Annotated in this window: 392 protein-coding genes, 3 tRNA genes, 1 other RNA gene and 1 pseudogene (2 of these 397 cut by a window edge); 207 read left to right on the forward strand and 190 right to left on the reverse strand. The window is 68.7% G+C overall.

Going from position 1 to position 451,205, the window contains the following annotated elements:
* Nucleotides 1-486 carry the end of a tRNA 2-selenouridine(34) synthase MnmH gene (gene mnmH, locus BKK81_RS04050; protein ID WP_071010877.1) on the forward strand. Its footprint begins 618 nt before the window's first position, so the window shows 486 of its 1,104 coding nt (coding positions 619-1,104); the start codon falls outside the window, past its left edge; it ends in the stop codon at nt 484-486.
* A 77-nt stretch (nt 487-563) separates the two neighbouring features.
* Here mnmH and BKK81_RS04055 read toward each other — a convergent pair whose 3' ends face one another.
* The 3 genes from BKK81_RS04055 to gpmA all read right to left on the reverse strand — a co-directional run bounded on the left by BKK81_RS04055 (nt 564) and on the right by gpmA (nt 3,910).
* Nucleotides 564-1,313, reverse strand: a complete 750-nt coding sequence (locus BKK81_RS04055) for a HesA/MoeB/ThiF family protein (RefSeq protein ID WP_071016021.1) — start codon at nt 1,311-1,313, stop codon at nt 564-566.
* 97 nt (nt 1,314-1,410) lie between these two features.
* Nucleotides 1,411-3,006, reverse strand: coding sequence for a S41 family peptidase (locus BKK81_RS04060; protein WP_071010878.1), 1,596 nt, complete (start codon nt 3,004-3,006; stop codon nt 1,411-1,413).
* A gap of 157 nt (nt 3,007-3,163) precedes the next feature.
* A complete protein-coding gene (gene gpmA / locus BKK81_RS04065; RefSeq protein ID WP_071010879.1) occupies nt 3,164-3,910 on the reverse strand; it encodes a 2,3-diphosphoglycerate-dependent phosphoglycerate mutase in 747 nt (248 codons plus the stop codon).
* Between the two features lie 153 nt (nt 3,911-4,063).
* Between gpmA and BKK81_RS04070 the strand changes: the two genes are divergently transcribed.
* The 5 genes from BKK81_RS04070 to BKK81_RS04090 all read left to right on the forward strand — a co-directional run bounded on the left by BKK81_RS04070 (nt 4,064) and on the right by BKK81_RS04090 (nt 7,746).
* A complete protein-coding gene (locus BKK81_RS04070) occupies nt 4,064-4,477 on the forward strand; it encodes a rhodanese-like domain-containing protein (protein WP_071010880.1) in 414 nt (137 codons plus the stop codon).
* Nucleotides 4,478-4,606: 129 nt separating this feature from the next.
* Entirely contained in the window at nt 4,607-4,864 is a 258-nt protein-coding gene (grxC, locus tag BKK81_RS04075) for a glutaredoxin 3 (RefSeq protein WP_071010881.1), read from the forward strand.
* A 141-nt stretch (nt 4,865-5,005) separates the two neighbouring features.
* Entirely contained in the window at nt 5,006-5,524 is a 519-nt protein-coding gene (gene secB / locus BKK81_RS04080) for a protein-export chaperone SecB (protein WP_071010882.1), read from the forward strand.
* A gap of 130 nt (nt 5,525-5,654) precedes the next feature.
* The gene (locus BKK81_RS04085; RefSeq protein ID WP_071010883.1) at nt 5,655-6,674 is read left to right on the forward strand and encodes an NAD(P)H-dependent glycerol-3-phosphate dehydrogenase; all 1,020 of its coding nucleotides are present in this window, start codon (nt 5,655-5,657) and stop codon (nt 6,672-6,674) included.
* 76 nt (nt 6,675-6,750) lie between these two features.
* Nucleotides 6,751-7,746, forward strand: coding sequence for a Bug family tripartite tricarboxylate transporter substrate binding protein (locus tag BKK81_RS04090; RefSeq protein ID WP_071010884.1), 996 nt, complete (start codon nt 6,751-6,753; stop codon nt 7,744-7,746).
* A 38-nt stretch (nt 7,747-7,784) separates the two neighbouring features.
* On the opposite strand, the gene trmL is transcribed toward BKK81_RS04090, so the two are convergent.
* Nucleotides 7,785-8,255, reverse strand: a complete 471-nt coding sequence (gene trmL / locus BKK81_RS04095; RefSeq protein ID WP_071010885.1) for a tRNA (uridine(34)/cytosine(34)/5-carboxymethylaminomethyluridine(34)-2'-O)-methyltransferase TrmL — start codon at nt 8,253-8,255, stop codon at nt 7,785-7,787.
* 161 nt (nt 8,256-8,416) lie between these two features.
* A complete protein-coding gene (locus BKK81_RS04100; protein WP_231907972.1) occupies nt 8,417-9,259 on the reverse strand; it encodes a ComF family protein in 843 nt (280 codons plus the stop codon).
* Between the two features lie 18 nt (nt 9,260-9,277).
* Here BKK81_RS04100 and BKK81_RS04105 point away from each other — a divergent pair, with 18 nt between their 5' ends.
* From BKK81_RS04105 to BKK81_RS04135, 8 genes are all read left to right on the forward strand, one after another.
* On the forward strand, nt 9,278-10,213 hold the full coding sequence (locus BKK81_RS04105; RefSeq protein WP_156811107.1) for a methyltransferase domain-containing protein: 936 nt from the start codon (nt 9,278-9,280) through the stop codon (nt 10,211-10,213).
* Between the two features lie 221 nt (nt 10,214-10,434).
* Complete coding sequence (locus BKK81_RS04110) at nt 10,435-10,983, forward strand: DUF2244 domain-containing protein (protein ID WP_071010887.1); 549 nt, start codon at nt 10,435-10,437, stop codon at nt 10,981-10,983.
* Between the two features lie 25 nt (nt 10,984-11,008).
* Complete coding sequence (coxB, locus tag BKK81_RS04115) at nt 11,009-12,262, forward strand: cytochrome c oxidase subunit II (RefSeq protein WP_071010888.1); 1,254 nt, start codon at nt 11,009-11,011, stop codon at nt 12,260-12,262.
* A 41-nt stretch (nt 12,263-12,303) separates the two neighbouring features.
* Nucleotides 12,304-13,911 (forward strand): cytochrome c oxidase subunit I, encoded by a 1,608-nt coding sequence (ctaD, locus tag BKK81_RS04120; protein ID WP_071010889.1) that lies wholly within the window; start codon nt 12,304-12,306, stop codon nt 13,909-13,911.
* An 89-nt stretch (nt 13,912-14,000) separates the two neighbouring features.
* Nucleotides 14,001-14,132 (forward strand): cytochrome oxidase small assembly protein, encoded by a 132-nt coding sequence (locus BKK81_RS35110; protein ID WP_231908020.1) that lies wholly within the window; start codon nt 14,001-14,003, stop codon nt 14,130-14,132.
* An 18-nt stretch (nt 14,133-14,150) separates the two neighbouring features.
* Nucleotides 14,151-14,774: a cytochrome c oxidase assembly protein gene (locus BKK81_RS04125; RefSeq protein WP_071016025.1), complete on the forward strand. Its 624-nt coding sequence runs from the start codon at nt 14,151-14,153 to the stop codon at nt 14,772-14,774.
* A gap of 89 nt (nt 14,775-14,863) precedes the next feature.
* Nucleotides 14,864-15,076: a DUF2970 domain-containing protein gene (locus tag BKK81_RS04130; protein ID WP_071010890.1), complete on the forward strand. Its 213-nt coding sequence runs from the start codon at nt 14,864-14,866 to the stop codon at nt 15,074-15,076.
* Nucleotides 15,077-15,192: 116 nt separating this feature from the next.
* Entirely contained in the window at nt 15,193-16,053 is an 861-nt protein-coding gene (locus BKK81_RS04135) for a cytochrome c oxidase subunit 3 (RefSeq protein WP_071010891.1), read from the forward strand.
* A gap of 171 nt (nt 16,054-16,224) precedes the next feature.
* Here the strand turns inward: BKK81_RS04135 and BKK81_RS04140 are convergent, their stop codons facing one another.
* Nucleotides 16,225-16,434, reverse strand: coding sequence for a twin transmembrane helix small protein (locus BKK81_RS04140; RefSeq protein WP_071010892.1), 210 nt, complete (start codon nt 16,432-16,434; stop codon nt 16,225-16,227).
* Nucleotides 16,435-16,515: 81 nt separating this feature from the next.
* On the opposite strand from BKK81_RS04140, the gene BKK81_RS04145 reads away from it, so the two are divergent.
* The 5 genes from BKK81_RS04145 to BKK81_RS04165 all read left to right on the forward strand — a co-directional run bounded on the left by BKK81_RS04145 (nt 16,516) and on the right by BKK81_RS04165 (nt 20,828).
* Nucleotides 16,516-17,298, forward strand: a complete 783-nt coding sequence (locus BKK81_RS04145) for an SURF1 family protein (RefSeq protein WP_071010893.1) — start codon at nt 16,516-16,518, stop codon at nt 17,296-17,298.
* 7 nt (nt 17,299-17,305) lie between these two features.
* Nucleotides 17,306-17,980, forward strand: coding sequence for an SCO family protein (locus tag BKK81_RS04150; RefSeq protein ID WP_071010894.1), 675 nt, complete (start codon nt 17,306-17,308; stop codon nt 17,978-17,980).
* 37 nt (nt 17,981-18,017) lie between these two features.
* Nucleotides 18,018-19,121, forward strand: coding sequence for a COX15/CtaA family protein (locus BKK81_RS04155; RefSeq protein ID WP_071010895.1), 1,104 nt, complete (start codon nt 18,018-18,020; stop codon nt 19,119-19,121).
* The gene (locus tag BKK81_RS04160; RefSeq protein WP_071010896.1) at nt 19,118-20,053 is read left to right on the forward strand and encodes a heme o synthase; all 936 of its coding nucleotides are present in this window, start codon (nt 19,118-19,120) and stop codon (nt 20,051-20,053) included. The genes BKK81_RS04155 and BKK81_RS04160 overlap by 4 nt, the downstream gene beginning before the upstream one ends.
* A gap of 211 nt (nt 20,054-20,264) precedes the next feature.
* Nucleotides 20,265-20,828: an SCO family protein gene (locus BKK81_RS04165; RefSeq protein WP_231908021.1), complete on the forward strand. Its 564-nt coding sequence runs from the start codon at nt 20,265-20,267 to the stop codon at nt 20,826-20,828.
* Between the two features lie 128 nt (nt 20,829-20,956).
* Here the strand turns inward: BKK81_RS04165 and rpoH are convergent, their stop codons facing one another.
* A complete protein-coding gene (gene rpoH, locus BKK81_RS04170) occupies nt 20,957-21,835 on the reverse strand; it encodes an RNA polymerase sigma factor RpoH (protein WP_231908022.1) in 879 nt (292 codons plus the stop codon).
* A gap of 411 nt (nt 21,836-22,246) precedes the next feature.
* On the opposite strand from rpoH, the gene BKK81_RS04175 reads away from it, so the two are divergent.
* On the forward strand, nt 22,247-23,125 hold the full coding sequence (locus BKK81_RS04175) for a pirin family protein (RefSeq protein WP_071010899.1): 879 nt from the start codon (nt 22,247-22,249) through the stop codon (nt 23,123-23,125).
* A gap of 52 nt (nt 23,126-23,177) precedes the next feature.
* Here the strand turns inward: BKK81_RS04175 and ybiB are convergent, their stop codons facing one another.
* Nucleotides 23,178-24,188: a DNA-binding protein YbiB gene (gene ybiB / locus BKK81_RS04180; protein WP_071016027.1), complete on the reverse strand. Its 1,011-nt coding sequence runs from the start codon at nt 24,186-24,188 to the stop codon at nt 23,178-23,180.
* Between the two features lie 344 nt (nt 24,189-24,532).
* On the opposite strand from ybiB, the gene BKK81_RS04185 reads away from it, so the two are divergent.
* Nucleotides 24,533-25,234 (forward strand): fumarylacetoacetate hydrolase family protein, encoded by a 702-nt coding sequence (locus BKK81_RS04185; protein ID WP_071010900.1) that lies wholly within the window; start codon nt 24,533-24,535, stop codon nt 25,232-25,234.
* A 6-nt stretch (nt 25,235-25,240) separates the two neighbouring features.
* Nucleotides 25,241-25,885, forward strand: coding sequence for a maleylacetoacetate isomerase (gene maiA / locus BKK81_RS04190; RefSeq protein ID WP_071016029.1), 645 nt, complete (start codon nt 25,241-25,243; stop codon nt 25,883-25,885).
* A 113-nt stretch (nt 25,886-25,998) separates the two neighbouring features.
* Here maiA and ftsY read toward each other — a convergent pair whose 3' ends face one another.
* Nucleotides 25,999-27,093: a signal recognition particle-docking protein FtsY gene (gene ftsY, locus BKK81_RS04195; RefSeq protein WP_071010901.1), complete on the reverse strand. Its 1,095-nt coding sequence runs from the start codon at nt 27,091-27,093 to the stop codon at nt 25,999-26,001.
* 60 nt (nt 27,094-27,153) lie between these two features.
* On the opposite strand from ftsY, the gene BKK81_RS04200 reads away from it, so the two are divergent.
* From BKK81_RS04200 to BKK81_RS04220, 5 genes are all read left to right on the forward strand, one after another.
* A complete protein-coding gene (locus BKK81_RS04200; RefSeq protein WP_071010902.1) occupies nt 27,154-28,671 on the forward strand; it encodes a M16 family metallopeptidase in 1,518 nt (505 codons plus the stop codon).
* A gap of 45 nt (nt 28,672-28,716) precedes the next feature.
* Complete coding sequence (locus BKK81_RS04205) at nt 28,717-30,051, forward strand: M16 family metallopeptidase (protein ID WP_442873248.1); 1,335 nt, start codon at nt 28,717-28,719, stop codon at nt 30,049-30,051.
* 49 nt (nt 30,052-30,100) lie between these two features.
* A complete protein-coding gene (rsmD, locus tag BKK81_RS04210; RefSeq protein ID WP_083383926.1) occupies nt 30,101-30,760 on the forward strand; it encodes a 16S rRNA (guanine(966)-N(2))-methyltransferase RsmD in 660 nt (219 codons plus the stop codon).
* 224 nt (nt 30,761-30,984) lie between these two features.
* Nucleotides 30,985-31,470: a pantetheine-phosphate adenylyltransferase gene (gene coaD, locus BKK81_RS04215; protein WP_071010904.1), complete on the forward strand. Its 486-nt coding sequence runs from the start codon at nt 30,985-30,987 to the stop codon at nt 31,468-31,470.
* A 61-nt stretch (nt 31,471-31,531) separates the two neighbouring features.
* The gene (locus BKK81_RS04220; RefSeq protein WP_071010905.1) at nt 31,532-31,792 is read left to right on the forward strand and encodes a YfhL family 4Fe-4S dicluster ferredoxin; all 261 of its coding nucleotides are present in this window, start codon (nt 31,532-31,534) and stop codon (nt 31,790-31,792) included.
* A gap of 101 nt (nt 31,793-31,893) precedes the next feature.
* Here BKK81_RS04220 and pth read toward each other — a convergent pair whose 3' ends face one another.
* The 8 genes from pth to BKK81_RS04260 form a co-directional block, all read right to left on the reverse strand.
* Nucleotides 31,894-32,484 (reverse strand): aminoacyl-tRNA hydrolase, encoded by a 591-nt coding sequence (gene pth / locus BKK81_RS04225; protein WP_071016033.1) that lies wholly within the window; start codon nt 32,482-32,484, stop codon nt 31,894-31,896.
* Between the two features lie 168 nt (nt 32,485-32,652).
* A complete protein-coding gene (locus BKK81_RS04230; protein ID WP_071010906.1) occupies nt 32,653-33,261 on the reverse strand; it encodes a 50S ribosomal protein L25/general stress protein Ctc in 609 nt (202 codons plus the stop codon).
* A gap of 168 nt (nt 33,262-33,429) precedes the next feature.
* The gene (locus BKK81_RS04235; protein ID WP_071010907.1) at nt 33,430-34,383 is read right to left on the reverse strand and encodes a ribose-phosphate pyrophosphokinase; all 954 of its coding nucleotides are present in this window, start codon (nt 34,381-34,383) and stop codon (nt 33,430-33,432) included.
* 96 nt (nt 34,384-34,479) lie between these two features.
* Nucleotides 34,480-34,556: transfer RNA gene (locus BKK81_RS04240), tRNA-Gln, on the reverse strand.
* Nucleotides 34,557-34,593: 37 nt separating this feature from the next.
* A tRNA-Gln gene (locus BKK81_RS04245) sits at nt 34,594-34,670 on the reverse strand.
* 55 nt (nt 34,671-34,725) lie between these two features.
* The gene (gene ispE, locus BKK81_RS04250) at nt 34,726-35,601 is read right to left on the reverse strand and encodes a 4-(cytidine 5'-diphospho)-2-C-methyl-D-erythritol kinase (RefSeq protein ID WP_071010908.1); all 876 of its coding nucleotides are present in this window, start codon (nt 35,599-35,601) and stop codon (nt 34,726-34,728) included.
* Entirely contained in the window at nt 35,598-36,197 is a 600-nt protein-coding gene (gene lolB, locus BKK81_RS04255; protein ID WP_071010909.1) for a lipoprotein insertase outer membrane protein LolB, read from the reverse strand. Before lolB ends, ispE begins: the two co-directional genes overlap by 4 nt.
* An 85-nt stretch (nt 36,198-36,282) precedes the next feature.
* On the reverse strand, nt 36,283-38,157 hold the full coding sequence (locus BKK81_RS04260) for a tetratricopeptide repeat protein (RefSeq protein ID WP_071010910.1): 1,875 nt from the start codon (nt 38,155-38,157) through the stop codon (nt 36,283-36,285).
* Between the two features lie 175 nt (nt 38,158-38,332).
* On the opposite strand from BKK81_RS04260, the gene mutM reads away from it, so the two are divergent.
* From mutM to mutY, 3 genes are all read left to right on the forward strand, one after another.
* The gene (mutM, locus tag BKK81_RS04265; protein WP_071010911.1) at nt 38,333-39,220 is read left to right on the forward strand and encodes a bifunctional DNA-formamidopyrimidine glycosylase/DNA-(apurinic or apyrimidinic site) lyase; all 888 of its coding nucleotides are present in this window, start codon (nt 38,333-38,335) and stop codon (nt 39,218-39,220) included.
* Nucleotides 39,221-39,451: 231 nt separating this feature from the next.
* Complete coding sequence (locus BKK81_RS04270) at nt 39,452-41,404, forward strand: dynamin family protein (protein WP_071010912.1); 1,953 nt, start codon at nt 39,452-39,454, stop codon at nt 41,402-41,404.
* Nucleotides 41,405-41,576: 172 nt separating this feature from the next.
* Entirely contained in the window at nt 41,577-42,755 is a 1,179-nt protein-coding gene (mutY, locus tag BKK81_RS04275) for an A/G-specific adenine glycosylase (protein ID WP_071010913.1), read from the forward strand.
* A gap of 54 nt (nt 42,756-42,809) precedes the next feature.
* Here mutY and BKK81_RS04280 read toward each other — a convergent pair whose 3' ends face one another.
* The 11 genes from BKK81_RS04280 to BKK81_RS04330 all read right to left on the reverse strand — a co-directional run bounded on the left by BKK81_RS04280 (nt 42,810) and on the right by BKK81_RS04330 (nt 52,061).
* Nucleotides 42,810-43,484: an LON peptidase substrate-binding domain-containing protein gene (locus BKK81_RS04280; RefSeq protein WP_083383927.1), complete on the reverse strand. Its 675-nt coding sequence runs from the start codon at nt 43,482-43,484 to the stop codon at nt 42,810-42,812.
* Nucleotides 43,485-43,550: 66 nt separating this feature from the next.
* Nucleotides 43,551-44,438 carry an RNase adapter RapZ gene (gene rapZ / locus BKK81_RS04285; protein WP_071010914.1) on the reverse strand — a complete coding sequence of 296 codons (888 nt, stop codon included), beginning with the start codon at nt 44,436-44,438 and terminating at the stop codon, nt 43,551-43,553.
* Between the two features lie 110 nt (nt 44,439-44,548).
* Entirely contained in the window at nt 44,549-44,854 is a 306-nt protein-coding gene (locus BKK81_RS04290; RefSeq protein WP_071016037.1) for a PsiF family protein, read from the reverse strand.
* 176 nt (nt 44,855-45,030) lie between these two features.
* Nucleotides 45,031-46,002, reverse strand: a complete 972-nt coding sequence (gene hprK, locus BKK81_RS04295; protein ID WP_071010915.1) for an HPr(Ser) kinase/phosphatase — start codon at nt 46,000-46,002, stop codon at nt 45,031-45,033.
* Between the two features lie 79 nt (nt 46,003-46,081).
* Complete coding sequence (gene ptsN / locus BKK81_RS04300) at nt 46,082-46,537, reverse strand: PTS IIA-like nitrogen regulatory protein PtsN (protein ID WP_071010916.1); 456 nt, start codon at nt 46,535-46,537, stop codon at nt 46,082-46,084.
* A 384-nt stretch (nt 46,538-46,921) separates the two neighbouring features.
* Entirely contained in the window at nt 46,922-47,272 is a 351-nt protein-coding gene (hpf, locus tag BKK81_RS04305) for a ribosome hibernation-promoting factor, HPF/YfiA family (RefSeq protein WP_071010917.1), read from the reverse strand.
* Nucleotides 47,273-47,321: 49 nt separating this feature from the next.
* Nucleotides 47,322-48,797 (reverse strand): RNA polymerase factor sigma-54, encoded by a 1,476-nt coding sequence (locus BKK81_RS04310; protein WP_071010918.1) that lies wholly within the window; start codon nt 48,795-48,797, stop codon nt 47,322-47,324.
* A 100-nt stretch (nt 48,798-48,897) separates the two neighbouring features.
* Nucleotides 48,898-49,692: an LPS export ABC transporter ATP-binding protein gene (lptB, locus tag BKK81_RS04315; RefSeq protein WP_071010919.1), complete on the reverse strand. Its 795-nt coding sequence runs from the start codon at nt 49,690-49,692 to the stop codon at nt 48,898-48,900.
* Nucleotides 49,693-49,747: 55 nt separating this feature from the next.
* Nucleotides 49,748-50,374 carry a lipopolysaccharide transport periplasmic protein LptA gene (gene lptA, locus BKK81_RS04320; protein ID WP_071016040.1) on the reverse strand — a complete coding sequence of 209 codons (627 nt, stop codon included), beginning with the start codon at nt 50,372-50,374 and terminating at the stop codon, nt 49,748-49,750.
* A 57-nt stretch (nt 50,375-50,431) separates the two neighbouring features.
* On the reverse strand, nt 50,432-51,061 hold the full coding sequence (gene lptC, locus BKK81_RS04325; RefSeq protein WP_071010920.1) for an LPS export ABC transporter periplasmic protein LptC: 630 nt from the start codon (nt 51,059-51,061) through the stop codon (nt 50,432-50,434).
* Between the two features lie 16 nt (nt 51,062-51,077).
* A complete protein-coding gene (locus BKK81_RS04330) occupies nt 51,078-52,061 on the reverse strand; it encodes a KpsF/GutQ family sugar-phosphate isomerase (protein ID WP_071016041.1) in 984 nt (327 codons plus the stop codon).
* A 151-nt stretch (nt 52,062-52,212) separates the two neighbouring features.
* On the opposite strand from BKK81_RS04330, the gene BKK81_RS04335 reads away from it, so the two are divergent.
* Complete coding sequence (locus BKK81_RS04335; RefSeq protein ID WP_071010921.1) at nt 52,213-54,192, forward strand: monovalent cation:proton antiporter family protein; 1,980 nt, start codon at nt 52,213-52,215, stop codon at nt 54,190-54,192.
* A gap of 41 nt (nt 54,193-54,233) precedes the next feature.
* Here BKK81_RS04335 and BKK81_RS04340 read toward each other — a convergent pair whose 3' ends face one another.
* Nucleotides 54,234-54,683, reverse strand: a complete 450-nt coding sequence (locus BKK81_RS04340) for a ribbon-helix-helix domain-containing protein (RefSeq protein ID WP_083383928.1) — start codon at nt 54,681-54,683, stop codon at nt 54,234-54,236.
* A 55-nt stretch (nt 54,684-54,738) separates the two neighbouring features.
* Nucleotides 54,739-55,317, reverse strand: a complete 579-nt coding sequence (locus BKK81_RS04345; RefSeq protein WP_071010922.1) for a DJ-1/PfpI family protein — start codon at nt 55,315-55,317, stop codon at nt 54,739-54,741.
* Between the two features lie 233 nt (nt 55,318-55,550).
* Between BKK81_RS04345 and BKK81_RS04350 the strand changes: the two genes are divergently transcribed.
* The 3 genes from BKK81_RS04350 to BKK81_RS04360 all read left to right on the forward strand — a co-directional run bounded on the left by BKK81_RS04350 (nt 55,551) and on the right by BKK81_RS04360 (nt 58,714).
* Nucleotides 55,551-56,123, forward strand: coding sequence for an adenine phosphoribosyltransferase (locus BKK81_RS04350; protein ID WP_071010923.1), 573 nt, complete (start codon nt 55,551-55,553; stop codon nt 56,121-56,123).
* Nucleotides 56,124-56,214: 91 nt separating this feature from the next.
* Nucleotides 56,215-56,826 (forward strand): LysE family translocator, encoded by a 612-nt coding sequence (locus BKK81_RS04355; RefSeq protein WP_071010924.1) that lies wholly within the window; start codon nt 56,215-56,217, stop codon nt 56,824-56,826.
* Nucleotides 56,827-57,037: 211 nt separating this feature from the next.
* On the forward strand, nt 57,038-58,714 hold the full coding sequence (locus tag BKK81_RS04360; protein WP_071010925.1) for a Na/Pi cotransporter family protein: 1,677 nt from the start codon (nt 57,038-57,040) through the stop codon (nt 58,712-58,714).
* 27 nt (nt 58,715-58,741) lie between these two features.
* Here BKK81_RS04360 and BKK81_RS04365 read toward each other — a convergent pair whose 3' ends face one another.
* On the reverse strand, nt 58,742-59,239 hold the full coding sequence (locus BKK81_RS04365; protein WP_071010926.1) for an adenosine-specific kinase: 498 nt from the start codon (nt 59,237-59,239) through the stop codon (nt 58,742-58,744).
* 102 nt (nt 59,240-59,341) lie between these two features.
* The gene (uvrA, locus tag BKK81_RS04370) at nt 59,342-62,206 is read right to left on the reverse strand and encodes an excinuclease ABC subunit UvrA (RefSeq protein WP_071010927.1); all 2,865 of its coding nucleotides are present in this window, start codon (nt 62,204-62,206) and stop codon (nt 59,342-59,344) included.
* A gap of 421 nt (nt 62,207-62,627) precedes the next feature.
* On the opposite strand from uvrA, the gene BKK81_RS04375 reads away from it, so the two are divergent.
* Both BKK81_RS04375 and BKK81_RS04380 read left to right on the forward strand, forming a co-directional pair.
* Nucleotides 62,628-63,875: an MFS transporter gene (locus tag BKK81_RS04375; protein WP_071010928.1), complete on the forward strand. Its 1,248-nt coding sequence runs from the start codon at nt 62,628-62,630 to the stop codon at nt 63,873-63,875.
* A gap of 289 nt (nt 63,876-64,164) precedes the next feature.
* A complete protein-coding gene (locus BKK81_RS04380) occupies nt 64,165-64,716 on the forward strand; it encodes a single-stranded DNA-binding protein (RefSeq protein WP_071010929.1) in 552 nt (183 codons plus the stop codon).
* Nucleotides 64,717-64,888: 172 nt separating this feature from the next.
* Here BKK81_RS04380 and copD read toward each other — a convergent pair whose 3' ends face one another.
* Genes copD through BKK81_RS04400 form a run of 4 tightly spaced genes read right to left on the reverse strand, consistent with a single transcriptional unit; the run spans nt 64,889 to nt 69,143 of the window.
* Entirely contained in the window at nt 64,889-65,812 is a 924-nt protein-coding gene (gene copD / locus BKK81_RS04385) for a copper homeostasis membrane protein CopD (protein WP_071010930.1), read from the reverse strand.
* A gap of 4 nt (nt 65,813-65,816) precedes the next feature.
* Nucleotides 65,817-66,203 carry a copper homeostasis periplasmic binding protein CopC gene (copC, locus tag BKK81_RS04390; protein WP_071010931.1) on the reverse strand — a complete coding sequence of 129 codons (387 nt, stop codon included), beginning with the start codon at nt 66,201-66,203 and terminating at the stop codon, nt 65,817-65,819.
* A 31-nt stretch (nt 66,204-66,234) separates the two neighbouring features.
* The gene (locus BKK81_RS04395) at nt 66,235-67,299 is read right to left on the reverse strand and encodes a copper resistance protein B (protein WP_442873391.1); all 1,065 of its coding nucleotides are present in this window, start codon (nt 67,297-67,299) and stop codon (nt 66,235-66,237) included.
* Complete coding sequence (locus tag BKK81_RS04400; RefSeq protein ID WP_071010932.1) at nt 67,299-69,143, reverse strand: copper resistance system multicopper oxidase; 1,845 nt, start codon at nt 69,141-69,143, stop codon at nt 67,299-67,301. The genes BKK81_RS04395 and BKK81_RS04400 overlap by 1 nt, the downstream gene beginning before the upstream one ends.
* Nucleotides 69,144-69,337: 194 nt before the next feature.
* Here BKK81_RS04400 and BKK81_RS04405 point away from each other — a divergent pair, with 194 nt between their 5' ends.
* The gene (locus BKK81_RS04405) at nt 69,338-70,024 is read left to right on the forward strand and encodes a heavy metal response regulator transcription factor (protein WP_071010933.1); all 687 of its coding nucleotides are present in this window, start codon (nt 69,338-69,340) and stop codon (nt 70,022-70,024) included.
* Nucleotides 70,024-71,415 (forward strand): heavy metal sensor histidine kinase, encoded by a 1,392-nt coding sequence (locus BKK81_RS04410; protein WP_071010934.1) that lies wholly within the window; start codon nt 70,024-70,026, stop codon nt 71,413-71,415. Before BKK81_RS04405 ends, BKK81_RS04410 begins: the two co-directional genes overlap by 1 nt.
* An 85-nt stretch (nt 71,416-71,500) precedes the next feature.
* On the opposite strand, the gene BKK81_RS04415 is transcribed toward BKK81_RS04410, so the two are convergent.
* Nucleotides 71,501-72,058: a hypothetical protein gene (locus tag BKK81_RS04415; RefSeq protein WP_071010935.1), complete on the reverse strand. Its 558-nt coding sequence runs from the start codon at nt 72,056-72,058 to the stop codon at nt 71,501-71,503.
* A 96-nt stretch (nt 72,059-72,154) separates the two neighbouring features.
* On the opposite strand from BKK81_RS04415, the gene BKK81_RS04420 reads away from it, so the two are divergent.
* Entirely contained in the window at nt 72,155-72,505 is a 351-nt protein-coding gene (locus BKK81_RS04420) for a MarR family transcriptional regulator (RefSeq protein WP_071010936.1), read from the forward strand.
* 365 nt (nt 72,506-72,870) lie between these two features.
* Here the strand turns inward: BKK81_RS04420 and BKK81_RS04425 are convergent, their stop codons facing one another.
* Entirely contained in the window at nt 72,871-73,539 is a 669-nt protein-coding gene (locus tag BKK81_RS04425) for an alpha/beta hydrolase (RefSeq protein WP_071010937.1), read from the reverse strand.
* 269 nt (nt 73,540-73,808) lie between these two features.
* On the opposite strand from BKK81_RS04425, the gene BKK81_RS04430 reads away from it, so the two are divergent.
* Nucleotides 73,809-74,720: a glutamate/aspartate ABC transporter substrate-binding protein gene (locus tag BKK81_RS04430; RefSeq protein ID WP_071010938.1), complete on the forward strand. Its 912-nt coding sequence runs from the start codon at nt 73,809-73,811 to the stop codon at nt 74,718-74,720.
* Nucleotides 74,721-74,853: 133 nt separating this feature from the next.
* Here the strand turns inward: BKK81_RS04430 and BKK81_RS04435 are convergent, their stop codons facing one another.
* Nucleotides 74,854-75,747, reverse strand: a complete 894-nt coding sequence (locus tag BKK81_RS04435; RefSeq protein ID WP_071010939.1) for a MurR/RpiR family transcriptional regulator — start codon at nt 75,745-75,747, stop codon at nt 74,854-74,856.
* Nucleotides 75,748-75,956: 209 nt separating this feature from the next.
* Between BKK81_RS04435 and BKK81_RS04440 the strand changes: the two genes are divergently transcribed.
* Nucleotides 75,957-77,294, forward strand: coding sequence for an aspartate aminotransferase family protein (locus BKK81_RS04440; protein ID WP_071016044.1), 1,338 nt, complete (start codon nt 75,957-75,959; stop codon nt 77,292-77,294).
* 11 nt (nt 77,295-77,305) lie between these two features.
* Nucleotides 77,306-78,157 (forward strand): 3-keto-5-aminohexanoate cleavage protein, encoded by an 852-nt coding sequence (locus tag BKK81_RS04445; protein WP_071010940.1) that lies wholly within the window; start codon nt 77,306-77,308, stop codon nt 78,155-78,157.
* A 132-nt stretch (nt 78,158-78,289) separates the two neighbouring features.
* Here BKK81_RS04445 and BKK81_RS04450 read toward each other — a convergent pair whose 3' ends face one another.
* Nucleotides 78,290-78,535 (reverse strand): hypothetical protein, encoded by a 246-nt coding sequence (locus BKK81_RS04450; RefSeq protein ID WP_071010941.1) that lies wholly within the window; start codon nt 78,533-78,535, stop codon nt 78,290-78,292.
* Between the two features lie 106 nt (nt 78,536-78,641).
* Here BKK81_RS04450 and BKK81_RS04455 point away from each other — a divergent pair, with 106 nt between their 5' ends.
* Nucleotides 78,642-79,844 (forward strand): pyridoxal phosphate-dependent aminotransferase, encoded by a 1,203-nt coding sequence (locus BKK81_RS04455; protein WP_071010942.1) that lies wholly within the window; start codon nt 78,642-78,644, stop codon nt 79,842-79,844.
* On the opposite strand, the gene BKK81_RS04460 is transcribed toward BKK81_RS04455, so the two are convergent.
* The 5 genes from BKK81_RS04460 to BKK81_RS04480 are packed head-to-tail and all read right to left on the reverse strand — an operon-like array spanning nt 79,829 to nt 85,390.
* On the reverse strand, nt 79,829-81,478 hold the full coding sequence (locus BKK81_RS04460) for an efflux transporter outer membrane subunit (RefSeq protein ID WP_083383929.1): 1,650 nt from the start codon (nt 81,476-81,478) through the stop codon (nt 79,829-79,831). The genes BKK81_RS04455 and BKK81_RS04460 overlap by 16 nt on opposite strands.
* A gap of 9 nt (nt 81,479-81,487) precedes the next feature.
* Complete coding sequence (locus BKK81_RS04465; protein ID WP_071010943.1) at nt 81,488-82,639, reverse strand: ABC transporter permease; 1,152 nt, start codon at nt 82,637-82,639, stop codon at nt 81,488-81,490.
* Nucleotides 82,636-83,625 carry an ABC transporter ATP-binding protein gene (locus tag BKK81_RS04470; protein ID WP_071010944.1) on the reverse strand — a complete coding sequence of 330 codons (990 nt, stop codon included), beginning with the start codon at nt 83,623-83,625 and terminating at the stop codon, nt 82,636-82,638. The genes BKK81_RS04465 and BKK81_RS04470 overlap by 4 nt, the downstream gene beginning before the upstream one ends.
* Entirely contained in the window at nt 83,622-84,626 is a 1,005-nt protein-coding gene (locus BKK81_RS04475; RefSeq protein WP_083383930.1) for an HlyD family secretion protein, read from the reverse strand. Before BKK81_RS04475 ends, BKK81_RS04470 begins: the two co-directional genes overlap by 4 nt.
* Before the next feature lie 20 nt (nt 84,627-84,646).
* Complete coding sequence (locus tag BKK81_RS04480) at nt 84,647-85,390, reverse strand: TetR/AcrR family transcriptional regulator (RefSeq protein WP_071010945.1); 744 nt, start codon at nt 85,388-85,390, stop codon at nt 84,647-84,649.
* A gap of 232 nt (nt 85,391-85,622) precedes the next feature.
* On the opposite strand from BKK81_RS04480, the gene BKK81_RS04485 reads away from it, so the two are divergent.
* Nucleotides 85,623-87,047, forward strand: a complete 1,425-nt coding sequence (locus BKK81_RS04485; RefSeq protein ID WP_083383931.1) for a carbohydrate porin — start codon at nt 85,623-85,625, stop codon at nt 87,045-87,047.
* A gap of 21 nt (nt 87,048-87,068) precedes the next feature.
* Here BKK81_RS04485 and BKK81_RS04490 read toward each other — a convergent pair whose 3' ends face one another.
* Complete coding sequence (locus tag BKK81_RS04490) at nt 87,069-87,524, reverse strand: MarR family winged helix-turn-helix transcriptional regulator (RefSeq protein WP_071010946.1); 456 nt, start codon at nt 87,522-87,524, stop codon at nt 87,069-87,071.
* 86 nt (nt 87,525-87,610) lie between these two features.
* Between BKK81_RS04490 and BKK81_RS04495 the strand changes: the two genes are divergently transcribed.
* Together BKK81_RS04495 and BKK81_RS04500 are read left to right on the forward strand one after the other, a co-directional pair.
* Complete coding sequence (locus BKK81_RS04495) at nt 87,611-88,756, forward strand: substrate-binding domain-containing protein (RefSeq protein WP_231907973.1); 1,146 nt, start codon at nt 87,611-87,613, stop codon at nt 88,754-88,756.
* A gap of 284 nt (nt 88,757-89,040) precedes the next feature.
* Entirely contained in the window at nt 89,041-90,555 is a 1,515-nt protein-coding gene (locus BKK81_RS04500; protein WP_071010947.1) for an amidase, read from the forward strand.
* Nucleotides 90,556-90,610: 55 nt separating this feature from the next.
* On the opposite strand, the gene queF is transcribed toward BKK81_RS04500, so the two are convergent.
* Together queF and ilvA are read right to left on the reverse strand one after the other, a co-directional pair.
* A complete protein-coding gene (gene queF, locus BKK81_RS04505; RefSeq protein WP_071010948.1) occupies nt 90,611-91,444 on the reverse strand; it encodes an NADPH-dependent 7-cyano-7-deazaguanine reductase QueF in 834 nt (277 codons plus the stop codon).
* Nucleotides 91,445-91,537: 93 nt separating this feature from the next.
* Nucleotides 91,538-93,064, reverse strand: a complete 1,527-nt coding sequence (gene ilvA / locus BKK81_RS04510; RefSeq protein ID WP_071010949.1) for a threonine ammonia-lyase, biosynthetic — start codon at nt 93,062-93,064, stop codon at nt 91,538-91,540.
* 206 nt (nt 93,065-93,270) lie between these two features.
* Between ilvA and otsB the strand changes: the two genes are divergently transcribed.
* The 3 genes from otsB (at nt 93,271) to BKK81_RS04525 (ending at nt 97,368) form a co-directional block, all read left to right on the forward strand.
* Entirely contained in the window at nt 93,271-94,035 is a 765-nt protein-coding gene (gene otsB / locus BKK81_RS04515; protein WP_071010950.1) for a trehalose-phosphatase, read from the forward strand.
* A gap of 106 nt (nt 94,036-94,141) precedes the next feature.
* Nucleotides 94,142-95,899 carry a glycoside hydrolase family 15 protein gene (locus tag BKK81_RS04520; RefSeq protein ID WP_156811344.1) on the forward strand — a complete coding sequence of 586 codons (1,758 nt, stop codon included), beginning with the start codon at nt 94,142-94,144 and terminating at the stop codon, nt 95,897-95,899.
* 74 nt (nt 95,900-95,973) lie between these two features.
* Complete coding sequence (locus BKK81_RS04525; protein ID WP_071010952.1) at nt 95,974-97,368, forward strand: alpha,alpha-trehalose-phosphate synthase (UDP-forming); 1,395 nt, start codon at nt 95,974-95,976, stop codon at nt 97,366-97,368.
* Nucleotides 97,369-97,412: 44 nt separating this feature from the next.
* Here the strand turns inward: BKK81_RS04525 and BKK81_RS04530 are convergent, their stop codons facing one another.
* From BKK81_RS04530 to BKK81_RS04565, 8 genes are all read right to left on the reverse strand, one after another.
* On the reverse strand, nt 97,413-98,009 hold the full coding sequence (locus BKK81_RS04530; RefSeq protein ID WP_071010953.1) for a nucleotidyltransferase family protein: 597 nt from the start codon (nt 98,007-98,009) through the stop codon (nt 97,413-97,415).
* Complete coding sequence (locus tag BKK81_RS04535; RefSeq protein ID WP_071010954.1) at nt 98,006-99,055, reverse strand: XdhC family protein; 1,050 nt, start codon at nt 99,053-99,055, stop codon at nt 98,006-98,008. The genes BKK81_RS04530 and BKK81_RS04535 overlap by 4 nt, the downstream gene beginning before the upstream one ends.
* Entirely contained in the window at nt 99,028-99,615 is a 588-nt protein-coding gene (locus BKK81_RS04540; protein ID WP_071010955.1) for a CoxG family protein, read from the reverse strand. The genes BKK81_RS04535 and BKK81_RS04540 overlap by 28 nt, the downstream gene beginning before the upstream one ends.
* On the reverse strand, nt 99,606-100,874 hold the full coding sequence (locus BKK81_RS04545; protein WP_071010956.1) for a vWA domain-containing protein: 1,269 nt from the start codon (nt 100,872-100,874) through the stop codon (nt 99,606-99,608). Before BKK81_RS04545 ends, BKK81_RS04540 begins: the two co-directional genes overlap by 10 nt.
* A gap of 4 nt (nt 100,875-100,878) precedes the next feature.
* Nucleotides 100,879-101,775, reverse strand: a complete 897-nt coding sequence (locus BKK81_RS04550; RefSeq protein WP_071010958.1) for an AAA family ATPase — start codon at nt 101,773-101,775, stop codon at nt 100,879-100,881.
* Between the two features lie 202 nt (nt 101,776-101,977).
* Nucleotides 101,978-102,778, reverse strand: coding sequence for an FAD binding domain-containing protein (locus BKK81_RS04555; RefSeq protein WP_071010959.1), 801 nt, complete (start codon nt 102,776-102,778; stop codon nt 101,978-101,980).
* A gap of 22 nt (nt 102,779-102,800) precedes the next feature.
* Nucleotides 102,801-105,179 carry a xanthine dehydrogenase family protein molybdopterin-binding subunit gene (locus tag BKK81_RS04560; RefSeq protein ID WP_071016053.1) on the reverse strand — a complete coding sequence of 793 codons (2,379 nt, stop codon included), beginning with the start codon at nt 105,177-105,179 and terminating at the stop codon, nt 102,801-102,803.
* Between the two features lie 16 nt (nt 105,180-105,195).
* Nucleotides 105,196-105,693, reverse strand: coding sequence for a (2Fe-2S)-binding protein (locus BKK81_RS04565; protein ID WP_071010961.1), 498 nt, complete (start codon nt 105,691-105,693; stop codon nt 105,196-105,198).
* 317 nt (nt 105,694-106,010) lie between these two features.
* Here BKK81_RS04565 and BKK81_RS04570 point away from each other — a divergent pair, with 317 nt between their 5' ends.
* From BKK81_RS04570 to BKK81_RS04645, 16 genes are all read left to right on the forward strand, one after another.
* Entirely contained in the window at nt 106,011-106,589 is a 579-nt protein-coding gene (locus tag BKK81_RS04570) for a YqaA family protein (protein ID WP_071010962.1), read from the forward strand.
* Between the two features lie 186 nt (nt 106,590-106,775).
* Complete coding sequence (locus tag BKK81_RS04575; protein ID WP_071010963.1) at nt 106,776-110,750, forward strand: DUF3683 domain-containing protein; 3,975 nt, start codon at nt 106,776-106,778, stop codon at nt 110,748-110,750.
* Nucleotides 110,751-111,041: 291 nt separating this feature from the next.
* Nucleotides 111,042-111,476 carry an HIT family protein gene (locus BKK81_RS04580; protein WP_071010965.1) on the forward strand — a complete coding sequence of 145 codons (435 nt, stop codon included), beginning with the start codon at nt 111,042-111,044 and terminating at the stop codon, nt 111,474-111,476.
* Between the two features lie 175 nt (nt 111,477-111,651).
* The gene (locus BKK81_RS04585; RefSeq protein ID WP_071010967.1) at nt 111,652-113,493 is read left to right on the forward strand and encodes an ABC transporter ATP-binding protein/permease; all 1,842 of its coding nucleotides are present in this window, start codon (nt 111,652-111,654) and stop codon (nt 113,491-113,493) included.
* A gap of 62 nt (nt 113,494-113,555) precedes the next feature.
* Nucleotides 113,556-113,972 carry a gamma-butyrobetaine hydroxylase-like domain-containing protein gene (locus BKK81_RS04590; RefSeq protein ID WP_071010969.1) on the forward strand — a complete coding sequence of 139 codons (417 nt, stop codon included), beginning with the start codon at nt 113,556-113,558 and terminating at the stop codon, nt 113,970-113,972.
* A 31-nt stretch (nt 113,973-114,003) separates the two neighbouring features.
* Nucleotides 114,004-114,735, forward strand: coding sequence for a bifunctional demethylmenaquinone methyltransferase/2-methoxy-6-polyprenyl-1,4-benzoquinol methylase UbiE (ubiE, locus tag BKK81_RS04595; protein ID WP_071010971.1), 732 nt, complete (start codon nt 114,004-114,006; stop codon nt 114,733-114,735).
* Nucleotides 114,736-114,779: 44 nt separating this feature from the next.
* The gene (locus BKK81_RS04600) at nt 114,780-115,775 is read left to right on the forward strand and encodes a Tim44 domain-containing protein (RefSeq protein WP_197523947.1); all 996 of its coding nucleotides are present in this window, start codon (nt 114,780-114,782) and stop codon (nt 115,773-115,775) included.
* 207 nt (nt 115,776-115,982) lie between these two features.
* Nucleotides 115,983-116,657 (forward strand): ubiquinone biosynthesis accessory factor UbiJ, encoded by a 675-nt coding sequence (locus BKK81_RS04605; protein ID WP_071010972.1) that lies wholly within the window; start codon nt 115,983-115,985, stop codon nt 116,655-116,657.
* A gap of 67 nt (nt 116,658-116,724) precedes the next feature.
* A complete protein-coding gene (gene ubiB / locus BKK81_RS04610) occupies nt 116,725-118,302 on the forward strand; it encodes a ubiquinone biosynthesis regulatory protein kinase UbiB (protein ID WP_071010974.1) in 1,578 nt (525 codons plus the stop codon).
* A 290-nt stretch (nt 118,303-118,592) separates the two neighbouring features.
* Nucleotides 118,593-120,029: a sodium:solute symporter family protein gene (locus BKK81_RS04615; RefSeq protein WP_071010975.1), complete on the forward strand. Its 1,437-nt coding sequence runs from the start codon at nt 118,593-118,595 to the stop codon at nt 120,027-120,029.
* Between the two features lie 228 nt (nt 120,030-120,257).
* Nucleotides 120,258-120,599: an FmdB family zinc ribbon protein gene (locus BKK81_RS04620; protein WP_071010977.1), complete on the forward strand. Its 342-nt coding sequence runs from the start codon at nt 120,258-120,260 to the stop codon at nt 120,597-120,599.
* 13 nt (nt 120,600-120,612) lie between these two features.
* Nucleotides 120,613-121,326, forward strand: coding sequence for a DUF502 domain-containing protein (locus BKK81_RS04625; RefSeq protein WP_071010979.1), 714 nt, complete (start codon nt 120,613-120,615; stop codon nt 121,324-121,326).
* A 43-nt stretch (nt 121,327-121,369) separates the two neighbouring features.
* Nucleotides 121,370-123,175 carry an aspartate--tRNA ligase gene (gene aspS, locus BKK81_RS04630; protein ID WP_071010980.1) on the forward strand — a complete coding sequence of 602 codons (1,806 nt, stop codon included), beginning with the start codon at nt 121,370-121,372 and terminating at the stop codon, nt 123,173-123,175.
* 200 nt (nt 123,176-123,375) lie between these two features.
* A complete protein-coding gene (locus BKK81_RS04635; protein WP_071010982.1) occupies nt 123,376-124,302 on the forward strand; it encodes a hypothetical protein in 927 nt (308 codons plus the stop codon).
* A 118-nt stretch (nt 124,303-124,420) separates the two neighbouring features.
* Nucleotides 124,421-124,879 (forward strand): dihydroneopterin triphosphate diphosphatase, encoded by a 459-nt coding sequence (nudB, locus tag BKK81_RS04640; protein ID WP_071010983.1) that lies wholly within the window; start codon nt 124,421-124,423, stop codon nt 124,877-124,879.
* A complete protein-coding gene (locus BKK81_RS04645) occupies nt 124,879-125,643 on the forward strand; it encodes an endonuclease/exonuclease/phosphatase family protein (RefSeq protein ID WP_071010985.1) in 765 nt (254 codons plus the stop codon). Before nudB ends, BKK81_RS04645 begins: the two co-directional genes overlap by 1 nt.
* Nucleotides 125,644-125,688: 45 nt before the next feature.
* Here the strand turns inward: BKK81_RS04645 and mobB are convergent, their stop codons facing one another.
* On the reverse strand, nt 125,689-126,213 hold the full coding sequence (gene mobB / locus BKK81_RS04650; protein WP_071010987.1) for a molybdopterin-guanine dinucleotide biosynthesis protein B: 525 nt from the start codon (nt 126,211-126,213) through the stop codon (nt 125,689-125,691).
* A 109-nt stretch (nt 126,214-126,322) separates the two neighbouring features.
* On the opposite strand from mobB, the gene clsB reads away from it, so the two are divergent.
* The 7 genes from clsB (at nt 126,323) to BKK81_RS04685 (ending at nt 137,275) form a co-directional block, all read left to right on the forward strand.
* Complete coding sequence (gene clsB / locus BKK81_RS04655; protein ID WP_071016057.1) at nt 126,323-127,633, forward strand: cardiolipin synthase ClsB; 1,311 nt, start codon at nt 126,323-126,325, stop codon at nt 127,631-127,633.
* 321 nt (nt 127,634-127,954) lie between these two features.
* On the forward strand, nt 127,955-128,545 hold the full coding sequence (locus BKK81_RS04660; protein WP_071010988.1) for a TetR/AcrR family transcriptional regulator: 591 nt from the start codon (nt 127,955-127,957) through the stop codon (nt 128,543-128,545).
* 73 nt (nt 128,546-128,618) lie between these two features.
* Nucleotides 128,619-130,406, forward strand: a complete 1,788-nt coding sequence (locus tag BKK81_RS04665) for an acyl-CoA dehydrogenase C-terminal domain-containing protein (RefSeq protein ID WP_071010990.1) — start codon at nt 128,619-128,621, stop codon at nt 130,404-130,406.
* A 248-nt stretch (nt 130,407-130,654) separates the two neighbouring features.
* On the forward strand, nt 130,655-133,081 hold the full coding sequence (locus BKK81_RS04670; protein WP_071010991.1) for a 3-hydroxyacyl-CoA dehydrogenase/enoyl-CoA hydratase family protein: 2,427 nt from the start codon (nt 130,655-130,657) through the stop codon (nt 133,079-133,081).
* A 20-nt stretch (nt 133,082-133,101) separates the two neighbouring features.
* On the forward strand, nt 133,102-134,301 hold the full coding sequence (locus tag BKK81_RS04675) for an acetyl-CoA C-acyltransferase (protein WP_071016059.1): 1,200 nt from the start codon (nt 133,102-133,104) through the stop codon (nt 134,299-134,301).
* 329 nt (nt 134,302-134,630) lie between these two features.
* Nucleotides 134,631-135,407 (forward strand): enoyl-CoA hydratase, encoded by a 777-nt coding sequence (locus BKK81_RS04680; protein ID WP_071010993.1) that lies wholly within the window; start codon nt 134,631-134,633, stop codon nt 135,405-135,407.
* A 299-nt stretch (nt 135,408-135,706) separates the two neighbouring features.
* Nucleotides 135,707-137,275 (forward strand): class I adenylate-forming enzyme family protein, encoded by a 1,569-nt coding sequence (locus BKK81_RS04685; protein WP_071010994.1) that lies wholly within the window; start codon nt 135,707-135,709, stop codon nt 137,273-137,275.
* Between the two features lie 102 nt (nt 137,276-137,377).
* On the opposite strand, the gene BKK81_RS04690 is transcribed toward BKK81_RS04685, so the two are convergent.
* The gene (locus BKK81_RS04690; protein ID WP_071010996.1) at nt 137,378-137,782 is read right to left on the reverse strand and encodes an acyl-CoA thioesterase; all 405 of its coding nucleotides are present in this window, start codon (nt 137,780-137,782) and stop codon (nt 137,378-137,380) included.
* Between the two features lie 135 nt (nt 137,783-137,917).
* Here BKK81_RS04690 and BKK81_RS04695 point away from each other — a divergent pair, with 135 nt between their 5' ends.
* The 4 genes from BKK81_RS04695 (at nt 137,918) to BKK81_RS04710 (ending at nt 142,772) form a co-directional block, all read left to right on the forward strand.
* Nucleotides 137,918-139,819, forward strand: a complete 1,902-nt coding sequence (locus BKK81_RS04695; RefSeq protein WP_071010998.1) for an ABCB family ABC transporter ATP-binding protein/permease — start codon at nt 137,918-137,920, stop codon at nt 139,817-139,819.
* A gap of 255 nt (nt 139,820-140,074) precedes the next feature.
* Nucleotides 140,075-141,142 carry an ABC transporter substrate-binding protein gene (locus BKK81_RS04700; protein WP_071016060.1) on the forward strand — a complete coding sequence of 356 codons (1,068 nt, stop codon included), beginning with the start codon at nt 140,075-140,077 and terminating at the stop codon, nt 141,140-141,142.
* A gap of 14 nt (nt 141,143-141,156) precedes the next feature.
* The gene (locus BKK81_RS04705) at nt 141,157-141,999 is read left to right on the forward strand and encodes an ABC transporter ATP-binding protein (protein WP_156811345.1); all 843 of its coding nucleotides are present in this window, start codon (nt 141,157-141,159) and stop codon (nt 141,997-141,999) included.
* On the forward strand, nt 141,999-142,772 hold the full coding sequence (locus tag BKK81_RS04710) for an ABC transporter permease (RefSeq protein ID WP_071011002.1): 774 nt from the start codon (nt 141,999-142,001) through the stop codon (nt 142,770-142,772). The genes BKK81_RS04705 and BKK81_RS04710 overlap by 1 nt, the downstream gene beginning before the upstream one ends.
* A 175-nt stretch (nt 142,773-142,947) precedes the next feature.
* Here the strand turns inward: BKK81_RS04710 and BKK81_RS04715 are convergent, their stop codons facing one another.
* Nucleotides 142,948-143,406 carry an Lrp/AsnC family transcriptional regulator gene (locus BKK81_RS04715; RefSeq protein WP_071011003.1) on the reverse strand — a complete coding sequence of 153 codons (459 nt, stop codon included), beginning with the start codon at nt 143,404-143,406 and terminating at the stop codon, nt 142,948-142,950.
* A gap of 169 nt (nt 143,407-143,575) precedes the next feature.
* Here BKK81_RS04715 and BKK81_RS04720 point away from each other — a divergent pair, with 169 nt between their 5' ends.
* From BKK81_RS04720 to BKK81_RS04745, 6 genes are all read left to right on the forward strand, one after another.
* Nucleotides 143,576-144,523, forward strand: a complete 948-nt coding sequence (locus BKK81_RS04720; protein ID WP_071011005.1) for a LysR family transcriptional regulator — start codon at nt 143,576-143,578, stop codon at nt 144,521-144,523.
* 164 nt (nt 144,524-144,687) lie between these two features.
* On the forward strand, nt 144,688-145,995 hold the full coding sequence (locus BKK81_RS04725; RefSeq protein WP_071011007.1) for a Glu/Leu/Phe/Val family dehydrogenase: 1,308 nt from the start codon (nt 144,688-144,690) through the stop codon (nt 145,993-145,995).
* 258 nt (nt 145,996-146,253) lie between these two features.
* Nucleotides 146,254-147,153: a glutamate/aspartate ABC transporter substrate-binding protein gene (locus BKK81_RS04730; RefSeq protein ID WP_071011009.1), complete on the forward strand. Its 900-nt coding sequence runs from the start codon at nt 146,254-146,256 to the stop codon at nt 147,151-147,153.
* 63 nt (nt 147,154-147,216) lie between these two features.
* Nucleotides 147,217-147,945 carry an amino acid ABC transporter permease gene (locus tag BKK81_RS04735; RefSeq protein WP_071011011.1) on the forward strand — a complete coding sequence of 243 codons (729 nt, stop codon included), beginning with the start codon at nt 147,217-147,219 and terminating at the stop codon, nt 147,943-147,945.
* Between the two features lie 9 nt (nt 147,946-147,954).
* Nucleotides 147,955-148,638 carry a glutamate/aspartate ABC transporter permease GltK gene (gltK, locus tag BKK81_RS04740; RefSeq protein ID WP_071011012.1) on the forward strand — a complete coding sequence of 228 codons (684 nt, stop codon included), beginning with the start codon at nt 147,955-147,957 and terminating at the stop codon, nt 148,636-148,638.
* On the forward strand, nt 148,635-149,369 hold the full coding sequence (locus BKK81_RS04745) for an amino acid ABC transporter ATP-binding protein (protein WP_071011014.1): 735 nt from the start codon (nt 148,635-148,637) through the stop codon (nt 149,367-149,369). The genes gltK and BKK81_RS04745 overlap by 4 nt, the downstream gene beginning before the upstream one ends.
* Nucleotides 149,370-149,444: 75 nt before the next feature.
* Here BKK81_RS04745 and BKK81_RS04750 read toward each other — a convergent pair whose 3' ends face one another.
* On the reverse strand, nt 149,445-150,275 hold the full coding sequence (locus BKK81_RS04750; protein ID WP_071011015.1) for a class II glutamine amidotransferase: 831 nt from the start codon (nt 150,273-150,275) through the stop codon (nt 149,445-149,447).
* A 153-nt stretch (nt 150,276-150,428) separates the two neighbouring features.
* Between BKK81_RS04750 and BKK81_RS04755 the strand changes: the two genes are divergently transcribed.
* The 4 genes from BKK81_RS04755 to BKK81_RS04770 all read left to right on the forward strand — a co-directional run bounded on the left by BKK81_RS04755 (nt 150,429) and on the right by BKK81_RS04770 (nt 154,823).
* Entirely contained in the window at nt 150,429-151,502 is a 1,074-nt protein-coding gene (locus BKK81_RS04755; protein ID WP_071011016.1) for a tartrate dehydrogenase, read from the forward strand.
* A complete protein-coding gene (locus BKK81_RS04760) occupies nt 151,499-152,818 on the forward strand; it encodes a glycerate kinase type-2 family protein (RefSeq protein WP_083383932.1) in 1,320 nt (439 codons plus the stop codon). The genes BKK81_RS04755 and BKK81_RS04760 overlap by 4 nt, the downstream gene beginning before the upstream one ends.
* Nucleotides 152,819-152,898: 80 nt before the next feature.
* Entirely contained in the window at nt 152,899-153,933 is a 1,035-nt protein-coding gene (gene pyrC, locus BKK81_RS04765) for a dihydroorotase (RefSeq protein WP_071011017.1), read from the forward strand.
* Between the two features lie 17 nt (nt 153,934-153,950).
* Nucleotides 153,951-154,823, forward strand: a complete 873-nt coding sequence (locus tag BKK81_RS04770) for a DUF3025 domain-containing protein (RefSeq protein ID WP_071011018.1) — start codon at nt 153,951-153,953, stop codon at nt 154,821-154,823.
* A 34-nt stretch (nt 154,824-154,857) separates the two neighbouring features.
* On the opposite strand, the gene BKK81_RS04775 is transcribed toward BKK81_RS04770, so the two are convergent.
* A complete protein-coding gene (locus BKK81_RS04775) occupies nt 154,858-157,665 on the reverse strand; it encodes a M16 family metallopeptidase (protein ID WP_071011020.1) in 2,808 nt (935 codons plus the stop codon).
* A 232-nt stretch (nt 157,666-157,897) separates the two neighbouring features.
* Between BKK81_RS04775 and rnpB the strand changes: the two genes are divergently transcribed.
* Nucleotides 157,898-158,240, forward strand: an RNA gene (rnpB, locus tag BKK81_RS04780) — RNase P RNA component class A.
* 49 nt (nt 158,241-158,289) lie between these two features.
* Here the strand turns inward: rnpB and BKK81_RS04785 are convergent.
* Nucleotides 158,290-158,712, reverse strand: a complete 423-nt coding sequence (locus BKK81_RS04785) for an OsmC family protein (RefSeq protein ID WP_071011022.1) — start codon at nt 158,710-158,712, stop codon at nt 158,290-158,292.
* A gap of 740 nt (nt 158,713-159,452) precedes the next feature.
* Between BKK81_RS04785 and rplM the strand changes: the two genes are divergently transcribed.
* From rplM to erpA, 4 genes are all read left to right on the forward strand, one after another.
* On the forward strand, nt 159,453-159,881 hold the full coding sequence (rplM, locus tag BKK81_RS04790; RefSeq protein ID WP_071011023.1) for a 50S ribosomal protein L13: 429 nt from the start codon (nt 159,453-159,455) through the stop codon (nt 159,879-159,881).
* Between the two features lie 11 nt (nt 159,882-159,892).
* A complete protein-coding gene (gene rpsI, locus BKK81_RS04795) occupies nt 159,893-160,285 on the forward strand; it encodes a 30S ribosomal protein S9 (protein ID WP_071011024.1) in 393 nt (130 codons plus the stop codon).
* Nucleotides 160,286-160,508: 223 nt separating this feature from the next.
* Nucleotides 160,509-161,111, forward strand: coding sequence for a bactofilin family protein (locus BKK81_RS04800; RefSeq protein ID WP_071011025.1), 603 nt, complete (start codon nt 160,509-160,511; stop codon nt 161,109-161,111).
* A gap of 106 nt (nt 161,112-161,217) precedes the next feature.
* The gene (gene erpA / locus BKK81_RS04805; protein WP_071011027.1) at nt 161,218-161,586 is read left to right on the forward strand and encodes an iron-sulfur cluster insertion protein ErpA; all 369 of its coding nucleotides are present in this window, start codon (nt 161,218-161,220) and stop codon (nt 161,584-161,586) included.
* A gap of 114 nt (nt 161,587-161,700) precedes the next feature.
* On the opposite strand, the gene BKK81_RS04810 is transcribed toward erpA, so the two are convergent.
* A complete protein-coding gene (locus tag BKK81_RS04810) occupies nt 161,701-162,507 on the reverse strand; it encodes a phytanoyl-CoA dioxygenase family protein (protein ID WP_071011029.1) in 807 nt (268 codons plus the stop codon).
* 143 nt (nt 162,508-162,650) lie between these two features.
* Between BKK81_RS04810 and BKK81_RS04815 the strand changes: the two genes are divergently transcribed.
* Nucleotides 162,651-163,568, forward strand: coding sequence for a LysR family transcriptional regulator (locus BKK81_RS04815; protein WP_071011030.1), 918 nt, complete (start codon nt 162,651-162,653; stop codon nt 163,566-163,568).
* 19 nt (nt 163,569-163,587) lie between these two features.
* Here the strand turns inward: BKK81_RS04815 and BKK81_RS04820 are convergent, their stop codons facing one another.
* Together BKK81_RS04820 and BKK81_RS04825 are read right to left on the reverse strand one after the other, a co-directional pair.
* Entirely contained in the window at nt 163,588-164,712 is a 1,125-nt protein-coding gene (locus BKK81_RS04820) for an anhydro-N-acetylmuramic acid kinase (RefSeq protein WP_071011032.1), read from the reverse strand.
* Nucleotides 164,713-164,752: 40 nt separating this feature from the next.
* The gene (locus BKK81_RS04825) at nt 164,753-166,135 is read right to left on the reverse strand and encodes a M23 family metallopeptidase (protein WP_071011034.1); all 1,383 of its coding nucleotides are present in this window, start codon (nt 166,133-166,135) and stop codon (nt 164,753-164,755) included.
* Nucleotides 166,136-166,346: 211 nt separating this feature from the next.
* Here BKK81_RS04825 and tyrS point away from each other — a divergent pair, with 211 nt between their 5' ends.
* The 4 genes from tyrS (at nt 166,347) to BKK81_RS04845 (ending at nt 169,492) form a co-directional block, all read left to right on the forward strand.
* On the forward strand, nt 166,347-167,588 hold the full coding sequence (tyrS, locus tag BKK81_RS04830) for a tyrosine--tRNA ligase (protein ID WP_071011035.1): 1,242 nt from the start codon (nt 166,347-166,349) through the stop codon (nt 167,586-167,588).
* Between the two features lie 17 nt (nt 167,589-167,605).
* Entirely contained in the window at nt 167,606-168,070 is a 465-nt protein-coding gene (gene dtd / locus BKK81_RS04835; protein ID WP_071011037.1) for a D-aminoacyl-tRNA deacylase, read from the forward strand.
* 34 nt (nt 168,071-168,104) lie between these two features.
* On the forward strand, nt 168,105-168,752 hold the full coding sequence (locus BKK81_RS04840) for a YbhB/YbcL family Raf kinase inhibitor-like protein (protein ID WP_071011039.1): 648 nt from the start codon (nt 168,105-168,107) through the stop codon (nt 168,750-168,752).
* Nucleotides 168,753-168,817: 65 nt separating this feature from the next.
* Nucleotides 168,818-169,492, forward strand: a complete 675-nt coding sequence (locus BKK81_RS04845) for a histidine phosphatase family protein (RefSeq protein WP_071011041.1) — start codon at nt 168,818-168,820, stop codon at nt 169,490-169,492.
* A gap of 40 nt (nt 169,493-169,532) precedes the next feature.
* Here BKK81_RS04845 and BKK81_RS04850 read toward each other — a convergent pair whose 3' ends face one another.
* The 15 genes from BKK81_RS04850 to BKK81_RS04920 all read right to left on the reverse strand — a co-directional run bounded on the left by BKK81_RS04850 (nt 169,533) and on the right by BKK81_RS04920 (nt 183,188).
* The gene (locus BKK81_RS04850) at nt 169,533-170,270 is read right to left on the reverse strand and encodes a queuosine precursor transporter (RefSeq protein WP_071011042.1); all 738 of its coding nucleotides are present in this window, start codon (nt 170,268-170,270) and stop codon (nt 169,533-169,535) included.
* A 135-nt stretch (nt 170,271-170,405) separates the two neighbouring features.
* Nucleotides 170,406-170,993: a BPSL1445 family SYLF domain-containing lipoprotein gene (locus BKK81_RS04855; RefSeq protein WP_071011044.1), complete on the reverse strand. Its 588-nt coding sequence runs from the start codon at nt 170,991-170,993 to the stop codon at nt 170,406-170,408.
* 314 nt (nt 170,994-171,307) lie between these two features.
* Nucleotides 171,308-172,372 (reverse strand): Holliday junction branch migration DNA helicase RuvB, encoded by a 1,065-nt coding sequence (gene ruvB, locus BKK81_RS04860; protein ID WP_071011046.1) that lies wholly within the window; start codon nt 172,370-172,372, stop codon nt 171,308-171,310.
* An 81-nt stretch (nt 172,373-172,453) separates the two neighbouring features.
* Nucleotides 172,454-173,035, reverse strand: coding sequence for a Holliday junction branch migration protein RuvA (gene ruvA, locus BKK81_RS04865; RefSeq protein ID WP_071011048.1), 582 nt, complete (start codon nt 173,033-173,035; stop codon nt 172,454-172,456).
* A 166-nt stretch (nt 173,036-173,201) separates the two neighbouring features.
* On the reverse strand, nt 173,202-173,747 hold the full coding sequence (ruvC, locus tag BKK81_RS04870; RefSeq protein WP_071011050.1) for a crossover junction endodeoxyribonuclease RuvC: 546 nt from the start codon (nt 173,745-173,747) through the stop codon (nt 173,202-173,204).
* Between the two features lie 165 nt (nt 173,748-173,912).
* Nucleotides 173,913-175,487 (reverse strand): bifunctional phosphoribosylaminoimidazolecarboxamide formyltransferase/IMP cyclohydrolase, encoded by a 1,575-nt coding sequence (gene purH / locus BKK81_RS04875; protein ID WP_071011052.1) that lies wholly within the window; start codon nt 175,485-175,487, stop codon nt 173,913-173,915.
* 16 nt (nt 175,488-175,503) lie between these two features.
* Nucleotides 175,504-175,737 carry a Fis family transcriptional regulator gene (locus BKK81_RS04880; protein WP_071011054.1) on the reverse strand — a complete coding sequence of 78 codons (234 nt, stop codon included), beginning with the start codon at nt 175,735-175,737 and terminating at the stop codon, nt 175,504-175,506.
* The gene (gene dusB / locus BKK81_RS04885; RefSeq protein WP_071011056.1) at nt 175,734-176,816 is read right to left on the reverse strand and encodes a tRNA dihydrouridine synthase DusB; all 1,083 of its coding nucleotides are present in this window, start codon (nt 176,814-176,816) and stop codon (nt 175,734-175,736) included. Before dusB ends, BKK81_RS04880 begins: the two co-directional genes overlap by 4 nt.
* Nucleotides 176,817-177,049: 233 nt before the next feature.
* Nucleotides 177,050-178,333 carry a UbiH/UbiF/VisC/COQ6 family ubiquinone biosynthesis hydroxylase gene (locus tag BKK81_RS04890; protein ID WP_083383933.1) on the reverse strand — a complete coding sequence of 428 codons (1,284 nt, stop codon included), beginning with the start codon at nt 178,331-178,333 and terminating at the stop codon, nt 177,050-177,052.
* The gene (locus BKK81_RS04895) at nt 178,311-178,775 is read right to left on the reverse strand and encodes a hypothetical protein (protein ID WP_071011060.1); all 465 of its coding nucleotides are present in this window, start codon (nt 178,773-178,775) and stop codon (nt 178,311-178,313) included. The genes BKK81_RS04890 and BKK81_RS04895 overlap by 23 nt, the downstream gene beginning before the upstream one ends.
* Entirely contained in the window at nt 178,772-180,154 is a 1,383-nt protein-coding gene (locus BKK81_RS04900) for an aminopeptidase P N-terminal domain-containing protein (RefSeq protein ID WP_071011062.1), read from the reverse strand. Before BKK81_RS04900 ends, BKK81_RS04895 begins: the two co-directional genes overlap by 4 nt.
* Before the next feature lie 98 nt (nt 180,155-180,252).
* The gene (gene murU / locus BKK81_RS04905; protein ID WP_071011064.1) at nt 180,253-181,014 is read right to left on the reverse strand and encodes an N-acetylmuramate alpha-1-phosphate uridylyltransferase MurU; all 762 of its coding nucleotides are present in this window, start codon (nt 181,012-181,014) and stop codon (nt 180,253-180,255) included.
* The gene (locus BKK81_RS04910; protein ID WP_071011066.1) at nt 181,011-181,334 is read right to left on the reverse strand and encodes an AzlD domain-containing protein; all 324 of its coding nucleotides are present in this window, start codon (nt 181,332-181,334) and stop codon (nt 181,011-181,013) included. The genes murU and BKK81_RS04910 overlap by 4 nt, the downstream gene beginning before the upstream one ends.
* Nucleotides 181,331-182,059, reverse strand: a complete 729-nt coding sequence (locus BKK81_RS04915) for an AzlC family ABC transporter permease (RefSeq protein WP_231908024.1) — start codon at nt 182,057-182,059, stop codon at nt 181,331-181,333. Before BKK81_RS04915 ends, BKK81_RS04910 begins: the two co-directional genes overlap by 4 nt.
* A gap of 94 nt (nt 182,060-182,153) precedes the next feature.
* The gene (locus tag BKK81_RS04920; RefSeq protein WP_071011069.1) at nt 182,154-183,188 is read right to left on the reverse strand and encodes an aminoglycoside phosphotransferase family protein; all 1,035 of its coding nucleotides are present in this window, start codon (nt 183,186-183,188) and stop codon (nt 182,154-182,156) included.
* A 153-nt stretch (nt 183,189-183,341) separates the two neighbouring features.
* Between BKK81_RS04920 and BKK81_RS04925 the strand changes: the two genes are divergently transcribed.
* The 4 genes from BKK81_RS04925 to rsmA are packed head-to-tail and all read left to right on the forward strand — an operon-like array spanning nt 183,342 to nt 189,148.
* Entirely contained in the window at nt 183,342-185,759 is a 2,418-nt protein-coding gene (locus tag BKK81_RS04925; RefSeq protein ID WP_071011071.1) for an LPS-assembly protein LptD, read from the forward strand.
* A 9-nt stretch (nt 185,760-185,768) separates the two neighbouring features.
* The gene (locus BKK81_RS04930; protein WP_071016064.1) at nt 185,769-187,241 is read left to right on the forward strand and encodes a peptidylprolyl isomerase; all 1,473 of its coding nucleotides are present in this window, start codon (nt 185,769-185,771) and stop codon (nt 187,239-187,241) included.
* Nucleotides 187,242-187,285: 44 nt separating this feature from the next.
* Nucleotides 187,286-188,320, forward strand: coding sequence for a 4-hydroxythreonine-4-phosphate dehydrogenase PdxA (pdxA, locus tag BKK81_RS04935; protein ID WP_071011072.1), 1,035 nt, complete (start codon nt 187,286-187,288; stop codon nt 188,318-188,320).
* 9 nt (nt 188,321-188,329) lie between these two features.
* Complete coding sequence (gene rsmA / locus BKK81_RS04940; protein ID WP_071011074.1) at nt 188,330-189,148, forward strand: 16S rRNA (adenine(1518)-N(6)/adenine(1519)-N(6))-dimethyltransferase RsmA; 819 nt, start codon at nt 188,330-188,332, stop codon at nt 189,146-189,148.
* 30 nt (nt 189,149-189,178) lie between these two features.
* Here rsmA and BKK81_RS04945 read toward each other — a convergent pair whose 3' ends face one another.
* The 15 genes from BKK81_RS04945 to BKK81_RS05015 form a co-directional block, all read right to left on the reverse strand.
* Complete coding sequence (locus BKK81_RS04945) at nt 189,179-190,084, reverse strand: DMT family transporter (RefSeq protein WP_071016066.1); 906 nt, start codon at nt 190,082-190,084, stop codon at nt 189,179-189,181.
* An 8-nt stretch (nt 190,085-190,092) separates the two neighbouring features.
* Complete coding sequence (gene gloA, locus BKK81_RS04950) at nt 190,093-190,500, reverse strand: lactoylglutathione lyase (RefSeq protein WP_071011076.1); 408 nt, start codon at nt 190,498-190,500, stop codon at nt 190,093-190,095.
* A gap of 124 nt (nt 190,501-190,624) precedes the next feature.
* A complete protein-coding gene (locus tag BKK81_RS04955) occupies nt 190,625-191,458 on the reverse strand; it encodes a M48 family metallopeptidase (RefSeq protein ID WP_071011078.1) in 834 nt (277 codons plus the stop codon).
* Complete coding sequence (locus tag BKK81_RS04960; RefSeq protein WP_071011079.1) at nt 191,455-192,204, reverse strand: lysophospholipid acyltransferase family protein; 750 nt, start codon at nt 192,202-192,204, stop codon at nt 191,455-191,457. Before BKK81_RS04960 ends, BKK81_RS04955 begins: the two co-directional genes overlap by 4 nt.
* Before the next feature lie 16 nt (nt 192,205-192,220).
* Nucleotides 192,221-192,796, reverse strand: a complete 576-nt coding sequence (gene gmhB, locus BKK81_RS04965) for a D-glycero-beta-D-manno-heptose 1,7-bisphosphate 7-phosphatase (RefSeq protein ID WP_071011081.1) — start codon at nt 192,794-192,796, stop codon at nt 192,221-192,223.
* A 40-nt stretch (nt 192,797-192,836) separates the two neighbouring features.
* Nucleotides 192,837-194,960 (reverse strand): glycine--tRNA ligase subunit beta, encoded by a 2,124-nt coding sequence (gene glyS / locus BKK81_RS04970; RefSeq protein WP_071011083.1) that lies wholly within the window; start codon nt 194,958-194,960, stop codon nt 192,837-192,839.
* Between the two features lie 35 nt (nt 194,961-194,995).
* Entirely contained in the window at nt 194,996-195,604 is a 609-nt protein-coding gene (locus BKK81_RS04975) for a hypothetical protein (protein WP_071011085.1), read from the reverse strand.
* The gene (glyQ, locus tag BKK81_RS04980; protein ID WP_071011086.1) at nt 195,601-196,527 is read right to left on the reverse strand and encodes a glycine--tRNA ligase subunit alpha; all 927 of its coding nucleotides are present in this window, start codon (nt 196,525-196,527) and stop codon (nt 195,601-195,603) included. The genes BKK81_RS04975 and glyQ overlap by 4 nt, the downstream gene beginning before the upstream one ends.
* A 460-nt stretch (nt 196,528-196,987) precedes the next feature.
* On the reverse strand, nt 196,988-198,595 hold the full coding sequence (gene lnt / locus BKK81_RS04985) for an apolipoprotein N-acyltransferase (protein ID WP_071011088.1): 1,608 nt from the start codon (nt 198,593-198,595) through the stop codon (nt 196,988-196,990).
* The gene (locus BKK81_RS04990; protein ID WP_071011090.1) at nt 198,592-199,464 is read right to left on the reverse strand and encodes an HlyC/CorC family transporter; all 873 of its coding nucleotides are present in this window, start codon (nt 199,462-199,464) and stop codon (nt 198,592-198,594) included. The genes lnt and BKK81_RS04990 overlap by 4 nt, the downstream gene beginning before the upstream one ends.
* 152 nt (nt 199,465-199,616) lie before the next feature.
* A complete protein-coding gene (ybeY, locus tag BKK81_RS04995; protein ID WP_071011091.1) occupies nt 199,617-200,363 on the reverse strand; it encodes an rRNA maturation RNase YbeY in 747 nt (248 codons plus the stop codon).
* Nucleotide 200,364: 1 nt separating this feature from the next.
* Complete coding sequence (locus tag BKK81_RS05000) at nt 200,365-201,366, reverse strand: PhoH family protein (protein WP_071011093.1); 1,002 nt, start codon at nt 201,364-201,366, stop codon at nt 200,365-200,367.
* A 69-nt stretch (nt 201,367-201,435) separates the two neighbouring features.
* Complete coding sequence (miaB, locus tag BKK81_RS05005) at nt 201,436-202,788, reverse strand: tRNA (N6-isopentenyl adenosine(37)-C2)-methylthiotransferase MiaB (protein WP_071011094.1); 1,353 nt, start codon at nt 202,786-202,788, stop codon at nt 201,436-201,438.
* Nucleotides 202,789-202,918: 130 nt separating this feature from the next.
* Nucleotides 202,919-203,332 (reverse strand): hypothetical protein, encoded by a 414-nt coding sequence (locus tag BKK81_RS05010; RefSeq protein ID WP_071011095.1) that lies wholly within the window; start codon nt 203,330-203,332, stop codon nt 202,919-202,921.
* A gap of 108 nt (nt 203,333-203,440) precedes the next feature.
* Nucleotides 203,441-205,108 carry a ClcB-like voltage-gated chloride channel protein gene (locus BKK81_RS05015; protein WP_071011097.1) on the reverse strand — a complete coding sequence of 556 codons (1,668 nt, stop codon included), beginning with the start codon at nt 205,106-205,108 and terminating at the stop codon, nt 203,441-203,443.
* A gap of 304 nt (nt 205,109-205,412) precedes the next feature.
* On the opposite strand from BKK81_RS05015, the gene BKK81_RS05020 reads away from it, so the two are divergent.
* Nucleotides 205,413-207,065 (forward strand): DEAD/DEAH box helicase, encoded by a 1,653-nt coding sequence (locus tag BKK81_RS05020; protein WP_071011099.1) that lies wholly within the window; start codon nt 205,413-205,415, stop codon nt 207,063-207,065.
* 35 nt (nt 207,066-207,100) lie between these two features.
* Nucleotides 207,101-208,153 carry a serine/threonine protein kinase gene (locus tag BKK81_RS05025; RefSeq protein WP_071011101.1) on the forward strand — a complete coding sequence of 351 codons (1,053 nt, stop codon included), beginning with the start codon at nt 207,101-207,103 and terminating at the stop codon, nt 208,151-208,153.
* 189 nt (nt 208,154-208,342) lie between these two features.
* On the opposite strand, the gene BKK81_RS05030 is transcribed toward BKK81_RS05025, so the two are convergent.
* Entirely contained in the window at nt 208,343-208,780 is a 438-nt protein-coding gene (locus BKK81_RS05030; RefSeq protein WP_071011102.1) for a universal stress protein, read from the reverse strand.
* A 271-nt stretch (nt 208,781-209,051) separates the two neighbouring features.
* Between BKK81_RS05030 and BKK81_RS05035 the strand changes: the two genes are divergently transcribed.
* The 3 genes from BKK81_RS05035 to BKK81_RS05045 all read left to right on the forward strand — a co-directional run bounded on the left by BKK81_RS05035 (nt 209,052) and on the right by BKK81_RS05045 (nt 211,652).
* Nucleotides 209,052-210,119 (forward strand): CaiB/BaiF CoA transferase family protein, encoded by a 1,068-nt coding sequence (locus BKK81_RS05035; protein WP_071011103.1) that lies wholly within the window; start codon nt 209,052-209,054, stop codon nt 210,117-210,119.
* A 123-nt stretch (nt 210,120-210,242) separates the two neighbouring features.
* A complete protein-coding gene (locus tag BKK81_RS05040; RefSeq protein WP_071011105.1) occupies nt 210,243-210,695 on the forward strand; it encodes a carboxymuconolactone decarboxylase family protein in 453 nt (150 codons plus the stop codon).
* A 327-nt stretch (nt 210,696-211,022) separates the two neighbouring features.
* Nucleotides 211,023-211,652 (forward strand): response regulator transcription factor, encoded by a 630-nt coding sequence (locus BKK81_RS05045; RefSeq protein WP_071011106.1) that lies wholly within the window; start codon nt 211,023-211,025, stop codon nt 211,650-211,652.
* Between the two features lie 108 nt (nt 211,653-211,760).
* On the opposite strand, the gene BKK81_RS35115 is transcribed toward BKK81_RS05045, so the two are convergent.
* Genes BKK81_RS35115 through BKK81_RS05065 form a run of 4 tightly spaced genes read right to left on the reverse strand, consistent with a single transcriptional unit; the run spans nt 211,761 to nt 214,478 of the window.
* Nucleotides 211,761-211,994 (reverse strand): hypothetical protein, encoded by a 234-nt coding sequence (locus tag BKK81_RS35115; RefSeq protein ID WP_156811111.1) that lies wholly within the window; start codon nt 211,992-211,994, stop codon nt 211,761-211,763.
* Between the two features lie 59 nt (nt 211,995-212,053).
* On the reverse strand, nt 212,054-212,710 hold the full coding sequence (locus BKK81_RS05055) for a methionine ABC transporter permease (RefSeq protein ID WP_071011110.1): 657 nt from the start codon (nt 212,708-212,710) through the stop codon (nt 212,054-212,056).
* A complete protein-coding gene (locus BKK81_RS05060) occupies nt 212,691-213,608 on the reverse strand; it encodes a methionine ABC transporter ATP-binding protein (RefSeq protein ID WP_269466459.1) in 918 nt (305 codons plus the stop codon). Before BKK81_RS05060 ends, BKK81_RS05055 begins: the two co-directional genes overlap by 20 nt.
* Before the next feature lie 51 nt (nt 213,609-213,659).
* Entirely contained in the window at nt 213,660-214,478 is an 819-nt protein-coding gene (locus BKK81_RS05065; protein ID WP_071011111.1) for a MetQ/NlpA family ABC transporter substrate-binding protein, read from the reverse strand.
* Nucleotides 214,479-214,910: 432 nt separating this feature from the next.
* Here BKK81_RS05065 and BKK81_RS05070 point away from each other — a divergent pair, with 432 nt between their 5' ends.
* Complete coding sequence (locus tag BKK81_RS05070; protein WP_071011112.1) at nt 214,911-216,251, forward strand: LLM class flavin-dependent oxidoreductase; 1,341 nt, start codon at nt 214,911-214,913, stop codon at nt 216,249-216,251.
* Between the two features lie 66 nt (nt 216,252-216,317).
* Here the strand turns inward: BKK81_RS05070 and BKK81_RS05075 are convergent, their stop codons facing one another.
* The 6 genes from BKK81_RS05075 to BKK81_RS05100 form a co-directional block, all read right to left on the reverse strand.
* Nucleotides 216,318-217,808 (reverse strand): MFS transporter, encoded by a 1,491-nt coding sequence (locus BKK81_RS05075; RefSeq protein WP_083384197.1) that lies wholly within the window; start codon nt 217,806-217,808, stop codon nt 216,318-216,320.
* A 114-nt stretch (nt 217,809-217,922) separates the two neighbouring features.
* Nucleotides 217,923-219,344, reverse strand: coding sequence for an MFS transporter (locus tag BKK81_RS05080; RefSeq protein ID WP_083383937.1), 1,422 nt, complete (start codon nt 219,342-219,344; stop codon nt 217,923-217,925).
* Nucleotides 219,341-220,132 carry an SDR family oxidoreductase gene (locus BKK81_RS05085; protein WP_071011113.1) on the reverse strand — a complete coding sequence of 264 codons (792 nt, stop codon included), beginning with the start codon at nt 220,130-220,132 and terminating at the stop codon, nt 219,341-219,343. The genes BKK81_RS05080 and BKK81_RS05085 overlap by 4 nt, the downstream gene beginning before the upstream one ends.
* The gene (locus tag BKK81_RS05090; RefSeq protein ID WP_071011114.1) at nt 220,129-221,928 is read right to left on the reverse strand and encodes a flavin-containing monooxygenase; all 1,800 of its coding nucleotides are present in this window, start codon (nt 221,926-221,928) and stop codon (nt 220,129-220,131) included. Before BKK81_RS05090 ends, BKK81_RS05085 begins: the two co-directional genes overlap by 4 nt.
* A gap of 416 nt (nt 221,929-222,344) precedes the next feature.
* Nucleotides 222,345-223,295: a LysR family transcriptional regulator gene (locus tag BKK81_RS05095; protein WP_071011116.1), complete on the reverse strand. Its 951-nt coding sequence runs from the start codon at nt 223,293-223,295 to the stop codon at nt 222,345-222,347.
* 93 nt (nt 223,296-223,388) lie between these two features.
* Nucleotides 223,389-225,074, reverse strand: coding sequence for an MBL fold metallo-hydrolase (locus BKK81_RS05100; RefSeq protein ID WP_071011118.1), 1,686 nt, complete (start codon nt 225,072-225,074; stop codon nt 223,389-223,391).
* Between the two features lie 360 nt (nt 225,075-225,434).
* Here BKK81_RS05100 and BKK81_RS05105 point away from each other — a divergent pair, with 360 nt between their 5' ends.
* Complete coding sequence (locus BKK81_RS05105) at nt 225,435-226,409, forward strand: NAD(P)H-dependent flavin oxidoreductase (protein ID WP_071011119.1); 975 nt, start codon at nt 225,435-225,437, stop codon at nt 226,407-226,409.
* A 34-nt stretch (nt 226,410-226,443) separates the two neighbouring features.
* Here the strand turns inward: BKK81_RS05105 and BKK81_RS05110 are convergent, their stop codons facing one another.
* Nucleotides 226,444-227,298: a LysR substrate-binding domain-containing protein gene (locus BKK81_RS05110; RefSeq protein WP_071011121.1), complete on the reverse strand. Its 855-nt coding sequence runs from the start codon at nt 227,296-227,298 to the stop codon at nt 226,444-226,446.
* Nucleotides 227,299-227,472: 174 nt separating this feature from the next.
* Here BKK81_RS05110 and BKK81_RS05115 point away from each other — a divergent pair, with 174 nt between their 5' ends.
* On the forward strand, nt 227,473-227,931 hold the full coding sequence (locus tag BKK81_RS05115; protein ID WP_071011122.1) for a nucleoside deaminase: 459 nt from the start codon (nt 227,473-227,475) through the stop codon (nt 227,929-227,931).
* Nucleotides 227,879-229,198 carry a cyanate transporter gene (locus BKK81_RS05120; protein WP_083383938.1) on the forward strand — a complete coding sequence of 440 codons (1,320 nt, stop codon included), beginning with the start codon at nt 227,879-227,881 and terminating at the stop codon, nt 229,196-229,198. The genes BKK81_RS05115 and BKK81_RS05120 overlap by 53 nt, the downstream gene beginning before the upstream one ends.
* Nucleotides 229,199-229,256: 58 nt before the next feature.
* Here the strand turns inward: BKK81_RS05120 and BKK81_RS05125 are convergent, their stop codons facing one another.
* The gene (locus BKK81_RS05125; RefSeq protein ID WP_071011125.1) at nt 229,257-229,709 is read right to left on the reverse strand and encodes a PA2169 family four-helix-bundle protein; all 453 of its coding nucleotides are present in this window, start codon (nt 229,707-229,709) and stop codon (nt 229,257-229,259) included.
* Nucleotides 229,710-229,945: 236 nt separating this feature from the next.
* Here BKK81_RS05125 and BKK81_RS05130 point away from each other — a divergent pair, with 236 nt between their 5' ends.
* From BKK81_RS05130 to BKK81_RS05140, 3 genes are all read left to right on the forward strand, one after another.
* Entirely contained in the window at nt 229,946-230,542 is a 597-nt protein-coding gene (locus BKK81_RS05130) for a ParB-like protein (protein WP_071011127.1), read from the forward strand.
* A 249-nt stretch (nt 230,543-230,791) separates the two neighbouring features.
* Nucleotides 230,792-231,058: a hypothetical protein gene (locus tag BKK81_RS05135; protein ID WP_231908026.1), complete on the forward strand. Its 267-nt coding sequence runs from the start codon at nt 230,792-230,794 to the stop codon at nt 231,056-231,058.
* Nucleotides 231,059-231,356: 298 nt separating this feature from the next.
* Nucleotides 231,357-232,505: a GGDEF domain-containing protein gene (locus BKK81_RS05140; RefSeq protein WP_071011130.1), complete on the forward strand. Its 1,149-nt coding sequence runs from the start codon at nt 231,357-231,359 to the stop codon at nt 232,503-232,505.
* A gap of 156 nt (nt 232,506-232,661) precedes the next feature.
* Here BKK81_RS05140 and BKK81_RS35120 read toward each other — a convergent pair whose 3' ends face one another.
* Nucleotides 232,662-233,570 (reverse strand): hypothetical protein, encoded by a 909-nt coding sequence (locus BKK81_RS35120; protein ID WP_156811113.1) that lies wholly within the window; start codon nt 233,568-233,570, stop codon nt 232,662-232,664.
* 330 nt (nt 233,571-233,900) lie between these two features.
* Here BKK81_RS35120 and BKK81_RS05145 point away from each other — a divergent pair, with 330 nt between their 5' ends.
* The 21 genes from BKK81_RS05145 (at nt 233,901) to BKK81_RS05245 (ending at nt 271,384) form a co-directional block, all read left to right on the forward strand.
* On the forward strand, nt 233,901-236,231 hold the full coding sequence (locus tag BKK81_RS05145; protein ID WP_083383939.1) for an IPT/TIG domain-containing protein: 2,331 nt from the start codon (nt 233,901-233,903) through the stop codon (nt 236,229-236,231).
* A 482-nt stretch (nt 236,232-236,713) separates the two neighbouring features.
* Nucleotides 236,714-237,010 carry a Flp family type IVb pilin gene (locus tag BKK81_RS05150; protein ID WP_156811115.1) on the forward strand — a complete coding sequence of 99 codons (297 nt, stop codon included), beginning with the start codon at nt 236,714-236,716 and terminating at the stop codon, nt 237,008-237,010.
* A gap of 18 nt (nt 237,011-237,028) precedes the next feature.
* Nucleotides 237,029-238,648, forward strand: a complete 1,620-nt coding sequence (locus BKK81_RS05155; RefSeq protein ID WP_071011135.1) for a hypothetical protein — start codon at nt 237,029-237,031, stop codon at nt 238,646-238,648.
* A complete protein-coding gene (locus BKK81_RS05160) occupies nt 238,645-239,535 on the forward strand; it encodes a hypothetical protein (RefSeq protein WP_071011136.1) in 891 nt (296 codons plus the stop codon). Before BKK81_RS05155 ends, BKK81_RS05160 begins: the two co-directional genes overlap by 4 nt.
* Complete coding sequence (locus BKK81_RS05165) at nt 239,532-240,299, forward strand: hypothetical protein (RefSeq protein ID WP_083383941.1); 768 nt, start codon at nt 239,532-239,534, stop codon at nt 240,297-240,299. Before BKK81_RS05160 ends, BKK81_RS05165 begins: the two co-directional genes overlap by 4 nt.
* A complete protein-coding gene (locus BKK81_RS05170; protein WP_071011137.1) occupies nt 240,300-240,530 on the forward strand; it encodes a hypothetical protein in 231 nt (76 codons plus the stop codon). It abuts the gene before it with no gap.
* Nucleotides 240,531-240,548: 18 nt separating this feature from the next.
* Complete coding sequence (cpaB, locus tag BKK81_RS05175; RefSeq protein ID WP_071011139.1) at nt 240,549-241,583, forward strand: Flp pilus assembly protein CpaB; 1,035 nt, start codon at nt 240,549-240,551, stop codon at nt 241,581-241,583.
* 12 nt (nt 241,584-241,595) lie between these two features.
* Nucleotides 241,596-243,368 carry a type II and III secretion system protein family protein gene (locus tag BKK81_RS05180; RefSeq protein ID WP_071011141.1) on the forward strand — a complete coding sequence of 591 codons (1,773 nt, stop codon included), beginning with the start codon at nt 241,596-241,598 and terminating at the stop codon, nt 243,366-243,368.
* 20 nt (nt 243,369-243,388) lie between these two features.
* Nucleotides 243,389-245,257, forward strand: a complete 1,869-nt coding sequence (locus tag BKK81_RS05185) for an ATPase, T2SS/T4P/T4SS family (RefSeq protein ID WP_071011142.1) — start codon at nt 243,389-243,391, stop codon at nt 245,255-245,257.
* A gap of 9 nt (nt 245,258-245,266) precedes the next feature.
* Nucleotides 245,267-246,115 carry a type II secretion system F family protein gene (locus BKK81_RS05190; RefSeq protein WP_071011144.1) on the forward strand — a complete coding sequence of 283 codons (849 nt, stop codon included), beginning with the start codon at nt 245,267-245,269 and terminating at the stop codon, nt 246,113-246,115.
* Between the two features lie 3 nt (nt 246,116-246,118).
* The gene (locus BKK81_RS05195) at nt 246,119-247,000 is read left to right on the forward strand and encodes a type II secretion system F family protein (RefSeq protein WP_071011146.1); all 882 of its coding nucleotides are present in this window, start codon (nt 246,119-246,121) and stop codon (nt 246,998-247,000) included.
* Nucleotides 246,997-247,359 (forward strand): DUF192 domain-containing protein, encoded by a 363-nt coding sequence (locus tag BKK81_RS05200; RefSeq protein ID WP_071011148.1) that lies wholly within the window; start codon nt 246,997-246,999, stop codon nt 247,357-247,359. The genes BKK81_RS05195 and BKK81_RS05200 overlap by 4 nt, the downstream gene beginning before the upstream one ends.
* Nucleotides 247,344-248,087, forward strand: a complete 744-nt coding sequence (locus tag BKK81_RS05205; protein ID WP_071011149.1) for a TadE family protein — start codon at nt 247,344-247,346, stop codon at nt 248,085-248,087. The genes BKK81_RS05200 and BKK81_RS05205 overlap by 16 nt, the downstream gene beginning before the upstream one ends.
* A gap of 206 nt (nt 248,088-248,293) precedes the next feature.
* Nucleotides 248,294-248,806: a lytic transglycosylase domain-containing protein gene (locus BKK81_RS05210; protein ID WP_071011150.1), complete on the forward strand. Its 513-nt coding sequence runs from the start codon at nt 248,294-248,296 to the stop codon at nt 248,804-248,806.
* A gap of 499 nt (nt 248,807-249,305) precedes the next feature.
* On the forward strand, nt 249,306-257,294 hold the full coding sequence (locus BKK81_RS05215; protein ID WP_071011152.1) for an ESPR-type extended signal peptide-containing protein: 7,989 nt from the start codon (nt 249,306-249,308) through the stop codon (nt 257,292-257,294).
* 244 nt (nt 257,295-257,538) lie between these two features.
* Nucleotides 257,539-258,588, forward strand: coding sequence for an OmpA family protein (locus BKK81_RS36820; protein ID WP_071011154.1), 1,050 nt, complete (start codon nt 257,539-257,541; stop codon nt 258,586-258,588).
* Nucleotides 258,589-258,767: 179 nt separating this feature from the next.
* On the forward strand, nt 258,768-258,959 hold the full coding sequence (locus BKK81_RS05225) for a hypothetical protein (RefSeq protein WP_071011155.1): 192 nt from the start codon (nt 258,768-258,770) through the stop codon (nt 258,957-258,959).
* Nucleotides 258,960-259,209: 250 nt separating this feature from the next.
* Entirely contained in the window at nt 259,210-261,171 is a 1,962-nt protein-coding gene (locus BKK81_RS05230) for a putative Ig domain-containing protein (RefSeq protein WP_083383942.1), read from the forward strand.
* Between the two features lie 2,300 nt (nt 261,172-263,471).
* The gene (locus tag BKK81_RS36825; RefSeq protein WP_071011157.1) at nt 263,472-267,671 is read left to right on the forward strand and encodes a calcium-binding protein; all 4,200 of its coding nucleotides are present in this window, start codon (nt 263,472-263,474) and stop codon (nt 267,669-267,671) included.
* Between the two features lie 120 nt (nt 267,672-267,791).
* Nucleotides 267,792-269,969, forward strand: coding sequence for a type I secretion system permease/ATPase (locus BKK81_RS05240; RefSeq protein WP_071011159.1), 2,178 nt, complete (start codon nt 267,792-267,794; stop codon nt 269,967-269,969).
* On the forward strand, nt 269,966-271,384 hold the full coding sequence (locus BKK81_RS05245; RefSeq protein ID WP_071011160.1) for an HlyD family type I secretion periplasmic adaptor subunit: 1,419 nt from the start codon (nt 269,966-269,968) through the stop codon (nt 271,382-271,384). The genes BKK81_RS05240 and BKK81_RS05245 overlap by 4 nt, the downstream gene beginning before the upstream one ends.
* Before the next feature lie 118 nt (nt 271,385-271,502).
* Here the strand turns inward: BKK81_RS05245 and BKK81_RS05250 are convergent, their stop codons facing one another.
* The 12 genes from BKK81_RS05250 to BKK81_RS05305 form a co-directional block, all read right to left on the reverse strand.
* On the reverse strand, nt 271,503-272,207 hold the full coding sequence (locus BKK81_RS05250) for a dienelactone hydrolase family protein (protein WP_071011162.1): 705 nt from the start codon (nt 272,205-272,207) through the stop codon (nt 271,503-271,505).
* A gap of 229 nt (nt 272,208-272,436) precedes the next feature.
* Nucleotides 272,437-275,676, reverse strand: coding sequence for a pilus assembly protein (locus tag BKK81_RS05255; RefSeq protein ID WP_071016078.1), 3,240 nt, complete (start codon nt 275,674-275,676; stop codon nt 272,437-272,439).
* 65 nt (nt 275,677-275,741) lie between these two features.
* Complete coding sequence (locus BKK81_RS05260; RefSeq protein WP_071011164.1) at nt 275,742-276,293, reverse strand: pilus assembly PilX family protein; 552 nt, start codon at nt 276,291-276,293, stop codon at nt 275,742-275,744.
* A gap of 3 nt (nt 276,294-276,296) precedes the next feature.
* Nucleotides 276,297-277,337 (reverse strand): PilW family protein, encoded by a 1,041-nt coding sequence (locus tag BKK81_RS05265; RefSeq protein ID WP_071011166.1) that lies wholly within the window; start codon nt 277,335-277,337, stop codon nt 276,297-276,299.
* Nucleotides 277,334-277,924 (reverse strand): type IV pilus modification PilV family protein, encoded by a 591-nt coding sequence (locus tag BKK81_RS05270; RefSeq protein WP_071011167.1) that lies wholly within the window; start codon nt 277,922-277,924, stop codon nt 277,334-277,336. The genes BKK81_RS05265 and BKK81_RS05270 overlap by 4 nt, the downstream gene beginning before the upstream one ends.
* Complete coding sequence (locus BKK81_RS05275) at nt 277,921-278,418, reverse strand: GspH/FimT family pseudopilin (protein WP_071011169.1); 498 nt, start codon at nt 278,416-278,418, stop codon at nt 277,921-277,923. Before BKK81_RS05275 ends, BKK81_RS05270 begins: the two co-directional genes overlap by 4 nt.
* A 3-nt stretch (nt 278,419-278,421) precedes the next feature.
* Nucleotides 278,422-278,796 (reverse strand): type IV pilin protein, encoded by a 375-nt coding sequence (locus tag BKK81_RS05280; protein ID WP_071011171.1) that lies wholly within the window; start codon nt 278,794-278,796, stop codon nt 278,422-278,424.
* Between the two features lie 514 nt (nt 278,797-279,310).
* Nucleotides 279,311-279,387, reverse strand: a tRNA-Met gene (locus tag BKK81_RS05285).
* A 153-nt stretch (nt 279,388-279,540) separates the two neighbouring features.
* A complete protein-coding gene (locus tag BKK81_RS05290; RefSeq protein WP_071011173.1) occupies nt 279,541-281,241 on the reverse strand; it encodes an MFS transporter in 1,701 nt (566 codons plus the stop codon).
* A gap of 274 nt (nt 281,242-281,515) precedes the next feature.
* Nucleotides 281,516-281,818, reverse strand: coding sequence for a DUF4212 domain-containing protein (locus BKK81_RS05295; protein WP_071011175.1), 303 nt, complete (start codon nt 281,816-281,818; stop codon nt 281,516-281,518).
* A gap of 2 nt (nt 281,819-281,820) precedes the next feature.
* Nucleotides 281,821-283,398 carry a sensor histidine kinase gene (locus BKK81_RS05300; protein ID WP_071011176.1) on the reverse strand — a complete coding sequence of 526 codons (1,578 nt, stop codon included), beginning with the start codon at nt 283,396-283,398 and terminating at the stop codon, nt 281,821-281,823.
* Nucleotides 283,399-283,447: 49 nt separating this feature from the next.
* Entirely contained in the window at nt 283,448-284,176 is a 729-nt protein-coding gene (locus BKK81_RS05305; protein ID WP_071011178.1) for a response regulator, read from the reverse strand.
* A 315-nt stretch (nt 284,177-284,491) separates the two neighbouring features.
* On the opposite strand from BKK81_RS05305, the gene recA reads away from it, so the two are divergent.
* From recA to BKK81_RS05345, 8 genes are all read left to right on the forward strand, one after another.
* Nucleotides 284,492-285,547 (forward strand): recombinase RecA, encoded by a 1,056-nt coding sequence (gene recA / locus BKK81_RS05310; RefSeq protein ID WP_071011180.1) that lies wholly within the window; start codon nt 284,492-284,494, stop codon nt 285,545-285,547.
* 322 nt (nt 285,548-285,869) lie between these two features.
* On the forward strand, nt 285,870-286,349 hold the full coding sequence (recX, locus tag BKK81_RS05315) for a recombination regulator RecX (protein WP_071011182.1): 480 nt from the start codon (nt 285,870-285,872) through the stop codon (nt 286,347-286,349).
* 397 nt (nt 286,350-286,746) lie between these two features.
* On the forward strand, nt 286,747-287,418 hold the full coding sequence (locus tag BKK81_RS05320; RefSeq protein WP_231907977.1) for a DUF2889 domain-containing protein: 672 nt from the start codon (nt 286,747-286,749) through the stop codon (nt 287,416-287,418).
* Nucleotides 287,419-287,480: 62 nt separating this feature from the next.
* Nucleotides 287,481-288,647, forward strand: a complete 1,167-nt coding sequence (gene sucC, locus BKK81_RS05325) for an ADP-forming succinate--CoA ligase subunit beta (protein ID WP_071011183.1) — start codon at nt 287,481-287,483, stop codon at nt 288,645-288,647.
* 94 nt (nt 288,648-288,741) lie between these two features.
* Nucleotides 288,742-289,623, forward strand: a complete 882-nt coding sequence (gene sucD / locus BKK81_RS05330) for a succinate--CoA ligase subunit alpha (protein WP_071011185.1) — start codon at nt 288,742-288,744, stop codon at nt 289,621-289,623.
* Nucleotides 289,624-289,999: 376 nt separating this feature from the next.
* Complete coding sequence (locus tag BKK81_RS05335; RefSeq protein ID WP_071011186.1) at nt 290,000-290,695, forward strand: TerC family protein; 696 nt, start codon at nt 290,000-290,002, stop codon at nt 290,693-290,695.
* Between the two features lie 368 nt (nt 290,696-291,063).
* On the forward strand, nt 291,064-291,525 hold the full coding sequence (locus BKK81_RS05340) for a pilin (RefSeq protein ID WP_071016080.1): 462 nt from the start codon (nt 291,064-291,066) through the stop codon (nt 291,523-291,525).
* A 99-nt stretch (nt 291,526-291,624) separates the two neighbouring features.
* The gene (locus BKK81_RS05345; protein ID WP_071011188.1) at nt 291,625-293,463 is read left to right on the forward strand and encodes a PglL family O-oligosaccharyltransferase; all 1,839 of its coding nucleotides are present in this window, start codon (nt 291,625-291,627) and stop codon (nt 293,461-293,463) included.
* Nucleotides 293,464-293,550: 87 nt separating this feature from the next.
* Here the strand turns inward: BKK81_RS05345 and BKK81_RS05350 are convergent, their stop codons facing one another.
* The 4 genes and pseudogenes from BKK81_RS05350 to BKK81_RS05360 form a co-directional block, all read right to left on the reverse strand.
* Nucleotides 293,551-294,075, reverse strand: coding sequence for a YMGG-like glycine zipper-containing protein (locus tag BKK81_RS05350; protein WP_071011190.1), 525 nt, complete (start codon nt 294,073-294,075; stop codon nt 293,551-293,553).
* A gap of 58 nt (nt 294,076-294,133) precedes the next feature.
* Nucleotides 294,134-294,559, reverse strand: coding sequence for a hypothetical protein (locus BKK81_RS05355; RefSeq protein ID WP_071011192.1), 426 nt, complete (start codon nt 294,557-294,559; stop codon nt 294,134-294,136).
* Between the two features lie 304 nt (nt 294,560-294,863).
* Nucleotides 294,864-294,983 (reverse strand): annotated as a pseudogene (locus tag BKK81_RS34050) (cyclic pyranopterin monophosphate synthase MoaC); the annotation flags it as partial.
* 193 nt (nt 294,984-295,176) lie between these two features.
* Nucleotides 295,177-295,443: a hypothetical protein gene (locus BKK81_RS05360; protein ID WP_071011194.1), complete on the reverse strand. Its 267-nt coding sequence runs from the start codon at nt 295,441-295,443 to the stop codon at nt 295,177-295,179.
* Nucleotides 295,444-296,078: 635 nt separating this feature from the next.
* Here BKK81_RS05360 and BKK81_RS35160 point away from each other — a divergent pair.
* From BKK81_RS35160 to BKK81_RS35170, 7 genes are all read left to right on the forward strand, one after another.
* A complete protein-coding gene (locus BKK81_RS35160) occupies nt 296,079-296,369 on the forward strand; it encodes a hypothetical protein (RefSeq protein ID WP_156811117.1) in 291 nt (96 codons plus the stop codon).
* A gap of 870 nt (nt 296,370-297,239) precedes the next feature.
* Nucleotides 297,240-298,613, forward strand: coding sequence for an HK97 family phage prohead protease (locus BKK81_RS36305; RefSeq protein ID WP_083383946.1), 1,374 nt, complete (start codon nt 297,240-297,242; stop codon nt 298,611-298,613).
* Nucleotides 298,614-298,629: 16 nt separating this feature from the next.
* On the forward strand, nt 298,630-299,079 hold the full coding sequence (locus tag BKK81_RS05370; protein ID WP_156811119.1) for a hypothetical protein: 450 nt from the start codon (nt 298,630-298,632) through the stop codon (nt 299,077-299,079).
* Nucleotides 299,080-299,161: 82 nt separating this feature from the next.
* Complete coding sequence (locus tag BKK81_RS05375) at nt 299,162-301,828, forward strand: phage tail tape measure C-terminal domain-containing protein (protein ID WP_071011200.1); 2,667 nt, start codon at nt 299,162-299,164, stop codon at nt 301,826-301,828.
* A 9-nt stretch (nt 301,829-301,837) separates the two neighbouring features.
* Complete coding sequence (locus BKK81_RS05380) at nt 301,838-302,050, forward strand: hypothetical protein (RefSeq protein WP_071011202.1); 213 nt, start codon at nt 301,838-301,840, stop codon at nt 302,048-302,050.
* Nucleotides 302,051-303,342: 1,292 nt separating this feature from the next.
* Entirely contained in the window at nt 303,343-303,960 is a 618-nt protein-coding gene (locus tag BKK81_RS34060) for an HNH endonuclease (protein ID WP_083383947.1), read from the forward strand.
* A gap of 84 nt (nt 303,961-304,044) precedes the next feature.
* The gene (locus BKK81_RS35170; protein ID WP_231907978.1) at nt 304,045-304,914 is read left to right on the forward strand and encodes a hypothetical protein; all 870 of its coding nucleotides are present in this window, start codon (nt 304,045-304,047) and stop codon (nt 304,912-304,914) included.
* A gap of 496 nt (nt 304,915-305,410) precedes the next feature.
* Here BKK81_RS35170 and BKK81_RS34065 read toward each other — a convergent pair whose 3' ends face one another.
* Together BKK81_RS34065 and moaC are read right to left on the reverse strand one after the other, a co-directional pair.
* The gene (locus BKK81_RS34065; RefSeq protein WP_083383948.1) at nt 305,411-306,394 is read right to left on the reverse strand and encodes a tyrosine-type recombinase/integrase; all 984 of its coding nucleotides are present in this window, start codon (nt 306,392-306,394) and stop codon (nt 305,411-305,413) included.
* 138 nt (nt 306,395-306,532) lie between these two features.
* Complete coding sequence (gene moaC, locus BKK81_RS05405) at nt 306,533-307,009, reverse strand: cyclic pyranopterin monophosphate synthase MoaC (RefSeq protein ID WP_071011209.1); 477 nt, start codon at nt 307,007-307,009, stop codon at nt 306,533-306,535.
* Between the two features lie 120 nt (nt 307,010-307,129).
* Here moaC and BKK81_RS05410 point away from each other — a divergent pair, with 120 nt between their 5' ends.
* Nucleotides 307,130-308,884, forward strand: a complete 1,755-nt coding sequence (locus BKK81_RS05410; protein WP_083383949.1) for a M48 family metalloprotease — start codon at nt 307,130-307,132, stop codon at nt 308,882-308,884.
* Nucleotides 308,885-308,975: 91 nt separating this feature from the next.
* On the opposite strand, the gene BKK81_RS05415 is transcribed toward BKK81_RS05410, so the two are convergent.
* The 5 genes from BKK81_RS05415 to BKK81_RS05435 form a co-directional block, all read right to left on the reverse strand.
* Nucleotides 308,976-309,566 carry a DUF2946 family protein gene (locus BKK81_RS05415; protein ID WP_071011210.1) on the reverse strand — a complete coding sequence of 197 codons (591 nt, stop codon included), beginning with the start codon at nt 309,564-309,566 and terminating at the stop codon, nt 308,976-308,978.
* Between the two features lie 89 nt (nt 309,567-309,655).
* The gene (locus BKK81_RS05420; protein WP_071016084.1) at nt 309,656-310,642 is read right to left on the reverse strand and encodes a YheT family hydrolase; all 987 of its coding nucleotides are present in this window, start codon (nt 310,640-310,642) and stop codon (nt 309,656-309,658) included.
* Between the two features lie 125 nt (nt 310,643-310,767).
* Nucleotides 310,768-311,211, reverse strand: a complete 444-nt coding sequence (locus tag BKK81_RS05425; protein WP_071011211.1) for a YybH family protein — start codon at nt 311,209-311,211, stop codon at nt 310,768-310,770.
* A 41-nt stretch (nt 311,212-311,252) separates the two neighbouring features.
* Entirely contained in the window at nt 311,253-312,275 is a 1,023-nt protein-coding gene (waaF, locus tag BKK81_RS05430) for a lipopolysaccharide heptosyltransferase II (RefSeq protein WP_071011213.1), read from the reverse strand.
* A gap of 124 nt (nt 312,276-312,399) precedes the next feature.
* A complete protein-coding gene (locus BKK81_RS05435; RefSeq protein ID WP_071011215.1) occupies nt 312,400-312,594 on the reverse strand; it encodes a zinc-finger domain-containing protein in 195 nt (64 codons plus the stop codon).
* 505 nt (nt 312,595-313,099) lie between these two features.
* Here BKK81_RS05435 and BKK81_RS05440 point away from each other — a divergent pair.
* The 4 genes from BKK81_RS05440 (at nt 313,100) to BKK81_RS05455 (ending at nt 318,956) form a co-directional block, all read left to right on the forward strand.
* Nucleotides 313,100-316,105, forward strand: coding sequence for a DEAD/DEAH box helicase (locus BKK81_RS05440; protein WP_083383951.1), 3,006 nt, complete (start codon nt 313,100-313,102; stop codon nt 316,103-316,105).
* A 428-nt stretch (nt 316,106-316,533) separates the two neighbouring features.
* Nucleotides 316,534-317,547, forward strand: coding sequence for a Bug family tripartite tricarboxylate transporter substrate binding protein (locus tag BKK81_RS05445; protein WP_418235890.1), 1,014 nt, complete (start codon nt 316,534-316,536; stop codon nt 317,545-317,547).
* Nucleotides 317,548-317,841: 294 nt separating this feature from the next.
* Nucleotides 317,842-318,636 (forward strand): AzlC family ABC transporter permease, encoded by a 795-nt coding sequence (locus tag BKK81_RS05450; protein WP_071011218.1) that lies wholly within the window; start codon nt 317,842-317,844, stop codon nt 318,634-318,636.
* On the forward strand, nt 318,633-318,956 hold the full coding sequence (locus tag BKK81_RS05455; protein ID WP_071011220.1) for an AzlD domain-containing protein: 324 nt from the start codon (nt 318,633-318,635) through the stop codon (nt 318,954-318,956). Before BKK81_RS05450 ends, BKK81_RS05455 begins: the two co-directional genes overlap by 4 nt.
* A gap of 62 nt (nt 318,957-319,018) precedes the next feature.
* Here the strand turns inward: BKK81_RS05455 and BKK81_RS05460 are convergent, their stop codons facing one another.
* On the reverse strand, nt 319,019-320,146 hold the full coding sequence (locus BKK81_RS05460) for a helix-turn-helix transcriptional regulator (RefSeq protein WP_071011222.1): 1,128 nt from the start codon (nt 320,144-320,146) through the stop codon (nt 319,019-319,021).
* A gap of 52 nt (nt 320,147-320,198) precedes the next feature.
* Complete coding sequence (locus BKK81_RS05465) at nt 320,199-321,305, reverse strand: helix-turn-helix transcriptional regulator (protein ID WP_071016088.1); 1,107 nt, start codon at nt 321,303-321,305, stop codon at nt 320,199-320,201.
* A gap of 362 nt (nt 321,306-321,667) precedes the next feature.
* On the opposite strand from BKK81_RS05465, the gene BKK81_RS05470 reads away from it, so the two are divergent.
* The 7 genes from BKK81_RS05470 (at nt 321,668) to BKK81_RS05500 (ending at nt 329,903) form a co-directional block, all read left to right on the forward strand.
* Nucleotides 321,668-322,864 carry a phosphoglycerate kinase gene (locus tag BKK81_RS05470; protein WP_071011224.1) on the forward strand — a complete coding sequence of 399 codons (1,197 nt, stop codon included), beginning with the start codon at nt 321,668-321,670 and terminating at the stop codon, nt 322,862-322,864.
* Between the two features lie 99 nt (nt 322,865-322,963).
* Complete coding sequence (gene pyk / locus BKK81_RS05475) at nt 322,964-324,400, forward strand: pyruvate kinase (RefSeq protein WP_071011225.1); 1,437 nt, start codon at nt 322,964-322,966, stop codon at nt 324,398-324,400.
* 104 nt (nt 324,401-324,504) lie between these two features.
* Nucleotides 324,505-325,569 carry a class II fructose-bisphosphate aldolase gene (gene fba, locus BKK81_RS05480; protein WP_071011227.1) on the forward strand — a complete coding sequence of 355 codons (1,065 nt, stop codon included), beginning with the start codon at nt 324,505-324,507 and terminating at the stop codon, nt 325,567-325,569.
* Between the two features lie 140 nt (nt 325,570-325,709).
* Entirely contained in the window at nt 325,710-326,618 is a 909-nt protein-coding gene (locus BKK81_RS05485) for a phosphoribosylaminoimidazolesuccinocarboxamide synthase (RefSeq protein ID WP_071011229.1), read from the forward strand.
* A gap of 431 nt (nt 326,619-327,049) precedes the next feature.
* Nucleotides 327,050-327,547, forward strand: a complete 498-nt coding sequence (gene purE, locus BKK81_RS05490; RefSeq protein WP_071011231.1) for a 5-(carboxyamino)imidazole ribonucleotide mutase — start codon at nt 327,050-327,052, stop codon at nt 327,545-327,547.
* A 38-nt stretch (nt 327,548-327,585) separates the two neighbouring features.
* Nucleotides 327,586-328,830: a 5-(carboxyamino)imidazole ribonucleotide synthase gene (locus tag BKK81_RS05495; protein WP_071011233.1), complete on the forward strand. Its 1,245-nt coding sequence runs from the start codon at nt 327,586-327,588 to the stop codon at nt 328,828-328,830.
* Nucleotides 328,831-328,910: 80 nt separating this feature from the next.
* A complete protein-coding gene (locus BKK81_RS05500; RefSeq protein ID WP_071011235.1) occupies nt 328,911-329,903 on the forward strand; it encodes an L-threonylcarbamoyladenylate synthase in 993 nt (330 codons plus the stop codon).
* 97 nt (nt 329,904-330,000) lie between these two features.
* On the opposite strand, the gene dacB is transcribed toward BKK81_RS05500, so the two are convergent.
* From dacB to BKK81_RS05530, 6 genes are all read right to left on the reverse strand, one after another.
* A complete protein-coding gene (gene dacB, locus BKK81_RS05505; protein ID WP_071011237.1) occupies nt 330,001-331,548 on the reverse strand; it encodes a D-alanyl-D-alanine carboxypeptidase/D-alanyl-D-alanine endopeptidase in 1,548 nt (515 codons plus the stop codon).
* A 170-nt stretch (nt 331,549-331,718) separates the two neighbouring features.
* Nucleotides 331,719-332,249 (reverse strand): MarR family winged helix-turn-helix transcriptional regulator, encoded by a 531-nt coding sequence (locus BKK81_RS05510; protein ID WP_071011239.1) that lies wholly within the window; start codon nt 332,247-332,249, stop codon nt 331,719-331,721.
* A 48-nt stretch (nt 332,250-332,297) separates the two neighbouring features.
* The gene (locus BKK81_RS05515; protein ID WP_071011241.1) at nt 332,298-332,822 is read right to left on the reverse strand and encodes a DUF3237 domain-containing protein; all 525 of its coding nucleotides are present in this window, start codon (nt 332,820-332,822) and stop codon (nt 332,298-332,300) included.
* The gene (locus BKK81_RS05520) at nt 332,819-333,961 is read right to left on the reverse strand and encodes an ABC transporter substrate-binding protein (protein WP_156811123.1); all 1,143 of its coding nucleotides are present in this window, start codon (nt 333,959-333,961) and stop codon (nt 332,819-332,821) included. Before BKK81_RS05520 ends, BKK81_RS05515 begins: the two co-directional genes overlap by 4 nt.
* 116 nt (nt 333,962-334,077) lie before the next feature.
* The gene (locus BKK81_RS05525) at nt 334,078-335,349 is read right to left on the reverse strand and encodes a flavin-dependent oxidoreductase (RefSeq protein ID WP_071011245.1); all 1,272 of its coding nucleotides are present in this window, start codon (nt 335,347-335,349) and stop codon (nt 334,078-334,080) included.
* A gap of 139 nt (nt 335,350-335,488) precedes the next feature.
* Entirely contained in the window at nt 335,489-335,962 is a 474-nt protein-coding gene (locus tag BKK81_RS05530) for a PACE efflux transporter (protein WP_071016090.1), read from the reverse strand.
* Between the two features lie 106 nt (nt 335,963-336,068).
* Between BKK81_RS05530 and BKK81_RS05535 the strand changes: the two genes are divergently transcribed.
* Nucleotides 336,069-336,983 carry a LysR family transcriptional regulator gene (locus tag BKK81_RS05535; RefSeq protein ID WP_071011246.1) on the forward strand — a complete coding sequence of 305 codons (915 nt, stop codon included), beginning with the start codon at nt 336,069-336,071 and terminating at the stop codon, nt 336,981-336,983.
* A gap of 12 nt (nt 336,984-336,995) precedes the next feature.
* Here the strand turns inward: BKK81_RS05535 and BKK81_RS35175 are convergent, their stop codons facing one another.
* Nucleotides 336,996-337,877, reverse strand: coding sequence for a hypothetical protein (locus BKK81_RS35175; protein ID WP_156811125.1), 882 nt, complete (start codon nt 337,875-337,877; stop codon nt 336,996-336,998).
* A 576-nt stretch (nt 337,878-338,453) separates the two neighbouring features.
* Complete coding sequence (locus tag BKK81_RS05545) at nt 338,454-339,455, reverse strand: Bug family tripartite tricarboxylate transporter substrate binding protein (RefSeq protein WP_071011248.1); 1,002 nt, start codon at nt 339,453-339,455, stop codon at nt 338,454-338,456.
* Between the two features lie 177 nt (nt 339,456-339,632).
* On the opposite strand from BKK81_RS05545, the gene BKK81_RS05550 reads away from it, so the two are divergent.
* Entirely contained in the window at nt 339,633-340,343 is a 711-nt protein-coding gene (locus BKK81_RS05550) for a response regulator (RefSeq protein WP_071011250.1), read from the forward strand.
* Entirely contained in the window at nt 340,336-341,814 is a 1,479-nt protein-coding gene (locus BKK81_RS05555) for a sensor histidine kinase (protein WP_083383952.1), read from the forward strand. Before BKK81_RS05550 ends, BKK81_RS05555 begins: the two co-directional genes overlap by 8 nt.
* Before the next feature lie 99 nt (nt 341,815-341,913).
* Here the strand turns inward: BKK81_RS05555 and BKK81_RS05560 are convergent, their stop codons facing one another.
* Genes BKK81_RS05560 through BKK81_RS05575 form a run of 4 tightly spaced genes read right to left on the reverse strand, consistent with a single transcriptional unit; the run spans nt 341,914 to nt 351,440 of the window.
* Nucleotides 341,914-343,521, reverse strand: coding sequence for an efflux transporter outer membrane subunit (locus tag BKK81_RS05560; protein ID WP_083383953.1), 1,608 nt, complete (start codon nt 343,519-343,521; stop codon nt 341,914-341,916).
* Nucleotides 343,522-346,821: an efflux RND transporter permease subunit gene (locus BKK81_RS05565; RefSeq protein WP_071011252.1), complete on the reverse strand. Its 3,300-nt coding sequence runs from the start codon at nt 346,819-346,821 to the stop codon at nt 343,522-343,524.
* Nucleotides 346,818-349,979, reverse strand: a complete 3,162-nt coding sequence (locus BKK81_RS05570; protein WP_071011253.1) for an MdtB/MuxB family multidrug efflux RND transporter permease subunit — start codon at nt 349,977-349,979, stop codon at nt 346,818-346,820. Before BKK81_RS05570 ends, BKK81_RS05565 begins: the two co-directional genes overlap by 4 nt.
* 9 nt (nt 349,980-349,988) lie before the next feature.
* Entirely contained in the window at nt 349,989-351,440 is a 1,452-nt protein-coding gene (locus BKK81_RS05575) for an MdtA/MuxA family multidrug efflux RND transporter periplasmic adaptor subunit (protein WP_071011255.1), read from the reverse strand.
* 345 nt (nt 351,441-351,785) lie between these two features.
* Between BKK81_RS05575 and BKK81_RS05580 the strand changes: the two genes are divergently transcribed.
* Nucleotides 351,786-352,517: a response regulator gene (locus BKK81_RS05580; RefSeq protein ID WP_071011256.1), complete on the forward strand. Its 732-nt coding sequence runs from the start codon at nt 351,786-351,788 to the stop codon at nt 352,515-352,517.
* A complete protein-coding gene (locus BKK81_RS05585) occupies nt 352,514-353,797 on the forward strand; it encodes an ATP-binding protein (RefSeq protein WP_071011258.1) in 1,284 nt (427 codons plus the stop codon). Before BKK81_RS05580 ends, BKK81_RS05585 begins: the two co-directional genes overlap by 4 nt.
* A 156-nt stretch (nt 353,798-353,953) precedes the next feature.
* On the opposite strand, the gene plsY is transcribed toward BKK81_RS05585, so the two are convergent.
* The 4 genes from plsY to BKK81_RS05605 all read right to left on the reverse strand — a co-directional run bounded on the left by plsY (nt 353,954) and on the right by BKK81_RS05605 (nt 357,830).
* Nucleotides 353,954-354,565, reverse strand: a complete 612-nt coding sequence (plsY, locus tag BKK81_RS05590) for a glycerol-3-phosphate 1-O-acyltransferase PlsY (protein WP_071011260.1) — start codon at nt 354,563-354,565, stop codon at nt 353,954-353,956.
* A gap of 164 nt (nt 354,566-354,729) precedes the next feature.
* Entirely contained in the window at nt 354,730-355,224 is a 495-nt protein-coding gene (locus BKK81_RS05595) for an aminoacyl-tRNA deacylase (protein WP_071011261.1), read from the reverse strand.
* A 97-nt stretch (nt 355,225-355,321) separates the two neighbouring features.
* Nucleotides 355,322-356,344: a tripartite tricarboxylate transporter substrate-binding protein gene (locus BKK81_RS05600; protein WP_083383954.1), complete on the reverse strand. Its 1,023-nt coding sequence runs from the start codon at nt 356,342-356,344 to the stop codon at nt 355,322-355,324.
* 64 nt (nt 356,345-356,408) lie between these two features.
* Entirely contained in the window at nt 356,409-357,830 is a 1,422-nt protein-coding gene (locus BKK81_RS05605) for an amidase (protein WP_071011263.1), read from the reverse strand.
* Between the two features lie 287 nt (nt 357,831-358,117).
* Here BKK81_RS05605 and BKK81_RS05610 point away from each other — a divergent pair, with 287 nt between their 5' ends.
* Nucleotides 358,118-358,816 carry a GntR family transcriptional regulator gene (locus BKK81_RS05610; RefSeq protein ID WP_071011264.1) on the forward strand — a complete coding sequence of 233 codons (699 nt, stop codon included), beginning with the start codon at nt 358,118-358,120 and terminating at the stop codon, nt 358,814-358,816.
* Here BKK81_RS05610 and xerD read toward each other — a convergent pair.
* The 4 genes from xerD to BKK81_RS05630 form a co-directional block, all read right to left on the reverse strand.
* Nucleotides 358,813-359,757: a site-specific tyrosine recombinase XerD gene (xerD, locus tag BKK81_RS05615; RefSeq protein WP_071011266.1), complete on the reverse strand. Its 945-nt coding sequence runs from the start codon at nt 359,755-359,757 to the stop codon at nt 358,813-358,815. The genes BKK81_RS05610 and xerD overlap by 4 nt on opposite strands.
* Nucleotides 359,754-360,230 carry a methylated-DNA--[protein]-cysteine S-methyltransferase gene (locus BKK81_RS05620; RefSeq protein ID WP_071016096.1) on the reverse strand — a complete coding sequence of 159 codons (477 nt, stop codon included), beginning with the start codon at nt 360,228-360,230 and terminating at the stop codon, nt 359,754-359,756. Before BKK81_RS05620 ends, xerD begins: the two co-directional genes overlap by 4 nt.
* Nucleotides 360,231-360,570: 340 nt before the next feature.
* Nucleotides 360,571-361,542: a tripartite tricarboxylate transporter substrate binding protein BugE gene (locus BKK81_RS05625; protein ID WP_071011268.1), complete on the reverse strand. Its 972-nt coding sequence runs from the start codon at nt 361,540-361,542 to the stop codon at nt 360,571-360,573.
* A 287-nt stretch (nt 361,543-361,829) separates the two neighbouring features.
* Nucleotides 361,830-362,450, reverse strand: coding sequence for a chalcone isomerase family protein (locus BKK81_RS05630; protein ID WP_071011269.1), 621 nt, complete (start codon nt 362,448-362,450; stop codon nt 361,830-361,832).
* Between the two features lie 181 nt (nt 362,451-362,631).
* Between BKK81_RS05630 and BKK81_RS05635 the strand changes: the two genes are divergently transcribed.
* Complete coding sequence (locus BKK81_RS05635) at nt 362,632-363,525, forward strand: AEC family transporter (RefSeq protein ID WP_071011271.1); 894 nt, start codon at nt 362,632-362,634, stop codon at nt 363,523-363,525.
* Here the strand turns inward: BKK81_RS05635 and queG are convergent.
* Nucleotides 363,522-364,748, reverse strand: coding sequence for a tRNA epoxyqueuosine(34) reductase QueG (queG, locus tag BKK81_RS05640; protein ID WP_071011273.1), 1,227 nt, complete (start codon nt 364,746-364,748; stop codon nt 363,522-363,524). The two genes, BKK81_RS05635 and queG, sit on opposite strands and share 4 nt — an antisense overlap.
* Nucleotides 364,749-364,764: 16 nt before the next feature.
* Between queG and tsaE the strand changes: the two genes are divergently transcribed.
* Both tsaE and BKK81_RS05650 read left to right on the forward strand, forming a co-directional pair.
* A complete protein-coding gene (tsaE, locus tag BKK81_RS05645) occupies nt 364,765-365,277 on the forward strand; it encodes a tRNA (adenosine(37)-N6)-threonylcarbamoyltransferase complex ATPase subunit type 1 TsaE (RefSeq protein ID WP_071011274.1) in 513 nt (170 codons plus the stop codon).
* On the forward strand, nt 365,271-366,818 hold the full coding sequence (locus BKK81_RS05650; RefSeq protein ID WP_071011276.1) for an N-acetylmuramoyl-L-alanine amidase: 1,548 nt from the start codon (nt 365,271-365,273) through the stop codon (nt 366,816-366,818). Before tsaE ends, BKK81_RS05650 begins: the two co-directional genes overlap by 7 nt.
* 131 nt (nt 366,819-366,949) lie before the next feature.
* Here the strand turns inward: BKK81_RS05650 and BKK81_RS05655 are convergent, their stop codons facing one another.
* Nucleotides 366,950-367,978: a bile acid:sodium symporter family protein gene (locus BKK81_RS05655; RefSeq protein WP_071011277.1), complete on the reverse strand. Its 1,029-nt coding sequence runs from the start codon at nt 367,976-367,978 to the stop codon at nt 366,950-366,952.
* Between the two features lie 136 nt (nt 367,979-368,114).
* Here BKK81_RS05655 and BKK81_RS05660 point away from each other — a divergent pair, with 136 nt between their 5' ends.
* Nucleotides 368,115-369,020 carry a LysR family transcriptional regulator gene (locus BKK81_RS05660; RefSeq protein WP_071011278.1) on the forward strand — a complete coding sequence of 302 codons (906 nt, stop codon included), beginning with the start codon at nt 368,115-368,117 and terminating at the stop codon, nt 369,018-369,020.
* 71 nt (nt 369,021-369,091) lie between these two features.
* On the opposite strand, the gene BKK81_RS05665 is transcribed toward BKK81_RS05660, so the two are convergent.
* Nucleotides 369,092-369,850: a class I SAM-dependent methyltransferase gene (locus BKK81_RS05665; RefSeq protein WP_071011279.1), complete on the reverse strand. Its 759-nt coding sequence runs from the start codon at nt 369,848-369,850 to the stop codon at nt 369,092-369,094.
* Nucleotides 369,851-369,995: 145 nt separating this feature from the next.
* Between BKK81_RS05665 and BKK81_RS05670 the strand changes: the two genes are divergently transcribed.
* A complete protein-coding gene (locus BKK81_RS05670; protein ID WP_083383955.1) occupies nt 369,996-370,916 on the forward strand; it encodes an MmyB family transcriptional regulator in 921 nt (306 codons plus the stop codon).
* A gap of 64 nt (nt 370,917-370,980) precedes the next feature.
* Here the strand turns inward: BKK81_RS05670 and BKK81_RS05675 are convergent, their stop codons facing one another.
* The 7 genes from BKK81_RS05675 to BKK81_RS05705 all read right to left on the reverse strand — a co-directional run bounded on the left by BKK81_RS05675 (nt 370,981) and on the right by BKK81_RS05705 (nt 376,356).
* Nucleotides 370,981-371,739: a 3-hydroxyacyl-CoA dehydrogenase gene (locus BKK81_RS05675; protein ID WP_071011280.1), complete on the reverse strand. Its 759-nt coding sequence runs from the start codon at nt 371,737-371,739 to the stop codon at nt 370,981-370,983.
* Nucleotides 371,740-371,977: 238 nt separating this feature from the next.
* Complete coding sequence (gene adk / locus BKK81_RS05680) at nt 371,978-372,643, reverse strand: adenylate kinase (protein WP_071011281.1); 666 nt, start codon at nt 372,641-372,643, stop codon at nt 371,978-371,980.
* Nucleotides 372,644-373,011: 368 nt separating this feature from the next.
* Entirely contained in the window at nt 373,012-373,821 is an 810-nt protein-coding gene (gene kdsB / locus BKK81_RS05685) for a 3-deoxy-manno-octulosonate cytidylyltransferase (protein ID WP_071011282.1), read from the reverse strand.
* A 10-nt stretch (nt 373,822-373,831) separates the two neighbouring features.
* Nucleotides 373,832-374,020: a Trm112 family protein gene (locus BKK81_RS05690; RefSeq protein ID WP_071011283.1), complete on the reverse strand. Its 189-nt coding sequence runs from the start codon at nt 374,018-374,020 to the stop codon at nt 373,832-373,834.
* Complete coding sequence (gene lpxK, locus BKK81_RS05695; RefSeq protein WP_071011284.1) at nt 374,001-375,107, reverse strand: tetraacyldisaccharide 4'-kinase; 1,107 nt, start codon at nt 375,105-375,107, stop codon at nt 374,001-374,003. Before lpxK ends, BKK81_RS05690 begins: the two co-directional genes overlap by 20 nt.
* Nucleotides 375,108-375,261: 154 nt before the next feature.
* Nucleotides 375,262-375,693, reverse strand: coding sequence for an ExbD/TolR family protein (locus BKK81_RS05700; RefSeq protein WP_071011285.1), 432 nt, complete (start codon nt 375,691-375,693; stop codon nt 375,262-375,264).
* Nucleotides 375,694-375,735: 42 nt separating this feature from the next.
* Nucleotides 375,736-376,356: a MotA/TolQ/ExbB proton channel family protein gene (locus BKK81_RS05705; protein WP_071016100.1), complete on the reverse strand. Its 621-nt coding sequence runs from the start codon at nt 376,354-376,356 to the stop codon at nt 375,736-375,738.
* Between the two features lie 1,010 nt (nt 376,357-377,366).
* Between BKK81_RS05705 and xseA the strand changes: the two genes are divergently transcribed.
* The 4 genes from xseA to acdA all read left to right on the forward strand — a co-directional run bounded on the left by xseA (nt 377,367) and on the right by acdA (nt 382,570).
* Nucleotides 377,367-378,752: an exodeoxyribonuclease VII large subunit gene (gene xseA / locus BKK81_RS05710; protein WP_071011286.1), complete on the forward strand. Its 1,386-nt coding sequence runs from the start codon at nt 377,367-377,369 to the stop codon at nt 378,750-378,752.
* Between the two features lie 126 nt (nt 378,753-378,878).
* Nucleotides 378,879-379,460 (forward strand): superoxide dismutase [Fe], encoded by a 582-nt coding sequence (gene sodB / locus BKK81_RS05715; protein ID WP_071011287.1) that lies wholly within the window; start codon nt 378,879-378,881, stop codon nt 379,458-379,460.
* Nucleotides 379,461-380,104: 644 nt separating this feature from the next.
* The gene (locus BKK81_RS05720) at nt 380,105-381,295 is read left to right on the forward strand and encodes a CaiB/BaiF CoA transferase family protein (protein WP_071011289.1); all 1,191 of its coding nucleotides are present in this window, start codon (nt 380,105-380,107) and stop codon (nt 381,293-381,295) included.
* A gap of 87 nt (nt 381,296-381,382) precedes the next feature.
* On the forward strand, nt 381,383-382,570 hold the full coding sequence (gene acdA / locus BKK81_RS05725) for a 3-sulfinopropanoyl-CoA desulfinase (RefSeq protein WP_071011290.1): 1,188 nt from the start codon (nt 381,383-381,385) through the stop codon (nt 382,568-382,570).
* A gap of 39 nt (nt 382,571-382,609) precedes the next feature.
* On the opposite strand, the gene BKK81_RS05730 is transcribed toward acdA, so the two are convergent.
* Nucleotides 382,610-383,512, reverse strand: a complete 903-nt coding sequence (locus BKK81_RS05730) for a LysR family transcriptional regulator (protein WP_071011291.1) — start codon at nt 383,510-383,512, stop codon at nt 382,610-382,612.
* A 126-nt stretch (nt 383,513-383,638) separates the two neighbouring features.
* Between BKK81_RS05730 and BKK81_RS05735 the strand changes: the two genes are divergently transcribed.
* The 6 genes from BKK81_RS05735 to BKK81_RS05760 all read left to right on the forward strand — a co-directional run bounded on the left by BKK81_RS05735 (nt 383,639) and on the right by BKK81_RS05760 (nt 389,865).
* Nucleotides 383,639-384,838 carry a pyridoxal phosphate-dependent aminotransferase gene (locus BKK81_RS05735; protein WP_071016102.1) on the forward strand — a complete coding sequence of 400 codons (1,200 nt, stop codon included), beginning with the start codon at nt 383,639-383,641 and terminating at the stop codon, nt 384,836-384,838.
* A gap of 111 nt (nt 384,839-384,949) precedes the next feature.
* Entirely contained in the window at nt 384,950-386,557 is a 1,608-nt protein-coding gene (locus BKK81_RS05740; RefSeq protein WP_071011293.1) for a thiamine pyrophosphate-binding protein, read from the forward strand.
* Between the two features lie 77 nt (nt 386,558-386,634).
* Nucleotides 386,635-387,816 (forward strand): acetylornithine deacetylase, encoded by a 1,182-nt coding sequence (argE, locus tag BKK81_RS05745; RefSeq protein ID WP_071011294.1) that lies wholly within the window; start codon nt 386,635-386,637, stop codon nt 387,814-387,816.
* A 784-nt stretch (nt 387,817-388,600) separates the two neighbouring features.
* On the forward strand, nt 388,601-388,924 hold the full coding sequence (locus BKK81_RS05750) for a hypothetical protein (RefSeq protein WP_071016104.1): 324 nt from the start codon (nt 388,601-388,603) through the stop codon (nt 388,922-388,924).
* 14 nt (nt 388,925-388,938) lie between these two features.
* The gene (locus BKK81_RS05755) at nt 388,939-389,298 is read left to right on the forward strand and encodes a hypothetical protein (protein WP_071011296.1); all 360 of its coding nucleotides are present in this window, start codon (nt 388,939-388,941) and stop codon (nt 389,296-389,298) included.
* Nucleotides 389,299-389,373: 75 nt separating this feature from the next.
* Nucleotides 389,374-389,865, forward strand: coding sequence for a lytic transglycosylase domain-containing protein (locus BKK81_RS05760; RefSeq protein ID WP_083383956.1), 492 nt, complete (start codon nt 389,374-389,376; stop codon nt 389,863-389,865).
* A 53-nt stretch (nt 389,866-389,918) separates the two neighbouring features.
* On the opposite strand, the gene BKK81_RS05765 is transcribed toward BKK81_RS05760, so the two are convergent.
* Nucleotides 389,919-390,815 carry a LysR family transcriptional regulator gene (locus BKK81_RS05765; RefSeq protein ID WP_071011297.1) on the reverse strand — a complete coding sequence of 299 codons (897 nt, stop codon included), beginning with the start codon at nt 390,813-390,815 and terminating at the stop codon, nt 389,919-389,921.
* Nucleotides 390,816-390,949: 134 nt separating this feature from the next.
* On the opposite strand from BKK81_RS05765, the gene BKK81_RS05770 reads away from it, so the two are divergent.
* The 3 genes from BKK81_RS05770 (at nt 390,950) to ppk2 (ending at nt 394,807) form a co-directional block, all read left to right on the forward strand.
* Nucleotides 390,950-392,659: a hypothetical protein gene (locus BKK81_RS05770; RefSeq protein WP_071011299.1), complete on the forward strand. Its 1,710-nt coding sequence runs from the start codon at nt 390,950-390,952 to the stop codon at nt 392,657-392,659.
* Nucleotides 392,660-392,743: 84 nt separating this feature from the next.
* Nucleotides 392,744-393,805, forward strand: coding sequence for a transporter (locus tag BKK81_RS05775; RefSeq protein WP_071011301.1), 1,062 nt, complete (start codon nt 392,744-392,746; stop codon nt 393,803-393,805).
* Nucleotides 393,806-393,892: 87 nt separating this feature from the next.
* A complete protein-coding gene (gene ppk2 / locus BKK81_RS05780) occupies nt 393,893-394,807 on the forward strand; it encodes a polyphosphate kinase 2 (RefSeq protein ID WP_071011303.1) in 915 nt (304 codons plus the stop codon).
* Between the two features lie 285 nt (nt 394,808-395,092).
* Here ppk2 and BKK81_RS05785 read toward each other — a convergent pair whose 3' ends face one another.
* A complete protein-coding gene (locus tag BKK81_RS05785) occupies nt 395,093-396,190 on the reverse strand; it encodes a substrate-binding domain-containing protein (protein WP_071011304.1) in 1,098 nt (365 codons plus the stop codon).
* 213 nt (nt 396,191-396,403) lie between these two features.
* Here BKK81_RS05785 and BKK81_RS05790 point away from each other — a divergent pair, with 213 nt between their 5' ends.
* The 4 genes from BKK81_RS05790 to BKK81_RS05805 all read left to right on the forward strand — a co-directional run bounded on the left by BKK81_RS05790 (nt 396,404) and on the right by BKK81_RS05805 (nt 401,709).
* Nucleotides 396,404-396,946 carry a formate dehydrogenase subunit gamma gene (locus BKK81_RS05790; protein ID WP_071016108.1) on the forward strand — a complete coding sequence of 181 codons (543 nt, stop codon included), beginning with the start codon at nt 396,404-396,406 and terminating at the stop codon, nt 396,944-396,946.
* Nucleotides 396,943-398,526 carry a formate dehydrogenase beta subunit gene (locus tag BKK81_RS05795; protein ID WP_071011306.1) on the forward strand — a complete coding sequence of 528 codons (1,584 nt, stop codon included), beginning with the start codon at nt 396,943-396,945 and terminating at the stop codon, nt 398,524-398,526. Before BKK81_RS05790 ends, BKK81_RS05795 begins: the two co-directional genes overlap by 4 nt.
* Nucleotides 398,527-398,565: 39 nt before the next feature.
* Nucleotides 398,566-401,415: a formate dehydrogenase subunit alpha gene (fdhF, locus tag BKK81_RS05800; protein ID WP_071011307.1), complete on the forward strand. Its 2,850-nt coding sequence runs from the start codon at nt 398,566-398,568 to the stop codon at nt 401,413-401,415.
* Between the two features lie 72 nt (nt 401,416-401,487).
* Nucleotides 401,488-401,709, forward strand: a complete 222-nt coding sequence (locus BKK81_RS05805; protein ID WP_071011309.1) for a formate dehydrogenase subunit delta — start codon at nt 401,488-401,490, stop codon at nt 401,707-401,709.
* A 73-nt stretch (nt 401,710-401,782) separates the two neighbouring features.
* On the opposite strand, the gene BKK81_RS05810 is transcribed toward BKK81_RS05805, so the two are convergent.
* A complete protein-coding gene (locus BKK81_RS05810; protein WP_071011310.1) occupies nt 401,783-402,475 on the reverse strand; it encodes a transglycosylase domain-containing protein in 693 nt (230 codons plus the stop codon).
* A 68-nt stretch (nt 402,476-402,543) separates the two neighbouring features.
* Nucleotides 402,544-404,067 (reverse strand): DASS family sodium-coupled anion symporter, encoded by a 1,524-nt coding sequence (locus BKK81_RS05815; RefSeq protein ID WP_083383957.1) that lies wholly within the window; start codon nt 404,065-404,067, stop codon nt 402,544-402,546.
* 294 nt (nt 404,068-404,361) lie between these two features.
* Between BKK81_RS05815 and BKK81_RS05820 the strand changes: the two genes are divergently transcribed.
* The gene (locus tag BKK81_RS05820) at nt 404,362-405,183 is read left to right on the forward strand and encodes a tyrosine-protein phosphatase (protein ID WP_083383958.1); all 822 of its coding nucleotides are present in this window, start codon (nt 404,362-404,364) and stop codon (nt 405,181-405,183) included.
* A gap of 291 nt (nt 405,184-405,474) precedes the next feature.
* Here the strand turns inward: BKK81_RS05820 and BKK81_RS05825 are convergent, their stop codons facing one another.
* Together BKK81_RS05825 and BKK81_RS05830 are read right to left on the reverse strand one after the other, a co-directional pair.
* Nucleotides 405,475-406,710, reverse strand: coding sequence for an acetate/propionate family kinase (locus tag BKK81_RS05825; RefSeq protein ID WP_071016113.1), 1,236 nt, complete (start codon nt 406,708-406,710; stop codon nt 405,475-405,477).
* Nucleotides 406,711-406,768: 58 nt separating this feature from the next.
* Entirely contained in the window at nt 406,769-407,710 is a 942-nt protein-coding gene (locus tag BKK81_RS05830) for a phosphate acetyltransferase (RefSeq protein WP_071011313.1), read from the reverse strand.
* Nucleotides 407,711-408,029: 319 nt separating this feature from the next.
* Here BKK81_RS05830 and BKK81_RS05835 point away from each other — a divergent pair, with 319 nt between their 5' ends.
* The 5 genes from BKK81_RS05835 to BKK81_RS05855 all read left to right on the forward strand — a co-directional run bounded on the left by BKK81_RS05835 (nt 408,030) and on the right by BKK81_RS05855 (nt 413,410).
* Entirely contained in the window at nt 408,030-410,582 is a 2,553-nt protein-coding gene (locus tag BKK81_RS05835; RefSeq protein ID WP_442873393.1) for a DUF3141 domain-containing protein, read from the forward strand.
* An 88-nt stretch (nt 410,583-410,670) separates the two neighbouring features.
* On the forward strand, nt 410,671-411,450 hold the full coding sequence (gene fabI, locus BKK81_RS05840; RefSeq protein ID WP_071011315.1) for an enoyl-ACP reductase FabI: 780 nt from the start codon (nt 410,671-410,673) through the stop codon (nt 411,448-411,450).
* 100 nt (nt 411,451-411,550) lie between these two features.
* The gene (locus tag BKK81_RS05845; protein ID WP_071011316.1) at nt 411,551-411,793 is read left to right on the forward strand and encodes an RNA recognition motif domain-containing protein; all 243 of its coding nucleotides are present in this window, start codon (nt 411,551-411,553) and stop codon (nt 411,791-411,793) included.
* Between the two features lie 111 nt (nt 411,794-411,904).
* Nucleotides 411,905-412,699 (forward strand): TOBE domain-containing protein, encoded by a 795-nt coding sequence (locus tag BKK81_RS05850; RefSeq protein ID WP_071016114.1) that lies wholly within the window; start codon nt 411,905-411,907, stop codon nt 412,697-412,699.
* Nucleotides 412,700-412,897: 198 nt separating this feature from the next.
* The gene (locus BKK81_RS05855; RefSeq protein ID WP_071011318.1) at nt 412,898-413,410 is read left to right on the forward strand and encodes a class IV adenylate cyclase; all 513 of its coding nucleotides are present in this window, start codon (nt 412,898-412,900) and stop codon (nt 413,408-413,410) included.
* Nucleotides 413,411-413,433: 23 nt separating this feature from the next.
* Here BKK81_RS05855 and BKK81_RS05860 read toward each other — a convergent pair whose 3' ends face one another.
* From BKK81_RS05860 to modA, 3 genes are read right to left on the reverse strand one after another with little or no spacing between them, the layout of a single operon-like run.
* Nucleotides 413,434-414,153 (reverse strand): sulfate/molybdate ABC transporter ATP-binding protein, encoded by a 720-nt coding sequence (locus tag BKK81_RS05860; protein ID WP_071011319.1) that lies wholly within the window; start codon nt 414,151-414,153, stop codon nt 413,434-413,436.
* Nucleotides 414,154-414,160: 7 nt separating this feature from the next.
* Nucleotides 414,161-414,835, reverse strand: a complete 675-nt coding sequence (modB, locus tag BKK81_RS05865) for a molybdate ABC transporter permease subunit (protein WP_071016116.1) — start codon at nt 414,833-414,835, stop codon at nt 414,161-414,163.
* Between the two features lie 57 nt (nt 414,836-414,892).
* Nucleotides 414,893-415,687 carry a molybdate ABC transporter substrate-binding protein gene (modA, locus tag BKK81_RS05870; RefSeq protein WP_071011320.1) on the reverse strand — a complete coding sequence of 265 codons (795 nt, stop codon included), beginning with the start codon at nt 415,685-415,687 and terminating at the stop codon, nt 414,893-414,895.
* A gap of 341 nt (nt 415,688-416,028) precedes the next feature.
* Here modA and BKK81_RS05875 point away from each other — a divergent pair, with 341 nt between their 5' ends.
* Both BKK81_RS05875 and BKK81_RS05880 read left to right on the forward strand, forming a co-directional pair.
* Nucleotides 416,029-418,113, forward strand: coding sequence for a bifunctional 2',3'-cyclic-nucleotide 2'-phosphodiesterase/3'-nucleotidase (locus BKK81_RS05875; RefSeq protein ID WP_071011321.1), 2,085 nt, complete (start codon nt 416,029-416,031; stop codon nt 418,111-418,113).
* A 7-nt stretch (nt 418,114-418,120) separates the two neighbouring features.
* Nucleotides 418,121-418,969 (forward strand): tetratricopeptide repeat protein, encoded by an 849-nt coding sequence (locus tag BKK81_RS05880; RefSeq protein ID WP_083383960.1) that lies wholly within the window; start codon nt 418,121-418,123, stop codon nt 418,967-418,969.
* Between the two features lie 52 nt (nt 418,970-419,021).
* Here the strand turns inward: BKK81_RS05880 and BKK81_RS05885 are convergent, their stop codons facing one another.
* Nucleotides 419,022-419,216, reverse strand: a complete 195-nt coding sequence (locus BKK81_RS05885; protein WP_071011323.1) for a DUF1059 domain-containing protein — start codon at nt 419,214-419,216, stop codon at nt 419,022-419,024.
* A 108-nt stretch (nt 419,217-419,324) separates the two neighbouring features.
* Nucleotides 419,325-420,266, reverse strand: coding sequence for a 2-hydroxyacid dehydrogenase (locus tag BKK81_RS05890; RefSeq protein WP_071011324.1), 942 nt, complete (start codon nt 420,264-420,266; stop codon nt 419,325-419,327).
* Between the two features lie 421 nt (nt 420,267-420,687).
* Here BKK81_RS05890 and BKK81_RS05895 point away from each other — a divergent pair, with 421 nt between their 5' ends.
* Nucleotides 420,688-421,845, forward strand: a complete 1,158-nt coding sequence (locus BKK81_RS05895) for a porin (protein WP_071011326.1) — start codon at nt 420,688-420,690, stop codon at nt 421,843-421,845.
* 533 nt (nt 421,846-422,378) lie between these two features.
* Here BKK81_RS05895 and BKK81_RS05900 read toward each other — a convergent pair.
* From BKK81_RS05900 to BKK81_RS05915, 4 genes are all read right to left on the reverse strand, one after another.
* Nucleotides 422,379-423,680 carry a DUF1254 domain-containing protein gene (locus BKK81_RS05900; RefSeq protein ID WP_071011329.1) on the reverse strand — a complete coding sequence of 434 codons (1,302 nt, stop codon included), beginning with the start codon at nt 423,678-423,680 and terminating at the stop codon, nt 422,379-422,381.
* A 72-nt stretch (nt 423,681-423,752) separates the two neighbouring features.
* Entirely contained in the window at nt 423,753-424,799 is a 1,047-nt protein-coding gene (locus BKK81_RS05905; RefSeq protein WP_071011330.1) for a Bug family tripartite tricarboxylate transporter substrate binding protein, read from the reverse strand.
* A gap of 131 nt (nt 424,800-424,930) precedes the next feature.
* Nucleotides 424,931-427,084 carry an acetate--CoA ligase family protein gene (locus BKK81_RS05910; protein ID WP_071011331.1) on the reverse strand — a complete coding sequence of 718 codons (2,154 nt, stop codon included), beginning with the start codon at nt 427,082-427,084 and terminating at the stop codon, nt 424,931-424,933.
* Between the two features lie 104 nt (nt 427,085-427,188).
* Nucleotides 427,189-428,466, reverse strand: a complete 1,278-nt coding sequence (locus BKK81_RS05915; RefSeq protein WP_071011332.1) for an alkyl sulfatase dimerization domain-containing protein — start codon at nt 428,464-428,466, stop codon at nt 427,189-427,191.
* A gap of 366 nt (nt 428,467-428,832) precedes the next feature.
* Between BKK81_RS05915 and BKK81_RS05920 the strand changes: the two genes are divergently transcribed.
* The 3 genes from BKK81_RS05920 to BKK81_RS05930 all read left to right on the forward strand — a co-directional run bounded on the left by BKK81_RS05920 (nt 428,833) and on the right by BKK81_RS05930 (nt 431,651).
* The gene (locus BKK81_RS05920) at nt 428,833-430,176 is read left to right on the forward strand and encodes an MFS transporter (RefSeq protein ID WP_071011334.1); all 1,344 of its coding nucleotides are present in this window, start codon (nt 428,833-428,835) and stop codon (nt 430,174-430,176) included.
* Between the two features lie 112 nt (nt 430,177-430,288).
* Nucleotides 430,289-431,071, forward strand: coding sequence for a TetR/AcrR family transcriptional regulator (locus tag BKK81_RS05925; RefSeq protein ID WP_071011335.1), 783 nt, complete (start codon nt 430,289-430,291; stop codon nt 431,069-431,071).
* Between the two features lie 79 nt (nt 431,072-431,150).
* Complete coding sequence (locus BKK81_RS05930) at nt 431,151-431,651, forward strand: nucleoside 2-deoxyribosyltransferase (RefSeq protein ID WP_071016121.1); 501 nt, start codon at nt 431,151-431,153, stop codon at nt 431,649-431,651.
* 184 nt (nt 431,652-431,835) lie between these two features.
* On the opposite strand, the gene BKK81_RS05935 is transcribed toward BKK81_RS05930, so the two are convergent.
* The 5 genes from BKK81_RS05935 to BKK81_RS05955 are packed head-to-tail and all read right to left on the reverse strand — an operon-like array spanning nt 431,836 to nt 436,750.
* A complete protein-coding gene (locus tag BKK81_RS05935) occupies nt 431,836-432,519 on the reverse strand; it encodes a PqiC family protein (protein WP_083383961.1) in 684 nt (227 codons plus the stop codon).
* The gene (locus BKK81_RS05940) at nt 432,519-434,180 is read right to left on the reverse strand and encodes a PqiB family protein (protein ID WP_071011336.1); all 1,662 of its coding nucleotides are present in this window, start codon (nt 434,178-434,180) and stop codon (nt 432,519-432,521) included. Before BKK81_RS05940 ends, BKK81_RS05935 begins: the two co-directional genes overlap by 1 nt.
* Nucleotides 434,173-434,928, reverse strand: a complete 756-nt coding sequence (locus tag BKK81_RS05945) for a paraquat-inducible protein A (RefSeq protein ID WP_071011338.1) — start codon at nt 434,926-434,928, stop codon at nt 434,173-434,175. Before BKK81_RS05945 ends, BKK81_RS05940 begins: the two co-directional genes overlap by 8 nt.
* Nucleotides 434,925-435,644, reverse strand: a complete 720-nt coding sequence (locus BKK81_RS05950; RefSeq protein WP_083383962.1) for a paraquat-inducible protein A — start codon at nt 435,642-435,644, stop codon at nt 434,925-434,927. The genes BKK81_RS05945 and BKK81_RS05950 overlap by 4 nt, the downstream gene beginning before the upstream one ends.
* A gap of 8 nt (nt 435,645-435,652) precedes the next feature.
* A complete protein-coding gene (locus tag BKK81_RS05955) occupies nt 435,653-436,750 on the reverse strand; it encodes an AI-2E family transporter (protein ID WP_083383963.1) in 1,098 nt (365 codons plus the stop codon).
* A 454-nt stretch (nt 436,751-437,204) separates the two neighbouring features.
* On the opposite strand from BKK81_RS05955, the gene BKK81_RS05960 reads away from it, so the two are divergent.
* Together BKK81_RS05960 and dmpG are read left to right on the forward strand one after the other, a co-directional pair.
* Complete coding sequence (locus tag BKK81_RS05960) at nt 437,205-438,146, forward strand: acetaldehyde dehydrogenase (acetylating) (protein WP_071011340.1); 942 nt, start codon at nt 437,205-437,207, stop codon at nt 438,144-438,146.
* Nucleotides 438,147-438,157: 11 nt separating this feature from the next.
* Nucleotides 438,158-439,165, forward strand: coding sequence for a 4-hydroxy-2-oxovalerate aldolase (dmpG, locus tag BKK81_RS05965; protein WP_071011341.1), 1,008 nt, complete (start codon nt 438,158-438,160; stop codon nt 439,163-439,165).
* A gap of 2,229 nt (nt 439,166-441,394) precedes the next feature.
* Here dmpG and BKK81_RS05970 read toward each other — a convergent pair.
* Nucleotides 441,395-442,180, reverse strand: coding sequence for an IclR family transcriptional regulator (locus BKK81_RS05970; protein ID WP_071011343.1), 786 nt, complete (start codon nt 442,178-442,180; stop codon nt 441,395-441,397).
* A 209-nt stretch (nt 442,181-442,389) separates the two neighbouring features.
* Here BKK81_RS05970 and BKK81_RS05975 point away from each other — a divergent pair, with 209 nt between their 5' ends.
* A complete protein-coding gene (locus BKK81_RS05975; protein ID WP_231907980.1) occupies nt 442,390-443,757 on the forward strand; it encodes an FAD-binding oxidoreductase in 1,368 nt (455 codons plus the stop codon).
* Between the two features lie 21 nt (nt 443,758-443,778).
* On the opposite strand, the gene BKK81_RS05980 is transcribed toward BKK81_RS05975, so the two are convergent.
* Together BKK81_RS05980 and BKK81_RS05985 are read right to left on the reverse strand one after the other, a co-directional pair.
* On the reverse strand, nt 443,779-444,858 hold the full coding sequence (locus BKK81_RS05980) for a helix-turn-helix transcriptional regulator (RefSeq protein ID WP_071011344.1): 1,080 nt from the start codon (nt 444,856-444,858) through the stop codon (nt 443,779-443,781).
* Between the two features lie 232 nt (nt 444,859-445,090).
* The gene (locus BKK81_RS05985) at nt 445,091-445,489 is read right to left on the reverse strand and encodes a hypothetical protein (protein WP_071068673.1); all 399 of its coding nucleotides are present in this window, start codon (nt 445,487-445,489) and stop codon (nt 445,091-445,093) included.
* 305 nt (nt 445,490-445,794) lie between these two features.
* On the opposite strand from BKK81_RS05985, the gene BKK81_RS05990 reads away from it, so the two are divergent.
* From BKK81_RS05990 to BKK81_RS06005, 4 genes are all read left to right on the forward strand, one after another.
* Nucleotides 445,795-446,808 carry a sigma-54 interaction domain-containing protein gene (locus tag BKK81_RS05990; protein ID WP_156811127.1) on the forward strand — a complete coding sequence of 338 codons (1,014 nt, stop codon included), beginning with the start codon at nt 445,795-445,797 and terminating at the stop codon, nt 446,806-446,808.
* 166 nt (nt 446,809-446,974) lie between these two features.
* Nucleotides 446,975-448,336 (forward strand): acyclic terpene utilization AtuA family protein, encoded by a 1,362-nt coding sequence (locus tag BKK81_RS05995; protein ID WP_071011348.1) that lies wholly within the window; start codon nt 446,975-446,977, stop codon nt 448,334-448,336.
* 19 nt (nt 448,337-448,355) lie between these two features.
* Nucleotides 448,356-448,676: a DUF4387 domain-containing protein gene (locus BKK81_RS06000; protein WP_071011350.1), complete on the forward strand. Its 321-nt coding sequence runs from the start codon at nt 448,356-448,358 to the stop codon at nt 448,674-448,676.
* A 38-nt stretch (nt 448,677-448,714) separates the two neighbouring features.
* Complete coding sequence (locus BKK81_RS06005) at nt 448,715-449,719, forward strand: tripartite tricarboxylate transporter substrate binding protein (protein ID WP_071011352.1); 1,005 nt, start codon at nt 448,715-448,717, stop codon at nt 449,717-449,719.
* A 142-nt stretch (nt 449,720-449,861) separates the two neighbouring features.
* Here BKK81_RS06005 and BKK81_RS06010 read toward each other — a convergent pair whose 3' ends face one another.
* Nucleotides 449,862-450,923: an HPP family protein gene (locus tag BKK81_RS06010; protein ID WP_083384202.1), complete on the reverse strand. Its 1,062-nt coding sequence runs from the start codon at nt 450,921-450,923 to the stop codon at nt 449,862-449,864.
* A 217-nt stretch (nt 450,924-451,140) separates the two neighbouring features.
* Nucleotides 451,141-451,205, reverse strand: the final stretch of a protein-coding gene (locus tag BKK81_RS06015) for a S53 family peptidase (protein ID WP_071011355.1). Its footprint extends 2,260 nt past the window's final position; 65 of the gene's 2,325 nt are visible here — the last part of the coding sequence; its start codon lies off the right edge, out of view; it ends in the stop codon at nt 451,141-451,143.

Genomic DNA, 451,205 nt, shown 5'->3' on the forward strand with positions numbered 1-451,205 from the left:
TGGCGGGCCATCGTGCTGGAGGATGAGGGGCGCTTCGTCGGCAGCCGGGTGTTGCCGCTCGGGCTCTACGATCGCATGCAGCAGAGCCCGCTGGTCTGGGTGGAAGTTTCTTTCGAGGAGCGCGTGCAGCGCGTGCTGCGCGACTATGTGCAGGGCCTGTGCGCTGATTTCATCGCCGCGCGCGGGCCGGAGGCCGGCTTTGCGGCATACGCGGAGCGCTTGCGCGAGGCCATGGCCGGCATCGCGCGCAGGCTGGGCGGGGCGCGCTACGGGCGGCTGTCGGCGCTGCTCGAACAGGCGCTGGCGCACCAGGCCAGCACGGGGGACGTGGAGCTGCACCATGGCTGGATCATGGTGCTGCTGCAGCACTACTACGATCCCATGTATGCCTACCAGCGCGAGTCGCGCGAGGCCCGTATCATCTTCCGCGGCGATCGCGCCGCGGTGACCGACTACCTGCGGGCGCGCAGCGCGCCGGCAGCCTGAGTAGTCGGGCCTCAGTCGGGCCTCAGTCGGGCCTCAGCCGGGCCTCAGCCGGGCCTCAGGCGGGCCTCAGCCGGGCCTCAGGCGCCGCCGCATACCTCGCAGCCCGGCACGCGCATCAGTTTCATCGTGGTCCATTCCATGCGCAGCGCATCGACCATCAGCAGGCGGCCGGCCAGGCTGTCGCCGATACCGGCCAGCAGCTTCAGCGCTTCAGCCGCCTGTACCGTTCCCACCATGCCGACCAGCGGCGCGAACACGCCCATGGTGGCGCATGCCACCTCCGGTGCAGGTTCCGACGGCGGGAACAGGCAGGCGTAGCAGGGCGCATCGTCGAGGCGGCGGTCGAACACACTGACCTGGCCATCGAAGCGCAGGGCGGCACCGGACACCAGCGGGACGCGGTGGCGCACGCAGGCGCGGTTGACCGCCTGCCGCGTGGTGAAGTTGTCGCAACAGTCGAGCACCACGTCGGCCTCGGCGGCCAGCGCCGCCAGTTCGGCCTCTCCCACGCGTGCCGCGACGGTGCGGACCGCGATGCCGGGGTTGATGCGCAGCATGCCCTCGCGCGCCGATTCCACCTTGGCGCGGCCGATGCTGGCCGTCGTATGCAGGATCTGCCGCTGCAGGTTGGTCAGGTCGACCGCGTCGTCGTCCACCACCGTGATGGTGCCGACGCCGGCCGAGGCCAGGTAGGGCAGGGCGGCCGTACCAAGGCCGCCGGCGCCGATCACCAGTGCATGCCCGCCCAGCAGGCGCTCCTGGCCCTCGATGCCGAGTTCGTCCAGCAGGATATGGCGCGAGTAGCGCAGCAGTTGGTCGTCGTTCATGGCGGCGGACATGATTTCCCCAAGGTTCGCTGAGGCTCCCGGCCGGGCCGGGAGCCAAAGAAAAAGCGGCCCCGCAGGGCCGCTCGCTCGGTGCGCCTCAGGGCGCCTTGCCGGTCGGCGTGCCCAGCGGCTCGCCGAGCGGGGAGCTGGCCGGCGGCGCGCCGTTGGCGGGGGCGGCCGGCGCCGGGGCCGGCTTGGCCGCGGGAGATTTCCCGGGCTTCTTGTCCACCGGCTTGGCCGCCTTCTCGTCAGCCAGTTCCAGGCGCGACTTGGAGCGCAGGACCGGCTTGCCGGTGAGCTGGTTGATGGCCTGCTGCAGCATGAAGTCGTCGGCCGAACCGAACTCGATCGGCTTCTTCTTGCGTTCCTTCTCGCGTTCTTCCGGCGTCTTCTTCGCGTTCTCTTCTTCCAGGCGGCGCAGTTCCTCGACACGGCGCTGCTCGCGTCCCTGCATTTCCGGCAGCTCGGACTCCTGCTTGTTGTGCAGGTGGTGCTCGGTGTCGATCTCGCGCGTGACCAGCGCGTCGTCCGGGTCGCCATCCGGGTTCTGGTCGACCGGGATGTCCGGACGGATGCCCCAGGCCTGGATCGACTTGCCGCTCGGCGTGTAGTAGTACGCGATGGTCAGCTTGATGCCGGTATCGTTGGGCAGCGGGCGCACGGTCTGCACCGAGCCCTTGCCGAACGTGGTCTTGCCCATGATCAGGGCGCGGTGATGGTCCTTGAGCGCACCGGCGACGATTTCCGAGGCGGAGGCCGAATAGGCGTTGGTCAGCACCACCATCGGCACCGTCTTGTACAGGGCCGGCAGGTCCTTGAGCGGATCGTCGTCCAGCGAGGACAGGCGGTAGTTGCTGAAGGAGGCCTTGTAGACGCGCTTGGCATCCGGTACCTGGCCGTTGGTCGAGACCACCACCGCATCGTTGCCCAGGAAGGCCGCGGCCACGCCGACCGCACCCTGCAGCACGCCGCCGCCGTTGTTGCGCAGATCGAGGATCACGCCCTTGAGGTTCGGGTCCTTCTGCGCCAGCTCGCTCAGCTTGCGGCCCAGGTCGGCCACGGTGCGTTCCTGGAAGCTGGTCAGGCGCACCCAGGCGATGTCATGGTCGAGCAGCTTGGTCTTGACCGATTGCACCTGGATTTCCGCGCGGGTGATCGTCACCGGGAAGGTGCGCTCGTCGCTCTTGCGGTAGATCGTCAGCGTGACCTTGGTGCCCGGCTCGCCGCGCATGCGCTTGACGGCCTGCTCGAGCGGCAGGCCACGCACCGGCTTGTCGTCGATGCGGGTGATCAGGTCGCCCGGCTGGATGCCGGCGCGGAAGGCGGGCGTGTCCTCGATCGGATTGATCACCTTGACCAGGCCGTCTTCCTGCGAGATCTCGATGCCGAGCCCGGCAAAGCGGCCGCGCGTGCCCTCCTGGAGTTCCTTGAAGTCCTTTTCGTCCAGGTAGGCGGAGTGCGGGTCGAGGCTGGATACCATGCCCTTGATGGCGGCAGTCAGCAACTGCTTGTCATCGACCGGTTCCACGTACTCGCGCTTGATCTGGCCGAAGATGTCGGCCATCAGCCGCAGCTGGTCGAGCGGCAGCGGCCCGGACGCGTTCTGCGCGGTGGCGGAGATCTGCAGCGTCGCCAGTACGCCGGCGACGAGGCCGACAGAAACCAGACTGATGTTCTTTAGCGTCTTACGCATGAGGGCTGCCTGAACGAGTAAGGAGTGGGGTTGCGGATCGGGCCGGCCTCAGTGGCTGGCCGGGCGCCGCAATGTCCGACAGTATAAGAGGGTGGCGGGGAAACGGTCGGCGCGCGCCCGCCGGCCGGTGGGCCGGCGCACGCACGCCGTCAGGGGTTCAGCGCGACTTGCCCTGGCTGGCGACAGCGGCCAGCGAAGCGGCGATCGCTTCCTGGTCGCCGAGATAGTAGTGGCGCAGCGGCCGCAGGTCGGCGTCGAGCTCATACACCAGGGGCGTGCCATTGGGGATGTTGAGGCCAACGATGTCGTCATCCGAGATCTGGTCGAGGTATTTCACCAGGGCGCGGATGCTGTTGCCATGGGCGGCGATCACCACGCGCTTGCCCGCTTTGATATCCGGAGCGATGGATTCGTTCCACAGAGGCAGCACCCGCGCCACGGTGTCCTTCAGGCATTCGGTCAGCGGAATCTGTTCGCGCGGCACGCCGGCGTAGCGCGGGTCGGCGTACGAGGCGCGCGGGTCTGCCGGCTCCAGCGCGGGCGGCGGGGTGTCGTAGCTGCGGCGCCAGACCAGCACCTGTTCGTCGCCGAACTTGGCGGCGGTCTCGGACTTGTTCAGGCCGGCCAGGGCGCCATAGTGGCGCTCGTTCAGGCGCCATTCGTTGCGCACCGGGATCCACATCTCGTCCATCTCGTCCTGCACGTGCCACAGGGTGCGGATGGCCCGCTTGAGCACCGAGGTGTAGGCGATGTCGAAGGCAAAACCGGCTTCCTTCAGCAGCTTGCCGGCCTGGCGGGCCTGGGCGGCGCCGGTTTCGGTCAGGTCGACGTCGACCCAGCCGGTGAAGCGGTTTTCGAGGTTCCACGTCGATTCGCCGTGGCGGATGAGGACGAGCTTGTACATGCTGCTTTCCGAGAGAGTGGGTGATCTGGCGCAGCGGCCGCGGCGGCAGGGCTCCATGTGTCAAATAAGAGACAATGGCGGCAGGCCCGTTCGCCGCGGGCGCGAAACTGCGTATTTTATAATGCCGCCGACCCAACCCACCGGAATGCCAACGTGAATTTCTTTGCCGACTACAACAACCTCGCCCTGATCGCCGTCGCCGTGGTGTCGGGCGGCCTGCTGGCCTGGCCGACGATCTCCCGGGGCGCGGGTGGCAAGCGCGTCAACACGACCATTGCCACGCAGATGATCAACAAGCGCAATGCGGTGGTGGTGGACATCCGCGAAGCCGCGGAGTTCGCCAAGGGTCACCTGCCGCAGGCCAAGAGCGCGCCGCTGAGCGACCTGGCGGCCCGTGCCGCCGGCCTTGCAAAGGACAAGTCCGTACCCATCATCGTGGTGTGCCAGACCGGGCAGAGCTCGGGCAAGGCGCATGCAGCCCTGAAGGAAGCCGGTTACAGTGAGGTCTATTCGCTGGACGGCGGCCTGGCCGCCTGGCAGCAGGCCGGTCTTCCGGTGGTGAAGTAATCACCCCGGGGCGCGGATGCCCCCAGCCGCTCAGGCGTCCGCGTCCGGGTCAGGATTTGTTGTGGATCGAGGATCCCGAGTCACAAATCGCAAGCTGAAAACTCGTAAAGTCGTATAGGAGAATGCCGCATGGCACGAGTCGTCATGTACAGCACCGTGGTGTGTCCCTATTGCCAGATGGCTGAGCGCCTGCTCAAGTCCAAGGGTGTCGAGTCGATCGAAAAGATCCTGATCGACCGCGAACCGGGCAAACGCGAGGAAATGATGGCGCGCACCGGCCGTCGTACCGTGCCGCAGATCTACATCGACGACACCCACGTCGGCGGCTTCGACGACCTGTCCGCGCTCGACCGCCAGGGCGGCCTGGTACCGCTGCTGGCTGCCTGAGCGCCGCCGAGCGGGTGAAATCGCCACCCGCGTCATGTACCATATGCCTTTTCCAACCGGGCGCAGGCCCGGCCCGGCCGGCCGCCCGAAGGCGTGCCGGCGGCCGGCCCTGGCGCTCCACGCCAATCCCGGAAGCCTTTCATGAGCGATCAGCAAAACCAGCAGCAAGACGACCAGCCGTTCTTCAACATCCAGCGCGTGTACCTGAAGGACATGTCGCTCGAGCAGCCGAACTCGCCCGCCATCTTCCTGGAAACCGAGGCGCCTTCGGTCGAAGTCCAGGTGAACGTCGGCGCCGCGCAACTGCAGGAAGGCATCTTCGAAGTGGTCGTGACCGGCACCGTGACGACCAAGGTGCAGGACAAGGTGGCATTCCTGGTGGAAGCTCACCAGGCCGGCATCTTCGACATCCGCAACGTGCCGATGGAGCAGCTCGACCCGCTGCTGGGCATCGCCTGCCCGACCATCCTCTATCCGTACCTGCGCGGCAATATCGCTGACGTGATCACGCGCGCCGGCTTCCAGGCCATCCACCTGTCGGAAATCAACTTCCAGGCGCTCTACGAGCAGCGCCTGCAGGCCGCCATGGCCGAGGCGGAAGGTGCCCAGGAAGGCAACAGCGGCATCGTGATGCCCGACGGCAGCCAGGCCCGCCACTGATCGGGGCCACCGGCAGACGCTGTCAGGACGGGGCTGCGGCCCCGTTTTTCATTGCGGCGGCGGCGCGCGGATTCCGCCCGCCGCCATCCCGCGCTACCATCGAACGCGCAGATCTTCCGTTCCGACTGACATGAACATCGCCTTCCTTGGCGCCGGTGCCTGGGGTACCGCGCTCGCCAGCCATGCCGCCGCCGCGCACGAGGTGGTGCTGTGGGGGCGCGACGCCGCGCAGCTCGCCGCCATCGCCTCGACGCGGAGCAATGACGCCTACCTGCCCGGTGTGGCTTTGTCGGCACGATTGGCGGTGGAGCCGGACTTCGAGCGCGCCGCTGCCCATGGTATGGATACGCCCGACAGCCTGGTGATCGTGGCCACGCCGGTAGCCGGGCTGCGCGAGATGACGCGGCGACTGGCCGCGCGCCGCGGCGGGCGCCTGCGCATGCTGTGGCTGTGCAAGGGTTTCGAGGCCGGCACGCAGGCCTTGCCCCACCAGATGGTGCGGGCCGAACTGGCCGCGGCCGGCGTGGCGGACGGCTCGGTCGACTATGGCGTGCTGAGCGGTCCCAGCTTCGCACGGGAGGTGGCCGCGGGGCTGCCTTGCGCACTGACCGTCGCGGGCCGCTCGCCCGGGCTGGCCGACCTGGCACAGGCTGCCTTCCACCACCATGCGATGCGCATCTACGGCAGCGATGACCTGATCGGCGTCGAGGTCGGCGGGGCGGTCAAGAACGTGCTGGCCATCGCGACCGGGGCCAGCGACGGCCTGGGGCTGGGGCTCAACGCGCGGGCGGCGCTGATCACGCGCGGCCTGGCCGAGATGACCCGCCTCGGCCTGGCGCTGGGCGGACGCGCCGAGACTTTCATGGGCCTGGCCGGCGTGGGCGACCTGATCCTGACCGCCACCGGTGACCTGTCGCGCAACCGCAAGGTGGGACGCGAGCTCGCCGCGGGCAAGACACTCGACCAGATCCTGGCCGAACTGGGCCATGTGGCCGAAGGCGTGCGCTGCGCCCAGGCGGTGGCGGCCCTGGCCGAAGCCAGCGGCGTGGAGATGCCGATCACGCGCGCGGTCTGCGCGGTACTGTTCGAAGGGCTGGCCGTGTCTGACGCGGTTTCGCGCCTGCTCCAGCGCGACGCGCGCGACGAGTGACGCCGCGCGCGGCCCGCACGGTCTGGCGTCTTGGCCGGACCGTGCGCAACCTGCTTCCATTTCCTTGAAGGATTTCATGTCCCGCAGCATTGCCCAGATGAACCGCCGCCGCATCCTGCTGGCATTGGCGGCGGCAGGCGTCTGCGCGGCCGCGCCGTTCGCGCGGGCCGAATCCTGGCCCGCCCGTCCCTTGCGCATGGTCGTGCCGTTTCCCCCGGGCTCTTCGCCCGACCTGAACGCCCGCCTGCTGGCCGAGAAGCTGGCGGGCGCACTGGGTCAGCCGGTGGTGGTGGAGAACCGTCCGGGTGCCGGCGGCAATATCGGCACCGGCATGGTGGCGCGCGCGGCGCCGGATGGCTACACGCTGCTGTTCACCATCAACGGTCCGCTCGTGACCGCGCCGATGCTGTGGCGCCACCTGGGCTACGATCCGGTGCGCCAGCTCGCACCCGTCAGCCTGGTGGCCACCTCGCCCAACGTGCTGGTCATCGATGCCCGCCTGCCGGCCAGGAACCTGCGCGAGTTCGTGGCCCTGGCCAAGGCGAAGCCCGGTGCCCTCAACTACGGGTCCGTTGGCAGCGGCAGTGCCGCCCACCTGGCCATGGAGCAGCTCAAGGCGATGGCCGGCATCGAACTGCAGCACGTGCCCTATCCTGGCTTTCCGCAAGTGACGACGGCGATCGCCAGCGGGCAGGTGCAGGCCGGCTTCATGGTGCCGGCGATCGCCATGCCGCTGGTCAGCGCGGGCAAGCTGCGGCTGCTGGCGGTGACCAGCAGCGGGCGGACCGCGCTGTTGCCCGGAGTACCGACGGTGGCCGAGTCGGGCTACCCCGGATTCGAGGCGATCTCGTGGCAGGCGGTGCTGGTGCCAGCCGGTACGCCGGCGCCCATCGTCGAACGGCTTTACCGCGAGGTGGTCGCCATCCTCCAGAGCGAGGACGTGCGCGACAAGCTGCGCGCGCAGTACTTCGCGCCGTCCGGCACGGCGCCGGATTCCCTGCGCCGGACCATGGAAAGCGAGAAGCTGCGCTGGGCCAAGGTGATCCGCGCGGCCGGCGTGCAGCCCGAATAGCCTCCCCGGTATTGCCGCCCGGAGCGGCGCGGAAAAACTCAGGCGCCGCCGGCGAAACCGTTCTGCCGCCAGGCCTCGAACACCACCACGGCGACGGTGTTGGACAGGTTCAGGCTGCGGTTGTCGGGGCGCATCGGCAGCCGGATGCGCTGCGCGGGCGGAAACCACTCGCGCCGCTCCGGCGCCAGGCCGCGCGTCTCCGAACCGAACACGAACCAGTCGCCCGGCGCGAACGCCACCTGGCCGAAGGGCGTCGAGCCCTTGGTGGTCAGCGCGAACATGCGGGCCGGGTCCGGCCGTTCGTCGGTGAGCAGGGCTTCCCAGTTCTCGTGCACACGCATCGCGGCGTACTCGTGGTAGTCCAGCCCGGCGCGCCGCATGCGGGCATCGTCGAGCGGGAAGCCGAGCGGCTTGACCAGGTGCAGGCGCGCACCGGTATTGGCGCACAGGCGGATGACATTGCCGGTATTGGGGGGGATCTCCGGTTCGACCAGGACGACGTTGAACATGGCAGGTGGCCGGGGCTGTGCCCGGCGCGGCAAGGCGGTGATGAGACGAGGCGCAGCTTACCGCGTGCCGGCGGCCGCTGTCACGCCGGCGGCGTGCTCCGGGCGGGGGCTTGCGCGCGCAGCCCGGCCTGCGACATTTTGCCGCACCATGCGCCGTTCGTTCACGGCGTGCGCAGTGCCACCAGCACCGTGACGCGCGCGGCGCCATGGGCCTTGAGCGTGCGTGCCGCCGCCGCCAGCGTGGCTCCCGATGTCATCACATCGTCCACCAGGCCGACATGCAGGCCGTCCAGCCGTGCCGGCACGGACAAGGCGAACGCATCCTGCACATTGCGCCCGCGGGCGGCCAGATCCAGTGCGCTCTGCGCCGATGTCTCGCGCCGGCGCCTCAGCAGCACCGGGTCGGCCCGGACGCCGAGCTGCCGTGCCAGCGGCCTGGCGATTTCCCAGGCTTGGTTGAAGCCGCGCGTGGCGAGACGGCGCGGCGCCAGCGGCACGGGCGCCAGCAGTGCCGGCGCTGGAAACCCTGAGCGGACCATCCGCCCGGCGAGCTGCGCGGCGAGCCAGCCGGCCAGCGGCAGGACGCCGCCGAACTTGAGTGCCAGCACCAGGCTGTCCTGCGGCGGCGCGTAGTCGCCAAGGGTCAGTGCCGCGTCGAAGGACGGCGCTGCCTGGCGGCAGCCGGCGCAGGGCAGGGAAGCGCCGCCGGCGGACCGGCCGGCAGGCAGGCCGCACACGGGACAGCGCGGCACCACGGGCAGCAGGTCCTGCGCGCAGCCGGCGCAGACGACCTCCCGCTGGACCTGCCCGCACAGGGCGCAGGCGCACGGCAGCAAGGCATCCAGGCAGGCCCGCCACGCCGCCCGGCCGAGGGCCAGGGCGCGGCCGGCTGCGCGGCCGCCGGCCCGCCCGGCGCATCGCGCGTATACTTGCGCTTCGTCCTCCCGCACCGCGGCCGGCGCCCTGGCGTCGACGGGTGCGCGCGGTGCCTTGTCGTCTTCCATCCGCTGCCTGGTTTGTCCGTGTCCCTGCATGCCGCTGCTTCTCCCGATGCCTTCCTGCCGTCCACGCGGCTGACCCGCCTCGCCTTCGACAGGCGCAGCGCTGCCTTCGACCAGCTCGATTTCCTCTTCGGCGAGATCGGCCAGCGCATGCAGGAGCGCATGCAACTGATCCGGCTGACGCCCGGCCGGGCGCTCGATATCGGCTGCGGCCATGGCCAGGGCCTGGCCGCGCTGCGTGCGCAGTATCCGGATGCGCAGATCGCGGGCCTCGATGTGTCGGCGGCCATGCTGCGCGAGGCCGGCCAGCGCGACCCCCAGCGCCGGCCGGGCTGGATCGGGCGCATGCTGGGCAAGCGCCCGCTGTTCGAACTGGTGCAGGGCGATCTTGCCACGCTGCCTTTCGCCGCCGACAGCTTTGACATGCTTTGGTCCAATCTGGCCCTGCACTGGCACCCGGAACCGCATCTGGTATTTCCCGAGTGGCACCGCGTGACGCGCACGGACGGGCTGGTGCTGTTCTCGCTGTTCGGGCCGGACACGCTGAAGGAATTGCGCGAGGCCTTCGCCGAGGTCGACGGCGATGTCCACACGCTGCGCTTCGTCGACATGCACGATATCGGCGACATGCTGGTGCATAGCGGCTGGTCCACCCCGGTGATGGACATGGAGACGCTGACGATCACCTACGAGAATCCGCAGACGCTGCTGCGCGAGGTCCATGCCATGGGCGGGCTGCGCCGCCCCGGCGGAGGCCTGCGCGGACGCCGCTGGCATGCGGCGCTGCTGGCCGCGCTGGAGCGCCGGCGCAATGCCCAGGGCGAGATCGCGCTCACCTTCGAGGTCGTCTACGGGCATGCCTGGAAGCTGCCGCCGCGTGCCGGCCAGCCACTCGATGCGCAGGGCAATGCGGTGGTCCCGCTCGATCGCATCGGCCGCGGGCGGCCCCGCGCATAGCTCCGCGCGTTCGTCAAGATACGCAAAGTACAAGCACAATTTCACGCCGGACGCCAGCCCGGAACGCAAGTCGCGGCTTGTTCGAGCCTGGGAAGCGCCCTATAATGCGCCAGTTTGTCGCAGTGGTCCCCTGGCACAATCCACCCGCAGATAACAGCGCTCCGGCGCCTTGAAATTGGGTGACATCGTCCGGGCACGCATCCGATGCAGAGTGGTGGGCGATGCAAGACTTGGGTATCGCATTCCAGATGGCACGAGATGAGTCCGTTGCAGGTCTGAACGGACTTCGACCGGCGCTGTGCACCGACTGGCTGATGAAGCGCAACTGTTCGCTTTCTCCACGCCAGGTCGGCTGGTTCTACCTTTCCATCGTATGCATTTCGTTCGCCATCGCGCTGCTCATTGCGTGGTGGGGGTACTGGCTCGTGCTGCCTTTTGCCGGCCTGGACCTGATCGGGCTGGGGATTGCCCTGCTGGTATATGCGCGGCACGCAGTGGATTATGAGCGTGTCAGCCTTGCAGGCGGAAAACTGGTAGTGGAGACAGCCAGTGCCGGCAAGGTGTCGCGGCAGGAGTTCAACCCGCATTGGGTGCGGGTCGAGTCGGGTGAATCTTCCCGGGCGCTGGTCACATTGCGCTCGGGCGGGCGTGTCGTGCGGGTCGGGAAGTTCCTGGTCCCGAGCGCGCGCCGGAAGTTCGCGCAGGAACTCGCGACTGCCCTGCGCCGCTCCGAGGAGCGGCCGCCGGACCTAGGCGTGGGACAGATTTGAATCTGTAAATTGGGTAGATAACAAAATGAAAATGTGGAAGAAGGCATCCGCAGCATGTCTGGCCGGCGCATCCCTGCTCGTCAGCCAGGCGGCGCCGGCAGTCACCGACATGCCAGGCGGTCCCGCCGTGCGTCAGCTCAATCTCGCAGAGCCGGTCACCAAGATCGCCGAGCAGATCCATTGGTTGAACTGGATGATGCTGATCATCTGCACCGTGATCTTCGTGTGCGTGTTCGGCGTGATGTTCTACTCCGTGTTCAAGCACCGCAAGTCCAAGGGGGCCAAGCCTGCCTCCTTCCACGAGAGCATCACGGTCGAAGTGGTCTGGACCGTGGTCCCCTTCCTGATCGTGATCGCCATGGCCCTGCCGGCGACCAAGACGGTGGTGGCGATGAAGGACACCACCAACTCCGATATCACCATCAAGGCCACCGGCTACCAGTGGAAGTGGGGCTATGACTACCTGAAGGGCGAAGGCGAGGGCATCTCCTTCGTCTCCACCCTGACCACCCCGCGCGAGCAGATCAACAACGAGGCACCCAAGGGCAACACCTACCTGATGGAGGTGGACAACGAAATGGTGGTGCCGGTCAACAAGAAGATCCGCGTCGTCACCACGGCCAACGACGTGATCCACGCCTGGATGATCCCCGCCTTCGGCGTCAAGCAGGATGCGATTCCCGGCTTCGTGCGCGACACCTGGTTCAAGGCGGAGAAGATCGGTGTCTACCGCGGCCAGTGCGCCGAGCTGTGCGGCAAGGAACATGCCTTCATGCCCATCGTCGTGCGCGTGGTCTCGGACGCCGACTACACCAAGTGGGTCGACGGCAAGAAGAAGGAGATGGCGGCCAAGGCGGACGATCCCAACAAGACCTGGACGCTGGATGAAATGAAGGCGCGCGGCGAGAAGGTCTACCTGGCCAACTGCGCGGTCTGCCACCAGCCCAACGGCAAGGGCGGCGGACCGTTCCCGGCACTGGACGGCTCCAAGATCGTCAATGGCCCGGATGCCGGCCAGATGCACATCCTGCTCGAGGGCAAGGGCGCGATGCCCGTGTGGAAGCACCTGTCGGACACGGAGCTGGCGGCGGTGATGACCTTCACCCGCAACAACTGGGGCAACCATACCGGCGAGGTGATCCAGCCGCGCGACTTCGCCGGTGCCCGCACCGGCAAGTTCCCCGAGGGCGGCGGCGCCGCGGGGGCAGGCGAGCCCAAGGCGGACGACAAAGCCGCAGGCAAGCAGGCCAGCCTCGCGGGCAACCGCGTCGCAGGCTGATCGTGGACGCAAGGAAAGAACAGGATTTCAGGAGTTCCGGAATGAGTACTGCTAGCCCTGACGCACTGGCCCATCCGCACGAGCACGGCCACGACGATCACGCCCACGACCACCCGCACGGCTGGCGCCGCTGGCTGTTCGCCACCAACCACAAGGACATCGGCACGCTGTACCTGCTGTTCTCCTTCACCATGCTGCTGTCCGGCGGCGTGCTGGCGCTGCTGATCCGCCTCGAGCTGTTCGAGCCGGGCCTGCAGTTCTTCCGCCCCGAACTGTTCAACCAGTTCACCACCATGCACGGCCTGGTCATGGTGTTCGGCGCCATCATGCCGGCCTTCGTGGGGTTCGCGAACTGGATGATCCCGCTGCAGATCGGCGCCTCCGACATGGCCTTCGCGCGGATGAACAACTTCAGCTTCTGGCTGATGCCGCCGGCCGCGCTGCTGCTGGTGCTGTCGTTCTTCGTGCCGGGCGGCGCCACCGCCGCGGGCTGGACCCTCTACGCACCGCTGTCGGTGCAGATGGGCCCGGGCATGGACATGGCCATCTTCGCCATGCACATCATGGGCGCCTCGTCCATCATGGGCTCGATCAACATCATCGTGACCATCCTCAACATGCGTGCCCCGGGCATGACGCTGATGAAGATGCCGATGTTCTGCTGGACCTGGCTGATCACGGCCTACCTGCTGATCGCCGTCATGCCCGTGCTGGCCGGCGCCATCACCATGGTGCTGACCGACCGCCATTTCGGCACCAGCTTCTTCTCCGCCGCGGGCGGCGGCGACCCGGTCATGTACCAGCACATCTTCTGGTTCTTCGGCCACCCCGAGGTCTACATCATGATCCTGCCGGCATTCGGGATCATCTCGCAGGTCGTGCCGGCCTTCTCGCGCAAGCGCCTGTTCGGCTACAGCTCGATGGTGTACGCGACCGCCTCGATCGCCATCCTGTCGTTCATCGTGTGGGCGCACCACATGTTCACCACCGGCATGCCGGTGACCGGCCAGCTGTTCTTCATGTACGCGACCATGCTGATCGCGGTGCCGACGGCGGTGAAGATCTTCAACTGGATCGCCACCATGTGGCGCGGCTCGATGACTTTCGAGACCCCGATGCTGTTCGCGATCGGCTTCATCTTCGTGTTCACCATCGGCGGCTTCACCGGGCTGATGCCGGCCGTCGCGCCGATCGACATCCAGCTGCAGGACACCTACTTCATCGTGGCCCACTTCCACTACGTGCTGGTGGCCGGCTCGCTGTTCGCGCTGTTCTCCGGCTTCTACTACTGGGGCCCGAAGTGGAGCGGCTTCATGTACAACGAGACGCGCGGCCAGATCCACTTCTGGGGCTCGATCATCTTCTTCAACGTCACCTTCTTCCCGATGCACTTCCTCGGCCTGGCCGGCATGCCGCGCCGCTATGCCGACTACCCGGTGCAGTTCGCGGACTTCAACGCGATCGCCTCGATCGGGGCACTGGGCTTCGGCCTGATGCAGGTGTACTTCTTCTTCTTCGTGGTGCTGCCGTCCTACCGTGGCGGCGAGAAGGCAGCCGACAAGCCCTGGGAAGGGGCGGAAGGCCTGGAGTGGACGGTGCCCTCGCCGGCGCCTTTCCACACCTTCGAAGTCCCGCCGCAAGTGAAGTGAGTCCCGCCGCGGGCACCGGGCCGGAATTCGCCGGCGTGGTGCCCGCCCGCGCAACGGAAGTGGTAGAGGCAGTCGGAATGGCAGTCGAGATGCAGCATCCAGACAGAACCCCATCGCAGCCGGATCGCAAGGCCGCCAACCGGCGCCTCGGCTTGATCCTTTTCTCCATCGCGCTGGTTTTCTTCTTGGGTTTCTTTGCCAAGATGGTGCTCTTGGGCTGAGCCTGCGAGGTGGACGGCATGGAAGTGGACCAGCAGCAAGTACAGGCGGAGCGCGACAGCGATCGCCGCTTCAACCGCGGCATGTTGCTGCGCCTGCTCGTGGTGGTGGCGCTGATGTTCAGCTTCGGCTACGCGCTGGTGCCGCTGTACCGCAAGATCTGCGACCTCACCGGCCTGAACGTGCTGACCACGCGCGACCTGTATGGCGGCACGACCAAGAACACGCAGGTCGACAAGAGCCGCACGGTGACGGTGGAGTTCGACTCCAACGCACGCGGGCCGTTCGCCTTCCGGCCGGTGAAGCACAGCATGGAAGTGCATCCGGGCGAGATGACGACGATCGTGTACGAGGTGGCGAACGGGCAGAGCCGCGACATCTCCGCCCAGGCGATCCCGAGCTACGCCCCGAAGCAGGCGACGCAGTACTTCAAGAAGATCGAGTGCTTCTGCTTCAAGCAGCAGACGCTGAAGGCGAAGGAGGCGCGCGAGATGCCGGTGGTGTTCGTGATCGACCCGGCGCTGCCGAAGGACGTGAAGAATATCACCCTGTCGTACACCTTCTTCGAGGTGGGTACGCCGGTGGCGCAGGCACCGCAGGGGGCGCTGGATGACGCGCCGGCCCCGGCGGCGAAGGGCGGCTGAACCGGGCCGCGGGCAGCAGGGCACCGGGCCGGGATATGGGCCAGGATACGGGCCAGGATACGGGCCGGCACGCAAGGAGGCAGGGCGGCGTGGATGAACTGAAGGATGCGGTCAAGCGCAAGATGTCGTTCTGGCAGACGCTGCGTGCAGTGTTCTGGTCCTTTATCGGCCTGCGCAAGGGGGCCGAGCACGAGCGTGACATGGCCCGGCTGAATCCGCTGCACGTGATCATCGCAGGCCTGCTCGGCGCGGCGCTCTTCATCGCCGCGCTGATCGTCATCGTGCGGATGGTGGTGGGGTGAGCCGCGGCAAGCCCCGGGGTAGACAAGACATGACAACACGTGGCACCGGCAGCATCCAGGCCGGATGAATAGATAACAACCGCGGTATCTGAGACCAAAGAGCTGGAGAGAAAAGCATGAGTGCGAATCGCGCAAACGCGCCGTACTACTTTGTACCGGGCCCGTCGCGTCACCCGATCACGGCGGCTTTCGGCCTGCTGATGACCGGTGGCGGCGCCGCCGGCTGGGTCAACGGCCAGGCCTGGGCGCCGTACCTGTTCGCGGTCGGCCTTCTGTGGTTCCTGTTCGTGCTCAAGAGCTGGTTCGGCGACGCGATCGGAGAATCCGAGGGCGGGCGCTACGGCAAGAACATCGACCTGTCCTTCCGCTGGTCGATGGGCTGGTTCATCTTCTCCGAAGTGATGTTCTTCGCCGCCTTCTTCGGCGCGCTGTTCTACGCGCGCAGTATCGCCATGCCGTGGCTGGGGGACCTGAACAACAAGATCCTGTGGCCCGATTTTGCCGCGGTGTGGCCGAACAGCGGCCCGGCCGGCACCATCGAGAATTTCCAGACCATGGGGCCGTGGCCGATCCCGACCATCAACACGGCGCTGCTGCTCACCTCGGGCGTGACCCTGACCTGGGCGCACCACGCGCTGCTGGCGGGCAAGCGCAGCCAGGTGATCCAGGGCCTGGTGCTGACCATCCTGCTGGGCGCCGTGTTCATGGGTTTCCAGGCCTACGAATACCACCACGCCTACAGCGAACTCAATCTCAAGCTGACCTCGGGCATCTACGGTTCCACCTTCTTCCTGCTGACCGGCTTCCACGGCTTCCATGTGACCATGGGTGCGATCATGCTGGCGGTGGTGCTGGGCCGCGTGCTGAAGGGCCATTTCACCCCCGAGCATCACTTCGCCTTCGAGGGCGCCGCATGGTACTGGCACTTCGTCGATGTGGTCTGGCTGTTCCTCTACATCGTCGTGTACTGGCTGTAAGCAGGCATCGCCGTGCCGCCGCACCTGCGGCGGCACGCGCTGGTCGCAGGGAGGCGGCCGGCGAATGCGCGCAGAACTGGAAAAGCAAGCGCCGCAGGCTGGCTGGGATCCTGCGGCGCTTGCTTTTTCGTTTGGGAGGGCCGGTGCTGCAACTGCCCGGCGCAGGCAGGTTCAGGGCCCCATGCGGATGCCGGTGCTCTGGATCCAGCCCATCCAGTGCGAGAACAGGATGAAGAGGAACAATGCCACCGAGAAGCCGACGCGGAACATCAGCGACCGCATCATGTTGGGGGTCCTGCCGCGATCCCGCATCATGAAGAAGAGCGCGCTGGCAAGGCTGCCGATGATCAGGATGAAGGCAATGACGATGACGATGCGCATGACGGGGGCAGGCGAGCGGTTTCGGCAAGGCGAAAGCGGCCATTATCGCACCGGGCTCGGCCATGGCGGGAGGCTGGTGCGATGAGCGTGCGCTTCTTCCCCGCGCGCTTCTTCCGGCCGGCGCCGACGCTGGCCGCCCTGATGGTGATCGCGCTGACCTGCGCGCTGGGCAACTGGCAGCTCAACCGTGCGCATGAGAAGCTGGCGCGCGCCGCGCGTCAGCAGGCCCTGGCCGCAGCGACACCGCTCTTGCTGGGCCCGGTGCCGCTGGCAGCCTCTGCCGACCTGGCCGACCGGCGGGTGCGCGCGCGCGGCCGTTTCGACGCCGCGCATACGGTGCTGCTGGACAACCGCCCGCATGGCAACGGCACCGATTCGCGCGCTGGCTTCCTGGTGCTGACGCCGCTGCGCATCGCCGCCGAGGGCGGGACGGGGCAGGGTGCCAGCGTGCTGGTCCTGCGCGGCTGGCTGCCGCGTGATGCGCAGGACCGCAGCCGCATCGCGCCCTTTCCCACGCCGGCGGGCGAGGTCGACATCGATGGCATGGCACTGGCTGCCGTGCCGAAGGTCTACAATCTGGGCTCCGCCAGCGAAGCCGGGCAGAAGATACGGCAGAACCTGGATCTCGCGGCTTACGGGGCGGAGCTCGGCGTGACGCTCCAGCCACTGGTGCTGGAGCAGCGCAACGACACAGGAGACGGGCTGGCGCGCGACTGGGCGCCGGCCGATTCCGGCGCCGACCGCCACTACGGCTATGCCTTCCAGTGGTTCGGCCTGGCCGCATTGACCCTCGTACTGCTGCTGGCACTGGGCTGGCGGCGCTCCCGTGCGACGGCGCCGGCGCAAGCATCACGAATGAACTGAGCGACACATGCCAACCCAAGATCCCATTTCCGCGCGCGCGGCCGAACTGGCCCAGGTCGCCTCCGGCCGGGCATCCGGGCCGCGCATCGATGCGCGCACGCGCAGGGGGCGGCTGCAGATGCTGTTCCTGCTGCTGGTGTGCGCCTCGCCTGTGATTGCCTCCTACCTGACCTACTATGTGTTCCGGCCGGCCGGCGGCACCACCAACTATGGCACCTTGATCGATCCGCAGCGCCCGCTGCCGGCCGTGCAGGTGCGCGACGAGCGCGGCGAGGCGGTGCCGCTCGAGCGCTTCAAGGGCAAGTGGCTGCTGTTGAGCGTCGATGCCTCCGGCTGCGACGAGGCCTGCGCCAGGAAGCTGTTCACGGCGCGCCAGCTGCGTGCCGGACAAGGCGAAGGGCGCGAGCGCATCGTGCCGGTGTGGCTTATCCTCGATAACGGTGCCGTCGACCCGCGCCTGTCCGCCGCTTACAACGAGCCCTATGCCGGCACCCGCTTCCTGCGCATCGATGCCGATACCGCGCGGCGCTGGCTGCCGGCCGAGGCGGGCGGGCGCATCGAGGACACGCTGTTCCTGGTCGACCCGCTCGGCAACCTGATGATGCGCTTTCCCAAGGATCCCGACCCCAAGGGCGTCAACGGGGACCTCAAGAAACTGCTGAAGTACTCCCGTATCGGCTGACCGGACCGATGCGCCTGCTGCAACCGATGTCTCACCCATGCTGATCCAACTTGCCACCATCGGGGTCCTGATCGCCCTGATTCCCCTCACCTACGTGCTCGTCAAGGGCGATCGCAACAAGTACCGCAGGCTGGTCTGGATCACCGCTTTCCTGACGCTGGACCTGATCATGTTCGGCAGCTTCACCCGCCTGACCGATTCCGGCCTGGGCTGCCCCGATTGGCCGGGCTGCTACGGGCACTCGAACCCACATGCCGCGCTGGAGCCGATCCGCGCCGCGCAGACGGCTCTGCCGAGCGGACCTGTCACGCTGGCCAAAGCCTGGATCGAGATGGTCCACCGCTACTTCGCCATGGCGGTGGGCGTGCTGATCATCACGCTGGTGGTGCTGGCCTGGGTCAAGCGCCGTGAATTGCGCCAGTCACCCTGGTTCGCCAGCAGTGTGCTGTTGCTGGTGTGCGTGCAGGGCGCTTTCGGCGCCTTCACCGTGACGCAGAAGCTGCAGCCCATCATCGTCGTGACCCACCTGATGCTCGGCATGGGCCTGCTGGCCTCGCTGATTCGGCTCGGCTCGCGCAACGATCCGCCGCATGGAGTGGGCGCGGGTGCGGGGCTGTTGCGCTGGCCGGCCCGCATCGCCTTGCTGCTGCTGGTCGTGCAGATCTTCCTGGGCGGCTGGGTAAGCACCAACTACGCGGTACTGGCCTGTACCGACTTCCCGCTGTGCAACGGCCAGTGGATCCCGCAGATGGATTTCCGCCATGGCTTCACTCTGTGGCGGCAGCTAGGCATGACCGCCGACGGCGACTACATCCCCCATGCGGCGCTGGTGGCCATCCATTGGGTACACCGCGGCTTTGCCTTCGTGGTGCTCGCCTTCCTCGCCTGGTTCGCCCTGCGTGCGCGCCGCGTGGCGGGACTGGAGCGGGCCGCCGGCTGGCTGCTGGCGGTGCTGGCCCTGCAACTGGCCACGGGCCTGTCCAATATCGTGCTCGACTGGCCACTGGTGGCCGCGGTGGCGCACAACGGTGGGGCGGCGGTGCTTCTGCTGCTTCTGGTCCGCCTCCATTACAATATAGGGCTTGCGACCCGGCCTGCCGGCGCCGCCACCCGCGCCACAACCGCTGCGCGCGCGACATGAAGGACAAGACCCCTCCCGTGGCCACAGCTACCCAACCCCACCCAATCAGCCGCTTGCGTCACATGACGCGCCAGTATGCGGCGCTCACCAAACCGCGCGTGACGCAACTGGCCGTCTTCTGCGCCGTCATCGGCATGTTCCTGGCCACGCCGGGCATGGTGCCCTGGCCGGTGCTGCTGGGCGGCGCCGCCGGTATCTGGCTGCTGGCGGGCGCCGCCTTCGCCATCAACTGCCTGGTCGAGCAGAAGATCGACGCGCTGATGCGGCGTACGGCCTGGCGCCCCTCGGCCACCGGCGAGATCGGCACGGCACAGACGCTGGCGTTCTCGGCGGTGCTGGGCGGGGCCGGCATGTGGCTGCTGCACGTCTTCACCAATGACCTGACCATGTGGCTGACGGTGGCCACCTTCGTCGGCTACGCGGTCATCTACACCATCCTGCTGAAGCCGGCCACGCCGCAGAACATCGTCATCGGCGGCCTGTCGGGCGCCATGCCGCCGGCCCTGGGCTGGGCCGCGGTAACCGGCACGGTGCCGGCCGAGGCATGGTTCCTGGTGCTGATCATCTTCACCTGGACGCCGCCGCATTTCTGGGCGCTGGCGCTGTACCGCCGCGCCGACTACGCCAAGTCCGGCCTGCCGATGCTGCCGATCACGCATGGCGAGCGCTTCACCCTGCTCAATATCCTGTTGTACACACTGGTGATGATCGCCGCCACGCTGCTGCCGTTCATCTACGGCATGAGCGGCCTGATCTACCTGGTGGCGGCGCTGGTGCTGGGTGGCGGCTTTCTGTCCTACTCCTGGCGGCTGTACCGCAACTACTCGGACGAACTGGCGCAGCGCACCTTCCGCTTCTCGATCCTCTACCTGTCACTGCTGTTCGCTGTGCTGCTGGTGGATCACTATTTCAAGTTCGTGCTGCCGCTCTGAGCCAGCACTGCCCCCGGCGCGACACTTTGTCGCGCCGGGACGCGCCTGCATGCGGATGGGCGATACTCGCCAGTGTGATGAACCGAGCGGGAAGCGCATGGCCATGCGGATGGCCTGCATCCGGCCCGCTCCCCCGACGAACCCTGCAATGTCCAAGCCCCGCCCCTTCCCGTCTTTCTCCTGCTTCGGCCGCCTGCGGCAATATGCCGCAATGGCGCTGCTGGCTCTGATGCTGGCGGCTTGCGGGCAATCCGCTCCGAAGTTCCAGAACATCGACATCACGGGCGGCAGCGAATTCGGCAAGGATTTCAGCCTGGTCGATCATCACGGCAAGGTGCGCACGCTGGCTGACTTCAAGGGCAAGGCGGTCGTGATGTTCTTCGGCTACACGCATTGCCCCGACGTGTGCCCGACCACGCTGGCCGAACTGAAGGGCGTGATGGAAGCGCTGGGACCCGATGCCGACCGCGTGCAGGTGTTGTTCGTCACGGTCGATCCCGAGCGGGATACCCAGCAGTTGCTGGCGCAATACGTGCCCGCTTTCGATTCGCGTTTCCTGGGCATGCGCCCGGCCGACGAGGCGGCGCTGCAGAAAGTCACCAAGGACTTCAAGGTCTACTACGCCAAGGTGCCCGGCACCTCGCCCGGCAACTATACGATGGACCATTCGGCGGGCAGCTACGTGTTCGATCCGCAGGGACGGCTGCGCCTGTTCATCCGCCACGGCCAGGGGCCCGAGCCGATCGCGCACGACCTGAAACTGCTGCTGTCCTGATTGCGCCGCGCACTCGCGCAGGCAGGGGAAAACGCAGGCAGCGAAAAAGAAAGGGGCCGGTTCACGGGGAACCGGCCCTTTGCCATTCCGCCCGGCGGACGCGCTGTGCGCGGCGCCGGCAAGGACGCTCAGGCGAAGGCCTGCAGCGCGCCCTTCATCTTTTTCATGGCCGCCGCCTCGATCTGGCGGATGCGCTCGGCGGAAACGCCGAACTCGTCGGCCAGTTCATGCAGCGTGGCGCCGCCCGAACCGTCGTCGTTGACGTGCAGCCAACGGGCCTCGATGATGCGGCGGCTACGCTGATCGAGCTTGCCGAGCGCCTCTTCCAGGCCTTCCACCTGCATACGGTCGCTGCGCTTGGCTTCGAGCACGCGGGTGGGTTCGTTGTGATTGTCGGCCAGATACGCGATCGGGGCGAATTCCTCTTCGCCGTCGTCGACCTGCCCTTCCAGCGCCAGGTCGCCGCCCGACAACCGGGTTTCCATCTCCATCACTTCCTCGGGCTTGACGTTGAGCTCGCGCGCAACGGCTTCGACCTGCTCGGGCGTGAAGGTGTTGTGGGTTTCCTGCTTGTGGCTGCGCAGGTTGAAGAACAGCTTGCGCTGGGCCTTGGTGGTGGCCACCTTGACCATGCGCCAGTTCTTCAGCACGTACTCGTGGATCTCGGCCTTGATCCAGTGGATGGCGTACGAGACCAGGCGCACGCCCTGGTCGGGATCGAAGCGCTTGACGGCCTTCATCAGGCCGATATTGCCTTCCTGGATCAGGTCGGCGTGGGGCAGGCCGTAGCCCAGGTACTGGCGTGCCACGGATACGACCAGGCGCAGGTGGGACATCACCAGCCGGCGTGCCGCATCGACGGAATCATGGTCGCGCAACTCGCGCGCGAGACGCTGCTCCTCTTCGACGGAGAGCATCGGGACGCGGTGGACCGCCTGGATGTAGCTGTCGAGGTTGCCCAGGTTGCCGGGCATGGCCAGCGCAAGGCTGGCGCCGCGCTGCGGCATCGCGGGCAGGGTGGTGGATTGGATCGAATCGGCAGACAGGACTGCGTTCACTCATTGGCTCCTTTTGCGTCCGGCCGGCGGGTTGCCGGGGGTGCTGTTTCCCTCGGGGAAACGCACTGCATTGCAACACATATTAGCACTCAAGCCGGTTGACTGCTAATTCGACTGGCAATGTGGTCAATAGTTCCAGACGATTGCTATTTCAGAATGGATAGCATGCATTTGTATGGCGCATAACGCACTTCCCGGCGCGAGGGCCCGCTCGCGCCTAGCATTAGAGATGCGGATCGCCGCCTGGTTCTGCCCTTTCGGCCAATAGAGTGGGAGCGGCGGGCGGGAGCGGCGTTTACACTGCGGATGCGCCACTTCGCCGATGCCGTCTCCACGGTACATTCATTCCCAGGAGGATCTATGTCTGTCATCGAACACCTGCTCAATCCCCATGTCCGGGACCTGGGCGATTTCACCGTGCGCCGCGTCCTGCCCGCGGCGGCCGCGCAGACGGTGGGGCCCTTCATCTTCCTCGACCATATGGGCCCGGTGGCGATGCCGCCCGGCAAGGGGGCGGACGTCCGTCCGCATCCGCACATCGGCCTGGCCACGGTGACCTACCTGTTCGAGGGCGAATTCCTCCATCGTGACAGCCTGGGCAACGAGCAGGTGATCCGCCCCGGCGACGTCAACTGGATGACCGCCGGCCGCGGCATCGCGCATTCGGAGCGCTCGCCGCAATCCGAGCGGCCGGCCGGACCGCACCTGCACGGCATCCAGACCTGGGTGGCACTGCCGAAGGCCTACGAGGACGTGGAGCCCTCGTTCCACCACTTCGGCGCCGCCAGCCTGCCGCGGCTGGAGTTGCCCGGAGTGCGCCTGACGGTGATCGCCGGCGATGCCTTCGGCCAGGAGTCGCCGGTGCGTGTCTTCAGCCGTACGCTCTACGTTGCCCTGGAGATGGAGGCGGGCGCCACGCTGGTGATTCCTCCCGAGCATGTGGAGCGTGGTGTCTATGTCGTCGAAGGCGGCATCGCCGTCGATGGCGAGGCCATTCCGGCCGAGCACCTGGCGACGCTGGTGCAGGGGGAGACGGTGACACTGAGTGCCACGACGCGGGCGCGCGTGATGCTGCTCGGCGGCGAGCCGCTGGACGGCCGCCGCTTCATCTACTGGAACTTCGTGGCCAGCAGCAAGGAGGCCATCGAGGCGGCGGCGCAGCGTTGGGAAGACAATCTCTTTCCGCAAGTGCCAGGCGAGACCGAACGCATCCCGCTGCCGCCGCGCCGCCCGTCCTGACGGGCAGGGCGGCAGCCTTGGCCGGCGTCGCCGCCTGGAGGAGGGTGCAGCCCTAGACCGGGCTGGCCCAATTCACCTGCGCGCCATCGCGCAGGCAGGCGTGGATGGCCTCGACCTGGGCCGCGATGGGCGCCGGCACGGCTAGCTTGCCTTCCAGCACCGCGCGGATCCAGGCCACGGTCTGCTCGACGCTGGTGCCAGCCGGCAGGTCCGGCACGTCGGCAATGGAACCGGAGGCCGGCTCGACCAGCGTGCGCTGGTGCCCGTCGTGCAGCCAGTCGATGCGCCCGCCGCGGCGGGCATCGGCCACCACTTCGCCTTCGGTGCCGCGCGCCAGCAATACGTTGGCCGGCTCGTGCGAAAAGAAGTCGGTCAGCGTCTCGCGGTATTCCGGATGTGTGTAGCTGTACAGGCGCAGGGCTTCGGCCGGGCTGTGGCCACCCACCGGCTGCAGCAGCTTGACCACGGTGTGGGCCGAGTTGCGCAGGCCGACGATGTCGCGCTTGTCGAGCAGGCGGCTCAGTGCCGGCGACAGGACGTCGATCGGCAGCACCGCCAGCGGCAGCCCTCCGCCGCTGCCGCGCAGCCGTGTCGCGGCTTCGGCAGTGCTGGAGCACAGCGGCTCGCCCAGTGCCTCGAACAGTGCCAGGCTGGTCAGGCGTCCGGCGAAGTGCCGGATGCCGTGCACCAGGACCGGGGTGCCGGCGCGTGCCAGCAGCATGGCCAGCAGCGGTACCAGGTTGGGCTGCTTGCGGGCGCCGTTGTAGCTCGGGATCACTACCACCGGTCCATCCGGCCGCGCCGGCAGCGGCGCGCAGTGCGCATGGGCGGCCTCTAGCATGCCGCCCAGCTCGTGTGGCGCTTCGCCCTTGATGCGGTAGGCCATCAGGATGGCGCCCAGTTCGATGTCGGAGACGCGCCCGGCGAGCATGGCGTCGAACAGCGTGCGCACGTCATCGCGCGGCAGGGCCCGCGCGCCCTGCGCGCCGCGCCCGATTTCCTTGATGTATTTCGCCGCTGGAAAGGGCGTGGCGTGGCTTGCGGTGGTGGCGGGCTGGGTCATGATGCGGCGCTCGTGGGGATGCGCTTCATGATAGCGCAGCGCAACTGCGGCGCCGCATGCCGGACAGCACCCGGTGCTTTCGCGCGGTATGGGATTGTGCTGCGCGTGGCAGCGCGTGCCGGTGAGCCTGTCGAGCTTCACGCCGTGCCGAAGGCGTTCGGCGCGGTCCGGCATGGCTCGGCATTGTCTGGTAATGCCTTACGTATTTTCCCGTACTCATCATACGTCTGCCTGGGCCGGTGGGTCGCGCGGGTGTATGCTGTGGCCCTGCCGCGCGGCGGGTTTGCGAGACGCCGGTACCGGTGCCGGCGCGCCGCAGGCACAGAACAAGATTGGAGAGATGTATGACCGAATTCGTATTCGCCCCGCCGGCCCCGGTGGGTGTGCCCGTGCGCGGAAGCAGCGCCAGCTTTCCCGTGCGCCGCGTGTACTGCGTGGGCCGCAACTATGCTGCGCACGCGCGCGAAATGGGCTCGGATCCCGACCGCGAGCCGCCGTTCTTTTTCTGCAAGCCGTCGGATGCGGTCAGCTATGTGCCGGATGGTGTGCAGGGTGAGTTTCCCTATCCGCCGGGCACCTCCAACTGCCACTTCGAGATCGAGCTGGTGGTGGCGATCGGCAAGGGCGGCAAGGACATCGCGGTGGAGGATGCCGCGGCCCATGTGTTCGGCTATGCCGTCGGCCTGGACATGACCCGGCGCGACCTGCAGAACGAATCGAAGAAGACCGGCCGCCCCTGGGAGACCGGCAAGGCATTCGACCGCTCGGCCCCGATCGGCCCGATCGTGCCGGTATCGGCGATCGGCCATCCGCACAAGGGGGCCGTGACGCTGAGCGTGGACGGCGCCGAGAAGCAGCGCGGCGACCTCTCCGACCTGATCTGGTCGGTGCCCGAGATGGTGGCCTACCTGTCGCGCCTGTTCGAGCTGCAGCCGGGCGACCTGATCTTCAGCGGCACGCCGGAGGGCGTCGGCGCGGTGGTGAAGGGCGACGTCATGCAGGGCCACGTGGAAGGCGTGGGCGACCTCGTCGTCAAGGTGGTCTGAGCCATGCTGCAGCTGTACAGCTACTTCCGCAGTTCGGCCTCGTTCCGCGTACGCATCGCGCTGCAACTCAAGGGCCTGCCCTATGACTACGTGCCGGTGCACCTGCTCAAGGACGGCGGCCAGCAGCTCAAGCCGGAATACCGCGCGCTGAATGCCGATGCGCTGGTGCCGACGCTGGTCGACGGCGACCATGCGCTGACCCAGTCGCTGGCCATCGTCGAATATCTCGACGAGCTGCATCCGCAGCCGCCGCTGCTGCCGGGCGACGCGCTCGAGCGTGCCTACGTGCGCGCGCTGGCGCTGGAGATCGCCTGCGACATCCATCCGCTCAACAACCTGCGCGTGCTGAAATACCTGAAGCACACGCTGGGTGTGTCGGAGGAGGCCAAGGACGGCTGGTACCGGCACTGGATCGAGCAGGGCTTCGCCGCGCTGGAGATCGCCCTGGCGCGCAGCGGCCGCGTCGGGCGCTTCTGCCTGGGCGACACGCCTACGCTGGCCGACGTCTGCCTGGCCCCGCAGGTCTTCAACGCCCAGCGCTTCAACGTCGACCTGGCGCCGTTCCCGACCGTCGCACGGATCCACGAGGCGTGCATGGCGCTGCCGGCGTTCCAGAACGCCGCGCCCAAGGCCCAGCCCGACGCGGAGTAGGCGGAGCGGGCGCAGCAGGTGGGGCGACCGGCAGGTGCGGCACCTGACGGAAGTCCGATAAAAAACCCGGCAGCTGCCGGGTTTTTTATCGGGGGCGTGCCGGAGCGCCGGTTTCAGCCCAGCAGCGCGTCGGCGAACTCTTCGGCCTTGAACGGCTGCAGATCCTCGACCTTCTCGCCCACGCCGATGAAATAGACCGGCACCGGGCGCTGTCGCGCGATGGCGGCGAGGATGCCGCCCTTGGCGGTGCCGTCCAGCTTGGTCACCAGCAGGCCGGTCAGGCCCAGCGCATCGTCGAAGGCGCGCACCTGGGCCAGCGCGTTCTGGCCTGTGTTGGCGTCGATCACCAGCAGCACCTCGTGCGGCGCCGTCGGCATGGCCTTGGCGATGACGCGCCGGACCTTCTTCAGCTCTTCCATCAGGTGCAGCTGCGTGGGCAGGCGCCCCGCGGTATCGGCCATCACGATGTCGATGCCGCGCGCGCGCGCCGCGTTGACGGCGTCGAAGATCACGGCCGCGGGGTCGCCGCTTTCCTGCGCCACCACCGTGACATTGTTGCGCTCGCCCCAGATCGTCAACTGCTCCCGCGCGGCGGCGCGGAAGGTGTCGCCGGCGGCCAGCAGCACCGACTGCCCGTAGTGCTGGAAGTGCTTGCACAGCTTGCCGATGCTGGTGGTCTTGCCGGCGCCGTTGACGCCCGCGATCATCATCACCAGCGGCTGTTCGCGGCCCAGCTCCATGGTCTTCTCGAGCGGACGCAGCAGGTCGGTCAGCAGCGTGCGCAGCGCGGCCTTGACGCCTTCGGCATCCTCGATGCGCTCGTTCTTGACGCGGCGGCGCAGCTCGCCCAGCAGGTACTCGGTCGCTTCGACGCCGGCATCGGCCATCAGCAGCGCGGTTTCGAGTTCCTCGAACAGGGCCTCGTCGACCTTGACGCCGAGGAACAGCGTGCCGAGATTGCGGCTGGTCTTGGACAGGCCGGCGCGCAGCCGGCGCATCCAGCCCTGCCGGTCTTCCTGCGTGGGCACCGGCGGCAGGGTCAGTTCATAGGCGTCCGCCGTGGCCGCCGGCTCGGGAACCGGCGCGGGCACGGCGTGCGCCGGCAGGGTTTCCTGCGGCGTGGCGGGGGAGGGCGCAGGCGCGCTGGCGGGTGCCGGGGCGGGTGCGGGAGCCGCTTCCGCCTTGCGCTTCTTCCAGAAACTAAACATTGGGAAAGAGGTCAATAGCCCGGTAGAATCAATCGGCAAAATTCTATCAGACGGGGTCGCATGAACCACTGCGCTGTCAAGTTCCGGACGGGCGCCGCCCGTGCCGCATCCACCCGTTCCCAGGCGTTTTCGGCGGCGGCCAGACGCAGGGCCCGGGGTCTCCTTCCCGCCCTGCTGATCGCGGCGTTGCCCTGGTGCCTGCCTGCCGCGCACGCGCAGGACGCGCCGCAGCAGAAGGCCACCGTCCCGGCGGCATCCGCCACGGCGCCATCGAGCGCCGGCATCACCGAGTTCAAGCTCGCCAACGGGCTGCGCGTGATCGTCAAGGAAGACCATCGCGCACCAACGGTGATGCAGCAGGTCTGGTACCACGTGGGCGGCATGGATGAAGTGACCGGTACCCTGGGCCTGTCGCACATGCTCGAGCACATGATGTTCAAGGGCACGCCCAAGGTCGGGCCGGGCGAGTTCTCCAAGCAGATCGCCGCGCTCGGCGGCCGCGAGAACGCCATGACCACGCGCGACTTCACGCTCTACTACCAGCAGATCGGCAAGCAGTACCTGCCCAAGGTGATGGAGCTGGAGGCCGACCGCATGGCGAACCTGATCATCAAGAAGAGCGACTTCGACAGCGAGATGAAGGTGGTGATGGAAGAGCGGCGCATGCGCATCGATGACTCCGCGCGCGGCACCGTCTACGAGCAGTTGCTGGCCACTGTGTACACGGCGGCGCCGTACCGCCATCCGACCATCGGCTGGATGAACGACCTGGTCAATATGCGCGTGGAAGACGTGCAGGCCTGGTATCACCAGTGGTACGCGCCCAACAACGCCATCCTGGTCGTCGCCGGCGACGTCGATCCCGCCCAGGTGCGGTTGCTGGCCGAGCGCACCTACGGCAGGCTCAAGCCGCACGCGCTGCCGCTGCGCAAGAACCAGATCGAAGCGCCGCAGATCGGCGTCAAGCGCATCTGGGTCAAGGCGCCGGCCGAGAATCCCTACGTGGTGATGGCCTACAAGGTGCCGCGCCTGCACGACGTGGAGAAGGACGTCGATCCCTACGCGCTCGAGGTGCTGTCGGCGGTGCTGAACGGCTACGACAATGCCCGCCTGCCGCGCGAGCTGGTGCGCGAGCAGCGGCTGGCCGATGATGTCAACGTCGGCTACGACAGCATCAACCGCGGCGAATCCCTCTTCGTGCTCGACGGCACCCCGGCGAAGGGACACACCACCGAGGAGATCCAGCGTGCGCTGATCGAGCAGGTCCAGCGCATCGCCAAGAGCGGCGTCTCGCCCGAGGAGCTCAAGCGCGTCAAGGCGCAGGTGGTGGCCGGGCAGATCTACAAGCGCGACTCCGTCGCCGGGCAGGGCATGGAGATCGGTGTGGCGGAGATGTCGGGCCTGTCCTGGCGCGACCTGGACCGCATGCTGGAGCGGATCAAGGCCGTCACGCCCGAGCAGGTGCAGGCCGTCGCCGCCAAATACTTCAGCGATGACAACCTGACCGCGGCCACCCTGTTGCCGCAGCCGATCGACCCCAACAAGCCCAAGGTCGCGCTTCCCGCCGATCTGCACTGAGGAGCCACGATGCACTTGTCCGTCCCGGCGCTTCGGTCGCCGCAAATGTCCCGCTGGCTGCGCCAGGCCGCCATGGCCACCGCTGGCGCGCTGGCCCTGTTCGGCACCACGGTGGCGCAGGCGGCGCTGCCCATCGAGCACTGGACCGCCGCCACCGGCGCGCAGGTCTATTTCGTGCCGAGCCCGTCGATTCCGATGCTAGACATCAACGTCGACTTCGATGCGGGCAGCCGCTACGATCCGGCCGGCAAGTCCGGCCTCGCCACCCTGGCGGCGGCGCTGCTGGATAAGGGGGCGGCGGCGGCCGAAGGCCAGCCGGCACGCAACGAGGCGCAGATCGCCGACGCTTTCGCCGATACCGGTGCCGGCTTCGGCGGCTCGGCCGGCGGCGATCGGGGCGGCATCGGCCTGCGTACGCTGACGGCGCAGCCGGAGCTGAAGCAGTCGGTCGACCTGGCAGCGCAACTGATCCATGCGCCGACCTATCCCGATGCCGTGGTGGCGCGCGAGAAGCAGCGCCTGATCACGGCCATCCGCGAGGGGGATGCCCGTCCCGAGGTGATCGCCGACAAGCGCCTGTCCAAGGCGGTCTATCCCAGCCATCCCTATGGCGTGACGGCAACCGAGGCCTCGGTCAACGCCATCACGCGCGAGGACATCCTGCGTTTCTGGCGCGATAACTACGCCGCCTCGCGCGCCGTGGTCACGCTGATCGGCGCCATCGACCGCAAGCAGGCCGAGGCCATTGCCGAGCAGCTTACGCGCGGCCTGCCGGCTGGCGCCGCGCCGCCGACGATGCCGTCGGTGCAGATGACCATCCCCGCCAGCGAACAGCGCATTCCCCACGCGGCGCAGCAAGCCACCGTACTGCTCGGCCAGCCGGCAATCGCGCGCGGCGACCCCGACTACTTCGCGCTGCTGGTGGGCAACTACGTGCTCGGCGGCGGCGGCTTCAGTTCGCGGCTGACCAATGAGGTGCGCGAGAAGCGCGGCCTGACCTACGACGTGGAGAGCTATTTCGCGCCGAGCAAGCAGCCGGGACCGTTCGCCGTCAGCCTGCAGACCAAGAAGGCGCAGACCGACGAGGCATTGGCGCTGGTGCGCAAGGTGCTGACGGACTTCGTGGCCGAAGGCCCGACCGACCTGGAGCTGAAGGCGGCCAAGGACAACCTGGTCAACGGCTTCCCGCTGCGCATCGACAACAACCGCAAGCTGCTGACCAATGTGGCTAATATCGGCTGGTACGGCTTGCCGCTGGACTACCTCGACACCTGGACCGCGCAGATCGCCAAGGTTTCGCGCGAGCAGGTCAAGCAGGCCTTCCAACGCCACGTGCATCCCGATGCCATGGCGACCGTGATCGTCGGCGGGCCGAACTGATCACACGCCGCGGCCGGCGGGCCGCGGCCGCAGGCTCTACAATCACGGGATGAATTCGCGTTCCCGTCCTCCTGCTGCTTCTGGCATGCCGCCCGCTTCGCGCGGGCGGCGTGCTTCCGCCTCCCTGAACACCCCAGCGGCGCCGCGCCGTACGCCGGCACAGGTCCGCATCATCGGCGGGCGCTGGAAGCGCACGCCGCTGCCCGTGCTGGAGGCCGAAGGACTGCGGCCCACCCCCGACCGCGTGCGCGAGACCCTGTTCAACTGGCTCGGGCAGGACCTGACCGGGCTGAGCTGCCTGGACCTGTTCGCGGGCTCCGGCGCGCTCGGCTTCGAGGCCGCTTCCCGCGGCGCAGCACAGGTCACGCTGGTCGAGGCCAATCCGCGCGTGGCCAAGCAGCTGCGTGACAACCAGTACCGCCTGGATGCGGCGCAGGTTCGCGTCATCCAGGGCGATGCCTTTGCCGTGGCGGCCGGCATGCCCACCGCCGGGTTCGACGTGGTCTTCCTCGACCCGCCCTTCGCCGAGGACTGGCTGGGGCCGGCGCTGGAGCATGCCGCGCGGCTGTCGCGGCCCGGCGGGCTGGTCTATGTCGAGACGGACCGCGCGCTCACCGGGCCCCAGGCGCCGGTGCCGGCCAGCCTGGAACTGGTGCGCCAGGCCCGTGCCGGTGCCGTGCATTTCCACCTGCTGGTGCATCGCGGCTGAGCCTGCATGGCGGAACGTCCGACATCGGCGTGCCGCGCGCGCCGCAAATTGTTGCCGGGCCGGCAATGGCCTCTTCTGCTGCGCTGCCGCGAAACAGTCGGCCAGGCGGCTTCCAAGCGGCGGATTTAGCGTTACACTACGCCGCTGTCGCTAACGCTCGCCACGCAGCAACACATTCCACTGGCCCGGGACAGGGCCGGCAGCGGGCAGAACAAGGAGGAAGTATGGTCGTCGCGGTCTATCCCGGCACGTTCGATCCCATGACCCGAGGCCACGAGGATCTCGTGCGCCGTGCCTCGAACATCTTCGACGAACTGGTGGTAGGGGTTGCCCACAGCCCCAACAAGCGTCCGTTCTTTTCGCTGGAAGAACGCATCGGCATTGCGCGCGAGGTGCTGGGCCACTATCCCAACGTGCGCGTCGAGGGTTTCTCGGGCCTGCTCAAGGACTTCGTGCGCAAGAACAATGCGCGCGTGATCGTGCGGGGCCTGCGTGCCGTTTCCGACTTCGAGTACGAGTTCCAGATGGCGGGCATGAACCGCTACCTGCTGCCCGACGTCGAGACCATGTTCCTGACGCCGTCCGACCAGTACCAGTTCATCTCCGGCACCTTCGTGCGTGAGATCGCCGTGCTGGGCGGGGACGTCAGCAAGTTCGTCTTCCCCTCGGTCGAACGCTGGCTGCAGCAGAAGATCGGCAAGACGGAATAAAATACGAATTTGAGACGGCGCAGCCAGCCCGGCGTGTCCGTCGTGCCGGAAAGGAAATGCCATGGCGCTGATGATCACCGACGACTGCATCAACTGCGACGTTTGTGAGCCCGAGTGCCCAAACGAAGCCATATCGATGGGGCCGGAGATCTATGAGATCGACCCCAACAAATGCACGGAATGTGTCGGGCATTTCGATGAACCCCAGTGCCAGCAGGTCTGTCCGGTCTCGTGCATTCCGCACGATCCCAACCGGGTGGAGACGCACGAGGTGCTGATGCAGCGCTACCGGCTGCTGACGGCGGCCAAGCACGCGGCCTGAGCCGTCAGGCGCCCGCACAAAAAACCCGCCGGACGGCGGGTTTTTTGTTGCTTGTCAGGGGCGGCGCAGGAGGCTCCCGCCGCCGGCTTCCACCGCTGGCCTCAGCGGCCGCTGTGCAGCGCCATCATGGCGCGCTCCGACTCGCCCCGGGCCAGCAGGGCCAGCGGATCCAGGCAGCGCTCGATCGATTCGTCGATGGCCTGCTGTTCCTCGCGCCGAGGCGGCTTCAGCACAAAGTTGACCACTTCCTCGCGCCCGCTGGCGGCATTCTGGTTGCGCGGATGGCCTACGCCGATGCGCAGCCGCCAGTACTCCGGCGTGGTCAGGTGGGCCGAGATGTCCTTCAGCCCATTGTGGCCGCCGGAGCCGCCGCCGCGCTTGAGCTTGACGGTACCTGGCGGCAAGTCCATCTCATCGTGCGCGACCAGGATCTCGTCGGGCAGGATCTTGTAGAAGCGCGCCAGCGATACCACGGACAGGCCCGAGCGGTTCATGAAGGTGGATGGCTTGAGCAGCCAGATTTCCTGGTCCCACAGGCGCGCCCGTGCCGCCAGGCCATGGAAGCGGCTTTCCACGCGCAGGGTCGTGCCGGCCTGGCGGGCCAGCTGGTCGACCAGCCAGAAGCCGGCGTTGTGGCGGGTGGCTTCGTATTCCGCCCCGGGATTGCCGAGGCCGACGATGAGCTTGATCATGCTGTTACCGGTACTACCGTTCGGAATGCGTTCGGGAGGCAGCCATGCCGGCTGGCAGGCGCCCAGCATACGCGAAAAAAAACCGCCGGAGAGCGGCGGTTCTTTCGCTTGCAGGCGCCAGGACTGCTGCCGGCGTGCGGCGCGCTCCTGGCGTCAGGCCGATCGGCCTCAGGCTGCGGGGGCTTCCTCGCCGCCTTCGGCAGCTTCCGAAGCAGCGCCGGCCGGCAGGGTCACGCTGGCGATCGACGGGTTGTCGTCGCCATGGATCACGGCGGTCACGCCCTTCGGCAGGGTGATGTCCGACAGGTGCAGGGTCTGGTTCAGCTCGGCCTTGCCCAGATCCACTTCGATGAACTCGGGCAGGTCGGCCGGCAGGCACGACACTTCCAGTTCGTTCACGATGTGGTTGACGATGCCATGGCCCAGCTTCACGCCAGGAGCGGATTCCTGGTTGATGAAGTGCAGGGGCACCTTGACGTGGATCTTCTCGGTGGCCGACACGCGCTGGAAGTCAACGTGCAGCACCAGGGGCTTGAACGGGTGCATCTGGAAGGCGCGCAGCAGGGCCTTCTCGGACTTGCCGGCCACTTCCAGGTCGAGGATCGACGAGTGGAAGGCTTCCTTCTTCAGGGCATGCCACAGCGCGTTGTGATCCAGTTCGATCATCTTCGGTTCGGCGGCGCCGCCGTAGATGATGCCGGGGGTCTTGCCGGAATTGCGCAGGCGGCGGCTCGCACCCGTTCCCTGTACGCTACGCTCGAAAGCGACGACTTTCATGATTGCTCCACAATGTAAGAAGGCTGTCCGCGACCAGACAGCCTTGGTTGAGACCAGCGGCGTCACTGCCGATGGTCAGTGCAACGTATTCGTTGCATATTCGCTGCATATATTTGCTGCATTTCCGGCACCACATGTGCCGGAAATGCAGCAAAGCTTTGAATTCTATCAGGAATCGGCGAAGAGCGACATGATCGAGTCACCCTTGACGATGCGGGTGAAGGTCTCGGCCAGCAGCGGCGCCGTCGACAGCTGGCGGATCTTGCCGCTCTGCAGGGCATCGTCGCGCAGGGGGATGGTGTCGCACACCACGACTTCGTCGAGCGCCGAAGCGGCGATGCGGGCAGCCGCGCCACCCGACAGCACCGGGTGCGTGCAGTAGGCGAACACGCGCTGGGCGCCGCGCTCCTTCAGCACCTGGGCTGCCTTGCACAGCGTGCCGCCGGTGTCGATCATGTCGTCCATGATCACGCAGTTGCGGCCGTCGACTTCACCGATGATGTTCATCACCTCGGCCACGTTGGCCTTGGGGCGGCGCTTGTCGATGATGGCCAGGTCGCAGTTCAGCTGCTTGGCCAGCGCTCGTGCGCGTACCACGCCGCCGACGTCGGGCGAAACCACCAGCAGATCGCCGTAGTTCTTCTCGCGCAGGTCGCCCAGCAGTACCGGCGACGCGTAGATGTTGTCCACCGGGATGTCGAAGAAGCCCTGGATCTGGTCGGCGTGCAGGTCCATCGTCAGCACGCGGTCCACGCCGGCGACTTCCAGCATGTTGGCGACGACCTTGGCCGAGATCGCCACGCGCGCCGAGCGCGGGCGGCGGTCCTGGCGGGCGTAGCCGAAGTAAGGCATGGCGGCGGTGATGCTGCGTGCCGAGGCGCGCTTGAGCGCGTCGACCATCACCATCAGTTCCATCAGGTTGTCGTTGGTCGGCGCGCAGGTCGATTGCAGCACGATCACGTGCTTGCCGCGCACGTTCTCCTGGATCTCGACCTGGACTTCGCCGTCCGAGAAGCGGCCGACCAGTGCCTTGCCCAGGGGAATGCCGAGGTGCTGAACGACAGCCTCCGCGAGTTTGGGGTTGGCATTGCCGGTAAATACCATCAAGCCTTCGCTGCTCATTCGGGGCACCTGTCTTGCTGCTGGGGAGAGGGGGAGTGCTGTCGGCCGTGCCGGCAGCCAGTCTTGCGGGTCCGTTTGGACACTATAGGAATGTAATGGCAGGGGAGGAAGGATTCGAACCCTCGAATGCCGGAATCAAAATCCGGTGCCTTAACCGACTTGGCGACTCCCCTACACAACCGGATCCGTCGGGACACGATAGGAATCTAATGGCAGGGGAGGAAGGATTCGAACCCTCGAATGCCGGAATCAAAATCCGGTGCCTTAACCGACTTGGCGACTCCCCTACACAACTGGGCCCGTTCATCGTCGCACCAACCACGTGCCACGCCGAACGAAAAACTACTCTGCAAAGTCTGCGAGCGGATGTCGTGACAGACTTCTCACGCACCTGCCATCCCATTCGGGCGGCAACCTGTCCAGAACGCGCTGCGCAGTCGCCGCGTCATCATAACGCGCAAACACGCAGGCTCCGGAGCCGGTCATCCTTGCATGGGGACTATACTGTCTCAGCCATTCAAGGGCTCGGGCGACTTCACCGAACTTCGCTGTTGCTACCGTTTCCAGATCGTTGCGACCGAAAGCGAATTTGTTTTCACAAGCAGCGAAGACCGCAATTATGGAGATGGGTGTATTCCTTGTCAAGCGCTGATCCGAGAAAATTTCCGCGGTCGGCACATGCTGTTTCGGGTGGATCACGACGAACCAGCTGTCGGGCAGCGCGATCGGGCTGAGCTGCTCGCCCACGCCTTCGGCGAAGGCGTTTTCGCCGAACAGAAAGAAGGGCACGTCGGCGCCCAATGCCAATCCCAGTTGCATCAGTTGCGCGCGCGGCAGGTTCACGCCCCACAGGCGGTTCAGGGCCAGCAACGTGGTGGCGGCGTCCGACGAGCCGCCGCCGATGCCGCCGCCCATCGGCAGGCGCTTGTCGACGGCGATATCGACGCCGAAACGCGTGCCGGTGGCCTGTTGCAGCAGGCGCGCCGCGCGGACCACCAGGTCGGTGTCGGCCGGTACCCCGGGGATCTCCGTGGTGCGCACCACGGCGCCGTCCTCGCGGCGCCGGAAATGCAGCGTGTCGCTCCAGTCGATCAGCTGGAAAGCGGTCTGCAGCGTGTGATAGCCGTCCGGGCGGCGCCCGGTGACGTGCAGGAAGAGGTTGAGCTTGGCCGGCGCGGGGCAGTCGCGCAATTCGGCGGGCGGCAGGGCGAGCGTCATGGCTTGTCTTCGGGGTCGAGCACCAGGCGCACGGACAGCGGATGGTCGGAGCTATCCCTGGCGAGGTCGATGCGGCGCGGCTGTGCGCCGGCCGCGGCGGCATCCTGCCAGGAAACATAGCGTACGGTCCAGCCGTTCTGCTGCAGCGTGGCCAGGCGGCCTTGTTCATCGCGCGTGGCGGCGGCCGGGCTGCCACGCGACGGACGGGCGTGGAGCCAGTCGCGCAGGCCGGCGACCGGCAGGGCGAAACCGAGCGCATCCTCCAGCAGCGAGTCGACCTGGGGCGCGTTGCGCGGTGGCTGGTTGGGCAGGTCGAGCGTGGCGCCCGACGGAGTGGCCGTGACGATGGCCAGCGTCTGCCCCAGCGGCGAGATCAGGTCGAGCCGTACGTTGCGGCCCTGCTCCTGCCAGTGGAAGCTGCCTTGCACGCCTTCTTCGCGGCCGTAGCGCACGTAATTGGCGGAGAAGCGGCCGCTGTACTCCTGCAGCCTGGCGGTTTCGCCGGCGTCGAAGCCGCGGCTCGGTTCGAGGTTGGCGCAGGCCGCGAGCCACAGCGGCGCGAGCAGGCAGGCGAGGACGAGACGGGATCTCAGCATCGGGGATGGCGGGTGGACGCGGCCCCGCGCGGGCGGACGGGGCCGGCGGCCGCGCCGGTCCGCGGCGGGACCGGCGCGGCCGGGATTACTTGGTGAGCGTCACGTTGTAGCGGCGCAGGGTATCGATCAGGACTTCATTGTCGGGCTCGGTCTTGGCCGCCTCGGCCCACATCTGTCGTGCTTCCTCGCGCTGGCCGAGCTGCCACAGTACTTCGCCGAGGTGCGCGCCGATCTCGGCTTCCGGCGCCTTGGCGTAGGCATTGCGCAACAGCTCCGCGGCGGGCTGGAGCTGGCCCAGCCTGAACTTGACCCAGCCGAGGCTATCCATGATGTAGGGGTCGTCCGGGCCGAGCTCGGAAGCCCTTTCCAGCAGCTTGAGCGCCTCGGGCAGACGCTGGTTGCGGTCGGCCAGCGAATAGCCCAGCGCGTTGTAGCCCTGCTTCTGGTCGGGCTGCAGGGCGATCACCTTGCGCAGGCCCTTCTCCATGCTGTCATAGCGCTTTTCGCGCTCGTCCAGCATGGCCAGCTCGTAGATCCAGTCGGCGTTGTCGGGTTCGGCCGCGATGCGCTCGCCGAGCGCCTTGCGGGCCCGGTCGTAGGCCTTGGCGTCGAGCAGCATGGCGATCTCGGCCTGGCGGATCGCGGTCAGGCGTTGGCCGCGCAGCACCGGGTCGGAGATGTCCTCGGTGTCGGCGATCATGTCGGCGTAGACCGCATCCGCCTCGTCGAGCTTGCCCATGCGGGCCAGCAGCTGCGCACGCTTGACGGCGACCGCCGTTTCCAGCCGGCTGTCGTCGATGCGGTCGAGCCAGCCGAGCGCGCCCTGGTAATCCTTGCGCTGCTCGGCGATCTCGGCGAGGTATTGATAGGCCACGTCGGGGCTGGCGCCCGGCACCGTTTCGACCAGGCGCAGGTACTCCTTCAGGTATTGCTCGGCCTCGCCGTAGCGCTTGGCCTGCAGGCTGGTCAGGCCGAGCGCGAGCGGCACGCGTGGATCGGTCGGCGCGATCTTGCGCAGGGTCTCGAATTCCTTGCGTGCCGGGGCGGTTTCGCCGCGCTGCAGGTAGAGGCGCGCCAGCATGATGTGTCCGTTGACGGAGCCCGGGGCCTTGGCCAGGAAGCGCTGCAGGCCCGCGATGGCCTCGCCGGGCGCGCTGTCGGCCCGCAGTTCCGCCGCCATCAGCGCTGCTGCCTCATAGCCGGGGCGCAGGCGCAGGGCCTCGTCCAGGGCGGCCAGCGCGCCGGGCACATCCCCGGCGGTCTCGCGGGCGCGGGCCAGCGCCAGCTGGGTTTCGGGCAGGCGGGCATCATTGGCCGTCAGGCGCTGCAGCATTGCCGCGGCGCCGGCCGGATCGGCGGTGCGCGAGAGCTGCTGCTGCAACTGGAGGATGGCTTCCGGGCGCTGGCTGGCCGGCGTCTCGGCCAACTGGTGAGCCAGCAGGGGCTCGGCATCTTCCCAGCGGCCGCTCAGTACCAGCAGCGTCGACAGCACCTGGCGCGCGGGTCCCGAGCGCGGCGCGAGGTCGGTCCACAGGCGTGCCGCATCGAGCGCCTGTTGCGAGAGCCGCGCACTGAAGGCGATCTCCGTGGCGCGCTGGGCGAAGCGCGGGTCGCGCGTATCGCGCGCCAGGTCCATGTAGGTGCGGTAGGAGGGGCCGATCAGTCCGCGCTGCAGGGAGACTTCCGCGGCCAGCACGCGGTAGAAGATGTCCGAGGTCAGGGGCACGTCCGGCAGCACGGCCTTGGCAGCGCGCTGCGCGGTGGCATTCTCGTCCGCCGCGCGGGCGGCCGGGGCCGCGTGCGCGGTGCCGGCGAGGCCCAGCGTGGCCACGGCACCGAGCAGGAGTGCCTGGCGCAGCGCCTGCGCGCCGGCACGCATCCGGGGGCGGGAGGTTCTGGGAGCGCCTGCGCGAGCTTTGGGCGTGGAGTCGATCGAGTAGCGATCCTGGCGGTCCGACATGTTGGGATGGGCTCCGGCAACCGGTGGTGATCAAATGGTTAGGGGCATTGTAGCGTGCCGCTACAATGCCCGGCTGTGCGCCTGCCGACGGACTGGGCGTGGCGCGCAGGCTTTCCCGGCCGACGCGAGCGGTGCGGGGAACAAGACTTGGAACGCTTGCGGAAGGAGAGGTTCGATGCCCGAGTTGCCCGAGGTCGAAGTGACCCGGCGCGGTCTGCTGCCCCATGTGACGGGGAGGCGCATCGCTGCCGTGACGGTGCGCCACCGCGGCCTGCGCTGGCCGGTGGAGCCCGGGCTGGAAGCGAGGCTGGCGGGCCGCGTGATCCGCCGCATCGAGCGGCGCGGCAAGTACCTGCTGCTCGAGTGTGCCGACCCGGCCGGGAACGCGGGCATGGATACGCAGGCCACGGGCTGGCTCATCATCCACCTCGGCATGACCGGCACCTTGCGTGTCCTGCCCGAGGCCCCGCCGCCGGGGCCACACGATCACGTCGACCTGGACCTGGAGGCTGCCGAGGCCGAAGGCGTGCCGCCGGCGCCCGTGGTGCTGCGCTTCCGCGATCCGCGGCGCTTCGGCGCGGTGCTGTGGAGCCCCTTGCCGGAGTCGGAACTGGCTGCCCATCCGCTGCTGCGCGGGCTCGGCATCGAGCCCTTCGATGGCGGCTTCGATGGCGCCTGGCTGCATCGGCATACGCGCGGGCGCAGCGCCGCCATCAAGACCGTCCTGCTGGCCGGGGACATCGTGGTCGGCGTCGGCAATATCTACGCCTCCGAGAGCCTGTTCCGCGCGGGCATCCATCCGACCACGCCGGCCGGCCGGCTGAGCCGCGCGCGTTGCGAGCGGCTCGCCGCGGCGGTGCGCGAGATCCTGGCCGAGGCCATCGCGCGCGGCGGCAGCACCTTGCGTGACTTCGTCGGCAGCGACGGCTCCAGCGGCTACTTCCAGCTCGACTGCTGCGTTTACGATCGCGCCGGCAAGCCGTGCCGGACCTGCGGCACCCCGATCCGGCAGATCGTGCAGGGCCAGCGCTCCACCTTCTACTGTCCACGCTGCCAGCATTGACCGCGCCCGGTCCCGGGCATGTCGCGCCGGCGCCTCCAGGGGCCGCCGGCGCGCCGCTCCGGCGGGACGATGGCGCGGCGCAACAGTCGGGCGGAATCCGCCCGCAAATCCACCGGGCGGCGCCGTAAACCTGTATCGTGTGCCCTGTCATGGAGTGTTACAAAAAAGTGTCCACGCGGGCTGCCGGTGCCGCGTCGGGCGCCGCCACAGGACATCGAGTCGAGCCACCAAATGACAACGACCCTCGCCCATCAATTCGAACAATACGGCGCCTGGCGGACCGGGGTGCTGAGTGCCCTGGCCGAGTTCCAGTCCTGCCTGCAGCAGTTCGATCTCTATGATGCGCAGGCGGAGGAGCGGGCGCAGCGCATCCAGAACGTACTGAAGAGCGACCGGCTCAAGGTCGCCTTCATCGCAGAGTTCTCGCGCGGCAAGAGCGAACTGATCAACGCCATCTTCTTCGCCGACTACGGCCGCCGTATCCTGCCGTCCTCGGCCGGGCGGACCACCATGTGCCCGACCGAACTGCGCTACGACGAGCAGGAGGCCCCTTGCATCCGCCTGCTGCCCATCGAGACGCGGCTGCAGGACGCTTCCACCGCGGACTTCCTGGAGGCCGGCGCGGCCGCAGGGCACTGGCATACGGTGCCGCTCGACCCGTCCTCGCCCGAGGGGATGCTGTCGGCCTTCCAGCATGTGGTCGAGACCATCCGCGTGACGCGTCCGGTAGCCGAATCGCTGGGCCTGTACCACGAGGACGATCCCGATGCGGCCTATGCGGTCGACGCCGATGGCATGGTCGAGATCTCCCGCTGGCGCCATGCCGTCATCAACTTCCCGCACCCGCTGCTGCGCCAGGGCCTGGTGATCCTCGACACGCCGGGCCTGAACGCCATCGGCACCGAGCCCGAGCTGACGCTGCGGCTGATTCCCGATGCGCACGTGGTGGTCTTCGTGCTGTCCGCCGACGCGGGCGTGACCAAGAGCGACCTGGAGCTGTGGCGCAGCCACGTCGGCGCGGGGCATCGCAAGGGTTGCCTGGCGGTGCTCAACAAGATCGATGGCCTGTGGGATCCGCTGCGCAGCGCCGAGCAGACCGAGCAGGAGATCGCGCGCCAGGTCAGCTCCAGCGCGCAGGTGCTGGGTATCGACGAGGCGCGCGTCTATCCGGTGTCGGCACAGAAGGGCCTGGTGGCCAAGGTCACCCGCGACGACATGTTGCTGGCACGCAGCGGCATCCCGCGCTTCGAACAGGTGCTGTCCGAGCAGTTGATCCCGCAGCGGCGCGAGATCGCTGCCGAGCAGGTCGAGCGCTCGGTCGAGGAAATGGCGCGCGGCGCGCAGCAACTGCTGCAGGGCCGGCGCCGCGATATCGTCGAGCAGCTGTTCGAGCTGCGTGGCCTGCGCGGCAAGAACCACGCGATGGTCAAGCACATGCTGCTGCGCGTGCAGTCAGAGAAGGAGGAGTTCGAGCAGAGCATCGCCAAGTTCCAGGCGCTGCGCATCGTGTTCGGCCGCCACAGCGCGGAAATCATCCGGAGCCTGCAATTGCGCGACGTGCGCGCCATCATGCGCGGCGCGCGCGAGCAGATGAAGGAGCGCTTTTTCTCGCGCGGCCTGCGCGACGAAATGGAGCTGCTGTTCGAGCGGCTGGGCACCCTGGTGGAGGAGGCCAATGCCCGCATCGTCGAACTGCACCAGCTGATCGACGGCATGTACCGCCGCTTCAACGCAGAGCATGGTTTCACGCTGCCCGCGCCGATCCAGTTCCTGACGGCGCGCTATGCCGGCGAGCTGCGGGACATCCTGGCGCTGACCCACAGCCACTTCGGCGCGGTCAGCATGCTGACGCGCTCGCGTCCGCAACTGGTGCAGGGCGCGTTCGCCGCCATTGCCAGCCGCGTGCTCGATGTCTTCCGCGACCTGAACCGCGACATCGAGGTCTGGCTGAAGTCGGTGATGACGCCGCTCGAGGCACAGGTTCGCGAGCACCAGAAGCAGCTGCGGCGCCGCGTCGACTCGATCGAGCGCATCCACGAGGCGACCGACACGCTGGAGAACCGTATCGCCCAGCTTGAGGAGGTGCTCAACGGGCTCGACGAGCGTAGCGGGCGTATCGCCTATTTCGCGCGGCATGTGCCACGGCCCGAGGCGGAAAACGCATCGAGCGTGCGGGCAGCGTGACGCGCCGGGCGCCTGGCGCCGGCGCGCGCGGCAGGGGCGGGTGAGGCTGTATCATGTGGCGCGCCACGCGGCGGCACCGGCCGTCCCGCGCGGCAGCCCTGCCACCAGCTCCTGTCTTTCGTAGCCGTTCTTCGCAGCCGCTTTTCTCAGCCGTTTCCAGTCGCCTCCCGCCATGCCCCGCAAGCCCGCCAGCACAATTCCCGCCGACGCCAACGATCCTGAGGTGCCAGCCGATTTCGGCATGCGCGTGGTGCATTGGCAGCGCGCCCATGGCCGCCACGACCTGCCCTGGCAGAACACCCGCGATCCTTACCGGATCTGGCTGTCCGAGATCATGCTGCAGCAGACCCAGGTCAGCGCCGTGATCGACTACTACCAGCGCTTCATGGCCAGCCTGCCGACCGTCGAGGCGCTGGCGGCCGCGCCGGCCGACGAGGTCATGGCGCTGTGGGCCGGCCTGGGCTACTACTCGCGCGCGCGCAACCTGCACGCCTGTGCCCGGCAGGTCGTGGCCGAGCACCAGGGGCGTTTCCCGACCGATCCCGCCGTGCTGGTCACGCTGCCGGGCATCGGCCGTTCCACCGCGGCGGCGATCGCTGCCTTCAGCGCGGGCGTGCGAACCCCCATTCTCGATGGCAACGTCAAGCGTGTGTTCGCGCGCTTCTTCGGGTTGCACGGGCACCCGGGAGAGCGCGCCGTGGAGGCGTGCATGTGGCGGCTGGCCGATGCCGCCTTGCCACCGGCCGGGGCGGAGCAGGCGCGCGACATGGTGTCCTACACGCAGGGCCTGATGGATCTCGGCGCCACCATCTGCTCGCGCGGCCGGCCGGCCTGCCTGGCCGACGTCTCCGCCTGTCCGCTGGCTGACGGTTGCGTGGCGCGGCGCGACGGCCTGACGGGGGTGCTGCCGAGTCCCAAGCCGCGCGCCGCGCAGCCCGAGCGCAGCACGGTGATGGTGATGCTGCGGCGCGGCCGCGAGATCCTGCTGACGCTGCGCCCCGGCAGCGGCATCTGGGGCGGCCTGTGGAGCCTGCCCGAACTGCCGGTGGAACAGGTCCCCTTTGATGCCGAACAGGCCGAGGATGCCGCGCTCGCCTATGCGCACGGCCATGGCACGCCGTCTCGCGCGGTATTCTCCGGTGAATTGACCCACGTTTTCACGCATTTCCGCCTGCTGATCCGGGCGGTCCGCGTCGACATGGCGGCGCCCGCCGTGCGCGATGGCGATGGCCCGGCCGAGGCCGCGGCACCGGCATGGCGCTGGGTCGCGCTGGACCAGCTGGATGGGGTTGGCGTGCCGGCGCCGGTGCGCAAGCTGCTGCTGGCACAGGCGGCACCCGGCCTGTTCTGAGCCACGCGGCCGCGCACAGGCCCGGCGTGGCCGGACGGGGCGGGGCGGGACGGACTAGACGATGTGGTGCTGCCGCATGTAGCGGTGCACGATCTCGATGCGCATGCCGGCATCGGGCAGGGCCATCAGCATCTGCTTGGCCTTGAGCGGAACCGGCAGCAGTTCGCACAGCCGGTTCGCGATCCAGCCCGGATCGTGCCAGCGTTGCGGTTCCGTGAACAGCTTCCTGCCTGACGCCTCGGCGTGGACGGCCGCGACGATGCGGCGCAAGGCGGCGGTGCATTCTCCGAGCAACTCTTCCTTGCAGTCGAGCACGTCGGGCGGCAGCGTTTCGGCGCGCGCCACCAGCAGCCCATCCTCGCGCGTGCCGTGCTCGAGCGTACGGAAGCGCTGGGTGCCGTGCGCCTCGATCAGCAGCACGCCCAGCTGCTCCATATTGCAGTCGACGATCTCGGCCAGGCAGCCGATCGCTTCGGGTACGGTGACGCTGCCGGGTGCGGCCACCTCCTCGCCACTCTGGATCAGGCAGACACCGAAAGGCGTGCCGTCACGCAGGCAGCGGCGCACCATGTCGACATAGCGCGGCTCGAACACGCGCAAGGGCAGGTGGCCATCGGGAAACAGGACGGTGTGCAGCGGAAACAGCGGCAGGGATTCCAGCGTCTGCGTCTCCGTGCCGGAAGCGGCACCGGCGGCGCCGGCGGGACTGCCTGGTTGGGTGGGAGCCATGCGCAAGCCAGCAAGGGCCTGGGGCGGTTGCCGCCTCGGGCCGGGAGCAGGGACGCCGGGCGGCCTTCAGCCGGCCGGCACGAGTTCGCGGTGCCTCACCAGCACATTACCATGGGCGCGGAAATAGCTGGCGAGCCTTTCCACAATATAGACGGAGCGGTGCTGCCCGCCAGTGCATCCGATCGCCACGGTCAGGTAGCTGCGGTTGTCGGCGATGAAACTCGGCAGCCACTTTTCCACATAGCTGCGGATATCTTCCGCCATCTCCAGCACCATCGGCTGGCTTTCCAGGAATTCCATCACCGGCACGTCGCGCCCGGTCAGCGGCCGCAGCGCGAGATCGTAGAAGGGGTTAGGCAGTGAGCGCACGTCGAAGACGAGGTCAGCGTCGCTCGGCACGCCATGCTTGAAGCCGAACGACTCGAACAGCAGGGTCAGCTGCAGCGGCTCGTCGCGGATGATTTCCTTGATCCAGGCGCGCAGGGTATTGGTGCGCACGCTGCTGGTGTCGATGCGGTGGGCAGACTCGGCCAGCGGATTGAGCAGTTCGCGCTCCATCTCGATGGCCTCGATCAGCGAGGTGTCGCTGAGCGCCGGCTCAGGCGCGGGCGACTGCCCGGTATCGTCGGCACGGATCGAGAGCGGGTGGCGCCGCCGCGTTTCCGAGTAGCGCTGCACCAGCGCCTCGGTGTTGGCGGTGAGGAAGATGACCTGCACCCGGTGCTCGGCGCGCAGGTTGCGCAGCACGTCGGGCAGCTGGTCGAGCGACTCTCGGCTGCGTACGTCGATCGCGACGCCCAGGTGGGTGTGGCCCTGCGATGCCAGATAGCGGGCAAGTTCCGGCAGGAATTGCGCGGGCAGGTTGTCCACGCAGTAATAACCTGCGTCCTCGAGCACATTCAGTGCGACGGACTTGCCGGAGCCGGAGATCCCGGTGATAAGAATGATGCGCATAGCACGGCAAGCATAGCATCAGCGCATGTCGCCGTCATGACCGCCGCCCGGCGCTGCCGCGGGCGTGCCAGGCGGGGCCGGCGGGGGGCTCCGCCAGCGCCCTGAGGTCCTTACTTGGACAGGCAGTCCTTCATGAAGGACTTGTAATCATCCCCCTTCTTGCCCTTGCCTTGCTTGCTGCAGGCCGACATCTTCTCCTGCTGGGTCATCGGCGCCGCCGCCGCGGCCGGCTTGTTGGACAGGCAATCCTTCATGAAGGTCTTGCGCTCGTCGCCCTTCTTGCCGGAGGCCTGCGTATTGCAGGCTTTCATCTTGTCCTGCTGGGAGTTGGCCGCCGCGGGCGCCGAGCCTTGGGCGAATGCTCCCGTGGCGAACAGCGGGGTCAGCAGTGCACAGATCGCGATCATCTTCTTCATGCTCTTCTCCTGGCTGTGGAAGACTTCATGGCCGCGTGCCATGCCGGCGCCGCGGTGTCTGACTGGGCTCGATGCCCATTACCGCACACAACGGCGCGCCGCCGGCCTGCGTTGACGGCCGCGCCCGTGTTCCTGTAAGCAATTGCAAGCAGCGGCCGGCGGCATGCCGGCCGGCGTCAGAGCAGTCTTCCCTGGCCCCGCGAGACCGCGTCGGCCTGCATCGCGGCCCGCTGGCGGTCCATGAAGTCGCGCAGCGTGTCGATGCCGCGCAGGCGCAGGATGGTGTTGCGCACCGCAGCCTCGACCAGCACCGCCAGGTTGCGGCCGGCCGCAACCTGGATCTTCACCATGTGGATCGGCAGGCCCAGTACGTCCAGGTACTGCGAATCGAGCGGCAGCCGCTCGAACTCGCCGTCGTTGCGGCGCACCAGTTGCACCACCAGCTTGAGCTTCATCTTCCGGCGCACCGCCGTCTCGCCGAAGATGGTCTTGATGTCGAGCAGGCCCAGGCCGCGCACCTCGAGCAGGTTCTGCAGCAATGGCGGGCAGCGTCCTTCGACGAAGTCCGGACCCAGGCGCACGAAGTCGACCGCGTCATCGGCCACCAGGCCGTGGCCGCGCGAGATCAGTTCCAGGCCCAGTTCGCTCTTGCCCAGGCCGGATTCGCCCATGATCAGCACGCCCATGCCGAGAATGTCGAGGAATACCCCGTGCATGGTCACGCGCGGCGCCGAGATGCGCGACAGGTAGAGGCGCAGGTGGTCGATCACGGCCGCCGAGGATACCGGCGTGGTGAACAGCGGTGTGGAAGAGCGCGTGCAGCGCAGTTCCAGGTCGGGCGGTGGCTCCATGCCGTCGGCGACCACCAGGAAGGGCGGCTCGAGCAGGATCAGCTCGCCCATCTGCCGCTTGCGCATCTCGTCGTCCAGCCGCTGGTAGTAGGTGATCTCGGGTTTGCCGAGGACCTGGATGCGGTTGGGGTGGATCAGGTTCAGGTGGCCCACGAGGTCGGCGGCCGAGGTGGCTTCGCGGGCGAAATCCACGTCGAAGGCGCGATCCGCCCCCTCGAGACCCGCCACCCATGAGAGTTTGAGGTCGGCTGCGTTGTCGTCGAAGATGGACTGGGAAGAAACGCCGGTGAGTTCCATGCGGGGGAGTCTGGTGGGGCTGGAAAGCGCTAGGACCCGCCGCCGGTGCCTTGGCCCGCGCCTGCGGGCGGAGCGCCGGTCAGGGATGCCATTCGGTCAGGAGCTGGTGCACGGCTTCGGGCGTCGGCAGCGTGGCCAGGCCTTCGCGCATGTCGCGGTCGGACAGCAACTGGGCGATCTCCGACAGGATCTCGAGATGTTGCTGGGTGGCCTGCTCGGGTACCAGCAGGAAGATCAGCAGCGACACCGGCTTGCCGTCGGGCGATTCGAATGGGATCGGCTCGGCCAGACGCATGAAGGCGGCCAGCGGTTGCTTCAGGCCCTTGATGCGGCCATGCGGGATGGCCACGCCCGCGCCCAGCCCGGTCGAGCCCAGCGACTCGCGCGCGAACAGGTTGTCGGTGACCGTGGCCCGCGCCACGCCATGGTTGTTCTCGAAGAGGAGTCCGGCCTGTTCGAAGACGCGCTTCTTGCTGGTGACGCTGACGTCGAGTGTGATGTTGCCTGGCGGCAGCAATTTGGCCAAACGGTTCATGGCAGGTGCGCAGGGATTCCAGATAAGCGGCCCGGTGCGCTGCGCGCCCGGCCGGGTCAAAGAGGCGGAATATCCGCTCGCTCCGCCGGTCGGGCGCCGGCATGCGGAGTATCGGACCATTATAGAGCAGCCCGCCCGCCTTCTTGTGCGGCGCGCAAGCCGCGGTCCCGGCGGTAGCGGCGACTCATGTATTGGAGAGCATACACTGCGTCGCGCCACTTGCGAACTCCCCCGGACGAGGGCGTGTACGGGGCGTGCACGCGAGCCGGTCCGCCAAAAGCAAAAAACCGCGCTGATGCGCGGTTCGTGGTCTGGCCCTTGTGCTGGTGGCCGACGGGCGGCCTCAAGGCAGATCAGGCAGATTGTTCTTATTGTTTTCTCTGGCTATTGCTGCATCTGTGCGGCAGCCATCTGGTACTTCACGGATTCCCGGTCGTGGCTCTGCACGCGGTCCTTGTACCGGATGACCTGACGGTCCAGCTTGTCGACCAGTGCGTCGATCGCCGCATACAGGTCTTCGTGGTGCGCCTCGACGAAGATGTCCTTGCCCTTCAGATGCAGATTGATTTCCGCGTACTGACGCCTGTCCTTTTCCTTGTGGTTGTCGACAGAGAGCAGCACGCTAACGCCGATGACTTGATCGAAATGCCTGACGATACGCTCCAGCTTCGTTTCCACGTACTCACGCAGGGGTGGCGTGATGTCCAGGTGGTGTCCACTGATCTTGAAGTTCATAGCGCTTCTCCTTCTGAAAGAGCCACACCAGGCAGGCGATGCGGCTCGGCTACAAAGACTTGCGGAGATTGACTGCCGGGATCTTCAGCGCTTCTCGGTACTTGGCGACCGTCCGGCGCGCCACGACGAAGCCCTGATCGCCCAGCAATTCGGCAATTCGGCTGTCGGACAGGGGATTCTTCGGGTCTTCGGCTCCTATCAGTTGCTTGATCAAGGCTCGGATAGCCGTTGATGAAGCAGCGCCGCCCGTTTCCGTGGACACATGGCTGCCGAAGAAGTACTTCAGCTCGAAAGTGCCCATGGGGGTGGCCATGTATTTGTTAGTCGTCACCCGAGAGATGGTTGACTCGTGTAATCCCAGTGTATCGGCAATCTCCCGCAAAACCAAGGGGCGCATCGCAATTTCACCGTGGCTGAAGAAGTTCTTTTGACGCTCGACAATGGCCTGTGCGACACGCAGGATGGTGTCGAAGCGCTGCTGGATGTTCTTGATCAGCCAGCGGGCTTCCTGCAGTTTCTGCTGCAGGCCGGCGGCACCGGATTCGCCCTTGGCGCCGCGCAGGATCTGCGCGTACATGTCGTTGATGCGCAGGCGCGGCATCACGTCGGGATTGAGTTGGGCGATCCAGCCGCTGCCGCTCTTGCGCACGAACACGTCGGGCACGACGAAGTCGGCCTGCGGACGGTTGTAGGCGTGGCCCGGATACGGTGCCAGCGAGCGGATCAGGTCATGTGCTGCCTTCAGCGCCGTCTCGTCCACCTGCAGCGCCTTCTTCAAGCGCGTGTAATCGCGCGCGGCCAGCAGTTCCAGGTGGTGGTTGACGATGCCCAGCGCCAGCTCGCGCTGCGGATGCGACAGCCGCCGCAGCTGCAGCGCCAGGCATTCGGCCGCATTGCGCGCTCCCACGCCGGGTGGATCGAAGCTCTGCAGCAGGGCCAGCATGGCCTGCACTTCCTCGATCTCGAACTCCAGCTCTTCGGGCAGCTCTTCGCAGATCTCCTCGAGCGTGGCGCTGAGGTAGCCGTCGTCGTCGAGCGACTCGATCAGGAAGATGGCCAGGCCCTTGTCGCGCGCCGAGATCTTCAGCGGCGCGAGCTGTTCCATCAGGTGCTCGCGCAGGGTCGGCTCGGCGTCGCGCAGTTGCAGCGGCGCCTTCTCGTCTTCGTCGCCCTGGGGGCGACGCGCGAAGTCGTCCAGGCTCCAGTCGCTGCCGTAGTCGTCGGCGCCGTCGCCGAAGCGCTCTTCATCGCCGCCGCCCTCGTCGCTGCGTGCCTCGCCATTGCCCTGCGCTTCGGCCGGGGCCGGCGCGGGTGCGCTCTGCACGTTGATGCTGCCATCGGCGGCCACCCGCAGCGGGCTCTCGATCCAATCGTTTTCGCGCTCGAGCAGAGGGTTTTCGATCAGGGCCTGCTCGACTTCCTGCTGCAGTTCGAGCGTGGAAAGCTGCAACAGCCGGATCGACTGCTGAAGCTGTGGCGTCAGTGCGAGATGCTGGGAAAGGCGGAGCTGAAGCGAAGGTTTCATGCGGCCTATTCTATGCCCATCCGCAGCGCGATGGAACGAAAATTGCTAACGTTCCTGCCGCTTTGTCGCGGTCCCGCGCCGGCGAGGCGCGGCCACCGCATCACATGCGGAAGTTCTCGCCCAGGTAGACCCGGCGCACCGATTCGTTGGCGATGATTTCCTGCGGGCGGCCCTCGGCCAGCACCGCGCCCTCGCTGATGATGTAGGCGTGGTCGCAGATGCCCAGCGTCTCGCGCACATTGTGGTCGGTGATCAGCACGCCGATGTTGCGCGCCTTGAGGAAGCTGACGATACGCTGGATCTCGCCCACCGCGATCGGGTCGACACCGGCGAACGGTTCGTCGAGCAGGATGAAGCGCGGGGCCGAAGCCAGCGCGCGCGCGATTTCCACGCGCCGGCGCTCGCCGCCCGACAGAGACAGCGCGGGATTCTGGCGCAGGTGGGCGATCTGCAGGTCGTCGAGCAGCGCGTCCAGGCGGCGCTCGATCTCCTGCGCCGACAGCGGCTTGCCGTCGACGATCTGCAGCTCCAGCACCGCGCGGATGTTCTCCTCGACGTTGAGCTTGCGGAACACCGAGGCCTCCTGCGGCAGGTAGGACAGGCCCATGCGCGCGCGCTCGTGGATGGCCAGGCCGCTCAGGTGCAGGCCGTCGAGCACGATGTCGCCTTCGTCCAGCGCCACCAGGCCGACGATCATGTAGAAGGAGGTGGTCTTGCCGGCGCCGTTGGGCCCCAGCAGGCCGACCACCTCGCCGCTCTTGACGTCGAGCGAGACGTCCTTGACCACCGTGCGCGAGCCATAGCGCTTCTTCAGGTGGCGTACCGTCAGCGTGCTGCCGCCGGCGGACTGGCCGTTGCTGGCGGTGGCGGCGGGGGCGGTCTGGGTATCGGTCATGAGGGCAGTGCGTTGGGAGCGCCTGGCGCGCTGGATGCGTTGCGTTCGGCTGGGTTCAGGACTTGGACGGCGCGGGTGCGGGCTTCAGCTCCAGCGGCGGCGCTGCCGGCGCGCTGGCCGGCTGGCGCGGCGAGAGCACGGCGCGCACGCGTCCCGAGGAGGTCACCGCGCCTTTGTCGCCGCTGCTGCTGGCCGTGTAGTACTCGTTGTTGCTGTCGTAGGTGATCACGGCGCCGCGGATCTCGTCGATCTGCTTGCCGCCCGCCAGGCGCGCCATGCGGGCCTGGCCGATCAGCTTGGAGATGCCTTGCTTGCCGTCGTACTCGATGCGGTCGCCCCAGCCGTCGATGTACTCGTCGACGTTGTCGCGCTTCTGGCGGATATAGGCGAGCTTGCCCGGCTTGGCCGTGGCGATGGCGTACTGGTAGCCCTCTGGGTCGGTGCGCAGCTCGGCGGCGTCCGACTTCAGCACCATGGTGCCCTTGGTCAGGACCACGTTGCCGGTCAGCGTGTAGACCTGCTTGACATCATCGTAGCTGGCGTTGTCGGCCTCGAGCACCAGCGGCTTGTCGCGGTCGGCGCGCTCGGCGTGGGCGGCCGGCGCCAGGCAGAGCGCGGCGGCCGCGGCCAGCAGGGCAGGCGAAATCCGGGCGCGGAACCACGTCTTCAAGGCAGGCATCATGATGGTGAGCGGATGGAGAAAGCGGCGGCTGCGGGTTGCCGCGCGCGGTTGCATGACTTAGGACCTCGGCGCGGGCGCGCCGCGCGGGGTGGTGACGATAGTGCCGCGCACGTTGCCGAACAATTGTACTTCGCGCGTGACGTTGTTGAAGAGCAGGCCGTTGGCGTTCATCACGGAGACGCCGCGGGTGAGCTGCACCGGCTTGTCGGTCTTCACGAGATCGTCGTTGACGAGGATCCGGAAGTACTCGGAGGCCGCGCTCATCTGCGGGTCCTGCGCCGGGTCGGGACCCTGCGCCCGCACGATGAGGCCGTTGTCGTAGAGGTCGATGATCGAGCCGTCCGCGTTCATCTTGCCGCGGTCGGCGCGGCCGCTCACCGGCGGGCGGCCCGGATCGTAGGAGCGCATCGCGGGGCGGGCGAACTCGTAGGTCTGGTCGTCCTCGAAGTGCACCATCTTGTCGCCGTTGAAGCGCAACTTGGTGTCGCCGTTCACGTCGAGCTCGGTGGCCGCGAAGCGGTCCATGTAGTAGTCGGGCTCGTGGCGTGCCGTCTTCGGGCCGGTCGCGGCTTCGCGCGGCGAGTTGATCTGCACGAGCCAGAACGTGCTGCCGGCGACCACCGCCATCAGCAGCATGGGCAGCGCGCGCATGGCGAGCCGGCTGAGGGAAGACAGGATGGATTGCATGGGCGCCCGACGTGCCTCAGATGACCTTGGCGCGGGTCAGGTCGTGGATGTGCAGCGCGCCGACCAGGCGCCCGCCCTCGTCCACCACCAGCAGCTGGTTGATGCGGTTGGCTTCCATCAGCTGTACCGCCTCGACCGCCAGCCGGTCCGGGCCGATGCTGCGCGGATCACGGTGCATGACGTCGCCGATCGGCACCGTCTTCCAGTCGCGCGGGGTCTCCAGCAGGCGGCGCAGGTCGCCGTCGGTGAAGACGCCGATGGCGCGGCCGTCGGCGTCGACCACCGCGGTCATGGCCATGCCTTTGCGCGTGATTTCCATCAGCGCCTGTGCCAGCGGCGTGCTTTCGCGTACCTCGGGCACGGCATTGCCGCTGCGCATCACGTCGCGCACATGGGTCAGCAGCTTGCGCCCGAGCGCCCCGCCCGGGTGCGAGCGGGCGAAGTCCTCTTCGCCGAAACCGCGCGCGTCCAGCACCGCCACCGCGAGCGCGTCGCCCAGCGCCAGTGCCGCGGTGGTGCTGGCGGTCGGGGCCAGGTTCAGCGGGCAGGCTTCCTTCTCGACACCGGCATCCAGGTGCACGTCCGCCAGCTTGGCGAGCGTGGAGGCAGGGTTGCCCGTCACCGAGATCAGGCGGGCACCGATGCGCTTGACGATCGGCACGATGGCGAGCAGCTCGCCGGTCTCGCCGGAATTGGAGAAGGCGACCAGTACGTCGTCGCGCGTCACCATGCCGAGGTCGCCGTGGCTCGCCTCGGCGGGGTGGACGAAGAAGGCGGGCGTGCCGGTGGAGGCCAGGGTGGCGGCCACCTTGCGGCCGATATGGCCCGACTTGCCGATGCCCGAAACGACCACGCGGCCGCTGCAGTGGAGGACGAGCTCCACCGCGCGCGCAAATTCGTGAGTCAGGCGGGCGGACAGTGCCGCCACGGCATCGGCCTCGGTCTGCAGGGTATTGCGAGCGAGCTGAAGTGCTCGATCGGCATCGAAATTGGCTATCATGGCGACGAAGTATACCAACGAATGCGATGGCGTCTGGCCCGTCCCACCAGGGGGGGCGTTCCCGGGCGGCAACCGCGCTTGCCGGGCCCCGCCGGCGGGCGGCCCGCGCCGGGCGGCCCGTGCGCCGGGCCGGCCCACCCAGAGCCTTTCGATGCATTCTCCGCTGGAACTCACTCTTGTGCTGCTGGCAGCCGCCGTATTCGGCGTGGTCGCCTTCCGCATGCTGCAACTGCCTCCCATGCTGGGCTACCTCGCGGTCGGCATCCTGATCGGGCCGCATGCGCTGGCGCTGGCCGGCGATTCGGGGCAGATCCAGTACCTGGCCGAGTTCGGCGTGGTCTTCCTGATGTTCTCGATCGGGCTGGAGTTCAGCCTCGGCAAGCTGCGCGCCATGCGGCGGCTGGTGTTCGGCCTGGGCGGGTCGCAGGTGGTGCTGACCATGCTGGCGGTGCTGCCGGCCAGCCTGCTGTTCAACTGGCTGTTCCACCTGAGCTGGCAGGCGGCCATCGCCATCGGCGGCGCGCTTGCCATGTCCTCCACTGCGATCGTCTCCAAGATGCTGTCCGAGCGCATGGAACTGGAGACCGAGCACGGCCGCAACATCATCAGCGTGCTGCTGTTCCAGGACCTGGCGGTGGTGCCGCTGCTGATCGTGATCCCGGCGCTGTCGCGCGACCCCGGCGACATGGCGGCCGCGCTGATGCTGGCGGCGGTGAAGATCGTGGTGGCGCTGAGCCTGATCTTCTACGTCGGCAAGAACCTGATGAGCCGCTGGTTCCACGTGGTGGCGGCGCGCCGCTCGCAGGAACTGTTCATGCTCAACCTGCTGCTGGTCACGCTCGGCATGGCCGCGCTCACCGAGCGGCTGGGCCTGTCGATGGCACTGGGCGCCTTCATCGCCGGCATGCTGATCTCGGAAACGCCCTACCGCCACCAGGTGGAAGAGGACATCAAGCCCTTCCGCGACGTGCTGCTCGGCCTGTTCTTCGTCACCATCGGCATGCTGCTCAATGTGCGCGTGGTGCTCGATCACCTGTGGCTGGTCCTGTTGCTGCTGCTCTTGCCCATCCTCTTCAAGTTCGTGCTGATCGCGCTGCTGGCGCGCGCCTTCGGCTCGCGCCAGGGCGTGGCCATGCGCACCGGCCTGGGCCTGGCGCAGGCCGGCGAGTTCGGCTTCGTGCTGCTGAACCAGATCGACGGACTGAACCTGCTCGACCCGGTGCTGACCCAGGTGATCCTGGCCTCCATGCTGCTGTCGATGCTGGCGGCGCCGTTCCTGATCCAGTACAGCGACGCCATCGTGCTGCGCTTCGCCGCCAACGAGTGGCTGCTGCAGTCCCTCAACATGACGCGTATCGCGGCGCAGAGCCTGCAGACCGAGAAGCACGCCATCATCTGCGGCTACGGCCGCAGCGGCCAGAACCTGGCGCGCATGCTGGAGCGCGAGGGCATCGGCTACGTCGCGCTGGACCTCGACCCCGACCGCGTGCGCGAGGCCGCCGCCGCGGGCGAGACCGTGGTGTACGGCGATGCCGGCCGGCGCGAGGCCCTGATCGCCGCCGGCATCCACCGCGCCGCGGCGCTGGTCGTCACCTACGCCAACACGCCCTCGGCGCTGCGGGTCCTGCACCATGTGCAGGAGCTGGAGCCGGGCTTGCCGGTGATCGTGCGCACGGTCGACGATTCGGAACTGGATGCCCTGCAGAAGGCCGGCGCCACCGAGGTGGTGCCCGAGATCATCGAAGGCAGCCTGATGCTGGCCTCGCACGCCCTGGTGCTGCTGGGCGTGCCGATGCGGCGCGTGGTGCGCGGTGTGCAGCAGGCGCGCGACGCGCGCTACAGCCTGTTGCGCGGCTACTTCCATGGCCGCGACGACGAGGAAGACATGCTCGAGCGCGATTCGGTGCGGTTGCGCTCGATCTCGCTCGGGGCGCAGGCCAGTTCGGTCGGCCGCCGCCTGGGTGCGCTGGGCCTGGCGCAGATGGGGGTGGAGGTGACCGCGGTGCGCCGCCGCGGTATCCGTGCCTTCGATCCGCAGGACGATACCGTGCTCGAGCCGGGCGACATCCTGGTGCTGCGCGGCCCGTCCGAGGCGCTGGACACCGCCGAACAGAGGCTGCTGGCCGGCTAGGCCGCTCAGGCGCGCTAGACCCGCTAGACCCGCTAGACCCGCTAGGCAGGCAACTGCCCGGCCTTGGCGCGCGCAACGGGTACGCGGCGGGCGGACCGTCCAGTTGCCGCTGCCGCGGCCGCGGCGGACGAGGGCGGCGTATCGACCCAGCCGGGTGGCAGGTCGCGCAGCACGGCGGCCGCATCGAGCGAACGGATCGGCACGCGCGGGTCGGCGGGGATGCGGCCCTCGCCCTGCAGCATCAGGTACCGCAGGCAGCACACACGCAGGAAGGACGAGAAATTCGCCACCTCGCCCCGGTGGGCGGCGAGTTCGTCATACAGCCGCGCGATCAGTTGGCTGACGCTCATGCCGTCGCGCTGCGCCAGCTCCGCCAGCACTTCCCAGAACAGTTTTTCCAGCCGGATGCTGGTGGCCACGCCATGCAGGCGCAGCGAGCGCGACTGGCATACGTAGGACTCCGGGTTGGCCCGGATGAAGATCTCGCACATCGGCAACTCCCGCGCGGGTGTGGCGCGCCAGGCCGGCGCGCCGCGTTCGGAAGCCCTAATGTACGATCCGCGTGCCCAGTACCGCAAGGAACTGCGCCAGCCAGGCCGGGTGCGCCGGCCAGGCGGGCGCGGTGACCAGCTTGCCGTCGGTATGGGCCTGGTCCACCGCGATCTCGGCATAGGTGCCGCCGGCCAGCCGTACCTCCGGTGCACAGGCAGGATAGGCCGAGCAGCTGCGGCCTTCGAGCACGCCGGCCGCGGCCAGCAGCTGGGCGCCGTGGCAGACCGCCGCGATCGGTTTGTCGGCGCCGGCGAAATGGCGCACGATCTCCAGCACGCGCGCGTTCAGGCGCAGGTACTCGGGGGCCCGGCCGCCGGGGATGAGCAGCGCGTCGTAGGCCGCCGGGTCCACTTCGGCGAAGGTGGCGTTCAGCGTGAAGTTGTGGCCGCGCTTCTCGCTGTAGGTCTGGTCGCCTTCGAAGTCGTGGATCGCGGTGGCGCACTGGTCACCCGCCTTCTTGTCCGGGCAGACGGCGTGCACGGTGTGCCCCACCATCTGCAGCGCCTGGAAGGGAACCATGGTCTCGTAGTCTTCGGCATAGTCGCCGACCAGCATCAAAATCTTCTTGGCCATTGCTGTCTCCTGCTATGGTTACGGGTTGCACGGCCGGTGCCGGACCGATTCCGGCGCCGCGGCTCCGTATCTGACGGTGCAGTCCATTGTGTTGCCGTCCGCCCCGGTGCGGGTGGTAGCCCGATACCGCAGGCGCGGCCACGCCATGGCGGCCAGGCCCGAGGCACCGCGGCCGGACGCCCGCAGACGTTTTCCTAAGGCAATTCACGTACCGCTCCAGGTCCCCCGACACCATGACCGACATCAAGATCGACTCGCCCGAACTGGGCGACGTCTCCAGCTACCTGCGCGACCGCATCCGCACCGTGCCCGACTGGCCGCTGCCCGGCGTGCAGTTCCGCGACATCACGCCGCTGCTGCAGGATCCCAAGACCCTGCGCGTGCTGGTGGACGTCTTCGTGCACCGCTACATGGATGCCCGGCTCGACCTGGTCGCCGGCATCGATGCGCGCGGCTTCATCCTGGGCGCGATCGTCGCCTACGAACTGAACCTGGGCTTCGTGCCGATCCGCAAGAAGGGCAAGCTGCCCTACCAGACCGTGGCGGAGGAATACGAGCTGGAATACGGCAGCGCCACCGTCGAGATCCACGCCGACGCCTGCAAGCGCGGCGACCGCGTGCTGCTGATCGACGACCTGATCGCCACCGGCGGCACCATGATGGCCGGCCGCAAGCTGCTGGAGCGCCTGGGCGGCGTGGTGGTGGAGGGGGCGGCCATCGTCGACCTGCCCGAGCTGGGCGGCTCGCGCCTGCTGCGCGACGCCGGCCTGCCGTTGTTCACGGTGTGCGGCTTCGACGGCCACTGATGCCTCAGCCGGCGCGCGGACGGTGTCCCGCGCGCCGGATCGCCACCGCACCAGACCGATCCGCCGATCGCCCTTGCCGGAGCCATTCCCCATGCCTGACCTGCTGCTCTTCCTGATCACCTCGGTGGCCATCACGGTGGCGCCCGGGCCGGACAATCTCCAGGTGCTGGCGCGCGGCATGGCGCAGGGCCGGCGCGCCGGCGTGGCGGCCGGGCTGGGCTTCGCCTCCGGGTGTCTGGTCCACACGGTGGTGGCAGCCGTCGGGCTGGCCGCCGTGCTGCGTTCGTCTCCGCTGGTGTTCGAGGCCATCAAGCTGGCCGGCGCGGCCTACCTGGTCTGGCTCGGCGTCCAGGCCCTGCGCTCGCGCGGCGCGCTGGCCGGCGGCATGGACAGCGCCGCCGTGCCGCTCGGCAAGGTGTTCCGCCAGAGCGTGCTGGCCAACCTGATGAATCCCAAGGTCACGCTCTTCTTCCTGGTGTTCCTGCCGCAGTTCGTCAAGGCCGATGCCGCCGACGCCGGCTGGCAGATGCTGCTGCTGGGCGTGGTGTTCATGCTGCAGACGGCGGTGGTGTTCACCGCCTTCGCGCTGTGCGCCGGCACGCTCGGCGGCTGGCTGCGGCGCCGTCCCGGCGCCGGCCGCTGGCTGGACCGCGTGGCCGGCGCGATCTTCCTCGCGCTCGGCATCAGGGTCGCATTGCCCTGAGGCGGGGCGGCCGCTCCGGCGTGGCGCCGCTGCAACGGTGGTGTGGCGCCGGCCCGGTGCCGGGGCGGGCAAGGGGCACGAGGATTTTCCGACCGGTCCTATGATGTTGCCCCCACCCGGGGGGACGCGCATAATGCCCCCTTGATAACGACACGATGACCGGGCCCGCCTGCGCCCGCAGCCGCCTGGCACCGGTCGCAGAAGGGCTCCCATGGGCGTTCTACTTCATCTCCTCTCGGGCGTCGCCCTGCTGGTCTGGGGAACCAACATCGTCAAGGTCGGCATCCTGCGCGTGTACGGCGCCAACCTGCGCCACGTGCTGTCGGCCAGCATCTCCAACCGCTTCACCGCCTTTCTCGCCGGCCTGGGCGTTACCGGCCTGGTCCAGAGCAGCAATGCGACCGCGGTCATCGTCAGTTCTTTCGTCGGCCAGGGCCTGATCGCCGTGGCGCCGGCGCTGGCCATCATGCTGGGCGCCAACGTCGGCACGGCGCTGATGGTGCAGGTGTTCTCGCTCGACCTGTCGTGGCTGTCACCGCTGCTGATCTTCGTCGGCGTGATCCTTCACTTGTCGTGGAAGGGCAGCAAGCCGGGCCACGTCGGGCGGGTGCTGATCGGGCTGGGGCTGATCACGCTGGCGCTGGAACTGATCTCGATCGCCACCCGTCCCGTGGTGCAGGCGGCCGGCGTCAAGGTGCTGTTCAGCACCCTGACCGGCGACCCTTCGCTGGACATGCTGATCGGCGCGCTGATCACCATCCTGTGCTACTCGAGCCTGGCGGTGGTGCTGTTCTGCGGTGCGCTGGCCTCGGCCGGGGTGGTGTCGATCCACGTGGCCCTGGCGCTGGTGCTGGGCGCCAACCTCGGCTCCGGCATTTCCGCCATGCTGACCACCTCGGGCAACAACCAGCCGGGCAAGCGCGTGGCGCTCGGCAACCTGCTCTCGCGCCTGCTCGGCTGCCTGGTCGCGCTGCCGCTGCTGACGCAGGCACAGGACCTGCTCGCCCTGCTGGGCGCCGATGCGCAGCGGCAGGTGGTCAGCTTCCACCTGCTGTTCAATATCGGGCTGGCCGCGCTGCTGCTGGGCGCCACCGGGCCGCTGGCGCGCCTGTGCGAAGCGGTGCTGCCGGGGCGCAATACGGGAGAAAGCCAGGTCACGCCGCGCTACCTCGACCAGGCCGCGCTGCCGACGCCGACGCTGGCGCTGGCCAATGCCGCGCGCGAGGTGCTGCGCATCGGCGACCGCATCGAGCAGATGCTCGACAATATGCTGCGCGTGCTGCGCAACAACGATGCCAAGCTGGCGGCAGCCACCTGCCGCATCGACAACGAGGTCGACGACCTCTACACCGCGATCAAGCTCTACCTGACCCGCATCAGCCTGGAGGCCCTCGACGAGCGCGACGGCCAGCGCTGGACCGAGATCATCTCGCTGACCATCAACCTGGAGCATGCCGGCGACATCATCGAGCGCCTGCTGCTGGATGCGCGCGACAAGAAGATCGCGCACAACCTGGCCTTCTCCGCGGCCGGCATGCAGGAGATCGCCGAGATGCACGCGCGCCTGGTGGCCAACTTGCGGCTGGGCCTGTCGGTCTTCCTCAACGGCGACCTGAAGAGCGCGCAGCAACTGATGGCGGAGAAGGCCAACTTCCGCGAGCTGGAATTCAAGTTCGCGCGTTCCCACCTGCACCGCGTGGCCGAGCAGACCGCCGAGAGCATCGAGACCAGTTCGCTGCATCTCGACGTGATCAGCGACCTGAAGCGCCTGAATTCGCTGTTCTGCGCGACCGCCTACCCGGTGCTGGAGCAGGCCGGGGTGCTGAACCGCAGCCGCCTGAAGGAAGGCGACGCGCCGCCCGCGGCACCGGTACCGCAGGCGCACTGAACGCAGCACGCCGCCGCCGGCGCAGGCCTACAGCTTGTAGCCGAGCGCGCGCAGCAGGCCCCGCCGTTCGGCAATGTCCGCCTCGGTCTCGAGGCCGAGCGGACCGGCGCCGTCCACCACGCCGAGCACCGCGCGTCCCTGCGCCGTCTGCGCCACGATGACCTGCACCGGGTTGGCCGTGGCGCAGTAGATGCGGCATAGCTCGGGCACCGCCCGCACGGCCGCCAGCACATTGACGGGAAACAACCCGTCGCCCAGGAAGAGGAAGAAGCTGTGGCCGGCGCCGACCGCCAGGGCGTTCTCGCAGGCCAGGTCGACCAGCGCTTCCTCGGTGCCGGACCAGCGCACCAGGCGCTTGCCGGAGGCCTCGCAGAAGGCCAGCCCGAAGCGTGCGCCGGGCACGGTGCCCGCCACGGCCTCGTGGATGTCTTCCACGGTCTTGATGAAGTGGGATTGGCCGAAGATGAAGTTGGCCGCCTCGGGTTTGGCGACCTGGACCAGGCTCAGGCTGACGGCGGCATCCATGACGGGACTCCTGCTCGGGCGGCGCCGTGGGGCGCCGCTGCAGTCCATGGTAGGTGCCGCCGGCGCGAATGCAAGCGCCATGGCAAGCGCGGCGGCGAACGCCTAGCCGCGCGTCAGCAGCGGTGCCAGGTAGCGGCCGGTGAAGCTCGCCTTGCTGGCCGCGACATCCTCCGGCGTGCCGCGCGCGACGATCTGCCCGCCGCCGGCGCCGCCCTCGGGACCCAGGTCGAGCAGCCAGTCCGCGGTCTTGATCACGTCCAGGTTGTGCTCGATGATGACCACCGTATTGCCCTGGTCGCGCAACTTGTGGATGACCTTGAGCAGCAGCTCGATGTCATGGAAGTGCAGGCCGGTGGTGGGCTCGTCGAGGATGTACAGGGTGCGGCCGGTGTCGCGCTTGGAGAGTTCCAGCGACAGCTTGACGCGCTGCGCCTCGCCGCCGGACAGCGTGGTGGCCGACTGCCCCAGCCGGATGTAGCCCAGGCCGACGTCGAGCAGGGTCTGCAGCTTGCGCCGGATCACCGGCACCGCGCCGAAGAACTCGTGCGCCTGCTCCACCGTCAGTTCGAGCACCTCGGAGATGTTGCGGCCCTTGTACAGCACCTCCAGTGTCTCGCGGTTGTAGCGCTTGCCGTGGCAGACATCGCAGGGCACGTAGACGTCGGGCAGGAAGTGCATCTCCACCTTGATCACGCCGTCGCCCTGGCAGGACTCGCAGCGTCCGCCCTTGACGTTGAAGGAAAAGCGGCCCGGGTCGTAGCCGCGTTCCTTGGCCGATGGCACCCCGGCGAACAACTCGCGGATCGGCGTGAAGAGGCCGGTGTAGGTGGCGGGGTTCGAGCGCGGCGTGCGCCCGATCGGGCTCTGGTCGACGTTGATGACCTTGTCGAAGTGCTCCAGCCCGTCGATGCGCTCGTAGGGCGCCGGCTCCGGCGTGGAGCCGTACAGGTGGCGTGCCACGGCGTTGTACAGCGTATCGTTGATCAGCGTCGACTTGCCCGAGCCGGACACGCCGGTGACGCAGGTCAGCAGCCCGACCGGGATCTCGGCGTTGACGTGCTTCAGGTTGTTGCCGCTGGCGTTGACGATGCGCAGCAGGCGCTCCGCGTCGGGTGCGGCGCGCTCGGCCGGCACCGCGATGCGGCGCGCGCCGGACAGGTACTGGCCGGTCAGCGAGGCGGGCGCCGCCTCGACCTCGCCCGGCGTGCCTTCGGCCACCACCATGCCGCCGTGCACGCCGGCGCCCGGGCCCATGTCGACCACGTAGTCGCTGGCGCGGATCATGTCTTCGTCATGCTCGACCACCAGCACCGAGTTGCCGATGTCGCGCAGGTGCTTGAGGGTGCCGATCAGGCGGTCGTTGTCGCGCTGGTGCAGGCCGATCGACGGCTCGTCCAGCACGTACATCACGCCGGTCAGGCCCGAGCCGATCTGCGAGGCGAGGCGGATGCGCTGGGCCTCGCCGCCCGACAGCGTGTCGGCGCTGCGCTCCAGCGACAGGTAGTCCAGCCCGACGTTGTTGAGGAAGTTCAGCCGCGCAGTGATTTCCTTGACGATCTTGTCGGCGATCTCGCGCTTGGCGCCGTGCAGGTCCAGCGTCAGGAACCAGGTCAGCGCGTCGCGCAGCGGCCAGCCATTGATCTCGAAGATGGCGCGTGCCTGCCCGCCGTCGCCGACCTTGACGTGGCGCGCTTCGGTGCGCAGGCGCGTGCCCTGGCAGGCCGGGCAGGGCTGGTTGTTCTGGTACTTGGCCAGTTCCTCGCGCACCGCCACCGAGTCGGTCTCGCGGTAGCGCCGCTCCAGGTTGGGGATGATGCCCTCGAAGGCATGCTCGCGCACCGTGGTGCGCCCGCGCTCGTTGATGTAGGAGAACGGGATCTGTTGCTCGCCCGAGCCGTGCAGCACCACCTTCTGCACCGTTTCCGGCAGGTCCTCGAAGGGGGTGTCGGTGTCGAAGTCGTAGAAGGCCGCCAGGCTCTGCAGCATCTGGAAGTAGAACTGGTTGCGGCGGTCCCAGCCCTTGATCGCACCCGAGGCCAGCGACAGATTGGGAAAGGCCACCACCCGCTTCGGATCGAAGAAGGTGATCTGGCCCAGGCCATCGCAACTCGGGCAGGCGCCCATCGGGTTGTTGAAGGAGAACAGCCGCGGCTCCAGCTCCTGCAGCGAATAGGAGCAGATCGGGCAGGCGAACTTGGAGCTGAACAGGTGCTCATGCCCGCTGTCGAGCTCCAGCGCGACGGCACGGCCGTCAGCCAGGCGCAGCGCGGTCTCGAAGGACTCGGCCAGGCGCTGCTTGATGTCGGCGCGCACCTTGACGCGGTCCACCACCACTTCGATGGTGTGCTTCTCGGTCTTCTTCAGCTTGGGCAGGGCGTCGGCCTCGTAGACCGCGGCCGGCGCCTCGTGCGCGGCGCCGCCGCCCGAGCGGATGCGGAAGCGCACGAAGCCCTGCGCCTGCATGGCGTCGAACAGGTCGCCGTGCTCGCCCTTGCGATCGGTGACCACCGGCGCCAGGATCATCAGCTTGGTGTCCTCGGGCAGCGCCAGCACGGCATCCACCATCTGCGACACGCTCTGCGCCTCCAGGGCCAGCCCGTGGTCGGGGCAGTACGGGGTGCCGGCGCGCGCAAACAGCAGGCGCAGGTAGTCGTGGATCTCGGTCACCGTGCCCACGGTGGAGCGCGGGTTGTGGCTGGTGGCCTTCTGCTCGATGGAGATGGCAGGGGACAGGCCCTCGATCAGGTCGACGTCGGGCTTTTCCATCATCTGCAGGAACTGGCGCGCGTAGGCCGACAGCGACTCGACGTAGCGCCGCTGGCCTTCGGCATAGAGCGTGTCGAAGGCCAGCGACGACTTGCCCGAGCCCGACAGGCCGGTGATCACGACCAGCTGGTTGCGCGGCAGGTCGAGATTGATGTTCTTCAGGTTATGGGTACGTGCCCCACGGATCTTGATTTCGTCCATACGCCGAGTTCTCACGCATTCAGGCCCGTCCCCGCCAGGCCGCTTCCTTAATGTGCATCATGAGCCATTCCCAGTGCCGCCGGGCAGGCCGGGAGGCGGGGCGGGCCAGCAAGAGGCGAAGCGGGAAAAGTGTGCCCAGGCACGCCTGTTTTCAAGGCAGGGCCGGGGATGTGGCCCGCGAAGCGCGAAGGGGCAAACCTGTTAATATACCGAACTTCGGTTTCCCGGGTTGTCAGCCTGTCCAGGCGCGCCGGATGCCGCCACGAGCGGCAGGCTGCTGCGGCGATCGGTCGCAGGCCGTGCCCGCCGCGAAGCAGGCAACTTCCCGCCGCCGGCGCGATCGAATCTGCCGGCGCCGGTTGGCCGCCGGGCCGGAGTGCGCAGCTGCCGACCTGTCCGAACCTTTCCCCCAACGACCGCGATGCCGTCGATCCCGTCTTCTTCCCAAGGTGCCGCCACGGACGCCCAGGCCGGCGCCGCGCGCGAGCGCATGACCCGCGCCGAACTGCGTGCCAGCCTGTCGCTGGCCAGCATCTTCGCCCTGCGCATGCTGGGCCTGTTCCTGATCCTGCCGGTGTTCGCCGAATACGCGCGCGGCCTGCCCGACGGCCACGACGCCCAGCGCGTCGGCCTGGCGATGGGCATCTATGGCCTGATGCAGGCCTTCCTGCACATTCCGCTCGGCTGGCTGTCCGATCGCATCGGCCGCAAGCCGGTGATGGTCGGCGGCCTGCTGCTGTTCATCGCCGGCGGCGCGGTGGCCGCCTTCTCGGATACGCTGACCGGCATCATCATCGGCCGCGCGCTGCAAGGCATGGGCGCGATCTCGGCGGCCATCACCGCCTGCATCGCCGACCTCACGCGCGAGCGGCACCGCACCAAGGCCATGGCCATGGTCGGCGGCAGCATCGGCTTGACCTTCGCCCTGTCGCTGGTGATCGCCTCGCCGCTGCTGCACTCGATCGGCATGCACGGCATCTTCGCGCTGATGTCGGTGCTGGGCGTGGTGGCGATCGGCGTCACCCTGTTCGTGGTGCCGAGCCCGCCGCCGCCGCATCCGGTGCGCCTGCCGTTCCGCAGCGTGCTGCTCAATGCCGACCTGGCGCGCCTCAACGTCGGCGTGCTGGCCCTGCACGCGAGCCAGGTGGCGATGTTCATGGTGGTGCCGGCCATGCTGACCGAGGCGGGCATGCCGCTGGACCAGCACTGGAAGGTCTACCTGCCGGTGGTGCTGGTGTCCTTCCTGTTGATGCTGGCTCCGATGATGGCGGCCGAACGCTATGGCAAGGTACGTCCCGTGCTGCTCAGCTCGGTGGCGCTGATGACGGTGGTGCAGCTGCTGTTCGCGGGCGTGCACGGTTTCTGGAGCATCGTCGGCGTCCTGCTGCTGTTCTTCGTCGCCTTCAACGTGCTGGAAGCCATGCAGCCCTCGCTGGTGTCGCGCTACGCGGCGGCCTCGCGCGGCGCGGCGCTGGGCGTGTACAACACGACGCAGGCGCTTGGCCTGTTCCTGGGCGGCGCCGTGGGCGGCTGGATCCTCAAGCACGAGGGACATGGCGCCGTGTTCTATGCCTGCGCGGCCGTGCTGGTGCTCTGGCTTATAATCGCCTGGAGCATGAAGCCGCCGCCGGCCCGGGGCCAGGGCGGCACGCCGGCACCGGCGCACTAGCCGGAGCACTGAGCGGCCCGGCCGGCCGCGCCGGCGCATCGATCACATCGAATCGCGTCGTTTTGCAACGTTTCCGGCCAGCCGCAGGCTTTAGCATGACCGCGCGCCCGACTTCCTGGCCGGGTGCGCGTTGTTCGTTTACGTGGCCGCCGATGCGCGTCCGGATGCCGTTGCGCCAGCTGGCGCGCAGCGGCGGCCGCGATGCCGCCACGGCGCCTCGCAGCAATCGTCAGGGTATTGCCACGCCACTTGTCTGGACTCGCAGGGCGTGGTTTTCGGAGATCATCATATGGCATCGGTCAACAAAGTCATTCTCGTCGGCAACCTGGGCGCGGACCCGGAAACCCGCTACATGCCCAGCGGCGACGCCGTGACCAACATCCGCCTGGCTACCACCGACCGCTATCGCGACAAGGCCAGCGGCGACATGAAGGAGCTGACCGAATGGCACCGCGTGGCCTTCTTCGGCAAGCTCGCCGAGATCGCCGGCCAGTACCTGCGCAAGGGCTCCCAGGTCTACATCGAAGGGCGCATCCGCACCCGCAAGTGGCAGGACCAGTCCGGCCAGGACAAGTACAGCACCGAGATCGTCGCCGACCAGATGCAGATGCTGGGGGCGCGCCAGGGTATGGGTGGCGGCGGTGACGACATGGGCGGCGGTGGCGGTGGTGGTGGCTACGGCGGCGGCCGCGAGGCCTCGGGCGGTGGCTACGGCGGTGGCCGCGGCCAGGGCGGCGGTCAGGGCGGTGGCCAGGGCGGTGGCCAGCAGGGCGGCGCACGGCGCCAGCAGCAGGCACCGTCGAACGGCTTCGAGGACATGGACGACGATATCCCGTTCTGAGATTCCGTCACGGAAAGCTGTCAACATCTACCCCGCCTCGTGCGGGGTTTTTGTTTCATCTCAGGCGACCACGAGCCCGTCAACAGATGTTCGCCACACGAAGGAAGGCACCAGATACGCCGGAAGCGATCGCGGCGCGTCTGTCGCAGGTTCCCGATATCCGAGCGGCACCTTAGGCGTCTGGCGATAACACGCCCAGGATCGCAACTGCGACGAGCACCGCGATCGACGTCGCCATCTCCCACTGCAGGCTTCTGCGCAGGGCCCGGCTGGCTCCCACTGCGTTGCCGATCCGGATCTCGGCAGCCAGCCTGGGAGTCAGCCGATACCTGTTCAACGCCGCCATGACGAGCATGGTCCCGAACAGTGCGAGCTTGATCAGCAGCAACATGCCGTACGACGTGCGCATTGCGGATGCCGAGGGCAACCCGGCGATGAGCCAATAGTTTGCGGTACCGGTTACGACCAGCGTTGCCACGATGACACTCCCTGGCCGCGCGAAACCATGCGCAGTCCGCGCCAGAAGACTCAGCAGGGTCGCATCACGTTGCGTCGCCTTGCCAAGCAGAACGAAGGCGGCGAGCGCGCCGACCCATGCCCCGGCCGCGAGCAGATGCGCGATATCGGCGAGCAGGTGGATGACGCGACGATCCCCGTCGTCCATGGCGCCGTGCCCCGCCCAGGCCAGCGAGGACAGCGCCACCGCCCCCGTCAGTGCCAGCAGGCGGATCTGAGCGGAGGGTCGCCTTGCCAAGGCGAGCGTGATGAGGAGGCTGGCGAGCAGCCCGATCTGTCGACCGGACCATGCGGTACCGAAGCCGGTTCCGGTCACCATCATCTCGAAGACGTGGACGCTCAGATCCGAGTATGCCGAGGCTCCGGTCATGGCTTTTGCCATCACAAGCATCTCGATTCCAGACAGCATGATGCCCGCCGCGCTGGCCGCGGCGGTCCACTTGATGTACTGGCGCGCGAGCGGGGAGATCCGTTCGGCGCCTTGCAACGCATGGCAGGCAAACAGGGGCAGGCCGAACACGAGCATCAGATCCAGATACAGTGCGAATCGCACCAGTACATTCATCCAGTCGACCTGCATGCGCTCAGTTCACCTTGAAGTTGATGGCACCCGTGATCGAGTGTGTATCCGAGGACACGGCACGCCACTCCACACGGTAGGTGCCCGGCACCAATGGGCTCTTCGGCGTAATGAGCATGGTCTTCGGATCGTCGCCCCCGGAGACCGAGCTGGCCACCTTCATGGCGGCGTGATCGCTCATTCCCGGCATGCCGGTCATGACCAGATTGGCGCCGGAGAATTGCTTGACCAGGTTCTCGGAGAAGTGCAGTTCGATCCTTTGGGGGGCGGCGCCTTCCGCCCCCTCGGCGGGCGATGAACTGACCAGCCTGGGATGTGCCAGCGCAGCGGTGCTGGCAAGAATGGCGGCGGCCGCCAGCAGCGGCCTAGCCGCGGAGATCATGGATGTCATGGACTTTCCTTCGATGGTGATGATGCGGGAATCAGAACCAGAGCCGTACACCGGCAACAAACCTCGTTTCTCCACTGCGGCCGCCAGAGGCCCGGACCAGGTCCGCTGTGTTGCCGAACGTCTGGTACCGTTCGATGCCGATGTACGGGGCGAACTGCCGGCTGATTTCATAACGCAATCGAATCCCGATGGTGCCGTTTGAAAGGCCGCTGCCGACGCCCACGGCAGGATCGCGCTTGCCGTACAGATTGGCCTCGAGGCGCGGCTGCAGGATCAACCGCTGGGTGATCAGCAGTTCGTATTCGGCGGACAGCCGCAGTGCAGTGCGGCCTTCGGTGCCGACGTATCCCGTTGCGTCCACCTCGAACCAGTAGGGAGCCAGTCCCTGCACACCGAATGCGAGCCAGTTGCGGCCTGGGCGTCCATAGCCGGCATCGTTGCGGAAACCCAGTTGCGTGTCCCAGTACGTTGCCACCGCGTGGCCCCACAGGAGTTCCGTGCGTGCGTCATGGACCTTTCCGCGCTCAGCCTCGCCTTCCGCCTTGATCACGAACTTGTTGTAGGTGCTTCCGAACCAGGCTTGCGCCTCGTACGATGCAGCTTTGCTGTCGGCTCCGCGCGTCCATTCGAGTCGATCGACAAGCACCGACGCGAACAGGTGTTCGTCTGCCATATGAAGCTGGCGATGGTCACCGAGCGCGTATTTTCCGCCACCGAGTTGGTATCCACCTGAATAGGCATGTGGATCACGAGCATCGGCGGGGGCGCTGCCACCCTGCATCTGCATGTCGCCATGGTCCATGGTCGTCGTCGGCGGTGACGCACCGTCCATGGTCTGGATCGGCTCTCCGTCCATGCCCTGCATCTCGCCGCCATCCATCGTTGGCATGGTGTCGCCATCCATGCCTTGCAGCGGCGCTGCGGACGCACCCTCGGCCCCGGGCGCTGAGGGGGCGGCACCCGCAGCCTGTGGCGCGGCATGGTCGCCATGGGAATGTTGCGCCCATGCCGGCATCGTGGTTGTGCCGGCGACCAGCACGGCAAGCAGTGTCGCTTTCGGATGGCGCATGCGATAAGCCTTCGGGAACTGAAGCATCAGGCCACCACCACTTCGCGGAACATGCCTGCGTCCATATGCAGCATCAGGTGGCAGTGCCATGCCCAGCGCCCCAGCGCATCGGCCGTGACCAGAAAGCTGATGCGTTGCGCCGGCTGCACGGGAATGGTGTGGCGCCGCGCCTGAAAAGATCCGTCCGGCGTTTCCAGCTCGCTCCACATGCCGTGCAGGTGCATCGGGTGCGTCATCATCGTGTCGTTGTGCAGGATGACCCGTAGTCGCTCGCCGTGCTTGAAGAAGACAGGCGTCGACTGGCCGAATTCCACGCCGTCGAGCGACCAGGCATAGCGTTCCATGTTTCCCGTCAAGTGCAGCTCCACCTCGCGCCCCGGGCCGCGCGCATCCATCGCGCCGCCAATCGTGTGCTGGTCCGACAGAGTCAGGACGCGTCGCCCGTTGTTGCGCAGTCCGATGCCGGGATCGTCGAGATTGGTCCGCGCCATGTCGACACGCATGTCCGTGCTGGCGCCGTACTCCGTGCGCGCGTGCCGCGCCTTCGTGCTGGGCACCTTGAGCGGATCTGCCACCTCCATGCCTTGCCTGCCGGAGATGGTGTGCTGGCTATGGTCCATCGCCATGCCACCATGCTGGCTGTGCTCCATGGGCATGGCTCCATGGTTCATGGCGGCATGATCCATGCCGCCATGGCCCATGCTCCCCATCATGTCGGCCATGGCGAGCCATTCCACCTTGTCCGGCGCGGGCACCGGCGCCTGAAGCCCCTCACGAGCGGCCAGCGTGCCGCGGGCAAAGCCTGTCCGGTCCATGCTTTGCGCAAAGATGGTGTGAGCTTCGTCGGTCGGTTCGACCAGCACGTCGCATGTCTCGCCAGGCCCGAAGCGGAATTCGTCGATGGTGACCGGTTCGATGTTCTGGCCATCGACCTGGACCACCTTAAGCTTGAGTCCCGGAATGCGCACATCGTAGAAGGTATTGCCCGCACCATTGATGAAGCGGAGCCGCACCTTTTCGCCCGGACGGAAAAGCCCCGTCCAGTTGCCGGCAGGCGTGACCCCGTTCATGAGGTAGGTGAGCGTTGCCCCGGACAGGTCGGCAAGATCCGTCGGGTTCATTCGCATCTGGTTCCACATCTTCCGCTTGTCCAAGGCGGCCTTGAGGCCGTCATGGGAGATGTCACGGAAGAAATCCAGGACCGTGGGCTGGTTGTAGTTGTAATAGTCGCTCCGGACCTTGAGCTTGGAGAGCACCCGCATCGGGTCCTCGTCTGTCCAGTCCGACAACAGCACGGAGTAGTCCCGGTCGGCGCGGACGGGGTCGCCGTCGCCTTCGATGATCAGGCCACCGTAGACGCCCGTCATCTCCTGGAAGCCCGAGTGCGAGTGATACCAGTAGCTGCCCGTTTGCTCGACCTTGAACCGGTATGTGAACGTTTCGCCGGGCGCGATCCCGGCAAAGCTGATGCCGGGCACCCCGTCCATCTGGAACGGCAGGATGATGCCGTGCCAATGGATCGAGGTTGGCTCGTTCAGGCGGTTCGTGACACGAATGGTGACGGTATCGCCCTTGCGCCAGCACAGCGTGGGGCCAGGCAGCATACCGTTGATGGTCTGCGCAACGCCCGGCCTGCCGGTGAAGTTCACCGCGGCATCCTCGATGACCAGATCGAACTCGCTACCGCGCAGCACGGGCGCAGTACCGCTGCCGGCGTGTGGCCGGGCGGATGTCGCTTGAGGCCAGGCTCCCGTCGGCAATCCGCCTAGTGCTCCCAGTACGCCACCGGCAGCCAGTCCCTGGACGAAGCGACGCCTGGAAAGGCCATGAGGCCCGGGCAGAACGAAGCCCGCGGAGGTTTTCGAACGCATGAAGTGGTTCCTCTTCCCTATTTCTCTGGCACCTCGCAATGGTGCCACGAGCGAAGATTAGAGATCCCGGGCTAACTTTGAAATGACTCGAATATTACATTCCAGTAAGGTGGGCGTAATGTTCCCTCCAGCCCGTACACTGGCGTCGTTTCGGGATCAAGGGAATCCAGGATGCGTGCGGACGGGGAGAGGCGATGAAGCTGCTGGTGGTCGAGGATGAAGCGAAGACGGGCGAATACCTGCGCCAGGGCCTCTCGGAAGCAGGCTTTGTGGTGGATCTCGTGCGCAATGGTCAGGACGGCCTGCATATGGCCTCGACGGAGAGCTACGACCTGTTGATTCTCGATGTCATGCTCCCGGACCTGGATGGCTGGAAAGTCTTGCAGCGCTTGCGTGCCTCGGAGAATCCCGTGCCCGCTCTGTTCCTGACAGCGCGAGACAGCGTCGCCGATCGCGTGAAGGGTCTGGAACTGGGTGCCGATGACTATCTGGTGAAGCCGTTCGCCTTTGCCGAACTGCTTGCCAGGGTCAGGACACTGCTGCGGCGCGGCGCCGGTAGCCAGCCCATCGATCGCGTTCAGGTCGGCGACCTGGTACTGGATCTCGCGCGCCGCCGGGCTATCCGGGCCGGTCGCAAGATCGTCTTGACCAACAAGGAGTTCGCACTGCTCGAGCTGCTGGCGAGACGTCGGGGCGAAGTGCTGCCTCGGTCCTTGATCGCCTCCCAGATCTGGGACATGAATTTTGACAGCGACAGCAATGTCATCGACGTTGCCATCCGTCGCCTGCGCGCGAAGATCGACGACGAATACGAAACGAAGCTGATCCAGACGATACGCGGCATGGGTTACGTGCTGGAGGCACCCGGGGACGACGCCTGATGCGCAGGTATTCGATCACCACGCGCCTGACGGCATTGTTCTCCCTGTCGTCGACCTGCGTGCTGCTAGGACTTGGCCTGCTGATCTACACGGCCATGAACCGGCATTTTGCCGACGAAGACTACGTCATGCTGCGCGACAATATGCGCCTGGTGGAAAGCACCATTGCCATGGGTTCGACCGCGACATTGCCAGCACGTCTCACCGAGACCTACCAGCATCACGCAGGGCTGCTGGTATTGGTGCGCGATGCTCCGGGTCGCACACACTATGCCTCGCCCGGATTCGACACCACGCTCGCCCTCGAGGCGCTGGAGCAGCACGGTGACAAGGGTGACGTCATCCAGTGGACCGACGCCGGCAAGGCGTATCGCGCGCTGCGGGCGTCGATGGTGGCGCAGGATGGCCAATCCGTGGAAGTCGTTCTTGCCATGGACACCGAGATCCACGCGCATTTCATGCGGGCATTCCGCAAGTCATTGGTCTTCTATGTCGCGCTGGCGGCGCTTGCCAGCGGCGTCCTCGGCTGGTGGGCGGCGCGGCGCGGCCTGCTGCCGCTGCGGACCATGGCATCGCGCGCGCAGACCGTCACGGGCGAGAAGCTCTCCGAGAGAATGCCGGTCGATGCCGTGCCGGTGGAAATGGCGGACCTGGCATCCGATCTGAATGCCATGCTCGACCGCTTGCAGGACGACTTCCGGCGGCTGTCGGACTTCTCGTCAGACCTGGCACATGACCTGCGCACACCGCTGACAAACCTGATGACCCAGACGCAGGTCGCGCTTTCGCAGCCCCGGGACGCCGCCAGGTATCGCGAGATACTCGCCTCCAATGCCGAGGAGTTGCAACGGCTTTCGCGGATGGTCTCCGACATGCTCTACCTGGCCAAGATGGAGCACGGCCTTGACCTGCCACACAAGGAGGTCATCTCCGTCGAGTCCGAAGTGTCCGCGCTGTTCGAGTTCTACGAGGCATTGGCCGAAGACAAGGGCATTGAATTCGAATGGCGGGGGCAAGCCACGATCGAGGGAGATCGCCTGATGCTGCGACGGGCGCTGAGCAACTTGCTGTCCAACGCATTGCGCCATACGCCGGCTGATGGGAAAGTCCTGATCGAGGCGAGCTCCGATACGCACGAAGTCAGCATCGCCGTGGAGAACACCGGCCCGGAGATTGCCGTCGAGCTGCTGGCATCGTTGTTTGACCGGTTTTTTCGCGGCGACAAGTCGCGGGTGCGCCCGGAATCCGACAGCAGCGGCCTTGGCCTGCCGATCACGCGCGCCATCATGGCCGCGCATGGAGGGGATATATCCGTCGCCTCCGCAAACGGAAAGACGCGCTTCACACTTGTTTTTCCCCGCGCTCTTCCCCGCGCTGCGATCCACCCATGACGCTCCTGTGGGCAAACCATCTGCGCAAGGATCCCGAGCCCGCGCCCGCTGTCACGCGGGCCTTTTCGTGCCCGCACCTGCGACTTCAGCAGGGCAGCTTGGTCGAGCGGCGGGTGCACAGGGTCAGCAGCCCCTTGAGCGTATAGATCACGATCAGCGTGCCGCTGAGGTCGCCCACGAACATCACCAGCAGGCCCTGCAGCAGGTGTTCCCGCGCGCCGCTGAGGAACAGCCATGCGTGGTACAGCAGCGGGCTGGCGACCGAATAGGCAAGGACGCAGGCGAGCAGGCGCCGCGGTGTCAGGTTGACCAGCGAGGCCTTCAGGCCGAAGCGCAGCTGCGCCAGCCGGTAGACAAGGTAGGGTGCGACTGCGGCGATGATGCCACCCATGAAGGCGCGGCTGAAGTCGTGCGGGAAGAAGTAACCGAAGCAGACCAGCCAGGACGCGAACAGCAGGCCGACCGCGCCGGCTTCGCCGAACAGCAGGGTGCACAGCAGGCGCACGCCTGCCGGCAGGTAGATCCAGTTGATGCCGCGCACGTATTCCGAGCGGGCGAACACGCACTCGTTCAAGGCCAGGGCCGCGACGAACAGCAGCAGCGTCGCCAGCACCATGCCGGCCTGCAGGCGGAGCTTGGTCATTGACATAGAATGGCGGCTGCGCGCGTGAACGGGCGGCCGGAAACGGAGTGCCGATCATAGCGCAAACCAGTCTGACGCCAGCCTCGGAACGACCCCATGACCCGACCCGCTGACATTTATTTGCGTTTCCTGCAACTTGCCGAAGCGGTGCGCGGCCTGCCTTCGCTGCCCGCGCTGGATCCTCTGGAGCAGCGCATCCTGGAGTGTGTCGGCCGTGCCGGCCTGGCCAAGGCACAGCTTTCCGTGCGCGACCTGATCCACCACGCCGAGCTGGGCTCTCCCTCGACCCTGCATGCGCGCTTGAAGTCCATGCGCGAGAAGGGCTGGATCCAGTTGTCCGACACGGAAGACACCCGGCGCAAGCAGGTCGAACTGACCCAGGCCGCCTTGCGGCACTTCGCCAGGCTGTCCGACTGTGTGGTCAGGGCGGCCCGGCGCGACGGCTAGGGCTGCTTCCGGGCCGGGGGGCGGGCGTGCAGCCGGCCGCCTGTCCACACGCTGCGCGCAGCGTTTCCACAACTTGCGCACAGCTTGCGCACAGCTTTCCCGGCACTTATCCGGTAGTTTTCCCGCACTTGTCCCACACTTGTCCCGCCACTTATCCAGGGACTTATCCAGGGACTTATCCAGGGACTTATCCCAAGACTTATCCACAGGATTTTGCGCGGCATGACCGCTTGTGCGCTTGTGCCGCGGCGTCGATCGGGGGGGGGGCAGCCGGGGCGGGGTGCCGCATCGGCGTGCGCTACCGCCAGGAGATGGTCGGCCTGCCACCGCAAGCGCAGGCACCAAGCGGCAGGCGTCGGTCCGGGCTAGGCGGCTTCGGGCGGCCGCCGCAGATAGCGTTCCGCCACGCCGCGCAGTACCGGCAGGCGCCCGCTGAAGAAATGGTCCGCGCCGGGGATCACCACCACCGGCAGTTGCTGCGGCCGGGCCCACTCGAACACGTGGCCCAGTGGCACGGTTTCGTCGCGTTCGCCGTGCACCACCAGGGCATGGGCCGGCACCGCCGGCGTGTCGTAGTCGCGGCGGCCGGCGATGGCGCCGGCAGGAATGCCGGCCAGGATCAGGTGGTGGATCGCCACGCCTGCCTGCACCAGGCGCCCGGCCACGTGCGACTGCACGAAAGCGCCGAAGGAGAAGCCGGCCAGCGCCAGTTCCCCGTCCGGATGCGCCGCGCGCAGGCTGGCGACCACCGCGAGCAGGTCCTCGGTCTCGCCGATGCCCTGGTCATGCGTGCCCTCGCTGCGGCCCACGCCGCGGAAGTTCGGCCGCAGTGTCAGGAAGCCGAACGATTGCAGCGCCCGCGCCAGTTGCTGCGGCACCTTGTGCAGGGCGGTGCCGCCCAATTCGGGGTGCGGGTGGGCGACCACCGCCACGCCGCGCATCGGTCCCACGGGCGCATCGCGCAGGACATCGATATGGCCGGCGGGGCCGGCAAGGGCGATGCGTTCGGTCGGCGGGGGCGTGGTGCTGGACATGACGGCGGGGAAACGGCTACAGGCGCGGGCGGACGGGTCCGCATTGTCGCACGCCTGCCGCCATCGGCGCGGTGCCCAGGCAGGGTGCATGGGCGGCAGCGTGCACCAGCGCCGGCATCGAGTGAACGATTATTGTGATCCATGTGTTGCTTTCCGCGGATTTCATAACATATGTTTCATGGTTATCCATGATGGAACAGTTGTTGCTCATTGCTTAGCATCCGGATCGCGATGGCTCATCGCGTGGATGCCAACCCAAGGAGCATTGAATGAAAGTCGTGAAGCGCACCAGCCTGGTTGCCGCATGCCTGGCCTCCCTGCTGGCCCAGGGCGTGGCCGGCGCCGCCGACGTGCCGGCCAGCCCGACGCTGGGCAAGATCAAGCAGGCCGGCATGATTTCGATCGGGCACCGCACCTCGTCCATCCCGTTCTCGTACTACGACAGCAACCAGAAAGTGGTGGGCTTCTCGCAGGACATCTGCGACCGCGTCATCGCCCAGGTGAAGAAGGCGACCGGCCTGCCGGCGCTGCAGGTGCGCATGGTGCCGGTCACCTCGCAGAACCGCATCTCGCTGGTGCAGAACGGCACCGTCGACCTCGAGTGCGGCGTGACCACCAACCTGAAGGCGCGCCAGCAGCAGGTCGCCTTTTCCACCACCTTCTTCGTGGCCGGCACGCGCCTGCTGGTGAAGAAGGACGGCCCCGTGCACGATTTCGCCGATCTGTCGGGCCGCACCGTGGTCACCAACGCCGGCACCACGTCCGAGCGTATCCTGCGCCGGCTCAACGACGAGAAGAAGGCCAATATCACCATCCAGAGCGCGAAGGACTACGGCGAGTCCTTCCTGATCCTGCAGTCCGGCCGCGTCGCGGCCTTCATGATGGACGACGTGCTGCTCTCCGGCGCCCGCACGCTGGCGCAGAATCCTGCCGACTGGACCGTGGTGGGCACGCCGCAATCCTTCGAGGCCTACGGTTTCATGATGCCCAAGGACGATCCGGGCTTCAAACAGCTGGTCGACGGCGTGATGACGGGCCTGATGAAGAGCGGCGAGATCGAGGCGCTCTATGACAAGTGGTTCAACAAGCCGGTGCCGCCCAAGGGGATCAACTTCGAATTCCCGATGAGCGACATGGTCAGGAAGGCCTACGCCAACCCGAACGACCAGGCCTTCGAATGAGGCCGGCCGCAGGGGAGGCGGGCGCCGGCGCGCCCGGTGTCCTGCATCGCTGGTGCGCCGGCCCGGTCCGCCGGCAGGCCTGGCACGGTTTCTTGCCGGGCCGCGTGCTTCCGCTGGCTGAGGATCCTGGACGCTAGCGGCCGCCGGCCGGCGCATAGGCGCCGGTCTGGTGGAGCTGGCCTTCGGCCAGTTCCAGGGCGCGGATCGCCCCCTTGCCCTGCTTGGCGAGCAGTTGCTCGACCAGGGCTTCGACGGTCGCCACGCCGGCGCTGACGGAGGGAAAGAAGGACGGGCTCTCCACCGAGAACAGCAGGGTGCAATCGGCCTCCAGTGCGATCGGCGACACCGTGCTGTCGGTCAGGGCGATGACCGTGCAGCCGCTGGCGCGCGCCAGCGTGGCGACGCGGATGCTCTCCTGCGAGTACGGCGCGAAGCTCGCCACGAAGACCGCATCCTCGGGCGCCAGCGCACGCAGTTCCATCTCCAGCGTGCCCGCCTCGCCGCGCACGAGATGCACCGAACTGCGGAACAGCCGGTACACATAGTGGAAGGTGAAGGCGATCGGGAAGCAGGCGCGGAAGCCGGCGATGTGCAGGCTGGGCGCCGCCGCGATCAGCTCGGCCGCGCGCGGCAGCGATTGCGCGTTGGCATTGGCGATGCGGTCCAGGTTCTGGTGCTGCGCTTCCAGCATCTCGGCCAGCATCCTGCCCGACTCGGTCTCACGCACCACCTTGCGGGCACGCTTGGCGTACGGCTGCGGGCCGGCGCGCAGCACGTCGACGAACAACTCGCGCAGGCTCTGCCAGCCGTCGAAACCGAGGAACTGCGACAGGCGTACCAAGGTGGCGGGCTGCACGCCGGCATTGCCGGCCAGCTTGCGCATCGACAGCACCGGAATGTCTTGCGGATGGTCGAGCAGGTAGCGTGCGCCACCCTGGAACTGCGCGCTGAGTTCGGGAAACAGGCTGCGCAGCCGGGCGAGCAGTTCGTCGGGACTGCGTGGCGGTTGAAGGGGGTCGGATGGCATCGGGAATTCCGGGCGATGAGTGTAACGATTGTTGCACAACTTCCATGACAGCCGTGCTGGCCCCTGCTGCCATCCGGGTTTGAAATGCATGTATCTTGTGTTTTATTTAGGAAACATATGTTGCATTGGCCGGGGCGCTTTCCTATACTGGCGACTTCCAGGCCGCACCGGCGCAAGGCTGGTGCGGCCACGTCCTCTCCGTCTTCTCCATGACCCACGTATTCCACCGCAATCCCCGCCAGGCCCTCCCCATGGCCGTTGGCGGCCAGGGTATCGAACTGATCGACAGCAACGGCAAGCGCTATCTGGATGCCTCCGGTGGCGCGGCCGTTTCCTGCCTGGGGCACGGCCATCCGCGCGTGATCGAGGCGATCCAGCGCCAGGTGCAGACGCTGGCCTATGCGCATACCTCCTTCTTCACCACGGAACCGGCGGAGGCGCTCGCGGCCACGCTGGCGGAGGCGGCACCCGGTGATCTCAACCACGTCTACTTCGTCTCGGGCGGGTCGGAGGCGGTGGAGGCTGCGCTCAAGCTCGCGCGCCAGTATTTCGTCGAGACCGGGCAGGGCACGCGCCGCCATTTCATCGCGCGGCGCCAGAGCTACCACGGCAATACGCTGGGCGCGCTGGCCATCGGCGGCAATGCCTGGCGGCGCGAGCCCTTCCTGCCGCTGCTGGTGCCCGCGCACCATGTCTCGCCGTGCTATGCCTACCGCGACCAGGCCGCGGGCGAGACCGGCACGCAGTATGCGCAGCGGCTGGCCGACGAACTGGAGGCCAAGATCCTCGAACTCGGACCGGACAGCGTGGCCGCCTTCGTGGCCGAGACGGTGGTGGGCGCTACCGCCGGCGCGGTGCCGCCGGTGGCCGACTACCTGAAGCGCATCCGCGCGGTGTGCGACAAGTACGGCGTGCTGCTGATCCTGGACGAGGTGATGTCCGGCATGGGCCGCACCGGCCACCTGTTCGCCTGCGCGGAGGATGGCGTGGTCCCGGACATCGTCACCATCGCCAAGGGGCTGGGCGCCGGCTACCAGCCGATCGGCGCCACCCTGTGCACCGACCGCATCTACGACGCCATCGTGGGTGGCAGCGGCTTCTTCCAGCACGGTCATACCTATATCGGCCATGCCACCGCCTGCGCCGCGGCGCTGGAGGTTCAGCGCACCATCGCCGAGGAGGGGCTGCTGGCCAATGTGCTGGCGCGCGGCGAGCAGCTGCGTGCGCGCCTGCGCGAGGCACTGGGCGCGCATCCCAACCTGGGCGACGTGCGCGGACGCGGCCTGTTCGTCGGCGTGGAGTTCGTCGCCGACCGCGCCAGCAAGGCGACCCTCGATCCGGCGCTGAAGACGCACGCCAGGCTCAAGGCGGCGGCCATGCAGCAGGGCCTGCTGGTCTATCCGATGGGCGGCACCGTCGATGGCGTGCATGGCGACCATGTCCTGCTGGCGCCGCCCTTCATCTGCACCGAGGCGGACATCGAGCGCATCGTCGCGCGCTTCGTCGCGGCAGTCGGCGAGGTACTGCCGGCGCAGCGGGCGGCCTGAGGGAGAGCGCGATGACGAATCCCGCAGGCAACACGGCGCAGCCGTTCTCGCTGGCCGTCGCGCCCAACGGCGCGCGCAAGACCCACACCGATCACCCGCGGCTGCCGATGACGCCGGCGGAACTGGCGCAATGCGCCAAGGATTGCCTGGACGCCGGCGCGGCCATGATCCACCTGCATGTGCGCCGCGCCGACGGCACCCACAGCCTGGAAACCGCCGACTATGCGCCGGCCATCGACGCGGTGCGCCGCGCCGTGGGCGAGGCGCTGGTGATCCAGCTTACGACCGAGGCGGTCGGCATCTACCGGCCCGACCAGCAGATCGCCGCGATCCGCGCCTTGCGTCCGGAAGCCGCTTCGGTGGCGGTGCGCGAGCTGCTGCCGCAGGAGGGCGACCCGGCGCAGGCGCGCGACTTCTTCCATTGGATGCACCGCGAGCGCGTGGTGGCGCAGTACATCCTCTACGATGCGGCAGACGTGCGGCGCTACGCCGCGCTGCGGGCCAGCGGCGCGATTCCGCCGGGACGGCACTGGGTGCTGTTCGTGCTCGGCCGCTACGCGGCCGGGCAGACCTCGACCCCGGCCGACCTGCTGCCTTTCCTGCAGGCCTGGCGCGAGCATGGCATGGAGCTGGCGGGCACGCCGTGGGCGGTCTGCGCCTTCGGGCCGCAGGAGGCCGCCTGTGCCACGGCAGCGGTACTGCTGGGCGGGCACGCCCGCATCGGCTTCGAGAACAACATGCAATTGCCGGACGGCAGCGTCGCGCCCGACAACGCGGCCTTGCTGGCCGGCGTGCGCGGTGCGCTGGGTGCGCTGGCGCTGCCGCCGATGGATGCGCACGCGCTGCGCGCGCTGCTGGCGTAGCCGGCCGCGAGCCACCGCGAGCCACCGCGGGCCACCGCCGGAACGGCGCCGCGGTGGCAGCGGACCTGTCACAATGGGGGTCCCGCAATCCGTCCGGAACACAACCGGCAATCCCGCCGTGAGGCCTATCCTTTACATCACCTTGCTGGCATCGCTGGCGGTCCCGCTGGCGTCCGCCGCGGGCGCGCAGCCGGCCGCGGCAAGCGGCCCGGCGGCGAAGGCGCGAAGCCAGCGCGCAGGCGGGTCGGCCTCGCGGCCGCCGGCCAGGGCGGCGCGCACGGACGGCCGCGACGCCGCCAGCAGCTCGAGCCAATACGCGCTGCGGCCGGACTCCGACGGCGGCAGCAGCTTCGGCCTGAAGCCGAAGTTCGGCTTCACGCCACGCGACAGCGGCCGCTAGGGCCCCGCTCCGCACCGGCGGCATGCCCGCGGCGCGGCTTTTGGAGTACGCTTGCTGCGCACCCCAAGCCCAGGAGACCTGCCGATGTCCCAGCCAGCGGTTCCCCCTTCCGCCGAGTTTCCCGCGCAGGCACGCGCGGCCGTGCGCCAGCTGCGCGCCTCGCGCATCCGCGAGGTCGCCAATGCCGGCATCGGCCGGCCCGACGTGCTGCCCTTCTGGTTCGGCGAGTCGGACCAGGTCACGCCAGCCTTCATCCGCGAGGCCGGCAGCCGGGCGCTGGAGGCCGGCGCCACCTTCTACACGCACAATCTCGGCATCACCGCGCTGCGCGGCGCGCTGGCCGAGTATGTCAGCGCGCTGCACGGACCCACCAGCGTGGCGCAGGTCGCCGTGACCAGTTCGGGCGACAGCGGCCTGATGCTGGCGGCCCAGCTGGTGGCAGGCGCCGGCGACCGCATCGTCGCCGTCACGCCGCTTTGGCCCAACCTGGTGGAGATCCCCAAGATCCTCGGCGCCGCGGTGCATACCGTATCGCTCGACTATGGCGCCGACGGCTGGACCCTGGACCTGGAGCGCCTGCTGGCCGCGCTGACGCCGGACACGCGCGCGCTGCTGATCAACTCTCCCAACAACCCGACCGGCTGGACCATGCCACGCGCGGTACAGCAGGCGGTGCTGGCGCACTGCCGCCGCCACGGCATCTGGATCATCGCCGACGAGGTCTACGAGCGGCTGTATTACGGCGACGAACCCGGCGTGGGCGGCGCCGCGCCATCCTTCCTCGACATCGCCAGGCGCGACGAGCGCGTGATCTGCATCAATTCCTTCTCCAAGGCCTGGCTGATGACCGGCTGGCGGCTGGGCTGGATGGTCCTGCCCGAGGCGATGGAGGGCGACCTGGGCAAACTGATCGAGTACAACACCTCGTGCGCCCCCGCCTTCGTGCAGGAAGCCGGCGTGGTGGCGGTGCGCGAGGGCGAGGCCTTCACGCGCGACCTGGTCGGCCGGCTGCGCGCGGCGCGCGATCATCTGGTCGGCGCGCTGTCGGCCTTGCCGGGCGTGGACGCCCATGCCCCCGATGGCGCCATGTACGTGTTCTTCCGCCTGGCCGGCACGCGTGACAGCCTGGACCTGTGCAAGCGCCTGGTGCGCGAGGCCGGCCTCGGCCTGGCGCCCGGCAGCGCCTTTGGCGACGAAGGCGAGGGATTCGTGCGCTGGTGCTATGCCTGCGGCACGGAGCGCCTGGACGAGGGCGTGCGGCGCCTGCGGGACTACCTGGCGCGCTGATCCATGCTGGCGCCGTCCGCGCCCGCGCGCGGATGTGCGGCGCGAGCGGCGGGTGCCGGTTCTGTTCGCGCTTCCGCTTCCGTTTCCGTCTCCTGCCACCAGCCTCCGCCCAGCGCCTGCAGCAGCGCCGCCGAGTCCGCCAGGCGGGCGGCCTGGGCCTGCACCAGGTCCTGCGCGGCCTGGCGGTACTGGCGTTCGGCATCGAGCAGCGCGAGCTGGCTGACGCCGCCGGCCCGGTACTGCGCCGCGACGATGTCCAGCGTCTCACGCGCCCGCTGCGCGGCATCGGCGCGCGCGCGCAGGGCCAGCGCATCGGCCTCCAGCGCGCGCAGCGCGTCGGCCACCTCCAGCAGGCCCTGCAGCACCACCTGGCGGTAGGCCGCCAGCGATTGCGCGTAGGCGGCCTGCGCACTGCGCCGGCGCTCGAGCAGCTCGCCGCCGTGGAAGACCGGTTGGGCCAGGCCGGCCGCCAGGCTCCACACGTTCAGGCTGCGGAAGAGGTCGCCGGCCGACAGGCCCTGCGTGCCGGCGCTGCCGCTCAGGGTCAGCTGCGGGTAGAGGTTGGCGGTGGCCACGCCGATATTGGCCGAGGCCTGCTGCAGCAGGGCCTGGGCGGCGGCGATGTCGGGACGCCGCTGCGCCAGTGTCGACGGCAGGCTGAGCGGCAGCGCCGCGGGCAGGTGCAGGGTGTCGAGGTCGAAGGCGGGCAGCGCATCCTCGCCGCTACCGCGGTCTGGCGCGCCCTCGTCGTCGCTGGCGCCGGCGGGCGCCAGGCCCAGGTACACCGCCAGCTGGTGGCGGCTGGCGGCAAGCTGGCGCGCCAGGCCGGGCAATTGCGCCTCGGTCTGGTCGAGCACGCCCTGCTGGCGCCGCACGTCGACCTCGGCCACGCCGCCGGCCGCGAGCCGCGCGCGCGTGATGTCCAGGCTGCGCCGTTGCGCGGCCGTCTGTGCGCGCAGTTCGGCAATCTGCGCGCGCAGGCCGGCCTCGCGGATGGCCGCCGTGACCACGTTGGCGGCGAGCGCCAGGCGCGCCGCCTGCCATTCGAAGCGCTGGTAGTCGACCGCTGCGCGCAGGCCCTCCAGCTCGCGCCGCTGCGCGCCGAACAGGTCCAGCACATAGGACACCTGCACCGAGGCCCCGTACAGCGTGAACGGTCCGGGGCTGGGAAAAGCGGTAATGCCCAGGCTCTTGATATCGACCTGCTGGCGCGTGCTGCTGAGCCTGGCGTCGATGGCCGGCCATTGCGTCGCCCCGCTGCGTGCGGCGAGATCGTGGCCGGCCTGCTCCAGGCGCGCGCGGGCCTGGGCGACGCCCGGATTGGCCGCCAGCGCGGCCTCGACGGTGCGGTCCAGCGCGGGACTGCCGAACAAGGTCCACCAGCGCTCGGGCACGTCGGCGCCGTCGTCGAGGACCTGCGCGCCGCCGTGGCGGCCTTCGGCCTGCGCCGTCCGGGGCGGCGCAGGCGGCATCGTGTAGCCGCTGTCCAGTGGGGGCTGCGGCGGCCGGAAGTCCGGTCCGACCGTGCAGCCCGCCGCCAGTGCCAGGCAGGCGGCGAGCACCGCCCGCCGGCGCAGGTGGCGCAGGCGGAGGACGGGGGCGGGACTGGCGTTGACTCCGGCAGGTCGACCCATGCTTGCCTCCTAGTCGAGCGTGCGCCGGTAGAAGCGCAAGGCGATGCCCATCACCACCACGGTGAACAGCGCCAGCGGCCACACATTGGGCCAGAGCTCCGGCCAGCCGTTGCCCTTCAGCAGGATGCCGCGGATCAGGCGGTGGAAGTAGGTCATCGGCAGGACGTTGCCGATGGCCTGGGCCCAGCCCGGCATGCCCTGGAAGGGGAACATGAAGCCGGACAGCAGGATGTTGGGCAGGAAGTAGAAGAAGGTCAGTTGAACCGCCTGCAACTGGTTCTGCGCCAGCGAGGACAGGGTGATGCCCACCGTCAGGTTGGCCGCGATGAACAGCAGCGCGGCCAGGTAGACCGCCAGCACGGAGCCGACGAAGGGCACGTGGAACACCCAGCGCGCCGCCAGCAGGATGATGGTGGCCTGGATCAGGCCGATGAAGATGTAGGGCACGATCTTGCCGGTCATCACTTCCAGCGGCCGCACCGGGGTGGCCAGCAGGTTCTCCATGGTGCCGCGCTCGCGCTCGCGCGTCATCGCCAGCCCGGTCATCATCACCATGGTCATGGTCAGGATCACGCCCATCAGGCCGGGGACGATGTTGTACTGGGTGATGCCTTCCGGGTTGTAGAGGCGCTGCACCTGCACGTCGAAAGGCGGATGGCCGCCGGCCAGCGGCGCCAGCGCGCCTTGCAGGTCCTTGCCGGCCACGTTGTAGGGCAGCTGGGTGAGCGCGGCGATGGCTGCGCTGGTGGCCGACGGGTCGGTGGCGTCCGCTTCCACCAGCAGGGCGGGGCGCTCGCCGCGCAGCAGGCGCCGCGTGAAGTCGGCCGGAATGCTGACCACGAACTGGACCTCCCCCTTCATCAACGCTTCGCGCCCCGCCTGCTCGCCGGGCAGCGTGCCCGCCACGCGGAAGTAGCTGGAATTCTGCAGCCCGGCGATGAAGGAGCGGGTGAACTCGCTCTGGTCGGCGGCGATCACCGCCGTGGTCAGGTGGCGCGGGTCGTTGTTGATGGCGAAACCGAACAGAAGCAACTGCATGATGGGGATGCCGACGATCATGGCGAAGGTGACGCGGTCGCGCCGCAGTTGCAGGAACTCCTTCAGCACGATGCTCCACCAGCGCTGCAGCGAGAAGCCGGGACGGGGAGCGGTGCCGTTCATGGCCGCGCTCCGCCATGCGCCGGAGCCGGCGCGCCGGCCGGCGCCCGCATATTGTCCTGGGAGCGGCTCATCATATGGATGAAGACATCCTCCAGGCTGGTCTCGGTGGCTTCGACGCGGTGCCGGGGCCCGGCCACGCGCGCGAGCGTGGCCGCCAGCGTGTCGGCATCGCGGCCGGTGACGTGTAGCGCGTTGCCGAACACCACGGTCTGCTCCACGCCGGGGGCGCCCTGCAACTGCTGCGACAGCGCGGCGAGGTCGTCGCCCAGCACCGACCAGGTGCTGAGCCGCTGGCCGGCCACCACCTCGGCCGCGGTGCCCTGTGCCAGCAGCTTGCCGTAGGCGATGTAGGCCAGCTTGTGGCAGCGCTCGGCCTCGTCCATGTAATGGGTGCTGACCAGCACCGAGATGCCGCGCGCGGCGAGCTGGTGGAGCTGTTCCCAGAAGTCGCGCCGCGCCTTGGGGTCGACCCCGGCGGTGGGCTCGTCGAGCAGCAGCAGGCGCGGTTCGTGCAGCAGGCAGGCGGCCAGCGCCAGGCGCTGCTTCCAGCCGCCGGACAGTGCGCCCGCGAGCTGGCCGGCGCGCGCCGCCAGGCCGAGATCCTCGAGCGCACGCTCGACCGCCTCGCGCCGGCGCGGCATGCCGTAGACGCGGGCGACGAAGTCCAGGTTCTCGCGGATCGACAGGTCGTCCCAGTAAGAGAACCGCTGCGTCATGTAGCCGACACGGCGCTTGATCTCCGCGCTCTCGCGCAGGATGTCGAAACCCAGGCAGCTGCCCGCGCCGCCGTCAGGAGTCAGCAGGCCGCACATCATGCGGATCGAGGTCGTCTTGCCGCTGCCGTTGGGGCCGAGGAAGCCGAAGATCTCGCCGTGTCCGACCTGCATGGTCAGGCCGTCCACCACCAGGCGGTTGCCGTAGCGCTTGCTCAGGCCGCGCACGTCGATGGCGGGCGCGGCGTGGTCCGGTGCGTCGGTCGGGCTCATGGACGGAAGACCTCCACCGGCTGCCCCGGGTGCAGGGCCGCCGCGTCGGCGAGCGCGGGATGGGCTTCGACGAGGAAGACCAGCTTGCGCCGTGTCTCGTTGCTGTAGATCACCGGCGGGGTGTACTCGGCCTCGTTGGCGATGTAGCTGATGCGCACCTGCAGCGGTCGGGCGCAGCCGTCGCAATGCATCGTGACCGCTTCGCCATTGCGCAGCGCGCCCACCTCGGCCTCGGGCACGAAGAAGCGCACCTTGACGTTGCCCGGCGGCAGCATGCGCACCACCGGGCTGCCGGCCGGGACCCACTCGCCGAGGCGGAACACGGTGTCGTAGACCAGTCCACCCTGCGCGGCGGCGACGCGCTTGCGCGACAGCTTCCATTCCGCCTGGGCCAGCGCCGCGCGCAGCGCTTCCACCTGGCGTGCCTGCGCCTCGCGCTGGGCTTCGCGTCCCGGCAGGCGGGCCACCGCGACGCTGCGCTCCAGCTCGCGCACGCGGGCCGCATCGGCCGCGGCGCCGGCGCGGCTGTCATCGAGCTGGGCCCGGGCGATGCCGCCGGCGGCGAACTGGACCTGGTCGCGCGCGTACTGGGTGGCGCTGCGCTGCGCCTGGGCACGCGCCTGGGCGAGCTGGGCGCGGTTGACGTCGACCTCCGGCCGGCGCTTGCCGGTCGCCAGGTCCGCCAGCTGGGCCTGGGCCGCCTGCAGGGCGGCGGCGGCCTGGTCGCGCGCGGCGCGCTCGTCGTCGTTCTCCAGCGCGAACAGCGGCGCTCCCGCCACGACCTGCTGGCCGCGCGCCACCGACAGCTGGTCGAGCCGGCCGGCGAACGGCGAGGCCACATTGACGAACTCGCCTTCGACATAGCCCTGCCAGGCAGTCGGTGCCGGCTTGCCGCAGCCGCCCAGGGCCGAGGCCGCGGCCGCCAGGACCAGCCAGGTGCGGGCAGGAGAGGCACGCGGCAGGCGCGAGCGGCAGGGCAGGGTGCGCAGGCGGTTCGGCATGGCGGCTCCGGATGGCGGGCTCAGGCGTTGGCGGGTGGCCAGGGCCGTGCTGGCGCGAGGGCATGCGCCAGCAGCGTGCTGACGTGGCGTACCAGGGCCTCGCTGTCGAGCGCGGCGGCGCCGGGCAACTGTCGCCAGATGTGCGCGGTAGCGAGCGGCAGCAGCGTCAGCCCGATCAGCGAAACGATCAGCAGGGGCGGCTCCAGCCCGGGGGCGAGCGCGCCGCGCGACTGGGCTGAGCGCAGCAGGACGATCAGCCGCCCTGCGCGCGGCAGCGCGAAACGCTGCAGCATCCGTTCACGCAGTTGGCCGTCGACGCCGGCGATCTCGCGGATCCACAATCCGGGAAACCATGGCGTCGCGGCCGCGGCGCGGATCAGGCGCTCGGCGATGCCGCACAGCAGGGCCGCGAGGTCGGCGGCGCTATCGCCGGCCTTGGCCGTGCTGCCGTCGGCCAGCACGGCATCGATCGGGGAAAAGACCTGGTCGACCAGGGGATGCAGGCGTTCGTCGACCACGGCATCGAGCAATTGGCCGCGCTCTCGGAAATAGTAGTGAACCAGGGCCGGCGTGACGCCGGCAGCGGTCGCGATGGCCCGGATCGGCGTGGCGGCGACGCCGCGCTCGGCGAACAGCGAGGTGGCCGTATCGAGCAGGTGGGAGCGCTGGTCCGGGCCGGCGTCGCCGGAAGGGCCGGGCCGGCTCGGCCGCCCCGGCCGGCGGCGACCGGCGCAAAGGGGTGCGGTGAGAGGTGGTGCGGCCATGGCGCCCTCCTGTCGATCGTTTCATATTAATTGTTGGGTTAATTAATTCAAGAACGATCGCCAGGTGCTGCGGACCTGGGCCAGGATGACTGGAAAAGCCCGCTCGGGGTGGCGTTTGTTGCAATGCAGCAATACAAGGTGGACATGTCATGCAGGCTTGGCTATGCTTCGTGCGCCCAATAACCGAGCGGACCCGTGCAAGCCCGCTCCCTGCCCCTCCTGCCGCCATTCCATGCTGTTCCGCCGACTCGCCAACGGGGCGCTGCGTCCCCTGCCTTGCCTGCTGTTGAGCGCCGCCTGCTCGCTGGCCGCCGCGCCGGCATGGGCGCAGAGCACGGCACAGGACGCGCCGCCCGCGGCCGCCGCACCGGATGCCGCCGTCGCGCCGCCGGCGCAGCGTACGCCGCTGGAGATCCTGGAAGACCGCTTCGCCTTCCACGGCCAGGCCACCTATATCTGGCAGCGCCAGCCGGCCTTCGATGCGGCCTATTCGGGACCGAACAGCCTGATGTCGCAGCGGGCCAAGAGCTACTCGTTCAGCACCACGCTGGATTTCGGCGCCAGGCTGTGGAACGGGGCCGAGTTCCACTTCAATCCCGAGGTCACGCAGGGCGTGCCTTTCTCCGACCTGCACGGCGTAGGCGGCCCCACCAACGGCGAACTGGCCAAGGTATCGAGCACCAACCCGACCATCTACCGTGCGCGCGCCTTCCTGCGCCAGACCTGGGGGCTGGGTGGCGGCAGCGAGGAGCAGGAGGCCGACTTCAACCAGTTTGCCGGTTCGGTCGACAAGCGCCGCCTGGTGCTGACCGCCGGTAACTTCGGCGTGCTCGATGTGTTCGACCAGAACGACTACGGTTCCGACCCGCGCACCCAGTTCATGAACTGGTCCTTCATGGCGCACGGCTCCTTCGACTATCCCGCCGACGCGCGCGGCTACGACTGGGGGTTCGCGCTGGAGTATGTCGGCGACGATTGGTCGGTGCGCTTCGGCCATTTCCTGCAGCCGCGCGAATCGAACGGGCTGCCGCTGGATACGCGCCTGTTCAAGCACTACGGCGATATCCTGGAATTCGAGCGCCGCTACCGCCTGGCCGGGCAGCCTGGCGTGGCGCGCCTGCTGCTGTGGCGCAACCAGGCGCGCATGGGCTCCTTCAGCGATGCCCTCGGCTACGGACAGGCCACCGGCACCACGCCCGACGTCGCCAACGTGCGCGAGGAGCACGCCAAGCTCGGCATCGGCGTATCGCTGATGCAGAAGGTCAATGACTCGCTCGGCGTGTTCCTGCGCGCCAATATGTCGGACGACAAGACCGAGACCTACGCCTTCACGGAGATCGGCCGCCAGGTGGCGGTGGGCGGCATGCTGGCCGGCACGGCCTGGGGCCGGCCGCGCGACAACCTCGGCATGGCGGTGGCGATCAATATGCTGGGGCCGAACCATCGCGCCTACCTGGCCGCGGGCGGGCAGGGCGCCTTCCTGGGCGACGGCGCGCTCGACTATGCGCCGGAACAGGTGTTCGAAGTGTTCTACAGCTTCCAGGCCTTCAAGTACCTGAGCATCAGCCCGGACTTCCAGTACATCCGCAATCCCGGCTACAACGCCGCGCGCGGTCCCGCCAGGTTCTACGGCGTACGCTTCCACAGCGAATTCTGAGCGCCGCGCCGGCGCGCGCGATCAGCCCGGGGCCGGGCCGCGCGTCTCGTCCAGCGTGCTGAGCAGGGTCCGCAACTGGCGCGCCTTGGCCGCGCCGAGGCGGTGCACCAGGCTGTCTTCGTGCGCCTGTACGAGGGCATCCAGCCGCGCCGACAACTCCAGTCCCTGGTCGGTGGCGTAGAGCAGCACGCGGCGGTTGTCTGCGCTGTCGGGACTGCGCATCGCCAGTCCCTGGGCGATCATCTTGTCGACCAGCTTGGTCAGCGTGGGCGGGTGCATCAGCAGCGACTGCGCGACTTCCCCCATCGCATGGCCGTGCGCATCCGCCAGCACGCGCAGCACTTTCCAGTGTTCGACCTGCACGCCTTCCGCGGCCAGCGCGGCTTCGAGCCGCGCCTGCACGGCGGCGTGGGCACGGGCGAGATGCTGGGTGAGGTAGCCGTCGAAGGCGGCCGGGGGCGGAGTGGTGCGGGACATTGCGCTAGTATAGGGGAAAACTTTCCCAGGAAAATATTCCGCCCCAGGCCCACGGCGTGTTCCCGGGCGCGCAAGGAGACGACGCGATGCAATGGAAGCCGCTGCCCGCGAAGCCGGCCGACACCGGCGACGAGCCCGTGGACGATCCCTGTGCCACCTGCCTGGTCGGGCCGCCGCCGCCGCCGCCCCGCACGCGCCATGCGGGCCGGCTGGAAGTGGCCTTGCTGGTGCCGGTGCGTGGAGCCACCGGTATCTGGGGACCGTCGGCGCGCGCCTGTGCCCAGCTCGCCGCCGAGGAACTGAACCGCGCCGGCGGCGTCGGCGGCCGCGAGCTGCGCCTGCACGTGTTCAACGCCGCCGACGAATGCCGCGATATTCCGCAGCAGCTGGGCGCGCTGATCGACGAGGGCGCCCTCGACGCGGTGGTGGGCATGCACACCAGCGCGGTGCGCGGCCGGGTCAGCGCCGCCACGCGCGGACGCGTCCCCTTCGTCTACACGCCGCTTTACGAGGGCGGGGAACGCGCGCCCGGCGTGTATGCCATCGGCGAGACGCCGGAACTGCAGTTGCTGCCCGCGCTGCGCACCCTGTGCCTGCGCTACGGCGCGCGCCGCTGGGTCTTCGTCGGGCATGACTGCGTGTGGCCGCGTGCCTCGCACCGCTTCGCCGGGGCCGCCCTGCAGGCGCTGGGCGCGCAACTGCTGGCCGACCGCTACACCCGTCCGGCCTGTGGAAGCTACCGCGCGGTGCTCGACGAGATCGAACGACTGCGTCCCGATGCCGTGCTGCTGTCGCTGGTCGGCCAGGATGCCATCGACTTCAACCGCGAGTTCGCCGCGCGCGGCCTGGCGCGTCGCATACGGCGCCTGTCCTGCGCGATCGAGGAGAATGCCCTGCTCGCCATCGGCGCCGACAGTACCGCGGGGCTGTTCGCCTGCGCCGGCTACTTCGCCACGCTGGGCCACGATGCCAACATGGCCTTCAAGGAGCGCTATCACGGCCGCTACGGCGAGCGCGCGCCGGTGCTGAACGCGCTGGCCCAGTCGGCCTACGACGGCGTGCATTTCCTGGCCGCGCTGCTGGCAGCGCCGGGCCGCGCGGCGGGACGGCGGGCGCCGCTCGCCTTCCGCAGCGTGCGCGGACTGTCCTGGCAGGGCAACGCGCGCGTGCAGCAGCCGGTCTTCCTGGCCGAGGCCGATGGCCATTTCTTCCAGGTGACTGAGCGCCTCTGACGATACCGGCCAGCATGGCCGTGGCCGGCCGTCAGCGGCCGGCGACAAGGGGGCCGGCGCCCCGGGGCGTGCTTGTCGGGTGTTCCTGGCGTGCTCGTGGTTTCCCCTAGGATCCAATTATTTTCCTTGGAAAATATTTCCAGGGAAAATAATATGCTCGCTGTCGCGGCGGTGCAGGGCGATCGCATGGCGCAGCCCAGGCCCCCGCCGGCCGTCCCTTTCCGGCCGTCCCTTTCCGGTCGGCCCTTTTCCTGCCGTTCTGTCCCCCCTTCCAAGGAGCCCCCATGACCGTGAAGCGACCGACCCTCGCCCAGATGCGCGAACTCACCGCCAGCCTGCACATGACGATGAGCGAGGCCGAATGCGCCGACTACCTGGCGCTGATGGAAGGCAGCATGCAGGCGTACGACCGCCTCGAAGCGCTGCCGGACTTCGTTCCCGCGCCGCGCTATCCGCGCGACGCGGGATACGCGCCGCCGCCGCAGGAGAACCCGCTCAATGCCTGGTACGTGAAGACCGAGGTGAAGGGCGCGCCGGCCGGGCCGCTGGCGGGGCGCGCGGTGGTCCTGAAGGACAACATCAGCCTGGCCGGGGTGCCGATGATGAATGGCGCCTCGACGCTGGAGGGCCATGTGCCGTCCATGGACGCCACCGTGGTGACGCGCATCCTCGATGCCGGCGGCACCATCGCCGGCAAGGCGCACTGCGAGTACTTCTGCCTGTCGGGCGGCAGCCACACCAATGCCACCGGCCCGGTGCACAACCCGCACCGCCATGGCTACATCGCCGGCGGCTCGTCCTCGGGCTGCGGCGCGCTGGTGGGCTCGGGCGAGGTCGACATGGCGATCGGCGGCGACCAGGGCGGTTCCATCCGCATCCCGGCTGCCTTCTCCGGCTGCTACGGCATGAAGCCCACGCACGGGCTGGTGCCCTATACGGGCATCATGCCGATCGAAGCCACCATCGACCACACCGGGCCGATGACGCGCACGGTGGCCGACAACGCGCTGCTGCTGGAGGTGATCGCCGGCCCGGACGGGCTCGACCCGCGCCAGTACGCGCCGCGCGTGGCGCGCTATACCGAGGCGCTGGGCAAGGGCGTGGCGGGACTGCGCATCGGCGTGGTGCGCGAGGGCTTCGGCCACGCCAACAGCGAACCCGGGGTCGATGCCAAGGTGCGGGCGGCGGCGCGGCGCCTGGCGCAGCTCGGCGCCGAGGTGGAGGAGGTCAGCATTCCGATGCATGCCGACGGCGTCGCCATCTGGACGCCGATCGCCCTCGAAGGCCTGCAGGCGCAGATGATGCACGGCGACGGCATGGGTTTCAACTGGAAGGGCTTGTACGACACCGCGCTGATGGCGCGCCATGCGCGCTGGCGCGAGCAGGCCGACCGGCTCTCGCCCACGCTGAAGCTGTCGATGTTCGTCGGCGAGTTCTACCTGCGCCAATACGGCGGGCGTTTCTATGCCAAGGCGCAGAACCTGGCGCGCCAGCTGCGGCTGGCCTACGACGCGGAGCTGGAGCGCTTCGACCTGCTGCTGATGCCGACCCTGCCGATCACCGCCAAGCCGATCCCGGCGCCGGACGCGCCGCTGGCCGAGGTGATCCAGCGCGGCTTCGAGATGGTGGCCAACACGGCGCCCTTCGACGCCACCGGCCATCCGGCCATGAGCCTGCCCTGCGGTCTCGACGATGGCCTGCCGGTGGGCCTGATGCTGGTGGGCCGGCACTGGGGCGAAGCCACGATCTACCAGGCCGCGCATGCCTTCGAGCAGGCCGGCGACTGGCGCGGGCTGTAAGGCGTTCGGGCGTTCGGGCGGACCGGCCGCGGCAGCGGCCGTGCCGTCCCGTGGACTACTGGCGCGCGTTGCGCCGGTTGTCCGGCCAGGGCGTGTTGTAGTTGGTGCGGAAGGGGTTGATGTCGAGCCCGCCGCGCCGCGTGTAGCGGGCGTAGACGGCGAGCTTGACCGGCTTGCACTGCCGCAGCACGTCCATGAAGATGCGTTCCACGCACTGCTCGTGGAATTCGTTGTGGTTGCGGAACGAGATCAGGTACTTGAGCAGGCCTTCCTGGTCGATCGGCGCGCCCACGTAGCGGATCTGCACGCTGCCCCAGTCGGGCTGGCCGGTCACCAGGCAGTTCGACTTGAGCAGGTGCGAGACCAGCGTCTCTTCCACCGGCGGCGCTTCCTGGTCCGCGCGCAGCAGATGCGGCGCGGGCTCGTAGACGTCGGTCTCGATGTCGAGGCGGTCCAGCAGCAGGCCGTCCAGCTCGCCCATCTGCTGGCGCGCGAAGTCCCCTTCGGCGGCGAGCCGGACCTGCACGGTGGCGCCGGCGGCTTCCGACAGGTCGTGGTGCAGCAGCTGCTGCAGGGCCTCGGGCGAAGCGATCTTGCTCTGGTTGAACGAGTTCAGGTAGAGCTTGAACGACTTCGACTCGACGATATTCGGCGACTCGGCCGGGATGATGAAGCTGGCCAGGGCGACCTGCGGCTTGCCCTTCATATTGAGCCAGGACAGCTCGTAGGCGTTCCAGATGTCGACGCCGAAGAAGGGCGGCCGCTTGCCTTCGGGCAGGCCGATCTCGGTGCGCTTGGGCTGGCGCGGGATGGGGAAGAGCAGGGTGGGGTCGTACTCGGTCTTGTAGGCCGAGGGCTTGCCCAGCGGGGAATGTTCGGGAAGGCTCATGGTTTGCCTCGCTGGCCGTTCCCGCGCGGGCGGGAACGGCCTGGGGTTGTGCCGGGATCCGGGCAGAACGCGGGCGGAACGCGGGCGAAATGCTCAGGCCAGGAACAGCTTGTAGACGGGATTGTCGGTCTCGTCGGTGTGCGTGTAGCCCAGCGTGGACAGGAAGGCGCGGAAGGCGCGCTTGTCGCTCTTCGGCACCTGGATGCCCACCAGGATATTCGAGGTGTCGCCGCCCTGGTTGCGGTAGTGGAACAGGCTGATGTTCCAGTTCGGGCTCATGCTGGTCAGGAACTTCATCAGCGCGCCGGGACGCTCGGGGAACTCGAAGCGGTACAGCAGCTCGTCCTGCGCCAGCGGCGAATGGCCGCCCACCATGTAGCGGATGTGCTGCTTGGCCAGCTCGTCGTTGGACAGGTCCAGGGTGGCAAAGCCGTGGCGGCGGAAGTTGGCGGCGATCTTGTCGCTCTCCGCGCGGCTGCTGATCTGCACGCCGACGAAGATGTGCGCCACGTCGTTGTCCGCGATGCGATAGTTGAACTCGGTCACGCTGCGCGTGCCCACCAGCTCGCAGAAGCGCTTGAAGCTGCCGCGCTCTTCCGGGATGGTGACCGCGAACACCGCCTCGCGCGCCTCGCCGACCTCGGCGCGCTCGGCGACGAAGCGCAGGCGGTCGAAGTTCATGTTGGCGCCGCAGGCGATGGCCACCAGTGTCTCGCCCTTGAGCTTCTCGCGCTCGGCGTAGGCCTTCAGGCCGGCGACCGCCAGCGCGCCGGCCGGCTCGAGGATGCTGCGGGTGTCCTGGAACACGTCCTTCAGGCCCGCGCAGATGGCGTCGGTGTCCACCAGGATGATGTCGTCGACCAGTTCGCGCGTGATGCGGAAGGTCTCCTTGCCGACCAGCTTGACCGCGGTGCCGTCCGAGAACAGGCCGACGTCCTTGAGCTCGACGCGCTTGCCGGCGTCGACCGAGCGCTTCATGGCGTCCGAGTCCACCGTCTGCACGCCGATGACCTTGATGTCGGGGCGTACCGCCTTGACGTAGGCGGCGATGCCGGAGATCAGGCCGCCGCCGCCGATGGCGACGAAGATGGCGTGGATCGGCGCCGGGTGCTGGCGCAGGATCTCCATGGCGATGGTGCCCTGGCCGGCGATCACCTCGGGATCGTCGAAGGGATGGATGAAGGTCAGCTTGTGCTTCTTCTCCAGCTCGGCGGCGTGCAGGTAGGCGTCGCTGTAGGACTCGCCGTGCAGCACGATTTCCACCCACTTGCCGCCGCGCTCGCGCACCGCATCGATCTTGACCTGGGGCGTGGTGACCGGCATGGCGATGATGGCGCGGCACTGCAGGCGCGCTGCCGACAGTGCCACGCCCTGCGCGTGGTTGCCCGCCGACGCAGCGATCACGCCGCGCTTGAGTTCCTCGGCCGTCAGCGAGGCCATCTTGTTGTACGCGCCGCGCAGCTTGAAGGAGAACACCGGCTGGGTGTCCTCGCGCTTGAACCACACGGCATTGCCGGTGCGGGCCGAGAGCTGGTGGGCGTAGGTCAGGTCGGTCTCCTGCGCCACGTCGTACACCTTGGCGGTCAGGATCTTCTTCAGGTAGTCGGGTTTGCGGGTCATCGTCGGCGCCGGCGGGCGGGTCAGTAGCGGCGGCCGGCGCAAGCGCGGCCGTGTGGCTGGAAAATGCGGAAAGCGCTAATGATAATGGATGGCAGGGTGGGGCGAAGCGGCGGCCGATGCGGCGCCGACGCCATGTCGCCGGCGCCGGCCGTGTAGGACAGCGCCGGGTGGACGATCGCCGGAACCGCATGCTAGGGTGTGCAACGATGCCTTCGCTTCCTCTGATCGAACCGGATACCGCGCTGTTCCTCGACTTCGACGGCACGCTGGCCGACCTGGCGCCGCGCCCCGACCTGGTGCGCGTCGAGCCGGAACTGCTCGGCACGCTGCGGCGCTTGCACGAGGCGCTGGATGGCGCCCTGGCCATTGTCTCGGGACGCCCGATCGCCGAGCTGGACGCTTTCCTGCACCCGCTGCGCCTGCCCGCCGCCGGCGTGCACGGTGCCGAGTACCGCCACGATGGCGAGGCCGCAGCAGTGGCCGCGCCGCCGGCGCTGGCGCTGCTGTGGGAGCGCCTGGCGCCGCTGGCGCGGGCCTATCCCGAGCTGTTGCTGGAGCCGAAATCGGCCGCGCTGGCCGTGCACTACCGCGCCGCGCCGCAGCTCGAGGCCCTGGTGCGCGCGGCCTTGGCCGAGGCGGTGCGCGGGCTGCACGGCCTGGAGATCCTGCCGGGCAAGATGGTGATGGAAGTCAAGCCGGCGGGCATCGACAAGGGCAGCGCCATTGCCGCCTTCATGCGTGCCGAACCGTTCGCTTCGCGCCGGCCGCTGTTCGCCGGCGATGACGTGACCGACGAAGCGGGCTTCGTCGCCGTGCATGCGCTGGGAGGCCTTGGCGTGCTGGTGGGCGAGCGCCCCAGCGCCGCCGGCGTCAGCGTGCCGGGCCCGGCGGCGCTGCGCTGCTGGCTGCACCGATCCGCCGCGGCGCTGGCCGCGCCGCGCGGGGGACCGTTCCGGACCGCGTTCACCTGAAGGAGGCATCCCTGTGACCCAAGCGCCCACCGCAGCTGCCGCGGCTGCCGATCCCTCTGCCCAGCCGGATGCCGGGCCGCATGCGCCGTCCTCGCTCGCGCTCGGCATGATCGGCAACTGTTCGTTCTCGGCGCTGGTCGATGCGCGCGCCCGCATCGTCTGGTGCTGCCTGCCGCGCTTCGACGGCGACCCGGTCTTCAATGCCCTGCTCGATCCCAGCGAGAACGGCGGTCATTTCTCCGTCGAGCTGGAGAATTTCCACCGCTCGCGCCAGTGGTACGAGCCGAACACCGCCGTGCTGCACACGCGCCTGACGGATACCCACGGCAATTGCGTGGAAGTGACCGATTTCGCACCGCGCTTCTTCCGCATGGGGCGCTACTTCCGCCCCATCACCCTGGTGCGGCGCATCCGTCCCGTGCGGGGTGCGCCGCGCGTGCGCGTGGTGGTGGCGCCGCGCTTCGAATGGGGCCGCACGGTGCCGCAGGTCACGCGCGGCAGCAGCCATGTGCGCTTCATTGGCGAGAACATGACGCTGCGCATGACCACCGATGCGCCGCTGACCTATGTGATGTCAGGAACGCCTTTCCTGCTGACCCGGAGCTGCGACTTCATCCTCGGGCCGGACGAGACCCTGGCCGGCGGCGTGGAGCAGACCGCACGCGACTTCGAGCAGGAAACCGTTGCCTACTGGAAGATATGGTCGCGCCGGCTGGCGGTGCCGCGCGAATGGCAGGACGCGGTGATCCGCGCGGCCATCACGCTCAAGCTGTCGCTGTTCGAGGAAACCGGCGCGATCGTGGCCGCCATGACCACCAGCATTCCCGAGGCACCGCACAGCGGCCGCACCTGGGACTACCGCTTCTGCTGGCTGCGCGACGCCTTCTTCGTGATCCGCGCGCTCAACAGCCTGTCCGAGGTCGGCACCATGGAAGACTATCTGCGCTGGCTGTCCAATGTGGTGATGCAGTCGCGTGACGGCCATATCCAGCCGCTCTACGGCATCGGCCTGGAGCGTGAATTGCCCGAGGCCGTGCTGGACTACCTGCCGGGCTATCGCGGCATGGGGCCGGTGCGGGTCGGCAACCAGGCGCAGGAGCATTTCCAGCACGATGTCTACGGCAATGTGGTGCTCGGCGCGGCGCAGGCCTTCCATGACCACCGCCTGCTGCACCGTGGCGGCCCCACCGAGTACCACATCCTCGAGCAGGTGGGCGAACAGGCGGTGCGCGTGTTCGGCACGCCCGATGCCGGCATGTGGGAGCTGCGCACGCGCGCCCGCGTGCATACCTCGTCGGCATTGATGAGCTGGGCGGCCTGCGACCGTCTCGCCAAGATCGGTGACAAGCTGCAGCTGCCCACGCGCGCGGCCTACTGGCGCGAGCACGCCGAGCGCATGCGCGCGCGCATCCTGGCCGAAGCGTGGAGCGAATCGCGCCAGGCCTTCGCCGAGAGCTTCGGCGGGCGCGATCTCGATGCCAGCGCGCTGCTGATGATCGAGGTGGGCTTCATCGACCCGCTCGACCCGCGCTTCGTCGCCACCGTGGACGCGCTCGAGAGGTCGCTGTGCGACGGACCCTTCATGCGTCGCTACGAGGCTCCCGACGACTTCGGCAAGCCCGAGACCGCCTTCAACATCTGCACATTCTGGCGTATCGACGCGCTGGCGCGCATCGGCCGGCGCGAGCAGGCGCGCGAGATCTTCGAAGCCATGCTGGCGGCGCGCAATCCACTCGGACTGCTGTCGGAAGACACGCATCCGGTCAGCGGCGAGATGTGGGGGAACTTTCCGCAGACCTATTCGATGGTCGGCCTGATCAACGGCGCCGTGCGCCTGTCGGCGCCGTGGGACTCGGTGATCTGAGCCCGCGCGAGGCTGCCATGGCGGCCTCGCGCGGGCACGCTCGGCGACTGGAGTGAACGACGACAAGGAAGACGATGGGTAGACTGGTGGCGGTATCGAACCGCGTCGCCGATCCGCGCAACGCGTCGGCCGGCGGCCTGGCCGTCGCGCTGGGCGAGGCGCTGAAGGTGACGGGCGGGCTCTGGTTCGGCTGGAGCGGCAAGGTGGTGGAGACCGCGCAGGGCGGCACGCCCGGCGAGGGCGAACTGCACCAGCAGCAGGCCGGCAATGTCACGCTGGCCACGGTGGACCTGTGCCGGGAGGACCATGACGGCTACTACCTGGGCTACAGCAACGGCGTGTTGTGGCCGGTGTTCCACTATCGGCTGGACCTGGCGGACTTCGACGCCGGCCAGAACCTGAACATCTACCGGCGCGTGAACCAGCTGTTCGCGCGCAAGCTGGCGCCGCTGCTGGAGCCCGACGACGAGATCTGGATCCACGACTACCACCTGATCCCGCTGGCGGCCGAGCTGCGCGCGATCGGCTGCAGCCAGCGCATCGGCTTCTTCCTGCACATACCGCTGCCGCCGCCCTTGATCCTGGCTGCCATTCCGCAGCACGAGTGGCTGATGCGGGCGCTGTTCGCCTACGACCTGGTCGGCTTCCAGAGCCATGCCGACCTCGAGCACTTCGGACGCTACGTCCAGTCCGAGGCCCGCGCCGAGCCGATGGGCGAGCATCGCTACCGGGCCTTCCACCGCACCGTGCGTGCGCAGGCCTTCCCCATCGGCATCGATGTCGACGAGTTCGCCGAGCTCGGCCGCGGCCCGGAAGCGCGCGAAACCTACGAGATGATGATGGCGCAGTATGCGCGCCGGCGGCTGCTGCTGGGGATCGACCGGCTCGACTACTCGAAAGGCCTGCCGCAGCGGCTCAAGGCCTTCCAGATCCTGCTGGCGGAGTATCCGGAGAATCGCATGAGCGCTACGCTGGTGCAGATCGCCGCGCCCTCGCGCGAGAGCGTGGACGCCTATGCGGACCTGCGTCGCGAAATGGAGGGCATTACCGGTGCCATCAACGGCCGCTATGGAGAACTGGACTGGATGCCGGTGCGCTACATCCATCGCACCACTTCGCGCCGGCGCCTGCCGGGCCTGTGCCGCGCCAGCCGCGTGGCCCTGGTCACGCCGCTGCGCGACGGCATGAACCTGGTGGCCAAGGAGTACGTGGCCGCGCAGGACCCGGCCGATCCCGGCGTGCTGGTGCTGTCGCGCTTCGCCGGTGCCGCCGAACAGATGAAAGAAGCGCTGCTGGTCAATCCCTACGACACGCGCGCCACCGCGCAGGCGGTCCAGCAGGCGCTGCACATGCCGCTGGCCGAGCGCCAGGCGCGCCACGGCAAGCTGCTCGAGCGCATCCGCGCGCAGGACGTGCACTGGTGGAGCGGGGAGTTCCTGCGCACGTTGGCCGAGTCCGACTGCGGCTGACCGGGTGGGCGCGGACCGCCGCCAGGGCGCGTGGCTGCGTGCGCTCAGCGCAGGTCGGCAGGCGTATCCACGTCGCGGAAGGCGCCGTCGTCCTCGGTCGGGATGCGCGTCACCGGCTGGGTCTTGAGCAGCGCGCGCGCGCCTTCGTCGCCGTCGAGTTGCAGCAGGGCCTCGCGCCAATGGGGGCCGAAGCCGACCGGGTGTCCGCGCCGGCCGTCGCGCCACGGCGCGGCGATGGTGTCCGGCGTGGTGATGGACAGCGCGACCGCGCGCACCAGTTCGAGGCTGAGCCAGGGCATGTCGGCCAGTGCCACTACCCAGCCGCGCGCCTGCGGGGTCGCCGCCACGGCGGCGCGCAGCGCGGCGCCCATGCCGGCCCGCGCCTCGGGCGCTTCCAGCACGCGGCAGCCGGCGCGGCGCAGCTCCTGCGCCAGCGCCTCGCTGCCCGGGCGCACCACGGCGAGCGCACCCGGCAAGGCCACCGCCAGCGTGCGCGCGCTGCGCCAGGCGACCGTGGTGCGGCCGCCGGGCAGCGTTTCCAGCAGCTTGTCGCGCGCGCCGGCGGGATCGAAGCGCCGGCCGAAGCCGGCCGCCAGCAGGATGCCGGTGGGCAGGTCGGTGCCGTCCGGCGCGCCGTTCATGGCGCCGTGCCGCAGGTACTGGCGGCACCGGCCGCCAGCTCGCGCGCGGCCTTGGCGCCCTCGACCTGCAGGATGTCGGGCAGGGAGACGTGGTTCTTGGCGGCGACCACCTCGGCCAGGATCGAGATGGCGATCTCGGGCGGCGTGCGGCTGCCGATGTAGATGCCGACCGGGCCGTGCAGGCGGGCGAGCTGGAGCTCGCTGAGGTCGAATTCCTTGAGCCGTTCGCGGCGCGCCTGGTTGTTGCGGCGCGAGCCGAGCGCGCCGACGTAGAAGGCCGGGGTGCGCAGCGCCTCCATCAGGGCGAGGTCGTCGAGCTTGGGATCGTGGGTCAGGGCGATCACCGCGCAGCGTTCATCGAGCTGCATCTCGGTGACGGTGTCGTCGGGCATGGTGCGCACCATCGTGATGCCGGGGATGTCCCAGGTCTCGGTGTACTCTTCGCGCGGGTCGCACACGGTGACCTGGAAGCCGAGGCCGACGGCGATCTGGCACAGGTACTTGGAGAGCTGCCCGGCGCCGATGACGAGCATGCGGTAGCGCGGCCCGTGGATGGTCAGCAGGGTCTTGCCGTCGAAGGCGAGGCCGTCGGTGGCCAGGGCCGGGCCGAGGGCCGCGTCGCCGCTGGCCATGTCGAGGCTGCGCGCCACCAGGCGGCCGTTCTCGACCGCGTGCAGCAGGGCGGGCAGGGCGCTGGCGTCGGCGCGTGCGGGGGCGAGGGGCTCGCAGACGAGTTCGATGGTGCCGCCGCAGGGCAGGCCGAAGCGGTGGGCCTCCTCGGCGCTGATGCCGTACTTGACGGCCTCCGGGCGGGCGTGGTCGCTGGCGGGAATGCCTTCGCGGCGCACGCGGTCGATGATGTCGTCCTCGATGCAGCCGCCGGAGACGGAGCCGACCACCAGGCCGTCGTCGCGCACGGCCAGCATGGCGCCTTCGGGGCGGGGCGAGGAGCCCCAGGTTCTGACCACCGTCACCAGCAGCGCGCGGTGGCCCTCGGCCATCCAGCGCACGCTGCTCTTCAGGACTTCGAGATCCACGCTGTCCATGATCGTTTCCGCTTGGGTTCGTCTGACTGTCCGCCGCCGCCCTGGCTGCTGTCCTGGCTGCCGTCCTGGTTCTTGTCCTGGCCGCTGCCTTCGCCTTCCTGCGCGGCGGCTTCCTGCGCGCCGCCGCCGAGCGCTTCGGTGAAGCGGGTGAAGAAACTGTCGGCCATCTTGCGCGCGGCGGCATCGACCAGGCGCGAGCCGATCTGCGCGATCTTGCCGCCCACCTGCGCGTTGACCGTATAGCTCAGCAGCGTTTCCTCGCCTTCGGCATCGAGCCTGACGTGGGCGGAGCCCTTGCCGAAGCCGGCCGCGCCGCCCTGTCCGTCGAACTGGATAGTGTAACTGTCGGGCGCCTGGATGTCCTGCAGGGCCATGCGGCCCTTGAAGCGTGCCTTGACCGGGCCGATCGCCGCGGTCAGCGCCAGCAGGTAGGCGTTGTCGCCATCGGGTTCGATGCTCTCGCAGCCCGGGATGCACTGCTTGAGCAGGGCGGTGTCGTTCAGTGCTTCCCAGGCCACTTGCTTGGGCACCGGCAGGCGCTGGGTCTGGTTCATTTCCATGGTCGGGGTTCCTCCTGGTGCGTCGGCGCCGCGTGCGCGGCAGGTGGGTGCGGGACGGCCGCGCGGCCGGCATCGTCGGTGAGCAGCGCCTCGAGCGCGAACAGGCTGTCCAGGTTGTGGGCCGAGCGCAGCGCGTCGACGTGGGGCAGGATGGCCTGCACCCCGCGCGCGCGCGGCGTGAAGCCGGCGAAGCGCAGCAGCGGGTTGAGCCAGATGATGCGGTGGGCGAAGCGGCGCAGGCGCGCCATCTCGCTGTCGAGCAGGTCGATGTGCTCGTGGTCGAGGCCGTCCGTGACCAGCAGCACGGTGGCGCGGCCGGCCAGTACGCGGCGCGCCCATTCGCGGTTGAAGCTGGCCAGCGCGGCACCGATGCGGGTGCCGCCGGCCCAGTCGCGCACGTGGCTGGAGATGGCCTCGACCGCCTCGTCCGGATCGCGTTCGCGCAGGGAGCGCGTGATATTGGTCAGGCGCGTGCCGAACAGGAAGACCGAGAGGCGCTCGCGCGACTGCATCAGGGCGTGGCAGAAGTAGAGCACCGCGCGCGAGTACTGGCTCATCGAGCCCGAGATGTCGAGCAGCAGCACCAGCGGCGGGCGGCGCTCCACGCGGCGGCGGAACTTCCAGCGCATCCATTCGCCCTGCTGGCGCACCGCCAGGCGCGCGCTGGCGCGCACGTCGGCCCGGCAGCCGCTGGCCGCGGTGCGCAGGCGGCGGGTGTGCTGCATGGCGAGGCGGGTGCGGCGCGCCCGCACCAGGTGGCGCAGGGCACGCCACTCTTCGGCGCTCAGGGTCTCGAAGTCGCGCTGGGCCAGGCGTTCCTGGTCGGAGAAGGTGAGCGGCGCGCTGAAGCGCTCGGCCTGTCCGGGCTCCGGCGGGGCGCGCAGGCCGGGCGGCACCTGCGCCGCCAGCGCGTCGGCCAGGCGGTTGCTGCGTCGCGGCGGCGGCGCGCCCGCGTCGACGCGCGGCAGCAGCAACGCGCGCAACTTGCCTTCCCAGTCGGGGTCGCGCCAGAACAGGTCGAAGGCGGCATCGAACAGCGGACGCTGGTCCGGCCCCGATAGCACCAGCGCCGCCAGCGCGGCGCGTACCTCGTCGCGCCTGCCGATGTCGACCAGTTGCAGCGCCTGCAGGGCGTCGGCGGCGTGCGCGGGCGACAGCGGGAAGCCAGCCTCGCGCAGCAGGCGCATGAAATGGGTGACGTTGCGCGCCAGCATCGGCGGACCGTGGCGCTGGCCGGGGGCGGCATGCGGGCGTGCCATGGCGTCAGCGGGCCGGCTCGGGCGCGGCCAGCAGTTCGGCGATGGTGGGGCCGTCCACGCGCGCCAGGTCGTCCTGGTACTTCAGCAGCACGCCGAGCGTATCGCGCACCGACTGCGGGTCGAGCTCGGTGGTGCCGAGCGCGGCCAGCGCACGGGCCCAGTCGATGGCCTCGGCGATGCCCGGCGCCTTGTACAGGTCGAGGGTGCGCAGCCGGTGGATCACGCTGACCACCCGGTGCTGCAGCGCGGTGGCGGCCTCGGGCGCGCGCGCCGCCACGATCTGCAGTTCGCGCTCGCGCGACGGGTAGCCCATCCACTGGTACAGGCAGCGGCGCTTGAGCGCGTCGTGCACCTCGCGCGTGCGGTTCGAGGTGACCAGGATCAGCGGTGGCCGCTCGGCGCGGAGGGTGCCGATCTCGGGGATCGACACCTGGTATTCGGACAGCACTTCGAGCAGGAAGGCCTCGAACGGCTCGTCGGCGCGGTCGATCTCGTCGATCAGCAGCACGCGCGGCACACCCGGCGCCGCGGGATCGGGCAGCAACGCCTCCAGCAGCGGGCGCTTGAGCAGGAAGTCGTCGTGATAGAGCGACTGCGCCTCGGGCCGCTCGCCGCGTGCCTCGGCCAGCCGCAGCGCCATGATCTGGCGCGGGTAGTCCCACTCGTACAGGGCACTGGAGGCATCGAGGCCTTCGTAGCACTGCAGCCGCAGCAGGCGCGTGCCGAGCGTGGCGGCAATGGCCTGGGCCAGCGCGGTCTTGCCGACGCCGGGCTCGCCCTCCAGGAACAGCGGGCGCTGCATGCGCAGGGCCAGGTAGAGCACGGTCGCCGTCTCGCGGTCGGCGAAATACTGCTGGGCTTCGAGCAGGGCGAGGGTCTGGTCGATGGAAGCGGGAAGCATGGATGCGTCAGGTCGGCTTGGCGGCACGTTGGCAATGACCGCCGGTGAGCTCCCCTCTCCCGCAGGCGGGAGAGGGGCCGGAGGCGCGGGCAGGCGGTTTCTATGCGGCAAGGCCCGAAGCGCGCTGGCTCGGGGCTCCGATCCCTCCCACGCCCGGCGGAAGCGGGAAGCCCGCGGCGGAGAAGTCAGCAAGCAGGCGCCACTAGCCCCGCGTCGCCGCCTCCACCGCCCGCGCCGCCAGCACCGGGATCAGGTGGGCCCGGTACTCCGGCGAGGCATGCAGGTCGCCGTTCAGGCCCGCCGGGTCCAGCGTGACCGCGCGTGCCGCCGCCGGCGTGAAGCTGGCGGACAGCGCCTGCTCCAGCGGCTGGCAGCGGAACACGCAGTCGGCCGCCCCGGTCACGGCCACGCGCACGGCGTTGCCGCTGCGCGCCACCATCACGCCGACCAGGGCGAAGCGCGAGGCGGGGTTGCGGAACTTGACGTAGGCCGCCTGCTCGGGCACCGGGAAGCGCACCGACAGGATCAGCTCGTCCGGCTCCAGCGCGGTCTCGTACAGGCCCCGGAAGAAGTCGTCGGCGCCGATCTGGCGGCGGTCGGTCGTCACCGTGGCCCCCAGCGCCAGCACCGCGGCCGGGTAGCACGCGGCAGGGTCGTTGTTGGCGAGCGAGCCGCCCAGCGTGCCCATGGCGCGCACCTGGCGGTCGCCGATGCCGCCGGCGAGCGCGGCCAGCGCCGGGATGCGGCGCCGCACCTCGGCGTCGGCGGCCACGTCGGCATGGCGCGTGGCCGCGCCGATCACCAGCGCGCCGTTCTCCGCGCCGACCCCGGCCAGGCCGGGAATGCGCGTCACGTCGACCAGCGCCGAGGGCGCGGCCAGGCGCAGCTTCATCGCCGCCAGCAGGCTCTGCCCGCCGCCGAGGTACTTGGCGTCGGGATCGGCCTTGAGCTTCGCCACCGCGGCCTGGGTGTCCGCGGCACGTTCGAATTGGAATGCGTACATGTCGGATCCTCGTGCGTCGGGGTCAGGGAGCCTTGGCGGCCTGGATGGCCTGCCAGACGCGGTGCGGCGTGGCGGGCATCTGGATGTCGTGCACGCCCAGCGGCGACAGCGCATCGACCAGGGCATTGATGAAGGCCGGCGGCGAGCCGATCGCGCCGGCCTCGCCGCAGCCCTTGACGCCCAGCGGATTGTGCGTGCAGGGCGTGCCCTTGGCGGTCTCCACGGTGAAGTCGGGCAGGTCGCCGGCGCGCGGCATGGCGTAGTCCATGTAGGAGCCGGTCAGCAGCTGGCCGCTTTCGTCGTCATAGACGCAGCGCTCCAGCATGGCCTGGCCGAGGCCCTGGCCGATGCCGCCGTGCACCTGGCCTTCGACGATCATCGGGTTGATGACGTTGCCGAAGTCATCCACCGCGGTGAACTTGACCACCCACGACTCGCCGGTGTCCGGGTCGACTTCCACCTCGCAGACGTAGGCGCCCGATGGATAGGTGAAGTTGGTCGGGTCGTAGAAGGCGTTCTCGTTCAGGCCGGGCTCGAGCTTGTCGAGCGGGTAGTTGTGCGGCACGTAGGCGGTCAGCGCCACCTCGCCCCAGGTCTTGCTGCGATCGGTGCCGGCCACGCGGAACACGCCGTCCTTGAACTCGATGTCGGCGTCCGAGGCTTCCAGCAGGTGGGCCGCGATCTTCTTGGCCTTGGCTTCGATCTTGTCGAGCGCCTTCATGATGGCCGAGCCGCCCACGGCCAGCGAGCGCGAGCCGTAGGTGCCCATGCCGAAGGGCACGCGGCCGGTGTCGCCGTGCACCACTTCGACCGCTTCCAGCGCGATGCCGAGCCGGTCGGCCACCACCTGGGCGAAGGTGGTCTCGTGGCCCTGGCCGTGGCTGTGGCTGCCGGTGAAGACGGTCACGGTGCCGGTCGGGTCGACGCGGATCTCGCCCACCTCGAACAGGCCCGCGCGTGCGCCCAGCGCGCCGGCGATGTTGGAGGGCGCCAGCCCGCAGGCCTCGATGTAGCAGGAGTAGCCGAGGCCGCGCAGCCGTCCGCGCTGCTTCGCTTCGTCGCGCCGTGCCGGGAAGCCCTTGACGTCGGCCAGTTCCTGCGCGCGCGCCAGGCAGGGCTCGTAGTCGCCGGTGTCGTAGGTCAGGCCCACCGGGGTGGCGTAGGGGAACTGGCGGATGAAGTTCTTGCGGCGCAGCTCGGCGGGGTCGACCTTCAATTCGTGCGCCGCGGCTTCGACCAGGCGCTCCACCACGTAGGTGGCCTCGGGGCGGCCGGCGCCGCGATAGGCATCGACCGGGGCGGTGTTGGTGAAGACCGCCTGCACCTCGGCGTAGATGGCCGGCGTGGCGTACTGGCCGGCCAGCAGCGTGGCATAAAGGATGGTCGGCACGCTGGAGGCGAAGGTGCTCAGGTAGGCGCCCATATTGGCCACCGTGTGCACGCGCATCGCCAGGAACCTGCCGTCGGCGTCGAGCGCCAGCTCGGCGCGCGTCACGTGGTCGCGGCCGTGCGCGTCCGAGAGGAAGGACTCGGAGCGTTCGGCGGTCCACTTGATCGGGCGGCCGACTTTCTTCGCGGCCCAGGTGAGCGCCACGTCTTCCGCGTAGAGGAAGATCTTCGAGCCGAAGCCGCCGCCCACGTCCGGAGCGATGATGCGCAGCCGCGACTCGGGCAGCCCCATCACGAAGGCCGCCATCAGCAGGCGCTCGACGTGCGGGTTCTGGTTGGCCACGTAGACCGTGTAGCTGTCGTCCTGGCGGTGGTAGCTGGCGTTGACCGCGCGCGGCTCGATGGCGTTGGGGATCAGCCGGTTGTTGACGATCTCCAGCGTGGTCACGTGCGCGGCGCGGGCGAAGGCGGCGTCGGTGGCCGCGCGGTCGCCGTGGCCCCAGGTGTAGCAGGTGTTGGCGGGCACGTCGTCGTGCACCAGCGTCCGGCTGGCGGCAGCCTGGGCAGTGTTGACCACGGCCGGCAGTTCGTCGTAGTCGACCTCGATCTTCTCGGCCGCGTCCTTGGCCTGCTGAAGCGTCTCGGCCACCACCAGCGCGACCTGGTCGCCCACGTGGCGCACCTTGTCATGGGCGATCACCGGATGCGGCGGCTCCTTCATGGGGCTGCCGTCGATGCTGTGGATCAGCCAGCCGCAGGGCAGGCCGCCGATCTTGTCGGCCGCCACGTCGGCGCCGGTCAGCACGGCGATCACGCCGGGCGAGGCCTTGGCCTCGGTGGTGTCGATCGAGCGGATGCGCGCGTGCGCGTGCGGCGAGCGCAGGAAGTAGCCGTAACTCTGCTGCGGCAGCGAGACGTCGTCGGTGTACTGGCCATTGCCGGTCAGGAAGCGGTAGTCTTCCTTGCGCTTGACCGCGGCGCCCACCAGGCGCTTGTTGTCGGGTGCGTTCATGGCGTCCTCCTCGCGCTCATTCGGCGCTGGCGGCGGCGCCGGCACCGCGCATGGCGGCCTGGCCCTGCTGCACTGCACGCACGATATTGTGATAGCCGGTACAGCGGCACAGGTTGCCCTCGAGATGGGCGCGGATCGCGTCCGCGCCGGCATCGGGCTGTTCCTGTACCAGCGCGGTGGCGCTCATGACCATGCCGGGCGTGCAGAAGCCGCACTGCAGGCCGTGGCACTCGCGGAAGGCCGCCTGCATCGGATGCAGCTCGCCGTTGCTGCCGGCCAGGCCCTCGATGGTGGTGACCGTGGATCCGTCCGCCTGCGCCGCCAGGATGTTGCACGCCTTCACCGCACGCCCGTCCAGGTGGACGGTGCAGGCGCCGCACTGGGCGGTGTCGCAGCCGACGTGGGTGCCGGTCAGCCGCAGCTGCTCGCGCAGGAACTGGACCAGTAGGGTGTTGGGTTCGACCTGGGCGTCGACGGACCTGCCGTTGACCGTCAGGCGGATCGGAATTGCCATGCTTGTCTCCATGTGGGTGGACGCGCATGGACAGGACCCGGATCCCGAAAGCGACGGCGCGGGACTGGCCACTGCGCGGTACTGCCGTTTGTCGGTACGGCTATTTCGTGATGGTGGTGCCGCCGGCGCTGCCGCCGGGCCCGGGGCGGGCCTTGGCGGGCGGTGGCGCGGCGGCCCGGGCGGCCGGCGAAGGATCGGCCGCGACAGGCTCTAACAGTTAATCACAAATCGCACGAGGCCGCCATGCGGGCAGGGCCGGAGGTGGGGCACTGATAGAATGTCGCCCCCAACCGTGCCCGCTACCGGCCATACGTTCCATGGAAGGATTCCTCGACTGGCTGTTCGGCATCGTCGCCCTGCCCAAGGTGGGGCTGCCGGCCATCTTCCTGGTCAGCCTGGTGTCGGCCACGCTGCTGCCGCTGGGTTCGGAGCCGGCCGTGTTCGGCTATATCAAGCTGAACCCGCACATGTTCTGGCCGGCGGTGATCGTGGCCGCGATCGGCAATACCATCGGCGGCGCGATCGACTGGTGGATGGGTTATGCCGCCAAGCTGGCGCTGGTACGCTACCGCAAGCATCGCCAGGCGCGGCTGCACGAACAGGAACGCGCCCAGCATCGCGCCCATGAGAGGCGGCCGCGCAAGCCGGCCCTGGATGAACGCTATTTCCGCTGGATGCGCCGGCTGGGGCCGCCGGCGCTGCTGCTGTCCTGGCTACCGGCCATTGGTGATCCTTTATGCACATTGGCGGGGTGGCTCCGGCTGCGCTTCTGGCCCAGTGTGGCCTATATGGCCATCGGCAAGTTCCTGCGCTACCTGGCCATGACCAGCGCGCTGCTATGGATTCCCGACGGGTTCTGGCATCAGATGGGGGTGTTCCTGAAGCAACTCTTCTAGCCATTCCCGGTTTTCCATTCCCGGATTTCCCCTGGCTTCCGGCCAGTAGAGCACTTCGGGAGAAAAGTTCCCCACGCTTCAAGGGTCTTGTCATGCTGCGGCGCAGCGATTCCAGCCCTTGCAGTACAATTCCCGTTTAAAGACGACTTGCGCACCGTCCCCGTGCGCTGCAGGAAGCGGTCCCCCATGAACGCCCCACTCGTGCTCGACGCCAAGCTCGCTGCGCAGGACGCCCCGCCGCGCCTGCGCGAAATCCCCTACAACTACACCTCGTTCTCGGACCGCGAGATCGTGATCCGCCTGCTCGGCGAGGAAGCCTGGCGCATCCTGGACGAGTTGCGCGGCGAGCGCCGCACCGGGCGTTCCGCGCGCATGCTGTACGAGGTGCTGGGTGATATCTGGGTGGTGCGCCGCAATCCCTACCTGCAGGACGACCTGCTGGAGAATCCCAAGCGCCGCGAGATGCTGGTGGGCGCGCTGCACCATCGCCTCGGCGAAGTGGAGAAGCGCCGCGCCGCCGACCGCGCCGAGCATGCCGAGCCTGCGGCCGAGGGCCGCTCGCACCGGGTCGAGCAGCTGGTCGCCTTCGCCAAGCAGGCCATCGAGGACTTCAAGCAGGAGTTCGCCCACGCCTATGATCTGCGCAAGCGCGCCCAGCGCGTGCTGGGCCGGGTCACGCAGAAGGACAACATCAAGTTCGACGGCCTGTCGCGCGTCTCGCACGTGACCGATGCCACCGACTGGCGCGTGGAGTATCCCTTCGTCGTGCTGACGCCCGACACCGAGGAAGAGATCGCCGGCCTGGTCAAGGGCTGCTTCGAGCTGGGCCTGACCATCATCCCGCGCGGAGGCGGCACCGGCTACACCGGCGGCGCCGTGCCGCTGACGCCGATGAGCGCGGTGATCAACACCGAGAAGCTGGAGCAGCTCGGTCCGGTCGAAGACACCGACCTGCCGGGCGTGGCGGGCAAGGTGGCCACCATCTTCTCCGGCGCCGGCGTGGTCACGCGCCGCGTGGCGGACGCGGCCGACAAGGCCGGGCTGGTGTTCGCGGTCGACCCGACCTCGATCGATGCGTCCTGCATCGGCGGCAACGTGGCGATGAACGCGGGCGGCAAGAAGGCCGTGCTGTGGGGCACCGCGCTGGACAACCTGGCCTGGTGGCGCATGGTCGATGCCGAGGGGAACTGGCTCGAGATCACCCGCCTGAACCACAACCTGGGCAAGATCCACGACGTGCCGGTGGCCGACTTCGAACTGAAGTGGTTCGACGGCAGCCGGGCGCCGGGCGAAAAGCTGCTGCGCACCGAGACCCTGTCCATCGAAGGCCGCAAGTTCCGCAAGGAAGGCCTGGGCAAGGACGTCACCGACAAGTTCCTGGCCGGCCTGCCGGGCATCCAGAAGGAAGGCTGCGACGGCATCATCACCAGCGCGCGCTGGATCCTGCACCGGATGCCGAAGCACATGCGTACCGTGTGCCTCGAGTTCTTCGGCCAGGCGCGCGATGCCATTCCGAGCATCGTCGAGATCAAGGACTTCCTCGACATCGAGTCGAAGACGCCCGGCGGCGCCATCCTGGCCGGCCTGGAGCACCTGGACGAGCGCTACCTGCGCGCGGTCGGCTATGCCACCAAGAGCAAGCGCAATGCCTTCCCCAAGATGGTGCTGATCGGCGACATCGTCGGCGACGATGAAGACGCCGTCGCGCGCGCCACCTCGGAAGTCATCCGCATGGCCAACGGCAAGAGCGGCGAGGGTTTCGTCGCGGTCAGCCCCGAGGCGCGCAAGAAGTTCTGGCTCGACCGTTCGCGCACCGCCGCCATCGCACGCCACACCAACGCCTTCAAGATCAACGAAGACGTGGTGATCCCGCTGCCGCGCATGGGCGAGTACACCGACGGCATCGAGCGCATCAATATCGAGCTGTCGATCAAGAACAAGCTGGTGCTGGTCGACGCGCTGGAAGGCTTCTTCGCGCGCGGCAACCTGCCGCTGGGCCGCAGCGACGACGCCAACGAGATCCCCAGCGCCGAACTGCTGGAAGACCGCGTCCAGCACGCGCTGCAATTGCTGCGCGAGATCCGCGCGCGCTGGCGCTTCCTGCAGGACAGCCTCGACATGCCGCTGGCCGCGGCCAAGGCATCGCTGATCGGCCACGGCCTGGGCCTGCTCGGCCAGGCCTTCGAGGCGCGCCTGGCGCAGCAGCCGGACGCCACCGTGTTCCACCTGCTGCAGGACCGCACCATCCGTGTGTCCTGGAAGAACGAGGTGCGCGCCGAACTGCGCAAGATCTTCAGCGGCGGCGAGTTCAAGCCCATCCTCGACGAGGCGCAGAAGATCCACAAGCAGGTGCTGCGCGGCCGCGTCTTCGTGGCGCTGCACATGCACGCCGGCGACGGCAACGTGCACACCAACATCCCCGTCAACTCGGACGACTACGACATGCTGCAGGACGCCCACCGCGCGGTGGCCCGCATCATGACGCTGGCGCGTTCGCTGGATGGCGTGATTTCGGGCGAGCACGGCATCGGCATCACCAAGCTGGAGTTCCTCACCGAGGACGAGATCGGCGACTTCCGCGCCTACAAGCAGCGCATCGACCCGCAGGGCCGCTTCAACAAGGGCAAGCTGCTGCCCGGCGCCGACCTGCGCAACGCCTACACGCCGTCGTTCGGCCTGATGGGCCACGAATCGCTGATCATGCAGCAGAGCGACATCGGTGCCATCGCCGACAGCGTCAAGGACTGCCTGCGCTGCGGCAAGTGCAAGCCGGTGTGCGCCACCCACGTGCCGCGCGCCAACCTGCTGTACAGCCCGCGCAACAAGATCCTGGCCACCTCGCTGCTGGTCGAGGCCTTCCTGTACGAGGAGCAGACCCGCCGCGGCGTGTCGATCAAGCACTGGGACGAGTTCTCCGACGTGGCCGACCACTGCACGGTCTGCCACAAGTGCGTGACGCCCTGCCCGGTGAAGATCGACTTCGGCGACGTGTCGATGAATATGCGCAACCTGCTGCGCAAGATGGGGCAGAAGAAGTTCAACGCCGGCACTGCCGCGTCGATGTTCTTCCTCAATGCCACCAGCCCGCAGACGATCAACCTGGCCCGCAAGGCGATGATCGACTGGGGCTACAAGGCGCAGCGCCTGGGCAACGATGTGCTCAAGACGCTGGCGAAGAAGCAGACCGCCCATCCGCCCGCTTCGGTGGGCCGCCCGCCGGTGCGCGAGCAGGTGATCCACTTCGTCAACAAGAAGATGCCGGGCAACCTGCCCAAGAAGACGGCGCGCGCGCTGCTCGACATCGAGGACAACGAGATCGTGCCGATCATCCGCGACCCGAAGCGGACTTCGCCCGAGACCGAGGCGGTGTTCTACTTCCCGGGCTGCGGCTCGGAGCGGCTGTTCTCGCAGGTCGGCCTGGCCACCCAGGCCATGCTGTGGCATGTCGGCGTGCAGACCGTGCTGCCGCCGGGCTACCTGTGCTGCGGCTATCCGCAGCGCGGCGCCGGCCAGTTCGACAAGGCCGAGAAGATCGTCACCGACAACCGCGTGCTGTTCCACCGCGTGGCCAACACGCTGAACTACCTCGACATCAAGACGGTGGTGGTCAGCTGCGGCACCTGCTACGACCAGCTTGCCGGCTATGAATTCGAGAAGATCTTCCCGGGCTGCCGCATCATCGACATCCACGAGTACTTGCTGGAGAAGGGGGTCAAGCTCGAGGGCGTGACCGGTACGCGCTACATGTACCACGATCCCTGCCACACGCCGATCAAGACCATGGATCCGACCAAGCTGGTCAACGAACTGGTCGGCGGCAACGGCGCGGCGGGCAAGATAGAGAAGAACGAGCGCTGCTGCGGCGAGTCGGGCACGCTGGCCGTGACCCGTCCGGACGTGTCGACGCAGATCCGCTTCCGCAAGGAAGAGGAAATGCGCAAGGGCGCGGACAAGCTGCGCGGCGACGGCTTCGACGGCGACGTCAAGATCCTCACCAGCTGCCCGTCCTGCCTGCAGGGCCTGTCGCGCTACAACGAAGACGCCACGGTGCAGGCCGACTACATCGTGGTCGAGATGGCGCGCCACCTGCTGGGCGAGAACTGGATGCCGGAGTATGTGGAGAAGGCCAACGCCGGCGGTATCGAGCGGGTGCTGGTGTAAGGCATAGCCAGCACCCTTGGTTGGCTCCCCTCTCCCGCTTGCGGGAGAGGGGCAGGGGGAGAGGGCGGGCGCCGGCAGATCGCGACGTGCTCGACCACACCGTGGGCTTTGTTCGGGCCTCGGCGCGCTGGATAACACCGAAGGCTTCGTTATGCGTGGCGCCTTGCTGGACCACCCCTCTCCCCCGCCCTCTCCCCATGAGGGGAGAGGGAGCCCAGACACTATGCTTGGCGATGGGTGTCGGTGCATCCGCACCCACGCCTGCCGACCTCGATCAACAGTCCCCGTCCGATGACCTCAGTCCCGAACTGCCCCCTCTGCGACACCGATGGCGGCGAACTCCTCTGGCGCGGCGCGCGTGCGCGCCTGATCCTGGTCGAGCATGAGCGCTTTCCCGGCTTCTGCCGCATCGTCTGGAACGACCATGTCGCCGAGCTGAGCGACCTGTCGCCCGATGACCAGGCCTGGCTGATGCGGCTGATGGTCGCGGTGGAGCAGACGCTGCGCGAGGTGATGGCGCCGGACAAGATCAACCTGGCGGCCTTCGGCAATATGGTCCCGCACCTGCACTGGCACGTCATTCCGCGCTACCGCTGGGACACGCACTTCCCCGAGCCGGTATGGGGCAACGCCCAGCGTGAGGCCGATGCGGCCCGGCTGGCGGGCCTCGGCAAGCTGTTGCCGGCGCTGCGCACCGCGCTGGCGCCGCTGCAGGACCTGCGCTGAGCGCGCGTTGCGCGGCCGTCCGAGCGCACCCTTGTGCACGTCCAGGCGGTTTCCGGCGTTGAAGGGAGGGGTGCGGAACCTGGCCCGCCTTCCCGGCTTCTAACAGCGTCCCGCTTTCTGTTCCCACCATACGCGGCCCGTGCCACCATGCCGGCCCGCGTTCGCGAAAGGTCTTATGTCTACACCGACCTCCGTTACCGTGCCGGGTCCGGCCGTTCCTGTCCGTGCCCTCGAGATCCAGAGCCGGCTGCGGCTGGCTGCCACCTGGGCGCTGATCAAGCCCTACTGGAAATCGGAAGACCGCAAGGCCGGGCTGGGCCTGCTGGCCTTCGTGGTCGCGCTCAACCTGGGCATCGTCTACATCAACGTGCTGCTCAACGAGTGGAACCGCGTCTTCTACAACGCGCTGGAGCAGCACGACTACGCCGCCTTCAAGACGCTGCTGATCCGTTTCTCCTGGATCGCCGCCTTCTTCATCGTTGCCGCCATCTCGCGCCAGTACTACACGATGATGCTGCAGATGCGCTGGCGTACCTGGATGACCGGCCGCTTCATGGATCACTGGCTCGGGCACCAGGCCTACTACCGCATCGAGCAGACCCACGCCACCGACAACCCCGACCAGCGTATCGCCGATGACCTGCGCTCCTTCACCGACGGCGCGCTGACGCTGTCGCTGGGGCTGCTCAACTCGGTGGTCACCCTGGTCTCCTTCGTCGGCATCCTGTGGAGCGTGTCGGGTCCGATCAGCTTCGCGCTCGGCGGCGGCGAGATCGTGATTCCCGGCTACATGGTCTGGTTCGCGGTCGGCTACGCGGTGATCGGTTCGCTGGTCGCCCACCTGGTGGGCCGGCCGCTGATCGGCCTGAGCTTCCAGCAGGAGCAGTACGAGGCGGATTTCCGTTTCACCCTGGTGCGCCTGCGCGAGAACAGCGAGCCGGTCGCGCTCTACCGCGGCGAGCCGACGGAAAAGGCCGGACTGGGGGCGCGCTTCGGCCGCATCCGCGCCAACTGGAACCAGCTGATGCGCTACACACGGCGCCTGACCTTCGTCAATTCCGGCTATAGCCAGTTCGCCATCATCTTTCCGCTGATCGTGGCCGCGCCGCGCTACTTCGCCGGCAAGATGACGCTGGGCGGGCTGATGCAGATGAGTTCGGCCTTCGGCCAGGTGCAGGGCGCGCTGTCGTGGTTCGTCGACAGCTATTCCACGCTGGTGGGCTGGAAGGCAGCGGCCAACCGCCTGATCGACTTCCAGGAGGCCATCCGCATCGCCGAGCGGCAGGACCAGGAACATACCGGCGTGCGCGATATCGAGGTGGTGTCCACCGACGACGCCAGCATCCGGCTCGACGCCCTGGCCCTGGCGCTGCCGACGCCGCGCCGCAGTTCCAGCGCCCAGGCAGCGCTGGTGGCGCCGTTCTCGCTGACCATTGCGCCGGGCGAGCGCTGGCTGGTCAACGGTCCTTCCGGCTGCGGCAAGAGCGTGCTGGTACGCGCGCTGGCGGGCATCTGGCCCTATGGCAGCGGCACGGTGGAGCTGCCGCGCGCCGCCCGCATGCTGTTCCTGCCGCAGCGCAGCTACCTGCCGATCGGCACGCTGGCCGACGCGCTCGCTTATCCGGACGCGGGCACCGCGCACAGCAGCGAACGGCTGCAGCAGGTACTGCGCGAGACCCGGCTGGGCCAGCTCACCGGCCAGCTCGACGTGCTCGACAACTGGTCGCTGCGCTTGTCGCCGGGTGAGCAGCAGCGCCTCGCCTTCGCCCGTGCGCTGCTGCAGAAGCCCGACTTCCTCGTGCTGGACGAGGCCACCAGCGCGCTGGACGAGGACACCGAGGCCGCCATGTACGAGCTGGTGGTGGGAGCGCTGCCGCGCTCGGCCATCATCAGCGTGGCGCACCGGAGCACGGTGGCGCGCTTCCATGACAAGCGCCTGCGCTACCTGCCGGCCGACGGTGTGGATGGGCAAGGCCTGGCGCCTGCGGTAAGCTATCGGGTCGTACACGAAGCGTGAGGCCCGCGCCGCCGTGAGCCTGCCGGCTCGCCGCGGCCCGCCGGGCGCCCGCGCCAATCATCATGGCAGGCCTAGAGAAAGACACTCCCCATCCCACGGCGCTGACCGTCCACACCCAGTCCCGCGTGCTGGAGATCGGTTTCGACAACGGCCGCGCCTTCCGCCTGCCGTTCGAGCTGCTGCGCGTCTACTCGCCCTCGGCGGAGGTGCAGGGGCATGGTCCCGGACAGGAAGTGCTGCAGACCGGCAAGCGCGAGGTCGGCATCGACGCGGTGGAGCCGGTGGGCAACTACGCGGTGCTGATCCGCTTCAGCGACGGCCACGATACCGGCATCTATTCCTGGGAGCTGCTGTACCGCCTGGGCGACCAGCAGGAATCGCTGTGGCTGGCCTACCTGGATCGCCTGGCCGCGGCCGGCGCCGATCGCGACACCCCGATGCCGGCGGCTGCCGGCCACGCCTGCGGCCACCACCACTGAGCCGCATCCGCATTCCCCTGGAGTCAGATATATGAGCGAGACCCACTTCGGGTTCGAGAAGGTCGACGAGGCCGAGAAGGCCGGCAAGGTGGCCGGCGTCTTCCACTCGGTGGCCAGCAAGTACGACGTGATGAACGACTTGATGTCGGGTGGGCTGCACCGGCTGTGGAAGACGTTCACCATCGCCCAGGCCGCGGTGCGGCCCGGGTACAAGGTGCTGGACATCGCCGGCGGCACCGGCGACCTGGCGCGGGCCTTTGCCCGCCAGGCCGGTCCCGCCGGCGAGGTCTGGCTGACCGACATCAATGAATCGATGCTGCGGGTCGGCCGTGACCGCCTGCTCGACAAGGGCGTGATGACGCCGGTCTGCCTGTGCGACGCCGAGCGCATTCCTTTCCCGGACAACTATTTCGATGTGGTCACGGTGGCCTTCGGCCTGCGCAACATGACGCACAAGGATGCCGCGCTGGCCGAGATGCGCCGCGTGGTCAAGCCGGGCGGCAAGGTCATGGTGCTGGAGTTCTCCAAGGTATGGAAGCCGCTGGAGAAGGTCTACGATGTCTATTCGTTCAAGGTGCTCCCCTGGCTGGGCGAACGCATCGCCGGGGATGCCCCCAGCTATCGCTACCTGGCTGAATCGATCAGAATGCATCCAGACCAGGATTCACTTGTACGTTTAATGGAACAAGCGGGCCTGGAGAAGGTCGAATACTTCAATCTGACGGCAGGAGTCGTGGCGCTCCACGTCGGGCGAAAGTACTGATCTATCACTTTTTGCTCGCGATGCGCGAATATATTGGGGGATAAATGAAGAAGTCGTCGCTTTACGGGAAATTCCTGGCGGGGTCGCTGGTTGCCGTGCTGGCATTCAGCACCACGTTCGACGCGGAAGCCAAGCGTCTGGGCGGCTCGCGCAGCGTGGGTAAGCAGTCTTCCAATGTGACGCAGCGCCAGCAGCAGGCTCCGGCCCAGCAGACGCCGCCGGCCCAGCAACCGGCGCAGCAGCCCGGCCAGCAGGCGGCACCGGCCACGGCCGGCGCTGCCGCCGCAGCCGCCGCCGCAGCCAAGCCCAAGCGCAACTGGGGCGGCATCCTGGGCGGCATCGCCGCGGGCCTGGGCATCGGCTGGCTGTTGTCGCACTTCGGCCTCGGCGGCGCGGCGCTGAGCTTCCTGTCCAACCTGATCCTGATCGCGCTGGCCGCCTTCGTCGTGATCTGGCTGATCCGCAAGTTCCGTGGCGGCGCCAGCCGTCAGCAGCCGGCCTACGCCGGCGCGGGCGGCCCGGCGGGCAGCTTCGGTGGCGAGCCCACGCCGCGCCAGCAGGAAGCGGCCCCGTCGCCGGCTTCCGTAGCTGCACCGGCGGCGGCTGCCACGGCAGCCGCTGCGACCACCGCAGCCAACGCGGTCTCGGCCGGCCAGCCCTGGGGCGTGCCGGCGGACTTCGACACCGAGGCCTTCCTGCGTAACGCCAAGGTGCACTTCGTCCGCCTGCAGGCGGCCTGGGATGCCGGCAACCTCGATGACATCCGCGAGTTCACCACGCCGGAAATGTTCGCCGAGATCAAGATGGACCTGAGCGAGCGCGGCGGCGAGTCGAACAAGACCGACGTCGTCACGCTCGAGGCGCGCATGCTGGGCATCGAATCGACGGACACGCAGCACATTGCCAGCGTCGAGTTCGCCGGCATGATCCGCGAGCGCGCGGGCGATCCGGCCCAGCCGTTCACCGAAGTCTGGAACCTCGCCAAGCCGACCACCGGCAGCGGCGGCTGGCTGCTGGCCGGTATCCAGCAGGCATCCTGAGCGGCTTTGCCGCCTCTGCGACGGCGACTGGCTTAGAATGGAGGCCCACGCGAAGGCGTGGGCCTTTTTGTTTCCGGCTTGCCTGGCCGGCTCGCCGTTGCCGCTGCCGTTGCTGTCCTGCAGGCGCCGACGCGGACCGGACGCACGGCATCCGGCAATCCAGTATCCGGCCGTACCCAGCCGTACCCAGCATTCTCTTCCACCGCCATGAGCCAACTTCCCACCCCCCTGGCCTCGCCCGCGATCACGGCACTGAACCACCTGCTGGCACAGGAGCCTTGGGCCCAGCGCATGCTCGCGCCGGCGGCCGGGCGTGTGATCCGCTTCGATGCCGCGGCGTTCACGCTGGGGCTGCGCGTGACCGACGAAGGCCTGGTCGAGGTGGCGGCAGCCGATGCCGAGCCGTCGGTGACCCTGAGCGTGCCGTTGCAGCAATGGCCGCTGGTGGCGGGCGATATCTCGTCGGGCGGTCAGGCGGCGGCGATGAAGCACGTGCGCATCGAGGGCGATGCCGAGCTGGCCAACACCGTGTCGACGCTGGCGCGCAGCCTGCGCTGGGATGCTGCCGAGGATCTGGCGCGCGCGCTGCGCGGCGTGCTCGGCGGCGTGGCGGGCGACAGCCTGGCGCAGCGCCTGGTCGACGGCGCGCGCCGGGCCCACGCGCACGCCGACGGTGTGCGGCGTGCGATGGTGGAAAATGTGACCGAATATCTGCTGGACGAGCGTCCCCTGCTCGTGCGCCATGCCGCGCTCGATACCTTCGGTGCCGAGGTGGCGGCCTTGCGCAATGACCTGGCGCGGCTGGAGAAGCGCCTGGAGAAGCTAGAGCCCGGCAGCGGCAGCGGCATGGGCCCGCGGGCACTGCCGTCGGCGCACCGCTGATGCCCGTGCGCCATACCGCCTCGACCGGCCCCCGGCCGGCCTACCTCCTGCTCCTGACTACCCCTGCATGACCCGTTTCCTGCGCCTCTGCAAGATCGTCTTCGTCGTCCTCTACTACGGGCTCGACGAACTCGTGCTGTCCGGCTTCAAGAGCCGCCGCATCCGCTTCCTGGTCAAGATCATCACCATCGGGCGCCGCCTGGATGCGCCGCGCGGCGAGCGCCTGCGGCTGGCCCTGACGCGGCTGGGCCCGATCTTCGTCAAGTTCGGCCAGGTGCTGTCGACCCGCCGCGACCTGATGCCGCAGGACATTGCCGATGAACTCGCCAAGCTGCAGGACCAGGTGCCGCCCTTCGACCCGGCGCTGGCCGTGAAGATCGTCGAGCGCTCGCTGGGCCGGCCGCTGGCGGAGCTGTTCGAGCAATTCGAGCAGCAGCCGGTGGCCAGCGCGTCGATTGCCCAGGTGCACTTCGCCAAGCTCAAGGGCGGGCCGAACCATGGGCGCGAAGTGGCGGTCAAGGTGCTGCGCCCGGGCATGCTGCCGGTGATCGACAGCGACCTGGCGCTGATGCGCGACGTCGCCACCTGGCTCGAGCGGCTCTGGGCCGACGGCAAGCGCCTCAAGCCGCGCGAGGTGGTGGCCGAGTTCGACAAGTACCTGCACGACGAACTCGACCTGATGATCGAGGCGGCCAACGCCAGCCAGCTGCGCCGCAATTTCTCCCAGACCAATCTGCTGCTGGTGCCCGAGGTGTTCTGGGACTGGTGCAGCAGCGAGGTGTTCGTGATGGAGCGCATGCATGGCATCCCCATCTCGCGCACCGAGGCCCTGCGCGCGGCCGGCGTCGACATGCACAAGCTGGCGGAGGAGGGCGTCGAGATCTTCTTCACCCAGGTGTTCCGCGACGGTTTCTTCCATGCCGACATGCACCCGGGCAATATCCTCGTCTCGGTCCAGCCGGAGACCTTCGGCCGCTATATCGCCCTCGACTTCGGCATCGTCGGCGCGCTCTCCGAATTCGACAAGAACTACCTGGCGCAGAACTTCATCGCCTTCTTCCGGCGTGACTACCACCGCGTGGCGCTGCTGCATGTGGAATCGGGCTGGGTGCCGCCGGAGACACGCGTGGAGGAGCTCGAGAGTGCCGTGCGCGCCTGCTGCGAGCCGTATTTCGACAAGCCGCTCAAGGAAATCTCGCTGGGCATGGTGCTGATGCGGCTGTTCCAGACCTCGCGCCGCTTCAATGTGGAGATCCAGCCGCAGCTGGTGCTGCTGCAGAAGACCCTGCTCAATATCGAAGGGCTGGGGCGCCAGCTCGATCCCGACCTCGACCTGTGGAAGACCGCCAAGCCCTTCCTCGAACGCTGGATGCACGAACAGGTGGGCTGGAAGGGGGCGTGGGAGCGTATCCAGATCGAGGCGCCGCAATGGGCCAAGATGCTGCCCGACTTCCCCCGCCTGGTACATCAGTTCCTGGAGCGGCGCGCGCTCACCAGCGAGGCCGGGCAGGAGAAGCTGCTGGCGGCGCTGCTGCAGGAACAGCGCCGTACCAACCGGCTGGTCGGTGTGGCCGTGCTGCTGCTCGGCGGCTTCGTGGCCGGCGTGGTGCTGACCCAGCTGTTGTCGCTGGCCGGCTACTGGTAGCCGCGGTGCCGCGCGGGCCGCTGTCGCGCCGCCGGCACAGGCCGTGGCCGGAACGCCACGCGCAGGCCTGCCGAATCTCCCGGACCCCTGGTTTTTTCTCCCGAGCGGGCCGGCGTCGCTATAATCCGCGTTTTGATTCGGCTACGACCGCAGGCAGGCGCAATCCCCAGGCGGCCCCGACCGATGAATTGGACTCCGGCGGAGTGGAGCCGGCCAGCAGCCGCTGGCGGCCGCCCGACCCGGCATTCGGTTTCTCGCCAACAGGGCATCTCTGGGCATAGGGCGGCGTCATGCTGATCTGGTTCGTCATCATCTACTGGGTAATCTCGGTCGGCATCGGCCTGTGGGCGGCGCTGCGCGTGCGCAACACCACGGACTTCGCGGTCGCCGGCCGCAGCCTGCCGTTCTACATCGTCACCGCCACCGTCTTCGCCACCTGGTTCGGCTCCGAGACGGTGCTGGGCATCCCCGCCGTGTTCCTGCGCGAGGGCTTGTCCGGCGTGGTGTCCGACCCCTTCGGTTCCTCGCTGTGCCTGATCCTGGTGGGCCTGTTCTTTGCCCGGCCGCTGTACCGGATGAACCTGCTGACCATCGGCGACTACTATCACAACCGCTACGGGCGGCTCGCCGAGGTCTTGACCACGCTGTGCATCGTGGTGTCCTACCTGGGCTGGGTGGCGGCGCAGATCAAGGCGCTCGGGCTGGTCTTCTTCACCGTCTCGGACGGCGCGCTGTCGCAGGAGGCCGGCATGATGATCGGCGCCGCCAGCGTGCTGGTCTACACGCTGTTCGGTGGCATGTGGTCGGTCGCGGTAACCGACTTCATCCAGATGATCATCATCGTGGTCGGCATGCTCTACATCGGCTACGAGGTCAGCGGCCAGGCCGGTGGCGTGGCGGCGGTGGTGTCGCACGCGGCGGCGGCCGGCAAGTTCGAGTTCCTGCCCTCGCTCGACCTGCTGCAGATCATCGGCTTCGCCGCGGCGCTGTTCACCATGATGCTGGGCTCCATTCCCCAGCAGGACGTGTTCCAGCGGGTCACCTCCTCGCGTACCGAGCAGATCGCCGGCCGCGCATCGGTGCTGGGCGGCGTGCTGTACTTCTGCTTTGCCTTCGTGCCGATGTTCCTGGCTTACTCGGCCACGCTGATCGACCCGCAGATGGTGGAGAAGTACATCAACGCCGATTCGCAGCTGATCCTGCCGCAACTGATCCTGCAGCATGCGCCGATGTTCGCCCAGGTGATGTTCTTCGGCGCGCTGCTGTCGGCCATCAAGAGCTGCGCCTCGGCTACCCTGCTGGCGCCCTCGGTGACGTTCGCCGAGAACATCCTGCGTCCGTACTTCCGCCATCTCGACGACCGCCGCTTCCTGCGCGTGATGCAGGCCGTGGTGCTGGGGTTCACCACGCTGGTGACGCTGTTCGCGCTCAACTCGCACCTGTCCATCTTCCACATGGTGGAGAACGCCTACAAGGTGACCCTGGTCTCGTCCTTCGTGCCGCTGGCCTTCGGCCTGTTCTGGAAGCCGGCCACGCGCCAGGGCGGCCTGGCCGCGATCCTGCTGGGGCTGGCGTCCTGGCTGGTGTGCGAGGTGTCCTTCGCCGACGCGGCCGTGCCGCCGCAGCTGGTGGGGCTGCTGTTCTCGGTCGGCGGCATGGTGCTGGGCTCACTGCTGCCGCAGTGGATCGGCGACCATCCGCGCGTGAAGGAAGTGCATATCGCCTGATTCGGCCGGCATCGCGTCGGCCGGCGGCGATGCCGGAAGACGGTGCGCGCGGCCGAAGGGGCTTAGCAGGCGCCTTGTCCCCCCTCTTTTCCCCGGGCCAGCTTTCCCGCGAACGGTTTATAATTCAAGGCTTTGCATCGCCGGTTGCCGTGTCCCCGGGCATCGATCCGCCTTCGCGGCACCGGGGTTTGCCGGAATTCCACCCCAGTCTTTCACCATAGAGCCACCATGCCGATCTATGCCTACCGTTGCGACGCCTGCGGCCACGGGCGCGATGTGCTGCAGAAAATGAGCGATGCTCCGCTTACCGACTGCCCTTCGTGCGGTGCGAGCGGCACATTCAAGAAGCAGCTGACCGCGGCCGGCTTCCAGCTGAAAGGCTCGGGCTGGTACGTGACCGATTTCCGTGGCGGCAGCGGCGGTACCAGTGCGCCGGCCAGCTCGTCGACGTCCGCCGCTTCCTCGTCATCCGACGCGGGCGCGGCATCCTCTGCCGGCGCCGGTTCGGACTCGGCGGCCAGCACGCCGGCCGCCTCGGGCGGTTGCGGCAGCGCCTGTGCCTGCCACTGAGCCCAGGTAAGCCGTGGCGAGCAACAAGACGTCGGCCCTGAAGACCTGGTTCCTGACCGGGCTGCTGGTGCTGGTACCGCTGGGCATCACCCTGTGGGTGCTGAACCTCGTCATCAGCACCATGGACCAGAGCCTGGCGCTGCTGCCGCTGTCCTGGCGGCCCGATCGCCTGATCGGCTGGCGCGTGCCCGGGCTGGGCGCGATCCTGACGCTGCTGTTCATTCTGCTGGTGGGCATGCTGGCCCACAACTTCATCGGCCAGCGCCTGGTGCGCTGGTGGGAAGCCCTGCTGCGCCACATTCCCGTGGTCGGCCCCATCTACACGAGCGTCAAGCAGGTCTCGGATACCTTGCTGTCGTCTTCCGGCAATGCCTTCCGCAAGGCGCTGCTGGTGCAGTACCCGCGCGAAGGCTCGTGGACCATCGCCTTCCTGACCGGCCGGCCGGGCGGCGACGTGCAGAACCACCTGCAGGGCGAATACGTGAGCGTCTACGTGCCCACCACGCCCAACCCGACCTCGGGCTTCTTCCTGATGATGCCCAAGGCCGACACCATCGAACTCGACATGACCGTCGATGCCGCGCTCAAGTACATCGTTTCGATGGGCGTGGTGGCACCGGCCGACCTGCCGCGCAAGCACGGTGGCGGCGCCCGCGCCGCCGATGCCGCGGCACCGGCGCATGCCAGGCCGGCCGAAGAAGCGGCCGACCCTTCGCACACCAATTGACCGCGGCCGCCCGGGGCGGCCGCGACATTCCAGGGATCCTTTTATGTCCTCCATGCGTACTCACTACTGCGGTCTGGTGACCGAACAACTGATCGGCCAGGAAGTGGCCCTGACCGGCTGGGTGCAGCGCCGCCGCGACCACGGTGGCGTGATCTTCATCGACCTGCGCGACCGCGAAGGCCTGGTGCAGGTCGTGTGCGACCCCGACCGTCCCGAGATGTTCAAGGTCGCGGAAGAGATCCGCAATGAGTTCTGCATCCGTATCACCGGCAAGGTGCGCGCCCGTCCGGACGGTACCGAGAACAGCAACCTGACCTCGGGCAAGATCGAGGTGCTGTGCCACGAACTGGCCGTGCTGAACCCGTCGGTCACGCCCCCGTTCCAGCTCGATGACGACAACCTGTCCGAGACCACGCGCCTGACGCACCGCGTGCTGGACCTGCGCCGCCCGCAGATGCAGTACAACCTGCGCCTGCGCTACAAGGTGGCGATGGAAGTGCGCAAGTACCTCGATGCCCAGGGCTTCATCGACATCGAGACGCCGATGCTGGGCAAGAGCACGCCGGAAGGCGCGCGCGACTACCTGGTGCCGTCGCGCGTCAACCCGGGCCACTTCTTCGCGCTGCCGCAGTCGCCGCAGCTGTTCAAGCAGATGCTGATGGTGTCGGGCTTCGACCGCTACTACCAGATCACCAAGTGCTTCCGCGACGAAGACCTGCGCGCCGACCGCCAGCCCGAGTTCACGCAGATCGACTGCGAGACCTCCTTCCTGACCGAGCAGGACATCCGCGACATGTTCGAGAACATGATCCGCACCGTGTTCAAGAACACCATGTCGGTGGACCTGGATGCCAAGTTCCCGGTGATGGAGTTCCGCGAGGCCATGGCCCGCTTCGGCTCGGACAAGCCGGACCTGCGTGTCAAGCTCGAATTCACCGAGCTGACGGACGTGATGAAGGACGTCGACTTCAAGGTCTTCTCCGGCCCGGCCAACGCCGAAGGCGGCCGCGTGGTGGCGCTGCGCGTGCCGGGCGGCGCCCAGATCAGCCGCAGCGAGATCGATGCCTATACCCAGTTCGTCGCCATCTACGGTGCCAAGGGCCTGGCCTGGATCAAGGTCAACGAACTGGCCAAGGGCCGTGACGGCCTGCAGTCGCCGATCGTCAAGAACCTGCATGACGCGGCCATCGCCGAGATCCTGAAGCGCACCGGCGCCCAGGACGGCGACGTGATCTTCTTCGGCGCCGACAAGGCCAAGGTCGTCAACGACGCCATCGGCGCGCTGCGCCTGAAGATCGGCCACTCCGAGTTCGGCAAGTCCAGCGGCCTGTTCGAGGACGCCTGGAAGCCGCTGTGGGTGGTGGACTTCCCGATGTTCGAGTACGACGAGGAAGACGCGCGCTGGGTGGCCATGCACCACCCGTTCACCAGCCCGAAGGACGAGCACCTCGAGTACCTGGAGACCGACCCGGGCAAGTGCCTGGCCAAGGCCTACGACATGGTGCTCAACGGCTGGGAGATCGGTGGCGGTTCGGTGCGTATCTTCCGCGCCGACGTGCAGAGCAAGGTGTTCCGCGCGCTCAAGATCAACGACGAGGAAGCCCGCGTCAAGTTCGGCTACCTGCTGGATGCGCTGCAATACGGTGCGCCCCCGCACGGCGGCATCGCCTTCGGCCTGGACCGCATCGTGACCATGATGGCCGGCGCCGACTCGATCCGTGACGTGATCGCCTTCCCGAAGACCCAGCGTGCCCAGGACCTGCTGACCCAGGCCCCGAGCGCGGTCGACGAGAAGCAATTGCGCGAACTGCACATCCGCCTGCGCCAGGCCGAGCCGAAGGCCGGCTGAGCCACGGCGGCATCACGCCGGGCAGGGAAAGGCCGCGCACAAGCGCGGCTTTTTTTTCGCGTGGTGCCGGGCGCTTGGTTTCCAATTGTTACCGTCCGGAACGAAGCGCCGCGCCGCCGTGTCCTTCTGCTTCAGGCACATGCCGTGGGCCCGCGACGAGGCTGCGGGCGGTGCCGCGACGACTGTTGGGAGGACTGCTCGTGAACCTGGATGTTGAACTGATCCGCCAGTTCCTGCTGGCCCATGCCGAGACCTTGCTGGCCTGGCTGGCGGCGGGGCTGGCGATGCTGCTGCTGGCGCGTTTCGAACTGCGGCGCGCCGTGCGCCGCGCCACCCAGGCCATGGCCGAATCGGTGGCCACCACGGTGGCCGCCTGCGTGCCGGATATCGCCCATGCCGTGCGCGGCGATGAGGGCAACGGCGCGGCCGCGCCGGTCGAGGCCCAGCGTGCCGAGGCCCTGCGCCGCGTGGCGCTGGATACCGTGGCGACGGTGATGGCGCGCGAACGCTGGCTGGGCGACCTGGGCAATCTGCGCCTGCCCGACGAGGCGCTGCTGGCCGGCCGCCGCGGCGCCGGCGCGGATCCGCTGCTGGTGGTGGCGCCGCAGCCCGTGGTCCAGGCCTACCTGGCGGCGCAACGCGTGTTCGAGGAAGAAGCCGCCGCGCTGCAGGCGATGCGGCGCGAGGCCCAGGCCCTGCAGGACAGCGTCCAGGCACTGGCTGGCGAGGCCGAGCGCATCGACCAGGAGACCGCTGCCATCGTGCTGCGTTTCGAGCAGGCCAACGCGCAGGCGGCGGGCGCAGACGGGGGCGACTACCAGCGCCTGCTGATCCAGAAGTACAACGCGCTCGGCCTGCGCGAGAAGGAGGTGGCCCAGCAGCGTGGCCGGTGCCGGCAGCAGGCCCATGACAGCGCCGAGACGCTGGCCCGGCGGGCTGTCGAGGGCGCCCGCCGCTACGGGTGGGAACTGCTGCCGCTGATGGAGCAACTGCGCGCGGCCTGGGGGCATGGCGATACGCCGGCCGTGTTCGATACCTGGCTGGGCGAGCCGCCCGCCGTGCCGCCCACCTCGCCGTCCGCCGCGTCGTCCGCCGCGTCGTCAGCGCGCGGCGACGCCGCCGCCTGATGCGCGGCGCCGCGCCGGGCCTGGAAAGCCGGCGGAGCCGCCCGAATTTTCCTGGCGCGGTGGCCCATCTGGGGTAAGCTTAGGTTCGCTGTCGCCCGCCGTCGCTGCCGCATCTCCCATGTCCTACAAGATTCCCGAATCCGTACTCGTTGTCATTCACACCCCCGATCTCCAGGTGCTGCTGCTGGAGCGGGCCGACCGGCCGGGTTTCTGGCAGTCCGTGACCGGCAGCCTGGATGCCGTGGACGAGCCGCTGGCCGGGACGGCGGCGCGCGAGGTGGCGGAAGAGACGGGCATCGTGGCCAGCGAGCATGTGCTCACGGACTGGCACCACACCATCGAATACGAGATCTATCCACAGTGGCGCCATCGCTATGCCCCGGGCGTCACCCGCAACACGGAGCATTGGTTCGGCCTGTGCGTGGCGCGGCCGCTGGAACCGAAGCTGGCGCCGCGCGAGCACCTGCAGTGGCAATGGCTGCCCTGGGAGCAGGCCGCCGAGCGCTGCTTCTCGCGCAGCAATGCGGAAGCGGTGCGCCAGCTGGCCTGGCGCGTGGCGCCGTGCGGAGCTGCTTGATGAAGCTGCGCGTCGTCACTTACAACATCCACAAGGGCGTGACGGGCATCGCGCGCCGGCCGCGCATCCAGAACGTGCGCGACGGCTTGCAGGCCATGGATGCCGACATCGTGTTCCTGCAGGAGGTGCAGGACCGCAACGACCGCCTGGTCGCGGCGGCGCTGTTCGATCCCGACCACACGCAGCTCAACTACCTGGCCACCGACGCCTATCCGCACGCGGTCTACGGACGCAACGCGGTCTACGACCATGGCCACCACGGCAACGCCATCCTGTCGCGCCATCCGATCCTGATGTCGGAAAACCTCGACATCTCCGACCATCGCTTCGAGCAGCGCGGCCTGCTGCATGCGGTGGCGGACGTCAACGGCATCGAGGCGCACCTGATCTGCGTGCACTTCGGCCTGTTCGCCCGCAGCCGCGCGCGCCAGGCCGAGGCGCTGGTGGAGCGGGTGCGCAAGGTGGTGCCGCGCGAGGCGCCGCTGGTGATCGCCGGCGATTTCAATGACTGGAACCACCGGCTCGATGCCAGCATCTGCTCCACCCTCGGCGTGCTGGAGGCCTCGCACGCGCGCGGCGCCCGCCTGCACACCTTTCCCAGCCACATGCCCTGGTGGCAGCTCGATCGCATCTACGTGCGCGGCTTCCACATCGAGCGGGCCGCCGCCCTGACCGGGCGCGACTGGGCCCAGCGTTCCGACCATGTGCCGCTGGTGGCCGAACTGGCCCGCGGTGGCGATCCCGGGCTGGCGGACGCGGCCTGACAGGATGCGGTGCCACGCCTTGCCGGGCGTGCCTTGACGGATGTTTCAGTCCGGCTGCGGCCAGGGCGTGGCGTGGGCGCGGACCAGGGCGCAGATGCCGTCGATGTCCGCCAGGTCCAGCACCGGCAGTGCGGTGAGGGTACCCACTTCGGCCACGGCGTCGCTGGCTACAGCGATCACGCCAGGCGTGTCCGGCCAAAGCGGTGGCCGCCCGTGGGCGGGGCGGAAGACCTCCAGCTTCGGGATGCCGCTGCGCTTGTAGCCTTCCACCAGCACCAGGTCGATGTCGGCGGGCAGCACGGCCAGGGCATCGGCCAGCTCCGGCGACGGGTGGTCCTCGGGATAGCGGCGCAGCAGCGTCAGGTGGCGCGCGCCGACCAGGACCACGTTTTCGCAGCCGGCTTCGCGCATGCGCCAGGAGTCCTTGCCCGGCGTATCCGGATCGAAGCCGTGATGGGTGTGCTTGACGCCCGCCACGCGCAGGCCGGCGCCGACCAGGCGCGCGATCAGTTGGTCGAGCAGGGTGGTCTTGCCGCTGCCGGACGTGCCGGCGATGCCGAATACCTTCAAGATGCGTTCCGTGGGGGCGTGGTCGAATGATCCCGACGATAGCAGATTGCGGCCGCGCGGCGCATCCCGCGCCCTGGCCTGCGGCGCCGGCGTGGCCGATAATCACCGCATGTCACGGATAACCAACCCGGCCGGCCCGGCGCGGCCGGAAGTCAAGGCGACGGCGTTCGCGCCCGGTGCCCATGGCCGCCCGGCCGGCCCGCTGCGCTCGGAGTGGCGCCGCGGCCGGCCCGTGGGGGGCAACCACGTGCGTTTGCTGCACGGCGGTGCCGAGTTCTTCCCGGCGCTGATCGGCGCCATCGACCGTGCCCTGTTCTCGGTGGCGCTGGAGACCTATATCTATGCGGACGATGCCGTCGGCGCGGCGGTGACCGACGCGCTGGTGCGTGCCGCGCAGCGCGGCGTGGACGTGCGCGTGGCGGTCGACGGCTTCGGCGCCGGCGACATGCCGGCCACGCTGGCGGCAAGGCTGCGCGAGGCCGGCGCCGGCTTCCGCATCTATCGGCCGCTGCGCGGTTTCCGCCTGGCGCGGCGCCACCTGAGGCGGCTGCACCGCAAGCTGGCGGTGATCGATGGCCGCATCGGCTTCGTCGGCGGCATCAATATCATCGACGACCATAACCACGGCCCGATGGACGACGCCGGCCTGGGACCACGCTACGATTTCGCGGTGGCGGTGGAAGGGCCGCTGGTCGACCAGATCGCCCTGACCACCGAGCGGCTCTGGTGGCAGCTGTCGCTGCGCGACGAGATGCAGATGATCGGCCTGGCCGGCGCCGCCGCCGAGTTCCCGCTGCTCACCGACCTGCCGCCGGCCCAGCGCCAGGACAGCGCGGGCAGCATGCGCGCGGCGCTGCTGCTGCGCGACAACCTGCGCAACCGCCGCGCCATCGAGCGCGCCTACCTGCAGGCGCTTGGCGCCGCGCGCCGCGATGTCGTCCTTGCCAACGCCTACTTCCTGCCGGGACACAAGCTGCGCCGCGCGCTGCTGTCGTGCCGGCGCCGCGGCGTGCGCGTGCGGCTGCTGCTGCAGGGCAGGGTGGAATACCGCCTGCAGCACTACGCCACCCATGCGCTGTACGCGACGCTGCTGGAGGCGGGCGTGGAGATCCACGAGTACGACGACAGCTTCCTTCACGCCAAGGTGGCCGTGGTCGACGACACCTGGGCCACCGTCGGCTCCAGCAATATGGACCCGTTCAGCCTGCTGCTCGCGCGCGAGGCCAACGTGGCGGTGTACGATGCCGGCTTCTGCGCCGGGCTGCGTGCCGAACTGGAACATGCCATCTCGCAGCGCAGCGTGCCGGTGCGCGCCGACGCGCATGCCAGGCGCTCGCCGCTGCGCCGGCTGGTCAACTGGGCTTCCTACCTGGTGCTCCGGCTCGGTGTCATGATCACCGGCGTGACCGGCCGCTACTGAGTCTTGCTGCTCTGCCGCATGCACCACCGCAAGCCCTTGCGCGGCAGTCCTGTCGGCCATGCTGCGGCGCGCTCCGTTTAGAAACGGTGATCTAATTAATTGCTTGCTGCCGGACGGGCCCATTCACAATAATCTGAACGACCGTTCTTTTTTGGCTTAGACTGCGTGCATTCGCGGCTGCCAGGGCAGCCGCAAGGTCAACGTCAGATCAACGTCAGATACGTGGCATGCAGCGTGCTGCCACGCAAAAGAACGGAGAAATCAATCATGCGACACCAGTCAGCCCGTCTCGAATCCGCCGCTTCCGCCTCGCCCGCGCCCATGCGCAAGGGCGAGCTGACGCGCGCGGCCATTCTGGACGCCGCACTGGAACTGTCGTCCCGCGACGGGCTCGAAGGGCTGACCATCGGCCTGCTCGCGGAACGCATGCAGATGAGCAAGAGCGGCGTTTTCGCGCATTTCGGTTCGCGCGAAGACCTGCAGGTGGAAGTGGTGCGCGAGTATCACCGCCGGTTCGAGCAGGAGGTGTTCTATCCCTCCCTGCAGGAGCCGCGTGGCCTGCCGCGCCTGTGGTCGATGGTTCGCCGGTGGATGGAAAAGCGCATCCAGGAAGTGACCACCGGCTGCATCTACATCAGCGGCGCGGTCGAATATGACGACCGTGCGGGCAGTTCGGTACGTGACGAACTCGTCAAGAGCGTCACCATCTGGCGCGCCGCGCTGACGCGCGCCATCGCCCAGGCCAAGGAAGAGGGGCACCTGCGTGCGGATTGCGATCCGCGCCTGATGCTGTTCGAGATGTACAGCCTTGAACTAGGCTTGCATCATGACGCCCGCTTCCTGCGCCTGCCTGACAGCGCCGAACTTGCCATGGTCGCGTTGAACAAGCTGATCCAGTCGTACCGTACCTGAGGCCGCCGCGGCGTTCCGTGCCCACCATGCGCACGGTCGGCTCGGCGGCATCACAACCTCGAAGGAGTCTTTGATGGGCCAGTACACCGCACCGTTGCGCGACATGCAGTTCGTGCTCCATGAATTGCTCGGCGTGGAAGCCGAACTCAAGGCGATGCCGCCGCACGCCGACATCGACGCGGATACCATCAACCAGGTGCTCGAGGAAGCGGGCAAGTTCTGCTCCGAGGTCATCTTCCCGCTCAACCAGAGCGGCGACCGCGAAGGCTGCACCTACGTCGGCGACGGCGTGGTGCGCGCGCCCAAGGGATTCAAGGAAGCCTACCGGCAGTATGTCGAGGCCGGCTGGCCGGCGCTGGGCTGCGATCCGCAGTACGGCGGCCAGGGCCTGCCCATCCTGGTCAACAATGCGCTGTACGAGATGCTGAACTCGGCCAACCAGGCCTGGACCATGTATCCCGGCCTGTCGCATGGCGCCTACGAGGCCCTGCACGCGCACGGCACGCCCGAACTGCAGCAGCGCTACCTGCCCAAGCTGGTCTCCGGCGAGTGGACCGGCACCATGTGCCTGACCGAGCCGCACTGCGGCACCGACCTGGGCATCCTGCGCACCAAGGCCGAACCGGCCGCCGACGGCTCCTATCGCCTGACCGGCACCAAGATCTTCATCTCGGCCGGCGAGCACGACCTGTCCGAGAACATCATCCACCTGGTGCTGGCGCGCCTGCCGGACGCGCCGCAGGGTACCAAGGGCATCTCGCTGTTCGTGGTGCCCAAGTTCATCCCCGACGCCGACGGCAAGCCGGGCCAGCGCAACGGCATCCAGTGCGGCTCGATCGAGCACAAGATGGGCATCCACGGCAACGCCACCTGCGTGATGAACCTGGACGGTGCGCAGGGCTGGATGGTGGGCGAGCCCAACAAGGGCCTGAACGCCATGTTCGTGATGATGAACGCGGCCCGCCTGGGCGTGGGCATGCAGGGCCTGGGCCTGACCGAGGTGGCCTACCAGAATTCGCTGGCCTACGCCAAGGACCGCCTGCAGATGCGCGCGCTGACCGGTCCCAAGGCGCCGGACAAGCCGGCCGACCCCATCATCGTGCATCCGGACGTGCGCCGCATGCTGCTGACGCAGAAGGCCTACGCCGAAGGCGGCCGCGCCTTCAGCTACTGGGCCGCGCTGCAGATCGACCGCGAACTGTCGCACCCGGACGAGGCCGTGCGCAAGCAGGCCGCCGACCTGGTGGCGCTGCTGACGCCGGTGATCAAGGCTTTCCTGACCGACAACGCCTTCACCGCCACCAACGAGGGCATGCAGGTGTTCGGCGGCCACGGCTACATCTCCGAATGGGGCATGGAGCAGCACGTGCGCGACGCCCGTATCAACATGATCTACGAGGGCACCAACACGATCCAGGCGCTCGACTTGCTGGGCCGCAAGATCCTGGGCGACATGGGCGCCAAGATGAAGGCCTTCGGCAAGATCGTGCAGGACTTCGTCGAGGCCGAAGGCACCAACGAAGCCATGCAGGAGTTCGTCAACCCGCTGGCCGACCTGGGCGACAAGGTGCAGAAGCTGACCATGGAAATCGGCATGAAGGCGATGGGCAACGCCGACGAAGTGGGCGCCGCCGCCGTGCCTTACCTGCGCGTGGTGGGCCACCTGGTGTTCTCGTACTTCTGGGCACGCATGGCCAAGATCGCGCTGGAGAAGGAAGCCGGCGGCGACAAGTTCTACACGTCCAAGCTGGCCACCGCACGGTTCTACTTCGCCAGGCTGCTGCCGGAAACGGCCGCCGAGATCCGCAAGGCGCGCGCCGGTTCGGCCACGCTGATGGCGCTGGACGCCGACCTGTTCTGAGGCGGCGCGGCCCGAGGCGGGAGTTCCTCGCCAGCGCGGGTTTGCTCCCCTCTCCCATGCAATGGGAGAGGGGCCGGGGGTGAGGGCCGGCGGTGCTTGTTGCGATCACGCATGGTCCAGCGCCTGCCCTCACCCCCAACCCCTCTCCCGCAAGCGGGAGAGGGGAGCCGCCAAGCAGGGTACCCGCCGCCAGCCATCGTCTCAGCCACCCCCACACACCTCCAACGCTCACCTCCCAAGGAGCGCGCATGTCCAATTTCATCGTCAAGAAAGTCGCCGTGCTCGGTGCCGGCGTCATGGGCGCGCAGATCGCCGCCCACCTCGTCAACGCGCGCGTGCCAGTCGTGCTGTTCGACCTGCCTGCCAAGGAAGGTCCCAAGAACGGCATCGCGCTGCGTGCCATCGACAACCTCAAGAAGCTGTCTCCCGCCCCGCTGGGCATCAAGGACGAAGCCGGCCTGATCCGCCCCGCCAACTACGAGGACGATCTCGCCCTGCTGGGTGAATGCGACCTGGTCATCGAGGCGATCGCCGAGCGCATGGACTGGAAGCACGACCTGTACAAGAAGGTACAGGGCGCGCTGGCGCCGCATGCGATCTTCGCCACCAACACCTCGGGCCTGTCGATCACGGCGCTGTCCGAAGGCTTCGACGCCGGCCTCAAGGCGCGCTTCTGCGGCGTGCACTTCTTCAACCCGCCGCGCTACATGCACCTGGTGGAGCTGATTCCGACCGCCACTACGCAGCCGGAGATCCTGGACCACCTGGAAGCCTTCCTGACCACCACGCTGGGCAAGGGCGTGGTGCGAGCCAAGGACACGCCCAACTTCATCGCCAACCGCGTTGGCATCTTCTCCATCCTGGCGGTGTTCGCCGAGGCCGAGAAGTACGGCATTCCCTTCGATGTGGTCGATGACCTGACCGGTTCCAAGCTGGGCCGCGCCAAGTCGGCAACCTTCCGCACCGCCGATGTGGTGGGCCTGGACACCATGGCCCACGTGATCAAGACCATGCAGGACAACCTGCAGGATGATCCTTTCGCACCGGTGTACAAGACCCCGGCCGTGCTCAAGGGCCTGGTCGATGCCGGCGCGCTCGGCCAGAAGACCGGCGCCGGTTTCTACAAGAAGGACGGCAAGGCCATCAAGGTGCTCGACGCCAAGACCGGCCAGTACGTCGACTCGGGCAAGAAGGCAGACGAGATCGTGGTGCGCATGCTGAAGAAGGAGCCGGCCGAGCGCATCAAGCTGCTGCGTGAATCGTCCAATCCGCAGGCGCAGTTCCTGTGGAGCGTGTTCCGCGACGTGTTCCACTACATCGCGGTCTACCTTGAGCAGATCGCCGGTTCCGCCGCCGACGTCGACCTGGCGATCCGCTGGGGCTTCGGCTGGAGCAGCGGACCCTTCGAGGACTGGCAGGCGGCCGGCTGGAAGCAGGTGGCCGAATGGGTCAAGGAAGACGTCGAGGGCGGCAAGGCGCTGTCCAAGGCACCGCTGCCGGCCTGGGTGTTCGAAGGTCCGGTGGCCGAGGCGCAGGGCGTGCATACCGCGGCAGGCTCCTGGGCGCCCGCCACGCACTCCTTCGCCGCGCGCAGCGCACTGCCGGTGTACCAGCGCCAGCTGTTCCGTGCCGCGCTGAAGGGCTCGGCGGCGCTCGACCCGCGCCAGGCCGGCCGTACCGTCGAGGAGAACGACGCCGCGCGCATCTGGGTGGCCGACGGCCAGGATGACGTGCTGGTGATCTCGTTCAAGAGCAAGATGAACACCATCGGGCCGGACGTGATCGACGCGCTGACGCGCGCCGTCGACCTGGCCGAAGCCGGGTACAAGGGCCTGGTGGTATGGCAGCCGACCTCGCTGCAGCTGGGCGCGCCCGGCGGCCCGTTCTCCGCCGGCGCCAACCTGGAGGCGGCCATGCCGGCCTTCATGATGGGTGGTGCCAAGGGCATCGAGCCCTTCGTCAAGAAGTTCCAGGACGGCATGATGCGCGTCAAGTACGCACAGGTGCCGGTGGTGTCGGCGGCTTCCGGCATCGCGCTGGGCGGCGGCTGCGAGCTGATGCTGCATTCGGCACGGCGCGTGGTGGCGCTCGAGACCTACATCGGCCTGGTGGAGGTCGGCGTGGGCCTGGTGCCGGCCGGCGGCGGTCTCAAGGAAGCGGCGCTGGCGGCTGCGCGCGCGGCGCAGGCAGCCGGCAGCACCAACCTGCTGCAGTTCCTCACCAATCGCTTCCAGGCGGCGGCCATGGCCAAGGTCTCCGCGTCGGCGCTCGACGCGCGCAAGATCGGCTACCTGCAGGAATCCGATCCCGTCGTGTTCAACGTGCACGAGCTGCTGCACGTCGCGCTGCAGCAGGTGCGCGCGCTGGCCGACGCCGGCTACCGTCCGCCGGTGGCGGGCGCGCTGGTGCCGGTGGCGGGCCGCTCGGGCATCGCCACCATCAAGGCCTCGCTGGTGAACCTGCGCGACGGCGGCTTTATCTCGGCCCACGATTTCCTGATCGCCAGCCGGATCGCCGAAGCGGTGTGCGGCGGTGACGTCGAGGCGGGTTCGCTGGTCAGCGAGGAATGGCTGCTGGCGCTGGAGCGCCGCGCCTTCGTCGACCTGCTGGGCACGGCCAAGACGCAGGAACGCATCATGGGCATGCTGCAGACCGGCAAGCCGGTGCGCAACTAACAGGCAAGCGAGGAACCGAGATCATGAAACAACTGCAAGACGCCTACATCGTCGCCGCGACCCGCTCGCCGATCGGCAAGGCCCCCAAGGGCATGTTCAAGAACACCCGTCCCGACGACCTGCTGGCCACCGTGCTGAGGGCCGCCGTGGCCCAGGTGCCGGGACTCGATCCCGCGCTGATCGAAGACGCCATCGTCGGCTGCGCCATTCCCGAGGCGCAGCAGGGCCTGAACGTGGCGCGCATCGGCGCGCTGCTGTCCGGCCTGCCCAATACCGTGGGCGGCATCACCGTCAACCGCTTCTGTGCCTCCGGCGTCAGCGCGGTGGCGATGGCGGCCGACCGCATCCGCGTCGGCGAATCGGACGTGATGATCGCCGCCGGCGTGGAATCGATGAGCATGGTGCCGATGATGGGCAACACGCCGTCGATGTCGCCGGCCATCTTCACCCGCGACGAGAACGTCGGCATTGCCTATGGCATGGGCCTGACCGCCGAGAAGGTGGCGCAGCAGTGGAAGGTCAGCCGGGAGGACCAGGATGCCTTCTCGCTGGCTTCGCACCAGAAGGCCGTCAAGGCACAGCAGGCTGGCGAGTTCGCCGACGAGATCACCCCGATCGAGATCAGCGAGCGATTCCCCGACCTGGCCAGCGGCGAGATCACGGTCAAGAACCGCACCGTCGCGCTGGACGAAGGCCCGCGTCCCGACACCTCGCTCGAAGGCCTGGCCAAGCTGCGCCCGGTGTTCGCCAACAAGGGCAGCGTCACCGCCGGCAACAGCTCGCAGACCTCCGACGGCGCCGGCGCGCTGATCCTGGTCTCCGAGAAGATCCTCAAGCAGTTCAACCTGGTGCCGCTGGCCCGCTTCGTCTCCTTCGCGGTGCGCGGCGTGCCGCCGGAGATCATGGGCATCGGCCCCAAGGAAGCGATCCCCGCCGCGCTGAAGGCCGCCGGCCTGACCCAGGACCAGATCGACTGGATCGAACTGAACGAAGCCTTTGCCGCGCAGTCGCTGGCGGTGATGCGCGACCTGCAGCTGGATCCGGCCAAGGTCAATCCGATGGGCGGCGCCATTGCGCTGGGCCACCCGCTCGGCGCCACCGGGGCGATCCGCTCGGCCACCGTGGTGCATGCGCTGCGCCGCCACCAGCTGAAGTACGGTATGGTCACGATGTGCGTGGGCACCGGCATGGGTGCCGCGGGAATCTTCGAGCGCGTCTGAACGCGCCACGCGGGGCCGGGGCTGCTGCGGCCCCTCTCCCTGTCAGGCGAAGAAAGGCAGTGCCTCGGCCGGCAGCGTTCCGGCCGGCAGTGCCTTGCCGCCCGCCGGGCGGTTCACCGGACGGAAGGGGAGACGAGACGAAGGAGACGGTCATCCTGGCGGATGCGGCCTGCGACATGCCGCGCGCGCTGTTCGACACGCTCGGGGTTGGCACGGTGCGAAGGCCTTCGGGCTGAGCTATCTTTCCTTTCCGAGGATCCACCGCCGCTGGACTGAGCGCGGCGGACCCCGGCCACCGCAACACAGACGACGAGAGAGACAAGACAAGCATGAGTATCCAGACCCGAATCGAACAGGGCGTGCTGACCATCGCCTTCGACCGCGCCGACAAGAAGAATGCCATCACCGCAGCGATGTACCAGGCGATGGCCGACGCGCTGCGCGAGGCCGAAGGCGATCCGGCCGTGCGCGCCATCCTGTTCTGCGGCAAACCGGAGATCTTCACCGCGGGCAACGACCTGGAAGACTTCGCACAGCGCCCGCCGGTGGACGGCGCGGACGCGGCCGAGGCCCCGGTGTTCCAGTTCCTGTACCAGATCAGCCATGCCAGCAAGCCGCTGCTGGCTGCCGTGAGCGGTCCCGCAGTGGGCGTGGGCACCACCATGCTGCTGCACTGCGATTTCGTCTACGCCTCCGAGACGGCCAGGCTGTCGCTGCCCTTCGCGCAGCTCGGCCTGTGCCCGGAGGCGGCTTCCAGCCTGCTGCTGCCGCGCCTGCTCGGCTACCAGCGCGCGGCCGAGAAGCTGATGCTGGGCGAGGCGTTCGATGCGGAAGAGGCTTATCGCATCGGCCTGGTCACGCGCGTGCTGCCGGTGGGCGAGCTGGAGGCCTTCGCGCGCAAGCAGGCCGCCAGGCTGGCCGCGCTGCCGGCCTCCTCGCTGCGCGAGACCAAGCGCCTGATGAAGGGCGGCGATATGGCCGCCGTGGAGGCGAGGATGGCCGAGGAGGGGGCGGTGTTCCGCCGCCTGCTGCAGTCGCCCGAGGCGAAGGAAGCCTTCGCAGCCTTCTTCGAGCGCCGCAAGCCGGACTTCACCCGCTTCCAGTGAGGGCCGGGGCAGCCCCTTTGCGCTGCCCCGGTGCGATGTTCCGTTTCTTCCTGGGCGCCGGGCTCGCCGCGCGACCGGCCGATCCGACCAGTCATTCCTGAACCGGTCGGAACCGGTCGGCGCCGGCGACGGTCCTGCTGCCGTGCCGGCACCGCTGCGCCCTGCAGCGATGGCGCAGCTGTGGTAAAAAACCAGTTTCGCGGCCGGGTTTCCCGGCCGCGAAGCATGCCGGAAAACGATACGAACGACGGCAGCAGCGGCGCCGGCCGGCGCCGCCGCGGAACCACCCAGGAGACAAGATGACGACGGCAGCCAGCCTGCTAGAGCAGGCCTTTACCCCGGTCACCGACATGATCCGGCAGTACGCGGTCGAGCGTGCGGCACATCCCGCGCTGATCCTCGACGAGCGGCGCGTGAGCTATGCGGAACTGGACGCGATGACGGATCGCTTCGCCGCTTCGTTGCAGCGCGACGGCTTCGGCCCCGGCGATGCGATCGCCCTGTGCGCGGCTGGCTCGATCGATTACGCCGTGGCCTTCCTCGGCAGCCTGCGCGCCGGGGTCGCCGTGGCGCCGCTGGCGCCATCGTCCACCGCCGCCGGCCTGCTCGGCATGATCGGCAACGCGCAGGCACGACTGCTGTTCCTGGATGCCGAGGTCTCGGCGGCGCTGGCGCCGCACGCGGAGCAGCTGCGCAAGCTCGGCACGCGCCGCGTGCGCCTGGACAGCGGCGCCGCGCCGTCCGAAGCGCCGCTGGCCGACTGGCTGGCCGGCCCCGGGGCCCGTCCTCAGCCGGTGGCGATCCAGCCCGAATGGCCGTTCAACATCATCTATTCCTCCGGCACCACGGGCACGCCCAAGGGCATCGTGCAGTCGCATGGCATGCGCTGGTCGTACGCCAAGCGCGCCGGCGGCGCGGTCTACAGCCCGGAGGCCGTGACGCTGGTGTCCACGCCGCTGTACTCCAACACCACGCTGGTGAGCTTCTTCCCGGCCCTGACCTTCGGCGGCACCGTGGTGCTGATGCCCAAGTTCGATGCCAAGCGCTACCTGGACCTGGCGCAGCAGCACCGCGTCACCCACAGCATGCTGGTGCCGGTGCAATACCAGCGCCTGATGGCGCATCCCGATTTCGACCGCTACGACCTGTCCTCCTTCCAGGCCAAGTTCTGCACCAGCTCGCCGTTCGCCGCCAAGGTCAAGGCCGACGTGCTGCGCCGCTGGCCGGGCCGCCTGACCGAGTACTACGGCATGACCGAAGGCGGCGGCTCGTGCGAACTGCGCGCCCATGACTTCCCGGACAAGCTGCACACCGTGGGCCGGCCGGTCGAGGGCCACGACATCCGCCTGATCGACGACCAGGGCCGCGAGGTGCCGCACGGGGAGGCCGGCGAAGTGGTCGGCCACTCGGCCACCATGATGAGCGGCTACCACCGCGAGCCGGGCAAGACCGCCGACGCGGAGTGGTACGACCCCGCCGGCAAGCGCTTCATCCGCACCGGCGACATGGGCCGCTTCGATGCCGACGGCTTCCTCACGCTGCTGGACCGCAAGAAGGACATGATCATCTCGGGCGGCTTCAACGTGTATCCGAGCGATCTCGAGTCGGAGTTGCGCGAACACCCGGACGTCGGCGACGTCGCGGTGGTCGGCGTGCCTTCCGACGCCTGGGGAGAGACGCCGGTCGGTTTCGTGGTGGCGCGCGAAGGCGCGGGTGCATCCGAGGCGGAACTGCTGTCCTGGATCAATGCCCGGCTGGGCAAGACGCAGCGGCTGGCCGCGCTGCACTATGTCGAGTCGCTGCCGCGCAGCGCGATCGGCAAGGTGCTCAAGCGGGAGTTGCGGGACGGCTATGGCAAGCGTTTGTGATCTGCCCGCAGCGGGCATCACGCAAAGGGCGCCGGGCGGCGCCCTTTTTTCCGCGCCGGGCACGGCAGGCGCGGCCTGCCGATGGCCCGGCGGACGGCCGCGTCACGGCATCGGCAGGACCCGGGGCTGGCGCTCTTCATCCGTCGCCACGTAGGTCAGCGTCGCCTCCGTCACCTTGACGATCTCGTTGCTGTGGCGCATGCGCTGCGCGTAGACCTCGACCGAGACCGTGATCGAGGTGCGCCCGGTCTTGACGATGTCGGCATAGAAGCTCACCAGGTCGCCGACGAAGACCGGATGCTTGAACAGGAAGCTGTTGACCGCCACCGTGGCCACGCGGCCCTGGGCGCGCTCCACCGCGGGGATGGAGCCGGCGATGTCGACCTGGGACATGATCCAGCCGCCGAACACGTCGCCGTGGACATTGGCGTCGGCGGGCATCGGGACGACGCGCAGCGCGGGGTTCTTGCCTGCCGGCAGTGCAGGGACGACGTGGGAATGGCTCATGATGCTGGAATCGGGAAGATGGCGGCCTGCGCGCAAGGCCGGTGGGTCCGGCCGGGTGGCCGCGGCGCGCGGGGAGCGTGCCAGCCGGGTGCCGCGAACTCTGCGACAATCGGACATCGGCCTGAATTCTAACGTATGAGACGCTTCCCCACATCGTCCGAGCCGGCACCGGCCGCCTCCCATCCGCTGCTGCCCGGCCAAGGCGCGCGGCGCGGCGACTGGCAGACCGTGCGCAACCTGCTGCCCTACGTCTGGCACTACAAATGGCGCGTGCTGCTGGCGCTGGCCTGCCTGGTGACGGCCAAGGTGGCGAACCTGGGCGTGCCGGTGCTGATGAAGAAGCTGGTCGACAGCATGAACATCGCGCCCGGCGACACGCGCGCGCTGCTGGTGGTGCCGGTCGGCCTGATCGTCGGTTACGGCCTGCTGCGCCTGTCCGGCACGCTGTTCACGGAGCTGCGCGAGATCCTCTTCTCCAAGGTGACGCAGAGCGCGGTGCGCGAGATCGCGTTGCAGGTGTTCCGCCACCTGCACGGCCTCTCGCTGCGTTTCCACCTCGAGCGCCAGACCGGCGGCATGAGCCGCGACATCGAGCGCGGCACGCGTGGCATACAGTCGCTGATCTCGTACTCGCTGTACAGCATCCTGCCCACGCTGGTGGAGATGGCGCTGGTGATGGGTTTCTTCATCGTGCGCTACGACATCTGGTTTGCCGGCATCACCGCCGTGGCGCTGGCGGGCTATATCGTGTTCACGGTGGTGGTGACGGAGTGGCGCACCCATTTCCGGCGCCGCATGAACGAGCTGGACTCGCGCGCCAACCAGAAGGCCATCGATTCGCTGCTCAATTTCGAGACCGTCAAGTACTTCGGCAACGAAGAGTACGAGGCGCGCCGCTATGACGAGAACCTGCGCACCTACCGTACCGCGGCGATCCGTTCGCAGAATTCGCTGTCCTTCCTCAACTTCGGCCAGCAGGCCATCATCGCCGTCGGCCTGATCCTGATCCTGTGGCGCGCCACCGTCGGGGTCGCCGCCGGGCGGCTGACGCTGGGTGATCTGGTGCTGGTCAACACCCTGATGATCCAGCTGTATATCCCGCTGAACTTCCTCGGCGTGATCTACCGCGAGATCAAGCAGGCCACCACCGACATGGACCGCATGTTCGTGCTGCTCGGCACCAACCAGGAAGTCGCCGATGCGCCCGGCGCGCCGGCGCTGCGCGTCGCGGGCGCCGAGGTGCGTTTCCGCGACGTCGGCTTCGGCTATGAGCGCGACCGCACCATCCTGGACGGCGTCGACTTCACCATCGCCGCCGGCACCACCACCGCCGTGGTCGGGCACAGCGGCTCGGGCAAGTCGACCCTGGCACGGCTGCTGTTCCGCTTCTACGACGTCGGCGCCGGCGCCATCCTGATCGACGGCCAGGACATCCGCGCGGTTTCGCAGGACAGCCTGCGCCGGGCCATCGGCATCGTGCCGCAGGACACCGTGCTGTTCAACGACAGCATCTACTACAACATCGCCTACGGCCGCCCCGAGGCGAGCCATGACGAGGTCATCGCGGCCGCGCGCGCCGCGCAGATCGACACCTTCATCCGCGAGCTGCCGCAAGGCTACGACACGCCCGTCGGCGAGCGTGGGCTCAAGCTATCGGGTGGCGAGAAGCAGCGCGTGGCGATCGCGCGCACGCTGCTGAAGAACCCGCCCATCCTGGTCTTCGACGAGGCGACCTCCGCGCTCGATTCGCGTACCGAGCAGGCGATCCAGGCCGAGCTGATGCGCTTGGCGCAGGACCGCACCACGCTGCTGATCGCGCACCGCCTCTCCACCGTGGTGCATGCGGACCAGATCCTGGTCATGGACCATGGCCGCATCGTCGAGCGTGGCACCCATGCCGAACTGATGCGCGCCGGCGGCCGCTATGCGGAAATGTGGGAGATCCAGGCGCGCAGCGCGCGCGAGGGCGAGGCCGACGCGGCCTCAGGCGCGGACGCGCGCGCCATCGAGGTCGGCGACGAGACGCAGGACGCCTGAGCCGGCGCGCCTGCCGCGCGGCCGCGTGGCCGTGCTGACGATGGATTGTCGACAATGTGCTGTCGCAATCCGCTGCGGATAGGCTGCTGCACAGATTTGGTTCGACAGTCGCGCAAGCCCACGCCCCGGGGTAGTGCGCGCGTGCATGGCACGGGGCTTGCTGAGACTCTCTCCATCGAGACTAAGGAATGGAGAAGAGAGATGCAGAAAACCCCTGCTGCCGCCGCACCCATCACCGCTTTCCCGCTGGACGGCATGCCCGCTGCTGGCGCGCGCCGCGCGCGCGGGCGCCGTCGCCTGCTGCAGCTCGCCCTGGGGCTGGGCACTGTCATGGTGCTGTCGACACAATTCGCGGCATCCGCGCAGGCACAGACCAAGGTCCGCTTCCAGCTCGACTGGCGCTTCGAGGGACCGTCGGCACTGTTCCTGCTCGGCGAGCAGAAGGGCTACTACAAGGCGGAGAAGCTCGATGTGTCGATCGACGCCGGCAACGGCTCGGGCAACGTCGTCAACCGCGTGGCTTCCGGCACCTATGACATGGGCTTCGCCGACATGGCCTCGGTGATGGAGTTCTACGGCAACAACCCGGACGCGAAGAACAAGCCGGTAGCCGTGATGATGGTCTACAACAACACGCCGGCCGCGGTGCTGGCGCTGAAGAAGTCCGCCATCCGCGCGCCCAGGGACCTGGCTGGCAAGCGCCTGGGTGCACCGGTCTTCGATGCCGGCCGCCGTGCTTTCCCGATCTTCGCCAAGGCCAACGGGCTGCAGGCGGCGGCCTTCAACTGGCAGGCGATGGACCCGACGCTGCGCGAGACCATGCTGGTGCGCGGCGACCTCGATGCCATCACCGGCTTCACCTTCACCTCGATCCTGAATCTCAATGCGCGCGGCGTGAAGGACGAGGACATCGTGGTGCTGCCATATCCGCAGTACGGCGTGAAGATGTACGGCAACGCCGTGGTGGTGTCCGAGGACTTCCTGAAGAAGAACCCCGAGGCGGTCAGGGGCTTCCTGCGTGCCTTCGCCAAGTCGGCGCGCGACGTGATCGCGCATCCGGAAGAGGGCGTCAAGGCGATCAAGGCGCGCGACGGCATCATCGACGAGAAACTCGAGTTGAAACGCCTGAAGATCGCGCTGGATGGCGTGGTCAAGTCGCCCGACGCGCGTGCCGAGGGCTTCGGCCGCATCAGCAAGCCGCGCCTGTCGCTGATGGCCTCGCAGGTAGCCGACGCCTTCGCCACCAAGGGCCGCATCAATCCGGATGCGGTCTGGACCGACGCCTATCTGCCCGGCGCGGCGGAACTGGATGTGCTGCGATGAGCGCGACGTCCGCCATGCTGCGTGCCGGCGCGCCAGCGGCCACGGCTACCTCCACCGTCGCCACCACGCCGTTCGTCGAATTCAACCGGGTCTGGCTGGCTTATAACGACGAGCTGGCCCACCGGGGCGAGTTCGCCGTCGAGGATGTCTCGCTGCGTGTCGAGCCCGGTGAGTTCATCGCCATTGTCGGCCCGTCCGGCTGCGGCAAGTCGACCTTCATGAAGCTGGCCACCGGCCTGCGGCCGGCCACGCGCGGCGTGGTCAAGGTCGCCGGCGAGAAGGTCACGGGGCCGCTGCAGCAGGTCGGCATGGCCTTCCAGGCGCCCACGCTGCTGCCCTGGCGCACCACGCTGGACAACGTCATGCTGCCGCTGGAGATCGTCGAGCCCTATCGCTCGACCTTGCGCGCGCGCCGCGACGAGTACGTGGCGCGTGCGCGCGAACTGCTGCGCACGGTGGGGCTGGCCGGCTACGAGGACAAGTACCCCTGGCAGCTCTCGGGCGGCATGCAGCAGCGCGCCTCGATCTGCCGGGCCTTGATCCACCAGCCGCGCATGCTGCTGCTGGACGAGCCCTTCGGCGCGCTCGACGCCTTCACGCGCGAGGAACTCTGGTGCGTGCTGCGCGACCTGTGGCAGGCCCAGCGCTTCAACGTGATCCTGGTCACGCACGACCTGCGCGAAGCCGTGTTCCTGGCCGACACCGTCTATGTGATGAGCCAGCGGCCGGGCCGCATCCTGCTGCGCAAGGAGATCGACCTGCCGCGCCCGCGTGACCTCGACCTGACCTACACCGAACCCTTCGCCGAACTCGTGCACGCGCTGCGCGAGAAGATCGGCCACGTACGCCAGCACTGATGATGACGATGACCTCCGCCCAGCAACGCCGCGTGCAGCGCGTGGCCCCGTGGATCCTGCTCGGCGCCGTGCTGCTGCTGTGGCAGGGCGCCTGCCTCGTGTTCGACGTGTCGGACTTCATCCTGCCCAGTCCCGCCAGCATCGCCACGGCGCTGTTCCAGTACTGGGATGTGATCGGCGGCCACGCCTGGCGCACCTTCTGGACCACCATGGCGGGCTTCGCGCTGGCCATCGGCGTGGGCGTGGTGCTGGGCCTGGTGATGGGCTCCTCGCGCCTGGCCTATGCCGCGGGCTACCCGCTGATGACGGCCTTCAACGCGCTGCCCAAGGCCGCCTTCGTGCCCATCCTGGTGGTGTGGTTCGGCCTTGGCGTGGGGCCGGCCATCCTGACCGCCTTCCTGATCTCCTTCTTCCCTATCATGGTCAACATCGCCACCGGGCTGGCCACGCTGGAGCCGGAGCTGGAAGACGTGCTGCGGGTGCTCGGCGCCAAGCGCCGCGACGTGCTGTTCAAGGTCGGCCTGCCGCGTGCGATGCCGTTCTTCTTCGCCTCGCTGAAGGTGGCGATCACGCTGGCCTTCGTCGGGACCACCGTTTCCGAGATGAACGCCGCCAACGAAGGGGTCGGCTATCTGCTGGTCTCGGCCGGCTCGGCGATGAAGATGCCGCTGGCCTTCGCCGGCCTGGTGGTGATCGCGGTGATGGCGATGCTGATGTACGAGCTGTTCGCCGTGCTGGAGAAGCGCATGACGGGGTGGGCGCACCGGGGCTAGTGTGCCGGGGCCAGGCGTCGGCCCGCAGCAGGAGGGAAGCAAGCCGGCCGGTGTGCAGATGCACCAGTGCACCAAAGGCATTGGTCAAGTACAGTGTCTTGGCCCCCTCTCCCGCAAGCAGGAGAGGGAGCGAGCCGGCGCGCTGCAGATCCCGCCGCGCTCGCCGAAGCCGGCCCTAGGCGTAATCCAGCGGCAGCGCGGTGGTGTACTTGATCTGCTCCATCGCGAAACTGGAGCTGACGTCGGCCAGTTCCGCTCCCTGGATCAGCTTCTTGTAGACACGGTCATAGGCGGCGATGTCCGGCACGACCACCCGCAGCAGGTAGTCGGTGTCACCGGCCATGCGATAGAACTCGGTCACTTCGGCGATGGAGGCGACCAGTGCGTGGAATTGCTTCAGCCACCGGTCGTTGTGCTGGCTGGTGCGTACCGAGACGAACACGGTCACGCCGACATTGAGCCGGGCCGGGTCCAGCAGCGCCACCCGCTTGCGGATCACGCCGCTTTCCTCCAGCTTCTGTACGCGGCGCCAGCAGGGCGTCGCGGTCAGTCCGACGCGCTCGCCGAGTTCCGCCACCGGCACGGTGGCGTCGTCCTGCAGGATTTCCAGTATCTGTCTGTCGTAGCGGTCCATGTCCTGGTTCAACGCGTGGCGCGGGTCGCCGGGGTCGGCGGGCGCATTGGAGGGGTACAGGCGTTTATTCTATGGCTTGGATTTCCCGCGGGGTGGAAAATCATTCCTGATATGAGCGAAGATCGGGCATTTCCTTCCCTCGCTGCCGCCCGGTGGATAATGCTGCCCCATGGAAATCAAATGGCTTGAAGACTTCGTCAGCCTGGCGGAAACGCACAGCTTCTCGCGCTCGGCCGAACTGCGCCATGTGACGCAGCCGGCTTTTTCACGGCGTATCCAGTCGCTCGAGGCCTGGGTGGGCACCGAACTGATCGACCGCTCCAGCTATCCGACCCGCCTGACATCGGCGGGGAAAGTCTTCTATGAACAGGCGCTGGCCATGCTGGCCCAGGTCAGCGAGACGCGCGCGCTGATGCGCGGACAGCGGTCGTCCAATGGCCTGGTGCTCGAATTCGCCGTGCCGCATACGCTGTCGCTGACCTTCTTCCCGGAATGGCTCAAGGCATTGGAGGGCAAGCTCGGCACGCTGCCGTGCCGGCTGCGCGCGCTCAACGTGCATGATGCCGTGCTGATGCTGGTGGAGGGAGGTTGCGACCTGGTCATGGTCTATCACCATGCGCGCCAGGCCATCCAGCTCGATCCGGCCCACTACGACATGCTGGTGCTCGGGGTCGAGCGGCTGTCGCCCTACAGCGCGCCGGACGCGGATGGCAAGCCCCTGTACCGGCTGCCCGGCACGGAGCGCAAGCCCGTGCCCTTCCTCAGCTACACCGCCAATGCCTTCCTCGGGCGCATGGTCGACCTCCTGCTGGCCGACAGCGGCGAGGACTTCAAGCTCGACAAATGCTACGAGACGGACATGGCAGAGGCGCTCAAGGTGATGGCGCTGGCCGGCCACGGCATGGCCTTCCTGCCGGAGAGCGCGGTGCGCGACGAGGTGGCGCAGGGCCGCCTGGTGCGTGCCGAAGCGGCGCGCGCGGCACCGCTTTCCATCGAGATGGAGATCCGCCTGTACCGGGCCCGGCCTGGCGAGGGTGGGGTCGAGCGGCGCGGCGGTCCGGCACGGCGCAAGCGGCAACTGGTCGACCAGGTCTGGGCCAGTCTGAGCGAGGCCTGAAGAGAGCGAGCGGAGCCCCGGGAGGCGCCGGCAGCCTGGCTTGGCGGCGGGAGCGCAGGGTGTCAAGGTTATGCAGGATTTGCATGACGGGATGAGCAATCGGCATTGGATTCCGCCTTCGGCGCTCGCCTAAGCTAGCGGCACCTTGTCACCGGAACCCAACGATGTCATCCGCCGTACCGCTTCACGTTCCTTCCCACGAACATGCCCTGCCTTCCTACCTGAATGCGGCCGAACTCGGCCCCTGGGGCATCTATCTCAAGCAAGTCGACCGCGTCACGCCCTACCTGGGCTCGCTGGCGCGCTGGGTCGAGACCCTGAAGCGTCCCAAGCGCGCGCTGATCGTCGACGTGCCCATCGAGCTGGACAACGGTACCATCGCCCACTTCGAGGGCTACCGCGTGCAGCACAACCTGTCGCGCGGCCCTGGCAAGGGCGGCGTGCGCTTCCACCAGGACGTGACCCTGTCGGAAGTGATGGCCCTGTCGGCCTGGATGTCGGTGAAGAACGCGGCGGTCAACGTGCCCTACGGCGGCGCCAAGGGCGGCATCCGCGTCGACCCGCGCACGCTGTCGCACGGTGAGCTGGAGCGCGTCACCCGCCGCTATACCAGCGAGATCAACATCATCATCGGGCCGACCAAGGACATCCCGGCGCCCGACGTCAACACCAATGCCCAGGTGATGGCGTGGATGATGGACACCTATTCGATGAATTCCGGCAGCACCGCCACCGGCGTGGTGACGGGCAAGCCGATCTCGCTGGGCGGCTCGCTGGGCCGCCACGAGGCGACCGGCCGCGGTGTGTTCGTGGTCGGCAGCGAGGCTGCCCGCAACCTGGGCATGGAGATCAAGGGCGCCCGCGTGGCGGTGCAGGGCTTCGGCAACGTGGGCGCGGTCGCGGCCAAGCTGTTCCATGAAGCCGGTGCCAAGGTGGTGGCGGTGCAGGACCACCGTACCACGCTGTACAACCCGGCCGGCCTGGACGTGCCGGCGATGATGGAGTATGCCTCGCACAGCGGCACCATCGAAGGCTTCCGCGGCGAGACGCTCAGCACCGAGCAGTTCTGGCAGGTCGATTGCGACATCCTGATCCCGGCCGCGCTCGAAGGCCAGATCACCGCCAAGAATGCGCCGCAGATCCAGGCCAAGCTGATCATCGAGGGCGCCAACGGCCCGACCACGCCGGAGGCCGACGACATCCTGCGCGAGCGCAACATCCTGGTGGCCCCCGACGTGATCGCCAACGCCGGCGGCGTGACGGTGTCCTACTTCGAGTGGGTGCAGGACTTCTCCAGCTTCTTCTGGACCGAGGAGGAGATCAACCAGCGCCTGGTACGGATCATGCAAGAGGCCTTCCGGGCAATCTGGCAGGTTGCCCAGGACAACAAGGTGACCCTGCGCACGGCGGCGTTTATCGTCGCCTGCACGCGGATCCTGCAGGCGCGCGAGATGCGTGGCCTCTATCCCTGAGCGGAGAGGCCCCACCCGATCGGTTTGATGCAATGCACCATTTCCGATCGTGATGCACAAAAAAGCGGCTGCCGTCCCCCACGGCAGCCGCTTTTCCTTTATGCCGCGACTTTGATGCGGTGCGCAAGCCTTGACCAGGATCGGGGGCAATTAGGGGAAAAACCCGTTGTCTTGAGTGACGCGCTAAGCAATACTATTTCACCGGCGGGATGTGGCTTTATCTGCCCCGTCCAGTCTCTTCATGGTCAAGGAGAACACATGAATTTTGCCAAGTTGGCTACCGCGATGGTGGCGGTCGGTTTGCTGTGCGGTACGGCTCAGGCCGCTGAGGAACTGACGGGCACGCTCAAGAAGATCAAAGATACCGGCGTGATCACGCTTGGCGTGCGGGATTCTTCGATCCCCTTCAACTACAACCTGGGCGGCGTGCGCCAGGTCGGCTATTCCTACGACATCAACATCAAGATCGTCGAAGCCATCAAGGACAAGCTGAAGCTGCCGAACCTGCAGGTCAAGGAAATCCCGATCACCTCGCAGAACCGCATCCCCCTGCTGCAGAACGGCACCATCGATATCGAGTGCGGCTCGACCACCAATAACCTCGAGCGCCAGAAGCAGGTTTCGTTCACCGACACCATCTTCATCATCGGCACCCGCATCATGGTGAAGAAGGACGGCGGCATCAAGGACTGGGCCGACCTGAAGGGCAAGAACGTCGTCACCACCGCCGGCACCACGTCGGAGCGCCTGCTGCGCAAGATGAACGACGACCAGAAGCTGGGCATGAACATCATCAGCACCAAGGACCATGGCCAGTCGTTCCTGACGCTGGAGTCCGGCCGTGCGGTGGCCTTCATGATGGATGACGCGCTGCTGTATGGCGAGCGCGCCAAGGCCAAGAACCCGTCCGACTGGATCGTGGTCGGCAAGCCGCAGTCGCGCGAGGCCTACGGCTGCATGATCCGCAAGGATGACGCACCGTTCAAGAAGGTCGCCGACGGCGTGATCGCCGGCCTGATGAAGGACGGCAGCATCAACACGATGTACACCAAATGGTTCATGCAGCCGGTACCACCGAAGGGCCTGAACCTGGACTTCCCGCTGTCCGACGACATGAAGGCACTCTTCAAGAACCCGAACGACAAGGCACTTGACTGATCGGGGCTGAACGGGAGTGCGAAACGGAAGGCGAGTCCTTCCGTTTCTTTTTGAGGACGCATCATGAACTACACATGGCATTGGGGAGTCTTCCTCGAGCAGGCCGCGCAGAACGAGACCTACCTGGACTGGATGATTTCCGGGCTGAAGGTCACGATCGCGCTGGGCCTGTCCTCGTGGATCATCGCTCTGGTCATCGGCTCCGTGCTCGGCGTGCTGCGCACGGTGCCGAACAAGCTGCTGGCCGGCATCGCGGCGACCTACGTCGAGATCTTCCGCAATATTCCGCTGCTGGTGCAGCTCTTCATCTGGTACTTCGTCGCGCCCGAACTGCTGCCCGGCGGTGAGACCTTCAAGCAGATGAATCCGTTCGCCCAGCAGTTCCTGGCGGCCATGCTCTGCCTGGGTACCTTTACTGCGGCGCGTGTCTGCGAACAGGTCCGCTCGGGCATCAATTCGCTGCCGCGCGGGCAGAAGAATGCCGGCCTGGCGATGGGCTTCACGCTGGCGCAGACCTACCGCTACGTGCTGCTGCCGATGTCCTTCCGCATGATCGTGCCGCCGCTGACCTCGGAATTCCTGAACATCTTCAAGAATTCCGCCGTGGCGTCGACCATCGGCCTGCTCGAGCTGGCCGCGCAGGGCCGCCAGCTGGTGGACTACACCGCGCGCCCGTATGAATCCTTCATCGCGGTGACGGTGATGTACGCGCTGATCAACCTGACCGTGATGCTGTTCATGCGCTGGGTCGAGGCCCGCACCCGCGTGCCCGGCTTCATCAGCAGCAAATAAGGAGAAGCCATGGCCTATCAATTCGACTTCTCCTCGATCAACCCCGAGTCGCTGTCCGTGCTCGGCGAGGGCATGATGCTGTCGCTGAAGATCACCGTCACCGCGGTGGTGGTCGGCATCGTCTGGGGCACGCTGCTGGCGATGATGCGGCTGTCGTCGGTCAAGCCGCTGAGCTGGTTCGCGAAGAGCTACGTGACCCTGTTCCGCTCAGTGCCGCTGGTGATGGTGCTGCTATGGTTCTTCCTGATCATCCCGCAGGTGCTGCAGAAGGTGTTCAGCCTGTCGGCGGCCTCGGACCTGCGCATGACCTCGGCGCTGGTGGCGTTCTCGCTGTTCGAGGCGGCCTACTATTCCGAGATCATCCGCGCCGGCATCCAGAGCGTGTCGCGCGGCCAGATGTTCGCCGCGCAGGCGCTGGGCATGTCGTACGGGCAGACCATGCGGCTGGTGATCCTGCCCCAGGCCTTCCGCAATATGGTGCCGCTGCTGCTGACCCAGGGCATCATCCTGTTCCAGGACACCTCGCTGGTCTACGTCAGCGCGCTGGCCGACTTCTTCGGGCAGGCCTACGGCATCGGCGAACGTGACGGACGCATCGTCGAGATGCTGCTGTTCGCCGGCCTGGTCTATTTCGTGATCTGTTTCTCTGCCTCGCTGCTGGTCCGGCGCTATCAGAAAAAGGTGGCCGTATGATTGAAATCAACAACGTTTCCAAGTGGTATGGCGCCTTCCAGGTGCTGACCGACTGCACCACCAAGGTAGCCAAGGGCGAGGTGGTGGTGGTGTGCGGGCCGTCGGGCTCGGGCAAGTCCACGCTGATCAAGACCGTCAACGCGCTGGAACCCTTCCAGAAGGGCGACATCCTGGTCGACGGCACCTCGGTGGGCGATCCCAAGACCAACCTGCCCAAGCTGCGCTCGCGCGTCGGCATGGTGTTCCAGAACTTCGAGCTGTTCCCGCACCTGTCGATCACCGATAACCTGACCATCGCGCAGATGAAGGTGCTGGGCCGCTCCAAGGAAGAGGCTACCGCCAAGGGCCTGAAGTACCTGGAGCGGGTGGGCCTGAAGAGCCAGGCGGCCAAGTTCCCGGGCCAGCTCTCGGGCGGCCAGCAGCAGCGCGTGGCGATCGCGCGCGCGCTGTCGATGGATCCGATCTGCATGCTGTTCGACGAGCCCACCTCGGCGCTCGACCCGGAAATGGTCAACGAGGTGCTGGACGTGATGGTGCAGCTGGCGCAGGAAGGCATGACCATGATGTGCGTGACCCACGAGATGGGCTTCGCACGCAAGGTGGCCAACCGCGTGATCTTCATGGACGCCGGCAAGATCGTCGAGGACTGCGCCAAAGAGGAGTTCTTCGGCAATATCGAGGCGCGTTCCGAGCGCGCACGCCAGTTCCTGTCGAAGATCCTGCAGCACTGAAGCGCGGCGGCAGGTCGCGCCGGAATGGAAAAGGGACGCCTCGGCGTCCCTTTTTGCTGCCCGTACTTCAGCGCTTCAGGTGCAGGCGGTATTGGCCGCGTTCTTGGCCTGCACCTCGGGCGGGATCGGCACCGACAGCGTCATGGTCGGCAGGCCGTTCTCGAACATGATCAGCTCGCCCGGTTCGAAGGCGGTCCAGGTCTCGTTGTCCGTCAGCGGCGCGGTGGCGATCACCGCCACGCGGTCCTCCGGCGTGGTGACCTGGGCGAAGTCGATCGACAGGTCGGCGTCGATCAGGTGGGCGGTGGAGAAGGGCCACTGCCGCACCAGACGGTACAGCCGCGTGGAACAGTGGGCGAACAGGGCCTGGCCGTTGCTCAGCAGGTAATTGAAGACGCCGTGCAGGGTGATGTCGCGCGTGATGTCGGCGAGCGCGTGGCACAACTCGTTCAACGGCGGCTGCGAGCCGGGGAAACGCTTGCGCAGGCCCTGCATCAGGGCGCAGAAGGCGAGTTCGCTGTCGGTGTCGCCCACCGGCTGGTAGACCCCGGACAGGAAAGGGTGGTAGCCCTTCAGGTCGCCGTTGTGGGCGAAGATCCAGTGCCGGCCCCACAGCTCGCGCATGAAGGGGTGGCAGTTTTCCAGCAGCACGGTGCCCTGGGTCGCCTTGCGGATATGCGAGATGACGTTCTTCGACTTGATCGGGTAGCGCTTGATCAGGTCGGCCACCGGCGAGGTGCCGGCCGACTGGTTGTCGATGAACAGGCGGCAGGCCTTGTCTTCGAAGAAGGCCACGCCGAAGCCGTCGGCATGGTGGTCGGTGACGCCGCCGCGGGCGGCGAAACCGGTAAAGGAGAACGTCACGTCGGTCGGCGTGGCGCAGTTCATGCCTAGCAGCTGGCACATGGCGGAGCACCGGGGCGGCAGCGGACTGCCGCTTTGCAATAGAATGCAGCTATTATCCCGCGCGGCCGGATCGCTGCCAAGCGCGGCCGCCAGGGCCGTGCCGGCCGGGTTCCCGCCCCCTCCCGACCCCCAGGCCGCCAGGCCTTCCCGCACATGAGCCAATACAAGATCGCCGTGATTCCCGGAGACGGAATCGGAACGGAAGTGATGCCCGAAGGCATCCGCGTGATGGACGCCGCCGCGCGTCGCTTCGGCATCGACCTGCAGTGGGACCACTTCGATTTCTCCAGCTGCGACTATTACGCCCGGCACGGCAAGATGCTGCCCGACGACTGGTTCGACACGCTGGTCAAGTACGACGCGATCTATTTCGGCGCCGTCGGCTGGCCTGCGACCGTGCCCGACCACGTCTCGCTGTGGGGCTCGCTGCTGCAGTTCCGGCGCGCCTTCGACCAGTACGTGAACCTGCGCCCGGTGCGGCTGATGCCCGGTATTCCTTGCCCGCTGGCCAATCGCAAGCCCGGCGACATCGACTTCTACGTGGTGCGCGAGAACACCGAGGGCGAGTATTCCAGCATCGGCGGTCGCATGTTCCCGGGCACCGAGCGCGAGGTGGTGATCCAGGAAACGGTGATGAGCCGGATCGGCGTCGACCGAATCCTGAAGTTCGCCTTCGAACTGGCGCAGAAGCGTCCTAAAAAGCACTTGACGTCGGCGACCAAGTCCAACGGCATCTCGATCACCATGCCCTACTGGGACGAGCGGGTCGAGGCGATGGCCGCCGGCTACCCGGAGTTGAAGGTCGACAAGTACCACATCGACATCCTGACGGCCCATTTCGTGCTGCACCCCGACTGGTTTGACGTGGTGGTGGCCAGCAACCTGTTCGGCGACATCCTGTCCGATCTCGGCCCGGCCTGCACCGGCACCATCGGCGTCGCGCCCTCGGCCAACATCAATCCCGAGCGCACCTTCCCGAGCCTGTTCGAGCCGGTGCACGGCTCCGCGCCGGACATTGCCGGGCGCGGCATCGCCAACCCGATCGGCCAGATCTGGTGCGGGGCGATGATGCTCGAGCACCTGGGCCATGCCGAGGCCGGGGCGGCGGTGCTGCAGGCCATCGAATCGGTGCTGGCGGCCGGTCCGCAACATGCGCCGCTGACGCGCGACATCGGCGGCACGGCGGGAACCGCCGATCTGGGCCGCGCGATCGCGGAGGCGCTGTGAGCGGCGCGGCCGGTACCGTAGCCGGTACCGTGCCCGATCCGCGCGCGCTGTTGCTGGAAAGCTTCCAGGCGGCGGTGGCGGCGGCCGATCCGCTGCAGGTGGTGGCCGCGCACCTGCCGCCCCCGCATGCCGGCGGGCGCACCCTGGTGGTGGGCGCCGGCAAGGCCGCGGCTTCGATGGCGCTTGCGGTGGAGCGTGCCTACGCGGGACGCGCGGCGCTGGAGGGACTGGTGGTCACGCGCTATGCGCATGGCCTGCCTACCCGGCATATCCGTGTGATCGAAGCCGGCCATCCGGTGCCCGACGAGGCCGGCGAGCAGGCCGCGGCGGAAATCCTCGCGCGGGTGCAGGCACTGGGTCCCGACGACCGCCTGGTGGTGCTGGTTTCCGGCGGTGGCTCCAGCCTGCTGTCCCTGCCGGCCGACGGCATTGCCATGGCCGATCTCAAGGCCACCACACGCGAGCTGCTGCGCTGCGGCGCGCCCATCACTGACATGAACATCGTGCGCAAGCACCTGTCGCGCATCCAGGGTGGGCGGCTGGCCCAGGCCAGCCGCGCGCCGGTCACCACGCTGATCGTTTCTGACGTGGCTGGCGACGATCCGAGCGCGATCGCCTCGGGGCCGACCGTGGCCGACCCGAGTACCTTCGGCGATGCCCTGGCCATCCTGCGGCGCTACGGCGCGACGGTGCCGGCGGCGGTGCTGCAGCATCTCGAACGCGGTGCGCGCGGTGAGCTGGCGGAGACGCCGAAGCCGGGCGACGCCGTCTTCGCGCGTGTGGACAACCGCATGATCGCCACCGCGCACGGCAGCCTCGAGGCGGCCGCCGCGTGCTTCCGCGCGCACGGCATCCAGCCGGTCCTGCTGGGCGATACGGTGACCGGTGAGGCACGCGAGGTGGCCCAGGTCTATGCCGCGCTGGTGCGCGAGATTCGGGCGTACAATGCGCCTTTCGCCGCGCCGGTGGCCCTGATTTCCGGCGGCGAATGCACCGTCACCCTGCCGGCCGGCGCCAAGGGCGCGCGCGGCGGCCGCTGCTCTGAGTTCCTGTTGTCGCTGGTGCTCGAGCTCGGCGGCCTGGCCGATGTGCATGCCATCGCCGCGGACACCGACGGTATCGACGGTTCCGAGGACAATGCCGGCGCGCTCGCCGCGCCGGACTCGCTGGCGCGGGCCGAGGCGGCCGGTGTGACGGCCCGGCGGCAACTCGACGCGCATGACGCCTGGGGCTTCTTCGATGCCATCGGCGACCTCGTCGTGACCGGCCCCACGCGCACCAATGTGAACGACTACCGCGCTATCCTGATCGTCTAAGCCCAAGCTCCCGGCCCGTCCCCACTCCGTAAAACCGCGCCCGCCGTCATCGCGGCGGGCCATGCAAGACCCCCGAAGCCATGACCCAGACCCTCACCATCACCCGCCCGGACGACTGGCACCTGCACCTGCGCGACGGCGCTGCCCTGGCCGCCGTGCTGCCCGATACCGCCCGCCAGTTCGCGCGCGCCATCATCATGCCCAACCTGAAGCCGCCGGTGACCACGGTCGAGCAGGCCGCGGCCTATCGCGCGCGCATCCTGGCGGCGCTGCCGGCAGGACTGCAGTTCGAGCCGCTGATGACCCTGTACCTGACCGACAACACGCCGGCCGAAGAGATCGTCGCAGCCAAGGCGAGCGGCTTCGTGCACGGGGTCAAGCTGTATCCGGCCGGCGCCACCACCAACAGCGATGCCGGCGTGACCGACCTGCGGCGCTGTGCGGGTGCGCTGGAAGCGATGCAGCGCGTCGGGCTGCCGCTGCTGGTGCACGGTGAAGTCACCGACGGCGACATCGATATCTTCGACCGCGAGGCGGTCTTCATCGACCGTGTGATGACGCCGCTGCGCCGCGACTTCCCGGAACTGAAGGTGGTGTTCGAACACATCACAACGAAGGACGCCGCACAATACGTGCGCGACGCGGCAGGTCCGGTGGCAGCCACCATCACCGCCCACCACCTGCTGTACAACCGCAACGCCATCTTCACCGGCGGCATCCGCCCGCACTACTACTGCCTGCCGGTGCTCAAGCGCGAGATCCACCGCGAGGCGCTGGTGGCGGCGGCGACCTCGGGCAGCGACCGTTTCTTCCTCGGCACCGACAGCGCGCCGCACGCGCGCGGCCTGAAGGAGCACGCCTGCGGCTGCGCCGGCTGCTACACCGCCTTGCATGCGATGGAACTGTACGCCGAAGCCTTCGATGCGGCCGGCGCGCTCGACAAGCTGGAAGCCTTCGCCAGCTTCAACGGCCCGGCCTTCTACGGCCTGCCGCGCAATGCCGGCACGCTGACGCTGGCGCGCGAAGACTGGGAGCTGCCCGCCGAGCTGCCCTACGGCGACACCACGCTGGTACCGCTGCGCGCCGGCGAGGTGCTGCGCTGGAAGGCGAAGTAAGGCGCGTGGCGGGGCAGATGCCGGCCGGCGCGCCGGCTCCGGACGCGACCCTGGCCGCGGCGCTGGCCGCCATCGACTGGTCGCGGCCCTGGTTCGCGCCGCTGCGCGCGCTTGGCCAGCCCCTGGCCTGCGCCGTAGCGGCGGGCGCCGACCTGCGCGGGGCGCTCGATGCCTGCGCGGCGCCGCTGGGCCTGTGCAACGACGCAGGGCTGCCGCTGCACTTCGTGCCTCAGGCCGCGCTGCCCGACGGCTGCGCCTATGAAGCGCACATCCATGCCACCGGCGCGGTGCCCACGCGGGACAATCTGCACGACTTCTTCAATGCGCTGGTGTGGCTGCATTTCCCCACCGCCAAGCGTCTGCTCAATCGGCTGCAGGCGGCCGCCATCGCGCGCGACGGCGTGCAGGCCAGTCGGGGCCCGGTGCGCGACGCGGCCACCCTGTTCGACGAGAACGCCGTGCTGTTCCTGAGCGCAGAGCCCGCCCTGGAGTCCGCCCTGCGCGGCTTCGGCTGGCGCGCGCTGTTCGTCGAGGCGCGCATTGCCTGGCATGACCGCTGCACGGTGCTGCCTTTCGGCCATGCCCTGCTGGAGAAGCTGGTGCGGCCCTACAAGTCGGTCACCGCACACGCCTGGCCGCTGGACCTGGCGCCGGCGGGCGTGGCACATGGTGGAAAATCGCAAGCAGCGCCGCCGGAGGCGCCGGACTGCCGGGCCGTGGACGAGGCCGTCGCCGCGTCCTTGCGGGCGGCCGTGGCGCAAGGCCAGTTCGCGCCGCGCCGTTTCGCGCCGCTGCCGGTGCTGGGCGTGCCCGGCTGGTGCGCGGACAATGGCGATCCCGCCTATTACGAGGACACCGCCGTGTTCCGGCCGGGGCGCCGCGCTGCCTGAGCACGGCGGCGCCGGTCGCGGCGGTCCCGCTGTATCAAGGCCGGGCCGGTGCCTCGGCGGTCGCGGGGAAATCGCCGGCGTAGACCTGGGTCAGCCGGGCCGGGTCGAGATGCGCGCGCAAGGCCGCGTTGACCGCCGCGACACTTGCCTGGCGGATCTTCTCCTCGCGTTCGGCGGTGACCAGCATGGTGCGGCCCAGATAGCGCTGGTTGGCCAGGTTGGCGGCCAGTGCGCCATCGTCGCTGCGGCCGACCGCGGCCTCCTGCAGCAGGCCGTTCCTGGCCTCGGCCAGTTCTTCCTCGGTGATCCCGTCCTTGACCAGCCGCGCCAGTTCCTCGTCGACCGCGCGACGCAGCTTGTCGAGGTTCTGCGGCGCATATTGCGCCTGCAGCGCGAAGCTGCCGGCATCGTCCAGCGAGCCGATGCGCAGCATGCTGGCGACCGCATAGCTGATGCCGTCGCGCTGGCGCAGCCGGTCGGCCAGCCGGCTCTTCAGGCTGGCACCGCCGAACACGCGGTTGGCGATCAGCAGCAAAGGATAGTCGGCATCCTCGGTGGTCAGCTTGACCGGCAGGTTCGCCACATAAACGGCGCTGGCCTTGTCAGGCGTGCGCAGCACGATGGCGGCCGGGGCGATGTCGAGGTAGGGGCGCGGCACGCGGGTGAACGGTGCCGGCGCGCTCCAGTCGCCGAACAGGGTGGCGAGCTGCTCCTTGGTGGCGGCGGGATCGAAGTCGCCGACCAGCGCGAGCTGGGCGTGGCTGCTGCCGTAGAAGCGGGTGTGGAAGTCCTTGAGGTCTTCGACGCGCACGCGCCGCAGGGCGGCGATACGCTCTTCGAGGGTGTCGGTATGGCGCGGGTCGCCTGCCGGGTAGGGGTCGCCGTGGCGTGCCAGGGCGTTGCGCGCCAGCGCGCCGGGCTCGGTGAGCTGGCCTTCCAGTCCCGCGATCGCCCGGCTGCGCAGGGTTTCCAGCTCGCTGGCCGGGAACTGCGGCGCGCGTAACACGTCACGCAGCAATGCCAGCAGGTCGGGCAGGTAGGCCCGGCGCGTCTGGAAACGCACCGTGACCCGTTCCGCATCGCCGCTGATCGAGACGCCTGCCTTGAGAGCCTCCAGGCGGTCGGCGACCTGGCGGAAGTCCAGCGCCCCCGCGCCGCGCACCAGCATGGCGGCGGTCAGGCCGCCCGCGGCATCCAGTCCCTGCAGGCTGGCCGTGTCGCCCATGCGCAGGTACAGCACGCCGCTCACGCTGCCGCCGCGCGTCGGCTTCGGCAGCAGGCTGAGCTGCATGCCGTTGGCGAGCGTGGGCCGCAGCGTGCCGGCCTCGATATTGGCCGGCGAGGGATCGAACGCGGCGATCGGAGCCGCCGCCGGCTTGCCCTGGTAGCCATCGACCATGGCCGCGATCTCGGCCTGGCCGAGCGGTGCCGGAATGGTCGTGCGCTGCGGCTGGGCGGTTGGCACGAACTGGCCCAGGGTGCGGTTGGCCGGCTGCAGATAGTGCAGTGCCACGCGCTGCACGTCTTCCAGGCTGGCTTGCGCGATGCGGTCGCGGCCGATCAGGAACAGGCGCCAGTCGCCCTTGGCGATGGCTTCCGACAAGGCCAGCCCGTAAGCGGCGGGGTCGTTCAGGGTCTCTTCGTAGGCGTTCAGCAGCCGCGTGCGGGCACGCTCCAGCTCGTCGGCCGTGACCGGCCGCGCGGCGAAGCCCTCCAGCTCGGCCAGCAGGGCCTCGCGCGCCGGCGCCAGCGGCTTGTCCTTGCCGGCCACGGCGACGAAGATCGCAGAGCCCGGATCCTTGAGCGCGCGCAGGATGCCGCCCTGCGCCGATGCCTTGCCGCTCTCGACCAGGGCGCGGTAGAGGCGGCCGCCCGGCGCGCTGGTGAGGATGTCGGCCAGCAGCGCCATCGCCGCCGTATCGGCATGGGCGCCCGGAGCGATATGGTAGTGCGCCATCACCGCCGGCACATCGCCGGTCCGGTTCAGGGTCACCTCGCGCGGGCCTTCCTGCGGCGGCTCCACGGTATGCTCGGCGGGCAGCGCCCGTGCCGGCCGCGGCACGGCGCCGAAGTAGCGCGCGACCCGCTCCAGCGTGGCATCCCGGTCGAACTTGCCGGTTATCACCAGCACGGCATTGTCGGGCTGGTAGTAGCGCCGGTAGAAGGCCTGCAGGCGCTCGATGCCCACCTGTTCGACGTCGCTGCGCGCGCCGATCGGCGCATGGCCGTAGTTGTGCCACTGGTAGGCGGCGGCCACCACCTGCTGCAACAGCACACTGTTCGGATTGTTCTGCCCCATCTCCAGTTCATTGCGCACCACCGTCATCTCGCTGTCCAGCGACGACCTGGCGATGAAGCTGTGGACCATGCGGTCGGCCTCCATGCGCAGGATCCAGTCGAGGTTGTCCTCGCTGGCGGCGAAGGTGGCGAAATAGTTGGTGCGGTCCTGGGCGGTGGTGCCGTTGAACTGCATCCCACGGCGTGCGAACTCGCGCGGGATCGTATCGCCAGGATAGGCCGGCGTGCCCTTGAACAGCAGGTGCTCCAGCAGGTGCGCCATGCCAGTTTCGCCGTAGTTCTCGTGACGGCTGCCGACCAGGTAGGTGACGTTCACGGTGGTGACCGGCTGTGCCGCGTCCGGCGCCAGCAGGATGCGCAGGCCGTTGGGCAGGCGGTATTCTGTGATGCCCTCCACCGAGGTGACCCGGGCGGGCAGCGTGCTCGCCGCGGGCGGGACCGGCACGGAACTGAGCGCGCAGGCGGGGACGGCGTTCAGCAGCAGGCTGCAGGCCAGGGCAAGGGCGGCGAGTGGGGTCGTGTTGGCTTGGGTGGGCAGGCGCATGCAGGGTTCGAGGCGATGGCGGGAGTGGCTTCGATGTGGCGTTTGATGTACACGAAGCGGAAGGACATTCTAGACGGAGTGGGGGCGGGCAGAGGGGAAGGACAGGTCCGATCGGATCGTTCGTTGGAAAAGTCAGATGGATCGGACAGGTGCGACGGATGCCGGGCCCGGCTGGGCATCCGCCGCGCGCGGGTCGCGCGCGCGGCGCCGCGGTGTTAGACTCCGTCCTCGCAAAGCAGGCCAGACAATCGCTGCTCGCCGCCGTCAGGCGGCGAGGGGAGGAAAGTCCGGACTCCACAGGGCAGGGTGTTGGCTAACAGCCATCCACGGCGACGTGCGGAATAGGGCCACAGAGACGAGTCTTGCCGCCGGGTACGCCTGGCGGCAAGGGTGAAACGCGGTAACCTCCACCTGGAGCAATCCCAAATAGGCAGGCATCGAGGCGGCCCGCTGAGCCTGTGGGTAGGGAGCTGGAGCCGGTCGGTAACGGTCGGCCTAGAGGAATGGTTGTCACGCGTGGCTCGCCGTCAGGCGGGCCGCGCGCACAGAATCCGGCTTATCGGCCTGCTTTGCTTCTCTTTCCAGCGCACGGCCGGGCACGCGCCGGCCGTGTCCGGAGGCGCCTCAGCCTTCAACGATTTCCACGCTGTGGGTGATCTCGGCGGTCTTGGCCAGCATGATCGAGGCCGAGCAGTATTTCTCATGCGATAGCGTCACCGCGCGCTCCACCGCGGCCGGGCTCAGGTTGTGCCCGGTAACGACGAAGTGGAAGTTGATGCGCGTGAACACCTTCGGATCCTCGCCGGCCCGCTCGGCTTCGAGCTTGACGCTGCAGCCGCGCACATCGTGCCGGCCGCGCTTGAGGATCAATACCACGTCATAAGCGGTGCAGCCGCCGGTGCCGAGCAGCACCATCTCCATCGGGCGCGGTGCCAGGTTGTGGCCGCCGCCATCCGGCGCGCCGTCCATGGTCACCAGATGACCACTGCCGGTCTGGGCGATGAAGCTCATCCCCTCCGGGCCCGTCCAAGTTACTTTGCATTCCATGTGAGTCCGTCCTGTGTCCTGGGTTCTGTTCGGTGCGTTCCTGTTCGCAAACGCGTGATGGTCAGGCCTTGCTTTTGCCAGTATATCGTCTACAGCGAGAGTGCCGCTTGAGCCGGTTTACGCCGCACAGTTCGAGGGTTTCTTCTAAGATGACGCTTTGGTGACAAGCATGATTGATATGTAAGTGTTTGATAAATAACGGATTCATGTGGCAATGTTGCGTCCGCACAATTTTTTACAATGCGGTAAGGCATTTCGCACTGCAAATTTTCTTGCGTCGCACAAGCGCTCATGTATAATGGCTTCCATTGAACGACGGCATCCGCAGCGCGCCAGAGTGCGAAAGCGAACAGCTCAGCCCGCACCGCCCGCCGCCTCCGTCGATCTCCAGGTGTCTCCTCCACCCTCCTCCTTTGGTGGATTCAAACCCAAGCCTAGCGCTTGGGTTTTTTTTCGCCTGTCGGTCGTGCCGTCGGTCGTGCCGAGTCCTGGATGGATACTATCCGGCGCCGCTCAGTCCTCGGAACTTGACGATGGGGCTCGCTTTTGCTTGTGCGTCGAGCAGTTGACCGAGTATAATCTACGGTTTTCCGTCATGCCCGCGGAAGAGAATTCAGGGAGAGCCTGCACACACAAGCAGGAAGGCCAGGTCCCAAGGACCGGCCGATCGCCGGCGCATGCGACTGGTCTCGCATGGCACGGCAAGTTTCGGGCAGGTTCTACAAGTCTCAGGAAAAATCATGAAGACCTTTTCCGCCAAGCCTCACGAGGTAAAGCGCGACTGGTACGTGATTGACGCGACGGACAAAGTCCTCGGCCGTGTCGCCAGCGAAGTGGCACGCCGTCTGCGCGGCAAGCACAAGCCGGAATTCACTCCGCACGTCGACACCGGTGATTACATCATCATCGTCAATGCAGCCAAGCTGCGTGTCACGGGTACCAAAGAAACGGACAAGAAGTACTATCGCCACACGGGCTACCCGGGCGGTATCTACGAAACCACGTTCGGCAAGATGCAGCAGCGTTTCCCGGGCCGCGCCCTGGAGAAGGCTGTCAAGGGCATGCTGCCGAAGGGTCCGCTGGGCTACGCGATGATCAAGAAGCTGAAGGTGTACGCCGAAGCCGAGCATCCGCACGAAGCGCAGCAGCCTAAGGCGCTGGAAATCTAAGGGGGCCATCCATGATCGGAAACTGGAATTACGGTACCGGCCGCCGCAAGAGCGCTGTGGCTCGTGTCTTCATCAAGTCGGGCAAGGGCGACATCATCGTCAACGGCAAGCCCATCAAAGAGTATTTCGCTCGCGAAACCTCGCTGATGATCGTGCGCCAGCCGCTGGAACTGACCTCGCACGGCGAGACCTTCGATATCAAGGTCAACGTGAACGGTGGTGGCGAAACCGGCCAGGCCGGTGCCGTGCGCCACGGTATCACCCGTGCCCTGATCGACTACGATGCCACGCTGAAGTCCGCGCTGTCGAAGGCCGGCTACGTCACCCGCGATGCGCGTGAAGTGGAACGTAAGAAGGTCGGTCTGCACAAGGCACGCCGCCGCAAGCAGTTCTCGAAGCGCTGATGCGCGCTTGCCGGGGTTGCTGCCCCGGCAGGTCGAGAGAAAAACCGCACGGTCACCGTGCGGTTTTTTTTTGCCCTGCGCGGGTGGCGGCGCAAGCGCAGGGGCGAAAGCTCGCCAACATGTACCTTGCCGTCATGGCGGTGCCCCGTGCGGCTACAATCGCAGCGCGTTGCCGCGCGGCCGGTGGGAATCCACAGGGCCGGCCCGGCAAGAGGAGGAAGCTATGTTGTTTTCGAAGAAGAAAGGCCTGACGATCGATACCCTGATCGGCCGCGAGGCGGTGATCGACGGAGATCTGTCCTTTGCCGGCGGCCTGCGCCTGGACGGGCGCGTGCGCGGCAACGTGGTGGCGCTGGCAGGCCAGCCCAGCATGCTGGTGCTCAGCGAGAGCGGCCGCGTCGAGGGCGAAGTGCGGGTCGCCCATCTCGTGCTCAACGGCACCGTGGCCGGGCCTGTGTATGCCAGTGAACTGCTGGAGCTGCAGTCGCAGGCCAGGGTGCATGGCGAAGTGCATTATGCAGCTCTCGAGATGCAGCAGGGGGCCCTTGTCGAGGGCCGTCTCGTGCCGCGGGTGCAGGGCGAAACGCGGGCGTTGCCGGCGCCGGCCGAGGCCGGTGCGAGCGATGCCGCCGCCGTGGGCGAGGACGCCGGCCTGGCCAACGTGGCCGATGCGGAGGCTGCGAGCGAAGGGGCCGATCCGGTACCGCCGCCAGCCGCAGCCGAGGCGCGGGCTGTGGCTGGCGCCTCGGACGCCGCACAGGCGGCGCCGCGCGAAGAGGCGGCGCTGACCGCGGTGGCGGGTCTGCGCCAACGGAGTGCCGCTTGAGGCATGCAGGAGGCGGGTGGCGGCCAGAGTCCCTTGAATTCACGGGGTTTCGGCACGATCTCGCCAGAGCGCTTAAAATACCGGCGTATCTAAACAGGAGAACCCCATGAACGCAGTCGCCGAGGCACCCGTTACCGAGGACGTGCCGGCCCCGTTCGTCTTTACCGACAGCGCTGCCGACAAGGTCAAGGAACTGATCGAGGAAGAAGGCAACGCCAACCTGAAGCTGCGCGTGTTCGTGCAGGGCGGCGGTTGCTCCGGCTTCCAGTACGGCTTCACCTTCGATGAAGACGTCAACGAAGACGACACCACGATGCAGAAGAACGGCGTCACCTTGCTGATCGACTCGATGAGCTACCAGTACCTGGTCGGCGCCGAGATCGATTACAAGGAAGACATCAACGGTGCGCAGTTCGTGATCAAGAACCCGAACGCGACCACCACCTGCGGCTGCGGCTCGTCCTTCTCGGTCTGAGTGTCGCCGGCCTGGCCGGCTCGCGGGATCGCCCCGGGGCCGCCAGGACGAGAGGCAGGAATCGAGCGCACTTCGGTGCGCTTTTTCTTTTCTGCTTCCTGTGCCTGCCGTCCGCTACGCCCGGACGGCGGGTGCGCGCCAGACCACGGGGAACCAGTCTTCGCGCAACCGCTCGCCATCGCGCTGGCCGATACCGGGGAAGGGCGGCGAGGTGCGCCCCGGGCGCTCGATGAAGCGTACGTCGTCGCCCAGGAAGCGCGCCGAGAAGGCGCGTCGGCGGCCTGTGCCCTGGTTGCCCGCCGCACCGTGCACGGTGCGGAAATCGAAGACCACGGCATCGCCGGGGGCCAGTTGCGGAGCGACGATCCGATGGCTGCCGTCCTCGACGTCGGGCATGTCCATGAAGCTGTCGCGGCCGGCATAGAAGTTCTCGTTGCTGGCCCAGCGCTTGGGGCGCACCAGCTTGGGCCAGCGGTGCGAACCCAGGACCACGCACAGGGTGTTGGTGGCGTCGACCGGGTCCAGCGGGATCCAGTAGCTGGCGGTCTGCAGGCCATCCACGCAATAGTAAGGCAGGTCCTGGTGCCAGGGCGTCGGCTTGTCGGTGCCGGGTTCCTTGACCAGGATGTGCTCGTGGAAGACCTGCACCGCACTGGCGCCCATGATGCGGCCGGCGATGGCCGCGGCGGGCGAGCGGCGGATGAAGTCCTCGAACGGCGCGATGCGCTGCCAGTTGCAATAGTCCTCGAAGAAGCGGCCGCGCTCGCCCCCGCGTACATTCTCGATGGCGAAGGGACCGGGCTGCGCCAGGTTCTGCGCGAAGCCCTCGCGCAGGGGCTCGACCCAGTCGCTGAAGGCACCGCGCAGCACGAGCGCGCCATCGCGCTGGTAGGCCTCGATCTGTTGCGTGCTGATTTCCATCAAGCTTTCTCCCTGATCCGACTTTCTCCCTGATCCGACGGCAACGACGACATCGTCCGGTCTCCCGTGCCGGCTGCCGCAAGTATGGTCTGCACGCCTTCATAGGAAAAGCATATATTTCCTATCTTCCAATATAGGAAATCATGATCCCCTTTTCCTTTCGTCAGCTCGAGTACTTCATCGCCGCCGCGGAGCAGGGCAGCATCAGCGCCGCCGCCCGCGCGCGCCACGTTTCGCAGCCCTCGGTATCGCAAGCCATCGCACAACTCGAGCAGGCGCTCGGCGAGCCCTTGTTCCACCGCCGCATCAGCCGCGGGCTGGAGCTGACGCCTGCCGGCCAGCGCCTGCTGGGGCGTGCCCGCGACATCCTGGCGCTGGCGGCGGACCTGGGCGGCGCGGGCGCCGGCCAGGCCGCGCTGTCGGGCCAGCTGGCCATCGCCTGCTTCCAGGACCTCGGGCCGTACTACCTGCCGCGCTTGCTGGCCGGCTTCCGGCAGCGCCACCCGGCGGTGGAGGTGACCTTGCTCGAGTCGGACCTGGCCAGCGTCCACCGCGCACTGGGCAGCGGCAAGGCCGAACTGGCGCTGACCTACGATCTGGGCTTCGATGCCGGCGTGGAGCGCTGGACCCTGGCGCAACTGGCGCCCCATGCCCTGCTGCCGGGCGACCATGCGCTGGCGCGGCTGCCGGCCGTCAGCCTGCAGGAACTTGCCGGGCAGGTGCTGATCCTCGAGGACATCGCGCAGACGCGCGAGTATTTTCTTTCCTTGTTCTGGGCGCAGGGCTTGCGTCCGCGCGCGCTGCAGTACACGCAGACCTTCGAGATGCAGCGCGGGCTGGTCGCGCACGGCTATGGGGTGGCGCTGTCCTGTACGCGCCCGGCGGGGGATCAAAGCTATGACGGCAGGCCGCTTGCCTGCCGTCCATTGCGCGACGCGGTCGAGCCGCAGCGTGTCGTGCTGGCCTGCTCGCCGGCGATGCGGCCGGCACCGCTGGCGCGGGCCTTTCTGGCGTGGGTGCGGCAGACCGTTCCGGAAGCGGCCGAAGGCGGCGCAGCGTGAGGTGCGCCGGTGCGGCCGCTCAGCGGGGGTAGAGCGCGCCCAGCACGCGCGGCCCGGCGGCACCGGTCACGGTCGGCACGTTGCCGGCGGCCCGCTGCAGGCACTGGCGCGCCAGCCACGCGAAGGCGATGCCCTCTACCTGCGAGACCGGCACGCCGAAGTCCGCGCTGGTCTGCACCGAGACGCCGGGCAGTTCCTGCGCCAGGCAGGCCATGACATGCGCATTGCGGGCGCCGCCGCCGCACACGATCAGCCGGCGCGCATCGGGCGCGTAGGCGCGCACGTCGGCGGCGATGGCGCCGGCGGTCAGCGCACCCAGTGTGGCCTGCACGTCGGCTGGCGGCAATTCGCCGGCGGCACCCAGGCGGGCGTCCAGCCAGGCCGGATGGAACAGGTCGCGCCCGGTGCTCTTGGGCGGCGGCGCGCGGAAATAGTCCTCGTCGCGCAGCCGCTGCAGCAGCGCCACGTTGACGCTGCCGCTGGCGCCCCAGGCACCGCCGGCATCGTAGGGCAGGCCGCGCCGGCTGGCGATCCAGTGGTCGAGCAGGGCATTGCCGGGGCCGCAATCGAAGCCGGTCACCGGCCGGCCGCTGTCGGCCGCCGGCAGGATGCTGATGTTGGAGATGCCACCGATATTGCAGGCCACGCGGGTTTCGCCGGCCGTGCCGAACAGGGCGTGGTGCAAGGCCGGCACCAGCGGTGCGCCCTGGCCGCCGGCAGCCACGTCGCGGCTGCGGAAATCGGCCACCACGTCGATGCCGGCCAGCTCGGCCAGCAGGGCCGGATGCTGGCTCTGGCGCGTGTAGCCGATGCCATCATACTGTCCGGGGCGGTGGCGGATGGTCTGGCCATGCGCGCCGATGGCGCAGACATCCTCGCTGCCGAGGCCGGCTTCGCGCAACAGCGTGGCCGTGCAGTCGGCGTAGACGTGCGCCAGTGCATTGGCGGCGAGCGCCTCGCGGTGGACCTCGTCGGGCCCCGGCTGCTGCAGCGCGCCGAAGGCCTCGCGCAGCGCCGCGTCGAAGGGCTGGTGGGCGGCGGCCAGCACCAGCGGGCGCGGACCGGAGAAGTCGACCAGCACGCCGTCGGCCCCATCCATGCTGGTGCCGGACATGATGCCGATAAAGCGTGCATTGAGGGTCATGGTCCGGCTCCGTCCGGTCGGGTGCGGGGCGCCGCCTCGCTCAGTTGCTGGCGGTCAGCACGTTGTAGGTGCGCAGCGCGTTGATGCGGCTGAGCATGCTGCTGGTATAGCTCAGGAACTGCTGGCGAGCGGGTCCGCTCAGCGCGGGCGATTCCATCAGCGCTGTGGTCAGCGGATTCTGCGGTACGTCATTGTGGCGGAATTCGTAGTGCAGGTGCGGTCCGGTGGCCCAGCCGGTCTGGCCGACGAAGGCGATCACCTGGCCCTGGCGCACATGCTGGCCGCGCTGCACGCCGGCAAAGCCCGACAGGTGGGCGTAGTAGGTCGAGTAGCCGTTGGCGTGCTTCAGGATGACCAGGTTGCCGTAGCCGTTCTGCTGGCCGACGAAATCGACCTCGCCATCGCCCGAGGCGAACACCTTGGTGCCGACCGGCGCGGCGAAGTCCACGCCCTTGTGCTGCGCCCAGTAGTGATGCAGCGGGTGGTCGCGCCCGCCGAAGCCGGACGAGATGCGGGTGAACTCGACCGGTGTGCGCAGGAAGGGCCGCTGCATGCTGCGGCCGTCGAAGGTGTAGTAGGCGCCGCTCTTGCTGCCTTCCGGCGCATACCAGAGCGCCTGGTACAGCTCATTGTGGTTGATCAGTTCGACCGCCATCACGCGCCCGTTGCGCACCAGGCTGCCGTCGCGGAAGCCTGCCTCGTAGACGATGCGGAAGCGGTCGCCGCGCGCGATATCGTGCTGGAAGTCAATCACGCCCGAGAAGATCGAGATCATCTGCTCGACGATCTCATCGGGTACGTTGGCGGCGTCCATCGCGTTGAAGAAGCCGCCGCTGCCGATCGCGCCCGACGCCATCTCGTAGCGCGTCTCGTTGCCCACCGTCTGCACGCGTGCGCGGTATTGCGGGTTGAGGTCGTCGCCGCCGGCTCGCTCGATCACCAGCAGGCGGGAGTTGGCCACGTCGCCGCCGAGGTTGGCCTGCAGCGACACCAGCAGGTTGCGCTCGTCGACTTCCGCCTGCACGGCCTGGCCCGGCTCCAGGCCGAACAGGCCGCGCGCGGTCGGATTCCTGGCGATGAAGGCCTGGGCATCGGGATCGTCCACGCCCAGCCGCTTGAGCAGCGTGGCGATGGTGTCGCCACGCAGCATGCGCTCCTGGCGCACGTAGGTGGCGTCGCTGTCGGTCAGCTTGTCGAGCTGCTCGCGCAGGTCGGGCAGGCGCATCGGCTGCAGCACGCGCGGTGCCTGGGGATCGTCGTAGGCCGAGCGCGGGGCCACACCCATGGCGGCGGCCATGCCCAGCGCGAACACCGTGCCTACCGCCGCCGTCAGTTGCTTGCGGCGGCGCGCATGGTGCGCGTTGGTCGGGTCGACGAGTACCACCAGCTCACGCGCGAAAACTTCGCGGAGTCTGGACCACATCACGTAAAATTCACTCTTGGTTTGGCCCCGCTGCCGCGACGATTTGCTTCGTCTGCCTTCGCTCCCCGAGGTGCGGTGCGGGCGCTTTGCATTTGCCGCCTACAATGGCGGTTGGCCGCGGGATTGCTCCCGTCGCGCCGGAAGGGCGGATTGTACCAGATTCCCTGCCGGTGGCCGTGTCGAATTCTCATGTTTTTCAACGACTTACGTCATGACTGAAGTGTCCTCCGGCCCCGCGGCCAACTACCCCCTGACGCCGTCGGTGATGCACGCCCTGGAGGTGTCCAAGCGCGGCTGCGACGAACTGCTGATCGAATCCGAGTGGCTGCAGAAGCTGGCCCGCAGCGAAGCGACCGGCGTACCGCTGCGCATCAAGCTGGGCCTCGATCCGACCGCCCCGGACATCCATATCGGCCACACCGTGGTGCTCAACAAGCTGCGCCAGCTGCAGGACCTCGGCCACCAGGTCATCTTCCTGATCGGCGACTTCACGTCCACCATCGGCGACCCGTCCGGCCGCAACGCCACGCGTCCGCCACTGACGCGCGAGCAGATCGAAGGCAACGCCCAGACCTACTACCGCCAGGCCAGCCTGGTGCTGGACCCGGCCCGCACCGAGATCCGCTACAACAGCGAGTGGTGCGATCCGCTCGGCGCGCGCGGCATGATCCAGCTCGCCGCCAAGTACACCGTCGCCCGCATGATGGAGCGCGATGACTTCACCAAGCGCTTCCGCTCAGGGGTGCCGATCTCGGTTCACGAGTTCCTCTACCCGCTGATGCAGGGCTATGACTCCGTGGCGCTGAAGTCCGACCTGGAGCTGGGCGGCACCGACCAGAAGTTCAACCTGCTGGTGGGCCGCGAGCTGCAGAAGGAATACGGCCAGGAGCCGCAGTGCATCCTGACCATGCCGCTGCTGGTGGGCCTGGACGGCGTCGAGAAGATGTCCAAGTCGAAGGGCAACTACGTCGGCGTCACCGAGGCCCCGGGCGAGATGTTCGGCAAGCTGATGAGCATCTCGGACGACCTGATGTGGCAGTACTACACGCTGCTGTCGTTCCGTCCGCTGGCCGAGATCGAACTGATGAAGCAGGAGATCGCGCTGGGCCGCAATCCGCGCGATTGCAAGGTGATGCTGGCGCAGGAGATCGTGGCGCGCTTCCACAGCGCGGCCGATGCCGAGAAGGCGCTCGAGGACTTCAACCACCGCGCGCGCGGCGGCGTGCCCGACGAGATTCCCGCGGTCAGCCTGGGCGGTGCGCCGCTCGGCATCGCCCAGTTGCTGAAGCAGGCCAATCTCGTGCCCTCGACTTCCGAGGCCAACCGCAATATCGAGCAGGGCGGCGTCAAGATCGACGGCGCCACGGTCAGCGACAAGGGGCTGAAGGTGGCCGCAGGTACCTATGTGGTGCAGGTCGGCAAGCGCCGTTTCGCCCGCGTGACGCTGTCCTGAGCGCGGGGCGCAAGCACATGATCGCCCTGATCCAGCGTGTCTCGCAGGCGCGCGTCACCGTCGGCGAACGGACCACCGGTGCCATCGGCGCCGGTCTGCTGGCCCTGGTGTGCGCCGAGCGCGGCGATACCGAGGCCCAGGCCGAGCGCCTGCTGGCCAAGCTGCTGGCCTACCGGGTCTTTCCCGACGAGGCCGGCAAGATGAACCTGGCCGTGCAGAACATCGATGGCAAGGGCGGCGCCGGCGGGCTGCTGGTCGTGTCCCAGTTCACGCTGGCCGCCGACACCAACAGCGGCACGCGGCCGAGCTTCACCCCGGCGGCGTCGCCCGAGGACGGCCGCCGCCTGTACGAGCATTTCGTGGCGCGGGCCCGGGTCTTGCATCCGCAGGTGGAGACCGGCGAGTTCGGTGCGATGATGCAGGTCAGCCTGACCAACGATGGCCCGGTCACGTTCTGGCTGCGGGTGCCGCCCGCGGCATGAGGGGCGCGGGCTCGTTTCGAGCAAGGAGAGTCAAATGAAGATCTGGAGCAAGTCGTTCGCCGACAACGGTCCGATCCCTGGCGAATACGCCTTCTGCGTGCCCGACGCAGCCAGCCACGTGGCGCTGTCGAGCAACCGCAATCCGGACCTGGAGTGGGACGAGGTACCGGCCGCCACCCGCTCCTATGCGCTGATCTGCCATGACCGCGATGTCCCCAGCCGTGGCGACGACGTCAACCAGGAGGGGCGCGAGGTGCCCGCCGCGCTGCCGCGCGTGGACTTCTACCACTGGGTGCTGATCGACATCCCTTCCGGCCTGCGCTCGATCAGCGCGGGCTCGCACAGCGACGGCGTGATCGCGCGCGGCAAGCCCGGCCCCGAGGCGGCCGGCGGCACGCCCACCGCGGGCGGCCTGCGCCATGGCCTGAACGACTACACCGGCTGGTTCGCCAGCGACCCGGACATGAAGGGCGACTACTTCGGCTATGACGGCCCCTGTCCGCCGTGGAACGACGCCCTGGTGCACCACTATGTGTTCACCGTCTACGCGCTGGACGTCGAACGGTTGCCGCTGGAGGGCAGCTTCACCGGCGCGCAGGTGCTCGCGGCGATGGCCGGCCACGTGCTGGCGCAGGCCAGCCTGACCGGTACCTACACGCTCAATCCGAAATTCGCCAAGTAAAGACCAAGAAGACCGGAAAAGCCGGGCAGGGTGCACTGCACGGCGTCCCGCAACGAGGAAACGGCATGTCGCAGAGCTTCGGGCCGCACGCACTGGCCATGACCCACCTGATCCTGATCCGCCACGGCGAGACGGCCTGGAATCGCGAGCGGCGCCTGCAAGGCCAGCTCGATATCCCGCTCAACGGGACCGGCCAGGCACAGGCCCGCGCGCTTGCCGGCGCGCTCACCGGCGAGCCCATCGATGCCGTTTATTCGAGCGACCTGTCGCGCGCGCTGCAGACCGCCACGCCGCTGGCCGAGGCGCTCGGGCTGGCGGTGCGTCCGGAGCCGAGGCTGCGCGAACGCTGTTACGGCGTGCTCGAGGGCATGAGCTATGCCGAGGTGGCAGAGCGGCGCGCCGAGGACTTCGCGCGCTGGCAGGCGCGCGTGCCGGACTACGCGCCGGAGAACGGCGAAAGCCTGCGCGGTTTTCACCAGCGTGCGGTCGAGATCGCGCTGGCGCTGACGCGCCGCCATCCCGGCGAACGCATCGCGCTGGTGGCGCACGGCGGCGTGCTCGACTGCCTGTACCGCGAGGCCACCGACATGACGCTGGAAGCGCCGCGCCAGCACGAACTGCTCAACGCCAGCATCAACCGGCTGCGCTGCGATGGCGACCGCCTGTCGCTGATGCAGTGGGGGGACATCCAGCACCTGGAGGCGCTGACGCTGGACGAAGTGGACCGGCGCGTGCCCTGAGCGCGCCGCCGGTCGTCGGCCGTGCGCTGCTGCCGCCCGCTCAGACCCGTACGCGGAATGGGGTGAAGTCGGTGCCGCGGTCGAACCAGTCCTCATGCTCCGCCGCCTTGAGGAAGGCGACCACCTTGTAGGTCACCGGCGTCATCACCACTTCCCAGCCGGTCTTCAGCACGTACTGGGCGATGGCCACCTGCACCACCTTCTCCAGTGGCCAGATGCCGTAGAAGGCGATCACGTAGAACAAGGACGAATCGACCAGTTCGCCCGCCAGTGTCGAGCCGATGGTGCGTGTCCACAGCCAGCGGCCGCCGGTCCACAGTTTCATCTTGGCCAGCACATAGCTGTTGGCGAAGCTGCCGCAGCAGAAGGCGATCAGCGAGCCCATGGCGATGCGCCAGGTATTGCCGAACACGTCTTCCAGGCTCTTCTGGTAGTCCGCCATGAAGGGGGCCACCGGCATCCTCAGCACCACCAGGCTCATGAAGGTGGCGAAGGCCAGCGCGGCAAAGCCGGCCCATACCGCGCGCCGGTCGCGGCCGTAGCCATAGACCTCGGTCAGGACGTCGCCGAAGATGTAGGAAACCGGGAAGAACAGTACACCCGCGCCGAAGGTGACCGGGCCCAGCACGGGCAGCGTGACCTGGGCCGCCTTGGCCGCACCGATCAGGTTGGAGCACAGCAGCACCGTGACGAAGGCCGCCATCACGAAATCGTAGTAGCGGTAGACGCGGCCGCCGGTCAGGGTCTGGGCGGTGTTGGCGGTCGAGGAGGGCGGCATGTCGGTCGGCGTTTCCCGGCGATTATGCCAGCCACTGCCGCACCCCGCCTGCATGGGAAAGATCCCGGCCGCGGCCGGGATCTTCTGTGGCACCGGAGCGACAGCCGACCGCCACAGGGCGACTCCGGCACGGGCTCAGATGTTGAGCTTGCTGATCTTGGAGCCGTTCAGTGACACGTCGACCATCAGCCCGGCATTGGTCTGCACGAAGCCGATCACCGGCTGCTGGCTGACCAGGGTGTCGATGGTACCGTTGGCGCCGACCTTGATCAGCGCCACGTTGGCGTCGACGCCCGCGGTCCAGCCGCTGCTGTTGAGGAACTTGCTATAGGCTTCCGGCGTCATGAACATGATGATGACGGCCTTGGACTGGCCACCGGCGGTCAGGCCGACGGAGGCCGAGGCCGTGCTGTAGTAGCCCACGGTCTGGCCGCGGCTGCGCAGCGCGCCTTCACCGTATTCGCCGCCGACCACCAGGCCGGCGGAGAGCACGCGCGGGAACACCAGGATGCCCTGGGCGCGCTGGGCCAGCTCGCGCGAGCCGCTGACCGAGCCGTACAAGCGGTTCAGGGCACCCTCCACGCCGGCGTTGATCTGCTGGCGCTTGGCTGCGACGTCCGTCGGCGCCTCGCTGCCGGTCGTGGTGCAGCCGGTGGCCACGGCGGTCGTGGCCACGGCCAGCCCGGTGGCCGAGATCCGAAACATAAAACCGCGTCGATCCATTTGAGTCTCCATGTGAAAGACAATGCGCCGGATCCGTAACGCTCGAGCAGCAAGCCGGCTCGACTATTGTGGTCAATCCGTCAATTCCGGGCAACGCACCACAAAAAGTTTTTCAACGGCACTCAAAAACGCTTAACTCGCGCGCGGGGCGGTTCCCGCCGCGCGAGGCGGGCCAAGCCCGGGTTTGCCGCGGTGCGGCAAACCGGTCGGGGATGTAGCGGGGAATGTGGCGGGGAATGTGGCGGGGAACGTGGCGGGGAACGTGGCTGGCAATGCGCAGGGGCATGGGCCGTGGGCGGCCCGCATGCCGGCACTCAGACGGTGCCGGCCGGGTCGTACGGCGCCTCGCCGCCAGCGTCGGGTGTGGCCAGGCCGAAGTGGCGGTAGGCGCTGGCCGTCGCCACGCGCCCGCGCGGCGTGCGTTGCAGGTAACCCTGCTGGATCAGGTAGGGCTCCAGCACGTCCTCGATGGTGTCGCGTTCCTCGCCGATGGCGGCGGCGAGGTTATCGACGCCGACCGGGCCGCCGCCGAACTTGTGCAGCACGGCTTCCAGCAGCTTGCGGTCCATCAGGTCGAAGCCGGCGCGGTCCACGTCGAGCATCGACAATGCGGCGTCGGCCATCTCGCGCGTAATGGATCCGTCACCCTTGACCTCGGCGTAGTCGCGCACGCGCCGCAGCAGGCGGTTGGCGATCCGTGGTGTGCCGCGCGCGCGGCGGGCGATCTCCAGCGCGCCGCCGGCCTCGATATGGGCGCCCATCAGCTCGGCCGAGCGCGTGACGATGCGCGCCAGCTCCTGCGCCGTGTAGAACTCCAGGCGCGCGACGATGCCGAAGCGGTCGCGCAGCGGATTGGTCAGCATGCCGGCGCGCGTGGTGGCGCCGACCAGCGTGAACGGCTGCAGGTCGAGCTTGACCGAACGCGCGGCCGGGCCCTCGCCGATCATGATGTCGATCTGGTAGTCCTCCAGCGCCGGATACAGGATCTCCTCGACGACCGGCGACAGCCGGTGGATCTCGTCGATGAAGAGCACATCGTTGGCTTCCAGGTTGGTCAGCAGCGCGGCCAGGTCGCCCGGGCGCTCGAGCACCGGGCCGGAAGTCTGGCGCAGGTTGACGCCCATCTCGCGCGCGATGATGTGGGCCAGCGTGGTCTTGCCCAGGCCAGGCGGCCCGAACAGCAGCACGTGGTCGAGCGCCTCGCGCCGCTTGCGCGCGGCGTGCATGAAGATGTCGAGCTGGCCGCGCACCTTCTCCTGGCCGACGTATTCGTCGAGCAGCTTGGGCCGCAGGGCCCGCTCGAAGGCCTCCTCGTGCTTGGAGGCAGGCGCGGCCGAGATCACGCGCTCGGGGCCGGAAAGCTTGTCGGTTTCAATCATGGTGTTGGCAGGCGGAATGGCGCCATTCTACGCCCCGCGCCCGCGGCGGCAGGCACCGACCGATTTCCGTGATGCAGTGGTCTAGGACTTCGAGAGCGCCTTGAGCGCGAGCTTGATGCCCTCCGAGACGCCGGTGCCGGCCGGCACCTGCTTGATGGCGGCGCCGGCTTCCTTCTCCGAATAGCCGAGCGCCAGCAGGGCGTTGAGGATGTCGACCGCGCTGTCGTGCACCGCGGCGGCTCCCGGTGCATGGCCGAGCTCCGCGCCCAGCTTGCCCTTCAGCTCCAGCAGCAGCCGCTCGGCCGTCTTCTTGCCGATGCCGGGCACGCGCGTGAGCCGGCCGGCTTCCTGCAGCGTGATGGCCTGGGCCAGCTCCGATACCGACATGCCTGACAGCACCGCCAGCGCCATGCGCGCGCCGATGCCGGTGATCTTGATCAGCTCGCGGAAGGTATTGCGTTCGGCAGCCGTGGCGAAGCCGTACAGCAGGTGCGCGTCCTCGCGCACGATCAGCTGCGTCAGCAGCGTCACCGGCTGGCCGGTCTGCGGCAGGTTGTAGAAGGTGCTCATCGGCACGTCGATTTCGTAGCCGACGCCGTGGCAGTCCACCAGCAGGTGGGGCGGGTTCTTCTCCAGCAGCGTGCCGGCAATGCGTCCGATCATGTCTCGTGGGTCTCGAATGGCGAAGCCGGGCGTGTGGGTGCGCCCGTGCGCTTCGGGAAGAAAATCGCCGCCAGTGTAGCCGAGGGCGCGCGCCAAGGCGTCAAGCCTTCAAGGCGTCAGGAGGGCAACGGCCTGCCGGCCGAGCGTGATGCGGGTCCGATGATGACTAGCCGACCAGGCGCCCGCGGCGCACGCGCACGCCGCGCCGCGCCAGCTCCGGCGCGAGCCCGGCCAACGTGCCGAGCGCGTCGCCGCCGTTGGCATGGCAGATGGCAACGCCCAGCGCATCGGAGGCGTCGGTACCCGGCCGGCCGGGCAGGCCGAGCAGGCGCACCACCATCTCCTGCACCTGCTCCTTGTTGGCGCGGCCGTAGCCGACCACCGCCACTTTGAGCTGCATCGGCGTGTACTCGTACACCGGCAGGCCATGGCCCACCAGCCCGCAGATGGCGGCGCCGCGGGCCTGGCCCAGCAGCAGCGTGGATTGCGGATTGACGTTGACGAAAACCTTCTCGATGGCCGCGCAGTCGGGCGCATAGGTGCGCGTGACCTCGGCCACGCCGTCGTACAGGGTCTTCAGCCGCTCGGGCAGGCTGCTGTTGCCATCGCTCTTGATGGTGCCGGAGGCGATGTAGTGGAGCTGGTTGCCGCGCTTTTCCAGCACGCCGAAGCCGGTGGTGCGAAGGCCGGGGTCGATGCCTAGGATGCGCATGGTGGGAGGGGGGATGCCATGGGCACTAGTTTAGCGCCTGGCGCGGGCGGCGGTGGGATTGCCGCGCCGCCCGGTGCCTGCCGGGGCAGGCATCGGTGTGGGGACGTCAGCGGCCGGCGCCGGAAGGGCGCGGCCGGAGACGCCGGCCGTCAGTGCATCAGTGCATCAGTGGCGGAAGTGGCGGGTGCCGGTCAGCACCATGGCGATGTTGCGCTCGTCGGCGGCGGCGATCACCTCGTCGTCGCGCATCGAGCCGCCCGGCTGGATCACGCAGGTCGCGCCGGCATCCACCACCACGTCCAGGCCGTCGCGGAACGGGAAGAAGGCGTCCGATGCCACGGCCGAGCCCGCCAGCGTCAGGCCGGCGTTCTGTGCCTTGATGCTGGCAATGCGTGCCGAGTCGACGCGGCTCATCTGGCCCGCGCCCACGCCCAGCGTCATGCCGCCGCCGCAGAAGACGATGGCATTGGACTTGACGAACTTGGCGACGCGCCAGGCGAACATCAGGTCATCCATTTCCTTGGGCGTCGGGTGGCGCTTGGTCACCACACGCAGCTCGGCCGGCTGCACGTTCTTGGCGTCCGGGCCCTGCACCAGCAGGCCGCCGCCGACGCGCTTGAAGTCGAACGGGTTGAGGCCCTGGCCCAGCGGGATCTCGAGCAGGCGCACGTTCTGCTTGGCCTCGAACACGGCGCGCGCGCCGGCGGAGAACGACGGCGCGATCAGCACTTCGACGAACTGCTTGGCGACCGCCTGCGCGGCGGCTTCGTCCAGTTCGACGTTGAAGGCGATGATGCCGCCGAAGGCCGAGGTCGAATCGGTCTTGAAGGCCTTCTCATAGGCTTCCAGGGCGGAGACGCCGACCGCCACGCCGCAGGGGTTGGCGTGCTTGATGATGACGCAGGCCGCGCCGGCGGACGGGGCGAAGGACTTGACGCATTCCCAGGCCGCGTCGGCATCGGCGATGTTGTTGTACGACAGTTCCTTGCCCTGCAGCTGCACGTAGTTGGCCAGCGCGCCGTCCACGGCCTTCAGGTCGCGATAGAAGGCGGCCGACTGGTGCGGGTTCTCGCCGTAGCGCATTTCCTGCACCTTCTCGAAGGCCAGGTTCAGCGTCTGCGGGTAGCGGCTGCGCGCCTGGTGCGACTTCTCCGGGCCGAGGCTGGTCAGGTAGTTGGTGATGGCGCCGTCGTACTGCGCGGTATGCGCAAACACCTTGGTGGCCAGGCGGAAATTGGTGTCGTAGCCGACCTGGTTGCCATGGGCGCGCATCTCGGCCAGCACCGGCGCGTAGTCGGCCGGATCGACGATCACGGTGACGTCGCGGTGGTTCTTGGCTGCCGAGCGCAGCATGGTCGGGCCGCCGATGTCGATGTTCTCGATCGCGTCCGGCAGCGTGCAGTCATCCTTGGTCACGGTCTGCTGGAACGGGTAGAGGTTGACCACCAGCAGGTCGATGGTCGGGATGCCGTGCTCGGCCAGCGCGGCCATGTGCTCGGGCAGGTCGCGGCGCGCCAGGATGCCGCCGTGCACCTTGGGGTGCAGCGTCTTGACGCGGCCGTCGAGCATTTCCGGGAAGCCGGTGTAGTCGGCGACCTCGGTCACGGGCAGGCCGCTGTCGGCCAGCAGCTTGGCGGTGCCGCCCGTGGAAAGCAGCGTCACGCCCAGCGCGTGGAGTTCGCGCGCGAAGTCGACGATGCCGGTCTTGTCGGAAACGGAGAGGAGGGCTTGCTTGATCATGGCTCGGGGGGACTCTTCAAAGTAAACCGTGCTGCTGCAGCTTCTTGCGCAGCGTGTTGCGATTGATGCCGAGGTAGGCGGCGGCCAGCGACTGGTTGCGCTCGGCGCGCGTCATCACTGCCTCCAGCAGGGGGCGCTCGACGGCCTCCAGCACCATGTTGTAGATGTTCGACGGCTCCTCGCCGTCCAGGTCCCGGAAGTAGGCGCTCAGGCTGTCCCGGATGCATTGGTCGATCGCATTGCGGCTCATGCGGCAAGCAACTCCCTGTTCTTGTTGTCGGTTTCGCTGTCCTGCCCGTCCTGGTCGCCCTGCTGCGCCTCGTCCACATAGACCAGCCGGTCCGACAGCTGCGCCTGCTCGTCGAAGAAGGCGTTGACCGCGGCGAGTTGCGCCGTGCTGCTGTCCAGCGTGTTCATGTGGTGGCGGAACAGGTTGGCCCCTTTCAGGCCGCGCGTGTACCAGGCGATATGCTTGCGTGCGGTGCGCACGCCGGTGAATTCCCCGTAGAAGGCGTAGTGGTCGGCCAGGTGCTCGTTCATGATGGCGCGGATCTCGGCCACCTCGGGCGGCGGCAGCAGTTCGCCGGTGGCGAGGAAATGCTCGATCTCGCGGAACAGCCAGGGGCGTCCCTGCGCCGCGCGGCCGATCATCAGCGCGTCGGCGCCGGTCGCTGCCAGCACCTGCCTGGCCTTCTGCGGTGTGGTGATGTCGCCGTTGGCGACGATCGGGATGCCGGCCTGCGCCTTGACCGCGGCGATCGTCTCGTACTCGGCCTCGCCGTGGTAGAGGTCGGCGCGGGTACGGCCGTGGATCGTCAGCATGCTGATGCCGGCGTCTTCGGCCAGGCGCGCCACGCGCAGCGCGTTGCGGTTCTCGCGGTTCCAGCCGGTGCGGATCTTCAGCGTGACCGGCACCTTCGCATCGACCTCGGCCACGGCCGCCACCACCGCCTCGACGATGCGTGCCACCAGCGGCTCGTTCTGCAGCAGCGCCGAACCGGCCGCCACATTGCAGACCTTCTTGGCCGGGCAGCCCATGTTGATGTCGATGATCTGCGCGCCGCGCTCGACGTTGTAGCGGGCCGCCTCGGCCATCATGCCGGGTTCTGCGCCGGCGATCTGCACCGCGATCGGCTCCACTTCCCCGGTATGGTTGGCGCGCCGCATGGTCTTCTCGCTCTTCCACAACTGGGCGTTCGACGCGACCATCTCGGAGACGGCATAACCGGCCCCGAGCCGCTTGCACAGCTGGCGGAAGGGGCGGTCCGTCACGCCGGCCATGGGCGCGACGAAGAGGTTGTTGCGAAGGCGATGCGGTCCGATCTGCACGATGGCGTTCGAGGATTACCCGCTGGCGTCGGCCTGCCGGGCGGACGGGAAGCAAGATGCAAAAATGGAAAAGCATGCCCGGCCAAAACAGCGTTCGGCTGGCGGTCGGGACATGGGTGAGGGCAGGATTTTACCGCCAAACGGGAGGGGGTGCCCAAGATTTGAGCAAATAATCGCAAGCCCCGGCGCCGGCGCGCCGCCGGGGCCGGCGAGGCGTTGTCCGAGGCCGGGCCTCAGCGCCGCATGCCGTACATCATCTGGTGCGCCAGCGCGTGCTTCAAGGGCGGCAGGCATGCCAGCGCGGCCAGCGAGGCCCCGCGCGCGTGGGCCGCGAGCGGGGAGGGCAGGGCGAACACGCGCGGCAGGAAGTCGGTGACGCCGATGGTGACGGCGCGATCGAGCCGGTGCCGCGCGGCAAAGTCCTGCAGACTGCGCGGCGTGCATCCCGTGCGCAAGGCGTCGGCCAGCACGAAGGCATCGCGCAGGCCCAGGTTCAGGCCCTGGCCGGCGACCGGATGTAGCGTTTGCGCCGCATTGCCGATAGCCACGGTACGTCCGCGCACCGTCACCGGCGCCGCGTTCAGGCCGAGCGGGAAGGCGTGGCGCTTGCCCGCGAGCGTGAAGCGCCCCATGCGCGGGCCGAAGGCCGCGCCGAGTTCGGCAACGAACTCGGCCTCGGGCAAGGCCAGGCGCCGGGAGGCTTCGTCCGGCGCGCAGCACCACACCAGCGCGTAGCCCGCGACGCCGTGGTCGTCATGCGGCAGCAGCGCCAGCGGCCCCTCTTCGGTGAAGCGCTCCCAGGCCCAGCCGGGCCGCGGCGCGCTGCAGCGGACGTGGCCGATGATGGCGGTCTGCCCGTAGTCGCGATGCCAACCGCGCGGGCCCGGTCCTGCCGGCACCTGCCGCTGGAACAGGCCGCCCTCGGCCTGCACCGCGATGCGGGCCGCGAACACGGCGGGCTGGCCGTCGGCACCGGTACCCGACAGGCGCACGATGCCGGCGGCGGCTCCGGCAGCGGTTCCGGCGGCGTCTTCCACAGCATCGATCCGGGTCTGGAAGACCCGGGTCAGCCGCGGCGCGCCGGCCGCGGTCCGGGCCTGTTCCAATGCCCGCTCCAGGGCCTGGCACAAGTCGCCGTAGCGGACCACGTAGCCCAGTGCCGGTACTCCGTAGTCCTCGCGGTGCAGCGCCACGTGGCCGAAACGGCCCTGCTGCGACACGTGGATATGCTCGATCGGGGTGACCTGGGCCGGCCAGGCGCCGAGGGCATCGAGCAGCTCGCGGCTGCCGTGCGACAGGGCCAGCGCGCGCGGATCGTGCGCAGCGCGGGCAGGCGTGGCGGCGTCGATCAGCGTGACGCGCAGGTCGGTGCTGCGCAGCAGCTGGCAGGCCAGGGCCAGGCCGACAGGGCCGCCGCCGGCGATGGCGACGTCGGCGGCATCCAAGGCGACGTCCGAGGGAACATCCGCGGCCGCCCCGGGCGTGCCGAAGGAATCAGGGCTTGCCGGCTTCGTCATGAGGAGGCGGGGAGGCGTCGGAGGCGGGGTGCTCGGCGCCAGCGCCGCGCTTCCAGCAGATGGCGTCGGAGCGGGATTTGCCGGCATCGGCGTCGCGCCGGGCATTGTCCAGCTTGTGCTGGTCGAAGCCGGGCAGGGCTTGCAGCCTGGCCAGCAGCGCGCCGTAGTTGACGGCCGCGGCCGGCACCACGCAACCCTGGCCGCTGTCGGCGGCGCCGACCAGGATCAGCCAGAGAGCACCGTTCCAGGGGGCGCGATCAGAGACACGTATCACCACGCGTTCGAGTGCGTCCCATGTCACTTCTTCGCGTTGGCCGTCGGGGCGGTGGACCACGGCCCGGTCTTCGAACAGGTTGATGACGAAGGGCTCGTCGGGGGTGGCCTGCGGATGCGCGGCGGCCGGCCGGCCGCCGGAAAGCAGGTTGCGCAGCCAGGCAATCATCGCGGCCCGCCTTCGCGCATGAGTGCCTCGATCTCGTCCGCCTTGACCGGCACGCCGCGCGTGATCAGCTCGCAGGCGCCGCCGGTGACGACCGCGTCGTCCTCGATGCGGATGCCGATGTGCCAGTAGCGCTCCGGCACGTCCTCGGCCGGGCGCACGTAGATGCCCGGCTCGACGGTCAGCACCATGCCGGGCTCCAGCGCGCGCCACGGCCGCTCGGTGCCGGCCGCGGCCAGGCCCGGCACGCGGTATTCGCCCACGTCGTGCACGTCCATGCCGAGCCAGTGGCCGGTGCGGTGCATATAGAAGCGGCGGTAGCTGCCATTGGCCAGCACGTCGTCCAGCGTGCCTTCCTGGTTGCGGTCGAGCAGGCCCGTGTCGAGCATGCCTTGCGCCAGCACGCGCACGGCAGCGTCGTGCGGCACGTTGTACGGCACGCCGGCGCGCGTCTCGGCGATGGCCGCTTCCTGTGCCGCCAGCACCAGGTCGTACAGCTCGCGTTGCGCAGCAGAAAAACGGCCGGACACGGGGAAGGTGCGGGTGATGTCGGAGGCGTAGCCGTCGAGTTCGCAGCCGGCATCGATCAGGCACAGGTCGCCGTCGCGCAGTTCGGCCGGGCCGGCGCGATAGTGCAGCACACAGGCGTTGGCACCGGTCGCGACGATAGAGTTGTAGGCCACGCTCTGCGCGCCGTGGCGGCGGAACTCGTACAGCAGCTCGGCCTCCAGGTGGTACTCGCGCAGGCCGGCGCGGCTGGTGCGCATGGCCCGCACGTGAGCCTGCGCTGAGATCTCGCCGGCGCGGCGCATCACCGCCAGCTCGCCCGCGTCCTTGAACAGGCGCATTTCGTCGAGCACGTTGTGCAGGTCCAGCACGGTGGCCGGCACCGCGACACCCGAGCGCGACAGCGCGCGCACGGCATCGAGCCAGCGCCGCACCTGGCGGTCGATGCGCGAGCTGGCGGCCAGCGGATAGGCCAGCACGGCGCGGTCGGCCAGCAGCGCGGGCAGCCGCGCATCGAGTTCCTCGACCGAATGCGCCTCGTCGAAGCCGAACGCCGCGAGTGCGCCCTCGGGACCGTAGCGGAAACCGTCCCAGATCTCGCGCTCTTCATGCTTGGGCCGGCAGAACAGGATGCTGCGGTCGGCGCCGGCCTCGGCGCCGGCGACCAGCACCAGCACGGCCTCGGGCTCGGTGAAGGCGCTCAGGTAGTAGAAGTGGCTGTCGTGCCGGTACGGGTAGTCGCTGTCGCGGTTGCGCATGGCTTCCGGGGCGGTGGGCAGGATCGCCACGCCGCCGCCGGCCGCGCGCAACTGCTGCAGTACGCGTGCGCGGCGTTCGCGGCAGGCCGCGAGGAGGGCAGGTTCGGGTGCGGACATGTGAGGGCCGGGAAGTCTGTTCGATGGATTCGATTCTACCGCCGCCGCTGCGTTCCCTGCACCCGGAGGCGCGCCGGGGGGCCGCGGGCCGGGGGCCGTCAGAGCGGTGCGGCCAGTCCCGCCGCGCGCAGTTCGCGGTCCAGTTCGGCCAGCTGGGCCGGCGTGCCGACGTTCTCCCAGCGCCCCTCGAAGCGCTCGCCGCTGGCCGCGCCGGAGGCCATGGCGGCGCGATAGAGGGGCGTCATCGGCACCTTGTCGCCGGCAGCGATGTGCCGGAACCAGCGCGTGTCGTACAGGCCGATATTGCCGAAGGTGAGCCGCTCGGCGCCGGCGGGGGCGTCCTGCCACAACCGGCCGGCGGCGTCGAGGGCGAAGTCGCCACCCGGATGGAAGGGCGGGTTGGGCACCATCACCAGGTGCATGCGGGGCTGTGCCGCCCCGGCCATGGCGCGCGCGCGCGGCAGCAGGCTGGCGTAGTCGAAGTCGCAGAAAACGTCGCCCGAGACGGCCAGGAAGATCTCCCCCGTCTGCGCTGGCGCGGTGTCGGTGCCGGCACCGCTGCCCGCACCGGTCAGCAAAGGCAGCGCCTGCGCCACCCCGCCCGCCGTCTCCAGGGCGCTGGCTTCCGGCGAGTAGGACAGCTTCACGCCGAAGCGCGCGCCGTCGCCCAGTTCGGCCTCGATGCGGAGGCCGAGCCAGGCGTGGTTGATGACGATCTCGCGCAGGCCGGCGCGCGCCAGCGCCTCGATCTGCCAGACGATCAGGGGTTTGCCGCCCACGGCCAGCAGCGGCTTCGGACAGGTGTCGGTCAGGGGCCGCATGCGTTCGCCGCGTCCGGCGGCGAAGATCATCGCTTTCACAACAGGTACTCCAGGGCTGCCAGCGCGGCCATGCCGCCGGCGATGGTCCAGCCGATGCTGCGCGTGCGCGCGGCGATCAGGATGGCCACCGCGCCGGCAAGCAGGCGCGCGTTGCCGGGGCTGAGGTCGAGGTGACCATCGCGCATCAGCAGGTCGGGGGCGATCAGGGCCGACAGCATGGCCGGCGGCACGAACTGCAGCGAGGTGCGGAACCAGGACGGCAGGCGCACGCGACCCTCGAGCGCGATGAAGGACAGACGGATCAGGAAAGTGGCGAGGCCGGCTCCGACGAACACGGCCAGCAGGACCAGGTCGCTCATGCTGCGCTCCCGCGGCGCCGCCTCGGGCCGTGCCGGTCGCCTTCCGGGGTGCCACCGTGCTCGCGGGGCCGGCCGGAACGCTTGCCGCGGTCGCGCAGCAGCATGCCGGCGGCGATGCCGCCCAGGGCCGCCGCCATCAGCCCCGACTTGTGCGGCAGCCCGTGGCAGGCCACGGCCAGCGCGCTGGCCACCAGGGCCGCGGCGAGCTGGGCGCGGTGCTTGAGCGCCGGCACGATGATGCCGATGAAGGTCAGCGGCAGGAAGAAGTCGAGCGGCCAGTGGCGCGGCACCTGCGCGCCGACCAGTACGCCGGCCAGCGTCGAGACCTGCCATCCGGCCCACAGCGCGAAGCCCGCGCCGAAGAAATACCAGTGGCGATAGGGGCCGGCGCCGCGGTCGGCGCTGCCGCCATCCAGCCGGCGCGTCATGGCGGCGAAGGCTTCGTCGGTCAGCAGGTAGGCGATCAGCGCTTTCCAGCCGCGCGACAGCGGTGCCAGCGCTGGCGCCATGGTGGCCGAGTACAGCGCATGGCGCAGGTTGACCATGGCCACCGTCAGGGCCATCACCAGGGCCGGCGTGCCGGCCGCCCACAGCTGGGTCAGGATCATCTGCGAGGCGCCGCCGAAGACGATGGCGCTCATGGCGCAGGCCAGCCAGGCCGGCATGCCGGCATTGACCGCCAGCACCCCATAGATCAGGCCGAAGGGCGCCACACCCAGCAGCATCGGGGCCAGCGCGCGCACGCCGGCCCACCACTCGCCGGCGCGGGCCGCGCCGGCGGCCGGCCTGGCGGTACTCGGGTCGGGCACGGCGCGCCCTTCAGAAGGTATAGCCGGCGGCCCGCTCGACGCCTTCGAGTGCATCGAACAGGCGGACCAGCTTGCGCAGCTCGCTATAGCGGCCGGCCACCTGGCGCGCGTACTTCAGCACCAGCGGCAGGTTGGCCAGGTAGCCGTCCTTGCCGTCGCGGTGATAGAGGCGGGCGAAGATGCCCAGCACCTTCAGGTGGCGCTGCAGGCCCATCCACTCGAAATCGCGGTAGAAATCGCCGAAGTCGGCCGCCACCGGCAGGCCGGCGCGGCGCGCGCGTTCCCAGTAGCGGATCAGCCAGTCGAGCTGCTCCTCTTCTTCCCATTCGATATACGCGTCGCGCCACAGCGAGACGGCGTCATAGGTGATGGGGCCGATCACCGCGTCCTGGAAGTCCAGGATGCCGGGATTGGCTTCGCCGTCCAGCACCATCAGGTTGCGCGAATGGTAGTCGCGGTGCACGTAGACCTGCGGCTGCGCCAGGTTGTTGGCCAGCAGCGTGTCCATGACCTCGCGCAGGTCGGCCTGCTGGGCGGTGCTCGGCGTGACACCCAGATGCCGCGCCACATACCACTCGGGGAACAGGTCGAGTTCGCGCTGCAGCAGGGCGCGGTCGTAGGCCGGCAGCGCGCCGGGACGGGTCGCGGCCTGGATGCGAACCAGCGCGGTCGCGGCGTCGCCATAGAGCTGGCGCGCATTGGCGGGGTCCAGGCGCGACAGGTAGGTCTGGTGGCCGAGATCGGTCAGCAGCAGGAAGCCTTGCGCCAGGTCCTGTTCCAGCACGCGCGGTACCGTCACGCCCGCCGCGCCGAACAGCTCCGACACGTGGATGAAGGGGCGGCAGTCCTCCTGCGCGGGCGGCGCATCCATCACGATCAGTGTGGCGTGGCCGGGACGCGCGCTGTTGACGCGGAAGTAGCGCCGGAAGCTGGCGTCGGCGGAGGCCGGGGTACAGGAATCGGGGTCGATCGACCAGGCCGGACCCAGTGATGCGACCCAGGATTTGAGCGCGTCCAGGCGTGTGTCGGGGGGAAGTGCTGCCATGCCGGAAGTAGAGGATAGGATGCCCCGTATAATACCCGACCAGACCCGGGCGCCGGGCGCCCGGACCGCGGGCGTCGGGCGGCCCGATAGCCTGTACCGGAAGGGCGCGGCGGTTCGCGCAGGCTGCCCCGACCCGACTGACTACCCGCTCGCATGACCGTCAAACCACGACCACCGAACAAGAAGGCAAACCCAGCGACGTTGCGCATGGCCGGCAGGCTGCCGGCCAGCGCGCTGCGGCCGCTCGTGCTGGCGATGGCCGGATGGTGGTCGGCCGGCCTGCACGCGCAGGCCGTCGGCTCGGGCATTCCCGACCTCCCGGTCGCCGAACCGGCCGTGGAGCAGGCGCCGGAGGTGCCGCCGGTGGCGGGCCAACTGGTGCCGAAGCTGCCCGAGCCGGAAACCGTGCGCAAGGAGCCGGACGCCAGGCCCCCGGTCTTCGTTTCCGGCGACCGCATGGACGGCTACAACGAGCGCGGCGTGGCGGTGCAGGGCGACGCCGAGCTGCGCAACGACGGCAAGGTGATCAAGGGCGACCGCCTGACCTACGACCAGGACACTGACGAGGCCTTCGTCCAGGGCAACGCCCGCCTGTCGCAGAACGGCACGCTGGCCGTGGGCCCGGAGGGGCGCATGCGCGTCGAGGCCAACGAAGGCTACATGCTGTCGCCGGACTACTATTTCCAGCAGACCGGCGGCAACGGCAAGGCCGAACGCATCGACTTCCTCGACAAGGACCACACCAGCATCCAGCGCACCAGCTACACGACCTGCTCGCCGGACAACGCGGACTGGTACTTCAGCGCGCGCCAGGTGGACATCGACAACGACCGGCAGGTCGGGGTCGCCTACGGCGCAGTGATGCGCTTCTTCGACGTGCCGGTGTTCGCCACGCCGATGATGAGTTTCCCGCTGACCGGCGAGCGCCGCAGCGGCGTGCTGGCGCCGCTGTTCTCCTACGGTTCGCGCTCCGGGTTCGACGTCACGGTTCCGTACTACTTCAATATCGCGCCCAACCGCGACCTGACGCTGTACCCGCGTGTGCTGACTTCGCGCGGTTTCCAGCTCGGTGAGGATTTCCGCTACCTGGGTGATGGCTATTCCGGGCGCATCCGCGGCGAATTCCTCCCGGACGATCAGAAGACGGGGACGAACCGCTGGGCCTATTCGGTACAGCACAGCCAGTTGCTGGCGCCGGGCCTGGGCGCCTATGTCAACGTCAACAAGGTCTCGGATGATGCCTATCCGACCGACCTGACGCGCAGCCTGTCGCAGGCCACCACCTTCCAGTACACGCAGGAAGGCGGCGTGACCTACAACTGGAACGGCCTGAGCGTGCTGGCGCGCGTGCAGAAGTTCCAGACCCTGGCACCGAACGGGCCATCGTACAATCGTGAACCGCAGCTCAACGTCAAGTACTCGCGCTATGACCTGGGCGGCTTCGACGTCCAGGTAGAGAGCGACTATTCGCGTTTCCGCATCCCGCTGACGACCACCGGCTTCCAGCAACCCGAAGGGGATCGCCTCTTCATCCAGCCGTCGATCAGCTACCCGATCGTGCGCGCGGGCTGGTACGTCAAGCCCAAGCTCATCTTCAACGCGACGCAGTACCAGATGGAGGCGGCGTCGAACACGCCCGGCAACTCCAATTCGCTGACGCGCACGGTGCCGACCTTCAGCGTCGACTCCGGCATGACCTTCGAGCGTGATGCGCCCGGCATCAGCCGCCTGTTCGGCGTCAACTATGTCCAGACGCTGGAACCGCGCCTGTTCTACGTCTACACGCCGTTCCGCGACCAGGGCCAGTTCCCGCTGTTTGATACGGTGCAGTCGGATTTCGGCTACGGCCAGATCTTCACCGAGAATCCGTTCACCGGCTACGACCGCATCGCCGACAACAACAAGGTGACGGTCGGCGTGACCACGCGCCTGATCGAAGCGGAAACCGGGGTGGAGCGTTTCCGCGGCACCCTGGCCCAGCGCGTCAACTTCAAGGGCCAGCAGGTGCAGATCGGGGGCTCGCCGACCATCGACGCCAGCTCCGGCCCGTCCGACCTGCTCGGCGCGGCCACGGTGCAGCTGTTCCGCGGCTACTACCTGGATACCGCGCTCCAGTACAATCCGGACACCGACCGCGTCGACTACACCAATGTCAGCTTCGCGTGGCGGCCCGAGACGCGCAAGCTGTTCAATATCGGCTACCGCTACCGCCGCGCGACCTCGGTGACCGACAACAGCGCGATCGACCAGCTCGAGACGTCCAGCCAGTGGCCGCTGACGCGCCGCCTGTACGGCATCGGCCGGGTCGCCTTCGACCTGAGCGCCAGCCAGCTGGTCGATGCGCTGGTCGGCTTCGAATATGCGGCGGATTGCTGGGTGGGCCGCTTCGTCTACCAGCGTTTCCGCAATACGACGAACGGCTATACCGGCCGCTTCTTCTTCCAGGTCGAGCTGCGCGGCTTGTCCAAGATCGGCACCAATCCGCTGGATCTGCTGCGCCTGAACGTGCCGGGCTACCAGCCCGTGCCGGTGCAGGCCGTGCAGCCCTCCCAGCTCGACCACTACGAATGACGGACCATGATGACACGTCGAGATTTCGCTGCTCTTTCTTCTTCGATCCTGCTTCGTCGCATGCTGGCCTGCCTGTTGCTGGCCACCGTGGCGGCGCCGGCCGGAGCCCAGCTCAAGGCCCCCGCGCCCGGCCGTGCCAGCGGCATCTTCATGCCGCAGGCCGGAGGCGCCAGCGCGCCGGCGGCCCAGCCGGCCCTGGGGGTGACCACGCCTGGCGCCAGCGCCAAGCGCTCGCAGCTGGTCGATGAAGTGGTGGCCATCGTCAACAACAGCGTCATCACCCGGCGTGAACTGCTCGACCGCGTCGACGAGATCGAGAACCAGCTGCGTGCTGCCAACCGCCCGGTGCCGCCGCGCGCCGACCTCTTGTCCGAAGTGCTGGAGCGCCTGGTCACCGAGCGCGTGCAGACGCAGGCGGCACAGGAAGCCGGCATCCGCGTGACCGACCAGGAAGTGGACCGTGCTGTCGAGTCGGTGGCCCAGCAGAACCGCATCGGCGTGAACGACCTGCGCGCCCAGGTCGAGCGTACCGGCATGACCTGGAGCAAGTACCGCGAGGAGCTGCGCAAGCAGGTGGCGGTGATCCGCCTGCGCGAGCGCGAGGTGGACTCCAAGGTGCAGGTCTACGACGGTGAGATCGACAACTACCTGGCCGCGCGCGGGCAGGGTGCCGCCGACAGCGGTCCGACCGAATACAACGTGGCCCAGATCCTGGTGCGCGTGCCCGAAGATGCCAGCGAAGCCCAGAAGGCAGCGTTGAGGACCAAGGCCGAAGGCCTGCTCAAGCAGGCCCAGGCGGGCGCCGATTTCGCCCAGCTGGCCCAGACCAGCTCGGACGGCACGGAGGCCGCCGGCGGCGGCAACCTCGGTTTCCGCGAGATCGGACGGCTGCCGGCGCTGTTTGCCAATGCCATCCTCGACCTGCCGGTGGGCAACGTCGCCCCGCAGGTGATCGAGAGCGGCAACGGCTTCCATATCCTCAAGCTGGTCGCCAAGCGCTCCGCACCGGGCACCGATCCGGCCGCGCCGCAGCATATCCAGCAGACCCAGGTGCGGCACATCCTGATCCGCACCGGCCCCAACATGCCGGAGGCGGAAGCCAAGCGCCAGCTCACCACGCTGCGCGACCGCCTGACCCATGGCGGTGACTTTGCCGATGCGGCCCGCCGCTACTCGCAGGACGGTTCGGCACAGGCCGGCGGCGACCTCGGCTGGGTCTCGCCGGGCGAGCTGGTGCCCGAGTTCGAGCAGGCCATGAGCCGCCTGCGTCCGGGCGAGATCTCGGAGCCCATCGTCACGCAGTTCGGCGTGCACCTGATCCAGGTGCTGAACCGCCGCGAGACCGAGGTGTCGCCGGAGAAGCAGCGCGACTTCGCCCGTGCCGAGATCCGCGAGCGCAAGCTGCGCGCCGCCTATGATGACTGGGTGCGCCAGCTGCGCCAGGCCGCCTATGTGGAGTACCGCCTGAACCGCGACCGCTGAGCGGCCGCCGGCCGCTTGCTCAGCGCTCCCCGATCGTCACCGCCATGTCAGAGCCTCTCTCCCTCGCCATCACCACCGGCGAACCCGCCGGCATCGGCCCCGATATCACCATCGGCGCCCTGCTGCAGCTGGCGGCTACGGAAGGTGGCCTGCGCTTCCACGTGCTGGGCGACGCGCGCCTGATGCGCGCGCGCGCCGAGGCGCTCGGGGTCGCGCACGCCTGGGAACGGCTGCAGGCCGAAGGCAAGGTGGTGGCGCAGGACATCGCACTGGCCGTGGCCAGCGAACCCGGACGGCTCGACGCGCGCAATGGCTGCTATGTGCTGGCGCTGCTCGATGCGGCGATGGATGGCTGCCTTGCCGATGGCGGTCCGGCACGCTACGCGGGCATGGTCACGGCACCGGTGCAGAAGAGCACCATCAATGATGCCGGCATTCCCTTCACCGGCCATACCGAATACCTGGCCGAGCGTTCCGGCACCTCGCGCGTGGTGATGATGCTGGCCGGTCCCCAGCCCGCGCACGGCAATGCCATGCTGCGCGTGGCGCTGGCCACCACCCACCTGCCGCTGCGCGCCGTGCCCGATGCGCTCGACGTGCCGATGCTGCTGGAGACGTTGCGCATCATCGACGCTGACCTGCGCCACCGCTTCGGCCTGGCGCGGCCGCGCATCCTGGTCACGGGGCTCAACCCGCATGCCGGCGAGAGCGGCCACCTGGGCCGCGAAGAGATCGACGTCATCGTGCCGGCGCTGCAGCGCGCGGTCGATGCCGGCATCGATGCCCGCGGCCCCTATCCGGCCGATACGCTGTTCCAGCCGCGCCACCTGGGCGAGGCCGACTGCGTGCTGGCCATGTATCACGATCAGGGCCTGGCCCCGCTGAAATACGGCACCTTCGGTCACGGTGTCAACATCACGCTGGGCCTGCCCTTCATCCGGACGTCGGTCGACCACGGCACCGCCCTCGACCTGGCCGCCAGCGGTCGCGCCGAGCACGGCAGCATGATCGAGGCCATCCGCTGCGCCGCCGAGATGGCGGGCCATGCCAGCGGACGCCACCGACGCGCCGGAGCCTGACGAGAATCCATGCGTTCCAACGTGCACCAGGGCCATGTGGCCCGCAAGCGCTTCGGCCAGAACTTCCTGGTCGATGACGGCATCATTCACGGCATCGTCAATGCCATCGATCCCCAGCCGGACGACGTACTGGTCGAGATCGGCCCAGGCCTGGGCGCCCTGACCGGGCCGCTGCTGGAGCGCCTGCCGCGCATGCAGGTGGTCGAGCTCGACCGCGACCTGGTCGAACGCCTGCGGCGCCGCTTCGGCGAGCGCCTGGCCATCCATGCCGGCGACGCGCTGGCCTTCGATTTCGGCAGCCTGTTCCAGGCCGGCCACCCGCTGCGCATCGTCGGCAACCTGCCTTACAACATCTCCAGTCCGCTGCTGTTCCACCTCGCGCAGTTCGCCGATCTCGTGCGCGACCAGCATTTTATGCTGCAGAAGGAGGTGGTGGAGCGCATGGTGGCGCAGCCCGGCAGCAAGGCCTTCGGGCGGCTGTCGATCATGCTGCAGGTGCGCTACTACATGGAGTACGTGCTCGACGTGCCGCCGTCGTCGTTCAACCCGCCGCCCAAGGTCGATTCGGCCGTGGTGCGCATGATTCCCTGGCCGCGCCAGGCCGACGGCAGCCTGCGCTCGCCTTACCCCGCCTGCGACATCACGGTGCTGGGCGACGTGGTGGCGGCCGCCTTCTCGCAGCGGCGCAAGGTGCTGCGCAATACGCTGTCGATGCTGCGCGACCAGGTCGACTTCGAGGGCATGGGATTCGATCTCGGCCGCCGCGCCGAGGAGGTGCCGGTCGAGGAGTACGTCGAACTGGCGCGGCGCATCAGCGCGGCCGCCTGAGCGGCGCGGCCCACGCGCCGCGCAGGCACGTCACTGCCGCCGGTTGACCAGCACGATGCCGGCCAGCACCAGCACAGCCGCCGCAGCGAAGCGCGGGCCCACGGCATCGTGCATCAGCAGCACGCCGAAGGCCACGCCGAACAGCGGGGTCAGGAAGGAGAACACCGACAGCCGCGAGGCCAGGTAGCGGCCGAGCAGCCAGAACCAGGTCAGGTAGCTGAGGAAGGCGATCAGCACCGACTGGTAGAACAGGCTCGCCAGCACCAGGCCGTTGACGCGTGCGTCGGCGGCCTGCCCGCTCGCCAGCGCCATGACCAGCAGCAGCACGGCCGAGACCGCCAGCTGGTAGAGCAGGGTCTTGCTGGCCGGGGCGCTGGACAGGCGCGAGGCGCGCACGACCACCGTGGTCGCCGCCCAGAGCGCGCCGGCCAGGATGCCGAGCGCGTCGCCCAGCAGGGTGCTGCCGCGCTGTCCGTGACCGGCGAGGCCGTCGGCGAAGGCCAGCGCCATGCCGGCGAAGGCCAGCACCACGCCCAGCCACTGCCCGCTGCGCAGTTTCTCGCCGTCCACCGTCAGGTGCAGGCCCAGCGCGGTGAAGATCGGCGCTGTATAGAGGAAGACCGCCATGCGCGAGGCAGTGGTGTGGCCCAGGCCGACGAAGATGCAGTAGAACTCCGCGCCGAACAGCAGCCCGGCCGCCAGGCCGGCGCCCAGCGTGCCGTCGCGCCGCCACAGCGGCGTGCCGCGCCACAGCGCGAAGCCGAGCACCAGCAGCGCCGCGATGGCGGAGCGCAGCCCGGCCTGCAGCACGGCGCCCATCAGCGGCACGGTGGCCTTGATGACCACCTGCTGCAGCCCCCAGACCGCGCACAGCGCCACCATCAGCCCGGTCGCCATGCCGTCGAGCGGGCGCCGCGCCGATGGCGCTGCCGTCATCGTCATGTTCAGGGGCGGCTGCTGTCGCGGGTGGAGTGGCGTTCGATCAGTTCGATCTTGTAGCCATCCGGGTCCTCGACGAAGGCGATCACCGTGGTGCCGCCCTTGACCGGACCGGCCTCGCGCGTGACCTTGCCGCCGACCGCGCGGATGCGCTCGCAGGCGGCCGCGGCGTTATCGGTTTCCAGCGCGATGTGGCCGTAGGCGGTGCCCAGCTCGTACTGGTCGACCCCGTAGTTGTAGGTCAGCTCGAGGACCGCGGTCTCGCTTTCGGGGCCGTAGCCGACGAAGGCCAGGCGGTACTTGTATTCGGGATTGTCGCTTTCGCGCAGCAGGGTCATGCCCAGCACGCGGGTATAGAAGTCGATCGAGCGCTGCAGGTCGCCGACGCGCAGCATGGTGTGGAGGAGTCGCATGAATAGTCCTTCTGCCGTGGGGACGGGAGTCGAGGGAGAGGCGCTATTCTAGTCCGGATGCGGGTTTGGCGCCGGCCGTGGCATGGCGGGCGGACCGCTGCGTCACCGCGCGGCTCGGCCGTGTTCAGAAGGTGGGCAGCAGCTCGGGCGGGTGCGCGCGCAGCTGGGCACGCGCGTCGCGGAATTCCGGGAAGATCGACTCCACGGTTTCCCAGAAGCGCGGGCTGTGGTTCATTTCCTTCAGGTGCGACAGCTCGTGCGCGGCCACGTAGTCGATCATCGACAGCGGAAAATGCAGCAGCCGCCAGTTCAGGCGGATCTTGCCGTCGGCCGTGCAGCTGCCCCAGCGCGTGGCGGCCGAGGTCAGTGCGAAGGCGTTGTGGCGCACGCCGAGCTTGTCGGCATAGTGGTCGAGCCGCTCGGCCAGCAGGCGGCGCGCCTGCTGCTGCATCCAGCCCTGCACACGGTCCTTGATCTGCTGCTCGTCGGCGTGCGAGGGCAGGGCCAGGTGCAGGGTGGCCTGATCGGCATCGAACAGCAGGATGCCGGCCGGCGATTCCAGCTGCAGCGTGATCGGGCGGCCGAGGAAGGGCAGGCTCGCGCCTTCGCGCCACTGCATGGCGGGCAGCACGCGGCGCGCTTCGCGGTGCCGCCACTCCCCCAGTTTGGTGAAGATCCAGCGTTGCTTCTCGAAGATGGCGGCTTCGACGTCGGCCAGCGTGACCCAGCGCGGCGCCGTGATGGACAGGCCGCGGTCGTCGACGGTGAAGCCGATGGTGCGCCGGCTCGAGCGCTTGAGGGTGTAGTGCAGCAGCCGTTCGCCGACCTGCAGGGCGCGCGCGTTGGGCTGCGGCGCCGGCCACGGTAGCGCGGCCGGCGTCTCCGGCGGCTGGCCTTCGGCCAGCGGCAGCTCGAGCTGCGCGCCTGGCGTTTCGGTGGCCGGCCGCAGCAGCCTCATGCCGCCTCCCGGCGGTAGCTGTCGGCGTCGATGCGGCGCATCTCGGCCTCGACCCATTGCTGGACCGCCTGGTTGACCTGCTCGGCGGTCTGGTTGGCGGTGGCAATGGCGGGGCCGATCGAGATGGTGATCAGGCCGGGATACTTCCGGAAGGAGTTGCGCGGCCAGACCCGGCCGGAGTTCACGGCGATCGGCAGTACCCAGGCGCCGGTCTCGACCGCGAGCCGCGCACCGCCGCTCTTGTAGCGCGGCGCCGCCATGCCGGAAGGCGTGCGCGTGCCTTCGGGGAACATGATGATCCAGGCCCCTTCCTGCAGGCGCTTGCGCCCCTGCTTTACCGCCGACGAAAAGGCGCGCGGGCCTTCCTTGCGGTTGATGTGCACCATCTTGAGCATGCCCAGCGCCCAGCCGAAGAAGGGCACCAGCAGCAATTCGCGCTTGAAGACGAAGCACAGCGGCTTGGGCAGGGTGGCCACGTAGGCGATGGTTTCCCAGGCCGATTGATGCTTGGACAGCAGCACCACCGGCTTGTCGCGCATCGCCTCCAGGTGTTCCCAGCCTTCGAAGCGGTAGCGGATGCCGCAGATCCCGCGCGCCGCCCAGATCACCAGCCTGGGCCAGCCGCGCACGAAGGCGAAGCGGCGCTCGGCACTCATGAAGGGAAAGACGAGGAAGCAGGCGCAGGCGTAGGGCGGCGTCAGCACCAGCAGGTACAGCGTGAACAGCAGGGAGCGGAGAAAGAGCATGGAAGGAGGCTCGGGTTCAGGAGGCGGCCGCCGGCTTGCCGGCACCGGCCAGCAGCCAGCGCGAGAAGGCCTGCAGGTCGTCGTGGACGCGGGTGCCGTCGGGCAGGCCGCCTTTATCGAGGGTGCCGCGCCCCTTGCCGGTCAGTACCAGGTGCGGGCTGCAGCCTACCGCCACGCCGGCCTGCAGGTCGCGCAGCGCGTCGCCGACCACCGGCACGCCCTTGAGCTCGACGCCGTAGCGCGCGGAGATCTGTTCGAGCATGCCGGGGCGCGGCTTGCGGCAGTCGCAGTCGTCGGCAGCCGTGTGAGGGCAGAAGAAGACGGCGTCGATGCGCCCGCCCAGGCCGGCCAGCAGCTTGTGCATCTTCTCGTGCATGGCATTGAGCGTGCTCATCTCGAACAGGCCGCGGCCGATGCCCGACTGGTTGCTCGCCACCAGCACGCGGTAGCCGGCCTGGTTCAGCGCGGCGATCGCCTCCAGGCTGCCCGGAATGGGGATCCACTCGTCGGGCGACTTGATGAACTGGTCGCTGTCGAGATTGATGACCCCGTCGCGGTCCAGGATGATGAACTTGGGAGGCGTCTGCGGCATGGTCGGTGCGGCGTTGTGGGCGGTTCCGGGACGGCGGCGTTCAGGCCGCCAGCTTGGAGATGTCGGCGACGCGGTTGGCCAGCGCGTGCAGCGAGGCCAGCAGGGCCAGGCGGTTGGCGCGCAGCGCCGCGTCCTCGGCCATCACCATCACATCGTTGAAGAAGCGGTCGACCGCCTCGCGCAGTTGCGCCAGGTCGCGCAGCGCCGCGGTGAAGTCGCCGCGCGCGAAGGCTGCCTCGACGCCCGGGCGGGCACGCTCGATGGCGGCATGCAGCGCGCCCTCGGCGTCTTCGCGGAACAGGTCGGCGCGCAGCGCCGGCACTGCTTCGGTGTTCTTGCGCAGGATGTTGGTGATGCGCTTGTTGGCCGCGGCCAGTGCCTCCGCTTCCGGCAGCGCGGCGAAGGTGCGTACGGCCTCGACGCGGCCCAGCACGTCGTCGAGGGTGTCCGGGCGCAGGCTCACCACGGCCTCGACCTCGTTGGTGGTGTAGCCTTTTTCCTTCAGGTAGCCGCGCAGGCGGTCATAGAGGAAGTCGCTGATGGCTTCCCGCGCGGGCTTGACCGCCGGCGCACCGGCGAAGGCCTGTTCGGTCAGTTCCAGCAGGCGGCTCAGCGGCAGCGCCAGCGGCTTCTCGACCAGCATGCGCAGGATGCCCAGGGCGTGGCGGCGCAGCGCGAACGGGTCCTTCTCGCCGGTCGGCTGCAGGCCGATGCCCCAGATGCCGACCAGCGTCTCGAGCTTGTCGGCCAGTGCCACCGCGGTGCTGACCGCGCCGGCCGGCAGCGCATCGCCGGCGAAGCGTGGGCGGTAGTGCTCGGAGCAGGCCAGGGCCACTTCCTCGGCTTCGTCGTCGTGGCGGGCGTAGTAGGTGCCCATGGTGCCCTGCAGTTCGGGGAACTCGCCCACCATGTCGGTCAGCAGGTCGGCCTTGGCCAGTTCGGCGCCGCGCATTGCCGCCGCCTTGTCCACCGCCACGCCGGCCGCGTCCATCGCGTCGGCGATATGGCCGGCGATCTGCTGCAGGCGCTGCACGCGATCGAGCTGGCTGCCGATCTTGTTGTGGTAGACCACGCTGGCGAGCTGCGGCACGCGCGAGGCCAGGGTCCGCTTGCGGTCCTGGTCGAAGAAGAACTTGGCGTCGGCCAGGCGCGGCCGCACCACGCGCTCGTTGCCGCTGATGATCGATTGCGGCGTTTCGGTGGCCAGGTTGGAGACGATCAGGAAGCGGTTGCGCAGGTGGCCGTCGGCATCGGTCAGCGCGAAGTACTTCTGGTTGGTCTGCATGGTCAGGATCAGGCATTCCTGCGGCACGGCGAGGAAGGCCTCCTCGAAGTGGCAGGGATAGACCACCGGCCATTCCACCAGCGAATTCACTTCGTCCAGCAGCGCGTCGGGCATGACCACGCGGTCGGCGCCGGCCTGGGCCAGCAGCTCGCCGCGGATGCGCTCGCGGCGCTCGGCATAGCTGGCCACCACGCGGCCGGTCGATTCGAGCAGGGCCGCGTACCGGGTCGCGTGCGGGATCTCGATGGTGCCTTGCGACAGGAAGCGGTGGCCCTGGGTCAGGTTGCCGGCCTGCAGGCCCAGCACCGACACCGGCACCACTTCGGCGCCGTGCAGCGCGACCAGGCGGTGGGCCGGCCGCACGAAGTGCACGGTGCTGCCGTCCGGGCGCTGGTAGCTCATCAGCTTGGGGATGGGCAGCTTGGCCAGCATGTCGTCCAGCGCGGCCTGCAGGCCCTCGGCCAGCGCTGCGCCGCGTGCCGTGTAGCGATAGAAGAAGGCCTCGGCCTTGCCATCCGAGGCCCGTTCCAGCGTCTGCCAGTCGATGGATTCGACGCCGGTCGACTTGGCCAGCGCGGCCAGCTTCTTGGTCAGCGGTGCGCTGGGAGCACCGGTGGCATCGAGGGCCACCGACAGCGGCAGGACCTTTTCGCGCTGTTCACGGTCCGGCGCGGTGCGGCGCACGCCCGAGACCAGGGCGGCCAGCCGGCGCGGCGTGGCGAAGGGGGTGACGGCAGCGTCGGCCTCCAGCAGCCCGCGCGCGCCGAGACCGGCGAACAGGCCCTCGGCGAAGGCGTCGCCCAGGCGCGCCAGCGCCTTCGGCGGCAGCTCTTCGGTGAACAGTTCGATCAGCAGCGAGTCGGTCATGGGTTGCGACATGAATCGTTTCCAACAGGTTGTGTCCCGCGCTGCGATCAGCAGTGCGGGCCGGTATTAGGTTCTACGCCCGACAGCAGCCACAGGCCGTTCTGCTGACGGAACTGCAGCGTCGTGGCGCACTCGCCGGGCGGGCCGCCGGTGCCGCGCCCCGGCGTGGCCGGGAAGCGCGCGTCCAGGCGCTGCGCGCGCCGGTCGTAGCGGATCTCGTCGATCTGCCCGCCGACCCAGAAGTCGATGCGCGGCGGCAACTGCGCCGCCGAATAGTAGGTCCTCAGCCGCTTGCGCACGTGGCCGTTGCGCACCTCGCTGTCGAGCCAGGTCAGCGGGTAGCGGATCGCGCTTTCGTAGGCGCGCAGCTGCACCCGGTGCCAGCCCAGGTCCTTCGAGCCCGACAGGTCGCAGGAGAAGGAGCGCACCAGCTGGGTCCACTGGTCGATCGCCTTCAGCGAGGGCTGCCAGTGGCGCAGGATGGCCTGCTGCAGCGCCTGCTGGTCGGCCTCGCAGATATTGGACAGCGCGGCGGGCAGGTACAGCGCTTGCGGCGAGGGCATGCCCGTGCTGGCGCGCGCGCCGGCCGCCGGCGCTGCGGCCAGCGCCAGGGCGGCGGCTGCGCAGCACAGCTTGCTGCGCACGGGAGCCATCATGCGCGGGCCTCTTCGCCGTGGCACATCGGGAAACCGAGCGCCTCGCGCGAATCGTGGTAGGCCTGCGCCACCTGGCGCGACAGATTGCGGATGCGGCCGATATAGGCGGCACGCTCGGTCACGGAGATGGCGCCGCGCGCATCAAGCAGGTTGAAGGTATGGGCGGCCTTGAGCACCTGCTCGTAGGCGGGCAGCGCCAGCCGCGGCGCGCCATCGGCGGCTTCCATCAGCCGCTTGGCTTCGCCCTCGTGCTCGGCGAAATGGCGGAACAGGATGTCGGCGTTGCTCTGCTCGAAGTTGTAGGTCGACTGCTCCACTTCGTTCTGGTGGTAGACGTCGCCATAGGTGAGGCGGCGGGTCTTGCCGTTCTCCTGCCACTCGGTCCAGACCAGGTCGTAGATGTTCTCGACCTTCTGCAGGTACATGGCCAGGCGTTCGATGCCGTAGGTGATCTCGCCGGTGATGGGCTTGCAGTCCAGGCCGCCGACCTGCTGGAAGTAGGTGAACTGCGTCACTTCCATGCCGTTGAGCCAGACTTCCCAGCCCAGGCCCCAGGCGCCCAGGGTGGGGTTCTCCCAGTCGTCCTCGACGAAGCGGATGTCGTTCTGCTTCAGGTCCAGGCCCAGGGCCTCCAGCGAGCCGAGGTAGAGCTCCAGGATGTTCTCCGGCGCCGGCTTGAGCACCACCTGGTACTGGTAGTAGTGCTGCAGGCGGTTCGGGTTGTCGCCGTAACGGCCGTCCTTGGGGCGGCGCGACGGCTGCACATAGGCGGCGCGCCAGGGCTCGGGCCCGATGGCGCGCAGGAAGGTATGCACGTGCGAGGTGCCGGCGCCGACCTCCAGATCGATGGGTTGCAAGAGAGCGCAGCCCTGCCGGTCCCAGTAGGCCTGCAGGGTGAGGATCATTTGTTGGAAGGTCAGCATAGGCGAAGACTCGGGGTGGGGGCCGCGGGGCGGCCATCACGGCCACGTGCGCCATCAGGCGCGGCAGGCGCGTGCCAAACCCTGAATTCTATCGGTTTTTTCCCCCGCTCCGGCCAAGCCGGGCCAAGGCTCTCGCGGCATGCGCCCGGGCGGCGGCGAAGGGGGCCGTGCGGCTGTCGGGGAATCGCAACGCATGGGGTAAATCCCAGGGGGGGTCAAGACTCTGCCGATACGCGCCGATACCGTTTTTGTATACAGTATTGATGCGCAGCCGGAGATACTGGATACGTCACGCAAACGGTCGGGCCCGGCTGCCCGATAACACCGATAAATGGGGGACAAGCATCATGGCCTTTCTCGCACGCAAGCCTTATCTCGTCGCGATTGCCGTCATGGCAGCGGCTGCGCTGCTGTCGATCGCCGGCGGCATCGCCGCCTGAGCGGCATCCCGGCGCCGCGCTCAGGCGCGGCGCCGGGCCCGCCAGAACGCCAGCAGCGCCAAGGCCAGGCAGGCCGTCAGAAGCGGCGCATTGCCCCAGCGCACATAGGGCGTTAGCCCCTGCATGCCCTGCACCGTGGCCACCAGCGTGCCGACCGTGAAGGTCGGCAGGCGCTGCGCCACCGTGCCGTCGGGAAGTACCACCGCCGTCATTCCGGTATTGGTGGCGCGCAGCATCGGCCGGCGCGTCTCCAGCGCGCGCATGCGCGAAATCTGCAGGTGCTGGTCGAGCGCGATGGTGTCGCCGAACCAGGCCAGGTTGGTCACGTTGGCGAGCACGTTGGCCGGCACCGCCTGATCGCGCAGCGTCTGCGCGATCTCCTCGCCGAACAAATCCTCGTAGCAGATGTTGGGCGCGACGTGGATGCCGTGCACCGGCAGCGCCGGCTGGTCCAGCCCGCCGCGGCGGAAATCGCCCAGCGGCATCTTCATCATATTGACGAACCAGTGGAAGCCGAAGGGGATGAACTCGCCGAAAGGCACCAGGTGGTGCTTGTTGTAGCGGTATAGCTGCGCGGTCTCCGGCCCCAGGCCGAACACGCTGTTGGTGAAGTCGGTCGGCGAGTCGGCGCCGGCCGCGCCGAACAGCACGGTGCTGCCGCTGTGCTGCACGTAGTCGCGGATGGCGATGGCGATGTCTACCGGCAGGTCCTGCAGGATCAGCGGGAAGGCCGTCTCGGGCGTTACCACCAGGTCCGTCGGGGCTGCCGTGATGAGGTCACGGTAGAGCTCCAGCGAACGTTGCACGCCGACCGGCTCGAATTTCATGTCCTGCGGCACGTTGCCCTGCAGCAGGCGCACGCGGATCGGCTGGCCGGCCGGCTGCGTCCAGGCCAGCGGCACCAGCGCGGCACCGGCCAGCGGCAGGGCCAGCGCGGACGCCAGCGCCACCAGGCCGGTACGGCGGCCGTCCCGGCCGGCGCCCAGCGTCCCGGCCGCCGCAGTCAGCAGCGCTGCGCAGGCGGCCGAGAGGGCGCCGATGCCGTAGACACCGACCAGCGGTGCGTAGCCGGCCAGCGGCCCGTCGGTGTGGGCGTAGCCGCCCGACAGCCAGGGGAAGCCGGTGAAGACCACGCCGCGCAGCCATTCCGACAGGCCCCACAGCGCGCCGAAGGCGAGCGGCAGCAGCAGCGCGGCCGCTGCGGTGGGGACGGCGGGGGCGGCGCGAGCCGGCGGGCGCAGGCGCGTTCCCAGCCAGTGCCAGGCGGCGGCGGCCAGCGCCGGGTAGAGCGAGAGGTAGAGCGCGAACAGCAGCACCGCCAGCGAGGCCATCCAGGCCGGCATTTCGCCGTAGACGTGCATGCTGATGTAGAGCCACCAGATGCCGGACAGGAACCAGCCCAGGCCGAAGGCATAGCCGGTCGCGGCCGCGTCGCGCGGGCGCGGGGCGCGTGCCAGCAGCGCACACAGTCCGGCCAGGGACAGCAGTTGCAGCCACCACCACGTATGCGGGGCGAATGCCTGCGTGTGCGCCACGCCCAGTATCGCGGCGAGTGCCAGGCGGCCGGCGGTCTCGCGCGAGCGTACCGCGCCGGAAGCGGCGCCCAGCACCTGGGTGGGCTCCGTCATGCGCCCGCCACGGAGACTGCTGCGGGCTCGGGTTCGCGCTGCACCAGCAGCAGGTGCACCTGGCGCGCGTCGGCGCGCAGCACCTCGAAGTGCATCGGCGGCAGCGTCACCACTTCGCCGCGGTGCGGCACATGGCCCAGGTGGGTGGTCAGCAAGCCGCCCACGGTGTCGACGTCATCGTCCGAGAACTGCGTGCCGAAGGTCTCGTTGAACTGCTCGATCTCGGTCAGGCCATGCACGCGCCAGCCACCGCCGGGCAGCGGCACGATATTGTCCTCGTCCTCGTCGAGGTCGTACTCGTCCTCGATGTCGCCCACGATCTGCTCGAGCACATCCTCGATGGTCACCAGGCCGGCGACGCCACCGTACTCGTCGACCACCATGGCGATGTGGTTGCGGTTGATGCGGAAATCGCGCAGCAGGATGTTCAGCCGCTTGGACTCGGGGATGAACACCGCCGGGCGCAGCGCCTCGCGCAGGTCGAAGTGTTCGTCGGTGAAGTAGCGCAGCAGGTCTTTCGCCAGCAGGATGCCGATGACATTGTCGCGGCTGCCCTCGTAGACCGGGAAGCGCGAGTGCGCGGTCTGCTGCATGAAGGGGATGAAGGCCTCCGGCGCGTCGGCGATGTTGACCATGTCGATCTGGGCGCGCGGCACCATGATGTCGCGCGCGGTCAACTCGGAAACCTGGAACACGCCCTCGATCATGGAGAGCGAGTCGGCGTCGATCAGGTTGCGCGCGTGCGCATCCTGAAGCACCTCCAGCAATTCGGAACGGGATTCAGGCTCGGGGGAGATGAAGTCCGAGAGGCGTTCGAGCAGGGATCTGGGACGATCTGCAGGCTTCGAACTGGGATAAGGGTCGTTCATGTCGCGACGAGCGCGTAGTGGATATCGCTTGAAGGATACACTAAAAGCCCGTGGCGCCAGATGTCAGCATGTGTGCTTCAAGCGGCATGCCATGGTTGCCGTGCGGGAGGGGCCGCGCGCGAGGCGAGCGCCCCCCGCGCCGGCCGCCGGCCTCAGTCGCGGATGCTGCGGTAGGGGTCGGCGTAGCCGAGCGCCTGCAGCGTCTCGGTCTCGATGGCTTCCATTTCCTCCGCCTCGGCATCGTCCTCGTGTTCGTAGCCCTGGGCGTGCAGCACGCCGTGCACGATCAGGTGCGCATAGTGGGCTTCCAGAGGCTTGCCCTGCTCACGCGCCTCCGCTTCGACCACCGGGCAGCACAGCACGATGTCGGCCGTCACCGGGTCGTCCACGCTTTCGGCGTAGGCGAAGGTCAGCACATTGGTGGCGTAGTCCTTGCCGCGGTAGCTGCGGTTCAGCGCGCGGCCTTCTTCCTCACCGACGAAGCGCAGGGTCAGCGTGGCATCGGCATACAGGGCCGACTTGACCCAGGTCTCGATCCTGCGGCGCGGCGGCAGGCCGGCGCGCTTGCCGATGCCTTCGCCGGTCTGCACCTCGAGTTCCAGCGCCGGCGGCGAGGCAGGCGTGCCGGTGGTGGTGGTCTGGGGCGTGGCGGTGATGGCCACCGCCAGCGCGTCGTGGTTGTCCGGCCGTACCAGCAGGCCGGCCTGCTGGCGGGTGTCGGTGTGCTCGGCCACCAGCGCGACCACGCCGTCGGCGGCCTGCGACAGGTCGATGGTCAGGCTGCGGCCGTCGGGCAACTGCACGCGCAGTGCGTGGGCGGCACTCTTGCGGGCGCGGCCGTCGGCGTCGAACAGCGTCAGGGCCGGGGCGGCGGCAGGGGAAGGCGTGCGGGATTTCAAGTCAGGCGTCCTTGTGCTGGGCGTGGAATTCGTCGTAGGCGTCGACGATGCGCGCCACCAGCGGGTGGCGCACCACATCGGCGCTGGAAAAGCGCGTCGAGGCGATGCCGCGCACGTCGCGCAGCACGTGCTGGGCTTCCACCAACCCGCTCTTCTGCCCGCGCGGCAGGTCGATCTGGGTGGTGTCGCCGGTGATCACCGCCTTGGAGCCGAAGCCGATGCGGGTGAGGAACATCTTCATCTGCTCGGGCGTGGTGTTCTGCGCCTCGTCGAGGATGATGAATGAATGGTTCAGCGTGCGCCCGCGCATATAGGCCAGCGGTGCGATCTCGATCATCTGGCGCTCGAACATCTTCTGCGTGCGGTCGAAGCCGAGCAGGTCGTAGAGCGCGTCATAGAGCGGGCGCAGGTAGGGATCGACCTTCTGCGCCAGGTCGCCCGGCAGGAAACCGAGGCGCTCGCCGGCCTCCACGGCCGGGCGCGTCAGCACGATGCGCTTGACCGAATCGCGTTCGAGCGCATCCACCGCGCACGCCACCGCCAGGTAGGTCTTGCCGGTGCCGGCCGGCCCGATGCCCATGGTCAGGTCGTGCGACAGGATATTGCGCAGGTAGTCGCGCTGCGCCGGCGTGCGCCCGTGCAGGCCCGCGCGGCGCGTGTGCAGCACCGGCGACTCGTCGGCCGGCGTGCCATCGGCGCTGTCGTCGCCTGCCTCGACCGGCAGGTAGGCGCCGTGCGCCCCCACCTGGCGCGTCTCGACCAGGCCGAGCTGGACGTCGTCGATCGACAGTGAGGTGCGTGCCTGGTTGTAGAAGCGCTCCAGCGCGGCGGCGGCCGCGCTGGCGTTGGCGCCGCGCACTGTCATGCGGTGGGCGCGGCGCTGGATGGTCACGTCGAGCGCCTGCTCGATCTGGCGCAGGTTCTCGTCCAGCGGCCCGCACAGGTTCTGCAGGCGGGTGTTGTCGTCCTTGGGGGCGACGAATTCGGCGGTGGGAATCTTCATCGTGGGCGGATCGCTCCGGCTGTCTTCTTCTGCGGTGTCTTGGTCTGGCGGTCCGGCTGGGCGCGCCGCTTACTGGCGCACCACCAGCTCGCCGCGCAGCGAGTGCGGGAAGGCCTCGGTGATGCTGACCTCCACCATCTGGCCGATCAGGCGCTCGCGGCTGGCCTGCGGCACGCCCGGCAGCGCGAAATTCACCACGCGGTTGTTCTCGGTGCGTCCGTGCAGCTCGGTCGGGTCCTTGCGCGCCGGGCCTTCCACCAGGATGCGCTGGACCGTGCCGACCATGCCCTGGCTGATGCGTTGCACGTTCTCCTCGATGGTGGCCTGCAGGTGTTGCAGGCGGCGCAGCTTGACCTCGTGCGGGGTGTCGTCGTGCAGGCTGGCCGCGGGCGTGCCGGGGCGCGGGCTGAAGATGAAGGAGAAAGAGGTGTCGTAGCCGATCTCCTCGATCATCGCCATCAGCTTGTCGAAGTCGGCCTCGGTCTCGCCGGGGAAGCCGACGATGAAGTCCGAGGACAGCGACAGGTTCGGCCGCAACGTGCGCAGCCGGCGGATGATGCTCTTGTACTCCAGCACGCTGTAGCCGCGCTTCATCGCCATCAGCACGCGGTCGGAGGCGTGCTGCACCGGCAGGTGCAGGTGGTCGACCAGCTTGTCGCAGCGGCCGTACAGCTCGATCAGCCGCGAGGTGAATTCCTTCGGGTGGCTGGTGGTGTAGCGGATGCGCTCGATGCCCGGGATCTCGGCCACGTACTCGATCAGCAGCGCGAAGTCGGCGATCTCGCTGGTGCCGCCCATGGCGCCGCGGTAGGCGTTGACGTTCTGCCCCAGCAGCGTCACTTCGCGCACACCCTGCTCGGCCAGCCCGGCCACCTCGGCCAGCACGTCCTCGAAGGGGCGCGAGACCTCGTCGCCGCGCGTATAAGGCACCACGCAGTAGCTGCAGTACTTGGAGCAGCCTTCCATGATCGAGACGAAGGCGCTGGGGCCTTCCACCCGCGCCGGCGGCAGGTGGTCGAACTTCTCGATCTCGGGGAAGGAGATGTCCACCTGCGAGCGACCGGTCTCCTTGCGGCGCTCGATCAGCTCGGGCAGGCGGTGCAGCGTCTGCGGGCCGAACACGACATCGACATAGGGCGCGCGCGAGACGATGGCGGCGCCTTCCTGGCTGGCCACGCAGCCGCCCACGCCGATCACGAGGTCCGGCTTGGCCGCCTTCAGGGCCTTCATGCGGCCGAGTTCGGAGAACACCTTCTCCTGCGCCTTCTCACGCACCGAGCAGGTGTTGAACAGGATCACGTCGGCTTCCTCGACGCGGTCGGTGGCTTCCAGCCCTTCGCTGGCGCGGAGTACGTCGACCATCTTGTCGGAGTCGTACTCGTTCATCTGGCAGCCGTAGGTTTTGACGAAGACTTTCTTCATGGTGCCGATCTCAGTGGTTGACCTGGGGGCATCAGGGGTTGCAATGCACCGGCGGCCCGCATGGCGCGGGGCGTAGGCCGGCAATTCGTGGGCCTGCCCGGCGGCGCGTCGGCCGCGGCGGGGCCGGGGTTCAGTTCGCCTGCAGCAGGGCCTTGCGCTCCGGCTCGGTCAGCACCCAGGCGGTCAGCAGCTGGCCGTACAGATCGAGCTTGTAGCGCACCCGCAGCGTCTGGCCGGCCACCGCCGTCACGGTGAGCAGCTGGTTGTCGGGGCCGAACAGGCGCAGGCCCGGGGCGACGCCGACCGTCCTGCCGTCCAGCGCCGCGGTCTGCGGCCCGGTCGACGTGGGCGCGGCCAGCACCAGCTTGGCGGCGGCCGCATCGGCCGGGATCACCCGTGCCGGCTGGGCCCGGGCGGTCGACAGCGGCAGCAGGGCGCCGGCCATGGGCAGCGCCAGCGCCAGCGGCGTCAGCAGGGTGGCCAGGCGAGGCAGGAGGCCGACATGGCGGCGGACGGGACGGTGCGCGGCACGGCCAGCGGGCATGGGATCTCCGGCGGGGCGACGGGTTGGCTCGGTTGCGGCCCGGCATCAGCGGGCAACCCGATATTGTACCCGCAGCGCCCTGTCGCCGCCGAGCGCCCGGCCGCCGGCTCAGAACATCGTGGAGGCTTCCTGCAGCACTCGGCGCTTGTAGACGATGCCCAGCAGCTCCCGGCTCTGCGCGTCCCGCACCAGGGGGATGCGGTTGAGCGCGTTGGCCGAGAACATGGCGAGTGCGTCGTGCAGCCGGGAGTCCGGTGTCAGGGTCGGGAAATCGCGCTCCATCAGGTCGGCGACGCTGGACTGCGGCCCGTGCGCCAGCGCGCGGTGCAGGGCGTGGATCGAGACCGCGCCCAGCATCTCGCCGCCCGGGGTCACCACATAGAGGTAGCGGGTGCCGGCCTCGGCGAACTTCGCATTGGCCTCGGCCAGGGTCGCCTCCGGCGCGATGGTGGTGTTGGTCGGATCGCACAGGCCGGCCAGCGTCATGTTGCGGGCGCGCGCGGCGGCGGCCGAGGCCTGGGCGCGCTCGGCGACCACGCTGTACAGCGACAGGGTCTGGCAGCGCGATGCCGTGTAGTAGGCGGCCACCGCGCCGATCATCGACGGCAGCAGCAGGGCCGGCGCCAGCGTCATCTCGAACACCATCAGCACCGACATCAAGGGCGCCTGGCTGGTGGCGGCCAGAAAGGCGCTCATGCCGACCAGCGGCAGCGCCGGCGAGCCGCCGCCGACCAGTGGCGCCAGCATCTGCCCCAGCGCGGCGCCGATGAACAGGGAGGGCGTGAACACGCCGCCCACCGCGCCGGAACCGATGCTCAGCACGGTGGCCGCCAGCTTGGCGGCCAGCACCACCGCCACCGGCATGCTGAGGGGGTGCTCCTGCAGGATGGTCTGGATGGTGTAGTAACCGTTGCCGACCACCTCGGGCACCGCCAGCGCCAGCACGCCGACGCAGGCGCCGCCCAGCGCCAGGCGCGCCACCGGTCCACCCGGCAGGCGGCCGAAGATGCGCTTGGCGATGCCGGCCGCGCGCAGGAACAGCGCGCCGCTCACGCCGGCCAGCACGCCCATCAGCGCGGCGGCCAGCAGCAGCGGCGCGTGCAGGTCGGCCGTTACGTTCAGCCCGGGGTAGAGCGGCTCCAGCCCGCTGTGCCACTGGCTGACCATGGCGCCTGCCACGGAGGCGAGGAAGAGCGGCATCAGGCGTTGGACTGCAAGTGCCCCGAATACCACTTCCGCGACGAAGACGGCCGCCGACAGCGGCGTGTGGTAGACCGAGGCCAGGCCGGCTGCGGCACCGCACGCGGTCAGCATGCGCCGCATATTGGTGTCGGCGCCGCCGCGCCCCGAAGGGAACAGCGAGCCACACAGCGCCGCCAGCTGGATCATCGCGCCCTCCTTGCCGACCGAGCTGCCGCTGACGATCGAGCAGAACGAGGACAGGGAGCGCAGCAGGGTGATGCGCACCGGCAGCCGGCCGGTGCCGCTCGCCACCGCGTCCATATAGTCGGTCACGCCGGCGCGGCCGCGGTCGATGCGGGCCGACAGTACCAGCAGCAGGCCGGCCAGCGCGCCGCCGAGCGCCGGAATCACCACGCGCCAGCCCAGTGCAAGGCTGGCGAAGACCAGCACCACGTCGGCGCGGCTGCCGAACAGCAGCAGGCCGGAGCCTTCCAGGGCTTCGCGGAACAAGGTGGTGGCGATGGCGGCGGCGACCCCGACGGGGATCGCCGCGAACAGAATGACTTCCTGGTCTTCTATGAACCTGAACCGCATGGAGCTGGCATCCGGGGAAAGCACTCCGGCGCCCGGCGGTCCCGGGCGGGGACGGACGGCGCCAGTGCCGTGCCGCGGCGCCGATCGGGCCGGCACGGACGGGAAAGGGGCGGGTGGCGTGGCCGCCATGATAGCGCAGCCGCCACCTGATCAGGTCGCGCAGGGCTGGTACACTACCGGCCTTTCCCCCCAAAGAGGCGGGGGGCAGTCGCCCCGTCTCGCCGGCCCCCCGGCCGGAACTCCATTGCAGCCGCCCCGCGATTGGCGCATCTTGATGCGGAACGGGTGGCCGAAGCGTCATTTCATGTCTTTCTCCGAACTAGGCTTGTCCGACAAGCTGGTGCGCGCCGTGGCCGAACAGGGCTACACCACACCGACCCCGATTCAAGCGCAGGCGATTCCCGCCATCCTCAAGGGCGGCGACCTGCTGGCCGGTGCCCAGACAGGCACCGGCAAGACCGCCGGTTTCACCTTGCCGATGCTGCAACTGCTGGCCGGCTCCAACGCCGCGGCGCCCGCGCGCGGCGCCCGCACTTCGGTGCGCGCCCTGGTGCTGACCCCCACGCGCGAACTCGCCGCCCAGGTCGAGGAGAGCGTGCGCAACTACGGCAAATACCTGCGCCTGCGTTCCATGGTGATGTTCGGCGGCGTCGGCATCAATCCGCAGATCGAGCAGCTCAAGCGCGGCGTGGACATCGTCGTGGCCACGCCCGGCCGTCTGCTCGATCACGTGCAGCAGCGCACCATCGACCTGTCGACCATCGAGATCCTGGTGCTGGACGAAGCCGACCGCATGCTCGACATGGGCTTCATCCACGACATCCGCAAGATCCTCAACGTCCTGCCGCCCAAGCGGCAGAACCTGCTGTTCTCGGCCACGTTCTCGGACGAGATCCGCGCGCTGGCCGACCGTCTGCTGGACAACCCGGCCTCGATCGAGGTGGCGCGCCGCAACACCACCGCCGAGACCGTGGAGCAGCGCATCTACCCGGTCGACCGCGAACGCAAGCGTGAACTGCTGGCGCACCTGGTACGCCAGCACGACTGGCACCAGGTGCTGGTGTTCACCCGCACCAAGCACGGCGCCAACCGCCTGGCCGAGCAGCTCAGCAAGGAAGGCCTGTCGGCGCTGGCGATCCACGGCAACAAGAGCCAGTCGGCGCGCACCCGCGCGCTCTCCGAGTTCAAGGCCGGCACGCTGCGCCTGCTGGTGGCCACCGACATCGCCGCGCGCGGCATCGACATCGACCAGTTGCCGCATGTGGTCAACTTCGACCTGCCCAACGTGCCCGAGGACTACGTGCACCGCATCGGCCGCACCGGCCGTGCCGGCGCCGAGGGCGAGGCAGTGTCGCTGGTCTGCGTGGACGAGCATGGCCTGCTGCGCGACATCGAGCGTCTGATCAAGCGCAAGCTCGAGCAGATCGTGCTGCCGGGCTTCGAGGTGGATCCGAGCATCCCGCCCGAACCGATCCAGAAGGCCCGCCAGTCGCGCGGCCAGGGCCAGGGCCAGGGCGGCCGTGGCCGGAGCGGCCAGGAAGCGCGCGCACCGCGTGCGCCGCAAGGCGGCGCGCCGGCCCAGCCAGCGCGCGCACGTGGCGAAGGCCAGGCCGCGCCGCGGCCGGCGGCCGGCGCCAACGGCGCACGTCCGGCCGGCGGCCAGGGCGGCCGCGGTGGCAACGGTGGCGGCCAGGCCGATCGTGCCGGCAATGCCGCGCGTGGCGGCCAGGGCGGTAATGGCCACGGCGGCGCCAACGGTAACGGCGGCAACCGCGGTAATCGCGAAGGAGGCCGCGAGGGTGGTCGTGAAGGCGGCCGTGAAGGTGGCCGCCCCGGCGGCGCGCGCGGCAACGCGACGCCGCGTCCGCCGCAGGATGGCGCGCAGGCGCCTGCCCGCGGCCGCCGCCCCTCGCAGCAGGCCGCGCTGCTCGGCGGCCGTGCCAAGACCACGTCCTGATATCCTGACTGCCTGAACCGCGGAGGCCGGCTGCGATGCGCGATACCGATGGCGACCCGGGCGGCAACGGTACCCCGCAAGGGGCCGGGGCCGACCTGCCCTATGCCGGCCTGACGCCGGAACTGATCCTCGACGCGCTGGAGGGGGCAGGCTTCGCCGCCGATGGCCGCCTGCTCGCCCTCAACAGCTACGAGAACCGTGTCTGGCAGGTCGGCATCGAGGACGGCCCGCCGCTGGTGGCCAAGTTCTACCGCCCGGGGCGGTGGAGCGACGCGGCCATCCTGGAGGAGCACGCCTTCGTCGCCGAACTGGCGGAAGCTGAGGTGCCAGCCGTGCCGGCGCTGGCCGTGGGCGGCAGCACCCTGCTGCACCATGGCGGCTTCCGCTTTGCGGTCTTCCCGCGCTGCGGCGGCCGGGCGCCGGCGCTGGAGCGGTCCGACACGCTGACCTGGCTGGGCCGTTTCATCGGCCGCATCCATGCCATCGGCGCGCGCCTGCCTTACCAGGCACGTCCCGTGCTCGACGTGGATACCTTCGGCGTGGCGCCGCGCGACTGGCTGCTGGCCCACGACTGCCTGCCGCCCGACCTGCTGCCGGCCTGGAAGGCTGCCGCCGATCTCGCCCTCGATGGCGTGCGGCGCTGCTACGAACGCGCCGGCGATGTTTCCCTGCTGCGCCTGCATGGCGATTGCCATCGCGGCAACGTGCTGTGGATCGATCCCGAGGATGCCCGCGGTGCCGAGCCCGGCCCGCACTTCGTGGATTTCGACGACAGCCGCATGGGGCCTGCCGTGCAGGACCTGTGGATGCTGCTGGAGGGCGACCGTGCCGCCATGCAGGGGCAACTGGCCGACGTGCTGGCCGGCTACGAGGATTTCGCCGAGTTCTCCCCGCGCGAACTGCACCTGGTGGAAGCCCTGCGCACGCTGCGCCTGCTGCACTACAGCGCCTGGCTGGCCAGCCGCTGGCGCGATCCGGCGTTTCCGGCGGCGTTCCCCTGGTTCGGCACGCAGCGCTACTGGCAGGACCGAATCCTGGAATTGCGCGAGCAGATCGCGCTGATGGACGAGCCGCCACTCTGGAGCTAGTCTCCGGGGCTGGTGAAGGGGGGGCAGTCTCTCCCGGGTCTTCCTGGACAGGCGCGAACCGCACCCATCGTCCGCCACGAGCGAGCTGCCCGCACCGGCGCCGCAATGGACAAGGCGCCGCAAGCCGCGGCGCCTTGTTGATTCCTTTCTTGTATCCCGCCGGCGGCCGCCGGCCGGGACAGCGCCGCGCTACTTCGCGCGCTCTCCCTTGATCAGCAGTACCGGGCACGGTGCCATCGCCAGCACCCGGCCGGCCACCGAGCCGATCACGGCGTCGAAGAAGGTGCCGCGCCCGTGCGTGCCCATGACGATGGCCTCGGCCTTGGTTTCGCCGGCGTGCGCGACGATGCGCTCGGGCGCGAAGCCGCGCAGCGAATGGGCCTCGAAGGGGATGTTGCCGGCCTTGAGGATGTCGCACACCGACTGCATGGCCTTTTCGCTCTCTTCCTTGTGCCACTCGTCGATGGTTTCCTTGCTGACGAAGGCGCGTACCTGGCCGGTGACGTCGGGGGTGACATGGACTACGTGGACGGTGAATCCGGCCTTCAGCAGGCGGCCTTCGACGATGGAACGGGCAGCGGCATCACTGAAGGGCGAACCGTCGGTCGCCAGCACGATATTGCTCATGGCATCTCCTGTCTTGGGGGCTGAGAGGAAGCCGCGGGCGCTTGCGCCCCCGACCTATGGCCATCATCGCAGCTTGCCGGCACGCCTGCCACGATCTGGATCAAATCCCGCCGCGATCACGGCAGCCGCGCGGCGCTGAGCGCTTCGGCTAATCGCCTGACAGATTCGGCCATTGCCGGCGGCGCAGGTCCGCGGCTAGCATCGTGGCAGCCGGCTCGGCCGGAACACAAGCGGAAGACAAGCGGAACACAAGGAATCGACGGAGACAACGATGAGCGGACAAGGCGGCATCCGGCCCCTGGGCGGTGTCAAGGTGGTGGAATTCGAGGGGATCGGCCCCGGGCCGCTGTGCGGCAGCATGCTGGCGGGGCTCGGCGCCGAGGTCACGCTGGTGGCACGGCCGGTGCCGCCGGATGCGCGGCGCGTCCTGAAGGGCGCGGCGGTGCCGCCCCAGATGGAGCAGGAGTACGGCAAGCGCGTGGTCCGCCTGGATCTCAAGCAGGCCGAGGGGGTGGCCGCGGCGCTGGAACTCGTGGCCGGTGCCGACGTGCTGATCGAAGGGCTGCGCCCGGGCACCATGGAGCGCCTGGGCCTCGGGCCGGCCGCGTGCCATGCCCGCAACCCGCGCCTGGTCTACGGCCGCATGACGGGATGGGGGCAGAGCGGCCCGCTGGCCCACAGCGCCGGCCATGACCTCAACTACGTGGCGCTGACCGGCATGCTGTCGCTGGCCGCGCGCGACGGCGCGCTGCCCATGGTGCCGCCGACCATGACCGGCGACGGTGCCGGCGCGCTCGGGCTGGCCTTCGGCATCGTCAGTGCCGTGCTGCATGCGCGCGCCAGCGGGCAAGGCTGCGTGGTCGATGCCGCCATCACCGATATCGCTGCCATGATCGGCTCGCTGGCGCAGGTGGCCCACGCCGCCGGCACCATCGGCGGGCCGCGCCCGAGCCCCTTCCACGATTCACCCTTCTACGATGTCTACCGCTGCGCCGACGGCCGCGCCATCACGCTGGGCGCCCTCGAGCCGCAGTTCTACCGGCTGCTGCTGGAGAAGCTGGAGTTCGACGACGTCGATCCTGCCGCGCAGTACGACAGCAGCCACTGGCCCGCGCTGAAGGCGCGCATCGCCGCGCGCATCGCGCAGCGGCCCAGCGCGTACTGGTGCGAGCGGTTCGAGGGCAGCGATGTCTGCTTTGCCCCCGTGCTGACGCTGGAGGAGGCGGCGCGCCATCCCCACAATGCGGCGCGCGGGACCTTCCTGCGCTATACGCTGGACGGGCGCGAGTTCGCCCGCGCCGCACCGGCGCCGCGCTTCCTGGCTCCGGGCGCGGACTGAGCATCGGTGCACCGGCGGGCGCCGGCCGGGCACGGAACGGTGCCCGGCAGCCAGCGGCGTGCGCCGGCCTTCGGCTATGCTTGCGGCATCCCGGTCCCTTTCCCCTACGCGAGGCATGCCAGCATGAGCACCCTGTCCCCATCGACCACCACCGCGCCGGACGGCTACGCCCCCACGCCTGCATTCCAGGACGGCTTGCGCGTGCGCACCGAAGTGCTCGGCCCGGCCCACGTCCAGCGCGCGCTGGATGCCGCCCAGGCGCAAGGCGACACCAGCCTGCAGCAATTGGTGACCGAATTCGCCTGGGGCACGGTCTGGACCCGGCCCGCGCTGGACCGCAAGCAGCGCAGCCTCGCCACCGTCTCGATGCTGGTCGCGTTGAATCGTCCGCAGGAACTGGCCGGGCATCTGCGCGGTGCGCTCGCCAATGGCGTGACGCCCGAGGAACTGCGCGAGTTGATGGTGCACAGCGCGGTCTACTGCGGCTTCCCTGCCGCCCTCGACGCCAGCCGTAGGTTGACCGAGGTGCTCGAGGCCGCCGCGCATGAGCAGGGCGGAGCCTCCGGGGCGGCGTAGCCGGCGGGCACCCGCCAGGCGCCTGGCCGCAGTGTGGCGCTCGTGCCCGGCGCGGCGTGCTGCGGAGGCGCCCCGCATCCTCAGTGGCATCGGGCTGATTGAGAATATTCTCGTTGCGTTTCGGAATAACGGCCAATACATTGAGGGAGCTACTCAGGTGGCGGACCCTGCCTGCGTCCTATGCTTGTTCCAGCCTATTTCTCAGCCCTGATGAGGAAAGGCGGATCGCCGCCCGGCCCACCCATCGCCCCCGGCCGGAAGCCCGCCAGTGCGGCGCGCGGGCAAGCAGGCGCATCTCCCCCGGTCCAGCCGCCAGGACGTTCCGCCATGGCCGACGCGCTCATCGTCGACGATCATCCCGCCATCCGACTCGCGGTCAGCGCGCGTCTGGAGCGCGAACTCGGGTTCCACGAGATCCTGGAGAGCGACAATGGCGACGAGGCGTTCGAGCTGGTGCGCCAACACCTGCCCCCCTTGCTTATCGTCGATCTCGGCATTCCCCGCATGTCGGGCATCGACCTGATCGAGCGCGTCGGTGCGGCCCATCCCGAAGTGCGCATGCTGGTCCTGTCCGGTCAGGACGAGGACCTGTCCTGTTCCCGCTCCATGCGGGCGGGCGCGCACGGCTTCGTGGCCAAGCGCCAGAGCCTGGGCGAACTGATCAGCGCCGTACGCAGCCTGCTGGCCGGTTACTCGGTGTTTCCGCTGCACGCGCTCGGGGCGGCCCGCCACCAGGGCTATGCCACCGGGCGCGACGCCCTGACGCTGCTGACCGAGCGCGAGGTCACGGTGCTGCAATACCTGGCGCGCGGCTATTCCAACAAGGACATCGCCCGGGAGCTGCTGATCAGCAGCAAGACGGTCAGCACGCACAAGGTCAATATCATGGAGAAGCTGCACATCGCTTCGCTGATCGAGCTGGCCGACTTCGCGCGCCATCACAACCTGCTGCGCTGACAGCGCGCGCAGGGGCGGGGCGGCGCGCAACGCCTCAGTCCCCGGCGGCTTCCCGCGCGCGCAGTGCCGGCACCGGTTCGGCCGGGACGCTGCGCGCGGCCGGCTGCGTCATATCGCGCCAGCTCGCGTACCGTGCAGGCCGGGACGGGACAGGCCGCGGTGGTCGATAACAAGCCCCCGGCGGCGCCATCGGCGCCGATGCTGGCCGAATGCGGCGCCGACGTGATCACGATCGAGCCGCCCGACGCCGCCGAGGTGATCGGCCGCGCGGTGGCCGGTGCCGACGTCTTCCTGACCAATATGCGCAACCGCGGCGACTGCGCGCCGCGCCTGGGCCAGCATACCCGGCAGATCCTCGCCGAACTGGGCCTGGGCGGATGCGCGCGGGCGCCGGAAGTTGCTCAGCGCCGGTGGTCGAAGCGCCGCGCCAGCCGTTCGCCGCCGAACTGCACCAGCGTCACCAGCACCACCAGGATGGCGATCACGTTGAACATCACAGCGGTCTCGTAGCGCTCGTAGCCGTAGCGGATGGCAAGGTCGCCGAGGCCGCCGGCGCCGACCGCGCCCGCCATCGCCGAGGAGCCGATCATGGCGATCACGGTGACGGTGGCGCCGCCGACCAGGGCCGGCATGGCCTCGGGCAGCAGCACGTGCCGCACGATGTGCCAGCGGCGGCAGCCCATCGCGCGCGCGGCCTCGACCAGGCCGGGATCGACCTCGTTGAGGCCCACCTGCGCGACGCGCGCGAAGAAGGGGATCAGGTGCGCGCTCAGCGGCACCACGGCGGCCCAGGTACCCATGGTGGTGCCGACGATCAGGCGCGTGAGCGGCAGCATTGCCACCAGCAGGATGATGAAGGGGATCGAGCGGAACACATTGACCAGCACCGACAGTACGCGGTGCAGGCGCGGGCGCGGCCACAGCCCGCCCGGCGCGGACAGCGTCAGCACGATGGCCAGCGCCATGCCGCAGACGAACACCACGGCACAGGCGCTGCCGGACATCAGCAGCGTCTCGCCCAGGGCGCGCAGGTACTTGTCAGCCAGCGGCGGAAACATGGCGCGGAATCTCCTGGTAAAGGGCGTGTGCGCCGGTCGCGTGGCCGCTCGCCTCATCCATGGCGCCGCGCGCGGCGCCCGGGTCCGGTTCGTTGGCGGCCGGCGGCAGTGCCTGGTGCAGCGCGCGCAGCGGCCGCAGCAGCGCCAGCGTGGCGTCGGCACGCGGCGCCAGGAAGACCTGGCGCACGGCACCCTGTTCCACCACGCGGCCGTGGTCGAGCACCAGCACGCGATCGCAGGCCTGGCGGATCACCGACATATCGTGCGTGATCAGCACCACGGTCAGGCCGAAGCGCTGGTTGATGTCGCGCAGCAGCGCGAGGATCTGCTCGGTGGTCTCCGGGTCGAGCGCCGAGGTGGCTTCGTCGCACAGCAGGATCTCGGGCTGGTGCACCAGCGCGCGGGCGATGCCGACGCGCTGCTTCTGTCCACCCGAGAGCATGGCGGGATAGGCCTGTGCCTTGCCGGCGAGCCCGACCAGGTCGAGCAGCGCCATCACGCGCGGTGCGATGTCCAACCGTGGCACACCGGCCACGCGCAGCGGCAGCGCCACGTTCTCGAACACGGTCTTGGCCGACAGCAGGTTGAAGTGCTGGAAGATCATGCCGACGCGGCGCCGCAGCGCCACCAGGCCGTCCTCGTCGAGCCGGCCGATGTCGGCGCCGTCTATCCGCACGTGGCCGCGGCTGGGACGCTCCAGCATATTGACCGTGCGCAGCAGCGTGGACTTGCCGGCGCCGCTGCGGCCGATGATGCCGAAGATCTCACCGCGCGCGACCTGGAACGAGACGTCGTCGAGCGCGGCCGCCGGCGCGCCGGCATAGGTCTTGCCCAGGTGTTCGAAGACGATGTGGGCCGGCGCGGAATCCGGCGGGGGCGGGGAAGGGGCGAAGGTCACGATGGCTCTCCTTGCTCGGGGGCCGGTGGCGGGGCGGGGGGCGCTGCGCGCTCAGAATGCCGGGATCACCGATCCCTGGTACTTCGACAGGATGAAGCGCCGCACCTCCTCCGACTGGTAGGCCTTGACCAGCGGCGCCACCCAGGGGGCATTGCGGTCCTGCTCGCGCACCGCGATGACGTTGACGTAGGGGTTGTGTTCCTTCCGTTCCACCGCGATGCCGTCGCGCGTGGCGATCAGGCCGGCCTGGTAGGCGAAGGTATTGACGATGGCCGCGGCGTCCACGTCGGGCAGCGAGCGCGCTAGCACCACCGAGGCGCTCTCCACCAGTTCCAGCTTGCGCGGGTTGGCGGTCACGTCGGCCAGCGTGGCGGTGCCGGTGAAGGGGTCGAAGCCCTCGCGCAGCTTGATCAGGCCATGATCGCGCAGGATCACCAGCGCGCGCGTCTGGTTGCTCGGATCGTTGGGGATGCCGATGCGCGCCCCTGCCGGCAGTGCCTCGAGGGATTTGAACTTGCGCGAATAGAAGGCGATCGGCGAGATCAGCGTGTTGCCCACGGTGACCAGCTTGTAGCCGCGCTGCTTGATCTGGTCGCGCAGGAAGGGAATGTGCTGGAAGGAATTGGCATCGAGGTCGCCGTTGTTGAGCGCTTCGTTGGGGCTGGCGGTGCCGGTGATGACGATGGGCTGGACGTTCAGGCCCTGCTTCTGTGCCACCTTGGTAACCACTTCCCAGATCTCTTCGTCGACGCCGCCGCGCACGCCTACCTTGATCACCTTGTCGGCAGCGGCCGCCGGCGCGCCGCCGAGCGCGAGGGAGAAGATCGTAGCGCCGGCCAGCAGCGCGGAAAGAAGCGAGCGTCGTTTCATGGGCGGGTTCACCTGGACTGGGAGGGTTTGCGGTGGAAGTCGGCCGGCACCAAGCCGGGAGACCCAGTCTAGGCAGGCACGCGGTGGCGGTCCAAGAAGGAATGCGCACTTGCAAATGCGGCGAGCGCGGCGAAGCGGCGCGCGGTGCGAGGGCGCGCCTGTGGCGATGCCGGAACCGCCGGGAGGCGGGTGGCAATACGGGCGGCCATATAGGCGGCCATACAGGCGGCCATACCGGGCCGCCCTGCATATCCATGCGCGGATTGCTTCGTTGGCGTCGCTGGAGCGGTGCCCTAAGGTGATGGCGCGATACGGCGGACGCAGCGCGCTCCGGACCCATCCGTCCGCGGCCCGTCCGCGCCGCCGCAAGCCGATGGCGCCGGATGCGGCTGGTCCGCCCGGTGCCGGTCCTACGCTACCGGGAACCTGCCAATGAGCACCACGCCGCCGCGACAACTGCACCTGAACGTCAATATCCTCCACTCGGGCTTCGTGCCTTCGGCCTGGCGCCTGCCGGACAGCGATCCAGCGGCCTTCACCGACGTGCAGCACTATGTGCGCGTGGCCCGCATCGCAGAGGCCGGCAAGCTCGACGCGGTCTTCCTGGCCGACAGCGCGGCCATCATCGACCAGATCCATTTCCGGCCGATCACCGCGCTCGAGCCGACCGTGCTGCTGGCCGCCATCGCCGCCGCCACGACCCGCATCGGCCTGATCGGCACGGCCTCGACCAGCTACAACGAGCCCTACAACATCGCGCGCCGCTTCGCCACGCTGGACCATGTCAGCGGCGGGCGCGCCGGCTGGAACGTGGTCACCACCGCCGACCTGCCGTCGGCACGCAATTTCGGCCGCGACAGCGTGCCCGACCACGCGCAGCGCTACGCGCGCGCCGACGAGTTCACCACCGTGGTCAAGGCGCTCTGGGATAGCTGGGAGGACGATGCCTTCCTCGGCGACAAGGCCGGCGGCCGCTTCGTCGATGCCGGCAAGGTGCATCCGGTGGAGCACCGCGGCGAGCACTTCGCCGTGCACGGGCCGCTCAACCTGCCGCGTTCGCCGCAGGGGTATCCGGTGCTGGTGCAGGCCGGCGGTTCGGCCGACGGGCGTGAGCTGGCCGCGCGCCATGCCGAGGCGGTGTTCTCGGCCTCGCAGTCGTTCGAGGAGGCGCTCGACTACGCGCGCGGGCTGAAGGCGCGCGCGCAGGCGCTGGGACGCGGCCCCGAGGCCGTGCGCGTGCTGCCGGGGCTGACCACCATCATCGGCGCGACCGAGGCGCAGGCGCGGCGGCGCCGCGACGAGCTGGTCGATGGCATTCCCTGGGACTACAGCCTGACGCGGCTGGCCGGCACGCTCGGCATCGCGCCGGAGCGGCTCAAGCTGGACCAGGGCCTGCCTGACGACCTGCCCCTGCCGGCGGGCGGCAACGGCAATCACACCTTTTTCCGTGCCACGCTGGCGCGCGGGCGCGGCCTGACCGTGCGCCAGCTGATCCGCGAACTGGCCGGAGGCGGCGGCCATCGTGTCATCGTCGGCACGCCGGAGCAGATCGCCGACGACATCGCCCACTGGTTCCGCCACGGTGCCGCCGACGGCTTCAACCTGATGCCCGATGCGCTGCCGGACGGCCTGCAGGACTTCGTCGACGGGGTGGTGCCGATCCTGCAGCGCCGCGGCCTGTTCCGCAGCGAATACGCGGGCCACACCCTGCGCGAGCATTTCGGGCTGGCGCGCCCGCCCGGCAGGGGGGCACCGCATCGCGCCGCCGCCTAGCGCCGCCCAGCGCCGCCCAGCGCCGCCCAGCGCCGCCCAGCGCCGCCCAGCGTCGCCCAGCGTCGCCTAGGGCCGCCGTACCGGCCCGCCGCCCAGCGGCGGTGCCACTTCCTCGAGCGGCCGCCGTTCGGCATCGATGCCATGCCGCAGGGCGAACAGTCCTGCCGCCACCACCAGCGTCGCGCCGATGGCGTAGCCACCCGCCACGGCGGCGCGGCTGCCGCTCTGGATCAGCAGGCCGAACAGCACCGGCGCGACCAGGCCGCCCGCGCCCGTACCGACGGCGTAGAACAGGGAAATGGCCAGTGCGCGGATCTCCAGCGGGAAGATCTCGCTGGCGGTCAGGTAGGCGGAACTGGCCGCCGCCGATGCGAGGAAGAACACGGCCGCCCAGCACAGCGCCTGGGTGCGCGCATCCAGCCAGCCGGCCAGGAAGGCCCAGCCGGTCAAGGCCAGCCCGACGCCGGACATGACATAGGTGCAGGAGACCATGCGGCGGCGCCCGATCCGGTCGAAGGCGGGGCCGAGCAGCAGGGGGCCGGCGGCGTTGCCGAGCGCGAAGGGGAAGATGTAGAGGGCCGCGCGGGCATCCGGCACGCCGTAGAAGCGCACCAGCACCATGGCATAGGTGAAGAAGACGGCGTTGTAGAGGAAGGCCTGCGACACCATCAGCGACAAGGTCACGGCGCTGCGCATGCGGTAGCGTCGCATCAGCAGCCAGGCCACGTCGCCCAGTGTGGGCGGCGTGCGGCGGGCCGCGGGACGCTCTGCCGGCGCCGGCCGCGCCGGGGCTGCGGCAGCGCGTGCGGCAATGCTTTGCTCGATCTTGCGCAGGGTCGCGTCGGCTTCGTGGAGGCGTCCGTGCATGGCCAGCCAGCGCGGACTTTCCGGCACGTGGCGGCGCACCAGCAGGATGGCCACGGCCAGCGCCGCGCCCAGGCCGAAGCAGGCGCGCCACCCGCGCGCGGGGCCCAGCACGCGGGGATCCAGCAGGAACAGGCTGAGCCCGGCGCCGAGCGCGGCACCCAGCCAGAACGTCCCGTTGATGGCCAGGTTGACGCGTCCGCGCACGCGCGCGGGGATCAGTTCATCGATGGCGGAATTGATGGCTGCATATTCGCCACCGATGCCCAGCCCGGTGCAGAAGCGGCAGCCTGCGAAGTAGGCGAAGCCGGGGGCGGTGGCAGTGGCAAGCGTGGCCAGCAGGTAGACCAGCAGCGTGAGCAGGAGCAGGCGCTTGCGGCCAAGATTGTCGGCGAGCCGGCCGAACACCAGGGCCCCGCCGATCGCGCCGGCAACATAGAGCGTGCCGGCCAGCCCCACCTGGGCAGCGCTGAGCGACAGGGTATCCGGCCGCTGCAGCACGGCGCCGAGCGAGCCGGCCAGCGTGACTTCCAGTCCGTCCAGCACCCAGGCGATGCCGAGCGCACCGCATACCTGCCAATGCCAGCGCGACCAGGGCAGCCGGTCCAGCCGGGCGGGGATGTCGTGATCGAGCTTGCCGTGCCGGCTGCCTGCGGCGGTGCCGGTCTGGCGTGGGGTCGGGGCATCGGGCATGGCGTCGGCGGGTTCTTGGGGCCGCGCGCGCAGCGCGCTCGCCACCAGGACAACTTACACCATCATCGGCCCGTGTGCCGCCTCCCCGCCCGGATCGCCATGCCGGATGCCGCGTCAACCATGCGGCGCCAGCCGCCCGCCGCCGCGCACGAAGCACATGCCGATCCATCCGCAGCTCATCAGGACCACGATGGCCCCCATGCCGGCCTGCTGCGAGTGGAAGGTCGCGGTGGCGTAGTGCACGAGGAAGGAGCCCAGCCACATGGTGGCGGTACCCGACAGCGCGAAGATGCCGAAGAAGGCCCCGCTTTCCCCCGGCGGCGACAGCCGCAGCAGCAGGGTGCGGCTGGACGAGTAGGATGCCGTGATGAAGGCCGCGTTGGAGAAGCCGATCAGCAGGTAGAGCAGGTCCGGCCAGGTGCGGAAGAAGGGCCCGTTCCACAGCGGCGCCGCGGTGGCGGCGTCGTAGTGCCAGAAGTAGAGGATGCGCTCGGGTGCCATGCCGATCACGCAGACCAGGCCCACCAGCGTCATCAGGACCTCGATGCGTACCGCGACCTTGGGCCCCAGCGCGGCGTCCAGGCGGCTGCCGAGGATGCCGCCGAGCGCCGCGAACACGCTCAGCAGCACGCCGTAGCTCAGCATGGTCAGCGTATGCCACTTCATCACGCCGGCGGCATAGACGCCGGAGAATAGCAGCACGGCGGTCATCGCGTCGACGTACAGCATGCGCGCCAGCAGGAAGGCGGTCATGTCGCGGTCGCCGCGCAGCTTGCCCACCATGCCCAGCAGCGTGCGCAGTCCCTCGCGCAGGGAACGCGCGATGCCGTTGCCCGTGCGCGCGGCATCCGGGGTGAAGAGGAACATGGGCAGGGCACCCAGCACGCACAGCACGCCGGCGATGGGGCCGACGATGCGCTCGGGTTCGTGCGCGGCGGGATCCATGCCGAACAGAGGCTGCGCCGGGATCCAGCCCCAGGGCACCTTGCCGGGCAGGGCGAAGGCCCACAGCACGAACACCAGCACCAGCACGGAGACGGCGTTCGACAGCGCCAGTCCCAGGCCGGAAGCCTTGTGCGCGAGCCGGGGGCCGGCTGCCTGCGCCAGCATGGCGTTGTGCAGCACCTCGGTGTAGCCGAACAGCACGTTGATCAAGGTGGCTGCCACCACCACGCCACCGATGCCCAGGCCGGTCAGGTCGGGGCGGGCCCACCACAGGGACATCATCAGCACCGCCATCACCAGCGTCGACACCAGCAGCAGCGGCTTGCGCGGCCCGATGCGGTCGATCGAGGCGCCCAGCAGCGGGGCGGTCAGCGCGATGATCCAGCCGGCCCATTGGCCGTAGGTGGCCACCAGCGCCTGCCCCTTGACCGGATCGCCCACCATCACGGTGGAGAAGTAGGGCATGAACACATAGATGGTCACCAGCATGACGAAGGGATTGCGTCCGGCCTCGAACAGCGACCAGGACACCGCGCCCAGGTCGAGGCGGTCGCCGGGGACCGCCGTGGTGGTCATGGGTGTGGCGCTCATGGTGCGAATCCTTTGCGTTCGGCCAGCAGGCGCTTGCGTTCGTCGCGCGCGCGCTCGGGTTCGGCGGTGACCTGCACGTCGAATGCCGCCAGCTCGGGCGGCACGTACCAGTGCAGCTTGTCCTCGTGATAGGCGGCCCACACGGCCTCGGCCACGGCGACCGGCGGCAGCAGCCGCCACATGCCTTCCGTCGCCGCTCCCGCCCGCACGCGTTCGGGCAGGATGGGCGTGTCGATCAGCCCCGGCAGCACGTCGGCGGCACGGATGCCATGGCGCGACAGTTCGACCGAGAGGGCCTCGGTGAAGCCCTTGACCGCATGCTTGGTGGCCGAATAGACGGCAATGCCGGCGGCGCCGAAGATCGCCGAGGCCGACGAGGTGCTGAAGCACAGCGCGTTCGGCGTGGCCTTCAGCAAGGGCATGGCGGCGTGGATGCCGCCGAGCACGCCCAGCAGGTTGACGCTGACGATACGCTCGATGGTCTCCCACGGCTGCTCGTCGAAGTAGCCGCCGGCGCCGATGCCGGCATTGTTGAAGAGCAGGTCCATGCGTCCGCCGCTGGCGGCACCGAAGCGCTCGATGGCGGCGAGATAGGCGGCGCGGTCGCTCACGTCGAGCGGCGCGAACAGGCCGGCATCGGGGCCCAGTTCGTTCGCCAGGGAGTCGAGCCCGGCCGCATCGATGTCGTAGGCGCCGACGAACCAGCCGCGCGCGGCGAACAGGCGGGCCGTCTCGCGGCCCATGCCGGAGGCGGCCCCGGTGATGAAGATGGCGCGGCGGGTGCTCATGCGCGCACCTCCTCGCTCACGCGGCCGAACTCCAGGCCGGCGCAGTCCCCGCTGGCGCGCCAGGCCTGCAGGATGTCGATGAAGGCGGCGGCGCCCGGCCCGTAGGGGCCGTTGCGGATCTCACGCGCCGACAGCTTGCCTTCGGCGTTGTAGTAGCCGGGCGTGCACTCGGCCTGGTAGGCGGCGCGGCGCGTGCCGGCGGACACGATGGTGGCGGTCCACGCGGCCTCGCTCGCGGCGCTCGGCTCGACGGTGTCGGCGCCCTCGGCCACGCAGCGCGCGGCGACATAGGCGATGTGATGGGCCTGCTCGTTGAGCATGTGCGGGAAGTTGGGCGATTGCCCCGACTGCGTCACGCTGACGATGAAGCAGTTGGGGAAGTCGCGCGTCAGCAGCCCGTGCAGCGTGGAGGCGCCCTCGGCCCACTTGTCGGACAGCGACAGGCCGCCGCGCCCATGCAGTTCGAAGCCGGCGCGCCGCTCGAAGCCGGTGCCGACCTCGAAGCCGGTGGCGAAGATCAGGCAGTCCAGCGGATACTCGCGGCCGTCCACCACCGCGCCGGCCGGCGTGATGCGCTCCACGCCGCGGCCCGCCGTGTCGACCAGCGTGACGTTGGCGCGGTTGAACATGTCGAGATAGCCATCGTGGAAGCAGGGGCGCTTGCAGAACTGGCGATACCAGGGCTTGAGCGCCGCCGCCGTGGCCGGGTCGCGCACGACGTGGTCGACACGGGCGCGGATCTGCTCCATCTTGGCGTAGTCCGCCATCTGCATCGCCTGGACCGGATCGGCGACGCTGCGGTCCGGCCGCACCAGCCGCATGATGTCGGTCCAGCCGTCGTTGACCAGGTCCTCGGCCTGCGGGATCCCGCAGACCAGGTTGTTGAAGTTGTCCATGCGCTGCTGCTGCCAGCCCGGCCCCAGGCTGGCGGCCCAGGCCGGATCGGTGGGCTGGTTGTTGCGCACGTCGATCGACGAGGGGGTGCGCTGGAACACGTAGAGGTGCCCGGCCGCCTCGGCCACGTGCGGAGCGCACTGCACGGCGGTGGCGCCGGTGCCGATGATGCCGACGCGCTTGCCGGCCAGCCCGGCCATGCCGCCGCGGTGATCGCCGCCGGTGTAGGCGTAGTCCCAGCGGCTGGTGTGGAAGCTATGCCCGGCGAAGTGCTCCAGGCCCGGGATGCCGGGCAGCTTGGGCTTGTTCAGCGGGCCCGTGGTCAGCACCAGGAAGCGCGCCTGCAGGCGGTCGCCGCGGTCGGTGCCGACCTGCCAGCGCGCGCCGGCTTCGTCCCAGCGCAGCGAGGTCGCCTCGGTCTGGAACAGCGCGTCGCGGTACAGGTCGAAATGCCGGCCGATGGCCTGGGTGTGCGCGAGGATCTCCGGCGCCTTGGCGTACTTCTCCGTGGGCATGGTGCCGACTTCTTCCAGCAGCGGCAGGTACACATAGGACTCGATGTCGCAGGCCGCGCCGGGATAGCGGTTCCAGTACCAGGTGCCGCCGAAATCGGCGCCCTTCTCGATGATGCGGATGCGCGCGAAGCCGGCTTCGCGCAGGCGCGCGGCGGCCAGCAGCCCGCCGAAGCCGCCGCCGATCACGATCGCATCGAAGGTGTCGGACTGCGGTGCACGGCGCAAGGCCGGGTCGGCGTGCGGATCCGCCGCGAAGCGGGACAGTTCGCCCGCGATCTCGACATACTGCGCATTGCCGTCCGCGCGCAGGCGGCGCTCGCGTTCCTGCCGGTACTTTTCCTTCAGCGCGGCCGGGTCGAAGTCCCAGCGCGGGTCGTTGGCTTGCATTGTCTCGTCTCTCCGTGGCAGGTGCGGGGTCTGGTGGGCCGGCAGGCGGGGGCCGTATTGTCGTCTTGCGGCCGCGGCCGTCAAGTGGTGCGGGCCGCCGGCGGGGCGCCGTGCTTCAGGCATCGGCGGAGTGCGATGACCGGCCGCATGGTGGCCGGGGCCCGGGGCGCCCGGCCGGTTGGGCCGGGCATGCGGCGCGCAAGGACGCGGGATGGGGGGCGTGTTCGCTTGTCATGGGGGCGCACTCCAGCGACCCATTCTAGGTGCGCCGCCGCGCTTTTCGTCATGCATATCGCGCATCAGAAAATAGCGCGCCTGCATGCTGCGCTCGCATATCCCCGCGCTGGCGCGGGTAGGCAGGGCTGGCGCCGTGCCGCGCGTGCAATGCAGCAAGGGCGGGGCGCCCGTGTGCGGGCTCAGGCGCCGCCCGTCACCGGCCAGCCGGCATCCCTGGCTGGCTGCTGCGCGAGGCGCCGCGCGGTGCTGCGCAGTTCCTTGACGAAGGCGCGCATGATGGGGGTCTGGCTGCGTCCCTTGAGCAGGTGCACGCCGTCGTTGGTGCTGAGGTGGCGGTCGGCCGTGAGGTAGCGCAGGCGGCCGTCGGCGGCGGCGCGCCGTGCCAGTGACAGCGGCACCAGCGTGAGCGCGGTGCCGCTGCGCGCGAGGTCGAGGCAGGCCGCGGTGGACTGCAGCTGGAACTGCGGGAAGGCGCCGCCGGCGCGCATGGCCACGCTGGCCGGGGTGAAGTCAGGCTCGCCGCCGGCCGGTACCCGGGGCAGCGCCCAGGGATAGGCGGAGAAGTCGATCGCCTCGCCCTGCATGGCGGCGATCTCATGCTCGGCCGAGAAGACCACCGCCAGCGGCTCGGTGGGCAGCGCCAGCATCAGGATGTCCTCGGCGAAGCGCGAGGCGTCGAAGCGGCGGCGATCACATACCACCAGGTCGAGCTCGCGGTCGAGCAGGCGCTGCAGCAGCGGCGTGGTATCGCCGCTGGTCAGCGTGAGGTGCACCAGCGGATGGCTGTGCGCGAAGGCCGTGACGGTCTCGGTCAGCAGGGGCTGCAGCGGATAGGCGCCGCAGCCGACGCGCACGGTGCCCTGGCTGGACGCCTTCAAGCCCGCGGCATCCTCCTTGAGTGCGGCGGCGGCCGCGATCACGGTCTCGGCCTGGTGGATCAGCCGGCGCGCCGCCTCGGTCGGCGTGACCGTGTGCGTGGTGCGGTCGAACAGGCGGCAGTCGAGCGCGCGTTCCAGGTTCTGGATGCTGCGGCTGAGCGCCGGCTGGCTCATCGCCATCTCGTCGGCCGCGCGGGCGAAGCTGCGCAGGCGGTAGAGCGCCTGGAAATGCCGGAGTTGTCGCAGGTCCATGTCGATTCCGCTTGCTGATGCGCGCGATGCATGAAGGAGGACGCGCCGGTGGCGCCGGCGCCTGTCGTGTCCGCCCTGTGCGCCCGACCGGTCTCAGGCCGCCTGCCAGCGGCCGTCCGTCTCGCGCGCACGCCCCTCGGCGGCGAGCTTGAACAGGTGTGCCAGCAAGGAGCGCTGCGCCACCGGATGCATGCGCGGCGGCACGTCGTCGTAGACGCGCGCCAGCAGGGCGCCGAGCTCGGCCGCGCCCAGTTCGGCCAGCGCGTTGACGACCTTGGCCTCGCGCTGCAGGCGGTGGCGCACCAGCACGCGGATGGCGTCGGCGGGGCGCGGGATCAGGAAGCCGTGGCCTGGCGCCAGCCATTCCAGGTCCTCCTGCAGCAGGGCGCGCAGCGAGTCGAGGTAGGCCTGCATGTCGCCGTCGGGCGGATTGATGACGACGGTCGAGCCCTGCATCACGTGATCGCCGGTGAACAGCGTCTTCTCTTCCTCGAGCAGGTAGCACAGGTGATTGGACGCGTGCCCGGGCGTATGTACCACGCGCAGCGTGCAGCCTTCGCCCAGCGCGAGGCGCTCGCCATGCTGCAGCTCGCGTGCCGGGGCGAAGCCGGCATCCTGCCGGGCGCCCGGCGGCGCCGCGCGGCCCAGCACGGTGGCGCCGGTGGCGGCCTGCAGCTTCGGCGTCGCGGGCGAGTGGTCGAGGTGGGTATGGGTGGCGAGGATCCAGCGGATCGGGCCCGGCGCCGCGGCCAGCACGGCCTGCACATGCTTGTCGTCGTCCGGGCCGGGGTCGATCACGGCCCAGGCATCGCTCGCGGCATCGCCTACCAGGTAGGTATTGGTGCCGGGGCCGGTCATCACGCTGCCATTGCCGGCGGTCACGCGCCAGACGCGCTCCGACAGCCGCACCGGCGCGCCGGCTTCCAGCTCATAGCGCGCTTGCGCGCTGCCGTGCGGGTCGATGCGCCCGATCTCGGCGTAGCAGGCCTCGTCCGGCATGACCGGGCGCGGGCCGCCGGCGCCGAGGCCGATGCGCGGCATGATGCAGGCGATGTCGCGCCGCTGCGCGGAAAAGTCGAAGCAGGCCTGCGCGCTCTCGAAGTGCGCGATCGCCGCCAGGTTGCGGCGCGTGGCATTGACGAGCTTGAGGCCATGGTCCGGATGGATTGCTTCGGAGGGCCGGATCCAGCAGTGCTCGACCACCTCGTCGCCGTCGTGCAGCGCAACCTGTCCGGGCGGAGCGATGGCGACGAAGAAGCGGGTATCGAAGCGCTTGGGCAAGCCTGGCGGCGTCAGCCAGTAGCTGTGGTAGGCCAGGCGATCGACCGCCAGCCTCAGGCCGATCTGCGCGCAGGCCTGGGCCAGGCCGGGGCCGCCGCGGCGTGCGGCGGCGCGCAGCAGCGCGAGCTGGTCGGGGAGAAGCTGGTCGGGCACGAGCGGCTCGGGACCGGTGCCGTAGGCGAACAGCAGTCCGGCCTCTTCGAAGCATTCGCGCACCGCGGCGAGATAGAAGTCCAGTCCGCCCGCGGCCAGGCCGAGGCGCTGGCTGGCGCTGCTGTCGTCGAGGCCGGCGGCGTGGGCGTGCAGGTCGCGGTCCTGCGCGTCCAGCGTGCCGCCGGGGAAGACATAGGCACCGCTGCTGCGGTCGTTGTCGCGTTCGGCGCGGCGCACCATCAATACCTCGGGGCCGGCGGGACTGTCGCGCAGCACCAGCACGCTGGCCGCGCTGCGCAGGGAGTGGGGGGTGGTCTGGCTGCCGCTCTTGTCTGTGCTTGTCATGATAGGCGGATTGTCTCCTGGGGTCGGGCCGCGCCGCCAGGGCGGCGCGGCCAGCCCATAGTGTAGTCGGGTTGCCCTGCGCGCGCCCGCGGGGGCCACCGATTCACGCCTAGACAGAATGTATTGAAATGGGAGGTGAAAGACATGGCATGCGGGAGTCAGCGCTAGGCGCCAAGCGCAGCCATAGCCCGGCTATGGCGAGCATCGGCAACGACGCGATGAGCCCGCATGCCATGGCAGGCACCGACCGATTTCAGTGATTCAGTGGACTAGAGTCAGGCATCCAGTGCCCCGAACGCCCGCAGCCGGTACGATAGCGCGGGCGCTACCGCCTTCGCATCCAACCGAGGAGACAACACGATGAAGACGCGCATCACCGAACTGTTCGGCATCCGGCACCCGATCATCCAGGGTGGCATGCACTATGTGGGCTTCGCCGAGCTGGCGGCGGCGGTCTCGGCCGCCGGCGGCCTGGGCATCATCACCGGCCTCACGCAGAAGACCCCCGAACTGCTGGCGCGCGAGATCGCGCGCTGCCGCGACATGACCGACCGGCCGATCGGTGTCAACCTGACCTTCCTGCCGACCTTTTCGGCGCCACCGTACGCCGAGTACATCGCGGCCATCGTCGAAGGTGGCGTGCGCATCGTCGAAACCGCCGGGCGCAGCCCCGAGGCCTATATGCCGGCACTGAAGGCGGCCGGCATCAAGGTGATCCACAAATGCACCTCGGTGCGGCATGCGCTGAAGGCGCAGCAGATCGGCTGCGATGCAGTCAGCGTCGATGGCTTCGAATGCGGCGGCCATCCCGGCGAGGACGACGTGCCGAACATGATCCTGCTGCCGCGCGCCGCCGACGAACTCAGCATCCCCTTCGTCGCCTCGGGCGGCATGGCCGATGCGCGCAGCCTGGTGGCGGCGCTGGCGCTCGGCGCCGACGGCATCAATATGGGCACGCGCTTCATCGCCACGCAGGAGGCGCCGGTGCACGAGAAGGTCAAGCAGGCCATCGTGCAGGCGAGCGAGCTCGATACGCGGCTGATCATGCGCCGGCTGCGCAATACCGAACGGGTGCTGCGCAATGCCGGCGTCGACCGCCTGCTGGAGATCGAGCGCGAGAAGGGCGAGGCGCTGCAGATCGCCGACATCTACGACCAGGTGGCCGGGGTCTATCCGAAGGTGATGGCGGAAGGCGAGCTGGACGCCGGGGCGTGGAGCTGCGGCATGGTGGCCGGCCTGATCGACGATGTGCCGACGGTGCAGGCGCTGATCGACGGCATCATGGACGGCGCGCACCGCATCATCCGTGAGCGCCTGGAGGGCATGCTGGGCTGAGGCGACGGGCTAGGGCTCGGGCGCAGGCTCAGGCTCAGGCCCGCATCGCCGCATCGCATACCGCCACCAGCCGCGCGGCCAGGTCGCGCGTATGGGCGGCGGTCTCGGCCTGCACGTGCAGGCTCAGCTCCAGCGCCGGCGCCGGCGCGAAGCCGTCCGCCGCCTCCAGGATGCGGTGCCCGTCGGCGGCCAGCCGGCGCGGCAGCATGGTGATACCCAGCCCGTCCGCGACGGCCGCGCGGATGCCGGCGAGGCTGGCGCTGGCATAGGCGATGCGCCAGCGGCGGCCGGCGGCATCGAGCAGGTGGGTCATTTCGCCGCGGTAGAGCCCGCCCAGCGGGAAGGCCACCAGGGGCAGCGGGTCGCGCCCGCGCGCGGGGCGCTCGCGGCTGTCGAGCCAGCACAGCGGTTCGGCCCAGCTGGCCAGGCCCGGCGCGCTGCCCACGCGCTGCTTGATCAGCACCAGGTCCAGCTCGCTGCGCTGGAAGCGCTGCCACAGCTCGTGGCTCAGTCCGCTGGTCACTTCCAGGCGCACGCCGGGGTGCGCATCGGCGAAGGCCGCCAGCGCGGGCGTCAAGGCATGGGCGACGAAATCCTCGGGCACGCCCAGCCGGATCTCCCCCTGCGCATCGCCTTGCGCCAGCTGGGCCACGGCCTCGTCCATCAGTTGCAGGATGCGGCGCGCATAGCCGAGCAGGTGCTCGCCCTCGGGCGTGGCCGTCACATAGCGCCCGCCGCGGTGCAGCAGTTCGCAGCCGACCTGGGTCTCCAGCCGGCGCACCTGCTGGCTGACGGTGGATTGCGTCAAGTGGACGCTGTCCGCGGCACGCGTGAAGCTGCCGGTGTCGGCAACCGCCACGAAGCTGCGCAGCAGCACGGGATCGAGCATCGCTGGTATTTGAAAAGCCACTGATCGGCATTTCATCATTTAATTTCCCAATCAGCAAGGCGCTTCCTAGAATGGCCTGCCACGACCGGGCCGGCTGCCGCCAAGCCGTCGCCAAGCCGTCGCCAAGCCGCTGTCACGCCCGGCCGTCTCATCTCATTTCCGCGGGGAGTTTCCATGTCCACCCATCCAGACCTGCTGCGCGAGGCCGTACGCCTTGCCCAGGACAATCGCGCGCGCGGCGGCCGTCCGTTCGGCGCGGTGCTGGCCCGGCACGGCGAGATCGTCGCCACCGGCGTGAACGGCATCGTGCACAGCCATGATCCGACCACGCATGCCGAGATGGAGGCCCTGCGCGCCGCCAGCCGCCGCCTGGCAACCCCCGACCTGTCCGGCAGCGTGGTCTACGCCAGCGGCCATCCTTGCCCGATGTGCCTGGCGGCGCTGGTCATGGCGGGCGTGGAAGCGGTCTACTACGCCTTCGACAATCCCGATGCCGCGCCCTTCGGCCTGTCCAGCGAAGCCGCCTACCAGAAGCTGCGCCTGCCGCTGGTGCCGCCGCCGCTGGCGCTGACCAAGCTCGATGTGGGCGTCAGCGCGATGGCCGTGTACGGCGCACGGGCCGGCCGTGCCTGAGCGGGCAGTACGCGCGCGGCCCGGGTCGCGCGCCGCCTGGCTCGCGCTGGTGGTGCTGGTCGGCATGAACCTGCGGCCGTTCCTGACCGGCGTGGGGCCGCTCGCCGAGCAGATCCACGACGGCACCGGCCTGACTTTCCGCGGCATGGCCTGGCTCACGCTGTTGCCGATGTGGCTGATGGGGGTGGGTGCCCTGCTGTCGCCGCTGCTGTGGCGCGCCGTGCCGGCGCGCCACGCGGTGTTGGGCGCCCTTGCCTTGCTGGGGCTGGGCTCGGCACTGCGCGCCGCCTGGCCGCAGGGGGGCGCGCTGATTGCCGCCACGGCGGTGTGCGGCGCCGGCGTGGCCGTCATCCAGGCGGTGTTCCCCGGGCTGATCAAGCAGCGTTCGGCGGGGCAGGTCGCTGCCGTGATGGGTTTGTATTCGGCCGCGCTGATGGGGGGCGGTGCGCTCGGTGCCCAGTTGACGCCGTTGCTGGCGCAGTGGTCCGGCAACTGGCGCGGCGCGCTGGCCGCCTGGGCGGCGCCTGCCTGGCTGGCGCTGTTGTTCGCGTGGCGTGCGCTGCCCAGGCCGGCGCCGGCACGTCCGGGGCCGGCACCGGCGGGTGCCCGCTTGCTGCAGCGCCCGCGCACTTGGCTGCTGATGGCCTGCTTCGGCCTGGTCAACGGCGGCTATGCTTCCCTGGTGGCGTGGTTGCCGGCCTTCTACCAGTCGCGTGGCTGGAGCGGTACGCACAGCGGTGGGCTGCTCGCACTGATGGCGTTGGCCCAGGCCGGCGCGGCGCTGTTGCTGCCCGCGCTGACGGCGCGCTGGCGCGACCGCCGGCCCTGGCTGTGGCTGACCCTGGCGCTGCAGGCGGCAGGCTTCGCCGCCTTCGCCGCGTGGCCGGACCTGGCGCCGCGTGCCTGGGCCGCCATCTCCGGTGGGGGGCTGGGTGGTTGTTTCGCCTTGTGCTTGATCGTGGCGCTCGATCACCTGCCCGACGCGGAGCAGGCTGGCGAACTGAGCGCGCTGATGCAGGGCGGCGGCTTCCTGATCGCCGCCACGGCGCCCTGGGTCTGCGCCGCCCTGCGTGACGCAAGCGGCGGCTTTACCGCAGGCTGGCTCGCCCACCTCGGCTGTGTCGCCGTGGTGTCCCTGCTGGTCGCACGGCTGGCGCCGCGCGGCTACGGCGCGGCGCTGTCACCGCCGGGGCGTGCCTGGCATCCCCCCGGCGAACCGGGGCGAGCGGGCAACGGCCCCCGCGTGGCAGACCAGCCTCGGGGCTAGTCCATTGCGTCGGAGAAAGCGCACCCGAGCGGCGGGGCCTTTCGAATGACGCAGTGGGTTAATGCACCTGCATGCCCCGCATCGCGTGGATGCGCTCATGGTGTCGCTGCATGCCTTCGTACTGGCGCTGCACCACGTTGCGGATCGCCTCCGGCATATCGAGCTTCAGCGCGGAGCGGTATTCGCGGCGGGCGGCGGCCTCGCCGCGTTCGCATTGCTGCAGCACCACGTCGTCGTTGTTCGGCGCGATCACATGAAGGATTTCCATCCAGCTGCGCAGCATCGTGCCGCCCATGGTGCCGCGATCACGCGGCGCGGCGCCGAGTGAAGTCACCAGCGCCTGCAGTTCGCTGACCGAGGTGCGGCAGGACTCGGCGGTCCCGCTCAGGACGGCGCGGATCTCCGCATCCTTCACTTCGCGCGCGCCCGCGCTGCAATTGAGCTCACCATCCTTGCCGACCTCGATCAGGTGGTTCAGAGTGGAAACCAGTTGGCCTTGCGCTTGATCCATGGCAGTCTCCTTTGCTGTCACCGGCTGACGCGATGCGCTGCGCACCCGGCGCCGGGGCGATGCCGGCGCGGCGGCGCTGGCTCGCGCGCCATCGTCAGCACCAGTATAGGCAGCGGGCCGGCGTTCGCGGCGGGGGCATATCGAGAGGGGCGGTGCGCCAGGGGCCTCGGCTGCCGCCCGCAGCGGGCGTTCGGGCCGGTGCTACCGAAATGCGCCAGCAAGCAAGGAGAAGCAAGATGGCAAAGCTCCGCGAAGCCTTGATCCATGATCTGCATCCGACACAGATCACCGTCGGCATGATCGAGGTGCATGACAAGAAGAAGCATCTCGCTGCCTTGAGCGCGGCGGAGCAGAAGGCCTTCATGCAGGCCCATCCGATCCCGGCCGTGGTAGGCCCTGCCGGCAAGCTGTTCATCACCGATCACCACCATCTGGGACGCGCCGCGCTCGAAGCGGGCGTCACCAGCGGCTTTTTCACGGTGGAGGCGGACCTGTCCGACCATGCGATCGATGCATTCTGGGCCGAGATGAACAAGAACCTCTGGGTCCATCCGCTCGACCAGAACGGTGTGCGCCACTACTACGCGCAGATCCCGTCTCACCTCAGCAAGCTGGTCGACGATCCCTACCGCTCCCTGGCGGGTTATGTGCGCGACGCCGGCGGCTACGAGAAGACGCCGACGGCATTCGCGGAGTTCGTCTGGGCGGACTTTTTCCGGCGCGCCATCCCGGTGGAGGACGTCAGCACGGATTTCCAGCGGGCGGTGCAGGCAGGGATCGCCCTGGCCAAGGGCAGCCTGGCCTCCGGACTGCCGGGGTGCAAGACACGCTAGGCAATCTGCCCGGACCTGCCGCAGGTCGCCGCGGCTGGCCTCGCGGCGGCGGGCTTGTTACAGAGTACATAGACAGTTACAAAGCGAACCCGCGTGGCTGTCAGCGGGGCATTTCCGGCCCACGTTAGTTGGGGCATGCCGGGCGATCCGCGCCCGGCATCGACAAACCGGGAGTGCTTCATGCAAACGCGCAAACTGATTGGTGGCCTGACTCTCGCCCTGCTCGCCGCCGGCCTGGCAGGCGGCGCCATGGCAAGCGAGAGCCAATGGGACAAGAACCATCCGCGCCGCGAAGAGGTGAACCAGCGGCTGGCCAACCAGAACCAGCGCATCCACAAGGAAGTGCGGGAGGGCGAGATCTCGCACGCGCAGGCCGCCAGGCTGCATCGGGAAGATCATCAGATCCGCCAGGAAGAGCGTGTGATGGCCAGCCACGACGGCGGCCACATCACGCGCGCCGACCAGCGCGCGCTCAACCAGCAGGAAAATGCCGTGAGCCGCCAGATCGGCAAGTGACGCGCCGCGGTCCGCCGGCCGGTGCCGGACGCCGGGCGCGCGGACCGGACCACGCGGATGGGAGAAGGGAAGAGGGGCTGCGGCCCCTCTTTTTGTATCCGGCTCAGGGCTGCTTGATGGCATGGGAGGCGGCGTGTGAGGCGGCGTGTGAGGCGGCGTGTGAGGCGATAGAGGGGGCGGCAGTGCCGGATGGTATGCTTGGCGCCACCCAATCCATGGCAGGGACGAGGCCGCCCGGGCCACACAGGCCGCCCGCAAGGCGGAAGGCATCGCCCGGCCATGCCGTCCCTGACCTCCCATGCCGGAACTTAACCAGACGTTCACGCTGCCGCGCTGGCGCTTCACCCGCTGGCTGGTGAAGATCGACGCCGATGTCCCGGACGAGATCCGGCATGCCCTGATCGGCAGCCTGTTCGGCACACTCTCCATCTTCGTCGGCGGGGTCGTCAACACGCTGCTGGTGGCGGCCCTGATCGCCTGGCATCTCCAGCGTCCGCAGTTCTTCGCCTGGCTGGCACTCGAATGCCTGATCTGCGTCGCGCGTATCGGCGTGCTGCTGTCAGCCTCGCGCCGCGCACGCGCCGGCCGCTCGACGCATACCGATATCCATATCCTGCTCAGCCTGGCGTGGGCGTTCAGCGTCGGGCTGGGGACCTTCCTCAGTATCACCAGCGGCGACTGGCTGGCGGCCGCGCTGGCCTGTTTGTCCTCCGCCGCCATGGTCGGCGGTATCTGTTTCCGTAATTTCGGCGCGCCGCGCATGGCCGGGCTGATGATCCTGCTGGCGCTCGGGCCTTGCTGCCTGGGCGCGGTGGTCGCGCGCGAGCCGCTGTTCCTGCTGACGCTGGTGCAGTTGCCCGTCTACGTGGCCAGCATGACCAGCGCGTCCTTTCGCTTGAACGCGATGGTGGTCGCCACCATGCAGTCAGAGCGTGAAAATGCCTATCGCGCCCGCCACGACTCGCTGACCGGTCTGCTCAATCGTGCCAGCCTGCTGGCGGAGATCGGCGCCGCCATGCGGCGCGGCCGCGCGGTGGCGGTGCGGCCGGTGTTGCTGTATCTGGACCTCGACGGCTTCAAGGCGGTCAATGATGCCCACGGGCATGGCTGCGGCGATGACCTGCTGGAGCAGGTGGCAGTGCGCATGCGCGCTGCCGTGCCTGCCGGCGCGCAGGTCTCGCGCATCGGCGGCGACGAGTTCGTGATCCTGCTCGCCGGCCATGGTGACGATGGGGTGCGGGCGCTGGCAGGAAGGTTGCTGGTGGAGATCGGCGCGCCCTACCAGCTGCACGGTGGCGTGCAGGCGGTCATCGGCGTCAGCATCGGCATCGCGCCGGTGCCGGCCGATGGCCAGAGCGCGGATGCCGTGCTGAAGACCGCAGATCGCGCGCTATACACCGCCAAGGCGCGCGGCAAGGGGCGTTTCCACATGGCTGGCACGGCGTAGCGCCGCGCCTGGACACGCGAAGCCGGTCGGCCAGCCGCCATCCGCGGGCAGGAGAGACGGACTTCCCCTGTCCGGCCGAAGGAAGCGATCCAGCCAACTGCTGCGCTGTGCTAGGTCGTGGACCGCGCCAGTCGGGCGCACAGTGGGCGCATCAGGTCAAGGCTCGCCGAGCGGGGCGTAGGCGACGGCGCCGGAGCGCTGCCAGTTCCTATGGAGGTCGGGGTAGAGGCGCGCGGCCGAGACCAGGCTGTCGCGCAGGGCCTTGTCGTGCCTGGCCTCCTCGTCGAGTGCCGGTGCGGCGGCGCGGCGAGGATGACCAACCGTGGCCGGCCGGCTGCCTTGGGGCGCGGCGCGTGGTCGCTTGCTTGCCGGCAATGCCTTCGCACTCGCGTCCGCTTCCTTCGGCGCGGGCGGGGCTGCCTGCGCCGGCATGGCTTGCGTGGTGCCTTGCGGCGCGGGCGCTACCGCCGCCTTGGCGGAGGGCGATTTGTCGGAGGCCGCCGCCGGAGGCGGCTCGGCTTGCCCGGGCGAGGGCGTGGCGGCTTTGTCCGCATGAACTTCCGCTGCCGCAGCGCCGGCCGTGACAGGTGCCTGCGTTGGCGCGGGCGCTGGTGCTGGTGCTGGTGCTGGCGCGGACGCGGCCATGGCGGCGTCGCCCGTCGCCGTCTCCTGGGGCACAGCCAGCGTGACCGGGGCAGCAGGGATGCTGGCCGGTTCGGCCGTTGCCGCCGTTGCTGCCATTTCCCCGGTTGCCGCAGTTGCCGCAGTTGCCGCCGTGCCGATTGCCGCCTCGGCCGCCGGGTGCTCCGTGTCCTGGTACCAGACCACGGCCCCGCCGAGGAGGGCAGCGGCGATCGCGGCAAGGGCGGCGAGCTTGCCATAGCGGACCAGGGTACGCCGGCGCCGCTGGCTTCGCCTGTGCGCCTGCTGGCGGCGTGCCGACTCGTGTCTCGCTACCGCATCCGCGCGGATCGCGTTCAACGCTTGCGTGACCTCTTCCGCCGGCCCGTACGGCGGCGGCAGGGGCAAGGTGGAGAACAGCTGAGGAAAGGTGGTGGCGGACACTTGAGTCCCGGCTCCCGAAGCAGAGGTCCGCGCATCACTCGCACGGATCGGTCGATTTCAATGCAGGCCATGCTAGCAGCAGGTTCTGTCTATCCACCATGGGATTCGTCTGATTTTGCGGAGGCCAATATCTGCCATCCAACAGGCGGAGAGCCGGTCCGCGACCGGGGAGAGCGCGATGTCGAGCCCATGATTTCGTATCGGATTGCTCATCCGACTGCGCATGCGATTGATGGAGCTACTTCCTACTAAAAATCAGAAAACGCTTAATCTGATGCAGGCGCATCTTCGCTAATTTGCACGGACGTCAACTTAGTGAACCGATGCGCCATGAACGTCCTCCCCTCCCCCAGGCGCGCCAGGCTGGCGCACCTCGCGATGGCCGCCGCGGCCTGTGTCCTGCTGCATGGTTGTGGCGGTGGCGACGGCGGCTCCACCAGCACGCAGGCCGGCCCCGGCCCGGCTCCGGTCACGCCCGCGCCCGATGGCGGCGGCCGGCCGGATGTCGCAACGCTCGCCGTGCACGACATCACGCCGCAGTCCGGCGTGCCCGGCACCAGCGTCACCATCAGCGGCGAAGGCTTTACCCGCAGCACCAGCCTGTCCTGGGGCGACAAGCCGCTCGACGGCGTGTTCCAGTCCGCCACGCAGATAACCTTCGTGCTGCCGTCCACGCATGCGGCGGCCGACACCAGCCGAGCGCTGACGTTGCGGCGCGAGGATGGTGCCGAAGCGAGCGGGGCGCAGCCGCTCACCATCGAGGCCGTGCCCGAGCCGGTCGCGCTGAGCATCGCCTCGGCAAGTGTCGGCCAGCTGGTGCGTGTGCGCGGTGCCAACCTGCAGCTGGCCACGCGCATCGCCATCGGCGACCAGTCGGTGGCGGCCAGCGCCACCGCGGCCGACGGCACGTGGCTGGATTTCGTCGTGCCGGCGCAGGCGGCGAGCGGCTCCGTCGTGGTGATCGATGCCAAGGACCGCCGCTTCGCGGTGGCGCCGCTGGAGGTAGGCGGCACGGGCCTGGCGGTGAAGATTTCGGACGTGCAGGTCGCGCAGGCCCAGCTGCACTCCGTCAGTGGCGCCGTGCCCAGCCGCTATCTGCGGCTGGTGCCGGGCAAGCCGTTGCTGGTGCGGGTGCGCCTGGAACCCGGCGACGGGGCGCAGACGATCGAGCCGGAGGTGCGCCTGACCGTACGCAACGATGCGCTCGGCACGCGCACCGTGGCCATGAAAGGCCCGCAGAAGCTGGGTGCGCAGGCCGTGGCCGAGGACGACCTGGCCGGCAGCTATACCTACGAGCTGCCGGGAGAGTGGGTGCAGCGAGGGCTGAAGCTCGACGTCGAGGCCAATGAGAAGCGCTTCCCGGGCGTCACCGCACGCTTTGCCTATGAGCCGCCTGCCGGCGTGCTAGGTGTCGGTACCTATATCCGCCTGCACCTGGTGCCGATCCAACCCGATTCCGGCGAGACGGTCGACCTGGATCTCGACACCTTCCAGCGCAATGTGCGCGGGCTCTATCCGCTGTCGGAAGTGGAGTTCATCGTCGAGCCGCCGCTGAAGCAGCCTGGCACACGGCTGAACGACAGCGAGGCGTGGCTCGGGGCTGTCGGCGCCCTGCGCAAGGCCAGCGCGCCGACGGGGAGCGACTTCTATTTCGGCGTGCTGCCCTGCGATGGCTGCACCGGCCTGGGCTGGACGCCCGGCCGTACGGCGGTGGCCTCGCACCGCTGGTACGGCAGAAAAGACTACGCCACGGGCGGTGTGATGATGCATGAGTTGGGCCACAACTTCGGCCGCGAGCACAGCTTTGAAGATGCGGCCTTTCCTTACCACACTATTAGTGCCAATCGTCTCGGCGGTCCTTGGGTGATCAACCTGCTGCGCGACCGCGTCCTCTATGACCCGGCCGAGCAGTATGACGTGATGTCCTACAGCTATCCCAAGACCGTTTCGGACTACACGTATAGCGGCGCCTATGCCTACCTCGAAAAGGCGGCGCCACTGTCCCAGAAGCCTGCGGCGCGCGAAACACGGTCGGCAGACGCCAAGGATGCAGCGGCAAAATCCGCCGACGCGCTCTACATCGCTGGCAGTATCGGCAAGGATGGCGTGGCGGCCACGCTGTCGCCGCTGCTGCGCATGCCGATCGTGCCCGATACCGTGGCGCTCGCTCCGCAGGCGGTCGTGCAGCAGGGAGACCTCGTGGTGGAAATCGACGCGGCCGGCGGCCGCTTCCGCTATCCGGTGCACCCGGTCGGCCTGAGTCACGGCGAGGGGGCGGCAGCGCTTGCCTTCGAGCTGGCCGTGCCGCCCATCGAAGCCATCCGCTCGATCCGGGTCCTGCGCGATGGCAGCCCGCTGCTGACGCGCGACGCCACGCAAGGCGCGCCACGCCCGCTGATGGCCGCGCGGCCGGGGCCGGGGGCCACGTCTACCGACTGGGGCAGCTACCTGCTGCGCGACGGCAAGCTGACGCTGACCTGGGATGCGCGGCGCTGGCCCTGGCTCAGTGTGTGGCAGGACGGTGAGGGCGGCCTCAAGCCGCTCGCGGTGAGCCGCACCGGCGGCAGCCTGGAGGAAGCGCTGCGAGGGCAATCGGTGCGCGGCCTCGTCATCGGTCTGAGCGACGGCCTCAACGGACGGCTCGAACGCATCACGCCGTAAGGGCTCACGGCAGGGTCCACCACGGGCCCGCCATGGGTCCCACATCAGGGTGTCGGCGCAGGCCGGCACCCTGATGCTCTGAATCACAGATTCGCGGACTGAGTCCGCCCTCAGTTCACCGATGGGCCGCGCAATGCGTCACCACGAGGGCTCGCAAGGCCTCAGCCTTCCCGCATATCGTCCCTCGCCTCGTACGACATCCCCGAAAGACTGAGTTCTTCCACGAACCCAAGACGCTGGACACCAGCGGTGGATCGCCCTCCAGCCGGCTTCTCGCTTGTGCAGGCGATATAGGGAAAGGCCCTCGAAGTTCATCGCTCGGTGCGGCAATGGCTCACACAATTCCTCCGAAATTCCGGACGCGTCTGATGTGCATCCCTTGTGCCGCTACCTAATATCGTGGTTGCAAACCGATAGCTTTTCCATCGGTATCGCACAAGCGCTTTCCTGTTCATTCCTCCAATAGTCCAAGCAAAAACATCATGAAACCACTGCGCAATATCACCTTGAAGAGCCTGAAGCAGCAGAAGGGCCAGGGCATGACCGAGTACATCATCATTGTCGCGCTGATCGCCGTGTCGGCGATCGGCGTGTACTCGCTGTTCGGCCAGACGATCCGTAACCAGACCGCTGGTCTGGCCAAGGAGATGTCTGGCCAGGACGCCAAGGACAACATCAAGAGTGCCCAGACGAATGCGACCACTGCGACGACCAACGCGGACAAGACGAAGAACCTGGGCTCTTACAACGACAGCAACAACGCGGGTGCCGGCAAGTAAGCCAGACAAGCAGCTCACATGCATCGTCCTGCCCACCCGGGCAGGGCAGGCCGCGTCGCCCGCTCCCAGGGCGGGCAGACGCTGGCCTTCGCCCTGGCCTTCCTGCTGACCGGTTGCGTGGCCGTCTACGTGGTCTTCCATGCCTTCCAGGGCACGACCGCCAAGATCAAGCTGCAGAACACCGCGGACGCCGCCGCCTACAGCGCAGCGGTGCTGCAGGCGCGCGACTACAACTTCGCCGCGTACACCAACCGTGCCATGGTGGCCAACCAGGTGACCGTGGCGCAGGCCGTCAGCCTGAGGTCTTGGATCGACGACCTGGACAACACCTATACCCGGGACTGGTCCGACCTCGACGCCCTGATCAACCAGTACGCCGACCATCCCGAACAATGGAATTCACCGAAGCGCGCGGGCAAGCAGCAGATCCGGCCAGTGCGTGAAGCCTTTGACGCCTTGATGCCTACCCTGGTCACCGGCGTGGACAAGATCATCCACGCGCTCAGCCTGGCCCAGGCCAACTACCACGCGGCCACCTTCCTGGCCGTGCCGGAAACGGCCGACCTCGTCGCCCGCGAGAACCAGGGCGATACCCATGTCACCGGCGGCTACTTCTCGAGCGCCCGCAATGCCGCGCAGCTGGCCGAGTGGCAGCAGTACACCATCACGCTCGATCCGCAGCAGGGCGGCATCGACGTGCGCGACCGTTTTGCCGAGGTCACCACCGACGGCAAGACGCTGGACGGCTTCATCAAGGACCGCACCGCGCCGCGCAGCATGCCGCCCGGCTACCAGCAGATCGATGACAGCGCCAACCGGGCCTGTGGCTGGAGTTCGACCGCTTCGCGCATCGTCACCCATACTTCGCACAAGGGTGGCACCCAGTTGCGCATGAACCTGAAGGGTTGGGCCGCGATCGACGCCACCACGGCGAGCAGCCGCATCGAATGTGTCTACTTCGGCTACCCGCGCAATGTGTCGTTCGACATGACCACCGGGCGCGGCGGCGCTGCCAACGGCGAACTGCTGCGCGTCAGCGGCGTGGATTCGTACATGGTCATGCCAGTCCCCTTGCCGGCCAACTGGAAGGGCTACGGTGGCTACTACAACTTCAGCGACCATCGCAGCGGCGTGCCCGGCCGCAACGTGCTGGGCGGCATCGCCGACCAGTTCCAGGCCGGGCCCGGCAAGTCGCTCGACGCGGTGCATGGCGGGCTGCAGCCCTATATGGAGGTGCGCGGCAGCGCCGGCTCGCGTCCTGGGCGGGACCTGCCGCCCAACCGTGCGCCGCGTATCACCATCGAGGTCGAACGCAGCGCCGCGTCGCTGGTCAAGACGCCTGGCCTGAACGGTGGCGGACGCATGCGCGTCGAAGACCGCAGCGCCGGCGGCGTGATGCGCGCGCTGGCGAGCGCCAATGCCTATTTCCTCCGGCCCGACGAGCCGGGCCTGGTGGGCAAGGCGGCCGGCATGCTGGTCACGCCGGCGGGATGGCGGCGCGACGATGCCAAGATCGAGTATCCGAACCTTTTCAGCCCCTATTGGCAGGCGACGCTGGCACCGACCAGCGACGCGGAGCGCCAGGCGGCGATCGCCGCGCAGGCCGGCGGGGCACAGGACGACGGGAAGCGCCGATGATCAGGATGCAGAAACCATTGCGCGCCGGCCAGCACGGCCAGGCGATGGCCGAGTTCGTCGTGCTTGCCGTGTTCGTGCTGAGCGTGCTGCTGCTCGCCATCGTCTCGCTGGCCAAGCTCAACGACGTCCGCAACAAGGTGCTGATGGGTTCCCGCTACGCGGCCTGGGAACGGACCCTCTGGATCGACGGTAATTTCAACAAGCCGGAGAGCGGGCCGCCGGCCTGGGAGGATCCCGCGACCGACCAGGGCTGGTACAGCCAGTACGGCCCCAACGCGCTGGCGGCGAGAAAGGACGATATCGAGCTCAAGGCGGAGTTCCTGCGCCGCGTCGTCACGGCCAACGGCGAGCCCCTGCGCCAGACCGACCGCGAGGTGAGCTACTCCCTGCCGAAGAACCTGCAGGCCATGTGGCTCGACCACAGCGGCAAGGCGCTGGTCGGCCGCTCGGACGAAGTCCGCGTGGTGTCCGACGTGCGCGATCCCGGCGCGGAAGCGCTGCGGGCGCAGACCGCCGGGCCCTTCGGCTCGGTCAACGACTCCCGCGGCCGCGCCGTCGTTGCGCGCATGAACCTGAGTACCCGCAATCTGCAGCGCGCCGCGGTATCGGTGGATGCCGGCGCACGCAATCCCGCGCTGGTGCGCTTGTGGCCGACCTTCAAGGGGCTGACCTTCACCGATACCACGGTCATGCTGAGCAATACGTGGATGCCGGAGGGCACGGACTCCCACCAGGCACTGTTCGCCCAGGCCGTCCCGGCCAGCCGGGCCAACCTGGTGGAGCCGGGCCAGTACCGGCAACTGGCCATCTATGCCCCTGAAATCGCCGATCTGCAGTTCGGGCGCTTGGCCCCGGACGTGGTGCCTTACGAGCGGGTGAGCCAATGAACGCCATGCAGATGAACGCCATGCAGATGCGCGACATGAAATCGGTCGAAGGGCTGCGGGGCGCATGCCGGCAGGCACTGTTGTCCGCCTGCCTGTTGATGCTGCCGTTCGCGGCGCCGGCTCAAGAGCGCTGCGACAAGCAGCCGGTCGCGCCGGAGCGCATCGAAATGGTCGGGCGCGACATGCTGATCAATGGACTGGAGAGCACGGTGACCGCCGTGACGCTGCCGGGCTCCTCGCAGGACGTATCGGCCGCCTTCCGTGACTTCTGGTCGCGGGAAGACGTGCCGGCCAAGGGGCGCAGCCTCGGTGCATCGCTGGCGTTGAGCGCGCTCGACGGAGACTGTTTCTACCTGCTGCAGCTTCCGCGGCAGTCCACGGCCGAGGCGGTGCGGGGCATCTTGAGTGTGACGCGCCTGACCCCTCGCGCGCGCCAGCATCAGATCCGCGCGGAGCAGGTCGCCCTGCCGGCCGGTGGCCGCACCCTGTCCGATATCGAAAGCCGCGATATCCGGCAGACGGGCCGTACCTGGGTGCTGGACGTGCCCGGCCGCGGCAAGGAGGGCATGGAGGCCTACCAGCGCCGGCTGGCCGGCGAGGGCTGGCGCCTGGTTGCGCAGGCACCGGCCTATGCGCTGGATGGCAGCAATGCCGTGAACGGCCATGCGCTGGCCATGCAGCGCGGCAAGGACCGGCTCGACGCGGTGTTCTCCGACGGCGGCGCCTCGAGCCGGGCCGTCGTCAATGTGATCCGGAGTTTTTGAATGACGTTCGTTGCAACCCGATCCGGCGCGCCGCGCCGGCGCACCGGCCATGCAAGGTGCGCAGGACCGCGGGCCCAGGCCGGACAGGCCTATGCCGAGTACATCGTGCTGTTGTCCTGCACCGTGTTCGGCTTCCTGCTGTTCTTTCGTTTCGCCTGGACCGAAGAGGCACTGATCACCGCCCTGAAGTCCTTTTTCCAAGCCTACAGCTTTTCCTTGTCGCTGCCCTGAGCGGGGCAGCCCAGTCTTATGCTTAAAAAAATCAAGATCGGGTCCATCCTTGGCAATCCCTGGGCGTTGCTGCTGTTTGCCGCACTGATCGCCTCAGGTCTGACCTACCTGTCCTACCAGTACCTCGCCGCCCGCGAGGAGCGACTGAAGGAGTCGATGGCGCAGCAGCGCCAGGCCGGCGTTCAGGTCGTGGTGCCGGTGCGCGATATCGAGGCCGGCACCTCGCTGGCGTCGGGCGTGTTCGCCATGCGCGAGATTCCCCCTGACCTGGTCTATGACGACATGGTGCGCGCGGAGGATTTCGCCGCGCTCGAGGCCTCGCAGACGATCAAGCCCGTGCTCCGCGGCAGGCCTCTGCGCCGCGCCGATGTGGAGGCGCTGCGCGGGCGCGACTTCTCCGATCGCCTGGCCCCCGGGCAGCGCGCGGTGACGCTGGAGATCGACACTATCAATTCCACGGCCAAGATGGTCAAGCCCGGCGACCGGGTCGACCTCTACTGGACCGGCACGCCACGTGTCGTGAACAGCGAGGGTGCGAGCCGGGAAGAGCCGCGCATGATCCGCCTGATGCTGTCGAACGTGCTGGTACTGGCGGTCGGCCAGGATGTGCGCCCGCGCGATGCCGGCGAGGCGCTCGACGAGCAGGACGGCCGGCGCAGGACGGACTACGACACGGTTACCGTGCAGATCGCCGTCGAGGACGCACCCCGCGTGGCGCTGGCGCAGCGTATCGGCGGACTGCGCCTGCTGTTGCGCAATGCGGATGAAGAGGGCTTCACCGTTCCCACCGGCCTCAACGAGAGCAACCTGTTCTCGGCGGGTGGGGAAGCCGAGCGCGCGGTGGAGATCATCGCCGGCGGCATGGGACGCCAGATGATGCGCGTGCCGGACGAAGCCGAGCCGGCGCGCCGCACCGGCCCCTCCGCTCCCTCCGCGCCATCCACGGCCGCGCCCGCCGCCGCGCCCCAGGCGCCCACCCACAGCCTTGTCGACCAGGCGAACGCCATCGTGCAGCAATTGCAAGAGCGCGCGGCGCCGGGTCAGAACCGATAACGAGTCGCGCTCATGTCATTCGTAGAAAAGAAACCGGTGCGCCAGCCGCGCCGCGGTACCCTGCTGCCGGCGTGCATCGCCGCGGTACTGATCGTCCAGTCGCTGCCCGTGGCCCATGCGGCCGGCAATGCCGGCTGGGTCCAGGCGGTTCCCGCCGCTTTCACGCAGACCTCCGAGGGTGTGCTCGAGATGTTCCGCGGCGAAGCCCGGACGCTGTCCATACCCGGCACCATCAAGCGCATCGCGGTCGGCAACGGCCGCATCCTGTCGGCCAGCGTGGTCGATGGCCGCCTGCTGCTGCTGGGCGATGGGGCGGGCGTGACCTCGCTGATCGTGTGGACGGAGAAGGGGGTCGCCCTGGAGACCAAGGTGCGTGTGGCCAAGGCCAACGTCGAGGAAAACGCGGCCCAGTTGCGCCAGGTGCTCGGCAACATCCCCGGCCTGCGGGTGAGCGCTACCGGCCCCAATATCGTGCTGTCCGGACCGGTGCATCGCGACAAGCTGCCGCTGATCAAGGCGGCGATCGACGGCCTCGAGCACGTGATCGACACCACGACGATCGAGGAAGGCGATGCGCTGAAGAAGACGGTGCACTTCAAGGTGCAGATCGTGGAGATTTCCCGCACCGCACAGAAGAAGCTCGGCATCGCCTGGGATACGCAGATTGCCGGGCCGAACATCGGCGGGCAGGGCCATATCGCCACCGGCATGGCTAGCGCCGCCTTGTCGGGGACCGGCTACTTCCTCGCCGGCATCTCGACGCAGCTCGCTTCCCGCATCAACCTTGCCGTGCTCGACGGCGACGCCTATATCCTGGCCGCCCCTGAGCTCAACGCCAAGAGCGGTGGCGTTGCCACCTTCCTGGCCGGCGGCGAAGTGCCGATCCCGCGCGCCGGCGCGCTCGGCACCATCGATGTCCAGTACAAGCCCTACGGCATCAAGCTGGACATCAGCCCGGTGGTCGATTCGGACAACGTGATTTCCGCCAAGCTGCTGACCGAGATCAGCCAGATCGACCCCTCGGTCAGCTATGGCGGCTTGCCCGGCTTCATGACGCGCCGTACCGAATCGGACGTGTCCATCCGCGCGGGCGAGACGCTGGCGATCTCCGGCCTGGTCAGCGCGGATGCCTCCGACATGGCGTCCAAGCTGCCCTTCCTGGGCCAGATTCCCATCCTCGGCCGGCTGTTCCGCTCCGACGACTTCCGCGCCAAGAAGAGCGATCTCGTGATCTTCGTCACGCCGTTGATCTCCGATCCATCGCAGCCGGGGCAGGAGCCGAACGCCGGGCTGATGTCGCGCGCCAGCCAGATCGACGAGAACTACCGGTCCCGCTATGGCGATCCGAGCCCCTTGTCGGTCATCAAGCCGGACGGCCAGCGTGCCAAGGCGGTGCCCGTGGAGGCGGCGCCCATGGAAGAGGCCGGGAAGCTCGCGCCAGCGCCGCTTCAGGCCCCCGTGGAGGCACCAGCACCGGCACCAGCGGCACCGGCACCGGCACCGGCACCGGCACCGGCACCGGCACCGGCACCGGTACCGGTACCGGTACCGGTACCGGCCGAACCGGCGGGTACCTCGGCGGGCATTGCCGCTATCAAGCCGCGCTTGCTCGATGGCGCCATGCCGCGGTCGGCAAGCGCGGACGAGGCACGAGTGACTGCTGTGCGCCAGGGGCAGGAGCAGCCGCAGGCGCGTAGCGCCCAGCGGCCTTTGCTGCCGGGGGGCGCCAAGCGCATGCCGCAGCAGGTCGACGTGCTCGGCGGCGGCGCCGTGCCGATGCGCTGACGCTCAGGAGGAAACGGACTATGTTGACTATCCAGGTGAATCGGCGCAATGAGGCGCCGCAGGAGATCGAGTTCGACCAGGCCTGCGTGATCGGTAAGGACGCATCCTGCGACGTCATCGTCAAGGGGCTGCTGGTCGGCCGTGTGCACGCCCGCATCGCATTGGAGAACGGCGCGTACTACATCGAGGACCAGGGCGGCATGGTGGCCACGCTGGTCAACGGCGAGCCGGTGACCCGCTACGGTCCGCTCAATGCCTCGGACACCATCGAGATCGGTACCGCCACTATCCGTGTCCTGCGCTTCTCATCGCGCTCGCACGCCGCGGCCGCCGCGCAGGCTCCAGCCAGCGGGACCGTCGACGCGGTGGCCTATGCCGCGCGGCTGAACGGCGCCGTCCCCGGTCAAGGGGACGCGCCGCAGTTGCCGCGCGCCCCCCTTGCCATGCCACGCCCGGCCGATGACCTGCCGGCGCCAGCGCCGGCGGTGGCGCCGAGCGGCGCCACGGCAAGCGTTGCCAAGCCGTCGCCGGCGGTCGCCACCGAGGTGCAGCCGCGCCGACGCACGACCGCCAGTCCGTCCGCCGAACCACAGCAGGTAGCGCCGATCAACAGCCCGCTCGGCATTGAACTGCGCAAGCGCGCCCACCAGAAGGTGATCGGCGCGCTCGACCTGCGCCGGCTCAACGTCGCACGCATGGATGAGCGGGAACTGCGCGAAACGGTCGGCGCCACGCTCGACGAGGCACTGGGTGGCGACCCGCGCTTCAAGGTGCCGGAGATCCCTCTGGAGGTGCTGAAGAAGTCAGTGTTCGACGAGATCATCGGACTCGGCCCTTTGGAAGAGCTGTTGGCCGACGACTCCGTGTCGGAAATCATGGTCAACTGCCATGACGAGATCTTCATCGAGCGCTCCGGCAAGCTGCAGCGAACCCCGGTGATATTCACCGACGACCGCGCTGTGGTGGGCGCCATCGAGCGCATCGTCGCGCCGCTGGGGCGGCGCATCGACGAGAGCTCGCCGATGGTCGACGCGCGCCTGGCCGACGGCTCACGCGTCAACGCCGTGATCCCGCCGCTGGCGCTCAAGGGGCCGAACATCACCATCCGGAAGTTCTCCAAGCGCAAGCTGGTCGGCGAGGACCTGATCCGCTTTGGCTCGATGTCACCCGATATGCTCGAGTTCCTCGAGGTGGCGGTCGAGCGACGTGCCAATATCATCATCTCAGGCGGTACCGGCTCGGGCAAGACCACCTTGCTGAACGTGCTGTCCAATTTCATTCCCGATGACGAACGCATCGTCACGGTGGAGGATGCCGCCGAACTGCAGCTCACCCAGCCGAACCTGGTTTCGCTGGAGGCCCGCCCGCCCAATATGGAAGGCAAGGGGGCAGTGCACATCCGCGAACTGGTCAAGAACTGCCTGCGCATGCGCCCGGACCGCATCGTGGTCGGCGAATGCCGCGGCGGCGAGGCGCTGGACATGCTGCAGGCGATGAACACGGGCCACGACGGATCGCTGACCACCGCGCACGCGAACTCGCCGCGCGACTGCCTGGCCCGTCTCGAAGTCATGACCCTGATGGCCGGGCTCGACCTGCCGGTGACCGCCATCCGCGAGCAGGTCAGCTCCGCCATCGACATCATCGTGCAGCAGACCCGCTTCTCGTGCGGTTCGCGCCGCGTGACGCACATCACCGAGGTCAGCGGCATGGAGTCCGGCGTGATCCTGCTGCAGGATGTCTTCGTGTTCAAGGAAGAGGGCTTCAACCGCGACGGCAAGATCCAGGGCCGCTTCACGCCGACGTCCTACGTGCCGGACTTTTACCAGGATCTCCTGCGTCGCGGCATCCCGGTCAATACGGATATCTTTACCCACACGGGGGAGTGAGGCGCTGCCATGAGTCTGACCGTCGTCCTGCCCGTCATCTTCTGCGGCATCCTGCTGATCGGCTGGATCCTGATCAGCCAGGGCAAGAAGTTATTCACTTCCCGTACCGAGCACGTCGCCGGCGAACTGGCCGCCTCGCTGGCCGACACCTTCGTCTTCGTCAGCCGCCAGAAGGTGCTGGCCTGGACTACCGGGGCGGTGGTCCTGCTGCCGCTCGGCGTCTTCGTCGCCACCGGCAACCTGCTCGCTACCGCGGTGGCCGCGCCGATGGCGTTCATGGTGCCGCGCAAGTACATGGCCTGGATGCGCAAGCGCCGGCTGCAGATGCTGGAGCAGCAGATGCCAGATGCCCTGCTGATGATGGCCGGCGCCATGCGTGCCGGCGCAAGTTTCCCGATCGCGCTGGAGAGCGTGGTGGCGGAAGCGCAGCCGCCCGTTTCCCAGGAGTTCGACCTGCTGCTGCGTGAGCTGCGCCTGGGCGTCGATCTCGGCATCGCCATGCGCAACATGGAGAAGCGCGTGCCGCTGGCGGACTTCATGATGGTCACGGCGGCGATCGCCATCTCGCGCGAGGTCGGCGGCAACCTCGCCGAATCGCTGGAGTCGGTGGCGCGCACCTTGCGCGAGAAGTCGATGATGGAGGGCAAGATCCGCGCCCTCACCGCACAGGGCCGCATGCAGGGCATCGTGATGACCTGCCTGCCCTTGCTGATGATGCTGGTGCTGCGCCACATGGAGCCCGAGGCGATGGTGCCGCTGTTCTCGGAGCCAGTGGGGTGGGCCACGCTCTCGGTCATCGCGGTGATGGAGTTCCTCGGCTACAAGTCGATCACCAAGATCACCCATATCGATGTGTAAGCCATGCTGCTGCTGATCGCCTTTCTTATCGGGGCAGGATCCCTGTCCGCCGTGGTCATTATGTTCCTGTCGATCAAGCGCCTGACCGGCGCGGTCCCGACGGAAGACCGCCTTTACCTCGACCCGCTGCCGCCGATGCTGCGCGCGCTCTGGCCCCTGGTGAATTTCGTCGACCACCATTTCGGCGTCCTCGTGCGTCCTGGCACGCTGAGCCGGATCGAGCAGCAGCTGCGCGTGACGGGCCTGCTCTTCCTGCTGTCGCCGCGCCAGTTCGCCGCGCTGCGCATCCTGTCGACGCTGATCGCCATGATGATGGGCATCCTGCCGATGGTCTTGCTGTCGTCGTTCTCGCCGTGGATCCTGCTCGGCATGGCATTGCTGGGCTGGTATTACCCGCGCATCTGGGTCCACGACATCCGCCGCCGCCACGTTGCCCGCATCCTCAAGCAACTGCCGATCTATCTCGACTTCCTGACCCTGGCGGTGGAGGCCGGCCTCAACCTGAACGGCGCGCTCAAGCATGCGGTGGAGAAGGGGCCGGACGGGCCGCTGCGGCGCGAGTTCGAGCACATGCTGCGCGACCTGAAGTCGGGACTGTCGCGTACCGAGGCGCTGCGCCGGCTCGACGAGCGGGTCGAGATCCGTGAGATCAGCAACTTCGTCGGCGTGGTCATCCAGGCCGACCGCATGGGTTCCGGCATGGCCGCCGCATTGCGCTTCCAGGCAGACCAGCGTCGCGTGGAGCGCTTCCAGCGTGCGGAGAAGCAAGCCATGGAAGCGCCGGTGAAGCTGGTGTTCCCGCTGCTGGTCTTTATTTTTCCCATTACCTTCATCGTGCTGGCTTTCCCCATCGTGATGAAATTCATGCAGGAGGGATTGCTGTGAAGCTGACCTTGTTGAACGTTGCCGGCCGCAGCACGCCGGTGCTGGTCGAGGTGGCGCAGACCTCGGTCGAGCGCATGGTCGGGCTGCTGGGCCGCGACGGCCTGAGCGACGACGCCGGCCTGCTGCTGCGGCCATGCGGCGCGGTGCATACCTTCGGCATGCGCTTTGCCATCGATGTGGTCTTCCTCGACCGCAAGCAGCAGGTGCTGGAAATCCAGCATGAGGTGCCACCGCGCCGCGCGCTGTTCAAGATACGTGCCCTGCAGGTACTCGAACTGGCAGCAGGCGCGGCGGAGCGGCACCGCATCCGGGTCGGCGATACGCTCGCCTTCGAGGAACGGCAATGCGAGCCAATCTGAGGCCTCCCGCCCGGCAGCACGGGCAGGCCGCGGTCGAGTTCATCGTGATCGCGCCGCTGCTGCTGTTCTTCTGCCTGGGCATCCTCCAGTTCGCGCTGCTCTACCAGGCCAAGGCGACGCTCGACTACGCCACGCTGCAGGCTGCGCGCGAGGGGGCCGTCAACCACGGTTCGCTGGAGAGCATGCGCATCGGCCTGGCGCGCGGCCTGGCGCCGCTGTACGCGCGCGCCGCGGATGCCGACGGCAGCCAGGCCGCCTTCGACAAGGCAAGGGCCGACGTGCGCGCGCACAGCGTGATCACGCTGGTCAGCCCGACGCCTGCCATGCTGCGCGACTTCGGCCAGCCGGTCGGCTACGACGGGAAGACCTTCACCGAGATCGCCAACGATACGCTCTATTACCGCAATACGCGGGCGGGACGGGAATCCGGCGTCAACATCCAGGATGCCAACCTGCTCAAGATCCGCGCCCTGTACTGCTACGACATGTACGTGCCACTGGCCAACAAGGTCTTCTACTACGTGGCCAACGTCATCGGCAATATCGGCAGCGGCGGCATCCTGACGCGCGAACCGGCGGAGCCGGGCGATCCCTACGGCAGGCCCGCCAATCCCGATTCGCCTTGCCTGGTGAAGCTGGAAGACGGCATCGAAACCGGCCGCTGGCCGCTGGCGCTCGAATCGGAGGCGCTGGTGCGGATGCAGTCGCCGTTCCGGGGTGGCAAGTGAGGCCGAAGGTGGGAGGGCAATCGGGACGGCAAGCCTGCGGCGTGCGGCAGCTGTGCGGCGGCCGGCGTCTGCCGCGCTGGGCGCTTGCCGTACTGCTGGCCGCTGCCGCTGCACAAGGTGCGCACGGTGCGCACGGTGCGACGACTGGCACACCATCGGGCGCGGTTCAGGTTATCCGCGGTGGCCTGGGCGAGGGCGTCGGGCCCATGCGCGAACCGGAGCCGGACGAGCGGCTGGCGCGGATCGTGGAGATTGGCGCGCAGTCAGCTCCGCGCGGCTTAGCGGGCCCGCCCGCCGTGGCCACGGCCGCGCGCATCGGTCGCCTGGCGCCCATCATCAGCGAGGCCGCGCTCGCCACCGCCGTCGCCCCGTCGTTGCTGATGGCCGTGATCGACGTGGAATCGCGCGGCAACCCGCGCGCGTTGTCGCCCAAGGGGGCGACGGGCCTGATGCAGCTGATGCCGGCCACCGGCGCGGAGCACGGCGCGGCCGATCTCTACGATGCGCGGCAGAACGTGATGGCCGGCGCCCGCCACCTGGCCATGCTGCTCAAGCGCTTCGGCAGCCTGCCGCTGGCGCTGGCCGCCTACAACGCCGGCAGCGGGGCCGTGGCACGGCATGGCGGACGGATCCCCCCGTACACCGAGACGCAGGCCTACGTGCCGATGGTGATGGAGCGCTATGCGTTCTATGACCGCATGAACCTGCGGGCCAGGTAGCCGTCGTCCGGCGGCGGCCTGTCGGCGCATCGTCTTGGGAATCCGGCCTGCGCCGGTCTTCCTTCCGCCCGCCGCCAGCGCACCGTTTCCTCTCGTCTTCCCCCTCGCTCTCCCTTTCCCTTTTCCTCATCCATTTCCGAGCGCCTGCTTCCGCGGATTCGTAGCGGTCTGATGGTTCCCTTCGCCGCGAGGGGCTGGGAAAAGGCGCCGAGGCGCTCGGATCGCGGGCTTCGCATGCCTTGCAGGCCGCGGCTGGACAACAGGAATGCCCAGGCGCCGGTGCTGCGGCAAATCTCCGTCGGTACCGGTCTTTTCGTAAGACGCTTCGCAGCGAAATCCTCTGCACTTTCAGACTCGTCCAATGCCTTTCCAGCGAGGCTTTCGCTATCGTTTTCATGCCTTGAAGTGGCACTTCCACACGCCGCAGTTCTATTTTCCAAGGCCGACGCAACGATCTCATGCAATGCAATTCGGCCGTTCAGATTAGGGAAGAAACACCTTGAACAAGTCATACAAGATCATCTGGAGCGAAGCCCAGAACGGATGGGCCGTGGCCTCCGAAATCACGGCCGGGCGCGGCAAATGCAAGGGTGGCCGCGCGGCCGTCAGGCGCAGCCGCGCCGCCGGGCTCGCCGCAGGCGGACTGATGCTGGCGGCGGGGAGCGCGCAGGCGGCGCCCGCAAGCGATCAGTTGATCCAGATCCGGCCCGGTCTCGATGCCGGTGCGAGTTCCGTCAAGCCTGCGCAGGCCAGGGATCCCGGCGACATGGCCATCGGCGCCAGTTCCGTCGCGCAAAGCTCGACGCCGAGCGGGAGCGGCGATCCCAACTTCTGGCACGCAGCCACCGCGGTCGGCTATGGCTCCCATGCGATCGGAGACCGCACCTCGGCCTTCGGCCTGCAGGCAGACGCCAGCGCGGAGCACGCCACCTCCATCGGTGCGCAGTCCAAGGCCGTCGGCAAGACCTCCACCGCGCTTGGCGCGCGGGCTCAGGCCAGCGGTGACAGCGCAATCGCAGCGGGCGCGGATGCGCGCGCCAGCGGCTACCGGAGCGTAAGCATCGGCACGCGCTCGTCGGCGACCGCAGACAGTACCTTGTCGCTCGGCAACGATGCCGCCGCGCTGGCGGCCTACAGTGCCGCCATGGGCAACCAGGCTACCGCTACCGGGCGCAACAGTGTGGCGCTCGGCGCCAAGTCCGTGGCGGACCGTGCCGATACCATTTCGGTCGGCACCGACAGCTACAAGCGGCAGATCACCAACGTCAAGGCGGGCGTGCAGGAAACCGACGCCGTCAACGTCGCCCAGCTCAGCGAGGTCGCTGTGCTGGCCGCGCAGGGCAACCGCTACTTCAAGGCGCAGGGTCTCAGCGACGGCTCCGACGACGCCCAGGCCAGCGCCCTGCGCGCCGTGGCCATCGGCGCCGGTGCGCACGCCAACGCCACGAACACCGTCGCGCTCGGCGCCGGGTCCGTAGCCGACCGCGACAACAGCGTATCGGTGGGCACCCAAGGACAGCAGCGCCAGATCACCAACCTGGCGGCGGGGTCCTCGCGCACCGACGCCGTCAACGTCGGCCAGCTGAACGATGCCATCCAGAATGTCACCGGCGGCGGCAACAATTCGATTGCCGATGCGGTCATGTACGACGACGCGGCCAGCCATGCCAGCGTCACCCTGAAGCGCAACGGCGGCGGCAGCGTGGCCCTGCGCAATATCGCTGCCGGCACTGCCGATACCGATGCGGTGAACCTGAAGCAGCTCACCGATGCCGGCCTGAAAGTGGACGGCAACGGTAACGTCAAGGGTGCGTTCGTCGCCTACGACAGCGAAACCAAGGACCTGGTGACGCTGGCCGGCGCCAAGGGCGGCACCACCATCACCAACCTGAAAGCCGGCAAGGCCGATCTCGATGCGGTCAACATCAAGCAACTGAAGGACGCCGGCCTGCTCACCGAGGACCCGGTGACCGGCGACCAGGTCGGGCTGGCCGTGTCCTACGACAACGGCAACCGCGACGACATCACGCTCAAGGGCAAGACCGGCACCATCATCCACAACGTGGCCTCAGGCAAGGCGCAGCACGATGCGGTCAACGTGCTGCAGATGCAGCAGGCGGGCGTTCTCGGTGACGATGGCGTGGCCAACCAGGTGGTGCTGTTCAACGGCGCCAACGGCGAAGCCAATGCCGCCGGCAAGAAGCTGATCAACCTGAGCAAGGGCGAGTCCGACACCGACGCCGTCACCGTCAAGCAGCTCAAGGATGCTGTCGCCAGCGGCATGGTCGAACCCACCAAGCTCGACTTCCTTGCCGTCAACAGCAAGGGAGGCAGTCCGGTGGCAGTGGCCAAGGGCTACGACGGCATCGCCCTCGGCACTGACGCCCAGGTGGCCGAACGCGCTACCAACGGCATCGCCATCGGCGCTGGCGCCTCCGCGGATGGGAGCAATTCCGTCGCCCTCGGCGCAGGCGCCAATACTGCCGGCCGCCAGAACGTGGTATCGGTGGGTTCCATCACCACGTCGACCAATCCTTCTATTCCGCCGGTGGAAGATACGCGCCAGATCATCCACGTGGCCGCCGGCACCCAGGCTACCGACGCCGTCAACGTCTCGCAGCTCACCGGCGTGACCCAAGCGCTCGGCGGCGGCGCCGGCATCGACAGCGCCACCGGCAAGCTCAACGCGCCCAAGTACACCATCGGCGGCAAGGACTACAGCAACGTCGGCGACGCGCTGCAGGCAGCCAGCACGGCGGGCGGCGCCAATCCGCTGGCCGTCAGCTACGACGACGACACCAAGGCCAAGATCACGCTGAACAGCGGCGGCTCCGCCGCCGCCATCACCAATGTCGCGAATGGCCGCAGCGCATCGGATGCCGTCAACCTGGCCCAGCTCAAGGACACCGTATCCACGCTGGGCGGCGGCGCCACCATTGACGCCGAAGGCAAGGTCAAGGCACCCACCTATACGGTGAAGGGGCTGGATGGCAAGGATGGCACTTACAGCGACGTGGGTTCGGCGGTTGATGCGCTCAATGCGAATATGAGCAATATTGCGCCGAACTTGAAATATATGAAGTTCGGGGTTTCCGACGCAGCGCAGGCGCAGGCCAGCGGTACTGATGCGGTAGCGATCGGCGGTAATGCGTTTGCGATGGGCGAGCACGCCATTGCAATTGGACGCAAGGCGCGAGCACAGGGAGATGACTCGATTGCCGTTGGTTTCGGGACGAGCGTATCTGTGGACCAGGCGGTGGCCTTAGGCGTTGGCGCCCAGGTGACGAAGGCGGGATCCGTGGCGATCGGCTACAACTCCTTGGCCAATGAACCGAATACCGTGTCGGTCGGCAGCAAGGCCAACGCGCGTCGAATCGTCAATGTGGCCGAAGGCGTCAACGACAACGATGCGGTGAACCTCAAGCAGGTGAACAGTCTGTTGAAGAATCTCACCCCGCAGCCGGAGCAACCCACTCTGCAGGCCGAAACAAGAGCATCCGGTCTTACGAGAGCATCATCCAGCCTTCCGCCAGAACAGCTGATCGTCGCTGGTCCGACGACAAAGCAGAACACGATCCTGGCGGACCACGAAGACTCCATGGCGATCGGCGTCGCCTCTCAGGCAACGGCAGACAATACGCTGGCGGCCGGCTCCAATGTGTCGGCGACAGCCCGAGGCGCCGTGGGCGTTGGTCAGAACGTCGCGGTTGACGGCACCTACGCGGTGGCACTGGGGAGCAACTCCAGTGCGGGCGGCGCTGGTTCCGTGAGTATTGGCGCAAACTCTACGGCGGATGGCGAGCGTTCCATCGCGATCGGACGATTCGTCAGCGTCGGCGTTGGCGGTGGCGGCGACGATACGGTTGTCATCGGGAACAATATCGACAATATCAAAGCCAAGAACAGCATCGTCCTCGGATCTCGTAGCGAAGCGTTGGAAGACAATGTGATGTCGATCGGCGCCAAGGGATCCGAGCGGCGTATCGTCAATGTGGCGCAGGGCAAGGGCGGAACCGACGCCGTCAACGTCGATCAGTTGAACGAAGCGCTCAAGTCGGTCCCGACCAATGCGCTGGCGGTATCGTATGACGACGATAAGAGGTCGAAGATCACGTTCAACAAGGGCGGTGCCGCGACCACGCTGACCAACGTGGCCACGGCCAAGGATGATACCGACGCGGTGAACCTGAAGCTGCTGAAGGACGCGGGCCTGACGACCGATGCCAACGGCAATCCGACCAACAGCTTCGTCGCCTATGACGACAGCACCAAGACCCAGTTGACGCTTAACAAGGGCGGATCCGCTACGACGCTGAGCAATGTCGCGGCGGGTAAGGCTGACCTGGACGGTGTCAACGTCCAGCAACTGAAGGATCTGGGCGCGCAGATCGGTAGCGACGGCAAGGTGAAGGGCGAGTTCGTCGCCTATGACGACAGCACCAAGACCCAGTTGACGCTTAACAAGGGTGGATCCGCTACGACGCTGAGCAATGTCGCGGCGGGTAAGGCTGACCTGGACGGTGTCAACGTCCAGCAACTGAAGGATCTGGGCGCGCAGATCGGTAGCGACGGCAAGGTGAAGGGCGAGTTCGTCGCCTATGACGACAGCACCAAGACCCAGTTGACGCTTAACAAGGGTGGATCCGCTACGACGCTGAGCAATGTCGCGGCGGGTAAGGCTGACCTGGACGGTGTCAACGTCCAGCAACTGAAGGATCTGGGCGCGCAGATCGGCAGCGACGGCAAGGTGAAGGGCGAGTTCGTCGCCTATGACGACAGCACCAAGACCCAGTTGACGCTTAACAAGGGCGGATCTGCTACGACGCTGAGCAATGTCGCGGCGGGTAAGGCTGACCTGGACGGTGTCAACGTCCAGCAACTGAAGGATCTGGGCGCGCAGATCGGCAGCGACGGCAAGGTGAAGGGCGAGTTCGTCGCCTATGACGATAGCACCAAGACCCAGTTGACGCTTAACAAGGGTGGATCCGCTACGACGCTGAGCAATGTCGCGGCGGGTAAGGCTGACCTGGACGGTGTCAACGTCCAGCAACTGAAGGATCTGGGCGCGCAGATCGGCAGCGACGGCAAGGTGAAGGGCGAGTTCGTCGCCTATGACGACAGCACCAAGACCCAGTTGACGCTTAACAAGGGCGGATCCGCTACGACGCTGAGCAATGTCGCGGCGGGTAAGGCTGACCTGGACGGTGTCAACGTCCAGCAACTGAAGGATCTGGGCGCGCAGATCGGCAGCGACGGCAAGGTGAAGGGCGAGTTCGTCGCCTATGACGACAGCACCAAGACCCAGTTGACGCTTAACAAGGGCGGATCTGCCACGACGCTGAGCAATGTCGCGGCGGGTAAGGCTGACCTGGACGGTGTCAACATCCAGCAGCTGAAGGAACTGGGCGCACAGATCGGCAGCGACGGCAAGGTGGAAGGTGGCAGCTTCGTGGCCTATGACGACAAGGTAAAGTCCAAGGTCACCTTCAACAGCGGTGGATCTGCCACCACGCTGAGCAATGTCGCGGCAGGCTCCCTTGACAACGACGCGGTCAACCTGAAGCAGCTCAATACCGGCATGGGGCAGGTTGCCGCCGCGCTTGGGGGGGGCGCCGCAGCCGACGGCAAGGGCGGGGTGACGTCGCCTTCCTATATCATCAACGATGCAAATGGCAATGCCCACACTTATCAGGACGTTGGATCGGCTCTGTCGGCGGTGACGGAAAGCATGCAGGTCATTGCGCCGAACCTCAAGTATATGAAGTTCGGACCAACCGACGCTGCACAGGCACAGGCCACGGGTACTGATGCCGTCGCCATTGGCGGCAATGCTTTCGCAATGGGGCCTCAAGCCCTTGCTATTGGCCGACGGGCAAGAGCCCAAGGTGACCAAGCCATGGCGTTGGGGGCAAGTGCGACCGCCAACACGGATCGCGGTGTGGCGTTGGGATACGGCGCAATTGCGTCTAAGGAGAACTCAGTGGCCGTCGGCTACAACTCCACCGCCTCGCAGGAAAACACGTTTGCCGTGGGTGGCACCGGGAATCTCCGCCGCGTCGTCAACGTGGCCGAGGGGAAGGGGGATACCGATGCAGTCAACCTGGGACAGGTCAACAAGATGCTCGCGGGGCTGAACAACCAGCCGGCGCCGGAGACTCGGAGGGCGCTGTCCGCCGAATCGAAATCCAGCGTGCCATTGGAAAACCTGATTGTTGCGGGGCCCACTGATAAGCCTAGCGAGACTCAGGCGACCAAGCGCGATGCTATTGCGATCGGGCTGACTGCACGAGCTGATGCCGACCGTGCAGTAGCCATCGGCTCCAATGCCATTGTTGGCGGGGTCAACTCGGTCGCAGTGGGCAGTAATGTATCTGCGGACGGCGCGAACTCCATCGCGCTCGGTGTCAGGGCAACTGCGGTGGCGGACGGCTCCATGGCGCTCGGTTTTCTTGCCAGGGCTGATGCTCAACGCTCGATTGTGATTGGTACGGACTCAGCAGTGGAGAAGGAGGGCGCGGATACGGTGGTGATCGGTAATGGCATCGTGGAAGCGCGGGGCAAAAACAGCATCGTCCTCGGCGCCAACAGCAATGGCGCGCTTGACAACGTCATCTCCGTCGGCGCCAAGGGCAACGAACGCCGCATGGTCTTCCTCGCCGCCGGTACCGGTGACACCGATGCCGTCAACGTCTCGCAGCTCAAGGGCGTGACCAAGGCCCTCGGCGGCGGTGCCGAACTGAATGCGGACGGCAGCGTCAAGTCGCCGACCTACAACATCGGCGGCAAGACCTACACGGACGTGGGCTCGGCACTGGCGGCAGCGGCCAACAGCGGCGGTAGCGGCGGTGGCGGTACGGACCCGCTGTCGGTTCCCTATGACAACGACCAGCGCACCACGCTGACCCTGAACAAGGGCGGCAGTGCTACCACGCTGACCAACCTGGCCGCCGGCAAGGACGACAGCGACGCCGTCAACATGAAGCAGCTGAAGGACCTGGGCGCGCAGATCGGTAGCGACGGCAAGGTGAAGGGCGAATTCGTCGCGTACGACGACGCCAGCAAGGAGCACATTACGTTCAACAACGGCGGCAAGGCCACCGTGTTGTCGAACGTGGCCGCCGGCCGCTCGGATGGCGATGCGGTCAACCTGAAGCAGCTGACGGATGCTGGCCTGACGTTTGACGACACCGGCAAGTCGACCAATACCTTTGTCGCCTACGACGACAAGGGCAAGGGTTCGGTGACCTTCAACAAGGGCGGCGATGCGACCAAGCTGAAGAACGTTTCCGCCGGCAAGGACGAGACGGACGCGGTCAACGTCAAGCAGATGAACGATGCCATCCGCGCCAGCGCCGGCACCGGCGATCCGCTCGGTGTGATGTACGACGACGACACCAAGGAGGCGCTCACCCTGGCCGGTACCAAGGGCAAGGGCACCAAGATCCGCAATCTTGCGGCTGGCACGGAAGATACCGATGCAATCAACCTGAAGCAGCTGAAGGATGCCGGTCTGTTGGGCACCGATGGCAAGACCAGCCTGGCGGTGACCTACTCGGACGCCGAAAAGAAGTCCGTCAACTTCGGCACCCTCACCAGCGGTCCGGTCCTGTTGACCAATGTCGCCAATGGCCTTGTCGAAAAAGGCAGCAAGCAGGCCGTGAACGGTGGCCAGTTGTTCGACCTGAAGGAGCGTGTGGACGATCTGGGTAACAAGGTTGACAAATGGAACCCGGGTGGCAACGGCGGCACCGGCGGTGGCAACGGAGGAGGCACCGGCGGTGGCAATGGCGGCGGCAGCGGTACCGGCAGCAACGGGCTGTTCGCCGCACACGGCGATGCCAGCACCGAAGGCGCGGTGGCCACGGGTACCCACTCGACGGCCTCCGGCGCCAACGCCAACGCCACGGGTATGCACGCCACGGCGACCGGTGCGAACTCGGTGGCCAGCGCCACCAAGTCGACGGCGATCGGCCATGGCTCGACCGCCAAGGCGGAGAATTCGGTGGCGATCGGTGCCGGCGCCGTGGCTGACCGTGCCAACACCGTCTCCTTCGGTTCGGCAGGCAACGAGCGGGAGCTGACCAATATCGCCAGCGTCGACCCGACCGTGGCTGCCAACGCGATGAGCGCGGTGAACGCGACGACGATGAATAGCGCGATCGCCCGCAGCGCGGCCGATACGCTGCAGTCGGCCAATCAGTACACGGACCAGGCCGTCAGCGGTCTCAATACCCGCATCGACGGGATGGACCGCACGCTGAGCCGTGGTATCGCTGCGGCTGCCGCGCTGAACAACGTCACGCCTTACCTGCCGGGCCGGACTTCGCTCAACGCTGGCATCGCGGCTTACCGCGGCCATCCGGCGGTGGCGATCACGGTCTCGCGCTGGAACAGCAAGGGGAACATCAACCTGAACGCAGGCGTGTCCTCGGCTGGCGGCAACAGCACCATCGTGCGCGCTGGTGTCGGCGTGGTCTTCGGCCAGTGATCCTCGGTAGAGGTCGATAAGCGAAGGGCCGCGGAAGCTCCGGCTTCCGCGGCAATGCCGTTCGGTCGGGCGGAGCGGCTTGTGTCCCACGCCTATGCAAGACGGTGGCCGCGCAGCCACGGCGCCAATGCCGTGACTGCGCGGCCCGCTTGCCGGGCGTGAACCGCAGGCCCGCTTCCCTCGAATACCTACATCGAACGGCAAGGCCGCCTGCGCGGCCTTTTCTCGACAGGGACAACACGTGATGAAAACACCAATCTTGGTGCTGGCCATGGCGGCGGCGACGCTAGCCGGCTGCACCAGTACGACAGTACGGGACAGCCTGGGCATCCAGGATCCCACCGTGCTGAAAAGGGGGCTGGGCGCCGAGCAGAGCGTCAACGCCGGCGCGGTCACCGATCATTGGGTGGCCGCCTACGGCGCCGTCGGCAAGCCTGCCGAAGCGCTTGCCAATGCCGCCCAGCGCTTCGAAGCGCTGCCGGACGAGGCCAGGGGCAGCTACTTCGCGGCCAAGGGCCGCTGCTGGGTCGAGGCCGGCAAGGCCGAACTGGCGGCCAGCAACCGCTGGGGTTTCGTGGAAGAAAGCATCGGCGAAGCCGCGCGCCAGCTCGCCATGGTGGAAGGCCGCGAGCCGCTGTCGGCCGCCAACCAGGAACTGCGGACCAGTTCCGTTGTGCGGCCCGACCTGTGGCAGGCCATCAACGGCTACAAGGCCGACCCCCGCATCAACGCCTGCCCGACACTGCAGCCGGAGCTCGCCTGCGCCGAGGTCAAGTTGATCCACGCCGGGCATGACGCCTGGGCACGCAATTTCACCAGCGCCAAGCAGCGTGCCGACGACGTTGCGCAAGGGCTCGCCAAGGTCGCCGCCGGCATCGAGGCGTGCAAGCCGCCGGCACCGCCTCCGGTCGCCGTGGTGCCGCCCAAGATCACGCTGCAGGCCGACGCCACCTTCGGCTTCGACGAAGGCGACGAATCGGGCCTGCTCGCAGCCGGGCGCTCCACGCTCGACAAGCTGGCGACCGACCTGCGAGGGAACCAGGACGTCACGCGTATCGACATGATCGGCTACACCGACCGCATCGGCTCGGCAGCCTACAACCAGCGCCTGTCCGTCCAGCGCGCCGAGACCGTCAAGCGCTACCTGGAGCAGCGTGGCGTCGGCGTGCCGATCAACGCCCGAGGCGCAGGCGCGGGCAACCCGCTCGTGTCCTGCGAGCAGCGCAACCGCACCGCGCTGATCCAATGCCTGGCGCCGAACCGCCGGGTGGAAATGTTCATCCGCAAGGACTGAACGCGGAGCGGACGGGCCCGCGGGGCCTGATCCGCGCCATTTCCCACAGGCCTCCGCCATCCGCCGCGCCCCAGCGGCGCTGGCGCGAGGCCGTCAGCATCCCTTGGTGTGCGCCGCACGCCTCGCGGCAGCCGCCGCCAGCGCCAGATGCCACGTCCCACCACTCGCATGGAGACCTGATGAAGCACCGCAGGCAACAGCAGCAACAGCACGGCAGGCAAAAGCAGATCGTCTCCCGCCTCGGCTCCGCCCTCATCGCCTTCGGCCTGGCCTACAGCGCCGCTGGCATGCAACTCAAGCGCGAGGGCTCGATGCTGGCCGGGCTCGCGGTGCTGGCATGCGGCTGGCAGATACGGCGGCTGGGGGATTGAAGAGAGAGGTAGTTACGCGGACTTCGCGTTCGCAGGAGGAGGTAAGACACATTCCGCTGTTTCCGTCGCATCTGATCATTCGACACAGTGCCTCTCAGGAAGAGGGGGAGTGGCCTGTGGAGGATAGGGCAATGGGAGGGTGAAGAAGGGTTCAGAAAGAATGGATGCATTGCGCATTTCCCAACTGCGTCGTGTCGTGACCGGCTATGCCCCGCGAGGACGCATGTGAAACAAAGCTCTTGAGACAACCATGCGAAAGAACTCCTGTGCAAGCCTGCTGCTTGCGGCCGCCATCCTCGGCGGTTGTGGCGGCGGAGACGGAGGCAGCCCGTCCCTCGACACCCAATCCTCCCTCCATGCACCGGCCGGCCTAGCCTACTCCGACGCCAGCATCGTCTACGTGCAGAACCAGGCCATCGCGGCGAATCGTCCGAACGTTGCCGGCAGCCGCCCCATGCGCTACAGCGTCGCGCCGGCCTTGCCGGCGGGGCTTGAGATCGATCCGCAGTCCGGCTTCATCACGGGTGTGCCGTCGGCGGTGACCGCTGCGGCTCACTACACCGTGACGGCGACCAATCCGGCAGGCAGTGCCACCGCGCGCGTGCAGATCGAGGTCAAGGCAGAAGCCGTTGCGCCGGAGCAGCTCCGCTATCAGGACGAATCGGTCGTGTACGAGGCGGGCACCAGCATTCCGCCCAACGCGCCGCGCAATCTTGGTGGCGAAATCACGTCTTACGAGATCAGCCCCGCGCTGCCCGCCGGGCTGGCGCTCCATCGTGGCACCGGCGTCATCAGCGGCACCCCCCGGGCGGCGGCCGCGCCTGTGTCCTACGTCGTCACAGGCAGCAACGCCAAAGGCAGCGTGTCCGTGAGCCTGCGCATCGAAGTGAGCGAGCGCGTGGTGGCGCCGGTATCGCTGCAGTACGGAGCCGCTTCGGTCGTCTACAGCCAGGGGCAGGCCATCGCCGAGAATGTGCCGCAGAGCACAGGGGGCAAGATTACCGCGTACTCGGTGACCCCTGCGCTGCCAGCCGGCCTCAGTCTTCATCCATCGACCGGTGTCATCAGCGGCACCCCCGCGCGGGCGCAGGGGGAGTCTGTCCATACAGTGCTGGGCAAGAACGCCGCCGGTAGCGTCTCGGCAACGGTGCGGATTGCCGTTGCCGCCACCGGCAGGTGGGAGACGGCCGGCAGTCGGCTCCAGGGCCCTCAACGGACGACTGCCACACTGCTGCCCGATGGCAAAGTCCTGGTGGTCGGCGGCGTTGTGTCCGTTCCCGGACCTGGATCGACGCGTGCAGGCCATCAGGCGGGGATATTTCCACCGCAGAGTCTTATCAATACGGCCGACGTGTACGATCCGGCAACGCGACAATGGACGTCGGCCGGTGAAGTGGCAACCATGCGGACCCATCACACTGCGACGCTTCTGCCGAATGGCCTTGTGCTGCTTGTTGGCGGATGGATAGGCCCCTCGGCCACGCTCTACGATCCGGGCACCGGCACCTTCAACACCATCACCGGCAACAAGATCTACGAGCCCCATACAGCAACGCTGCTGCCCAACGGCAAGGTACTCGTCATCGGGAACGTCGATAAGCTGAACGGCGAAGGCGACGGCAACGTGACCATGGCCGAACTCTATGATCCCACCACGGGCACCTGGTCCCAGGCAGCGGCCATCGATCAGGCGGATCCCGGCTACCGGTCCCACAGGAAGCACACCGCCACGCTCCTGCCCGATGGCAGGGTACTGGTCATGCTTGGCGCGAATGCCAGGCTCTACGATCCGGCAACTGATACCTGGACCAAGACAGCGGGCCCGACGGCAGAGCATTCCATGCATACCGCGACATTGCTGCCGAATGGAAAGGTCCTGATCGTCGGCAACGGTGGCACGCAGAGCGAGTTGTATGACCCCGCCTCAGGCCAGTGGGTGAGCGGCGGAACGCTGCCCGATCCCGTTGGCGAACATGCCGCCGTGTTGCTGCCGAACGGCAACGTCCTGATTGCGGGCGGTAGGCGCTCGGTACTGAGTCTTCTTGCCCGTGACGACAACTCCGCCTTCTTGTATGAGCCTGATTCGGCAACATGGATCCAGGCCAGCAGCATGGCGGTCAATCGCTCGCAGCATGCAGCGGTATTGCTGACCGACGGGGGAGTCCTCGTCGTCGGCGGGGCGTGGACATCGTCTGCGGAGATCTACCGCTGATCCAGATGGTCTTCGCGAGCGGACATCGTGTGGCATCGGGTGTCCGCTCGTGACTTCGGTTTTGCGCTGACGCGTCCTGGCGGGGGATACCAGCCAAACCAATCGCCGCCATCTGGTCTTCCTGGCACGCCATGTCGCGATGGCCAAGCGCTGGCTCAACTGGCCGGGGCACAGGAGCGGGTGGTTGAGTCGATCGCTCGACGACAGTGCGTTCTTGCATTCTCCCACCTGTAATGCGACCGGGCGATCAGCTCTGGTGTCAAAGGATTTCGACTGTCATCCCCTGTACCCGGAGTCTCTTCGAAGTCTGTCTCGAAAGTCCCTTTGCGTGGACGAGGACGCCTTTCTGCGGTCGTCAAATCGGGCCTGCTGGGCGCTGAAATGCGGGGGCTCTCTACCGGAGATGCGTTCGTGGGACTCGCCAGCCTTGCTGGTCGACTCACGAGCTCGCTCAGATGATAGTGACTTTTATATCTGATTTAAAAAAAGTTGAATAAAAAGCAGACGCGTCTTATTTCGGTGAGATGGCATCTCTTGTTAATTTTGCATCTTGCCGGGTGAGCATTTCAATGCTGGGTTAAAAAATTTATGGGGATTGTTGCTGTGTGTTGATTCTGCTACTTGAATTGGGATGTTATTCATATCTCCAGGTTAATTTCAGGGATGGGTATTGGTTGTATTTTGGTGCGAATTATATTCGCCTTTCGAAAGCTATTGGTGGTGAGGTGGTGTGATTAATAGATTGACAATAATGGGGCTGCTGGCCTCTTTTTTGTATACGGGCTATCTCACGTTCTTTGGTGGTGGCTCAAGAGAGGTTCCCGCCGCATCGCCATTGATATTCTTAACCATTGCCCTGCAATGTTCTGCTGTCTTTGCTAAGCGATTCTGGCAGGTCGAGTGGCGCGATGGGAGGCCGATGGTAACCCCCAATGAGGTTAGATGGCTTAGCCAATTCACTGTATTCAATTTTGTTAGGGCGGCCAATCTAAGAGCAGAGGGGGCAAGGCTTGCAGGGGGGGCGAGGACGGGTTGGCCAATGAGGGTAAAAAAGAATGGACGCATGACGCATGTGTTGGCGGGGGGGCGATCCGTGGAGGGTCACTCACAATATTAGGTGCAGTATCTCTGCCTATGTGTCTCCTTCCAATAAAAAGGACAAATTTATCCGAGGCAGTGACATTGCGAGATGCTCTCGGATCGATAGATATTTTTTATTTTATTTTTATGATCTCGGCGCAATTTGTACTATTTTTGCCTGTGGTGATGTCGATATATTGGTTGTTTGCATTTGTTTTGTTGAGAATTAAAGGCGGGTGACTGGTTGTATTGTGGGGGGTTATTTATTTTTGATTTGCAATGTCAAGCTTGTGCGAGGAGAATTTTGAGTGCTTGGTCTCTAGCCTCAAGTGCAACCCTTACTTGATTCACGGTGTTGCCTTGAGGCTGGGGACAAAGGTTGCTGCCGGATCTATTCGTCCCGACTGATAGAGCTGAAGTCATTATATGGGGGTGCCATTGCAAATGCTGGTTGCGTAAATTCATATTATTGGATTTTTGCGAATCAATGTGATTTGTTGGTGATTTTTTCTCTTTTGGGGCTGATGTGAAAAGTATATATTTTATTCCGCTTATTTTGGCAATTCTTCAGCTGCTTTTTCTTGTTGAAAAAATCAAAATAAAGAAATTTCGCGATGTTGATAGGATGTCGGAAAAAGAGATTAGGGATTTTGTGCGGGACACGGGTGTAGGTAGACTTTACTTCATTTGGAGGAATCTGGCTGCTGGGATTGGGTTGATTGGTCTTATTCTGTACGGTTTCTTGTTCTTTGGAGGGTGAAATGTCCGCGGCGAATGGGGTTGGTCAGGTCTTTACGATGGTCTTGGATGTCGGTGCTACTAACGTGCAAGTGGTGGATTCCGTTATCCAGAATATTAATTCGGCTGGCGTGGGTGATAAAATTGCTGCCACTTATAGTCTTGGTGCTGCGGCTTTGAGTGTTACGTCTGGTTTAAATCCTGTGGCGGGAGCTGTTATAAACGGCACTGGGATAGTAGTTACTGCCGTTAAATCGGCTGCTAATGGGGATCAAGGTGCCGATGTTAAGATGGCGGATGTTGTATCGCTAATTGGCAACGTCTTGGCAATAGCATCTGCCGTGGCCGGAGGGGTGCCTTTGGCGGTTGCGGGATTTACGGTTGCTGTGGCCGGATTAACCATGACTTGGACGAATAATCAGGCTACAGTTGGCGATTTTGCTAAGTGGATTAAGGACATATTTGGAGGTGTCGGGAAGTTCATGGATGACCTGTTTGCCGCTTTGGGGTTGGTCGACCCGCTCATCCTTGATCTCGACGGCAACGGCATCCAGACTGTGGGCGCACGAAGTGCCGACGCTGTCTATTTCGACTACGACGGCGACGGCATCAAGACCAAAAGCGGCTGGCTGAGCCGTGGCGATGGCCTGCTGGTAATCGACCGCAACCGCAACGGCAAGATCGAGTCAGGCGCCGAGTTGTTCAGCAATTTCACGCCGATCTCCGGCGGACGGACGGCAGCGGATGGCTTTGCCGTGCTGCGCGATCTGGATAGCAACGGGGATGGCGTGCTCGACAAGCGCGACGAATCCTGGGCCTCGCTGCGTGTGTGGCGGGATGGCGACGGCGACGGCTTGACCGGCAAGGGAGAACTGCTGACGCTGGATGCGCTTGGCATCGTCTCGTTCAATGTCGGTCGCGACGGACAGCGCTATACGCTGCCCAACGGGAATGTCGTGGATGGGACAGGCAGCTTCAAGCAGGTGGTCGATGGCAAGGTGGTCGAGCGGCAGATGGCCGATGTCTGGTTCACGGAGGACACGCTGAAGCAGCAGTTCCCTGATCAGATCCCGCTGCGCGACGATGTGATCGCCTTGCCTTATGTGGAAGGTTCCGGCAATGTCCGCGCGCTCTGGCAGGCTGCCAGCATGGCGACCCCGGAAGGGGAGGCCCTGCGGGGGGTGCTGAAGCAGGTGGCAGAGGCGAAGACCGCCACCGAGCAGAAGACCTTGATCGAGTCGTTGTTGAAGGCTTGGGCAGGGACTTCTTCAATGCAGACGACGCAGAGCCTGGTGGCGACGGGGCAGCGTTCATTCCGGGGGGCCTCGAATGACGCCGATTGGCTGACCCGTGTTGCGATCCTGGAGAAGATGGGCGGAACGTTGTTGGGCGCCAATGGCAGCGGATCGGTGATCCTGACTGGTGAGCGCGCTCAGATCGTAGCCCGTGCGTGGGACACACTGACTGACAGTGTGTACAAGGCCGTGGCGATACAGACCCGCTGGCGCCCTTACCTCGAGTCCGTGCGGTATCGTGCCGGTGCCGAAGGCCAGCCCATAGCCGATTTCAGCGGGCTGGAGGCCCGGATCGGCCAGGCGCAACAGACTGTTGGTCTGTCGGAGACGCTGACTTTGATGGCGGAACTGACGCGGCATTTCGGCGCAGGGTGGAAGCAGCAAGGCTATGACATCGCGGCTGCGCTGCGCGCCCGCATCCAGCAGTCTTCCGGGGCGGGCTTGGCACAGGCCTTGATGCAAGCCGGCATCTATGCCGGTGAGGGGGCGGTCGATGGCAGCGGCGGCGCCGACGTGCTGCTGGGGTCCGGGAAAAGGGACCTGCTCTCGGGGGGGCGTGGCGACGACTATCTCTATGGCGGCGATGGTGACGATACCCTGTCCGGTGGCGCTGGAAATGACGTGCTCGATGGTGGTGCAGGCGACGATCGCCTCGATGGGGGAAGTGGCTCGGATACCTATCTGTTCGGACGCCGCTCGGGCAACGATACGATCAGCGAGTCGGCCGACTACGACAGCAACACCGATGTCGTGCAGTTCGATGCGGACGTGCGCCCAGGCGATGTGACGATCCGACGGGATGGCACCGGTAATGACCTGCTGCTGACGCTGTCGGGCTCGGGTAACACGCTGCGCATCTGCGACTACTTCTACCAGGACGGCAAGAGCGCCTACATGATCGAGGAACTGCGCTTTGCCGACGGCACGGTGTGGACCTTCGATACGGTGCTGGCGCGGACGCTCAAGGGCGGCTCGGGCAACGACACCATCGTGGGATCGGGCCGCAATGACGTGATCGACGGTGGTGCAGGCGATGACTGGCTCGATGGCCGGGGTGGCTCGGATACCTATCTGTTCGGACGCCGCTCGGGCAATGACACGATCAGCGAGTCGTGGGACAGCAGCCCGAACAAGGATGTGGTGCGGTTCGATGCGGACGTGCGCCCCGGCGATGTGACGATCCGCCGAGACGGCACGGGTGACGACCTGCTGCTGACACTGTCGGGCTCGGGCAATACGCTGCGCATCCGCAACTACTTCTACCAGGACGGCGAGAGTCCCTACATGATCGAGGAGCTGCGCTTTGCCGACGGCACGGTGTGGACCTTCGATACGGTGCTGGCGCGGACGCTCAAGGGCGGCGCGGGCAACGACACCATTGTGGGATCGGGCCGCGATGACGTGATCGACGGTGGTGCGGGTGATGACTGGCTGGATGGGCGCAAGGGCTCGGATACCTATCTGTTCGGGCGCCGCTCGGGCAATGACACGATCAGCGAGTCGTGGGACAGCAGCCCGAACAAGGATGTGGTGCGGTTCGATGCGGACGTGCGCCCCGGCGATGTGACGATCCGCCGAGACGGCACGGGTGACGACCTGCTGCTGACACTGTCGGGCTCGGGCAATACGCTGCGCATCCGCAACTACTTCTACCAGGACGGCGAGAGCCCCTACATGATCGAGGAGCTGCGCTTTGCCGACGGCACGGTGTGGACCTTCGATACGGTGCTGGCGCGGACGCTCAAGGGCGGCGCGGGCAACGACACCATTGTGGGATCGGGCCGCGATGACGTGATCGACGGTGGTGCGGGTGATGACTGGCTGGATGGGCGCAAGGGCTCGGATACCTATCTGTTCGGGCGCCGCTCGGGCAATGACACGATCAGCGAGTCGTGGGACAGCAGCCCGAACAAGGATGTGGTGCGGTTCGATGCGGACGTGCGCCCCGGCGATGTGACGATCCGCCGAGACGGCACGGGTGACGACCTGCTGCTGACGCTGTCGGGCTCGGGCAATACGCTGCGCATCCGCAACTACTTCTACCAGGACGGCGAGAGCCCCTACATGATCGAGGAGCTGCGCTTTGCCGACGGCACGGTGTGGACCTTCGATACGGTGCTGGCGCGGACGCTCAAGGGCGGCTCGGGCAACGACACCATCGTGGGTTCGGGCCGCAATGACGTGATCGACGGTGGTGCGGGTGATGACTGGCTGGATGGGCGCAAGGGCTCGGATACCTATCTGTTCGGGCGCCGCTCGGGCAATGACACGATCAGCGAGTCGTGGGACAGCAGCCCGAACAAGGATGTGGTGCGGTTCGATGCGGACGTGCGCCCCGGCGATGTGACGATCCGCCGAGACGGCACGGGTGACGACCTGCTGCTGACGCTGTCGGGCTCGGGCAATACGCTGCGCATCCGCAACTACTTCTACCAGGACGGCGAGAGCCCCTACATGATCGAGGAGCTGCGCTTTGCCGACGGCACGGTGTGGACCTTCGATACGGTGCTGGCGCGGACGCTCAAGGGCGGCTCGGGCAACGACACCATCGTGGGTTCGGGCCGCGATGACGTGATCGACGGTGGTGCGGGTGATGACTGGCTGGATGGGCGCAAGGGCTCGGATACCTATCTGTTCGGGCGCCGCTCGGGCAATGACACGATCAGCGAGTCGTGGGACAGCAGCCCGAACAAGGATGTGGTGCGGTTCGATGCGGACGTGCGCCCCGGCGATGTGACGATCCGCCGAGACGGCACGGGTGACGACCTGCTGCTGACGCTGTCGGGCTCGGGCAATACGCTGCGCATCCGCAACTACTTCTACCAGGACGGCGAGAGCCCCTACATGATCGAAGAGCTGCGCTTTGCCGACGGCACGGTGTGGACCTTCGATACGGTGCTGGCGCGGACGCTCAAGGGCGGCGCGGGCAACGACACCATCGTGGGATCGGGCCGCAATGACGTGATCGACGGTGGCGCGGGCGACGACTGGCTCGAAGGCCGGGGTGGGTCGGATACCTATCTGTTCGGACGCGGGTCTGGCAAGGATACGATCTACAACTACGATCCTGTCACGGGCTCCGACGATCAGGTCCACTTCGGCGCGAATATCGCGGCCGACCAGATCTGGCTGGAAAAGAAGGACGGTGACTTGCGGCTTACGCTGCTCGGCACAGGTGACTCGTTGACGATCCGAAGCTGGTACAGCGGTTCGTCGTATCACGTGGACCGCTTCCGCCTGCAGAATGGCAAGGAGCTTGCCGACAACAACGTCGACAAGCTGGTGGATGCCATGGCTGCCTTTGCGCCGCCAGCGTCGGGGCAGACTTCGTTGCCCGCGGACTATCGCAGCGCGCTCGCGCCGGTGCTGGCCGCGAACTGGAAGTAGGACCTGCGGGAGGGGGCGGGCACGTCTTGCCCTATCTCTCCTCACCTCCTATCCGCTCGAGAAGGCGCCGCCCCGCGCGGGCGGCGCCATGTCTTCGTCATTGTATTTCCCCTTGGCCCGATGTCTCGAACCGATGACAACGGCGGCGACGTTGCGTCTCCGCCACCGGAATCTGCTGCGTTGGATTCCGGCCTGCACTGCCTTGTGATGCTCGCACGTTTCCATGGTCTTGCTGCCCAGCCGGACCAGCTTGCTCATGAGTTCCGCGCCGACGGGCAGGCATTTTCCAAACAGGATCTGCTGCTCGCCGCCAAGCGCCTCGGCCTGCGCGCCCGATGCACGCAGCCTGTGCCGGCACGGCTTGCTCAAGCGTCGCTGCCAGCCATTGCCTTGCTTGCCGATGGACGCTTTGTCGTGCTGGCCCAGGTCGATACTGCCGGCGGACGGGTGCTGTTGCAGGACCCTGCTGCCGAACGGCCGAATGTGGAGCCGCTCGATGTTTTCCTGCAGCGCTGGGCAGGCGATCTGATCCTGCTGGCATCCCGGGCATCGCTGGCGGGCGAGCTGGGGAAGTTCGACTTCACCTGGTTCATCCCGGCCATTGTCAAGTACCGCCGCCTGCTGGGCGAGGTGCTGCTGGTTTCCTTCGTCTTGCAACTGTTCGCCCTGGTGACACCCTTGTTCTTCCAGGTGGTGATGGACAAGGTGCTGGTACATCGCGGCTTCACGACACTCGATGTCATTGCGGTCGGATTGCTGGTGGTGAGCCTGTTCGAGGTAATGCTGAGCGGGCTGCGCAGCTACGTTTTCGCACATACCACCAGCCGCATCGACGTGGAGCTGGGAGCGCAGTTATTTCGCCATCTTCTGTCGTTACCGCTGTCCTACTTCCAGGCGCGGCGCGTCGGCGATTCGGTGGCGCGCGTGCGCGAGCTGGAGAATATCCGCGGCTTCCTGACGGGAAACGCGGTGACCGTGGTGCTTGACCTGGTGTTCTCCGTCGCGTTCCTGGCAGTGATGTGCTACTACAGCGGCTGGCTGACGCTGATCGTCGTGGTCTCCTTGCCATGCTATGTCTTCGTGTCGCTGGCCTTTACGCCTTTGCTGCGGGCACGACTGCAGGAGAAGTTCAACCGTGGCGCGGAGAACCAGTCCTTCCTGGTCGAGACCGTGAGCGGTATCGACACCGTGAAAGCGATGGCGGTGGAGCCGCAGTGGACACGCAATTGGGACAAGCAGCTCGCGGGCTATGTGACGGCAAGCTTCCGCACCGCGACCATCGGCACGCTTGCCGGCAGCGGCGTTACGTTGATCGGCAAGATCGTCACGGTGGCCACCATGTACTTCGGTGCCCGACTGGTCATCGACGGCAGTCTCACGGTCGGTCAGCTGGTGGCCTTCAATATGCTGGCAGGCCATGTCGCGCAGCCGGTGATGCGGCTGGCGCAGCTGTGGACCGAGTTCCAGCAGACCGGGCTGTCGGTGCAGCGGCTCGGCGATATCCTCAATACACGGCCGGAGTCCGGCGGGAGCCGTAGCGCGCTGCCACGTCTGAACGGACACATCGAATTCGACGATATCGTGTTCCGCTACCGTCCGGAGGCGCAGGAGGTCCTGCGCGGGGTTTCCCTGTCGATACGTCCGGGAGAGGTGATCGGCATCGTGGGCCGCTCCGGCTCCGGCAAGAGCACGCTGACGCGACTGCTGCAGCGCCTCCACGTGCCGGAGCGCGGGCGGGTGCTGGTGGACGGTGTCGACCTGGGTCTGGCCGATGCCTCGTCGCTGCGCCGACAGATCGGCGTGGTGCTGCAGGAGAGCGTGCTGTTCAACCGCTCGATCCGCGACAACATCGCTCTGACCGATCCTGGCGCGCCGCTGGAGGCTGTGATGCGTGCGGCGCGGCTCGCCGGCGCGCACGACTTCGTCAGTGAGTTGCCGGAGGGTTATGACACCATGGTCGGCGAACACGGCTCGACCCTCTCCGGCGGACAGCGCCAGCGCATCGCGATCGCGCGCGCGCTGATGTCCGATCCGCGCATCCTGATCTTCGACGAGGCGACCAGCGCCCTGGACTACGAATCGGAGCGGATGATCCAGCAGAACATGAAGGCGATCTGCCAGGGGCGTACCGTCCTGATCATCGCTCATCGCCTGTCAGCGGTACGCGATGCCGACCGTATCGTGGTGATGGAGCGCGGCCAGATCGTGGAGGCGGGCAACCACCAGGCGCTGTTGCAGCGTCCGGACGGTCTCTATGCCTATCTGTATCGGCTGCAGCAGGGAGCGGAGGCAGCATGAAGCTCTGGACGCTGGCCGTGAAGGACCTGCTGCGGCGTTACACGGGCGTCTTCTCCGCCGCGTGGCAGCGGAGGGAAGAATTGGACGGGGTCGGCTACACAGCAGCCGAGGCAGCGTTTCTCCCGGCTGCCTTGTCGCTGCAGGAGGCGCCTGTGTCGCCAGCGCCGCGCGTGGCAATGTGGCTGTTGATGACTTTCGCGCTGCTCGCTTTGCTCTGGTCCATCTTCGGCAGGATCGACGTAGTGGCCGTTGCGCAGGGCAAGATCGTGCCCAGCCACCGCACCAAGGTGATTCAGCCGCTGGAGACGGCGGCCGTCAAGGCGATTCATGTGACTGACGGGCAGGTGGTCAGGGCGGGCGACCTGTTGCTTGAACTGGATGCCACTGCCGCTCAGGCGGACAGGGAGCGCCTTGCGGGAGACCTGCAGGTGGCGCGGTTGCAAGTCGAGCGGGCGGAAGCACTGATGCAGGCGCTGGCCGGCGGCAAGGTTCCCTTGCTGGCGGGCGACGGGACGGATGTCGGCAAACGGGCCGAAGCCCAGCGTCTGCTGGAGGGGCAATACCAGGAGTACCGCGCGAGGCTGGCACGGCTCGATGCTGCGATGGCGCGCAGCGAGGCGGAGATCCGTTCGACGCAGGCGCAAGTGGACAAGCTGTCACGGACAGCGGTGATCGCCCGGCAACGCGCCGATGACTACAAGACGCTGGTCGAGCGCAAGTTCGTGTCGCAGCACGGCTATCTGGAGCGCGAGCAGGTACGCATCGAGCAGGAGGCCGACCTTGCCGCTCAGCGCAGCCGCCTGCGGGAACTCGCCGCCTCGCTGCGCGAGGCGCAGGAGCAGCGCACGGCCTTGTCGGCAGAGACTCGCCGGTCCGCGCTGGAGTCGCTGGCCGACGGCCAGCAGAAGGCGGCCGCACTGGCGCAGGAATGGCATAAGGCCGAAACGCGTGCGCGGCTGATGCGGCTGGTGGCACCGGTGGGCGGAACGGTGCAGCAACTGGCTGTGCATACCGTCGGCGGTGTCGTCACGCCGGCACAGCCCTTGATGGTCATCGTGCCCAAGGATGATGCGCTGGAGGTCGAAGCCTTCGTCGAAAACAAGGACATCGGTTTCGTGCGCGCAGGCCAGGAGGCAGAGGCCAAGATCGAGACCTTCCAGTACACCCGTTATGGCACGGTGCCTGCGAGCGTGGCCTCGGTGTCGCACGATGCTCAGTTCGACGAGAAACGCGGTTGGATCTACTCGAGCCGGATCCGCCTCGACCGCAGCACCATGCAGGTGGACGGCACCGAGGTAGGCCTGTCGCCAGGCATGTCGGTGGCGGTCGAGGTCAAGACCGGCAAGCGGCGCGTGATCGAGTACTTCCTGAGCCCGCTGATGACCTACCGGCAGGAGAGCTTGCGTGAGCGTTGAGGGGGGCGGGGCACCGCTTCCCTGGCGAGCGGTGCTGTGCCCTTTGGGTGGATGTGGCGCTGCCCGCCCCGAGCAGGAGCGCGGCAGCGACGCGGCGTAGATGCCGCTTGGTAGAGCCTTAGTAAAGCGTACGCGCCAGGAACGTCAACGTACGGTCCCAGGCCATTTCCGCCCAAACCGGGTCGAACTGCGTCGCCGGCAGGCGGCCGGGGCCGACGGCGGTCTCGTTGGCGAAGGCGTGGTGGGCCAGGTAGCGGTGGAAGGTGAAGTCGACCTTGGCTTCGCTGAGCTTGGCTTCCAGCGCGTCGACCGATTCCGGGGTGAAGAAGGTGTCCTGGGTGGCCCAGTGGCCCATCAGCGGCACGCGGATCCTGGCGGGGTCGATGTATTCGAGCGGCGGCAGGCCGTACCATGCCACGCCGGCGGCGAGGTCGGGGTTCTGGCCCAGTGCCAGCAGGGTCAGGGCGCCGCCCATGCAGAAGCCGGTGATGGCGACGCGGCTGGCGCGGGTCTTCAGGTATTGCACGGCGCCGGCGATGTCTTGCGAGGCGGCATCGCCGAAGTCGAGCCCGCTCATCAGGTGGTGGGCTTCTTCGGCCTCGACGGTCGACTTGCCGCGGTACAGGTCGGGCACCAGCGCGAGGTAGCCGCAGCGCGCGAGCCGGTCGGCGACGCCGCGGATCTGGTCGTTCAGGCCCCACCATTCCTGGATGACGACCACCGCGGGCGCGCCTTCGGTCTTTTCCGGGGTGGCCAGGTAGCCCTGGAGTTCTTTGCCGTCGGGGCGCTGGAACGTGATCGTGGTGCCGTTTGCTTGCGTCATGGATGGTCTCCTGTGGCTGTGGGAGCGTTGGGGCGGAGGCCGCGCCTTGGCGCGGGCCGGGGAAGCGCGGCGGTGGCGGATGTGGCGGCCACCGGTTCCCGGGCGATTGTAATGCCCATCGTGCCACGGCGTGGCCGGTCGCGGCGCAGGAGGCGGTGAAGGGGCGGCGGACGAGCCGGCCGGCGCCCGCTACAACACTGAGCCAGCCGCCCGCGCGCCCGGCGCCATGTCAATGGCGGTCGCTTTCCGGGTACCAGTAGACGCGCTTGCGCTTGCCGGCGCCGGCGATCTTCACCTGCTGCACGCCGATCGGCGAGGTGGCATCGCCGCCTCCGGTGGCGGTCTGGCTGCCGCCGCCGATCACGACCGGCACCAGCGTGGTGCTGCTGCCATTGGTTACCGGCACGATGCCGAACACGGCCGAGGGGGGGAAGCCGCCACCGTCGAGCACGATCGAGCGCGCGGTGTTCTGTCCCGCGCCGGTGACGAAGTTGAAGGAATAGGTCCGGGCCGCGCCCAGGTTGGGGAAGCACTGGTTGGGGCTCGGCACCGTCGGCGTGTTGGTGCCGATGGTGGTGTAGCCGGCGACGGTCAGCGCCGCGTTGACGGCTTTTTCGCCGGGATTGGTGAGCGTAATGTAGAAGCCGGAGCCGGCGCCGCTGTAGGGCTGGGTGCTGGTCGTGATGTCGGACAGGCCGGCCTCCGTGATTGGCGTCCAGGCGAACGGCATGCCGGAGATATTGCTGTCCTTGATCATATAGAGCCGGTTGACCACGTTGTAGGCGAGGCCCGGGGTGGGCGAGGTCGAATAGAGCGGATGTTCGCGGTCGCCGGAGCCGATCATGACGGCATCGTAGCCCGCGGTGGATACCACGTCGGGCGGATAGAAGAACTTGCGCGCGTTGTTGCTGCCGGCCGAGCCGCCCAGCGCGGCCAGCTTGGTCATGGTCCAGTTGGCCGGTGCATTGCCGGCCGCAGCCTCGAAGTCGGCCCGCCACAGGTTGCCGCCGAGGTCGCCGACGTAGAGGCGCTCGCTATAGCCGTCGCCGTTGCGGTCGAGCAGGGTAACGTCCGAGGGAATGGCGCGCGTGAGCCCGGCCACCTTGACGCAGGCGCCGCTCATGCCGGTGCAGTCCGGCAGCGCGCTCCAGACGAGACTGCCGCTGACCGCATCGAAGGCGAACAGGCCGCGCCCCATGGTGTCGCCGCCGGTGCTGGCGTTCGCGTTGTAGGGATCGCTGTCTTCCGTCGAATCGTAGCCCGCCCCCATGATCACCAGCGGGTTCGCGTAGCCGCGCACGCGCAGCACGCGCGGCTGCGACCAGGTCTGGCCGAGTTCGGGCAGGTCCGCGTAGCTGTGCCGCCATAGGAAGCTGGGGCTGAGCGGGTTGGTGACGTCGATGGCGTAGAGGAAGCGGCCGCCGCGCCGGGCGGTCAGGTAGATGACCACGCGGGGGCTGGACGGATTGCGCAGGTCCTGCATCACCGCCGTGCTGCCGTCGAAGAAGTAGTCGCGCGGCAGGGGCGTGGGCGTGATTCCGCCGGGGGTCGTGGACAGCTGGATTTCCGGGGAGTTGACGTAGAGGCGGCCTAGCTTGCCGAAGAAGTCGGGCGCCACGAAGCCCCATAGCTCGCCGCCGGGCCGCACCCCGTTGATACCCGCGCTCTGGTTACCGTTGATGGCGTGGAACACGCCGTCGTTGGTGCCGTAGTACACGACCACGCCGGTGCTGCCATAGTTGACCACCGCGGGGCGCGAGTGCAGCACGTCCGCGTGGATCGAGCTGCGCACGGTGACCGGCGAGCCGGGTCCGGCTTCTGCTTCCTTGCCGGCGATGCTGGTGGAGTCGGCCGCCTTGGTGTCCTGTCCGCGCATCCAGGCGATCAGCTTGGGCAGCTCCGTGCTGGTGATGGTCGGCACGCCGGCTTCGCCGGCATTGATGGCGGCCAGTCCCGCCGAACCGGTCAGCCAGCTGTTGCTGGTGTCGAAGGAGGTGAAGGCGGTGCTGGCCTGGCAGCTGGCGTTGCAGGTCAGCAGCGTGCGCCCTTGCTGGCTGGTCAGGTTGGTGGCGCGCAGCATTTCCCCGGCGCCGCCTTTCTCGACGATCTCGCCGTCGGGGAGATCCAGTTTCCAGCCGGCGCTCGACGGGCTGTTCTGCCAATAGCCCTGCGCCGGCCAGTTGGCCACCGAACCCGTGCCGTAGCCGCTGGCACCGTATGTCGGGGGCGGGTCGGCGGTCCAGAAGCTGACCGCGTTGGGCGAGATGAATCCGGTGGAGGCGTTGCTGATGGCCTTCTGCCCCTTGGCGTCCTGCAGCACGATGTTGCCGTTGGCGTCGTAGCCGATCTGGTACTGCTTGAGGTTGCCCAGCCAGCGCGGTGCCGCGCTGGCATCGGGGCGGAACATGCCGACGTAGACCTGGTTCAGGAACTGCCCCTGGGCGTTGACGGAGGCCGGCAGGCTCACCGAGGCGAACACGCTGTTGACGGCCTGCACTTCATTGAAGATGCTCATCAAGGCGTTCTGCAGGGCCTTGGCGTCGCCCACGCTCACCGTGAAGTTGGAACCGCCGCCGTTGCTGGACATGCTCTTGACCAGCGCGTCGTAGGACGGATTGCTGCCATCGGTCACGTCGATGGTGTAGGTGACGACATTCTGCTTGTAGGCTGTGTTGGCACCGCCGGACAGGTCGCTCTGGTACATGAAGCGCGCCCACTCGTCGCCCCAGTCCTGCTGGTACTTGTTGGCGTTGGACGGCAGGACGAGCTGCGCCTGCTGTGCCGAGGTGGCGCCGGCCGTCTGCAGCGCTGCGAGCGCGGGCGGTGTGCCGTTGGCGGTCTTGGGGGCGTTGTTGTTGAACGACCCGGCGATATAGATGATGAAGGTCTTCTGGCAATGGTCCGTCAGCGGCGAGGTGTACTTGGTGCCGGAGATGCCGGTGCCGCCCGTGAAGTAGGCCCAGGCTTCGGCCATGGACTCGTCCAGCAGGTTCTTGCTGGCCTTGGCAGTCACGTTGATGTTGTTGCGTACCAGTGTCTGGAAGTTGGCGATGGCCGTACTGTCCATCACCGGCAGGGGGCCGGGCGGCACTGGCGACGGGTTCGGATAGTAGAACAGGCCGCCACCCGTGCTGGCCGGTGCGAACATCATCAGCCCGAGGCGGATCTTGCCGAGCAGGGCCGGGTTGGAGCCGATCGCGCCGAGCGCGTTGTACAGCGCGCAGGCCATGAAGTCGGCATCCTTGGCGCTGGACGGGGTCCAGCTCGGGCACCCTGCGCTGCTCGGGATGGTCACGGAGGCGTCCCAGGCGGCGGCATTGTCCATCACCAGCAGGATGTTCGGCTGCCCCGCGCCGGTCTGCAGCCCGGTGTACAGGTCGATGTCGTCGGCATGGGCGGGCGAGGCCGCCGAGAAGGCGAGTGCGGCGATGGCGGCCAGCCGGAAGGCGATGAGGAAGAGATGGCGCATGGCGGCAGAGGGCAGGCAGCGGGAGTCGGTGGGCGCGCCGGATCGCAGGCCGGCGCGGCGATGGATCATGGGCATGTGGTGCCGACCGGCACGCGTACGGCAACGCCCTGGTGCAAGGTCACGTTGGCGCCGGTCGTGCTGTCGTTGACGCTCGCCTGCACGTCCCACTGGGTGGAATTGCACAGGGAATTGCCGCCGCTGGCGGTCGAGGTCAGGATGCCGGTGTTCTGGTTGCCATTGCCGAGGTAGCAGGACACGTCGTCGGCATTGGTCGTATCGAGGTCGGTGTCCTTGATCGGCTGGCTGCTGGTGCACACAGGCGCCGAGGCCTGCGCCACGTAGTCCGCGGTGCCGTCGCCGTTCACGTCGACCGCCACGCTGGAGGCCGCCGCGGCCGGGTTGGCGGTGAAGTCCTGGCTGATGGTCTGTTCGATGGCCTGCTGCGCCGCGCTGCGGGCTTCCACTGTGTGCTGCTGGTTGCCGGCCACCTTCACGTTGACCACGCTGGAATGGATCAGGGAGATCACCAGCAGGAGGAAGATGACCATGAAGATCAGCGTGACGACGAGCGTCATGCCCTGCTCGCGCGCCTGCTTGTGCTGTCGCAGCGATGGCATGGCCTACTCCCTCGGGCCGGCTACGTTGGCCAGCCGGGCAACCTGCGCGTAGACATGGCGCTTGTAGCCATCGTTGAACGGCCCGCTCGGGCTGCTCCGCCCGAGGTCGTACTGGCGCGTGTCGGTCCAGCCGTTGGCGCGGGTGGTGGTGCGCGCCAGCAGGCTGATGCGCACGGACGTCACGTTATGCCAGTTGGCCGACGGCGTAGCCCACGAATAGCCGGTGACGCTCGTGCAGGCGCCGCTGTTGTCGATGCCGGGATTGTCGACGTAGCAGTCGGCGGAGCCGTTGTTGTCCTGGTCGACGCCGAAGGAAAAGTGCATATCCTGGATGCCCTGCGCGATGGAGTTGACCTGGAAGGCGCCGTTGATGAGTTCGGCCATCTTCAGTGTGGGGATCCCGTCGCCGCTGCCGGCGCAGTTGTCGCAAGCGGCGAGATAGAAGATGCGGACCACGGCTGCGCGCAGCGGCGCGAGCGCGCTCGAGGTGCAGGCCTTGGTCTGCAGGGTGAAGGCCGCCGCGCTGGTGTCGAAGACGAAGGGAACCGGGTCGCTGCCGCAGGCGGAGTTCTGCAGGTAGGCCTGGCCCGTGGTGGCCGACGCCGTTGCGGCCGCGGCGCTGGTGGTCGAGACACGGCGGATCGCCAGGATCTCCGATTGTGCGCTGAGGTTCGGCAGGCAGGAGGCGACCGTGCCGGCCGCGAATCCCTGGATGGGCACCGGCATGGTCACCGGGCTGTTGGCGAAGCCGAGCGCGGTACTGGTGGTGGCGCACAGCGACGGCATCGATACCGTCGCGCTTCTGGCCTGGCCGGTCTCGCCATAGAAGCCCGCCAGTTCGGTTTCGTGCCCGATCATGTCGAGCGCATAGCGCGCGCTCTCGATCTGGTCGGAGACGGACGCCAGCAGGGAGCGCGACTGCGTGGTCGAGAAGTAGAGGCTGCCGAGGGCGATGAGCATGAGCATCCCGATCGTGATGCCGATCATCAGCTCGACCAGCGTCCATCCTCGCTGCGAGGGGCGGTGGAGGCGGAGGCGGTTCATGACAAGGTGGCGATCCGGACCTGGATGCTGACGACGCGGCGCGTGGTGTCATCGCCGAAGCTGCCGCTGCCGCACGGCAGCGCGGGCGCCACGGTCTTGGCCAGGCCTTGCCAGGCGACCGAGATGCGGTAGACCTGGTTGACCGGGTCGACGGATTCGATGCAGCCCAGCGCACCGATCATGGCACCGAGGGATTTCCCGCCGCTGGTCTCGGCGCTGCCGAGCAGGGCGGTGTTCCAGGCGGTGAGGTCCGCCGTCGTCAGCGCCTGCTGGGCGGCGTTGCCCAGCGCGCAGGCCGGTACCGAGGTCGAGCCGCTGCCCAGCACCGTCATCGGGGATCCCGCCGCGTAGCAAGGGGCGACCTGGCGATTGGCGTTCAGCCGTGCCGCCATGTCCTGCAGCAGCGTCAGGGCCTGGACACGCTGGTAGGTCTCCATTTCCATCTGATTCGAGCGGGCCAGCAGCCCGGCGGCACCGAGCAGGGCCACCAGCAGGATCACGACCGAAACGAGGATCTCGATCAGCGCGAAACCGCGCGCCGGCCTGCCTGGTCGGGGTCGTCCTCGGTGGGAAGGGATGGCCCTCATGCGCAAGCTCCATTGACGACCGAGACGCGCCCGGTGCCGCTCAGTACGACGCAGAGCACGGTCGTGCTCTGCGCGGGGGCGGCCGTGGAAAGCTGGAAGCTGGTTCCGCCGGCGACGGGACGGCCGTCGTTGCCCATGGCCAGGGACGTGCCGCTGGTCGTGGAGATGGCGATGCCCTGGTAGGGGCCGAAGCTGCGCACCTGCGTCGTGCCTGCCGTCACCGCCCAGCCGCCGCTCCAGCTGCTGGATGCATTCACCGAAACGCTCGTATTGCGCGTTACCGCTTCGCTGCGCGCGAGCGTGAGCGCGGCCGCGAGATCGAGCGAGGCATTCTTTATGCGCTGCGTGGCAACGAAGCTGGCAAAGGATGGCGCGGCCATGGACGCGAGGATGGCCAGCACGGACAGCGTCACCAGCAGCTCGATGAGGGTGAAGCCCGCCGGCTTGGCAGGGCGGCGGGTCCGCTCGGCGAGGCGATGGGTCCGATGCGTCATGGCCTACTGCCAGCAATCGGACGCCGGTCCGGAGGCGGACTTGACGCCTGCGTTGGACAGGGAAAGCGTACCGCAGCGCGTGTCGTGGCTGGACTGGGCGCCGATCGGTGTGGCCGTCAGCGTGTACGTGGGCGGCGGGCCGGCATTTGCCGAGACGCTGACCTGGTAGCTGGCGGCAATGCTCGAGGGCAGGGCGGAGTAGCCCAGTGCGGCCAGGCTGGTGCCATAGGCGCGGTTGTCCAGCAGGTAGCGCTCCTGCGTGGCGGAAACCTCTAGCAGGAACGACTCCGCCGCTGCGCGATTGGAGTGCACAACGTACTGGATATACGAAGGGTACGCCACAGCGGCGAGAATGCCGACGATGGCAACCGTCACCATCAACTCAATGAGGGTGAATCCCGGCTGCTTGCGCGGCAGGCCATAGCGCCATCGCGCGACGCCTGGGAGGCGTGCGGCTTTGACCCATGTTTCCCGATAAAAGCGACAGTCATCCCATCGCTGTGGCACTGCCGGGCTTCTTTGGCCCATGCTCGCGCTCCTTGACCCGAAAATCTATCGCGGGCTTGTCATGCAAGCCCGCTTGTAGTTGCAGCGAGTGTAGACGGGAACCTCGTGGTGGTCAAAGTCGAACCGCAAGATGGGTGTGCGCGTTGTATGGATTCAACTGGCAGGGACCGAAGGGGGGGGGCGTGGCTCCTTGCCGCCGTGCTCGCGGCCACCTTCGATCGGGGGCCGTCCGGGTTCGTTCGGGTTCGTTTGGACTGAGGGGCGGTGAATGCCGCGGAGCGGCGCCCGGGAAGAAACGCAAAGGGGCCCGCGCAAAAAACCGGCGGAGCCCCTAGTGAAAAATGAAAAACCCCGGTAGATCGTGGATCTACCGGGGTTTCATATTTGGTGGCGAATCAGGGACTCGAACCCCGGACCTGCGGATTATGATTCCGTCGCTCTAACCGACTGAGCTAATTCGCCGTTGAAGACCGCAATTATACGTGGACTTCAGAGCCTGTCAACACCTTTGTGCAAAGATTTTTCCTAGGCGTTTTTCCGCCGGGGTGGCCGGGGCCGCCGGCCGCCTCCGGCGCCCCCGTTCGCGCGCGGCGGGGGTGTCGGGGGCCGCGGGGCTCAGTCGTGGGCGTAGATGTTGACGTCCTTGGTTTCGCGGACGAACAGGGCACCGATCACGAAGGTGACGGCGGCGATGATGATCGGGTACCAGAGGCCGTAGTAGATGTTGCCGTTCTGCGCCACCAGCGCGAAGGAGATGGTGGGCAGCAGGCCGCCGAACCAGCCGTTGCCGATGTGGTAGGGCAGCGACATCGAGGTGTAGCGGATCCGGGTCGGGAACATCTCCACCAGCATGGCGGCGATCGGCCCGTAGACCATGGTCACGTAGATCACCAGGATGACCAGCAGCACCAGCACCATGATGGTGTTCATCTGGGCGGGATCCGCCTTGCTCGGGTAGCCGGCGGCGCTCATTGCTTCGCCGACCGACTTCTTGAAGCCGGCGATCTGCTTCTTGCTGTCTTCGCTGAAGCTGTGGCGGTCTTCGGTCAGGCCGGCGTTGAAGGCGGGGATCTCCTTGTCGCCGATCTTCACCGAGGCCACCGTGCCGGCCGGGGCGCTGACCACCTCGTAGCTGGCGCTGGCCTGGGCCAGGGTGCGCTTGACGATGTCGCAGGAGCTGCGGAAGTCGATCTCGCGGGCGATCGGGCTGCCCTGGAAGGAGCACTGCGCCGGGTCGGCGGTGACGACGATCTGCGCGGACTGCTGGGCGCGCTCCAGCGCCGGGTTGGCGTAGTGCGTGATCGCCTTGAAGATCGGGAAGTAGGTCAGCACGGCCAGCGCGCAGCCCGCCATGATGATCCACTTGCGGCCGATCTTGTCCGACAGCGAGCCGAAGAAGATGAAGAAGGGCGTGCCGATCAGCAGGGCGCCGGCGATCAGCAGGTTGGCGGTCTTGGCGTCGACCTTCAGGACCTGGGTGAGGAAGAACAGGGAATAGAACTGGCCGGTGTACCAGACCACGGCCTGGCCGGCGGTCAGGCCGAGCAGCGCCACGATCACGATCTTCAGGTTGCGCCATTGGGCGAAGGACTCGGTCAGCGGCGCCTTGGAGGTCTTGCCCTCGGCCTTCATCTTCTGGAAGGCGGGCGATTCGCTCATCGACAGGCGGATGTAGACCGACATCCCCAGCAGCAGGATGGAGACCAGGAAGGGGATGCGCCAGCCCCAGGTGTCGAAGGCCGGGCCGGTCAGCTCGCGGCACAGCAGGATCACCAGCAGCGACAGGAACAAGCCCAGCGTGGCGGTGGTCTGGATCCACGCCGTATAGGAGCCGCGCTTGCCGTGCGGCGCGTGCTCGGCCACGTAGGTGGCCGCGCCGCCGTACTCGCCGCCGAGCGCCAGGCCCTGCAGCATGCGCAGCGCGATCAGGATCACCGGCGCGGCCCAGCCGATGGTGGCGAAGCCGGGCAGCAGGCCGACGATGAAGGTCGACATGCCCATGATCAGGATGGTCACCAGGAAGGTGTACTTGCGGCCGATCATGTCGCCCAGCCGGCCGAACACCAGCGCGCCGAAGGGACGCACGATGAAGCCGGCGGCGAAGGCGAGCAGGGCGAAGATGAAGGCGGAGGTCGGGTCCAGGCCGGCGAAGAACTGCTTGGCGATGATCGCCGCCAGCGAGCCGTACAGGTAGAAGTCGTACCACTCGAACACCGTGCCGAGCGAGGAGGCCAGGATGACCTTCCTCTCCTCCCTCGTCATGGGTGCGTTCTGAGTGCCGCCCCCCGGCATCGCAACGTGCTGCGCATTGGCCATGATGTCTCCTTCGATTGTCGTAAGGTCTCCGTGCGGGCCGGGGGCGACACTGCGCGAGCACTTGCGGAGGCTCCCGGCCTGCCGAAGTTGCTTGGATTGTGGGAGGCGAAACTTACTGAGTTCTGACAGATTCCCATCGGAAATGGGGAGTTTCGTCGGGGTATACGCTAGGCCGGAAGCAGGCCTGCGCAAGGCCTCCGCCTGCTGCGCCGCGCAAGGAAGAGAGCTTGGAAAACGGGAGGAAAAGACGGCTGGCGCGATGCAGGGGATGCCGCTACGCAGCATCGTCGCGCCAGTTCTCGGGTGCCGCTTGCGCCGCGGCTGCGGCGGCCTCTGCATCGTCGGCGCGGTTCATGCGCCAGGCGTAGATGGCTGCCATCAGCACGTAGACGATCAGGGCGCCCTGGGCGCTGACCCAGAAGGAGAAGGGCCAGCCGAAGAAGTCGAAGCGCAGTTCGCGCGCGAACCAGCTCACCACGAAGGTGACGACGAACCACACGCCCAGCAGCGCGCCGATCCAGCGCACATTGCGGTACCAGGCGCGCCGTTCGTCCGGGGTGTCGCGATGGCCTGCCATGCTCAGTGCTCCGCGTCTTCGGCCGGCCGCCGCAGCGTGATGTGCAGGCGGGCGCCGGCGCGGCGCGGCTCCTGCTGGTAGACATGGTCGAGGATGCGGATCTCGCCGCCGTGCTGCTGCACGATCTCGCGCACGATGGGCAGGCCCAGCCCGCTGCCCTCGGTATTGGTGCCGAGCACGCGGTAGAAGCGCTCCATCACGCGCTCGCGCTCGGCCACGGGGATGCCCGGGCCGGTATCTTCCACGTCGAGGTAGGCGAAGGGTTCGAAGGGGTCGGCGCTGACCCGCACGGTGGCGTGGCCGCCGGGCGGGGTGTAGCGGATGGCATTGTCGATCAGGTTGTTCAGCATCTCGGTCAGCATCAGCCGGTTGCCTTGCACCATGACCGGATGGTCGTCGGCATCCAGGCCCAGGTCGATCTGCCGTTCCCACGCACGCGGCAGCCAGTCCTTGACCACCTCGCGCGCCAGCGCGGCCAGGTCCAGCGGCGCCATGCCGGCGCTGCTGGCCAGGTTCTCCATGCGTGCCAGCGACAGCAGCTGGGTGACCAGGTGGGCAGTGCGCTCCGAACTGCCGGCGATCTGCGCCAGCGAGCGGCGCAACTCCTCCGGCGATTGCTCGCGCTGGGCCAGCTCGGCCTGCATGCGCAGGCCGGCCAGCGGCGTCTTCATCTGGTGGGCGGCGTCGGCGATGAAGCGCTTCTGCGTCTGCACCGACTGGTCGAGGCGCGCCAGCAGTTCATTGAAGGAGGACACCAGCGGCGTGATCTCCTGCGGCGCCGTCCCCTCCTCGATGGGGCTGGTGTCGCCGGGATTGCGCGCGCGGATGCGCTGCTGGATGGCGTTGAGCGGGGCCAGCCCGCGCGTCAGGCCGAACCACACCAGCACCACCGCCAGCGGCAGGATGACGAACTGCGGCAGGATCACGCCCTTGATGATCTCGTTGGCCAGGCGGGCGCGCTTGTCCAGCGTCTCGGCCACCTGCACCAGCACCGGCTGCTCGCCGGACACGTTGCGCAGTTCCACATAGGTGTAGGCCACGCGCACATCGTTGCCCTTGACGCGGTCGTCGCGCAGCGAGACCAGGCCGGCGTGGCCCTGTTCGTCCTCGTTCGGCAGCGGCAGGTCGCGGTCGCCGGCGATGTACTCGCCGCGCGTGCCGACCACCTGGTAATAGATATTGTCGGTTTCGTCGGCACGCAGGATCTCGCGCGCGGACAGCGGCAACTGCAGCGTGACGCGGCCGTTCACCTCGCGCACCTGCTGCGACAGCACGATGGCGCTGGCTTCGAGCGAGCGGTCGTAAGGGCCGTTGGCGATGGACTTGGCGACCAGGTAGGTCACGGCGATGCTCATCGGCCACAGCAGCAGCAGCGGCGCCAGCATCCAGTCGAGGATCTCGCCGAACAGGGAGCGCGCCGCCGGCTGGCGGGCATCGTCCTCCAGGTGCGGCAGGGCGTCGGCCAGGGCGACGTCGTCGGGCAGGGCCGCGCTATCCGCCGCGGCCGGCGGCGGGCTGGCGGCGGTGCGGCGGGCCTGCCGCGCGTGTCCACGCCGCCAGGGCAGTCTGAGCAGGGTCATGTCGCGTGCGGGCAGCCGGCCTGGACGGGGGAGGGCACCAGCGCGGTCCTCAGGCGTGCACGGTGGTCGAGGCGCCGGCCGCGCCGGCCGCGTCCTCCGGTAGCGGCGCGGCCTGGAACTTGTCCAGGCAGTAGCCGAGCCCGCGCACGGTGGCGATGCGGATGCCGCCCACCTCGATCTTCTTGCGCAGCCGGTGCACATACACCTCGATGGCGTTGTTGCTGACTTCCTCGCCCCATTCGCACAGATGGTCGACCAGCTGCTCCTTGGACACCAGGCGGCCGGTGCGGCTCAGCAGGATCTCGAGCAGGCCGAGTTCGCGTGCCGACAGCTCCAGCATCTGCTCGTTCAGGTAGGCCACGCGGCCGACCTGGTCGAAGGCCAGCGGGCCGTGGCGGACCAGGGTGCCGCCGCCGCCGGCGCCGCGCCGCACCAGGGCCCGCACGCGCGCCTCCAGTTCGGTCAGGGCGAAGGGTTTGGCCATGTAGTCGTCGGCGCCCAGGTCCAGCCCCTTGACCCGCTCGTCGACGCTGTCGGCGGCGGTCAGGATCAGCACCGGCAGCATGGCGCCGCGCGCGCGCAGCCGCTTGAGCACTTCCAGGCCGGACATGCGCGGCAGGCCCAGGTCGAGGATGAGCAGGTCGAAGCTCTGGGTGGACAGCGCCGAATCGGCTTCCAGTCCGCTGGCGACATGGTCGACGGCATAGCCCGACTGGCGCAGCGAGCGCGTCAGTCCGTCAGCCAGCACGTCGTCATCTTCGGCGATGAGAATGCGCATAGTCAGTGTCTCCTCCCTGGCCAGGCCCGGGCGCCTTTACTTTTTGCGTCCGTGGCGCGGGCGGGGCTTGCCAAGCATACTGTTTTTTTATACAGTACTCGCACGTTCGGCGAGGACCGGCATCGGGGCGGCATGGCCTGGCGGTCCTGCCGGGTCGGTGCCCCGCGGCGCCCGGCAAGACGGCGGCGCGGGAGCGGGATCGCCCTGGCGCCTGCGCCGGGGCCAGGATGCGCCGGCGGGCCGGCGCGGCACGCACGGAAACCAGGCGCCGCGCCACATGCGGCCTATTTATACACCATTGACGGAAGGACGACCATGGACGACAAGAAGGCGGGTGCAGGCGTGAGCGCGGAGAAGCAGAAGGCGCTTGCCGCGGCGCTTTCCCAGATCGAGAAGCAATTCGGCAAGGGCTCGATCATGCGCCTGGGCGACGGTGACGTCGAGCAGGACATCCAGGTCGTGTCCACCGGTTCGCTGGGCCTGGACGTCGCGCTCGGCGTGGGCGGCCTGCCGCGCGGCCGCGTGGTGGAGATCTACGGTCCGGAATCGTCGGGCAAGACCACGCTGACGCTGCAGGTGGTCGCCGAGATGCAGAAGCTGGGCGGCACCTGCGCCTTCATCGACGCCGAGCACGCGCTCGACGTCAACTATGCCGGCAAGCTGGGCGTCAATGTCGGCGACCTGCTGATCTCGCAGCCCGACACCGGTGAGCAGGCGCTGGAAATCGCCGACGCGCTGGTGCGCTCCGGCTCCATCGACCTGATCGTGATCGACTCGGTCGCCGCGCTGGTGCCGAAGGCCGAAATCGAAGGCGAGATGGGCGATGCGCTGCCCGGCCTGCAGGCCCGCCTGATGAGCCAGGCGCTGCGCAAGCTGACCGGCACCATCAAGCGCACCAACTGCCTGGTGATCTTCATCAACCAGATCCGCATGAAGATCGGTGTGATGTTCGGTTCGCCCGAAACCACCACCGGCGGCAACGCGCTGAAGTTCTACGCCTCGGTGCGCCTCGATATCCGCCGCATCGGCTCGATCAAGAAGGGCGACGACGTGATCGGCAACGAGACCAAGGTCAAGGTGGTCAAGAACAAGGTGTCGCCGCCGTTCCGCGAAGCCTTCTTCGATATCCTCTACGGCCAGGGCATCTCCCGCCAGGGCGAGATCATCGACCTGGGCGTGGATGCCAAGATCGTCGAGAAGTCGGGCGCCTGGTACAGCTACAACGGCGAGAAGATCGGCCAGGGCAAGGACAATGCGCGCGAATTCCTGCGCGAGAATCCCGATATCGCCAACGAGATCGAGAACAAGGTGCGCGTGGCGCTGGGCGTGGCCCCGCTGAACGGCACGGCGGTCGCGGCGCTCGAGGAATGAGCCGGCGCCGGGGCGGTCGGGCGGCGCGCATCGCCGGCTGTCATGCCTCGGACTGCCTGCCCGGACTACCTGAGCCGGGCTGCCACGAGGGCGCCGGCCTTGCCGGTGCCCTCGTTGTACCTTAGTCGCTGTGCCTTTGTTGTACCTCTGGGTAACTTGCAGTGCCTTCGCGATGCCCTCCGCGTGGCATTCCGCTGGAGGCGGCCTCACGCGGAGCCGGCACGCCTTCCGCCACCGCTGCCACCGCTGAAATCGCTGCAGCCGCTCTATCCAACCTCCGCTTCCTTCCGCTGCCCGGCCTCGGGCATCCCGCCCCGCAGCCATGTCCACCCGTCCCCCGCTCTCCCTCAAGGCCCGTGCCATCGGCTACCTGTCGCGGCGCGAGCACAGCCGTGCCGAACTGGCGCGCAAGCTGGCGCCGCATGCCGAGTCGCCCGAGGAGGTCGAGCAACTGCTGGACGCGCTGGAGCGCGAGAACTGGCTGTCCAATGTCCGTTTCGTCGACAGCCTCGTGCATCGGCGCGCGGCACGCTATGGCGCGGCGCGCGTGATGCAGGAGGCCAAGACCCACCAGCTGGGCGGAGAGCAGTTGCAGGCGCTGAAGGAGCGGCTGGCCGATACCGAACTGGCGCGCGCCCGTGCCGTCTGGCAGAAGCGCTTCGGCGTGGCGCCGGAGTCGCCGGAGGCCCGGGCCAAGCAGATCCGTTTCATGATGGCGCGGGGCTTTTCCCGCAGCGTGATCGGCAAGGTCATCGCGGGGCAGGGCGATGAGCCGTCCGATGAGTGGCCAGGGGACGACTGATTGCCCCTGACTGCCGGAACGCCGTGGCGGGAAGCCGCCAGCCAGCCAGCTGTCCGGCTCCGGTCCTTCCATCCATGTCTGCTGGGAAATACCTATGACGCCGGCAGGTGTATTGTGCACGCCGGTACGCGCCAGTACGCGCCGATGTGCAAGTGGCCGCCGGCGATACCGCCTGCCGCTGGGCGTCTGTCCGCCCGGCATGCCGCGCCGGGCTTCGCCGTGCGACCGGTGTGGCGCGGATGGCCGGGTAGCGGCCGCGGTGCGCCAATGTGCGCGCCGACAGCGCGACCTGCGCGCAGTTCCCGGCCAATGCGGCCCGGCATGTTAAACTCCTCGGGTTTTTCGGCTCCGCCGTCCGATTTCTGCCGTCCATCTGTCCTCGCTTCAGCCTGGTTTCATGCCCCTCTCCCCGCCCGTCAACCGCGCCCTGCGGCATCGCCGTGCCATCACGGCCGAGGCCTATCTCAGGGAAGATGGCCTGTGGGACATCGAGGCGCGCCTGACCGACACCAAGCCGCGCGAGATCGAGCTGGCCGGCGGCCGCGTGCGCCCGGAGGGCCAGCCCTTGCATGACCTGTGGCTGCGCGTGACGATCGACCTGCGCATGAACGTGGTCGACGCCGACGCCTGCTCCGACTGGGTGCCCTATCCCGGCCATTGCGACACCATCGGCCCCGCCTACCGCAAGCTGATCGGCCTGAACCTGATGAAGGGTTTCCGCAAGGCTGTGCGCGAGCGCCTCGGCAGCGTGGCCGGCTGCACGCACCTGACCGAACTGGCCGGAGTGCTGCCCACCACCGCCATCCAGGCCTTCGCGGGCGACGTCATCAGCATCCGCGATGGCGAAGACGATACCCGGACCGATCCCCCCTACCAGTTGCACGGCTGCCATGCCCTGCATTTCGAGGGCGAGGTGGTCCGCCAGTTTTATCCGCGCTGGTATGGCTACCAGCCGAAACCGAAGACCGGGCCCCAGGGGGCGCAGACTCCCACGGTGCCGCGGCCCGAAGCCGGCGAATCCGGCGAAACGCGGTCCACGCCCGGCAGGTCCACGGTGCCCGCCGGCTGACGCCGGCGCCGCGGACCCGCATCAACACTTTCCCTCTTACGCCTACCCGAAAGGAAACACGCATGAATATCCATGAGTACCAAGGCAAGGAAATCCTGCGCAAATACAATGTGCCGGTTCCGCGCGGCATTCCGGCCTTCTCGGTCGACGAGGCCCTGAAGGCCGCTGAAACCCTGGGCGGCCCGGTGTGGGTCGTGAAGGCGCAGATTCATGCGGGTGGCCGCGGCAAGGGCGGTGGCGTCAAGGTTGCCAAGAGCATGGACGAGGTCAAGACCTACGCCAGCAACATCCTGGGCATGCAACTGGTCACGCACCAGACCGGCCCGGAAGGCAAGAAGGTCAACCGCCTGCTGATCGAAGAAGGCGCTGACATCAAGAAGGAACTGTACGTTTCGCTGGTGGTGGACCGCGTGTCGCAAAAGGTGGCCCTGATGGCCTCCAGCGAAGGCGGCATGGACATCGAAGAAGTCGCTGCCCACACCCCGGAAAAGATCCACACCCTGATCATCGACCCGGCTGCCGGCCTGCAGGATGCCGACGCCGACGATATCGCGCGCAAGATCGGCGTGCCCGACGCCAGCGTGGCGCAAGCCCGCCAGGCCCTGCAAGGCCTGTACAAGGCCTTCTGGGAAACCGACGCGTCGCTGGCCGAAATCAACCCGCTGATCCTGACCGGCGACGGCAAGGTCATCGCGCTGGACGCCAAGTTCAACTTCGACTCCAACGCCCTGTTCCGTCATCCGGAAATCGTCGCCTACCGCGACCTGGATGAAGAAGACGCCAACGAAATCGAGGCCTCGAAGTTCGACCTGGCCTACATCTCGCTGGACGGCAACATCGGCTGCCTGGTGAACGGCGCCGGCCTGGCCATGGCCACCATGGACACCATCAAGCTGTTCGGCGGCGAGCCGGCCAACTTCCTCGACGTGGGCGGCGGCGCCACCACCGAGAAGGTGACCGAAGCCTTCAAGCTGATGCTGAAGAACCCCGGCCTGAAGGCCATCCTGGTCAACATCTTCGGCGGCATCATGCGCTGCGACGTGATCGCCGAAGGCGTGATCGCCGCCTCCAAGGCCGTGTCGCTGTCCGTGCCGCTGGTGGTCCGCATGAAGGGCACCAACGAAGAGATCGGCAAGAAGATGCTGGCCGACTCCGGCCTGCCCATCATCGCGGCCGACACCATGGAAGAGGCTGCCCAGAAGGTGGTGGCCGCTGCCGCCGGCAAGTAACAAGCCGCGCAGTCACGCCAACCATTCGCGAACGCACGCGGCGCGCCGGGGCTTGAGCCCGCGCGCTGCCTGAAGCCAAGCAAAGGATTACAGCATGTCGATTCTGATCAACAAAGATACCAAGGTGATCACCCAGGGGATCACCGGCAAGACCGGCCAGTTCCACACCCGCGGCTGCCGCGACTACGCCAACGGCAAGAACTGCTTCGTCGCCGGCGTGAACCCGAAGAAGGCCGGCGAGGACTTCGAGGGCATCCCCATCTACGCCAACGTCAAGGAAGCCAAGGACGCCACCGGCGCGACCGTCTCGGTGATCTACGTGCCGCCCGCAGGCGCCGCCGCCGCGATCTGGGAAGCCGTTGACGCCGACCTCGACCTGGTGGTCTGCATCACCGAAGGCATCCCCGTGCGCGACATGATGGAAGTCAAGGACAAGATGCGCAAGCAGAACAAGAAGACCCTGCTGCTCGGTCCGAACTGCCCCGGCCTGATCACCCCGGACGAAATCAAGATCGGCATCATGCCCGGCCACATCCACCGCAAGGGCCGCATCGGCGTGGTGTCGCGCTCGGGCACGCTGACCTACGAAGCCGTGGGCCAGCTGACCGCGCTGGGCCTGGGCCAGTCGTCGGCCGTCGGCATCGGTGGCGACCCCATCAACGGCCTGAAGCACATCGACGTCATGAAGATGTTCAATGACGATCCCGATACCGACGCCGTCGTCATGATCGGCGAGATCGGTGGTCCGGACGAGGCCAACGCCGCCTACTGGATCAAGGAAAACATGAAGAAGCCGGTGGTCGGCTTCATCGCTGGCGTGACCGCGCCCCCGGGCAAGCGCATGGGCCACGCCGGCGCGCTGATCTCGGGCGGTGCCGACACCGCCCAGGCCAAGCTGGAAATCATGGAAGCGTGCGGCATCAAGGTCACGCGCAACCCGTCCGAAATGGGCCGCCTGCTGAAGGCTGCGCTGTAATTCGGCGTCCGATTCCCGGTGTCCCGCCGCGCCCCGCGCGGCGCCGGCACCGACCGCCGGCCCCGGCCGGCCATGCAATGCCCCCGCCCATGCGGGGGCATTGTCATTCTGGCGGAGGCAATCCCGTTGTCCTTGACGCCCCGGCCTTGCACGACTTCCCGCCAGACAAAGCGGCTCAACGCACTTGAGACCCAGGACACTAGGGTATCTCCCAGGTCTGCTGGTATCCTGATTGAAACCTAATCGAAAGGTTCATACGGTAAATCTCCATGTCTGAATTTTCAGACATCCGAAATGCCGCAGTCGCGCGCCGAGCCAGCGCGCGGACCTGTCGTTATCCATCAACACCAAGTCATAGAAACCGAGGAGCTTCACCGTGGAATTGCTGTCCTCCACCGCGTTCTGGATCGCGCTGGGATCGATCATCCTGACCAATATCGTCTTGTCGGGCGACAACGCCGTGGTGATCGCCCTGGCCTCGCGCAACCTGCCGCCCGCCCAGCAGAAGAAAGCCATCTTCTGGGGCAGCGCCGCCGCCATCATCATGCGCGTGGTGCTGACCGTGGCGGCCGTCAAGCTGCTGAGCCTGCCCTACCTGAAGATCGTCGGCGCCCTGCTGCTGGTCTACATCGGCGTGCAATTGCTGACCGGCGACGATGACGAGGACGGCCACGATGCCAAGGACAATATCTGGGCCGCCATCCGCACCATCCTGATCGCCGACCTGGTGATGTCGCTCGACAACGTGGTGGCCGTGGCCGCCGCCGCGCAGAAGGGCCCCGAAGGCAGCCAGCTGATGCTGCTGGTGCTGGGCCTGGGCCTGTCGATCCCGCTGATCGTGTTCGGCAGCACCATCCTGCTCAAGGTGATGGAGCGCTTCCCCATCATCATCGTACTGGGTGCCGCCCTGCTGGGCTACCTGGCCGGCGAGATGCTGGTCAGCGACCCGGTCGACGCCGCCTGGTTCGAGGCCAACGTGCCGCACGCCCACCTCGTGTTCGGCGTCGTCGGCGCCGTGCTGGTGGTGCTGATCGGCAAGCTGCTGCAGCGCCGCGGCGCACAGACCGCCTGACCGACCCGTCCTCTCAGCGGCGACTGGGCGTGAAGCCCGGGCGCCGTCGTTCCGGGCGGCCGCAGCGATGCGGCCGCCCGTTTTTCTGCTGGAGCGGGGAGCGGCGCGCTGCCCGGGAGGCGCCGGATTTCAGTTGGATTCGTTTCTGATCGAAACGGCGCTTCCATTGCCTGCCGCAGCCTGTCAGCCTGGGTGACAAAATTTGCGCCAGCGCAAAGCCATCGGCCGCCCAACTGCCGAAAATTGTCACTTCGTGCCTTCACATACCCTCCAAAAGGCTGGCATGAAGACTGCTTTATATGTCCCGCATCACATGAAACACGATGTTTCATCACATCGGGAAAATACCTTCAAGGGGTCAAATCACCATGCAACGCGTACAACAACTGAAGAAGCTGGGCCGCCGTGCCCAGAAGGGCTTTACGCTGATCGAACTGATGATCGTCGTGGCGATCATCGGTATCCTGGCGGCGATTGCGATTCCGCAGTATCAGGACTACGTGACGCGCGCGCGCTGGGCCGACAACATTGCTTCGATCGCATCAACGAAGATCGCTATTGGACAGTGCCTGCAGGAAAACAGTGGCGATATGACGAAGTGCGCGACGGCAGCTCTGCTGAACACGGCCGTTGGCTATCCTTCGTTGCCCGTACCGAAAAATGGTACCGTTGCTTGGGATGGTACTGTTCCGGCACTTACCATCACCGGCTCGGGTCAGTTGACCGCGTGCGTCGTGACCTTTACGCCTGTTACTACGGACCCGACGCAGATCAAGTGGACCGGCGCTACGTCGGGCAATGGTTGCACGAAGCAACAGACGGGCGTCTGATAGGCTTGTAAGCATTGGAAGAAGGCGCCCCACCCGGGGCGCTTTTTCTTTCCCCACCCCCCAAGCTATCATGCGCCTTTGCCCCCACCAGGCACCCGCATGCCGCCTCTCAGGTTCTCGCTTCCGGCCCTAGCCGTTTTCCTCGCTGTCGCGTTTCCCCCGCTGGTTTCCCGGCATACCCTGCCGCTCGCTACTTTCTACGGCGAATGGGCCTCGCTGCTGCTGTTCGCGTTGAGCGCCTGGCTGTTGTGCAGCCTCGCCACGCGCGCCGGCCAGCGTAGCGAGGCGCCGCTGCTGCCCATCGCCGCGCTGTTCCCCCTCTGGTTGATCCTGACCGGCCTGCTGCAGGCCGCCGCCGGCATGCCCGACATCACCGGCAGCCGCCTGCTGACGCAGCTGGCGCTAGCGCTGGGCGCGGTGGTGATGCTGGCCGCCTGGCGCTACGGGCAGGCCGCGGGCCGCGACGGGCGCCGCCACCTGCTCGATGCGCTGGCCGCCGCCTGGCTGGTGGCGGGGTTGCTGGGCACGCTGGCGCAATGGGCGCAGGTCTTCCACCTGGAGCCGGGTAGCCTGGGCCTGGTCTCTTCCTATTTCTACGATGACAACCGCCGCCTGTGGGGCAACCTGAACCAGCCCAACCACCAGGCCACGGTCGAGGGGCTGGCGCTGGCGGCCTCGGTCTGGCTGGCCGCGCGCGGCCGCCTGGGCGCGCCGGCCTGGCTGGCGGCGGCGCTGCTGCTCGAGAGCGGCATCGTACTGTCCGGCTCGCGCACAGGCGTGCTGCACGTGGGGCTGGCGACCTTGTGCGCCTTGCTGATGGCCTGGCTGGCGCGCGCGGGCGCGATGGATGGCGAGCGTGGCCGACTGGGCGCCAGCGCGCGCCGCGCCGGACCGCTGGCGCGGCCGGCCGGCCTGTTGTTCGCGGCGGTGGCGCTGGTGGCGGGCCTGCTGGTGCTGCAGCCCCTGGTCAAGGCGGCGGGGCAGGCCTTCGGTTGGAACCTGTTCGACACCATCGCCCAACTGCAGGCGGCCGACCAGATCTCTTCGCGTGGCGCGCTGTGGACGCATGCCTGGGCCATGTTCCGTTCCCACCCCTGGCTGGGGGTGGGCTGGGGCGAGTTCGGCTGGGCCCAGTTCGAGCAGCTGGCGCTGGTCGGGGTGACGGCGGAGATGTCCCTGCACGCGCACAATGCCGTGCTGGACCTGTTGGCCAAGACGGGGCTGGTGGGCACGGTGGGCGTGCTGCTGGTGCTGGCCGGCTGGCTGTGGCGGGTGGTGCGCGCGCGCCTTTGGCGCGGCGATGCCGACGAACGCGCGCAGAGCCTGCTGGCGCTGACCTGGCTGGCCATGCTGTGCGCGCATTCGATGCTCGAATACCCGCTGCACTATGCCTACTTCCTGCTGCCGTTCTGCTTCCTGATTGCCTGGCTCGAGCCGTCCGGCCTGGTGCGCTGGCAGCCGCCGCGCGCCGCGCGCCGGCTGGCGGCGGCCTTGTTCGTGCTGGCGGCCGGCGTGGTACTGGCCACCATGTGGCAGGATTACCGGCGCCTGGAGGCGCGCGAGTATGCCGGCAGCGCCAAGCGTGCCGGCCTGCCGCTGCCGCGCTTCTGGTTCCAGACCCATGCCGGCGCCGAGCGCGCCGAGCTGGCGCGCATCACGCCGGCCAATGCGGCGGCGCTGTTGCCGGGCCACCTGGCCGCCGTGCACCTGCTGCCGACGCCGGAGATGATCGCGCGCACCGCGTGGCTGATGGCGCTGACGGGCAAGGAGGCGCAGGCGCGAGTCTGGCTGATGCGCCTGCGTTTCTACTACGCGGGAGATGAGGCGGCGCAGTATGCCACCGTGAACAAGGCCTGTACCGGCGTGCGCGCCGAGGACCGGCCGGAGGCCTTCTGCGACTGGGTGCGCAAGCAGGCCGCCTCGCACCAGGAAGACTGAGCGGGCCGCCGATTGCGCCGGCAGCGCCGGCCCGCCGTGCGCCGGCAGCCGGCGCTCAGCAGGTCGATATGCCGGGTGCGCCGAGGCTCAGTAGGCCGGCGGGGCGTAGTAGCCCGGCGGCGGAGGCGGCGGCGCGGGCTGGTAGTAGGCGGCGCCGGCCGGCGGCGCGCTGCGGATCGCCATATTGCCGTAGACCGGCACCTTGTTGCCGCTGGCGTACATGCACTGCACGTAGGCCGCATCGTAGCGTCGCTGGCTGCCATAGCCCGAGTAGTAGGCATTGTTGGCGCCGATGGCCGAGCCGGTAAGCAGGCCGGCACCGGCACCGATGGCCGCGCCGCGGCCGCCGCCGAAGGCCGCACCGGCGGCCGCGCCGACCGCCGTGCCCAGCACGGCGCTGCCGACCGCGGTATTGGCGGCGGCCTGGTCGGCGCTCACCCCGCCGATTTGCGCATAGGCGAACTGGCGGCAGCTGGCGTCGTCCGCGCGGAACTGGTCGAAATTCTTGCCGGTGCCGGGCAGCGCCATCACGCTCGGGCCGGTCGGCATCACGGTGCAGGCGCTCAGGGCCAGTGCCACAAGCGGCAGGCCGAGAAGGGGGAGGGCTTTCATGGCGATTCCTCTGGCATGGGGACGGCGCGTGCGCGGTGCTCCGTCGGGATCAGGCTGGTCAGGCCGGCGGCGGGGCGCCGTCGGCGCGGCTCGACGGCGGCTGCGCGGGCACCTGCTGCCAGCCGCCCGGGCAGGCCTTGATGTAGGGGTAGTAGCCCTCGGGTTTGCTGCAGTGGTACCAGTAGGATGGCCCCTGGTCCGGCGCGCCGCCGGCCGCGGCGGGCGGGATGCCGGCGGGATCGACGTCACCCTGCTCGATATACTGCGGCGGCGCGCTCGGCTCCGCTACCACCGCGGGCGGGTAGTAGTAGCCGGGGTAGTAGTACGGATAAGGGTAAGGGTAGAAGCCGGGCCCGACATAGACACCGACGCCGACCCGCCCGCGGCCGTACCAGCCGTGGGCCTGGGCCGGCAGGCTGGCCCCTGCGGCAGCCGCCAGCGCGGCGGCAAGCAGGCCGATGCGGCCGAGATCTCGCGCGTTCATGTTGCTTACCTTGGTATCTCAGGGCACCGCGTGGTGCGGCTTTCCCGATGTGAATTGAATACCAATTTAACGCGCAAGCCCACGCCCCTGATGGCGTGGAAATGGGCCGTTACGCTTATTACAGAGCGGCCTGTGATGTTGTAAGCCTGTGACATCAGCGCTAAGAATCGCCGACGCCACGCCACACGCGTTCACCGCCCGGGCGCAGGCGGGCGGTGAGCCGGAATGATCGGGAATGGCCCGGAATGATCCGGGTCGTCCGGAGTCGTCTGGGTAGTCCGGGGTAGTCTGGGCGCGGCCGCCTTCAGCCCGCCACCCAGTCCCCCGACTTGCCGCCATGCTTTTCCAGCAGCCGCACATTGCCCATCACCATGCCCCGGTCCACCGCCTTGCACATGTCATAGATGGTCAGCAGCGCGACATAAAAACTACTTATAAATCAGCTACTTACGGAGTTTCTAATTATAGATTTTGCCCAATCCGGTTGAAAAATTGGAGCGCAGTGGAGCGAAATTGGAGCGGATATCGTCGCCACGGCCGGATGTAAGTCTAAGGTCTTGTGATCGTTGTCGGGATGCCTTCGCGTCGGATTCGAGGGTAGTCGCTTCGGTGATGGATCATCCTGCGTCTTGCTCGTCTTGCTTTGCTACTTCCTCCGCCGCTTCTAGCTCTTCCCGCGTAAAGGATAGTGGCACGCTCCCCGGTTGCGGCGATTCTTTCGGCCACCCGCCGCGCGCCTTGGCTACAGCGATCAGGACTTCTCCGTTTGCTTGGATGTACATGTCTAGGGACGCCCGCACAACGTCGGAGGTCTTGCGCTTCGTGACGAATTGCAGTGTCTCCAACTGGTCCAGCATGCGAACGGGCACGCGAACGTGCAGCATTCTGGTTTCTTCACCCTTCGGGCGCCCCATAGGCTTCCCTGCGCGTCGCGGCTGCTTCCCTTCGCTCATTCCTGCCCTCTCAATAGTGAGATTGAATTATACGAGATACTAATCTCACTGTAGAGGATGCGAATTCTCTACCGAAAATTTAGCCATAAATAAGGGTTTACCCTTACACGTCCATACTTGTTGAGATACATATCTCTTGTGTATGATTCGATCCATCGCAGCACGACACCGAAACGCGACGAACGCTTAGCCCAGGTGGGCAGCAAGTAGACGAACCCGGCAGGCTGCGATAACCGCAAGAAGCAAACAAGCGGCGTGCGACGCTGGCACGAAAAACTAAGCCGAGCAGGAAAGAACGCTACCGCGCCACCTCCCGGGATTGAGCCAGGAGAACAACGTAGCAACTCCGGACAAGTAGGTAGTCCTCGCACAGAACGGGCCGGAGTCTTGGTAAGTATCGCAAGCAGTTAAAGGGACGGGGGCGCAATGCCCTGTAGTTACCGACTCCCGAACGTACCAAGTAAAACAAAAGAACCCTAACGAGCCCGAGCCATTCGGGACGTAGCTGGAGGCTACGTAAGGTGATTCGATCCCGAGTCTCCTTACGTTACCTGTTAGGGGCTCTCATGCAAAACACCCGAGAAATCAGCAAAGCACGCCGCGCCGCCCGCGCTGCTGCACACGCCACCGAGAAGCGCGCCAAAGACGCAGGCGCGGAGCGAGCCGTTAAGGCAATGCTCCGTGCGCAGCGCGATCTGCTCAAGGCGCGCGCCGCGAAAGCTAACGCGCCTGTGGGTCTTAGCGTCAGCGACATTACCCGCGATGCAAACCGCCTTGGCCCGGCCTTCAATCGACCGCTCACGCCGAGGGGCGCGGGCGTCTACACCGTAACGACAGCCTGCACGGCGACTTTGTAAGGGAACACGAGTGAGAACACTACACGTTGAAGTTTCGAACTACACCGCCGAGCAATTCAGAGCTGCCATTGCGACCCTCAATCACTACGGCTTCGATGTGTACCGCAATGTGCGGACGGCGGGCGGCTTTGTTTTGGACGTTGCCGACGCGGCGGGGAACCCAGCGGCGGCCCTGCGAGAGGTGCGGAAGTTGCTGCCGAATGGCTGGCGCGTTCGCCTTCGGCCGCATCGCATGTGACGTACGCGTGTGTTGGTCAGCAGACCTAGTAGGGAGGGCGAGCCAAGCCCGCAGGCCCGTGCACGACACGGGAGGCAAACGGAGTAACCCACCGCTCCGCATTCAGTGAGTGGCCGCTACCAAGGTTGCATGACAGACATAGTAGGACGGCTAGGGGCGCAGGCCGGTTTAATGCGTCTACCTATTAACCAGAAGGAGAGATATGGCACGGAACGGCGCTATGCCACCGATCCCGTACACCGATGACAAGCTGCGTGTCCTGAGCACGCGGGCCACTCCGGAAATGGTGAGGCAAGTACGTGAGCTTGCCGCCGCGAAGGACTGCACAGCGAGCGTCATTGTTAAGACGGCTATAGAGCAGTACCTACAGTGCAACTACTAAGGGGCAGCATGAAAGCACTACTTACACGCCTTTTCCGGCGTAAGCCCAAGCGCACGGTGCCGCTAGCGTATGCGCCGGAATTCACGACTCCGGGCAGCTACCGGGTAATCATGCCGCCGTCAAAGGAACCGCCCAGGCCATCGCCATACGATGGTCGGGACTTAACCTTCATAACCGACCCAACCAATGACTAAGGCCCGACGACTGCTCGGGCCTTTTCTTTTGCGCAGTCACTCAACCAAGGAGAACAATGAACAAGGCATTCTCAGCCATCGAAATCAAAGCATTGCAAGAAGACCGCCGCGAGATTGAAGGCGTCGCATCGACACCCACGGTTGACCGCGTGGGCGACGTTGTTGAGCCGCTGGGCCTCAGCTTCCAAGGCGATGCCCCACTGTTGCTGAATCACGACCATTCACAGCCGGTCGGCACTGTGCAGTTTGGTCGCCCAACGGCCAAGGGCCTGCCGTTCAAGGCTCGCATAGCAAAGGTGAGCGAGCCCGGCATTGTCAAAGACCGTTGCGACGAAGCATGGCACAGCGTCAAGAGCGGCCTTATCAAGGGCGTTTCCATCGGCTTCCGGCCACTCGACGCCAAGCCACTCGGCAACGGCGGCACGCGCTACACGAAAGGCGATGTACACGAGCTATCGCTAGTGGCTATCCCCGCCAATCCAGACGCTTCCATTACCGCTTTCAAGAGCGTGGATGCAAAGAACACGACTACCAAGGAAAACCATATGAAGAAAAACACCGTAGCAGATCAGATCCGCAAGGCCATCAGCATGTCTCACGCCGAGGCCGTACTTGCTGCCAGCGTGGAGAAGGACGCCGTACCGGCCGCAACCGCTACCGGCAGCGCGCTGGTGTACCCCGCACAGCAATCGGGAGTAACCCCGCTGACTCCGCAGGTAACACGCTCCCTGATTCAAATGCTGGCCGACCTGGGCGCACCCGAGATGCCCCCGAATCGCCGGACATTGACCCAGCCCGAGAATCTGTGCGCTGTCGAACTCGCAGAACAAGACATGTACCCCGGTGCCGCCCCTGGGACTGCCTTCGTGCTGTCGGGCATGCGCAGGTTCGGCCTGTTGCTCGGATTCAGCGACGAGCTTCTGGCGTTCGCCAGTGACGCGGTGGTGCGCTGGGTGGAGGCCGTGCTGACCAATGCGGCAAATAACGCCACCGACGCCGCTGTGATCGCTGCCATCCAGGCCGCAGCCGGGACCGCGCAAGCCAGCGTCGGTGCTGCATTCGATGTTTTCACAGCAGACCTGCGTACCGCATGCTGGATTGGCAACCCCGCGACGCTCGGGAAGCTGCAAGACGCGGCCAACCCGAATATTGGCCCGCGCGGCGGCACCTACAAAACGCTCCCGGCCCTGTCCGTGCTAGCCGCGCCGGTCGGTACGCTGTTCCTGTTGGACGCTGCCCGCACTGCTGTGTTTGATGGCCCGCAAGAGGTAGCGCGCAGTACTGAGGCGAGCCTGATTCTGGACAGCGACCCCGCCAATAGCTCGCTCGCCCCCGTGAACCTGTTCCATCAGAACATGACCGCGCTTCGCGTGACGAAGTACGCCGATGCCCACCTGATGAGCGCGCCGGTTGCCGTTACTGTCGCCTAAGCCGGAGCCCGATCATATGAAATTGTTTCGACCGCGCGCACCTAAACCGTTGCCCGCTGGCACGGCTGTGCATCACCACTTCACATCTGCGGGCGACCCTGTGCAGCAGGAGATCGCCCAGCGGCCCGAGTTGCCCCAACTGGAGCCCGCGATTCAGCGGGTTGTTGCTGAGTTGAGGGCCTTGCGTGCAGCGATTGCAGCCGGAGCGCGCGCGCGCTCCGAGCAGAAGCTACGCGCCCTTATCGAGTCGGCCCGGCAGGCCCTACAGTCCGCCACAGCAGATCAGGAACGCACTGCCCGCCGCGTGATGGCCGGGGTTGACGAGATGCGCGACGCCGAGGCGGCGATGGCTAAACGGACAGCCGCATACGGCCAATTGGATGCTCTAAACGCGGAACTGGCCGCGCGCAAGAAGGCCGACGAGGCGGCGGCGAATCTCGCGGCCATCATGGCGCAGCTAAAGTAAGGGGGAGTACGTGACAGACAAGCAGTTAAGCGTTGTCGTTACCGCTGATACCTCCGGGTACAAGGCGTCGCTAGATAGCGCCATGAAGTCGAACGACGCGCTAAAGCGGTCGATTGCCTCGGCGGCATCAACGATGCAGGCCAAGTACGAGGCAATTGCCTCTATGGCGGAAGACGCGACCGACCGCCAGAAGCGCGCCGCTCTCGCAACCGTTAATGCCCTGGCCTACCAAGCCGCCACGGCGGGCAAGACGACGGCGGAAATGGCAAAGCTGCGCGCAGAGGCCCAGGGCATCGGCGGCGCTGTGGACAGCTACGTAGAGAAGATTGCCGCTGCCTCCGCGCACACGCATGAGTTTAGTCTCAAGACTGCGGGTGCACAGCGCGAGCTACTGGTACTCGGGCACGAGCTATCACAGGGAAGCTATAAGCAGTTCGCGGGCTCCCTGCTCGTGCTGGCCCAGCGCACGGGCGCAATGGGCCTTATCTTTAACAAGACCGCCCTATCTATCGGCGCCGCTGCTGGCGTCATCGCGCTTACGGCAGAAACCGCGCTGCACGCGCGCGAACAGCTTGCAGAGTACGGCGACACTATCAGCAAGCTAAGCCAGCAAACGGGCATTTCCACGGATGCGGTGCAGCGGTGGGCCTTCGCCGCCAGCACTGCCGGTATTGAGGCAAAGGAGTCCGCAAAGGCCCTCGCCTCTCTCGCGGAAGCGCAGAACAAGGCTACGCACGGTAACGCCGATGCGGCTGCGGCGTTCAAGGCAGTGGGCGTATCCCTGGTCGACCTCAAGAGCGCAAGCCCCGAGGAGTTGCTTACGCGCGTTGCGGACGCCTTCCACAATTCGGCGGACGGCGCGAGCAAGGCAGCAGTAGCCAATGAGCTATTCGGCGCTGCGGGCGAGCAACTTATCCCGCTACTCGACAGGGGCCGCGCCGGCCTGGACGAACTACGCAAGGTAGCCGACGAAACCGGCGCCGTCATCGGCGGGAAGACCGTAGCCCAGCTCGCCGCCATGCGCGAGCAGATGGAACAATCGACCGCCAAGATGGACGCGATGATGCGTACGGCCAAGCTCCAATTGCTGCCTACCATCATCAATCTTACCGACGCGCTAGGCGACAACGTTGCACTAAAGCCGCTGCTTGAGGACTTCTACAAGGGCATTGGCCTCATCATGAAGTCGGCAGCTACGCTCATCGGCACGGTTGTCGTGGGCTTCGAGCAGCTCTCGGAAGCAATCGCAACCTCGCTTTCTGTCGTTTCGCTGGGTGCGCAAGGCGAGTTCAAGCTAGCCGCCAATGCTGCGCGTATCGGCTTCGAGAACATGAAGCGCGACGGCGACGGCTACGCGCAGTATATGCGCAAGCTGTGGTCCGACACCGCACCTCCCGCCCACGCGCACGGCGCCACAGGCGCTAAGCCGCTGGACTTCGCCAAGGGTGGCAACGGCGCAAAGAAGGGTGACGAGTCGGGCCTTAACGCCGCACTGCAAGAGCAGAAGAACTCCATTGCGGAACTTGACGCGCGCCGCAGGGAATCCCTCTCCCAGGCTAAAGCCGACTTCGACACGGGCGCGCTGACCTACCGGCAGTACTACGACAAGCTGCGGCAGATCAATGAGCAGTACTACCGCGAGGAACTTGTAATTGCGGAGAAGCGCGTAGACCTGGCCTCCCAAAAGCGAGACATCGCGGCCCGCCAGCATGCGCTAGGCGAAATGCAAAAGATTGGGGAGGCGTGGACTAAGTCAGAGCAGGACGTGACTAACGCTCTCCTCCGGGAGGAGGACAAGCGCGCGAAGGCCAAGCAGAAGTATGCCGACCAGCAGGCCGCGCTCGTCCAGAAGCAGGCAGCGGGCTACGAGCATCAAGACGCCTCCCGCTTTATGAGCCCGTCAGAGCAGCAAGCGGACGCCGAACGCCTCAAGCTCAAGGAGTCATACCTGAGCGAGAGCGCCAAGCTAAAGGAGCAATACGACTCGGCGCAACTGGACATGGCCGAGTACGCACAACGCCTCCAGATCGCAGCGGATGCGTACGCACAGCAGGAGGCCCAGCTAGAAGCCCATTTGCAGAAGCAGCAGCAAATCCGAGAAAGCTACGGTGAGCAAGCCAAGCTAGCGGTAGGCAAGGTTGTTGGCGACGGCAAGACTGGCGCGCAAGCAATGGGCGAAGCCTTTACGACGACATGGCAGCAAGCCTCATCCGCGCTTGACAAGTTCGTTACTACCGGAAAGTTCAGCTTTCAGGACTTCACCGCGAGTCTGCTGCAAGACATGGCGAAGATTCTGCTTCATATGGCGGAAATGCAGGCGCTCAAGGCAGCTATGTCGGCGTTCGGGTTTAGCACGGGCGGCGAGGTGGGACACCACGCCACGGGCGGCCACATTACCGGGCCGGGGACGGGTACGAGTGACAGTATTCCCGCAATGCTCTCTAACGGCGAGTTTGTCATCAACGCTGCGGCGACAAGCAAGTACCGGCCTCTGCTCGAATCCATCAACTCGGGCCACGCTGCGCACTTCGCTACGGGCGGCTACGTCGGTAGCGGCGACTCCTCCAACGGGGGCAACAGCAACGGCGGCGTCAATGTGACGGTCCACAACAACGGCGGCCAGGGACTCAGCACACAGGATGCGAAGCAGTTGCATGCCCTCGTGCAGGCGTTCGTTGACAAGCGCATGGGCCAGAACATGCGTGGGCAGGGCGGCTACGCCTATCAAATGCGCTACGGCCAAATCTAAGGAGAGTCTATGGAGAAGTACTACCAGCTTGGCGCGCAATGCCGCGCCGCTATGCCCAGCATCTCAGATCGCTTCGCCGCATATCGCGCCGCTACGGGTCAAGACAGCGATATGTCGGAGCTTGTGACTGTTACGGTCAAGGAAGTGGGCGGGGCTCCCGTCGCTCTAACGATGACACAGGACGCATGGATAGCCTTCGTAGCCGGCTTCGCGCCGATGTGACGCAACATCCTGCGCAGCCAATTCAGGGCGGCCAATCGGTCGCCCTTTCTCTTTCTGGAGCCCTATGAAGTTACAACACCGCGACACCTTCTGCGAACTCGAACTCCCTGTATCGGCGGGCGCATTGCACCGGCTGCACAAGATGGCTGACCAGCAAGGAAACGGCCTACCTAAGGCATTCCGCCGCTGTGCGGGCCGACTGCTCACAGACCCGGCGCCGCGCTTCAATGTGAGCGGGAACCCTACTGAGAGGACGCTCATTGTTGGGATGTACAGCAACCTTGCTGACCGACTGCACGCCTGGATGGCTGCGCGCGGTCTGCCGCCTGCGGCCTTGGGCGAGCTAGTAGCCAGCTACATCCTCCCGGAGACGCTGTAATGGTGGGGCTTGCTGATAAGCCCCGCACCGCGACCCGCAAGGAGCTACAGGCCCTCGCCAAGCAGGCCGGGACGCCCCTTAGCGTCGGCGCCTTCCACCAGGGACGATACCGAAGTCGGCCCAAGACCAATGGGGAGCTACGGCGCGGCCTTCTGGAGACTGCCTGCGGGCCGGGTATTGAGTGGAAATTCCGCAGTCTCGGCGCGTGCGACGAAGCAATCCGCGCGCTGGTCGCTGCGAAGCTGGGAAAGCACGGTCTGAGGTTTCTACTGTGGGAGGCCGCGATACGCGACGGCCTTATGGCCTATGCCGAATATCAGAGGTTGGCCGGGCTTAAGCGCAGGCGCCCAGACGACGAGGCCAAGCAATTAGCGATACTAGAACAGGCCACGCTAGACGCAAAGCGGTATGAGCAGACTGATTAACGGTTGCCGGAGGTCTTGTTGACTAGAAAATCTAGGTACAAAGAAATGGAGGTATTCCGATTATCAGAAATTCTCCGCAAGGCCAGCCATGATGCGCATCTTGTGAATGTTGCCTTATGGGAGGCCGGCCGGGGTGCCTCCCCGGATAAGCTGGCTGAGCTAGAGGAGCAGGACCGGGCGGCATATGACCGTATCCGGTCTCAGGTTTTTTCCGATCTGACTCAATAGCGATCGGAGTCGGGTATCGGGAATGCCTCTCCGGCCTGCGCATGGCCCCGCCATTCAATTGTATTTGGCTGGGATGCCCAAGGTAGCCAGGGGCTATTAAAATGGCTTGGCGGGCCAAATATTGACTCTGGAATTGATTTCCTTGTGGGGCGTGGGCTGCAGGCCGATAACTACCCGGAAAGCCGCATGGTTCTACGCGCGCGTTACGCGCACCCGCTCCGCACCCGCGCGAGGGAAGGCTCTGGCCGCAATGGGCCGGGATGGGTAGAGCTAGGGTCTTTTCGCCCCTTTTATTTGGACAAAGCAATATTTCGCAACTGACCAGCCGGATTCGCGGCCGAAGGTCGTCAACAATCAGCCCACCCCCCGTCCATTGGGAGTACCTGTGCTCGGCCCTTGGTCTTAAGCATGCCGGACTGCCGCCTTTAACTACAATCAATCTTTCTTTCGGAGAAATTGACCTGACACACACATACGAGTGCGAGCGGCACAAATGGCCGACTACAGCAGATTTTCTAGAGCTTGCGTGTCCGCGCTGCAAGGCCGAGAAAGCCGAAACAGCCAGGGCTAAGACACGCCGATACCGGGGCAAGCCAGATTATGGTAGCGCGGACAAGCGTTTGAGTGGTGGTGAGCGGCTTAAGCGCAATGACCGGATTAGAGAGCGAGACGGCTACCGTTGTCGATGCTGCGGTATTGCAGTTAGGCGCGGAGAAGTAGACCACGTCATTCCCCTCAAGGATGGCGGTACGGAGGCCGACGATAACTGCCAGTTGCTATGCTCGCCTTGCCATGCTGAAAAGACTCGGCGGGATATGGGCTACCGGGAACGCACTGCCTTCGACGCAGACGGCATGCCAATCGGCAGAGATTGGTGATAGATGAAAGTGCGTAAGTGCGTAGATTTTTACTATCTCTCTTTGAGAGAAAGAATAGTTGTGCGGAGGATTTGATTGACGCAAATGATGGTGCCGAAGGACATGCTTGAGGCGGTCAGAGATGACCCGGAAGTAGCACGGTGGCTGGTGCGTGCGACGGATGCTTGCGAGGAGTTGCAGGCGGCGGCAAAGACAGCCCTGTTGCGGCGCGGGGTGAGCACCCACGAGGCCAGAGTATCGCCGCCGGTGCTTCATTTGCGCCGATCTGACCCGAGCCCCTGGCCGGGCAAGCAGCGCGTGCCGGCAATACTGGTGCGCCTCGGTTTGGAGGGGAAAGGGCTCGGTCTGCGTACGAACAAGGCGCGGCACGCTGCTCTTATACCGGAGGCTTGCAGGTTGGCAGGGGGTGGTCCCGATGACACCCGCTCTATCAGTGTCTGGACGAACCCACTTGGCGATTACCAGCTACAGAACTGCCGCAGGCTGATGCAGGCTCGCGGATTGAAGGTTCCCAAAGCTGTGAAGACCGTCGCGGGCATGTTCGAGATTATAGAGGCCGATACCTGCAAGAATGCGCCTCATGTAGCAGAGCGGTTTGCTACGACTTACGGGGAGGGTATCCACGCAATCACCTTCTACAGTGCAAACGAGGCCCGGTATCGAGGCAGCAAGCTGAATTTGCAGTGGAGGAGCAAGGGCAAGAAGTGCGAGCCGATCAACGGAAGCGCAGATGTGAGCGGGACGATAGCTGGTAAGACCATCCGGGGCGGCTTGCGGGCGTTGCTTATAAAATACAGAAGCATCACGGCCGGCGAGTGGTATGCAGTCAAGGAGGCCGCTCAAGAGGCTGCCTCTCGTGCTGGAGCAGTCGAAGAAAAGCAGATTGCAGCCGATGCGTTGGCCGATCTCGGCCTATTTGAAGCTGAGAGGCCATTGCGCAGCGAGGTTCGCTAAACTGTGCGCCCTTTGATGTGACGGGCCGCCGCGAGGCGGCTCTCTCCTTTATGGCCTACACTCCCCCGACCGCCGCAGACCTTCGCCGCTTGAAAGACTCCCTAGAGAAGACTAGCGAGCAGATGGCCGAGCTATTCGCGCTCGCGGGCGGGCAGCAGTGGCGCAAGTACACGGGCGGCGAAAGCCCGCGCGTTATGGGCGAAGACCGCTTGTTCTATGCCGCTGCGCGGCTGGCCCTCTCGGAGGAGGAGCTAGCCCGGGTCTACGCCAAGATGCGCGACATTGGCGCGGGTCTGGACCTGCCGGAGCGCCCGCCTGCATCCATTGTCGCGGATAGCGTCAGGTCGAGTCGGGGGACGCCATTCGTGCAAGCAGCACGAGAGCCTACACCCGGGGAGCGGTGGGCGAGATTGCAGGCAGTCGTTACAGCCGCGATAGACGCTGCCCGCAGAGAAGGCGACGAACCAGAGCCTAAGCCGAAGCGCAAGCGGCACGGCTAACCAAGTTTCTTCGCTAGCTCGGTGGCTGACGGGTGGTAGTACCGCTTTAGCATGGCAAGGCTGCGATGGCCCGAGACTGCCGCCAACTCGATCAAGTTCGGTAGCTTCGCGGCCATTCGCGTGATTGCGGTGTGTCGTAGGTCGTGCCAACGCAGGTCAGCTAGCCCGGCCCGTTTGCATGCCCGCTGGAATGCCTTGTGGAGTGCCGCCGCGTTGATGGGAAATACCCGCCCGTCTAGGCTACGGGGAAGTTCCCTCAGTAGGACCACGGCTCTCCGAGACAGGGGCACGACCCTCGGGCTGCCGTTCTTGGTCACTGGAAGAAATGCGGTTTGGCCCTCAAGGTCGATGTGTTCCCAGCGGAGTTGCAGAATTTCACCCCGCCGCATTGCGGTTTCCAATCCCAGCATTGCCATGGGCCGTATCCACGGGTTGCGCCGCCCGTCCGGGGCCAAGGCCGCGAGCAGCCGGCATTCCTCCTCCTGGGACAACACTCGGTTTCTTCCCTGTGGCGTTGGCGGCTTGCGGACGGATGCAACAGGATTGGCGATGTTGATACCCCACTCGCGCCGCGCATGGTTGATGACGGACGACAGGTAGGCCAACTCGCGGATTACGGTCCCAGCCTTTACCCGCTTCAGCCGCTCATCCCGGTATGCTGCGATTGCCTTCGGCGTCAACGCCGCCATACTCAATTGGGCTAGCCTTGTCCGGCGCATTGCGCGTAGCCGTATCGTGTCCTCGGCGCATCCCCGCATCGAAGGGCAAACGTCGGCTATGTAGCGTTCGAGGATATCCCCGAGTGTCGTGGCCTCGGCCCCGCTGCGGTTGACGTAGCTACCCCGGTCCATCTCAGATTCGATGGCCCGGGCGTACCGTTCCGCGTCTTGGCGGGTGCCGAAGGTCTTTACTTCGATTGGGTAGCCCTTACGGCGTACACGTACCTGCCACTTGTCGCCTTTGCGGTTGATAGAAGCCATTTCCTGTCCTCAGTGGAGCAGGATTGGAGCAAAGACCTATTTTTCGTCACTCCGGGGCCGCAGCTTGAGGCAGGCCAGAGGTGCATTTTGGCGAGTACAGAAGACAGCTGATGTACTGAGCTAAGACTTATAAAACAACTACTTAGCCACCCAGTCCCCCGACTTGCCGCCATGCTTTTCCAGCAGCCGCACATTGCCCATCACCATGCCCCGGTCCACCGCCTTGCACATGTCATAGATGGTCAGCAGCGCGACCTGCACGCCGGTCAGCGCTTCCATCTCCACGCCGGTCTGGCCGCGGGTCTCGGTGCGCACCGTGCAGGTGACGCTGGCGCCGGCCGCGTCGAGCGCGAAGTCGACCGCGACCTTGGTCAGGCCGATGGGGTGGCAGAGCGGGATCAGGTCCGCGGCGCGCTTGGTGGCCATGATGGCGGCCACGCGTGCGATGCCCAGCACGTCGCCTTTCTTCGCGCTGCCGTCGCGCACCAGCGCGAACGTGTCGGGCTGCATGGTGATGGTGCCGCTGGCCACGGCGACGCGATGGGTGCTGGCCTTGTCGCCGACGTCGACCATATGGGCTTGTCCGGCGGTATCGAAGTGCGTGAGCTGGCTCATGGCGGGACTGGAGAGTGGAGGGTGAAGGCCGCGGCGCTGCCGCCGGCGTAGCGGCCTGCGCCGCCGCCGGGCAGGGCAAGCCCCGTGGGAACGGCATGGGAAGGCCGCTATCATAGCAATATGCTACCGTCCCGACCGCTCCGCACCGGCTCCGTCCGCGCCCGCCACGACTCCGGCCATGACCCGCTCCGCCGTATTGCCGCGCGGCCGTGGCGGCTGCGCCGGCCGCTGGCGGCGCTGCTGGCCGTGAGCCTGCTGGCGCCCGGCTGGGCGCAGACCGTCCTGCCGCCCGGGCTTTCGGTGGGCGGTGCGCCGGGCGCCGAGGTGAGCGACCAGGTCTACGACAACCTGAACCGCAGCGTGAAGGCGGGGCAGAAGTCGGACTTCGTGCACGGCGGCAACACCGTGGTCGAGGGCAGCGGGCCGCAGTTGCCGGACCTGGGCGATCCCTCCAGCGCGGCGCTGTCGCCCGATATGGAACGGCGGCTGGGCGATCGCATCATGCGCGAGATCCGCCGCGACCCTGACTACCTGACCGACCCGCTGCTGACGGAGTACCTGAACGCGCTCGGCTTCCGCCTGGTCGAGGCCGCGCGCAAGCAGAACATCTCGGGCGCCAACGGCGCCGGCACCTTTGCCACCGGCTTCGAGCTGTTCGGGGTGCGCGACCGCACCATCAACGCCTTCGCCATGCCCGGCGGCTACGTCGGCGTGCATACCGGGCTGCTGGTGCAGTCGGAGACGGAATCGGAGCTGGCGTCGGTGCTGGGCCACGAAATCGGCCACGTGATGCAGCGGCACATCGCGCGCGGCATCACCAAGCAGGACCAGTCGATGTGGATCGCGCTGGCCGCGATGGCGCTGGCCGGGCTGGCCGCCACCAAGAGCGGCGATGCCGCCGCGGCGCTGGCCATCGGCGGCCAGGGCATGGCGGTGGCGAACCAGTTGTCGTTCTCGCGCAGCGCCGAGCGCGAGGCCGATCGCGTGGGTTTCCAGATCATGACTGCGGCCGGCTTCGATCCGCAGGGCATGCCGGACTTCTTCCGCCGCCTGCAGCGCGTGATGGGCATCTCCGAGAACTCGCTGCCGGCCTATGTGCGGACCCACCCGCTGACCTCGGAGCGCATCGCCGACATGCAGGACCGCGCCAGCCACGTCAGCGTGCGCAAGGTGGTCAGCACGCCCGACTATGAGTTTGCCCGCGTGCGCGCCCGCGTGCTGCAGGAAACCACGCCGAGCGACCTGCAGAACGTGCGCAATGCCATGCAGACGCAACTGGCCGGCGCCGCGCCGGCGCGGCAGCCGGCGCTGTGGTACGGCATCGCTTTCGCCGAGCAGCGGCTGGGACGCTATGCCGCCGCCGAGACCGCGCTGACCGAGGCACGCCGCCTGTACGGCAATATCCCGGGCGCGACTTCCGGCACGCCGATGCTGGACGTGATGACCATCGAGCTGGCGCGCGAGCAGGGCCGGACCGCACAGGCGCTGAGCCAGGCGCAGGCGTCGATGCGCGCCTTCCCGCTGTCGCACGCGGTGGCCCTGTGCTATGGCGAGACGCTGTTGTCGGTCGGCCGCTGGAACGAAGCGGTGGCCTATCTGCGCGAGCGCACCCGCGAAGAGAACACCCGTCCCGAGTGGTGGGGCCTGCTGGCGCGCGCCTATGCCGGCAGGGGCCAGCAATTGCTGCAGCACCAGGCACTGGCCGAGCGCTATGCGATGGACGGCTCCTACCAGGAAGCGATCGAGCAATTGCAGATCGCGCGCAAGGCGGGCGACGGCGACTTCTACACCCTGTCCGAGGTCGATGCGCGCCTGCACCAGCTGCAGCGCCTGGCGCGCGAGGATCGCCAGGACAACAAGGGCATGCCGAACTGAGCCCGGGCGGGCGCTGCCGGCTGTCTGCCTTTCTCGCTTATCCCTGCTTTCCCGCCCCTTTCGCTTTCTCGGCTTTCTCGGCCTTCTCCGCCTATCCGGCCGGCTCTGCCTGCGGCGTGCGCACGAAGCCGAAGCGCGCTGGCACTTCCTTGTCCAGGATGGGTTCGATCGGCAGGTCCGCGCTGCCGTGATGGAACACGCCCAGCGCCGCGCCGCAGGCTTCGCCGTGCCAGGTGCTGGCGCTGCTGAAGGCATCGAGGTCATGGTCGTGCAGCAGCACGGCCTGCACGCCGCTTGCGCCCGTCAGTTCCTCCTCCATCCGGCATGCCAGCACCACGTTGCCATGCTCGTCGGCGTAGCAGGCGACGGGCGCCAGCGCGTGGCCACTGGTGGTGGCGAGCCGGCCCTGGTGCAGCCGCGCGACCCACGGCGCATAGCCCAGCGCGACGAAGACCCGCTGCGGGCCGTTCTGGAAGTACCAGGCGCCGTGCGCGTCGCGCTGGTAGTTGCGCTCGATGAAGCGGACCAGCGCCTCGTTCCGGACCGGGTCGCCGGACAGGCCGTGCTGCTGCGCGTATTCGTTGCGGATGCGCCACTGCCCGCGGCGGTCCAGTGCCAGCCAGCCATAGCAGTTCGGCACGTCGGGCCAGCGGGCCATGGCCTGCTTGACGATCTCATCCATCTGTCTTGTCTCCTGCGCGGGCGTGCCGCCCGCTAGCATGGGCCTCCGGCGCCACCGTGCACCGTGGCGCGCCGGGGCATCGCCGGATCTCAGGCGACGCTGTCGAAGAAGCGCAGCACGCGCTGCGGCAGCCAGCCGATATGCCCAGCATACGGCAGCAGCGGCAGCTGGCGCAGCAGGCCTTCGCGCGGCGTCATGAAGCCGACGTGGCCGCCGTGCTCGGGCTGCTCCAGCCAGACCGCGGCGCTGACCTGCTCCGGGCCGGGCAGGTGGCGCGCCGGCAGGAAGGGGTCGTTGCGCGCATTGAGCACCAGCGTCGGCACGGCCACGCTGCCCAGCACGGGTTTGCTGGCCGCACGCGTCCAGTAGTCATCCGTGTCGCGGAAGCCGTGCAGCGGCGCCGTCACCACGTTGTCGAAGGAATAGAGGTCCTGGCTCGCCAGCATGGCATCGCGGTCGAACAGGCCGGGATACTGCAGCAGCTTGGCCAGCGACTTGCGCTTGAGCGTCTGCAGGAACATGCGCGTGTAGACGCGGTTGAAGCCGCGCGCCAGCGCAGCGCCGCCGGCGGCGAGGTCGAGCGGTGCCGACACCGAGGCGGCCGCGGCGACCAGCCGCCCCGCGGCCTGGCCCTGCTCGCCCAGGTAGCGCAGCAGGGCATTGCCGCCCAGCGAGATGCCGACCGCCAGCAGCCGGCGCTCCGGCGCGCAGTGCTGCGCGTGCAGGCGCTGCAGGATCCAGCCGATCTCCTCGGCATCGCCCGAGTGGTAGAAGCGCGGCGCGAGATTGAGTTCGCCCGAGCAGCCGCGGAAGTGCGGCACCACGCCCTGCCAGCCGCGCGCCGCCAGCGCGTGCATCAGCGCCTGGGCATAGTGGCTGCCCGAGTCGCCCTCCAGTCCATGGAACATCACCACCAGCGGCGCATCGGGCGCGGTGTCATGCGTGGTCCAGTCGAGGTCGATGAAGTCCCGGTCGGGCGTGGTCCAGCGCTCGCGCCGGAAGCCGACCTGCGGACGGCGCGTGAAGCGCGCCGGGATGATGGTCTGGGTATGGCCGTCGCACAGCCACCAGGGCATGCGCTGCCCGGCGCCGAAGCCGGCCTCGGCCTCGGTGGGGGCGGCCGGCGCCGGGGGGCTGGCGAAGGTCGGATGCCGCATGCCTGCAGGGCTGCCGTGGCGGAGCGCCGGGCAGCCCTCCCGTTTCAGTGCAGCGCCTGGCCCGGCACGGCGCTGCTGGCGCCGGCGAGCTGGGCCGCGTTGGCCGGGCTGCAGTGGATGTGGGCGATGCGCCAGCCTTCGTGGTTCTGCATCAGCACGTAGGTGGTATGCACGTAGAGGTCGGCCTCGACGCGGTCGCCGCCGAAGCGCAGCGCCTCGGTCACGTCGAAGATGGAGACGCCCAGCGAGGCATGGCTGCTGGCCTCGATCACGTCGACCAGCACCGGTTGCTCCTCCAGCAGCTGCGCGTAGGCCTGGCGCAGCTGTTCATGGCCGATCAGGCGGTGGCCGTCGGGCATCACGCAGGTGATGGAGTCCTCGTCGAGCCAGAGCCGCAGCGCGCCTTCGGCGTCGCGCAGCTTGAGGGCGTCGCGGTAGGCCTCGACGATGTCTTCGGCGGAATCGAACAGGCGGGCGAAGCGGGGCATGGGTGGCGATGGTCTGGGAATCGATCCGGTGGGGTCCGGGCTCAGGGCTGCTGCAGCAGCTTGCGCAGCTCGACGAACACCATCTCGGGCTGGATGTCCTTCAGGCAGCGCAGGTGGCCGAGGGGACACTCGCGCTTGAAGCATGGGCTGCATTCCAACTGGAGCCACATGATACTAGCAGCCTGCGACAGCGGGGGCGTATGGCGCGGGTCGCTGGAGCCGAACACGGCCACCTGGGGCCGGTTCAGGGCGGCGGTGACGTGCATCAGCCCGGAGTCGTTGCAGACCGCGGCCTCGGACAGGGCGAGCAGGTCGACAGCGTCGTCGAGCGAGGTCTGGCCGCACAGGTTGCGCACGAAGGGCGCGCCCTGCACGATCTCGGCGGCGATCTCGGCATCCTTGCCCGAGCCCAGCGTGATCATCTGCGCGTAGGGGAAGGAACGCCGCAGCATCTGCGCGAGTTCGGCGAAGTGCGCGGCCGGCCAGCGCTTGGCCGGGCCGTATTCGGCACCCGGGCAGAAGGCGATCAGGCGCGTCTGCGGCGGAATGCCGAAGCGCTGTGCGGTGGCGGCCACGCGCTGCGGGTCGATGCGCAGGCGCGGCTCGGGCAGTGCTTCGGGCAGCCGCGCGCCGGGCTTGAGCGCCAGCCGGGCGTAGTGCTCCACCATCGGCGGGCGCTGGTCGCGCGGCGGGTTGGCGTGGCGGATGTTGAGCAGGCCGAAGCGCGCTTCGCCACGATAGCCGATGCGCAGCGGAATGCCGGCCATCCAGGGGATCAGCGCCGACTTGAAGGAATTGGGCAGCACGTAGGCCGCGTCATAGCCTTCGTTCTTGAGCTGCTGGGCGAACAGCAGGCGCGCGGAGAGCTGCAGCTTGCCGTGTGCGAGGTCGGTGGGAAAGACCTTGCCGATCTCGGGCATGCGGGCGAGCACCGGGGCCACCCATTTGGGTGCCAGCGCATCGATCTGCATGCGCGGATGCCGAGCCTTGAGCAGCGCGAACAGCGGCTGCGCCATCAGCGCGTCGCCGATCCAGTTCGGGGCGATGACGAGGGCTTTCTTCATGAGCGGGGGGCGGCAGGCCGGCCGGCGCCCGGCACGCGCGCCGCCAGCACCGATACCCCGGCGCGCCCGCGGGCGCGTCGGGGAAGGGGGCGGGGTACGTGCGCCGGGCGGGGGCGGGATGCGGTCAGTGGTGGCCCTTCAGTACGGTGCCGGGCTTGAGCTTGTACACGGTGCCGCAGTAGGGGCACTTGACTTCACCCGTGTCGGCCACGTCGAGGAAGACGCGCGGATGGTAGTTCCACGCCGGGGTCTTGCTGGTGGGGCAATGCAGCGGAATGTCTTCTGCGCCGATCTCGATGGTGCTGGCGGTTTGCGTCATGGTGTTGCAGGGAGGGGTGTTGTTCGTCGTCGGCTGGCCGGTCCGGGATCAGACCTGGGTGAGCCAGTGCTTGTTGCGTTCGTCGGTGCTGCCCACGGCCGCGCAGAAGATGCCCGGCAGAGGAGGGGAGTCCGGCAACCGTTGGCGCTGCGCCAGTCGATCAGCTTGCCGTCCATCCGGATCCTGCCGGCGGGAGCCGCCATCGACATGGTCTTCTCCCGCACGCCGTAAAAGCTGCAAAACCCACATTGTAAGCCGCGGGAACCGAGGTGCCAACGCACGCGGGCGCGCCGGGCTAGAATCAGCGGTCGGTTGCCGTGCCGCTTGCGTCTCTCGCGCGTGCGCGGGACGGCACCGCCGGGGCGTCTGGACTCCCCCGCGTCGCACCCGCCGGTCTTTCCGTTCATTTCGCTTACGTTTATTCCGCTTACGTTTATTCCGCTTATCTTGCCCTTCGGTTTTTCTTGACCTTCTTCTTGACCCTCTTTCCCTGTTGCCAGCACCCATGTCCGCATCCCGGCCACCTTCCGCGCTGACGCCGGACCCGTCGTCCGATCCCGGCGCGGGCACGGCACGGACCGATGACTGGCGAGAGGCGCTGCAGGCACTGCGCGCGCTGGCCGGCGAGCCGGGCGCCGCCCCGGAAGACGCGGCCGGCGGCGCGCCCCGCACCCGCCTGCTGTGGATGGTGAGCCTGGAGCCGGACGGGGCGGTGGCCGCCATCGAGCCGCTCGAACAGAACCAGGGCGCGCGCGGCTGGGGCAAGCCGCGGCCGGTGGCGCTGGCGCGGCTGGCCGAAAGTGAGAGCCTGGGCCCGGACGACGCGCGCGTGGCGCGCGCGATCCGGCCGGCGCGCGGCTACGGGCGGCGCTTCGTGCTGGACCGCGCGGCCGCCATGCTGGCGCTGATCGGGCATCCCGGCGTGGTGCTGGCAGGCCGTCCCGAGCAGCCGCTGGCGGTGGAGGCCGGCGAGCCGGTGCTGGAGGTGGTACGCGAACCCGGGCACTACCTGCTGCGGGCCTGGCCGCCGGTACGCGAATCGCGCCTGCTGGAAGGCTATCTCGACGCGGCGGCGCGCCAGGAAGCGGAGACGCTGCGCCAGATCACCGTGGTACGCGACGGGCCGCAGCGATTGCGCGTGGTCCGCCATACGCCGGCCCAGCTCGCCGCCGGGCGCGTGCTGGCGCGGGGGCTGCCGGTGCCGCTCGAGGCCCAGGCCGAACTGGACGGCGCGTTGCGCGCGCTTGCCGCGCACTTCCAGGTGCAGGCCGACCAAGGTGGCCTGGCCTTCGAAGTGGCGCCCGAGCACCGGCTGCGCGCCGAACTGGCGCCGCACGGCCGCGGCGTGGCCTTGCGCCTGGTGGTCACGCCGCTGGGGCCGCTCGGCCCCCGCCTGGCGCCGGGTGCCGGCCGCGAACGCCTGCTGGCCACCATCCAGGGCGAGACGCGCGCGACGCGGCGCGACCTCGCCGCCGAGCAGGCCCATGTCGCCGAGTGCTTCCACGCGCTGCCCGAGCTGGTGCCGCTGGCGTCGGACGATGGCGAGCTGCAGTGGACGCTGGACGATCCCGAGATCGCGCTGGCCGTGCTGGAGCAGTTGCCCGGGCTGGCCGGCGTGCAGGCGCTGGAATGGCCCAAGGGCCGCGCCATGCGGGTGCTGGGCGCGGGCCTGCCGCAGCTGGCGGTGCGCGTGGCGGCTGCCGGCGAATGGTTCAAGCTGGCCGGCGAGCTGACCGTGGCCGAGGGCATGGTGCTCGAACTGGAACGCCTGCTGGCCTGGGCCGCCGGCCATCCCGGGCGCTTCGTGCCGATGGGCGACGGTCTCTACGTGGCGCTCACGCGCGAACTGCGCGGCCGCCTGCGCGACCTGGCCGCGGTCGCCGCCCCGGCCGCCCGCGACGGCGGCCTGCGCGTGCCCGCCATGGCCGCGCCCTGGCTCGATGACGTGCTGGCCGGTGCCGGCATCGACCCCGACCGTCATTTCCGTGAGCGCGTGGCGCGCCTGCGCCAGGCGCGCGCGGCGGCACCGGCGCCGCTGCCGGCCACGCTGGCGGCCGAGCTGCGCCCCTACCAGCAGGACGGCTACCGCTGGGCCATGCAACTGGCGCAGGCCGGCTTCGGCGCCTGCCTGGCCGACGACATGGGCCTGGGCAAGACCGTGCAGGCGCTGGCCGTACTGGTGGCACGCGCCGGCGGCGGCGCGGCCCTGGTGGTGGCGCCGACCTCGGTATGCGGCAACTGGCTGGAGGAGGCGCGCCGCTTCGCCCCCTCGCTGCGCGTGCACGACTACGCCGGCGACGGCCGCCAGGCGGTGCTGGCGCAGGCCGGCGCGGGTGACCTGGTGGTGGTCTCCTACACCCTGCTGCAGCAGGCGCGCGCCGACTTCTGCGCGCAGGCCTGGCATACCGTGGTGGCCGACGAGGCCCAGTCCTTCAAGAACGCCGGCGCCAAGCGCGCCCAGGCCATGTTCGCGCTGCGGGCCGATTTCCGCCTGGTGCTGAGCGGCACGCCGCTGGAAAACCGCCTGGCCGAGCTGTGGTCGGTGATGCGCTTCTGCAATCCGGGCCTGCTGGGCTCGCTGGTGCGATTCAACGAACACTTCGCCGCGCCGATCGAACAGGCCGGCGCGCGCGAGCCGCGCCTGCGCCTGCGCCGCATGATCGCGCCCTTCGTGCTGCGCCGGACCAAGGCCGAAGTGCTGGAGGAGCTGCCGGCACGCACCGAACGGGTGCTGCGCATCGAGCCCGATCCGCTCGAGGCCGCCCACTACGAGGCGCTGCGCCGCCAGGCCGAGACGGCCGCCGAGCAGGCGCTGCGCGCCGCGGCCCGGGCCAGGCGCCCGGGTGCGCCGTCCGCGGCCGGCGGCACTGCGGCGCCGGCGGCCGGCGCCGCCGCAAGCGAAGCCGAGGCGCGCCTGCACGTGCTGGCCCAGCTGACGCGCATGCGGCGTGCCGCCTGCGATGCCCGGCTGGTCACGCCCGAGCTCGAACGGCCGGGCGCCAAGGTGCGTGCCTTCGTCGCGCTGGCGCAGGAACTGGCCGCCGCCGGCCACCGCGCGCTGGTGTTCAGCCAGTTCGTCGATTTCCTGCAACTGCTGCGCGCCGCGCTCGACGAGGCCGGGCTGCGCTGGCAGTACCTCGACGGGGCCACCCCCGCGGCGGAGCGCACCCGGCGCGTGGCCGCCTTCCAGGCGGGCGAGGGCGACTGCTTCCTGATCAGCCTGAAGGCGGGCGGCTTCGGCCTGAACCTGACCGCGGCCGACTACGTGATCATCACCGACCCGTGGTGGAACCCGGCCGCCGAGGACCAGGCCATGGGGCGCGCCCACCGCATCGGCCAGCAACGCCCGGTGACGGTTTACCGGCTGATCGGCGCCGGCACGGTGGAGGAGGGCATCGTCGCCCTGCACCAGGGCAAGCGCGAACTGGCCGACGGCATCCTGGCGGCGGGCGAGGGCGCGGCGGCGCCGCTGCCGGACGTGGACGAACTGGTGATGCTGCTGCGGCGCTGAGGGGGGGCGTGGTGGCGCCAGGGTGGGCGCGGTGTGGCGATCCCTGGCACAGAGGCCCGGCACGGCTGGCCCGTGGCTTGCGTGACACCAAGGGAGCGCTGGCCATGCCGCCCCATTCCAGTGCAGCAAGGGGCGCTTATGCCCCGCCGGCATACCTTCAAGCGATATGCATCGTTGGTAATGTGCCCGATCGTTGGTATCTTGCTGCCTTCGGCCCGCTGCGCGGCGGGCCGCATCAGCAGACGCCACGACGAGCCACGACGAGCCACAACGAGCCACGACAAGACAGCCGGTCGGAGCGGTACGCCAGGAAGCGCGCTTGCGCGCCGACGAGCCTGGGCGCACCGGCATCGACACGGCCCGACCGAATACCGCATCACACGATCCACGCATCACACGATCCACTCAGCCAGGCTGCCCCCGACATGATCCGTTCCGCTTCCCGCCTGTATTCCCCGCTCGCCCTGCTGGCCGCCGTGCCGGCTGCCTTGTCGCTTGCCCTGCCGCTCGCCCTGGCGCCGGCTCCGGCGCGGGCGGCGGAATGGCCCGCCCAGCCGGTCACCATCCTGACCGGCTTCACCGCGGGCTCCGGCGTGGACATGGTCGGGCGCACGCTGCAGGAGTCGCTGCAGAAGACGCTGAAGACGACGATCATCTTCGACTACCGCCCGGGCGCGGGCGGCAACGTGGCCTCGGAAGTGGTGGCCCATGCCAGGCCCGACGGCTACACGCTGCTGCTCGGCACGGCCGCCACCCATGGCATCAATCCGGCCCTGTACAAGCACCTGGCCTTCGACGCGGACAAGGACTTCACCCCGATCGCGCCGCTGGTGGAAGTGTCCAATGTGCTGACCATCAATCCGGCCGTGATCGACGTGAAGTCGGTCAAGGAATTCATCGAGAAGGTCAAGGCCAACCCCGGCAAGTACAACTTCGCCTCGACCGGCAACGGCACCGGCACCCACCTGGCCTTCGCCGAGTTCAACGCGCGCGCCGGCCTGGACATGGTGCACGTGCCCTACAAGGGCGGTCCCGACGCGCTGCAGGCCGTGCTCAAGGGCGAGGTCTGCTGCATCTTCAACCAGGTGCAGAGCGTGCTGCCGCAGTACCGCGCGGGCAAGGTGCGCCTGCTCGGCGTCAGCACCGCGCGGCGCGTGCCGGCCATTCCCGAGGTGCCGACCGTGGCGGAGAGCGGGCTGCCCGGCTTCAACAGCGCGATCTGGTTCGGCTTCTTCGGCCCCAAGGGACTGGATCCGAAGGTGGTGCAGAAGGTCAGCGAGGCGGTCAAGGTGGCGCTGGAGGACCCGGCCGTGCGCCAGAAACTGGTCGACGCCGGCAATACCCCGCGCATCGAGACGCCTGAGCAGTTCCGTGCCACCGTCAAGGCCGACCGCCAGAAGTGGGCCGGCGTGGTCAAGTCGGTCGGCGCCTCCATCGACTAAGCGCGCGGGCCGGCATCGCCTGCCCGGGGGCGAGGGCGGGTCCGGTGATCCGCCGCGATCCGCGGCGGTCCGGGCAGGGCGCCATGGCATGGCACACAGGCGCCTTGTCGAATGTGATGTTTTCGCAATAATTTCTTAAGCGGGTGCTTAGCAGGGCCGGCCCTGGCCCTATAATGGTGACGCGTCCGCCGTCCGGCGGGCGACGTCCCCCCGACCGGCCTTGCCAGCCGCTGCGGCCTTTCCGGCCGCGCGGCGGCGCCAGCCATCCGGTCGTGCTGTCTCGCGCCCTCTGCCATGATCCTCCGATTGCGCCAGGCCCTGTTGCGGCCCTGGCACCGCATTGCGCCCGCCGAGCGTTCCGCCTTCGTCGACGGTGCCCGCTATTTCGCGGCGTCGTTGCCGGCCACCTTTTCCTGGGGGCTGGTCACCGGTATCGCCATGAGCAAATCGGTGATGACGGTACCCGAGGCCATCGGCATGTCGCTGCTGGTCTACGCGGGCTCGGCCCAGCTCGCCGTGCTGCCGCTGTTCGCGGCCGGCATGCCGCTGTGGACCGTGTGGATGACGGCGGCCGTGATCAACCTGCGCTTCGTGATCTTCAGCGCGGCGCTGCAGCCTCACTTCAGCTACCTGCCGCTGTGGCGGCGCACGCTGCTGGGCTCGTTCAACGGCGACCTGCATTTCGTCTACTTCATGCGCCGCTACAGCGAGCCGGGCTACGAGCCGGGCAAGGAAGGCTATTTCTGGGGCATGGCGCTGACCAATTTCCTGGCCTGGCAGACCTCCTCGATCGCCGGCATCCTGCTGGCCAGCCTCGTGCCCGATGCCTGGGGGCTGGCCGTGGCCGGCACGCTGGCCCTGATCCCGGTCATGGTGGCCACCATCCAGACCCGCTCCACGCTGCTGGCGGTCGCGGTCTCGGCCGTGCTGGCGCTGCTGTGCTTCGACCTGCCGTACCGCCTGGGACTGGTGGTGGCCGTCTGCGGCGCGCTCGCCGCCGGCATGGCCAGCGACGAGTTCGCCGCGCGCGCCACGCTGCGCGGGCTGCGCCGCCGCCGCGCCGGCAGCGACGCCGGAGACCGCGCATGAGCCATCTCGAGATCTGGATCGCGCTGGTCGGCATGGCCGTGGTGACTATCGTCACGCGCGCCTTCTTCCTGATCGCGGGCGAGCGCGTGACGGTGCCGGACCGCCTGCAGCGTGCGCTGCGCTACGCGCCGGCGGCGGCCCTGGTGGCCATCGTGCTGCCGGACCTGCTGACCTGGCAGGGCCACTTCACGCTGGCGATGGACAACCTCAAGCTGCTGGCCGGCATCGCCGCCACCGCCTTCTACCTGGTGACGCGCAGCATGATCGGCATGATCGTGGCCGGCATGGCCGTCTACACCGGCCTGCGCCTGTTCGGCTGATCGACGGCAGATCAATGATCGGCGGCCGACGACAAACGACTGACGGCCGCCTGCGCCGGCGGTCAGGCGTCGACCAGCGCCGCGCCGAGCTGCGTCAGTAGGTGGGCCAGCCGCGCCTGCGTGCCGGTGCCGGTCTTCTGGAAGATGCTCTTGAGCTGCGAGCGGCTGGTCTCGCGGTGGATGCCCAGGCGGGCGCAGGCCTCCGGCAGGCCGGCACCGCCCGCCAGCGCCGTGGCCAGCCGGATCTCGGCCGGGGTCAGGCCGTAGAGGTCGCGCAGCAGGCTGCCGAGCAGCGGCGGCACCTCCTTGACCTCATGCACCATGACCAGCGCCGCCGGTTGCTGCCAGTCCTGGGCGAGCCGGTGCTGGGGCGGCAGCGGCACCACCACCACGCTGGCCTCGCAGCCGTCGGCCGCGCGGGCGCGGGCGCCGCGCGCCGGGATCGGCGCAGCCGGGTCGCAAGCGGCCTGCAGCATCTCGTGGAAGGAACGCGACAGGGTCCATGCCGTGGTGCGGCCGGCTGCCGGCAACAGCCGGCGCAGCCAGTCCTTCCCCTGGCGGTTGCCCATCAGCAGCCGGCCGTCGGCCAGCAGTACCAGCACGGCAAAGGCGAACTGGTCGAGCAGCGTGGCCGACAGCGCGCTCATGGCCAGGCAGGCCTGGGCATGCTCGCGCAGGGCGATGGCCTGGCGCAGGTGGGGAATGGCCCAGTCGATCCCCTGGACTTCGTGCGGCAGGTAGCTGTCGCGGCCGGCGGCGCGCTGCAACGCGAGGAAGACATCGTAGTCGGGGCGCCGTTCCACCAGGCAGCCGGCCACCGAGGACATGCCGTAGGCACGGATGAATTCGCCATAGAAGGGCAGGCGGTACATCGCGTGGTGGCCGCCCAGCTCGCGCGTGTCGACGTACCAGTCGCCCGCATTCAGTTCAGCGGTGAAGCGATGGGCCGGGTCCACCGGCTCGAAGTCCCGGTGATAGGCGGCCGCCGCTTCCGGCACCGGGTTGACGACCTGGTTGACGGTGAAGCGGTCGTGGATGGTGTCGAGCACCACCAGCGAGCCGTACGCGCTGTCGGTGGCGCGGCACAGCGCGGCCAGGCTGCGCTGCCAGGCATCGGGTTCGACGATGCCCTGGTAGAGGCCGCGGATCGTCTCGTGCATTTCGGTCTCGTACTTGTCGCGGTGGTCCATGCTGCCGGGCCCTCGTCACGGTGCGCCGGGGCCGCTGGCACCCGGCGGGAGTTCAAGCCTGCGCCAGGGCGGCGGCAAGCTGGGCCAGCAGATGGGCCAGCAGCGCTTGCGAGCCGGTTCCCGTCTTCTGGAAGATGGCCTTGAGCTGCGAGCGCGCGGTCTCGTGCCGGATGTGCAGGCGCGCGGCGGCCTCCGGCAACCCTTTGCCGGTGGCGAGTTCGCAGGCCAGGCGGGTCTCGGCCGGCGTCAGCCCGTACAGGCTGCGCAGCACGTCTGGCAGCAGCGGCGGGGCGCCGCCGCGCTCATGCACCACCACCAGCGCGGCGGGCTTCTGCCAGGCGCTGGCGAGCCGGTGCGAGGGCGCCAGCGGCAGTACGATGACCTGGGCATCGTTGCCTGCGCCGTCGGTGGCCAGCGCGGCCTGGGCCGCGACGGGCGCGGCAGGGTCGCAGGCCGCGCGCAGCATGGCGTGAAAGGGGCGGGTCAGCTTCCAGTCCGAGACCTTGCCGGCCGGATCGAGCCGGCGCGCCCAGCGCTCGCCGATGCGATTGCACAACAGCACGCGCTGGGCGGGCGAGTAGACGACCACCCCGAAGGCGAGGCGCTCCAGCACCGCGTCGGCCATGCCGGCCAGCGAGGCGACCTCGACGGTGCGGTCGCGCAGGCGCATGGCGCTGCGCATATGCGGGATGATCCAGTCCAGCGCGCGGGCATCCTCGGGCCGCCAGGCCGGCCGCGGGAAGGCGCGTTGCAGCGAGAAATACACCTCGTAGTGCGGCTGGCGTTCGACCAGGCAGGCCGCATAGGAGCGCAGATCGAAGGTGTGGAAGAACTCCTGGTAGAACGGATGCCGCGCCATCGCGCCTTCGCCTAGGTCGCGCGCGTCCACGTACCAGTCGCCGACGCCCAGCCGTGCGGCGAAGTCCTTGGCGGGATCGATCGCCTGGTACTGCCGCTCGTAGCGCTCGTGCAACTCGCGCACGGGGTTGTGCGTCTCGCCCAGGGTGACCTGGTCGTGTACCGTGTCGTACACCAGCATCGAGGCATGGGCGCTGCCGGCCATGCCGCTCAGGATGCGCAGGCTCGCCTGCCACGCATCCGGCTCCAGAATGCCGTCGTACAGGCCGCGGATGGCCGCGTGCATGTCCGGCTCAGTCATCATCAACCCCTTGTGCCAATGGCAGTCGCGCTGGGAATCTTCGAGTTGTGTCGCGACTTGACCGGAATATTCTTGGTCATGAGTGCAGCCCTTCTGTGAGGGCTTGCGGATCTGCCTGTACCTATATGCAGACGTTAATTACATTATCCCAACGACCGTGGGGATGCTCGAATTGGTAACCCTTCCTAGGAAGGGTAGGCAGGTTGAGATTGAAAGCGTAACTGCCTCGGTTGTGATGTGGATAGCACTTTACTGCGAGGGGCACCCCAGGAATCCGCGAATCAGGGGGCTCGTTCGGGTAAAATGCCGGATTCCCGCGATTTCTCTCCCATTTTTCCGTTTCCGTCTTTCTCGAAACTGATATGTCCACTGTCCTGCGTCTTTCCGATCTCATTTCCCAAGGCAAACTCTCCGGCAAGCGTGTCTTCATCCGCGCCGACCTGAACGTGCCGCAGGACGACGCAGGCAACATCACGGAAGACACGCGCATCCGCGCCTCGGTGCCGGCCATCGAGGCCTGCCTGAAGGCCGGCGCAGCCGTCATGGTCACTTCGCACCTGGGCCGCCCGACCGAAGGCGAGTTCAAGCCCGAGGACTCCCTGGCGCCGATCGCCGCGCGCCTGTCCGAGCTGCTGGGCCGCGAGGTGCCGCTGGTGCAGAACTGGGTCGACGGCGTGCAGGTCGCGCCCGGCCAGGTGGTGCTGCTGGAGAACTGCCGCGTCAACAAGGGCGAGAAGAAGAACAGCGACGAGCTGGCGCAGAAGATGGCCAAGCTGTGCGACGTCTACGTCAACGACGCCTTCGGCACCGCGCACCGCGCCGAAGCCACCACGCACGGCATCGCCAAGTACGCGCCGGTGGCCTGCGCGGGCCCGCTGCTGGCCGCCGAGATCGACGCGCTGGGCCGCGCGCTGGGCCAGCCGGCCCGCCCGCTGGTGGCCATCGTGGCCGGCTCCAAGGTGTCGACCAAGCTGACCATCCTCAAGTCGCTGGCCGACAAGGTCGACCAGATGATCGTCGGCGGCGGCATCGCCAACACCTTCATGCTGGCCGCCGGCCTGAACATCGGCAAGTCGCTGGCCGAGGCCGACCTGGTGGCCGAGGCACGCGCCATCATGGACGTGATGAGCGCGCGTGGCGCCTCGGTGCCGATCCCGGTCGACGTGGTCTGCGCCAAGGAGTTCAGCGCCACTGCGACGGCCACCGTCAAGGACGTCAAGGACGTGGCCGACGACGACATGATCCTGGACATCGGCCCCAAGACGGCCGCGCAGCTGGCCGAGCAGCTCAAGGCCGCCGGTACCGTCGTGTGGAACGGCCCGGTCGGCGTGTTCGAGTTCGACCAGTTCGGCAACGGCACCAAGGTGCTGGCCCAGGCCATCGCCGATTCCAAGGCCTTCTCGATCGCCGGCGGCGGCGACACCCTGGCCGCCATCGCCAAGTACAACATCGCCGACCGCGTGGGCTACATCTCCACCGGCGGTGGCGCCTTCCTCGAGTTCCTGGAAGGCAAGAAGCTGCCCGCTTTCGAGGTGCTGGAGCAACGCGCGGCGGGCTGAGCCCGACGCCGGGGCGCCGAGCGGCGTCCCTGGCGCGCCGCACGGGTCCCGCGGGCCCGCGGGCGCGCCGCCTCTTCCACGGAAACCCGGAACCCGTCCATGACCCGTTCGACCAAGATCGTCGCCACCATCGGCCCCGCCTCCAGCACGCTGGAGATGCTCACGCGCATGATCGCGGCCGGTGTCGACGTGGTGCGCCTGAATTTCTCGCACGGCACCGCCGACGATCATCTCGAGCGCGCCCGCATGGTGCGCGAGGCCGCCCATGCCTGCGGCCGCGAGGTGGCCATCATGGCCGACCTGCAGGGGCCCAAGATCCGCGTCGGCAAGTTCGAGCACGGCAAGATCACCCTGAAGCCGGGCGACGCCTTCATCCTCGATGCCGCCTGCACCCTGGGCAACCAGGAGCGCGTCGGGCTCGACTACAAGGACCTGCCGCGCGACGTGGGTCCGGGCGACCTGCTGCTGCTCAATGACGGCCTGATCGTGCTGGTGGTCGAGCGCGTATTCGGCGGCGAGATCTTCACCACCGTCAAGGTGGGCGGCGAGCTGTCCAACAACAAGGGCATCAACCGCCTCGGCGGCGGCCTGTCGGCGCCGGCGCTGACCGCCAAGGACATGGAAGACATCAAGACCGCGATGGCGCTGGGCGCCGACTACGTCGCGGTCAGCTTCCCCAAGAACGCCACCGATATGGAAATGGCCCGCCAGCTCGCGCTGGTGGCAGGTCAGCCGCACAACCACAAGGCCCGCATGATCGCAAAGATCGAGCGCGCCGAGGCGATCCGGCCGGGCGTGCTGGAAGAGATCCTGCAGGCCTGCGACGGCATCATGGTGGCGCGCGGCGACCTCGCGGTCGAGGTCGGCAACGCGGCGGTGCCCGCGCTGCAGAAGCGCATGATCCGCCTGGCGCGCGAGGCCAACAAGCTGGCCATCACCGCCACGCAGATGATGGAAAGCATGATCGTCAACCCGGTGCCGACGCGCGCCGAGGTGTCGGACGTGGCCAATGCCGTGCTGGACGGCACCGACGCGGTGATGCTGTCGGCCGAGACCGCCGCCGGCCGTTTTCCGGTCGAGACCGTCGAGGCGATGGCCGCGGTCTGCATCGAGGCGGAGAAGTCCGAGGTGGTCCAGCTGGACACTGACTTCCTGAACCAGACCTTCACCCGCATCGACCAGTCGATCGCGATGGGCGCGCTGTTCACTGCCTATCATCTGCAGGTGAAGGCCATCGCCGCGCTGACCGATTCGGGCGCCACCGCGCTGTGGATGAGCCGTCACCGTATCCATGTGCCGATCTATGCGATGACGCCCAACCTGACCTCGCAGCGCAAGATGCAGCTCTACCGCAACGTGGTACCGCTGCCGCTGGACGCCAGTTCGGACCGCGACGTGGCGCTGCAGCAGGCGGAAGACCTGCTGCTGGCGCAGGGCGTGGTGCAGCGCGGCGACTTCATCGTGCTGACGGTGGGCGAGCCGATGGGCCAGCCGGGCGGAACCAATACCTTGAAGATCGTCCGGGTGGGCGGCTGAGCGCGCGGCGCCGGAAGCCAGCGACCGCCACGGACCGCCGCGGACGAATCCGATCAGTAGAAGAAACCCCAGATACCCCAAATCTTTCCCTTTAGGAGTCTGACATGCCACTCGTATCGATGCGCCAGCTGCTCGACCACGCCGCCGAGAACGGCTACGGTCTGCCGGCTTTCAACGTCAACAACCTGGAGCAGGTCCAGGCCATCATGCAGGCGGCCGACGAAGTCAACGCGCCGGTGATCATGCAGGCCTCGGCCGGTGCCCGCAAATACGCCGGCGAGCACTTCCTGCGCCACCTGATCGAGGCGGCGGTGGAAGCCTACCCGCACATCCCGGTGGTGATGCACCAGGATCACGGCCAGTCCCCGGCCATCTGCCAGGCCGCGATCGACCTGGGTTTCTCCTCGGTGATGATGGACGGCTCGCTGCGTGAAGACGGCAAGACCCCGTCCGACTACGAGTACAACATCGAAGTGACCCGCAAGGTGGTGCAGCTGTCGCATGCCATCGGCGTCACGGTGGAAGGCGAACTGGGCTGCCTGGGCTCGCTGGAAACCGGCGAGGCTGGCGAGGAAGACGGCATCGGCGCCGAGGGCAAGCTGGACCATTCCATGCTGCTGACCGACCCGGAACAGGCCGCCGACTTCGTCAAGGCTACCCAGCTCGACGCGCTGGCCATCGCCATCGGTACCTCGCACGGCGCCTACAAGTTCACCCGCAAGCCCACCGGCGACATCCTGGCGATCAACCGCATCAAGGAAATCCACGCCCGCATCCCCAACACCCACCTGGTGATGCACGGTTCCTCCTCGGTGCCGCAGGAACTGCTGGAAGAGATCCGCCAGTTCGGTGGCGACATGAAGGAAACCTACGGCGTGCCGGTCGAGGAGATCCAGGAAGCGATCAAGTACGGCGTGCGCAAGATCAACATCGATACCGACATCCGCCTGGCCATGACCGGCGCGATCCGCCGCTTCTTCGTCGAGAACCCGAGCAAGTTCGACCCGCGCGAGTACCTGAAGCCGGCCCGCGAAGCCGCCAAGCTGGTGTGCAAGGCGCGCTACGTCGCCTTCGGCTGCGAAGGCCAGGCAAGCAAGATCAAGCCGGTCGCGCTGGCCGACATCGCGGCGCAGTACAAGACGGGCAAGCTCGCCCAGGTCGTCCAGTAAGGTAAGGCCTGCCGGCCGCGCCTGCCTCGCCTTGCGGGCAGGTGCGCGGCCCGCCAGTTTTCCGTGTCCCCGCCCGTGCGGGGACGACGCATTTTTGAGCGCCACGCTTTTTCTCCGCGCGACGCAAGATCGGAATCACCATGTCCAACGCTCTCTACCAGTCCTCCATCGACTCGCTGCCCCTGCTGGGCCGCGGCAAGGTCCGCGACAACTACGCCGTCGGCGAAGACAAGCTGCTGATCGTCACCACCGACCGGCTGTCCGCCTTCGACGTCATCCTGGGCGAGCCGATTCCGGCCAAGGGCCGTGTGCTGAACCAGATGGCGAACTTCTGGTTCAAGAAGCTGGCGCACATCGTGCCGAACCATGAGACCGGCGTTGCTGCCGAGAGCGTGGTCAAGCCCGAGGAAGTGGAGCAGGTGCGCGGCCGCGCGGTGGTGGTCAAGCGCCTCAAGCCGATCCTGGTCGAAGCCGTGGTGCGCGGCTACCTGGCCGGCAGCGGCTGGAAGGACTACCAGGCCACCGGCAGCGTGTGCGGCATCGCGCTGCCCGCCGGCCTGCAGAACGCGCAGAAGCTGCCTGAGCCGATCTTCACCCCGGCCGCCAAGGCCGAGATGGGCGAGCATGACGAGAACATCTCCTTCGCCGAGGTGGAAGCCCGCATCGGCAAGGAGCTGGCCGAGAAGATGCGCGACATCTCGATCCGCCTGTACAAGGAAGCCGCCGACTACGCCGCCACGCGCGGCATCATCATCGCCGACACCAAGTTCGAGTTCGGCCTGGACGAGGACGGCACGCTGACGCTGATGGACGAAGTGCTGACCGCCGATTCCTCGCGTTTCTGGCCGGCCGACTCCTACCAGGTCGGTACCAACCCGCCGTCCTTTGACAAGCAGTTCGTGCGCGACTGGCTGGAAGCCGTCCGCATCGACGGCAAGCCCTGGCCGAAGACCGCACCGGCGCCGAAGCTGCCGGAAGACGTGGTCGAGAAGACCGCGGCGAAGTACCGCGAGGCGCTGACGCGCCTCACGGGAGAAGAACTGCAGTAAGGAAAGGATGCGCCAGTGCCGCTAGAACTGGCCGACAGGTGTGCCCCCTCTCCCCTCATGGGGAGAGGGTTGGGGTGAGGGGTGGTCTAGCAAGGCGCCACATACAGACGAAGCCATTGGCATTGTCCAGCACGTCGCCGCCAGCCAGCGCCCACCCTCACCCCCAACCCCTCTCCCGCAAGCGGGAGAGGGGAGGCCACCGCCGCGATGCCGGACGCGCTCGTGTCGGTGACTGTTTTCTCCCCTCTCCCACCCAGTGGGAGAGGGGCCGGGGGTGAGGGCCGGCGCCCGCGTAGAGCGAGTCCCTTCGTTCTGGCGAAGGCCCGTCCTCACCCCCACCTCCTCTCCCGCAAGCGGGCGAGGGGAGTAGATTGCCGTAATGCCAACGGCGCCGCTCGAGCCGGCGCCGCCAGAAACTGGAAGGATCCAACGTGAGCAATACCGCGAAGCCGCTGGTCGGCGTGGTGATGGGAAGCAGTTCCGACTGGGACGTGATGCAGCACGCCGTGGCCATGCTGAAGGACTTCGGCGTGCCCTTCGAGGCCCAGGTCGTGTCGGCCCACCGCATGGCTGACGACATGTTCCGCTATGCCGAGACCGCGCGTGCGCGCGGCCTGCGTGCCATCATCGCCGGTGCCGGCGGCGCTGCCCACCTGCCGGGCATGATCGCCGCCAAGACCATCGTGCCGGTATTCGGCGTGCCGGTGCCGTCGAAGTACCTGCGTGGCGAAGATTCGCTGCTGTCCATCGTGCAGATGCCCAAGGGCGTGCCGGTGGCCACTTTCGCCATCGGCGAGGCCGGCGCGGCCAATGCGGCGCTGCATGCCATCGCCACCCTGGCGGCCACCGACGACGCGCTGGCCGCCGCGCTCGAAGCCTTCCGCGCCCGCCAGACCGAGGCCGCGCGCGCCATGACCCTGCCGGTCTGAGGCCGCCGCCCCGCCATCCGTCCACCAGGAACTCCAGCATGCCCACCGATATCCATCCCAACCTGGCCGAAGCCCACACCCCCGAATCGCGCGCCGAGTTCGGCGTCGACCGCCCCGACGCCCCCATCCTGCCGGGCGCCTGGCTGGGCATGCTGGGCGGCGGCCAGCTCGGCCGCATGTTCACACATGCTGCCCAGGCGATGGGCTACAAGGTGTGCGTGCTCGATCCCGACCAGGACAGCCCGGCCGGCACGGTGGCGGAGAAGCATATCTGCGCGCCCTATACCGACGAGGCAGCACTGGCTGAAATGGCTGCGCTGTGCCCGGCGGTGACGACCGAGTTCGAGAACGTGCCATCGATCTCGCTGGACCGGCTCGAACAGCTCGGCGCCTTCGTGGCGCCGCGCGGCTACTGCGTGTCGATCGCGCAGAACCGCATCGGCGAGAAGAAGTTCTTCGCCGCCTGCACCGAGCGCACCGGCGTGCCGCCCGCGCCGCACTGGGTGATCCAGCACGATGCGGACGTCGACCAGCTGCCCGAGGAACTGCTGCCCGGCATCCTCAAGACCGCGCGCATGGGCTACGACGGCAAGGGCCAGGCCCGCGTGAAGTCGCGCGAGGACGTGCGCGCCGCGTGGAAGGCCATGCAGCACGTACCCTGCGTGCTGGAGAAGATGCTGCCGCTGGCCTATGAGGTCTCGGTGCTGGCCGCGCGTGCCGCCAACGGCAGCACGGTGACCTGGCCGCTGGCCGAGAACGTCCACCGCGACGGCATCCTGTTCTCCACCGTGATGCCCTCGACCAGCGTGTCGGACGACATTGCCGACCGGGCCCGCGCCGCCGCCGCCGCCATCGCCTCCGAGATGGGCTACGTCGGCGTGCTGTGCATCGAATTCTTCGTGCTGACCGACGGCACCCTGGTGGCCAACGAGATGGCGCCGCGCCCGCACAATTCCGGCCACATCACGATGGACGCTTGCGAGACCAGCCAGTTCGAGCAGCAGGTGCGCGCCATGGCGCGGCTGCCGCTGGGCCGCACGCGCCAGCATTCGGCCGGCAAGATGCTGAACCTGCTCGGCGACGTCTGGTACGAATTCGGCCTGGAGCGCACGCCTGCCTGGGACGAGGTGATGGCATTGCCGGGAACGAAGCTGCACCTGTACGGCAAGAGCGATGCGCGCCCGGCGCGCAAGATGGGCCATGTCAACTGCATCGGCGACAACGCCGAGGAAGCTGCGGCGGCCTTCGCCGGCGCGGCGGCGGCGCTGCACATCCCGAGCTGACCGCAAGCGGGCCGCGCGCCGCCGCCGTGGCGCGCAGCCCCGCTTTCCTGCCCACCGACCACCGCATCACAAGGATCCCCATGTCGCCGCGCACGCCCACGGCCGCCGAACTGGACGAAGCCGTCCGCCTGCTCGAAGCGGGCCAGCTCGTCGCCTTCCCCACCGAGACCGTCTACGGCCTCGGCGCGGACGCCGAGAACCCGGAGGCGGTGGCGCGCATCTTCGCTGCCAAGGGGCGGCCCTCCAACCATCCGGTGATCGTGCACGTGGTCGACGGGGCCGACATCAGCTACTGGGCCGATGAGGTGCCGGAGGCCGCGCAGAAGCTCATCGACGCCTTCTGGCCGGGACCGCTGACGCTGATCCTCAAGCGCGCGGCCCATATTCCCGCGGCCGTCGCCGGCGGGCAGGACAGCCTCGGGCTGCGCTGTCCCTCCCATCCGGTCGCGCAGGCGCTGCTGTCGCGCTTCAAGCGCGGCCGCGGCGGCATCGCCGCGCCGTCGGCCAACAAATTCGGCCAGGTCAGCCCGACCACCGCCCAGCACGTGCGCGACGAATTCGGCGACAGCGTCTACGTGCTCGAAGGCGATGGCGTGGAGGTCGGCATTGAATCGACCATCGTCGACCTGTCGCGCCTGGCCCAGGGCGTGGGGCCGGTGCTGCTGCGCCCCGGCGCGATCACGCCGGAAATGATGGCCGCCGTGCTCGGCAGCGCGCCGCAGCCGCCGGACGCCGCCGCGCCGCGCGCCTCCGGCACGCTCAAGGCTCACTACGCGCCGCGCACGCCGCTGCTGCTGGCCGAGGCCGGCACGCTGGCAGCGCGGCTCGCCGGCTTCCCCGCCGATGCCCGCATCGCCTGGGTCGGCGCTACCGCGCCGGCCGATGCGCGCTGCACCTGGGTGCAGGCCCCGGCCGAGCCCGAGGCCTACGCGCGCGAGCTGTACCGCCTGCTGCGCCGCCTGGACAAGGAAGGCTTCGCCTGCCTGGCCTTCGAACGCGTGCCCCCGGGCCACGCGTGGGACGGCGTGCGCGACCGCCTGCAGCGCGCCGCCGCGGCATTCGCGTTCGAGTAGCACCGGGAGCATCGGGGCGCGGCATCGCCGTCGCGAGCGCCCGCCCTCTCCCCCGGCGCCTACCGCGCCTCCCGGCGCCTACTGCGCCTCCCGGCGCCTACTGCGCCCCCCGATACACCCACTGCATCAGCGCGTCATGCGCTTCCTGCGCGCGCGCGGCATTCGGGTGGTTGATGTAGGCCACCACCACATAGCGGCTGCCGTCGAGCGCGTCGACATAGCCGGCGAGCGCGCGCACGTCCTGCAGCGTGCCGGTCTTCAGGTAGGCGTTGCCGGCCGCATTGCTGCGCGTGAGCCGGCGGCGCAGCGTGCCGTCCACGCCGAGGATCGGCAGGGAGTCGATCAGCGCCGGGCCGACGTCGCTGGCTACGGCCTGCTGCAGCAGGCGTGCCATGTCATAGGCGCTGATGCGTTCCTCGCGCGACAGGCCGGAGCCGTTGTCGAGCACGAGGTCGGGCATGTCCAGGCCCTGCTTGTGCAGCCAGCGCTGCACCACGCGTGCCGAGCGCGCCGTATTGGCGGGACCGCTGCGGTCCTGTTCGGCGCCGATGGTCAGGAACAGCTGGCGCGCCATCACGTTGTTGGAGAACTTGTTGATGTCGCGCACGATGTCCGACAGCGGGGCGCTGTAGTGCCGTGCCAGCAGGAAGGCGCGCGGCGGCACCTTGCCCAGGCGCAGCGCCGGCGCGTGGGCGAAGCGCCCGCCGGCCTGCTGCCATTCGGCGACGAAGCCTCCCCAGGCGAAGTCGTTGTGCGACAGGGCGGCGATATTGACCACGTGCTCGCCGCACTCGGCCGAGTAGCTGCCGTTGAAGGCGGCCAGCACGGTGCCGTCCGGCTGCGCTGACAGCACCGGGTCGGCGTGGGAGCCGCCGTCGCGGCACTTGCCGCGCGAGAGCGTGATGCGGTTGTCCAGCTTGAGCTGGGCCAGCGCCGGCGTGACCGAGACGGCGACCGATTGCGTGGCCGGGTCGGGCGCCACGGTGAACGACAGCGTCTTGAAGGCATAGAGCAGCGCATCGGGCTGCACGTTGTAGGCGCGCAGGCTTTCGCCATCGATGGTGCTGCCGTTGTCGAGGCTGCCGTCGAAATAGCTGCGGTCGAGCACCAGGTCGCCATTGATGGTGGTGGCGCCGGCGGTGCGCGCGGTGCCGATCAGCTTGGCCATTTCCTCGGGCACCAGCTTGGGATCGCCGTGGCCGCGCAGGTACACATTGCCGTTGATGGTGCCGTTGTTGTCCGGCTGGTTGTCGGCGTAGAGCGAGGTCTGCCAGCGGAAGCCGGGGCCGAGCAGCTGCAGGCCGGCGAAGGTGGTGACCAGCTTCATGGTCGAGGCCGGATTCATCGGCGCCTGGGCATTCCAGCTCGCCACCGGCTGGGGCGCGCCGACCTTGATGACATAGAAGCTGGCGGCCGAGGGTGGCACCTGCGCGCGCGTCAGTGCGGCGACCACGGTGGCCGGCAGGCCGCCGAGCCGCTGCGCCGGCTCGGCGCGGCGGGCCTGGCCGGCATGGCGGGTCTTGCCGGCGGCAGCCTTGGCGGTGACGGGCTTGGCAGCGGCGGTGGACAGGTGGCCTGCGCACAGCAGGGCGGCGGCACAGAGCGGCAGCAGGCCGCGGCGGAGCAGGGTGGAGCGATTGGGCATGGTGGCGATGTTAACGCATGCCCACCGGCTTCCGGATGACCGCGCGGTGCGGAACGGCTGCGGGCGTTGCAAAGATGCCGAGACCTTGCCGGCGCGCGTGCGCCAGGCGGCGCAGGCGTCGCCCGGTGCGCCTGGCCGGGCGCCTGTCAGAGCGCCTGTCAGAGCGCCATTCAGGCCGCCGGAGGCGGCATGCCCAGCCGCGACAGCAGTGACTTGAGCGTGGCCTGCTCCTCGGGCGACAGCGCCTGGGCGATGCGCGCATCGTGCGCGCGCACCGCCTCCGTGACCGCCTCCAGGGTCTTGCGTCCGCCATGGGTCAGCGCCAGGCTGTAGGCGCGCCGGTCAGCCGGTGCGGGGCGCCGCTCGACCAGTTGCATGGCCTCCAGCGCGTCGACCAGCAGCACGGCGCCCGAGCGCGCAATGCCGAGGATGCGGGCGAGGTCGGTCAGCTTCAGGTGCGGATTGCGCGCGATGATGATCAGCGCGGAAAAGCGCGGCGGAGTGATCTGCCACGGTGCCAGCGAGGTGACGAAGTCCTCGTAGATGCGGATCTGCGCGCGCCGGATCGCATAGCCCACCAGGCTGTCGAGCACGCCGTAGTCGACGTCGGGCAGGTGCGGGTCGAAGCCGGCATCCTGCAGTGCCGGATCGGGCGCGAGCGCCTCGCGGTTGCCGTGCTGGCGCGGCGTAGCTGGGGCCATGGTGTGAGGAGGGACGGGTCGATGTGAGGCGCGGCCGGCGCGGGGCGGCTAGCGGACGCGGAAGTATCGCATGTCGACCCGGTCCGGATAGCGTGCGCCGGTGGCGACGAACAAGTGCTGCATCAGCCAGGCATAGCGCGGCGCGCCGGTCTCGAAGCGCGGCGTGGTGCGGAAGTAGAGGCGGGCCGGATCGACCGCTTCGCCGGCGGCGAGGCGCGCGACCAGCGCCTGCGGTCCGCTGCGCAGGCCGGCGTTGACGATGTAGATATGCGCGCCGTCATCGGTCTCGAGCACGTAGCGCGCCTCGATGTCGGCCACGCTGATGGCGTCGCTTCCATCGTCGGCGTCCGGCGCGTCGTGGCGCATCAGCTGGAAGTCGGCACCGCCGGGCAGGATGCGCCCGCGCAGCAGCGGTCCCTCGACGGTGCCGTCGAGGATGGGGATCACGCGCCGTCGCCCGAGCACGCTGGTGCCGGCTTCGAGCGCCGGCGCCAGCCGGAAGGAAAAGTCCGCCACGTGTTCCAGCGTGGGCGCGGGCAGGACATGGCCGGCGGCCGCAGCGGCGGCGCTCACGGCAGCAGCTTCCAGTTGCCGTTGTCGATGGTCAGCATGACGCGGCCACGCTGGTCGAAGCCGAAATGATCCTGCGCGCTGTAGTTCAGCACACCGTGCGAGACCACGATGTCGCGCTCGTGCTCCAGCGCGTTCTTCAGCGCCTGGCGGAAGGCCGGCGTGCCGGGGCGCGCCTGCTTCAGCGCGACCGGCACGATGCGCTGCAGCACCAGGCCGGCATCATAGGCGTGCGCCCCGAACTGGGTGCGGCTTTCGGTGCCGTACTGTTTCTCGTAGCGTCCCACGTAATCGAGCCCGGCCGCCTTCGACGGCGTGCCCGCCGCCAGCTGCTCGGCCACGATCACCGGCCCGGCCGGCAGGATGGCGCCGTTGACCGCCTTGCCGCCGATGCGGATCAGGTCCTTGGTGGCCGCGCCGTGCGTGTGGTAGACCGGGCCGTTCCAGCCGCGCTCGCGCAAGGTGGTGTGCGGCAGCGCCGCGCCGGTGCCGGCGCCGGCGATCAGCACGGCATCGGGGCGGGCGGCGATCAGGCGCAGTACCTGTGCCGTGACGCTGCTGTCCGAGCGCGCATAGCGTTCCGTGTCGACGATGCGGATGCCGTTGGCCGCCGCCGCGCTGGTGAACTCCTTGAGCCAGGTCTCGCCATAGGCATCGGCGAAGCCGATGAAGCCGATGGTCTTGACGCCGTTCTTGTGCGCGGCCGCGGCCACCGCCTGGGCCATCAGTCCGGTCGGCTGCGCCAGCCGGTAGGTCCACTCACCGCGCCCGGGGCGCAGTTCGATGGGCGAGAAGGCCAGCTGCACCGTCTTGCTCTCCTCCGCCACCTCGGCGATGGCAATTGACGGCGCCACCGCCGACGAGCCGAGGATGATGTCGACCTTGTCCTCGGTGACGAAGCGGCGCGCCAGCTTGGTCGCCTGGGTCGGGTCGGAGGCGTCGTCGAGCACCACATAGCGGATCGTCTCGCCGCCGATGCGTTCGGGCAGCAGCGGCATGCTGTTGCGCTGGGGAATGCCCAGCGAGGCCGATGGCCCGGTGGTGGACAGGCTGACACCGACGGTGACGTCGGCCAGTGCGGCGCCGCAGGCGAGCGTGGCGGCGAGCGACAGCAACAGGCGGGCAAGGCGGGGGCGCGGCATGGTGGTCTCCTCTTTCATACAGTCTTTCTAGTTGGTCCGGTCCACGGCATTCTCCGCTGCAGTGGGCCGGCCAGGCGTCGCGGCCGGGCGCGGACGTGGCGCCCGCGCCGGCGGCATCAGCGGCCGCCGCCCTGCAGCGACTGGCGGTCGAAGCCGGCAAGCTGCTTGTAGCGCAGCGCGATGGCTTCCAGCTCGCTGTGCGCGATCACCTGCCCGATCTCGGCGAAGCCGGCGGGCGCGCGCTCCTCGGCCAGCTGCATCACCTGCTCGGGGCCGTTGAGGCGGTTGCGCAGCACGATGCCGGCGGTGCGCGGCAGGCGCTCGGCCTCGTACTCGCGCAGCGCGTAGGCGACATCGGTGCTGCCCGCCAGGCAGTCGACCAGGTGGCGCGCGTCCAGGATGGCCTGGGCGCTGCCGTTCGAGCCGATCGGGTACATCGGGTGCGCGGCGTCGCCCAGCAGGGTGACGCGGCCGAAGGTCCAGCGCGGCAGCGGGTCCTTGTCCACCATGGGGAATTCATAGATGGCCGCGGCGCCGTCGATCAGGGCCGGGATGTCGATCCAGTCCCAGCGCCAGCCGGCGAAGGCCTCGCGGAACACGGACTTGTCGACCTGCTTGTTCCAGTCGCTGCGCGGCGGCGTGTCGTCCACGTGGTCCGGCACGCGCAGTTCCGCGATCCAGTTCACCAGCGAGCGGCCCTGGCGGCGCAGCGGTTCGGAGATCGGGTAGGCGACGAACTTCTGGTCCTGATGGCCGGCCATGAACATCGAGCGTCCATCCAGGTAGGGCGCGGACTCGGTGACCGCGCGCCACAGCATGCGGCGCGAGAAGCGCGGCAGGTCGCCCTCGGGATAGAAGTGGCGGCGCACCGCCGAGTGGATGCCGTCGGCGCCGACCAGCACATCGGCCTGGGCCAGCACCTCGGCCTGGTCGGCGCGGCGGCGCAGGCGGAAGGTCGCCGCCTCGCCCGGTCCGCGCCGGCGTTCGCCGGTATCGAGCACCGCTTCGAACGCATGTCCGGTGTGCACGCGCGCGGCGCCCAGCCGCTCCACCGCGACGCGGTGCAGCAGCATCTGGAACTCGCCGCGGTGGACCGAGAACTGCGGCCAGTCGTAGCCGGCCGCGCGCCCGCGCGGCTCGTGCCAGATGCGCTGGCCCAGCTTGTTGTAGTAGGACAGGGAAGCGGTCTCGACGGCGATCTCGGCCAGCGCGTCCTGCAGGCCCAGCTCGGCCAGCTCGCGCACGGCGTGCGGCAGCAGGTTGATGCCCACGCCGAGCGGACGCAGGGTCTCGCTGGCTTCCCACACCTCGGCCTCGATGCCGCGGCGATGGCACATCAGCGCCAGCACCAGCCCGCCGATGCCGCCGCCCGCGATGGCGATCTTCATGATGTCTCCCCCTGCCCATGAGCGCACCTGGAACGCAGGACGCGCGGGCTCCGGTTGCTGAAATATTGTTATGCAGTATAACAATCGGAGCCGTGCCCGCAAGGCGTGCGGGCCCTGGGGGAAACCCGCGGGTACGGCGTCAGCCGAGCGCGGCCTTGCCGCCCTTGCCTGTGCCGTCTGCGCCGGCATCGTCCGGCTGGCCGGATTCCAGCGGGAAGACCGCGTCGTAGGCGAGGTTGTAGAAGAAGGCGTAGACCATGTAGAAGATCGCCACCGCGATGTCCATCAGCAGGGCCTGCAGCAGGCTGATGCCCAGGTACCAGGCCACCGCCGGCAGGAACACCACCAGCAGGCCGAGTTCGAACAGGACGGCGTGCAGCACGCGGACCGCCGTCGATTTGCGCAGCTGCCCGGTCAAGCGCAGCATGGCCTTGTCGAACAGCAGGTTGTAGACGTAGTTCCATACCGCGGCGATGGCCGAGGCGACCACGGCCATCAGGCCCATCTGGGGCAGTCCGTAGCCGAACACCCAGCTGGCCAGCGGCGCGAAGATCAGCAGGCCGATCAGCTCGAAGCCGACCGTATGCCGGATCCTGTCCATGGGGGTGCGCATCTTCATGGTCTTGTCCACGCGAAAGCAAAGCGGCCAGTCTATCCGGGCGCAGTGGTAGATCAAGTTAGGTAGTATCCGGAAAACAGATGGATCGGGAATCTGCGTGATGAGTCTTTCACTCGAACAATTGCAGGCCTTTGTCGCCGCGGCCGAATGCGGCTCCTTCTCGGCCGCCGCGCGCCGCCTGGGCAAGGCCCAGTCCGTGGTCAGCACGGCGGTCGCCAATCTCGAGATCGACCTGGGCAATGCCTTGTTCGACCGCAGCGGCCGCTATCCCGTGCCGACCCCGGCCGGTGAACGCCTGCTGGCCGAGGCCAAGGTGATCCTGGAGCGCTGCGAGCATTTCCGTGGTGTGGCCGCGAGCCTGGGCGAGGGGGTCGAGACCCGGCTGGTACTGGCAGTGGACGAGCTCTACCCGGAGGAGACCCTGGGAGTCATGCTGGAGGAGTTCTCGACGCGCTTCCCCGCGGTCGAACTCGAACTGCTGTTCCCGCTGATGGAGGACGTGAGCCGCCTGGTCAGCGAAGGCTGCGCCGACCTGGGCATCATGTGGCGGCAGGAAGTGCTGCCGCCGGCGCTGGCCTTCCATGGCCTGGGCTGGGTGCCGATGCAGATCCTGTGCGCGCCGGACCATGCGCTGGCGGGGCAGCGCGTCGGCTGGGAAGAACTCAAGCGGTACCGCCAGCTGATGGTGGCGACGCGCAGCGACAGCGAGGAGAAGATGCGCCTGCGCGTGGCCGCCGACGTGTGGTGGGTGGAAAGCCAATGGGTCATCGTGGAACTGGTCAAGCGCCGGCTCGGCTGGGCCTTCGTGCCATGGCACGTCGCCGCCAACTCGCCGGCCGCGGCGGCACTGGTGTCGCCCGCGCTCGATTTCGACGAGCAGGACTGGCCGGTGGCGATGGAGCTGGTGTGGCACAAGCAGCGTCCGCTGGGCAAGGCCGCGGCCTGGCTCAAGCAGCGCATCTGCCGCCAGCCGCTGCCCCGTCCCGCCGCGCTGCCGCGCCGCCAGGCGGGATGAGGCGCGCGGCCGTTACCAGACCCGCACCTTGATCTGCAGCGACACGCAGCCGGTGCCCTTCTCCTTGGTGGTCGGCACTACCACCAGGTTGGCGCCGATGCGGCCGAATTCCACGCTCAGCACGGGTACCGCCAGCGGGAACCAGCGGCCATGGTCCACGTCCGGATAGCCGCGTATCGCGCCCACCATCACCCCGAGCCGGAACGGCCCCAGGTGCAGCGGCTGCCAGGCCAGGCCCCCGTAGGTCGACTGGGCGCGCATGCTGTTGCGGTAGGTGCCGGCGACCAGGGTGAAATCCTCGGTGAAACGCCAGGCCGCGCCGAAGCCCCAGTTGAAGGCATTCAGCGTACCCCTGTCCTTGAAGTGGTAGGAGAGGAAGCCAGCGTCCAGCCAGATCTGGCTGTGGAAGGGTTCCTTGGCGGCCTTGGCCGGGGCTGGGGCCGGAGTCTCGGGTTGGGTCTGGGCCGGGGCCTGATCCGGGGGCGGCGCGGTGTCCGCGGCAGCCACCTCACCTGCGGCGGAAGCGTCTGCCGCAGCAACGGAAACGGGTCCGGTGCCCGGTGCGCCTGGTGCTCCGGGTGCTCCGGGTGCTCCGGGTGCGGTCGATGCACTCGACGTGTCTGGTGTGGCCGATGCGTCCGGTGCGCTCGGTGCGTCCGGTGCGTCCGGTGCGGTCGAGGTGGCCGACGCCGCCACCAGGTCCTCGGCGCGTGCGTTGCTTGCGCCGCTCTCGCCAGCCTCGTTGACCGGGCCCGCCGTATCGGCCGCCCAGGCCGGCGCCGGTGGCAGCGCGACGCACAGGGCCAGGCCGGCCAGGCTCGCACACACGGGTGCGAGGCGATAGGGGATACGCCACGGGCGCGCGCTGGCGCCGTGTCGGGGGGAGCGTTGCATGACGGCTCCTTCAGAAAGCGGATGGTCCGCGGGGACGGCCGGCGGCATCGCCGCGGGCCCCTGGAGCGGGCGTGGTCCGGCTGGCTATGGGAAGGCGCTGGTCATGGCAAGGTCCCCCGGTCGGTCGGCCGGTGCGGGGGTGGCACGTCTGCCGCGTGCCGACCCCGGCAACCGGCATGATGTTGATGGCACAGCCGCGATGCGCGGCTGTGCATGGATGGCATCCGTTGCTGCCTGTGACTGGAGTGTGGTAGACGGGGCGGGGTGTCGCTATCGGCCGGAAGCCTTAAGGCTGGCGTACTAGGCCGAAGCGTCTAGGACGAAGGTGCGGGGCGGGGATGAGCGCTGGGGGATGCCTGGTGTGCCGGCGGTCAGGCCGCCGGCCTTGGTTGGGGCAGGGCGCTAGTGTCCTGAATCACGAATTCCTGGACTAAGTCAGCCCTGGTTCCGTCGACGGGCCACGCGATGCGCCGTCACGAATGCTCGCAAGGCTCCAGCCTTGCTGCGCTCTGCTCCTGGCCTCGCCCCGATGTCCCGACTTCCAGTATCGAGAAATAACGTCCTGACGCTTCACAACTAGCGACCCAGCCCGATGTCGCGCGCCAACGCATGGTAGCGCGCCACGCGTTCCCGCACATAGGCGGCCAGCGCATCGCCGTGCCGGTCGAAAGGAAAGAGGCCGGCCTGCTCGCGCAGTGCGGCGAAGGCGGGGCTGGCCTGCAGCCGTGCCAGCCGGTCGACCCAGCGGCGGTAGTCGGCCGGCGCCACCTGCGGGCCCATATAGACGCCGCGCGCGATCTCCCAGACGATGTCGTAGCCCTGCTCGCGCGCCGTCGGCACCGCCGCCAGCCGGCCGGGCAGCCTGGCTTCGGACAGCACTGCCAGCAGGCGCACCTGGCCCATGCCGAGCTGGGCCACGGCCTCCGACGCGTCGCCGGAGACCGCCTGCACGAAGCCCGCGCGCAGCGCGGTGAAGGCTTCGCCGCCGCCTTCCACGCCGATGAAGCGGAAGCGCTTGAAGTCGACGCCGGCCGCGCGTGCCACCAGTGCCGCCTTCATCCAGTCCTGGTTGCCGATGGTGCCGCCCGCGGCGAACACCACCCGCGACGGGTCGGCCGCGAGCGCGCGGACCAGGTCGCGCAGCGTGCGGTAGGGCGAGTCGGCGCGCACGGCGATGACGCCATAGTCGGCGCCCAGCGTGCCCACCCAGCGCACGTCGTCGATGCCATAGGTGCCGAACTTGCCTTGCGCCAGCGCCAGCAGCGAGCCGCCGGAGAAGGCCACCAGGGTGTCGGGCTCGGCGGCGCGCTGCGTGATCAGCGTGTTGTAGGCCACCGCGCCGATGCCGCCGGGCAGGTAGCTCACCTGCATGGGCGGCGAGGCCGGCGCCACCAGCGGCAGCGCCGCGCGGGCCAGCTTGCAGGTCAGGTCGAAGCCGCCGCCGGGTTTGGCCGGCACGATGCACTCGGGCGGGGCCACCACGCCGGCGGCGGGCGTGGCGGCCGGCGCCAGCATGGCGCAGGTGGCGAGCAGGAGGCCGGCGGCGCGGCGCGCCGCGGCGGCGGGACGGTGGGTCATCGTGGTATTCCAGACAGGGCGGGCGGGTGCGGCGCCGGCTGCGGCGCCGGCGCGCGTCGGTGCGAGAATAGCGCCTGTCGGCGGCGCGCGCAGCATCGCGTGCGGCGCGCGCCGCATCGCGGCCGGCACCCGGTGCGGGACACCAGGGCACCAGAAGAACGAGGAGGAGCAGCGGGCATGAGAGTACTGTTGGTCGAGGACCACGATGAACTGGCCACCTGGGTGGCGCAGGCGCTGCGCGCCCTGCATTTCACCGTGGAGCACGCGCCCGATGCCGGCAGCGCCGAGGCGCTGCTGTTCAGCACACACGCCGGCGGCGGCGTCGGCGCCGCCGGGCCCGGCAGCGACTATGCGCTGGTGCTGCTCGACCTGACCCTGCCCGATCGCGATGGCCTCGACCTGCTGGCCGCGCTGCGCCGGCGCGGCTGCCGCGTGCCGGTGATGATCCTGACCGCGCGCGGCGCGGTGGGCGAGCGCGTGCGCGGCCTCGACCTGGGTGCCGACGACTACCTCGCCAAGCCGTTCGACCTGGCCGAGTTCGAAGCGCGCGTGAAGGCGCTGCTGCGCCGCTCGCGCCAGACCGAACTGCCGCAGGTCGCCTGCGGCGGGCTGCGCTTCGACACCGTGGCGCGTACCTTCAGCGTGCACGGCGAGCCGCTGCCGCTGACGCCGCGCGAGCATGCCGTGCTGGAGGTGCTGATGAGCCCGCCGGGGCGCACCGCCAGCAAGGACAAGATCTTCGCCAGCATCTTCACGCTGGCCGAGGATACCCAGCCCGACGTGATCGAGGTCTACGTGCACCGCCTGCGGCGCAAGCTGGAGGGCTCGGGCGCGGCCATCGTGACCCTGCGCGGCCTCGGCTACCTGCTGGAGCCGGCCGGTGCCTGAGCGGGTACCTGGGCGGGTACCTGAGCCGGCCGCAGGCGCCGGCGGCGGCGCCCGGCCGCGTCGCGGCACCAGCCTGCGCGCGCGCCTGCTGTGGTGGCTGATCCCGCCCCTGCTGCTGCTGCAGGCTGCCTATGGCGTGGTGGCCTATCGCAAGGCGCTGGCCTCGGCCGACCTGGCCTACGACCGTACCCTGCTGGCCTCCGCGCGCAATATCTCCGAGCGCGTCTCGCTGACGCCAGCCGGCGTGCGCGTCGACGCGCCCTACATCTCGCTCGACACCTTCGAGGTGGGCATGAACGCCACCATGTACTACCGCGTCAGCGGCGTGCACGGCGAATTCGTCTCCGGCTACCGCGACCTGCCGCCCTACGACGACAGCCAGCCGCGCACCGCGCTCTACCCGGCACTGGTCAGCTTCTACGATGCGCAGTACCGCGGCGAGCCGGTGCGGGTGGCCGCACTGCACCAGCCGGTCATGGATGCCACCGGCGCCCATGGCGGCATGGCCCTGATCGAAGTGGCCGAGACGGTCGGCTCGCGCCAGGCACTCACGCGCAAGATCCTGTTCGAGGTGCTGTGGGGCCAGCTGATCCTGACGCTGGCGGCGGTCCTGGTCATCTGGCTGTTCACGCGGCGCGCGCTGGCGCCGCTCGATGCGCTGCGCGATGCCGTGGCCGCCAGCCAGCCCGGCACCACCACGCCGCTGCCGCTGCACGCCGCCCCGCGCGAGGCGTTGCCGCTGGTGCAGGCCCTGAACGGCTATATGGGCCGCCTCGACCAGGCGCTGGCGGCGCAGCGGCGCTTCATCGCCGATGCCGCGCACCAGTTGCGCACGCCGGTGACGGTACTGCGCACGCAGGCCCAGCTCGCCGCGCGCGAGACCGATCCGGCCGAACTGCGCCGCATCGCGCAGAGCCTCGCCGACAGCAGCGCGCGCATGGCCGCGCTGGCCGACCAGCTGCTGTCCAGCGCGCGCGCCGCGCACGGTGCCGCCGCGCCCGCCACGCCGCTCGACCTGACGGCGCTGGCGCGCCAGGTCTGCCTCGAACTGATGCCGGCGGCGCGCGCGCGCGGCATCGACCTCGGCCTGGAAGCCGGGGGTGGGCAGTGGGTGGCGGGCACCGAACTGCTGCACGAGCTGCTGGTCAACCTGGTCGACAACGCCTTGCGCCATGCCGCGCAGGGCGGCACGGTCACGGTGCGCACGCTGGCGGAAGACGATGCTTGCGTGCTCGAAGTGGAGGACGACGGTCCGGGCATCCCCGAGGCCGAGCGCGACGCCGTGCTGGAACCCTTCTACCGCGGCAAGGGCGCCGGCCCCGGCGGCAGCGGACTGGGGTTGACGATCGTGCGGGAGATTGCCACGGCCCACGGCGCGGCGCTGCAGCTGCGGGACGGGGCCGGCGGCAGGGGGTTGCGGGTGCGCGTGGCGTTTTCCCCCGCCGTGGGCGACGGGGTGCCGCGCGGCTGAGGGCGACGGCATGCCTGCCCGCGCCGCCCGCGCCGCATGCTAGCAGCGGGCAGCGGGCAGCGGGCAGCGGGCAGCGGGCGCGGCCCCAGTGCCGCCTCGTTATTCCTTGGTCGTTGCCTGTGCCGTGCCCTGCGCCGCGGGCTGATCCGCGCGGGCCAGCGGCGTCCACGCCGGTGTGGCGGCAGCCGGCGCGGCGCCGGCTGGCAGGGCTCCGCCCGCCGGGGCGGGCGCCGCGCCTTCCACGTGCCAGCCGCCGCCCAGCGCGCGCATCAGCACCACGCTGGAGGTGAGCTGGCGCCCGTAGATGGTCAGCGCCGTCACCTCGGCGTTGTAGGCCGTGGTCTGCGCGGTCAGGACGTCGAGCAGCGCGGCGGTGCCGGCGCGATAGCGGTTGTTGACCAGCGACAGCGCCTCACGCGCCGAGCGCAGGGCGTCGTTCTGCACCGTCGCCTCCTGTGACAGCAGGCGCGTCGCGGCGAGGTTGTCCTCGACTTCCTGGAAGGCGGCCAGCACGGCCTGGCGGTAGTTGGCCACCGACTGGTCGTAGGCGGCCACCGCCTGGGCCTTGGCCGCGCTGCGCAGGCCGCCGTCGAACAGCGTGCCGGCCAGTGCCGGGCCGAGCGACCAGACGCGGTCGGGCAGCGACAGCCAGCGCGCCAGCGTGGCCGCCGACAGGCCGCCCGAGGCTGACAGCGTCAGGGTGGGATAGAAGGCGGCCTGCGCCACGCCGATCTGCGCGTTGGCGGCGGCCATCTGGCGCTCGGCGGCGCCGATGTCGGGGCGGCGCTCGAGCAGGGCGGACGGCAGCGCCAGCGGCACATGCGGCACCCGCGCGGTGAAGTCGCGCGGGGGCAGCGAGAACGAGGCGGGCGGCTTGCCGGTCAGCATGGCGATGGCATGCTCGTACTGCGCACGCGTGATCTGGATGTCGATCTGCAGGGCCTGGGCGCTCTTGAGCTGGGTTTGGGACTGCAGCACGTCGGAGCGCTGGGCGGTGCCGGCCGCATACTGGTTCTGCACGAGCTGCAGCGAGCGCGCGTAGTCGGCCACGGTGTGGTCGAGCAGCGCCTTCTGCTGGTCGGTGATGCGCAGCAGGAAGTAGGTCTGCGCCAGCGTGGCCTGGGTCGACAGCAGGGTCGAGGCCAGCGTCGAGGCGCTCGCCTGCGCGCTGGCTTCGCTGCTCTCCACCTGGCGCCGCACCTTGCCCCACAGGTCGGGCTCCCAGCTCGCCGTCAACGCGGCGCTCTGGCTGTTGGCGATGCGCGTCGCGTTGCCGCTGATGCCGCCGTTGCCGCTGCTGCTGCGGCTGGCGTTGGCGGAGGCGCCCACGGTGGGGAAGTAGCCCGCGCGCGACGATTGCAGCAAGGCCTGCGCCTGGCGGTACTGCGCCTCGGCCGCCTTGATGTTCTGGTTGGAGATCTGCACCTGCGCCATCAGCCGGTCGAGGTCGGAGTCGCCGAAGATGGACCACCAGCGGCCGCGCTCGCTGGCATCCTGCGGGTCGGCCGGCTTCCACTCACCCCATTGCGACGTGTCCGCCGCCGCCGCGCTGCCGGCGCCGCCGGCCTCCTTGAAGGCGGGGGCGATCGGCGCGTCGGGCCGGCGATAGTCGGGACCGACCGCGCAGCCGGCCAGGAACAGGGCGCAGGCCAGGGCCAGCGGGGCGTGGCGTCGGAAGGGGCGGAGGGAGGCGTTCATGTATCGCATTCAGGATTCGAGTCCGGCGGGACGCGCGCCGGGGCCGGCACGGCGGCGGCGCCAGGCCAGCACCTTGAGGCGCAGGCGGTCGAGCGTCAGGTAGACGACCGGCGTGGTGTACAGCGTCAGCAGCTGGCTCATCACCAGGCCACCGACGATGGAGATGCCGAGCGGCGCGCGCAGCTCGGCACCGTCGCCGTGGCCCAGCGCCAGCGGCACCGCGCCCAGCAGCGCGGCCATGGTGGTCATCAGGATGGGGCGGAAGCGCAGCAGGCAGGCACGGTAGATCGCCTCCTGCGGCGACAGGCCTTCGCGGCGCTCGGCGTCGATGGCGAAGTCGATCATCATGATCGCGTTCTTCTTGACGATGCCGATCAGCAGGATCACGCCGATCAGCGCGATGATGGTGAAGTCCGTGCCCGTGGCCAGCAGCGCCAGCAGCGCGCCGACCCCGGCCGACGGCAGCGTCGACAGGATGGTCAGCGGGTGCACGTAGCTCTCGTACAGCATGCCGAGCACGATGTAGATCGTGATCAGCGCCGCCAGGATCAGCAGCGGCTGGCTGCTGAGCGAGTCCTGGAAGGCGCGTGCGCTGCCCTGGAAGCTGGCGCGCAGCGTCTCCGGCGCGCCGATGCGCGCCATCGCCTGCTGCACCGCCTCGGTGGCCTGCGACAGCGAGAAGCCCTCGGCCAGGTTGAACGAGATGGTGGAGGCGGCGAACTGGCCCTGGTGGTTGACACCCAGCGGGGTGCTGGTCGGCAGCACCCGCGCGAAGGCCGCCAGCGGCACGCGCTTGCCGCCGCCCGTGACCACGTAGACGTCCTTGAGCGCCTGCGGGCTCTGCAGGTACTCCTGGCTCAGCTCCATCACCACCCGGTACTGGTTCAGCGGGTTGTAGATGGTGGCCACCTGGCGCTGGCCGAAGGCGTCGTTGAGGACGGCATCGACCTGCTGCGTGGTGACGCCCAGCTTGGAGGCGGTGTCGCGGTCGATGATGACCGAGGTCTGCAGGCCCTTGTCGTTGGTGTCGGTGTCGACGTCCTCGATGCCCTTGATATTGGAGAGCGCCGCGCGCACCTTGGGCTCCCAGTCGCGCAGCATCTGCAGGTCGTCAGACTGCAGGGTGAACTGGTACTGCGAGCTGCTCTGGCGCCCGCCGATGCGGATGTCCTGCACCGACTGCAGGAACAGGCTGGCGCCCGGCTCCTTGGCCAGCTTGCCGCGCAGCCGCGCGATCACCTGGTCGGCGCTTTCCTTGCGCTCGGACAAGGGCTTGAGCGTGACGAACATCTGCCCGGTGTTGCGCTGCGAGCCGCCGGTGAAGCCGGTCACGTTGACCACCGCCGGATCGGACTGGACGATGTGGATGAAGTTGTCCAGCTTGATGCGCATGGCCTGGAACGAGGTGGCCTGGTCGGCGCGGATGAAGCCGATCAGGCGCCCGGTGTCCTGCTGCGGGAAGAAGCCCTTGGGCACCGCGGTGTAGAGATAGACGTTCAATCCCACCGTGGCCAGCAGGATCAGCCACACCAGCTTGCTGTGGCGCAGCGCGAGGTCCAGGGAGCGGGCATAGCCTCTGTGCATCCAGTCGAAGGCCCGCTCGCTGGCCTGGAAGAAGCGGCCCTGCTTCTCCGGCTCGGCGCTCTTGAGCAGGCGCGCGCACATCATCGGCGTGGTCGTCAGCGAGATCACCAGCGAGACCAGGATGGCCACCGACAGCGTGATGGCGAATTCCTGGAACAGGCGGCCGACGATGCCGCCCATCATCAGCAGCGGGATGAACACGGCGATCAGCGACAGGCTCATCGACAGCACGGTGAAGCCGACCTCGCGCGCGCCGCGCAGCGCGGCGGCCATCGGCTTCATGCCCGCCTCGATGTGGCGCGAGATGTTCTCCAGCACCACGATGGCATCGTCCACCACGAAGCCGGTGGCGATGGTCAGGGCCATCAGCGACAGGTTGTTCAGGCTGAAGCCGGCCAGGTACATCACGGTGAAGGTGCCGATCAGCGAGACCGGCACCGCCACGCTGGGGATCAGCGTGGCGCGCACATTGCGCAGGAACAGGAAGACCACCATGATGACCAGCGCCACCGAGATCATCAGCGTGTGCTCGACCTCGCGCAGCGAGGCACGGATGGTGGGGGTGCGGTCCATCATCACGTCCATCTGGATGGCCGCGGGGATCATCTTCTGCAGCTGCGGCAGCACGGCGGTGACGCGGTCGACCGTCTCGATGATGTTGGCGCCCGGCGAGCGGTTGAGCACCAGCAGCACCGAGGGCTTGCCATTGGCCGAGCCAGCGTTGCGGATGTCCTCCACCGAGTCGACGATGGTCGCCACGTCGGACAGCCGCACCGGCACCGAGAAGGATCTGGGGCCCTTGCCCGCGGCGTTGCCGCCGGTGGCCCCGCTGCTGATGGTGCTGGTGCCGCTGCTGGTGGTGATGGTGGTGATGGTGACGCCGTTGACCGTCTTGGTGCTGACGCCGCCGCCTGCGGTGGCGTTGGCGGTGCTGGCGATCAGCGCGCCGGCCGAGGTTGACGAGTAGGTGCCCGGCGTGGCGTAGCGGATGATCAGCGGTGCGTACTCGGCCGCCGTGCGGGCCTGGTCGTTGGCGTAGACCTGCCAGTTCCTGGCGGCGCTCTCGACCGTGCCGAGCGGGCGGTTGGCGTTGGTGGCGCTGATGGTGTTGCGCACGTCTTCCAGCGCGATGCCGTACTTGTTCAGCGCGTGCGGGTTCAGCTCCACGCGCACCGCCGGCAGCGAGGCGCCGCCCACCGTGACCTGGCCGACGCCCTCGATCTGTGACAGCTTCTGCGCCAGGATGGTGGACGCGGCGTCGTAGAGCTGCCCCCGCGTCATGGTCGGCGAGGTCAGGCCGATGATCATGATCGGCGCGTCGGCCGGATTGACCTTGCGGTAGGTCGGGTTGCTCGGCAGGCTGGTGGGCAGCGTGCCGCGCGCGGCATTGATGGCGGCCTGCACGTCGCGCGCGGCACCGTCGATGTCGCGCGACAGGTCGAACTGCAGCGTCACGCGGGTCGAGCCGAGCGAGCTCGACGAGGTGATCTCGTTGACGCCGGCGATGGCGCCGAGCGCGCGCTCCAGCGGCGTGGCCACGGTCGCGGCCATGGTTTCGGGGCTGGCGCCCGGCAGCGAGGCCGATACCGAGATGGTGGGGAAGTCCACCTGCGGCAGCGGCGACACCGGCAGCATGCGCAGCGCCGCCAGGCCCGCCAGCAGGATGCCCAGCGTCAGCAGCGCCGTGGCGACCGGGCGGCGGATGAACGGAGCGGACAGGTTCATCGCGGCTCCGCCGGTTCGGGCACGCCGCCGCCCCAGCCACCGTCACCCTCGTCGTCCGGGTTGCCCGGATCGCCGATGTGGCGGCGGCGCCAGGCCGCCAGGCGCGCGGCGATGCGGTCGAAGGCCAGGTAGATGACCGGCGTGGTGAACAGCGTCAGCACCTGGCTGACCAGCAGGCCGCCCACCATGGTGATGCCCAGCGGCCGGCGCAGCTCCGAGCCGATGCCGGTGCCCAGCATCAGCGGCACCGCCGCCAGCAGCGCCGCCATGGTCGTCATCAGGATGGGGCGGAAGCGCAGCAGGCAGGCCTGGAAGATGGCATCGCGCGGCTTCATGCCGCCTTCGCGCTCGGCTTCGAGCGCGAAGTCGATCATCATGATGGCGTTCTTCTTGACGATGCCGATCAGCAGGATGATGCCGATGATGGCGATGATGCCGAGGTCCTGGCCCGACACCAGCAGCGCCAGCAGCGCGCCGACCCCGGCCGAGGGCAGCGTCGACAGGATGGTGACCGGGTGGATGGTGCTTTCGTACAGCACGCCGAGCACGATGTACATGGTCACCACCGCCGCCAGGATCAGCCACAGCGTGTTCGACAGCGAGGCGCGGAAAGCCAGCGCGGCGCCCTGGAAGTCGGTCTGCATCGAGATCGGCAGGCCGATCTCCTGCTCCACCTTGCTGATCTTGTCCACTGCCGCGCCCAGCGAGGCGCCCGGCGCGAGGTTGAACGAGATGGTGGAGGAGGGGAACTGGCCCTGGTGGTTGATCGCCAGCGGGCCGGTGCGTTCGCTGATGCGCGCCACCGAGCCGAGCGGCACCTGGCCGCCCGAGGAGGAGGGCAGGCGCAGCTCGGACAGCGATTGCGGGCCGGTGCGGAACTCGGGCATGGTCTCCAGCACCACGCGGTACTGGTTGGACTGCGTGAAGATGGTGGACACCAGGCGCTGGCCGTAGGCGCTGTACAGCGCGCTGTCGATCACCGCGGTGGTGATGCCGAAGCGCGCGGCGGCGTCGCGGTCGATCTCCACGTAGGCGCGCATGCCGTTGTTCTGCAGGTCGCTGGCGACATCGCGCATCTCCGGCTCCTGCTTGAGCCGCTCGACCAGCCGCGGTACCCAGGTGGCCAGGTTGGCGGGGTCGGGATCCTGCACCGTGAACTGGTACTGCGTGCGTGCCACGCGGTCCTCGATGGTCAGGTCCTGCACCGGCTGCAGGTACAGCGAGATGCCGCCCAGCTTCTCGACCGAGGCCTGCAGGCGGCGCGCGATGTCCTCGATGTTGTCGCTGCGCTGGTCCTTGGGCTTCAGGTTGATCAGCATGCGGCCGGCATTCAGCGTGGCGTTGGTGCCGTCCACGCCGATGAAGGACGACAGGCTCTCCACTGCCGGGTCCTGCAGCACCACCTTGGCTACTGCTTCCTGCTTCTGCGCCATGGCCGGGAACGAGGTGCTCTGCGAAGCTTCGGTGATGGCCTGGATCACGCCGGTGTCCTGCACCGGGAAGAAGCCCTTGGGCACCGCCAGGTACAGCAGCACGGTCAGCACGAGGGTGCCGATGGCCACCAGCAGCGTGCTCTTCTGGCGGTCCAGCACCCACTCGAGCGCGCGGCCGTAGCTGGCGATCACGTTGTCGAAGAAGCGGCCGGTGGCGCGGTGGAAGCGCGACAGCTCTTCTTCCGGCACGTGGTACAGCAGGCGCGCGCACATCATCGGCGTCAACGTCAGCGATACCACCGCCGAGATCAGGATCGACACCGCCAGCGTGATGGCGAATTCGCGGAACAGGCGGCCGACCACGTCGCCCATGAACAGCAGCGGGATCAGCACGGCCACCAGCGAGAAGGTCAGCGAGATGATGGTGAAGCCGATCTGCCTGGAGCCCTTGAGGGCCGCCGCCATCGGTTTCTCGCCCTCCTCGATGTAGCGCATGATGTTCTCGATCATCACGATCGCATCGTCCACCACGAAGCCGGTGGCGATGGTCAGCGCCATCAGTGTCAGGTTATTGATCGAGAAGCCGGCCAGGTACATCACGCCGAAGGTGCCGACCAGCGACAGCGGCACGGCCACGCCCGGGATGATGGTGGCCGGCACGTTGCGCAGGAAGACGAAGATCACCATCACCACCAGCGCCACCGCCAGCAGCAGTTCGAATTCCACGTCGCGCACCGAGGCGCGGATGGTGGTGGTGCGGTCGGTCAGCAGTTGCACGTGCACTGCCGCCGGCAGGGACTTCTGCAGCTGCGGCAGCAGCGTCTTGATGCGGTCCACCACCTCGATGACGTTGGCGCCGGGCTGGCGCTGGATGTTCATGATGATGGCAGGCTTGTCGTTGGACCAGGCCGCCAGGCGGGTATTCTCGGCGCCGTCGACGATGTTGGCGACGTCGGTGATGCGGATCGGCGCGCCGTTCTGGTAGCCGACGATGATCTGCTTGTATTCGTCGGCCGATTTGAGCTGGTCGTTGGCGTCGATGGTGGAGGCCCGCGCAGGGCCGTCGAAGCTGCCCTTGGAGCCGTTGACGTTGGCGCTGCCGATGGCCGTGCGCAGGTCGTCGATCGACATGCCGAGCGAGGCCAGCGCGGTCGGGTTGGCCTGCACGCGCACCGCCGGGCGCTGGCCGCCGCTGAGCGTGACCAGGCCGACGCCCTGCACCTGCGAGATCTTCTGCGCCACGCGCGTGTCGACCATGTCCTGCAGCTTGGGCAGCGGCAGGGTGTCGGAGGTGATGCCCAGCGTCAGGATCGGCGCGTCGGCCGGGTTGACCTTGCTGTAGACCGGCGGCATCGGCAGGTCGGCCGGCAGCAGGTTGCCGCCGGCGTTGATGGCCGCCTGCACCTCCTGCTCGGCCACGTCGAGCGACAGCGTCAGCTCGAACTGCAGCGTGATCACCGAGGCGCCGCCCGAGGAGGTCGACGACATCTGCTTGAGGCCCGGCATCTGGCCGAACTGGCGCTCCAGCGGAGCCGTGATCGACGAGGTCATCACGTCGGGGCTGGCACCGGGGTAGAGCGTGGTGACCTGGATGGTCGGGTAGTCCACCTCGGGCAGCGCCGACAGCGGCAGCAGCTTGAAGGCCACCAGGCCGGACAGCAGGATGGCGAGCATCAGCAGCGCGGTGGCCACCGGTCGCTCGATGAACAGGCGTGACGGGTTCATGCGCGGTCCTTACTGTCGGGCCGGCGCCGCGCCGCCGTGCGGGGCGGCTGCCGCGGCGGATGCACCGGAGGCCCCGTCGCCGCCGCGGCGGCGCTCGGCGCCGGCGGCGCTGGCACCGCCCGCGCTGGCGCCGCTGGCGCCCTCGCGGCGATGGCGCCGCCCGCGCGGCTGGCTGGCCGGCACCAGCTCGGCGGCGCGCGCCGCCGGGTCGACCGTCTCCACCGTCATGCCGTCCTTGAGCCGGTCGGCGCCGTCGACCACCACGCGCTGGCCCGGCTGCAGGCCCTTGGAGACCGAGACGTGATTGTCGTCGCCCGGGCCCAGCGTGACCGGCTGCGACTTGACCTGGCTGTTGCCGTCCACCACGTAGACGAAGGTGCCCTGCTGGCCGCGCTGCACGGCGGCCACCGGGATCACGGTAGCGTCTTGCAAGGTGTCGACGCGCGTGCGCACGTTGACGAACTGGTTGGGGAACAGCATGCCGTCGGCATTGGGGAAGATGGCCTTGAGCTTGACCGTGCCGGTGGTGGTGTCGATCTGGTTGTCGGTGGTCAGCAGTTCGCCCTCGGCCAGCTTGTTGCGGGCCTGGCGGTCGAAGGCCACCACCGGCAGCTTCTCGCCGGCGTTCAGGCGCCGCAGCACGGTCGGCAGGTTGTCCTCTGGAATGGTGTAGAGCACGGCGATCGGCGCGACCTGGGTGATCAGCGCGATGCCGTTGGTGTCGCTGGGGCTGACGATATTGCCGGGATCGACCTGGCGCAGGCCGATGCGGCCCGATACCGGCGCCAGGATGCGCGTGTAGCCGAGTTGCAGGCGGGCACTGTCCACATTGCCCTGGTCGGTCTTGACCGTGCCCTCGTACTGGCGCACCAGCGCGTCCTGGGTGTCGGCCTGCTGCTTCGAGACCGAATCCTGGGCCAGCAGGGTGCGGTAACGCTGCTGGTCCAGGCGCGCGTTGTCGAGCAGCGCGCGGTCGCGCGCCAGCGTGCCCACGGCCTGGTCGAGCGTGGCCTGGAAGGGGCGCGGGTCGATCTCGGCCAGCACGTCGCCGGCCTTGACCATCTGTCCTTCCTTGAACAGGACGCGCAGCATCGGGCCCGAGACCTGGACATGGACGGTCACGTTGGCCACCGGTGTGACGTTGCCCAGGCCGTTCAGCACCACCGGCATGTCGCGCTGCAGCACGCGGCTGACCACCACCGGAGAGCGCGGCATACCGCCCGGGCCCCCCGGGCCGCCGGGACCACTGCGGCCGCCCGGCGCGCCGCGCCCCGCCGGGGCCGAGGCGCCGGCGGCGGCATCGGCGCTCTGGCCGGCACGGTGCTTGGCCCAGTACCAGCCGCCTGCCGCCAGCGCGGCCAGCACCACGACGGCGATCAGCTTGCGGCGGGGCGAGCGCGCGCGCTGCCCGGTGGCTGCCGGAGGCGGATTGAGCGACGGGTCTTGTTCAGGTTGAGCCATGTCTGGGATCCAGGGGGCGACGCGCTGGGCGCATCGGCACGGGTTCGAAGAAGGAGGAAGCGGCAGTATGCCGTAACGCAATGGCAGACCGGCCGGACGGACGGTCCGGCCCATGGGGTCTGCGCGCATGTGCCGCATCGACGCTTCGCGGTTGGGGTCGGAAGGGGCCGGGTGTCAGGCGCGGCCGGGCGGCATCGGATATAGCGCTAGCATAATGTGCGGACCCGGGCGCATGTATTTCGAACTCTGAGGCAAATATTACAGACGATTACGCACAGCCCGGGGGTGTAATGTGCGGAAACAAAAGCAACATCCCGTGCCGAGCAGTCTGATTATCATGTGCCTATGCGAGCCACCCAGCCTACCCAGATCCTGGTCGTCGACGACGATCCCGAACTGCGCGACCTGCTGCGCGAATACCTGAGCCAGCAAGGATTCGCCGTATCCGTGCTGCACGATGGAGACGGGCTTGCGGCCCGGCTCGAGCGCGAGCGGCCCGCGCTGATCGTGCTCGACCTGATGATGCCGAAGACCGACGGCCTCACCGCGCTGCGCAACCTGCGCGCCAAGAACGACGACATCCCGGTGATCCTGCTGACCGCGCGCAGCGACGAGATCGATCGCATCGTCGGGCTGGAGATCGGTGCCGACGATTATCTCGGCAAGCCGTTCTCCCCGCGCGAACTGCTGGCCCGCATCAACGCGGTGCTGCGCCGCAAGCTGCCGCGGCCCGCGGCGGCGCCGGAGGACCGCGAATCGATCGGCTTCGGCCCCTTCCGCGTCAATTTCCGCCAGCGCTCGCTGGCGCGCGGCAGCGAGGACGTGGCGATCAGCGACACCGAGTTCGCGCTGTTGAAGCTGCTGCTGATGCATCCGCTCGAAGTGATGTCGCGTGAACGCATCGTCGAGTCGATGTACGGCACCGCCAGCGGCATCAGCGACCGTGGCATCGACGTGCAGATCTGGCGGCTGCGCCGCCTGCTCGACGAGGATGCCCAGCGCCCGCGCTATATCCAGACGGTGCGCGGGCGCGGCTATACCTTTGTTCCGGACGAGGCCGATCCCGGCACGCAATGAAGTTACGCATCGACACGCTTTTCGGCCGCATGGCGCTGCTGATCGCCGCCGTGCTGGTGATCAGCCATTTCTCCTGGCTGGCCATCCTGCGCATGGATCGGCGCCAGCAGCAGGTGGACTATTCGGTCGAACAGATGCTGTTCCAGCTCAACAGCATCGAGCACGCCCTGGACGCCAGGCCGCCGCTGCCGCTGCCCAGCCTGGTCGAGGTGGCCGGCTCGGCCAGCGCGGCCGAGCATGCCACCGCCCCCAAGGGCGGGCGCTCGCGCCGGCTGGTCGAACAGTTCTCGCGCCGCCTGCCGGCCGGAACCCAGTTGCGCGTCGAGGAGGAGAGCACGCCGCGCCTGTGGATCAAGCTGCCGACACGGCACGAGTGGATCGCCATGCCGATGCTGTGGGTGGTCAATCCGCCGCCCGACAACCGGCTGGTGCCGGGTGTGATCCTGGTGGTGGGCGTGGCCATGGTGTTCGCCCTGCTGGTCGCCTGGCAGATCCAGCGGCCGGTGCGCGACATGGCCGGGGCCGCCGAGCGCCTGGCGCGCCAGCAGGGCGGGGTCCAGCCGCTGCGCGAGCGCGGGCCGCACGAACTGCGCCAGCTGATCCAGCGCTTCAACCAGATGGTGTCCGACCTGGCGCGCATCGACCAGGAGCGCAATACCATGCTGGCGGGCATCGCCCATGACCTCAAGACGCCGCTGGCGCGCCTGCGCCTGCGCGCGGAAATGCTGTCCGATCCGAAGGCGGCGGCCGGCGTCACGCGCGACGTGGAGTCGATGTCGGCCATCGTCGAACAATTTCTCACCTTCGCGCAGAGCGGCGAGCCGGCGGCGCGCCCGGTGCCGGTGGACAAGCGCATGACCGAGCTGGCCGCCTCGCTGTCCGAGCAGGACCGCCCGGTGGAACTGGCACTGGCGGCCGGCGAAGGCTTCCGCCTGATCGCCACCCAGCTCGACCGCATCGTCGGCAACCTCGTCGACAACGCCTATGCCTACGGCCTGCCGCCAGTGCGCATCGCCACCCAGCGGCAGGCCGACGGCTGGCACCTGATCGTCGAAGACAGCGGGCCGGGCATCCCGACCGACGCCGTCGAGCGCGTCACCCTGCCCTTCGTGCGCCTCGATCCCGCGCGCGGCGGCAATGCCCACTCGGGGCTCGGCCTCGCCATCGTCGACCGGCTGGTGCGGCAATCCGGCGGCAAGCTGGCCTTGCGCAACCGGCCCGAAGGCGGGCTGATGGTGGAGATGGTGTTTCCGTTCGCGCCGGTGGCGCAGGCGGCCTGAGGCGTAGGGGAGGGGGCTGGCTGGGGCTGGCCGCCAGCGGCTTCGACCGGCGCAGTGAGGTGTCTCTCGCGTAGGTTCGCGCCCCTCTCCCGCAAGCGGGAGAGGGGCCGGGGGAGAGGGCAGGCGCCCGCAGTCCGCCGGCGCCTTCCCCCCCGATCACTGCGCCTTCTTCTTCTCCCCGATGCGGCTTTCCTTGCCCGCCAGCAGCTTGGCGATGTTCTGCCGGTGCCGCACGATCAGCAGCACGGCGATCAGCAGCACGGCGCCGGCCGTGACGTCGGTGCCGAACATCAGCACATAGAAGAAGGGCGCGAACACCGCCGCGATCAGCGCGGCCAGCGAGGAGTAGCGGAAGAAGAAGGCGATCAGCAGCCAGGTCGCCAGCGTGCCAGCGCCCAGCAGCGGATGGATGGCGAACAGGATGCCGGCCGCGGTGGCCACGCCCTTGCCGCCGGCGAAACGGAAGAAGACGGGGAACAGGTGGCCGAGGAAGACCGCGCCCGCGACCAGCGCGACGCCGGTCTCGTCGACGCCGTAGGCGGGGCCGAACTTCTGCGCCAGCCAGACCGCGACCCAGCCCTTGAGGGCGTCGCCCAGCAGCGTCAGCACGGCGGCCTTCTTGCTGCCCGAGCGCAGCACATTGGTGGCGCCGGGATTGCCGGAGCCGTAGGTATGCGGGTCCGGCAGGCCCATCGCCTTGCTGACGACGACGGCAAAGGAAATCGAACCGATCAGGTAGGCGGCGAGGGCGAAGAGCAGGTTGGCCATGTGGGGAGTCTGTGCTGAAGCTGGGCGCGATTGTAGCGCGGCGGGAAGCACGGCAAGGCCGGCGCGGTCTTGGTGACTTCCCTTAGCCGCGTTTCAGCCGCGCTCCAACCGCGCTCCAACCGCGTTTCCTCCGGGCGAAACGGGGGTGCTGCGGCCGGCCGTGCTCAGCCGTCCAGCAGCGCGCACTGCACAGGCGTCGCGCCCAGCAGGCCGGTCAGCGCGGCCGGGGCCAGGCTGACCAGGTAGCCGCGCTTGCCGCCGTTGATGTAGATGCGTTCGAGCTCGAGCACGCTGGCTTCCACGTAGACCGGCATGCGCTTGCGCGTGCCGAAGGGCGAGGTGCCGCCCACCAGGTAGCCGCTGTGGCGCTGCGCCACCTCGGGCTTGCATGGCTGCACGCTCTTGCAGCCGATCTGCCGCGCCAGGTTCTTGGTGGAGACCGAGCAGTCGCCGTGCATCAGCACCACCAGCGGCTGCGCGCGCTCGTCCTCCATGATCAGGGTTTTGACCACATCGTGCTCGGGTACGCCGAGCTGGCGCGCGGACTCGCCGGTGCCGCCGTGGTCGACGTAGTCGTAGACGTGCTCGCCGAAGGCGATGCGGTGCTGGCGCAGCATCTGCGTGGCCGGCGTTTCGGAAACGTGCTTGTTCTTGCTCATGGTGCGGTGGGCTGCCCGATCGCGAGAAGGATACACGAGGCGGGCCCGGTGCTCGCGGCCGGTGCTCGCGGCCGGCGATCGTCGGCCGCCCGCCGCCTCAGTCCTCGGCGACGAAGCCGGTGGCCTCGACGATGGGCTTCCAGGCGGCGCGCTCCGCCTTGATGCGGCGCTGTGCTTCGCTGCCCGGCTTGGCATCCACCTCCAGGCCCAGGGCTTCCAGCTTGGCGGCCGTGGTGGCGTTGCCGGACGCCGCCACGAACATCTTGCCGACGCTGGCGACCACCTCCGGCGGCGTGCCGGCCGGAAGGAAGGCGCCGTACCAGCTGGTGGCGAACTCGAACTGGTCGAAGCCCTGCTCCTTCAGCGTGGGCACCTCGGGCAAGGCCTTGGCGCGCCGCGTGCCGCTGACGCCGAGGAACCGCAGCTTGCCGCCCTTGTACAGCTGCATCATGCTCGCCACCGCGTCCCAGCCGATGGAGACATTGCCGCCCACCACGTCGACCAGCATCGGCGAGGCGCCGCGGTAGGCCACCGGCGTGATCTGCGTCCCTGTCGCCTTGCCGAGCGCCACCGCGCCCAGGTGGCCGGCGCTGCCGATGGTCGCCAGGCCAAGGCTGGCCTTGGACGGGTTCTGCCTGGCCCAGGCCAGGTATTCCTTCATGTTCCGGTATGGCTGGTGCACGCCGGCGGCGACCACGGTCGGCACCTCGGTAAGCAGGGCGGCCGGCACCAGGTCCTTGTCCGCGTCGTAGGAGAGCTTGCGGTAGGTCAGCGGGAAGATGGTGAACAGCGGCGAGGGGCCGATGAAGACCGTCTTGCCGTCCGGCCTGGCGCGCTTGACGTAGTCCAGCGCCAGCCGCGCCGAGGCGCCGGGGCGGTTCTCGACGATGACCGTGCCGTGGCCGTCCTGGCGCAGTTGCTCGGCATAGATGCGGGCCAGGCTGTCGGCGGCGCCGCCCGGCGCATAGCCGACGATGATGCGCATGGGCGTGTCGTCCTCGGCCGCGGCCGGGCGCGGCAGGGTGGCGACGGCGGCCGCGCAGGCGGACAGGGCCACGGCGTGGAGCAGGAATCGGCGACGGATGGGGCGACGGATGGGGCGACGGATGGCGGTCTTCATGATGGAGGCGGGGGCGGGCGCTGTGCGGTTGGGCGGAAAGGAGAGGGTGCGGCGGCAGCAGCGTTCAGCCGGGCCAGCGCGCCAGCAGGTCGTGGGTCGATTCGAACAGGGCGGCGGCGCGCAGCAGCATCGCGTCCTGGCGGAAGCGGCCGACCAGCTGCAGGCCGACCGGCAGGCCGTCGTCGCCGAAGCCGCAGGGCAGGCTGATGGCGGGGTGGCCGGTCATGTTGAAGGGCATGGTCCAGGGGAACCAGTGCGCGCGCACGTTCTCCAGCGACTGCCCGTCGATATCGATGGTGCCGAACAGGTCCTGGTCGAGCGGCAGCGCGGTGCGCGTCAGCGTGGGCATGGCCAGCAGGTCGGCGCGCTGCAGCAGGGCCTGCACGCGCAGGAACAGGGCCGAGCGCTCGAACATGGCCTGCTGGTATTGCACGCCGCTGAAGGCCGCCGCCGATTCGATCTGGCGCTTGAAGGTGTCGCTGAGCTGGTCGCCGTGGGCCGCCACGATGGGGGCGAAGCGCGTACGCCAGACCGTGTGGTTGATGGCGCGCCAGATCGGCTCGACGTCGAAGCCCGCACCGGAGAACGGCTCCAGCTCGGCGCCGAGCGTCTCCAGGCGGTGCAGGCTGGCCTCGAAGGCGCGTGCCACATCGGCCGCCACCGGGCGTCCGGGCGGCGCCAGGCAGTACAGCACGCGGCGGCCGCGCAGGTCGCCGCGCGCCTGCGCGGCCTCGAGATAGTCGGGCTTGGGCACGCCGATCGACCAGGGATCGCACTCGTGCTCGCCAGCCATGACCTGCATCATCAGGCCGGTGTCGGCCACGGTGCGGGTGGTCGGCGTGACATAGGTCTGGTTGCCGAACAGGTCCTGGGCCTGGCTGTGCGGGATCACGCCCTGGCTTTGCTTGATGCCGACCACGCCGTTGCAGGCGGCCGGGATGCGCGTCGAGCCGCCGCCGTCGGTGGCGACCGCCAGCGGCGCGATGCCGCTCGCCACCGCCACCGCGGCACCGCCGCTGGAGCCGCCGCAGGTGCGCGCGGCGCTCCAGGCGTTGCGGGTGCGGCCGAACAGCGGCGAATCGGTCAGGCACTTGGAGCCGAACTCGGGCGTGGTGGTCTTGCCGATCAGGATAGCGCCCTGCGCGCGCAGGCGCGCCACCGAGACCGCGTCCTGCGCCGGCACATTGTGCTGGTGAGGCAGCGCGCCGAAGGTGGTGCGCACCCCCTGCGTGTTGACGATGTCCTTGACGGTGAAGGGAATGCCGTGCAGCAGCCCCGTCGCCCGGCCCGCCATCTGCGCCTGCTCGGCGGCGCGCGCGGCCTCCATGGCCTGCTCGGCGCACAAGGTGATGAAGCAGTTCAGTTCGGGCTGGAGCCGGGCGGCTCGCGCCAGCACGGCTTCGGTCAGCTCCACCGGCGACAGTTCGCGGCGCGCGATGCGCTCGCGCAGCACGGTGGCGGGCAAGAGGCAGGGATCCTCGTGCATCGAGGCAGTCTCCGACGGCGAGGGCGTCCGGCCGGGCGGCTCGCTGGGCACCGCGCTCCCGCCATCCCCTCTTGTTTGTGTATCGCGTTTCTGTATTCTGGATCCAGAATACAGGATTCCGACCTATAGTAGACGCGCGGGCGGCCCTTGTAAACTGTGCGGATCGGCGTCGCCCGCCCGGTCCTGTCCGGTGCCGGATCGCCGGCGCGGACACAGTGGCACGGCGCAATGGCGCAATGGCAGCAGGGGCACGGCGACAGAGACAAGAAGACGAGGCGAGGGGGAAGATGGACGAAACGTTCGCGTGGCAGAACCGGGTGCGTCTGGTGGAGGAGGTGGCGCAGGTCCTGCGGGAGCGTATCTACCGGGGCGACTATCCGCCCGGCAAGCCACTGCGGCAGGTGGAGATCTCGGCAGACCTGAAGATCAGCCGCACGCCGCTGCGCGAGGCGCTGCGGCTGCTGGAGCGCGAAGGCCTGGTCAGCGCCGAGACGGCGCGCGGCGTCAACGTCGTCAACGCCGACTTCAAGCAGCTGATGGATGCCTACGCCCTGCGCGAGATGGTGGACGGGCTGGCCGCCCGGCTCGCCGCGCAGCGCCTTGGTGAGCGTGCCGGCGCTGCCCTGCGCGCCATCGTCGCGCGCCAGCGCGAGGCCCTGGCGCCGTGGCAGCCGCAGGTGTACACCGCGGCCAATGTGGACTTCCACGCCACCATCATCGAGCTGGCCGACAATGCCTACCTGTCACGTCAGCTGCCGATCGTCCATATGACCTCGCAGGTGTTCGCGCCGCGCGTGCTGTTCGAGGCAGACCGCGCGCGCACGGCGATCGACGAGCACCTGCGCATCGTCGAGTCGATCGAGCAGGGCGACGGCGAGGCGGCCGAGGCACTGGCGCGCGCGCACATCCGCAATTCGATGGCGCGCCTGCGCGCCCTGGGTGCCGGCGGCGAGGACTGGGTCCATCCATCCAAGAACCAGGACTAACCGCGCGGGTGATGGTGCCGGTGCAGTTCGCGCAGCCGCTCGCGCGCGACGTGGGTATAGATCTGCGTGGTGGAGATGTCGGCGTGGCCCAGCAGCAGCTGTACCACGCGCAGGTCGGCGCCATGGTTCAGCAGGTGGGTGGCGAAGGCATGGCGCAGCGTGTGCGGCGACAGCGGCGCATGGATGCCGGCCTCGCGCGCATGGCGCTTGATCAGGTGCCAGAAGGCCTGGCGTGTCATGCCCTCGCCGCGCTGCGTGACGAACAGCGCGTCGCAGGCGCGCCCGGCCAGCAGCGCCGGCCGGGCTTCGGCCAGGTAGCGGCGCAGCCAGTCGCCGGCCTGCAGGCCGAAGGGCACCAGGCGTTCCTTGCCGCCCTTGCCGCCCACCACGCGCGCCACGCCCTCGTTCAGGCCGATCTCCACCGTGCGCATCTGCGTCAGCTCGGACACGCGCAGGCCGCTGGCGTACATCAGCTCCAGCATGGTGCGGTCGCGCAGGCCGAGCGGCGCGGCGGTGTCGGGTGCGTCCAGCAGCGCCTCGACCTGGGCTTCGCTGAGCGTCTTGGGAAAGCGCGGCGGCTGCTTGGCCGGGCGCAGCAGCAGGCAGGGATCGGCCGCGATCAGGTGTTCGCGCAGGGCCCAGCGGAAGAAGCGCTTGAACACCGTCAGCCGCCGGTTGGCCGACGATGCCAGCGTGTCGTGGTGGCGCGCGGCGAAATAGGCCCCGAGCGCCGTATCGTCGACGCCGGTCAGTTCGCCGCCGCCGCTATGGCGCAGCCAGCGCGCCAGCAGGGTCAGGTCGCGGCGGTAGGCATCGATGGTATTGCGCGACAGCCCGTCCTCGAGCCACAGCGCGTCGCAGAAGCGCTCGATCAGCGCGGTGTCGGCGGGGGCCGGCTCCGCCGCGGCCAGCGCCTCGCCCAGGTCCTGCGGATGGTTCATAGCAGCAGCACGCCTTCGTGGCGCAGCAGCCAGTGCTTGACGTCCAGCAGGTAGCCCGAGCTGTGGTGGGCGAAGCCGCCCAGCCCCTGCTGGCTGACCACGCGATGGCAGGGAATCACCAGCGGCAGCGGGTTGTCGCCGCAGGCCTGGCCAACCGCGCGCGGCATGCTGTCGAGCTGTCGGGCGATCGTGCCGTAGGTGGTGGTGGCGCCGCGCGGCACCGCGCGGATGGCCTCCCACACACGCTGGCGGAAACCGGTGCCGGCCAGGGCCAGCGGCAGGTCGAAGGGGGCGTCGGGGTCGGCGTAGTAGGCCTCGAGCTGCGCGGCCAGCCGGCACACCAGCGCGTCCGCGCTCGCCTTGACGGGCGTATCCGGCGGCAGGTAGGCGATCTCGCGGATGCCGGCGGCGTCCGCGCGCACGCCCACCCTGCCGAAGGGGGCCGGCAGGATGGCGTCGAAGCGGGCAGGAATCAGGGATGGCATGCGGGCATTCTAGTCCACTGCATCAGGTGAAGGGCAGCCCCGCTCGACAGCGCCGCGGGCCGCATGCAGCGCCGCAAGGGCTCGCCATCGCCGTGCCATGGCGGCGCTTTGCACCTGGCCTGCGACCTGCACTGCCGCGCGGGTACGTTCTTGGGGGGCGCTTTCGCTCTCCCTGACGCAATGGACCAGAGCGTTCCGCGCTGCCGGCGAACGCCAATGAAAAAAGCCCCCTGCCAAGGGGGCTTCAAAAGGGCCTTGGAGCCTGCAGCCTGGCGGCGCCGAGGCACCGCCAGGCACGGCTAGGGGAGGGCTCTCCCTGCCGGCCCGCTTACTGCTCCAGCTTGATGTTCTGCACCTTGACCAGGTTCTTCATCTTCTCGAATTCCTTCTTGATCTCGGCCGCGTGCTGCGCCGGCGTGTTGCCGGACGGCTCGGCGCCGGCGGCGCGCAGGCGTTCCTGGAAGCCCTTGTCCTGCAGCGCCTTGACGGCGGCGTCATGCAGCTTGGCGATGACTTCGTCGGGCGTGCCGGCCGGTGCCACCAGGCCGTACCAGGCCGGATCGTTCGGCTCCTTCAGGCCGACTTCGGCGAAGGTCGGCACATCGGGCATGGTGTCGATGCGCTTGTTCCAGGCCACCACGATCGGGCGCAGCTTGCCGGCCTTGATGAAGGGCATGGAGGAGGGCAGGTTGTCCATCATGATGGGCACCTGGCCGGCGATCACGTCGTTCAGGGCCGGGCCGGCGCCGCGGTAGGGCACGTGCACGATGAAGGTCTTGGTCGCAACCTTGAACTGCTCGCCGAGCATATGGCCGAAGCCGCAGGTGCCGGACGAGGCGTAGGAATACTTGCCCGGATTGGCCTTCAGCACGGCCAGGAATTCCTTGTAGCTCTTGGCCGGGAAGTTCGGGTTGACGGCGATCACGTTGGCCACGTTGGCCAGGTTGGTGATGGGCTTGAAGTCCTTGATCGGGTCGAACGGCAGGCGCGGGTTGCAGGCGGGGTTGACCGCCATGGTCGACACGGTCGAGATGCCGATGGTGTAGCCGTCCGGCGCCGCCTTGGCGATCGCGTCGGCGCCGATCGAGCCGCCGCCGCCGGCGCGGTTCTCGACCACCACCGGCTGGCCCAGGATGCGGCTCATCTGGTCGGCCGCGCCGCGGCCGACGATGTCGGTGGTGCCGCCGGGTGCGAACGGGATGATGAGGCGGATCGGCTTGCTGGGGTAGCTCTGCGCCTGCGCGAAGGAAGCGCTGGCGGCCAGCGCCAGGGCCAGTGCGATGTTGCTGTGCTTGTGCATGAGATCGTGTCTCCCGTCTGAGGTCCGGGCCAGGGTCGGGCCCGGGGTGTGAAAACCGGCGTGCCGCGTGCGCAGGTGGCGGGTGGCGCGCCGGACCTTTGTCATGCGCCGTTCGGTGCCGCGGAGCTGAGGTCCTGAATCACAAATTCGTGGACTCAGTCAGCCGACAAGCCACGCGATGCGTCGTCACGAATGCTCGCAAGGCTCCAGCCTTGCTGCGTTTCGTTCCTGGCCTCGCGCGTCTTCCCGACAGACTTAGTGCTTCCACGAATTCAAGACTCAGGACACTAGCCACCGAGCAGGCCGCGCTTGAGTTCGCGGTCGACCGGGTTGTTGCCCAGGTAGGTGCGCAGCACCGCCTGGTAGAAATCCTCGCCCGGGATCGGCCGGCCGCGCGGCGTGCCGTTGATGGCCACCACCATGCCGGTGTCCGGGGTGAAATCGATATCGATCACATCGCCCTTGTGGGCCGTGCCGATCAGGTTCATGGTGAGGCCGAACTGTGTCAGCCGGTCATGGATCTGCTGGCGCTGCGATTCGCTCAGGTTGATGCGCAGCCCCTTGTCGAGCGCCTTGATGAAGGTGTCGGGCTCGACTTCGCGCAGCGGGCGGATCTGCAGGCGCTTGGGCCCGCTGCCGCCCAGCACCATGGTGGCGTTGCGGACCTTCTCGGGCAGGTAGAGCGCGGCGACATAGCCCTTGTCGAGGAAGCCCGCGCGCAGGCCGGCACCATTGAGCTGCAGTGTCCTGCCGCCGACCCGGGCGGCGTCGTCCAGGCGCAGCCCCGCGATCATGCCGGCGCTTGCGCCGCTTGCCGCCAGGCACAGCAGCGCGGCCGCCGCGCATCGCGCGGCAAGCTGGCGGCGGCTGGCGCGCAGCGGCTTGGGAAGGGTGCTACCGGACGGCATTGCGGCAAGAAAGGTACGGCAAAGTGTGTCATGCTGCCGGAAATCTGGAACAATACCTATCCGTATCTGCCCTAGGGCGCACATTTCAGCAAGTGGCGTGCGCTCATCAGCCAAGGCCCGCCCCCCGGACCACAGCGGCCGCACACGGCCCGACCAGAACAATAAAGACAAGAAGGCCGACATGTCCTCCGCCTTGCTGCTGTTGCCCGACTTCAGCCTGATCCTGATCGGATGGCTGCTGGTGCGCTATACCTCGTTCGACCGCGTGTTCTGGTCCGGCGTCGAGCGCCTGGTCTATTTCGTGCTGTTCCCGGCGCTTCTGCTGCAATCGACCAACAGTGCCCAGCTGGATTTCTCCTCCACCTCGGCCATGCTCGGCCTGGGGCTGCTGGTGATGGGTTTCGGCATGGCGGCCGGCTACGCGGTCAGGTGGGTGCTGCGCCCGGACCCGGTCGCCTTCGCCTCCGGCCTGCAGACCGCCTTCCGTTTCAATTCCTACATCGGCCTGGCCCTGGCTGCGCGCCTGGGCGGCGGCACCGGCCTGGCCATGATGGCCCTGCTGGTGGGCTTCACCGTGCCGCTGGCCAATGTGGTGGCGGTGTGGGCGCTGGCGCGCCATGGCGAATCGCGGCTGCTCGCCGAACTGGCGCGCAACCCGCTGATCCTGGCTACCGCGGCGGGGCTGGGCACCAACCTGCTGGGGCTGCACGCGCCGGAGGTGCTGGCGACCACCTTGAACCGGCTCGGCTCGGCCTCGACCGCGCTAGGCCTGATCACCGTCGGCGCGGGCCTGCAGCTGCGCGCCGCGAGCGGCTCGGTGGGCGCCATGACCTGGTGGACCGTGGTGAAGCTGGTCGCCATGCCCGCGTTTGCCTGGCTGGTCGGCCGCCACTTGCCGCTGACCCCGCTGCAACTGCAGATGGTGGTGCTGTACGCCTCGCTGCCGACCGCCTCGAGCTGCTACATCCTGGCAGTGCGCATGGGCGGCAACGGCCCGATGGTGGCGGCCACCATCTCGGCGATGACGGTCGGTGCAATCGTCACGATGCCGTTCTGGATGGCCTTGCTGGTCTAGTTGCCGCCGGGCCCGGCGGCCGCTGCGCGGTCCTGCGCCAGGGCCCAGTCGATGTGCTCGCGCACCAGCGGGCTGGCGCTGTCCCGGCGCGCCGCCAGGGCGGCGCGCAGGCGCGCGGCGAGGGCGGCATCGCCGCCTTCGGCCGCGCTCGCCGCGCGCAGGCTGTTGCCCAGTCCCACCGCCAGGTTGCGCAGCCAGCGCTCGTGGCCGATGCGGCGGATCGGGCTGCCCTCCAGCCGCTGGTTGAATTCCGCCTCGCTCCAGCCGAACAGTTCGGCCATGTCCGGGGCGTCGAAGCCGTTGCGCACATCGAAATCGGGCAGCGTGGCGCGCCGCGCGAACTTGTTCCAGGGGCAGGCCAGCTGGCAGTCGTCGCAGCCGTAGACGCGGTTGCCCATCGGCGCGCGCAGCGCCTCGGGGATCGCGCCCTTGTGCTCGATGGTCAGGTAGGAGATGCAGCGGCGCGCGTCGAGCCGGTAGGGTGCCAGGATGGCCTGGGTCGGGCAGATGTCCAGGCAGCGCCGGCACTGGCCGCAGTGACCGGGTTCCGGCGGGTCGGCCGGCAGCGCGATGTCGACCAGGATCTCGCCGAGGAAGAACATCGAACCGGCGGCGCGGTCGAGCAGCAGCGTATGCTTGCCGCGCCAGCCGAGCCCGCCGTTGCCGGCCAGCGCGACCTCCATCACCGGCGCCGAGTCGGTGAAGACGCGGTAGCCGAACGGCCCGATGGCCGCCTCGATGCGGCTGGCCAGCGCCTGCAGGCGGCTGCGCAGCACCTTGTGGTAGTCGCGTCCGCGCGCATACAGGGAAATCACCGCGGTGGCCGGGTCGTCCAGCCGCGCCAGCTCGCTGCGGCGCCAGCCGTCGCCGGTGCCGGCCGGCAGGTAGGGCATGCGGGCCACGATGGCGCGCACCGTGCCGGGCACCAGTTCGGCCGGCCGCGCGCGCCTGGTGCCGTGGTTCGCCATATAATCCATGTCGCCGTGAAAGCCCTGCGCCAGCCATTCCAGCAGCCCGGCTTCGGCATGGCTGAGGTCGACGTCGGCGATGCGCACCGCATCGAAGCCCAGCTCGGCACCCCAGCCGCGGATGGACTGGGCGAGCGCCGCCAGCCCGGCGGCGGCGGGCACGGTTGCGGTGCCGTGGCCGTCACCGGTCCCGGCCGGCGCGCCGGCGGCGCGTGAAGAGGAGGCGGCTGGCGCTTCTGCGACTCGGTCGATCATCCCTGAATTGTACGCAATGCCCCTGCTCGAAGAACGCTCCCTGCCCCTGCCCGACGAGACGGCCACCGCCGCCCTCGGCGCCGCGCTCGCCCAGGCGGTGCGCATCCTGCCGCCCCAGGCCATCCATGTGCAACTGTCCGGCGACCTCGGCGCGGGCAAGACCACGCTGTCGCGCGCCATCCTGCGGGCGCTGGGCCATGCGGGCAAGGTGCGCAGTCCCACCTACACGCTGTGCGAGCCCTACCAGGTGGCGCGCGCCGACGGCTCGCCGCTGACGGTCTACCACTTCGACCTCTACCGCTTCGCCGACCCCGAGGAGTGGATCGACGCCGGTTTCCGCGACTGCTTCGCGGAGCCGGCCCTGAGCCTGGTCGAATGGCCGGAGAAGGCCGGCACCCTGCTCGGGGAACCAGACCTGCATCTGTTGCTTCAAACGGACACGGCCGCGGCCGATATCGCAGCCGAGGGGCGCATCGCCTTGCTGCGCGCCTATACTCCCACTGGACTGACCTTGCTGAACGCATGCTGATCAAGCGACTCGCCACCGACCGACCCGATGGACCAGACGGCCTGCTGCCGGCCCGCCGCAAATGGATGGCGCAATGCCTGAAGGCGGGCGCCGGCACGGTGGTGCTGACGCTGGCCGGCACGCAGATCGCGCGCGGCGCCGGCATCGTGGCGGTGCGGGTCTGGCCCGCCGAAGACTACACGCGCGTCACCATCGAATCCGATGCGCCGCTGGCGGCGGTGCACCAGATGGTGCGCAATCCGGATCGCCTGGTGGTGGACGTCGACGGCCTCGACCTCTCGCCCACGCTGCGCGAGCTGGTGGCCAAGGTCACCCCCAACGATCCCTATATCCAGAGCGTGCGCGTCGGCCAGAACCGCCCGCGCGTGGTCCGCCTGGTGTTCGACCTGAAGGAAGACGTCACGCCCCAGGTGTTCACGCTGGCGCCGATCGGCAATTACCGCAATCGCCTGGTGTTCGACCTCTACCCGGTCAATCCGCCCGACCCGCTGTGGAAGCTGGTGCGCGAAACCGAGGACAAGCAGCGGCGCTACGCCGAGGCGGCGCCCCCGCTGGCGGACGGCACGGCCGCCGCCGGCGCGGGCGGCCTGGGCAGCGCCGCCATCGCGGGTGCCCAGGGCGCGGGCGAGGAGGATGCCATCGGTGCCCTGGTGCGGCGCTTCGACGAGAAGGGCCCGGCCGGCACGACGGCACCGCCGCCGCTGCCGCCGATGGCCGCGGCCAGGCCGAGGCCCGCACCGGTCCCGGCACCCGAGCGTGCTCCGTCCGCGCCCGCGGCGCCGCCGCCGATGGCGCAGGCCAATATCCCCGCCGAGCGCCCGCTCAAGATGCGCCGCCTGCTGACGGTGGCCATCGACCCCGGCCACGGCGGCGAGGATCCTGGTGCGATCGGCGCGGCCGGCTCGCGCGAGAAGGACGTGGTGCTGCAGATCGCCAGCCGCCTGCGCGCCAAGATCGACGCCCAGCCCAATATGCGCGCGATGATGACGCGCGATGCCGATTTCTTCGTGCCGCTCAACGTGCGCGTGCAGAAGGCCCGCCGCGTGCAGGCCGACCTGTTCGTTTCCATCCACGCCGATGCCTTCCTGTCGCCGGAGGCGCGCGGTGCCTCGGTGTTCGCGCTGTCCGAGCGCGGTGCCTCGAGCAGCGCGGCGCGCTGGCTGGCCAACAAGGAAAACTCCGCCGACCTGATCGGCGGCGCCAATATGAGCAACAAGGATGCACAGGTCGCGCGCGTGCTGCTGGACCTGTCCACCACGGCGCAGATCAACGACAGCCTGCAGCTCGGCAAGTCCGTGCTGGGCGAGATCGGCGGCGTCAACCGGCTGCACAAGGGCAGCGTCGAGCAGGCCGCCTTCGCCGTGCTGAAGGCGCCGGACATCCCGTCCATCCTGGTCGAGACCGCCTTCATCAGCAATCCCGAGGAAGAGCGCAAGCTCAACGACGACAGCCACCAGGAACAGCTGGCCAACGCCATCCTGCGCGGCATCCGCAACTACTTCGCGCGCAATCCGCCGCTGTCCAAGAACCCTTCGGTCTGATGATCTGAGGCGCTGAAGCCCTGGGCCAATCCCAGGACACCGGCCGGCCGTGCGTGGCACAACAAAACAAGACGGGGCGCCCAAGGGCGCCCCGTCCTGCATGCGGCCGGGGCCGCGCGGGAGGGTCGGATTCAGGCGCGCACCGGCGCGGCACCCGGGTTCCTGGCCTCGTCACGGTTGGCGTAGCGCGAGGCGATCACCGAGCAGACGATCAGCTGCAGCTGGTGGTAGACCATCAGCGGCAGCACCAGCAGGCCCAGGGCGGGGTGCCCGGCGAATAGGATCTTGGCCATCGGGATGCCGTTGGCCAGGCTCTTCTTCGAGCCGCAGAACACCGCCGTGATCTCGTCCTCGACCGGGAAGCCCATGCGGCGCGCGGTGAAGGTGGTGGTGCACAGGATCACGAACAGCAGCACGGCGGCCAGGGCCATCACGCTGGCGATCATCTGCCAGTGGTACTTGTGCCAGAGGCCGGCGGCGGTGGCATCGCAGAACGAGGAGTAGACGATCAGCACGATCACGCCGCGGTCGATCTTGTTGGTGACCTGCTTCTTCTTGGCCAGCCAGTTGCCGATCAGCGGGCGCGCAACCTGGCCCAGCGCGAACGGCAGCAGCAGTTGCAGCGCCACGCCGAGCAGGGCCTTGCCCAGCGGCATCGAGGCGCCGCTGGCGCTGATCACCAGGCCCATCAGCAGCGGCGTCACCAGCATGCCGATCAGGCCGGAGATGGTCGCGTTGAAGATGGCGGCCGGCACGTTGCCGCGTGCCATCGAAGTCATCGCCACCGACGACGACACCGTGGACGGCAGCGCGCACAGGTAGAACACGCCGAGCAGCAGCTCGGGCGGCAGCACCTTGCGCAGACCGATCATCAGCGCCACGCCCACGATGGGGAAGACCACGAAGGTGAAGCTCTGCACGAACAGGTGCAGGCGCCAGTGGCGCGCCCCGGCAACCAGCTTGTCGCGCGATAGCGCCGCGCCGTGCAGGAAGAACACCAGTGCGACACCGAGGTTGGTGACCAGGCCGAGATGCAGCGGACCATCACCGGTGCCGATCTCCGGCGCCAGCAGGGCGATGCCGATCGCGGTCAGCATCACCAGGATGAAGCCGTCGATCAACGCATACAGTTTCTTGAAAGGAAAGAGCAGGGTGGACATGTGGGTGGGGCGGCTGAAGATGGCTAAGGACGGCTAAGAACCGCTAAAGACAGGGAAAGACGGACTGAGTGGTATTGAACGCCATCGATGTCTAGAATGCAAATTCATTTATCGAATCCATTGATGCATTAACCGTATGAATTACACCCTCCGTCAATTGCGTGTTTTCCTCGCGGTGGCCGCGCATGGCAGCTTCAGCCGGGCCGCCGATGCGGTCGGCCTGACGCAGCCCGCCGTCAGCCGCGGCGTGGCGGAGCTGGAAGACGTGCTGGGCGTGCGCCTGCTCGACCGCACCACGCGGGAGGTGGTGCTGACCGAGGCAGGGCAGGCGCTGGTGCCGGCGCTGGAGCGCCTGCTGGAGCAGCTCGACGACACGCTGGAAGAAACGCGTCAGCTTGGCGAACGCTATCGCGGGCGCGTCGTGATAGCCAGCGCACCCACCATCTCGGCCAGGCTGATGCCGCTCTATGTGGCGGAATGTGCCCGGCGCTTCCCCGAGATCCGCCTGACGGTGCGCGACAACGTGCAGGCCGGCGGCCTCGAACAGATCCACGCCGGCGCGGTCGACTTCGGTGTGCTGGTCGACCCGCAGGCGCGCGAGGCGCTGACCATCGAGCCGCTGGCCACCGACCCCTTCTGCTTCGTCTGCCGCCGCGACCACCCGCTGGCGCAGCAGGCCACGGTGCCCTGGCGCGCGCTGGACGGCGTGCCGCTGGCCCTGCTCGACTTCGCCTCGGGCAGCCGGCCGCTGATCGACCGCATCCTGGCGCGGCACGGCGTGGTACCGCAAGTGGTGCAGGAGCTGGGCCACTCGGCGAGCGTGTTCGGCATGGTCGAGGCCGGTATCGGCGCCTCGGTGCTGCCTTCGCTGTCGCTGCCGCTGCCGGAGGCCTCGCCGCTGGTATGGCGGCCGCTGGTGCCGCGCGAGGAGCGCAGCATCGTGATGGTATGCCGCGAAGACCGCTCCTTGTCGCCCGCCGCCGCCGCGGTCTGGGACATGGTCCGTACCCTGCCGCTGCCGCAGGAGCCCGGCGCGGCGTGAGCCGTGCCGGGCCAGGGAGAGCGGAGGCCAGACGATGTCAGTCCTCGCTTACGTTTGCTCCGGTGCGGTGCTCAGCCCGGCTGGGCCGTGACCATCAACGCCTCCAGGGCGAAGCTGCCATCGGGCTGGACCCGATAGTGGCGGCTCACCTCGGCCGGCGCCAGCTGCCACAAGTGGCGGATCGCTTCGACGGCCACCGGCGCCGTGCGCATGCGCTTGACCCAGCTGTCGAACTCGATCTCGATGCGCCAGCCCGGCGACAGCGTGGCGGCGAAGCCGGCCTCGGCAAACATCTCCAGCCAGGCCGGGCCGGTGTAGTCGCGCACGTGCGAGGGATCGCGCAGCAGCTCGACCGACTGCAGCCAGGTGTCGCACAGCGGATCGGTCGAGCCGGCGATATCGATCAGCACCGCCTTGCCGCCGGGGGCCAGCACGCGCCGCATCTCGCGCAGCGCGGCCGGCACGTCGCGCCAGTGGTGGGCGCTCATGCGCGAGATCACCGCATCGAAGGCGGCGTCGGCGAAGGGCAGCACCTCGGCCGCGCCGTGGCGCGTGCGGACATTGTCCAGGCCACGGTCGCGCGCGGCCTGCGCCACCACGCCCAGCATGTCCTCGGAGAGATCGTAAGCCGTCACTTCGGCGGCCACGGGCGCGGCGGCGAAGCTGGCATGGCCGGCGCCGCAGCCCAGGTCGAGCACGCGCGGACGCGCCAGCGTCGCCAGCTCGGCGGCCAGGCGCGGCAGGTCCGGGCCCTGCGCATGGACCGTGCTGGTGAGGTAGGCGCTGGCGGTGGCGCCGAACTGGGAGGCGACGAGTTCTTGTTGTTGCATGGCGGATTCCTGGATGGGGTTGCTCGGCGTGGCGTCCCGGCCACGCTGCGGCCTTGCGCATCGCATGGCCTGGAGCTACTGTAGGCAGGCCCGTTTCCCGGGACAAGTCGTCAATTTATCCTGGTATAAGAATCACCAGCCTGCCATGTCCCCACTGCCTTCCCACCCTGATGCCACAGGGTTCGATCCCGCGCCCGCCGCCGCCCCCGCCGCCGCCCCCGACGCCGCCCCCGACGCCGCCCCCGACGCTGCCGGCGGCCTGCCCGGCACGCTCAGCCGTGAAGCCGCGCTCGGCGGCTTCCTGCGCGCCCACCGCGAGCGGCTGGCGCCGGCCGAGGTCGGCCTGCCGCCCGGGCGCCGGCGCCGCACGCCCGGCCTGCGGCGTGAAGAAGTAGCGCAGCTGGCCGGGCTCAGCGCGACCTGGGTGACCTGGCTGGAGCAGGGGCGTCCGGTGTCGTTGTCGGCGGGGGCGCTGGCCAGCCTCGCCGCGGCGCTGCGGCTGTCGCGCGCCGAACGGGCTTACCTGTTCGAACTGGCGGGGCGGCGGGATCCGCAGCTCGCCGGCGAGGAAGCGGCGCCGCCGGCGGTGCTCGCCAGCGTGCAGTCGATCGTGGGTCCTGCCTACGTTCTGGACCGGCAATGGAACGCGCTGGCCTGGAACGAGGCGGCGGCGGACCTGTTCGTCGGCTGGCTCGACGGCGCCTGCGGTGCCGACGGTGCCGACGGTGCCGGCACCGAGCGCAACCTGCTGCGCGCGATGTTCCTGTCGGCGCCGCTGCAGGCCCTGGTGGAGGACTGGCCGCACCGGGCAGCGCGCCTGGTGGCGGAATTTCGTGCGCACAGCATCCGCTATGCCGGCGAAGCGCCGACGCGCGCGCTGGTCGAAGGCCTGCTGCGCGACAGCGCGGCCTTCCGTGCCGACTGGCTGTCGCAGGACGTGGAGGAGCGCCAGGGCGGGCGGCGCGGCTTCCGTCACCCGCGCCGCGGCCTGCTGCATTTCGAGCAGCTCACGCTGCTGCCGGCGGCGGCGCCGGGCCTGATGCTGGTGATGCTGCTGCCGGCCTGAGCCGGCCTGACCCGTTCCTGCCCGGAGGGTCCGGGGCAGGAACAGCCGGCGCTGCGGCGCCGCCTTACTTCGGCTGCATCCGGATCGCGCCGTCCAGGCGGATCACCTCGCCGTTGAGCATGGTGTTGTCGAGGATGGCGCGTGCCAGCTTGGCGTATTCGGCCGGGCGTCCCAGGCGCGGCGGGAAGGGTACCGAGCGCCCCAGCGCGTCCTGGACTTCCTGCGGCATGCCCAGCAGCATCGGCGTCTCGAAGATGCCGGGGGCGATGGTCATGCAGCGCACGCCGTCGCGCGACAGGTCGCGCGCGATGGCCAGGGTCATGGCCACCACGCCGCCCTTCGAGGCGGCATAAGCGGCCTGGCCGATCTGGCCGTCGAAGGCCGCCACCGAGGCCGTGTTGATGATCACGCCGCGCTCGCCTTCGGCGTTCGGTGCGTTCTGCACCATGGCGGCGGCGGCCAGGCGGATCATATTGAAGGTGCCGACCAGGTTGATGCGGATGGTCTTGTCGAACTGCTCGAGCGGGAGCGGGCCGTTCTTGCCCACGGTCTTGCCGGCGGTGGCGATGCCGGCGCAGTTGACCAGGCCGGCCAGCTTGCCCAATGCCAGGGCCGCCGCGACCACCGCCTGGCCATCGGCCTCGGAGGTGACGTCGCACTTGACGAAGCGGCCGCCGATCTCGGCCGCCAGCGCGCTGCCGGCGGCCTCGTTGAGGTCGGCGATCACGACTTTGCCGCCGGCTTCCGCCAGCATGCGGGCAGTACCGGCGCCCAGCCCGGAGGCGCCGCCGGTGACGATGAATGCGTTGTCGCGGATTTCCATTTGCTGTCTCTTCCTTTCGCTCTGGCGGCGGTTCGCCCGGCCGCTCGGTCCGTCGGATGTGCCGCACGCCGGGTCGGTGCCGGCGCGGCTTCTCGTCTGACGTTTACGTAAACGTCAATGCATCGGTATTGTACGGGGCGGCAGGCGCAGCGCAAGGGGGTGCCGCACGGGCACGGTGCGGGCGGCGACGAAAAAAAAAGCGACCCTTGCGGGTCGCTTCGTTCGCGGCGGTGCCGGCTTACTTGAGGGCGTCGAAGGCGCGCGCGGTGATGTCTTCCACGCTGCCCAGGCCCAGGATCTTGCGGTACTGCGGCGGAGCCACCTTGGCGGCGGCGTCGCCCTTGGCGGCCCAGTCCGAGTAATAGTCCACCAGCGGGCGGGTCTGCTGCGAATAGACGTCGAGGCGCTTGCGCACCGTGTCTTCCTTGTCGTCGTCGCGCTGGATCAGGGCCTCGCCGGTCTCGTCGTCGACGTTGTCGACCTTGGGCGGGTTGTACTTGACGTGGTAGGTCCGGCCCGAGGCCACGTGCACGCGGCGGCCGCTCATGCGCTCGATGATGGCGTCGAAGGGGACGTCGATCTCCAGCACGTAGTCGATAGCCACGCCGGCTTCCTTCATGGCCTCGGCCTGGGGAATGGTGCGCGGGAAGCCGTCGAACAGGTACCCGTTCTTGCAGTCGTCTGCCTGCAGGCGATCCTTGACCAGGCCGATGATGATGTCGTCCGACACCAGGCCGCCCGCATCCATCACCTTCTTGGCCGCCACGCCCAGCGGCGTGCCTGCCTTCACTGCGGCGCGCAGCATGTCACCGGTGGAGATCTGCGGGATGCCGAACTTCTCGCAGATGAACTTGGCTTGCGTGCCTTTGCCGGCGCCGGGCGCGCCCAACAGGATCAAACGCATTTACGGGTCCTCAGAGTTTTGAATCTGGTCAGGCGGGGGGAACAAGACGGAGGGTAGCGCCTGAACTTGACGCAGGGCTTACCGCGGGGCTGTTGCCGCGGGCCGCATCGGGTTCAGGTCAGGTGACGGTCGGTACGCCCGCGGCCCGCCGCAAGGGCAGGGGCCGGCGCCGCCGAACGGGCTCGATCTCTATCTCCCCACCGAGCCTTGTCCGGTCGCTCCCGGCGGCCGGCGGCTCTGTATGGTCAAGCATTATGCCACGAGGGCGCGGGAAATCGGCCTGCCGGCGGGAGTTAAGCTGTATTGACAGCAATGTTCCCGCTTGACAGGGCCCCGGCCCGCCAGGAATTTGCGCGCCCCCCGGGCGCTCAGGGCCCTTCCTGGGCCATGGCCTCGGCCCACAGCGCGCGCACGCGTTCCAGGTCGGCCCGGGTGTCGACGCCGGGCGCCGGGGCCGCGTCGGTCTGCAGCACGCCGATACGCTCGCCGTGCCACATGGCGCGCAACTGCTCCAGCGCCTCGGTCTGCTCGACCGGTGCCGCCGCCAGCGCCGGAAAGCGGCGCAGGAAACCGGCCCGGTAGGCGTACAGGCCGATATGGCGCAGCACCGGCATGGCCGGCAGCGGCACCTGGGCGCCGGCCGCCGGCTGGGTGGGCACCTGGCTCCAGGCATCGCGTGCCCAGGGGATGGGCGCGCGCGAGAAGTACAGTGCGCGGTCGGCGGCATCGCACACCACCTTGACCACGTTCGGGTTGAAGACTTCGGCCACCTCGTGCAGCGGATGCGCGGCGGTACTGATGGCGCAGTCGGGATGCGCCGCCAGGTGCAGGGCCACTTCGTCGATCAGTTGCGGTGCGATCAGCGGCTCGTCGCCCTGCACGTTGACCACGATGGCATCGTCGGGCAGGCCCAGCAGGCCGACCACCTCGGCCAGCCGGTCGGTGCCGGTGGCATGGTCGGCGCGTGTCAGCAGCGCCTCCACGCCGTGCGCTGCGCAGGCCTGCAGCACGCTGTCGGCGTCGGTGGCCACCACCGTGCGGTGCGCCGACGACGCATGGGCGCGCTCGGCCACCCGCACCACCATCGGCTTGCCGCCGATGTCGGCCAGCGGCTTGTCGGGCAGCCGCGTGGACGCCAGCCGCGCCGGGATCACCACGGTGAAGGCGGGGATGCTCATGGCCGCACGCTCACTCGGGGTTGACCACGCGGCCGGGCACGGTCTGGCGTGCCTCGTCGGCCAGCATGACGGGGATGCCGTCGCGGATCGGGTAGGCCAGCTTGTCGGCGTGGCAGATCAGTTCCTGGGCGGCGCGGTCGTATTCGAGCTTGCCCTTGCACAGGGGGCAGACCAGGATTTCAAGCAGCCGGTTGTCCATCTCGGTGTTCCTTGGTGAGGCTTCCCGCCGCCGCTGCGGCCGCGGCGGCAGCCGGTGCGGCTGCCTGCGCGCGCGCCGCCACGGCGCCGCGGATCTTGTCGATCAGGCCCGCATCGATCACGGGCGTGGTGGGGACGACCCAGATGCGCGGGTCGTCGAAGCGCTCGCATTTTACGGCATCCTTCTCGGTGATCAGGATGGCATCGGCGCTGCGCGCGGCTTCGTCGTCGGCAAAGGGGTCGATCGCGAAGTCATAGTGGTCGGGCAGCGGCAGCGTGGCGGGCGCGAGGCCGGCCGCGCGCAGGCTGGCGAAGAAGCGTTCCGGATTGCCGATGCCCGCCGCGGCCAGCACGCGCTGCCCGGCGAAACCGGAGAGCGGGCGGGCCATGGCCGGGTCGACCAGCTGCCAGGCGTCGCCGGGCTCCAGTCGCATGCCGTAGACATCGGGGCGGTCCGGCGAAGCGCGGAAATCCGGGTCGTTGATCAGGGTGGCGTCACGCCGGCGCGACAGCGGTTCGCGCAGCGGGCCGGCCGGCAGCAGCAAGCCGTTGCCACCCATGCGGGTGTCGAACATGACGATCTCGAAGTCGCGCTGCAGGCGGTAGTGCTGCAGGCCGTCGTCGAGCAGCAGCACGTTGACGCCGGGGTGGCGTACCAGCAGCGTCTGCGCGCAGGCGGCGCGGTCGGGGAAGACCCAGACCGGCACGTCGGTGCTGCGCGCGATCAGCAGCGGCTCGTCGCCGACGTCGGCGGCCCGCGAGCTGGCGCTGACGCGGCGCGGCCGCTCCAGCTTGACGCCGTAGCCGCGCGAGACCACGCCGGGACGCAGCCCGGCTTCCTGCAGTGCCTGCGCCAGGGCGATCACCGCGGGGGTCTTGCCGGTGCCGCCCACGGTCACGTTGCCGACCACCACCACCGGCACCGGCAGCCGCGTCGAGCGCAGCCAGCCGCGCCGGAAGGCCAGCCGCCGCGCGGCGCTGATGGCGCCAAACAGCAGCGACAGGGGCCACATCAGCCAGGCGAAGCCGCCACGGCGCTGCCACTGGGCGGTGACGAAGTCAGCGAGATGGTGGCGTGGAACGGGCATGGTGCGGAGGGCAGGTGGGTGGAAGGGCGGATGGCAGGGCAGGTGGAACCGGCCCGCCCTGCCATGGCAAGGGCGCCGGCAGGCGGCCGGCACGGCGGCTCCAATCATTATGGGCATTGCGCAGCGCATGCTGCAAGCCCGCGGCCGGCGGGTCTCAGCGCGGCTGCTGGCTCTGCGTGGCGAAGGTCAGGCGCGGCAGGCCGGCCAGGCGCGCTGCCTCCAGCACATTGATGACAGCCTGGTGGGTGGCCTGCGCATCGGCGTTGACGACCACCACCGGCGGCTGGCCGCCGTTGTCCGGGCCGGCCGCACTGCGCAGGTGGTCGGCCAGGCTGGTGACATCCTTGAACTCCAGGATTTCCTTGTTGACCGCGTAGACGCCGCGCGCGGAAACCGAGACCAGGATCTCGGCCGGGCGCTGCCGGGTGCGTTCGGCATCGGCGGTGGGCAGCTGGATCTGCAGCTCGCTGAAGCGCGAATAGGTGGTCGTGATCATCAGGAAGATCAGGATCACGAGCAGCACGTCGATGAGCGGGATCAGATTGATCTCCGGCTCCTCGCGCCGCTGGCGGGAACGGAAGCGCATGATGGCGGATATCCGGGGCAGGCGGGGCGGGTGGGACGGCCGTCAGCCGCGCCGCGGCGGCAGGATCGCGTCGAGGAAGGAGGCGGCGCGGAATTCCAGCTCGGCCACGTAGTCGTCGACGCGGCGGCGGAAGAAGCGCCAGAAGATCAGCGCGGGGATCGCCACGATCAGCCCGAGCGCGGTGTTGTAGAGCGCCACCGAGATGCCGTGCGCGAGTTGCTCGGGGTTGGTGCCGGTGCCCCCCTGGCTGCCGAAGATCTCGATCATGCCGATCACCGTGCCGAGCAGCCCCATCAGCGGGGCGACCGAGGCGATGGTGCCGAGCGCGTTCAGGTAGCGCTCCAGCTCGTGGGCCACTGCCCGGCCGGCTTCCTCGACCACCTCCTTGGCGGCATCGCGCGTGGTGTGCGGCTGCAGCGCCACATGGCGCAGGCCCGCGGCCAGTACGCGGCCGAGCGGCGAACCCTGTTCCAGGGCATTGACCGCCTCCGGCGTGGCGCGCCGCTGCTGCGCCACCGCCAGGGCTTCGTCATAAAGCCTGGGCGGCAGCACCTTGCTGCGCTGGAGGCTCAGGAAGCGCTCGACGATGAGCGCCAGCGCCAGCACCGAGGCCAGCAACAACGGCCAGATCGGCCAGCCGGCCGCTTGAATGATGGAAAACACGTGGAACCCCGGAATCGACTGCAGCATGGCGCCGGCTCCCAAGTCCTGCGCCGGCTGTTATCAAAAAAATCAGGCGCCACTCTAACGCGCGCCCGGATGGTGGGCAAGCCGCCGCGGCGCAGTGTCGGGCCGGCGCATCGCCGCGCGCGGCGCGCTTTCCACACGGGACAGGGACAGTCTTGTGGACGGATTGTGGAAAGCGCCCGGACAAGAGCGCTAAGTCATTGATGCCAAAGGGAAGAGGAATCTCTGCTTAAAAAATAGGCAGGCGCCTTCCCGATGCCGCCCGGGATGGCGGCATGGGCCTTTTCGCCCATCGCGGACCGCTGGCGGCAGCGCGGACGTGCCTGCCGGTGCCGTCAGGCGCCGATTTCCACATGGAAGCGGGACAGTGCTGTGGATCGGTTGTGGAAAGACTTCGGAGAAATAGCCTAAGCCTTTGATTGGAAAGAGTTTGTTTCATCCTGCCTAAAAAATGGGCAGTAGCCGGCGCATCGGCGGCAAGACGATGCCCCGCGACGGCCTGCCGTACTTTCCACATCGCTCAGGGACAGTCCTGTGGAGCGGTTGTGGATAAGTTGGGGAGCGGAAACGTAAACCGTTGATTCCCAAGGCGGAAGCCCCTCCCGCTCAAAAATTGGGCAGTGCCTGCCGCGCCGCCCTCGGGGCCGGTCCGGATGCCGCAGCGATTCCCGTCGCCGGCCAGCAAGACGCTTTGAGGTATGTTTTGCGGCACTTGTCTGCCGATCCCCGGGCTGCGTCTCAGGGTTTTCCAGAGATACTGTGGATAACTTTGTGAACAAGCCTTGGGCGCGGCCGGTAAGTCGTTGACGCGTAAGGAATTTGCTTAACTTGCCTAATTTTTGGCTTGGGCGAATCCTCATAAGAATCAAGGGCTTGTCGAGTATCCCGCGGGTTTGCGGGAGATGCTGTCATATTTCGGTAGCCTACTTGACAGACCCGTTATGCTGTGGACATGTCCACTTCCAGCCGCTTGACAGGCCCCGAGCATGACCGATTTCCAGAACTTCCAGCGTGAAACGCGATCTCCCGCACCGGCCGGCGGACGCGAGGTGATCCCGGTCGGGGAGCTCAACCATGCCATCGCCTCGCTGCTGGAACGCAGCTTTCCCCTGGCCTGGGTGCGCGGCGAAATCTCCAACTTCACGCGGGCCGCGAGCGGCCACTGGTATTTCTCGCTGAAGGATGCACGCGCGCAGATCCGCTGCGTGATGTTCCGCGGCCGCAACCAGCATGTCGATTTCGCTCCGCGCGAGGGCGAGGCGGTCGAAGTGCGGGCCCTGGTCTCGATGTACGAGGCGCGTGGCGAGGTCCAGCTCAATGTGGAGGCGATGCGCCGCGCCGGCGTCGGCAACCTGTACGAGGCGTTCCTGCGCCTGAAGGAAAAGCTGGCGGCGCAAGGACTGTTCGATCCCGCGCGCAAGCGCGAACTGCCCGCCCACCCGCGCACCATCGGCGTGGTCACTTCGCTGCAGGCGGCGGCGCTGCGCGACGTGCTGACCACGCTGCGCCGGCGTGCGCCGCACGTGCCGGTGGTGGTCTACCCGGTGCCGGTGCAGGGCGCGGGAGCGGCCGAGAAGATCGCCGCCATGCTCGAACTGGCCGGCCGCCGGGCCGAGTGCGACGTGCTGATCCTGTGCCGTGGCGGCGGCAGCATCGAAGACCTGTGGTCTTTCAACGAAGAGGTGGTGGCGCGCGCGGTGGCGGCCAGCCCGGTGCCGGTGGTATCGGGCGTGGGGCACGAGACCGACTTCACCATTGCCGACTTCGTCGCCGACGTGCGCGCGCCGACGCCGACCGCCGCGGCCGAGCTGGTGAGTCCGGACCGCGCCCAGCTGCTGCGGCAGGCCGCGCGCGAGCGCGAGCGCCTCGTGCGCGCCATGCGCGCGGCCATGGACCGCCGTGCCCAGCACCTCGACTGGCAGGCGCGCCGCCTGCGCAGCCCGCAGGCGCAACTGCAGGAACACCGCGCCCGCGTCGACAACCTGGCGCGCCACCTGCGGGCCGCCCTGCAGAGCGGGCTGGTCGCGCGCCGCCACCGCCAGCAGCTGCTCGGCATGCGCTGGGCGGCGGCCCGTCCCGACGTGGCGCCGGCGCGCGCCGAGCTCGGCCGCCTCGCGCTGCGCCTGCAGGCCGCCGCCGCGCGCGGGCAGGAGCGGGCCGCGCAGCGCCTGCACCGCGCCGCCGGTGCGCTTGAGCTGCTGGCGCCGCAGCGCACGCTCGAGCGCGGCTATGCAGTGCTGCTCGATGCGCGCGGCAAGGCCTTGCGCGCACCCTCCGAATTGCGCGCCGGCAGCGTGGTGGAGGCCCACCTGGCGGAGGGCGTGGCCGATCTCGCCATCGCCAGCGTGCAGCCCAAGCTGTCCGACTTCTGAGGCGCGGCGGGGCGATCCGGAATGAAGGGGATAGGGACGCAGGGGCATTGCCGGGTGCGTTTGCGCGGGTCTGGCAAGTCCCCTACAATCTTTTATTCCTGACCCACAACCCGCAGAGACAGAACAATGGAACATACTCTCCCCCCGCTTCCCTACGCACATGATGCGCTCGCTCCGCACATCTCGAAGGAGACCCTGGAGTTCCATCATGACAAGCATCACCAGACCTACGTCACGAACCTGAACAACCTGATCAAGGGCACCGAGTTCGAGAACGCCACGCTGGAAGAGATCGTCAAGAAGTCGTCCGGCGGTATCTTCAACAACGCCGCCCAGGTCTGGAACCACACCTTCTATTTCAACGGCCTGTCGCCCAAGGGCGGCGGCGCTCCGGCCGGCGCGCTGGCCGACGCCATCAACGCCAAGTGGGGCAGCTTCGACAAGTTCAAGGAAGAGTTCACCAAGACCGCCGTGGGCACCTTCGGTTCGGGCTGGGCCTGGCTGGTCAAGAAGGCCGACGGTTCGCTGGACCTGGTCTCGACCTCGAACGCCGCCACCCCGCTGACCACCGACGCCAAGCCGCTGCTGACCTGCGACGTGTGGGAACACGCCTACTACATCGACTACCGCAATGCCCGTCCGAAGTACGTCGAGGCATTCTGGAACCTGGTCAACTGGGAATTCGTCGGCCAGAACTTCGCCGGCTGATTGCCGCCGGTGTCTCACGGGCCGCCAGCGGCCCGCGAGACACGTGCATGCCAATCCTTGGCAATGCCGTCTGCCTTACCTGACGGCTGCCTGTCCGAGAGGCTGTTCACGCCCTCGGCAAGACAGCGCATCGAAGCCCCGGAGATTCCGGGGCTTTTTGTTTGTGCTCCGGCACGCTCCGGGGCCTGCCGTGGCTGAGGTCGCAGTTTGACTGCAGGCGCGCATCTTCCGGTATCTCCATTCGATTGTCTCCAGAAGTCCGTCGATCTGCGCAGAAGCTGCCGGGGGCAGGCGCTGGCCGGCCGCGGCGGCCTGGATCACCCCGTCGGCTTCGTCTCTATGCTCGCGTGCTGGACCACACCGACGGCTTCGCCATGCGTGGCACTTTGCTGAACCACCCCTCTCCCCCACCTTCTCCCCGTGCGGGGAGAGGGAGCCAAGACCTCGTGCTTGGCGATTGGTGTTGGCGCATCGCGTCGTCCCGACTTGCGGCGCAATTCAATTGAGCTTGACCACAGTTGATTTCTAGAATCGTCGCAGGCTGATAAACGGAGGGACACCGTGCGACGAGCAGTGAGAGAAGCCGCTGGCCAGCGCCGCGCCGGCGGCGCACACCGGGATAGCGGTTCGACGCGGGGTGCCAGATGACCGGCGCCATGGAGCAGATGGCCCTGGCCGGCATCCGGGTACTGGATCTGTCACGGATCCTCGCGGGCCCGAGCGCGACGCAACTGCTGGGCGATCTCGGTGCCGATGTCGTCAAGGTGGAGCGGCCCGGCGAGGGCGATGACACGCGCAAGTGGGGCCCGCCCTATATCCAGGATGCGAACGGCAACCCGACCGACGAGAGCGCCTACTACCTGAGCGCCAACCGCAACAAGCGCTCGATCGCGCTGGACCTGGCGTGCGACGAGGACCGGGCCCTGATCCACCGCTTGCTGGAGCGCGCTGACGTCCTGGTGGAGAACTACAAGGTCGGCGGCCTCGCCCGCTACGGCCTGTCCTACGAGCAGCTCAGGGAGCGGTATCCCAGGCTGGTCTATTGCTCCATTACCGGCTTCGGCCAGACGGGGCCCTATGCGGAGCGGCCCGGCTACGATTTCCTGATCCAGGGCATGGGCGGCATCATGAGCCTGACAGGCGAGCCCGAGGGGCAGCCGATGAAGGTCGGTGTCGGTATTGCGGATGTGATGACGGGAATGTATGCGGCGGTCGGGATCCTGGCAGCGCTGCATCATCGGAACCAGCATGGCGAAGGCCAGCATATCGACATCTCCCTGCTCGATGCGCAGATCGCCTGGCTGGTCAACGGCGCCACCAACTACCTGGCCGACGGGAAGCTGCCGCGGCGCCTGGGCAACGGCCATCCGAACATCGTTCCCTACCAGGTCTTCGACACCGCCGATGCGCCGATGATCCTTGCCGTGGGCAACGATGCGCAGTTCGAGCGCTTCTGCCGCGTAGCCGACCTGGTGCCGTTGACGTGCGATGCCAGGTTCAGCACCAATCCGGCGCGCGTCGCGCATCGGGAGGCGCTGTGCGAGCGGGTCGCCGCCGCGCTGGGCCGGCGCGGGCGGGCCGACTGGCTGGCGGCGCTGGAAGCGGCCGGCGTGCCGTGCGGCCCCGTGAACAACCTCGAGGAAGTCTTCGGCGATCCCCATGTCAAGGCACGCGGGGCCGAGGTCCGCGTGCCGTGCGAGTGGGCCGGCGATGGACATGTCAGGCTGCTGGCCAACCCGCTGAAGCTGTCGCGCACACCGGCGACCTACCGCAGGCTGCCGCCGCGGCTGGACGAGCATCGCCGCGCGATCCTGAGCGACTGGCTGCCTGACTGACACGAAGACGAAGACGAAGACGAAGACGAAGACGAAGACGAAAACGAAAACGAAGGCGAAGGCGAAGACGACGCCGCAGGAGAAGACATGTTCGAACTCACCGCACAACAGAAGGCACTTCAGGGCAGGGCGCGCGAGCTCGCGCAGGGCGTGTTCGCCCCCACCGCCGCCGCCACCGACGAGACGGAGGCCTATCCGTGGGCGAATGTCGAGCGCCTGCGCGCCGAGGGCTTCATGGGGATGACGATCCCCAAGGCGCTCGGCGGGCAGGGCCGCAGCTATCACGACACCGTCATCGTGATCGAGGAGATGGCCAAGGCCTGCGCCACCATGGGGCGCATCACGGTCGAGGCCAACCTGGGCGCGATCGGCGCCATCATGCGCTACGGCACCGACGCGCAGCGCCGGCTCGCGGCCGAGGCCGTGCTCGGCGGCGACAAGCCGGCCATCTGCATCTCCGAGCCGAACGCCGGCAGCGCGGCCAGCGAGATGACGACGCGCGCGGACCGCCTGGGCGATCACTACATCCTCAACGGCGAGAAGTACTGGATCACCGGCGGCGGCGTGTCCCGGCTGCATCTCATCTTTGCCCGCGTCTTCGACGATGGCATCGAGCAGGGTATCGGCGCCTTCCTCTGCATGCGCGACGGCGACAGCCCGCAGGGCCTGGTGGTGGGCCGGCGGCTGTATGCGATGGGGGTGCGGGGCATTCCGGAAACCCATCTCGAGTTCCACGACCTCAAGCTCCACAAATCCATGCTGGTGGTGCCGCCGGGCGGGCTGCAGCGCGGCTTCGCGGCCCTGATGAACGCCTACAACGCGCAGCGCGTCGGTGCCGGCACGGTGGCATTGGGCATCGCCCAAGGGGCCTATGAAGAGGCCGTGGCCTATGCGAAATCCCGCGAGCAGTTCGGACGCCCGATCGCGGAGTTCCAGGGCCTCCAGTGGATGATCAGCGATATGTCGATCCAGCTCGAGGCCGCCCGCCTGCTGCTGCACGCGGCCGCATGCAGCGGCGCAGATTTCCCCGACATCGCCATGGCCGCCCGCGCCAAGATCTTCGCCGCCGAGACCGCCAACAAGGTCGCCAGCGATGCCCTGCAGGTCCACGGCTCCTCGGGCTACGGCCGCCACCTGCCGATGGAGCGGCACGTGCGCGACGCCAGGATGTTCACCATCGCCGGCGGGACCGCGCAGATCCTGCGGACGCAGGTGGCCGGGAGCATCCTGGGCATGAAGCTGCCGCAGACCAGGCAGGGGTACCTGGCGCGGTAAGCCGGACGTCGCGGCGCGCCGGAGCGCGCTGCGCAGGCCTCAGGCCGTCTTCTTCGCCGGCAGCGTCTTCGCCTGCTGCCACAGCGCCCACGCCGCGGGCGAGAGGCGCTTCTCGCTCAGGCATGCCAGGCCGATGCGGCGCGACGCGCGCGGCGCGAGGCTGCGGTACACCACGCCCTCGAACCTGGCCGGCGCGGCCAGCGCGGCGATGATGGACACGCCTTGCCCGCGCGCCACGAATTCCAGGATCGACAGCAGCTGGGACAGCTCGTGCGTCACCGTGGGGCGTATCTCGGAACGCGCGAACAGCCGCGAGACCAGCTCCTGGGAACCCGCGTGGGTCAGGACCAGGGGATAGGCGGCGAGATCCTTCAGCGAGACCGTCGAGCGCGCGGCCAGCGGGTGCTGCTCCGGCAGTACCGCGACGAATTCATCGACCGCGAGGGGATGGGTGTCGAACTGCGCCTTGGGCAGCGTCACCACGCCGATCTCGATGCGTTTCTCCACCAGGTCCTGCTCGATCTCCGCATCCGGCTTCTCGGTGACATAGACCTCGATACCCGGATAGCGCGCCTTGAACTTCTCCAGCAGCGGCGGCAGCAGGTTCAGCGAAGAGCTGGGACCGAAGGAGCCGATGCGCAGCTTCCCCGTCTTCAGCCCCGCGCTGGCGGCGGCGGTCGTCTGCACCAGGTGCAGGGCCATGAAGACATCGCGCACATGGGGCAGGATCAGCTGTCCTGCATGGGTTAGCGCCAGGTGGCTCCCATTGCGGTCGACCACTGCGGTCCCGAGCACCGTTTCGAGCGCGCGCAGCGCATGGCTGGTGGCGGAGGGCGTCATGCCCAGCCGCGCGCCGGCACTGGCGATTCCGTCGGAAGAGGCCAGCGAGAGAAAGAGCTCGAGCTGGCGCAGCGTCGGCGTGCTTTGGGCGATGTCTGGCATTGAGTTCATTCTCAATTGAGTGTGACGGACTTGAATTCTAGACTGTGTTCCATCCGATCGCCCAGATCGCTTCCAGCCCGGTCCCGGACCGATTCCTGCTGCAGAACCATGGAGAGTTTGAAGATCATGTTTTCGACAATGATGGCGTCGCTGCGACCCTCGCCCATCCAGGAAATGGCGGAACTGAGCCGACGCGCCGTCGCCGCCGGCCAGGACGTGGTCGACATGACGCTCGGCGAGCCCGACTTCCCCACCCCGCCGCACGTGGGCGAGGCCGCTGTCAAGGCCATCGCCGATGGCCAGACCCGCTATACGCCGATCAACGGCACGGTGAGGCTGAGAGAGGCGATCGTGGAGAAGTTCCGGCGCGAGAATGGCATCCACACTACCCCCGGCGAGATCAGCGTCGGCTGCGGCGGCAAGCAGGTGATCTACCAGGCGATGCTCGCCACGCTGAATCCGGGCGACGAGGTCCTGATCCCGGCACCTTACTGGGCATCGTACGGCGACATCGTCACCATGCATGGCGGCGTGCTCAAGCCGATCCGGACCAGCCCCGCGCAGGGCTATGCGATGCAGCCGGAAGAGCTGGAGGCGGCCATCACCGCGCGCACGAAATGGCTGATCCTGAATTCGCCGAGCAATCCCAGCGGCACGGCCTACACGCGTGCGCAGATGGAGGCGTTCTGCGCCGTGCTGCGGCGCAGTCCCAACCAGTCCTTCTTTATCCTGGCCGACGACATCTACGAGCACATCCTGTTCGATGGCGCCGTGTTCTCGACCCTGGCGAACATCGCGCCGGATCTGAAGGACCGCATCCTGACCGTCAACGGCGTGTCCAAGGCCTATGCCATGACCGGGTGGCGCGTCGGCTTCGCATGCGGGCCCAAGCCGCTGATCGAGGCGATGACGAAGATCCAGATGCAGGTGAATTCGCACACGTCCTCGGTTTCGCAGGCCGCGGCCGTGGCCGCGCTGAAAGGCCCGCAGGACGAGGTGCGGCGGCGGTGTGCCGCCTTCCAGGCCAGGCGCGACCTGCTGCTCGAGCGCTTCGCGCACATCGAAGGGCTGCGCACGCCGCGGCCGGAAGGGGCCTTCTATCTCTTCCCCGATGTGCGGGCCTTCATCGGCAGGTCCAGGGCGGACGGCGGCCGCATCGCCAATGACGTGGATTTCGCCGCCTATCTGCTGCAGCATGGCGTCGCCGTCGTGCCGGGGTCGGGCTTCGGCATGCCAGGCTTCATGCGCCTCTCCTACGCCACCTCGGAAGACAAGCTGGAGAGCGCGGCAGCGCGGATCAAGGCAGCCACCGAGCGGCTGCAATAGGCCGGCGCGCCGACCGCCGGCCGCTGGCCCCTGGTCGCGCTCGGCGCCGCGCCTTCACTCTTATCGACTGTATCAACCGGACTGCCTGTCCTACCTCGAGGATGCTTCATCATGACCACTGTGTCTGAATTGATTGGCCAACGTCTCCACGCCGCCGGTTGTCGCCGCGCATTCGGCATCCCTGGCGGTGAGGTGCTTGCCGTGATGCAGGGGCTCGACCAGGCCGGCGTCAGGTTCACCCTCGTCAAGCACGAGAACGCGGGCGGCTTCATGGCCGAAGGCGTTCATCACCGCGACGGCGCGCCGGGCGTGCTGGTCGCGACCCTGGGGCCCGGCGTGGCCAATGCCGTGAACGTGGTGGCGAACGCCTGGCAGGACCGCGTGCCCATGCTCTTCCTCACCGGCTGCGTCGACGAAAGCGAAGCGGCGACCTACACGCACCAGGTGTTCGACCACGCCCAGCTCATGCGCCCCATCACCAAGGCCTCGCTGCGCATGACGGCGGAGGCGGCCGAGGCCATCATCGACAAGGCCATTGCGATCGCCATGGACGACCCGCCGGGGCCGGTGCATATCGACGTGCCGATCTCGGTGGCCGTGCAGCCGGCGAAGCCCACGGCCGGCAGCCGGCGCGCCGTTCCGGCGCCGAGCGTTCCCGCGGACTCGCCGGCCTTCGAGGAAGCCAGGCAGTGGCTGGCCGCGGCGAAGCGCCCGGTGATGATCGCCGGCGTCGAGGCGCTGCATCACGGCGCGCAGGATGAAGTGCGCGCGCTGGTGGAGGAACTGGGCATCCCGCTGATCACCACCTACAAGGCCAAGGGCATCGTCGACGAGCGCCATGGCTTCGTCATCGGCGGCGCGGGCTTGTCGCCCATGGCCGACAAGGTGCTGCTGCCGCTGATCCAGGAAGCGGACCTGGTATTGCTGGCCGGCTACGACCCCATCGAGATGCGCGTGAACTGGCGCAATGTATGGGGTGCGGACCAGCGGGTGGTGGAGTTCTCGGCGACGCGCAACACGCACTATATGCACCAGGCTTCCCACACCTTCGTGGGCAGTATCAAGGAAGGCCTGCGCAAGCTGCGCAGCGGGATCCGGCGCGCCTCGACCTGGTCCGCGGCGGAGGTCGGCACCATCGTCGGCGCGCTTGCCGCGATCTGCCGCACTGATGAAACGTGGGGGCCGGGCGCGATCGTCGACGTGGCGCGGCGCGTCCTTCCCGACGATACCGTGGCCTCGGTCGACAGCGGCGCGCACCGGATCCTGCTCAGCCAGAGCTGGAAATGCTATGAGCCGCGCGGCCTGATGCAGTCGTCCGGCCTGTGCACCATGGGCTGTTCGCTGCCGCTGGGCATCGGCGCCAAGCTCGCCGATCCGGCGCGCGCGGTCGCGGTATTCACCGGCGATGCCTGCCTGGAAATGACACTGGGCGAGCTGGCCACCGCCCGCGACGCGCAGACGCCGGTCATCGTCTTTGTCTTCGCGGACGAGTCGCTCTCGCTGATCGAGATCAAGCAGCGCGCCAACGGGCAGGAGAACCTTGGCGTGGACTTCGCCGGCACCGACTTCGCCGCGGTCGGGCGCGTGCTGGGCGGCCTCGGCTTCGACGTCCGGTCCAGAGACGAACTGGAGCATGCGATCGGCCAGAGCCTGGAGGCGGATTGCTTCAGCGTGATCTGCTGCCACATCCCGCGCAAGGCGTACGACGGGCGCATCTGAGGACCGGCGCGCGGGGACGAAGGCGAGGCATGTCCCCGGCGCAAGCCCTGGCACCGGCAAGCTGACGAGGAGACAGAATGAGCAGGACGGAGGAGACAGTCCCGGAGCGCACGCGATACTGGCTGAAGACCCTGATCGGCTTCAAGACCGTATCGGGCAGCGACTCGAACCTGGCGCTGCTCGAATGCGTGGAGGCGGCGCTGGCCCGGTCGGGCTTCCGCACCTTCTACAGCAAGTCGCAGGATGGGGCGCGCGCCAATCTGTTCGCGTCGATCGGAGCCGGGGACGGCGGGCTGCTGCTGTCGGGCCACACGGATGTCGTGCCCGTGGCCGGACAGGCGTGGAGCCGGCCGGCATTCGAGCTCACCGAGGATGCGCAGCGCTTCTATGGGCGCGGAACATGCGATATGAAGGGCTTCATTGCCAGCCTGCTCGGCGCGGTCGAAGCGGTCGAAGCGGCCGACCTGAGCCGGCTGGGCCAGCCCCTGCATATCGCCCTGACCTATGACGAAGAGATCGGCTGCCTCGGCGTGCGCAGGCTGATCGAAGACCTGGCGGCGGCGCGCATACGGCCATCGGCCTGCATCGTGGGGGAGCCCACCGCCATGCAGGTGGTGCGCGCGCACAAGGGACGCCAGGCCTACCGCTGCCATGTGCACGGCCAGGCGGCGCACTCGTCGCTGTCCGGCGCCGGCGTCAATGCGCTGCTTGCCGCCAGCCGGATCGTCGGCGCGGTGGGCGAGCGCGCGGACCTGCTGCGGCAGACCGAGCACGACGACGGCTTCTACGTGCCGTATTCGACCATGGCGCCCTGCCGCATGATGGCCGGCCACGCCAACAATGTCATCCCGGAGACGGCGGAGTTCGATTTCGATCTCCGCTTCCTGCCATCGACCGATCCGGAGGCGGTGATGGCGCCGATCCTCGACACGGCAGCGGCGATCGAGCGGGAGATGCGGTCCAGGGTGGCCGACGCCAGCGTGCGCATCGAGCGGCGGACCTCGGTTCCCGCGCTCGCGCCGGCAGACGGCGCGAACGGTGTCGCCGCCATGGCGCTGCAGGCGGGTGCGCGGCCCGGCCGGCACGTCGCCTTCACCACCGAGGGCGGGCTCTACCAGCAGGCCGGCATTCCCGCGATCCTCTGCGGCCCGGGGGATATCGCCCAGGCGCATACGGCCGACGAGTTCATCGACAAGTCGCAGATCGCCGCCGCGCACGTTTTCTTCGAGCGTTTGCTGGCGCTGCTCGGGCGCGGGTAGGGCTCGGGCAGGGCGCGTGCAGGGCGCGTGCAGGGCGCGGGCAGCCCCAGCCTGCCGCCTCTCCCAGCATGCCGGGCGACGTCACGGCGTTCGCCTGGGCATGGTTCGCCATGCGGGTGGTTCCCGGCGGATAGTGCGGGCGTTCGCGGTGGGCAATGTCCTCGGTGTCATCCTTCCGCCGTCGGTGCTGAGCCAGATCGACAACCAGTCGGCAGCGCGATGCTGGCCGCCATCAACGCGGAGCATCCGCCGAGCAACCGCCGTGCCCGGCGGTTGCTCGATCCAGGTCGTGCAGTTCCCTTGGCGCCTGCGGGCGAGCCCCGGCGCGTTGTATGGTGCCGACACTAAGGCCGGCGGCAGCGCCGCGCCAGCCTGCCAGCGCGCGTGCGCGGCGCTGCCGCGTGACAGGCTGCAGGCAGTAGCGCCGGCATCACTGCCGCCCCCTTGAATGTGGTTCCCGCTGCCTGCGCGCCATGCGCAAGTGCCGTTCATGGCGCCTGTGCAGCGTGTACGCATGACAGTGGCAATGTGATGCCGCTGTCATGAATTGCAGCCATCCGCTTCCGATCCGCAATGAAAGCCGGGGAATGCCGGCCAATTCCCCGTTTTGGCGCGTGGGCCCGGCTTGTACAGTACGCCCGCATTCAACGGGTCGGATCAAGTGATGGACGCAAATCGCATTTCCAATGTCTGTGGCGCCGATGCCTGCCGCGCGGCCGGGTGGCCGCGCCGCCCGCGGCTGCCGGGGCCCGTGTGGCTGGCGGGCGCTGCCGCGCTGCTGGCCATGGCAGGCTGCGCCCAGCTGCCCGGCGAGGCGCCGGAGGGCGCCAAGCGTGGCAGCGAGGTCTTCCGCTTTGCCCTGCCCCCTGACGCGCTGGGCGCGCATGACCCGCAGCTCACCGCCGTGCTGGGCAAGGCGGGCGCGCTGGCGGCCGCGCAGAAGCAGCCCGCGACCATCCTGGTGAGCGCGCTGGGCCAGGATTTCCCTTACCTGAACCAGGCCTTGTGGGCCGGCGTGCCGGCACGTGCGGCGACGCGCGTGCGCCTGGAAAACCTCACCGTCGGCGCGGGCCAGCCCTATAGCGTGGCGATCCGCATCGCCGAGTGACCGGAGTCCCGCCGATGCCTCGCGTCTTCGTATCCCTGCGTTTCCCCATGCTTGCGCTTGCCGCCTGCCTGACGCTGTGGCGGCCTGCCGTGGCCGCGCCGGCCGATGGCGCGGCGCCGGACCGTGTCTATCCGCCGCTGCCGTCGATGTCCCTGCTGCCCGCCGGCACCGCAGCGGCGCCGGACGATGGCGCGGAGCCCGCGCCGTCTTCGGCGCACGCGCAAGGCCGCAAGCGGCGCGCTCCGGTGCTGCTGCCCGTGGCGCTGGTGCGCAAGCCGGCTGCCGTGCCGGCGCCACGCCTGGTGGTGTCGGAGGCATCGCATGCCTACCTGGCCGGCATCGAACAGCAGCTCGAGCAGGCGCTCAAGCGCTGAGCCGCGCCGAGCCGCGCCGAGCATCCGATGCGCCACACCATTCCCGCCACCCGCCGATCCTGGAGCCCGACCATCATGCCCTGCGCAGCGCCGTCCCGGCCCGAGTCCACGCACCGTCGATTACCGCGCCGCGCCGCCTGCGCGGCAGCCCTGGCCCTGTCCTTGTCCGCCTCGCTATGGAGCTTGTCCGCCCACGCCGGCGACTGCTTCGAGCAGGCCGGGGTCTACCAGGGCGTCAATCCCTTGGTCCTGCGCGCGATCGCCTGGCACGAATCGAAGGGCGATCCCGCGGTCGTGCACCGCAATACCAACGGCTCGGTCGACGTCGGCCAGGCGCAGATCAACTCGGTCCACTTCGGCACCCTGGCGCGCTACGGCGTGCCGCGGCAGGCCCTGACCGATGCCTGCGTCAACATCTACGTGGCCGCCTGGCTGCTCAAGCAGAAGATGGTCAAGTACGGCAACACCTGGCGCGCCATCGGCGCCTATCACTCCGAGTCGCCAGGCCAGCGCGACGACTACGCACGCCGCATCCAGCGCATCCTGGTGGCCTGGGGCGAGCTGTAGGCGGCGCGTTGATCCGGCGCTGACGCCGCGCTCAGGCGGCGCTCAGGCGGCGCTCAGGCGGCCTCGTCGAGCGCCTCGGCCAGCGCCGCGCGCAGTTCGCGCAGCGGCGGCGCCAGCCGCCCCGGCGTTTCGCGATGCACCAGCCAGGCCCGCACGCGCGGCTGGAAGTCCCGCACCGTCACCACGCGCAGCGCCGGCAGCCAGGCGCTGTCCGCCAGCGCCGCCGCGGTGGTGAGCCCCAGGCCGAGCCCGCGCGCCACCAGCGACAGGCGCAGTTCGTTGGCATGGGCTTCGATGCCGACCCGCAGCGGCAGCCCGGCCGCTGCCAGCCGCTGGCGGATCGCGCTGCGGAAGCCGCAGCCGTCGGGGTTCAGCACCCAGGCCTGCTCGGCCAGGTCCGCCAGTGACGGGTCGGCCGGCAGCGGCAGTTCGCGCGCGGCCACCACCAGCACGGGCTGGCCGCCCAGGTCGCAGGCTTCCAGGCCGGCCGGCAGCGGTGCCCCTTCGGGCAGGCAGAAGGCGGCCGCGTCGATCTCGTGGCGCCGGCACTGCTCGGCCAGCGCCTCCGGCCAGCCCGACTGCACGCGCAGGTCAAGGCGTGGAAAGGTCCGGTGCAGGCGGTCGAGCGGTGCCGCCAGTGCGACTTCCGACAGGTAGGGCGTGATGCCGAGGCGGAACTCGCCGGCGGCATCCTGTTCGCCGGACACGCCGCCGCGCAGCGCCTCGACCGCGTGCAGCACGCGGCGCCCGTGCTCGTAGGCGGTGCGTCCGGCCCCGGTGGGACGCAGCGGCTTGGCCTGGCGGTCGAGCAGGACCGCGCCCAGCCGCTCCTCCAGGCTTTGCACGCGCCGGGTGATGCCCGGCTGGGTCAGGTGCAGGCGGGCCGAGGCGCCCACGATGGAGCCGGTCTCCACCACGGCCACGAAGGCTTCGAGATCATGCAGGTTCATGCCACTCTCGCATATCGAACATGACGCGGATTCAATGGCCGGATTATAGGGAGCCGGCCTAAAATCGGCCGCAGCGGCGGGAGGCGCGCAAACCGGCGGATGGGCCGCCGGCCGGCACCGCCGGGAGACCGTGCATGACCCTGCTGTTGGATACCACGATTCCGCGCACGCTGGACGTGCTGCTGGCCCGCTTCGCGCAGCGTCCCGCCACGCGCGTCGAGGCCTGGCTGTTCGAGGACGAGGCGGCCCGCCGCGAGGCCGAGGCAGTCCTGGCGGGCAGCGGTACCGAGGCGCGCTTGTACAGCGCCTACAAGCCGCTGCTGCACCATTTCCTCGAGACGGTGGCGCCGGTGCGGCCGCGCCGTGTGACGGTGCGCACGCCGGCGGGCGACTTCGCCCGCTTCCGCCTCGAAGCGTATCCGCTTGCCGCGCTGTTGCCGGACACCGCGCTGAGTTTCGTGCCGGGCGAGCTGCCGCTGGCGTACGAAGTGGACGTCGACGGGCAGGTGCAGCACGTCTTCGTGCCGCACCGTGCCGGTGCGCAAGGCGGCTCGTGCGGCTGGCTGCGCGTCTGGGAGGGGGAGGCGCTGGTCGAGGACGGGCCGCTCGAGACCGAGTTCGAGCAGGCCTACCAGGCCGTGATGGCGGCGGTCGGCGCGCATGCCTGGCCCGCGGCGGCGCCGTACTTCGGCACCTTGCAGATCGAGGTGGAAACCGGCGGCATCGAGCGGCGCCTGCCCTGGCAGGACGAGTGCCTGAGCACGCGCGAGGCCCTGCACGAGGAGTTCTATTTCGCCATCCTGGCCGGGTTCCAGCAGCGCGCCGGCAAGCCCGACGGCGACCGCACCCTGCAACCCGGCCAGATCGTGCCGCTGCTGCGCGCCGGCAGCGGCGACACCCGCGTGCGCGTGTCCGTGCTGCCGCTGGCGCCCGCCGCGCCGGAGCCCGCGCCGGCATCCGTGCCGGTACCCGCCGAGGCCGCGCCGGGCGGGCTGGCGGCGGCGATCGCGCCGCTCACGCCGGCACAGGCCGACGCGGCCATGGCGGCGCTCGGCGGCGAGCCCTTCCTGTACGCGTCGACGCAGGGCAGGCCGGTGCGCGGAGCCTACTTCGCGGGCGCCGGGCCGGCGCTGGTGGTGACCGGCGGCCAGCATGCCAACGAGACCTCGGGCGTGGTGGGCGCACTGCGTGCTGCGCAGGCGCTCAAGCAGCGCGGTGCCCACTTCGCCGTGGTCGCCAGCGAGAATCCCGATGGCGCGGCGCTGCACCAGCGCCTGCGCCAGGACCATGCGCGCCACATGCTGCATGCCGCGCGCTACACCGCGCTGGGCGACGACCTCGAGGCACGCCAGGCGCCGCCGTACGGCGAGAAGGGCGCCCGCCTCGAAGCCATCGCGCGGACTTCGGCGCGCCTGCACCTGAGCCTGCACGGCTACCCGGCGCACGAGTGGACGCGGCCGCTGAACGGCTACGTGCCGCATGGTTTCAGCCAGTGGACCATCCCCAAGGGCTTTTTCCTGATCCTGCGCTACCACGCCGGCCTCGATGGCACGGCCTTCCTGGACACGCTCGCCGCCCGGCTGGCGGCCGATCCGGAGCTGGCCGCGTTCAACGCCGCGCAGCTCGCCGTGTGGGACGCGCATGCGGGCGAACTGCCGTTCGCGGCGCGCCACGGCATCCCCTGCATGCTGATGGAGGACCACCGTTCCACCGTGCCGTTCACGCTGGTGACCGAGTTCCCGGACCAGACCGTCTACGGCGCTGCCTTCCGCCTGGCACACACCACCCATATGCGCACGGTGCTGCATGCGGCGGAACTGCTGCAAGAGGGCTGGCTCGGCTGAGCGGGGCGGGAGGCGCCGCCACGGCGTTCGCGCCGTCATCGGCTCGTGCTAAGGTTGCATATCGCGTTTTCCGGATATGTCGCAATGCATGCTGGCCTGGTCGAATCCAACTATGGCTCGGACCCGGTAGGTCTGGTCAGTGGTTTCCGCTTCCGCGCCGGCCAGCCCGGCGCAGAGATCGACTCCGCGGCCGCCGTGGCCTGGCTCAAGGAAGCCGGCGCGGTGCCGCAGGCTGCGGAGCAGGGCGCAGCGACAGGCGACGAGGCAGCGCAGGACTTCGTCTGGCTGCATTTCAACCTGTCGCACAGCGCCTGCGAGCGCTGGCTGCGCACCACCCTGGGCCTGCCGGAGGCCTTCTTCGAAGCGCTGCGCCAGGGTTCCAGCTCGACCCGTATCGAACGGCTCGAATCCACGCTGCTGGCCGTGGTCAACGACGTCATCTACAACTTCGGCGTGGTCTCGACCGATATCTCCACCCTGTGGGCCTGCGCCGACCGCCGGCTGCTGGTGACCGCGCGCGCCAGGCCGCTGCGCTCGGTCGACCGGCTGCGCGCCTCGGTGCGTGCCGGCGAGCGTTTCCGCTCGCCGCTGGATGCGCTGGTGCACCTGTTCCGCGACCAGGCCGACGTGCTGGTGCAGATCGTGCGCGAGACCAGCGCCAACGTCGACAAGATCGAAGACCAGTTGCTGTCGCAGCGGCTGCAGGGCAACCGGTCCGCGCTGGGCGCCATGCGGCGCGGCCTGGTGCGGCTGCAGCGCCTGCTGGCGCCCGAGCCCGGCGCGCTGTTCCGCCTGCTGAACCGGCCGCCCGAGTGGGCGCGCGAGGACGACCTGCTGGAGTTGCGCGCCTCCACCGAAGAATTCTCGCTGGTGCTCAACGACCTCGCCGCGCTGGTCGAGCGCATCAAGCTGCTGCAGGAAGAGATCGCCGCCGCGCTCAACGAGCAGACCAACCGCACGCTGTTCACCCTGACCCTGGTCACCGTGCTGGCGCTGCCCATCAATATCGTGGCCGGCTTCTTCGGCATGAACGTGGGCGGCATCCCGCTGGGCGACCACCCGCACGGTTTCTGGATCCTGGTGGTGCTGGTGGCCACCTTCACGGTATTGGCGGGCCGCTGGGCCTTCCGCCGCAGCGCGGGTTGAGCCGATGGAGCCGCGCCTGCGTCACGCGCCTGCCATCTGCGTCGCTTAGCATCGGCGGAGGCCCGACGGCATCTCTGGGAGAACAATATGGAACAAAACGAAGACGCACTGATCCGGCGCATCTATCGGGAGCTGGCCGACCACTACGACGAGGAAATCGAGCTGGAGCTCGAAGACCGGCTGCCGGAGTCGCTCAGCGATGCCGGCGCCGGACCGGACGAAGCCGAGCGCGAGGCCCGGCACCAGTATTTCCACGAGCTGTTCCGCCTGCAGGGTGAGCTGGTCAAGCTGCAGAACTGGGTGGTGTCCAGCGGCCACAAGGTGGTGATCCTGTTCGAAGGGCGCGACGCCGCCGGCAAGGGCGGCGTGATCAAGCGCATCACGCAGCGCCTCAATCCGCGCGTATGCCGCGTGGCGGCGCTGCCGGCGCCCAACGACCGCGAGCGCACCCAGTGGTACTTCCAGCGCTACGTCTCGCACCTGCCGGCCGCCGGCGAAATGGTGCTGTTCGACCGCAGCTGGTACAACCGCGCCGGCGTCGAGCGCGTGATGGGCTTCTGCACCGACGAGCAGTACGAAGAGTTCTTCCGCTCCGTGCCCGAATTCGAGCGCATGCTGGTGCGCTCCGGCATCCAGGTCATCAAGTACTGGTTCTCGATCTCGGACGACGAGCAGCACCTGCGCTTCCTCAGCCGCATCCATGACCCGCTCAAGCAGTGGAAGCTGAGCCCGATGGACCTGGAATCGCGCCGGCGCTGGGAAGACTACACGCGCGCCAAGGAAGTGATGCTCGAACGCACGCACATCGCCGAAGCGCCATGGTGGGTGGTGCAGGCCGTCGACAAGCGGCGCGCGCGCCTGAACTGCATCCACCACCTGCTGGGCCAGATGCCCTACGTCGACGTCGAGCACGCGGAAGTGGTGCTGCCCGCGCGCGAGCGGCGCAAGGACTACGTGCGCCTGCCGGTGCCGGCCACGATGATCGTGCCGGAAGTGTATTGAACGAGAAGGCCGGCGCGATCGGGTTCGCGCCGCGCCGGGTTGCTCCCCTCTCCCGCTTGCGGGAGAGGGGCTGGGGGAGAGGGCAGGCGCCGGCTGGCCGCGGTGGTCGGGATCACACCGTCGGCTTCATTCTTGAACGGCTTCGATTCTGCGTGGCGCCTTGCTAAACCACCCCTCTCCCCAAACCTCTCCCCGTGCGGGGAGAGGGAGCCGAGACACTATGCTTGGCCGATGGCGTTGGCGATACCCGTTGGCTCTCTCGATCGGCTCAGGCGCATCCCGCCGCTATCCCCCGCTCCCCTCATATCCCGCGAATGCCTGCTCCAGCGTCAGCACCGTGCCTGTCAGCGTCGCGTCGTAGCCGGGCAGGGCGTCCACGCGTTCGCGGAAGCTGTCGCTGCGCAGCGCCGAGACGGCGCGCGCCAGGGCCGGCGTCTGCAGCATCTTTTGTTCGATGGCGAAGAAGTAGCGCTCCTTGAGCACCGGCACGAAGCCGAGGCCGAAGCGGCGCGCGGCGGTTTCCACGCCGAAGCCCACGTCCGCCATGCCGCTGCCGATATAGGCGGCCACCGCCGCATGGGTGAACTCACCGTTGCGGTAGCCGTCGATGCGCGCGGGCGCGATGCCGCGCGCCTGCAGCAGCAGGTCGAGCAGCAGGCGCGTGCCGGAGCCCTCCTGCCGGTTGACGAAGCGCACGCCGGGGCGGCACAGGTCCTCCAGCCCCACGATCCGCCGCGGATTGCCGGCTTCGACGAACAATCCCTGGGTGCGCACGGCCAGGTGCACCAGGCAGTGCGTGTCCGCCCGCAGCCAGGCGCGGAAGCGGGCCAGCACGGGCGCCTCGAACTCACCGACCGGCACGTGGAAGCCGGCGATGTCGCAGCCGCCTGAGGCCAGCGCCGCCACCGCTTCCAGGCTGCCGCAGTACTTCAGGTCATGGCGCACATGGTGCTCGTCGAGGAATTCGCGCAGCGCCGCCACGGCGAAACCGTGGCTGGCGTGCAGGCGTACCGCGGGATCGGCGGCGCGCACCAGCTTGTCGAGTTCGATCTCCAGTTCCGAGGCCAGGCTCTCCAGCGTCGGCGACAGGCGCGCGCCGATGCGCTTGCTGGCCCACACCAGCTGCTGCGCCAGCGGTGTCAGCACGCTGCCGCGCCCGCGCGTCTTCTCGATCAGCGCCCCGCCGAACAGCGCCTCCGCGTCGCGCAGGATGCCCCAGGCATAGCGGTAGGACAGCTCCACCGACTCGGCCGAGCTGCGGATGCTGCCGCTCGCCTCGATGGCGTCCAGCAAGGCGACCAGCCGTGAGATATCCAGCGGCGCGCGTGTGTCGCCGTGTTCCTCGCGGAGCTGCAGCTGGGGGTGGATGGCGATGCGAAGCATGTCGTTTATGAAATAAAAAGCCTATTGATAGAGCACAGTTGGCTGCCTATAGTCGCAAAATCAGCCGTTGCTCGTTCGGTTCGAACGAGCAATATGAAAAAAATAGCATATAAGGCCGCCGCAACCCAGCCCGTTCCCGGTCCGCTCCCAGCCCGCCAGCGACTGGCCGCGGATGCGCTCCGGGCGCGGCCTTGCCCATGCCCACGGATGCCCATGCCTGACATCGCCCAGCCGGCCGCGCCGGCTTCGCTCGCCGCCGTGCCCCAGCCCGATGGCGAGCGCGCCGCGCAGATCGCGCGCCTCATCGACGCGCACCGGCAGCGGCCGGGTGCGCTGCTGCCGATGCTGCACGCCCTGCAGGATGCCTTCTCCCACGTGCCGGACGAGGCGGTGCCGCTGCTGGCGCGCGCGCTCAACCTGTCGCGTGCCGAGGTGCACGGCGTGATCACCTTCTACCACCATTTCCGCCAGCAACCGCCGGCCGGGCAGGTGGTGCAACTGTGCCGCGCCGAGGCCTGCCAGGCGGTCGGCGCCGAGGCGCTCGCCACGCACGCCCAGCGCGTGCTGGGCTGCGCCTTCCACCAGCCCAGCGCCGATGGCGCCTTCACGCTGGAGCCGGTCTACTGCCTGGGCCTGTGTGCCAGCGGCCCGGCCATGATGCTCGGCGAGCAACTGCACGGCCGCGTCGACGCGGCACGGTTCGATGCGCTGCTGGACGCCGCGCGCACGGCGCAGGCCGGGGAGGGCGGGGCATGAGCGCAGACCGATTCCTCGAGGCAGGCCGCCTGCCGGTCACCGTCTACGTGCCGCGCGACTCCGCCGCGCTCGCCGTGGGCGCCGACGCCGTGGCCGCCGCCATCGCCCGCGAGGCTGCCGCACGCGGTGAAGCCGTGCGTATCGTGCGCAATGGCTCGCGCGGCATGTTCTGGCTGGAGCCGCTGGTCGAGGTGGCCACCGCGCAGGGCCGGGTGGCCTACGGTCCGGTCGCTCCGGCCGACGTATCCGCGCTGTTCGAGGCCGGCCTCCTGCAGGGTGGGGCCCATCCCCTCGGGCTCGGGCCGACCGGCGAGATTCCTTTCCTCAAGCAGCAGGAACGGCTGACCTTCGCGCGCGTGGGCATCACCGATCCGCTTTCGCTCGACGACTATCGAGCCCACGAGGGCTATGCCGGCCTGGAGCGCGCGCTGGCCATGGCGCCGCGTGAGATCGTGCAGGCCGTGACCGACTCCGGCCTGCGCGGCCGTGGTGGCGCGGCCTTTCCCACCGGCATCAAATGGAACACCGTGCTGGGCGCGCAGGCGCCGCTCAAGTACGTGGTCTGCAACGCCGACGAAGGCGATTCGGGCACCTTCTCCGACCGCATGGTGATGGAAGGCGATCCCTTCCTGCTGATCGAGGGCATGACCATCGCCGGCCTCGCGGTGGGCGCGGAGCAGGGCTACGTCTACGTGCGCTCCGAGTACCCGCACGCCATCGCCATGCTGGAGGCGGCCATCGCCATCGCCACCGCGTCGGGCTGGCTGGGCGACGATCTCCGCGGTTCCGGCCGGCGTTTCCACCTGGAGGTGCGCAAGGGCGCCGGCGCCTACGTCTGCGGCGAGGAGACCGCGCTGCTGGAGAGCCTGGAGGGCAAGCGCGGCGTAGTGCGCGCCAAGCCGCCGCTGCCGGCGCTGCAGGGCCTGTTCGGCCAGCCCACGCTGATCAACAACGTGATCTCGCTGGCCACGGTGCCGGTGATCCTGGCGCGCGGCGCCGCCTACTACCGCGACTTCGGCATGGGCCGCTCGCGCGGCACGCTGCCGTTCCAGCTGGCCGGCAACGTGCGCCAGGGCGGCCTGGTCGAGAAGGCCTTCGGCCTGACGCTGCGCCAGCTGCTGGAGGACTTCGGCGGCGGCACGCGCAGCGGCCGTCCGATCCGCGCAGTGCAGGTGGGCGGGCCGCTGGGCGCCTACCTGCCCGAGGCCCGCTTCGACGAGCCGCTCGACTACGAAGCCTATGCTGCCTTCGGCGGCGTGCTGGGCCACGGTGGCGTGGTGGTGTTCGACGACACCGTCGACATGGCACGCCAGGCGCGCTACGCCATGGAGTTCTGCGCCATCGAATCCTGCGGCAAGTGCACGCCATGCCGGATCGGCTCCACGCGCGGTGTCGAGGTGATCGACAAGCTGGTCGCCGGCCGGCGCGAGCAGGCCGTGCTGCTGCGCGACCTGTGCGACACCATGCTGAACGGCTCGCTGTGCGCGATGGGCGGCATGACCCCCTATCCGGTGCTGTCGGCGCTGGATGCCTTCCCCGAGGACTTCGGCCTCGACGCCGGGGCGCAGCGCGCGGCCTGAGGCCGGCCAGTGCCACAGAGAACGGAACACGAGACACGCATGAAATCGATCGACGACATCGACTACGGCACGCCCCGCAGCGAAGCGGAGCGTGAGGTCACCCTCGAAATCGACGGCGTCGCCGTCACCGTCCCGGCAGGCACGTCGGTGATGCGCGCCGCGATGGAAGCCGGCACCCAGGTGCCCAAGCTGTGCGCCACCGACAGCCTGGAGCCGTTCGGCTCCTGCCGCCTGTGCCTGGTGGAGATCGAGGGCCGGCGGGGCTATCCGGCCTCCTGCACGACGCCGGCCGAGGCCGGCATGAAGGTGCGCACCCACAGCCCCAGGCTGGCCGAGCTGCGCCGCGGCGTGATGGAGCTGTACATCTCCGACCACCCGCTCGATTGCCTCACCTGTCCCACCAACGGCAACTGCGAGCTGCAGGACATGGCCGGCGCGGTCGGCCTGCGCGAGGTGCGCTACGGCTTCGACGGCGCCAGCCATACGGCCATGGCCAAGGACGAGTCGAACCCGTACTTCACCTACGACCCGTCCAAGTGCATCGTCTGCAACCGCTGCGTGCGTGCCTGCGAGGAAACCCAGGGAACCTTCGCCCTCACCATCGGCGGGCGCGGCTTCGAGGCGCGCGTCACCGCGGGCACCGGCGGCAGCTTCATGGACTCGGACTGCGTGTCCTGCGGCGCCTGCGTGCAGGCCTGCCCCACCGCCACGCTGACCGAGACCTCGCTGATCCGCCTGGGCCAGGCCGAGCGCAGCACCGTCACCACCTGCGCCTACTGCGGCGTCGGCTGTACCTTCAAGGCCGAGACCAAGGGCGAGGAAGTGGTGCGCATGGTGCCGTACAAGGACGGCCAGGCCAACGACGGCCACGCCTGCGTCAAGGGCCGTTTCGCCTGGGGCTACGCCACCCACCAGGACCGCATGCTCAAGCCGATGATCCGCGCCCGCATCACCGATCCGTGGCGCGAGGTCTCGTGGGAGGAAGCCATCGCCTACGCCGCCGGCCAGTTCCGCCGCATCCAGGCCGAGCACGGCCGCGATGCCATCGGCGGCATCGTCTCCTCGCGCTGCACCAACGAGGAGGGCTACCTGGTACAGAAGCTGGTGCGCGCCGCCTTCGGCAACAACAACGTCGACACCTGCGCGCGCGTGTGCCACTCGCCCACCGGCTACGGCCTCAAGCAGACCCTGGGCGAGTCGGCCGGCACCCAGACCTTCCGCTCCGTCGAGAAGGCCGACGTGGTGATGGTGATCGGCGCCAACCCGACCGACGGCCATCCGGTGTTCGGCTCGCGCCTGAAGAAACGGCTGCGCGCCGGCGCCCGCCTGATCGTGGTCGATCCGCGCCGCATCGACCTGGTCGAGACCCCGCACGTGCGTGCCGACTACCACCTGCAACTGCGCCCCGGCACCAATGTCGCGCTGCTGAGCGCGCTGGCGCACGTGATCGTCACCGAGGGCCTGCTGGACGAGGCCTTCATCGCCGCGCGCTGCGAGGACCGCGCCTTCCAGCAGTGGCGCGATTTCGCCAGCCTGCCGGAGAACTCGCCGGAAGCGACCGCCGATGTCACCGGCGTGCCCGCCGAGACCGTGCGCGGCGCCGCGCGCCTCTATGCCACCGGCGGCAACGCCGCCATCTACTACGGCCTGGGCGTGACCGAACACGCGCAGGGCTCGACCGCGGTGATGGCCATCGCCAACCTGGCCATGGCCACCGGCAACGTCGGCCGCGAGGGTGTCGGCGTGAATCCGCTGCGCGGCCAGAACAACGTGCAGGGCTCCTGCGACATGGGCTCCTTCCCGCATGAGCTGCCGGGCTACCGCCATGTCTCGGACGCCACCACGCGCGGCCTGTTCGAGTCGGCCTGGAACGTCGACATCCAGCCCGAACCCGGCCTGCGCATCCCCAATATGTTCGAGGCGGCGCTGGCCGGCAGCTTCAAGGGCCTGTACTGCCAGGGCGAGGACATCGTGCAGTCCGACCCCAACACCCAGCACGTGGCGGCGGCCCTGTCGGCGATGGAATGCATCGTGGTGCAGGACATCTTCCTCAACGAGACCGCCAAGTACGCCCACGTCTTCCTGCCCGGCTCCTCCTTCCTGGAAAAGGACGGCACCTTCACCAATGCCGAGCGCCGCATCTCGCGCGTGCGCCGGGTGATGCGCCCGCGCGCCGGCTATGCCGACTGGGAAGTGACCATGCTGCTGTCCAATGCGCTGGGCTATGCCATGGACTACCGCCATCCGTCCGAGATCATGGACGAGATCGCGCGGCTCACGCCCACCTTCCACGGCGTCAGCTACGACCGGCTCGACGAACTGGGCAGCCTCCAGTGGCCCTGCAACGATGCCGCGCCGCAGGGCACGCCGATCATGCACGTGGATGGCTTCGTGCGCGGCAAGGGCCGCTTCATGATCACCCGCTACGTGGCCACCAGCGAACGCGTCAACCGCCGCTATCCGCTGATCCTGACCACCGGGCGCATCCTGTCGCAGTACAACGTCGGCGCGCAGACGCGCCGCACCGACAACGTGCGCTGGCATGACGAGGACCGCCTGGAGATCCATCCGCACGACGCCCAGGAGCGCGGCATCCGCGACGGCGACTGGGTCGGCGTGCACAGCCGCGCGGGCGAGACGGTGCTGCGTGCGCTGGTCAGCGAGCGCATGCAGCCGGGCGTGGTCTACACCACCTTCCACTTCCCCGAGTCCGGCGCCAACGTGATCACCACCGACAACTCCGACTGGGCCACCAACTGTCCCGAATACAAGGTGACCGCGGTGCAGGTGATGCCGGTGGCGCAGCCCTCGGCCTGGCAGCAGCAGTACCGCGATTTCAACGAGCGCCAGTTGCAGCTGCTGCAGGCGGCCGGCGCGGAGGCGGGCTGAGGTGGCGCCGACCGCACGGCCCGCCATGCCATTGTCATTGCCATCGCTATTGCCATCGCTATTTCCATCCCCATGAATGTCGACAACCTGATCAAGATGGCCAACCAGATCGGCGGCTTCTTCGAAGCCATGCCCGACCGGGAGGAGGCCCTGGCCGATATCGCCGGCCACATCAAGCGCTTCTGGGCGCCGCGCATGCGCGAGGCGCTGCTGCAGGCCATGGACCGTGGCGATGCGCCGGGCCTGGATGCGATCGTGTGCGAGGCGGTGGGACGCTACCGCGCGGGCTGGTAGCGCGGCGAGGGGGCGCGGGCGACGCCCCCGCCCAGTGGTACCGGAACCGGAATCGGAGCCGGAACCTGAACGGCTAGCGCAGCCGCAGCGGCTCCAGCAGGGCGGCGTCGTAGTCGCCGCGCGAGATCTTGCCCAGCTCCAGCATGCGCTGCAGGATATAGGCCTGACGCTGGCGCGCGCGGCGCGGGTTGACCACCGGATTGTTGGCCGACGGCGCCTTGGGCAGCCCGGCCAGCATCGCGCACTCGGCCAGCGTGAGTTGGTCGAGCCGCTTGCCGAAATAGGTCTGCGCGGCCTCGGCGAAGCCATTGGCGCCCTCGCCGAGGTAGACCTTGTTCAGGTAGAGCTCCAGGATCTCGTCCTTGCTGAAGGCATGCTCGATGCGGTACGCCATCAGCGCCTCGTAGAGCTTGCGCGTATAGGTCTTCTGGCGCGACAGGAAGAAGTTGCGCGCCACCTGCATGGTGAGGGTCGAGGCGCCCTGCGACAGGTCGTCGGACAGGTTGGCCACGCCGGCGCGGACCACGCCCACGTAGTCGATGCCGTCGTGCAGGTAGAAGCGGTCATCCTCGATCGCCACCACGGCCTGGGCCAGGTGCGGCGGGAAGTCCGCAATGGATACGTAGCCGGGGGTCTGGCGGAAGGCGTAGAGGGCGTCGAGCGGCGGCAGCTGCCGGCTGGCCACGACGGCGGCCAGCGCGCCCAGCAGCGCCGCTGCCAGCGCCAGCATCGCCACCAGCTTGAGAAAGGCGGACCAGAGTTTCATGGCGCGTATTGTGCCAGCCTCCGCCCGCCAGGGGCACTGCGGATGCCCCGGGGGGCGGTGCGGCCGGCCTACAGCCAGCCCAGCCAGCGCCAGTAGGTGGCGGCGAACAGCAGCATCAGCGCGTAGCCGATCACCGTCATGGGAATGCCGACCTTGGCGAACTGGCGGCCGTTGAAGGTGTCGGTGCCGAGGCAGACCATGTTCTGCGGTGCATTGATCGGCAGCACGAAGCCGAAGCTCACGGTGAAGCCGAGCAGCATGGTCAGCCCGACCTGGTGGAGGTCGCCCGGCAGGGTCTGCAGCACGGCGATCAGGATCGGCAGCAGCGCGGCGGTCAGCGCCGTGGCGCTGGCGAAGCCGAGGTGGATCAGGATCAGGAAGGCGGCCAGCACGGCGAACACGAACAGCGGTCCCTGCCCGGACAGGCCGGAGTTCGCCACCACGAACCTGCCCAGCCACTGGCCGGCCTGCGTGGTGAGCAGGGCGGTGCCCAGGCTGATGCCCACGCCGAACACGATCAGCGTGCCCCAGGGGGTGCGTTGCTGCATGGTCTTCCAGTCCATCACGCCCACGCGCGGCAGCATCAGGATGACGAGGCCGACGAAGGTGACGGTGGCGGTGTCGAACTGGTGCAGCTTGCCCTCGGTGGCCCAGAACAACAGCAGCCCGAGCGAAACCGCCGCCAGCCGCTTCTGCGGGCCCGTCATCGGGCCCAGCGCGGCCAGTTCCTGCTGCACGGCCTCCTTGCCGCCGGGGATTGCGTCGGCTTCGGCGGGCAGCAGCACGCGCACCAGGAAATAGAGCACCACCGACATCACGATGGCCCACGGCGCGCCGGCGATCAGCCATTGCAGCCAGGTCACGCGCTCGCCCAGCAGCTTGTCCATGAAACCGACGGTGAGCAGGTTCTGCGCGGCGGCGGTCTGGATGCCGACGTTCCAGACACTGGTGGCCTGTGCCACGGTGATCATGATGCCGGCGGCGATATTGGATTTCTTGTCGACACCGAAGGCAGCGATCACGCCCATCATGATCGGCACCACGCAGGCGCTGCGCGCGGTGGCGCTGGGCACCACCAGGCTCAGCGCAATGGTGACGGCGATGGTGCCGATCAGGATGCGCCGCGTGCTGGTGCCGATGGCCGACAGCGTGACCAGAGCGATGCGGCGGTCGAGCGCCGTCACCGTCATCGCCGCGGCGATGAAGAGGGCGGCCGCCACCAGCGCCAGCGCGGTATTGGAAAAGCCGGACAGGGCCATGCCCAGCGCCTTGCCGGTGCCGTACAGCTTGTCGGGTGCCGCCACGTCGGGAGCGAAGCCGATCAGGGCCGCCATCAACGAGGTGATCATGATGGCGCTGGCTTCGTAGGAGACCGCCTCGGTGATCCACACCACCACGGCGAAGGCCAGGATGGCCAGCATGCGGTGGCCGGCGACCGGCAGGTCGGCCGGCAGTGGCAGTGCCAGCACGGCCAGCAGTGCCACGGCGGCGGCATACAGGCCCCAGGGCTGCGCCCTGGCGGCGGTGGACTGCGCGGCAGGCTTGCCCGCCTTGGCATCGGGCAGCGTGGATTGCGGGCTGGGATCGGGCATGGGACTCCTCGCGGTAGCGGCCCGCGCAGCGGGGGCCGGATGGTACGGCCGCGGAACGCCAGGAAGGCGCGCCCGGCATGGCAAAAAAATTATCCGGCCCGCGCGGTGGCGCTGTCGAGGGCGATGCCGGCGTCCTTTGCGCCAGCGCAAGGGCCGGGGCGATGCGATCGGCGCGATTTCCCGGCATGCGCGGCGATCTGAAATAATTGGGGCGACCTGATGAATGTTTTCGCGCGCGGCGGTCATCGCCGCCGGCTGCGCGTTCCTTTCCAACGATTCTCCTGGCCAAGCACTATGTTCAAGTGGTTCGCATCCTGGCAGGCGCGCGTGGCGCCGGCCATCCTTCCCGACGGTGCCGGCGCCGGCGCTGCATCGACCGACACGCCGCTGCACTTCGAGAAAGTTGCCAACGCGCGCGACCTCGGCGGTCTCACCGGCGCAGGCGGCCGCCGCCTGCGCAGCGGCCGCCTGCTGCGCAGCGGCAACCCGGGCCTGGCCAGCGCCGACGATATCGCGCGGCTGCGTGCGCTGTCGCTCGACCTGGTGGTCGACTTCCGCTCGCCGGGCGAGAAGTCAGCGGAGGAAAGCGGCTTCGGCCAGGTGTTCCACTGGGTCGCCACGCCGGTGCTGGAAGGCAGCATGGCGATGGGCGAACTGCTGCCGCGGCTGCGCACGGCGACGGCGCGGGAGATGGACGACTTCATGCTGCAGGTCTACCGCGATTTCCCCCTCAAGTACCAGGAGGCCTTCGGCGGCTTCATGAAGCATGCCGAAGCCGGCCGCAGCATGCTCTACCACTGCACCGCGGGCAAGGACCGCACCGGCTTCGCCACCCTGCTGCTGCTGTCGGCGCTGGGTGTCGCGCCGGACGTCATCGAAGCCAACTACCTGGAGTCGAACCGCTGGAACGCCGCCTTTATCCAGGGCGTGCTGCAGAAGATGGCGCCGCTGGGCATCGCCGCCGAGGTGATGATGCCGCTGCTCGAGGTCAAGCCCGAGTACCTGCAGGCCTCGCTGCAGGCGATCGAGGAGGGCTGGGGCAGCGTGCCGGCCTATGTCGGCACGGCGCTGGGTGTCGAGGCGGAGCAACTGCGCGCGCATTACCTGGAGGGGTAGGGCGCAGGCATGGGGGGCGAGGCCGGCATGGCGGGCGCCTGCCCTCTCCCCCGGCCCCTCTCCCGCAAGCGGGAGAGGGGAGCAGACCGGCGCGGTGCGATCCCCGTCGCGCTGGACGAAGCCGAAACGAGATGCGCCAACACCAAGCGCCAAGCACAAGGTCTTGGCTCCCTCTCCGCATGGGGAGTGGGCGGGGGAGAGGGGTGGTTTAGCAAGGCGCCACATCCAGCGAAGCCCTCGGTGTGATCCAGCACGCGAGCACAGCAACGAAGCCAACGCTGAGCCCCAGCGCTAGGCCGCCGCCTTCTGCGCCATCGCCTCGCGCATCAGGCGCGCGGTGCTGAGCGCCACGATGCCTTCTTCGTCGGTGGGGAGCACCAGCACCGGGATGCGGCTGCCGTCGTGGGTGATGCGCTGGCGGTTGTCGTCGTTGGCGCCCGGATCGAGCTCGATGCCGAACAGGCCGGTCAGGTGGGCGCAGATGCGCGCGCGGACCTCGGGCGAGTTGGCGCCGATGCCGGCGGTGAAGACCAGGGCGTCGAGCCCGCCCAGGGTGACGGCCAACTTGCCCACTTCCTGCGCGGCGCGATAGGCGTAGAAATCGATCGCCAGGCGCGCGCGCGGTTCGGCGCTGGCCTGCAGCACGCGCATGTCGCTGCTGACGCCGGACAGGCCCTTCAGGCCGGACTCCTGGTACAGCATGGCCTGGATCTCGTCGGCCCGCATGCCCTGTTGCGCCAGCCACAGCACCGCGCCCGGATCGACCGCGCCGCAGCGCGTGCCCATCGGCATGCCATCCAGCGCGGTCAGGCCCATGGTGCTGTCGATGCTGCGCCCGTCGCGCAGGGCGCACAGGCTGGCGCCGTTGCCGAGGTGGGCCACCACCACGCGTCCCTCGGCCAGGTCGGGTGCCACCTGGCGCAGCCGGCGCGCGATGTACTCGTAGGAGAGACCGTGGAAACCGTAGCGCCGGATGCCCTGCTCGAAGTAGCGGTAAGGCAGGCCCAGCAACTGCGCCATGACGTCGTGGCCGGCGTGGAAGGCCGTGTCGAAGCAGGCCACCTGCAGCAGTTCGGGCGCGGCCTCGCGCACGGCGCGGATGGCGGTCAGGTTGTGCGGCTGGTGCAGCGGCGCCAGCGGTACCAGGGCCTCCAGCTTCGCCAGTACTTCGTCGTCGATGCGCACGGCCTCGGTGAAGTCCGCGCCGCCATGCACCACGCGATGGCCGATCGCAACCGGCGGGTTGTCGCGCAGGCCGATGCTGAGCACCAGCCGGATCAGGCGGAAAGCCGCGTCGTGGTCGGCCACCTGGGCCAGCGGGAAGCGCTCGTCGGCCACCGGGCGGCCATCGGCCATGTGCACGGTCAGGCGGGGCGCCACGCCGATGCCTTCGATCTGTCCGTGGGCGCTCAGCTCGGGATTGACGTCACCGTCGCCATGGGCGGCCTCGGGCACCGTGTAGACGGACACCTTGACGCTGGACGAACCGGCATTGACGACGAGGATGGTGGGGGACGGATGGTTCACGCTGCGCAGGCTCCTGTCGGATGGCGGATGGTGGCTGGCGGACACGATGGCGCCGGCCTCAGATGCGCGCCGTGGCCACCGCGGCGCGCCGCGCATGGGCCAGCAGCACCGCCAGCGCGCAGCTGGCGATGCGCGCGCGCACGCTGTCGGCGCGGCTGGTCAGCACGATGGGCACGCGCGCACCCAGCACGATGCCGGCCGCTTCGGCGCCGGAGAGGAAGGTCAGCTGCTTGGCGAGCATATTGCCGGCCTCCAGGTCGGGCACCAGCAGGATATCGGGGTCGCCCGCCACTTCCGAAGCGATGCCCTTGGCCTCGGCGGCCGCCTGGCTGATGGCATTGTCGAAGGCGAGCGGGCCGTCCAGCACGCCGCCCTCGATCTGCCTGCGCCGGCTCATCATGCACAGCGCGGCGGCGTCGATGGTGGAGGGGATCTTGTCGGTCACCGTTTCGACCGCCGACAGGATGGCCACCTTGGGGCGGTCGATGCCGAGCACGCGCACCAGGTCGATGGCATTGCGGCAGATGTCGGCCTTGTCGTTGAGCGAGGGGAAGATATTGACCGCGGCGTCGGTGATGAAGAGCGCCTTGTGGTAGCTCGGCACGTCCATGGCGAACACATGCGACAGGCGCCGCTCGGTGCGCAGGCCGCTGCTGGCGCTGGTGACTTCGTGCAGCAGCTCGTCGGTATGCAGGCTGCCCTTCATCAGCAGTTCGGCCTCGCCCGCGCGCACCGCCTGCACCGCGCGTGCGGCGGCGGCGTGGCTGTGCGGTGCGTCGATGATCTGCGCGCCGCCGAGCGCGAGGTCGTGCGTGTCGGCGACCTCGCGGATGCGGGAGGCGGGCCCCACCAGCAGCGGCTCGATCAGGCCGAGGCGCGCGGCCTGGAGCGCGCCGCCGAGCGAGGCGGCGTCGCAAGGATGGGCGACGGCGGTGGGGATGGCGGGTTGGCCGGCGCAGCGTGCCAGCAGGGCGGCGTACTTGTCGGTTGGCGTGTCCATGGTGTCTCGCGGTATTTCACGGATTCGTCATGCTGGCCGGGTGTTCGCGCTGTTCATACTGCAATGCGCAAAAAGCAGGACCAGTATAGGCCACATGTTGCGCTCCGCGGGGCATGTCTTTGTTGAGATGGCGCAAGAAATGCCCGGATTGCCTCGCTTGTGTGATTGCGGGTGCCATGACAAGCTGGTAGATTGCCCGTTGTTGCATAGCAGCATCCTGCGGCCCGCGACGGCATTGCCAGACCTGCCCGGCACTTGCCGGCCGATGCCACGATAGCCGCCGCAGGGCGCCTGTGTGCTGGATCAAGGAGGCAAGCGAGTGAACGCAAGCGAACCCGTCTCCCGCCACGGCCAGGCGGCCCCGGCGGAGCCCGCGCAGCCGGCGGCGCATGTCACGGCCGGCACAACGGCCCTCACACCCTTCATACCCTTCGCGCCCTTCGCGCCCTTCGCGCCCTTCGGGATGCCCGCCACCCTGCCGCTGCCGGCCTGGCCGCAGGCGGCCTGGGACTATGGCGTCGATGCCTGGCAGCGCATGGTGCTCACGCTCGACATCCTGCGCGAGCGCGGCAACCAGACCGTCGAGCACGAGCGCGAAGGCATGCCGCCGGTGCTGGTGTTCGACTATGAGATCGTGCTCGACGGACGCACGCTGCCCGATCCGGTCAACTACGCCCTGCTGCGCATCGTCGCGCCGGAAGGCGACGAGACCGATGACAGCAAGCGGCCCTTCGTCGTGATCGACCCGCGCGCCGGCCACGGGCCCGGCATCGGCGGCTTCAAGATCGACAGCGAGATCGGTATCGCGCTGCGTGGCGGCCATCCCTGCTACCTGGTGTCCTTCTTCCCCGAGCCCTGTCCCGGACAGACCATCGCGGCGGTGACGCGCGCCGAGGAAGTGTTCCTGCGCACCGTGGCCGAGCGCCACCCGCAGTCCGACGTCAAGCCCTTCGTCATCGGCAACTGCCAGGGCGGCTGGGCGCTGATGCTGCTCGCGGCGAGCGCGCCGGACCTGGTCGGCCCCATCCTGCTGGCCGGTTCACCGCTGGCCTACTGGTCCGGCCAGCGCGGGCGCAACCCGATGCGCTACAGCGGCGGGCTGCTGGGCGGTTCGTGGGCCTCGTCGTTCGCCGCCGACCTGGGCAACGGCCATTTCGACGGCGCCTACCTGGTGCAGAACTTCGAGCAGCTCAACCCGGCCAACGCGCTGTGGGAGAAGCTCTACAACCTCTACGCCAAGGCCGATACCGAAGGGCCGCGCTTTCTCGACTTCGAGCGCTGGTGGGGCGGCCACTACCAGCTCAACCGCGACGAGATCGACTGGATCGTGCAGAACCTGTTCGTCGGCAACCGGCTGACCTCGGGCGAGCTGCGCAGCCCCGACGGCAAGTCGGTGATCGACCTGCGCAACGTGCGCTCGCCGATCGTGGTGTTCGCCTCCTGGGGCGACAACATCACGCCGCCGCAGCAGGCGCTGAACTGGATTCCCGATCTCTACGCCGACGTCGACGAGATCGTCGCCAACGAGCAGGTGATCGTCTACTGCCTGCACGATTCCGTGGGCCACCTGGGCATCTTCGTTTCGTCCGGCGTGGCCAATCGCGAGCACACCGAACTGTTTTCAGCACTCGACCTGATCGACGTGCTGCCGCCCGGCCTCTACGAGGCCGTGATCGAGGACATCGCGCCGGACACCCCGCATACCGACCTGATCGAGGGGCGCTACCTGATGCGCTTCGCGCGGCGCACCATCGACGATATCCTGGCCCTGGACGACGGCCGCGACGACGAGCAGGCCTTCCGCGTGGTGCGGCGCGTGGCCGAGATCAACCAGCGCTGCTACGACACCTTCGTCTCGCCGGCCGTGCGCGCGCTGTCGAACGAGGCCAGCGCCCACCTGTTGCGCGGGCTGCAGTCCTCGCGCCTGGAGCGCACGCTGCAGTCGGACGCCAATCCGTGCATGGGCTGGGTCGGCGCCCTGGCGCCCATGGTGCGCGAGCACCGGCGTCCGGTGGCGCGCGACAACCCCCTGCTGGCGCTCGAGCACGCGGTGTCGGCCGCCATCGTGGCGGCACTGAACCAGTACCGCGACACACGCGATGCCTGGTACGAACACGTCTTCGAGACCATCTACCGCTCGCCGCTGGTCCAGGCCATGGTCGGCATGGATGAGCGCGCCGCCGCCACGCAGGCGGCGCCGGCCGCGATCGATGCGTTGCGCCGCGAACTCACCGCGCGCCGCATCCGCGATGCGCAGGGCGATTTCGACCAGGGCGGCCCGGTCCATGCCTTCGTGCGCATCCTGGCCTACGTCAAGAGCGACTATGCCTCGATCGAGGAGCGTCCCTTCAACCTGATGCGCAAGATGGCGCGCGAGCACATGCAGCAGCAGGCCTCGCTGAACGACCTCAAGCAGGCCGCGCGGCAGCAGACCTTCCTGGTCTCGCTCGACGCGCGGCGCGCACTCGAGACGCTGCCGGCGCTGATGCCGGACCTGTCGTTGCGGCCCTTGCTGATGATCGCCATCCATCGCGTGCTGACGCTGCCCGGCCCGTTGCAAGGTGGGGAGCTCGAACGCTATCGCGAGGTGGCGCATGTGCTGGGCACGGACCACAAGGAGGCGCTGCCGCAGGGCGGCGCCGCGGATGGCGGCCAGGCCGGGCGCGACATCCCGGCACCGGGCGCGGAGGTCGATACCCATGCCGATACCCATGCCGATGCGCGTGCCGATGCCGGCGACAGGCCGGCCGCGGCGGCAGGCGCCAACCGGCGCACCACGCGTCGCGCGGGGACGGCGGCCAAGTCCGCGCAGGCCGGGGCGGGTGCCGCCGTGCGCAAGCGCGCGCCGGCGCGCGCGCAGCGCAAGGCTTAGGCGGCGTAGGCCCGGCATAGGCGGCGGGCGTTGCCATCGCGCAGGACCATGAGGCTCGAGGCCGCCCGGGGGCGGCAGGAGAAACACCATGAACGAAGCAGCCGGACGGCCGCTGGACGGGGCACGCGTGCTGGTGGCAGGCGTTGCCAACGCCGATTCGATCGCCTGGGGATGCGCGCGCGCTTTCCATGAGCTGGGCGCCGAAGTGGCGCTGACCTACCTCAACGACAAGGCCCTGCCGCACGTCGCGCCGCTGGCCGAAGCGATCGGCGCGCCGATCCTGATGCCGCTCGACGTCGAGGACGACAAGCAGGCCGAGGCCCTGTTCGCCCGTATCGGCGAGGCCTGGGGCAGCCTGGACGCGATGGTGCATTCGATCGCCTTCGCGCCCAAGGCCGATCTCCAGGGCGGGTTGCTGGCCTCGTCGGCGGCCGGTTTCGCGCGCGCCATGGATATCTCCTGCCACTCCTTCGTGCGCATGGCCCGTCGCGCGGTGCCGTTGATGTCGCATGGCGGCACGCTGTTCGCCATGAGCTACGAGGGCGCGCGGCGGGTGGTGCCCAACTACGACCTGATGGGGCCGGTCAAGGCCGCGCTCGAGGCCTGCTGCCGTTACCTCGCCTACGAGCTCGGCCCGCGCGGCATCCGCGTGCACGCGATCTCGCCGGGGCCGCTGAAGACGCGCGCGGCCTCCGGCCTGAAGGACTTCGACCTGCTGCTGGCACAGGCGGCGGGGCGCGCGCCGCTGGGCGAACTGGTCGACATCATGGACGTGGGCTTCGCCACTGCCTATCTCGCCACACGCTACGCGCGGCGGCTGTCCGGCAACACCGTCTATGTGGACGGCGGTGTCCACGTCATGGGTTGATGGCGGCCGCCGTGGCGGCGCCTACAATTGAAAATGCAGGGGCGCCGCTTGGAGTACTGCCGTACTGTTCTAGGCGCTGCGCCAGTCAAGGAATATCGACATGCAGGTATTGATCCGCGGGCTTCATCGGGATGTGACCGAGCAGATGCTGCGAGACAAGCTGTCGCCGTACGCGCCGGTCAATTCGGTCGAGCTCGTGCGCGATGGCGATCCCGACCATCCCTGGGCGTTCGTCGATCTCGGCGTCGATGTCTTCTCCGCCTGGAACCTGCTGCGCCGCTTCGACCGGCAATACTTCGCCGGCAGCATGATGCGCTGGTACATCCCCGCCCACCAGGACTGACGGCCGCGACCGCAGCACGCGGGGCGCGGCGCCGCGCGGTGTTGCCAGCGTTACCATAGCGTTCCTCCACTGTTCCCGGCGCCGCGCAGGCGCCGTCCTGCCATGGCTTCGATGCTCGAACTCGACGGGGCGATCTGGTTCCGCTCCGGCTCACGCGACTGGGGCGGGCACGACCGCATCGCCTTGCTGGCGGCGATCGGCGAGCAGGGCTCGATCACGGCCGCGGCCAAGGCGGTCGGGCTCAGCTACAAGGCTGCCTGGGACGCCATCGACGCCATGAACAACAGCGCCGGCGAGCCCCTGGTGCTGCGTGCCGCCGGAGGCAAGGGCGGCGGCGGCACCCGCCTGACCGAGCGCGCCGAGCGCCTGATCCGCACCTACCGCGCGCTGGAGGCGGAGCATCGGCGTTTCGTCGAGCACCTGGCGCGGCTGGGCGAGTCGGCCGCCGACGACCTCGACCTGATGCGGCGCTTCCAGGTCAAGACCAGTGCCCGCAACAAGCTGTTCGGCACGGTGGCCCAGGTGCGTGGCGGCGTGGTCAACGACGAGGTGGTGCTGGCGCTGCCGGGCGGGCAGCAGGTGGTCGCCACGGTCACGCGCGAGAGCGTGGAATCGCTCGGCCTGGCGCCCGGCGTGGAAGCCTTCGCCCTGGTCAAGGCGACCTCCGTGCTGCTCGGCCTGCCCGAGCCCGGCCTGCGCCTGTCGGCCCGCAACCAGCTGGCAGGCAAAGTGACCCGGGTGATCGCGGGTGCGGTCAACAGCGAAGTGGTGCTGGAACTGGATGGCGGCGGCACCGTGGCCGCCGTCATCACGCTGGCCAGCGCCGAGGCGCTGGGGCTGCAGCCGGGCCACCGCGCGCACGCCATCTTCAAGGCTTCGAGTGTGATCCTCGGTACCCTGGGCTGAGTGCGCTACGTGCCTGCCGGCCTTCCAGGCACATGCCGACGTACGGCCGACGTACGGCCGACGTACGGGCCGAAGCACGCCCGACGGCGCACCTGTCACAATGCCGGGTCACGCCCGGCGCACTCCCCGTGCTGCCGTGCCTGCGCGCTGCCTGGCGCAAGCACCGGCCCGCCTTCCATCCGCCAGCAAGGTGACACCATGCCACGCAATATCGAAATCAAAGCCCGCCTCGACGACATCGACGCTCTGCTGCCGCGTGTGGCGGCGCTGGATGCTCGCGGCCCGGAACTGCTGCAGCAGGACGACACCTTCTTCGCCTGCGCTGCCGGCCGCCTCAAGCTGCGCGCCTTCGGCCCCGAGCGCGGCGAACTGATTTTCTACCGGCGCGCCGACAGCGCGGGGCCCAAGCTGAGCGACTACCGCATCGTGCCCACCGCCGAGCCGGATGCGCTGCGCGCCGCGCTGGCCGATGCCTATGGCGTCAGCGGCCGCGTGCGCAAGCTGCGCACCTTGTACCTGGCCGGCCGCACCCGCATCCACCTGGACCGCGTGGAGGGACTGGGCGATTTCCTGGAGCTGGAAGTGGTGCTGGCCGACGGCGACAGCGAGGCCGATGGCGTGGCCGAGGCGCACGCCTTGCTGGCGCACCTGGGGGTCGGGCCGGAGCGCCTGCTGGAAGGTGCCTACGTCGACCTGCTGCGCGCCGCGTAGCGCGCGCCGGCGGCGTGCGCGGCTCAGGCCACGCGCGCGTCGGCCGGCGCGTAGACGCGTGCGTGGCCGTTCGTCGCGGCGGCGTGGATGCGGCCGTCGCGGATTTCCAGCACGTGCTCGGCCAGCGCCTCCACGTCCTCGGGATCGTGGGAGATCAGCACCATCGGCACGTCCAGGCTGGCCTGCAGGGCGCGCAGTTCGGCGCGCAGGGCCGCGCGCAGCGCGGGGTCGAGCGCCGAGAACGGTTCATCGAGCAGGATGATGTCGGGCCGCGCCACCAGCGCGCGCGCCAGTGCCACGCGCTGTTTCTGCCCGCCGGAGATCTCCGCTGGGTAGTGGCCTACCAGCTGGCGCAGGCCGAAGGCGTCGATCCAGCGTTCGGCCTCGGGGTGGCGCTGCCGGCGGCCCGGATTGCGCCAGCCGGTGGCGAGCCCGAAGGCGATGTTCTGCCCGACAGTCAGGTGCGGGAACAGCGCGTAGTCCTGGAACAGATAGGCCACGCGCCGCTGCTGCGGGCGCACGTCGATGCGCGCCGCCGTGTCGAACAGCACGCGTTCGCCGAGCACGATGCGGCCGGCGTCGGGCGACAGCAGCCCGGCAATGGCTCGCAGCGTCAGGCTCTTGCCGGCGCCGGAGGGGCCGAACAGGGCGATGCGGCGGCTCGCCGAAGTGAAGGCGATATCGAGCAGGAAGTGCCGCTCGGCGGATTCCATGCGCTTGCGCAGGCTGACTTGCAGGCTCATCGTGGACTCAGCGGAGTGGCTGGCGCGCGGAGGCGGGGACCAGGCGTGCGGCCACCACCAGCAGCACCACGCAGGTGACCGAGGTCACCAGCACCAGCAGGTTGGCGGTGCGGTCGTCGCCGGCCTGCACCGCCTCGTAGATCGCCACCGACAGCGTCTGCGAGCGGCCCGGCAGGTTGCCGGCCACCATCAGCGTGGCGCCGAACTCGCCCAGCGCGCGCGCGAAGGCCAGCAGCACGCCGGCGACGATGCCGCGCATCGCCAGCGGCAGCGTGACGCGGAAGAAGATGCCGGCTTCCGATACGCCCAGCACGCGCGCGGCATTTTCCAACTGGTGGTCGACGCCTTCGAAGGCCGCCCGCGCGGACTTGAGCACCAGCGGGAAGGCGACGATGGTGGAGGCCAGCACGGCCCCCTGCCAGGTGAAGACCAGTTCGATGCCGAGCCGGTCCAGCCAGGCGCCGAGCACGCCGCGCCGGCCCACCAGCACCAGCAGGTAGTAGCCCAGCACGGTGGGCGGCAGCACCAGCGGCAGCGTCAGCAGCGCATCGACCACGTCGCGCGCGCGCGAGCGCCAGCGCGCCAGCGCAAAGGCGGCGGCCACGCCCAGCACGGCGTTCAGCACGGTGGCGCAGCCGGCCACCTTGAGGGACAGGGCGAGCGGTACCCAGGCGGCGTCCATCATCCGGTCCGGTCAGGCCGCCGGAGCAGCCACAGGCACAGGCACAGGCACAGGCACTCAGGGCTTGTGGAAACCATACTTGGCCAGGATGGCCTGGCCCTCCGGCGACAGCACATAGTTGACGAAGGCGGCGGCCTGCGTGGCCTGCCTGCTCTGGGTGGTGACGGCGATCGGGTAGGTCACCGGGGTGCGCGAGGGCACGCGCACCGCCACCTTGACCTTGTCGGGCATCACGGCTGCGTCGGTGGCGAAGACGAAGCCGGCCTCCACCTCGCCGCGCGCGACGTAGTCCAGGCTCTGCCGCACGTTCTGCGCCAGCACCCCCTTGGCCGAGACCGCGTCCCACAGGCCGGCGGCTTCCAGCGCACCCTTGGTATAGCGGCCCACCGGCACCGAGGCCGGGTTGCCGAAGGCCACGCGCTTGACCTCGGGGCGGGCCAGGTCCTGCAGCGACTCCAGCTTCAGCTTGCTGTCGGCCGGCACGATCATCACCACCTGGTTGGCGGCGAAGTCGCGGCGGCTGGCGGGCTGCACCACGTGCTCGGCCTCGGCCTTGTCCATCGCGGTCTGGTCGGCCGAGGCGAACACGTCGGCCGGCGCGCCCTTGATGATCTGCTGCATCAGCACATCGGAGGCGCCGAAGTTGAGCAGCACCTTGGTGTCGGGGTGGGCGCGCTCGTAGGACTCCGACAGGGTCTTGAAGGCGTTGGTCAGGCTGGCCGCGGCCGATACCACGAGGTCGGCGGCATGGGCCGGCGCGGCGGCGAAGGCCAGCACCGAGAGGGCGGTGGCGGCGGCGGCGCGGAGCGCGCCGAGCGGGCGGCGGGCGGGCAAGGGCGAGCGGAGGGGCATGTCGGGATCCGGTGGCAGGACGAACGGGCCGGCGCCGGCGGAAAGCGGCGTCGCAGGCGCAATATAAATCTGTATATAACGAGGGTCAATGGTAGGGCAGGCCGAGGCCCGCGTCCATGCGGTGCGGCGCAAGATCGACATCACGTCGGCTGAATAGGCTCTTTGCAGCATATTCCCGCCCACGGCAGCCCGGGGCGTGGGAGCGCTTCGCCTGCCAGCTGGTCAAGGCAGGCTGCCGCGCGTTCGTCACGGTCTTGTCACCGGATTGCAAAACGTTTGCCACTCCCGCTGTCCAGAATCCGGGGCTCCGAGCACATCACAACAAAGAAGGGAGCTCATAGATGTCCGATGTTCACTACCAGGTCGCCCGCCTCGCGGTGCTGGCCGCGGCAGCGGCCGCCCTCGCGGCCTGCGGTTCCGATGACAGCGCCGGCGGCAGCGGCGCGGGCGGCAGCGCCGGCACCGCCGGCGGCACCAGCCAGGCCGCCGTCGCGGCCGGTACCAAGACCACGCTGGCCCTGCTGGAAACCACCGACCTGCACACCAACGTACGCAGCTACGACTACTTCAAGCTGGCCGACGACAGCTCGCTCGGCTTCGAGCGCGTCTCCACGCTGATCAAGCAGGCGCGCGCCGAGTTTCCCAATACGGTGCTGCTGGACAACGGCGACACCATCCAGGGCACCGCGCTGGCCGACTACCAGGCCCAGGTCAATCCGCTCAAGTGCAGCGAGACGCTGGCCATGTACAAGGTGATGAACGACGCCGGCTACGATGGCGGCGGCATCGGCAACCATGAGTTCAACTACGGCCTGGCCTACCTGAACCAGGTCACCGGCAACAAGTTCAGCGTCGAAGGGCTGCCCGATCCCGCACAGCAGACCGCGTGCGCCGGCCCGGCCTTCCCGCAGGTGCTGGCCAACGTCTACAGCGTCAAGACGCGCAAGCCGCTGTTCAACCCCTACACCATCATCACCAAGCAGGTGAAGGCCACCGCTCCCGACGGCAAGGCTGTCACGGTGCCGGTCAAGATCGGTATCATCGGCTTCGCGCCGCCGGCCATCATGAGCTGGGACAAGCGCTGGCTCGACGGCAAGGTCTACACCGTCGGCGTCAAGGAAGCCGCCGAACAGTTCGTGCCGGAAATGCGCGCCAAGGGCGCCGACCTGGTGGTGGTGATCTCGCACGGCGGCCTGGACTCGTCCGCCTACTCGCCCGACATGGAGAACGGCAGCTGGCACCTGTCCAAGGTGGCCGGCGTCGACGCCATGCTGATCGGCCACTCGCACCAGATCTTCCCCGACGCCGCCAGCACCGTGCCGCAGTTCAACCTGCCGGGCGTGGACAAGGCCAAGGGCACCGTCAACGGCGTGCCCACCGTGATGGCCAACTACTGGGGCAAGCACCTGGGCGTGATCAAGCTGCAGCTCGCCCACACCGGCTCGCGCTGGACGGTCGACACCAGCGCCACCAAGGTGGAAGCGCGCTCGATCCAGAACGCCGACAAGACCTATGTGGCGGCCGACGCCGCCGTCGCGGCCAAGGTCGATACCGAGCACAAGGCCACCATCACCTACGTGAAGACGCCGATCGGCACCACCGACTACCGCATGAGCAGCTACTTCGCCGACGTCGGCGATCCGGGCGCGATCCAGATCGTCAACCAGGCGCAGGCGGCCTATGTGAAGGACTACATCGACGCCAACCTGCCGGCCCTGAAGTCGCTGCCGGTGCTGTCGGTGTCGGCGCCGTTCAAGAGCGGCTTCGGCGGCGGCAACGACTATACCGACGTGCAGGCCGGCAACCTGGCCATCAACAACGCGGCCGATCTCTACCTGTACCCCAACACGGTCTACGCCGTGAAGGTCAACGGCGACGAGGTCAAGGCCTGGCTGGAGACCGCCGCCAAGCGTTTCAACCAGATCAGCACCACCACCACCGCCGACCAGCAGCTGATCAGCAGCTTCCCCGGCTACAACTTCGACATGTTCACCACGCCCGACCTGCAGTACGAGATCGACGTGACGCAGCCGGTCGGCAGCCGCATCAAGAACCTGACCTACAAGGGCGCACCGCTGACCGCCGCGCAGCAGTTCATCGTGGCCACCAACAACTACCGCGCCAGCGGCGGCGGCAACTTCCCGGGCCTGGACGGCAGCAAGACGGTCTATGCCTCGCCGGATGCCAACCGCGACGTGCTGATCGCCTACATCAAGAAGGCAGCCTCGATCACGCGCGCGGCCAACGGCAACGCGCGCAGCTGGCGCTTCACCAAGGTGGCGACCGCCGGCAAGGTGGTGTTCAGCTCGGCACAGGGACAGTTGCCGCAGGCACAGGCGGCCGGCCTGACCAACATCAGTCTGGACAAGGCCGATGACGGTTCGGGCAAGAACCTGTCGCGCTACCTGGTGGACCTCAATGGCTGAGCGTGCCATGCGCGCCCCGGCCGTGCCGGGCGGGTCCCGGCGCGGCCTGGCCAGCGTGCCGCGGGCGCAGCCTGCGCCCGGGGGGCGCCCGGCGCGCTGGCGCCATCCGCTGCTGGCCGCCGCGCTGGCGGCGGTGGCGGTCGCGGCGGCCGGCGTCGGTGGCGCCGGGGCCTGGCGCCACCACACCGAGACGCGCCGCGCGCAGCTCGCCGAACTGCGCACGCTGGCCGGCCCGGCCGGCGATGCGCAGGCGCTGGCCGCGCTGCGTGCGGCCGCCGCGCGCGGCGAGACGGCGGCGCAGACCGCGCTGGGCGAGGCGTTGTGGGACCGCGCCGAGGCGCAGCCGCTTGCCGAAGGACGCCAGTGGCTGCAGAAGGCGGCACTGGGCGGCGACGTGCGCGCCCACCTGCTGCTCGGCAAGGCGGCCCTGCTCGGCGTGCCGGCCGGCAGCGGCATGGATCCGGCCCGGGCCCGCGCGCACCTGAGCGCCGCCGCGGACGCGGGCGACCCCGGTGCCGCCTACTACCTCGGCCTGCTGCACCGTGGCGGCTACGGCCAGCCCGCCAATCCCAAGGCAGCGGCGCACTGGTTCACGCTGGCCGCCCAGGGCGGGGTGCCGCATGCGATGTTCATGCTCGCCAACGCCTATCGCGAAGGCGACGGCGTGCCGCTCGACCCGGCGCGCGCGCTGGCCTGGTACGAGCAGGCGGCCGAGCGCGAACATCCGGAATCGAGCCAGGCGCTGGCCATGGCCTACCGCAATGGTGAGCTGGGGCTGGCGCGCGACGAGCGCCGCTTCCGCTCGCACCTGGCCGAAGCCGCGCATGCGCTGCGGCATCCGGCGCTGGCGCCTTGAGGGTGCGGCCGGGCCGCCGGGCCCGGCTGCTGGTACTGGCAGTGCTCGCCGCTCAGGCCGGCGGGCTGCCTTCCTTGAAGCAGGCCTTGAGCTGGCTGCGCAGCTCCGGCGTGTCCTGGTGCCGGTGCACCTGCACCGCATGCTGCACGGCAGCCTCCAGCAGTTCTTCTTCGGTGTCGGCGCTGAGCGCGACCGTGCATTGCGACTCGCTGGGATAGTCGCGGCAGTCGATGTACTTGCGTGCCATGCTTGCCTCCTGGAGCGAAGGATCCGGCGCGGATGAGGCGTCTGGGCGGGGGACGGCGGGGGGGGCGGGGTGGCGCCCCGCGGCCGGCCTATCCAGTATAGGGGGCGCTCAGGCGACCGGCGTCACCACCTTGCCCCCGGCCAGGAAGGCGGCCAGGTTCTCCAGCACCAGGGCCGCCATGGCGGCGCGCGTCTCGTGCGTGCCGCTGGCCATGTGCGGAGCCAGCACCACATTGTCCAGCGCCAGCAGCGCTTGCGGCACGCGCGGCTCGTCGCGGAAGACATCGAGTCCGGCGCCGCCGAGCCGGCCCGTGCGCAGCGCCTCCACCAGCGCGTCCTCGTCCACCACGCTGCCGCGCGACACATTGACGAGGATGCCGCGGGGGCCCAGCGCCTCGATCACCGCGCGCGACACCAGTCCCTCGGTCTGCGGGCCGCCCACGCAGGTGATGGCGAGGAAGTCGGCCCAGTCCGCCAGCGCCAGCAGGTCCGCCTCGAAGCGCCACGGCGCACCCGCGCGCGGGCCGCGGTTGTGGTACGCGATCTCCATGTCGAAGCCGGCGGCGCGGCGCGCCACCTTCTCGCCGATGCGGCCGAGGCCGAGGATGCCAAGCTTCTTGCCGGACACGCGCGTGGTCAGCGGGAAGGCGCCTTGCAGCCAGCTGCCGGCGCGCACGAAGCGGTCGCCGTGGGCGATGCCGCGCGCGCTGTCCAGCAGCAGGCCGAAGGCCAGGTCGGCCACGCAATCGTTGAGCACGTCGGGCGTGTTGCTGACCACGATGCCGCGTGCGCGCGCTGCCTCGAGATCGATGGAGTCATAGCCCACGCCGAAGCTGACGATGGCCTGCAGCTTCGGCAGCGCCGCGATCAGCGCGGCATCGCAGCCATGGCGCGCCGAGGTCACCACCACGCGCACCGAGGCGCCGTGCGCGCCCGTCCAGGCCGCGCGGTCGGCCTGCTGCCACAGCGCCACCGCGCCGTACTGCTGTTGCAGGGTGTCGTTGAGTTGCGGCGCCAGCGGGCCGACCTGGAGGATGGCGTTGTCGGACATGGGAGATCTGTGAAGGATCGGGTCCTGAACCGCAGGTTCGTCGACTGAGTCCGCCCTGATTCCGCCGAGGGGCAGCGCGATCCGTCATCACACAGGCTCGCGCGGCTACCCGACAGACAGCGCTCTTCAACGAATGCAGGACTCAGGACGTCGGGAGTCGGAAGAAGCGGCACCTGCGCGGTGCGTGTCGCGGCCACCCGGGGTGGTCTCCCGCGGCGGCAGGCAATGGTAGCCCAAGTCACCGTTGCGCGCTTGCCGCACCGCGGCCGCCCCTCGGGAAATCCCCACCTATGCGAATTCATCTCCGGGATTAATCTCACGGATTAGTGATTAATCTCTGGGATTAGTCGGCGCGGCAAGGCGAACCGCGCCGCTCGCGCACGGGCGCGGGCCGTGCCGCCGAGACATGGGAGACCAGGTAATGAAGAAGCTGTTGCTTGCCGCCGCCGCATCGGCGCTGATGGCGCAGGGCGCCCACGCCCAGACCTCCGTGACCCTGTACGGGGTGGTGACCGCCGCCGTGCAGTACGTCAACCACGCGCAGAACACCGTCGGCGGCGTGCTGGCGCCCGGCAGCGGCTCGGCCGTGCTGATGAACTCGTCCGGTATCGCCAACTCGCGCTGGGGCCTGCGCGGCACCGAGGACCTGGGGGGCGGCCTGCAGGGCGTGTTCGTGCTGGAGAACCAGTTCGCCACCGAGAACGGCCAGCTCGCCGGCGGCCTGATGTTCGGCCGCCAGGCCTATGTCGGCCTGAACAGCCGCGCCTACGGCAAGGTCACCTTCGGCCGGCAGTACACCTCGTCCTTCTTCGCCCTGGCGAACTTCATGCCCACCGCCTACGCGCCCGAGTTCGAACCGGTGGTCGGCTTCGCCGGCCCCAATTTCCGCGAAAGCAATATGGCGCAGTACACCGGCACCTTCGGCCCGGTCACGCTCTACACGCACTGGTCGTTCGGCGAGCGCGCCGGCTCGGTGACGGCGGGCTCGGCCTACGGCGCCGGCGCGACCTACTTCAGCAACGGCTTCGGCATCGGCGTCGGCTACGACGAAGTGAAGACGCTGAACACGGCCGAGGCGACCGGCGCCTCCGGTGGCAGCGACTACGGGCGCGACATGCGTGCCGCCATCGGCCTCAGCTACATGCTGGGCCCGGTCAAGCTGATGGGCGGGTACCGTTGGGGCAATTCGGTGGCGCCGGCCAGCGGCACGCCGACACTGCTGCCGCATCGCGACGATATGTACTGGGCCGGCGTGAACTGGCAGGCGTTGCCGGCGCTGCAACTGACGCTGGCGTGGTACTACGACAATATCAAGCGCGCGAACATCGGCGGCACCGTGGTCAATCCGCCCAACCCGCAGCAATACCTGGCGCTGGCCGACTACAACCTGTCCAAGCGCACCGACCTGTTCGCCGCCGTCATCTACGCGCACAACGCTTCGCTGAACTGGGACAACATCGGCTACCTGCCGAGCGGGCAATCCGTCGGCTACCTGCCCGCCACCGCGCAGACCTACTACAAGACGCCGGGTTCGAGCGGGCAACTGGGCATCTCCCTGGGCATCCGCACCATCTTCTGACCCGGACCGGGCGGACCCAGTCCGGCCTGCCGGCCGGATTCGCAAGGCCTCGCCGGCGATGCCGGCGGGGCCTTTTTTGTGGCTGCGCCGGGCTGGCAAGGTGCGATGGGCAATGTGCCGCGTGGGCGAACGACGGCTTCAGCTATGCCATCGGTTCGCTCCCCTCTCCCACTTGTGGGAGAGGGGCCGGGGGAGAGGGTGGGCGCTGGCACGAAGCGAGCGCCGTCGTATTAGCGAATGCCGGCCCTCACCCCCAACCCCTCTCCCGCAGGCGGGAGAGGGGAGCCCGGTTGCCGCGTGGCGGGTGCTGTCGCGCCGGCGAACGACGGCTTTAGCTATGCCATCGGTTCGCAAGACCGTGTGCTTGGCGCTTGGTGTTGGTGCATCTCGTAGGCTTCGTCCAGCGCGACGGGGTTCGCATTGCGCGGGTTCGCTCCCCTCTCCCACTTGCGGGAGAGGGGCCGGGGGTGAGGGCGGGCGCAGGCACGAAGCGAGCGCCGACGTACCGGCGAATGCCGGCCGGCCGAGGTCGCTCAGTCGACCCGCTCGACTTCCGGCATATCGAAGCTGCGGTCCAGCAGCGCGCGCCGGGGCTGGTAGAAGCGCAGTGCCAGCGAGAAGCGGCCGGCCGGCGCCGGCAGCCAGTTGGCACGCGCGTCGGCGCTGTCGGGCGCCGCGTGCTGCAGCCAGATGTCGAAGGAACCATCGGCGTGCCGGACCAGGCCGGGCGTGCGGTCGCCCAGCGCGTAGCGCTGCAGCGGGTTGTCGGTGAAGAAGCGACGCCCGTCGGGCGCGAATTCGTACATCGTCAGTGACCAGAAAGCGTCCACCTGCATGTCGGCGGGAATGGCCAGCCGGTAGCGGTGGGCGCCGTCGAGGGCTTCGCCCCGGCCGTCGGTCAGCGCGGTGAAGTAGATCGCTTCCTCGCGCTCCAGCGCGCCCAGCCCGACCAGGGAGACGAAGGCCCGGTAGGCATAGTCGTCGCCGAAGTTGCCCAGGTGGTCGACCCCGGACGACCAGCTGCCGCCGCGCCCGCTGCGATAGGAGGTGTCGGGCGGCGCCTTGCGCAGGGCGTGCAGGTTGGCGGCGTGGGTCTCGGTCCAGGCCTGGCGCACCGCCGGGTCCAGCGCCTGCCAGGCGTTGCGCGCGCCGGGGCGCAGGCCGAGGTCGGCGTAGCCCGCCACCAGCGCCTGCTCGTGCGCGGGCACGGGGTTGCGGCCCATCACCTCGTTGACCAGTTCCAGGTAGTGCTCGGGCGAGCGCTCGTCGGGCCGCGCCTGCAGCAGCCTGGGCGTGCTGCCGGCGTCGAGCGGCGCGAGGCGCATGGCGTCCTGCAGCGCATGCACGGCGGGCAGGTCTTCCTCGCCGTCGACCAGCACGCGGCCCAGGGCCCAGATGTCGTTGCTGGGCAGCCGCAGCAGCCGGGTGCCGGCCGGCGCCTCGCCCTGCCAGCCGGGGCCGGCCAGCAGGAAGGCGGTGGCGGCCGTGCCGGTGGTGCGCCGGCCGATGCAGGCGGCGTTGTTGGTGAAGATGTCGAGGAAGGCGAAGCTGTAGTAGCGGTCCTGCATATCCGGCAGCGACAGCAGCAGCGGCCCGCCCGACAGGTCCAGCCAGGCGATCGAGTACAGCGTGTCGTTGTTCGGCATGGTGACGGTGCGCGCGCGGTGGTTGAGCAGGCGCCGGTTGTGATGCAGCACATTGGGCGGCGCGCCGCGCTGGCTGTGGTTATCCGGGTTCTGCGTGAACTGCCAGCGGGTCTGCGCCACGTCGTGGACCGGGAAGCTGTAGACCAGCGCGTCGCGGATGCGCGCGTGCAGGGCGGTGTCGTCGTGCATGGATGTCTCTCTCGTCGGTGGTGGGGGATGCGGGGAATGCGGATGGACAAGCGATGGCGCGGCCGGCGGCCCTTACTCCGGCGTGACGCCGGCGGCGCGGATCACGTCGCCCCACATGCGCGTGTCGGCGCGCACGGTGTCGGCGAACTGCTGCACGCTCTTGATCGGCGGCGTGCCCATGTTGTAGGCGGTGAAGCGCTCGCGCAGCGCCGGCGCGGCCAGCGCGCGGTTCATCTCGGCGTTCAGGCGCTGCACGATGGCCGGCGGCGTGCCGGCCGGGACGAACAGGCCGTACCAGCTGTCGGCCTGGAAGGGGTAGCCCTGCTCGGTCATGGTGGCCAGCGCGGGAAAGGCGGGCGCGCGGCGCGTGCCGGAGACGGCGATGGGCCGCAGCTTGCCGGCGCGGATCAGCGGCAGCGGCGAGCTGGCGTCGACGAAGGCGAGCTTGACGATGCCGCCCTGCATATCGGTCAGGATCTGCGAGACGGTCTTGTAGGGCACGTGGCGCAGCTTCAGGCCGGTCTGCGCCTTCAGCGATTCCATGGTCAGGTGGCCGCCCGAGCCGATGCCCCACGAGGCATAGTCCAGCCCCTGCGGCTGTGCGCGCACGTAGGCGGCCAGCTCGCGGATATCGTGCACCGGCAGGTCGGGCGAGACCACCAGCAGGTTGCCGCCCGAGCCGACCTGCGCCACCGGCACGAGGTCCTTCTGCGCATCGTAGGGCAGGGCCGGCTGCAGCGTGGCGTTGATGACGATGGAGGCGGCGTAGGTGAACAGCAGGGTGTAGCCGTCGGGCCTGGCCTTGGCCACCGCGGCGCTGCCGAGGATGCCGTTGGCGCCCGGCTTGTTGTCCACCACCAGCGGCTGGCCGAGCGCCTTGCCGAGCTGTTCGGCGAAGACCCGCGCGAAGATGTCGGTGCCGCTGCCCGCGCCGGAGGCCACCACCAGGCGGATCGGGTGGGACGGCCAGGCCGCTTCCTGCGCGGGCGCGGCGCCGGCCGCCAGGCTGGTGGCGGCCAGCAGTGCGGTGCCGAACCGCCAGGCGCGCGAGGGAGAGCGCCGGCGCGCAGGCGCCCGCGCGGCGCGATGGGACGGGGCAAGGGATGGCGTGGCATGCATGGTTGTCTCCTGTTCGGGGCGGCATCGGGCCGCGATGCCGGCTGTATCGCTGGCTTGCTGGCTTGTGTGTGCGTATGTGCGTGCGTATGTACGTATGTGCGGGCGGGCCGGCGCCGGCCCGCCTGCTGCAATCAAGCGGCCGGTCCTGCTGTCGCCGCGGTTCCGGTCACCACCGCATCGAGGGCGAGCGCGCCTGCGCCGGCGGGGTAGGCGAGCAAGGGGTTGATGTCGATCGACTCGAGCGAATCGCCCGCCGCCGCGGCCAGGCGCGACAGCGCGGCGATGGCGTCGGCCAGCGCGTCGAGGTCGGCCGGCGGCTGCCCCCGATGGCCGCGCAGCAGCGGCGCGGCGCGCAGCGCGCCGATCATCTCCAGCGCGCCGGCGCGATCGACCGGCGCCAGGCGGAAGCTGACGTCCTGGAACACCTCGACGTTGACGCCGCCCAGGCCGAACATCACCACCGGCCCCAGCACCGGGTCGCGGTGCGCGCCGAGGATGCACTCGATGCCGCCGCGCGCGGCCATGCGTGCCACCAGGAAGCCTTCGCGCGCGGCCTGCGGCGCGTGGCGCGCGAGGTTGTCCTGCAGGCGCGCGCAGGCGGCGCGCACCGCGCCGGCGTCGGCGAGCCCGAGCGCTACCCCGCCGATATCGCTCTTGTGCAGGATGTCGCGCGACAGCACCTTGAGTGCCACCGGGTAGCCGAGCGCCTCGGCGGCGGCCACGGCGGCATCGGCATCGTGCGCGGCACGGCAGGGCACGCAGGGCAGGCCGTGCGCGCCCAGCAGGGCCATCGAGTCCGCCTCGTTCTGCGTGCCGCGCGCCAGCGCCAGCGCAGGCAGCACCGGTGTCGGCGCGGGCGCTGCGGCGCCGCTGCCCAGGTGGCGGCGGAAGTGGTTGAGCGCGGCCACCACGCGCACCGCGCGGCCGGGCTCGTCGAAGCTGGGGCAGCCCAGCGCGTCCAGCTCGGCACGCAGCGGCGCATGCGACAGGGTGCTGAACACGATCAGGCGATCGGGCCAGGCGGCACGCAGCGCCGCCGCCATGCGCGTCTGCACCGGCGCCATCGATGGCGACAGCCCGCCGGCGGCGAGGAAAACCAGCAGGCTGCCATAGCCGCCGTCGCCCAGCATGCGCTGCGCGGTGGCTTCGAGCAGGCCCGGGTCGGAGGTGACCTGCCCGGTCACGTCGACCGGGTTGCGCGGCGCCGCGAACGGCACCCGTTCGGTCAGCCAGCGCTGCGCCGCCTCCGGCATGGGTGCCACGTCCAGGCCGGCGTCGGCGGCGTCGTCCGCCATCAGCGCGCCGACGCCGCCGGAGACGGTCAGCAGCCCGAGCTTGTCGTTGGGCGGCAGCCGCCCCACCGAGAGCGCGTAGCCGATGCTGAAGAACTCTTCGATGCCGTGCGCGCGCCACACGCCGTACTGGCGGAACAGCGCATCGTAGACGGCGTCGTCGCCTGCCAGCGAAGCAGTGTGCGAGGCGGCCGCGGCGGCGCCCAGGCCGGTGCGTCCCACCTTGACCGCCACCACCGGCTTGCCGTGCGCGCGCGCCAGCGCCAGCGCGGCCTTGAGGCGCTCGCCGTCGCGGCAGCCTTCGAGATAGGCCAGGATCACGCGCGTGGCGGGGTCGGCGGCCAGCCAGGCGATGCAGTCGGCCACCTGGATGTCGGCCTCGTTGCCGGTGGTGGCCCACCAGGACAGCCCCAGGCCGCGCTCGCGCGCCAGCGCGTAGGCATAGGCGCCGAAGGCGCCGCTCTGGCTGACGATGGCGATCGAGCCCGCGCGTGCCTTGCCGGCGCCGACCACCGGCGAGAAGGTGGCGTAGACATCCTGCGCCACGTTCATGAAGCCCAGGCAGTTCGGTCCGAGCAGGCGGATGCCCGCCGCGCGCGCCTTGTCGGCCAGGCGGCGCTGCATGGCCGCGCCGTCGGCGCCGACCTCGGCGTAGCCGGCCGAGAACAGCACGATATTGCGCACGCCGGCGGCGATGGCATCGTCCAGCGCGCCGTCCACCTGTGCCGACGGCACCGCGAACACGGCCAGGTCGATGGGCGCTTCCACCGCGCGCAGCGACGGCCAGGCACGCACGCCCTGCACTTCGGCGCGGGCCGGGTTGATCGGATAGACCTTGCCCTGGTAGCCGCATTCGAGCTGGTAGCGCAGCGGGATCGCGCCGATCTTGCCGGCGCTGGCCGAGGCGCCGACGATGGCGATGCTGCGCGGCGAGAAGAAGCTGTCGAGGGAGGCGGAGACAGCGGCGGAGGCTGGGGTGGTGGTGTCTGGCATGGGCGTGGACGAATGGGGCGGCGGAAGCGGTTCCGGCCCTGGGCAAGAGGAGGGAAGCCTCCGGGGGCACGCCCCGGGGGCATCGTGCGTGTTCAGCGCATTGTTCAGCGCATGCCGAAGGCCGCCGCGCTGCCGTCTTCGATGCGGTCGGCGCAGCCCAGGTAGATGCTGCGCGACACATAGCTGCGCACCTGGCCGGCGCGCTCACGCAGCCACGCCGCCTTGAGCCGGCGGGCCTGCGCGATCTCGGGTGCTGCACCGGGCCCGCCGTCGGGCACGGTGGCCAGCGCGTCGATGACGTGCAGCGCGAGCTGGTGCTCGCCGCGCGCGGCCAGGGCCTCGGCGTGGCGCAGCAGCGCGCCCTTGTCGGCGATGGCGGCGGCCAGCTCGGCGGCGGCCGCGGCCGGGGGCGCCGGATGCAGGCTGGTCGGGTTGCGGTCCCACCAGCCGTTCTCCGAGCGGTAGATGTCCCGCACGATATAGCTCGGATCACCGTAGGTCGGTTTCATCCAGGGCACGTCGAACCACTCGGGCGGATAGGTGATCTCGGCCAGCAGCTCGCGCTCGCCGCGGCCTTCGTTCATCAGCCGCACCACCTCGGCGTGCAGCCAGCGCAGCGCGCCGGCGGTATGGCCCAGCACGCGCTGCACGGTCTCCTCGCCCTCCAGCACCGCGCCAAACTCGCGCACTACCTTGAGCGGGCGCAGGTCGGCCAGGCGCTCCAGCGTGCCGGCCCAGCGCAGGGTGTCGCGCAGCGTGCGGAAGGGCGTGCCGATGTTCGGAATCGAGTCGATGACCGCGGCGCTGCCGTACAGCACGCGCGCCCCGGGCACCCACACCGCGCTGACGTCGTCGGTCTCCGACGGCGCCCACAGCAGGTGGACACGGCGCGCGCCGCTGCCCAGCACCAGCTGCTCGGCATAGGTCTGGTCCGGATCGTGCAGGCGCAGCAGGCCGGCGGCCTGGTCCGGCCGGCGGCGGAACTGCAGCGCATTGATGCGGTTCTGCAGGCCTTCGGTGCGGCGGTAGCGCGCATAGCGGGCCGGCACGTTGGCATGGGCGACCAGGCGCGGGCGCGCGTGCCCGCGCTGCACCGCATCCTCCAGCCACAACGGCACGCCGGCGTTGTAGCCGACGTGGCCATGGCTGTAGCACAGCGCGACCACCGGCCGCGTGCTGACCTCGCGCAGGCTGGCGATCATGCCGGCGGTGACGCGCCCGCCCGGGCCGGCGTCCACCACCACCAGGCCTTCGTCGATCTCGGCCACGAAGCTCTGTCCCTGGCCGCGCAGCAGCCAGACGCCCGCGGCGACCGGCTCGATGCCGCTGCCGGTGTCGAGCGGGGTCCGGTCGGTGCCGGCCTTGCGTGTGTTGTCTGTCATCCGGAGTCTCCTCTTTTTAATACTTTGGATTAAGCATGGAGATTAAATTTACCGGATGGCCCCGCGTTGTCAAGCACATGTGGGGCTCCTGCGGAGCCGCGCCGGGGGCGTATCGGCCGTCAGCCGGCGCCGCGTCTCGGCCGGCGGGCCGTGCCGGGGAAAACCCCAGTGGGCTGAATCCGGGCGACCCTCTACTCTCGGAAGATCAGGTAATCCCCTGCATTAATTCCGGCCGGTGCATGTGTTGCATGCGGTACCGGCAGGCGAGGGGAGACGGGACCAGGCAAGCGCCCGCGGCCGCTCGGCGGCAGGCGCGGCGCCGGCGCCAGGGGGCGGCCGGCGGCACCAGACAGGAGCGCAGGAAGCATGGCAGACACGCTGACGACTTCACCGCCGCAAGGCACCGCCCGGGCCGACGCGGATGGCGCTCCGGCCGCCGCCGCTGGCGTCTACCAGCCGCGCAAGGCCTGGGCCATCGCCACCTGGCTGACCGCCTTCTCGGCCATCAACTTCCTCGACAAGGTCGTGCTCGGCATGGTGGCGGTGCCCCTGATGCGCGACCTGCAACTCACCCCGACCCAGTTCGGCGTGGTTGCCGGCAGCTTCTTCTGGCTGTTCTCGATCTCCGCGGCGGTGGTCGGCTTCGTCGGCAACCGGGTGCCGGCACGCTGGCTGCTGCTGGCGATGGCGGTGTTGTGGTCGCTGGTGCAGTTCCCGGTGGCGCTGGCTTCCAGCGCCACCGCGCTGCTGGTCTCGCGCGTCATCCTCGGCGCGGGCGAGGGGCCCGGCTTCCCGGTCTCGGTCCACGCGCTCTACAAGTGGTTCCCGCATGAGAAGCGCAACCTGCCGGTCTCGCTGATCAACCAGGGCGCCACCATCGGCCTGCTGCTGGCCGGCCTGGGCGTGCCGCTGGTGACCCATCAGTGGGGCTGGCGCGCCAACTTCGTCGTGCTGGCCGCCGCGTCGCTGCTGTGGGCGCTGGGCTGGCTGATCTGGGGGCGCGAAGGCACGCTGCGCACCGAGGTGCAGGCGGGCGGCAGCGAGCCGGCGCGCGCGCAGGCGCCCGTGTCCTACCGCCGCCTGCTGACCGACACCACCGTGCTGTGCGGCTTCCTGACCGGCTTCGCTGCCTACTGGGGGCTGGCCCTGGCCCTCACCTGGCTGCCGTCCTACCTGGAACAGGGCCTGGGCTTCGACGCTGCCGCCGCCGGCCGCATGTTCGCCATCATCGTGGCGGCGGGCGTGCCGGTCAGCATGGGCCTGAGCTGGTGCTCGCAGCGCATGCTGCGCCGCGGCGCCTCCTCGCGCTCCGCGCGCGTGGTGTTCAGCTGCGTCTGTGTCGGCCTCGGCGGCGTGCTGCTGCTGGCACTGCCGCTGCTGCCGCTGCCGCCGGGCGGCAAGGTGGCGCTGCTGGCGGTGTCCGCGGTGCTGCCGCCGATCACCTTCGCGCTCGGACCGGCCGTGCTCGGCGAGATCGTGCCGGACGCGCAGCGCAGCGCGCTCATCGCCATCAGCACTGCGGTCTCCACCAGCGCCGGTGCCGTCGCGCCGGTGGTGATGGGGAAGCTGGTGCAGGCGCAGTCCCACGCCGGCGCCGCGCACGGCTTCGAACTCGGCTTCGGCGTATGCGGCGCGGTGATGGTGGCGGGCTGCCTGGTCGGCATCCTCGGCCAGCACCCGGAGCGCACCAGGCAGCGCCTGCGCGCCTGAGACGCCGGGGACCCGCCCGCAAAGGGCAGGGGCGACTCCGCACTTGTCCCGGCTTGCCGGTACCAGGGCCTGCGCCGATAATCCTCCGGATTAGCTTATGAGGTATTGGCAGATGAGCCGCGTGCGCAACCGATCGCTCTCCTCCTTCCTGGCCGACGCCAGCGTGATGGACCCGCCGCCCGGCCCGGCGCCTGCCCCGCGCAAGGCGGCGCCCGCCGGCACGCCCGGCGCCCCGGCCGCCAACCCGCTGGAGAACGAGACCGCGCGGCGCATGCTGGAGATCGCCGAGCGCCTCTTTGCCGAGCACGGCGTGGAACTGGTGCCGCTGCGCCAGATCGTGGTGGAGGCGGGCCAGCGCAACCGCTCCGCGCTGCACTATCACTTCGGCTCGCGCGAGGCCCTGGTCAGCCACCTGCTGAACTTCCGCCTGGCCCAGGTCAACGTGCTGCGCGACCGCTACCTGGACGAGGTCGAGGCCGCCGGCCTGGGCGGCGACGTGCGCACCATCGTCGAGGCCTCGATCAGCGCGCTGGCCGATACCATCTGCGACACGCCGTGGGGCGCGCGCTACGTCAAGGTGCTGGCGCAGGCTACCCTGAGCCCGGGCCTGGTCAACGAGGAGATGATCGATCCGGCGGCCATGTCCGGCGTGATCCGCGCGCGCCGCCTGATCGCCGCTGCGCTGCCCGGCATCCCGCGCAAGGTGATGCATCACCGGCAGCAGTGGTTCAACCAGAGCGTGGTCTACGCGCTGGCGCAGTGGTGCCAGCAGTCCGAGGGCAAGCCAGAGCAGCCACCCGTGGCCGACCTGGCCGACTACTGCACCGCCGCGCTGACCGCGCCGGTCAGCAAGGGGCGCCGCGTCTGGCGCAGCAGCAAGGGCCGCGCGGCCTGAGCCCGCACGCCGCACGCCGCGCGCGTATGCTTGCAGCGCAGCGGGCGTGTTCCGCGCCCGCATGACCGGACCCATCAAGATGCCCACCATCTATCTCGCCGGCTTCGACGTGTTCCGCCGCGATGCCATCGCCCACGGCGAAGCGCTCAAGGCGCTGTGCGCCACCTACGGCTGCGACGGCCTCTACCCGCTCGACCATGCCCTGCCGCCCGGGCTGAGCGGTCCCGCCGCGGCGCAGTGGATCTACCAGGCCAATCTCGCGCTGATCCGGCGCGCCGACCTGCTGATGGCCAACCTGGACGACTTCCGCGGCCCGGGCGAGCCGGATGCCGGCACCGCCTTCGAGGTCGGCTACGCGGTGGCGCTGGGCAAGCCGGTGTGGGCCTACAGCGCCGATGCCGGCACGCTGCTGGAGCGCGTGGCGGTGGTGACCGACGCCGAGGGCCGCGGCCTCGATGCGCGCGGCTACGTGGTGGAGGACTTCGGCCTGGGCAAGAACCTGATGCTGGCGTGCGCGGCGCGCATGGTGCAGGGTGGCGCGCGCGAATGCCTGCAGGCGATCGCACGCGCGGCGTCCTAGTGGACAAGCCGCCTGGCTGCTTAGCCCCTTAACCCGCTTAACCCGCTTAACCCGCTTAACCCGCTTAACCCGCTTAACCCGCTTAACCCGCTTAACCCGCTTAACCCGCTTAACCCGCTTAACCCGCTTAACCCGCTTAACTCCGCCTAATCACCCCTGGCTGCTTGGCCGCCTCCGCGCGGCATCAAGGCTGCAGCGCGCGCACGCCGCCGGCGATGTCGTCGGCCGCGCCCGCCAGGATCTGGCGGTAGGCCGCCACCACGCCGTCCACACCGCTGCCGGCCGGCAGGTCGGCACGGCTCTGGCCGCTGGCCAGCTTGCCGTCCGGCAGCCGCCGCACGGTCCAGTTGATCAGGGCGCCGGCGCGGCCGCCGGGCGCGGCATCCAGGCGCACCACGTCGGCGGTGATACGGTAGACCGGCTCGACGCCGGACAGGCCCTGCCGGTAAGTGTCCTGGGCGTCCAGCGCGGCCTGCAGGCGCTGCGACAGCGCATCGCGCAGCTCATCGGGCAGCGGCGCCGACCAGCGCGCCAGTTCGAGGCGGCGCAGCCGGCTGTCGCCATCGGCGCTGCCGTCCTCGCCCACCACCAGTTCGGCGCGGTTCAGGCGCTCGGGCACGTGTACCGGCGCTACTTCGATCCACACGGGTTTGCCTTGGGGCGTGGCCTGCGGCGCGGCGGCCGCGCCGGTGCCGCTGGCCTGCGCCAGCGTGTAGTAGCGCGGCTCGGGCGAGGCGCAGCCGGCCAGCAGGGCGGCCAGGGCGGCCGCGGCAAGGGTGTTCGCCAGGGTTGCCGCGCCGGTGCGCGCAGTGGCGGCCGGCAGGCGGCGCGGGTCGGTGCGGCGGGCGTCGAATCGGGGGCGGTTCATCACGGCTTCTCCGTCTTGCCGCGCAACAGCGCTTCGGGGTGGCGTTCGAGATAGTCGGTCAGCGCGCGCAGCGAGGCGGCGGTGCGCGTCAGCTCCTGCAGCATGCGGCGCGTGTCCTGCTGCAGCGGTGCGTCCGCAGCCAGCGTGCCGTTGGCCGCGTTCAGCGTCTTGCGCGCGTCCTGCAGCGCCGCGGTGACCTGCGGCGCGACGTCGCCGTTGAGCTGGTTCACCAGCTTGTCGGCATTGGCCATCATCCGGTTGAGCGAGGCCATCGTGGTGCGCAGGTCCTGGCCGATCTGCTCGAACGGGATCTTGTCGATCTTGGCCACGATGTCGCCGAGCTGCGCCTGCAGTTCGTCGAAGGTGCCCGGCGTGGTGGGCAGCTCGGGCAGCGTGGCGTTGCCGTCGAAGGTGGCCGGGGCCGCCTTCGGGAAGAAGTCGAGCGCCACGTAGAGCTGGCCGGTCAGCAGGTTGCCGGTGCGCAGCTGCGCGCGCAGGCCGCGCTTGACCAGGCCCTGCACGATGGCGTGGGCGAGCTGCTCGTCGCGCACGTCGCGCTGGCGGAAGCCCATGCGCGACGGGTAGAACTCCACCACCACCGGCAGGCGGAAGGTCTTTGTCGCGCGCACGTACTCGATGCCGATGGAGCGCACCTGGCCCACCTCCACGCCGCGGAAGTCGACCGGTGCGCCCGGCGCCAGGCCGCGCACCGACTGGTCGAAGTTCAGCACGGCCAGCGTCGGCGCCAGCTCCTCGGGCTCCTTCATGGCCTCGGTCTGGTCGGCGGCGAGCAGGAACTGCGTGTTTTCGGCCGCTGCCTCGGTGGCGGGCGAATGCTCCGGCTGCTGGAAGGCCACGCCGCCCAGCAGCACCGTCACCAGCGACTGGGTGGACAGTTTCAGGCCGCCCGCATCGAGTTTCAGGTCGACGCCGCTGGCGTGCCAGAAGCGGGTGTCGGCCGTAACCAGCTTGTCATAGGGTTTGTTGACGAAGATCCGCAGCGTGATGTCGCGTCCGTTGGGCGCGAGCTGGTAGGCCACCACGTGGCCGACCGGCAGGCGCCGGTAGTAGATCGGCGAGCCGATCTCCAGGGAGCCGAGGTCGGCGGCGCGCAGCACGAACTGCTTGCCGGAGGAGTCGGAGGTCACCACCGGCGGCGCTTCGAGGCCGGTGAAGTCGCGCACGTGCTCGTCGGACTTGCCGGCGTCCACGCCGATGTAGGCGCCCGACAGCAGGGTTTCCAGCCCCGATATGCCGCTGATGGCAAAGCGCGGGCGCACCACCCAGAAACGGGTGTCCTTGACCGCGAAGGACTCGGCGTCCTTGGTCAGCTCGATGATGGCGGCCACGTGCGAGCGGTCGGGGGCCAGCCGTACCGATTTCACCAGCCCGATGTCGACCTCCTTGTAGCGTACCGCGGTCTTGCCCGGCGTCAGCCCCACGGCGGTGTGGAAGGTGACGGTGATCTCCGGCCCGCGCGAGGTGATGGTATGGACCAGCAGGGTGATGCCGACCACCGCCGCCACGATCGGGATCAGCCACACCACCGAGGGCAGCCAGCGCGCGCGGCGCTTGCGCGCGGGCTCGGGTGGCAGCGGTGGCGATGGGGGAGCAGGAGGGCGGGCGGGCGGGGGAGCGTTGCGGTCCGTTTCTTCAGACATGTTCATTTTCCAGCGAATCCCACAGCAAGCGCGGGTCGAAGCTGAGCGAGGCCAGCATCGTCAGTACCACGACCGAGGCGAAGGCGAGGGCGCCGCCTCCGGGGATGATGGTGGCAAGCGCACCGGCCCGCACCAGCGAGGCCAGCAGCGCCACCACGAAGACATCGAGCATCGACCAGCGGCCGATCACTTCCACCAGTTCGTACAGCTTGGTCTGCTGCCGCATGCGCCAGGTGGAGCGGAATTGCACGGACAGCAGCAGGAAGGTGAGGATCGCCATCTTCAGCATCGGCACCACGATGCTGGCCACCAGCACCACGCCGGCCAGCAGGTGCGAACCCGACAGCCACAGGTAGACCACGCCGGAGAAGATGGTGTCGCGCTGGGTGCCGAGGATGGTCTGGGTGATCATCACCGGCAGCAGGTTGGCCGGGATGTAGAGGATGTAGGCCGACAGCAGGAAGGCCCAGGTGCGCGTCAGGCTGGCCGGCTTGCGCACGTGCAGCGTGGCGCCGCAGCGCGGGCACGGCTCGCCGGCCAGGCTGGCCGGGCTGACGCCGGCGCAGGCGTGGCAGGACAGCAGCCCCTGCGCGCGCGCTGTCGGCACCTGGGCCAGCGGCGTGCGCTCGTCGTCATCGGTGATCCCGGCCACCACTTCCGCCGCCAGCGCGCGCGAGCGCTGCAGGCGCGAAGGGCCGGCCGCCGTGCCGCGTTCCTCCGCGGGGGAGGGCTTGCCTGCTGGTGTCATGGCGCGGGTGCCTCGTCCAGGTGCTGCCACAGGTCGCGCGGATCGAAGGACAGCAGCGCGGCCAGCACCACCACGAGGGCCCCGAAGGACCACAGCGCGACGCCGGGCAGGACCTCGGCCATGCTCGACAGCTTCACCAGCGTGACCAGCACGCCGATCATGAAGACCTCGATCATGCCCCACGGCCGGGTCTGGCAGATGCCGCGCACGATGCGCTCGAAGCCGGCCGGCATGCGGTGCCGCGTCATCGGCACCAGCAGGTAGCACATCATCAGCAGTTCGGTGAGCGGAAACAGGATGGTGGTGGCGAAGACCAGGAAGGCGACCAGCTCCATGTGGTCGGCATACAGGGCTTCCACCGCGCCCAGCAGCGTGGTGTGGGTGCGTACGCCCTGCAGGTCCATCGCCACGATGGGGTAGGCGTTGGAGATGAGGAACAGGATCAGCGCGGTCAGGGTCAGCGGCAGTTGGCGCCGGTAGGCGCGCCGGCTGTCCTGGTAGAGCGGGCTGCCGCAGCGCAGGCAGCAGGCGCGCTCGCCCGGCGCCAGCGCCGCGCGCTGGTAGAGCGCATCGCAATAGTGGCAGGCCACCAGCGCGTTGGTGGTGCCGCTGGCCGCGAGTTCGGCGGCAGCCGAAGGCGGCAGCGCGGGTGGCGTGGCGCTCTGCGGTGGCGCATCGCCCGGCGGTGCGGATGGGGTCGGTGGACGCGGATCCATGGGCGGGCTCAGGGCGCTTCCTTGCGCACGGGCGGCGCCTCCGCGGCGGCGCCCGGCAGTGCCACCGCCTGGCCCACGGTCCAGTCGCGCAGCAGCGCGTACGCCACCGCCAGCACGGTCGGCCCGATGAAGACGCCGAGGAAGCCGAAGGCGAGGGCGCCGCCCAGCACGCCGAGCATGATCCAGATCAGCGGCATATCGGTGCCCTTGCTGATCAGCAGCGGCTTGATCACGTTATCGGCCATGCCGACCACGCCCATGCCCCAGACCACGATGAAGATGGCCCAGCCGACCGAGCCCGCGTGATAGAGCCACAGTGCCGCCGGGATCCACACCAGCGGCGGGCCGACCGGGATCACGGAGAGGAAGAACGTGACCAGGCCGAGCAGCGCCGGCGTGGGCACGCCCGCGATCCAGAAACCGATGCCGGCGAGCAGGGCCTGCACGAAGGCGGTGCCGAGCACGCCGTAGACCACGCCCTTGATGGTGTTGCCGGCCAGCGAAAGCAGGTGGTCGGCACGCTCGCCGCCGATGCGGCGCATGCCGGCGCGCAGCCAGGCCACGGCGAACTCGCCGCCCGTGTAGAAGAAATAGGCCAGCACGATGGACAGGGCCAGCTGTCCCAGGCCGGCGCCGACCGACAGACCGGCGCCCAGCAGCGCATGGCCCACCGGCGCCAGCAGCTTGCGCACATTGGCCAGCATCTCCGAGTCGGCATGCAACAGCTTGTCCCACGAGGTCTGCAGGTAGCTGCCCAGGTAGGGCAGGCTGGTCAGCCAGTCGGGAAGCTGCGGCAGGCCGTGTTCCACGTAGCGGTCGACCAGGGCCGACATCTCGTCGATATGGGCGGACACGCTCGCACCCGCGTAGACGAAGGGGCCGAGCACCACCACGAAGGCCAGCAGCACGAAGATCAGCGCCGCCACGCCGCGCCGGTTGCCCAGCCAGCGCGACAGCACCGTGTAGGGATACCAGGAGCTGTAGGCCAGGATGGCGCCCCACAGCAGGGCGGTGGTGAAGGGGGCCAGCACCAGCAGCGAGCCGCCGATCAGCACGATCAGGGCGAATACGGCGGCGAGCCTTTCGATCAATTGGCCGGAACTCATTGGATGGCTCTCCCTTGCTGCCGGTGTGACGATTGGAACGTAAATATATCGGAAAACCGTTTCTGGTCCGGAAATGATTGCTGCGGTGCACACCGCCGTGCCGCTGGTGCGCGATGGTGGCTCAGACCGCGCCGGCGCCACTTCGTTCGCGGCCGGCAAGCCATGACGAAAGCCGTGGCGGCCGCGCCCGCTACGCCTGCCGGTGCCCGGCGCGCAAGGCGGCGCCAGCCGCCGCAGAGACCTTGCCCCCTTGCCCCCTTGTCCATTGTCCGCCCTTCCACGCCGCGGCAGCGCCAGCGTGCTTCCTTATGGCGTAAGCGAAGCTTTTTAGTACCAATATATGGGAGTCAATATTATATATTGACACTAAAGGAGTGGCCGCCTAGGATGGCAGCACCAAAGGCATGCCGGGCGCCGCCGCGGCAGACATCCACCGCCACTTAGGAGTGCTCTGATGACAACAGGAGACAAGGTCAAGGTCGCGATCATCGGCTCGGGCAATATCGGCACCGATCTGATGATCAAGGTGCTGCGCCACGGCCAGCATCTGGAAATGGGCGCGATGGTCGGTATCGACCCCGCCTCGGACGGACTGGCGCGCGCCGCGCGCCTGGGCGTTCCCACCACCGCGGAGGGCATCGACGGCCTGCTGGCCCTGCCGGGCTTCCAGGACATCCGCGTGGTGTTCGACGCCACCTCGGCGGGCGCGCACGAGCACCACAACGCCAGGCTGCAGCAGCACGGCGTGCGCGTGATCGACCTGACGCCGGCCGCCATCGGCCCCTACGTGATCCCGGCCATCAACCTGGACCAGCAGCTCGACGCGCCCAACATCAACATGGTCACCTGCGGCGGCCAGGCCACCATTCCCATCGTGGCGGCGGTGTCGCAGGTGGCGACGGTGCACTACGCCGAGATCGTGGCCTCCATCTCCAGCAAGTCGGCCGGTCCCGGCACGCGCGCCAACATCGACGAGTTCACCGAGACCACCTCGCGCGCCATCGAGGTGCTGGGCGGCGCCAAGCGCGGCAAGGCCATCATCGTGCTGAACCCGGCCGAGCCGCCGCTGATCATGCGCGACACCGTGTTCGTGCTGTCTGACCTCACCGAGCAGTCGCGCATCGAAGACAGCGTGCACGCCATGGTCGAGAAGGTGCAGCGCTACGTGCCCGGCTACCGCCTCAAGCAGGCCGTGCAGTTCGACCGCTTCGACGCGGGCAACGCGCCCAACGTCCCGGGCCTGGGCCGCGTGGCCGGCCTCAAGACCTCGGTCTTCCTCGAAGTGGAGGGCGCCGCCCACTACCTGCCGGCCTACGCCGGCAACCTCGACATCATGACCTCGGCCGCGCTGGCCTGCGCCGAGCGCATGGCAGAAACCCAGCTTTGCGCCGCCTGAAAGGAGCCGACATGAGCGACAACAAACTCTATATCTCCGACGTCACGCTGCGCGACGGCAGCCACGCCATCCGCCACCAGTACAGCGTCGAACACGTCAAGGCGATCGCCGCGGCGCTGGATGCCGCCGGCGTCGACTCCATCGAAGTCGCGCACGGCGACGGCCTGTCGGGTGCCAGCTTCAACTACGGCTTCGGCGCCCACACCGACGTGGAGTGGATCAGCGCCGCCGCGCAAAGCGTCAAGCGCGCCAAGATCGCCACCCTGCTGCTGCCCGGCATCGGCACCGTGCACGACCTGCACGCCGCCTACGACGCCGGCGCGCGCGTGGTGCGCGTGGCCACCCACTGCACCGAGGCCGACGTCTCGCGCCAGCACATCGAGAGCGCGCGCAAGCTGGGCATGGACACGGTCGGCTTCCTGATGATGAGCCACATGACCACGCCGCAGAAGCTGGCCGAGCAGGCCAAGCTGATGGAAGGCTACGGCGCCACCTGCATCTACGTGGTGGACTCCGGCGGCGCGCTGACCATGAACGACGCGCGCGACCGCGTGCGCGCGCTGCGCGACACGCTCAAGGCCGAGACCGAGATCGGCGTGCACGCTCACCACAACCTGAGCCTGGGTGTGGCCAACTCGGTGGTGGCGGTGGAAGAAGGCGCCAATCGCGTCGACGCCAGCCTGTCGGGCATGGGCGCGGGCGCCGGCAACGCGCCGCTGGAAGTCTTCATCGCCGTGGCCGACCGCATGGGCTGGAACCACGGCTGCGACGTGCGCGCGCTGATGGACGCTGCCGATGACCTGGTGCGTCCGCTGCAGGACCGCCCGGTGCGGGTGGACCGCGAGACGCTGGCGCTCGGCTACGCGGGGGTCTACTCGAGCTTCCTGCGCCATGCGGAGACGGCTTCGGCCAAGTACGGTGTGCCTACGGTGGATATTCTGGTGGAACTGGGCAAGCGGCGCATGGTCGGTGGTCAGGAGGACATGATCGTCGACGTGGCGCTCGATCTGGCGCGCTGAGCAGCGCTGATCGACTTTCCGGTGTCCCGGTGGCCTGATTTGCATTCGTGACTCGGTGCCCCTTGTCGCTTGTCTTCGGGCGGTGTTGGTGTGCGAGTCAACGGCCTGTTTCGACTCCCCTGCGGGGAGCCGACTGGCTTTCGTGACGCAAGGCTTTTGCGCGTGGATTCGAGTGGTATCGGTCTGTGTGACAACGGCCTGTTTCGACTCCCCCTGCGGGGGAGCCGACCTACTTTCTTGGTCTTGCCCAAGAAAGTAGGCAAAGAAGGCGCGCCGGGTGCGGCTCAACCCCCCCCTCGCGTGCTGGGGCAAAGAGCGGCCGGGCCCCAACTCGGATCGCCTTAAGGCGATCCTCAGACAGGGGGCCCTCTTTTCCGCTCTTTGCCCCAGCCCGCGAGGCGCCGCACACGGCAGGGAACAGACGCCACGCCTCGCTGCGCTTCGGGCGGGGGGTGTGCGGCCAGCTTGCTGGCCGCACACCAATGCACACGTGACTCGATGCCTTGTCGCTTGTCTTCGGGGGGTGTCGGTCTGCGAGACAACGGCCTGTTTCGACTCCCCTGCGGGGAGCCGACTGGCTTTCGTGACGCAAGGCTTTTGCGCGTGGATTCGAGTGGTATCGGTCTGTGTGACAACGGCCTGTTTCGACTCCCCCTGCGGGGGAGCCGACCTACTTTCTTGGTCTTGCCCAAGAAAGTAGGCAAAGAAGGCGCGCCGGGTGCGGCTCACCCCCCCTCGCGTGCTGGGGCAAAGAGCGGCCGGGCCCCAACTCGGATCGCCTTAAGGCGATCCTCAGACAGGGGGCCCTCTTTTCCGCTCTTTGCCCCAGCCCGCGAGGCGCCGCACACGGCAGGGAACAGACGCCACGCCTCGCTGCGCTTCGGGTGGGGGTGTTCGGCCAGCTTGCTGGCCGAACACCAATGCACGCGTGACTCGATGCCTTGTCGCTTGTCTTCGGGCGGTGTTGGCGTGCGGGGCAACGGCCTGTCTCGACTCCCCTGCGGGGAGCCGACTGGCTTTCGTGACGCAAGGCTTTTGCGCGTGGATTCGAGTGGTATCGGTCTGTGTGACAACGGCCTGTTTCGACTCCCCCTGCGGGGGAGCCGACCTACTTTCTTGGTCTTGCCCAAGAAAGTAGGCAAAGAAGGCGCGCCGGGTGCGGCTCAACACCCCCTCGCGGGCTGGGGCAAAGAGCGGCCGGGCCCCAACTCGGATCGCCTTAAGGCGATCCTCAGACAGGGGGCCCTCTTTTCCGCTCTTTGCCCCAGCCCGCGAGGCGCCGCACACGGCAGGGAACAGACGCCACGCCTCGCTGCGCTTCGGGCGGGGGGTGTGCGGCCAGCTTGCTGGCCGCACACCAATGCACACGTGACTCGATGCCTTGTCGCTTGTCTTCGGGGGGTGTCGGTCTGCGAGACAACGGCCTGTTTCGACTCCCCTGCGGGGAGCCGACTCGCTTTCGTGACGCAAGGCTTTTGCGCGTGGATTCGAGTGGTATCGGTCAGTGTGACAACGGCCTGTTTCGACTCCCCCTGCGGGGGAGCCGACCTACTTTCTTGGTCTTGCCCAAGAAGGTAGGCAAAGAAGGCGCGCCGGGTGCGGCTCAACCCCCCCCCTCGCGTGCTGGGGCAAAGAGCGGCCGGGCCCCAACTCGGATCGCCTTAAGGCGATCCTCAGACAGGGGGCCCTCTAATCCGCTCTTTGCCCCAGCCCGCGAGGCGCCGCACACGGCAGGGAACAGACGCCACGCCTCGCTTCGCTTCGGGTGGGCTGTGTTCGGCCAGCTGCTGGCCGAACACAAAGGCTCAGCAAACCTGGCTGTTATGCAAAAGTGAGCCCGCTCGCAGACCAACGGTTGGCCTTTCCCTCCCGTGTGCGGCGCCTCGCGAATTGGCCCCGGCCGCCGATGAAGCCCGTCCGCTGTCTGAGCGGCCGCAGGCCGCGAGTTCGGACGGGCGCGGCGGCCGGGGCCCATTCGCGAGGGGGGTTCGCCGCACCCGGGTCGCCTTTCTTTGCTTACTTTCTTTGGCGAGACAAAGAAAGTGAGTCGGCTCCCCGCAGGGGAGTCGAAACAGGCCGTTGCCTCGCACACCGACACCGCCCGAAGACAAGCACAGAGTCACGAGGGCCGAGACAGGCCGTTGCCTCGCAATCCGACATCGCTCGAATCCAAGCCCTCGACCATCACCCCCTCGACCATCACCCCCTCGACCATCACCCCCTCGACCATCACCTCCTCCTCCCCCCCAACTGCCGGCTAACCCCCGCCGCGGCCTCCTTCACCACCCCCACCAGCTCCTCCATCCGCTCCGGCCCCATATACTGCACCGCGCTCGTCACGCTGATGGCCGCCACGATGCGCCCGGTGGCGTCGCGCACGGGCGCTGCCACGCAGCGGATCGAGGGCTCGTCCTCGCCGAGGTCGAAGGCGCTGTCGCGCGCCGCATAGCCGCGCATCAGGCGCAGCCATTCCTCTTCGCCCGGCGCGGGTTTGCCGGCGGCGGCTTCGTGCGTGCGGATACGGCGCCACTCGTCCTCGCCGCGGTCGAGTACCAGGGCCTTGCCGACGCCGGTGGTGGTGATGGGATTGCGCCCGCCGATGCGCGAGCTGATCTCGACCGCGCGCTGTCCGGGCAGCTTGTCGAGATAGATCACTTCCTCGTCGACCAGCGTGGCGAGGTGCACGGTGTCGCGCGTCTGCGCGGCGAGTTGTTCGAGGAAGGGCTTGGCGCTGGCCAGCACGTCGGACTCGCGGTGGGCCTGGAAGCCGAGTTCGATCAGTTTGCTGCCCAGGCTGTAGCCGCGGCGCGGTTCGTGCTGCAGGTAGCGCGCCTCGACCAGCGCGGAGGCGAGCCGGTGCGCGGTGCTGGAGGACAGGCCGGTGTGCTTGACGATCTCGGGCAGCGAGGTGAAGCCCTTGGCGACGGTTTCGACGATCTCCAGGCCGCGGAACAGGGTCTGGCTGGCGCTGGTGCGCTTGGCGGGTTCGTCGGAGTCGGGCGTGCGGGTAGGCATGGATGGGAGCGTGTGGTGCGGGGTGTTCGCCGCGCGTGGCAGGCGGCGCTCCATTCTAGTCCAGTGCGCGCCGCGCGCAGTGCGATGGCACTGGAACGCCGGCGCGGGCGGGAGGATAATCCGCTGCAGCGGATGCGGCGCGCCGCCGTGGCGGGCGCGCCATCAGTGAACGAATCCATGGAGGCATGGATGGCCAGAAGGAGAATACGTTGACCCAAGCCAAGCCCGTCGATCCGATCGACATTCCCGGCACGCTGCGGGAGCCCGCCGACCTGGAGAAGTACCGCGGCGACTGGAGCGGCCTCAAGGGCGGGCTGCCGGCCGTGGTGTATCGGCCGGCCAGCACGGCCGAGGTGGCCGCGATCGTGCGCAGTTGCCGCGCGCAGGGCGCGCGCATCACGGTGCAGGGCGGCCTCACCGGCCTGGCCGGCGGCGCCGCGCCGGATGCCGGCGACGTGGTGATCTCGCTGGAGCGCCTCAACCAGGTCGAGGATTTCGACGACATCGGCGGCACCATCACCGTGCAGGCCGGCGTGCCGCTGGCGAAGCTGGCCGAGATCGTCGAGGCCAGGGACTGGTACTTCCCGCTGGACATCGGCGCGCGCGGCAGCTGCCAGATCGGCGGCAACGTGTCCACCAATGCCGGCGGCAACCGCGTGCTGCGCTACGGGCCGATGCGCGACCTGGTGCTGGGCATGGAAGTGGTGCTGGCCGATGGCACCGTGATGCCGATGCTGAACCGCGTGGTGAAGAACAACACCGGTCCCGACCTCAAGCACCTCTTCATCGGCACCGAAGGCACCTTCGGCATCGTCACCCGCGTGGTGCTGCGCCTGTTCCCGCGTCCGGCGGTGCGGCGCAGCGCGCTGTGCGCGGTGGCATCGTTCGCGCAGGTGGCCCAGCTCCTCAAGCAGGCGCGCGGGCGCCTGCCCGGGCTGTCTTCGTTCGAGGTGATGTGGCAGGAATACCTGGTGGCCGCCGCGCGCGCGCTCGGGCGCGCGGTGCCGCTGGGCGGCGGCCACCCCATCTACGTGCTGGTCGAGGCCGAAGGCAGCACCGCGCCGCAGATGCAGGAGATCTTCGAAGGCTTCCTCGGCGAGATGCTGGAAGAGGGCGTGGTGGCCGACGTGATCGTCGCGCAGACGCAGGAGCAGGCGCAGTCGCTATGGGATTTCCGCGATGCCATCGGCGAGCTGCTCAAGCAGCTTTCGCCCTTCGTCTCCTTCGATGTGGGCATTCCGCTGCGCGTCACCGCCGACTACGTGGAGACGGCGCGCGCGCGGCTGCAGGCGGCCTTCCCGCAGGCCTCGCACCTGTTCTTCGGCCACCTCGGCGACGGCAACCTGCATATCGTCAGCGGCCCGCATGCCAGCGAGGCCGACCAGCTCGCGGTCGACGAGATCGTCTACGGGCTGGTGGCGGAAGTGGGCGGCAGCATCTCCGCCGAGCATGGCATCGGCCGCATCAAGAAGCCCTTCCTGCATCTGAGCCGCAGCGAGACCGAGCTGGAGGTGATGCGCGCGCTGAAGCGCACGCTGGATGCGGGCGACGCGCTGAACGCGGGGCGCATCCTGTAGCTTGCCGGCCCCGCCGCGGCACTACAGTGTCGTCACCAGGCGCATCAGTTCGGCCTGGCGCGTGCAGCCCGTCTTGCGCAGGATGGCCGACAGCTGCTTGCGCAGCGTGTGCAGGCTGACTTCCAGCACCTTGCTGCAGTCGTCCACCGTGAGGCCGGCCGCGAGGTGGTGGCACAGCCGTGCCTCGGCGGGCGTCAGCGCGAACAGTTCGGCGAGCATCTCGGCGTTCGGCACGTCGAAGATATTGCGGCGCTCCACGCGCATGCCGACGCAGTCGCTCAGGCCCTGGTTCAGGTCGTTGTCCACCGGCCGCATGGCCACCCGCAGCGAGCGGCCCCAGCCGTCGGGCATGGCCAGCATGGCGGGCCGGCCGGTGGCGGCCACCTGCCGGATGCCGGCAAGCAGGCGCGCCTGCCATGCCGGTTCCCGGTGGACCAGGCGCCTGGCCTGCAGGCTCAGGTAGCTGTCGCCGCACAGCAGGGCCTCCAGCGCGGGCATGCAGGCTTGCACGTAGCCGTCGCTGCGGCACACGAGATAGCTCTCGCGGCCGCCATCCAGCACCTGTCCCAGCAGGTCCATGCCGCGTTGCGCGGCGAGGCGCCGCGCCGCGTAGGCGTGCGTCAGCAGGCGCCCGTACTCGGCCAGGTGATCGGCATGCGCGTGGCTGGGCGTGCTCACGCGCGTGCGCTGCACGCTGAGGCCGCACATTACTTCGTCGTCGTTGCAGACCACCACGCCGGTCAGCTGGCGCATCTGGTGGGGCAGCATGAAGTCGGTCCAGAACAGGCGGTCGTGCGCGGTCTCGTGCTCGCGCTCGGCGCACGAATCGCTCCAGGTGCCGGCCGGCGCGTACCAGTAGCGGCGGCGCGAGTCGTCATACTGGAAGAAGTGCTGTCCGTACTCGATGACGGCCTGTTCGTCGACGCCGACGTGCTCCAGGTAGCGCACGGTCTGGCTGGCCTTGTCGTGGCAGACGAAGGAGGCGCTGTCCGCGCCCAGGAAATCCCTCGCGGTCCGTATCACATCCAGCCAGCAGCCCTGGCCGGAGGCGACCGCCTGCACGGCGTCTTTGGCGCGCCGGAAGCTGGTGGTGCTGTGCACGTGGTGTTCCCCTCGTTTTTCTGGTGGATTCTTCCTGCGGGCATTCTGGTGAGCGGTTCGGCACGACGTCAAGCGCTGCTGCGGAGGGGATTGTCAGCGGTGCCGGCCCGGCACGACGGGGCGCGGGGGAGCAGCGAGGGGAGCAACGAGAAGGGCGTGGCGCAGCGCACGCGGTGTGGGTGTCGCGTGCGCGAGGGGCGGAGCGGGGAAGGTACTACTGGTGCAACGGGTACTACTGGCCGGAAGAATCGCCCGGCGATCTGCGCTGCGCGCCGCCGGCGGAGTGCGACAGCGAGCGCGACTGCGACTTCGAGGTCGGCATCTGGTCGAGATCGGGCGGCGCGTTGCGCGCGGCCGCCTTGCTGCCGACGGCACTGTAGCGCTCGCCGATGCCGGCATTGACACCGCCGCGCGTGTACATCTTGATCTGGTCCGGCGTGGTGCGGATGCCGGAATAGGTCGAGTTCGCTGCCTGGCCGTAGACGCCGCCGGCTGCGCCGCCAGCCTCCCCGCCGCCGTACAGCGCGCGTCCGGTCGGACCGAGGCCGGACATCGAGGCATAGGAGCCGTAGGTGCCGGCGTGTGCCCCGGCGCTCAGGGCGAGGAGAATCAGAAGTGCGTGCTGCTTCATATGCGGTATCCCGTGGAGCTGCCGCCACCGATGGCGATCGCGCGCCACCGCCATGCTGTGCTGCCAGGACATTGTGCGCGTTCACGCGGCCGGAATTGCTACTCCTGTCGAGGGGATGCCGAAGCATTGCCCCATCGCGGTGCCATGCCGTCTTTGGCTGTCTTTTGCTGTCTTCGGCCAGGCCCGGGGGCGGCGATGGAGCGCGCCGGCAGCGCCCGGGGTCCGGCGCGGTATGATGGCCGCGCCCGCGGTTGCCCCGTAATCCCGGGATCCGTAATCCCGTATTCCGCCACCCCCCCTTCCCGATGATGAAAGAGCCATCCGGCCTGCAACTGGCCGGCCGCCATCCCTCCATCGCCGCCTTGCGCGACCTGGTCGCGCGCGTGGCGCGCAGCCAGGCGCGCACGGTGCTGATCTATGGCGAGACCGGCACCGGCAAGAGCCTGGTCGCGCGCATTCTCCATGAGCAGTCGGACCGCGCCGCGCGCGAGTTCATCGACATCAACTGCGCGGCCATCCCGGCGCAGCTGCTCGAATCCGAACTGTTCGGCCATGAGCGCGGCGCTTTCACCGGCGCGGTCGGCAAGAAGGAAGGACTGGTCGAGGCCGCCAACGGCGGCACCGTGTTCCTGGACGAGGTGCGCGAGCTCGACCCGGTGATGCAGTCCAAGATCCTGACGCTGCTCGACACGCGGCGCTTCCGCCGGGTCGGCGCGGTACGCCCCATCAGCGTGGACGTGCGCTTCATCGCCGCCACCAACAAGATCCTGCTGAGCGAGGTCAAGGACGGCAAGTTCCGCGAAGACCTGTACTACCGCCTGCAGGTGATCGCCATCAACATCCCGCCGCTGCGCGAGCGCGGCGACGACATCTTCCTGCTGGCGCAGCAGGCCCTGGCGCGCTACCGGCAGCAGTACGGCAGCCGCATGGCGCACCTGGACCCCGAGGTCGAGCGCATCTTCCGCGCCTACCGCTGGCCCGGCAACGTGCGCGAGCTGGAACACCTGCTGGAGCGCATCTGCCTGCTGGAGGAGGGCGACTGCGTGCTGCCGCGCCACCTGCCGGCGCGCATCCTGCGCGAGGTCGACGCACGCGCCGATGCGTCCGCCGATGCCTCCGCCGGCACGGACGCCGCCATGGCGGCAGCGCCGGTGCCCGGCGAGGACTACCACGCCGCCACCGCGCGCTTCCAGGCGCGGCTGATCCGCGCGGCGCTCGATGCCTGCGGGCAGAACGCCGGCCAGGCGGCGCAGCGGCTGGGCCTGAGCCGCCACGCCCTGCGCCACCAGATGCTCAAGCTCGGCCTGACAGATGCGTGAAATCCACGCATCTGCGTGGAGATTCTCGCGTGAAATGCACGCAGGCTGCGGGTCGGAATTCCTAAGTGGTTGAATAAAAAGGGAAGTATTTCGCGCCGGCGGATGGCACGGCTTCTGCGTAGGGACAGGCATCCGCGCCAGCCGGCGCTTCTCGGGAGCTTCCTCCATGCAGTCGCTGAAGATCATCTGCCCCAACGGCCACCTCGGCTTTGCGCCGCTGCGCACGGCCAGCTTCGAACTCGGGGTGGCGGCCGGGCCCGACTACATCGCCGCCGATTCAGGCAGCGACGACGTCGGCCCGGTGCCGCTGGGTTCGGACACCTCGACCAGCCCGGAGGCCTGGCAGCGGCATGACCTCGAACAGATGCTGCTGGCCTCGCGCCGGCTGGGGGTGCCGATGATCATCGGCTCGGCCGGCGACACCGGCAGCAACAGCCGCGTCGACCTCTACGTGCGCATCATCCGCGAGCTGGCACAGAAGCACGGGCTCAAGCGCTTCCGCCTGGGCTACTTCTACTCCGAGGTGAACAAGGCCACGCTGCGCGCCGCGCTCGAGCGGGGCCAGGCCATCCGCGGCCTGGACGGCTTCGCCGACCTCACGCGCGCCGAACTCGATGCCACCGACCGCGTGGTCGCCATGGCCGGCGTGCATCCCTATCGCGCGCTGCTGGCGCAGGGCGCGGACGTGATCATCGGCGGGCGCAGCTCGGACGCCGCGCTGTTCGCCGCGCCGGCCCTGCACCACGGCTTCCCGGCCGACCACGCCTACTACCTCGGCAAGGTGCTGGAATGCGCCTCCTTCTGCGCCGAGCCCTATGGCGGCAAGGAGACGGTGATGGGAACCATCTCGCACGATGACGTGCGCGTCACCGCCATGCATCCCGAGCAGCGCTGCACGGTGGCTTCGGTCGCCGGGCACGCCATGTACGAGCGCTCCAATCCCTTCGAGGAATTCGTCGCCGGCGGCCGGCTCGACATGACGCACTGCCGCTACGAACAGGTCGATGCCCGCACCACCCGCATCACCGGCGCGCGCTTCGAGGAGGCCGGCACGGTGCGCGTGAAGCTGGAAGGCGCGGGCAAGGTCGGCGAACGCTACGTCGGCCTGTGCGGCATCCGCGATCCCTACACCATCGCCAACGTCGACCGCGTGATCGCCTGGGCACGCGAGCAGGTGCGCGCGCGCTTCGGCCCCGATGGCTACGCGCTGCACTACAACGTGTACGGGCGCGACGGCGTGATGGGCGAGCTGGAGCCGCTGCGCGACCGGCCCGGCCACGAGCTGTGCGTGATGGTGCAGGGCGTGGCCCCCACCGCCGGGATGGCGGAGGAGGTGGCCATGATCGGCCTGCGCCAGATGTTCTACGCGCGCCTGCCGGACGTGAAGGGCACGGCGGGTTCGGTCTCGTTCCCGCTCGACGAAGTGCTGCGCGCCAGCCCGGCCTACCGCTGGACGCTGAACCACACCATCGAGGTGGCGGATCCGATGGCGCTGTTCCCCACCCACCTGACCGAAGCCGGTATCTGAAGGACCGAGGAAGACCACGATGAGCACCCAGAAACTGCACGAGCTGGCCAAGACCATTCGCAGCAAGAATGCCGGCGTCAACAAGATCACCTTCGATATCATCTTCCGCGATGCCGCCGAGTACGAACGCGTGAAGCGCTCGGGCGTGCTGTCGCGCGAGCGTGTGGCAGCGCTGTACGGCATTGCCGGCGAGCGCATCTCCGACTTCGTCGCCTACGATCCGGCCTTCGCCATCAAGTTCACCATCTACCGCAGCCGGCCCAGCGGCAGCGCCGGCGATGGCGACATCTTCGGCGCGCAGCAGTACGCACCGCTGCTCGACCTCGACATTCCCGCCTGAGCGCGCCGCGCCAGGCCAACCAGATCGAAGAGGTAGCCATGCACAAGAACTCCGCTTTGCAGCGGGTGGCGCGCTTCGCGCAAGGCCTTGCGGCCGCCGGTGCCCTGGCGGGCGCCATCGCGCCGCTGCCGGCGCGCGCCGATACCGCCGCGGCCGTGCCGCCGCTGGTGCGCATCGTGGTGCCGTTCTCGGCCGGAGCCAGCAACGACGTCATCGCGCGCGCGCTCGCCCCCGGCCTGGCGCGCCGCCTGGGCGCCAATGTGATCGTCGAGAACAAGCCTGGCGCGGCTGGCGCCATGGGGGCCGACTTCGTCGCCCGCGCGCCGCGCGACGGCTCCGTGCTGCTGTTGACGTCGTCGACCTTCCTGACCGCGGCGGCCACCCAGCCCAGGTCGCCCTACGACGCCATCGCCGCCTTCGCACCGGTCGCGATGGTGGGCAACGGCCCGCTGTTGCTGGCGGTGTCGGCCGCCAAGCCGTTCCACACGCCGGCCGAGTTGCTGGCCGCGGCCAAGGCGCGCCCGGGCGCCATCACCTATGGCTCGGCGGGCATCGGCTCGCTCGGCCAGATGGCGACCGAACTGCTGAGCGACGCTGCCAAGGTGCGCATGATGCATGTGCCCTACAAGGGCGCCTCCAATGCGCTGCTGGACCTGTCGGCCGGCCAGATCGACGTGATGATCGGCAACTACAGCTCGATGGCGCCGCAGATCCGCTCAGGCAAGGTGCGCGCGCTCGCGGTGACATCGCAGCGCCCCAGTGCCGCCTTCCCCGACCTGCCTGCGCTGGGGGCCACCGTGCCGGGCTACGAGATGGACATCTGGGTCGGCGTGCTGGCACCGGCCGGCACGCCGGCGGCGCTGGTGCAGCGGCTCAATCGCGAGATCAACGACACCGCTGCCTCGAGCGAGATGCGTGCCGTGCTCGATCCCGACGGCGCACTGCCGCAGGCGCTCAGCCCGGCGGACTTCGCTGCGCGCATGAAGCAGGAACTGGCGCAGTGGAAGCGGCTGGCGGTCGAGCACAAGATCGTGGTGGAGTAGTCGGGAGGGGGCAGGGCGCGGGTTCGCTCGCCTTTGCCGCTGGCTGTCTCCCCTCTCCCGCTTGCGGGAGAGGGGCCGGGGGAGAGGGCAGGCATTCGCCACAGCGACACCCCGCACGTCGCCCGCGGCAGCCATGCGGCGCTCAGCGTCCGGCGCCGAGCAGGCTGTCCTTGAGCAGGGCCGCCATCAGGTCCGACTGCGTCACCATGCCCACCACGATGCCGCCGGCGTCCACCACCGGCACGTGATGCAGCCCGCCATCGCAGAAGGCCTGCGCCAGTTCGATCATCGGCTGGTCGGGGCGCGCCGTGAGCACGGCCGGGGTCATGCGGTCGGCCACGCGCTGGCGCGGGCCGGCGGCGTCGCGGCCGAGCAGGTGGTCGGTGGCGCTCAGCATGCCGCGCAGGCGCCGTTGTTCGTCCACCACCGGCAGCGCCTTGATGCGATGGCGGGCCAGCAGGTCCCAGGCGTCCTCCAGCGCCTGCCCCGGCTGCACGGCAACGACATCGCGCGACATGATGTCGGCGCAGCGCAGTTCGCCGAAGCGGCGCCGGTAGGCGTGCTGCTCGGCGGCGATCAGGATGGCTTCGAGGTCGTCTTCCTCGATGTCGAGGAACTCGCCGCGCTCGGCCAGGGCCTGGTCCAGGTCGGCGCGCGTGATGCCGGCGCGCTGCGCGGGCGGCGGGTCGGCGGTGCCGTGTCCCGGCGCCGCTTCGGGCGGGCGGTGCGGATAGCGGCGGCGGGCGAGGTTGTTGAAGACCAGCGCCAGCAATAGCAGCAGCATGGAGTTGACCAGCACCGGCATCACCACGAAGCCGAAGCCGAGCGCGCGCACCGCCGGGCCGCCGAACACCGCGGTGATGGCGACGGCGCCGCTGGGCGGGTGGATGCAGCGCAGCTGGAACATCAGCGCGATGGCCACCGCCACCGCCACGCCCGCGGCCAGGCCGGGGGCCGGAATCCATTGCGCGCAGGCCACGCCCACCAGGGCCGCCACCAGGTTGCCGCCGATGATCGACCACGGCTGCGCCAGCGGGCTCGACGGCACCGCGAACAGCAGCACGGCGGAGGCGCCCATCGGGGCGACGAACCAGGGATTGAAGCCGGCCAGCAGATGCCGGCTGATCCACTCGGTGCAGAACAGCCCGAGCAGCGCGCCGGCGCAGGACTTGATGCGCTCGCGGCGGCTGGCCGCGATCGGCATGGGCAGGAAGGTGCGCAGCCACGCGGCGGTGCGCTGGGGGGCGAGCGGCAGGGAAGTGGAGGGCGGCACGGTACGGCGGGGAGGATCGGGAGAGGGCGTCGGCGAAATATATCAGAAGATGATATAAGTCGCCGGCGCCCGCACCTGCCGCGGCAGGCAGGTGCCCGCACCGCCACCCCGGCCGGCGCGCACGCGGCGCACCGGCCACACGTCAGCGTCAGTTGGCGCTGATGGTCAGCACCAGCGTGCTCTGCGTGCTCAGGCCGGCGGAATCGGTCGCGC

Origin of the sequence: Cupriavidus sp. USMAHM13, from assembly GCF_001854285.1 — a bacterium.
GTDB classification, from domain to species: Bacteria; Pseudomonadota; Gammaproteobacteria; order Burkholderiales; family Burkholderiaceae; genus Cupriavidus; species Cupriavidus malaysiensis.

Excerpts from the sequence above, each read along its gene's own strand:
- ctaD (WP_071010889.1), top strand. The coding sequence starts at position 12,304 with ATGAGTACTGCTAGCCCTGACGCACTGGCCCATCCGCACGAGCACGGC.
- BKK81_RS05735 (WP_071016102.1), top strand. The coding sequence starts at position 383,639 with ATGTTTTCGACAATGATGGCGTCGCTGCGACCCTCGCCCATCCAGGAA.
- xerD (WP_071011266.1), bottom strand. The coding sequence starts at position 359,757 with ATGAACCATCCGCAGGACCTGGGCGAGGCGCTGGCCGCGGCGGAGCCG.
- BKK81_RS04260 (WP_071010910.1), bottom strand. The coding sequence starts at position 38,157 with ATGTCGGACCGCCAGGATCGCTACTCGATCGACTCCACGCCCAAAGCT.
- BKK81_RS05260 (WP_071011164.1), bottom strand. The coding sequence starts at position 276,293 with ATGCCATCGCTGCGACAGCACAAGCAGGCGCGCGAGCAGGGCATGACG.
- BKK81_RS04720 (WP_071011005.1), top strand. The coding sequence starts at position 143,576 with ATGGAAATCAAATGGCTTGAAGACTTCGTCAGCCTGGCGGAAACGCAC.
- BKK81_RS04535 (WP_071010954.1), bottom strand. The coding sequence starts at position 99,055 with ATGGACAGCGTGGATCTCGAAGTCCTGAAGAGCAGCGTGCGCTGGATG.
- BKK81_RS06010 (WP_083384202.1), bottom strand. The coding sequence starts at position 450,923 with ATGCCGATCGCGGCCAGCCGCCGCGAGCGCATCAAGTCCTGCGCCGGC.
- BKK81_RS04350 (WP_071010923.1), top strand. The coding sequence starts at position 55,551 with ATGACCGACATCAAGATCGACTCGCCCGAACTGGGCGACGTCTCCAGC.
- BKK81_RS05465 (WP_071016088.1), bottom strand. The coding sequence starts at position 321,305 with ATGACTGAGCCGGACATGCACGCGGCCATCCGCGGCCTGTACGACGGC.
- BKK81_RS04445 (WP_071010940.1), top strand. The coding sequence starts at position 77,306 with ATGACGAATCCCGCAGGCAACACGGCGCAGCCGTTCTCGCTGGCCGTC.
- BKK81_RS05890 (WP_071011324.1), bottom strand. The coding sequence starts at position 420,266 with ATGTCCGACAACGCCATCCTCCAGGTCGGCCCGCTGGCGCCGCAACTC.
- BKK81_RS34060 (WP_083383947.1), top strand. The coding sequence starts at position 303,343 with ATGGGTAGAGCTAGGGTCTTTTCGCCCCTTTTATTTGGACAAAGCAAT.
- BKK81_RS04330 (WP_071016041.1), bottom strand. The coding sequence starts at position 52,061 with ATGATAGCCAATTTCGATGCCGATCGAGCACTTCAGCTCGCTCGCAAT.
- BKK81_RS04715 (WP_071011003.1), bottom strand. The coding sequence starts at position 143,406 with ATGGACCGCTACGACAGACAGATACTGGAAATCCTGCAGGACGACGCC.
- aspS (WP_071010980.1), top strand. The coding sequence starts at position 121,370 with ATGTCCTCCATGCGTACTCACTACTGCGGTCTGGTGACCGAACAACTG.
- BKK81_RS05630 (WP_071011269.1), bottom strand. The coding sequence starts at position 362,450 with ATGCCGTCCGGTAGCACCCTTCCCAAGCCGCTGCGCGCCAGCCGCCGC.
- pyk (WP_071011225.1), top strand. The coding sequence starts at position 322,964 with ATGACCCGTTCGACCAAGATCGTCGCCACCATCGGCCCCGCCTCCAGC.
- BKK81_RS04155 (WP_071010895.1), top strand. The coding sequence starts at position 18,018 with ATGCTGATCCAACTTGCCACCATCGGGGTCCTGATCGCCCTGATTCCC.
- BKK81_RS05970 (WP_071011343.1), bottom strand. The coding sequence starts at position 442,180 with ATGCCTACCCGCACGCCCGACTCCGACGAACCCGCCAAGCGCACCAGC.
- BKK81_RS05295 (WP_071011175.1), bottom strand. The coding sequence starts at position 281,818 with ATGGCAGGCCATCGCGACACCCCGGACGAACGGCGCGCCTGGTACCGC.
- clsB (WP_071016057.1), top strand. The coding sequence starts at position 126,323 with ATGTCACGGATAACCAACCCGGCCGGCCCGGCGCGGCCGGAAGTCAAG.
- BKK81_RS04930 (WP_071016064.1), top strand. The coding sequence starts at position 185,769 with ATGACACGTCGAGATTTCGCTGCTCTTTCTTCTTCGATCCTGCTTCGT.
- waaF (WP_071011213.1), bottom strand. The coding sequence starts at position 312,275 with ATGAAGAAAGCCCTCGTCATCGCCCCGAACTGGATCGGCGACGCGCTG.
- plsY (WP_071011260.1), bottom strand. The coding sequence starts at position 354,565 with ATGGCCAACCTGCTCTTCGCCCTCGCCGCCTACCTGATCGGTTCGATT.
- queF (WP_071010948.1), bottom strand. The coding sequence starts at position 91,444 with ATGAGCCTTCCCGAACATTCCCCGCTGGGCAAGCCCTCGGCCTACAAG.
- ubiB (WP_071010974.1), top strand. The coding sequence starts at position 116,725 with ATGACCCGTTTCCTGCGCCTCTGCAAGATCGTCTTCGTCGTCCTCTAC.
- BKK81_RS05810 (WP_071011310.1), bottom strand. The coding sequence starts at position 402,475 with ATGAAACTCTGGTCCGCCTTTCTCAAGCTGGTGGCGATGCTGGCGCTG.
- BKK81_RS05380 (WP_071011202.1), top strand. The coding sequence starts at position 301,838 with ATGGAGAAGTACTACCAGCTTGGCGCGCAATGCCGCGCCGCTATGCCC.
- BKK81_RS05580 (WP_071011256.1), top strand. The coding sequence starts at position 351,786 with ATGCGAGCCACCCAGCCTACCCAGATCCTGGTCGTCGACGACGATCCC.
- BKK81_RS04910 (WP_071011066.1), bottom strand. The coding sequence starts at position 181,334 with ATGAGCGACCTGGTCCTGCTGGCCGTGTTCGTCGGAGCCGGCCTCGCC.
- coaD (WP_071010904.1), top strand. The coding sequence starts at position 30,985 with ATGGTCGTCGCGGTCTATCCCGGCACGTTCGATCCCATGACCCGAGGC.
- BKK81_RS04490 (WP_071010946.1), bottom strand. The coding sequence starts at position 87,524 with ATGTCCCGCACCACTCCGCCCCCGGCCGCCTTCGACGGCTACCTCACC.
- BKK81_RS04290 (WP_071016037.1), bottom strand. The coding sequence starts at position 44,854 with ATGAAGAAGATGATCGCGATCTGTGCACTGCTGACCCCGCTGTTCGCC.
- BKK81_RS04975 (WP_071011085.1), bottom strand. The coding sequence starts at position 195,604 with ATGATGGCTCCCGTGCGCAGCAAGCTGTGCTGCGCAGCCGCCGCCCTG.
- BKK81_RS05125 (WP_071011125.1), bottom strand. The coding sequence starts at position 229,709 with ATGGATCAAGCGCAAGGCCAACTGGTTTCCACTCTGAACCACCTGATC.
- BKK81_RS04690 (WP_071010996.1), bottom strand. The coding sequence starts at position 137,782 with ATGAGCCATTCCCACGTCGTCCCTGCACTGCCGGCAGGCAAGAACCCC.
- lptA (WP_071016040.1), bottom strand. The coding sequence starts at position 50,374 with ATGATGCCTGCCTTGAAGACGTGGTTCCGCGCCCGGATTTCGCCTGCC.
- BKK81_RS04570 (WP_071010962.1), top strand. The coding sequence starts at position 106,011 with ATGGAAGGATTCCTCGACTGGCTGTTCGGCATCGTCGCCCTGCCCAAG.
- BKK81_RS04525 (WP_071010952.1), top strand. The coding sequence starts at position 95,974 with ATGGGTAGACTGGTGGCGGTATCGAACCGCGTCGCCGATCCGCGCAAC.
- BKK81_RS04280 (WP_083383927.1), bottom strand. The coding sequence starts at position 43,484 with ATGGCTCCCACCCAACCAGGCAGTCCCGCCGGCGCCGCCGGTGCCGCT.
- BKK81_RS04645 (WP_071010985.1), top strand. The coding sequence starts at position 124,879 with ATGAAGCTGCGCGTCGTCACTTACAACATCCACAAGGGCGTGACGGGC.
- BKK81_RS04400 (WP_071010932.1), bottom strand. The coding sequence starts at position 69,143 with ATGCGTTCGAAAACCTCCGCGGGCTTCGTTCTGCCCGGGCCTCATGGC.
- BKK81_RS05440 (WP_083383951.1), top strand. The coding sequence starts at position 313,100 with ATGTCCGCATCCCGGCCACCTTCCGCGCTGACGCCGGACCCGTCGTCC.
- BKK81_RS05570 (WP_071011253.1), bottom strand. The coding sequence starts at position 349,979 with ATGAACCCGTCACGCCTGTTCATCGAGCGACCGGTGGCCACCGCGCTG.
- BKK81_RS04435 (WP_071010939.1), bottom strand. The coding sequence starts at position 75,747 with ATGCCATCCGACCCCCTTCAACCGCCACGCAGTCCCGACGAACTGCTC.
- BKK81_RS34065 (WP_083383948.1), bottom strand. The coding sequence starts at position 306,394 with ATGGCTTCTATCAACCGCAAAGGCGACAAGTGGCAGGTACGTGTACGC.
- BKK81_RS04480 (WP_071010945.1), bottom strand. The coding sequence starts at position 85,390 with ATGGCCGCACCACCTCTCACCGCACCCCTTTGCGCCGGTCGCCGCCGG.
- dmpG (WP_071011341.1), top strand. The coding sequence starts at position 438,158 with ATGAGCGACAACAAACTCTATATCTCCGACGTCACGCTGCGCGACGGC.
- ruvB (WP_071011046.1), bottom strand. The coding sequence starts at position 172,372 with ATGATTGAAACCGACAAGCTTTCCGGCCCCGAGCGCGTGATCTCGGCC.
- tyrS (WP_071011035.1), top strand. The coding sequence starts at position 166,347 with ATGACTGAAGTGTCCTCCGGCCCCGCGGCCAACTACCCCCTGACGCCG.
- BKK81_RS05670 (WP_083383955.1), top strand. The coding sequence starts at position 369,996 with ATGTCCCCACTGCCTTCCCACCCTGATGCCACAGGGTTCGATCCCGCG.
- adk (WP_071011281.1), bottom strand. The coding sequence starts at position 372,643 with ATGCGTTTGATCCTGTTGGGCGCGCCCGGCGCCGGCAAAGGCACGCAA.
- queG (WP_071011273.1), bottom strand. The coding sequence starts at position 364,748 with ATGATCGACCGAGTCGCAGAAGCGCCAGCCGCCTCCTCTTCACGCGCC.
- BKK81_RS05030 (WP_071011102.1), bottom strand. The coding sequence starts at position 208,780 with ATGAGCAATATCGTGCTGGCGACCGACGGTTCGCCCTTCAGTGATGCC.
- BKK81_RS05245 (WP_071011160.1), top strand. The coding sequence starts at position 269,966 with ATGAAGCTCTGGACGCTGGCCGTGAAGGACCTGCTGCGGCGTTACACG.
- BKK81_RS05960 (WP_071011340.1), top strand. The coding sequence starts at position 437,205 with ATGACAACAGGAGACAAGGTCAAGGTCGCGATCATCGGCTCGGGCAAT.
- BKK81_RS04560 (WP_071016053.1), bottom strand. The coding sequence starts at position 105,179 with ATGAACGCACCCGACAACAAGCGCCTGGTGGGCGCCGCGGTCAAGCGC.
- BKK81_RS04220 (WP_071010905.1), top strand. The coding sequence starts at position 31,532 with ATGGCGCTGATGATCACCGACGACTGCATCAACTGCGACGTTTGTGAG.
- BKK81_RS35160 (WP_156811117.1), top strand. The coding sequence starts at position 296,079 with ATGCAAAACACCCGAGAAATCAGCAAAGCACGCCGCGCCGCCCGCGCT.
- BKK81_RS05470 (WP_071011224.1), top strand. The coding sequence starts at position 321,668 with ATGTCCACTGTCCTGCGTCTTTCCGATCTCATTTCCCAAGGCAAACTC.
- rsmD (WP_083383926.1), top strand. The coding sequence starts at position 30,101 with ATGAATTCGCGTTCCCGTCCTCCTGCTGCTTCTGGCATGCCGCCCGCT.
- BKK81_RS04785 (WP_071011022.1), bottom strand. The coding sequence starts at position 158,712 with ATGGAATGCAAAGTAACTTGGACGGGCCCGGAGGGGATGAGCTTCATC.
- BKK81_RS05410 (WP_083383949.1), top strand. The coding sequence starts at position 307,130 with ATGCTACCGTCCCGACCGCTCCGCACCGGCTCCGTCCGCGCCCGCCAC.
- fabI (WP_071011315.1), top strand. The coding sequence starts at position 410,671 with ATGAACGAAGCAGCCGGACGGCCGCTGGACGGGGCACGCGTGCTGGTG.
- BKK81_RS05525 (WP_071011245.1), bottom strand. The coding sequence starts at position 335,349 with ATGAAGATCGCCATCGCGGGCGGCGGCATCGGCGGGCTGGTGCTGGCG.
- BKK81_RS04355 (WP_071010924.1), top strand. The coding sequence starts at position 56,215 with ATGCCTGACCTGCTGCTCTTCCTGATCACCTCGGTGGCCATCACGGTG.
- BKK81_RS04680 (WP_071010993.1), top strand. The coding sequence starts at position 134,631 with ATGAGTATCCAGACCCGAATCGAACAGGGCGTGCTGACCATCGCCTTC.
- BKK81_RS05140 (WP_071011130.1), top strand. The coding sequence starts at position 231,357 with ATGCCGGAACTTAACCAGACGTTCACGCTGCCGCGCTGGCGCTTCACC.
- BKK81_RS04755 (WP_071011016.1), top strand. The coding sequence starts at position 150,429 with ATGAGCCAATACAAGATCGCCGTGATTCCCGGAGACGGAATCGGAACG.
- BKK81_RS04135 (WP_071010891.1), top strand. The coding sequence starts at position 15,193 with ATGAGTGCGAATCGCGCAAACGCGCCGTACTACTTTGTACCGGGCCCG.
- BKK81_RS04335 (WP_071010921.1), top strand. The coding sequence starts at position 52,213 with ATGCATTCTCCGCTGGAACTCACTCTTGTGCTGCTGGCAGCCGCCGTA.
- BKK81_RS04810 (WP_071011029.1), bottom strand. The coding sequence starts at position 162,507 with ATGGAAATCAGCACGCAACAGATCGAGGCCTACCAGCGCGATGGCGCG.
- sucC (WP_071011183.1), top strand. The coding sequence starts at position 287,481 with ATGAATATCCATGAGTACCAAGGCAAGGAAATCCTGCGCAAATACAAT.
- BKK81_RS05065 (WP_071011111.1), bottom strand. The coding sequence starts at position 214,478 with ATGAAACGACGCTCGCTTCTTTCCGCGCTGCTGGCCGGCGCTACGATC.
- BKK81_RS05195 (WP_071011146.1), top strand. The coding sequence starts at position 246,119 with ATGCTGCTGCTGATCGCCTTTCTTATCGGGGCAGGATCCCTGTCCGCC.
- BKK81_RS04140 (WP_071010892.1), bottom strand. The coding sequence starts at position 16,434 with ATGCGCATCGTCATCGTCATTGCCTTCATCCTGATCATCGGCAGCCTT.
- BKK81_RS04850 (WP_071011042.1), bottom strand. The coding sequence starts at position 170,270 with ATGCCGCCCTCCTCGACCGCCAACACCGCCCAGACCCTGACCGGCGGC.
- BKK81_RS04745 (WP_071011014.1), top strand. The coding sequence starts at position 148,635 with ATGATTGAAATCAACAACGTTTCCAAGTGGTATGGCGCCTTCCAGGTG.
- BKK81_RS05785 (WP_071011304.1), bottom strand. The coding sequence starts at position 396,190 with ATGCTTCGCATCGCCATCCACCCCCAGCTGCAGCTCCGCGAGGAACAC.
- BKK81_RS04380 (WP_071010929.1), top strand. The coding sequence starts at position 64,165 with ATGGCATCGGTCAACAAAGTCATTCTCGTCGGCAACCTGGGCGCGGAC.
- BKK81_RS04770 (WP_071011018.1), top strand. The coding sequence starts at position 153,951 with ATGCCGGCCGGCGCGCCGGCTCCGGACGCGACCCTGGCCGCGGCGCTG.
- BKK81_RS05675 (WP_071011280.1), bottom strand. The coding sequence starts at position 371,739 with ATGGAAATCCGCGACAACGCATTCATCGTCACCGGCGGCGCCTCCGGG.
- BKK81_RS05035 (WP_071011103.1), top strand. The coding sequence starts at position 209,052 with ATGAGCGGACAAGGCGGCATCCGGCCCCTGGGCGGTGTCAAGGTGGTG.
- BKK81_RS05600 (WP_083383954.1), bottom strand. The coding sequence starts at position 356,344 with ATGAAGACCGCCATCCGTCGCCCCATCCGTCGCCCCATCCGTCGCCGA.
- BKK81_RS04520 (WP_156811344.1), top strand. The coding sequence starts at position 94,142 with ATGATCGGCAACTGTTCGTTCTCGGCGCTGGTCGATGCGCGCGCCCGC.
- BKK81_RS04360 (WP_071010925.1), top strand. The coding sequence starts at position 57,038 with ATGGGCGTTCTACTTCATCTCCTCTCGGGCGTCGCCCTGCTGGTCTGG.
- BKK81_RS05450 (WP_071011218.1), top strand. The coding sequence starts at position 317,842 with ATGATCCTCCGATTGCGCCAGGCCCTGTTGCGGCCCTGGCACCGCATT.
- BKK81_RS05920 (WP_071011334.1), top strand. The coding sequence starts at position 428,833 with ATGGCAGACACGCTGACGACTTCACCGCCGCAAGGCACCGCCCGGGCC.
- BKK81_RS04890 (WP_083383933.1), bottom strand. The coding sequence starts at position 178,333 with ATGACGAAGCCGGCAAGCCCTGATTCCTTCGGCACGCCCGGGGCGGCC.
- BKK81_RS05170 (WP_071011137.1), top strand. The coding sequence starts at position 240,300 with ATGACGTTCGTTGCAACCCGATCCGGCGCGCCGCGCCGGCGCACCGGC.
- BKK81_RS04575 (WP_071010963.1), top strand. The coding sequence starts at position 106,776 with ATGAACGCCCCACTCGTGCTCGACGCCAAGCTCGCTGCGCAGGACGCC.
- BKK81_RS05485 (WP_071011229.1), top strand. The coding sequence starts at position 325,710 with ATGTCCAACGCTCTCTACCAGTCCTCCATCGACTCGCTGCCCCTGCTG.
- BKK81_RS05990 (WP_156811127.1), top strand. The coding sequence starts at position 445,795 with ATGATGAAAGAGCCATCCGGCCTGCAACTGGCCGGCCGCCATCCCTCC.
- BKK81_RS04470 (WP_071010944.1), bottom strand. The coding sequence starts at position 83,625 with ATGAGCCCGACCGACGCACCGGACCACGCCGCGCCCGCCATCGACGTG.
- gmhB (WP_071011081.1), bottom strand. The coding sequence starts at position 192,796 with ATGCCGCAGACGCCTCCCAAGTTCATCATCCTGGACCGCGACGGGGTC.
- BKK81_RS04750 (WP_071011015.1), bottom strand. The coding sequence starts at position 150,275 with ATGTGCCAGCTGCTAGGCATGAACTGCGCCACGCCGACCGACGTGACG.
- BKK81_RS05750 (WP_071016104.1), top strand. The coding sequence starts at position 388,601 with ATGGCAGGCTGCGCCCAGCTGCCCGGCGAGGCGCCGGAGGGCGCCAAG.
- BKK81_RS05660 (WP_071011278.1), top strand. The coding sequence starts at position 368,115 with ATGAATTACACCCTCCGTCAATTGCGTGTTTTCCTCGCGGTGGCCGCG.
- BKK81_RS05885 (WP_071011323.1), bottom strand. The coding sequence starts at position 419,216 with ATGGCACGCAAGTACATCGACTGCCGCGACTATCCCAGCGAGTCGCAA.
- BKK81_RS05205 (WP_071011149.1), top strand. The coding sequence starts at position 247,344 with ATGCGAGCCAATCTGAGGCCTCCCGCCCGGCAGCACGGGCAGGCCGCG.
- erpA (WP_071011027.1), top strand. The coding sequence starts at position 161,218 with ATGAACGCAGTCGCCGAGGCACCCGTTACCGAGGACGTGCCGGCCCCG.
- BKK81_RS05130 (WP_071011127.1), top strand. The coding sequence starts at position 229,946 with ATGGCAAAGCTCCGCGAAGCCTTGATCCATGATCTGCATCCGACACAG.
- BKK81_RS05565 (WP_071011252.1), bottom strand. The coding sequence starts at position 346,821 with ATGAACCTGTCCGCTCCGTTCATCCGCCGCCCGGTCGCCACGGCGCTG.
- BKK81_RS05665 (WP_071011279.1), bottom strand. The coding sequence starts at position 369,850 with ATGCAACAACAAGAACTCGTCGCCTCCCAGTTCGGCGCCACCGCCAGC.
- BKK81_RS05775 (WP_071011301.1), top strand. The coding sequence starts at position 392,744 with ATGCATGCTGGCCTGGTCGAATCCAACTATGGCTCGGACCCGGTAGGT.
- dacB (WP_071011237.1), bottom strand. The coding sequence starts at position 331,548 with ATGCCCAATCGCTCCACCCTGCTCCGCCGCGGCCTGCTGCCGCTCTGT.
- BKK81_RS05135 (WP_231908026.1), top strand. The coding sequence starts at position 230,792 with ATGGCAAGCGAGAGCCAATGGGACAAGAACCATCCGCGCCGCGAAGAG.
- BKK81_RS05055 (WP_071011110.1), bottom strand. The coding sequence starts at position 212,710 with ATGTTTCCGCCGCTGGCTGACAAGTACCTGCGCGCCCTGGGCGAGACG.
- hpf (WP_071010917.1), bottom strand. The coding sequence starts at position 47,272 with ATGAACTTCAAGATCAGTGGACACCACCTGGACATCACGCCACCCCTG.
- BKK81_RS04775 (WP_071011020.1), bottom strand. The coding sequence starts at position 157,665 with ATGCGCCTGCCCACCCAAGCCAACACGACCCCACTCGCCGCCCTTGCC.
- gltK (WP_071011012.1), top strand. The coding sequence starts at position 147,955 with ATGGCCTATCAATTCGACTTCTCCTCGATCAACCCCGAGTCGCTGTCC.
- ruvA (WP_071011048.1), bottom strand. The coding sequence starts at position 173,035 with ATGATCGGACGCATTGCCGGCACGCTGCTGGAGAAGAACCCGCCCCAC.
- BKK81_RS05040 (WP_071011105.1), top strand. The coding sequence starts at position 210,243 with ATGAGCACCCTGTCCCCATCGACCACCACCGCGCCGGACGGCTACGCC.
- acdA (WP_071011290.1), top strand. The coding sequence starts at position 381,383 with ATGTTCGAACTCACCGCACAACAGAAGGCACTTCAGGGCAGGGCGCGC.
- BKK81_RS05880 (WP_083383960.1), top strand. The coding sequence starts at position 418,121 with ATGCGCGCCCCGGCCGTGCCGGGCGGGTCCCGGCGCGGCCTGGCCAGC.
- BKK81_RS04815 (WP_071011030.1), top strand. The coding sequence starts at position 162,651 with ATGATCCCCTTTTCCTTTCGTCAGCTCGAGTACTTCATCGCCGCCGCG.
- BKK81_RS36825 (WP_071011157.1), top strand. The coding sequence starts at position 263,472 with ATGGATGACCTGTTTGCCGCTTTGGGGTTGGTCGACCCGCTCATCCTT.
- kdsB (WP_071011282.1), bottom strand. The coding sequence starts at position 373,821 with ATGAGCATCCCCGCCTTCACCGTGGTGATCCCGGCGCGGCTGGCGTCC.
- BKK81_RS05805 (WP_071011309.1), top strand. The coding sequence starts at position 401,488 with ATGAATGTCGACAACCTGATCAAGATGGCCAACCAGATCGGCGGCTTC.
- BKK81_RS05370 (WP_156811119.1), top strand. The coding sequence starts at position 298,630 with ATGAAATTGTTTCGACCGCGCGCACCTAAACCGTTGCCCGCTGGCACG.
- BKK81_RS04695 (WP_071010998.1), top strand. The coding sequence starts at position 137,918 with ATGAGACGCTTCCCCACATCGTCCGAGCCGGCACCGGCCGCCTCCCAT.
- BKK81_RS05850 (WP_071016114.1), top strand. The coding sequence starts at position 411,905 with ATGCTCGAACTCGACGGGGCGATCTGGTTCCGCTCCGGCTCACGCGAC.
- BKK81_RS05085 (WP_071011113.1), bottom strand. The coding sequence starts at position 220,132 with ATGAGCACCCGCCGCGCCATCTTCATCACCGGGGCCGCCTCCGGCATG.
- BKK81_RS04460 (WP_083383929.1), bottom strand. The coding sequence starts at position 81,478 with ATGGGTCGACCTGCCGGAGTCAACGCCAGTCCCGCCCCCGTCCTCCGC.
- BKK81_RS05900 (WP_071011329.1), bottom strand. The coding sequence starts at position 423,680 with ATGCACGACGACACCGCCCTGCACGCGCGCATCCGCGACGCGCTGGTC.
- BKK81_RS05605 (WP_071011263.1), bottom strand. The coding sequence starts at position 357,830 with ATGCACGAGGATCCCTGCCTCTTGCCCGCCACCGTGCTGCGCGAGCGC.
- BKK81_RS05455 (WP_071011220.1), top strand. The coding sequence starts at position 318,633 with ATGAGCCATCTCGAGATCTGGATCGCGCTGGTCGGCATGGCCGTGGTG.
- BKK81_RS05025 (WP_071011101.1), top strand. The coding sequence starts at position 207,101 with ATGCGCGATACCGATGGCGACCCGGGCGGCAACGGTACCCCGCAAGGG.
- BKK81_RS04055 (WP_071016021.1), bottom strand. The coding sequence starts at position 1,313 with ATGAACGACGACCAACTGCTGCGCTACTCGCGCCATATCCTGCTGGAC.
- BKK81_RS04700 (WP_071016060.1), top strand. The coding sequence starts at position 140,075 with ATGCCCGCTGCTGGCGCGCGCCGCGCGCGCGGGCGCCGTCGCCTGCTG.
- BKK81_RS05340 (WP_071016080.1), top strand. The coding sequence starts at position 291,064 with ATGCAACGCGTACAACAACTGAAGAAGCTGGGCCGCCGTGCCCAGAAG.
- BKK81_RS05740 (WP_071011293.1), top strand. The coding sequence starts at position 384,950 with ATGACCACTGTGTCTGAATTGATTGGCCAACGTCTCCACGCCGCCGGT.
- BKK81_RS05435 (WP_071011215.1), bottom strand. The coding sequence starts at position 312,594 with ATGACGCAAACCGCCAGCACCATCGAGATCGGCGCAGAAGACATTCCG.
- BKK81_RS04495 (WP_231907973.1), top strand. The coding sequence starts at position 87,611 with ATGCAATGGAAGCCGCTGCCCGCGAAGCCGGCCGACACCGGCGACGAG.
- BKK81_RS05760 (WP_083383956.1), top strand. The coding sequence starts at position 389,374 with ATGCCCTGCGCAGCGCCGTCCCGGCCCGAGTCCACGCACCGTCGATTA.
- BKK81_RS05650 (WP_071011276.1), top strand. The coding sequence starts at position 365,271 with ATGCTGATCAAGCGACTCGCCACCGACCGACCCGATGGACCAGACGGC.
- copC (WP_071010931.1), bottom strand. The coding sequence starts at position 66,203 with ATGACATCCATGATCTCCGCGGCTAGGCCGCTGCTGGCGGCCGCCGCC.
- lpxK (WP_071011284.1), bottom strand. The coding sequence starts at position 375,107 with ATGCCCGTTCCACGCCACCATCTCGCTGACTTCGTCACCGCCCAGTGG.
- BKK81_RS05815 (WP_083383957.1), bottom strand. The coding sequence starts at position 404,067 with ATGCCCGATCCCAGCCCGCAATCCACGCTGCCCGATGCCAAGGCGGGC.
- lptB (WP_071010919.1), bottom strand. The coding sequence starts at position 49,692 with ATGACCGATACCCAGACCGCCCCCGCCGCCACCGCCAGCAACGGCCAG.
- ftsY (WP_071010901.1), bottom strand. The coding sequence starts at position 27,093 with ATGTTTAGTTTCTGGAAGAAGCGCAAGGCGGAAGCGGCTCCCGCACCC.
- BKK81_RS04405 (WP_071010933.1), top strand. The coding sequence starts at position 69,338 with ATGAAGCTGCTGGTGGTCGAGGATGAAGCGAAGACGGGCGAATACCTG.
- copD (WP_071010930.1), bottom strand. The coding sequence starts at position 65,812 with ATGCAGGTCGACTGGATGAATGTACTGGTGCGATTCGCACTGTATCTG.
- BKK81_RS05655 (WP_071011277.1), bottom strand. The coding sequence starts at position 367,978 with ATGTCCACCCTGCTCTTTCCTTTCAAGAAACTGTATGCGTTGATCGAC.
- BKK81_RS05100 (WP_071011118.1), bottom strand. The coding sequence starts at position 225,074 with ATGACAAGCACAGACAAGAGCGGCAGCCAGACCACCCCCCACTCCCTG.
- nudB (WP_071010983.1), top strand. The coding sequence starts at position 124,421 with ATGTCCTACAAGATTCCCGAATCCGTACTCGTTGTCATTCACACCCCC.
- BKK81_RS35170 (WP_231907978.1), top strand. The coding sequence starts at position 304,045 with ATGATGGTGCCGAAGGACATGCTTGAGGCGGTCAGAGATGACCCGGAA.
- BKK81_RS04730 (WP_071011009.1), top strand. The coding sequence starts at position 146,254 with ATGAATTTTGCCAAGTTGGCTACCGCGATGGTGGCGGTCGGTTTGCTG.
- BKK81_RS05070 (WP_071011112.1), top strand. The coding sequence starts at position 214,911 with ATGAGCACCACGCCGCCGCGACAACTGCACCTGAACGTCAATATCCTC.
- BKK81_RS04430 (WP_071010938.1), top strand. The coding sequence starts at position 73,809 with ATGAAAGTCGTGAAGCGCACCAGCCTGGTTGCCGCATGCCTGGCCTCC.
- sodB (WP_071011287.1), top strand. The coding sequence starts at position 378,879 with ATGGAACATACTCTCCCCCCGCTTCCCTACGCACATGATGCGCTCGCT.
- BKK81_RS04230 (WP_071010906.1), bottom strand. The coding sequence starts at position 33,261 with ATGAAAGTCGTCGCTTTCGAGCGTAGCGTACAGGGAACGGGTGCGAGC.
- BKK81_RS04540 (WP_071010955.1), bottom strand. The coding sequence starts at position 99,615 with ATGGAAATGAACCAGACCCAGCGCCTGCCGGTGCCCAAGCAAGTGGCC.
- BKK81_RS04725 (WP_071011007.1), top strand. The coding sequence starts at position 144,688 with ATGTCATCCGCCGTACCGCTTCACGTTCCTTCCCACGAACATGCCCTG.
- secB (WP_071010882.1), top strand. The coding sequence starts at position 5,006 with ATGAGCGATCAGCAAAACCAGCAGCAAGACGACCAGCCGTTCTTCAAC.
- BKK81_RS04665 (WP_071010990.1), top strand. The coding sequence starts at position 128,619 with ATGGGCCAGTACACCGCACCGTTGCGCGACATGCAGTTCGTGCTCCAT.
- BKK81_RS05560 (WP_083383953.1), bottom strand. The coding sequence starts at position 343,521 with ATGCGATACATGAACGCCTCCCTCCGCCCCTTCCGACGCCACGCCCCG.
- BKK81_RS05530 (WP_071016090.1), bottom strand. The coding sequence starts at position 335,962 with ATGCGCACCCCCATGGACAGGATCCGGCATACGGTCGGCTTCGAGCTG.
- glyQ (WP_071011086.1), bottom strand. The coding sequence starts at position 196,527 with ATGCTGACCTTCCAACAAATGATCCTCACCCTGCAGGCCTACTGGGAC.
- BKK81_RS04895 (WP_071011060.1), bottom strand. The coding sequence starts at position 178,775 with ATGATTGCCTGGCTGCGCAACCTGCTTTCCGGCGGCCGGCCGGCCGCC.
- otsB (WP_071010950.1), top strand. The coding sequence starts at position 93,271 with ATGCCTTCGCTTCCTCTGATCGAACCGGATACCGCGCTGTTCCTCGAC.
- lolB (WP_071010909.1), bottom strand. The coding sequence starts at position 36,197 with ATGCTGAGATCCCGTCTCGTCCTCGCCTGCCTGCTCGCGCCGCTGTGG.
- BKK81_RS05105 (WP_071011119.1), top strand. The coding sequence starts at position 225,435 with ATGAAGACGCGCATCACCGAACTGTTCGGCATCCGGCACCCGATCATC.
- xseA (WP_071011286.1), top strand. The coding sequence starts at position 377,367 with ATGACCGATTTCCAGAACTTCCAGCGTGAAACGCGATCTCCCGCACCG.
- BKK81_RS05820 (WP_083383958.1), top strand. The coding sequence starts at position 404,362 with ATGTTCAAGTGGTTCGCATCCTGGCAGGCGCGCGTGGCGCCGGCCATC.
- BKK81_RS05250 (WP_071011162.1), bottom strand. The coding sequence starts at position 272,207 with ATGACGCAAGCAAACGGCACCACGATCACGTTCCAGCGCCCCGACGGC.
- BKK81_RS04600 (WP_197523947.1), top strand. The coding sequence starts at position 114,780 with ATGAAGAAGTCGTCGCTTTACGGGAAATTCCTGGCGGGGTCGCTGGTT.
- BKK81_RS05545 (WP_071011248.1), bottom strand. The coding sequence starts at position 339,455 with ATGACCCACCGTCCCGCCGCCGCGGCGCGCCGCGCCGCCGGCCTCCTG.
- BKK81_RS04310 (WP_071010918.1), bottom strand. The coding sequence starts at position 48,797 with ATGAAACCTTCGCTTCAGCTCCGCCTTTCCCAGCATCTCGCACTGACG.
- BKK81_RS04925 (WP_071011071.1), top strand. The coding sequence starts at position 183,342 with ATGACCGTCAAACCACGACCACCGAACAAGAAGGCAAACCCAGCGACG.
- BKK81_RS05320 (WP_231907977.1), top strand. The coding sequence starts at position 286,747 with ATGCCCCTCTCCCCGCCCGTCAACCGCGCCCTGCGGCATCGCCGTGCC.
- BKK81_RS05845 (WP_071011316.1), top strand. The coding sequence starts at position 411,551 with ATGCAGGTATTGATCCGCGGGCTTCATCGGGATGTGACCGAGCAGATG.
- BKK81_RS05080 (WP_083383937.1), bottom strand. The coding sequence starts at position 219,344 with ATGAGCGCCACACCCATGACCACCACGGCGGTCCCCGGCGACCGCCTC.
- BKK81_RS04420 (WP_071010936.1), top strand. The coding sequence starts at position 72,155 with ATGACCCGACCCGCTGACATTTATTTGCGTTTCCTGCAACTTGCCGAA.
- BKK81_RS04565 (WP_071010961.1), bottom strand. The coding sequence starts at position 105,693 with ATGGCAATTCCGATCCGCCTGACGGTCAACGGCAGGTCCGTCGACGCC.
- BKK81_RS04465 (WP_071010943.1), bottom strand. The coding sequence starts at position 82,639 with ATGAACGGCACCGCTCCCCGTCCCGGCTTCTCGCTGCAGCGCTGGTGG.
- BKK81_RS05700 (WP_071011285.1), bottom strand. The coding sequence starts at position 375,693 with ATGCGCTTCCGTTCCCGCCAGCGGCGCGAGGAGCCGGAGATCAATCTG.
- BKK81_RS05185 (WP_071011142.1), top strand. The coding sequence starts at position 243,389 with ATGTTGACTATCCAGGTGAATCGGCGCAATGAGGCGCCGCAGGAGATC.
- dtd (WP_071011037.1), top strand. The coding sequence starts at position 167,606 with ATGATCGCCCTGATCCAGCGTGTCTCGCAGGCGCGCGTCACCGTCGGC.
- BKK81_RS05895 (WP_071011326.1), top strand. The coding sequence starts at position 420,688 with ATGAAGAAGCTGTTGCTTGCCGCCGCCGCATCGGCGCTGATGGCGCAG.
- BKK81_RS04090 (WP_071010884.1), top strand. The coding sequence starts at position 6,751 with ATGTCCCGCAGCATTGCCCAGATGAACCGCCGCCGCATCCTGCTGGCA.
- BKK81_RS04620 (WP_071010977.1), top strand. The coding sequence starts at position 120,258 with ATGCCGATCTATGCCTACCGTTGCGACGCCTGCGGCCACGGGCGCGAT.
- fba (WP_071011227.1), top strand. The coding sequence starts at position 324,505 with ATGCCACTCGTATCGATGCGCCAGCTGCTCGACCACGCCGCCGAGAAC.
- BKK81_RS04710 (WP_071011002.1), top strand. The coding sequence starts at position 141,999 with ATGATGACGATGACCTCCGCCCAGCAACGCCGCGTGCAGCGCGTGGCC.
- BKK81_RS04455 (WP_071010942.1), top strand. The coding sequence starts at position 78,642 with ATGTCCCAGCCAGCGGTTCCCCCTTCCGCCGAGTTTCCCGCGCAGGCA.
- sucD (WP_071011185.1), top strand. The coding sequence starts at position 288,742 with ATGTCGATTCTGATCAACAAAGATACCAAGGTGATCACCCAGGGGATC.
- rapZ (WP_071010914.1), bottom strand. The coding sequence starts at position 44,438 with ATGCGCATCATTCTTATCACCGGGATCTCCGGCTCCGGCAAGTCCGTC.
- fdhF (WP_071011307.1), top strand. The coding sequence starts at position 398,566 with ATGAAATCGATCGACGACATCGACTACGGCACGCCCCGCAGCGAAGCG.
- pyrC (WP_071011017.1), top strand. The coding sequence starts at position 152,899 with ATGACCCAGACCCTCACCATCACCCGCCCGGACGACTGGCACCTGCAC.
- BKK81_RS05925 (WP_071011335.1), top strand. The coding sequence starts at position 430,289 with ATGAGCCGCGTGCGCAACCGATCGCTCTCCTCCTTCCTGGCCGACGCC.
- BKK81_RS05240 (WP_071011159.1), top strand. The coding sequence starts at position 267,792 with ATGTCTCGAACCGATGACAACGGCGGCGACGTTGCGTCTCCGCCACCG.
- BKK81_RS05280 (WP_071011171.1), bottom strand. The coding sequence starts at position 278,796 with ATGGTGACGGTTGCCATCGTCGGCATTCTCGCCGCTGTGGCGTACCCT.
- rpoH (WP_231908022.1), bottom strand. The coding sequence starts at position 21,835 with ATGCCGCAGCGCGGCGCCAGCCTTGCGCTGGCCATGCCCGGCAACCTG.
- BKK81_RS05720 (WP_071011289.1), top strand. The coding sequence starts at position 380,105 with ATGACCGGCGCCATGGAGCAGATGGCCCTGGCCGGCATCCGGGTACTG.
- BKK81_RS05045 (WP_071011106.1), top strand. The coding sequence starts at position 211,023 with ATGGCCGACGCGCTCATCGTCGACGATCATCCCGCCATCCGACTCGCG.
- BKK81_RS05090 (WP_071011114.1), bottom strand. The coding sequence starts at position 221,928 with ATGCAAGCCAACGACCCGCGCTGGGACTTCGACCCGGCCGCGCTGAAG.
- BKK81_RS05155 (WP_071011135.1), top strand. The coding sequence starts at position 237,029 with ATGCATCGTCCTGCCCACCCGGGCAGGGCAGGCCGCGTCGCCCGCTCC.
- BKK81_RS05150 (WP_156811115.1), top strand. The coding sequence starts at position 236,714 with ATGAAACCACTGCGCAATATCACCTTGAAGAGCCTGAAGCAGCAGAAG.
- BKK81_RS04235 (WP_071010907.1), bottom strand. The coding sequence starts at position 34,383 with ATGAGCAGCGAAGGCTTGATGGTATTTACCGGCAATGCCAACCCCAAA.
- BKK81_RS05905 (WP_071011330.1), bottom strand. The coding sequence starts at position 424,799 with ATGCATGCCACGCCATCCCTTGCCCCGTCCCATCGCGCCGCGCGGGCG.
- BKK81_RS05915 (WP_071011332.1), bottom strand. The coding sequence starts at position 428,466 with ATGACAGACAACACACGCAAGGCCGGCACCGACCGGACCCCGCTCGAC.
- modA (WP_071011320.1), bottom strand. The coding sequence starts at position 415,687 with ATGCCCCTCCGCTCGCCCTTGCCCGCCCGCCGCCCGCTCGGCGCGCTC.
- BKK81_RS05830 (WP_071011313.1), bottom strand. The coding sequence starts at position 407,710 with ATGGACACGCCAACCGACAAGTACGCCGCCCTGCTGGCACGCTGCGCC.
- BKK81_RS05265 (WP_071011166.1), bottom strand. The coding sequence starts at position 277,337 with ATGAACCGCCTCCGCCTCCACCGCCCCTCGCAGCGAGGATGGACGCTG.
- BKK81_RS04125 (WP_071016025.1), top strand. The coding sequence starts at position 14,151 with ATGGAAGTGGACCAGCAGCAAGTACAGGCGGAGCGCGACAGCGATCGC.
- BKK81_RS04685 (WP_071010994.1), top strand. The coding sequence starts at position 135,707 with ATGACGACGGCAGCCAGCCTGCTAGAGCAGGCCTTTACCCCGGTCACC.
- BKK81_RS04800 (WP_071011025.1), top strand. The coding sequence starts at position 160,509 with ATGTTGTTTTCGAAGAAGAAAGGCCTGACGATCGATACCCTGATCGGC.
- BKK81_RS04590 (WP_071010969.1), top strand. The coding sequence starts at position 113,556 with ATGGCAGGCCTAGAGAAAGACACTCCCCATCCCACGGCGCTGACCGTC.
- ubiE (WP_071010971.1), top strand. The coding sequence starts at position 114,004 with ATGAGCGAGACCCACTTCGGGTTCGAGAAGGTCGACGAGGCCGAGAAG.
- rpsI (WP_071011024.1), top strand. The coding sequence starts at position 159,893 with ATGATCGGAAACTGGAATTACGGTACCGGCCGCCGCAAGAGCGCTGTG.
- BKK81_RS05495 (WP_071011233.1), top strand. The coding sequence starts at position 327,586 with ATGCCCACCGATATCCATCCCAACCTGGCCGAAGCCCACACCCCCGAA.
- BKK81_RS05585 (WP_071011258.1), top strand. The coding sequence starts at position 352,514 with ATGAAGTTACGCATCGACACGCTTTTCGGCCGCATGGCGCTGCTGATC.
- BKK81_RS05020 (WP_071011099.1), top strand. The coding sequence starts at position 205,413 with ATGTCTTTCTCCGAACTAGGCTTGTCCGACAAGCTGGTGCGCGCCGTG.
- trmL (WP_071010885.1), bottom strand. The coding sequence starts at position 8,255 with ATGTTCAACGTCGTCCTGGTCGAACCGGAGATCCCCCCCAATACCGGC.
- BKK81_RS04345 (WP_071010922.1), bottom strand. The coding sequence starts at position 55,317 with ATGGCCAAGAAGATTTTGATGCTGGTCGGCGACTATGCCGAAGACTAC.
- BKK81_RS04530 (WP_071010953.1), bottom strand. The coding sequence starts at position 98,009 with ATGAACGGCGCGCCGGACGGCACCGACCTGCCCACCGGCATCCTGCTG.
- BKK81_RS05955 (WP_083383963.1), bottom strand. The coding sequence starts at position 436,750 with ATGAGTTCCGGCCAATTGATCGAAAGGCTCGCCGCCGTATTCGCCCTG.
- coxB (WP_071010888.1), top strand. The coding sequence starts at position 11,009 with ATGAAAATGTGGAAGAAGGCATCCGCAGCATGTCTGGCCGGCGCATCC.
- recA (WP_071011180.1), top strand. The coding sequence starts at position 284,492 with ATGGACGACAAGAAGGCGGGTGCAGGCGTGAGCGCGGAGAAGCAGAAG.
- lnt (WP_071011088.1), bottom strand. The coding sequence starts at position 198,595 with ATGACGGAGCCCACCCAGGTGCTGGGCGCCGCTTCCGGCGCGGTACGC.
- BKK81_RS05115 (WP_071011122.1), top strand. The coding sequence starts at position 227,473 with ATGTCCACCCATCCAGACCTGCTGCGCGAGGCCGTACGCCTTGCCCAG.
- BKK81_RS05460 (WP_071011222.1), bottom strand. The coding sequence starts at position 320,146 with ATGGACCACCGCGACAAGTACGAGACCGAAATGCACGAGACGATCCGC.
- BKK81_RS04845 (WP_071011041.1), top strand. The coding sequence starts at position 168,818 with ATGTCGCAGAGCTTCGGGCCGCACGCACTGGCCATGACCCACCTGATC.
- BKK81_RS05860 (WP_071011319.1), bottom strand. The coding sequence starts at position 414,153 with ATGAGCCTGCAAGTCAGCCTGCGCAAGCGCATGGAATCCGCCGAGCGG.
- BKK81_RS05180 (WP_071011141.1), top strand. The coding sequence starts at position 241,596 with ATGTCATTCGTAGAAAAGAAACCGGTGCGCCAGCCGCGCCGCGGTACC.
- BKK81_RS04555 (WP_071010959.1), bottom strand. The coding sequence starts at position 102,778 with ATGTACGCATTCCAATTCGAACGTGCCGCGGACACCCAGGCCGCGGTG.
- gloA (WP_071011076.1), bottom strand. The coding sequence starts at position 190,500 with ATGCGACTCCTCCACACCATGCTGCGCGTCGGCGACCTGCAGCGCTCG.
- BKK81_RS04395 (WP_442873391.1), bottom strand. The coding sequence starts at position 67,299 with ATGCTTCAGTTCCCGAAGGCTTATCGCATGCGCCATCCGAAAGCGACA.
- BKK81_RS05755 (WP_071011296.1), top strand. The coding sequence starts at position 388,939 with ATGCCTCGCGTCTTCGTATCCCTGCGTTTCCCCATGCTTGCGCTTGCC.
- BKK81_RS05875 (WP_071011321.1), top strand. The coding sequence starts at position 416,029 with ATGTCCGATGTTCACTACCAGGTCGCCCGCCTCGCGGTGCTGGCCGCG.
- ybiB (WP_071016027.1), bottom strand. The coding sequence starts at position 24,188 with ATGACCCAGCCCGCCACCACCGCAAGCCACGCCACGCCCTTTCCAGCG.
- ispE (WP_071010908.1), bottom strand. The coding sequence starts at position 35,601 with ATGACGCTCGCCCTGCCGCCCGCCGAATTGCGCGACTGCCCCGCGCCG.
- argE (WP_071011294.1), top strand. The coding sequence starts at position 386,635 with ATGAGCAGGACGGAGGAGACAGTCCCGGAGCGCACGCGATACTGGCTG.
- BKK81_RS04550 (WP_071010958.1), bottom strand. The coding sequence starts at position 101,775 with ATGCTTCCCGCTTCCATCGACCAGACCCTCGCCCTGCTCGAAGCCCAG.
- BKK81_RS04955 (WP_071011078.1), bottom strand. The coding sequence starts at position 191,458 with ATGAGGCTGCTGCGGCCGGCCACCGAAACGCCAGGCGCGCAGCTCGAG.
- BKK81_RS05375 (WP_071011200.1), top strand. The coding sequence starts at position 299,162 with ATGAAGTCGAACGACGCGCTAAAGCGGTCGATTGCCTCGGCGGCATCA.
- BKK81_RS05995 (WP_071011348.1), top strand. The coding sequence starts at position 446,975 with ATGCAGTCGCTGAAGATCATCTGCCCCAACGGCCACCTCGGCTTTGCG.
- BKK81_RS04500 (WP_071010947.1), top strand. The coding sequence starts at position 89,041 with ATGACCGTGAAGCGACCGACCCTCGCCCAGATGCGCGAACTCACCGCC.
- BKK81_RS04205 (WP_442873248.1), top strand. The coding sequence starts at position 28,717 with ATGTCCCGCTGGCTGCGCCAGGCCGCCATGGCCACCGCTGGCGCGCTG.
- BKK81_RS04160 (WP_071010896.1), top strand. The coding sequence starts at position 19,118 with ATGAAGGACAAGACCCCTCCCGTGGCCACAGCTACCCAACCCCACCCA.
- BKK81_RS05290 (WP_071011173.1), bottom strand. The coding sequence starts at position 281,241 with ATGGCCAATGCGCAGCACGTTGCGATGCCGGGGGGCGGCACTCAGAAC.
- recX (WP_071011182.1), top strand. The coding sequence starts at position 285,870 with ATGTCCACCCGTCCCCCGCTCTCCCTCAAGGCCCGTGCCATCGGCTAC.
- purH (WP_071011052.1), bottom strand. The coding sequence starts at position 175,487 with ATGATCAAGCAAGCCCTCCTCTCCGTTTCCGACAAGACCGGCATCGTC.
- BKK81_RS04605 (WP_071010972.1), top strand. The coding sequence starts at position 115,983 with ATGAGCCAACTTCCCACCCCCCTGGCCTCGCCCGCGATCACGGCACTG.
- BKK81_RS05360 (WP_071011194.1), bottom strand. The coding sequence starts at position 295,443 with ATGCTGCACGTTCGCGTGCCCGTTCGCATGCTGGACCAGTTGGAGACA.
- BKK81_RS04425 (WP_071010937.1), bottom strand. The coding sequence starts at position 73,539 with ATGTCCAGCACCACGCCCCCGCCGACCGAACGCATCGCCCTTGCCGGC.
- BKK81_RS06000 (WP_071011350.1), top strand. The coding sequence starts at position 448,356 with ATGAGCACCCAGAAACTGCACGAGCTGGCCAAGACCATTCGCAGCAAG.
- BKK81_RS04415 (WP_071010935.1), bottom strand. The coding sequence starts at position 72,058 with ATGACCAAGCTCCGCCTGCAGGCCGGCATGGTGCTGGCGACGCTGCTG.
- modB (WP_071016116.1), bottom strand. The coding sequence starts at position 414,835 with ATGGACGCCGCCTGGGTACCGCTCGCCCTGTCCCTCAAGGTGGCCGGC.
- mutM (WP_071010911.1), top strand. The coding sequence starts at position 38,333 with ATGCCCGAGTTGCCCGAGGTCGAAGTGACCCGGCGCGGTCTGCTGCCC.
- BKK81_RS05510 (WP_071011239.1), bottom strand. The coding sequence starts at position 332,249 with ATGGCCCCAGCTACGCCGCGCCAGCACGGCAACCGCGAGGCGCTCGCG.
- BKK81_RS05940 (WP_071011336.1), bottom strand. The coding sequence starts at position 434,180 with ATGTCTGAAGAAACGGACCGCAACGCTCCCCCGCCCGCCCGCCCTCCT.
- BKK81_RS04820 (WP_071011032.1), bottom strand. The coding sequence starts at position 164,712 with ATGACCCTCAATGCACGCTTTATCGGCATCATGTCCGGCACCAGCATG.
- BKK81_RS35115 (WP_156811111.1), bottom strand. The coding sequence starts at position 211,994 with ATGCTGGCCCAGGCGCGGCGCGCAGTCGCCGCGGTTGCGCATATTGGT.
- BKK81_RS04485 (WP_083383931.1), top strand. The coding sequence starts at position 85,623 with ATGCTGTTCCGCCGACTCGCCAACGGGGCGCTGCGTCCCCTGCCTTGC.
- rsmA (WP_071011074.1), top strand. The coding sequence starts at position 188,330 with ATGCGTTCCAACGTGCACCAGGGCCATGTGGCCCGCAAGCGCTTCGGC.
- BKK81_RS05690 (WP_071011283.1), bottom strand. The coding sequence starts at position 374,020 with ATGGACAACCGGCTGCTTGAAATCCTGGTCTGCCCCCTGTGCAAGGGC.
- BKK81_RS04960 (WP_071011079.1), bottom strand. The coding sequence starts at position 192,204 with ATGCTCTTTCTCCGCTCCCTGCTGTTCACGCTGTACCTGCTGGTGCTG.
- BKK81_RS05255 (WP_071016078.1), bottom strand. The coding sequence starts at position 275,676 with ATGCGCCATCTCTTCCTCATCGCCTTCCGGCTGGCCGCCATCGCCGCA.
- BKK81_RS05910 (WP_071011331.1), bottom strand. The coding sequence starts at position 427,084 with ATGCCAGACACCACCACCCCAGCCTCCGCCGCTGTCTCCGCCTCCCTC.
- BKK81_RS05610 (WP_071011264.1), top strand. The coding sequence starts at position 358,118 with ATGGACGAAACGTTCGCGTGGCAGAACCGGGTGCGTCTGGTGGAGGAG.
- BKK81_RS35110 (WP_231908020.1), top strand. The coding sequence starts at position 14,001 with ATGCAGCATCCAGACAGAACCCCATCGCAGCCGGATCGCAAGGCCGCC.
- BKK81_RS04200 (WP_071010902.1), top strand. The coding sequence starts at position 27,154 with ATGAACCACTGCGCTGTCAAGTTCCGGACGGGCGCCGCCCGTGCCGCA.
- BKK81_RS05305 (WP_071011178.1), bottom strand. The coding sequence starts at position 284,176 with ATGCGCATTCTCATCGCCGAAGATGACGACGTGCTGGCTGACGGACTG.
- BKK81_RS05535 (WP_071011246.1), top strand. The coding sequence starts at position 336,069 with ATGAGTCTTTCACTCGAACAATTGCAGGCCTTTGTCGCCGCGGCCGAA.
- BKK81_RS05795 (WP_071011306.1), top strand. The coding sequence starts at position 396,943 with ATGAGCGCAGACCGATTCCTCGAGGCAGGCCGCCTGCCGGTCACCGTC.
- BKK81_RS05010 (WP_071011095.1), bottom strand. The coding sequence starts at position 203,332 with ATGCCCGCTGGCCGTGCCGCGCACCGTCCCGTCCGCCGCCATGTCGGC.
- BKK81_RS04900 (WP_071011062.1), bottom strand. The coding sequence starts at position 180,154 with ATGTCCGCACCCGAACCTGCCCTCCTCGCGGCCTGCCGCGAACGCCGC.
- BKK81_RS05985 (WP_071068673.1), bottom strand. The coding sequence starts at position 445,489 with ATGAAGCAGCACGCACTTCTGATTCTCCTCGCCCTGAGCGCCGGGGCA.
- BKK81_RS04165 (WP_231908021.1), top strand. The coding sequence starts at position 20,265 with ATGGCGCTGCTGGCTCTGATGCTGGCGGCTTGCGGGCAATCCGCTCCG.
- grxC (WP_071010881.1), top strand. The coding sequence starts at position 4,607 with ATGGCACGAGTCGTCATGTACAGCACCGTGGTGTGTCCCTATTGCCAG.
- rplM (WP_071011023.1), top strand. The coding sequence starts at position 159,453 with ATGAAGACCTTTTCCGCCAAGCCTCACGAGGTAAAGCGCGACTGGTAC.
- BKK81_RS04185 (WP_071010900.1), top strand. The coding sequence starts at position 24,533 with ATGACCGAATTCGTATTCGCCCCGCCGGCCCCGGTGGGTGTGCCCGTG.
- BKK81_RS05190 (WP_071011144.1), top strand. The coding sequence starts at position 245,267 with ATGAGTCTGACCGTCGTCCTGCCCGTCATCTTCTGCGGCATCCTGCTG.
- BKK81_RS05275 (WP_071011169.1), bottom strand. The coding sequence starts at position 278,418 with ATGACGCATCGGACCCATCGCCTCGCCGAGCGGACCCGCCGCCCTGCC.
- glyS (WP_071011083.1), bottom strand. The coding sequence starts at position 194,960 with ATGTCGCAACCCATGACCGACTCGCTGCTGATCGAACTGTTCACCGAA.
- BKK81_RS05160 (WP_071011136.1), top strand. The coding sequence starts at position 238,645 with ATGATCAGGATGCAGAAACCATTGCGCGCCGGCCAGCACGGCCAGGCG.
- BKK81_RS05225 (WP_071011155.1), top strand. The coding sequence starts at position 258,768 with ATGAAGCACCGCAGGCAACAGCAGCAACAGCACGGCAGGCAAAAGCAG.
- BKK81_RS04840 (WP_071011039.1), top strand. The coding sequence starts at position 168,105 with ATGAAGATCTGGAGCAAGTCGTTCGCCGACAACGGTCCGATCCCTGGC.
- BKK81_RS04945 (WP_071016066.1), bottom strand. The coding sequence starts at position 190,084 with ATGACGGCAGCGCCATCGGCGCGGCGCCCGCTCGACGGCATGGCGACC.
- BKK81_RS05355 (WP_071011192.1), bottom strand. The coding sequence starts at position 294,559 with ATGAACGCGCGAGATCTCGGCCGCATCGGCCTGCTTGCCGCCGCGCTG.
- BKK81_RS04825 (WP_071011034.1), bottom strand. The coding sequence starts at position 166,135 with ATGTGGTCCAGACTCCGCGAAGTTTTCGCGCGTGAGCTGGTGGTACTC.
- BKK81_RS04375 (WP_071010928.1), top strand. The coding sequence starts at position 62,628 with ATGCCGTCGATCCCGTCTTCTTCCCAAGGTGCCGCCACGGACGCCCAG.
- BKK81_RS04410 (WP_071010934.1), top strand. The coding sequence starts at position 70,024 with ATGCGCAGGTATTCGATCACCACGCGCCTGACGGCATTGTTCTCCCTG.
- BKK81_RS05345 (WP_071011188.1), top strand. The coding sequence starts at position 291,625 with ATGCCGCCTCTCAGGTTCTCGCTTCCGGCCCTAGCCGTTTTCCTCGCT.
- BKK81_RS05075 (WP_083384197.1), bottom strand. The coding sequence starts at position 217,808 with ATGCCCGATGCCCCGACCCCACGCCAGACCGGCACCGCCGCAGGCAGC.
- BKK81_RS04545 (WP_071010956.1), bottom strand. The coding sequence starts at position 100,874 with ATGGCACGCCCGCATGCCGCCCCCGGCCAGCGCCACGGTCCGCCGATG.
- BKK81_RS04340 (WP_083383928.1), bottom strand. The coding sequence starts at position 54,683 with ATGTGCGAGATCTTCATCCGGGCCAACCCGGAGTCCTACGTATGCCAG.
- BKK81_RS04580 (WP_071010965.1), top strand. The coding sequence starts at position 111,042 with ATGACCTCAGTCCCGAACTGCCCCCTCTGCGACACCGATGGCGGCGAA.
- BKK81_RS36305 (WP_083383946.1), top strand. The coding sequence starts at position 297,240 with ATGAACAAGGCATTCTCAGCCATCGAAATCAAAGCATTGCAAGAAGAC.
- BKK81_RS04615 (WP_071010975.1), top strand. The coding sequence starts at position 118,593 with ATGCTGATCTGGTTCGTCATCATCTACTGGGTAATCTCGGTCGGCATC.
- BKK81_RS05595 (WP_071011261.1), bottom strand. The coding sequence starts at position 355,224 with ATGAGCAAGAACAAGCACGTTTCCGAAACGCCGGCCACGCAGATGCTG.
- BKK81_RS05270 (WP_071011167.1), bottom strand. The coding sequence starts at position 277,924 with ATGAGGGCCATCCCTTCCCACCGAGGACGACCCCGACCAGGCAGGCCG.
- BKK81_RS05855 (WP_071011318.1), top strand. The coding sequence starts at position 412,898 with ATGCCACGCAATATCGAAATCAAAGCCCGCCTCGACGACATCGACGCT.
- BKK81_RS05520 (WP_156811123.1), bottom strand. The coding sequence starts at position 333,961 with ATGCCGCGCCCCCGCCTTGCCCGCCTGTTGCTGTCGCTCGCCGCCACG.
- hprK (WP_071010915.1), bottom strand. The coding sequence starts at position 46,002 with ATGGAACTCACCGGCGTTTCTTCCCAGTCCATCTTCGACGACAACGCA.
- BKK81_RS04735 (WP_071011011.1), top strand. The coding sequence starts at position 147,217 with ATGAACTACACATGGCATTGGGGAGTCTTCCTCGAGCAGGCCGCGCAG.
- BKK81_RS05575 (WP_071011255.1), bottom strand. The coding sequence starts at position 351,440 with ATGGCTCAACCTGAACAAGACCCGTCGCTCAATCCGCCTCCGGCAGCC.
- BKK81_RS04915 (WP_231908024.1), bottom strand. The coding sequence starts at position 182,059 with ATGCTGCTGGGTGTGGCGCCCTTCGGCCTGATCTATGGGGTGCTGGCG.
- BKK81_RS05945 (WP_071011338.1), bottom strand. The coding sequence starts at position 434,928 with ATGACACCAGCAGGCAAGCCCTCCCCCGCGGAGGAACGCGGCACGGCG.
- BKK81_RS04670 (WP_071010991.1), top strand. The coding sequence starts at position 130,655 with ATGTCCAATTTCATCGTCAAGAAAGTCGCCGTGCTCGGTGCCGGCGTC.
- lptC (WP_071010920.1), bottom strand. The coding sequence starts at position 51,061 with ATGCAATCCATCCTGTCTTCCCTCAGCCGGCTCGCCATGCGCGCGCTG.
- BKK81_RS05730 (WP_071011291.1), bottom strand. The coding sequence starts at position 383,512 with ATGCCAGACATCGCCCAAAGCACGCCGACGCTGCGCCAGCTCGAGCTC.
- pdxA (WP_071011072.1), top strand. The coding sequence starts at position 187,286 with ATGTCAGAGCCTCTCTCCCTCGCCATCACCACCGGCGAACCCGCCGGC.
- BKK81_RS35175 (WP_156811125.1), bottom strand. The coding sequence starts at position 337,877 with ATGCAACGCTCCCCCCGACACGGCGCCAGCGCGCGCCCGTGGCGTATC.
- BKK81_RS04705 (WP_156811345.1), top strand. The coding sequence starts at position 141,157 with ATGCTGCGTGCCGGCGCGCCAGCGGCCACGGCTACCTCCACCGTCGCC.
- BKK81_RS05635 (WP_071011271.1), top strand. The coding sequence starts at position 362,632 with ATGTCCTCCGCCTTGCTGCTGTTGCCCGACTTCAGCCTGATCCTGATC.
- BKK81_RS04145 (WP_071010893.1), top strand. The coding sequence starts at position 16,516 with ATGAGCGTGCGCTTCTTCCCCGCGCGCTTCTTCCGGCCGGCGCCGACG.
- BKK81_RS04475 (WP_083383930.1), bottom strand. The coding sequence starts at position 84,626 with ATGCCGAACCGCCTGCGCACCCTGCCCTGCCGCTCGCGCCTGCCGCGT.
- BKK81_RS04660 (WP_071010988.1), top strand. The coding sequence starts at position 127,955 with ATGCGCAAGGGCGAGCTGACGCGCGCGGCCATTCTGGACGCCGCACTG.
- BKK81_RS05000 (WP_071011093.1), bottom strand. The coding sequence starts at position 201,366 with ATGAAGATTCCCACCGCCGAATTCGTCGCCCCCAAGGACGACAACACC.
- BKK81_RS04855 (WP_071011044.1), bottom strand. The coding sequence starts at position 170,993 with ATGGATCGACGCGGTTTTATGTTTCGGATCTCGGCCACCGGGCTGGCC.
- miaB (WP_071011094.1), bottom strand. The coding sequence starts at position 202,788 with ATGAAGAAAGTCTTCGTCAAAACCTACGGCTGCCAGATGAACGAGTAC.
- BKK81_RS05210 (WP_071011150.1), top strand. The coding sequence starts at position 248,294 with ATGCGCGAACCGGAGCCGGACGAGCGGCTGGCGCGGATCGTGGAGATT.
- BKK81_RS04085 (WP_071010883.1), top strand. The coding sequence starts at position 5,655 with ATGAACATCGCCTTCCTTGGCGCCGGTGCCTGGGGTACCGCGCTCGCC.
- cpaB (WP_071011139.1), top strand. The coding sequence starts at position 240,549 with ATGCTTAAAAAAATCAAGATCGGGTCCATCCTTGGCAATCCCTGGGCG.
- BKK81_RS05500 (WP_071011235.1), top strand. The coding sequence starts at position 328,911 with ATGTCGCCGCGCACGCCCACGGCCGCCGAACTGGACGAAGCCGTCCGC.
- ilvA (WP_071010949.1), bottom strand. The coding sequence starts at position 93,064 with ATGACCCGCAAACCCGACTACCTGAAGAAGATCCTGACCGCCAAGGTG.
- BKK81_RS04100 (WP_231907972.1), bottom strand. The coding sequence starts at position 9,259 with ATGGAAGACGACAAGGCACCGCGCGCACCCGTCGACGCCAGGGCGCCG.
- ptsN (WP_071010916.1), bottom strand. The coding sequence starts at position 46,537 with ATGAACCGTTTGGCCAAATTGCTGCCGCCAGGCAACATCACACTCGAC.
- BKK81_RS04365 (WP_071010926.1), bottom strand. The coding sequence starts at position 59,239 with ATGGATGCCGCCGTCAGCCTGAGCCTGGTCCAGGTCGCCAAACCCGAG.
- BKK81_RS05790 (WP_071016108.1), top strand. The coding sequence starts at position 396,404 with ATGCCTGACATCGCCCAGCCGGCCGCGCCGGCTTCGCTCGCCGCCGTG.
- pth (WP_071016033.1), bottom strand. The coding sequence starts at position 32,484 with ATGATCAAGCTCATCGTCGGCCTCGGCAATCCCGGGGCGGAATACGAA.
- BKK81_RS05350 (WP_071011190.1), bottom strand. The coding sequence starts at position 294,075 with ATGAAAGCCCTCCCCCTTCTCGGCCTGCCGCTTGTGGCACTGGCCCTG.
- gpmA (WP_071010879.1), bottom strand. The coding sequence starts at position 3,910 with ATGTACAAGCTCGTCCTCATCCGCCACGGCGAATCGACGTGGAACCTC.
- BKK81_RS05095 (WP_071011116.1), bottom strand. The coding sequence starts at position 223,295 with ATGGACCTGCGACAACTCCGGCATTTCCAGGCGCTCTACCGCCTGCGC.
- BKK81_RS05935 (WP_083383961.1), bottom strand. The coding sequence starts at position 432,519 with ATGAACCGCCCCCGATTCGACGCCCGCCGCACCGACCCGCGCCGCCTG.
- BKK81_RS04175 (WP_071010899.1), top strand. The coding sequence starts at position 22,247 with ATGTCTGTCATCGAACACCTGCTCAATCCCCATGTCCGGGACCTGGGC.
- BKK81_RS04990 (WP_071011090.1), bottom strand. The coding sequence starts at position 199,464 with ATGAACGACCCTTATCCCAGTTCGAAGCCTGCAGATCGTCCCAGATCC.
- BKK81_RS04150 (WP_071010894.1), top strand. The coding sequence starts at position 17,306 with ATGCCAACCCAAGATCCCATTTCCGCGCGCGCGGCCGAACTGGCCCAG.
- BKK81_RS04440 (WP_071016044.1), top strand. The coding sequence starts at position 75,957 with ATGACCCACGTATTCCACCGCAATCCCCGCCAGGCCCTCCCCATGGCC.
- BKK81_RS05765 (WP_071011297.1), bottom strand. The coding sequence starts at position 390,815 with ATGAACCTGCATGATCTCGAAGCCTTCGTGGCCGTGGTGGAGACCGGC.
- BKK81_RS05145 (WP_083383939.1), top strand. The coding sequence starts at position 233,901 with ATGAACGTCCTCCCCTCCCCCAGGCGCGCCAGGCTGGCGCACCTCGCG.
- BKK81_RS04585 (WP_071010967.1), top strand. The coding sequence starts at position 111,652 with ATGTCTACACCGACCTCCGTTACCGTGCCGGGTCCGGCCGTTCCTGTC.
- mutY (WP_071010913.1), top strand. The coding sequence starts at position 41,577 with ATGCCCCGCAAGCCCGCCAGCACAATTCCCGCCGACGCCAACGATCCT.
- ruvC (WP_071011050.1), bottom strand. The coding sequence starts at position 173,747 with ATGCGCATCCTAGGCATCGACCCCGGCCTTCGCACCACCGGCTTCGGC.
- BKK81_RS04110 (WP_071010887.1), top strand. The coding sequence starts at position 10,435 with ATGCAAGACTTGGGTATCGCATTCCAGATGGCACGAGATGAGTCCGTT.
- tsaE (WP_071011274.1), top strand. The coding sequence starts at position 364,765 with ATGCCCCTGCTCGAAGAACGCTCCCTGCCCCTGCCCGACGAGACGGCC.
- BKK81_RS04060 (WP_071010878.1), bottom strand. The coding sequence starts at position 3,006 with ATGCGTAAGACGCTAAAGAACATCAGTCTGGTTTCTGTCGGCCTCGTC.
- BKK81_RS05300 (WP_071011176.1), bottom strand. The coding sequence starts at position 283,398 with ATGACCCTGCTCAGACTGCCCTGGCGGCGTGGACACGCGCGGCAGGCC.
- BKK81_RS05425 (WP_071011211.1), bottom strand. The coding sequence starts at position 311,211 with ATGCCCCGCTTCGCCCGCCTGTTCGATTCCGCCGAAGACATCGTCGAG.
- BKK81_RS05625 (WP_071011268.1), bottom strand. The coding sequence starts at position 361,542 with ATGCACAAGCACAGCAACATCGCACTGGCCCTGGCGCTGGCCGCCAGC.
- BKK81_RS05770 (WP_071011299.1), top strand. The coding sequence starts at position 390,950 with ATGACCCTGCTGTTGGATACCACGATTCCGCGCACGCTGGACGTGCTG.
- uvrA (WP_071010927.1), bottom strand. The coding sequence starts at position 62,206 with ATGGACGAAATCAAGATCCGTGGGGCACGTACCCATAACCTGAAGAAC.
- BKK81_RS05550 (WP_071011250.1), top strand. The coding sequence starts at position 339,633 with ATGAGAGTACTGTTGGTCGAGGACCACGATGAACTGGCCACCTGGGTG.
- BKK81_RS06005 (WP_071011352.1), top strand. The coding sequence starts at position 448,715 with ATGCACAAGAACTCCGCTTTGCAGCGGGTGGCGCGCTTCGCGCAAGGC.
- BKK81_RS05015 (WP_071011097.1), bottom strand. The coding sequence starts at position 205,108 with ATGCGGTTCAGGTTCATAGAAGACCAGGAAGTCATTCTGTTCGCGGCG.
- BKK81_RS05420 (WP_071016084.1), bottom strand. The coding sequence starts at position 310,642 with ATGCCCTGGTGGCTGTGCGACGGCCATACCCAGACCATCATCCCGGCG.
- BKK81_RS05165 (WP_083383941.1), top strand. The coding sequence starts at position 239,532 with ATGAACGCCATGCAGATGAACGCCATGCAGATGCGCGACATGAAATCG.
- ppk2 (WP_071011303.1), top strand. The coding sequence starts at position 393,893 with ATGGAACAAAACGAAGACGCACTGATCCGGCGCATCTATCGGGAGCTG.
- BKK81_RS36820 (WP_071011154.1), top strand. The coding sequence starts at position 257,539 with ATGAAAACACCAATCTTGGTGCTGGCCATGGCGGCGGCGACGCTAGCC.
- BKK81_RS04920 (WP_071011069.1), bottom strand. The coding sequence starts at position 183,188 with ATGGCAGCACTTCCCCCCGACACACGCCTGGACGCGCTCAAATCCTGG.
- BKK81_RS05120 (WP_083383938.1), top strand. The coding sequence starts at position 227,879 with ATGTGGGCGTCAGCGCGATGGCCGTGTACGGCGCACGGGCCGGCCGTG.
- BKK81_RS05930 (WP_071016121.1), top strand. The coding sequence starts at position 431,151 with ATGCCCACCATCTATCTCGCCGGCTTCGACGTGTTCCGCCGCGATGCC.
- BKK81_RS05230 (WP_083383942.1), top strand. The coding sequence starts at position 259,210 with ATGCGAAAGAACTCCTGTGCAAGCCTGCTGCTTGCGGCCGCCATCCTC.
- BKK81_RS04270 (WP_071010912.1), top strand. The coding sequence starts at position 39,452 with ATGACAACGACCCTCGCCCATCAATTCGAACAATACGGCGCCTGGCGG.
- BKK81_RS05415 (WP_071011210.1), bottom strand. The coding sequence starts at position 309,566 with ATGGATGAGATCGTCAAGCAGGCCATGGCCCGCTGGCCCGACGTGCCG.
- BKK81_RS05950 (WP_083383962.1), bottom strand. The coding sequence starts at position 435,644 with ATGGATCCGCGTCCACCGACCCCATCCGCACCGCCGGGCGATGCGCCA.
- BKK81_RS05110 (WP_071011121.1), bottom strand. The coding sequence starts at position 227,298 with ATGCTCGATCCCGTGCTGCTGCGCAGCTTCGTGGCGGTTGCCGACACC.
- BKK81_RS04880 (WP_071011054.1), bottom strand. The coding sequence starts at position 175,737 with ATGAGCCGCAATGCGATCGACCAATGCATCCGGGACAGCCTGAGCGCC.
- moaC (WP_071011209.1), bottom strand. The coding sequence starts at position 307,009 with ATGAGCCAGCTCACGCACTTCGATACCGCCGGACAAGCCCATATGGTC.